A 455,215-nucleotide genomic window follows, 5' to 3' on the forward strand; every position below is an offset into this window, starting at 1 on the left:
GGCATCGTCCTCGAGGCCACCGAGCGCGTCCTCGTGATGCACGAGGGCCGGATCGTCGAGGACGGCGGCTCCCGCGAGATCCTCCGCGACCCGCAGGACGAGTACACGCAGATGCTCCTGTCGCACTACGCCGACCCCCGCGCCGAGGTGGTGTCGCTGCCGGGCTTCCCGGACCGCTCGCTCCGCGCCGAGGCCGGCGAGAAGCGGCAGGAGACGACCTCGTCGTTCAGCACCGTCGGGTCCCGCGAGCGCAGTGCCGCCCGCAACCCGATCGTCGTCGACCACATCGTGAAGACCTACCCGGCACCCCGCCGCGGTGAGCAGCCGGTGCAGGCCGTGCGCGACGTGTCGTTCACCCTCGAGCCCGGACAGTCGCTCGCCCTGGTCGGCCAGTCCGGTTCGGGCAAGTCGACCATCGCGAAGCTGCTCACCGGGGTCGAGAAGCCGACCACCGGCACGGTCCGGTTCGGGGACCTCGACGTCGCCCGCCTCGGCAAGCGCGGTCTGCGGGACCTTCGCTCGGAGGTGCAGATGGTGTTCCAGGACCCGTACTCGGCGCTCAACCCGCTGCACACGGTCGAGTACACGCTGTCCCGGCCGATCGCGAACTACACCGGGCTCACCGGCCGCGATGCCCGGCGCCGGGTGCTCGAGCTGCTCGAGACGGTGGGGCTCACCCCCGTCGAGCAGTTCGCGCAGAAGCTCCCGCACCAGCTCTCCGGCGGGCAGCGGCAGCGTGTGGTGATCGCCCGGGCGCTCGCGAGCGACCCGCAGGTGATCATCGCCGACGAGCCGGTCTCGATGCTCGACGTGACGCTGCGTGCCGGTGTGCTCGCGCTGCTCGAGGACCTCCGCGAGCAGTGGGGCGTCTCGCTCCTCTACATCACGCACGACCTGCTGAGTGCGCGGCTCATCACGGACGACATCATGGTGCTCCACGAGGGCGCCGTGGTCGAGCGCGGTCACACGGCCCAGGTGCTGCAGGACCCGCAGGACCCGTACACGATCGCCCTCCTCGACGCCGTGCCGAACCCGCGGCGCACGCTCGCGGAAGGACGACCATGACGAACCTGCACGACTTCCCGACGGTCCCGCCGTTCGGACACCTGCCCACCCCGGACGGCGTCGACGTCGTCGGGATCGACGTCCCGGTCGGGCGGCTCACGGCCTACCGGATCGTGCCCGAGGGGGTGTCGAAGGGCACCGTGCTCATCGTCCCGGGCTACACCGGCTCGAAGGAGGACTGGCGGACCTTCCTGCCCGTCCTCCGCGACGCCGGGTGGACCGCGGTCGCGATCAGCCGGCGCGGTCAGGCCGACTCGGCCGCGCCGACCGAACCCCGTGACTACTCCCTCGACGAAGAAGCCGCCGACGTCGTCCGGGTCGCGCGCCTGCTCGACGACGGTGCCCCCGTGCACCTGGTCGGGCACTCGCTCGGCGGTGTGATCGTCCGGGCCGCCGCGCTCCAGGACCCGACGGCCTTCCGCGACGTCGTGCAGTTCTGCTCCGGGCCGCACGGGTGGCCGTACCGCAAGGTCGCCGAGCTGACGATCCTGCACGACACCGGCGGGAACCTCCGGCAGCTGTTCGACTCGACGAACCCGCTCTGGGCGTACCGGCCCGACGACGAGCTGCCCGACGACGTCCGGATGGTGCGCGACCGCTTCGACGCGACGAGCCCGCTCAGCGTCGTCGCCGGAGGTCACATCCTCGAGGACCACACCGACGCCTCCGACGCCCTGCGCGCCACCGGCCTGCCGGTCCTCGTCGCCCACGGCGAGTGGGACAACGCCTGGCCGATCCCGTGGCAGCGGGCGATGGCCGAGCAGACCGGCGCCGAGTACGTCGTCATCCCCGCGAGCTACCACGGCCCCCAGGTCGAGAACCCGCTCGGGACGGTCGCCGTCTTCGACGCATTCTTGTCACAGCACTGAAAGGCACCATCATCTCCACGCTGCAGTTCCCCGACGGCTTCCTCTGGGGTGCCGCCACCGCCGCCCACCAGATCGAGGGCAACAACGTCAACAGCAACTGGTGGGTGCACGAGCACGAGCCGGACACCACCATCGTCGAGCCCTCGGGTGACGCGGCGGACAGCTACCACCGGTACCGCGAGGACATCCGCATCGCGGCCGAGCTCGGGCTGAACTCCTACCGGTTCAGCATCGAGTGGGCCCGCATCGAGCCCGAGCGCGGGTTCGTCAGCCGTGCCGAGGTCGACCACTACCGCCGCATGGTCGATGCCTGCCACGAGTTCGGCATCGAGCCGATCGTCACCCTCATGCACTTCACCGTGCCGCGCTGGTTCGAACGCGACGGCTTCTGGCGCGCACCCGACGCCGCCGACCTGTTCGCCCGCTACACCGAGGCCGCGCTCCCCGTGGTGCAGGACGGCGTCCGCTACGTCTGCACGATCAACGAGCCGAACATCGCTGCGATGCTCGCCGGCGGCGAGGACGCCGCCAACCTGGTGGCGTTCGGCCTGCCGAACCCGGACCTGGGGGTCGCCGACGCCCTGCTGGCCAGCCACAAGCGGTCGCGCGAGGTCCTGTCACAGGTGTCGGGCCTCCAGTCGGGGTGGACCATCGCGACGCAGGCCTTCAAGTCGTCCGGCGAGCCCGGGGCGGACGCCATGCTCCGCGAGTACGGGTACCCGCGCGACGACTGGTACCTCGAGCAGGCCGCCGGCGACGACTTCCTGGGCGTGCAGGCCTACACCCGCACGTTCATCGGTCCGGACGGGCCCCTGCCCGTGGCGGACGACGTCGAGACCACCCTGACCGGCTGGGAGTTCTACCCCGAGGCCTCGGCCGACGGGCTCCGCAGCGCGTGGGAGCTCTCCGGCGGCGTCCCGCTGATGATCACCGAGAACGGCATCGCCACCGCCGACGACTCCCGCCGGCAGGTCTACACGCAGGGCGCCCTCGAGGGCATCCACCGCTGCATCGAGGACGGCATCGAGGTCCTGGGCTACCAGCACTGGTCGCTCCTGGACAATTACGAGTGGGCCTCCGGCTTCCGCCCGACGTTCGGGTTGGTCGCGTGGGACCGCGAGACCTTCGAGCGCACGCCGAAGGACTCCGCCCGCTGGTACGGGCGGGTCGCGCAGGCGAACGCCATCGAGCAGGTCACCGTCTAGGACGGTCGACCCCGCAGGCGCGCGGCGGACGGGAGGCCCTGCTCCCGTCCGCCGCGCTTCCGCGCGCCCGGCACGTGGCCGAGGGCACGGGCCGTGGTGCGGACTGCGCTCAGGCAGCGGCGAGCAGGTCGGCGACGGCCGTCTCGCGGAGCAGCTCCGCCCGGTCCGCGGCGCTCGAGCCCTCGTCGTCGACGGCGTCCCCGTCGACGTCGAGCGACAGCACGACCCGGACGGTGTCGAGGTCGCCGGAGTCGACGGCCGCGATCAGCAGCGTCGCGCCCCGTGACCCGCGTGCCCTGGTGTCCGCACCCGCGGTGGCGAGCGCACGCACGATCGCGGCGTGCCCGCCCCACGCAGCGCGGACGATCGGGGTGTTGCCGTCGCCGTCACGGGCCTCCAGGTCGGCGCCCGCTGCGACCAGCACGTCGACCGCCCGTCGTGCGTCGCGGTCGATCGCCAGCGTCAGCGGCGTCCGCCCCTCGGTGTCCTCCAGCTGCAGGGTCGCGCCGCGGCGCAGGAGTTCCTCGAGCATCTCGGGGTGGTCGAACCACGCGGCGGCGTGCAGTGGGGCGAAGCCCCAGCGGGGGTCGACGTCGTCGACGTCGCTCGCGTCGTCGGCCAGGTGCAGCCCGCCGAGGTCGCCGTACGCGGCGGCCCGCACCACCTCGGTCGTCCACTCGACCCAGCCGTCCGGCACCGGGCCGTGCCAGCCGCGTGCCGGGCGTGCCTCGAGGTCGGCGTACACGCTCTCGGCGACGCTCCGGATCGCCACCCGGACGCCCCGGAACCGGATCGCGACCTCGCCGACGGGGGAGATCAGCAGACGGAGTTCCCAGGCGTCGTGCTCGTTCAGGTACTCGAGCTCGCCCCGGGCGACGTGGGCGTCACCGGCGAGCAGTGCTGCGGCGTCGACACCCGGCGGGTCGATGACGGCGTCCCGGAGCCGGAGCGACACCCTGGCGTGGTTCCAGCGGCGCCACAGGCCGCTCGGGGTGTCGAGGACCTCGTCGTTGCGCACCACGATGTCGGCGTGCACGACGACCGGGTCGGGCACACCGTGGCCCGGCAGGTCGACGGGGGTCGTCACGTCGTCCTCGTCGGCGTCCGGGTCGACGACGGCGTCCGCGGACTCCACGACCCAGCGTTCGATCCGTGAGTCGGTCCACTTGACGGTCAGGAGCGCGGCGACCGTGGGCGGGGCGTCCTCGAGCAACCGGGTCACGTGTTCGCGCTGGCCGTCGAAGTCCTCGAGGGAGACGTAGCCAACGGAGGGCCAGTTCACTCGACTCCATCGCACGGGACGACACTACCGGCGTCCGGCGGCGGGGCTGCGGTTCGAACTCATCGCACTCGCGATCATCACACTTGATATGTCGTACCGGTATATCGTATGGTGGTCCGGCAGCGGAGGTCCCGCCGCGCCTGATCCGGAAGCGCACCCATGACCCCCAGTCCCACCCTCCCGACCGCGTTCATCGCCCCGGCAGCCGTCGTGTCGCCCTCGGCGGCCGTCGCTCCCGGGGTCCGCATCTGGGACGACTCCCACGTCGAGGCGCACGCGTCCGTCGGCAGCGAGACCCTCGTCGGTCGTGGCGTCACGATCGGCGCCGGCGTTCGCATCGGAGCGCGCTGCAAGGTCCAGAACGGTGCCCTCGTCTACGGACCGGCGGTCGTCGGCGACGGTGTCTTCATCGGCCCCGGTGCCGTCCTCACCAACGACAACACGCCGCGGGCGATCAACCCGGACGGTTCCGTGCAGGACGCCGACGACTGGCGGCCCACGGCCGTCGTCGTCGAGCACGGCGCGTCGATCGGCGCCGGGGCGCTCTGCGTCGCCCCCATCCGCATCGGCCGGTGGGCGATGGTCGCGGCCGGCGCCGTCGTCGTCCACGACGTCCCGGACCACGCGCTCGTCGCCGGGGTCCCCGCCCGCCGCATCGGCTGGGTGAGCCGGACCGGCCGACGGCTGGCGCAGGTCGACGACCGAACGCTGGTCTGCACCGAGACCGGCGACCGCTTCCTCCACTCCGAGACCACCGACACGATCGAGGCGATCCGTTGACCACCACACTCGAACTCATCCCCGCGGCGAAGCCCCTCATCGGCCTCGAAGAACGCCGCGCCGTCGATGCCGTCCTCGAGGGGGGTGGTCTCGCGCAGGGCCCCGAGGTCGCCGCCTTCGAGCGCGAGTTCGGCGACGTCCTCGTCGCCGGAGCCTCGGTCACCGCGGTCAACAGCGGCACCGCTGCCCTGCACCTGGCGCTCGTCGCGCTCGGCATCGGTCCGGGTGACGAGGTCATCATCCCCTCGTTCACCTTCGCGGCCACGGCGAACGCGGTCCGACTCGTCGGCGCCGAGCCGGTGTTCGTCGACATCGATCCCCTGACCTACTGCGTGGACCCGGCGGCTGTCCGGGCCGCCGTCACCCCGGCGACCCGTGCGGTCATGCCGGTGCACCTCTACGGGCACCCGGCCGACATGACCGCGATCACCCGGATCGCCGAGGAGCACGACCTGCTCGTGGTCGAGGACGCTGCGCAGGCGCACGGAGCCCGGTGGGCCGGCACGCGCGTCGGCAGTTCGTCCGACGCCGCGGCGTTCAGCCTCTACCCCACCAAGAACATGACCGCGGGCGAAGGGGGCATGGTCTCGACCCGCGACGCCGCGGTCGACCGGATGCTCCGGCTGCTGCGGAACCAGGGCATGGAGCAGCGCTACGCGAACGAGGTCATCGGCTTCAACGCGCGGATGACCGACATCCACGCTGCGATCGGGCGTGTGCAGCTCCGCAAGGTGCTCGGGTGGACCGCACAGCGGCAGGCGAACGCGGCCTACTTCAGCCGTGAACTCGACGGGGTGGTGACACCGACGACCGACCCCCGAGCCGAGCACGTCTTCCACCAGTACGTCGTGCGGGTGCCGTCCGACCGCGACGGCTTCGCGGCCGCACTGCGCTCCGAGTTCGGCATCGGGACCGGGGTCTACTACCCGACGCCCGTCCACCGCCTCCCGTCGTTCGCACACGACCTCGACCTGCCCGAGACCGAGCGTGCCGCGTCCGAGGTCCTCGCGCTCCCCGTCTACCCGACCCTGACGCTCTCCCAGCTCGACCGCGTCGTCGAGGCCGTCAACACCCTCGCCGGGGCCGGACGATGAGCGGCGTGCTGCGGGCCGGGGTCATCGGCCTCGGGATGATGGGGCGGCACCACGCCCGGGTCCTCCGGTCGCTCGAGGGGGTCGAGCTCGTCGGCGTCGCCGATGCCCTCGGTGACCCGCACGACGTCGCCCAGGGCGTGCCGGTCGTCCGGTCCGTCGGTGAGCTCGTCGCACTCGGGCTCGACACTGCGGTCGTCGCGGTCCCCACGGCGCACCACGAAGCCGTCGGTCTGGAACTCGCCGCGGCGGGGGTGCACGCCCTGATCGAGAAGCCCGTCGCGGTCGACGGTCCGGCTGCCGCGCGCCTCGTGGCCGCCTTCGACCGCGCCGGACTCGTCGGCGCGGTAGGCCACATCGAGCGCTACAACCCGGCGTTGCAGGCGCTGCGACAGCGGCTCGACGCCGGTGAGCTGGGCGACGTCTACCAGATCGTCACGCGTCGCCAGGGGCCCTTCCCCGCACGGATCGCGGACGTCGGCGTCGTGAAGGACCTCGCCACGCACGACATCGACTCGACGTCGTGGATCGCCCGGTCACCGTTCGTCCACGTCGGAGCGCTCGCGGGCACCAAGAGCGGGCGTCCCCATGAGGACCTCGTCACCGTCACCGGACGCCTGGCCGACGGCACCCTGACCTCGCACCTCGTGAACTGGCTCACCCCGTACAAGGAACGTCTGTTGATCGTCACCGGTGACCGCGGCACGTTCGTCGCCGACACCCTCACCGCCGACCTGACCTTCCACGAGAACGGCACCGTCCAGACCGAGTGGGACCAGGTCGCCGCGTTCCGGGGTGTGTCCGAGGGGGCCAGCACCCGGTTCGCCATCACCAAGCGCGAGCCGCTCCTGGTCGAGCACGAGGCGTTCCGCGACGCCGTGCTCGGGCGGCCGTCGGACATCGTCACCCTCCGCGACGGCCTCCGGACGGTGCTCGTCGCCGAGGCCGTCCTCGAGTCCTCGCGGATCCAGCAGACCGTGCAGCTCGGCACGGACGCCGAAGGAGCAGCAGCATGAACGTCGTCGTCGTCGGTCTCGGCAAGATCGGGCTCCCGCTCGCCGTCCAGTACGCACGATCCGGTGCACACGTCACCGGCCTCGACGTCGCGAGCGGGGTGGTCGACGCCGTGAACGCTGCGACCGAGCCGTTCCCCGGCGAGCACGGGCTCGCCGACGGCCTGCGTGAGGTCGTCCCCGCGGGGCTGCTCCGCGCGACCACGGACGCCGCGGCAGCGATCCCCGACGCCGACGTCGTCGTGGTCGTCGTGCCGCTCTTCGTCGATGCCGACGGCATCCCCGACTTCGGCTGGATGGACGCCGCCACCGACACGATCGGCGACCACCTGCGACCCGGCACCCTGGTCGCGTACGAGACGACGCTGCCGGTCGGGACGACCCGTGGCCGCTGGGCGCCCCGGCTCGAGGCCCGCTCCGGACTCGTCGAGGGGCAGGACTTCCACGTCGTCTTCTCGCCGGAGCGGGTCCTGACCGGCCGGGTGTTCGCCGACCTCCGGCGCTACCCGAAGCTCGTCGGTGGTCTCTCCGACCAGGGCTCGGCGCGCGGCCGGGCCTTCTACGAAGCGGTGCTGCAGTTCGACGAGCGCGACGACCTCGGTCGGCCGAACGGCGTCTGGGACCTCCGCACCGCCGAGGCCGCCGAGCTCGCGAAGCTCGCCGAGACCACCTACCGCGACGTCAACATCGCGCTGGCGAACGAGTTCGCCCGGTTCGCCGAACGGCAGTCCATCGACATCGCCGCGGTCATCGACGCCTGCAACTCCCAGCCGTACAGCCACATCCACCGGCCCGGGATCGCGGTCGGCGGTCACTGCATCCCGGTGTACCCGCGGCTGTACCTCTGGAACGACCCGGAGGCCACGGTCGTCCGTGCCGCACGTGCCAGGAACGCCGCGATGCCGGCCCACGCGGTCGACCTCCTCGAGCGCCTGCACGGGGACCTGCGGGGCCAGCGGGTCGTGGTCCTCGGTGCCGCCTACCGTGGCGGCGTGAAGGAGACCGCGTTCTCCGGGGTCTTCGGCACCGTCGACGCGCTCCGGGTCCACGGCGCAGTGGTGACCGTGTCCGACCCCCTGTACTCGGACGTCGAACTCCGCAGTCTCGGCTTCGAGCCCCACGTCGACGGCGAACCGGTGGACGCGGCGGTCGTGCAGGCCGACCACGCCGAGTACGCGACGTGGGACGAGTCCCGGCTCCCCGGCGTCCGCACGGTCGTCGACGGCCGACGGGTCCTCGACGTCGAACGGTGGGCGTCCACCACGGTGACCGCGATCGGTGCTCCGCCCGTGGTCCCCGTGGCCTGACACCGTGCGGTCCTCGCCCCGACGGCGCCTCCCGGCGATCGCGACGATCCTCGTCGGCACGGTCCTCGGACAGGGCCTGGTCGTGGCGATCTCACCGCTGCTGACCCGGCTCTACACCCCGGCGGACTTCGGCACGCTCGCGGTCGTCACGGCGGTCGCGAGCATCCTCGGAGCCGGTGCGACGCTCGGCACCGACCGTGCGCTGGTCGTCGCACACGACCGGGCGACGACCAGCGCGCTGGTCGCACTCGGTCTGCTCTCGACGCTGGTCGTCGGCGTCGGCACCACCGGGGTCGCCTGGGTCCTCCGCGGCCACGCGGCACGGTGGTTCACCGCACCGGCCCTCGAAGACCTGTGGTGGGCCGTCCCCGTGACGGTCGTCGCGGTGGGGGTGCAACGGATCGCCTCCGCCGTGCTCGCGCGGCGGCAGCAGCACCGGTCCATCGCCGTGCGCAACGCCTGCCAGGGCATCGGCCAGTCCGTCTGGAACCTGGCGATGGCCGCGGCCGGTCCGGTCGGGCTGGTGGGCGGCCTGGCGGCCGGGCGGATCGTGGCCGTGCTCGGGATGGTCCGGTTCCGGCGGGGCGACGGCGAGCGGACCACCCCTCGGTCCCTCTCGGCCGCCGCCCGTCACCACCGGCGGTTCCTCGTCATCACGCCGTGGTCCTCGATGCTGAACGTCATCGGGCAGCAGGCGCCGGGCTTGCTCATCGCGGCGCTGCACGGCAGCGTCGCCGCAGGCTTCGTCGCCCTCACGATGCGGGTGCTCGGTGCGCCCGTCGGCATGGTGGCCGACGCGACCGCGCAGTACGCCGCCGGGGCGTTCGGGCTCCGCATCCGATCCGGTGATCCCGTGCGCCGGCTCGTCCTGCGGCTCGTCGTGCGTCTCGCCACCGCGGGGGCGGTCGCGGTGCTCGTCGTCGTGCTGCTCGGACCCACCGTGTTCTCGACCGTGTTCGGTGCGGAGTGGGCGGTCTCCGGCACCCACGCCCAGGTCCTCGTCCCGGCCTTCGCGGTCCAGGTCGCCGCGTCGCCTGTCACGCAGGTGCTGTCGATGCTGCAGCGGCAGGGGGCGCAGCTGACGTGGGACGCATCGCGTCTCGTGGTGTGCGCCGCCGCGGTGCTCGTGCCGTCCGTGCTCGGGGCTCCGATGCCGGTCGTACTCGTCGCGCTCGCCTCGGCGATGACCGTCTCCTACGCGGCGGTCCTGCTGCTCGTGGTGCGAGCGACCCGCCGCCACGACGATGAGGGACTCGGTGTGGTGCCGTGAGCGGACCAGTCTGCTGGAATGCAACATGTAGATAACTCGCGCGGGGGCCGCGCCGCCCCATAGTTTCGCTGCATGGCCCCTCGACCCCGCCCGTTCGACATCGTCCACGTCTCGAGCGCCCACCCGTGGACCGACAACCGAGTGCACCTCCGTGCTGCGGCGAGCGCGGCGCGTGCCGGGTACCGCACGGCGTTGGTCGCCGTCGCTGCCGCAGGCGTCGGCGCTGATCCGGACTGGCACCTGCCCGATCCCGAGACGGGGGTGTACGTCCGACGCATCCCGGCTCGGCGTCGCGGGCGACGGGTCCTGGTGTCCTCGGTCCAGGTCGTCGGGGCGGCACTCTCGTCACGGGCGCCGATCGTGCACCTGCACGACCCCGAACTGTTGTGGGCGCTCCCGCTCCTGCGTGTGCTGCACCGGACGGTGGTGTACGACGCCCACGAAGACCTGCCGGAGCAGGTGCGGGGCAAGGAGTACCTCGGCCCCGTCGCCCGCCGTGGGAGCACGGTGGCGGCGCACGCGGCAGTGGCCCTGGCACGCCGGTCACGCACCGTGGTGGCCGCGACGCCGACCATCGCGCGCCGCTTCCGAGCCGACCGGACCGTCCTGGTCCGGAACGTCCCACGGCTCCGTGCCGAGGACACCGATGCCCCGCCGGCCGCTGCTCGTGGTCAGGTCGCCGTCTACCTCGGGTCGATGAGCCGCGACCGGGGGATCGACGTCCTGACCGGCGTCGCGGCCTCACCCGGTCTCCCGGACGGCTGGCGTGTGGTCACCGCCGGTCCGATCGACTCGGCGGTCGACCGCGGTGCGTTCGACGCACTGGTCGACACCGGGCGCATCGACCACCGGGGCGTCCTGGCACCGCACGCGGCCCGCGACCTGTTGGTGACCGCCCGCGTCGGGCTCCTCCCACTCCTGCCGACGCCGGCCTACGCGGCGTCGATCCCCACGAAGCTCTTCGAGTACCTGGCGGCCGGACTGGCGGTCGTCGCCACCGACGTCCCGCTCTGGCGCGAGCTGCTCGACGACGCCGACTGCGCGACGTGGGTGCCACCGGGTGACCCGGAGGCCGTCGTGGCCGCACTCCGCCGGTACGACGGCGATCCTGAGCTGCTGCGACAGCACGCCGAAGCCGGCCGCGCCCTGGTGCTCGAACGCTTCCGGTGGGACCACGAAGAGCACGTCCTGCTCGACCTGTACCGCTCGCTGTCCGGCGTCTCGCCGATGCCGGAAACAGTCGGGCGGTGACGCCGCTCCGGACACCCCGGTCGGTCGTCAGCCGACGGGGTGCGCTGTTCGGCGCGGCCGGAGCGATCCCCGCCGCGCTGCTCGCCACCGGGACCCGGCCGGCTGCCGCGTCCGGGCGCTCGAGTCCCGCTCCAGCAGACACGGCCCGGACGGTGACCGACGCCGGGGTCGCCCGGTTGCAGGACGCCGTCGCGGCCACCGACGCGGGTGCCGTGCTCGTCGTGACCCGGCACTGGGCGCTGTCCGAGCCGCTGCGGATCGACCGCGCGATGACGATCCGGTTCGTCGGCGGATCGCTCTCCACCACGCGCGACATCGACCTGGTCGTCGTCGCCGCGTCGGACGTCACCATCATCGACGCGGTCCTCCGTGGCTCCGGGTCGGACCACTCCGGACTCGGTCGGGGTGTCCACGTCGTCGGCACCGTCACCCGGCCGTTCCGCGACGTCCGGATCCACGGCGCCGACATCCGCGACTTCTCCCACGACGGTGTCCTGCTCGACCACTGCATGGCGTTCACCGTCGCGGACTGCGTCATCGCCGACGTCGGCTACGCCGGGGTGCTCATGTTCTCGTGCACCGACGGCACGGTGCGCGGCAACCGCATCGCGCGGGTGACCCAGCCCGCGCCGTACCTGAACTCCTACGGCATCGAGGCCGTCCGCGCGACCACCACCGGACTCCTCGGCGCACCACGTTCGGCCCGGATCGTCATCGCGGACAACCACGTCTCCGACGTCCCTGCGTGGGAAGGCATCGACACCCACGGCGGGCAGTCCATCGCGATCCTCCGCAACCTCGTCGAGAACTGCCGGGTGGGGATCGCCGTCGTCCCCTCGAAGGACGAGGCGAACGCCGGCGCCACGAAGTACGCGCCCCTCGACTGCTCGGTCATCGACAACGTCGTCCGCCGCACGACGTCCGGCCCCGGGTCCGGCATCGTCATCCGCGGCGCGGGCGAGACCGTCGGGGACCCCGCCGAACGGGCGAACGGCATCGTCCTCCGCAACACGGTGACGGGGTACGGGGACGGTGACCGCGACGGGGCCGTGCTCGTCTACCTGACGCGGCACCTGATCGTCGCGCACAACCACTGCCCGGGCGGAGTCCGTCGCGGGCTCTCCCTGTACCACTCGAACGACGGCATCACGCTCGTCGGCAACCGGATCGCGGGGCTGCGGCGACAGGGCACGGCGACGTCCGTCGCGATCGACGTCCGCGCCACCGAGAACCGCGGGCACCTGGTGGGCAACCGGTACGAGGGCAGCGTCGAGAGCGGTGCCGTCTACGGGGTGCTGTGCCGCCAGACGGCCAACGACCTGGTGCTCGTGGACAACGACTGGGCTGCGACGACGACAGCGGTCGTGGCCGGTGCCGGCGCGGTGCTCCGGGTCCGCGAGGGCTGAGCTGCCCGACGCCCCGGCACCTTCCGCCGGTCGGTCCGGCCAGCGATCCGCGCACGTGCTGCAGCATCGCGGCGCCCAGCACCCTGCACCGGCACCGCGCGGAGCAGCATCGGGGCCGGTGCCGACGCCTGTGTCAGCGCGGGCGCGGGTGCTCCGCCCACGAGTGCCGAACGGCGGCCGCTCCGGGACCGTGCTCGCAGCCGATCGTCGCCCGGAGCGGTGGGCCGCCGTCTGGGCGAGGCCCGCTCCCAGCCGCTGCGCGGGGCGATCAGCAGGATCAGCGTCCCCATCAGCAGCCCGTGCGAGAGCATCGCCGTGAAGATGGACGTGTTGGACAGCATGATGCTCGGCATCACCACCGCCATCGCCGCGACCCGCATCGGGAGCCCCCGGCTCGCACCGTCCAGGAACCGAAGCCAGACGAACAGCGCAGCCGCCGCGACGAAGATCCCGATCCACCCCAGGTTCGCGAACCCGTCGGCGAACAGATTGGCGTTCGCGTAGCCCACCGACCCGGGCACCAGGTAGTCGGAGATCCGTTTCGGCGGCGGCAGATCGTACGGGTACTCGATCCAGGGGCTGAGGAACGAGTACCCGTAGCGTGCGACGGGGTTGTCGGAGAAGTAGTCGACGTACACCGAGGACAGCAGCCCCGGCGTCAGCATGAAGCGACGGGTGAACACCGACGTCCAGGTGATGCCGCCCTGCACCTCGTCGGCGACCGCGGAGACGATCATGATCGCGAGGGGCGCAGTGAGGAAGGCGAGCGACCGCGCCGGTTTCGCGCCCCGGAACAGCACCGCCATGCCGAGGACGGCGATGAACGAGAACAGGACCGCCTTGAACCCGGTGCTCGAGTACAGCAGGAACTGTCCGGCGAGGGCGAGGACCACCAGGGACGGGCGCCGACGGAAGATACCGCGCGCGAGGACCAGCGGGTTGATCACGTACGCCTGACCGGTCAGCAGGTACCCGAGGGCACCGCCGGTCCCGACGTCTGCCGAGTAGTCGGCGCGCACCTCGTAGATGTCGTCGAGCGCCAGGAAACGAATGTGGATGCCGACCGTCGCCGCCATCAGGCCGTACGTGACGAGGGAGTAGAGGCCGCACACGAGCCACGTGAGCGTGCCACGGTCGATCCGCCGCGCGCCGATGACCAGCACGTCGTCCGCCGCCTCGACCCGGGCTGCCGGAGCAGTCGCGTTGCTCGGCGTGGCCAGGCTGACCAGTGCGAACGCCGTCCCGACCGCGGCACTCAGCGCGATCGCCGTGGCGGTGGAAACGTACCCGGTCGAGATGCTCATGATCATCGTCGGGCTGACGCACACGACGAAGATCGTCCAGAGCACGACGTGCGACGGCCGGACGAGCACCCGGGGGAGCGTCAGCGCCACCGCGGTCGTCAGCACGACGACGACGAGCAGTGCCTGCCAGGGTGCGGGGACGTAGCCGTACCCCAGGTACGAGAAGATCGGTGCGACGAGGTTCGCCGAGATCCAGTTCATCGTGAGGCCGAGGAGCCCGACCGCGACGAACACGCCAGTCACCCGTCCCACCGGACGCGCGAGCTCGGCGCGGTCGATCGTCGCCCGCGTCACCGGGCGGCCGTCGGCGTCGGTCGTGCTGCGCGGACGCCGGGCAGGAGTTCGTCGTACATCTCGACCAGCCGCTCGGCCTCCGGCGCCCAGGTGAACCGCGCGGCGGCCCGTCGGGCCTCGGCACCGTGCCGTTCGAGGAGCGCGGGGTCGTCCGCGTACCGGCGGATCGCCTCCGCGATGGCCGTGGGGTCGTCAGCGGGGACGAAGGTCACGCACTCGACCCCGCGCAACAGGTGCCGCCACAGGGGGATGTCGGTGGCGATGACGGCGAGTCCGGCCGCGAGGTACTCGAACAGCTTCGTCGGGAAGATCTGGTCGGTGACGGGTGTCCGGCGGAACGGGACCACGCCGATCCGAGCCCGGAGGAGCAGGTCGCGCGCTTCCATCGGGCCGACGACGCCGCCGTGCACAGCCCGGCCGGTGGCCTCGGCCGCACGCAAGCGCTCCGTCGACGTCGCCCGATCGATCGAGCCGACCATCTCGACCCGCCATCCCGTCGGGAACGACGGTTCCTCGACGACGGACGCGAGCACGTCGATGCCACGGTCGTGACTCAGGACCCCGACGTGCGCGACCAGGGCGGGCCGCGCCTCCAGGCCGACCTGGGCGTCGTCTTCCGGACGCGCGAAGGGGAAGTTGTGGATCGCGATCCGGCGCGGCGCCGGGAACCGGCGTCCGGTCCACTCGGTGGCGGTGACCACCCGGTTCGCGGTCCCGGCCACGCGGAGCAGCGCATGCGAGAGCCACGCGAACACGGCACGCTGCCGGTGGGTCAGGTAGTCCTTGCCCCAGACCTGGTCAGGCAGGTCCTCGTGTGCGTCGTAGACGACGGTGCGACCGGCCAGCCGGAGCACCGGGATGGTCCAGATGAGCTCGGGATCGTGCAGGTGCACCACCCGGGCGCGCGACCGCAGCGCGAGGGCGAGTGCCTGCGTCGTCGACACGACCATGCGCCGGACGCGCGCACGCCGTGGGATCCGCACCACCTCGACGGCCGTGGGCGGGGCGCCGAGCTCGGACTCGACCGCGATGAGTCGGACGCGGTAGCCGGCGTCGGCGGCTGCCGCGGCTTCCCGCAGGTGGACGCGGTTGTCGACCCAGGGGTGGGCGCTGGAGACGTGGACGATGTCGGGGAGCATGCTCGGGTTCCTCGGACGGGACGGACAGGACGGGACGGGACAGGGGAGGGTCAGGCGGCGACGGTGTCGTCGAGGACGCCGGCCAGGACGCCGGCCAGCCGGCGGTAGTCGTGCTCGCGGACGACGTGGTCGCGGCCGCGGGCACCCATGGCCTCGCGCTCGGCGGCGGGCATCGCCGCGAGCGCGAGGATGCCCTCGGCGATCGCCTCGGGGTCGTCCGGCCGGACGTGCAGGCCGCTGGCCGAAGTGACCACCGGTTCGAGCGTGACGGGTGCTCCGACGAGCAACGGGCGGCCGAGCAGCATGTACTCGTACTGCTTGTTCATCGAGACGCCGTGTCGGTAGAGCGGCAGGTCGTGCATGTTGACGACCAGGCAGTCCGCTCGGCGTCCGATGCGGCGGGCGTCGTCCTGCGGCACCCGTCCGTCCCAGATCACGTCCACGCCGGCCTGGAGGCGCGACGCGCGTTCCCGGAGCGCGCTGACGTCCGATCCGTCCCCGACCATGCGGAGCACCAGACGCGGGCCGCCGCTCGCGGCGGCCCGGCGGGCGGCGAGGTCGAAGCCGTCGAGGACGGCTTCGAGCGCGTTCGCCGGCCCCATCGAGCCGATGTAGGTGACCGTGAAGTGGTCGTCGTCGGGCCCGCTCCCGCCACCCTCGGGTGCGTCGGCTTGTTCGTCGAGCGCGACACCGTTCGGGACCCAGGTGAAGGGCGTCGGCTGACCGCGGTCGGCGTAGTACCGGCCGACGCCCTCGAGCGGGGAGACGATGTGCGCTGCGCGACGGACGATGGTGCGTTCCATCCGTCGGAGCGCCCTGACCACCGGGTGCCGTTCGGTCATGCCCGCCAGCCCGAGGGCTGACTCCGGCCAGAGATCGCGCGGTTCGAAGACGAACGGTACGCCCAGTCGTCGAGCGAGTACCGAGGCGCCCCACGCGGCCAGGGGATGGAAGGATCCACCGATCACGACGTCCGGTCGAGGGAGCCCCCGGAGCGAACCCGGTCGGAGCAGCAGCGCGGTGAACAAGCCGATGTCGGCGATGCGCCGGATCGCCCGGCGGGGTCCGGCACCACGGTGGTCGACTCCGCGGAGCCAGCAGAACTCGTACCCGTCGCCGGTCCAGCGCTCGCGCAGCGTCGTCCCGTGCAGGTGGGAGCGGCCGGAGGGGTGGTCCGTGCCGGCCGCGATGACCACCGTGCGCCACCCGTGCTCGGTCAGACCCGCGGCGAGGTGCTGGTGCCGGGTCGCGCGGCCGTCCCGCTCGCGGTGGTGCGCGTAGTGGTTGACGATCCAGACGGTCCTCACCGTGATCCACCTGACATCGCGGCGGTTCCCTCGAAGACGTCGGAACTGACGTGACCGGGCGCCGCGATGCCCTCGCGTCGGAGCACGACGACGACCGTGCGGAGCAGGATCCGGAGGTCGAGGCCGAGGGTCACGGTGTCGACGTACTCGACGTCCGACCGGAGCCGCTCGGGCCAGGGGAGCGCGTTGCGGCCACGGACCTGGGCGAGACCGGTCAGGCCGGGCAGGACGTCGTGTCGGCGGGACTCCTCGGCGGTGTAGAGGTCGAGGTACCGGCAGAGGGTCGGGCGGGGACCGACGAAGCTCATGTCACCCCGCAGGATGTTCCACAGGCTGGGGAGCTCGTCGAGGCTCGTCGACCGGAGGAACGAACCGAACGGCGTGAGGCGGTCGGTGTCGCTGACGAGTCCGGCCACGGGGTCCGGCTCGAGCATCGTGCGGAACTTCAGGATGGTGAACGTCTTGCCGTGGAGCCCCGGGCGGGGCTGCCGGAACAGCACCGGACGACCGAGCCGAGCCGCGACCAGCGCGGCGACGACGGCGAGCACCGGAGCGAGTGCGATGAGCGCGAGGGCAGCGCCGACGATGTCGGAGAAGCGCTTGGCACGGAGCGTGCGCGTGCGGCGGGGGGACTGCATGGGTCGTGTCCTTGTCATCGGTCAGAAGGGCGAGCGCTCTTGTACTCGGAGCGGTAGTACGCGCTCCGGGACGCCTTGTGCTTGGTCTTGGTGAGGACGATGCCGGCCGCCTGCTCGCCGACGCGCGCCAGTGCCTCGATCGCGAGTCGGACGTCGGAACGCTTCGTCTGGTTGGCGGCGGTGACCAGCAGGGTGGTCGACACGAGCGTGCTGACGAGTGCCGAGTCGGTGACCGCGAGGACCGGTGGTGTGTCGACCAGGACGACGTCGTAGCTGGCGGCCAACTCGGTGAGGACCCGTGCCATCGCCTCGGACCCGATCAGCTCGCTGGGGTTCGGGGGGATCGTGCCGGCGGGCAGGACCGAGAGGCCGTCGAGGCCCCAGTCCTGCAGGACGTCGTCGAGTTCGACGCGGCCGACGAGCAGGTCGGTGAGCCCGACGGCGCCCTCGATGCTCATCACGGAGGCCACGTTCGGTCGACGGAGGTCGGCGTCGATGATCACCGTGCGCATGCCGCTCTTGCTCAACGCGATGCCCAGGTTGGCGGTGGTGGTCGTCTTGCCCTCGGACGGCCTGGCGCTGGTCACGGCGATGGTCGGTGCCCCGTTGGTCCGGAGGAACTGGATGTTCGTGCGGAGGCTGCGGAAGGCCTCGGACCGCGCCGAGTTCACCTCGTCGCGGATGATCAGCGGGTGCCGGGCTGCGTCGGCGTCGAACGCGATGTCGCCGACGACGGGGACGTCGCCGTCCAGGTCCTCGCCGGAGCGGACGCGGGTGTCGACCGCAGCCCGGAGCAGGGCGAGGGCGGCACCGGCGGCGAGGCCACCGACCAGGCCGAGCGTGAGGTCCGCTGCTTTCCGCGGGGAGATCGGGCTGGTGGGCTCACTTGCTGGCGTGACCTCTTCGAGTCGCACCGATGGAGCCTGGTCGGCGCCGCGGGGTTCGATCTGCTGGACCACGCCTGCGAGCCTCTTGCCGACCTGCTCGGCGATCGTGGCTGCGACCTTCGGGGACCCGTCCTGCACGGCGATCTTGATGATCACGGTGCCGGCGTCGACGGAGGTGGTGATCCTGGATGCCAGCGCCGCCGGAGTCGTGTCGAGCTCGAGCTCGTCCACCACGCCCTGCAGGACACGGGGAGAGGTCGCGAGTTGCATGTACGACTTGATCTTCTGCTGTGCGGCGTTCGAACCCTGTGCGATCTCGCCCGCAGTCGCCGAGGTGTCGCCGGCGACCGAGACGTAGTAGGAGGTCGAAGCCTCGTAGGTGGGCGGGGTGACGTTCGTGACGACGAGCGATGCGCCGGCTCCGAGGAGCGTTGCACCGGCGATGATCCACCAGCCCGAGAGGAGGGCGCGGATGACGGCGAGGTAGTTCAAGAGGAGCCTCCGGTCGGGTTGCTGGACCAGTGTAAAACATTACATCTGAAAGAACAATACGACGCGCAGAAGGGGACGGAAGACTGCTCCCGTCCCCTTCTCGGTGCCGTCGGCGGTCGGACTCAGCCCGCTGCCGTGATGGTGTTCCCCTTGCCCTGGTCGTCGACCTTGGGTGCCTCCCCCTTGTAGGTGAGGGTGTTGTTCGACCCGCTGAAGTAGACCTTCTTCGTCGAGGAGACCGAGATCGTGGCGTTGCTGGCCTCGACGGTGATGGTGTCGATCGTGCCGAGGTCGTAGGTGCGGTCCGAGCTGATGAGGTTCGCCGCTGCGCAGTCCTCGGTCGTGATCGTCTTGTCCGAGTCCTCGTCGTCATCCCAGAGCTGCACGGCTCCGTCGATGCACTCGTTGTAGGTGGTCTGGGCCGCCTTCGTGGTGCTCGAGGCGGTCGGGGCGGGGTCCTTCGCGTCGGACGAGCTGCACGCCGTGACCCCGAGCGCGGCGACGAGGGCGATGGAAGCGGCGGCGAGACCGCGGCGGATCGTGGTGTTCATCGGGTTCCTCTCCGAGGAGATCGTTCGGCGATGGCGCCGTGGGGAAGGGGAGGCCCCTCCCGTCACGTCGACGGGAGGGGCCGGTGTGCTACTTGGTGTCGGCCGGCAGGGTGAAGAGCTCGCTGAGCTCCGTCTTGCCGTTCTTGGTCTGCTCGAGGGCGAAGCGGAACTCGGTCGCGCCACGGGAGACCGCGCGGTCGAAGGTCCAGTTGCCCCGCGCGTCGACCTGGAACGTGCCGGGGACGATCTGCGTGCCGGTGATGTTCAGCACGCGGTAGCTCGCGCCGGGCTCACCGGTGCCGGTGAAGGTGTTCACGACACCGGGGGTGACGGAACGGTTGGTGACGGTCACCGGAGCGAAGCCCGCGGCCTCGATCGTGAACAGGGACGACTTCTCGGTCTGGCCGTTCTTGGTCTGTTCGATCACGAACCGGAAGTTCGTTGCACCGTTGGAGACGACGCGGTCGAACGTCCAGCGGCCGTCGGCACCGACCTGGAAGGTGCCGGGGACGATCTGGGTGCCGGAGACGTTGAGCACGCGGAAGGTCGCGCCGGGCTCGGCGGTCCCGGTGAACGTGTTCGAGCGACCCGGGGTGACCCGTTCCGGCATGGTGACGGTCACCGGGGCGAGCGCGGCGGCGTTGATCGTGAACAGGTCGGAGCGGACGGTCTGGCCGTTCTTGGTCTGTTCGATCACGAACCGGAAGTTCGTCGCACCGTTGGAGACGACGCGGTCGAACGTCCAGCGGCCGTCGGCGCCGACCTGGAAGGTGCCGGGGACGATCTGGGTGCCGGAGACGTTGAGCACGCGGAAGGTCGCGCCGGGCTCGGCGGTCCCGGTGAACGTGTTCGAGCGACCCGGGGTGACCGAGGCCGGCCCGGACAGCGTGATCGGGGCCAGCTCCGTGCGACCCTCGACCGTCGCGGTGACGGTCTTGCGGTCGACCTCGCGGCCGTTGACCTTCTGGATCACCACGAGGTCGTTGTCCCCGACCTCGAGGTCGCCGACCGTGATGGACCAGGCGCCGGTGGCGTCGGCCTTGGTCGACTCGTCACCGATGGAGATGTCGGCACCGGGGGTCGCGGTCCCGGTCACGACGGCCGATCGGCCCTCGTTGTCGACCGACTCGACCTCGGCGGTCAGGTCCACGACCGAGGTACCGACCGTGGTGGAGGTCGAGCCCTGCGCGCGGAAGTCGTTCGTGCTGCTGGTCCCGCTGAAGTCGAACTCCATCGCGCTCGGGGCCTCGGGCGTGTCTGCGTCAGCAGCGACGTCGACCATGAAGCGGTACTGCTGATCGGCGGGGCGCTCGCTGGCCCAGTCCGCGTCGAACGTGAGGGTCGTGTTGTCGTTCGACAGGCGACCGTTCGAGAGCGGAATGGACGTGGATGCGTTCCACGCGGTGTTGCCGACGCGCCGCCACGAGCCCTGGACGGCGTCCTGCTCCGAGAAGGTCGTGCCGTCCGGAGCGTTCAGCACCACCGTGCCCTTGGTGTCCGTGCGTGAGACGCGGTTCTCGACGACGAACGGGACCTTCGTGGTCGTGCCTCGCTCGAGTTCGATCGGGCCCTGGTCGACGGCGAAGAGGCCGCCGCCCTCGACGATCGTCGCGGAGACGGTCTTCCGGTCGACTTCGGAGCCGTTCAGCTTCTGGATCACGACGAGATCGTTCTTGCCCGACTGCAGGCCCTGGACGGTCATCGACCACGCGCCGGAAGTCTTGTCAGCCTCGACCTCCTGGCTGCCGATCGACACCTTTGCGCCTGGCGAGGCCGTTCCTGACACGACCGCGCTGGCGGCGATGTTCTTGACACTGTCGACCTTCGCCTCGAGGGCAACGGTCCGGGTGATCGGACCGGCGTCGCCGACGAACTGGAGCTCGCCGTTGCCGACTCCGAGCCCCCAGTAGGACCCTCCGCCCCAGTAGTCCGCCTTCACGACCGGCCCGATGGAAGCGTTGTTGGCGGTGAGCTTGCCGTCCGCGAACCGGAAACTCGCGCACGGGGTGCCGTTCAGCCCGACGAGCATCCCGCCGGAGACGCCGAGGCACCCTCCGTACATCGAATCGGTCGTCAGGGCGAACGACCCATCGCTCCTCCAGGCCACTCCGTAACTCGACCACGGATCTGCTCGCGCGGCTGAGAGGCTCGAAGCCGACCCGTACTTCACCCCCTGGCCGCCGGGAACGGGCCACTTGTAGGTGCCGCCGTCCTTGAAGATGATCTTCGCCGTTTCGGCTTGCGGACGGATGTCGTCCTTGGTGGCGGCGGTGGCGGGAGCGGCGCCGAAGGACAACCCCGAGACGATGGTGGCTGCGGCCAGTCCGGCCGCACCCATGGACTTGAGGGCGAAGGAAGCCCTCTTCTTGTGAGACATGTGCATCTTTCAGGACGGGCCGCAAACAGCGGCCGTGCGGGAAGGGGCACGCCCGTCGACAGGTTCCGACGGCGCATGTACATACAGAATATCATGTGAAATACCAAAATACTCGCACCCTCAGGAGGGCAGTCGGCCTGGGAGTTGAGTGAGACTGACGCAAGTTCCTCGGGCCTGAAGTTGACTCCAGTTGGCTCAGGAGTAGAGTTGAGTCCATCGGACGCAAGTCCAACGACTTTCCCCCAGAACAAGAGGAGCAACACATGGGACGTGCAGTAGGCATCGACCTCGGAACCACCAACTCCGTCGTCTCGGTTCTCGAAGGTGGCGAGCCCACCGTCATCGCCAACGCCGAGGGCATGCGCACGACGCCGTCGATCGTGGCGTTCACCAAGGACGGCGAGGTCCTGGTCGGCGAGACCGCAAAGCGCCAGGCCGTGACGAACGTCGATCGCACCATCGCGTCGGTCAAGCGTCACGTCGGCACCGACTGGACCACCGAGATCGACGGCAAGAAGTACACGCCGCAGGAGATCTCGGCCCGCACCCTGGGCAAGCTCAAGCGCGACGCCGAGCAGTACCTCGGTGAGGACGTCACGGACGCGGTCATCACCGTGCCGGCGTACTTCAACGACGCCGAGCGCCAGGCCACGAAGGACGCCGGTGAGATCGCCGGCCTCAACGTCCTCCGCATCATCAACGAGCCGACCGCGGCCGCTCTGGCCTACGGCCTCGACAAGGGCAAGGAAGACGAGCTCATCCTGGTCTTCGACCTCGGTGGCGGCACGTTCGACGTCTCCCTGCTCGAGGTGGGCAAGGACGACGACTTCTCGACGATCCAGGTCCGCGCGACCTCTGGTGACAACCGCCTCGGTGGCGACGACTGGGACCAGCGCATCGTCGACTACCTGGTCAAGAAGTTCAAGGACGAGCACGGCGTCGACCTGTCCACGGACAAGATCGCCAAGCAGCGCCTGAAGGAAGCGGCTGAGCAGGCGAAGAAGGAACTGTCGTCGCAGATGTCGGCGAACATCCAGCTCCCGTACCTGACGCTCACCGCCGAGGGCCCGCTGAACCTGGACGAGACCATCTCGCGCGCACAGTTCGAGCAGATGACCTCCGACCTGCTCGACCGCACCAAGAAGCCGTTCAACGACGTCATCAAGGAAGCCGGTGTCTCGGTCAACGACATCGCCCACGTGGTGCTCGTCGGTGGCTCGACCCGCATGCCCGCCGTGGCCGAGGTCGTCAAGTCGCTGACCGGTGGCAAGTCCCCGAACCAGGGCGTGAACCCGGACGAGGTCGTCGCCGTCGGCGCCGCACTGCAGGCCGGTGTCCTGAAGGGCGAGCGCAAGGACGTCCTGCTCATCGACGTCACGCCGCTGTCGCTCGGCATCGAGACCAAGGGCGGCCTGATGACGAAGCTCATCGACCGCAACACCGCGATCCCGACCAAGCGCAGCGAGACCTTCACGACCGCTGACGACAACCAGCCGTCGGTGGCGATCCAGGTCTTCCAGGGCGAGCGCGAGTTCACCCGCGACAACAAGCCGCTCGGCACCTTCGAGCTCACCGGCATCGCGCCGGCTCCCCGTGGCGTCCCGCAGGTCGAGGTCACGTTCGACATCGACGCCAACGGCATCGTGCACGTGTCCGCGAAGGACAAGGGCACCGGCAAGGAGCAGTCGATGGTCATCTCCGGCGGCTCGTCGCTGCCGAAGGAGGACATCGAGCGCATGGTCCGCGAGGCCGAGGAGCACGCCGCCGAGGACAAGGCCCGTCGCGAGGCCAACGAGCGTCGCAACCAGGCCGAGCAGCTCGTCTACTCGATCGAGAAGCTGATCAAGGAGAACGACGAGAAGCTCCCCGCGGACGTCAAGTCCGAGGTGCAGGCCGACGTCGACGCGCTCAAGTCCGCACTCGCGGGCGAGGACGACGACGCGGTGAAGACCGCCTTCGACAAGCTCAACGAGTCGCAGGGCAAGCTCGGCCAGGCCATCTACAGCCAGCAGGACGCAGCAGCCGGTGCAGCCGGTGGCGAGCAGCCGGCGGGTGACCAGCCGGCCGACGACGAGGACATCGTCGACGCCGAGGTCGTGGACGACGAGGACGACAAGGACAAGAAGTAACGATGACGGATCCCAAGGACAACGCGCCCAACGAGGACGAGCCCCAGGTCGAGGGCGACGCCACGAACGCAGCCGAGCCCGAGGACCTCATCGAGGCGGAGGGGCCCGACGTCGAAGTACCGATGGACGGCCCCGCCGCCGGGGGCCCCGCGGCCGACGCAGCGAACGACCTCTCCCCGGAGGACGAGGCACTGCTCGCCGACGCCGCCCGCGGCATCGCCGAGGACAAGCTGAGCACCGAGGACCGCGACCTCGTCGCCGAGATGCGTGCGGACATGCTCCGTGCGCAGGCCGAGCTGGTGAACTTCCGAAAGCGCGTCGAGCGTGACCGTGAGGCCAACCGCGAGGTCGCCATCGCCGAAGTGGTGCGGGCACTGCTGCCGGCGCTCGACGACCTCACCCGGGCCGAGGCCCACGGTGACCTCGCCGAGGGCCCGATGCAGGTCATCGGCCAGAAGATCCGCGGGGGCTTCGAGAAGTTCAAGCTGGTGCAGATCGGCGAGAAGGGCGAGGCGTTCGACCCGAACATCCACGAGGCGATCGTCCAGCTCCCCACCCCGGGTGCCACCGGACAGACCGTCGCGGACGTCGTCGAGCCGGGCTACAAGCTCGGTGAGCGGGTCCTCCGCGCGGCCAAGGTCGCGGTGGCGGTCCCGGCCTGAGCCGGGTCCCCACGGTGACGACAGAAGAAGGCAGGTGATCCATGGCCAGTCAGGATTGGTTCGACAAGGACTTCTACAAGGTCCTCGGCGTGTCCAAGGACGCCTCCGACGCCGAGCTGAAGAAGACGTACCGGAAGCTCGCGCGGCAGTTCCACCCGGACTCCAACCCGGGTGACGCCGCCGCCGAGAACCGCTTCAAGGAGATCAGCGAGGCGTACTCGGTGCTCTCCGACAAGGAGCAGCGCCAGGAGTACGACCAGGTCCGCGCCATGGGCTCCGGCGCTCGCTTCACGGCGGGCGGCGGGGGCCAGGGCGGGTTCGAGGACGTCTTCGGCGGGATGTTCGGGCAGCAGGGCGGTGGCGGACAGCGTGTCCGCTTCGGCCAGGGCGGCCCGGGCGGTGCCGGCGGTTTCGAGGACATCCTCGGCGGTATGTTCGGCGGGGGTGGTGGCTTCGGTCAGACCTCCGGCGGCTACCGCGGCTTCGGTGGGCCGACGAAGGGCCGCGACGTCACGGCGTCGACGACCCTCGACTTCACCACGGCGATAGCCGGTGACACCGTCAAGCTGTCGCAGGGCAACGGTCGACCGGTGAACGTCCGCATCCCCGCGGGTGTCGCCGACGGTCAGAAGATCCGTCTGCGCGGCCGCGGCGAGCCCTCGCCCGACGGTGGTGAGGCCGGTGACCTGGTGGTCGCCGTGTCGGTGCGGAAGCACCCGGTGTTCGAGCGCGACGGGCTCAACCTGCGCGTGGACGTCCCCGTGACGTTCACCGAGGCGGCGCTCGGCGCGACGATCGAGGTCCCGACGCTCGGTGGTTCGCCCGTGAAGCTCAAGGTCGCCCCCGGCACGCCGTCGGGTCGCGTCCTGCGCGTCAAGGGCCGTGGCGTCACGACGAAGAACGGCACGGGTGACCTGCTCGCGACCGTCCAGGTCGCGGTGCCGTCGCACCTGTCGGACAAGCAGCGCGAGGCCGTCGAGGCACTCGCGGCTGCGCTGCCCGACGAGAACCCCCGCGAGGACCTCCTCGCCAAGGCGCGCGACTAGCGCGTGCAGCCACAGCAGTAGACCAGGCCTGGAGGCTCGGCGCGGCTCCGTCAGGAAGCCGCCCCGCGCCTCCAGGCTGGTTTCCACACCACGCGAACGACGGAAAGGAACGCGCCATGACCGACATGGACGAGAACTCGCCCGTCTTCGCGATCGCGGTCGCTGCGGAGCTCGCTGAGATGCACCCGCAGACGCTGCGGCAGTACGACCGGCTCGGCCTGGTCGTGCCGGGTCGCACCCGGGGTGGCTCGCGGCGCTACTCGATGCGCGATGTGGTGCAGCTTCGCGAGATCGCGCGCCTCGGCTCCGAGGGGGTGTCGCTGGAGGGCATCCGGCGGGTGCTCGACCTGGAGAACGAGAACAAGGCACTGCGTGACCGGGTGCGGGAGCTCGAGTCGGCGCTGGCCGACCAGCTCATCAACCGGCCCGGCGCACGGGTGTTCGCCGCCACCGCGAGCGGGGCGGCCATCTCGCTGAAGGCGGGGTCGCGGCCGCAGCGGAACACGCAGATCGTGCTCTACCGCGGGCCGCGCTGACCCACCTGCACGGACGATGCCCCGGACCTGACGGTCCGGGGCATCGTCGCGTCGGTCAGCCGGAGCTCACCGGGTGTTCGCGTGCACGGTGAAGAGCGGTGTCGTGTACTCGGAGCCCGAGACCGACACCTCGAACTTGAAGTCGATCTTCGTGGCGCCGCGGGAGACGACCCGCTTGAAGCTCCAGTTGCCCTCGGCGTCGACCGTGACGGTCTCGGGCACGATCTGGGTGCCGGACGCGTTCAGCACCACGAGGGTGGCCCCGGCCGGGCCGGTCCCCTCGAAGGTGTTCGCGGCACCGGGGTCGACCGCGCGCGTGCTCACCGCGATGGGATCGAAGCCCTGGTTGGCGGCGATGGTGAAGACCTCGGACCGCTCCGGCCCCTGGTCGCCCTTGGTCTGCTCGATGACGAACCGCAGGTTCGCGGCACCGCTCGTGACGACACGGTCGAACGACCAGTTGCCGTCGTCGTCGACCTGGCGGACCCCGGGGACGATCTCCGTGCCCGAGACGTTCAGGACCCGGTACGTGGCGCCGGGTTCGCCGGTGCCCGAGATCCGGTTCGACACCCCGGGGGTGACCGTCTCCGGGCCGGACAGCCGGACGGGGGTGAGGCGGCCGGTCTCACCGGGGTTGACCGTGACCTCTGCCGTGGTGGTGTTCGCACCCTTCGAACCCTGGACGACCCGCAGGACGTGCTCGGCGCGGTCGAGGTCGTCGGTGTCGACGAACCAGCGGCCGCTGGGGAGGACGCCCTCGGTGCTGCGACCGACCCGACGTTCACCGTCGGCGGTCACCTCGACCACCTCGACGGTCGAACCCGGCTCACCGGTACCGGTCATGGCGATCGATCCGCCGCCGTGCGCGGAGCCGTCCGTCGGGGTGGTGATGCTGACCGCGGCGCCGTAGTCGACGTCGCGGGTGATCTCGTTCGCGGTGTCGCGGACGCCGTCGATGAACTGCGCGGCGGTGACGCGGAGGGTTCCGCCCGCGTCCGGTGCGGGGATCGTGGTCTTCCACGCCCCGTCCGGACCGACCGTCACCGCCTCGCCGAGCCGGGCCCCCGCGGCGTCGTACAGGCGGACCTCGGCCCCGGCCTGCGCGGTCCCGCTCGCCGTCACCGGAGCGGTGAGGTCACCGGCGGCGAAGACCGACTCGAACGTGAGGGCCGCCGCGGTCAGCGTGACCTCGAGGTCGGTCGTGCCGGTGCGCTGGGCGCCCTCGTACTGCTCGACCTCGATGGTGCTCGTCCCGAGGGGGAGGTTCGTGACCCGGGCCGTCCAGCGACCGTCCGGACCGACGACCTGCGGGTTCCGGCCACCGATGAGGACCGTCGCGCCCGGTGTGCCCGTGCCCGAGATCTGCGCGCTCCGCGTCGTGACGTCGGTGGAGTCGATGCGGGCGGTGAAGGACGGCGTGAAGTCCTCGGTGTTCGGCAGCCGGTCGGCGACGTTCTGGGACTGGAGTCGCATGACGCGGTCGGTGTTGAACAGGCCGAGGAAGCCGCGGTTGTAGGTCGACTGCAGGCCGGTGCCGATCGGGTTGTTCGAGCCGGTGTTCGCCGCGGTCCGGAACCGTTGCCGGGCGTCACCGTCGACACACGTCTCGAGGGTGACGGGCGAGTAACTCGTGATCGACGCGGTCGCCGCGGTGAGGCACAGATCGGGATCGGAGAGCGGTCGGACGGTCGTGACGGCTCCGGTGGCCGGGATCGACCACCGCACGGCGGCGGTACGGGCGGCCGCGAGGGTGGTCGCCCGGTTCGCCGGGACCTCTTCCCCGGCGGCCGAGGCCGAGGGGGCGCTGAACGTCGGGGTGGACGGATCGCCGGCGAAGGCCGAGGTCTCGGTGATGAGCGGGCCGACCAGCGTCAGCTCCGACTCGTCGACCTCGGCCGCGGTGGCCGGGGCGAGCCCGGCGGTCGCGGCGAGCGTCAGCGCGGTCAGGCCGGTGGCCGCGATGGCCACGCTCCTGCGGGGGTGTCTCGTCATCGATGTGTCTCTCTCGTCTCTGAGGGCGGATGGATCGTGCCATCCAGGTCCGGACGGCCCGGAATGCACGCAACATATCAGACCTGAAAAGGCATCGACTATCCGGTAACGCGAGATACGGAATGCGTTGCGTATTGTGGAATACCACCACCTGGACACCATGCCGGAGCGGGTCGTAGAGTCGCGCCTGCACGTGCCGTCCGAGCGGTTCGTCGAGGGGGCGCGGATGGATGACCATGGACGACTGACGAGGCGGGTCCCGCGTCGCCTCGCGATCACCGCGGCGGTGAGCGGGCTCGCGCTGGCCGGGGTGGTCGTCCTCGGCCGTCGCCCCGTGGCCACCGAGGCGGCGGACGACGTCGACCGCGACGCGCTGCAGGCTGCACTGGACGCCGTACCCGTCGGTGGGGAGATCGTGATCGACCGCCCCTGGACCCGTTCGCGGAGCCTCGTCGTCCGGAAGCCGCTCCGGCTGCGGTTCACCGGGGACGGGGCGCTCCGGATGACGACGGACTCGACTGCGCTCCTGGTGCTGGCGCCGGACGTCGAGATCGTGGACGCCGTGATCACGGGCATCGGTGCCGACAGTGGCGGCACCGGCCACGGGATCGCGGCGATGGGACTCCGAGGGGCTCCCCTGCGCGGGATCACGGTGCGACGCGGCCAGTTCCGGGACGTCCCGCACGACGGCGTGCACCTGGAGTACTGCGACCGCTTCCGGATCACCGGGACGACGGCGGAACGGCTCGGGTACGCGGGCATCGTCGGCGTCGGGGTGGTCGACGGGTCGATCGACGGCAACACGGTGCGCGACGTCCGGCAGCCCGCTGGCCGGGTCAACTCCTACGGCATCACGCTCACCCGTGACGCACGGTGGGGCCTGTCAGAGGCCCGGCGTTCGGCGCGGGTCCGTGTGACGGGCAACCGGATTGCGGGCGTCCACGCGTGGGAGGGCATCGACACGCACGCCGGAGCGGACATCGAGATCCGCGGCAACGTCGTGACGGGGTGCCGGGTCGGCATCGCCGCCGTGCCGTCGAAGGACCCCGCTGATCGGGAGCAGACGAGCGAGGCGCCGATCGGCCTGGTCATCGCGGACAACACCGTGACCCGGCCGCCCGGGCTCGCGCCGGGGTCCGCGATCGTCGTGAGCGGTGCCGGGACCACCGTCGGATCCGCTCGGCCACGCGCGACGGGGGTGGTCTCGGGCAACGTCGTGACGGGCGGCGGTGGGTCCTCCGGCGAGGCCGGCATCCTGCTGAAGCTGACACGGGGGATGACCGTCACCGGCAACCGGATCGAGGCGAGCGTGGAGAACGCCGTGTGCCTGGCGCACTCGAACGCAGCCGTCGCGGTCCGGGCGAACCGCATCGTCGGCGTCAGTGGTGCCGGGATCGGGGTGAACGTGCGCGCCGGGGCGAACCACGGCTCGATCTCGGGGAACCACTTCGAGTCGGCACACCGAGCACTCGCGGTCGCCGTCCGGTTCGGCGACGCCGACAACCGGTTCGTGGTCCGCGGCAACGCCTGGGGGACGGCACGGGTCCGGATCGCGCACGGCGGGGCGACGGTCACGACCGGGTGACGTGGAGGTGTGACCGCAACGCGACGACGACGACGCCGGGTACGCTGACGCGGTGCCAGACTTCGCCGACCTCTTCCGCCGACGCGACGACGACGCGCCGGACCTCATCGCGATCGACGGCACCGACCGGTTCCTGCTCGACGAAGCCCCGCACGTGCACGGCGACGCGCTCCGGCAGCCCGGAGAGGTGGCGGTCGTCGACGACCGGTATGGGGTGCTGACACTCGGCCTCATCACGCAGTACGGCGCGAGCGACATCCGCGTCGTGCAGGACTCCCTGGTGGGGGAGCGCGCGCTCGAGGCCAACGCGGGCACGTTCGGACTGCGCGGTTTCCACCACCCCGACTCGCTCGAGGACGCGTTCCGCGACGTCCGGCTCGTGGTGCTGCGGCTGTCGAAGTCGCACGACCGGCTCGACGAGATCGCCCGCGCCGTCGCCCGGTTCGCGGCGCCCGACGTGGTGCTGCTCTGCGGCGGCAACGTGAAGTACATGCACGTGACCCAGAACGACGTGCTCCGGCGCTCGTTCGGCGAGGTCACGGCTTCCCGGGGGCGCGGCAAGTCCCGGTTGCTCATCGCGCAGGACCCGCTCCGCGCACAGGCGAACCGCGCCGCCACGACGAACCCCTGGCCCCGGTCGGTGCACGTCGATGACCTCGGCATGACCCTGGTCGCCCACGGCGGTGTGTTCGCCGGGACGTCGCTCGACCAGGGCACGCGGGTGCTGCTCGACGCGATGGACCAGGCGGTCCCGACCGCGCGCACGATCGTGGACCTGGGGAGCGGCAACGGCGTCATCGCGGCTGCGGTCGCTCGTCGGCGACCGTCGGTGCGGGTGATCGCCACCGACGTGTCCCGCATCGCGGTCGAGTCGACGCGCGCGACGGCGGAGGCCAACGGCGTGGCCGACCGGGTGACGGTGCTGCGGACCGACGCGGGCGACGAACTCGCCGAGGGGTCTGCGCAGCTCGTGCTCTGCAACCCGCCGTTCCACGCGGACACCACGGTGACCACGGACACGGCCGAGGCGATGTTCCGGAACGCGGCCACGATCCTCCAGGCCGGCGGTGAACTGTGGTGCGTCTGGAACACGCACCTGCGCTACCGACCGGTGCTGTCGCGCCTGGTCGGTCCGACCCGTGAGGTCGTCCGGACCCCGAAGTTCACCGTGACGGCCTCGGTCGCGACCAACCGCTGACCGGCCACGGACGGCGAGAGCCGCCCGGGCTGACCCGGACGGCTCTCGCGACGTGGTGCGGTGGGGGACCGATCAGGCCGGCACGTAGTCGAACGTGTCGGGGTCGGGGCCCGTGCGGTGGCCCTTGTCGAGGGCGGTGATGTCCGTCATGTCCTCGTCCGAGAGCTCGAAGTCGAAGATCGCGAAGTTCTCCTCGACGCGGGCACGCGTGACCGACTTCGGGAACACGATGTCGCCGCGCTGGATGTGCCAGCGGAGGACGACCTGGGCCGGGGACTTGCCGACGGACGATGCGACGCGGGTGATGGTCTCGTCATCGAGGACGAGGCCCTGCGCGATCGGGGACCAGGCCTCGGTCGCGATGCCGAGCTCGCGGTTCACGGCGCGGAGGTCGTCCTGCGCGAGGTACGGGTGCACCTCGATCTGGTTGACCGACGGCGGGACGTCGGTCTCGGCGCGCAGGCGGTGCAGGTGGTGCGCCTGGAAGTTCGAGACACCGATCGAGCGGGCGGTGCCGGCGTGGTACAGCTCCTCGAGGGCCTTCCACGTCGGGACGAAGTCCGAGACGGTGGGCAGCGGCCAGTGGATGAGGAACAGGTCGGTGTAGCCGCCGAGCAGGTCGGCCGACTTCTTGCCGTTCTCCAGCGCTGCCTCGGGGGCGTGGAAGCCGTTGTTGAGCTTGGAGGTGACGAAGATCTCGGAACGGTCGATGCCGGACTCGGCGATCGCCTCGCCGACCTCCTTCTCGTTGCCGTACATCTCGGCGGTGTCGATGTGGCGGTAGCCGACCTCGAGCGCGGCCAGTGTGGCGGCCTTCGTCTCGGAGGGGTCGATCTGGAAGACACCGAAGCCGAGCTGCGGGATGGTCTTGCCGTCGTTCAGGGTGATGTTCGGAACGGTCATGGTGTCATGCAACCAAACGCCCCTCAGCGCCCATTCCGCCAACACCCAGGAACGGCGACCCCGGGCGTGCCGTTCACGCGAGCGCGGCCGTGATGTACGCCTGGAGGGCCTGGCCGTACGCGATCGCCGGCACCTCGGACGCGAAGCTGCGGTCGGCCCCGCCGATCGTCGCCGTCACGGTGAAGACCACGCGACCGCCGACCTGCACGCGAGTCAGTCCGATGAACGACGGCCCGAGCAGTTCGCGCAGCTGGTCCTCACGGGGGAGCCAGAGCGACTCGGTGGCGGTGACCGAGTCGAGCGCCCACTCGGTGGTGCCGTTGAAGCCGAGGATCGTGCCGGTGGGGGAGTCGTGCCGTTCGACGGTCATCTCGGACACCGTGTAGACGTCGTCGTCGATGCCGGGCTTGTCGATCACGAACCGGTCCCCGGTCTCGGGGTGCCAGCGGAGGCCGGCGTCACGGAGGGACCTGGCGAGTTCGACGGTGATCACGTTCCCACCTTGCCCGCGAGACCCGCCCCTGTCACCACCTAGGTTGCCGAAAGCATCCCGTACTAGCATCGCCGAGCACCCCTCGCGCGAGCGCAACCCGTTCGTGCGCGCGACGTGACGACGCCCGGGCAACCGGTGCCGAGCCTCCAGGCCGTGGGAACCGGCCGCGGGTCGGACCGCCGGTCGGCGTCCCCGACCGAGGCTGACGGACACCCTGCCGCCGAAGAGAAGGACCCGCATGACCCTCGAACGCGAGGAACTCCGCGACGACTGGACCGTGACGATGGCCGGAGGAACCGGTGCGCCGGACGGCGTCGCGGGCCGCACGATCCCGGCGACGGTGCCCGGCCAGGTCCACACCGACCTGGAGCGGGAGGGCCTGCTGCCGGACCCGACGTTCCACCTGAACGAGCAGGCCGCGAAGTGGGTCGGACGCGCCGACTGGGCCTACCGCCGCACGGTCGACGTCGACCCGCGGGGCCACGAGCGCGTCGACCTGGTCTGCGACGGCCTGGACACGGTCGCGGAGCTCAGCCTGGACGGCGTCGTCGTGGGCACGACCCGCAACATGCACCGCCGGTACCGGTTCGACGCCCGCGTGCAGACGGGGTCGGGCGGCACCACGAAGGACCTCGAGATCCTGTTCGAGTCGCCCTACCGCGAGGCCGGTCGGGTCGCCGCGAAGGCCGGCAGCATGCCCGGTCCCTACGACGAGCCGTTCCCGTACATCCGCAAGATGGCGTCGAACTTCGGCTGGGACTGGGGCCTCACAGCGGTCACGAGCGGCCCCTGGCGGCCGGTCGCGATCGAGCGCTGGTCGACCGCGCGCCTGCGCGAGGTCCGCCCGCTCGTCGACGTCGAGGCCGGCGAGGGCGTGCTCGACGCGCACATCACCGTCGAGCGCTCGGGCATGAACGATCTGGACCAGGACGGCGAGGACGACGACCTCGTGCTCGTCGTCACCGTGAGCGGCGAGACCGAGGACGGCGGCACCACGCGCCAGCGGTCGCGCGCGCAGCTGACCCCGAAGGACGACGAGACCGTCGTCACCGTGCGCGTCCCCGAGGCGCGGCGCTGGTGGCCGCGCGGCTACGGCTCGCAGCCGCAGTACGACGTCGTGGTCGAGCTGCAGACCGTCGACGGCGAGGTGCTCGACCGCGACACGTTCCGCACCGGGTTCCGGTCGACCCGCATCGAGACCCAGGTCGACGGCATCGGCCGCCCCTTCGCGGTGCACGTCAACGGCACGCTCATCGACGTCCGGGGTGTCAACTGGATCCCCGACGACGTCATCGTCTCGCGCGTCGACCGCGCCCGACTGGAGTCCCGGCTGGGTGCCGCGGCCTCGCTCGGCACGAACCTCGTGCGCGTCTGGGGCGGCGGAGTGTACGAATCGCGCGACTTCTACGAGGTCTGCGACGAACTCGGTCTGCTCGTCTGGCAGGACTTCCCGTTCGCGTGCTCGGCCTACCCGGAGGTCGAGCCGATCCGCAGCGAGGTCATCGCCGAGGCGCGCGACAACGTCGCCCGGCTCGCCCGCCACCCCTCGCTGGTGGTGTGGAACGGCAACAACGAGAACATCTGGTTGCACGACGCCGACGGCTGGGGCGCGGAGCTGGGCGATCGGGGCTGGGGACTGGACTACTACCTCGACCTGCTGCCGACCATCGTCGACGCGGTCGACCCGTCGCGCTTCTACACGGTCGCGTCGCCGTGGTCCGGCTCCGAGTCGCTGCCCGCGAACGAGGTCGACCACGAGACGCACCACTCGTGGGACGTCTGGAACCGGCTGCCCGACACCGCCTACCGCGAGTCGGTGCCGCGCTTCGTGTCGGAGTTCGGCTGGCAGGCGCCCCCCGCCTGGCGCACGCTGCGCGACGCGGTCACGGACGCGCCGCTGCGGGTCGACTCGCCCGGTGTGGTCCACCACCAGAAGGCGGCGGACGGGATGGCCAAGCTGGCCCGCGGGCTCGAGCCGCGCTTCGGCGCGGTCGAGCCGGCAGCGTTCGACACGTGGCACTACCTGACGCAGCTGCAGCAGGCGCGGGCGATCGCGACCGGCATCGAGCACTGGCGCACGCACTGGCCGCGCAACACGGGTGTCGTGGTGTGGCAGCTGAACGACCTGTGGCCGGTGTCGTCGTGGTCGGCGATCGACTCGGCTGGGCGGCTGAAGCCGCTGGCGCACGAGCTGCGCCGGCTGTACGACGACGTGCTGCTGACGATCCGCCCGGTGTCGTCGGTGTCGGTGACGCCGGGTGCGGAGCGGACGGGAGGCCCGGATCACCCGGGTGCGTCGCCTGCGGTCGGCGAGACGGCCGATTTGGGCGAGCTCGCGGACACGCTCTCGCTGGGCGTCTCACCCGGTGCGTTCGGGTCCTCGCCCGTCGAGGTGGCCGTCCGGTCGACCCGCGGTGGGCACGACAGCGTGGTGCGGGTGCGCCGGATCACCACGGCCGGCACGATCCTGGCCGAGGCATCGCTGCCGGTCCGGCTGTCGTCGGCCGGCGTCGCGGTCGTCGCCCTGCCCGAGGCGGTCGGTGTCGTCGACGACCCGGCCAACGAGCTCGTCATCGCGGACATGGACTGGCGCCGCGCGGTCTGGACCCCGGGTCCGGATGCCGCGATGCGCTGGGAGCCCGCGCGCTACCGGACCTCGTTCGCGGTGGTCGACGGTGGCCTGGACCTGACCGTCGAGGCCGACTCGCTCGTCCGCGACCTGCTGGTGCAGCCGGACCGGGTGGCCGCCGGTGGAACGGTCGACCGCGGGTTCATGACGCTGCTGCCCGGCGAGCGGGTGGTGTTCCGGCTCGGCGGGGTGACCGAGGCCGACATCCCGGCGCTCCGCGAGGCGCCCGTGCTGTGGAGCATCGACGGCGTCCTGCGGTGACCGGAGCGCTTCCCTGGATGAACGGTGTCCGTTCCGAGGACCGGCCTGGGCATCCAGGGGCGGGGGAGTTACCATGGGGGAACACGGACTTCCGCCGCGGTGATCGACGACGATCAGCGGACGGCGACCAGTTCCAGATCAAGGAGTCATGATGATTGGTAACCTGACCGGCCTTCACCTGCTGATCATCCTCGGGATCGTCATCCTGCTGTTCGGCGCGACCAAGCTCCCGGCGCTCGCCAAGGGCCTCGGCCAGTCGATCAACATCTTCAAGAAGGAGATGTCCGACGACGAGAAGAAGGCCCAGGCCAACGGCACGGCTCCGGACGGCACGGTGCAGAACACCACCGTTCAGAACGTCCCCGCCGAGCCCGCCGCCGGTCCGGTCCTGAACCCGGGGCCGACCGCCCAGCCGAACACCGACTCCCGGCGTTAGGACACCCAGCCCCGTCCTGTCGGCAGCCCCCGCGACCACATCGGTCGCGGGGGCTTCGTCGTGCGGGATCGACCGCCGGGCACCGTGTGCCGCAGGATGAGCACATGACCGCTCCCGTTCCCGTTCCGGCCCCCGTGCCCCGCGGTGTCGCCCCGCTCCGGGACGACCGGCGGATCGTGCTGGTGGTGGCGGTCCTGGCGTCGTTCGTCGTCGGACTCGACTCGAGCGTCGTGAACGTGGCGCTCCCGGCGATCCGGCAGGAGCTCGGCGGCGGACTCGTCGTGCAGCAGTGGGTCGTCGACGCGTACCTGGTCACCCTCGGCTCGCTCATCCTGGTCGCCGGCAGCCTGTCCGACCTGTTCGGCCGCGTCCGGATCATCACGTGGGGGCTCGTGGTCTTCGGGATCGCGTCCGTGGTGTGCGCGGTCGCCCCGACCGGCGAGGTGCTCATCGTCGCCCGGGCGCTGCAGGGCGTCGGCGGGGCACTCGTCATGCCGAGCGCGCTCGCCCTCATCGTCGCCGCGTTCCGCGGGGCGGCGCAGGCGAAGGCCATCGGCACGTGGACGGCCTGGTCGAGCGCCGCCACGATCCTCGGCCCCGTGGTCGGCGGGCTGGTGGTGGACGGCATCGGGTGGCGGTGGGTCTTCGTGCTCACCGCGGTACCGATCGCCGTGACGATCCCGCTGGTCCTGCGCATCACGGGCGACGTGCACCCCGCCGTCCGCCCGCGCATCGACGTGGTCGGCGCCGTGCTCGCCGTGGTGGGCGTCGGCGGGGTCGTGCTCGGCCTCATCGAACAGGAGCGTCTGGGGTGGGGTGCGCCCGTGGTGGTCGGCGCGCTCGTGCTCGGGACGGCCGCGCTCGTGGCCTTCGTGCCCTGGGAGCTGCGGGTGACGCGGACGAACGGATCGCCGCTCGTGCCGCTCGAGCTGTTCCGGGCGCGGAACTTCGCGGTCGGCAACCTCGCGACGCTGTCGATCTACGGCGCGCTCGGCATGGTGTTCTTCGTGGTCACCCTGTTCCTCCAGGAGGTCTGGCGCTTCCCGGCCTGGCTCGCCGGCCTCGCGACGCTGCCGCCGACGATCATGCTGCTCGCGCTGTCCACCGCCGTCGGGTCCGCGGCCGGTCAGTACGGCCCGCGGTGGTTCATGGCCGCGGGTCCGGCGGTCGGCGCGGTCGGGGCGCTCCTGCTGCTGCTCGCCGGCGACGACCCGAACGGCTACTGGTGGTCGGTGTTCCCCGGACTGGTGCTGATCGGCGTGGGCATAGCCCTGATGGTCACGCCCTTGACCAGTGCGGTGCTCGGGTCGGTGCCGCAGTCCGAGGCCGGGTCCGGTTCGGCCGTGAACAACGCGGTCGCGCGGATCGCCGGACTCGTCACGGTGGCACTGGCCGGCGTGGTGCTCGGCGGCGAGGTGAGCGTCGACGGGCTGCACCGGGCCATGGTGGTGATGGCGCTCCTGCTGGCGGCCGGTGCCGTCGTCTGTGCCGTCGGGATCCGGAATGTCCCGGAGCGCACGTAAGTTGAGTGGAGTAGACTCAACTCCAGGACCACCGCAACGAAAGGACGGAACGCATGGCGAACCTCCAAGGCGCTCCTGACTCGCAAGAACGACAGAAGACCGCCCTCGAGCAGTACGGCATCGACCTCACGGCGATCGCCCGCAGCGGCAAGCTCGACCCCGTGATCGGCCGCGACTCCGAGATCCGGCGCGTCTCCCAGGTGCTGACGCGCCGCACCAAGAACAACCCGGTGCTCATCGGCGAGCCCGGCGTCGGCAAGACCGCCGTCGTCGAGGGGCTCGCGCAGCGCATCGTCGCCGGCGACGTCGCCGACTCCCTCAAGGACAAGCGACTCATCTCGCTCGACATCTCCGCCCTCATCGCCGGCGCCAAGTACCGCGGCGAGTTCGAGGAGCGGCTCAAGGCCGTGCTCAAGGAGATCAACGACTCCGACGGGCAGGTCATCACGTTCATCGACGAGCTGCACACCCTGATGGGTGCCGGCGGCGGCGAGGGCTCCGTCGCGGCGTCGAACATGCTCAAGCCGATGCTCGCCCGCGGGGAGCTCCGGCTCATCGGCGCGACGACCCTCGACGAGTACCGCGAGTACATCGAGAAGGACGCCGCGCTCGAACGACGCTTCCAGCAGGTCTACGTCGGTGAGCCCAGCGTCGAGGACGCCGTGGCGATCCTCCGCGGGCTCAAGGAGCGCTACGAGGCGCACCACAAGGTGACGATCAACGACTCCGCACTGGTCGCGGCCGCGAGCCTGTCGAACCGGTACATCTCCGGCCGGCAGCTGCCCGACAAGGCCATCGACCTGATCGACGAGGCCGCGAGCCGACTCCGTATGGAGATCGACTCCAGCCCGGTCGAGATCGACGAGCTGAAGCGGAACGTCGACCGTCTGCGTGTCGAGGAGTTCGCGCTCAAGCAGGAGAAGGACGACGCCTCCAAGGCCCGGCTCGAGACCCTGCGCAACGAGCTGCGCACCCGCGAGGAGCGGCTGGCCGAGCTCGAGCAGCGCTGGCAGGCCGAGCGCGCGAGCCTGAACCGCATCGGTGAACTCAAGCAGCAGCTCGACGACCTGAACATGCGGTCGCAGCGCGCCCAGCGCGAGGCCGACTACGAACTCGTCTCCCGACTGGAGTACGGCGAGAAGCCCCGCATCGAGGCCGAGCTCGCCGCCGCCGAACAGGCCGAGAGCGCCGATCGGATGGTGAACGACAGCGTCACCGACGAGGACATCGCCGCCGTCATCGCGCAGTGGACGGGCATCCCGCTCGGCCGGCTGCTGCAGGGCGAGACCGAGAAGCTCCTGCACCTCGAGAGCGAGCTCGGCCGCCGGATCATCGGGCAGCGCACCGCCGTGACCACCGTGTCCGAGGCCGTCCGTCGCACCCGCGCCGGCATCTCCGACCCGGACCGCCCGACCGGTTCGTTCCTGTTCCTCGGCCCGACGGGCGTCGGCAAGACCGAGCTGGCCAAGGCGCTCGCCGAGTTCCTGTTCGACGACGAGAAGGCCCTCGTCCGCATCGACATGAGCGAGTACGGCGAGAAGCACTCCGTCGCCCGCCTGATCGGTGCTCCGCCCGGGTACGTCGGGTACGAGGCCGGTGGACAGCTCACCGAGGCGGTCCGCCGCCGTCCGTACTCGGTGATCCTGCTCGACGAGATCGAGAAGGCCCACCCCGAGGTGTTCGACGTGCTGCTGCAGGTGCTCGACGACGGGCGACTGACCGACGGCCAGGGGCGCACCGTCGACTTCCGGAACACGATCCTCGTGCTGACGTCGAACCTGGGGTCGCAGTTCATGACGGACCTGTCCCTGAGCGACGCGCAGCGGGAAGAGGCGGTCCGTGAACTCGTGCAGCAGGCGTTCCGGCCGGAGTTCATCAACCGGCTCGACGACATCGTGGTGTTCCAGGCCCTGACGGCCGACGACCTCGGGCAGATCGTGTCGCTCTACGTCGACCGGCTGGCTCGTCGCCTGACCGACCGCCGACTCGAGCTCGCCGTCACCCCGGAGGCGCGCGGCTGGCTCGCGGAGCGCGGGTACGACCCGCTGTACGGCGCGCGGCCCCTGCGTCGCCTGATGCAGCGGCAGATCGACGACCGGTTGGCACGCGCCATCCTGTCGGGTGACGTCCGTGACGGCGACACCGTCCGGGTGGACGTCGCCGCGGACGGCGACGGCCTGACCGTCGAGCCCTTCGAGCTGGCCGAGATCGTCGAGGAGTAGCCCACCACGACGGACAGGAGGCCCGTCACCGGTTCCTGGGACCGGTGACGGGCCGTTCGTCTACCGTCCACGGCATGCCTGAGATCCGCGCGATCCGTCGCCTCACCGACGCCGTCGAGCACGCGAGCGTGCTCGACAAGGCCGTCGACATCGACCGTGCCGTCGTGAACGCCCTCGCCAAGCCGAAGGCGCTGCGCCAGCTGTTGCACGGTGTGCCGTTCGGCCACCCGATCCACCCGCTCATGGTGCAGGTGCCCCTCGGTGCCTGGATCTCCGCCGCGGTGCTCGACCTGGTCGGCGGGAAGGGCAACGCGAAGGCCGCCAAGACCCTGGTCGGTGTCGGGGTCGTCTCGGCGAGCAGCGCGTCGGTCGCCGGCTACGTCGACTGGTCCGAACTGAACCGCGAGCAACTCCGCACCGGATGGGTGCACCAGGCCGTGAACTGGACCGGTCTGTCGCTGTACGGCCTGTCGTGGCTGCAGCGGAAGCGCGGCAACCACGGTGCCGGCAAGCTCCTCGGCTTCGCGGGTCTCGCCGTCGTCAGCGTCGGCGGGTACCTCGGCGGGCACCTGTCGTACCGGCAGCGTGCCGGCGTCAGTGAACACGGCGAGGTGCCGTTCGACGCCTGACCCCTTCCCAGGTCCGGCAAAGGTACGTCACGTGTGATGTATCGATGCGCGTACTCGTGGTGGACGACGAACGAGCCCTCGCCGACCTGGTCGCGACGGGCCTGACCCGACAGGACATGGCGGTGGACGTCGCCTACCGCGGCGACGACGCCGACGAGCTGCTGGCGGTGAACGACTACGACGTCGTCGTGCTCGACCGGGACGTCCCCGGGCTGCACGGCGACGAGGTCACACGGCGGCTCACCGCGCGCGGCGCACTCACACGGATCCTCCTGCTCACCGCCGCGGCCACCCTGGGCGACCGGGTGCACGGGCTCGAACTCGGGGCCGACGACTACCTGACGAAGCCGTTCGAGTACCCGGAACTCGTCGCGCGGGTCCGGGCACTGGGGCGTCGCAGCGCCGCGCCCGTCGCCCCGGTGCTCGAGCGCGCCGGGCTCGTCGTCGACACGAACCGGCGGATCGCGACGCGCGACGGCCGGCCGCTCGACCTGACCTCGAAGGAACTCGGCGTCCTCGAGACCCTGCTCCGTGCTGATGGCCGGATCGTCTCCGCCGAGCACCTGCTCGAGAAGGTCTGGGACATGAACATCGACCCGTTCACCGCCGCGGTCCGGGTGACGGTGTCGAAGCTCCGCCGGAAGCTCGGGGACCCCGACCCCATCCGGACGGTACCGGGTCAGGGGTACGCGCTGTGAGACGACGGCCCGGGCTGTGGAGCATCCGGGCACGCACCGCGTGGACGTTCGCGCTCGCGGCGATGGCGCTGGCCACCGGGGTCGTGGTGTTCTCCAACGTGATGTCCTTGGCGGGCGTGGGTGCGGGACTCGACACTGCGGCGGTCCGACGGGCTGCACCAGCGCAGTCCGTCCCGACGTCCAGGCCGGTGCCGCTCGGCGAGGGCTCCGCACGCGGCGACACAAGGGAGGCGGTGTCGGTCGTCCGCCTCGTCGCGGTGCAGCAGTGGCAGTGGTCTGCGATCGGCATCGGCGGCGCCGGGGTCGTGGCCGGCGGCGTCGGGTGGCTGGTCAGCCGCAGGATGCTCCTGCCGATCGACCGGATCACGGCGACCGCGAACCGGATCACGGCGTCGAACCTCCACGAGCGCATCGCCCTCGTCGGTCCGGACGACGAGCTGCGGCGGTTGTCCCGCACCGTGGACGACCTGCTCGATCGGCTCGAGACGGCGTTCGAGAGCCAGCGCCGTTTCGTGGCACAGGCGTCGCACGAACTGCGGACGCCGCTGGCGGTGCAGCGGGCCGCAGTGCAGATCGGGCTGCACGACGCGGCCGACCGCGGCGAGGTCCGCGCGACGCGCGAGGAACTGCTGGAGCAGAACCGGCGGACCGAACACCTGGTCGAGTCGCTCCTCGTCCTGGCCGAGGCGGACCGTGGGCTGGCCGGCGCGACGCAGGCCGTCGACGTCGACGAGGTGACGGACGCGGTGATCGCGGCGATGTCCGGGACCGCCGCCGACGCGGGGGTGACCCTCGTCCGCGCAGCCCACACCGGGCCTCCCGGCCTGATCGTCGCAGGCGAGCCGACGCTGCTGCACCAGCTGCTCGTCAACCTCGTCGGCAACGCCGTCGAGTACAACGAACACGACGGGTTCGTCCGGGTCACGACGTCCGCGGCCGGGATCGTCGTCGAGAACTCGGGGCCCGTCGTGCCCGCGTCCGACGCTGTCCGGTTGGTCGAACCGTTCCGGCGCTGCCCGTCCGGCCCCCGTGCGCACCGGCACAGCGGGCTCGGCCTGTCCATCGTCGCCGCGATCGTGCAGGCGCACGGGTGGCACCTGGCGCTCACGGCGCGGCCGACGGGCGGGCTCGTCGTCCGCGTCGACGTTTCGTCGGTGTAACCCGGCCGGTACACGCGCCGAAACAGCCGGTCGGGTGTCCTGGGGTCATGAACACAACCAGGACGACCACCCGTCGGAACCGATCCCTGCTCGCTGCCGCCGCGGCGACCCTGCTACTGCCCGGACTGCTCGCCGCCTGCTCGGGCAGTACGCCCGGGGGAGACGCGGCGTCGACGGCTGACACCGCAGCGAAGGGGTCCTCGCTCGCCGAGTGCATGCGGGACAAGGGCTACGACATGCCGGACCCGGGGAGCGGCTCGGGCCTGCAGCTCAGCGCTCCCGACGGCGTCGACGAGGAGCAGTACCAGGGGGACCTCCGGAGCTGCCTCGACGACACCGCGGGAGCCGGCGACGCCCGGGTCGCCGAGCAGATCCCGGGCGACGACGACCGGACGCTGCGGACGGCGGAGTGCATCCGCGAGCAGGGGTTCTCCGACTACCCGGACGACGAGGACGGCAAGATCCGCTACCAGCCGGACGACCAGGAGGCCTTCGACGAGGTGGCCCGCGCGTGCGACGCGGAGGCGGCGGAGTCCGCCGGTGCGGGGGTGGCACGGTGATGGTCGGCAGGCGCCGCCGGACGATCGCGGCCGTCTGTCTCGTGGCCGCACTCGCGGCCGGGACCGGCACGTGGGCGCTCGCCGGACTGCCGAGCGGATCGGCGGCGTCGACGTCCCCGGGCACCGAGGCCGGCGGAGCGGGCGCCGGGGCGACGGCGGTCGTCACGGAGGGAGACCTCACCGACTCGAAGGTGTTCGCAGGGACGCTCGGGTACGGCGCCGCGGTCGGTGTCCCCGGCGCTGCGTCCGGCACGATCACCTGGTTGCCGCGACCCGGCGACGTCATCGAGCGCGACGGGTACCTCTACGCCGTCGACGAGCGCGGCGTCCGGGCCATGTACGGCACGGTGCCGCTGTGGCGCTCGCTCGAGCGCGGGCGGACGGGCACCGACGTGCGGCAGCTCAACGAGAACCTGTCGGCGCTGGGGTACGACGTGTCGGTCGACGACGCGTTCGGTCCACGGTCCGAGCGGGCGGTGCGGCAGTGGCAGGCCGACCGGGGGCACGAGGTCACCGGGGTGCTGACGGCGGACGACGTCGCCTTCGTGGACGGTGCGGTGCGGGTGGCCGCTGTCGACGGACGGCTCGGTGCTGACACCGGGTCGACGGGTGGCGCCGGTGGGGTCGGTGGTGACGGCATGTCCCGCGGGACCGGCGGTGGCGCCGCCGGCGACGTGCTGCAGGTCACCAGCACGGAGCGGATCGTCATCGTGACGGTGTCCCAGCGCGATGCCGAACGGCTCACCGTCGGCTCGACGGTCGACGTCCGGATCAACGGGGCCGGAGCGCGGATGCCCGGCGAGGTCGTCGACGCGCAGCCGACCACCACCGAGGACGGCGGGTCGAAGGTCGACGTGTCGGTGTCGTTCGACCCCGGTCGGCGCGAGCTGCCCGGTGCCGCCTCGGCGCAGGTCGACGCGCAGGGCACGACCGAGCGCGACGTGCTCTCCGTCCCGGTCGCCGCGCTCGTCGCCGGGGCCGGCGGGGCGTACGCGGTCGACGTGGTGCAGCGCGACGGCACGACGAAGCGGGTTCGGGTCGACCCCGGGTTCACGGCCGACGGGCGGGTGGCGATCACCGGTGCGGTCACGGCCGGCGACCGCGTGGTGGTGCCCACGTGAGCGCCGGGGCCGGAGCGAGCACCGTGCTCGCGCTCCGGGAGGTGACGAAGGTCCACGGGGACGTCCACGCGTTGCGCGGGGTGTCGATGGAGGTGCTCGCCGGGGAACTCGTCGCCGTCGTCGGGCCGTCGGGGTCCGGCAAGTCGACCATGCTGAACATCATCGGCACGCTCGACCGGCCGACGTCGGGCACCGTGACGATCGCGGGCAACGACGTCGCCGTGATGTCCGACGACGCGCTCTCGGAGCTCCGGGCCGACCACGTCGGCTTCGTGTTCCAGCACTTCCACCTGCAGGCCGGAGCGACCGCGGCCGAGAACGTCGCCGACGGGGTGCTCTACGCCGGGGTCCCGAGGCGCGAGCGGCACCGGCTGGCGGTCGAAGCCCTGGGCCGGGTCGGTCTGTCGCACCGGGCGGACCACCGACCGCACCAGCTCTCCGGCGGTGAGCGCCAACGGGTCGCCATCGCGCGGGCCGTCGTCGGCGACCCGACGATCCTGCTCGCGGACGAACCGACCGGTGCGCTCGACACGGCATCCGGCGCGGCGGTCGTCGGACTGCTGCGGGAGCTCAACGCGGCGGGCACCACGGTCGTGGTCATCACGCACGACCTGGACCTCGCCGCGTCGCTGCCCCGACGGATCCGGATGCGGGACGGTCGGATCGAGCACGAGGGCGACCGGTGACCCGGCGTCGGACCGTCGGTGCGGGCGACCTGCTCCGACTCGGGGTGTTCGGGCTGCGGACCCGGCCGGGGCGCGTGGTGCTGTCGGCCCTCGGCATCGCGATCGGCATCGCGGCGATGATCGCGGTCGTCGGGATCTCGTCGTCGAGCAAGGCGAAGGTCGACCAGGTCCTCGACGCGCTCGGGACGAACGTGCTGACGGCCACGCAGGCGCAGGGCTTCGGCGAACCGGTCCCGCTGCCGTCCACCGCGCTCGGTTCCGTGCTGCGGCAGGACGACGTCGAGTCGGCTGCTGCGGTCGGCACGGTGCCGGACACCGGCGTCTACCGCAACGCGTTCGTCCCGGTGCCGCAGACGAAGGGCATCGGGGTTCTGGCCGCGTGGGGTGACGTCCCACGAGTCCTCGGTGGCGAGCTCGCATCGGGCCGGTGGCTCGACGACACGACCGGAGCGCCGCCGCAGGTGGTGCTGGGCTCCCGGGCCGCCGCTGCCCTCGGCATCGAGGACCTGCACCCGGACAGCCGGGTCTGGATCGGCGGGCAGTGGGTGCAGGTGGTCGGGGTACTCGGACCCGTCGCGCTCGCCGAGGACCTCGACTCGCAGGTGTTCGTGCCGAGCGGGTTCGCCGAGCAGCTGGGGTTCGACGGAGTGCCGACCGCGGTCCACGCGCGCGTCGACCCGGCGCACGTCGAACGGTCGAGGGACCGGCTCGCCGGCGCGATCCGACCGGGCGACGCGCAGGACGTCGGGGTGACGCGACCGTCGGACGCGTTGGCGGCGAAGAACGCGACCGACGACTCCTTCACCGGGCTGCTGGTCGGGATCGGGGGCGTGGCGTTGCTGGTCGGCGGCATCGGGGTGGCGAACACGATGGTGATCACCGTCCTCGAACGCCGCGCCGAGGTCGGTGTCCGCCGAGCCCTCGGCGCCCTACGTCGGAGCATCCGCGACCAGTTCCTGGTCGAGTCCTTGCTGCTGTCGTTCCTCGGTGGTGTGGCCGGCGTCGTGCTCGGCGTCGGGGTGACGGTGGTGTTCGCCGTCGCGCAGGGCTGGCCGGTCGCGCTGCCGGTGTGGGCCGTCGTCGGGGGCCTCGGCGCCACCGTCGTGATCGGCGGGGTGTCCGGGCTCTACCCGGCGGCGCGCGCCGCACGGATCCCGCCGACGTCCGCACTGGCGGCCGTCTGACGCGTGCGGTGGACGCGCGCACCTGGAGGCCCGGAGCCGGTCCGGCGGACCGGCTCCGGGCCTCCAGGCGGTCGCTTCCCCACACCGGACGCGAGTCGCAGATCATGCCTGGTCATGACCACCTGGTCAAGCATCTGCATCGATCTGTTCGACATCCGTGATGCCCCGGAAACACGCGGATCGAAAGCGGTCACAGGGACCGATCCAACGGTTGACAAGGGGCCCCGCAGGGTCTTCTATTGCGAATACGCAACGTCCTTTCATAAAGGTCGGACCAAGGGAGTCATCGTGACACGAACGCGTTTCGCCGCACTCGGTGCGCTCGCCCTCGCAGGCGCGCTCGCCCTCACCGGGTGCTCCGCCGGGAGCAACGCCGCTTCCGACGGCGGCACGAAGTCCATCGGCACGCCCGATGGCACGGGCAAGACCATCACCGTCTGGATGATGAACGGCGACCTGAGCGACAAGGTGCTCGACGCCGCCGGCAAGCAGTTCACCGCCGACACCGGGGCGAAGGTGAAGATCCAGACCCAGCAGTGGGACGGGATCACCACCAAGCTCACCACGGCGCTCGCGCAGAGCGACGCCCCCGACGTCGTCGATCTCGGCAACACGCAGGTGCCGGTCTACGCGGCCGCCGGCGGGTTGACCGACCTGACGCCGTACCGCGACGAGCTCAAGGACGGCCAGACCTGGCTCACCGGGCTCGAGGGCCCCGCCACCGTCGACGGCAAGCTCTACGGGGCGCCGCTGTTCGCCGGCAACCGGGCCGTGGTCTACGACAAGCAGGTCTGGAAGGACGCCGGCGTGACCGACGTGCCGACCACCTACGACGAGCTCACCGCCGACCTCGACAAGGTCAAGGCCGCCAACCCGGCCAGTGACTTCTCCGCCTTCTACATGCCTGGGCAGTACTGGTACGGCGGGCTGCAGTGGGTCTGGGACGCCGGCGGCGAGATCGCGACGGACAAGGGCGGCAAGTGGACCGGCACGCTCGACTCCGCGGACGCGGTCGAGGGGCTGACCGCCTGGAAGGACTTCCAGAACACGTACTCGGCGAAGTCCACCCAGGACATCAACACCGACAAGCCCTCGCAGAGCGACGTCTTCGCGCAGGGCAACACCTCGGCGTTCCTCGGGTCCGCCTGGGAGATCGGCTCGATCACCACGGCGAAGCCGGAACTCGCCGATCGCATCGGCACGTTCCCGATGCCGTCCTCGACCGCGGGGAAGACGCAGCCGGTGTTCCTCGGAGGCTCCGACCTGGGGATCCCGGCCAAGGCGAAGAACCAGGAGCTCGCGCTGTACTACCTGAAGATCCTGACCTCGAAGGAGTTCCAGCAGGACCAGGTGTTCGGGGTCGACGGCTGGGAGCCGAACTCGACCGAGCTGCTCGACGCGGTCGCCGGCGACGTCGACGAGCTGCACAAGCCGTACTTCGAGGCGGCCGGCACGAGCCGACCGACCCCGGCCACGCCGGGCTGGGCCACCATCGAGGGCGACGCCTCGTTCCAGTCGATGTTCGCCGACGTCGCCACCGGCCGGAAGTCGCCGGAGCAGGCCGCCGAGGGCTTCTCGAAGCACCTCACGACCGCGCTGAACGCGCAGCCGTAGGCGATGACGTCCACTGCGGAGCCGGTGACCGACGCGGAGCAGTCCGCGCCGGGCACCGGCGGGCGGGGCACCGGCGGCCGGGGGACCGGCGGCCGACGGGTCGACGGGCCGGTGCAGGGGCCGTCGCGGGGTGTCCGTCGGGGTGGGCGCGGCGCGGGTCGTCGGTCGCCGGTCGGGTCGCGGGCGCCGCTCGTCCTGCTGGCCCCGGCGGCACTGCTGCTCCTCGCCCTCGTCGTCTACCCGCTCGTCCGGCTCGTCATCATCTCGTTCCAGGACTACGGACTGCGGGCGATCTTCACCGGGCAGGCCGGCTTCACCGGGCTGACGAACTACACGGACGTCCTGACCGACGCGTCGTTCTGGCCGGTCATCCTGCGCACCGTGCTCGTCACGGGCGCGATGGTCCTCGGCACGATCGTCATCGGCATGGGGGTGGCGCAGCTGCTCACCCGTCTCGGGGTCGCGATGCGCACGGTCGTCAGCGTCGTGCTCGTGCTGGCCTGGGCGATGCCGAACGTGGCCTCGAGCTTGGTCTGGCAGTGGCTCTTCCAGCCGTTCTACGGCGTGCTCAACTGGCTCATCACGCAGCTGCGGGTGTTCGGCGACCACACGCAGGACAACTGGGCGTCGCACCCGGGGCAGGCGTACACGATCGTGCTGACGCTCGTCATCTGGCAGGCCGTGCCGTTCGTGGCGCTGACGCTCTACGCCGCGCAGTCCCAGATCGCGCCGGAGTACTACGAGGCGGGTGCGCTCGACGGGGCCTCGGTGTGGACGATGTACCGCGCGATCACGCTCCCGGCCCTCGCGCCGACGCTGCTGCTCGTGTCGATCCTGTCGGTGATCTGGGACTTCAACGTCTTCAACCAGATCTGGCTGCTCACCCGCGGCGGACCGGAGGAGGCCACGTTGACGCTCGGCATCTGGACCTTCGTGCAGTCGTTCGTGTCCAATGCCTACGGGCAGGGCGCGGCGATCGCCGTGATCTCGACCCTGATCCTCGGGGTGCTCACCAGCTACTACATCCGCCGGCTCGTCCGCAGCGGTGAGGAGGACCTGTGACCGTCTCTGTCCGGAAGCGCAAGCCGCGCATCGTCGCGAACACCATCGCCGTGGTGTTCTGCCTGGTCTGGGTGTTCCCGATCTACTGGATGGTGAACACGGCCTTCAAGCCCGCCGACGAGGTCACCACGATGACCCCGATCTGGGCGCCGCTGCACCCGACGCTCGACAACTTCACGCGGGCGCTCACGCAGGAGGGATTCCTGGTCTACCTGCGCAACTCCACCATCGTCGTGGTGGCGGCCGTGCTGCTGTCGATCGTCGTCGGGTTCCTGGCGTCGGCGGCACTGTCGCGGTTCCGGTTCCGGGGTCGGCGGGCGATCCTGGTCGCGATCCTGTTCGTGCAGATGATCCCCTCGGGCGCACTGCTCATCCCGCTGTTCCTGTCGTTCCAGACCCTGGGGCTGCTGAACAGCTACGTCGGGCTGATCCTGGCGTACGTGGCGAGCGTGCTGCCGTTCTCGATCTGGGTGATGCGCGGCTTCTTCGTGGCCGTCCCCGTCGAGATCGAGGAGGCCGCGAAGGTGGACGGCGCCGGCACGTTCCGGATCCTGTGGAGCGTGCTGTTCCCGCTCGTCATGCCCGGGGTCATCGCCACGAGCGTGTTCGCGTTCATCGCGGCGTGGAACGACTACCTGATCGCGTACGTGATGCTCAAGGACCAGGGGATGTACACGCTGCCGGTCTGGCTCGCCGGGTTCTCGACGAACAAGGGCACGGACTTCGGTGGGCTGATGGCGGCGAGCGTGCTGTTCTCGATCCCGGTCGTGGTGTTCTTCCTCATCGTGCAGCGCCGGCTGGTCAGCGGGATGACGGCGGGTGCCGTGAAGGGGTAGCGCTCGGACGACCGGCACCTGTGGACGTGTTGGTTGTGTGACGGAACGGTTGCGTTCTTGTGGGTTTCAGACGTACAGTGCTCGAAACCCAACGGAACGAAGGAGTTCGGGCATGTACGCAACCGAGCGGCACACCGCCATCGCCGCCGAGCTGCAGTCCGCCGGTCGTGTATCGGTCGCCGGTCTGGCCGAGCACTTCGAGGTCACCACCGAGACCGTTCGCCGTGACCTCGACGCCCTCGAGTCCGCCGGGGTCCTGCGCCGGGTGCACGGAGGAGCGGTCCCCGTCGGCCGCTCGAGTGTCGTCGAACTCAGCGTCGCCGAGCGCGAGGGACAGCACGGCACCGCGAAGTCCGCCATCGCCCGCGCCGCGATGCGCCTGGTACCGCCGACCTTCACCGGCTCGATCGCCCTCGACGCCGGCACCACCTGCGCCGCCGTCGCCTCCGAGCTCGCCCGCTGGGAGCCCGAGGTCGCCGGCTCGACCATCACCGTCATCACGAACTCGGTGCCGATCGCCGCAACCCTGCAGCACAGCGAGCACCTCGAACTGCACCTGCTCGGCGGCCGCGTACGCGGCGTCACGAGCGCCGCGGTCGGCACGGCCACCGTCGAGCAGATCGGCGCGCTCCGGCCCGACGTCGCCTTCATCGGCACGAACGGCCTGTCCGCCGGCTTCGGCCTGAGCACCCCCGACGAGTACGAGGCTGCCGTGAAGGGCGCCTACGTGCTCGCCGCCCGACGAGCCGTGGTGCTCGCCGACGCCGCGAAGCACGGGGTCGAGGCCCTGATGCGGTTCGCGCGCCTGGACGAGATCGACACGATCGTCACGGACGAGCAGCCCCCGGCCGACCTCGCCGGTGCGCTCGCCGACGCCGACGTCGAGGTGGTCGTCGCATGAACGTCCGCATCGTCACGGTCACTCCGAACCCCTCGCTCGACCGCACGATCGAGCTCGCCGGTGAACTGCAGCGCGGCGCTGTCCAGCGCGCGACCCGGTCCACCGCGGAGCCCGGTGGCAAGGGCGTCAACGTCTCCCGCGTGGTCGTCGCGAGCGGTGGGGACACCGTCGCCGTCCTGCCCGGCGACGAGCTCGACCCGGTCCTGCTCGGCCTGGCCACACGCGGCATCCCGACGGCCGCGCTGGCGATCGGGGCGCCCCTCCGCTCGAACGTCACCGTGACCGAACCGACCGGCACCACGACGAAGCTCAACGAACCCGGCCCCTCGCTCGCCGGCCGCCTCGACGACCTCGCCGCCCTGGTCGCCGACACCGCCGCTGCGACCGCCACCGGCCCCGCCGCCCGCTGGGTCGTGGTCGCCGGGTCGCTGCCGCCCGGTCTGCCCGACGACGCACTCGCCGTGCTCGTCCGGGCCGTCCGTGCCCGCCACGGTGCCGACGTCCGGATCGCCGTCGACTCGTCCGGGGTGCCGTTCACCGCGCTGCTGCAGTCGGGCGAACGGATCGACCTGGTGAAGCCGAACGCCGAGGAACTCGCCGAGGTCGTCGGCGGCGACCCCGAGGAGTACGAGCGCGACCTCGACGCCGCGGTGGCCGGAGCCCAGCGGCTGCGGCGGAGGAACGTCGGCACGGTCCTGCTCACCCTGGGCAGCGCCGGCGCCGTGCTGGTCGCCGACGAGGGGGCGTTCGCCGCCGCCGCACCGAAGATCATCGCCCGCTCGACGGTCGGCGCGGGGGACTCCTCGCTCGCCGGGTACCTGCTCGCCGAGGTGGCCGGAGCCTCGCCCGAGCAGCGTCTCGCACAGGCCGTCGCCACGGGTGCCGCTGCCGCAGCCCTGCCCGGTAGCGACGTGCCGGCACTCGACCACACCGACCCGACGGCGGTCTCCGTCCAGGTGCTCGAAACGCACCCGGCCCCCGAACCCGCCTGATCCCCTCCCCACCCCCGAACACCTGCACCACCGCGCGATCAGCGCCATTGCGAAGGAGCAAGCACATGTCCGCAGACTCGAGTCCGCGCCTCATCAGCGCACAGCTCGTCGGCCTCGACGAGGACCTCGGCGCCACGTCGACCGACGTCATCCGGGTGCTCGCCGACCGCGTCGCCGCGACCGGCCGCGCCGCCGACGGCGCCACGCTCGCCGACGACGCCATCAAGCGCGAGGCGAGCGTCGGAACGGGCGTCCCCGGCGGCATCGCCATCCCGCACGCCCGGTCGGCGTCGGTGTCCGAGCCGACGCTGGCGTTCTCGCGCCTGGCCCGGAAGGTGCCGTTCGGCGCCCCGGACGGCGACGCCGACATCGTCTTCATGATCGCCGTGCCCGAGGGGGCGGACAAGGACCACCTGACGGTCCTCTCGACCCTGGCCCGCGCGCTCATCCGTGAGGACTTCACGGCCGCGCTCCGTGCCGCGACCACCCCCGACGAGATCGTCCGGTTGGTCGACAACGAGGTGAGCGGCGAAGTGGCCGAGGCAGGCGTCGGGAAGGCGAGTGGTGCCTCCGAACCGGCCACCGCGCCGGAGGCGGGCCGCAAGGTCTTCGTCGGCGTCACCGCCTGCCCGACCGGCATCGCGCACACCTACATGGCGGCCGACGCCCTCGTCGCCGCCGCCCAGCGTGCCGGTGCCGAGATGCACATCGAGACGCAGGGGTCCTCGCAGGTCGAACCCCTCGACCCGGCCCTCATCGCCCGTGCCGACGCCGTCGTGTTCGCGGTCGACGTCGACGTCCGCGACCGCGGTCGGTTCGCCGGCAAGCCGCTCGTGTCCGGACCCGTCAAGCGCGGTGTCGACGAGCCCGACAAGATGATCGCCGAGGCCATCCGCGCCTCGGAGGACCCGCACGCCGCACGCGTGCAGGGTGGTGCCGCCGTCGAGGGCGAGTCCACCGCCAAGAACGAGCACTTCGGCCAGTCGCTCAAGCGCTGGCTCCTCACCGGCGTCAGCTACATGATCCCGTTCGTCGCCGGCGGCGGGCTGCTCATCGCGCTCGGCTTCCTGCTCTCCGGGTACGGCATCGCGCTGAACCACGGTGACTCGGGGATGAGCAACGCCGCCTACACGCTGACGAACTCGACGCTGCTGAACCTGCCGCCGGAGGGCCTCGGCTACTACCTCGGCGCCGCCGCGTTCCAGATCGGACAGGTGTCGCTCGGGTTCCTGGTCGCAGCACTCGCCGGGTACATCGCCTACGCCATCGCCGACCGTCCGGGCATCGCACCGGGCTTCGTGGCCGGGTCGATCGCGGTGTTCATGAACGCCGGGTTCCTCGGTGGCCTGGTCGGTGGCCTCATCGCCGGTGCCGCCGCGTACTGGATCGGGCGCATCCCGACCTGGCGCTGGCTGCGTGGCCTGATGCCGGTCGTGATCATCCCGCTGTTCGCGTCGATCATCGCCTCGGGTCTCATGCTCCTGGTGCTCGGCGGCCCGATCGCCTGGGTCATGACCGAGCTGACCGCCTGGCTCAACTCGCTCTCCGGTGCCTCCGCCGTCCTGCTCGGGATCATCCTCGGCCTGATGATGGCGTTCGACCTCGGTGGTCCGGTCAACAAGGTGGCGTACGCGTTCGCCGTCGCCGGGCTCGGTGCCGGGACCGCCACGAACGTGGTGCCGTTCGAGATCATGGCCGCCGTCATGGCCGCCGGCATGGTGCCGCCGCTCGCCCTCGCGCTCGCCTCGACCGTGCTCTACCGCAAGGGCTTCACCAAGCCGGAGCGTGAGAACGGCAAGGCTGCGTGGCTCCTCGGTGCGTCCTTCATCTCCGAGGGTGCGATCCCGTTCGCCGCAGCCGACCCGCTGCGCGTCATCCCGGCGTCGATGGTCGGGGCTGCGATCACGGGTGCGATCTCGATGGCTGCCGGTGTGACCTCGCGAGCACCGCACGGCGGGATCTTCGTCTTCTTCGCGATCGGTGACGTGCTGATGTTCGTCGTCGCGATCCTGGCCGGGACCGTGGTGTCGGCGCTGGTGCTCGTCGCCCTGAAGAAGTGGGTCCGTCGTCGCCCCGTCGACGAGGCCGCTGCGGGCAGCGAGGCCGCCGTGGCCGGCGAGACGGTGGGCCAGCGCGCACCGGTCGCCGCGTAGTCGACCGCAGCACACGACGGACGGGAGGCCCGGTGCCAGCTGGCACCGGGCCTCCCGTCCGTCGTGCGGTCGCGTCGAGGACCGGACGTGCGTCGGTCAGGCGGCCATCGCGAGCGCCGACGGGTTGACCTGGCCGGGGACGCACTCGTCGACGTCGCACGGCGCGATCGGTGCGACCGAGGTGTGGGTGATCTTCGGGTGCACCGGGCGGCGTTCGGTCTCGCCGCGTCCGATGAGGTCCTCGTGGAGCTTCTCGCCCGCCCGCAGGCCCGTGAACACGATGTCGGACGGGCTGCCGGTGGCCTGGAGCATGCGCCGTGCGATGTCGAGGATCCGGACCGGTGCACCCATGTCGAGCACGAGGACCTCGCCGGGGTGCGCGATCGCCGCGGACTGGATCACGAGGTGGCAGGCCTCGGGGATGGACATGAAGTAGCGGGTGGCGTCGGGGTGGGTGACGGTGAGGGGCCGTCCGGCACGGATCAGCTCCGCGAAGAGCGGGAGCATCGAGCCGCGGCTGCCGAGGACGTTGCCGAACCGGACCGACACGTAGTCGTGGCCCGTGTCGGCGGCGGTCCAGGCGGTCAACCGCTCGGCGATGCGCTTGGTCGATCCGAGCACGCTCGTCGGGTTCGCCGCCTTGTCGGTCGAGATGTTCACGAGTGTCCCCACGCCCGCGGCAGCAGCGGCGCGGAGGATGTTCAGGGTGCCGAGGACGTTCGTCTTCCAGCCTTCGTCCGGGTACTGCTCGAGCATCGGCAGGTGCTTCAGCGCCGCGGCGTGGAAGACGACGTCGGGCCGGCGGGTCAGCATGATGTCGCGGATGGCGTCGGCGTCGCGGATGTCGGCGAGGACGACGTTCTTCGTGTCGAGGAGCCCGTGACCGTCCACGGAGACCTGCACCTGCTGCAGGGCGGTCTCGTCGCGGTCGAGCATGATGATCTCCGCCGGCTCGAACCGGACGAGCTGTCGGCAGAGTTCGCTGCCGATCGAGCCGCCGGCGCCCGTGATCAGCACCGACCGGCCCCGGACGAAGTCGACGGTGATCTCGAGCTCGGCCTCGGGCTGTCGATCCCCGATCAGTGCGTCGATGTCGAGCCCGTCGAGGCCGGGGATGCTGCGCTGTGGCATGGGGGTCTCCTCCGTGAAGTCCTCCCCAGTGTGAACCTCTCACATGTGAAATGTCAATTGGTCAGTCTGCGATGTTCGCCGTCACCGCGTCGATGTACGCCGCACGCTCCTCGCGCGAGTGCGGGCGCCCCGGCACGCCCGGCCGCTGCTCCCACGGGAACGGCCCGGCCTCGTGCCGGTACTCGATGCCCATGGCCTCGAGCCGGGCGGTGTGCTCGGCCACGCGTCCGCGGAACTCGGCGAGGTCGCGCGGCCCGGTGACGTCGGCCGACCACAGTGCCTCGGCAAGGGCAGCGACGCGGGGGAAGAGCTGGTAGTCGAGCCGACGGGCGGAGTCGACGTGCTCCGTCCACATGTTGCCCTGGCCGCCGATGACGTGGGCGCGCTCGGTGTCGGTGAGCCCCGACGGCACCGGGTCGAAGGCGAAGACGTCGTCGACGGTGAGCACGATCGACACCGGGATCGGCTCGGTCGACAGGTCGCTCTGGCGGTAGTCGAGGTACACCTGGTCGTCCGGCGACGAGATGACGTCGTGCCCGCGGCGGGCGGCGGTGCGTGCGCCGGTCAGCCCGCGCCAGGAGACCACGGTCGCCGAGGGGTCGAGCGTGCCGCCCTCGAGGATCTCGTCCCACCCGAACGCCCGCCGGCCGTGCGACTCGACGTGTGCGGCGAGCTGTCCGATGATCCAGGCCTGCAGCTGTTCCTCGTCCTGCAGCCCGAGCTCGCGGATGCGCTCCTGGGTGCGGGGGTCGGTCTCCCACTGCACCTTCGGGCACTCGTCGCCGCCGATGCCGATGTAGCCGGAGGGGAAGAGTGCGATGACCTCGTCCAGGACGTCCTTGAAGAAGTCGATCGTGGCGTCCTCGGCGTTCAGGACGTCGTCGGCGATGCCCCACTCCGTCCACACCTCGACCGGTTCGCCCGTGACGCCGAGCGACGGGTAGGCCGCCAGCGCCGCGCGGACGTGCCCGGGGGTCTCGATCTCGGGGACGACGGTGACGAACCGGTCGGCCGCGTACGCCACGATCTCGCGGACGTCGTCCTGCGTGTAGTACCCGCCGTGCGGGCGGCCGTCGAACCCGGCGACGACGAGTGTGCCGTCCGGCCCGGGGACGTGCGCGCCGACCTGGGACTCCCGACGCCAGGACCCGACCTCGGTGAGGCGCGGGTACTTCCGGATCTCGATGCGCCACCCCTGGTCCTCGGTGAGGTGGAAGTGCAGGCGGTTGATCCGGTGCGCGGCGAGCTGGTCGACCACCCGCATGACCTCGTGCTTCGTCCGGAAGTGCCGGGCGACGTCGAGCATCACGCCACGCCAGGCGAAGGCGGGGGCGTCCTCGACGACCACGGCGGGGACGGACCACGGACCGGTCGCGACCCGGCCGCGGCGGTACACGTCCGGGGGCAGCAGCTGCAGCAGGGCCTGCACACCGTAGAAGACCCCGGCGGGCGAACCGCCGATGACGTCGACGCCGTCCGGCGTCACCGTGAGGCGGAACGACTCCGCCCGGTCGCCCTCCGCCGTCGACGGGCCCGCGGGCAGGGACGGGTCGTCGGCGACGCGCAGCGCGATCGTGCCGGCCCCCGGTGCCGTGTCGTCGTGGGCGTCCCGCACCGGCAGCCCGGTCGATCCCCGCAGGGTCTGCTGCAGGTACAGTCGGACGGACTCGCTCGCCGGGTCGGCGGCGATCCGGGTCGACGGGGTGATCGCGAAGGCCCCGACACCGGGAGCGGTGCGGCGCGGTCGTGGGACGAGCATGTCGGAGCCACCATTCCTCAATGATCTTTCGTAATGTGGAGGCTATGACCGTGGAGCAGACCGTGTCAACGACCTCCGGTGCCGTGGGGACGACCCCCGGTGTCCTGCGGCAGATGAACTCGCGGGCCATCCTCGACGAGCTCCTGCGCGACGACGTCTCCCGCACGGTCACCGAGCTCGGGCGCACGGTCGGACTCTCCCGCCCCACGGTCGAGGCGGCGCTCGCCGACCTGGTCGACGAGGGCTGGGTGACCGAGGCCGAGGCGATCGCCACCCCGAACAAGGCCGGTCGTCGCGCCAAGCGCTTCGCCGCGGACGCGTCGGCCGGCTCCGTGCTCGGCGTGGACCTCGGCCTGCACGGGATCGTCGGCGTGCGCGCGGACCTGCGCGGCGTCACGCTCGCCCGCGTCGAGGAGCGCTACACCGACCTCGCCGACGCCGAACAGGCCTGGTCGAGCGTGCAGGACGTCGTTCGTCGGCTGACGGCGCCCGTCGGTGGCACGGTCGGCGGCTCCGCCGGTGGTGCGCCGGTGCTCGGTGCCACGTTCGGGGTCCCGGCGGTCGTCGACCGCGACGGCGCGATCGACTACACGGTCGCGGTGCCGGAGTGGGTCGAGCGGCGGGTGCCCGGCCGGATCCAGGACCTCTTCCCCGGGGTCGCCACCTTCTTCGACAACGACGCCAAGCTGGCGGCCACGGCCGAGGCGCGGTGGGGGCGGTTCCACGGCGTCCGGGACGCCCTGTACCTGGTCATGGGTCGGCAGATCGGTGCCGCCCTGGTGGTCGACGGCTCGCTGGCGCGCGGTGCGCGCGGTGCGGCCGGCGAGATGGGCGGCATCGCCTCGACCGGCTGGCCCGCCGCGCCCGCCCGCCTGGAGGCCCGGATCCCGTCCGGCACGGACCTCGAGTCCGTCTTCGCGGCGGCGGCCCAGGGCTCGGTGCCGGCCGTCGAGACCGTCCGAGCGTTCGCCGCCGACGTGGCACCCGGCGTCGTGCAGCTCGTGACGACGATCGACCCCGAGGTCGTCGTCGTCGGCGGTGAGGTCCTGCCGGCTGCCGAGGTGTTCTGCGCCGCGCTCGACGAGATCGTCACGCCGCAACTCCGGCACCCCGTGGTGTTAACCCCGTCGACCGTCGGTCGCGACGCCGTCGCCCGGGGTGCGCTCGCCCGGTCGCTCGCGCACGTCCGCGCCGCCCACATGGGACTCGGCTGACACCCAGGGAGCGTGCCGGGTCCTGACAGGCCGTTCAGGGATGCTGGGGGCATGACGACTGCCGTGACCACCCGTGCCATGACCGTCGCCAGTGGCGACTCCACCGCTCCGTCCGACCTCGGCGGGCTCTCCGGCCTGGTGCTGCAGCTGATCGACGCGCTGGGGGAGTGGGGCGTCGGGCTGATGCTCTTCGTCGAGACGGTGTTCCCGCCCATCCCGTCCGAGGTCATCCTGCCGCTGGCCGGGTTCCTCGCGGGTGCCGGTCAGATGAACCTGGTCCTGGTCCTGGTGCTGGCGACGATCGGTTCGTACCTCGGGGCGCTCGTGCTGTACTGGCTCGGCGCGAAGATCGGGTTCGAACGCACCACGCGGTGGTTCGGCAAGCTGCCCCTCGTCGACGAGGACGACTTCCGCAAGGCGGCCGGCTGGTTCCACCGGCACGGCAAGAGCGCGGTGTTCTTCGGCCGGTTCGTCCCGATCGTCCGCAGCCTCATCTCGCTGCCGGCCGGCGCCGACCGCATGCACCTCGGCACGTTCTCGGTGTTCACGATCATCGCGAGCGGCATCTGGAACAGCGCGCTCGTGCTGCTCGGTGCCGCGTTCGGGTCGCAGTACGACCAGGTCGAGGCGTACACCGAGTGGATCGACCGCGTGCTCTACGTCGCGATCGCCGTGGTCGTGGTGACCTTCGTCGTGCGCCGGGTCCGCCGTGTCCGCGCCGAGCGGCGTGCGGGTGGCCGGGATGACCACGACGACGCCGCCGGCAGCCCTGCCGTGGGCGGTGCCCGGGGTCGTCGTCGCGCCGAGCCCGCCCGCGACTGAGCCTCAGGCCTTCGTCAGCGCCGACTCCTTGTGGGCGGCCTGCTTGCCGCTCTTCTCCGACTCGACGATCCAGTACGGGTCGTCGTCGGTCGGCGTGAAGTGCTGCCCGTCGAACTCGAAGTCGCTCGTCCGCTTGCGCACGAGCGTGCCGGTCGTCCTGCCCTGCGAGGTGTTCCAGTGCACCTCGTCACCCTTCGACAACGCCATGCTGTCCTCCTTGCGCGATTCCTCGTCCTGATGGAGGTCGGACTGTACCCCGTCGATCCCCGGGAACTCAGGGAAGTACGGCGATCACGATGTCGTAACGGCCATGCGGATCGAGAGTCGGACGCGTACCGTTTCCCATGGGCCCACACGCCGGCAGGCGCCGCGGAACCACGGGCTCCGGACGGGACGACGGACACCATGACCCTGCTGGACAGCGCGCGGGCGGACACCGTCCTCTCTGCGCGGTACCGGCTCGTGAAGCTCATCGGCACCGGCGGCATGGGATCCGTCTACGAAGCCCGTGACGAGCACACGTACCGGGCCGTGGCCGTGAAGCTCTTCGCGACCCCGGACAAGATGACCACCGCCGACCGCGTCCGCCAGGAGCGCGAGATCCGGCTGCTCAGCATGCTCTCCCACCCCGGGCTCATCCCGCTGTACGACGCCGGCACCCACGAGTTCGAGGACGGCCCGCACCGGTTCATCGTGATGGAGCTCATCGCCGACACGACGCTCCTCCGCCGCCTGTCCGAGGGCGCCCTGCACAACTACGAGGTGGCCGACCTCGGTGCGCAGCTCGCCGACGCCCTGGCCTACGTGCACTCGCGCGGCATCGTGCACCGCGACGTCAAGCCCGCCAACATCCTGATCAGTGACGAGGGTTCGTCCGGGTTCGCCCGCACGGTCAAGCTCACCGACTTCGGCGTCGCCCACTTCGTCGACGGTTCCCGCCTGACGAACGACGGCACGGTCATCGGCACCGCCGCCTACCTCAGCCCGGAGCAGGTCGCCGGCGAACCGATCAGCTTCGCCACCGACGTGTACTCGCTCGGGCTCGTCCTGCTCGAGGCGCTGACCGGCAAGCAGGAGTACTCGGGCACCCTGATCGAGGCCGCACTCGCACGGCTCCGCCGCGATCCCGAGGTCCCGGACGACGTCGCCGACGAGTGGCGCGAGCTGCTCAGCCGGATGACGGCCCGCGACCCGGAGCGCCGGCCCACCGCGGTCGCCATCGCCAACGCGCTGCGCGGCGGCTCCACCCAGATCACCGGCCCGGTGCCGCTCGGTCCGGAACGCGTCAAGCACCAGCGCGACCACCGCATGCACCGTGCCGCGCACCGGCACGCCAAGCGCGGCACGTTCTCGGCGGTGCGTCGCTGGCGGCGGCGGAACGTCCTGGTCGGGTCCTTCGCGGCCTTCGGCGTCACCGCGGCGTGCGTGGCCGCCTACGTCGCGGGCGCCCTGCACTGACCCGCCCGGCGGCTCCGTGCTCCGGGCACCGGAGCACCCTGGCAGGATGGACAGCATGACCGACCAGCGCTGGATCAAGATCTGTGGCCTGTCGACGCCCGACACCGTGGACGCCGCCGTCGACGCGGGTGCCGACGCCGTCGGGTTCGTCTTCGCGGCGGGCAGCCCCCGGACCGTCACCGCCGACCTGGCGAAGGAACTGGTCGAGCGGGTGCCGGACGGCATCGACGCCGTCGGGGTCTTCCGCGACCAGAAGATCGACGAGATCGTCGGCATCGCCTCCGAGGTCGGGCTCACCACGCTGCAGCTGCACGGTGGCGAGTCGGCGTCCGACTTCGCCCGCGCGCGCGACGCCGGCTTCTTCACCATCCGGGCCATCGCGGCCGAGGACTACCTGCGCGAGACGCCCGAACAGCGCGCCGCGTTCGACCACGACCTGCTGCTGCTCGACGCCGCCGTGCCCGGCAGCGGTCGCCTGATCGACCCGGCCACGATCGACGGCGTGGACGAGGCCTGGATCCTCGCCGGCGGGCTGACCCCGGCCAACGTGGTCGCCGCGGTCGAGGCGCTCGACCCCGACGGCGTCGACGTGTCGAGCGGTGTCGAGTCCGAGCGTGGCGTCAAGGACCCCGCCAAGATCCGCGCCTTCGTCGAGGCCGTCCGCAGCCTGGGCTGAGCGCCCGGCCGCGTCGGTCGCGTTCGCGGCTCTGGACGCGACCGCGGACGGACAGGAGGCGCGGTGCGGGCCCGCCACGGGCCTCCCGTCTGCCGCGCGGTCAGCGCAGGGTGGGGATGAGCTCCGTCAGGAACGCGTCCGTGTCCTCCCAGCCCTGCACCGCGTGGCAGGGGACCCCGAGTGCCTTCACCGGGTAGTCGTTGCCCTCGGGGTCGAGCCGGTCGCCCACGAAGAGCATGTCGTCGAGCGCGATGCCGGTGATCTCGGCCAGGCGCTGCATGCCGTAGGCCTTGTCGATCCCCTTGCGGGTGATGTCGATGCTGGTGGAGCCGCCCGAGCGGACCTCGAGGTCGGGCAGGTCCTGCTGCACCAGACGGCGCAGGTGGTCCTTCTTCTCGCCGGTCGGGTCCCACTGCTTCTTGACGTCCACCGGGGCGGACTGGCCGAGTGCGGAGAACGTGATCTGCGACCCGCGGTCCTCGAGGATGGCGCCCCAGGTCTCGGACTCCCAGTACCCGGCTTCCTTCGCACGGGCCTCGACCGCGGCGAGGGCGCGGTCCTTCTGCTCCTCGGTGAGGTCCTCGGCGTACTGCAGTGCCCAGTCCTGGTCCTCCCAGCGGTAGTACCGGGTGCCGCAGGTCGGCAGGAGGTGCAGGGCGTCGAGCGTCAGGCCGTCGCGCTGCCGGAGCGGGGTGACGAGCTGCTGCTCGAACTGGGTGAAGTTGCCGCCGGAGATGACCGCGACCGGCACGACCTCGAGCAGGGACGCGAAGGTCTCGAGCATGCGGGGGTCGAGGGAGGACTTCGACGGGGCGAGCGTGTCGTCCAGGTCGAAGGCGACGAGGCGGGGCGTGGTCATGCCCCCGATCCTGCCAGAGCCCGCCGACCACCCGCAGGGTGCGACCAACACGGCGCCCCGGTGCTGCGCGAAGTCTGCGGGGTCACGCGCGGTGCGTGGCGGGGACCCGGTCGCGCGCGTAGGTGATGTCCGTGTAGCCGTGCGGTGCGGGGTTGCCGTCCTCGTCGAGGTTCACGAAGACGACCTCGTCGATCGTCAGGATGCTGCGGTGCGTGAAGAGGTTGCGCGCCTCGGCCCGCATGGTCAGCGACGTCCGGCCGAACCGGGTGGCGACGAGGCCGATCTCGACGATGTCGCCCTCCTTCGCCGAGGACAGGAAGTTGATCTCCGACATGTACTTCGTGACGACCTTGCCGTTGCCGAGCTGGATGATCGCGTAGACCGCGGCCTCCTCGTCGATCCAGCGGAGCAGGCTGCCGCCGAACAGGGTGCCGTTGGCGTTGAGGTCTTCCGGTCGCACCCACTTCCGGGTGTAGAAGTTCATCTCCGGCGGGGCGTCGTCCTGGTGCTGATCCATGTCACGTCATGGTACGCCGACGGCCGCGCCCCCGCAGGGACGCGGCCGTCGTGGCGATCGCCGGCGGCGGTGCCGCCGGTGATCACTCCTTGACGAGGACGACCTCGTCGAGGGGGATGCGGGTGCGCGGGGCGACCTCGCGCTCGGCGGCCTTGTCGTCGAGCTGCGACGGGTGCGCGACGGTGCCGACGGCCGTGACCGTGTACGGCAGGAAGCGCTCGGGCAGGTCGAACGCGGCACGGAGCCCGGCGGCGTCGATGCCCGCCATCTGGTGCACGTGCAGCCCCTCGGCGTGCGCCTGCACCGTCAGGGCGGCGAGCGACTGGCCGAGGTCGTACTGCGCGAAGGGGCGCTCCTCGCCGTCGGCGGTCACGGTCTCGAGCACGCCGACGACGAGGGCGCTGGCGCGGAAGGCCCAAGCGGCGTTGAAGCCGAGCAGGTTCTCGTTGATCTTCCGGAACGTCTCGGTGCCGCGGCGGCCGGCGATGAAGCGGCGGGGCTGGAAGTTCATGGCCGAGGGTGCCCAGCGAGCGGCCTCGAGGACGGCGTCGAGCTGGTCGTCCGAGATCGTCGCGGTCTCGTCGTAGGAGCGGGGGCTCCAGCGCTCCTCGAGCAGCGGCACGAGCGGCTGGCTCGAGTCGGTGGACCGGGTGAGGGTGTCGGCGTTCGTCGAGGTCATGATGCGCTCAACGGTATTCGATGCGTACGCATTTCCGACCTGAGTGACGTCACATCCCCGCCGGCAGGTGCCAGGATGGACGGGATGGGTGGCGTGTTGACCGGCTTCGCGATCATCGGCGCGATCATCGCCGGTGGGTACGTCGTCGGACGAATCGGCCTGCTGGGCCCGCACGCGCAGTTCGTGATGAGCCGGCTCGCGTTCTTCGTGCTGATGCCGTGCCTGCTGTTCCACACCATCGCGACCGCCGACATCGCGTCGCTGCTGTCCTCGATGCTCTGGGTCTCACTGCTGAGCGCCGCCGTGGTCGCCCTCGGTGCGGCCGCCGTGTTCCGCTTCGTGCTGCGCCGCCCCGTCACCACGACCACCGTCGGGGCCCTGGCGTCGAGCTACGTGAACGCGAACAACATCGGGCTGCCGGTGGCCGTGTACGTCCTCGGCCAGGCGACCGCGGTCGTCCCGGTGATCCTGCTGCAGCTCGTCGTGATGGCCCCGATCGCGCTGACGATCCTCGACGCTGCGACCGCGGGTGGCGGCGGATGGGGGAGGCGGATCGCGGGGCCGTTCCGGAACCCGATCATCATCGCCTCGCTCGTCGGGCTGGTGTGCTCGGCGACGGGGATCACGCTGCCCGACCCGGTGCTCGAGCCGTTCTCGCTCGTCGGCGCGGCCGCGGTCCCCGTCGTGCTGCTGTCGTTCGGGATGAGCCTGCACGGTGCGACCCCGCTGCGGGACCCGGCGATCCGGACCGACGTCATCGTGGCGTCGTCGATCAAGCTCGTGGTGATGCCGGCCGTGGCGTTCGTGTTCGCCCGGTTCGTGTTCGGGCTCGGCGAGCAGGAGGTCTTCGTGCTCACCACCCTCGGCGCGCTGCCGGCGGCGCAGAACGTGTTCAACTACGCCCAGCGGTACGGGGCCGCGGTGCCGGTGGCCCGCGACGTCGTGCTCATCTCGACGCTCGGCTCGGTGCCCGTGCTCGTCGCGATCGCCGCCCTGCTGCACCCGTAGCGCGCCGAGACGCCGGCGTGTGATGCGTCCGGAAGACGCCGTCGTGTTGTCGAGACGCCTCGCGTGTGGTGCGTCCGGAAGACGCCGTCGTGTTGTCGAGACGCCGGCGTGTGGTGCGTCCGGAAGACGCCGTCGTGTTGTCGAGACGCCTCGATGTCGCCGAGACGCCGCCGGATTCGGCGGCGTCTCGCGCACTTGCGGGCGTCGTGCGCGCACGCCGGCGTCTTCCGCGCCCGGGCGCGCCGCGGGGCGGACGGGAGGCCCGTGGCGGGGCCGCACCGGGCCTCCCGTCCGGCCGTGGTGGCGACCACCGCGGATGGTGAGCAGGAACGGTCGGGTGGCGGTCGCAGACTCGACCATTCCTGCTCACGAAGCGCGGACGGCACGCGCGTACCCTGGCGGGCATGCGGGGCGGACCGCCTCGTGACCGATGACCACGACGAGGAGACCGGCGATGGACACGATGGCGATGATGAAGAACATGTCGATGACGGACATGCCCATGGAGATGGACATGGACATGATGCAGGACACGATGATGGCGATGAACGCCGCGTCGATGGCCGCGACGATGTGCTCGGCGGCCGACATGCGGATGGGCGGCGAGATGGCCACCTGCGCCGCGATGTGCTCGAACACCGCGATGCTCGCCGACACCGGCATGCGGATGATGATGCGTCCGATGGGGATGGACACCGCCGCGATGCAGGCGATGCTCGTGGCCGTCGTCGCGATGGGCACCGCGTGTGCCGCCGAGTGCCGCCAGCACCAGGACATGGACGAGTCGTGCCGGTACTGCGCCATGGCCTGCGACGAGATGGTGTCGAAGTGCCAGGCGATGCTCGACTCGATGGCGGCCTGACCCGCTCCGTGCGCGCTCCGCGACGCGTACGCGCTACGCGACCCGTGCCGTGGTCTGTCGACCGCCGGCGCTGAGGATCTCCGCGACCGGGTGGTGGGCGACCGGCTCGCCGACCGACAGGACGCCGTCGGCGTCCGCCACCCGCAGCTGCGTGATGCTCCCGTCGAGGAACAGCACCACGGCGTCGGCTGCGCGGGTCTCGACGACGATGCCGTCGCGCCACGCACCGGGGGCTGCGGTCGCCATGAGGCGCTGGATGGGAAGGATCGTCGTGCGGGACATGGCTTCACCTGCTCTCGAAGGGGTTCGGTGCAGGAAACCTACGTCGGCGTGACGGACGGCTCAATCACGGCGGACGCCGGGCGTAACAGAGCCGGACGGACGCCGATCCCAGGCCGGGCCGGGCCGGTGACCCGGCGCCGATCAGAAGATCATCGGGCGGTCGTCGTCGAGCGACGTGTCCAGGTCGAGGTCGACCACCACGGGGACGTGGTCGCTCGGGGCGTCGCCCTTGCGCTCGTTCCGGTGGATCGAGGCGTCGGTGACGACGTCCGCGAAGGCCTGCGAGCCGAGCACGAAGTCGATGCGCATGCCCTCGTTGCGCGGGAACCGCAGCTGCTTGTAGTCCCAGTAGGTGTAGCCGTCGGGCACGATCGGGCGCACGACGTCCTGCAGGCCCCGCGCCTCGAACTCGCGGAACGCTGCCCGCTCGGGTTCGCTGACGTGGGTGGACCCCTCGAAGACCCGCATGTCCCAGACGTCCTGGTCGAGCGGTGCGACGTTCCAGTCGCCCATCAGCGCGAGCGGGGTCTCCGGCGATGCCTCGATCCACTCCGAAGTGCGGTCGGCCAGCTGGGCGAGCCAGTCGAGCTTGTACGTGTAGTGCGGGTCGCCGAGCTCGCGGCCGTTCGGCACGTAGAGGCTCCAGAGCCGCACGCCGTCGACCGTGACGCCGATCGCGCGGGCCTCGACCGGCAGGTCCGGCCCCTCGTGGCCCTTCAGGAACCCGGGCTGGCCGGGGAAGTCGCGGGTGACGTCCTCCATCGGCAGCCGGCTGGCGAACGCGACGCCGTTCCACTGGTTCAGGCCGTGCGCCTCGACGTGGTACCCCGCGGCCTCGAACTGCTCGACCGGGAACTGCTCCGGCTTGCACTTGATCTCCTGCATGCCGAGGACGTCGACGTCCTCACGCACCAGCCAGTCGACGATCCGACCCACTCGGGTGCGGACGGAGTTCACGTTCCAGGTCGCCACGCGCATGGAACAAGAACCTACCGGTGCCGACTGACGACGAGGTCGGCACGTGCGCCGCCTGTGCGGCGTACGGCACGATGGTGTTCGCTGGAGGCCAGCAATCGATCGCACGGAGGCAGCAATGGCATCGACGACGAACCGCGTCGACGGGACCACGACCGGAGCCACGCTCGGCACCGGGGCCGGGAGCGCCCAGCCCGCCGGCACCACCACGACGCAGGTCACCGCCAAGGGCAGGACCATCATCGACGACACGGTCGTCGCGAAGGTCGCGGGCATCGCCGCCCGCGACGTCCCCGGCGTCTTCGCGCTCGGCGGCAACGCCTCGCGGGCGTTCGGTGCCATCCGCGACGCCATCGGCTCGAGCGCGCTCGGTCAGGGCGTCCGCGTCGAGGTCGGCGAGACCCAGGTGGCCGTCGACCTGACCATCGTCGTCGACTACCCGACGCCGATGATGGAGGTCGCCTCCGCCGTGCGCGCCGCCGTCACGAACGCCGTCACCGAACTCGTCGGCCTCGAGGTCACCGAGGTCAACATCGCGATCAACGACGTGAACATCCCCGCACTCAACGGCGTCGCCGACGAGTTCGACACCCGGGACGGTCGAGTCCGGTGAACGCCACCGTCGTCGGGATGGGCACCGGCGCCCTGCTCGCGATCGTCGCGGTGACGCTCGGGTTCTGGGCGTTCGTCGTCGTCGCCGTCTGCATGGCGGTCGGTGCACTGGTCGCGCGCATCGTCACGGGCGACGTCGACTTCCGTCGCCTGCTCGACGTGCTGCGCGGACGCCGGAGCTCGTCGTGAGCGACGCCGCCGTCGCCACGACCGGCGACAGCGGCGTCCGGCTCCGCGGCTCCGACCGCATCGGCACGTCGGCGCTGGTGCACACCGCCCAGGCGGTCGCCGCCGAAGCACTGCGCGTGGCCTTCCGGGAGGTCCGTGCCCGGGTCGCCGACGACGGCCGCGGTGCACTGGCGGTCGAGATCACCGCCCCGCTCGCCCTGCCGGTGCTGGGCTCGCACGCACTCCCCGACGAACCCGTCGTCGCCACGGCGCACCGGGCTCGCGGCACGATCGCCGAGCGCTTCCGGACCATCACCGGCCGACAGGTCGCCCGCGTGACGGTGACCTTCGCCTCGTCGGTCGTGGACACCCCGCGGAGGGTCCGGTGACCGCCCCACCCCTCGTCGGCGCGCCCGCCGCCGACCACGCTGCCACCTACCGCCGCGTGCTGCGCCGCGAGACCCACGTATCCCGCTCGGCCGCCGTCGTCGTCGCGATGCTCATCGCCCTGGTGCTCGCCGCCGCGGCGGTCTTCGCCGGTGCGCTCGTCCTGCTCGACCAGAACGTGCTCGGCGTCGACCCCCGCGCCATGGTCGACGCTGCGCTCGCGGCCCCGGACGGCCTCGAAACGACCGCCGTGATCGGCATCGGCGCCGTCGTGGCCCTGATCGGGCTCGTCCTGCTGCTGCAGGGGATCCTGCCCCAGCGCCGTCCGCGGCACGCGATGTCGTCCGACCGGCTCGCCGTGGTCGTCGACGACGAGGTCCTGGCCTCCGCTGCGGCCCGGGCCGCCCGATCCGCGACCCGTCTGGGCGCCGACGCCGCCGTGGGCACCGTCGGCCGCCGCACGGTCGACGTCGTGCTCCGTCCGGCCGCCGGCGTGGACGTCCCCGCGGTCGCCGCCACCCAGGCCGTGGAGCGGGAGTTCGTCGCGATCGACGCCCAGCCGCCGCTCGCCGCGCGGGTCCGGGTGCAGCCGACCGGACGGGTGGACGGATGAACGCCACCAACCGTGTGCTCGGCCGGACGGCGCTCGTCGTGCTCGGCCTCGTCCTGCTCGTCGCCGGAGTTGCCGCAATCCTGGTGCAGACCGCGCAGGGGCTGCCCCTCGTCGCGTCGTGGTGGCGCACGGTCGGCGATGCCCTCGCCGGACTCGGCACCGGGGCGTCGCGTGACGACTCGGTGTTCGCCTGGACCTGCGTGCTCGGCGGTGGCGTCGTGCTCGGCGTGCTCGCACTCGTCGTGCTGACGACGCTCGGCGGTGGCCGCGAGAGCACCGTGGTGGACAGCGACGGTTCGGCGGACGGCGTCGCCGGCTCCGTGCGCATCGAGTCCACGGCCGTGCAGCACGCGCTCTCCTCGGCCATCGGCGACATGCCCCAGGTCGGCTCGCTCGCCGTCGACGTCTACCGGGTCCGTGGTGGTCGGGCGATCCGGGTGCGGGTCCGTCCGCGCCGGGGTGCCGCGCCGCGCGAGATCACCGAACGGGTCGAGGCCGTGGTCGCCGACCTGGACGCCCTGCTCGGCGAACGCCTGCCGGTGCTGCTCGAGATCGCCCGTGGTGGGTCGGGGTCGTCCCGCCCGGACCGCGTGCACTGAGCGTCGCCGTGGTGCGCTCGATCGGTGGACTGCCCCGGCCGGGCGAGACCGTCCCGGTGCCGCGCGTGGTCACCGAAGTCGCGCGAGGGCGTGAGGTCGCGCTCGTCTGGCACAACCAGATCGGCGGGACGACGTTCCGGATCGGACCGGACGCGCACGCCGACGAGTTCGTGAAGGTGCTGCCGCGCGCCTACGGTTCGTGGACCAGCGGAGAGGCCGCGCGGCTGACGTGGGCGTCCCGGTACGCCCGAGTGCCGGAGGTGCTCGACCACGGCGCCGACGACGACGGCGTCTGGCTGCACACCCGCGCGGTGCCCGGCTGGAGCGCAGTCGACCCGCGCTGGCACGACGAACCCCGGACCGCGGTGGTTGCGGTGGGCGAGGGCCTGCGCGCGCTGCACGACACGTTGCCCGTCGACGACTGCCCGTTCACGTGGTCCACGGCGGACCGGCTCGATCGCGCGCGTGGGACGAGCGCCGACGTTGCCGCCGACGCCGAGCGAGGCCCGGGCGGTCTCGGTCCGGAGCCGCCGACCGACCGGATCGTCGTCTGTCACGGCGACCCGTGCACGCCGAACACGCTCATCGGTTCGGACCGGCGGTGGAGCGGGCACGTCGACCTGGACGCGATGGGGGTTGCGGACCGCTGGGCCGACATCGCGGTGGCGACGATGGCCCTCGGCTGGAACTACGGACCCGGGTGGGAGCCGCTGTTCCACCGGGCGTACGGGCTGCCGGACGACCCGGAGCGCACCGCCTGGTACCGGGCGCTGTGGAACGCCGGCGACGACGGGATCGACGAGCCGGAGCCGGAACCGATCGGCTAGAAGGCGACTCCGCGCGCGGACATGAAGGGCACGGGGTCGGTGGTGGCGCCGTTGATGTGCACCTCGACGTGGCTGTGGCAGCCGGTCGACGCCCCGGTGGAGCCGACGAGCGCGATGAGCTGCCCCGCGGAGACCTGCTGCCCGGTGGCGACCCGGAAGCCGCCGTCGACGATGTGGCCGTACGCGGTCTGCACACCGCCGCCGTGGTTGATGCGGACGTAGTTGCCGTAGCCGCCGTACCAGCCGACGTAGTCGACGGTGCCGGCCGAGGCCGCGACGATGGGCGTGTAGCAGCCGCTCGCGAGGTCGGTGCCCTCGTGCATGGTGACGACGCCGGTGATCGGGTGCACGCGGTAGCCGTAGGGGCTGATGACGTAGCCGCTGGCCGGGCGGACCCAGCCGGTCCCCGAGCCTGCGCCGACGGAACCGCCGCCACCCGAGCCGCTGCTGCCGGTCGAGCCGCCGCCTGACGGAGCGCCCCCGCCGGAGTTCGCGGCGGCCTGTGCGGCGGCTGCTCGCTGCGCGGCGGCTGCGCGCTCGGCGGCTTCGCGTGCGGCCTTCTCTTCCGCCGCCTTACGGACGCGCTCACCCTTGGCGAACTCGGCTTCGGTCCGGACGCGGCCGGAGGTCAGGGTCGCGAGCTGGGCGTCGAGTCGGGCCTTGTTCGACTGCTGCTCGTCGTAGGCGGCCTGCACGGCGTCGGACGCCGCCTGGGCTTCCTGCATGCGGTCTTCGGCTTCGGCAGCGAGGTCGCCCAGTGCTTCGGCGGCGCGGTCGGCCTGTGCCTCGAGCGAGCTGGCGACGGCGGCGTCGGCGCTCGCGGCGGCCTGCACGCGCTCGGCCTGCTCGGAGAGCTTGCTCAGCGCACCGAGGTTGTACAGCAGGTCACTGGCGTCTTCGCCCTGGGTGATCACCGAGGTGGTGACGTCGGCGCCACCGGAGCGGGACATCTGCGCGGCGAACTGCCCGGCCTGCGCGGCGCTCTGGTCGGCGACCTTCGCGTGGTCCTTCGCGTCGGCGCGGAGCTGCTGTTCCTTCTCGGCCGCCGTCTGGGCCTTGCGCTGTGCCTTGTAGAACACGTCGCCGAGCTTCTGCGCCTTCGCCTCGGCAGCCTCGACCTTGGCGTCGAGTTCGCTGATGATGCCCCGGATCTCGGTGATCTGTCCCTGCTTCGCGGATTCCTTGCCGCGGGCGGACTTCACTTCGTCCCACGTGGGGTAGGTCACCGCCTGGGCGGCCGGAGCGTCGGCGATGACCGTGCCGACGAGGCCCGCGAGTGCCAGGCCGGTGACGGCGAGGCGCAGGCGCACGGGGACACGGTGGGCGCGGGGGCTGGTGGGACGAGACATCGAGCACGAGCCTATACATCCGTACAGCGAGCATCGGACGGCAACGCGCCGCTGTGGACAACTTCAGCAGTGGATCAGAAGCCGCGATCACGCCGGATGACGTCGGCGCTCCCGACGACGTCGCGCCGCAGGATCGCCTGCCCGGCGGTGCCGGCGTAGTCGTAGACGTCGAACCCGGTGCAGTGGGTGATCGTCGCCGGGGGGCCGAGGGAGTCCTCGACCGCGGTGGTCCAGAGGTCGTGCGATCCGACCACAACGAAGCTCGGGTCGGCGTCGCGGTAGGCGCCGAGGTCGACGAGCCACGGGTACGTCTCGAAGGTGTCGCGGACCTGCAGCAGCCCGACGTTCGTCGACGCGTAGGTGGCGAGGGGTCGGATCGTCCAGAACTGCCCGACGCCCGTGACCTGGCGTCCGTCTGCCCAGCGGTCCAGGCACGCGGCCGCCGGGTACCGCGCGGTCGACACGGCGTGGGCTGTGCCGGGGGCCACGGCGATCCCGGTCGCGAGGACGGCTGCCATCGCGACCGCCACCCCCGCCCGGACCCCTCGGTGCGGGCGGTGCACGCGGGTGCGGCGGACCGCGGTGCGGGTGAGCTCGGCCACGGCGACGAGCGCGAGCAGCGGTGCCGTCACGATCGGCTGCAGGTAGCGCGGGGTCTCGGACCCGGCGACGACGACCCCGACGGACACGGCGACGACGGTCACGAGCGGCAGCACCGTCGCGACCAGGACGGTGCGTGCGGTGCGGACCCGCCAGGCCCAGACCGTGCCGCCGACGGTGACGAGCACCCCGGCGAACAGCAGCAGGAGCCCGAGGTCGCCCGGTGCGGTGCCTGCCCGGTCGTCGGTCAGCGCCGCGAAGAACCGCAGGGTCTCGCCGGTCCGCGACGGCTGCACGTACGTCGCCGGGTCGAGGGAGACGAACGGCCGGAGCGGGATCCGCACCAGGTACCCGACGACCGAAGCCACCGTGACGGTGCCGGCCAGCAGCGCGGCCGGACGCCAGGGCACCCGGCGCGCCAGCACCAGGAGCCCGAGGGTGACGACCACCGGGGCCGCTGACCACGGCACGTACAGCGGGTTCGACGCGGTCGTGCACGCGGCGACGAGTCCGAGCGCCACGAGCAGGGGCACCGACGCCCGGCCGAGGCGCACCGCCCGCAGCACCAGCACCGCGGTGCCGAGCACCGCCAGCACGGCGCCGTAGTAGTAGGTCGTCGTGAGCAGCAGGGACGCCAGCTCGAGCGAGGTCGCGGTCGCCGACGACTCGGTCAGCACGAGCAGCGTGACCAGGCCGAGAGCCCCGGCCGACACCGCGATCCGGGCGGGGCGCCCGGCGGACGGCATCAGCTCGTTCGCGGCGGCCCGCACCAGCGCGTAGACCGCGAGGAGCACGAGCACCCCGTTCAGCGCCAGGGCCTGCTGCGGGGTCCCGGTCACCAGCGAGCAGAACAGGTACACGGGCAGCTCGGGGAAGAAGAACAGTGCGGGCGACATCGCCCACTCGAACGGCTGGCCGGCCTGCAGCGAGCGCTCGACGAGCGGCAGCAGCACCGAGTCGCCGTCGTACCAGAGCAACGCCACCCGTTCCGTCGCGACGACGTGACGCAGGGCGATGACGGCCAGGGCCAGCGCGACCAGGCCGCCCAGGGCCTCCCGTCCGATCGTGACGGCCACCCCACCGGTCCGGCGGCCGCCGGACGGAGCCGGCTCCACGGCGGGGCGACGCGGTGCTCGGGACATGCCCCGGAGCGTACCGAGGCCGCCTCGGTGCCGGTACGCACAGACCCACAGGCTGGGGGAGCGCGTTGCGGGCCCGACCGACTACCCTTGTGCGCTGTGACCGACGCGCGCGAACAGTTGATCCAGTACATCTCCTCCGAAGCGGTGTTCCACGGCGACTTCACCCTGACCAGCGGGAAGAAGGCGACGTACTACATCGACCTGCGGAAGGTCAGCCTGGACCACCGCGTCGCGCCGCTGATCGGGCAGGTCATGACCGAGCTCGTGCAGCAGGTGCCGGACGTCTCCGCAGTCGGTGGCCTGACCATGGGCGCCGACCCCATCGCCAGCGCCGTCCTGCACCAGGCCGCCGCCCAGGGCCTGACCTACGACGCCTTCGTCGTCCGCAAGGAGCCGAAGGACCACGGCCGCGGCAAGCAGGTCGAGGGACCGGACCTCAAGGGCAAGCGCGTCGTCGTGCTCGAGGACACCTCCACCACCGGCGGCTCGCCGCTCAAGGCGGCCGAGGCGCTCGAGCGCGAGGGCGCGATCATCGCCGCCGTCGCGGTCGTCGTCGACCGGGACACCGGTGCCAAGGAGACGATCGAGGCGGCCGGCTACCCGTACTTCGCGGCCATCGGGTTGGCTGATCTGGGGCTGACCGCGTGACCGAGGAGCGTCCGGACGACGCACACGAACCCGACGGCACCGCCGGCCCGGCAGACGGGGACGACGGCCTGGAGGCTCGGCGTGCGTCCGGATCGGACGCTCCGTTCCACGGTCTCCGCAGCGCTGCGGACATCTTCGGGGCTCCGCGCGGCGAGGAGGACTGGCCGTCGCGGCGGGAGCGCCGCGAGGCCGAGCGAACCGCCCGCGAGACGGGCGCGCCGCTGCCGGAGCCGTTCGTGGCCGAGGGGGAGGCGGAGGGCGCCGAGCCTGCTGCTCCTGCTCCTGCTGCGCCGGCTCCTGCCGCGTCTGCGCCGGCCGCTTCGGCTCCGGCGCTCGACGACGGCGCGACCCAGGCCATCTCGATGCCGCCCGAGCTGCTCGCACCCTCCGAGAACCCCGACGCCGTCGTCGAGCACGAGCGCTCCACACTGCACGACCGGATCCCGGCCGCCGCCGACGTCGCGCCGGACTCCACTGCACCGCACCCGTCGTCGATCGTGCTGCCGACGGCGCAGACCCACCGCGACGAACGAGCTGCCGCGTCGAAGGCCATCGAGGACGAGCGTCGCCGCGTCGACCCGTTCGGCGAGGGCCGCGCCGACGTCGACTGGCTCGGCCGCGCGACCGGCAACCACCCGGAGTCCGTGGCGCCCGCTGCTCCCGCTGCGCCGCAGCCCCTCGGCGTCGAGAACGTGCTGCCGCCGACCGAGGAACCGCCGACCTTCACCGACCTGCTGCGCATCACCAGCACCGGGCCGGTCCCCACGCAGACGGGCGCGCACGACCGGCCGTTCGACTGGGCGCTCGGTGACGACGAGCCCGGCGAGGTCCCGGCGACGCTGACCACCGACTCGTTCGACACCACCGCGCTGTCCGCCGGGTCCTGGTCGCTCGCCGACGAGTTGGACGACGAGGACGAGGTCGTCGCAGGCGAGGTCGACACCCCGGCCTCCGGGCTGCCGCAGGCACCGCGGACCTACCCGGTGCCGCCGGCGGTCCCCGTGCCGCCGGTGGTGCCGCCGGCGGTCCCGGCTGCGCCCGTGTCGGACACGGCTGCTCCGGCTGCCGTTCCCGCCGCTGATGCTGCTGGTGCTCCGTCGGAGGCGACCGAGGCCGTGGACGTGCCCCGTGAGCCCGCCGGAGACGACGTGCCGGACGCGACTGAGGGCCTCCAGGTCGATGCGCCGACCACCGCGATGCCGGCGGCCGGGACGCCCTGGTGGTCCGAGCCCGACGCGACCGTGCCGCCGACCGCGGCACCGCCGCTCGTCGAGCCGGCTGCCGGTGCCCAGGAGTACCCGGCGCACCTGCCGCCGTCGGTGGGGCAGGACCTCGACGCCGTGCTCGGACTGCGTGGGAACGACACCGGTCCGCAGCCGGAGTCCCTTCCTGCCGCGGCGCCGGACGACCTGGACCAGTCCGAGTGGGACGGCCGCGAGACCAGTGACACGAGTGCCATCAAGGACCTGTTCGGCACCGAGGCCGTCGGGCAGCTCGGCGGGACCGGCTACGACCCGGAGGACACCGGGACACGGATGATGCCGGCGGCTGCGGTGCCCGCGGCTGCTGCCGCTCCTGCTGCTGCCCCCGCGCCCGCGCCCGCTGCTGCTGCTGGGCGGCCGGCCGGCGGTCCGGACCGGCAGTCCGGCGACCGCGACAACTTCATCAACGAGGGCTTCGCGCGACTGCGGAACGAGGGCAAGCGCGGCAAGCAGCTGCTGATCTACGGGTCGATCGCGCTGATCCTCGTGCTCATCGTGCTGGTGTTCCTGCTGTCGAAGTGGATCCTCGGCAACAACATCGCCGACCAGGTCGTGCCGACGAAGTCGCCGGTGGCTGCCTCGTCGGCGCCGGCGACCCCGAGCGCTGCGCCGTCGGCGTCGGCCTCGCAGCCGGGAGACGCCGCAGCGCCGGCCGCCACGTTGCAGTTCGCCACGACCCCGGCCCTGCCCGGCGAGCACCCGTGGACCGACCTGGCCGGCGGGGAGTGCCTGTCGCCGTTCACGAACGCGTGGTCGCAGACCTTCACGGTGGTGGACTGTGCGACGCCGCACATCGGGCAGCTGACCGCACGGCTCACGGTCGAGGGCGACACCTACCCGGGTGCCGAGGCCCTGGCGACCCAGGCGGCCGACCAGTGCCAGTCCGACGCGGCGCTGAACGCCTCGGCCGCCGCTGCCGTGGGGGACGTGCAGGTGCAGGGTTCCTACGCGCCGGACCAGGCGACGTGGGACCAGGGTGACCGGTTCATCGCGTGCTTCGTGACGCGGTCGTCGGGGCAGCCGCTGACCGGGTCGTTGGCGCCGGGGGCGTAGAGGCGGGCCTGTCGGCGCGGGTCGCACGCGTTCTGCGACGATCCACCCCGTGATCGACTGGTGGTCTGTCGGAACATGCACACGCAGCGACTGCATGCGCAACGAACGACATCCCACCCGTCGAACGACGAGTGGGATGTCGGAACATGTACGCGCATCGGCTGAGATGCGCCGGCGTCAGGCGCTCGCGGGCACCTTCGCCGACACGTCGGACAGCGTCTGCAGGTCGTCGGCGGTGAGCTCGAGCTCCGCCGAGGCCAGCAGCGCCGGCAGCTGCTCGGTGTTCCGGGCGCTCGCGATCGGCGCGACGACGTCGGGCTGCGCCTGCAGCCAGGCGAGTGCGACGGTGGCGATCTCGGAACCGTGTGCATCGGCGATCGAGGACAGCGCGTCCACGACGGCGAGCCCCTCGTCGGTGAAGTAGCCGGACACCTGGCCCTCGCGGTCCTTGCCGGCGAAGTCGTCCTTCGAGCGGTACTTGCCGGTCAGGAACCCCGCGGCGAGCGAGAAGTACGGCACCACGCCGAGTCCGTGCTCGTGCGCGAGCGGCGCGATCTCGGCCTCGTACGGCTGGCGGGTGACCAGGTTGTAGTGCGGCTGGATGGCGACGGGCTGGGCGAGGCCGTTCTCCGTCGCGATGCGGATCCACTCCGCGGCGCGGTCCTTCGAGTAGTTCGAGATCGCGGTGTAGCGGACCAGGCCGTCCTGCACGAGCTGGTCGAAGGCGCGGACGGTCTCCTCGAGCGGGGTCGACTGGTCGTCGAAGTGCGCGTAGTACAGGTCGATCCGGTCGGTGCCGAGGCGCTCGAGGCTCGCGCGGGCAGCGGCGGCGACGGTGCCCGCGGCGAGGCCCTGGAACTCCGGGTGCTGCGAGCCCTTCGTCGCGATGACGACGTCGTCCCGCTTGCCCGAGGCGCGCAGCCACGAACCGATGACCCGCTCGGACTCGCCGCCCGAGTTGCCCGGCGCCCAGGCCGAGTAGACGTCCGCGGTGTCGATGAAGTCGCCACCGGCCGCGGTGTAGGCGTCGAGGACCTGGTGCGAGGTCGACTCGTCCGCCGTCCACCCGAAGACGTTGCCGCCGAGGGCGAGGGGGAACACGTGCAGGTCACTGGTACCGATGCGGGGCATACGGAGGTCCTTTCGTGGTCGGAGGTGCGGTGGGAGCGGACCGCACGTCTCCCGACGCTATGCCCCGATGCTTGACACGGCCCCGGCGTGAGGGGCTTCGATGGACGGATGACCACGCTCACCGATGCCCTCGCCGATCCGCGATCCTCCGCCCGGCTGCAGGCCGTGATGGCCGCGGGGACCACCCCGGACCCCGCGGACCTCGAGGTGCTCGTGGCACAGTGCGCCGTCGAGCCGGACTTCTTCGTCCGCGACATGCTGACGTGGGCGCTCACCCGGCACCCCGCCGACGACGTCGTCGCCCGCGTCCTGCCCGAGCTCGAGCGCCCCGAACCCCAGGCCCGCAGCCAGGCGCTCCACACCCTGTCGAAGATCGGCGACCCGGAGGCGTGGCCGGCGGTGCGCCCGCTGCTCGAGGACCACGACGACGAGGTGCTCCGCGCCGCCTGGCGCACGGCCGTCGCACTGGTGCCGGACGACGAGCGGGCGTCGCTCGCGCGGACCCTCGCCGTGCAGCTCGGCATCGGAGACCGCGAGCGTCGGCTCAGCCTGTCGCGTGCTCTGGTGGGACTCGGCGAAGACACCGTCGGACCGGTCCTCGTCGCGGCCGCCGACCGGGGGACCGACGCCGTCCGGGAGCACGTGCACGAGACCGAACGGCTGCTGCACGACCCGGATGCGGCATCCGCGCTCGCCCTCGAACGGGCCCGGCGCGAGGTCGCGCTCGGCCGGACGCGCTCCGTCAAGGGCTAGGGCCGGCGGGCGCGCCCGGCCGGGAGCGCCGGGTGGTCGCGAACCGTCGCCGTCGCGGCGGTGGGGCGGGCGCGTCGCGCGGTCACGACACCCCGTGGCCGGGGTGCCGAGTGGTCGCGAACTGTCGGTTGCGGGGCTGCCGGGCGACGGTTCCTGACCGCTCGGCGGACGTGAGCGGGGTGTCGTGACCGCCCGGCCAGCCGACCATCCAGCCCGCGCGCGCCGTGCGGTCAGTCGCCGTCGGGTGCGAGCCAGATGGAGGACGCGGCGGCGGCCGGCAGGTCGACGAGGGACTCCGAGCCGTCGGTCGCCCGCCGCGACACCGCGATGACGCCGGCGTAGTCGCGCACCCGCTCGACCCGCAGGTGCGTCCCCAGCCCCACCCCGAGTTCGTCGAAGTACCGCAGCAGCGAGGGGTCGTCGTCCGAGACCCGGTCGACGGTGCCGCACGCTCCCGGCTCGATCGCACCGAGCAGCGTGCCGGGGGAGTCCGGCACGATGCCGTCCGCCCCGGGGATCGGGTCGCCGTGGGGGTCGTGCGTCGGGTGGCCGAGGTCGGCGTCGACCCGGTCGAGGAACTGCTCGGACACGGCGTGCTCCAGGGCCTCGGCCTCGGTGTGGACCTCGTCCCACGAGTAGCCGAGCCGCTCCACCAGGAACGTCTCGATCAGCCGGTGCCGCCGGACCATCGCCACCGCGACCTGCTGCCCGAGCGGGGTGAGCACGACGCCGTAGTACGGGGTGTGCTCGATCAGGCCGTCGCGGTCGAGCTTCTTGAGGTTGCCCGAAACCGTCGACGCCGACACCTTCAGCGACGCCGCGATGTCCCGCGTCGCCAGGCCGGGCCCGCCGCGCTCGCTGGCCTTCCAGATGAGCTTGACGTAGTCCTCTGCCATGGTGGACAGGGAGGGCAGGCGCATACCGCCAATCGTACGTCCCGCCTGGTACAACCAGCAGATGACCACCACCGCCCCCGTCCGAGCCCGCCGCCGTCGCTGGCCGGTGCCCCCGTCGCTACTGCTCGGGCTCGCGCCGATCGTGGTCTTCGCGGCGATCAGCGCCTGGCGGTCACGACCGAGCGACGACTACGCGACCCTTGCGCAGACGGTCGACAGCGTCGTGCACGCCCTGGTCATCCCCGAGGGCATCGCCGTCGTGGCACTCGCCCTGTTCGTCACGGCGCTCGGTTGGTGGCGGATCGCCACGGTCGACCCGGTCCGGACGCGGCTGCGGTGGACGATGCTCGCGCCGATCCTCGTGCTCGTGGTGTGCGTCGTCCGGCTGCCCCTGATCGACTGGACGGCGCTGCCGGCGCACTACTTCCTGCTGCTCGCCGTCGGGGTGCTGTTCGTCGGGGTCTTCGAGGAGCTCATGGCCCGCGGGACCCTGCTCGTCGGGCTGCGGCGGCGCCTGCCGGAGATGGGGGTCTGGGCCCTGTCGTGTGCGCTGTTCGGGCTGCTGCACCTGCTCAACGCGCTCGCCGGAGCCGGGATCGGGCCGACGCTCATCCAGGTGGTGTTCGCGGCGTCGTTCGGGTCGACGCTGTACGTCGCGCGTCGGCTGACCGGGTCGCTGCTCGCCCCGGTGCTGCTGCACGGCTTCTGGGACTTCGGGTCGATCGGGTTCTCGGCGACCGCGGACACGGGCGACTTCGGCAAGTTGACGCTGCTCGGCCTGATCGGGCTGTTCTCGTTCGGGGTGCTCGCGTTCGGCATCGTGGCCGGCGGGGTCATCGCCTGGTACGACGACCGGCCCCGTCGGCTCGCGAAGCGGTGGCGGACGGTACCGCCGATGGCGGCCTTCGCTCTGGAGGTCCGTGGCGCGTCCCACGAACCGGCTGCGGCGGGTGCCGCGGTCGCGTCCGGTGCGGGGGTCGACGCGCGGTAGCGGCCGCGCCGACGCGCGCGGTCGCGTGTGACCGGCTAGAGCTCGACCTCGAACGGCTCGGTGCGCACGAGCTCGTGCACGCCGGAGATGACCTCGCTCGGGCGGAACGGGTACCGGTCGATCTCGGCCTGGTCGCTGATGCCGGTCATCACGAGCACGGTGTGCAGCCCCGCCTCGATGCCGGCCTGCACGTCGGTGTCCATGCGGTCGCCGATCATGCCGGTGTTCTCGGAGTGCGCGCCGATCCGGTTCATCGCGGAGCGGAACATCATCGGGTTCGGCTTGCCGACCACGTAGGGCTGCTTGCCGGTTGCCTTCTCGATCATCGCCGCGATGGCGCCGGTGGCCGGCAGGACCCCCTCGGCGCTGGGGCCGGTGGCGTCGGGATTCGTCACGATGAAGCGGGCGCCGGCGCGGATGAGCCGGACGGCCTTGGTGATCGCCTCGAACGAGTAGTTGCGGGTCTCGCCGACGACGACGTAGTCGGGGGCGGTCTCGGTCATGATGAACCCGGCCTCGTGCATGGCGGTCGTCATGCCGGCCTCACCGATCACGAACGCCGAGCCACCGGGCATCTGCGACTTGCAGAAGTCAGCGGTCGCGAGCGCACTCGTCCAGATCCGCTCCTCGGGCACGTGCAGGCCCGAGCCCCGCAGTCGGGCGCTGAGGTCGCGCGGCGTGAAGATCGAGTTGTTCGTCAGCACGAGGAATTCGGTGCCGTCGTCGAGCCACTGCTGGATGAGTTCCGGCGCGCCCGGGAGCGCCTGGTTCTCGTGGACGAGCACGCCGTCCATGTCGGTCAGCCAGCACTCGACGTCGTCTCGGGTCGCCATGGCCCTCACCCTACTGCGCAGGGGTTCAGGCCCGGCTCGTGGCCGGCTCGGAAAGGGCCGGGAGGCCCGGGGCGGCTCTTGCGCGCTGCTCCGAGACCCGAGAAGGTCGAGACACCGAACCGTGGTCGGCTTTTGCCCTACGCTTTTCGGGACACGTACCGAATCAAGGAGGCCCCTCGTGCTCGTCGAACCCGGAACCCCGTCCGCCGCGCCCCGACCCACCCCGGTGTCGGAGACGGAGCTCGAGGTGACGCCGCGACGACGCCGAGGCCGCCCGAACGCGCTCTCCCGCGAGCAGGTGATCGACGCCGCCACGACCATCGCGAACGAGGACGGCCTCGACCGGCTGTCCTTCCGAGCCCTGGGCGTGCGGCTCGGGGTCGCTCCGATGACCGTGCACCGGACCATCGGCGGGCTGGACGACCTGCACGCCGAACTCGTCCGCCGCACCGTCGACGAGTTCACCGCGACCTTCGTCTGGCCGGACGAGTGGCACGCCGTCGTCCGCACCTTCGCCACGACGTTCCGCGGCCTGATGCGCACCCACCCGCTCGTGCTCGAGTCGCACAGCCAGCGCGCCCCGCTCGCCTCGACCGAGTCAGACGCCGTCGTGGCGAAGGTCGTCGGTGCCCTGCAGGACGCCGGGCTGCCGCCGGCCGAGGCGATGTACACCTTCTTCGTCGTCTACGACTTCGTGGTCGGGCACGCCGGGGTGCAGGTCGGGCGCGGGGACTCCGAGGCCGGCCGCCCCGAGCGGCACCGGCTGGTGGGCGAGATCCTCGGCGAGCACTCCTACGACGACCGGTTCGCGCTCGGCCTCGACATCCTGATCGCCGGCATCGAGTCGCGCATCGCCCACGGGGCCGGCACCGCGTGAGCCCGCGGCGGCGCCGGGCGCTGCGGTCGTCGGGTCGGTGCCGCGTGCGCCGTACGCTGGTCGGGTGACCACTGCGCCCGAACCGTCGCACGAGCTGACGACCAACGGGGTGGGGCCGCACCCGGAACCCAGGCCCGACGACCCGAGGCTCGACCCGGAGCTGCTGGCCGCCGGGGACTCCCGGAACGTGCTCGACCGCTACCGGTACTGGTCGATGGACGCGATCGTCGCCGAGCTCGACACCCGCCGGCACGCGTTCGACGTCGCGATCGAGAACTGGCAGCACGACCTGAACATCGGGTCGATCGTGCGGAGCGCCAACGCCTTCCTGGCCGGCACCGTGCACATCATCGGACGACGCCGGTGGAACAAGCGCGGGGCGATGGTCACCGACCGGTACCAGCACGTTCGCTACCACCCCGACGTCGAGGCGTTCCTCGCCGCGATGGCCGAGGAACAGCGACCCGTCGTCGCCATCGACAACACCCCCGGGGCCGAGCGCATCGAGACCGCGACGATCCCGGAGCGCTGCGTGTTCCTGTTCGGGCAGGAGGGCCCCGGGCTCACCGACGAAGCGGTGGCCGGGGCGTCCGGGCACCTGGAGATCACGCAGTTCGGGTCGACGCGGAGCATCAACGCCTCGGCGGCGGCCGCGATCGTCATGCACTCGTGGGTCGTCCAACACGCGGAGTTGCCCGGCGCGAGTTCGTGAGCAGAAATGGTCGGGTACGGGCCCTGGACCCGACCATTCGTGCTCACGAAGCGGGCGGGGCGGAGGCGGGGCGGGCCTCCCGGCCGGGGTCCGTGCTGACGCGTCAGCGCGCGGCGGTGGTGCGGCGCGCGACCAGGCGGGGTTCGACGAGGAGTTCCGTGGCGGCGATCCGCGGATCGGCGATGCGGGCCAGCAGGCGCTCGCCGGCGCCGCGGCCGATCTCGACACTGCGGTCGTCGATGCTCGTCAGGCCGACGTACCGCATCGCGGCCACCGGGGTGTCGTCGTAGCCGATGACGGAGACGTCCTCGGGGACGCGCAACCCGCGTTCGGCGAGCTCGGACAGGGCGCCGAGGGCCATCACGTCGTTCGCGGCGAAGACGGCCGTGACGTCCGGGTGCTCGTCGAGGAGCATGCCGAGGGCGCGGGAACCGGCCTCCTCGGTGGGTTCGCCGGGCAGGACCGTCGCGACGACGGAGGCGCGTGCTGCTGCGGCCTGCTCGAAACCGGACTGGCGTTCGGCCGAGGCCGCCGAGCTCGCCCCGACGAACCCGAGTCGGGTGTGGCCGAGGTCGAGCAGGTGCTGCGCTGCGATGCCCCCGCCGGCGTGGTCGTCGTTCGCCACGGTGTCCGCGCGGGGGATCGCGACGCGGCCACCGGCGATGACGAGCGGCATCGAGGCGGGGATCGCGAGGTCGGTGGTGGGCTCGCCGGCGATCACGATGCCCTCGACGCGCATGGAGAGGAAGCCCTCCACCGGAGACGCATCGAGCCCCGTGTTGAGGAACCGGTCGGCGACCACGAGCCGGTGCCCCTGGTCCTGCAGGCTCTCGCGCAGACCGGTGAGCAGGTCCACGAACCACTGGTTGCGGAAGTCGTCGAGCACCACGCCGATGGTGCGGCTACGTGTACCGGCGAGGGAGACGGCCGCGGTGGAGGGCCGGTAGTCGAGCTCCTGGATCGCCTTGAGCACGGCGGCCCGGCGCTGGTCGCTGACCCGGGGGGAGCGCTGCAGCACGAGGGAGACGAGGGACTTCGAGACCCCGGCGCGTGCGGCGACGTCGTAGATGGTCGCGGGCTTGCCGTCTCCCATGATGCGCTTCGACCTCCGTTGGCTCGTGCGTCGATCGTAGCGGTTGACGTGACATGGGCCGGCGGGTGGGTGTGGGGTCGGTTCCGCTTCGTGAGCAGAAATGGTCGGGTGCGGGGCGGCGACCCGACCTTTTCTGCTCACGATCCGCGCGTGGCTGGTCCTCCACACGGGAGGCCCGGGGTGCGTTGTGCACAGAAGTCGCGTTCGGTGCGCGGGCGGTGGGCGCGGGGCGCGAACGTGGTGGTCATGCGAGCACGACCACTTCCGACACCGCTGCGTGGGCGCGCGTTCGACGTCGGTGCCGCCGACCGCGCGGGCGTCTCCCGACAACGACTCCGGCGGCGTGACCTGATCCGGCCGACCCGGTCGGTCCGATGGGCACGTGACCGTCCGCCCGACCCGGTCCACCGGATCCGTGCGATCCGGCCGGTCCTGGTTCCCGGGCAGTTCATCAGCCACGTCTCGGCGGCGGTCCTCTGGCAGCTGCCGGTCCCTGCCGCCGACGACGGACCGGTGCACGTCACGAGTCCCCTGCCGATCACACAACCACGACGCCACGGGGTCGTCGGGCACCGCATCACACCGGACCGTGCCCGGGTGACGGAGCGGTGGGGGATGCCGACGAGCACACCCGCGGCGCTGTGGGTGGACTGCGGTGCGATGCTCTCGGTCGACCAGCTCGTCGTGCTCGGGGACGCCATCGTCACGGAACGGCGGTGCGAGACGACGATCGACGACCTCGCTGCCGCCGTCGCCCTGGCCGGAGCGCGATCGGGTGTCCGACGACTGCGCGTGGCGCTCGAGCTCGTGCGGGTGGGGGCCGGGTCGCCGCAGGAGACCCGAGCACGGCTGGCGATCGTCCGCGCGGGGCTGCCCGAGCCCGAACTGCAGGTCGACGTGCTGGACGAAGCCGGTCGGTTCGTCGGCCGCGTCGACCTGGCCTACCCGGAGCACCGCATCGTCATCGAGTACGAGGGCGACCACCACCGGACCGACGCCGAGCAGTGGGGCCGTGACCTCCGCCGCTACCGCGAGATGGACCGACTCGGCTGGGCGGTGGTCCGGTGGACGAAGTCCGACCTGGACCACCCGGCGTTCGGCGCGGTCGGACAGCTGAGGTCGCTGCTCGCTCGTCGGGGGTAGCGTCCGCGGCATGGCGACGCTGCTCATCACCGGAGCCGCGGGCCGGATCGGGAGCGCCCTGCGTCCTCGACTGCGGTCCGCGGGACACGACCTCGTGCTGCTCGACGAACAGCGACCCCACGATCCGATCGTCGCCGGGGAACGGTTCGTGCCCGGTTCGGTGAACGACGCGGCGGCGGTGGATGATGCGCTCGCCGGGGTCGACACCGTGGTGCACCTGGCGGGCATCCCGACCGAGGCCGCCTGGGACGACCTGATCGCGGCGAACCTGACCGGCACGAAGAACGTGCTCGAACGGGCGGCCGCCGCCGGGGTGCTCCGGGTCGTGCAGGCCAGCTCGATCCACGCGGTGGGGCTGGTGCCCGAACCCCTCGACCAGCCGGGGAGCGTGCCCGGCGACCGGCTGCCCCGTCCGGACACGTACTACGGCGTGACGAAGGCGGCGATGGAACTGCTCGGCAGCCTGTTCGCCGACCGGTACGAGATGTCGATCGTGTCCGCGCGGATCGGTGCGTTCGGTGCGCTGCCGCCGACGACCCGGGGGCTGCTCATGTGGACCTCGCCCGACGACCTGACGCGCCTGGTCCTCGCGACCGTGGCACTCCGCGACCCCGGGCACCACGTGGTCTGGGCCCTGTCGCGGAACACCGGGTCGCCGGCTGACCTGTCCGCCGGGGAGCGCATCGGGTTCCATCCCCTCGACGACGCGTCCGCCGTGCTCGATGCGGACGCCCGAGCAGCCCTGCCGACCGACGACCTGAGCACCCTCGGCGGCGGGATGGTGCACCAGCCGCTCGGCGAACGCACTTCGTGAGCAGAAGAGGTCGGGTGACCTGATGCCACCCGACCTCTTCTGCTCACGAAGCCCGCGCCCGCGCCCGCGCCCGCGCCCGCGCCCGCGCCCGCGCGCGCGCGCGCGCGCGCGCGCGCGCGCGCGCGAGCGCCCGCCCGCGCGAGCGCCCGCGCCCGCCCGGCGCCCCGCTACCCGATCAGGCTCGGGCGCAGGTCGCGCAGCGTGCGGGAGCGGGTCTGCCGCGCCGTGACCACGAAGGACACCAGGAGCGCCCCGAGCAGCCAGCAGAGCAGCACGCCCGCGTCCGACCACGCGGCACCGAGGTTCCCGCCGTACATCGTCTGCCGGATCGCGTCGACCGAGTACGTCATCGGCAGCGCGAAGTGCAGCGCCGCCAACGGCCCCGGCAACGTCTGCCACGGGAACGTCCCGCCGGCGGTGACGAGCTGCACGAGCATGAGCACCAGGCCGAGGAACTGCCCCACCGATCCGAGCAGCACGTTGAGCGCCATGATGATCGCCGCGAAGGTCGCCGAGGCCAGCACCATGATCCCGATCGTGCCGCCGACGTGCACCACGTTCAGGTCGAGGGCGAAGCGCACGATGAAGAACAGCGCCACCATCTGCACCAGGCCGAGGAGTGCCGGCGTCAGCCAGCCGCCGAACACCACGGCGAGGGGCTTCCGCACCGCCGTGATCGCACGCTTGGAGATCGGCTTGAGGATGAGGAACAGCGCGTACATGCCGATCCAGGCCGCGAGCGAGATGAAGAACGGCGCGAGGCCGGCACCGTAGTTCGACGCGGCGGCGACGTTGTCGTCCCCGACCTTGACCGGGTCGGAGATGACGGAGGCCTGCGACTCCCGCTCCGAGGCGTTCGACGCCGGGATCTTCGTGCGGCCCTGGTCGAGCGACGACGCGAGCTTCGACGAGCCGGTCGTGAGCTTGTCCAACCCCGATGCGAGCGACGAAGCGCCCTGGTCAGCGGTCTTCGCACCGGTCGCGAGCTGGGACGCACCCGACGACAGGGTCGGAGCGGCCGATGCCAGCGTCGAGGTGCCGTCGGCCACCTTCGAAGCTCCCGACGAGAGCGTCGAGGCGCCCGTGGCCGCGTCCGCGATCCCGGACGACAGCTCCGGGGCCTTCGCGGCGAGCTTGCCGGTGCCGTCGGCGAGCGTGTCCGAGCCGTCGGAGAGCTGCTGGATGCCGCTCGTCAGCGCCGGGGCCTGCTCGGCGAGCTGGGAGGCGCCCGCGGACACCTGCGCGCTGCCGGTCTTGAGCTTCTGCAGGTTGCCGGACAGGTCGCCGGCACCGGTACCGAGCTCGGTGCTGCCGGCCTGCAGGTTGTCGAGCCCGGCGAGCAGCCGGGTCTTCTGTTCCGCGGAGAGCACCGTGGAGGCTTGGACGACGGGCTTCAGCGACGCGACGAGTTCCGGCGACTGCGCAGAGAGCTGCTGGACGCCCGCGATGAACGGTGCGGCCTCGTCGGCCAGCGTGGCGTTCCCGGCGGCGACCTGCGACGCACCAGTTGACAGGCGCGCAGAGTCGGAGGGAAGCGAAGCCGTCTGGTCACGGAGCTGGTGCAGCCCGGACTGCAGCTGCTGCGCCCCGCTGTCCAACTGCTGCGTCTGCGACGGCAGTGCCGCCGTCTGCTGCTGCGCGCTGGCCAGCCCGGACGCCAGGGTCGACGCCCCCGACGCCACCTGCTGCGCTCCGCTGTTCAGCTGCTGGGTCTGCGACGGCAGGTCGGCCGTGCCGGACGCGAGCTCCGCCGCACCGGACGACAGCTTGCCGGTACCGTCGGCGAGCGTGTGCGCACCACGGTCCGCCTTCTTGGTCCCGGAAGCGAGCTCATCGGCACCGTCGACGGCGTCGCCGAGGCTGTCGCGGACGTCGGCGAGTCCGACGAGCAGGGTCTTCGCGGCCTGCTTGCCGACGCGCTCGGCGACGGCGGTGCGCATGGTCTTGCCCGCCTGCTCGGCGATGGTCGAGGCCAGGTACGAGTTGGTGTCGGCCGTCGTCATGACGAGCTTCGCCTGCGTCGGGTCGTCGGACTGCGCGGACACCAGGTGCTCGGAGAAGTCGTGCGGGATGGTGACGACGAAGTCGTAGGTGCCGTTGCGGACGCCGGAGCGGGCGTCGGCGGCGCTGGTCTTCGTCCACTTGAAGTCGGCCCCGTCGATGGCCTCCTTCGTGACGTCCTTGCCGTAGTCGACGTGGTCGCCGTCCAGCGTCGCACCGGCGTCGAGGTTCACGATCGCGGCGGGGATCTGGTCGAGCTTCGCGTACGGGTCGCGGTTCGCCCACAGGTAGGCGCCGCCGTAGAGCAGCGGCACGATCATCAGCGCGATGAACGCCAGGCGTGCGAGCGGGGTCGCGGTGAGCCGCGCGAGTTCTGCGCGGACGAGCGAGGTGGTGGTCACTTCTGTGCCTCCGTCGGGACGGTTGCGGATGCTTCGGTGACGGAAGGAGCGGCCGGGAGGCCCGGCTCGGTTCCGTCGGTTCGGGCCACGTCCTCGGGGTCCTCGGTCTGGGGCGTCGCGAGCGTCGCGACGTCGTCGTGCGTTTCGATGCCGTCGTGCGTGTCGATCGTGTCGAGCAGGTGCTCGACGGTGGTGGCAGCGGCCTTCGAGGTCACGAGGACCACGGTCAGGCCCCGTCGTGCGACGTCGCGGACCACCTGGAACCAGTCCTCGACGGCGCCGCCGTGCCGTTCGGGCGAGGTGATCACGATGCCGGTCACACCGTCGCGGAGCAGGGCGAGTTCGACCAGCAGCCGGACGCGCACGACGGTCGGCACCCGCTGCACGGCGGTGTCGACGTAGTCCCGCAGTCCGAGCTCGTCGAGCACGGTGTCGACGTGCTCACGGTTCGGGCGCTGCCCGGCGAACGCGAGCTCCTCGCGCACGATCTGCTTGAGGGTCATGACGGGGAAGGGCTCGGCGACCCCGGGGGTGTCCACGAGGGCGAACGAGCGGCGGACGGCTGCCGGGTCCTCGTGCCCGTCGAGCAGCAGGCGGCCGGTGTCGGGCTGCATGCGGCCACCGGCGACGAGTGACGCGAGCACGGGTGCCTGCTCGGTCTCGACGGCGAGGACCCCCGGGCGTCCGGGGCCGGCGACGGCGGAGACGACGGGCAGGGGTGCGCCGGGCTCCTCGCCGATGCCGACGTGGTCGAGTTCGAGCGTCATGCGTGGTCCTTCGGGGCAGGGGCGGGAGCGGGAGCAGCGGGTTCGGAGAGCAGCGCCGTGCGCCAGTCGATGCCGGCCATGCCCAGCGCCGACACCACCACCATGCGCCGTCCGTCCTCGTCGCTCGTGCCGGAACGGGTGGCCTCGTCGAGGACGGCGATGCACGCGCCCTCGACCAGACGGCCGAGGGTCTCGGGGTCGACGTCGTCCCGCATGGCGCCGTCGGCGATCCCGAGCGCGCACGCCTGGCGTACCTGCGAGCGCAGCGGCGCGAACACCTCGGCGACGGGTTCGGCGAACGGGCTGCGCACGGCGACCCGGGCCATCGAGCGGACGTGCGACACCTCGGTCCAGAGCGTCACCGCGATGGCGGCGAGACGTGCGGCCGGCGGGAGCTCCTGCAGGTCCGATGCGGTGGGCATGGCTGCGGCGATCCGGGCGGCACCGGCGGTCACGACCTCGCGCACCAGGTCGTCGCGGGAGGGGAAGTGTCCGTACACCGCACGGCGCGAGAGTCCCGCAGCCGCGGCGATCGTCTCGATCGAGGCGTCCGGGTCCTGCTGCAGACAGGTCTTCGCCGCGTCGAGGAGGGCTGCCCGGTTCTCCGTGGCGTCGCGGCGGGGCGCGCGGGAGGGCTGCTCGGTGGTGGTCACGCACCCCATCGTAATAACGTGCACACGGGTGTGCAACTTAACAGGTTCCGTCCCTCGGACGAGGGGAGTCCCCCAAAGAGCGGACTGTCTTCCCTGAGAACGAACGCATAGCTTCACAGGAATCTCATGCGAACCACGGACTGAGCCAGGAGTGCCCTCTTTGAACCGTGCAACACCGAACACCGACCCGAACCCAACCCCCCATCGCTTCACCCGCGTCCTGACCGCCGGCATCGCCGTGGCGGCCCTCGCGTGTGGCGGTCTCGCAGTCGGGGGCGCGGCCTCCGCAGCTCCGGCCGGGATCTCGGTGGCCGACCTCAAGCTCTCCGCCCCGCTCCGTGACGCCAAGCCGACGAAGACCCTCGCCGCGTTCGTGCGCACGACCGGCCAGGGTGCCCTCGAAGTGGACGCCAAGGCGAAGGGCGGGGACCTGACGAAGTCGCGGACCCAGTCCTCCGCGGCCAAGAACCGCGTCGAGGCGATCCAGTCGACCGTCGCCGCGGTGCGGTCGGCCGTCAAGCGCGCCGACGCCGACGCGACCGAGCTCTACTCGACCGAGTACACCGTCCCGGGCGTCGCGGTCGTCGCCGACGTCGACGCGTTCCGGAAGATCGCGGAGCGCTCCGACGTCGAGAGCATCATCCCGCTCACGCCGAAGAAGATCGTCGAGCCGACGGTCAACGAGAACGCCGGCGCCGCTCCCTCGGGTGTCGACCCCAGCCTGGTCCAGCCCGGTGCCGACGGCGTCGCGCCGAAGAACGCCGCGAGCGACGTCTACACGCGCTCGCTCAACGCCTGGCAGCAGACCGGCCACACCGGTAAGGACGTCAACGTCGCCGTCCTCGACACCGGTCTCGACTACACGCAGGCCGACTTCGGCGGCCCCGGCACCACCGAGGCGTACCAGCAGGCCCTGGCGAACGCGAGCGGCGGCGCCCCGGACCCCAGTCTGTACGACGCGTCGAAGTTCCTCGGCGGGTACGACTTCGCCGGTGCGACCTACAACGCCGACCCGACGGACCCGGATGCCTACGACCCGGTGCCGGCTCCCGACGACAACCCGATCGACGGCAAGGGCGGCGACCACGGCACGCACGTGTCCGGCTCGATCGCCGGCTACGGCCTGACCGCCGACAAGCAGCAGTTCGACGGCGACTACACCAAGCTCACCACGCAGCAGGTGCAGGACATGTGGATCGGTCCGGGCACCGCGCCCGAGGCCGGCCTGTACGCCCTGAAGGTCTTCGGTGACAACGGTGGTTCGACCGACGTCACCGGTGCCGCGCTCGACTGGGTGGGCCAGGCGCTCACCGAGGGCAAGGACATCAACGTCCTGAACCTGTCGCTCGGCTCCGACTACGGCGCGCCGGACGACCCCGACAACGCCAAGATCGACGCACTGACCGCTCGCGGCGTGCTCCCCGTGATCGCCTCGGGCAACGCCGACGACTTCACCGACATCGGTGGGTCGCCGGGCAACGCCGAGGGCGCGCTCACCGTCGCCGCGAGCGCCACCGGCCAGTCGCTCTACGACGGCGTCCAGGTCACCGCACCGGCCGACGTCGCGAAGACCTACCGCTCGCAGTACTCGTCCAACTTCAAGGGGACCCTGCCCGTCGAGGGCGACGTCGTCGTCCCGACCGCGAACATCGACGGCTGTGCCGCGTTCAGCGCCGCCGACGCCGCGAAGATCAAGGGCAAGGTCGTCTGGCTGAAGTGGACGGACGCCGCGCTCGAGTGCGGTTCCCTCGTGCGCTTCAACAACGTCGAGGCCGCTGGCGGCGTCGGCGTCCTGCTGGCGGGCACGCTCGACACGTTCGAATCCGGCATCGGTGGCAACGCGACCATCCCGGGTGCCGAGCTGACCGCGAAGAGCGTGGCGAGCCTCCAGGCCACCGCCAAGGCGGGGACCCTGCACGTGCGCTTCGCGGACGAGCTCAAGGGCTTCGAGGTCGCCATCGAGGCGGACGCCGTGAACACGCTCGCGTCGTTCACCAGCCGTGGTGTGCACGGATCGTTCGACGACATCGTCAAGCCGGACATCGCCGGCCCCGGGGTCAACGTGATCTCGGCGGCCAACGGCACCGGTGACGGCCGCATGTCGATGAGCGGTACCTCCATGGCCACGCCGGACGTCGCGGGCATCGCGGCGCTGACGTTCCAGTCGCACCCGACCTGGTCCGCCCCGCAGGTCAAGGCGGCCCTGATGAACACGGCGACGCACGACGTGAAGGACGGCAACCGTTCGGCCACCCTGCTCCGCCAGGGCACCGGTCGCGTGGACGCACTGCAGGCGGTCACCGCCGGCACCACGGTCCGCAGCGCCGAGAACGACCAGCTCGTCACCGCGTCGTTCGGCGTCGTCGAGGTCGCGAGCGGGACGAGCGAGACCCGCACCCTGCAGATCGACAACACCGACAGCACGGCGCACACGTACAACGTGTCGTACCAGCCGCAGGTGTCGCAGCCGGGTGTGACCTTCGCGCTCAGCTCGAAGCAGGTCACGGTGCCCGCCAACGGCACCGCGTCGGTCACGCTGACGTTCTCGGTCGCCGACGCGACGAAGCTCCGCCGGGTCATCGACCCGACCCAGGAGGCCGTCCAGCAGGGCTACCAGCGCGAGTTCGTGGCCGCCGCTTCCGGCATCGTGGCGTTCGCGCCGACCGACAGCTCGCTCAACCCGATGCGCCTCGGGGCCTACGTGGCCCCGAAGCCCGTCAGCGCGGTCCGGGCCCGGACCACGGTCTCGTTCACGGGACCGGGCAAGTCGGCCGAGCTCACGCTCAAGGGCCGCACGCTCGACCAGGGCGGACTGACGACCGGCTACCACGCCGCCGTCGCTCCGTTCGTGCTCGGCGGCACCGACCCGGCCGAAGCGTTCCCCGAGGGTTCGGCGACGCGCTCGCTGCAGGCGGCCGACGTCCGTTCCTACGGTGCGTCGTACGACAAGTCGTCGGGAACCCTGGCGTTCGGCGTGCAGACCGCCGGTCCGGACGCGAACCCGGGCGCCGTGACCAACGTCGAGGTCCTCATCGACACGGACCGTGACGGCGAGCCCGACTTCCTGGTGTACAACGCGAAGTCGGCTGCCGTGGACGCCACGTTCGCCACGACGGTCGACCTGGCGAAGGCCGCCCTGGACGACCCGGACGTCGACCCCGTCGTCGACGTCCAGCCGCTCAACGGCGGTGCGCCCGGACAGGACGTGAACACCTTCGACAGCTCGGTGAAGGTGCTGACCGTCGCTGCGAAGGCCATCGGTTCGTCGAAGAAGTTCGACTACACGGTGCTGACGGAGTCGGCCTACGCCCCGGGCGCCGCCACCAGCGGTTCCTCGGTCGTGGACGAGACGAAGACGGCCACGTTCGACCCGTCGAAGCCGAAGCTGTCGTTCTCGCAGGACGGCACCTCGGGCGTGCTGTTCGCCGACGCCGACTCGCTCACGGTCACCCGTGCCTCGGGTGTCACCAAGGCGACGGTGCTGCTGCTCCACCTCGACAACGCGGCGGGCAAGCAGGCCGACACCTCGACGATCAACGTGGTCCCGCCGAAGCTCGCGCTGGCGAAGGGGAGCAAGGTCACGGTGAGCGGGACGGCGAAGGTCGGCTCGACCCTCACCGCGAAGCACGGTACGTGGAGCACGACGAAGGCGACCTACAAGTACCAGTGGCTGCGTGACGGCAAGGTCGTCAAGTCGGCAACGGGTACCAAGTACAAGCTCGGCTCGTCCGACGTCGGGCACCGCATCAGCGTGCAGGTGACGGCTCACGCCTCCGGGTACGAGGACGGCACGGCCAAGTCCGGGGCGACCGCGAAGGTCACGCGCCGCTAGGACAGGGAGCGCGCGCGGTTCACCCGCCACCTGGTGAGCAGAAGAGGTCGGGTCCCGAGTGGGGATCCGACCTCTTCTGCTCACGAAGCGCGGGGCATCCCACCCCGCGAACGCGTGTTCGGGACAGGTAGTTAGACAAACTAGTGAAGTGGTGCCACTGTTTGTCCCATGCAGAACACGCTGAACCAGCTCCGGTCCAACCCGGTCGAGTGGCGCCGTCGTGGACTCACCCCGCCGGACGTCATCCAGGCCATGATCGAGCAGCGCCTGGCCGAGCCGGGGCACTCCCAGCCCGTCGGCGACCCGTCGTACCAGGACTTCTTCCGGAGCTGATCCAGGGTCGGCCGGGCGGTTCGGGACGCACCGGCAGACAGACGGGAGGCGCGGTGCCAGCTGGCACCCCTCCCTCGCAGGCTCGGTCGGCGCGCCCCGCGCAACGCTTCGCGTCGCCGCTGAGCGGAACGCGCCCGTCCGTCTACCGGTGACGTCTCGGACGTCACTTGCCGATCTTGCCGTCGGCCGCGTCCTCAGCCTTGCCGATCTGGTCGCCGTGTCCGCCGCCGGTCGCCTTGTCGGCCGCGTCGCCCGCCTTGTCGAGGCCGGCGTCCGTTGCCTGCTCGCCCTTGTCACTGTCGGCGAAGTCCTTCGCCTTGTCTCCGATGCCGCTCATGTCGTGCTCCTTTCGCGTCGTGGATCTGGACGCGTCCGACCGTGCTCCGACCGATCCGGACGGACATCCAGGTGCGCTCCATGTGGACAAGCGACCCGCCGTCCACAGGACGTCACAGCGGGTGACGCGCAGGTGACCAGCCGATAGACTCGGGTGGACCACCGGCCCGGACGGCCGTGTGCGGTCCTCCGCCAACGTGAGGAGAACCAGATGCCCGCAGCAGTCATCATCGGAGCCCAGTGGGGCGACGAGGGCAAGGGGAAGGCCACCGACCTCCTCGGCTCCCGCATCGACTACGTCGTGAAGTTCAACGGCGGCAACAACGCCGGCCACACCGTCGTCGTCGGCGGCGAGAAGTACGCCCTGCACCTGCTGCCCTCCGGCATCCTGACGCCCGGCGTGACCCCGATCATCGGCAACGGCGTCGTCGTCGACCTCGAGGTGCTGTTCCAGGAGCTCGACGCCCTGCGCGCCCGCGGCGTCGACGTCTCGAAGCTGCTCGTGTCGGCCAACGCGCACGTCATCACGCACTACCACCGCACCGTCGACAAGGTGACCGAGCGGTTCCTGGGCAAGCGCCAGATCGGCACCACCGGTCGCGGCATCGGCCCGACCTACGCCGACAAGATCAACCGCGTCGGGATCCGGATCCAGGACATCTTCGACGAGAACATCCTGCGGCAGAAGGTCGAAGCCGCCCTCGACCAGAAGAACCACCTGCTGGTCAAGGTCTTCAACCGCCGTGCGATCGACCCGGAAGAAGTCGTCGAGTCGCTGCTGTCCTTCGCCGAGCGCCTGCGCCCGATGGTCGCCGACACCGCCCTCGAGATCCACCGTGCGCTCGAGCGCGGCGAGACGGTCCTGTTCGAAGCCGGCCAGGCCACGATGCTCGACGTCGACCACGGCACCTACCCGTTCGTCACCTCGTCGTCCGCGACCGCCGGTGGCGCCGCGACCGGTTCGGGCATCGGCCCGGGCAAGCTCGAGCGGATCATCGGCATCGTCAAGGCGTACACGACCCGCGTCGGTGCCGGTCCGTTCCCGACCGAGCTGTTCGACGAGTCGGGCGAGTTCCTGCGCGCCAACGGCTTCGAGTTCGGCACCACCACCGGCCGCCCGCGCCGCTGTGGCTGGTACGACGCCCCGATCGCCCGCTACACGGCACGCATCAACGGTGTGACCGACTTCGTGCTCACCAAGCTCGACGTCCTGACCGGGCTCGAGACGATCCCGGTGTGCGTCGCGTACGAGGTCGACGGCGTCCGCGTCGACGAGGTCCCGGTCAATCAGTCCGACTTCCACCACGCGAAGCCGGTATACCAGGAGTTCCCCGGCTGGACCGAGGACATCACCGGAGCCCGCACCTTCGACGACCTGCCGAAGAACGCGCAGGACTACGTCCTGGCGATCGAGGCGATGTCCGGCGCACGGATCTCCGCGATCGGTGTCGGCCCCGGCCGTGACGCCATCGTCGTGCGGCACGACCTGCTCGGCGACGACGAGCGAGCCGACCAGCGCGCCGGCGAACGCACCGACGCAGCGTGACGATGCGGATCCTGTTCGTCTGCAGCGGCAACATCTGCCGGTCGCCGCTCGGCGCGCAGGTCCTGACGGCACGACTCGGCCCGGACGCCCCCGCGTTCGTGGTCGAGTCGGCCGGCACCATCGCCGACGACGGTGCCGCGATGGACGCCGCCGCGGCGGAACAGTCCGTCCGGCTCGGGGGCGACCCGTCGGCCCACCGGTCGCGGTACCTGACGGCCGAGATCGTCGAGCGCGCCGACCTGGTGCTGACCGCCGAGCGATCGCACCGTGCAGCCGCTGTTTCCCTGGCGCCCCGGGCATCCAAGCGGACCTTCACGATCAAGCAGTTCGCGCGGGTGCTCGCCGGCCTCGAGTCCGGTGACCTGGCCGACGTGACGACCCCGCAGGAACTCGTGGAGCGCGTCGCGCGTCTGCGTGGAACGGTCCCGCCGCCCGCCGACCCGGCCGACGACGACGTGGACGACCCCTACCGTCGCTCGACGGCGACCCACCAGCGCGTGGCCGACGAGGTCGACGTGGCCCTGACGGGCATCGCGGACGCATTGCGCGCCGTGGTCTGACCCCCTGACGGACAGGAGGCCCGGTGTCAGCTGACACCGGGCCTCCCGTTTGTCTGGACTGCTCGTGTCCTGCGAGTGATAACGATTCTCAGTTGCATGTAAGGTCGCTGTGGCAGCGCGCAGCGCTGCGTCCCCGCCTCTCAGCAGATCAGGAACCCATGCGTCCACGCTTCCTCATCGGTGCGCTCGCGCTCGCCGTGATCATCCCCGGCGCGCTCCTCGTGCGCCCCGCACCGCCCTCGCCCGACCGACCGCTCGCGGACTCCGTCCCCGCCTGGACCGCACACGCGGAGCGCGGCGACCCGGTGACCGTCGACGAGTTGTCCCTCACCGTCCTCCTCGACCCCGTGCACCTCGACCGCGCCCCGGCCGTGGCGACCTGGTTGCGCGGTGCCGGGCTCCACGTCGGCCCCGTCGAGCGCTCGATCGCATCCCTGCCCGTTCGCGGGACGGCCGCGCGCATCGCGGACGCCTTCCACACCTCCTTCGTGCGGTGGGGCGTCGCCGGACAGAGCGCCGTGGCACCGGTCCGCGCCCTCGCCGTGCCACGCGGGCTGACCGCCGTCGTCGGCGTGTCCGGAGCCGTTGACTCCGACGCCGTCCGACCGACCGAGACGACCACTGCAGCAGCGGTGGCACCCACCCCGGCACCGGGTGAGACCGTCCCGCGACCGCCGGTCCTGGCCGACGACGGACAGTGCGCAGCATGGTGGGGCGAGCGCCTCACGACGGACTGGCCCGCATCGGTGCCGGTCACGCACCGATCGAACGCGCTGTGCGGGTACCAGCCGGCCCAGTTGCGCGAGGTCCACGACGTGCCGGCCGGGTACACCGGACGCGGCGCGACCATCGCGATCGTCGCCGCCTACGACGACCCCGACGTCGAAGCGAACACGGACACCTACTTCCGGGCGGCGGGCGCCCAGCCGTTCCGCTCGGGGCAGTACCAGCACCACGCTCCGGCGTCGCCGGACACCTCCCGCTGCGGCGGGCCGCAGAGCTGGACAGAGGAGCAGCACCTCGACGTGCAGGCGGTGCACGCGATGGCCCCCGACGCCGACATCGAGTACTGGGGTGCCGACGACTGCAGCACCACCTCGTTGTTCTCGCGGATCCTCGACGTCGTCGAACACGGCAGTGCGGACGTCATCAGCCTGTCGTTCGGGTCCACCGAGGACCTGGACACCGCGGACGACCGGACGCTGCTGAACCGGGTGCTCGTCGAGGCGGGGGCCCGGGGCATCTCGGTGTTCGCGTCCTCCGGCAACGACGGCGACAACAGCGCCGTCGGTGACCACGACTCCGGCCCCGACGTGTCGTCGCCGGCGTCCAGCCCGTACGTGACCGCGGTCGGAGCGACCAGCACCGGGCTCGCCCGTGACGGTTCCGTCGCGGTCGAGGCTGGTTGGGAGACCGAGACCCGCTTCGCGCGCAACGGTGCCCTCATCCCGCCGGGCTTCGCGTACGGCGCAGGCGGCGGCCAGTCCGACGTCTACGACCGACCGACGTGGCAGCGCCAGCTGCTCGACGAACCGGGGACCGGGCGACTCGTCCCCGACGTCGCGTCGATCGGCGACCCCAACACCGGCTTCGTCGTGTACGGGCCACACAAGGGCGTGACCGGCTACGTCACGCACGGCGGCACGAGTCTGGCGACCCCGATGGTCGCCTCGATGGTCGCCATGGCCAAGGCCGCCACGGGGGTCCGGATCGGGCTCGTCACGCCGATGCTCTACGAGATGCTCGGGACCGACGCCGTCCGCGACGTCCGCCCCGCTTCCGCTGCCACCTGGTCGCCGCGCGGGCCCGATGCCGGAGCGCTGTGGCCCGAGACCCTGTTCCTCTGGGACACCGGTCGGCAGGGACTCCGGTCCGCACCCGGCTGGGACGACGTGACCGGGGTCGGCGTCCCCGCCGGCCGCGCCTTCTTCACCGCGTTCGCCGAGGAGGCCCGCCGATGACCGATCGTCCACGCACCAGTTCCGTCATCGCGCTCGCGGCCTCGGCGCTGCTCGGCATCGGCCTCGTGGTGCCCATGCTCGCGCTGCCGGCCAGCGCGGACACCGCGGCCGACGGCGCCACCCTCGCCGCCGCGTCGGGCGTCGAACTGACCGACATCGACGGTGGCACGCTCACCGCACCGACCCCGGCCGTGCGCTGGGACTCGGGCGACCCGACGGTGGCCCGGGTCGACACGACGCAGGACGTCCTGAAGCTCAACACCACCCGCACGAGCGGTCTGCGCTCGGAGGCCGGCCCGGACGGGGCGACCTCGACGATCGCGAGCGGGGAGTTCACCCTGCGCGATCGTCCCCCCGTCGTGTTCACCGGACTCCGCGCCGCGTGCACTCCCGGCGGCACCCCCGCGGTGTCGTTCGACCGCCTGACCATCGACGGCGACGACGTCACCACCGAGGCCACCGCGACGCCCGGGTGGAGCCGCGACCTGCCGGAGTCCCGTTACGGCGCCACCAAGGTCGTCGTCGGTAGCACCACGACGGCCGCCGACGGCACCACGACGACGGTCGCGCTCCGCATCGACGCCGAAGCCGGTGCCTCCGAGATCTGGCGCGTCCGTGCCGGATCGGTCTCCTGCGCGGCGGGTGACCGCTGGCCGGCACCCACCCCGACGCCGACGCCGACGCCCACCCCGACCCCGGCTCCGACGCCTGATCCCGCGCCGCAGCCCACCCCGGCCCACGGCGACGCCCTGGCCACCCGGAGCGTCAGCGGTGTGCAGGTGACTGCCCCGGACGGAACCGTGCTCATCGACGGGCAGCCCACGGTGACCGGCGTCGCGAAGCGCACCGCCGACCGGGTCGACGCTGCCGACGGTTCCCCGTCGACCGCACGTGGGGTCACCGTCTCGACCGCGGCGGACGGTACTTCGGACGTGCACCTCGACTCGTTCGAGCAGATCCCCGACCGCGCCTCGGACCCGGTCGCGGAGTACCGCTGGCCAGCGCTGCGCGTGTACGGCCTCGACGCCCACCTCACGCCAGAGGGGACGATGACCGTGGACTTCGCGAACGAGTCGAACGCGGTGTTCGTCAACGGGGTGTGGATCAACACCGCCACCGACCTGTACACCGGCGTCGACGCTGACGGCAAGGAGCGGGTCAGCGTAGCCTTCGGGGAGCGCACGGTGCACGCGGACGGCAGCACGACCCTGACCGCGCTGCACTACCGCGACCTGACGGGGGCGCACCCAGACGTGCGGCTCGGCGCCGTCACGATCCCGGCGAGGGCGAGCAGCCCGACGGACGCTCGGGTCACCGCCGCCTTCGGGGTGGGCGTCCGGGGGACGGGCGGTACGGCGCTGGTCGCCCCGCAGCCGCGGGTCACCAGTGCCGGGGAACACCGTTCTGCCGCCCGCATCGACGCGATCGCCGACTACCCCGCCCGGGCAACCGACGTCACGGCGGCGATCGGGGACGACGGCGACACCGCGACCATCTCGGTCGGGCACTTCGAGCAGATCCCGGACGAGGCCACCGACCCCGTCGCCGCCTACCGCTGGCCGGCACTCCGCGTGAACGGATTGCACGCCGAGGTGACGGCGGCCGGCACGATGACGGTCTCCTTCGACGACGAGTCGAACGCCGTGTTCGTGAACGGGGTGTGGATCAACACCGCCACCGACCTGTACACGGGGCTCGCCCCGGACGGGACCGAACGGGTCCGCGTCCACCTCGGCGAACGGACCGAGAAACCGGACGGGACCGTCACGCTCACGGCGCTCCGCTACGAGGACCTGACCGGGACACACCCCGACGTGCTGCTCGGCCAGGTGACGTTGGCGGCGGCGCAGCCCGCCCCGGACCCGACCCCGGGCGGGGGCGGCACCACGCCGACACCGGAGCCGCACGACCCGGCCATCGCACGCTGGCATGCCTTCGGGCTCCGGGCATCCGGACCGAGCGACGTCCCGGCGCAACCCGTCGCTGCGCCCGCCGCCGACGGCACCACCGTGACCGAGCGGGCGGACCAGGTCGGGGACGGCGCCACCGGACAGCTGCGTGTCGACGGGGTCACGGTGCGGTCGGCGAGTGACCGCGGCGAGGTCCGACTCGAACGGGTCGTCCTCTACCCGGGCACGAGCATCGCCGGCGAGCTCCGTGACGTCCGTGTCCGGGTGACCCACGGCGGTGCCACCGTGACGACCGCGGGTGGGCGGATCGCGGGCACCGCCATCCCGGCGGGCACGATCCGGGCGAACACCCGGATCGCCCTGCCCGGCGGGCTGGGGAAGGTCGTGCTCAACGAGCAGCGGACCCGCGGGCGGGACCGGACCGTCACCGCGCTGCACCTGAGCGACCCCGCCGGGTTGGCAGCCGACGTGTCGGCAGCGGTGGTCACCACGGCAAAGGTCGATCCGCCCGCGAACGGCGGGAATGGCGGGCAGGGCGGCGGCAGCGCAGCCGGAGGCCCGGGCAACGAAGCGGCTCCCGGTGCCCTGACGCCGGACGGCACGAGCCCGGCCGGTACGAGCGGTACGAGCGGCATCGGGACGGGCAGCGGAGACCTCGCGTTCACCGGTGCCTCGCTCCTGCCGGGCCTCATCGCGGCGGTGCTCCTGCTCGGTGCGGGTACCGCGATGGTGGCGCTGCGGCGTCGACGGCGCGTGCGCTGACCGCAGGCCCGCGGGATCGCGGGACGTCAGGCCCGGTGCCGGTCGGCACCGGGCCTGACGTCCGCCGCGTGGGGGAGGCCCGCGCGACCGCCACGTGCGAGGATGACTCATGCCCGTCGTCGAGTCCCGCTGCGTCATCCCGGTCGAGCCCGACGTGGCGTTCGCCGTCTCGCAGACACAGGGAGCGATCCGGAAGCGGTGGGACCCCTTCATCCGCCGCCAGCACCTGATGGACGGTGCGACCGTGCCGGCGAAGGGCGTCCGGACGTACACGGTGCAACGGTTCGGGTTGGCGATGGAGAGCGAGTACGTCTCGTACCACCCGCCCTCGAACGTGGGGATGAAGATGACGAAGGGCTCGTGGTTCTTCGAGCGGATGGGCGGAGGATGGCGCTTCCAGGCGGCTGAGGGGCACCCCGGGCACACACTCGCGGTCTGGCGCTACAACTTCACCTGCAGGCCGAAGTGGCTCGCGCCGATCGCCGAGCGCATCGGCGTGCTCGTGCTGCAGCGGGACATCGACCGGCGCATCCGGGGGTTCGCCCGCGGCTGCGAGGACCCCGTCGTCCTGGCCCACGTGGCCACGCAGCGCGCTGCCTGACCGGACCCGCGAGACGCCGGCGTCTGCGCACGACGACGGCGTGTTCAGGAGTGCCGAACCGACCGAAAAGCACTTGCATCCTTCGATGGAACTCCCGCAGGTGCATCCCGAAGCCGGTCGTCCCCGAGCGCGCTGGTTCCTAGCGTCGTGTGCATGACGAACACCACCGAAGTCCGGCCCACCGCCGGCACCGCAGCCCGCGACCGAGGGGGTGTCCGCGGCCTCATCGCCCGGCACCCGCTCGTGTCCTTCTTCACCATGGCACTCGGCCTGAGCTGGCTCGCGTGGGTGCCGTACATCCTGTCGCCGCACGGCATGGGCGTGTGGGACATCCACTTCCCCGAGGTCCTGGGCAGCGGACAGTTCACGGGCGTCCTGCCCGGGGCGCTCCTCGGCCCGTTGGGCAGCGCGTTCATCGTCACCGCGGTCGCCGACGGTCGCGCGGGGCTCCGCCGCTGGGTGGGACGGCTGTTCCGCTGGCGGGTCGCCTGGTACTGGTACGCGCTGGCGCTCGTCGTCGTGCCGGCCCTGATCGTCGTCTCCGCGCTGCCGTTCGCCGGCGGTGACGTGCGGGCCCCCTCGGCCCTGGCGTTCGCCATGCTCGTGCCCGGACTGATCATCCAGCTGTTCTCGACCGGCCTGAGCGAGGAGCCCGGCTGGCGCGACTTCGCCCTGCCCCGCCTGCAGCACCGCTTCGGAGGCCTCGGCGCCGCAGCGATCCTCGGCCCGATCTGGGCGCTCTGGCACATGCCGCTGTACTTCAGCGACTGGGGTGGCTGGCCGAACGCGCACTGGAGCGAGCCCGTCGTGTTCGCCCTGTTCACCATCACCTTCAACGTCGTCATGATCCAGGTCTTCAACAAGACCCGCGAGAGCCTGCCCCTGGCCCTGCTGCTGCACGTCGGCGTGAACAACACGATCTCGACGCTGTTCCCCGAGATGTACCCGAGCATGACCGCTGGCACGCTGATGATCGGCCTGACGATCATGTCGACGATCGCCGCCGTCGTGCTGCTCGTCGTGACCCGTGGCCGCCTGGGCTACGACCCCGCCCGACGCGCCCTGCCCCTCGACGCACCGGTCCCCACCCGCGCCCGCCTCGTAGGATCCAACGATGGCACCCGCTGAGCACGACGCGCTGCACGCACCGGCCGAGCCGGCAGCGCAGCGCGAGCCGGCAGCACAGCCTGCGCGATCGACCCAGCCCGCGCGATCGGCCCAGCCCGCGCAGCGCGCCCGCCGTGTCGATGTGTTCGTCGCCCTCGGCACGGCCGTCGTCGCACTCGGGCTGCTGCTCGGCCTGCCGCCCCTCGACGCCCTCGAGCCCGACGGCCCCGCCCTGGCGATGCGGGTCCCCGCGGTGTTCACCCTGGCGTGGAGCGTCCTGGCCCTCGGCCTGCTGGCCCAGTCGGCCGCCCTGCTCGCCGCCCGTCGGGCGCCGCGCACCGTCCTGGTCGTGGTCGCCGCCCTGCCGGTGCTGGTCGCGGCGCTCGCCCCGCAGTCGTCCGACCTGTTCGGCCTCACCGCACTGCCCGTGGTCATCGCCGTCGTCCTCGCCGCGCTCCGCGTCCCGCTGGCCCGCCTGTGGCCGACGCTCCTGGTCGCCGGCGCACTGGTCGCCGCCGGCAGCGCGGTGTTGGCCGCCGTCGCCGGTGACACGACGGCCGCCGTGTCCGGCTCGCTCGGGCAGGGCGTGCTGCAGGCGATCGGCGCGGTCGGCCTGCCCCTGCTGGTCACCCTGCTCGTGCAGTCCCGCCGCGAGGTCCGCGTCGCCCGCACCGCCGAGGCCAGCGCCGTGAACCGGGAGCAGGACGCCCTGGTCGATGCCGCGGTGTCCCGCGAACGTGCCGCGATGGCCCGTGAGCTCCACGACATCGCCGCCCACCACCTGTCCGGCATCGCACTGATGGCCGCCGTCATCGACCGGCAGATCGACGCGGACCCGGAGCGTGCCCACGAGGGTGCCCGCCAGGTCCGGGAGCAGAGCACTGCCGTGCTCGAGGACCTCCGCCGCCTGGTCGGCCTGCTCCGCGACGACGCCCCTGCCGAGCGCGCCGTCGAGACGGTCGCCGGGATCGTCGACCTGGCCGAACGTGCCCGGTTCCGCAGCGACGTCCGGCTCGACGTGCTGCTGGGGGAGCGTCCGCTGGCCGACGGCGTCGGCCCGCTCGCGCAGCTCGCCGCCTACCGCACCGTCCAGGAGGCGCTGGCCAACGCCGCCCTGCACGCCCCGTCCGCCCCGTGCACCGTCACCATCGACGACCGCGACGCGACCCGGGTGGTGATCCGGGTGGAGAACGCACCGGCCACCGTCCCGGCAGCGGGGACCTCTCCCTCGGGCGGCAACGGCCTGCGGGGGATGCGCGAGCGGGCGGACCTGGTCGGGGCGCGCCTCCAGACCGGCCCGACCGCGACCGGCGGATGGCTGGTGGAGCTGGCGCTCGGCCGGGAGGCACCTGCCGCACCCGCGCAGGCCGCCGACGGCCCCGGGGTGGTCGCGTGATCCGCGTGCTGGTCGCGGACGACCAGCCCCTGGTCCGCGCCGGGGTGTCCGCGCTCCTCGGTGCGGAGCCGGACATCGAGGTGGTCGGCGTGGCCGCCGACGGCGGCGAGGCGCTCGCGCTGGCGCGCGAGACGCGACCCGACGTCGCCTGCCTGGACATCCGGATGCCGGTGATGAACGGCATCGAACTCGCCCGGATCTTCTGCGCACCGGACGCCGATCCGGCGATCCCCGCGCTCATGCTGACGACGTTCGACCTGGACGACTACGTGTTCGGGGCGCTCGAGGCCGGGGCTTCCGGGTTCCTGCTCAAGGACGCCGAGCCGGACACCATCGTCGACGCCGTGCGGCAGGTCGCCGCCGGCAACGGCACGCTCGACCAGGCCCTGACCCGGCGGGTGCTGCAGGAGTTCGTGTCGCGGCGGAGCCTGCAGCCGGTCTCCGGCGACCGGGCCGACGGTGTGCTGACCGCCCGTGAGCGCGAGGTGCTCCTGCTGCTGGCGCAAGGGATGTCGAACGAGGAGATCGCCGTAGCCCTGGTGCTCGAGGTCTCGACCGTCAAGTCGCACCTGGCGCGGATGCTGCCGAAGCTCGGGGTGCGGTCGCGGCTGCAGGCCGTCGTGTGGGCGTACCAGAACCGGATCGTGACGGTGCCGGAGCAGCCGTAGCGCGCCCGGAGTCAGCCCGTGGGCTGCGGCGTCAGCCGGCGGGCTGCGGCTCCGCGGCGCCGGGGACGACGAGCTGCCAGACGTCGTCGTCTCCGTCGTGGGAGAGGTACAGGCGGAAGGCGCCCTCGTCGGCGAGGGGGTCGCCCGAGAGGTACTCCACCGGTTCGCCGCTCGTCTCGCACTGGTCCGAGGTGCTGATGACCTGGATCGTGTCGCCGGGGGCGGCGGCGTCACCCTTCGTGACGTCGGTGACCGTCGCCTCGTACACCTCGTAGATGCCCTGCGGCTCCACCGTGCGGTCGGTCGTGGTGACGTCGGCGTCGACGACGAGTTCAGCTGCGTCGCGACGTTCGGCCGGGGTCTTCAGCTGGACGTAGTCGGTGCACCCGGTGCTCTGCACGTTGTCGTCGTTGCTCGGGTTCGTGGGGGCGCCGGTCCCGCCGCCGACTTCGGGGGCGCAGCCCGCGAGGGTGCCGCCGAGCACCACGACGAGTGCCACGACCGGTGCGATCCGTCCCCACTGCATGGGGCGAGTATGGCTCACGACGCGACCGGGGGCTAGCCCGCTGCGCCCTTGGCACCCTCGGCGGCGATGTGGATGGCCTGCTGCATCCGGACCGACACCTTCTTCGACATCGCGACCGTCGGGTGGACGCCGTCGTACGTGCGCGAGGACGGCCAGCCGCCGTCGAGCCGGCGGTCGGCTGCCCACGGGTCGACGAACATCCAGCCGCGGGTGAGTGCGTGGTTCTGCAGGTCGCGGTTCAGGATCTCGCCCTGCTTGCGGCGGTCGATGTGCTTCTTGCTGTAGTTCGTGATGTTCGACGGGGCGATCGCGGCGATCACGACGTGGCGCGCGCCGACCTTCTTCGTGATCTTGTCGATGTTGTTCAGGATCGACTTCGTGCTGTACCCGTAGCGCAGGTCGTTCGTGCCGGCCATCACGACGAGGACGTCGGCATCGTGCGCCGAGCTCCGTTCGAGGATCCGCGTCGAGGTGGCTCCTCCGATCGAGGTGCCCCCGACGTTGGCAATCGTCGGGTCCTTCAGCTGCCGCATCCACGAGGCGTCCATGGCCGTGAGCGAGTCGCCGGCGTAGGTGAACGTCAGTTTGCTCGGCGCCGGCGCCGGCGTCGGCACCGGCGTCGGCTTGGCCGTCGGAGCGGTGGTCGGGGCCGGGACGACGGTCTGGGTGGGCGCGGGGGCGTTCGGCTGGCTCGTCGGAGTGGTGGTGGGCGACGGCGCCGGAACGTCGGTCGTCACGGGTGCGGGAGCGTTCGTCTCGGTCCCCTCCACTGCGGTCGCGGTGTTCGGGACGGTGGCGAGCAGGGCGCCGGCGAAGACGGCGACGGTGGCAGCTGCGGCGATGAAGGGCAGGCGGGAGTGGCGCTGGTGGTGAGGCAACGTGGTCTTTCGTTTCGGGTGCGAACTTCATCACCCTAGAAGCTCCGTGACATGTCATCTTCCCCCAGGTCTGGGGGCATCACGGCTCGCGCTCCGCGGACAGACAGATCGTTCCCCCTGCTACACGATCCGACCGCTGTCCGGACCGTGCTCCGCGGCGAGGTGACCGGTTACTACCCCTTCGCGCCCTCGGCGGCGATGTGGATCGCCTGCTGCATCCGGACCGAGACCTTCTCGGACATCGCGACCGTCGGGTGGACGCCGTCGTAGGTGCGGGACCACGGCCACCCACCGTCCAGCTTCCGGTCGGCCGCCCACGGGTCGACGAACATCCAGCCACGGGTCAGCGCGTGGTTCTGCAGGTCGCGGTTCAGGATCTCGCCCAGTCGGCGACGGTCGACGTGGCTCTTCCCGTAGTTCGTGGAGTTCGACGGGGCGATCGCCGAGATCACGACGTGGCGGGCGCCGACCTTCTTCACGATCTTGTCGATGTTGCTCAGGATCGTCTTCGAGCTGCGCTGGTAGCGCAGGTCGTTGGTTCCCGCCATGACGACGAGCACGTCGGCGTCGTGCCTCGAGGTCCCGGCGAGGATCCTGGTGGTGGTCGCGTTGCCGATCGCGGTGCCGCCGGTGTTGACCATCGTCGAGTGTTGCAGCTGCCGCATCCATGACTTGGGCATCTCGGTGAGCGAATCGCCGGCGTACGTCCACGTGAGCTTGTCCGCGGTGGACGTGCTCGCCGTGGTCGTGCCCGCTACGGCGGTGGCGGGGTTCGGGACCCCCGCGAGCAGTGCGCCCGCGAGGACGGCGATCGATGCGACGGCGGCGATCAGGGGCAGGCGGAGTGCGAACTGGAAGTGCGGCAACGTGAGCTTTCGTTTCGGGTGCGAACCACTTCACCCTAGGGGAACGGCCCCGTGCTCCTGCGCCCCGGTCCGGGCGAAGCAGCCCGGCAAGGGGTTCCCGCCTGTCCGGGCGAAGCAGCCCGGCAAGGGGTTCCGGCCTGTCCGGGGAACGCGCGTTCCCGTTCGGGGGGCTGTGCACGGCCTCGCTCGGCTGGTGCAGTGTATGCATGCACATCGAAACGCCGCCGATGCCCGTCCTCGACGACACCGCCCTCCGTGGCGAGGTCATCCACGGGATGATCACGGCGCTGCGTTCCCGTCCGCTGCACGAGGTGACCCCCGAGGTCGTCGCGGCTGCGGCCGGGGTGGACACCGACGTCGTCGGCCGCACGTTCCCGAGCTGGGACGGCCTGCTGCTGGCGACCATCGACCGGTGGAACGAGGACCGCACCGTGCCGCTCATGCCCCTGGCCGAGCAGCACGGCACCATCCGGTTCCTGCGCGCGATCGTCACCGCGAACGTGGCCGACCCGTCGCTCATGCGGTTCCTGACGGCGACGCTGAACATCGCGGCATCGCCCGAGCACCCGCTCGCGCCGATGCTGCACGCCCGGTGGCGACGGTTCCACGCCTTCGTGCAGCACGCCCTGGAGCGTGACGTCATGCTCGGTCGTGAGCCGAGCACGATGGAGCCGGCCCGCGGCTCGGAGCAGCTGCTCGCGACCTACGAGGGACTGCAGCTGCAGTCCATGGTGCGGCCGGAGATGGACCTGCTCGAGGCCTTCGACCGCGCCGTGACGCGTCTGCGCGAGGGCTGGTCCCGCGCGTACGTGCCGCCCGTCTGGGACCTCGCCCGGGTCGGTTGACCCTCCGGGTGGCTCGTCGGGCCGCCCCCACAGACCGAGGACGCTAGGGCGTCCGAGGGCAGACGCTCACCGTCTGCACGCGTCGCCGCACGATTCGGGTTCGAGCGGCGGCGCGTACCAATCTCTGCGAGACGGACGTGCGTTGCGCACCGGTCGCTGTGCGCCGGTCGCTCGTTCCGCGCCGTCAGTCCGCGTGCATCGCGAGCGGTCGCTCGGTGTCCACCTCGACCGGCTGCCTGCGGATCGCGATCACCGTGACGTCGTCGTCGTGCGGCACCTCGTCGGCGCGGGCCGACAGCGCGAGGACGACCGCGTGCGGGTCGCGGACGGCGCGGGCGATCGCGGCGACGGAGTCGATCGTGTCGTCCAGGTCGTCGTACAGGTCGAGCACACCGTCGCTGAACGAGACGAGCAGGTCGCCCGGTTCGAGGGTGCCGTCGGTCGTCGCCCACTCCTCGCGGATGCCGAGCCCGAGCGGCATGTCGCCGGAGCGCAGCCGGTCGACGTGTCCGTCGGCCCGCAGGACGAAGCTCAGCCCGTGCCCGGCGTCGGCCCACTGGAGGGTGCCGTCGTCGGAGATCCGGGCGTGGAACAGCGTGGTGAAGGCGAGGTCGGGTCCGACGCCCTCGGCGGTGAGGCCGTCGGAGGCCCGCTTCAGTGCGTCGGCCGGGTCCTCGACGGTCCGGGCGCTGCGCAGGGTTGCGCGCACCGCGGCCGCGATCAGCCCCGCGCCGACGCCCTTGCCCATGACGTCACCGAGACTCACCGCCACGCCGGTCGGCGTCGGGTACCAGTCGAAGAAGTCCCCACCGACACTCCGGGCCGGCAGGCAGGCACCGGCGACGACGACGTCGTCGGTGATGCGGCCGGTCGTCGTCGGGAGCAGGGATCGCTGCACCGCGGCCGCCCGGTCGATCTCGGCGCGGACCTTGCCCTCGCGGGCCTCGGCCGACCGCAGGGTCATGCGCGAGCGACGGGAGAGTTCGTGCACGACGACGGCGACCGTGCCGAACACGATGACCACGGCGCCGACGCGGACGAGTTCACTCGGCCCGGGCGGGTCGGTCGGGGTCAGCACGTACGGGGCGAGCATCACGACCAGCAGGCCGAGGACCGCGAACGCGACGGTTCGACGCCCCTCGAGCGATGCCCACCAGATCACCGGAAGCACCACGAGCGCCGTGAACACCGAGGCACCCGCACCCGTTCCGGTGCGCAGCAGTGCGATCGTCAGGAAGTCGACGGTCAGCAGGATCGGCACCACCCAGGCGGCGCGGCGCACGAGCGTGGGGATCGCGCTCAGCAGGGTCGCGACCACCATGCCGACCACGCTCGCGACGAAGAGGTGGTGCTGGGTGATCGGCAGCGACGGCATCACGATGCTGAGGAACGCCGACAGCGCCAACAGGCCGCTGATCGGAGCCTGACGGACGAGAGGGTTGTCGACGATGCTGGTTGGGCGAGTCATGCTCAGTGCAGGCTAGTGGTCCGCGCGGCTGAGCGACCGCCCCTGACCCGATCTGGGGACGCGGCTCTGGCCGATCAGCGCGGCCAGGTGGCGACGACCGCGACCGCGTTGAACAGCACGTGCGCCAGGATCGCGCCGCCGATGCGGTCGGTCATCGCGACGAGCGTGCCGGTGAGCAGGCCGAGCAGGAACGTCGTGACGAACACCTGGAACCCGCCGAGCGACGTGCCACCCGCACCGAGCAGCAGGTGGAGCAGCGCGAACAGGAACGCCGTGACCAGCACCGCGAGGAACCGGGTGCGGGGCGTGAGCTCGGCGGCGAGCCGGCGCTGGAACAGTCCGCGGAACACCACTTCCTCGAGCACCGGGCTCACGACGACGATGCCGATCGCCGACACGAGCAGCAGCCCGACGTCGGGCGTGCCGAGGGACGGTGCGGGGACCAGCCCGGTCGTCCCCGTGAACGCGAGCGACATGACGACGTCCACCGCGCGGCACACGATCACGATGCCGATCGCGAAGACCACGATCCCCAGGTCGAGCCGCAGCCGCGACAGCATCGCGGCAGGCGGGGTCCGACGGAGCACCACGGCGGCCGCGACGACGAGCGGCACCCAGACGGCGGCGTCCGCGGCGAGCACCTGCAGGACCGGCGAGGGGATGCCCCCAGTCCGGGTGACCTGTCCGACGATCCGGGTCAGGATCACGGCGACGCCGAGTGCGACGAGGATGACGATGAGGTCCCGCTGTCGCCGAACGCTGGGCTCGGTGGTGGTCTGGGCCGGCTCGGAGCGCATGGGGCCACCGTAGAGGACACCGCGCGGCGGATGGCGACTTCCCCCGAGTAGTACTCGTTCCTGTGGCACTATTTGTATGCCGTGCGCTGGGAGTACCCCGGCGTGCCTGTGACGGGACCACAGGGACGGTTCGGATCGGGGAAGGCAAAGGCGTGGAACTCCGCGACTACATCACGGTGCTCCGCAAGGGTTGGGTACTCATCGTCGTGCTCGCCCTGGTGGGAGTGGCCGCAGCCGCAGGGTTCTCCCTGCTGAAGAAGCCGGTCTACTCGGCATCGGCGCAGGTCTTCGTCTCCACGGAGACGTCCGGCAGTGCCAGTGACCTGGCGCAGGGCAACACCTTCACCCAGCAACGGGTGCTGACGTACTCGAACCTGGTGTCGACGCCGATCGTGCTGCTGCCGGTCATCTCGTCGCTCAAGCTCGACATGAACGCGGACCAGCTCGCGACGATGGTGTCGGCGACGGCGCCGACGAGCACGACCCTCATCGCGATCTCGGTCGAGGGCACCGACCCGGTGCAGGCCGCGAACATCGCCAATGCGACCTCGCAGAGCCTGACCAACGTCGTGCAGGACATCGAGGCCACCGACGCGAGCGGCAAGAGCACCGTCAAGCTCACCCGCGTCAAGCAGGCCGACGTGCCGAGCGTCCCGGTCAGCCCGAACGTGCCCGTCAACGTCGCGCTCGGGTTGCTCGTCGGGCTCGCCCTGGGCATCGGGATCGCCGTGCTGCGCCAGACCCTGGACAACCGGATCCGCACCGAACTCGATGTCGAGAAGATCAGCGACAAGCCCGTCGTCGGCGGGATCGCCTACGACGCGAAGGCCGCCGAACGCCCGCTGATCGTGCAGGTCGACCCGCGGAGCCCCCGCGCCGAGTCGTTCCGCACGCTCCGCACCAACCTGCAGTTCCTGGACATCGGCACCGGTGCACGAACCTTCGTCATGACGTCGTCGATGCAGTCCGAGGGCAAGAGCACCACCGTCGCGAACCTGGCGATCGCCCTGGACAGCGCCGGGTTCCGCGTCATCCTGATCGACGCCGACCTGCGCCGCCCTCGCGTCGCCGAGTACATGGACGTCGAAGGCAACGCCGGCCTGACCGACGTGCTCATCGGCCGCGCCGACCTGGAGGACGTGGCCCACCCGTGGGGACGCGGCAAGCTCGTCGTCCTGCCCGCCGGTCAGATCCCGCCCAACCCGTCCGAGCTGCTCGGCTCGAGGGCCATGCAGGACCTGATCGACCTGCTCGAGCAGCAGTTCGACTACGTCCTGTTCGACGCCCCGCCGCTGCTGCCCGTCACCGACGCGGCGATCCTGGCCAAGAAGGCCTCCGGCGCGATCGTCGCGGTCGCCTCGGGGCAGACGCTGAAGGGCCAGCTCGCCGCGGCCGTCGCGACCCTCGAGAACGTCGGCGCCCCGATCTCCGGCTTCGTCATCACGAAGATGCCCGTCAAGGGCCCGGGTGCGTACGGCTACGGCCGCTACGGCTACGGGTACAGCTACGGCCACGACGAGGACGACAACACCGTGACCACGTCGACGCGCCCGCCGAAGCGCACCGGCAAGAAGCTGGGCGTCTTGCGCCGAGCAGGACGCTGAACGGAGTCGAGGGACATGGACACTCGCCGGGGGACCCGAAGCCTCGGTCGTGCACTGCCGAAGACCACGCTGATCACCGTGGCCGTCGTGGTGGTGGCGCTGATCGTCATCGACGTCGTGCTCGTCGCGCTCGCCCTCGGTCGCACGGCACCGGAGGAGAACGGCCCAGCCGGTCCGATCCCCACCTTCACCGGCTCACCCGACACGAGCGAGACGCCGCGGGCGAGTGCGTCCGCTGACGCAGACGCCACTGCGACCAAGCAGCAGGGTCGCCGCCTGTTGGCAGCGGTCGACGGCCAGGAGGCGTGGCGCGCGTCCGGTGGGTCGTGCGGCGGCCCGCGGCCGGTGCTGGAACACTCCGTGGACGGCGGAGCGACGTGGGTTCCGGTGGGACTCGGGACGGATGTCGGATCGCTCATGGCGATCCGGGCCTCCAGCGCGGAGCTCTCGGTCCTGGCGGGCGTCGGCGACGACTGCACCGCGACCGCGCGGACCAGCACCGACGCCGGCGTGACGTGGGAAGCCGCGGCGCCCGGCGCCGCTGGCGCCGGCATCAGCACCGACGGTGTCGTGCTCGCGAGCGGGACGGAGCAGGCGCCGTGCGGCGACCCGATCGACGCGTTCCAGGGCGAGAAGACCGCGGTCGTCATCTGCGACGGCCAGCTTGAGTGGCGCACCGGCGACGCCGCGTGGGTCGACGTGCCGATGGGCGGCGTCCGTTCGATCGGCGTCGACGGTGGCAACTACACGCTCGCCCGCGTCGGCGCGGCAGCGTGCGACGGCGTGCAGATCGAGACCATGTCCGCGTCGGACGTGACGCCCTCGTCGTCCACCACGCCGATCGGCTGTGCCGACGGCGCGGACACGGACAACACCGTCACCATCGACCGTGCTGGCCAGGACGTGTGGCTGTGGGACGGCACGACCGTGCGGGTGTCGTCGGATGGTGGCGCGACGTGGTGACCGGGTCGTCCTCGTGACGGCGGATGCGCTCCGCGCACCGCGCGCCGTCGGCGCCACCGACGAGTGGAGCCGCACGTACTCGCGCCGTGTGCTCTTCACCGATCTGCTGGCCCTGATCTGGGTCGTCTTCGGTGTGCAGATCGCCTGGCTCGGACTCAAGTCGAACCTGGCGACCAACACCGCCGACCTGCGACTGAGCTACTTCGCCATCTCCATCGTCGTGATCGTCGTGTGGATGAGCGCGCTCGCCCTGTACGACACCCGGGGTGCCCGGGTGATCGGCGTCGGCAGCACCGAGTACCGCCTGGTCGCGGACTCCAGCGTCCGGGTGTTCGGCCTGCTCGCGATCGCGGCGTTCCTGCTGCACGTCGACCTGGCCCGCGGCTACGTGCTCATCGCGTTCCCGATCGGGATCCTCGTCCTCCTGCTGTCGCGGTGGATCTGGCGCCAGTGGCTCGTGGCACAGCGTCAGCAGGGCGCGTACTCGGCGACCGTGCTGCTCGTCGGCTCCCCGGCCAGCGTGCTGCACATCGGCCGCGAACTCGCTCGCTCCCCGGAAGCCGGCTACCGCGTGGTCGGGGCGGTCGTGTCGACGAACCACCGAGGTCTGCTGACGGGGTCGACCATCCAGAGCCACGGCGGCTTCGACGACGTCGGCTCCGCGCTGCGCGAGACCGGCGCCGACACCGTCGTGATCACCAGCTCCGACGACCTGCCGCCGGAGCGCGTCCGCGAGCTCAGCTGGTCGCTCGAGCCGGGCAGGCAGCACCTGGTGGTCGCGCCGAGCCTGACCGACATCGGTGGTCCCCGCATCCACACCCGGCCGGTGCAGGGCCTGCCGCTCATCCACGTCGAGACGCCGACGTACTCGGGGCGCAAGCTCTACACGAAGCGCGCCTTCGACCTGGTCGGCGCGGCGCTGCTCGTCGTCGTCCTGTCGCCGCTGCTGCTCGTGCTCGCCGTGCTGGTGACGACCACCTCGACCGGTCCGGTCTTCTTCAGACAGGAGCGCGTCGGCCTGAACGGCACCACGTTCCGGATGATCAAGTTCCGCTCGATGGTCGTCGACGCCGAGCAACGGCTGCAGGAGCTCAGCGCGCTCGACCGGGCCGAGGGCAACGACGTCCTGTTCAAGATGCGGAACGACCCACGGGTCACCCGGGTCGGCGGGTTTATGCGCCGCTACAGCCTCGATGAAGTGCCGCAGCTGTTCAACGTCCTGGCCGGCAGCATGTCGCTCGTCGGACCCCGGCCGCCGTTGGCGCGTGAGGTCGCTCGCTACGACACACGTGTCCACCGTCGGTTCCTCGTCAAGCCCGGAATGACCGGATTGTGGCAGGTGAGCGGTCGATCCGACCTGTCATGGGAGGATTCCGTGCGGCTTGATCTGTACTACGTGGAGAACTGGTCAATGGTGGGGGACACGGTAATCCTTTGGAGAACCCTTCGCGCCGTGACCTATGCGGGCGGAGCATATTGACCAGCGTTCTGATCGATGCGTGGCGCGATCTCCCCGCCCGGTACCGGAGGCCGACGATTAGATGAACGCTACTCGTCGTCCGCTCCGATCCCAATTCGTGTGGGTGCTTTCGGGGCGTGTCGCTGCTGCTCTACTGCAAGCGGCGTTGATGCTCCTACTTGCCCGGACGGTTTCACCGGCGGAGTTTGGCTTTTTTGCAGCGCCGTACGGTATTGCAACGGTGGTTCAGACGGCATTTGATCTAGGGCTGCCCTCGCTGGCTGTGAAGCGGCGTTCGCGGGATGCCGGAGATGGGCAGGTCACGACTCTGCTTCATCTCAACAGCCGACTTTCGCTGGCGATGGCAGTGGCCATGCTTGTGGTGACTGTTGTACTGGGTTTTTTGGTCGATGACCGGTACTTCTTCCTGCTGCCTCTTTCGCTCTGGGCAGCGGCCGAGCGGAATGCGGACGCCTGGTTAGGTGTTGCACTCGCCGACGGCGACGTCTGGGTTAATATGTGCAATCTGGTGGCCCGCAGAACGCTCAATCTCATCACTTTTGGCATATTAATTTCTCTGGGCGGGGTTCAGCCCTTGCTCGCATTCTCGATCGGCTCTGCAGTCGCAGCGGTCGCATCCAACGTGTTCGCCAAGTACTTTGTGAAAAAGCGGCTACCTTCCCCGGGGGAGCTTCGGCTCCGAAGCGCCCTCGGCCAGTCGTGGCCCTTTTGGCTCAGCTCTGTTTCGTCGCAGGCTCGTAATGCCGATACCGCAATCACCGCGTTGTTGGCAGGCGCCACTCAGGCCGGACTCTACGGTGCGGCCAGCCGACTGACAGGCCCTCTCCGCCTCTTCGCCACGTCGCTCGCGTCTCTTCTCTTGCCAGCGGCCAGCAGAAGATCAGGATCGGACCTGATTCGGCTGGTGCGTGCAATCGGAGCTGTCATCGTGCTCTCTTCGCTGGCGTACGGCTTGATAGCGTTGCTGGTGCCAGCGCTACTGCCAATCGCCCTGGGCGATGCGTACAAGGGATCGATTGCCAGCATCCAGATCATCCTGATCGGGCTCGTATTCGCGTCTGCCAGCGCGCTCGTTGAGGCCGTGCTGCAAGGCATCAACAAAGAGCGTTATGTCGCGACCGTCTCTACGCTTACGTCCCTCATTGCTCTCTCAGGAGTGGCCGTGGGCGCGAGCATGTATGGAGCAACCGGGGCGGCGGTCGGCCTCAGCATCGCCTTCGTCCTTCAAGCCATACTTCTCGGATTTGGTCTTCTGGTGGGTCTCCGTGGCGCTCAGGCAGACAAATCGGTTCGAAAGGGATAAATTGACTCTCGATAAGCGACGGAAGCCTGCGTCTAATCGACTATTCCACTATTACGCCCGCTACCTAGCGCATGCGTCCGGCGTGACGGACGCCGTAGACCACTGGCTAGATGCGAGCAAGCGAATCGACCCCCACGCGCAAATCCTTTCCGCAGGTGTGCTTGGGATCGACGCCGACGCAGATCGCGTGAAGACGATTTCACATTTAGGTCGGGATAGACGATCTTGGCTTCCGATCGGCCTGATCGGCAGGTTGAGAAGAGGTGACATCCTAGTGATACACGAGGGATGGGTTCTGAGTAACCTTGCCGCTGCGCTGATCACGAGAATGAGTGGGGCCCACTACGTAGTAATGCCACACGGCGTCTACGAGCAAGGGATTGTTTCCAATCAAAGAGACCGTTTCGGATTGCGGCACCAAGCAGAGAGATTAGTAATCCGCCACGCTGCCGCGGTTCACGTCTTCTACCCTGGGGAGCAAGCCGTGGTTCGACGCATGGAGCCCAAGGTGAGACACTTCATCACTCTGCCAAATGGTGCCCCCGACTCGTCGCCGTCTTGGCGAGGGTCGGGCGACTTCTTCTTATACTTGGGACGCTTTGACCCCTTCCACAAAGGACTGGACAACCTCCTTCAGTTCTGGTCTCGCCTTCCCACTCCCCGTCCGCATCTGAAGCTTGTCGGGCCGGACTTCCAGGATGGGAAGAGGGTAGTGGGCGCCTTGATCCGCGAACTCGGATTAACCGAGAGCGTTAGCATCGAACGACACGCCTCGGGCCAGCGGAAGGCTCAACTGCTGGCACAGGCTAGGGCATACATACACCCATCTCGTTGGGAATCGTGCAGTATTACTCTCCTTGAGATGCTCAGTGCTGGCGTTCCGGCCCTTGTGTCCTCAACCATTCACGCGTCGGTTGAACTTGAGCAAGTAGATGTGTTCCGTATTGTCGACTTCGAGAATCCGGACGTGAATGCTGAGTCGATAATCGCATGCGTCGATACGAACGCTGATCTCGGGAGAAGAGCCGCACGGTGGGTTGCCAAGGAGGGTAACTGGGCTTCGATTGAGAAGAGGTTTGTCGTCGAATACAGTCAACTGAGCGAAACTCTACGAGGGGCCGGTAAATGATTGCTTTTGTAGACCCTGGCGCCAGGACCACCAATCTGGGAGACTTGGTGATCTCGAACTCGGTCAGACATGAACTCATCGATCCGATTCGTGCAGCGGGCGTAGAAGTGGTAACGGTTCCATTGCACGGAGATTTGAATGCTGAGCAACGCACTGTGCTTCGTTCTGCCCAGGAAGTATTGGTCTGCGGGACTAATCTCTTATCCGATCATGCGTACTTTCGCTCACCCTGGCATTGGTCTCGTGACGATATTTCGCTAGCCACAGGCAAACTTACGATGTTTGGCGTGGGCTGGTGGCAGTATCAACGTACGGGAATTGACTTGGTCACGGCACGATGGATGCGTACGCTCGCGTCAAGTGCGCCCTGGGCGGTTCGGGACATCTATTCGGCTCGCCGCCTTCAGCGGGCGGGTGTCGCGGCAGTACACCTTTCTTGCCCCACTCTTTGGGGTATTGAGCGTCAAGTGCTACCATCCGCTGGGAAGTCAGTGGTCGTGACGCTCACCGACTACAACCAGGACCCGCTGGCGGATGAGCGACTCATCAGGCTCCTCGAAAGCATGTTCTCCAGCATTTCGTTCTGGCCGCAAGGCCCTGGGGATGAAGCGTACTTGCGTTCACTCCGTCCCAATGCGCTAGTTCTAGAACCGACGCTAGAGGCCTTTGACGCTGCGATGCTGGCCGACGCCTCGGTTAGCTACATCGGTCTACGCCTGCACGCTGGCGTCAGGGCGATGCAGCTGGGACGAGCGAGTCTGCCCCTGAGTATCGATAATCGGGCCAGGGAGATAAGTCGGTCCATTGGCTTAGTGGCACCGTCGCGGCACGACCTGCGTATGTTGGAAGAGCTTCTGCTCGAGGGAGGAGCGCAGGTATTATCGATGCCGAATGCCTCCATTGAAGCCTGGCGGGGGCGATGGGTGTGAAAAGGCAGAGGCAAGTAATAGCGGTTATGTTCGGTTCAGCCGAGAAAATAGCGGAAGTCCGGCGCGGGCTAGATCGTACGGCGAATCCAAATAAGGTTTTCGTCTTTGCGGAGACAGAGGACGACTACGTCCGGGCGATCGCTTCAGGAACCCAGCCGATTCTGGTCCAAGACCGATTCAGTCTGACGGATCAACGCGCGAAGGTTCCGCGAGTAGCTCTACCGCTCTTCAGAGCGTGGCGTTGGCGGCGGGTCATGCTGAATGAGGGAATCACGGTGCTGGTTCTCAGGCGTGGGCGGTCGGTAGGGGTCATGCTCCTTGGAGCACTGCTCGCTGGAGTCAGGTTACGATTCTACCGACCGGGGGGTTATTGATGCGCCGGGGGCTAGCGTACGTTTCCCTGCCTGCGCCACTTTTCGGGTCGGTGGCGGGGGTGATGTTGGCTGGGATACTTCCGCTATCGTTCGTTTTGGCGACGCCTAGCGGCGGCCACGCATCCTGGGTGGGAGCTCTACTCGTGGCGATACTGTCTGGACTGCGCTTTGGGTGGCTTATGCTCGTTGGGCTGAGGTATCTGTTCGAGATGGTCTTCTGGTTGTTTGTCTACGTCTTCTTTGGACTGGCACCTATAGTGCAACTCAGGACCGAAGCTGACCCGGGGACTACGCCCGGTCTCGACCACTCCAAGGACTGGGTTGCTTTCCTCGTTGTCTCGTTCGGATGTCTCGCGTTCCTGCTTGGGACGCTCCTTCCGCTCGCGCGGTCGAACGCGGACGCACCATTGATCCGTGAAGTCTCGAAGGGGAAGGTTCATGCGCTGACGTTTGTGGCGGGAATTGGGGCACTTTGCTACATCTCCCTCGTCGGCATTGGACCTCTGTTCAGTTCTCGAGATTCATTGGCCCAAGCTCAGAGTGTCTTCGGCGAATCCACCACAAGCTCAGTCGTTGTGGCCGCTGTTAACATGGCTACCTTCGTTGCGGCGGCTGGGCAGCTGCTATTCCTAAGGCAGGAGCGAGCAGCGCACCGTGCAGTTTCTTACGTCCCGGCGATTCTATCGGTGATGATTTGCGTCATTTGTGTGAATCCGATTAGTAGCGCTCGTTACGTGGTGGGAACCATCTTGCTGGGGCTGCTCGCAGCCACAGGCGCAACCGAGTCTTTGCGCCGGTTTCGTTGGTTCTCGCTGTCCGCGATTGCAGGTTTGGTCTTTATCTTCCCCATAGCTGACTTCTTCCGCCATGCAACGACCACAGCGCCTGTTTCGAACGTGCTGACGTCCCTGAAGGGCGGCGACTTCGACGCGTTCGGTCAGGTCGTCAACACTGTGGCATATGTCGACGCGTTCGGAACGACGAATGGCAACCAGGCCCTTGGTGTCTTACTATTCTGGGTACCGAGGTCCGTTTGGGTGAGTAAGCCTGTGGATACCGGAACCCTGGTGGCAAATTATAAGAACTACGACTTCACCAATTTGTCGGCGCCGCTGTGGTCGGAACTATTCATCAACGGTGGGTGGGTGGCCTTGGTGCTTGGAATGGCCGTGCTTGGTGTGCTTTTGCGCCGGCTTGATTCGAATGCTAACGCGCGTCTCATGTCGGGTCTTCCCAGTACGGTAATTGGGTCGGTGTTGCCGTTCTATTTTCTTATTCTGTGCAGAGGATCGCTTTTGCAAGCGATGGCGAATCTCGCGGCAATGCTCGTGTTCGCTGCCTTCATCAGCCGTCGAAAGGTTTCGCCGGGTGCGGGCGTCCGATCGTCCAGACTGGATCAGCGGTCGATGCCGTTATAGATCGATTCGAGGCGGCGTGCTACCGCGGCTACGCTGTACGCGTTCGTTACTAGCGCTCTTGCGGCTTGGCCCGCGGCCCTACGTCGTCCGTCGTTCGAGAGTAGATCGCCGATCGCCGATGCCAAGGAGGCAGGATTGGCGTTCGTGATGATGCCGGCGTTAGCTTCCTCGATTGCGGAAGCCAGACCGTTATCGTCCGTGATCACGCAGGGCGTCCCCACCGACATTGCTTCCAGTAGTGACATGGGAACGACTTCACCTACGCTCGGCAGAACGTAGATCGAGGATCTTGCGAACCGCTCGAGGGAAGCTCCCGGGGGTAGCGTCCCTTCGTATATCACTTGTTCATGCAGGCCATGGTCTACGATGAATTGCTCTAGCTGTTTAAGTTCCCCTTCGTCCGGCCCCACGATGCTGAATCTTGCAGCTGGGTATTTTGCGGCCAGAAGGAGTGCGGCCTTGGCGAAGTCAAGCACACGCTTCCGGGGGTGAAGGCGCGCGAGGAACAAGACGTCCGGATTGGACCTGTTGCTGTCAATCGCCTCGTTGGGGACCGGCACTCCATTGGAAATAGGAAGTGATCGCAGTGGGCCGACGAGTTGTGTTAAACCGAGCCTCTCATCTTCGGTCAGATGCAACACAGCATGCGCTTTTCGGAGGAGGGGTTTCGTCCAAATCGAATCGAAGATGCGTGACTGGATGCGAGCATCGGGCATCACCATTCCGTGTGTCTGCAAGACCGTCGTTACGTGGAGTCGGACTGCTCGCCAGGCAACGGGCGCGGTGATTAGGTCCCGCCCGAGATGAACATGAACCACATCGAAGGCGCCTGCGCTGGCGGCTACGAATTTCTGGAGTCTCCAGGACCAGAGCCCGCTGAAGCCTGAAGGTAGTATCCGGCGGACGGGGAATAGCCGTAGCCGGACGCCGGGCGCCTCGATGAGGGCTCTGCCGTCCCAGCCTGCGATCAATTCGACTTCATGTCCCAGGCGCGCGAGTTCCACGGACTGCGCTACCGCGACTGCCAATGGGCCGCCAAAGGCTCCGTCGACAGACGCGTATGTTACTATCTGAAGAATTCTCATTGGTGGTCAGGGAATCGCTGACCGATAACGGTTAGCCTCTGGCCTGACACGACAGTGTTCACTGCAACATCCTGATTCACGACGGTCATGGGAGTAACGAGTGACGAGCGACCAACGGTCACCCCGCCGACCACCACGCATCGTGAAGTAATCCAAGCTCCGTCGTGTATGGCGATAGGCGCGGTGACTAGCCCCATATCTAGACGGTGGCGGTGGCTCCCGGTGGTAAGCATGGTTTCTTGCGAGATAACGACGTCATTTCCGACGACGATCGGAGCCTGATTGTGGAACCAGACTCCTTCGCCTATCCAGCAACGAGGACCGACGGTCAAGTTCCAGGGGAACTTGACCCGAGTGCCTGGCCGGAAGACTACGCCCGCGCCGATGTTGGCGCCGAACCTGCGAAGCGCCCATACGCGCACCCTGGATGAGATCTGCCACGCGTTGCGGACAAGGAGTATTTCCACGATCGCCCACGCGTAGACGGTCGCCCGCGGGCGTGTCCACGCCGCGCGTTCGCCTGGTGCGCTAGCAAGGTTGATGACTGGCGGTTCGATCGGCACGAGGAAACCCTGTTCGTTGGCCGGGGACTGTCGGACGCCCGCAAGTTGCAGACACGGCCAGCATATGCGGTGTGTCCCGGGCGGCACGCTGGGCGGGTTCCGCGATTGTGGTTTGGCATCCTCAGCGGTCATCGAGGCCTGTCAGGGAGAGACCTGGCCGCGGTTTTCTCCAGCGGCGTGCCCGCCCCAACCGATTGCGACTGTTATTATTTTAGCGTGAAAAGCCGTTACTCGGTCCTGCTCGTTGGCCTCAACTACGCACCGGAAAGTACTGGCATAGCTCCCTACTCAGCAGGGCTCGCCAGGGAGCTGGCGAGCCGCGGTCTCAGAGTCCGTGTGATCTCGTCGTTCCCGCACTACCCGCAGTGGTCGTTTCACAACGGATTCCCGGTGCGCTCGGAGGTGCTTGATGAAGACGGCGTCAGGGTAGTTCGGCGACGGCACAAGCTGCCTGCCAGGCCCGGCGGCCTGGCGCGCGCCTGGTCAGAGCTCACTTTCGGCCTAGCGGCTGCAGGAACTCGATTCGGGCGGCCGGATGCGGTCGTGCTCGTCTCGCCCGCGTTGATTTCGACTGCGGTTGCGCTGGTGAAGTTGAGGCTCCTGAGTCGGACGCCCGTGGTCATCTGGGTGCAAGACCTTTACTCGCTCGGACTTCGTGAGCTCGGTGATGATAGGGCGAGAGTGGCACAGCGCCTCATTGCCAAGCTTGAGGCTTGGTGCCTGCGGGCCGCGGACGGCGTTGTCGTGATTCATGAGCGGTTCCGTGACACTGTGGTCGATGACCTGGGAGTGGATGGCTCGTCGGTGACAGTCGTGCGGAACTGGTCGCATCTTGGTCCCTCGGCGCCGGTCGACCGCGCTGTCGTCCGAGCCAAGCTGGGGTGGGCGGAGGACGATTTTGTCGTGCTTCACGCCGGTAACATGGGCGTCAAGCAGGGGCTTGAGAACGTCGTGGACGCGGCTCGCCTTGCTGCCTCGGCAGGGAGCCGGGTCCGATTCGTGCTCGTGGGCGACGGTAACCAGCGCACGCGATTGGCGGAGCTTGCTGCTGATGTTCCGGCGATAACGATGATCGGGTCTCTGTCCGACGATGAGTTCCGGGGTGCTCTGAGCGCAGCTGACGCGCTTCTGGTGAATGAGCGAAGCGGCGTGGTTGGCATGGCGGTCCCGAGCAAGCTCACGTCGTACTTCACCACCGGGCTGCCCGTGATTGCGGCGACCGACCCGGGTAGCGTCACGGAAAGTGAAGTGCTGCTGGCCGGAGCGGGCCCGGTCGTTCCTGCCGGCGACCCACAGGCCTTGCTCGATGCGGCTCTGTCGCTGGCCTCGGATCCGGAGCAAGCCCGGGCGATGGGAGCGAGTGGACGGCGGTTCCGAGCAATGCGTCTCACTCCGCGCGCTTCATTCGATACGTTTACTCAGCTATTGACGACGCTGGCAGATGGTCGCCGTCCGTCTGGCACAAGGGAATCGGGGACTGGTTGACCAAGCGCGCGCTCATCACGGGCATCACCGGACAGGACGGCTCGTACCTGGCCGAGCTGCTCCTTCGTAAGGGGTACGAGGTCCACGGACTCATCCGTCGTGCGTCCACGTTCAACACGTCGCGGATCGACCACCTGTACGTGGACCCGCACAACCCCGATGCCAAGCTCTTCCTGCACTACGGAGACCTCGGCGACGGCGCGCGGCTCGTCAGCCTCCTCAGTGAGCTGAAGCCCGACGAGGTCTACAACCTCGCGGCCCAATCGCACGTGCGGGTGTCGTTCGACGAGCCGGAGCACACCGGCGACGTCACGGGTGTGGGCACGATGCGCATGCTCGAGGCGGTCCGGGTATCCGGGATCCACACGCGCTTCTACCAGGCGTCCTCCTCTGAGATGTTCGGGGCCACCCCGCCGCCGCAGAACGAAGAGACGCCGTTCTGGCCGCGTTCTCCGTACGGCGCCGCGAAGGTCTACAGCTACTGGGTGACGCGGAACTACCGTGAGGCCTACGGCATGTTCGCGGTGAACGGCATCCTGTTCAACCACGAGTCGCCGCGTCGCGGCGAGACGTTCGTCACCCGCAAGATCACCCGCGCGGTGGCTCGGATCAAGGCTGGCCTCGAGGATCACGTGTACCTGGGCAATCTCGACTCCGTCCGAGACTGGGGCTACGCCGCCGAGTACGTCGAGGGCATGTGGCGGATGCTGCAGGCCGACGAGCCCGATGACTTCGTCCTGGCAACCGGTGGCGACTTCACGGTCAAGGACTTCCTCGTCACCGCGTTCTCGCACGCCGGGCTGAACTGGGAAGACCACGTGCGCTTCGACGAGCGCTACCTGCGACCGAGCGAGGTGGATGCCCTCGTCGGCGACGCCTCGAAGGCCAAGGAGAAGCTCGGCTGGGAAGCGACGGTCGACACCGCCGAGCTGGCAAGGATCATGGTCGACGCCGACATCTCCGCCCTCGAGCACGAGGGCCGTCCCTGGATCGACACCGTCCGTCTCGAGAGCTGGGGTTCCTGATGACCACGACCGACTTCACCCCCGGTCCGATCGATCGAGCTGACCGCGTCTACGTCGCGGGACACCGAGGCCTGGTGGGTTCGGCGGTGTGGCGCAAGCTCGAGTCGGAGGGCTTCACCGACGTGGTCGGGCGGACCTCGTCCGAGCTCGACCTGAAGGACCGCGGCGCGGTCTTCGCCTTCTTCGCTGACCAGCAGCCGAAGCACGTCGTACTCGCCGCCGCCAAGGTGGGCGGGATCATGGCGAACAACACCTACCCGCACGACTTCCTCAGCGAGAATCTGCAGATCCAGGTCAACGTGATGGACGCCGCGGTGGAGCACGGTGTCGAACGGCTCGTCTTCCTCGGCTCGTCCTGCATCTACCCGAAGATGGCCGAGCAGCCCATCCACGAGGACGCACTACTCACGGGCCACCTCGAGCCGACGAACGACGCCTACGCCATCGCAAAGATCGCCGGCATCCTGCAGGTGCAGGCCGTCCGTCGGCAGTTCGGCCGTCCGTGGATCTCGGCGATGCCGACCAACCTCTACGGCCCGGGCGACAACTTCTCGCCGACCGGTTCCCACGTCCTGCCGGCCCTGATCCGCCGGTACGACGAAGCAGCTCGCAGCGGGGCGTCGAGCGTGGAGAACTGGGGGACCGGTTCACCGCGTCGCGAGTTCCTGCACGTCGACGACATGGCGGCTGCGGTGTTCCACCTGATGGAGCACTACGACGGTCCTGACCAGGTCAACGTCGGGACGGGATCGGACGTCACGATCAAGGAGATCGCGGAGACGATCGGCAAGATCGTCGGCTTCGAAGGCGAGACGATCTGGGACACGACCAAGCCGGACGGTACGCCGCAGAAACTGCTCGACGTGTCGAAGTTGGCGGATGCGGGCTGGACGGCACAGATCGGCCTCGAAGACGGGCTCCGCAGCACCATCGACTGGTACCGGGAACACGCGGATTCCGTCCGTCAGTGACGGGTATCGGACACACTGAACCGTAGGATCGCCTCATGTCCGACGCGCCCGAGTCGCGACGCACTGCAGTTCACCGGGGGTCCAGGGCCCGGATCGTTCTGTGGGGCGTCCTCGCCCTTGTCCTGCTGCTCATCCTCGCTGTCGCCTGGGTGGGGATCCGTGCGTACCTCGCGAAGGGGCATCTGGAACGCGCGGTCGGTGACGTGGACACGCTGCGGTCACAATTGACCGGTGGTGACCCTGCCGCGGTTCAGAAGACAGCGGCGCGTCTCGAGGACGAAGCTGCGTCGGCGCGCTCACTGACAGGTGACCCGGTGTGGGGCGCAGCACAGCACGTGCCGTTCTTCGGGACCAACCTTCGCGCGGTGCGTGACGTCTCCGTGATCGTCGACGACGTCGCGCAGAACGCGGTCACACCGGTCGCAGGGGTGGTCGGGAAGCTCGGGTCGGACTCGTTCGCCCCGAAGAACGGCAAGATCGACCTGCAGCCGATCGAGGACGCGCAGCCTTCGGTCGCCAAGGCGACCAAGACGCTCGCCAGCGCGCACCGCGACGCCGAGGGGATCGACGTCAGCGGCACGTTGTCGCCGGTGACGACCGCCGTTGCTCAGTTGCGGAACGCGTTGTCGTCAGCATCCGAGCAGGCGGTCGCAGCGAACCGCATCGTGCAGCTCGCGCCGGCCATGCTCGGCCACGACGGCGATCGGAACTACGTCCTGCTGTTCCAGAACAACGCCGAGCTGCGTGCCGGCGGCGGGATCCCAGGGGCCGTGGCGCTCCTGCAGGCGAAGGACGGGGCGATCAGCCTCGGGAACCAGGCATCGGGATCGTCGTTCGGACCGTACGAGCAGCCGGTGCTGCCGCTGACGGCGGACACGCGGGGTCTCTACGGCGAGATCACCGGCGAGTACATGCAGGACGTCACGCTCACGCCGCGTTTCGACGTGTCTGCGAAGCTCGCGCGCGAGATGTGGAAGCAGAAGTTCGGGCAGCAGACGGACGGCGTCCTGGCCATGGACCCGGTCACGTTGAGCTACATCCTCAAGGCGACCGGGCCGGTGCAGCTGCCGACCGGGGACACCCTGACGGCCGACAACGCGGTCAAGCTGTTGCTGAGCGACGTCTACGCGAAGTACCCGGACCCGGTGGTGCAGGACGCGTTCTTCGCTTCCGCAGCCAGTGCGGTCTTCGAGAAGGTGTCGTCCGGCGGGTTCGACGCGAAGACCTTCGTGTCGGCGCTGACGCAGAGCTCGGGTGAGGGACGCCTACGAGTCTGGAGCGCCGACAAGTCCGAGCAACGTCGGATCAGCGGCACGCCCGTGGCCGGGGAGCTCCCCACCGCAACTGCAGACTCTCGCCAGTTCGCCGTCTACCTCAATGACGGCACCGGCTCGAAGATGGACTACTACCTCGACAAGCGTGTCTCGGTCGGTAGCTCGGTGTGCCGGAAGGATGGACGGCCCACGTCCGTCGTCCAGATCACCATCAAGAACACGGCACCGGCTGACGCGGCGACGAGCCTGCCCGAGTACGTCACCGGTGGGGGGAACTTCGGTGTGGAGCCGGGCAAGATCAAGACGCTCCTCGCCGCCTACGCACCGGAGAACGCGATCTTCCTCGGCGCCACGAAAGACGGCAAGACGACGCCGGTGCAAACCGCGACCGACGGTGGGCACCCTGTCGCGCAGCTGCAGACCCTGCTCGCGCCGGGCGAGAGCCTGACGTACCGCGTGGCGTTCCTGGGCGAGGCGAAGTTCGCCAGGGCGCCCGTCAGCGCGACCTCGACCCCCGGCGTCCGCTCCACGAAGACCCAGCCGCTGACGTTCTCGTGTGAGGACCCGCTCGCGGCGGGCTGACGAGCACCCACTCCCTCGAAAGAACCGTTCAGCGCGAACGGCACGCCCCCACTCCGGGGGGCGTGCCGTTCGCCTGTCTGACCGCAAAGACTCTTGATCCGGCACTCAGGGCGACGGGCTCGCCCACGATTGGCGGGTTGAACAGGGGTTTCCCCGGACCGTGTCCGCAGAAAGGTCGACACGAGAGTTGTCCGGGCTCAGGGGGTCGCGGTGAACACATGACGACCAGAGACCAAAATCCGAACAATCTGGCACGTCACTGTGAAAACCCGCTAGATTGAGGGAACTTCGCCATAACACCCGCCATAACCATGGCCTGGGTTCGGGCCGGCGAGGAAGCGGGCTCTGGGTGTCAGGGTCTGGAAAATCAGATCTTTAGGGGAACCATTCATGAAGAAGCTCATCGCAGCGGTGGTGCTGGCTGGCGCCGCACTGCTCGCCACTCCGGCCGTCGCCAACGCCGCCGGTTACACGCCTGACTCCGACGTCTCCGTCTCCGGCTCCGCCGTCGCCGGTGGCACCGCTTCGGTGAACTTCACCGAGGGCGCGTTCCAGGACAACGAGACCGTCAACGTCCAGGTCACCGGTGCCGGTGCGGTCACGCTCGGCGCGCTGCCGACCACGACCGTGTCGAAGACCTACACGGCCGCTTCGGATGGCTCGCTCGACGTCAACGTCACGTTCCCCCAGGGCGCCTCGGGCACCTACAACCTGACTGCCACCGGCGCCACCTCGGGCGTCGTCGGCTTCGCGGCCTTCACCGTCGCCCCGGCTGACGCTGCTGCGGTTCCCGCAGCTGGCGCCGGTGCTGGCAACGGCACCGACGGCACGCTGGCCTTCACGGGTTCGACCGTCTCCGCCCTGGCCCTCTGGGTCGCCGGCGGCGCAGTCGTCCTCGGTGGTGGCCTCCTGCTGGTCCGCGGCTCGGTCCGCCGCCAGCGCGAGTCCGTCTGAGTCTCGACACACTGAACGAAGCCCCCGGAGCATCTGCTCCGGGGGCTTCTTCGTGTTCGGAGATCATCCTCAGCGACGCCGGGCCGCACGGCTGAGCAGCAGCACACCCACCACGGCCCCCAGGAGCGCTCCCACGCCGTTCGCGACGACGTCGTCGATGGTCGCGGTGCGGGCGGGCAGGAACAGCGCCTGACCGGTCTCGATGCACGTGCTGACGACGAGCCCCGCGGCGATGGCGGCCCACCACCAGCGGGCACCGGCGAGCAGCACCACGAGCAGGCCGAGCGGCACGAAGTAGACCACGTTCGCCAGGGACTCCACGGTGGCGTAGTCGATGCGCTCCGGCAGGCCGTGACGGTGCGCGGCTGCGAGGACACGGGTGAGCCACGGGGCCCCTGCGGCGTCGACGGGGGAGCCCCAGAACCCGACGAGCGCCAGGGCGACGCCGTAGGCGATCGCCAGCCCCGTCGCGAACCGACGGCTGCGCCAGGTGGCCGGGGCGCGGTCGTCGACACGGGGCTTGTCGGAGGTCACGTGCCGACGCTAGCGAGTCCCGCCTCCAGGCAGGTGTCCGCACCATCTCGTCCCCCGATCCCGGCGATCCGGAAAACGAGTACCCCGATCCTGGCGCTGTACCCCGGAAGTGCGACGCACCTGCCCGGAAATCCGGGGCTGCCCGATGGATGGCATTGACGGAACCCGTGAATCGACGGGCCTGGCTGGCGATCCCCTCGGCACTTCTCGTAGCGTTCTCGTGTCAGCAGATGTACCCCGGATCGTGAAGGAGAGCGACATGAGCATCACCGTGAACAACGCGACGCAGGCCGAGGTCACCCTCGACACCGACACCGTGGACACCATCGCGATCCTCGAGGCCGATGCAGCGCTCTCCTCGCGTCCAAAGCGCGCCAAGGTCACCTGGGTGCAGGAAGACCAGGGCGAGTGGATCGCCGGCTACGGCGGGTACTTCGGCGGCAGCGTCGACAAGCGCGACGACCGTTACGTGGCCTCCGACACCTTCGGGCTCGTCGTGGGCGAGTTCTCCTCCCTCGAAGAGGCGCAGACCAAGCTCGAGGACCAGCTGCACGTCATGCTCCCGCCGGTCATCCGGCCGGTCGAGTGACGACGACGGACACCAGCTCCACCGGCGTCGATCGCGACGCCCGCACCACCCGGAACCACCGGCACCACCCAGTACGCAGCACAGCACGAAGGAGCAGCACCATGAGCACGACCGTCGCCCACCGCCAGCAGGCCGAGGTGACCCTGGACACCCAGACGATCGAGGTCATCGCCGAGATCGAGGCCCAGGTCGTGGCTCCCGTGCAGGCAGCCCCCGTCCGCATCTCGTGGGCCCAGGCCGACACCGGCCTGTGGGTCGCGAACTACGGCGGCTACTACGGCGGCACCGTCGACCGTCAGGGCACCCACTTCTTCGTCTCCGACACCTTCGGTGAGTACGTCGGGGACTTCCGCTCGCTCGACGAGGCGAAGGCGCGCCTGTCCGAGCGCCTGCACGTGCTGCTGCCGGACGTGATCCGTCCGACCGCGTGATCCACTGCTGATCGCTCGCTGATCCTCGAACCCCCGCCGGCCTGCCGGCGGGGGTTCTTCCGTGGGCCCGGGGCGCGAACGGGTCGCGACGGCGGACCGAGACATGCCGGACCGCCGCGTACCCCCTGAACGAGTGGTCCCCCCTATTGGGGACCCAGATTGTCCCCATCCGAACACGAGGAACTGCCAGGATCAACCTGGCGCCAACGACCGTTCTCCCTGATCCTCCGGTCGGTCTCGGTGCCCGCATCGTCTCGACCCGAAAGTGATCATGCAGCGTTCAAACCCGGGCACCGCTGTGCCCAGAAGCCGTCCCGGCCTGCGCGCCGTCGCCATGCTCGGCGCCGCGCTCCTCGCCGGCGTCGGTCTGACCCAGGCCGTCGTGGCCGACCCCGCCGCCGCAGCCGGCGCGCTGGCCTGCGACCAGAACACGCTGTACGGCATCAACACCGCCGCGAACCAGCTCGCCGCCATCGACGCCACCACCGGTGCCGTCACGAACGTCACGAGCATGGCGCCGGGCGACAACGCCCTCGCGGTCGCCCGCAACGGTGTCGCGGCGTACGCGTCGATCAACAACGGCAACACGATCACCGGGTACAACGCGGTGAGCGATGCGCGGATCGCCGACGTGACCGACGCGGACCCGAACGGCAGTCACCAGCTGCTCCGTGGTGCGATCAACCCGGCGACCGGCATCTACTACTACGCGAGCGGCGCGAACCCCGCGTACCTCGGTGCGTACGACACGAAGACCGGCGCGAAGATCGGCCAGGTCGGCACCATCGGCAACCTGCTCACCAACAAGAACGGTGACATGGCGTTCAGCACCCGCGGGCTGCTGTTCGTCGTCACCGGCAACGAGATCCGTCGTGTCGATACTGAGACGGTCCCGACGACCGCGGGCACCACGGCTCTGACCACCTCGAAGGTCGCGACCCTGCCGATCGACGCGAGCACGAGCGGCAGCCCCGGCATCGCGTTCTCGTCCGACGGCTACCTGTTCGCCTCGGTCGGCTCGACCATGTACAAGATCGATCCGGGTTCGGGCGCGCAGGTCAGCACGTTCACGATCGCGAACGGCTACTCGCCGAGCGACCTGGCGTCCTGCAACTACGCCAACACCCTGGCGGCGCAGTCGAGCGTCGACCAGCGGTGGAGTCCGTCCGACCAGTTCGGTCTGGCGGTGACCGGTGGCGGCGTCTCGACCGGCAACACGGCGACCACCAACGGGACGGCCGCCGGCACCCAGCCCCAGAAGGCGGGCGCGGTCCTGTCGACCCCGAACAAGACCTACACGGCCCGCCAGACGGCGGTGGGCACCACCGACCCGTCGAACTACACGACCACCTGGAAGGCCGTGAACCTGAACAGCGACGCGGTCGTCGCCAGCGGCACCGGCACCACGGGGACGTTCACGTTCCCGGCAGCCACCACCGCCGACGGCACCGACGTCCTGGTCACCTTCGCGAACACGCTGAAGGCCACGCACGTCACCACCAGCAGCGACACCGCCACGACCCCCACCGGCACGACGCTGAAGGTGCCGGCCGCCTCGGGCGTGCTCGCGAACGACAGCGGCACCGGCCTGTCCGTCGTCTCGAACACCACGCCGGCACACGGCACCGCCACGGTCGCCGCCGACGGCTCGTACACGTACACCCCGGCCGGTGGGTTCTCCGGCTCGGACACGTTCCAGTACACGGCGAAGGACTCGTCGGGGCAGACCTCGACCAGCACCGTGACCGTCACCGTCGCACCGAAGGGCTCCGACGACGCCTACAGCGTGCACGCGGGCACCGTGCTCAAGGTGAACGCAGCCGACGGCGTCCTGACGAACGACCGCGGGTCGGACCTGACCCTCACCGGCCACGGCCAGCCGTCGCACGGACTGGTGAAGATCGGCCCCGACGGGTCGTTCTCCTACGGCGCCGACAAGGGGTACTCCGGCCCGGACTCGTTCACGTACACCGCGAAGGACGGCTCCGGCGCGACCGTCACCGCGACAGTGCGGCTCACCGTCCTGCCGACCGCGACGGCCGATGGCGTCACCGCGACGGCCGGGTCATCGACGACCGGCAACGTGCTCGACAACGACCTGGGCACCGGCCTGACGGTCACGGGCAACAGCACCCCCGCGCACGGTTCGGCGACGGTGCGTCCGGACGGCTCGTACTCGTACACCCCGGCCGCCGGGTTCTCCGGCACCGACTCCTTCACGTACACGGTGACCGACGGCAGCGGCGGGACCGACACCGTCACCGTGACCGTGCAGGTCGCCCCGGCCGCGCAGGACGACACCGTCAAGGTCGCCGCGGGGGGCACGGCCACGGCGGGCACCCGGGCGACCGGCGTGCTCGGCAACGACTCCGGCACCGGGCTCACCGTGGCGTCGAACACGTCCCCCTCGCACGGTGCGCTGACGCTCGACAAGGCCACCGGCACGTTCACGTACACGCCGGCCGAGGGGTACTCCGGCCCCGACGCGTTCACGTACACGGCGGTCGACGGCTCCGGCTCGCCGAGCACCGCGACCGTCACCATCACGGTCAACCCGACCATCGGTGCCGACACCGCGTCGACGGACGCCGGCACCCCGGTGACGATCGACGTGCATGCCAACGACCGTGGCTCGGACCTCGAGACCACGATCGTCACCGGTCCGTCCCACGGCACGGCCGTCGTCGCTGCGGACGGCTCGGTCGAGTACACGCCGACCGCCGGAGCGTCCGGCACCGACTCGTTCACCTACACGGTGACCGACGGCAGCGGTGTCACCACCGGTGCGGCGACCGTCACGATCACCGTGCGACCCGTCGCCACCGCCGACACGGTGTCGACCCGGGCCGATCAGGCGCTGACCATCGACGCCGCCACCCTGACCGGCAACGACCGGGGCACGGGGCTGACCGTGACCGACGTGACCGCAGGCGGGGCCGCGGGCAACGGCAACGGCACCGGCAGCGGCACCGGCAACAGCACCGGCACCGGCACCGGCGAGACCGGCGCCGCCCGCGGCACCGTCACCCTCGACCGTGCCACCGGCCGCGTCGTCTACACCCCGGCCGACGGCTTCTCGGGCACGGACACCTTCACCTACACGGTGGTCGACGGAGCAGGTCGCTCCACCACCGGCACGGTCACGGTCGTCGTCGGCCCCCGCGCCACGGCCGACACCGCCACCGCCACCGCCGGCTCGAGGCTGACCGTCGCGAAGGGCGACGGCGTGCTCGCGAACGACCGGGGCACCGGCCTGACCGCGACCGTCGACCAGCAGCCCGCACACGGCACGGTCGAGCTCGCCGCGAACGGCTCGTACACGTACACGCCGAAGGACGGCTTCTCGGGCACGGACACCTTCACCTACACGGCGACGGACCCCGCCGGCCGCACCACCACCGGCACCGTGACGGTCACGGTCCGCCCCGGCACGGAGCCCGACACCGTCACCGTGGCGGCGGGTGGCAGCACCACGGTCACCTCCGGCGCCCTGACGGGCAACGACCACGGCACCGGCCTGACGGTCGTGTCCGTCACCGACGGGAAGAACGGCACCGCGACCCGCAACGACGACGGCACGATCACGTACACGCCGAAGGACGGCTTCTCCGGCACGGACACCGTCACCTACACGGTGACGGACCCGTCGGGCGCCACGAACACCGGCACCGTGACGGTCACCGTCACCCCGGTCGCCGGTGGTGGGTCGACCTCGGCCGAGGCCGACGCCACCACCACCGTGCCGGTCGGCTCCGGACTGCTCGACGGTGCGAAGGGCACCGACCTGGCGGTCACCGACCACACGAACCCCTCGCACGGTGACGTGACGGTCGACGAGGACGGCTCGTACACGTACAAGCCCGAGCCGGGCTACTCCGGCCCGGACGGGTTCGACTACACGGTCACCGACGGCTCCGGCGGGACGACCACGGGCACCGTGACGATCGTCGTCGCCCCGAAGGCCGCCGCGGACACCGCGACGACGAGCGCCGCGACCCCGGTCGACGTCGCCGTCACCGGCAACGACTCGGGCACGAAGCTCGCCGTCACCGCGGTCTCGAAGCCCGGCCACGGCACCGCGACGATCACGGGCAGCACGACGCCCGGCGGCACCGGCGGCGGCGCAACCGGCCCGACCGGAGCCAGCTCGGTCACGTACGCGCCCGCCGACGGGTTCTCCGGCACGGACACGTTCACCTACACGGTGACCGACCCGACCGGCGGCACCGCGACGGCGACCGTCACCGTGACCGTCACGCCGACCGCGGTCGCCGACGCCCTGCGCACCGCGGCGAACACCGCGCTGCCGATCAGCGGCGCGACCCTGACCGGCAACGACCGCGGCACCGGTCTCGCCGTCACCGCGCACGGCCGCGCCGAGCACGGCGCCGTGACCGAGGGCACCGAGCCCGGCGCGCTCGTCTACACCCCGGCCAAGGGCTTCTCCGGCGCGGACACGTTCGAGTACACGGCGACCGACGGCGCCGGACGGACCTCGACCGCGACGGTCACGGTCGTCGTCGGCGTCGCCGCGGTCGACCACTGGCACACCATGTCGACCAACCGCAGCATGCGCATGACCGCCGACAAGGGCGTGCTGGTCGGTGACTCCGGTCGTGGGCTCTGGGCCGCCATGGAGACGAAGCCGTTCTACGGCACACTCTCGCTCGAGAAGGACGGCTCGTACGTCTACACGCCCACGTCGAACTGGTCCGGCCGTGACTGGTTCACCTACTCGGCCAACGACGCCGACGGCACCGCGGCGTTCGCGCGCGTCATCATCGACGTCGCCCCGTCCGCGAAGGACGACAAGGCCACGACCACGGCGGGCAAGACGGTCCGGGTCGCCGGCCACGGCGTGCTCGGCAACGACCACGGCGAGGCCCTGACGGTCGTCGCGGTGGGTCAGGCCCGTCACGGCACGGCCTCCATCGCCGCCGACGGCACGTTCGTCTACACCCCGGCGAAGGGCTTCTCGGGCACCGACACCGTCACGTACCGTGCGCAGGACTCGATGGAGCAGCAGGTCGACGCCACCGTCACGATCACGGTCGGCATCGCCGCGGCGGACGACTCCGGGCACACCGTGTCCGGCACGCCCGTCACCCGCGACGCCCGCCACGGCCTGCTCGCCGACGACCAGGGCACCGGCCTCACGGCGGCCCCGGCCCGGAAGCCCGCCCACGGCACCGTGACGATCCAGCGGAACGGCGCGTACGTCTACACGCCGGCCGCCGGCTTCACCGGCACGGACACCTTCACCTACACGGTGACGGACGCCTCGGGGCAGACGGCCACCGCCACCGCGACCATGACCGTGGTCGCCGCGGCGGTCGCCACCGACGACTCCGCCACCGGGATCGTCGGACACCGGGTCGTCGTGGATCCGCTCGACAACGACTCCGCCACCGGCGGCGCCACCTTCGAGCCGGGCACGCTGCACCTGCTCCACCCCGAGTCCGGCGCACCGACCGACCGCGTGGTCGTCGCCGACCAGGGCACGTGGACCATCCGCGACGGCCGGGTCGTCTTCACTCCGCAGGAAGGCTTCACCGGAACCACGTTCGTCGGTTACGAGGTCACCGACAGCGCGGGACAGACGGTCAGCGCGACCGTCACGGTTCGGTTCCCGACCGGGCTCGCCGCGATCGTGCACGGCACCGAGCTCGCCTTCACGGGCGTGACCGGGCTGGTCGGCCTCGGGCTCGCGGCACTCGCGCTCATGCTGGCGGGCGTGCTCCTGGTGACCCGACGACGGATCGCGGTCCGCGTCGCGCCGGGCATCCGCCGCAGCGCACGTCCGTAACAGGGTGCCGGACTGGAGGCCCGGATCACCGCAGCAGACCCGCTGCGGTGATCCGGGCCTCCTGTCCGCGCGCCGGGCGCGACCGCCTACGCGACGGGTTCGATGAGCTGCGGTCCGTCGTTCCGCACGCTGTTCACCGTGCGGGAGACCTCGTACTGCTCCAGGCCCGCGGCCACCGCCAGCGACTCGTGGTCGAGCAGGGCAAGCAGGTCGTCTGACCGGAGGTCGACGCCGAGCCAGTCGTCGTAGCCGTCGGGCGTCAGGAACGCCGGCATGCGGTCGTGGACCTCGCCCGGGGCGACGTGGGCGTCACGGGTGATGATCGCGAGCGACAGCCGCCACTTGTCCGGGTCGCCCTCGGGCTTCGTGGGGTCGGGCCAGGCACTGACCACGCCGGCCATCGCCAGGGCGCCGCCGGGTTCGTGCACGAAGTGGGGTTCCTTGCCGTCCTCGCGCACCACCCACTCGTAGTACCCCTGCGCCGGGACGATGCAGCGGTTCGTGGCGAAGGCCCGCTTGAACATGCCGCTCGTCGCGACCGTCTCGATGCGGGCGTTGATCGGCTTCGGGCGCTGCTTCTGGAAGTCCTTCGCCCAGCTCGGCACGAAGCCCCAGCTGATCTGCGGCAGCTCGCGTTCGCCGTGCCGCTGGCGGACGGCGTACACGGGGTCGGTCGGGGCGACGTTCCAGCTCGGGGCGAGACCGGGGTGCACCTCGCCGGTGTCCTCGTCGACGTGCTCGGTCCGGGCGGCGAGCTCGCCCATGAGCTCGGGCAACAGATCAGCCGTGGTGTCGGAGACGACGAACCTTCCACACATGCGCCCAGTGTGCCCGTCGCCGCCGACAGTGGTGCGCGTCGGGGCGCGCCGTTCACGCTTCGTGAGCAGGAATGGTCGAGTGCCCCACAGTGACTCGACCATTCCTGCTCACGAAGTGGGGCGTGCGGGGGTCTCGGGTGCGGGTGCGGGCTCGAGGGACTCGGCGGCCAGGCGGGCTCGTTCGGAGCGGCCGAGGCGGACGACGTACTCCGACAGCCCGATTGCGTAGCCCGCGATCCAGAGCACGTGGAACCAGGTGGCGAGCCCGAGGACGAACGCCCCGAGGACAGCAACGAGAGCCGAACCGAGCAACGGTGCCGTCCGGGCGAGCGTGCCGATCAGTCCCCGCCGCAGCAGGACCGTGTCGGTGCGGACGATGTCGCGGTGCTCCGGCAGGACCGGCACCGGACGGCGCTGCACGTACAGCTGCGTGGCACCCCGCGCGGCGAGCTGCCACGAGGGCCGCACCTGCCGACCGTTGATCGTGGTCGAGGGGTCCGGCGGCTGCCACGTCGGGATGCACGCGAAGGTGAGCAGTCCGACGCCGAGCGCCAGCAGCATCATCGCGACCACGCTGCGGACCGGGGTGGTCCCCGTCCAGTCGACCCGGGCCTCCAGGACGGCCATGCCGACCAGCGCGACGATCGCCGCGAATCGAGACCACAGAGCAGCACGACGGACGCGTGCCGGATCCAGCACGTCCGTGACGTGCCGGCGGAAGACCTGCCAGCCGAGCGTGAACACCCATCATGTCTACCCGCTGGGTGTGCTTGGTGCCCGGGCTCTCGTTCGTGAGCAGAAGATGTCGGGTGCGGGCGGGGGACTCGACATCTTCTGCTCACCAAGCGTCGCGCTCGCACACGCCGCCCCGCCGGCCCCGCGCCGCCCCCACCCGGACACGCCCGAGCGCCCTGCGCCCGGAGCCGCCGCACCCGCGACGTGGTGCTGCCGCTCAGGGTTCGTCCAGGCGAGCACGGTGACCTCGGACCATGAGTCTCGACATCGTCTACACCGCCGCTGCCCACGCCACCGGAGGCGGCCGCGACGGACACGTCCGCAGCGAGGACGACCGGCTCGACCTCGACACCCGCCCGCCCAAGGAGATGGGCGGCAGCGGCGAGGGCACGAACCCCGAGCAGCTCTTCGCCGCCGGGTACGCCGCGTGCTTCCTCGGCGCCCTGCACGCCGCCGGCAAGGAGCTCGAGGTCGACACCACCGGCGCCGAGGTCTCCGCCGAGGTCGGCATCGGCGGCACCGGCAACGGCGCCTTCGGTCTCGCCGTGGAGCTCGACGTCTACGCCCCGAACGCCCCGCAGGAGCAGCGCCAGCGACTGGCCGAGCGTGCACACGAGATCTGCCCGTACTCGAACGCCACCCGCGGCAACATCACCGTCACGCTGTCCATCGTCGACTAGCGTTCGGCCGGTGGTCACCGACACGACGCGCTGCCCCTGCCTGAGCGGCAACCCCTACGGGGAGTGCTGCGGCCCCCTGCACGCCGGGGCCGTGGCGCCGAACGCGGAACGGCTCATGCGCTCCCGCTTCAGCGCCTTCGCGCTGGGCCTGCCGGAGTACCTGCTGCTCACCTGGCACCCGCGCACCCGTCCGGCGGGTCTCGAGTTGGACCCGTCCGAGCGCTGGACCCGGTTGGACGTGCTGGCGACCACCTCGGGAGGCCCGTTCGACTCCCACGGCACCGTCACGTTCCGCGCGTGGTGGCGTTCCGACGACGAGCGCGGCACGCTCGAGGAGACGAGCGACTTCGTCCGCGAGCAGGGGCGATGGTTCTACGTGGACGGCGTGGTCGCCTGACCCACGTCGTCGTCGTTGTCGTCGACGCCGGGGCTAGCTGCCGATGACGGCGGGCAGGTCGACCGCGGTGCGCATCGCCCGGCGGACCCCGGCCTCGTCGGGGAGCAGCTCGTCCTCGTCACCGGTCAGGAAGAACCGGATCTGCCCGATCGCCTGCTCGGTGAGCATGTCGAGGCCGTTCAGCACGCGACCCCCTGAGTCGGTCCAGCGGCTGGCGACCGCGGTGGGCCACGGTTCGTAGGCGACGTCGAACAGCACGGCGTCCGGCCCCGACGGACGGAACTCGAGCGGGTCGGCGGCACCACCCGGCAGCGTCGAGAGGACGAACCCGTGGTGGGTGCCGGCGAGTTCGGTCAGGGGGTGGACCTCGAGCGTCACCCCGAGCCGGACGGCCAGGTCGACCAGCGCGCGGGTCTTCGCGGTGTCGCGGACGAACACCCGGACGAGCGACGCCCCGAGCCGGACGGCAGCGGTCAGGGCGCTCGCCGCGGTGGCTCCGCCGCCCAGGATCGTGGCCTCGCCGGGCAGGTGTCCGAGTGCCTCGACCGGGCGGACGAGGCCCTGTACGTCGGTGTTGGCGCCGGCTCGGACGATCGTGGAGCCCTCGAGGCGGAACGCGACCGTGTTGGCGACCCCGAGCTCGTCGACGAGCGGGGTGGTGCGGTCGAGCAGCGGCAGGACCTCGCGCTTGAGCGGCATCGTGAGACTCAGCCCACGCCATTCCGGACCCAGCCCCGCGACGAACGCGGCGAGCTCGCCGGACGCGACCTCGTGCCTCCCGTAGGTGAAGGGCAGGTCGAGCGCATCGTAGGCCGCAGCGTGGAGCGTGGGCGAGAGCGAGTGCGCGATGGGGGAGCCGAGCACCGCGAGGTGCGTGCGGCCTGGATCGGTGAACGCCACGGTCACCCAGCCTAGCCAGCCGTTTTCCTGCGCACCCCGTTAGGTTAGGCTACCCTTCGTGAACCGTTCTCCCTTGCGTCTCCGACGCGTGCTCGCCGCAGCCGGCGCCGTCGTCGCAGCGTCCCTCGTCCTCGCCGGCTGCGCGTCCGGCTCCGGCTCCTCGACCGACTCGGCGTCGTCGGGGTCGTCCGACGCCGCGTTCCCGGTCTCGATCACGACCGGCCTCGGCACCACCACCATCGAGTCGGCACCGAAGCGCGTCGTCGCGCTCGGGTGGGGCGACGCCGAGACCGCGCTCGAGCTCGGTGTGCAGCCGGTCGGTGCGAGCGACTGGCTCGCGTTCGGCGGCGACGGTGTCGGTCCGTGGCTCAAGGGTGCGTACGACAAGTCCCCGAAGATCATCCAGACGCTCGAGCCGAGCTACGAGGACATCCTCAAGCTGAACCCCGACGTCATCCTCGACGTGAAGTCCTCGGGCGACAAGGAGCGGTACGACAAGCTCTCCGCGATCGCGCCGACCGTGGCGATCCCGAAGGGCGGCGCGAACTACCTCGCGTCGACCGAGCAGCAGACGACCATGATCGCGAAGGCGCTCGGCAAGGAGTCCGAGGGCAAGAAGCTGCTCTCCGGCCTCGACGACGCTTACGCCGCAGCACGCAAGGCGCACCCGGACTTCGAGGGCAAGACGGCCGTCGTCGGTGCCTACAGTTCCGAGGGCTTCGGGGCGTACGCCTCCACCGACAGCCGTTCGACCTTCATGCGGAACCTCGGCTTCGAGATCCCGAAGGCCATCGACGAGCAGGCCGGCAAGGAGTTCTCCGTGCACCTGTCCGACGAGAACCTCGACCTGCTCGACGCCGACCTGACGCTGATCCTGCCGATCTACGTCGACGCGTCGGAGGCCTCGTCGAACAAGCTGTTCCAGAAGGTGCCGTCGGTCGAGGCCGGACACTCGATCGTCTTCGACGACAAGGACGTGTCGTCCGCCTTCTCGATGGGCACCACGGCCGCGATCGAGTGGGCGCTCGACAAGCTGCCCGCGCAGTTCGAGGAGAAGCTCGGCTAGAGCTGGTCTCGCTGCTGGCCGGTTCCGCTGGTCAGCACCGCTGGTCAGCACCGCGAAAGCGACAGGGTGCCGCCGATGTTCGGTGGCACCCTGTCGCTTTCGCAGTTCGGGGGAGGGGGAGGCTCTGGGCTACACCCCGACGGTGGAGCCCAGCAGTGCGAAGAGCAGCGCGATCAGGGGGAGCGTGCCCTGCTTGAAGGCGGAGTTGACGTACTTGCGACCCGAGCCGAGCAGGATCACCGCGGCACCGAGCATGCTCGCGGTCGAGAACACCACGAGGGTCCAGCCGCTCACGGTGTTGCCGGCCAGCACGAGCACGACGCCGAGGATCGCCCCGATCGCCAGGAACAGGTTGTAGAAGCCCTGGTTGAAGGCGAGCGAGCGGGTCGCCACGGCTTCGGTCTCGGAAGCGATGCCGAAGATCCGGCGCGCTTGCGGACTGGTCCAGATGACCGATTCGAGGAAGAAGATGTACACGTGGATGAGGCCCGCGAGGACCGCACAGACACCCGAGATCACCAGCAGGACCGACATGTGCACATTCTCGCAGCAGCGGGCCGGGTTCCGCTGCACGTCCGCCAGTAGGCTCGGACCATGAACGACGACGTCACCCTGCCCGAGGCCGACGCGAGCGCCGTCGCCGAACTGCGGAGCATCCGGCAGAGCATCGACAACATCGACGCCGCCGTGATCCACATGCTCGCGGAACGCTTCAAGTACACGCAGCGCGTGGGACACCTGAAGGCCGAGTCGGGCATGCCGGCCGCCGATCCGGACCGCGAACGGATCCAGGTCGCACGGCTCCGGTCGCTCGCCGCCGACTCCCACCTCGACCCCGCCTTCGCCGAGAAGTTCCTCAACTTCATCGTCGCCGAGGTCATCCACCACCACGAGCGCATCGCGGGCCGCGACGAATGAGCGCCGAGCTGCCGTCGCTGCTCATCGGGTCGTACACGGCGACCGGCGGCGGGAACGCCACGGGCATCTCGCTGGTCGACGCCGGACCGGTCGGAGCCGTCCCTGCAGCCCGGACCGTCGCGGTCCTCGACGACCCCTCGTTCCTGGCGGTCTCGGGTGATCGGGTCTACGCGGTCTCCGAGACGAACGACGGCGCCGTGTCGGCCTTCCGGCTGCAAGGTGGCGCACTCGAGCACCTGTGGGACGCCCCCGCCGGCGGAGACGCCCCGTGCCACGTGCGGGTCGACCCCTCGGGCGCGCTCGTCGTCACGAACTACGTCTCCGGTACGGTCACGGCGATCTCCCTCGCCCCGGCCGAGTCGCACGCCGCCTCGGTGACCGCCAGCGACGGCGTGGTGCTGCACGGGGACGCCGACCAGCGCTCCGTGCCGGCCGAGGCCGTCGCGGTCGCCGTGCTGCCCGACGCCACGGGTCCTGACGACGACCGCCAGGACGGCCCGCACGCCCACCAGTCGATCGCCACCTCGGACGGCACGGTGCTCGTCGCCGACCTCGGCGGCGATGCCCTGCACGAGTTCCGCGTCATGGTGTCGGCCGACGGGGTCCCCGCCATCGAGGCGCTCCGCGTGCACCACGTGACCCCCGGCGCCGGCCCGAGGCACATGGCCTGGGTCGACGGTGACCTGCTCGTCGCCGGTGAGCTCGACGGGCGTGTGCACCGCCTGCGCCGCGACGACTCCGGGTCGTTCGTGACGATCGCCGCCGTGCCGACGCTCGACGGTGCCGTGGGGGAGTCGCTGCTCAGCCACATCGAGGTCGACGAGGCCGGCCGCGTGTACGTGGCGGTGCGCGGGCGTGACCTGCTCGTGGTGCTCGACGCGCGTGACGGCAGGCTCGCCGTCGTCGGGTCGGTGTCCTGCGGTGGCGTCTGGCCGCGACACTTCGCTCGCGTGCCCGGGTTCGTCCTGGTGGCGAACCAGATGTCCGACGCCGTCGCCGTGCTGCCGCTCGACGCCGAGGGCATGCCCGGCGAAGCCGTCGCGCAGATCCCGGTCGGCACGCCGACCTGCGTCGTCCCGCTCTGACGCCGGCGTGTTCGTGCCCGCGTGACGCCGGCGTGTTCGTGTGACGCCCCGAAGTCGTCGAGACGCCCCCGAATTCGGCGGCGTCTCGACGACACCGCGGCGTGCGATCGATACGCCGGCGTGTTCGGAGCCGCAGCGCGCTAGAACTCGATCAGGTTCTCGAACGGGCGACCCTCGGCCAACGCGGCGACCTGCTTGCGCATCAGCGCGATCGACCGCGGCACGCTCAGGTCGGTGTTGCCGCCGACGTGCGGGGTGAGCACGGTGTTCGGCGTCGTCCAGAGCGGGTGTCCGGCGGGCAGGGGCTCCGGGTCGGTGACGTCGAGGGCCGCGAACAGCCGCTCCGACCGCAGCTCGGCGACCAGGGCGTCGGTGTCCACGACCTTGCCGCGCGCCACGTTCACCACGAGGGCGTCGTCCGGCAGCGCCGCGAGCAGCTCCGCGTCGACCAGCCGTTCGGTCTCGGCGGTGAGCGGCGCGATGAGCACGAGGACGTCGGTCGTCGGAGCCAGACCGGGCAGCTCACCGAACGCGTGCACCTGCCGGCCGTCCTGCTCGCGAGCGGTTCGGGCGACCACGGTCACCTCGGTGCGGAATGCCTCGAAGCGGGTGGCGATCGCGGACCCGATCGCCCCGTAGCCGACGACGGTCACCCGACGGTCGGCGAGCGATCGGGTCTCACGGGCGTCCCAGACGCCGTTGGCACGGTCGACCTGGAACGCCGAGATCTCACGGAGCGACGTCAGCGCGAGGCCGACCGCGAGCTCGGCGGTCTCGTCGTCGTGGATGCCCCGACCGTTCGCCAGCTGCGCGTGACCGGGCACGTGCGGGACGGCGTGCTCGTATCCGGCGCTCGGCAGCTGCAGCAGCTGGAGCTCGGGCAGGTCGTGCACGAACTGCCAGCGGTGCCGCCCCTCGAAGTAGAACGGCAGGAACGTGATCGCGACGTCGTCCGGGCGACCGTACGGCGACTCGACGTCCCACACGTCCAGCTCGATGCCATCCGGCACGGGGCCGAACCGGTCGACGAGCTCGGCGAAGGGCAGGGTGACGATCGGCATCCGCGACCCGGGCCTAGGCGTCGGTGCGCGGCGAGAAGGCACCGTCGGAGTCGAGCGGCCCACGGCCGACGTACCCCTCGGTGACGTCCTCGACGATCACGTCGCCGAAGCGGGCCGGCAGCGTCGCGGCGTGGGTGCCGCGCAGCTCGTCGACCGTGGCCTCGAACGCGCCCTGGACCTCGAGCGTGCTCGACGTCGCGTCGGTCACGCCGATGCGCAGCACCGGGAAGCCCCGGCCGTCGCACATGCCCTGGAACCGCACGTCGTCCTCGCGGCGGACGGTGACGATGACGCGACCGGTCGACTCGGAGAACAGCGCCGTCGCGGTGTCGATGCCGTCGCGGGTCTCGAGCTCGTCGAGGACCACGCGGGCGCCGATGCCGAAGCGGAGCACGGACTCGGCGAGCGACTGGCCGAGGCCGCCGTCCGCCAGGTCGTGCGCGCTGGTGAGCAGCTGCTCGCCGGACGCCGCGTACAGCAGCTCGGCGAGGGCCTTCTCGCGCTCGAGATCGACCGCCGGCGGACGCCCGCCCAGGTGGCCGTGCACGGTGCCGGCCCACGCGGAGCCGTCGAGCTCGAGGCTCGTGGTGCCGAGCAGGTAGATGTTGTGGCCGTCGTCCTGCCACCCGGACGGCACGCGCTTGGCGACGTCGTCGATGATCCCGAGCACTCCGACGACGGGCGTCGGGTGGATGGGGGTCGAGCCGGTCTGGTTGTAGAACGACACGTTGCCGCCGGTGACGGGGATGCCGAGCTCCATGCAGCCGTCGGCCAGGCCCTCGACCGCCTCGGAGAACTGCCACATGACCTCGGGGTTCTCGGGGGAGCCGAAGTTCAGGCAGTCGGTGACGGCCGCGGGGACGGCACCGGTGACGGCGACGTTGCGGTAGGCCTCGGCCAGGGCCAGACGTGCACCCTGCTTCGGGTCGAGCTGGCAGTAGCGGCCGTTCGCGTCGGTGGCGATGGCGACACCGAGGCCCGTTTCCTCGTCGACGCGGATCATGCCGCCGTCGTCGGGGAAGGACAGCGCGGTGTTGCCGAGCACGTAGGTGTCGTACTGGTTCGTGACCCAGTTCTTCGACGCCAGGTTCGGCGAACCGAGCAGGCTGAGGAACTGTGCCTTCAGCGCGGGGCCGTCGGCCGGGCGGTCGAGCGAGGCAGCGGTGTCGGCCTGCAGCGCGTCGATCCAGGTCGGGTAGGCGACCGGGCGGTCGTAGACCGGGCCGTCGACGGCGACGGTGCGCGGGTCGACGTTCACGATCTCCTGGCCCTGCCAGTCGATGACGAGTCGGCCGGTGCCGGTGACCTCGCCGAGCACGCTGGTCTCGACCTCCCACTTGCCGACGACGCTCAGGAACTCGTCGAGCTTGTCGGGGCGGACGACCGCCATCATGCGCTCCTGGCTCTCCGACATCAGGATCTCTTCGGCGGTGAGCGTGGGGTCGCGGAGCAGGACGTCGTCGAGCGAGATGTGCATGCCGCCGTCACCGTTGCTCGCGAGCTCCGAGGTGGCGCAGGAGATGCCCGCGGCGCCGAGGTCCTGGATGCCCTCGACCAGGTCCTTCTGGAACAGCTCGAGGCAGCACTCGATCAGGACCTTCTCGGCGAAGGGGTCGCCGACCTGCACGGCCGGACGCTTTGTCGGGCCGCCCTCGGTGAAGGTGTCGGACGCCAGGATCGACGCGCCGCCGATGCCGTCGCCACCGGTGCGGGCACCGAACAGGACGACCTTGTTGCCGGCACCGGACGCGTTGGCCAGGTGCAGGTCCTCGTGGCGCAGGACGCCGACCGCGAGGGCGTTGACCAGCGGGTTGCCCTGGTACACCGGGTCGAAGTAGGTCTCGCCGCCGATGTTCGGCAGGCCGAGGCAGTTGCCGTAGAACGAGATGCCACCGACGACGCCGTGCACGACGCGTGCGGTGTCCTCGTGGTCGATCGCGCCGAAGCGGAGCTGGTCCATCACGGCGACGGGGCGGGCGCCCATCGAGATGATGTCGCGGACGATGCCGCCGACACCGGTGGCCGCGCCCTGGTACGGCTCGACGTAGGACGGGTGGTTGTGCGACTCGACCTTGAAGGTCACCGCCCAGCCGTTGCCGACGTCGACGACACCGGCGTTCTCGCCCATGCCGACCATCAGGTTCTTCGTCATCTCCGGCGTGACCTTCTTGCCGAACTGACGGAGGTAGTTCTTCGAGGACTTGTAGGAGCAGTGCTCGCTCCACATCACCGAGTACATCGCCAGCTCGCCCGAGGTGGGGCGGCGGCCGAGGATCTCCTTGATGCGGGCGTACTCGTCCGGCTTCAGGCCCAGCGCGTCGTACGGCTGCTCCTTGTCGGGGGTGGCTGCCGCGTCCTGCACGGTGTCGGGCTTCGGGCGAACGGGTGTCGTCACGGTGTCGTTGTTCCCTGTCACTTGACGAGCGCGTGCTCGATCACGGAGGTGAAGAAGGTCAGGCCGTCGGTGCCCGAGGCCATCGCAGCGGGGGTGTCCGGGCCGAAACCGGCCTCGGTCGCGTGCTCGGGGTGCGGCATCAGGCCGACGACGTTGCCGCGCTCGTTCGAGACGCCGGCGATGTCGTCGATGGAGCCGTTCGGGTTCACACCGACGTAGCGGAACACGACCTGCCCGTTGTCCTCGATGCGCTTGATGGTGTCGGCGTCCGCGACGAAGCGGCCGTCGGCGTTCTTCAGCGGGATGGTGATCTCCTGCTGGGCGCTGAAGCCGGAGGTCCAGGCGGTCGCGGTGCTCTCGACGCGGAGCTTCTGGTCGCGGCGGATGAACTGCTGGTGCGCGTTGCGGGTGTGTGCTCCGGGGACCAGACGGGCCTCGGCCAGCATCTGGAAGCCGTTGCAGATGCCGAGCACGGGCATGCCCTTGCCGGCGGCGTCGATGACCTCGGCCATGATCGGGGCCTTCGCGGCGATCGCGCCGGCACGCAGGTAGTCGCCGTACGAGAACCCACCGGGCAGCACGATTGCGTCGACGCCCTGCAGGTCGTGGTCGCCGTGCCACAGGGCGACGGGGTCGGCACCGGCGAGACGGACGGCGCGCTGGGCGTCGCGGTCGTCGAGCGAGCCGGGGAACGTGATGACGCCGATGCGCATCCGGGTCACTGGCCTTCGACGGTCACGGACACGACGTCCTCGATGACCGCGTTCGAGAACACGTCGGCCGCGATGTCGCGGACCTCGGCGAGCTTGGCGTCGTCGACGGGGCCGTCGACGGTCACCTCGAAGCGCTTGCCGATGCGGACGTTGGTCAGGTCGGCCTTGCCGAGGCGGGCCAGGGCGTTGCCCACGGCCTTCCCCTGGGGGTCGAGGATCTCGGCCTTGGGCATGACCTCGACGACGATCGTTGGCACGTGTTCTCTCCAGCACTTCAGGGGTGGGGGGACGTGACCAGTCTACGGGGCGCGCGCGACACGCCGGGACGGCCGCGGGCCTCCAGACCGGCCCTTGCTGTGCGGTTGCTCATGCCTGTTCCAATGCGTATATTCCACTTCGAATAGTCAACAACGAACAAGCGGACTGGAGGCACGTGTGCCGTCGCTCACGCCACTCGCGTTCGCCGCGCTCGGGCTCCTGGCCGAGGGGCCGACGCATCCCTACGAGATGTTCCAGACGATGACGCACCGCCGGGACGGCCGGAACGTCAAGGTCCGGCCCGGCACCCTGTACCACCAGGTCGGCCGCCTGGTGGAGCTCGGCCTCGCCGAGGTCGTGGGGACCGACCGGGCGGGCAACCGTCCGGAACGCACCACCTACGCCATCACGGACGAGGGGTGGACGGCCCTGCACGACGGGCTCGTCCGGCTGATCGCCGAACCGGCCGAGGAGTACCCCGTCTTCCACCTGGCCGTCGCCGAGATCGAGAACCTGTCGATCGACGAGGCCGAGTCGGCGCTGCGGGCGCGGGTCACGGCACTCCGGGCCCAGCGCGACGAGGCGGACGAGATCCTCGGGATCGTCCGTGCCAAGGACCTGCCCGAGCGGTACTGGCTCGACGTGTCGTACGTGCGTGCGATGCTCACGGCGCAGATCGAGTGGCTCGCCGCCACGGCCGACCGGATCGCCGCCGGCCACGTCTCCTGGGACGCCCCCGCCGCGTCCGCAGACACCACCACGAACAGCAAGGAAACCACTCGATGACCACCGTCACGCCTCCGCGGACGACCGAGAAGAAGCCGTGGCCTGCCCTGTGGGCACTCGTCGTCGGGTTCTTCATGATCCTCGTCGACTCGACCATCGTGTCGGTCGCCACCCCCACCATCGCGCAGGAACTCGACGCGGACATCAACTCCGTGATCTGGGTGACGAGCGCCTACCTGCTCGCCTACGCCGTGCCGCTGCTCATCACCGGCCGGCTCGGTGACCGCTTCGGCCCGAAGGTCATGTACCAGATCGGCCTCGTGGTCTTCACGCTCGCCAGCCTGTGGTGCGGCCTGGCCGGCTCGATCGAGGTGCTGATCGTCGCCCGCGTCGTGCAGGGCCTCGGTGCCGCGATGATGAGCCCGCAGACCATGTCGGTCATCACGCGCATCTTCCCGCCGCAGAACCGCGGCGCGGCCATGGGCCTCTGGGGCGCCGTCGCCGGTGTCGCGTCGCTCGTCGGCCCGATCGTGGGCGGCCTGCTCGTCGACGGCTTCGGCTGGGAGTGGATCTTCTTCGTGAACGTCCCCGTCGGTGTCGTCGCGTTCGTGCTCGCGCAGCGCTTCGTGCCGTCGTTCGAGCGGCACGGACACCGCTTCGACTACCTCGGCATCTTCCTGTCGGCAGCGGGCCTGTTCCTGCTCGTCTTCGGCATCCAAGAGGGCGAGACCTACGACTGGGGCGTCATCGCCGGCCCGATCTCGGTGTGGTCGCTCATCATCGTCGGGCTCGTGGTGCTGGCCGGCTTCGTCGTCTGGCAGGGCGTGCAGAAGGGCGAGCCGCTGCTGCCGCTCGGCCTGTTCAAGGACCGCAACTTCACGCTGGCCAACGTCGCCATCACGGCCGTCGGTGTCGCAATCGCCTCGTTCGCGCTGCCGATCATGCTGTGGGCCCAGGACGTCCTGCGCTTCTCGCCGACCCAGGCCGCACTGCTCCTCGTGCCGCAGGCCGTGCTGTCCGCCGCACTCGCGCCGATCGTCGGCAAGAACCTGAACCGCTGGAACCCGCGCTGGGTCGCCTCGTTCGGGCTCGCCTGCTTCTCCGTCGGCCTGTTCTGGTTCGGCGCCCTGCTGTCGAGCGGTGCCGAGTGGGGCTGGGTGCTCCTGCCGAGCGCGCTCCTCGGCCTCGCCAACGCCTGCATGTGGGGACCGCTGTCCGTCTCGGCGACGCGCAACCTGCCGCCGAAGCTGGCCGGTGCCGGCTCGGGCGTCTACAACACCACCCGCCAGATCGGTGCGGTGCTCGGTTCCGCCGGCATCGCCGCCCTGATGGAGGCCCGGATCACCGCGAACTTCCCGGCGTCGTCCGGTGGGGCCTCGGCCGGTGGCGCGGAGCAGCAGGTCGGCGCGCTGCCGGGCTTCCTGCTCGAGCCGTTCTCCAAGGCCATGGGTGAGTCGCTCTACCTGCCGGCGATCGTGCTGATCGTGGCCATCGTCGCGGCGCTGTTCCTGGCGAAGCCGAAGCAGACCGTTGCGTGGCAGCAGACCGGTTCGGTCACCACGCAGCCCGACGCCGAGCCCGCGGGGGCCCCTTCGAAGTAGGGCACGAGCGCACTTCGTGAGCAGGAATGGTCGGGTCGCCTTCGGGTACCCGACCATTCCTGCTCACGAAGTGCTGCGGAGCGTGCGCTCGCGCGCGCTCAACTGCGGCGCTGCAGGTGCGCTCGGGTCAGCTCGTCCATCTGTTCGTCGGTCAGGGCGTCGACGGCCCGGGCCTCGCGGCGGTCGGTCCGCTGCCACCGGATGAACAGGGCGACGAGCACGGGGATGTCCGCCACCTCGGCGATGAACCACAGCAGGTCGCCCGCCAGGTGCTGGTCCTGCAGCGGCGACGGGTACCAGGGTCGCCCGACCACCGGCACGATGGACCCGTCGAGTACGTGGTTCGTGATCCGCAGCACGATGCCGGGCACCGCGTCGACGACGAGCTCGACGAACGCGAGCAGGAACTCGGCCGTGGCGAACGTCGACGAGACGAGCACGCCGACCTCGGACAGCGGTGCGAGCAGGCCGAACCCGAGTGCCGGCACCGCCACGGTGATGACGGCGGCCCATGCGGGGGACTCCCGGATCACCGCCGAGAACGGGGTGAGCAGGACGGCGAACAGCGCGAGCGCGACCAGCGGGGCGACGATCGCGTTGCCGAGCAGGCGCACCGGACGTGACCCCATGACCGCGTCGGCGACCTGCGCGAGGCGAGCCGGGCCTCCGATCCGGAGCAGTGCGACGGGCGCACCGAGCGCCGCGAAGGTGGGGACCGCGAAGAACAGCAGGGCGGCCCGCAGGACGAACGCCCAGCGCAACCGCTCGTCGTCGACGCCGACGATGCCGAACTGCAACACGCCGAACAGCACGAGCGCCGTGGCGAAGGCGAGCGTGCGCCACCACGGCCACCGGGCACCCCGTCGCGCCACGCCGACGACCCACCGGCCGTAGGCGACCGCGGCGACGACGAGGAGCACGGCCGCCAGGGGGTCGAACCGCCAGGTGCTCCAGAACTCGGGTGTCGACGGCGTGGGGAGCCTCCTGGGGATCAGGCGGACTCGTCCGTCGTTCCGCCGGAGCCATCCTCCGTCCACCCGGGGTCCACCGGGGGTCCGGCGTGGCCCCGCGACGGTGAGAACCGGTTCAGATCCGGGCGACCCCGCGTGCCGGGACGGTCCGCGACAGCAGCCAGACGCCCACCGGAACCGCCACGGCGCCGACGAGCGCGACGCCGAACGACAGGTGCAGCTGCATCACGAGGAACGCCGGGCCGATCGTGCAGAGCGCAGCGACCGCGACGACCGGCCACGCGGGACGATCCGCCGACGGCAGCAGGCGGGGGAGCGGCCGGTCGAACCAGCGCAGGGCCCGTGCCACCCCGAGCGCGACCGCGAGCACCACGACCAGTGCGACGATGCGCGACGCCCACCACGGACCAGAGCCCGGCGCCGGGAACGGCACCCCGACGAGCAGGGCGATGCCGTTCAGCGCGATGAACAGCGGCAGGTGCCACAGGTAGATGGTCATGCCGTCGCGGCCGAGCACGAACACTGCCCCGAGCGCGGCCCGCGTGCGCATCAGCCGGGTGAGCGGCGCGTGCACGAGCTGGACCAGGCACGCCTGCGCGATCGCCAGGAACGCCAGCGGGAGCATCGGCGGGTTGAGGTCCTGCAGCATGTCCGGCGCCCAGAGACCGACCGAGGTCATCGGCACGAGCACGGCGTACGCGGCGACGGCGACGCCGAGCAGGAGCACCTTCGACCGGCGCGCGAACCAGCCGTCGGCCCAGAGGAACCCGAGCTGCTGCGCGAAGAGCCACACCGGGCCGAGGTTGAGCAGCCCGACCTCGGCGACCCCGGTGGCCAGGCGGACGGCGTCGACCGCCCCGGCGAGCACGAGCAACACGGCGAGGGTGGCCCACGGCGCTCGCTCGTGCAGGCGCATCATCACGGGGACGCAGCACTGGGTGATGCCGTAGGCGGCGAGGAACCAGAGCGGCGAACCGATGCCGAAAGCGACCTCGGCCAGGAGCTCCGGCGGCGTGCCAGCGGCCGTGGCGACCCCGAGCCCGAGCGCGAGGAACACGAACAGCGGCACCGCGGGCCGGAACAGCCGCACCAGGCGGGTGGCCAGGTAGTCGCGGGCGGGGCTCGGCGCACCACGGGCGACGGTGCTGCGCCAGCCGACGGCGCTCGCGAACCCGCCGACCACGAAGAACAGCGGCATCACCTGTCCGACCCAGGTCGCTGCGACGTACCAGGGGAGTTCCTGCAGCGGGCTCGTGACCCGCACCCCCTGGTCATCGGCGGCGACGCCGACCATCGTGACGTGCACGATGACGACGAGGACGACGCAGGCCGTCCGGATGAGGTCGACGACCAGGTCCCGCTGCGCGATGATCCCCCGGACGTCCGCGGTGCTGTTCGCCTGTTCAGGCAGACCCTGGCTCGTGGACATGTCCGGACGTTAGCGTGCGGAACGGTCGGTCCAGTGTCGTGCCAGCTGATCGCGACCGGATCGTGACACTTCGTATTCCGGTGGCGGCATGCGTCCCCTCGCTGGCCGGCAGCAGAAGCTCGTGTACAGTGAACGCGTTGTCTTGATTCCTGCAAAAGAAAGGCTCAGCATGGACGCCGACGCCGATCTGCTCCGTTCCTCGGGGCTCCGGGTCACGACCCCACGACTCGCGGTGCTCCGAGCGACCGACTCGATGCCGCACGCCACCGCGGACGACATCGTCACCGCGCTGGCCGTGGAGCTGCCGACCACCAGTCACCAGGCCGTCTACGGCGTGCTGAACGCCCTGACCGGCGTCGGGCTCGTCCGCCGCATCGAACCGGCTGGCAGCCCTGCGCGCTACGAGCGCCGCACCGGTGACAACCACCACCACATCGTCTGCACCCTGTGCGGCGCGATCGAGGACGTCGACTGTGCGGTCGGCCACTCGCCCTGCCTGACCCCGTCCGAGACCCACGGCTTCGCGGTCACCACCGCCGAGGTCACCTACTGGGGCATCTGCGAACGCTGCGCAGCGGCAGAGCGCGACGGGGCAGAGCACGACGACCCAGACGTCGCCCCCACGCCCGCCTGACGGCGACCGCCCACCGCACCGGCCGCACGACGCGCCGGACCCCGAACCACCCGAGCACCCCTGACCGAACCAACGTCCCACCTCCAGGAGGAACCGTGTCCGACCAGAACACGCCGACCGGCACCCCGACCACCACGACCAACAGCGGCGCACCCGTCTCGAGCGACGAGCACTCGATGGGCGTCGGGGCCGACGGCCCCCTCGCGCTGCACGACCACTACCTGGTCGAGAAGCTCGCCCAGTTCAACCGCGAGCGTGTCCCGGAGCGGGTCGTGCACGCCAAGGGCGGCGGCGCCTTCGGTACCTTCACCGTCACGCAGGACGTCTCGCGCTTCACCCGTGCCGCGTTCCTGCAGCCCGGGCAGACCACCGAGATGCTCGCCCGGTTCTCGAGCGTCGCCGGTGAGCAGGGCTCGCCCGACACCTGGCGCGACCCCCGTGGCTTCGCGCTGAAGTTCTACACGTCCGAGGGCAACTACGACCTCGTCGGCAACAACACCCCGGTGTTCTTCATCCGCGACGGCATCAAGTTCCCCGACTTCATCCGCTCGCAGAAGCGACTGCCGGGTTCGCACCTGCGCGACCACGACATGCAGTGGGACTTCTGGACCCTGTCGCCCGAGTCGGCGCACCAGGTCACGTGGCTGATGGGCGACCGCGGCCTGCCGGCGAGCTGGCGTGAGATGGACGGCTTCGGCTCGCACACCTACCAGTGGATCAACGCCGAGGGCGAGCGTTTCTGGGTGAAGTACCACTTCATCACCGAGCAGGGCCACAAGACCCTGACGCAGGAGGACGCCGACCGCATCGCCGGTGAGGACGCGGACTTCCACATCCGTGACCTGCACGCCGCGATCGAGCGTCAGGACTTCCCGCGCTGGACCCTCAAGGTGCAGGTCATGCCCTACGAGGACGCCGCGACCTACCGCTTCAACCCGTTCGACCTGACGAAGGTGTGGCCGCACGCGGACTACCCGCTCATCGAGGTCGGCACGATGGAGCTCAACCGCAACCCGGAGAACTACTTCGCGCAGATCGAGCAGGCGACCTTCGCCCCCTCGAACTTCGTGCCCGGCATCGCGGCGAGCCCCGACAAGATGCTCCTGGCGCGCATCTTCAGCTACGCGGACGCACACCGGTACCGCGTCGGCACGAACCACGCCCAGCTGCCGGTGAACGCCCCGAAGAACGAGGTCCACTCGTACTCGAAGGACGGCGGCATGCGCTTCGACTTCCAGAAGTCCGAGGTGCCGGTGTACGCGCCGAACTCGCTCGGTGGTGCGCACGCCGACCCGAACGCGACCGACGACGCCCCGGGCTGGGAGTCCGACGGTGCACTGCAGCGTTCCGCCGCGACCCTGCACCCGGAGGACGACGACTTCGGCCAGGCCGGCACACTCGTCCGTGAGGTTCTGGACGACGCCGCCCGTGAGCGCCTGGTCGGCAACATCGCCGGCCACGTCTCGAAGGTGACGCGCGACGACCTGCGTGAGCGCGTGTTCGCCTACTGGACGAACGTCGACGCCGACCTGGGTGCGCGCGTGCGCGCCGCGGTCGCGCCGAGCGCGCCGGGCTCCAACGAGGACCCGGAGAAGGTCGCGGTCGAGGCGTAAGCCCCGCTGCACGACCTGACGGACGGGAGGCCCGGTACCAGCTGGTACCGGGCCTCCCGTCCGTTGGTCGTTGCGTCTACACCTGCTGGCCGTTCAGCCAGATCGGGCCAGCGGGCCAGTCCTCGAGCTGCGCTGCCACCGGCAGCGCCATCCAGCCGCCCTGCTCGGTGTTGCTGACGCCCGCGCCCTCGGCCGTGAACGCCGAGAAGGTGCCGACGGCCTCGGGGAACTCGTGCCAGCCGAGCTTCGCGTAGAAGGGGATGCGGTCCTCGCCGGCGCCGAGGAACCCGAAGGGGACGCGGAGTCCCTCGAGGACCGCCGCGGTCCGGGTCATCAGCTCGCGGCCGACGCCGGTGCCCTGCAGTCGGGGCGACACGGCGACCAGGCCGGTGTCGCCGACCAGGACGTCTTCGCCGCCGACAGAGATGTACATGCGGCGGATGCCGACGTGGGCCAGGACGACCCCGTCGGCGTCGTGCGCGAGCACCCGGCGTTCCGGCTGCATGCCGGACCAGCTCCGGCCGCCCACGTACCAGTGCGACCAGTCGGGGAAGGCCTGCCCGAGCAGCGCTGCGATCGCTTCGTGGTCGGGGAGCGACAGCGTGCTCTCCTCGACCACCTCCCACCGGATGTCGTCAGTCACGGGTCCATCCTGCACGGATGTGGTGGTGATCGTTGCGTTCTCGTACCGACCGGTAATACGTTAACGGTGACATCGAAGTGATGTCACCACCAAAGGGGAGATCGATGTCGATCAAGAACGTCGTACTGGGTGCGGTCGTGCTGGGGAGTGTCGTGGGCGGCGGGATCGCGGTCGACACCGTGACGGCGCCGGAGGCGAGTGCGGCGACGTGCTGGCGGAAGGTGACGCAGAGCACGGGCTTCAACGAGTCGGGGTGTGGTCGCGCTCAGCACTTCAACCGTCTGCGGAGCGGGACGATGAAGTGGGGGAACGTGGTCGGTGGCAACAAGTGGTCCTACCAGGCCGCCTGCTGGACCAACATCGCCCAGTACGGCATGACCCGGGCCTGACGCGGTGATTCGGAGCAGGCTTCGGGGAGCAACGATCGCCGGGGCGATCGCCGCCACGGCACTCGCTGGCTGCGCCTCCGCAGATGCTGCCCCCCGGGTCGTCGATCCGTCAGGCTTCTCCGCGGCCGGGCCGTGGGCGGGTGAGTTCGCGGAATCGGCCTCCGACACCAGTTCCTACCAGCGGCAGATCCTCTCGGACGGAACGATCTCGGCGCGGGAGGTCGCAGATGCGCAGTCCCGCATGAGCGCATGCATGCGAGATCTCGGCTACGACTACACGACAGCGGAGGACGGCACGTCCGAAGCCTCGCCGCTCCCCGGGCGGAAGGCTGAAGACGCCACGGCCATGAACGATTCGAAGTCGAAGTGCGCGAAGGACTTCGACAGCGACGTGACCTACCTGTTCAACGAGGTCCGGCGGAACCCGGAGAAGCAGGACGAGGCAACGATCACCGTCGCGTGCCTCCGTGCTGCGAGACTCGTCGACGACACGTACACCGAACGTGAATGGCGCACCCAGAACGACGACGGGAACTTCTCCTTCTCGCCGTGGGACCCCGCAGCCGTACAGTGTCGGCTGGACCCCCTCGGCCTCTGGCGGCAGTGATGCGCTTCCCGTCTGCCGCACTCCTGGCGCTCGGCGCGATGGTGGTCGCGGCGGCGACGGCCGCCGCCATCGTGGTCGCTGTGCCGGCCGAGGTCCCGGCTGCACTCCGGACGGCGGCCCCCGCGAGCACCGTACGGGTGACCGAGCGGACCGATGCCGATGCACGACAGGTGCAGCTCGCACTCGACACCGGTGCCCCACGGGCGGTCGTGACGTCGCGGAGCGGCACGGTGACGACGTCGACGTGCTCGACCGGGGCACCCGTGCGGAGTGGGGACGTCCTCGCGCGGGTCGACGGGCGGCCGGTGATCGCGCTCGCCAGTGACGAGCCGCTGTGGCGCGACCTCGAGCTCGGCGACCGCGGGGCCGACGTCACGGGGTTGCAGCGGGAACTCACGCGCCTCGGTGCCGGACTGAGCATCGACGGCATCCTCGGTCGGGGCACACTCCGTGCTGCGCAGCAGTTCCTGGTCGACCGAGGTGTCGACCGCGACGACCTGCCCGACGACATCGTGCCGCGGGACCCCTTCGCATGGGTGCCAGCCGCCGAGAACGCCGTCCTGGCGTGCGTGGCCGTCGTCGGGGCCGTGGTCGGCGCCGACGGTGTCCTCGTCGAACTCCCGGCCGAACTCCGCGGCGCGCGCATCGAGGCGCTCCCGGTCGATCCGGCGCCGGGGGAGCGCGTGCTCCGGATCGGGAACGTCGACATCCCGACCGACGCCGCCGGCGTGGTCTCGTCGCCGACGGCCCTCGCCGCGATCACCGCCCTGCCGGAGTACGCGGCGACGGTCGCTTCGGCGGACGGCGCACCCACCGTGGCCGCGACGTGGACGCTCAGCCGGCCACGAACCGTCCAGGTGGTGCCACCGACGGCCCTCTGGGACCTCGAAGGTGACCGGGCGTGTGTGCAACCGACGACGGGGCGGTCACTCCGTGTCGAGGTGCTCGGATCGGAACTCGGGCAGTCGTTCGTCCGGGTGCCCGGCGGACGAACGCTCGACCGGATCCGGGCTGCGCCGGACCGGTCCAGCTCGTGTCGGTGACGCTCGAGGGCGTCGGGCACGTCTGGCCGAACGGCACCGTGCTGTTCGACCGCATCGACCGCACCTTCGCCGAGGGGACCGTGACCGCGGTCGTCGGGCCGAGCGGTTCCGGCAAGTCAACGCTGCTCGCGATCCTCGCCGGGATGCTCCGTCCGACGCGCGGTGCCGTCGTCCGTCCGCCGGGCTGTCGGCCACTCTGGGTCTTCCAGAACCCGTACGGGGTGGCCCGCCGCCGCGTGCTCGACCACGTCGCGCTGCCGTTCGTCGCCCAGGGGGCGGATCGTCGGACCGCGGACGTCCGGGCGCTCGAGGTCCTCGAGCGCTTCGGGCTCGGTTCGCGGGCGCACGCGCGGTTCGCCGAACTGTCCGGTGGTGAGGCGCAACGCCTGATGCTCGCGCGCGCCATCGCCAGCGCGCCGGGTCTGATGCTGGTCGACGAGCCGACGGCGCAACTCGACCGGGCGACCGCGATCGAGGTGAATCGTGGGATCGGTGCGCTCGTCGCGTCGGGGACGGTCGTCGTCGTCGCCACGCACGACGACGCGACCCGTGACGCCTGCGACGGAGTGCTCGACCTCGGGCGGTACCGATGAGCCCTCGCCGGATGCAGGTGACCGAGGTCTGGCGGGAGGCGTGGCGCGACATCGCTTCCGGAGCCTCGTGGGCAGCCACGGCCGCTGTCGTCCTCGCGGTGCTGCTCGGCGGCGTCGTGGGCATGCGCGCCGGAGCGGTCGCCGGTGACGTCCGAGCGGCTGCGGTGTTCGTCGCGAGCGGTGCGGCGACGACCGTCCAGCGGGCCGAGGGCCGGATCGACGGCCGCGTGTGCGATGCGCTCGCGGATGCCGAAGGGGTCATCGCGTCGGGTGCGTTCCGGCGCCTCGACGCCGGGGTCGTCCCCGCCGCGCTGCCGGGCTCGGCGATCCCGACCTACGAAGTGACCGCCGGGGTGCGTGGCCTGCTCGGCGGCTCGGCTGCCGACGGGGCCACGGGAGTGATCGTCTCGCCCGCGGTGCACGAGACCCTGGGTCTTGCTGCCGGTGATCGCCTCGTGACGGTGGGCGGCGCGGGCACCGGAGTCGCCGGTGTGTACGACTACCCCGACGACGGCCGGGACCCCGACCTGGAGTACGCGGTCCTCGCACCGGCGGTGGACGACGGGTCGCCGTTCGACGCCTGCTGGGCGACGGTGTGGCCGCAGCGCGACGACACGGTCGCGATGCTCCGGCGCACCGTCTTGCCGGCGAGCGGGGCCGAGGGCGAGGACCGACCGACCGCCGGGCAGCTCAATCCGACGCTGGGCGCGGTCTTCACCCCCGCGGCGCGGCAGCCAGTGCTCGTCCCGTTCGGTGCAGCGGCCCTCGTGGGGCTGACGATCGGCGGGGCAGCGGTCGCACGGCGTCGGCTCGCCCTGGCCTCCGATCGGCACGTCGGGGTACCGCGGAGTGCGCAGGTCCTCGGCGTCGTCCTGCAGCACCTGGTCTGGGCATCTGTCGGGGCGGTGGTCGCGACGAGCGTCGCGGTGGTGTCGGTGCGTGGCCTCGAGGTCGACGATGCGCTGCCGATCGTGCGCGAGGTAATCGCGATCGCGTCCCTCGGGCTCGTGGGCGCGCTGCTCGGTGGAGCGCTCGCCGCAGCCGCGATCCGCGAGCGCGCGCTGCACCGCTACTTCCGCTCCCGCTGACCGCGGCCGGCGGGGCGGACGCGCGCCGGGCCTCCCGTCGCCTGCGCGCCCCCGTTCGCCGAAGCGACAGATCGCCGCGAACTGTTCGCAGCGATCTGTCGCTTTGGCGGGTACCTCGCACCGGGATGGCGTGGATCTGTCGTTCTGGCGCCGGCGACCGACGCCCATTTGGTTGACGCGTCAACTAAATGGGCGCACACTGGTGCCATGCACACGCAGGACCTCCTCGCCGCCGACACCGGGATGGGTGCCGTCACCCTCCGCGTCGCGAACCTCGACCGGATGATCGGCTACTACCGCGACGGCGTCCAGCTCGCGCTGCTCTCGAACGAGGGCGGCGTCGCCGTGCTGGGGCGACCGGGCGCCGGTGGTCTGGCGATCCCGATCGTGATCCTCGAGCACGCGCCGTCCATGCAGCACGCCGACCCGCACGACGCCGGCCTGTTCCACACCGCGATCCTGTTCGACACGAGGGCCGACCTGGCCGCCGCGCTGTACTCGGTCGCGACGAAGTTCCCGCAGACCTTCACCGGCAGCGCCGACCACCTGGTGAGCAACGCGTTCTACTTCACCGACCCCGAGGGCAACGGCGTCGAGCTGTACTGGGACCGTGACCGCACGGAGTGGTCGTGGACGCACGGCATGGTCGACATGGACACGAAGTACGTCGACCCGAACGCGTTCCTGCAAGAGCACCTGACGCAGGACGCCCTGGACACCGCCGCAGCACGCCCGGGCAAGGTCGGCCATGCGCACCTGTCCGTCGGCGACGTCGACGCCGCGCGCTCCTTCTACGTGGACACCCTCGGCTTCGAGACCACCGCCGGCTTCGGCGACGCCCTGTTCGTCAGCGCGGGCGGGTACCACCACCACATGGCGATGAACACCTGGAACTCCCGCGGGGCCGGGCGCCGCCAGCTCGCCCTCGGGCTCGGACTCGTGCGGATCGAGGTGCCTGGGGCCGACGACCTCGGCGCCCTCGTGTCGCGCATGCACGACACCGGGGTACAGACCGCGGACGACGGCCGAACGGTCGCGTTCGAGGACCCGTGGGCGAACCGCATCGAGGTGACCGCGCCCGGTCGCGGCTGACGATCGGGTCGCGAGGGGCCGACAGGTCAGGCGCTGTTCGAGATCCCGCCGTCCGACGTCAGCAGCTGTCCGTTCACCCACGCGCCCTGCTCCGAGCAGAGGAACCCGACGAGCGCGGCGGTGTCCGACGGGCGTCCGAGTCGGCCGAGCGGGGTGCCCTCGACGGCCCACCCCTTGACCTCGTCGGACATCCAGCCGGTGTCGTTCGGGCCCGGGTTCACCACGTTGGCGCTCACGCCGAGGCTGCCGAGCTCCTTCGCGGCGCCGAACACGATCCGGTCGAGCGCGCCCTTCGACGCCCCGTACGGCAGGTTGTACGCGATGTGGTCGCTCGTCAGGGCGACGATCCGGCGTCGGTCGCGCGGTGCGGCGTCCCCGGCGCGCTCGAGCCCGGCCGCGTAGGCCTGCACGAGCAGGAACGGGGCGCGGGCGTTCACGGCGAAGTGGCGGTCCCACGACTCGACCGTGGTGGTGCGGAAGTCGGAGTCGACGGACTCGCAGTGCGACATGACGAGGGCGGTGACCGGGGCGCCGGCTTCCGCCTCGGCGCGGCCGACGAGTGCGGCCGCCTGCTCCGGGTCCTCCAGGTCGACCGGGAGGCGCGTCACCCGTGCTCCGGCCGCCTCGCACTCCTGCACCACCGAATCGACCCCGTCCGGGTCCGCCCCGCCGCTCACGCGGTCGTCGTAGGGTCCCCACCACGAGATGGCGAGGTCCCAGCCGTCGGTCGCCAGCCGGGTGGCGAGCGCTGCGCCGATGCCGGCTCTGCGACCCACCCCGGTCACCAGGGCGAGTGGTCGTGCGGACGTCATGCGTGCCTCCTGTCCGGCGCTCCGTCGCACCGATCGGCACCCAGTCTGCCGGAACCGGCCACCCGTGTGACCATCGCACCCGGTGTCCTGTCGGCGGACGGCCGACCGCGGGGGCCAAGATGGACGGATGCCACGAACACGACGGCCCTCCCGACCGGGGCGCGGACGCCGCGGCGGTCGCCCGGACCCCCGCGACCTGCCGCTCGAGCACGTCCGCGACCGGATGTCGTCGTACATCTACGGCAACATCACGGTGCTCGCCGTCGCGATCGCGGTGGACCCGGAGCAGATCCACCACGGCGCCGCGGTGGCGACCGTCCTGGCGACCGCGGTGCTCACGTACCTGGCGCACGTGCTCGCGCACCTGGTCGCGCACGGACTCGGCGACGACGGCGAGGAGTCCGCTGCGGACCGCGCTGCGCGGCGCGACTCGGTCGCGACGATCGTCCGGAACGCCAACCCGATCGCGACCTCCGGGCTCATCCCGGCCGTCCTCTACGCGGCGGCGTGGATCGGCTGGCTGCCGGCCGAGTGGGCGCAGATCTCGGCGACCGTGATCCTGGTCGTGCGCATCGGGCTGGTGGGCGTGTTCATGCAGCGGTTCAGTGGCAAGCAGCCGACCTTCCTCGGGCTGTGGGGCGGGATCGTGCTCGCCGCGGTGGCGTTCGTGATCGGTCTCGTCAAGGTGGTGCTGACGCATTGAGTGACCCGCACGCACACACCGGACCCCCCTCCGAACCCACCGCTGCGGACGAGCCGAAGCGCGGCGGGCTGCGGTTCCTGCGCGACCTCGTCATCATCGTCGTCGTGGCGCTGCTGGCGTCGTTCCTGGTCAAGGCGTACCTGGTCCGTTCCTTCTACATCCCCTCGGCCTCGATGCAGAACACGCTGCTCGTCGGGGACCGGGTGCTCGTCAACGAGCTCGTGCCCGGGGTCGTCCCACTGCAGCGCGGTGACGTCGTGGTGTTCCAGGACCCGGGCGGCTGGCTCGGCATGGGCCAGGGCGATGACCTGATCAAGCGCGTCATCGGCCTGCCGGGTGACACGGTGTCGTGCTGCGACGCCCAGGGCCGCCTGTCGGTGAACGGGCACGCGGTGGACGAGCCCTACGTCGTGCTCGAACGCGGGTCGGACCGTGTCGCCGGGAAGGACTTCGAGATCACCGTGCCGAAGGGGCGCATCTGGGTGATGGGCGACAACCGGTACGACTCCGCCGACTCGCGCGTGCACGGCACCGTGCCGGTCGACGACGTCGTGGGGCGGGCCTTCGTGACCACGTGGCCGATCTCGCGGTGGTCGCTGCTGTCCCGGTACGGCGACGAGTGGGACCGGGTCCCGACGCCGTGACCGCGGACGACGAGGGCTTCGGCTACGAGACCGGCGGGGACGACGACCTGTCGATCCACCGGATCGCGACACCGGGCAAGCGGTCGGGGACCATCGGTCCACGCCCCGACCACGTCGTGTTCTGGCTCGCCGACGGCCGGGCCAGCCTGACCGCGGACGACGGCGAGCACTGGGAGGTCGGTGCCGAGCGGCCGATCATGCTCTCGGCGTCCGTCGCGTACGGCTTCGAGACCGACGCGACCGCCACGACGCTGCTCCACCTGTCGCCGTCGCTGCTCGGCGACACGGGGGAGTCCTCGGTGTTCGGGCAGCCGGACGCGGCCGATCCCGCACTCGAACCGCTGCGCGCACTGCTGCGCGAGGCCTCCGGGCGCATCCTCGACCCGGCCCTGCCCGCCGACGACCGTGCGGCCCTGAACCGGCGGATCGCGACCGTCGTCCTGTCGACCTTCGCCAGGTCGCGATCGGACGTCGCGGACCGGATGCGGCGGGCGATCGGCTTCGTGCACGACCACGCCGACCGGACGCTGACGGTGGCGGACGTCGCAGCGGCCTGCGACCTGAGCGAGCGCGGCCTGCAGGACCTGTTCCGTCGTCGTCTCGGCGTCACGCCCATGCAGTACCTGCGCGAGGTCCGGCTCGACCGGGTGCACCTGGAGCTGGGACGGCCGGGTTCCCGCGCGCTGCTCGTCAGCCAGGTCGCGCGGCGGTGGCGGTTCACCCACCTCGGGCGGTTCGCGGCGTACTACCGGGAGCGGTTCGGGGAGCCGCCGCACCAGACCATCGCGCGGAGCGGCACACCCGGAGAACGGTAGTTCTCGCGTTCTTTGCGGATTCCGGCTATCCTGCTCGCGTGGATGCGCGACGGTCCGAACTGGGGCAGTACCTCCGCGCCCGTCGGGCACTCGTCCAGCCCGAGGACGTCGGCCTCACTCGCGAGCCCGGACGACGAGTGGACGGCCTGCGCCGTGAAGAGGTCGCGCGGCTCGCGGGCATCAGCCCCGAGTACTACCTGCGGCTCGAACGCGGCCGCGATCACCAGCCGTCCGACCAGGTGCTCGTGGCGCTCGGCCGGGCCCTGCGGCTCGACCACGAGGCCGTCGACTACCTGCGCCGACTCGCACACGCCGAACGCCGCCGCCCCGAGGGGGCCGTACCGCCGGGACTCGACGACTCGGTCCGGTCGCTGCTCGCGCAGTGGTCGCACACGCCGGCGTTCGTGATGGACCGCAACCAGGACATCATCCTGTCCAACGCCCTGGCGAGCGCCCTCGGCCCCGGCTACATGGAGCCGGGCGCAAACCTCGTCCTGCAGATGTTCTCCGAGGCGTCCCGGCAGCACGCGGCCGAGTGGGACCGCACCGCGCACCGGGTCGTCGCCGCACTCCGGCTGCACGCCGAACCCGAGGACCCCAGACTGCAGGAGATCGTCGGCACCCTGACCCTGCAGGACCCGGACTTCGCCCGCATCTGGGCCCGGCACGACGTCGCGGTGCAGCGCACCGGGGTCTCGCGGCACTGGATCGACCCGATCGGCTGGGTCGAGTTCCGCTGGCAGAACCTCGCGATCCCGGGCAGCTCGCACGTGCTCGTGACCTTCTGGGCCGACCCCGGCACCCCCGCAGCCGCGGCCGTCGCGTACCTCGCCGCGCAGGTGCAGCAGGGCACCGCCCGCCGGCAGCCGGTCGCGGGCGAGACCGCGGTGGGGTAGCCGAGCGGTCGTCGCGGTCGTCGCGGTCGTCGCGGTCGTCGCGGTCGCGGCGGTCGCAGCGATCGCTGCGCTCGCGATCAGGCGGTCGTCGCGCCCTCGTCGAGCAGCCCCCGGAGCGTCGTGAGCCGTGCGGCGGACTCCTCGTCCACCGCCGTCCACACCACGAGCACGTGCTCGGGGTCCTCCAGCCGACGCAGCTGCTCCCACCGCAGGTCGATCCGGCCCACCAGCGGGTTCTCGAACGCCGACTCCCCGCGGCGAGCCGGCCGCACCGCTCCGCCGGCCCACTCGGTCGCGAACGTCGAGCTCCGCGCCATCAGCTCGCCCAGGAGTTCCTGGAACCGGTCGTCGGCGTCGTGCTCGTCCAGCGAGTCCCGGAGCATCGCGGCGGTGCGGTGCGCCTCGGCCTCCCAGCCGTCCACCGAGTCCTCGACCCAGGGGTTCAGGAAGGTGAACCGCGCCAGGTTCGTGCCGACGGTGAGGGACGCGGACAGGGCACCGGCGAGCCGGTTCGCCGCCACGACGTCCAGGTGGCGGTCGAAGACCACGACCGGTTCGGCGAGCGCGTCCACGAAGTCCTGGGCCGACGTCGTCGTCGTGCCGTCCTCGTGTTCCATGCGATCACGCTAACCGGCCGGGCCGTGGAGCAGGCGTGAGATGGGGGCCCCGCCGGGGACCCCATCGCGGCGCCGCCGCCCGGCAGGGGGACCCCGGCACGGTGTGTCCGACCGCCGGGGAGCACCGCGCACCGCACCCGGAGCCGCCGGCACGCGCCGTCGTCGGGGGTGACGGGCAACGACAGGGACACGACGGCGCAGCACCCCCAGCCCTAGCGTGACGACGCCGGGACCCCGGTCCCCGCACCACCCCAGACGTTCGTCACGAAGGAGACCCGCAATGGCTGCACCCACCATCGTCCTCGTCCACGGCGCGTTCGCCGACTCCGCCAGCTGGGCACCCGTCACCCGCGAGCTGCTCGACCGCGGCCACACCGTCCTCGTCCCGCCCGTCTACAACCGCAGCCTCGCCGAGGACGCCGCCTCGATCCGCGCCGTCGCCGAGCACGTCGACGGGCCGGTCGTCCTCGCGGGGCACTCGTACGGCGGCGCCGTGATCACCGTCGCCGGCGAGGCAGAGAACGTCGTCGGTCTCGTCTACGTCTCCGGCTACGTGCTCGAGGTCGGCGAGAGCCTGGGGCAGCTGCAGGGCGGGTTCCCCGACTCCGACCTCGCCGCGAACCTGGTGTACACGCCGTACCCGGTCGCCGGCGGCGAGGACGGCACCGACGTCTCCGTCGCGATCGACGCGTTCCCGCAGGTCTTCGCCGCCGGGGTCGACCCGCGCGTCGCCGAGGTCCTCGCAGTCTCGCAGCGCCCGCTCTCCGGCGCTGCCTTCGGCGAGCCGGCGTCCGCCGCCGCGTGGAAGACCACCCCCGCGTGGGCGATCGTCTCCGCCGACGACCACACCATCAACCCCGAGGTCGAGCGCTTCGGCTCCTCCCGTGCCGGCATCACCGACGTGACCGAGCTCGCCGCCCCGCACCTCGTCATGCAGACCCACCCGAAGGACGTCGCCGACGTCATCGAGCGCGCCGTCGCCGCGACCAGCGCGACCGACGCCGCCGCCTGACCCGACCATCCCTGGAGGCGCGGTGCGCGCCCGACGCACACCGCGCCTCCAGGCTGTCCCCGTCCCACCCCAGGAGGCGACGTGACCACGGAACGCACCACCCACGCACCCCGCGGCGGCGCCCTGGCGCCGCTCGCGATCCCGGTCTTCCGCGCCCTGTGGATCGCGGTGCTGGTGAGCAACATCGGCAGCTGGATGCAGACCGTCGGCGCGCAGTGGCTGCTCGTCGACGAGCACGCCGCACCCGTCGTCGTCGCCCTCGTGCAGACCGCGTCGAGCCTGCCGGTGCTGCTCGTCGGGATCCCCGCCGGGGTGATCGGCGAGTTCGTCGACCGGCGGCGGCTGCTCATCGGCGTGCAGGCGTTCCAGGTGGTCGTCGGCGTCGTGATGACCGTGCTCACCGCGACCGGAGACATGACCCCGGCGCTCCTGCTCACCGTCACGTTCCTGCTCGGTACCGCCTCGGCGCTCCAGCTGCCCGCGTACCAGGCGCTCGTGCCCGAGATCGTGCCGCGCGCCGCGATCACCGACGCCGCGGCGCTCAGCTCCGTCGGCGTCAACGTCGCCCGGGCGATCGGACCGGCGCTCGCCGGGGTGGTGATCGCGCAGCTCGGCGTGCCGTTCGTGTTCGCCGCCAACGCGCTGTCGTTCGCGCTCTTCCTGGTGGTGCTCGTCGCCTGGCGCGGGTACCGGCGCCCCGAAACGCGGGCCGAACCGTTCATCGACGCCACCCGCGCCGGGCTGCGGTACGTCCTGCACGCGGCGGTCGTCCGTCGACTGCTCGTGCAGCTCGCCGTCTTCATGGTGCCCGCGAACGCGCTGTGGGCGCTCCTGCCGCTCGTCGCCGACGGACCGCTCGGCCTGTCCTCCGGCGGGTACGGACTGCTGCTCGCCGCCGTCGGCACCGGGTCGGTCGGCGGGGCGTTCCTGATGCCGGCGGTCCGTGCGCGACTCGGCATCGGCCGCACGGTCGGCATCGCCTCGGTGGTGTTCGGCGTCTGCACCACGGTCGTCGCGCTCGTCCCCGTGCTGGCGGTCGTGCTCGTCGCGCTGCTGGTCGGCGGGGTGGCCTGGATCGCAGTGGTGACGACGCTGAACGGCACCGTGCAGGCGTTCCTGCCCGCCTGGGTGCGGACCCGCGGGCTCGCCGCCTACCAGCTCGTGCTGTTCGGCTGCACCGCGATCGGTGCGGCGCTCGCCGGCGCGGTCGCCACGCCGCTCGGGGTGACGGGGGTGCTCGCCGGGGCCGGAGTCCTGACCGCGCTCAGCGCCGCGCTGCTGCTCGTGTCCGGGTTCCCGGTGCTCACCGACCGGCAGCGTGCCGTGACGCCGATGCCGTTCGGGGACGAGGTGTTCGTGGCGGACGACCACGGCGCGGCGACGGGGGAGACCCTCGTGCTGGTGCACTGGACGGTCCCGGCGGACGCGGTCGACGAGTTCCGGGCGCGCGCCGAACGGCTCGGGCGGAGTCGTCGGCGGACCGGTGCCCGCGACTGGAACCTCTACCGGGACGCCGCGACCGGGCCGGACGCCTGGGTCGAGGCGTTCCGGGTGGGGTCGTGGCAGGAGCACGTCGACCAGCACGAAGTCCGGCAGACCGGGGACGACGCGCGGACCCTGCAGTCGGTGCGCGAGATCGCTGGCAAGCCGCGCGTGGAGCACCTGGTCGCGGAGGGGGTGGGTAGCCCGTCGTCGGGGTGACGGGTGGGGTCAGCGGCCGGTCGTGGTGGCGGGCGGGGTCAGCAACCCGTCGTGGTGGCGGGCGGGGTCAGCAGCCCGTCGCGGTGGCGGGTGGTGTCAGCAGCCGGTCGTGGTCAGGGTCACCGTCGCGACCGTGCCGTCGGACACCTTGGTCGTCTGCGGGCACAGGTCACCGGCGCGGACCGTGATCTTGCCGAGGGGGACGCCCGCGAAGTCGGCCGTTCCACCCGGGAACACCCGCTGGTGCTCGGAGAGCTTGCCGGTCGAGGCGAACACCTTGACCTCGTAGGGGTGGTCGGCGGCGTTCGACGACACCGTGACCGACACCTGGCCGGTGGAGTCGTGGGCGCCACAGCCGGCGAGGGCCAGGAGCGCGGCCACGCCGAGGACGGTTGCGGGGACGACTCGGAGCACGACGACCAGGGTACGCCGACGCGCCCGACGATCTGCGCCCTCCGGACTGGGGCCAGGCCCTGTCCGTTCAGCGCGTTACCGTGGGAGCATGCAGCCGGAAACCGCGATGTCCGTGCCCGCGCCGACCGGGGCCGATGCCGTCCGGCGAGCGGCCCTGATCGCGGCGCTCGACGTGGTCGACGGTGGCGTCGAGGAACGGTTCGAACGGATCACCCGCATCGCGCGCGAGGCCCTCGGGGTCTCCGGCTCCTTCCTCAACCTGGCCGGCGAGACCACCCTGACGATCAAGTCGCAGCAGAGCGACGCAGCCTTCGGCCCGGTCATCCCGCTGCAGGACACCTTCTGTGGCCGGACCCTGGGCGAGCAGGGGCCCGTGGTCGTCCCGGATGCCCGCGAGGACGCCCGGTACGCGGACCTGCCGATGGTGCTCGGTGACCCGAACGTCCGGTTCTACGCCGGTGTCGGGCTCCGGGCCGGCGACGACGACCTGAAGGTCGGCACCCTCTGCCTGATCGACCCCGAGCCGCGCACCCTCGACGCCGACGAGCTCGAACTGCTGCAGGAACTCGGCGTCTGGGCTGAGCGTGAGCTCCTGGCCGGAGCCGATGAGGACCGCCTGCGCACCGTGCTCAACGGCCTGCAGCCGACCGAGGTGCAGGTTCCCGGGTACCGGATCACGGGGATGTCGATCCCGCACGGGCTCGTCTCCGGTGACTTCCACGACTGGCACCGCTCCGGCGAGGACTCGATCCACCTGACCGTGTCCGACGTCATGGGCAAGGGGATGTCCGCCGGGCTCCTCGCAGCGAACATCCGCGGAGGCCTGCTCGCCCGCGGCGACCAGGACCCGGGCGTCGCCGTCGCCGAACTCGAGGCGCAGGTCGCCCCCGAGCTCAGCCGTGCCGAGTCCTTCGCGACGATGTTCCACGGCCGACTGGCCCCGTCCACCGGGCGACTCGACTTCGCCGACGCCGGCCACGGGCTCGTGCTGCAGCTCCGTGACGACGGCGCCGAACGGATCCTGCGGTCGTCGGACCTGCCGATCGGGCTGCACCCCGCCGGGATGCCCCGCGCGGCCGGGTCGCTCGTGCTCCGGCCCGGTGACGTGCTCATCGTCGTGACCGACGGCGCGCTCGAGCTCTGGGACTCCACGCTCGCGTCGCTGTCCGAGCTGGGGTCGCTGTACCGGGAGTCCCCGGACGTCGAGACGTTCCTGCAGCGGGTGCGCGCACGCGTCGCCGAGCACGACCCGGGCGACGACCTGACCGTCGTCGTCGTGGCGCGCGAGGCCGTCGAGGCGCTCGAGGCCTGAGCGGTCGAGAACTGTCGGCTGGCTCGTCGACGGTCACGCGGCGAGTCGTCGCCGGCCGAGTGGTCGCGACGTGTCGTGCGTGGGGCGCCGAGTGGTCGCGAACTGTCGGTTGGCGGGGCCTCGACCGACGGTTCGTGACCGCCCGACGGACGTGAGCGGGGTGTCGTGACCGTTCGGCCGGCGACGGGCGTCACGCAGCGAGGGGTCGCGACGTGTCGTGGGTGGGCCGCCGAGTGGTCACGAACTGTCGGTTGGTGGGGCCTCGGCCGACGGTTCGTGACCGCACGACAGACGTGAGCGGGGTGTCGTGACCGTTCGGCCGGCGACGGGCGTCACGCGGCGAGGGGTCGCGACGTGTCGTGGGTGGGCCGCCGGGTGGTCACGAACCGTCGGTCGGCGGGGCCTCGGCCGACGGTTCGTGACCGTTCGCCGGACCTGAGCGGGGTGTCGTGACCACTCGACCGGCGACGGGCGTCACGCGGCGAGTGGTCGCGACGTGTCGTGCGTGGGGCGCCGAGTGGTCGCGAACTGTCGGTTGGCGGGGCCTCGGGCGACGGTTCGTGACCGCACGACAGACGTGAGCGGGGTGTCGTGACCGTCCGGGCCACGCCACGCCACACCACGCGCCGGCCGGGCGCGGCGTCAGGCGCCGAGGCGCTCGATCAGCTCGGCGTAGCGCGCAGCCGTGCGCTCGACGATCTCGTCCGGGAGCACCGGCGGCGTGCCCTGGCGGTCCCAGTGCGCGCTGAGCCAGTCCCGCACGATCTGCTTGTCGAACGAGTCGGTGCGGTCGGCGGAGCGGGCGTCCCAGTAACGGCTGGAGTCGCTCGTCAGGACCTCGTCGGCGATGCGGATCCGGCCGGTGGCGTCCTGCCCGAACTCGAACTTGGTGTCCGCGATGACGACGTCCCGCTCGAGGGCGATGGCTGCGGCCTCGGTGTAGACGTGCAGCGAGAGCTCGCGCAGGGTGGCGGCGGTCTCGGCACCGACCAGGTCGACGGTCTGCTCGTACGAGATGTTCTCGTCGTGCTCGCCCTGGGCCGCCTTGTACGCCGGCGTGTAGATCGGTTCCGGCAGGCGGTCACCGTTGGAGAGCCCCGCGGGGAGCGCGACGCCGCACACGCTGCCGGTCTCCTGGTACTCGGCCCAGCCGCTGCCGACCAGGTACCCGCGCACGACGCACTCGACGGGGAACATCGTGAGCGGCATGACGTGCATGGACCGTGCCTCGACCTCGGCCGGGACGGGGGTGCCACCGGAGGACGGGCCGATGATGTGGTTCGGGACGTCGCTCAGCTGGGTGAACCAGAACCGCGACAGGCGGGTCAGTAGTTCGCCCTTGCCCGGGATCGGCGGCTCGAGCGCGAAGTCGTACGCGCTGACCCGGTCCGAGGCGACGAGCAGCAGCTCGGACGCGCTCGCCAGGTCGGCGGTGCCCTCGGGCACGTAGAGCTCGCGGACCTTGCCGGACGAGACGTGCCGCCAGCCGGCGATCGGCGCGGGGGCGCTCACTTCGCGACCTTCGCGGCGATGTCGGTGCGGAACTGCGCGCCCTCGAGCGTGATGTCGCCGAGCCCGGCGTAGGCACGTTCACGGGCCTGGGCGAAGTCGGACCCGGTCGCCACGACGCTGAGCACCCGGCCACCCGTGGCGACGAGCGTGTCGTCGAGGACGCCGGTGGCGGCGTGCGCGACCGAGACGCCGTCGCGGGCGTTCGCGTCGTCGATGCCGGTGATCGGTCGACCGGTCTGCGGGTTCTCCGGGTAGCCCTCGCTCGCCAGGACGACGGTCACGGCGACCTCGTCGCGGAACACGGGCGCGGGCACGGCACCGAGCTGCCCGGTGGCGGCGGCCAGCAGGAGTTCGCTGAGCGGCGTGGCCAGGCGGGGGAGCACGACCTGCGTCTCCGGGTCACCGAAGCGCGCGTTGAACTCGATCACGCGGACGCCCTGCTCGGTGACGATGAGGCCGCAGTACAGGAGTCCGACGAACGGCGTGCCCTCGTGCTCGAGACGACGGACGGTCGGCAGCGCGACGAGCTCGGTGACCTCGTCGACGAAGGCCTGCTCGGACGGCCAGCGGTCGGCGAGCCACGGCAGCGGCGAGTACGCGCCCATGCCGCCCGTGTTCGGTCCGAGGTCTCCGTCGGCCAGGCGCTTGTAGTCCTGCGCGGGGCTGAGCGCGCGGACGTCGTGCCCGTCGCTCAGGAAGAACAAGGAGACCTCTTCGCCGTCGAGGAACTCCTCGACCACGACGTGTCCGTGCTGGAGCCAGTAGGTGGCGTGGTCGATCGCGGCCTGGCGGTCGTCGGTCACGAGCACGCCCTTGCCGGCGGCGAGCCCGTCGGCCTTGACCACGTACGGAGCGCCGAGCTCGTCGATCGCGGCGACGGCTTCGTCCGCCGTGCCGGCGTAGACCGGGCGCCCGGTGGGCACACCGGCCTCGCCCATGATCCGCTTGGCGAAGGCCTTCGATCCCTCGAGCTGCGCGGCGGCCTTGCCCGGCCCGAACACCGGGATGCCGCGGGTGCGCACCGGGTCGGCCACGCCGGCGATGAGCGGGGCCTCTGGGCCCACGACGACGAGCTCGACGTCGTTCTCGATGGCGTACTCGGCGACGAGCGCACCGTTGGTGGGGTCGAGGGAGACGGTCTCGACGTCGGCGGCGATGCCGGCGTTGCCGGGCGCTGCCGTGATGACGTGACCCGCATGCTCAGCGAGGAGGGCCGTGATGATCGCGTGCTCGCGGGCACCGGAACCGAGGACGAGGATTCGCACCCGATCACCCTACCCAGCCCGACTCGCCGCCCGCGATGCGAGGGCTAGCCTGTGGAGATGCCACCCAGGAGGATCGAGGACGCCGACGGGCGCGCGGCACTGGCCGCCGTGCGTCGTGGGGAGACGGCCCGACCGGCCGTCGCGACCGCGGTTCGTTGGACGTTGCAGTGCCTGGCGGACGAGGTCCCGGGCAACAGCGTCGAGGTGCGGGTGCCGCCGTTCGCCGCCGTCCAGGCCGTGCCCGGACCCCGGCACACCCGTGGCACGCCGCCGAACGTGGTCGAGACCGACGCCACCACGTGGCTGGCACTCGCGTCCGGCGAGCTGACCTGGGCCGAGGCGGTCGCGCAGTCGCGCGTCAGTGCCTCGGGCTCGCGCGCCGACCTGACGGCGTTCCTGCCGGTCCGGCTGCCCGCCCCTGGCGCCTGACCCTGCGAGCCGCCAGCACCGATCCGCCAGCACCGATCCGCCGGCACCGAGCCGCCGCGGCGAAAGCGCCTGCGGAGAACTCCCGCGCGAATTAGGTAGTGCCTACCGATGCGCTCGCATCGACCGGGTTCCTAAGCTTGAAGTCGCCGGGATTCGGACCCGACCCGAACGGGTCCGAACCCGGCGACAGGCACCAAGGTACGCGATGTTCCACACAACGTGTCAATCGCAGCGGCGCGTCGTGCTGCAATCCGCAACGTTCTTGCGTGCGCGACAGCCGACGCGGAACGCGGAGCCGGCCGTGCCGAGTACCGAGCAGCTCAGAGCAGCTCGCTGAGCTCCGACCGCGCGTGCAGGTCCCACTTCGCGAAGACTCGCGACAGGTGCGCGTCGATCGTCCGCGTCGAGAGCCCGAGGGACTCCGCGATCCGTCGGTTGCTCAGCCCCTGCGCGGCGAGTTCGGCGACCTCGTACTCGCGCTTCGTCAGCGGCGGTTTCGAGTGTCCCGCGGTCACGGAGATGCCGTGTGCCGCGAGCAGTCCCTGCGCCGCGATCACCCGCGTCCGGTCGCCGGCGCGCACGGCGTCGGCGTACTCGATCACCGCGGCGGCGAGGGGCCCGTCGACGCGGGTGGCGGCCTCGCGCATCCGCTCGAGTGAGCCGGTCGAGTCGCGCCCCTGCGCCATGCCGACCGCGTGGTGCAGGGCGTACCCGTACATCACGTGCGTCCACGAGCCGTTCGCCGTGCTGCGTTCGATGATCTCGTCGGCGTGCTGCAGTCCGGCCGGGTTGCCGAGCACGGCCTCGGTCCAGGCGATCGACACGGCGACCTGCTCGCCGGTGATGCGCATCGCCCGTTGCGGGGTGGTCCGGGCTCGTTCGAGCGCGCTGGCGGCTGCTTCCGGGCGTCCGCCGTACGCGAGCGCCAGGGCCAGCCGCGCCCAGGGGTAGGCCGCGAACCCGCCGTGGTCGGCGATGTCGTACCGCTCGCACGCCGCCGAGAACGCGGCGACGGCGTCGTCCCAGCGGCGCTGTGCGATCGCCAGGTTGCCCTGGCCGATGAGCTCGAGCGTGAAGTCGTACTTCAGGTAGGGGCTGGACCGACCCGCGGGCACCTCGATGATCAGGTCGTCCAGGTCGCCGCGCCACATCTGCACCTGGTGCAGGACGGAGGAGTTCTCGCCGACGCTCCAGGGCGCTGCCTCGACGTGGGCCACGGCGGTGGCCAGGGCGCGGTGGCCGAGCGCGGACGCGTCGTCCAGCCGGCCGGCGGTCGCCAACGCCATCACGGCACAGGGGGCGACGGCGAGGAACGACATCGGCATCGTCGGGGCGTCCACGATGCCGCTGCGCTCGATCTCGGCCCGGACCTCGGCGAAGTCGCCGCCCCAGCCCTGGTGCGCCATCCGCAGCAGCCGGAGCCGTTCGACGGCCTCGTCGGACACCACCAGGCGCGTGGCGGCATCGGTCAGGGCGACCGCCGCCGTGACGTCGTCGTCGTGGAACTGGCGGATGTTCGCCAGGGTCTCGCACGCTTCGATGACGGCCTCGTCGGTGACGTCGCCGACGTGCCGCTTCGCCACGCCCCAGGCGGCTTCGGCGTCGGCGCGGCCGGCTTCACGGCCGTCCGAGTACGAGTACGCCAGCGAGCGGAGGCAGTGCGCCGCGACCTGTTCGGTGGGGGTGAGCGTCGTGCGGAGCGCTGCCGAAGCCAGGGCGATCCCGCTCTCGTGCTCCTGCAGCCGCACGGCGACCTGCGCCGCGTCGAGCAGCTGGTCGACCGACGGCAGGACCCCGCACTCGAGCGACCACAGTGCGGCACGCAGGCGTGCGGCGGGCGGTGCGCCCTCGGGCCGATCGGTGCGGAAGGCGTTGGCGCGCGCGAAGAGTGCCGTTCGCCGGGCCACCGGCACCAGGGTGCGGATGACCTCGCCGACGAGCGGGTGCGACGGCCGGACGACCGCGGCGCCGTCGTCGAGCGAGTCGATCCGGACCAGGCCGAGCGCGACGACCCGGTCGACGTCCCCGCCGGTCACCAGACCGAGCAGGCGGGCGAGCGGGATCGGGTCGGCGAGGGCGACGATGTCGACGACGTCGCGCAGGTCCTCCGGCAGCGACCCGAGCTCGGTGCGGTACATGTCCGCGAGGCTGTCCGACGCGGTCACCCGCCCGCGCCAGTACCACCCGGTCGCGGTGTGGTCGAGGGCGCCGGAGACCCGCGCCGCACGGACCACCTCGCGCAGGTACAGCGGGTTGCCGGCGGTGGCGCGGTGGACGCGCTCGGCCGAGGCGTTCTCGAGCGGCGACCCCAGCGCCTCGGCCACGAGCGCCGCGGTCTCGTGCAGCGCGAGCGGCTGCAGGTCGATGCGCTCGAGCAGGTCGTCCTGCCACAGCGCTCGGAGCGGCTCGGGGAGCGCCGTGAAGTCGCGGCAGGTCAGGACGAGCCGGGCGCCCTGCCGGCGGACCAGCCAGGCGACGTACCGCGCGGAGATCGCGTCGAGGTGGTCGGCGTCGTCGACGCGGAGCAGGACGTCGCGGTCGACGAGGTCCTCGATCGCCCGGAAGCGCTGCTCGGCGCCGCTGTCGTCGGACAGCTCCGAGATGGACGCCGGCAGCTCGCCGAAGCGCTCGGCGACGGCGCCGAAGGGCATCGACCGGCTCGCGGCGACCGCCGTGATCGGCACGACGACGGTGCGGCCGGTGCCGTCGCGACCGGCGACGCGATCGGTGACCCGGGCCGCGGCGGTGCTCTTGCCGATGCCGGGGGCACCGACGAGCGCGACGCTCCACCGGTGCTCGGCGACGACGGCGACGGCGCGGTCCTCTTCCGCGCGCTGCGCGACGGGCCAGGCCACGCGGGCGGGGGCGGCCGGTCGGCGTCGGCGGGCGGGTGCGGTTCGTTCACGCATCCGACACACCTCCTCCGCTTGGGATACCGACCAGTAGCGACCATCCTCTCCCGGATCGGTCGCCGCGCACAGGCCGCGGGACGTCCCACAGTGGGGGACAATGGACGGGTGAGCAACACCGATCAACCCGACGAGCAGCCGCTCCCCACGCCGGCACCGGCTCCCAGCGCGGTCGCCAGCCCCGACGAGGTCACCATCCGCCGTGCACCGAAGTTCGGCGTGTTCATCGTCGGCGGTGCCGTGCTCGGGTTCCTCGCGACCCTCGTCGTGGTCGCCCTCACCATGAACCTCGGCGGCCAGCGGGACCAGACCAGCTTCGGCAGCCTGGTCGGCTACTTCAGCCTGTGGGGCGTCACGATCGGCGCCTTCGTCGGTGCGGTCGTCGCCGTCGTGTTCGACCGGGTCTACGCCCGGCGGTCGGCCCGCCTGACGGCGGAGCGCGTCGAGGTCGAACTGCCGCCCGAGACGGTCGACGGTGAGCTCGACGACCACGGTGACCAGCGGCCGTAGCCGCCCCCGACCAACGGACTGGAGGCCCGGTGCCAGCTGGCACCGGGCCTCCAGTCCGTCGTCTGGTCGCGTCTCGGACGCGACCTAGCTGAGCTGGTTGGCCTCGACCCAGGACAGGTACTCCGGGCTCACGGTGCCCGTGACGTACTCGCCCGTGAAGCAGCTCATCTCGAGGTCGGTCACGTCCGAGCCCTCGATGATGGCGTCACGCATGTCCCCGACCTCCTGGTAGATCAGGTGGTCGCTGCCGAGCACGCGGTTGATCTCCGGGATCTTCCGGTCGTGCGCGATGAGCTCCGCACGCGTCGGCATGTTGATGCCGTAGACGTGCGGGAAGCGGACAGGGGGAGCCGCGCTCGTGAACGTGACCTCGTTCGCGCCGGCGGCCCGGGCCATCTCGACGATCTCGCGGCTCGTGGTGCCGCGGACGATCGAGTCGTCGACGATCAGGATGTTCTTGCCCTTGAACTCGGACGACATCGCGTTGAGCTTCTGGCGCACCGACCGCTTGCGCTCCGCCTGCCCCGGCATGATGAAGGTACGGCCGACGTAGCGGTTCTTGTAGAAGCCCTCGCGGTACTCGATGCCGAGCTTCCGGGCGACCTGCATGGCCGCCGGACGGCTCGAGTCCGGGATCGGCATGACCACGTCGATGTCACCGGTCGGCGCGTACTGCTCGATGGTGTCAGCCAGGCGGTTGCCGAGGCGCAGACGTGCGTCGTAGACCGAGATGCCGTTCATCACCGAGTCGGGACGCGCCAGGTAGACGTACTCGAACGAGCACGGCACCAGACGTGGGTTCTTCGCGCACTGGCGGGCGTGCATCTGGCCGTTCATCTCGATGAAGACGGCCTCGCCCGGCGCGATGTCGCGGACGATCTCGTACCCGCCGGACTCGAGCACGAGCGACTCGCTCGCGACGACCCACTCCGGCTGCCCGGCCTCGTCGAACTTGTGGCCGAGGATCAGCGGGCGGATGCCGAACGGGTCACGGAAGGCCAGCAGCCCGTGCCCGGCGATGGTCGCGATCGTGGCGTAGGAGCCCTCGACCCGCTCGTGCACGCGCTCGACCGCGTCGAAGACCTGACCCGGGTCGAGGTTCGCGCCGCGGACCTGGCCCTGCAGCTCGTGCGCCAGCACGTTCACCAGGAGCTCGGTGTCGCTCGTCGTGTTCAGGTGACGACGGTCGATGTCGAACAGTTCACGCGTGAGTTCCCGCGTGTTGGTGAGGTTGCCGTTGTGGACGAGGACGATGCCGTACGGCGCGTTCACGTAGAACGGCTGGGCCTCTTCCTCGTTCGTCGCGGCGCCCTTGGTGGCGTAGCGGACGTGTCCGAGCCCCATGGTGCCGAGGAGGGCACGCATGTCGCGGGTGCGGAACGCCTCGCGCACGTGCCCGCGGGTCTTGTGCATGTGGTGCACGTGACCCTCGACCGTGGCGATGCCCGTCGAGTCCTGCCCGCGGTGCTGCAGGAGGAGCAGTGCGTCGTAGATGGATTGGTTGGCGGGGCCCTGCGCAACAAGGCCGACGATGCCGCACATTCGCGGGTGTGCTCCAGACCGTAGAATCGGGGGGTACCGAACAAGTCTGCCATGTCACCGCGAAGGACTCCGCATGCCCAACCCGTACGCCGAAGCCGGAGTGGACACCGCTGCCGGTGACCTGGCCGTCGAACTGATGAAGTCCGCGGTCGCGGCCACCCACAACGCCTCGGTCCTCGGTGGCGTCGGCGGGTTCGCCGGGCTCTACGACGTCTCGTTCCTGAAGGACTTCTCACATCCGTTGCTCGCGACCTCGACCGACGGCGTCGGCACCAAGGTCGCCATCGCGCAGGCGATCGACAAGCACGACACCATCGGGCAGGACCTGGTCGGCATGGTCGTCGACGACATCGTCGTGGTCGGCGCGAAGCCGCTGTTCATGACCGACTACATCGCGTGCGGTCGCGTGGTGCCCGGCCGGATCGCCGACATCGTCGCCGGCATCGCCCGCGGCTGCTCGGAGACCGGCACCGCCCTGGTCGGCGGCGAGACCGCCGAGCACCCGGGGCTGCTCGGCCCGGACGACTACGACGTGGCCGGTGCGGCGACGGGTGTCGTCGAGGCCGACGCACAGCTCGGAGCGCACCTGGTGCAGGACGGCGACGTGGTCCTGGCGATCGAGTCGTCGGGGTTGCACTCCAACGGATACTCGCTCGTGCGGCACATCCTGGCGTCGCGGGGCGTCGGCTTCACGGACCAGCTGCCCGAACTGAGCGGCGTCGGGTTCGGCGGCGCGGTCTCCGTCGGCGAAGCCCTGCTCGAGCCGACCCGGCTGTACACCGCCCCGCTCCTGGCACTGCTCGAGCAGCACCCGGGCGCGGTGCACTCGCTCTCGCACGTGACCGGTGGTGGCATCGCCGCGAACCTGGCGCGTGTGCTGCCCGTCGGCTCCTGGGTCGAGGTCGACCGTTCCACCTGGCAGCCGCTCCCGGTGTTCCGGGTCCTGGCCGACATGGCCGGTACCCCGATCGAGGACACCGAGGGCACCTGGAACCTGGGCATCGGCATGTTCGCCGTCGTCTCGGCCGGGGCTGCCGCCGAGGTCATCGCCTCGCTCGGTGCCGCCGGCATGCCCACGTGGCCCGTCGGCACGATCGCCACGTCCGCACGGGACCTGACCGGGTTCGAGCAGGGCGCCAAGGGTGTCGACGGCGGCGCGGTCCGGCTCGTCGGGAGCTACGCGGGCTGACCCGTTGGGCGGCTGCGGGCAGGCGGCTCCGGCTCCGCCGCGCCGTGGTGCGCCGCGCCGTGGTGCGTGCGGTGAGTGGTCACGAACCGTCGTTCGACTGGCCTGCAGCCGACGCTTCGTGACCGCTCGGCATCACTCCCGCGGGGAGTCGTGACCACTCGGGCGCGGTGCCGGGCGCGGGACTCGGGCAGCCTTTCCCGTACCGCCGGTGCTTCGTGTGCTGGGGACTCGCCATGGTGCCTGCGGTGAGTGGTCACGAACCGTCGTTTGGCGGGCCTCCAACCGACGGGTTGTGACCACTCGGCGTCGTGCACGCGGTGAGTCGTGACCACTCGAGGCCGGGATCCGAGCGCGCCGACGGGCGTCCGGGCACGCGGAAACGCCGCGCTGCCCGAGGGCTGCGCGGCGTGACTGCGAGAGAGGTCAGGCGGACTTGTTCTGGTCTGCCTGGGTCTCGAACTCGTCTTCGTCTTCCGCCGGTTCCGGACCGTACTGGTCCGCCCAACGGTCGACGTAGTTCTCGTCGGAGTGTTGTCCGGCGGAGAGCTCCTGCTCGAGCGCACCGTAGTTCGTCTGCGGGCTGAAGTACTTCAGCTCACGGGCGACCTTGGTGTGCTTCGCCTTCTGACGGCCGCGCCCCATGCGTGACCCCCTCGTTCGGCTCTGGTCCGGTCCTGGCGAATGACGGAAGATCACTCGGGGAACCAGACGGTTCGTGGTTTGAAATCTGCCGATCACTCTACCATGTACCTCGATCTGGACGTCGCGCGACGGCTGGCCCGCACAGCAGAATCGAAGTGATGACGGAACCCCTCGAGACCCCGGTCGACCAGCACGCCCGCGTGGTGGTGATCGGTGCGGGGCAGGCAGGCCTCTCGGTGGGATACCACCTGCGTCGCCTCGGGCTCGTCCCCGGCAGCGACCTGGTGATCCTCGACCGCGCGCCGAGCACCGGTGGGGCGTGGCAGTTCCGGTGGGAGGCCCTGCGGCTCGGAGCAGCGCACCGGGTGCACGACCTGCCCGGCATGCGGGCGATGGGCCTGGAGTTCGACGACGCCGACCGGTCCCGACCCGCGCGGGACGTCGTGGGCGAGTACTACCGGCGGTTCGAGCAGCACTACGACCTGCGGGTTCGGCGCCCGGTCACGGTGACGTCCGTCTCACGCATCGACGGCGGCGGCGGCGTGGCGGGCGACGCCCCGGCGGACAGGGGGCTCTGCGTCACGACCCGGAGCGCCGACGGCACCGTCACGCGCATCCGTGCCGAGGTCGTGGTGAACGCCTCCGGCACGTGGGGCACCCCCTTCGTGCCGTGGTACCCGGGGCGCGACGTGTTCCGCGGGCGGCAGGTCGACACGACCGAGTACCGCAGCGCCGCCGAGTTCGCCCGCCAGGACGTCGTGGTGGTGGGCGGTGGGACGAGCGCGATCGGGTTCCTGCTCGAGCTCGACGGCGTCGCCCGCTCGACGCGGTGGTTCACCCGGCGCCCGATGGTCTGGGCCGGGACCGCGTCGCTCGACGTCGAGTCCGCGGTGGCCGCCGTCGACGAACAGGACCGGGCTGCCCGTGCCGGCGAGGTCCTGCCGAGCATCGTCAGCGGCACCGGGGTCCCGGTGTCGCGGCGGATCCGCGCCGGCATCGACCGCGGGGTGCTGCGTGACGAGCCGATGTTCACGCGGGTGGACGAGACCGGCGTTGTGACGGCGGACGGCACCCACGTGCACGCCGACGCGCTGATCTGGGCGACGGGGTTCCGGGCCGACCTGCGACACCTCGCACCGTTGCACCTGCGGACCACGGCCGGCGGCGTGGTCGTCGAGGACGGCCGGTCGGCGGAGGAACCACGGTTGTTCCTGGCGGGCTACGGTCCCCAGGCGTCGACCATCGGTGCGAACCGGGCCGGCCGACGCATCGCCCGCCAGGTCATGGACGCGCTGGCGGGCTGAACGGCACTGCGACGCCTCGCACGGTGCGAGGGGCAGCGTGAACGGTGCGAGGTTCCGTTCCCGGTGCGGGCCTCGTGAGCTTTCACCGGGAACGGAACCTCGCACCAGACGAAACCGGGACGCGCGGCTCAGGCGGGGAGGGGCTCCTCGACGCCACGACGACGGCGCGACGACTTGAGCACCAGGGCGTCGAGCGAGAACCGCCCGGGCCCGGTCAGCGCCACGGCGAGGGACGCCACCGCGAGGACGAGCACGTACTCGAAGCCGCCGTCCTGCGAGTAGAAGCCCGCGGTGCCGTGGGCCAGGAACCCGGCGACGACCATGTCGACGGTCAGCAGCACGCCGACGACGCGGGTCGCGACGCCGAGCACGAGCAGGATGCCGCCGACCAGCTCGAGGCCGGCGACGAGGGGTGCTGCGACCTCGGCGAGGGGGACGCCCATGCCCGAGAAGCCCTGCACCACGTTGGGGATGCCCTGGGCGAACTTCTGGGCGCCGTGGGCGATGAACACCACCCCGAGGACGATGCGGAGCGCGGTCAGGCCGATGGCGGTCGATGTCGTTCGCATGGCCACGAAGGTAGCCGGTGACGCGTCATCGATCGTCCTCGAACAGGGGACTGACCGCGCTTCGCCAGAACATGCCCAGAGCATGCCCAGACAGCGGTCCGCCGAAGGGCGGACTGCTTCTCAGGAATCGGCGCCGCGGCCGGTCTGCTGCTGGAGGCGGTCGATGTGCTCCGACGCCTGCGCCTTGGTGAGGTCGGCGGGGAGCTCCTCGCCGGCTTCACGGGCCAGGGTGTCGAGGTAGCTGCGCTGCGGTCCGGTCATCGGCTCGTCGCCGGTGACCCACTGCTCGGGGTCCTTGCTCGCGTCGGTGGAGGGGTCGGGTCGGGGGCCGCCGAGGGTCTCGCCCTGGATCGGTGCGTCCGGGGTCTGCTGCTGGTCGCGGTCTGCGTCACTCATGTCCGCGACGGTACGCCGCACCCCCGTCACGACACGCAGCAGCGGCGTCCCCCGAAGCGGCCCAGCGGCACAACGGCACGCATCCGCACCGAAGCGGCTCAGACGGTCGTCGCCGCGTACCGCACCAGGTCGGGCCCGACGGCACTCGTGGCGATCGGCACGACGCGGTCGTCCCGCCGGATCCAGATGGTCGCCGCACGCTCGTCGATCCGGTCGACCTCGTGCAGCTCGCCGTCGAGCAGCACCGACGCCGTGACCCGGACGTGCCCGCTCGCCGGACGTGGCGGCAACCCGACGACGTCGTCACCGTACGCCGGGTGCTCGCCGGGCTGCAGGAACGGGGACACCGGGGCCGTGACGACCTCGAGTCCCTCGTCGACCGCGGTCACCGCCACCAGGCGGACGGCCTGGTCGGTCGGCAGCGGCACGTCGACGACGGGCTCGGCGGTGGGGCCGGCCAGTGCGCGGAAGGCGGGGCGACCGTCGGGGGCGAGGTGGGCCTCCAGGCCGTCGATCCGGACGCGACCGCGCCCACGGGAGTCGGCGTAGACGCCGGGCTCGATGCCGGACTGCCGCGCCTCGAGCCGGGTGAGGACGACGCGGTCCGGGCGGTACCAGTCGCGGAGCGCGGCCGGGTCCACCCAGCCGACGCTCGGGACGCCGCGGGAGAGCGCGGCGGACTCGTCGGCGGCGCGCTCGTCGCGCGCACCGAGGGGGTGCTCGCCGCGCACGGCGACGAGTCCCTCGAGCGGGCTGCCGGCCGGCGGTTCGTGGTCGAGCACCTCGACGCGCTTCGAGACCTTGCCGCCGTGTCCGTCGAACGTCGCGAACGTCCGCAGGTCACTGATGGTCATGGGGCCACATGCTACGACTCGTCGGCTCCCCGTCGCGGCGGGGAGGGCACGAGGGCGTGGATCTCGCCCGTGCAGAGCGCGGGGTCGACGCCCTCGGCGGGGCCCGCCGGACGGGTCGCGCGGCGCGGCTGGATGCTGTTGCGCTCGGCGGACCGGAGCAGGCGGTCCTCGACCGAAGCCGAGGCCGCGGCCTCGGCCGACGAACCGGGCTGCGCGGGCCGGCGGAGCGGGGGCCGGACGGGCTCGCCACGGCGCTCCTGGCCGGGCAGCGGGCGGGAACGGCGGCCGTAGAGCAGCTCGGACGAGTCGAGCAGCCACGGCACCAGGGCCACGGTGACGCCGTGCACGAGCAGCAGCTTCTTCCGGATGCGGCGGCCGCGGTGGTTGTGGAGCAGACCCTCCCACCAGTGCCCGACGATGAAGATCGGGGTGTAGACGGTGACGACCTCGGAGCCGTGCTCGTTCCGGTGCGCCTTGATGTACTTGATCAGGGGCATCGAGATGTCGCGGTACGGGCTCGGCACGATCGTCAGCGGCACCTTGATGCCGTACTCCGCCCACTGGTCGCGCAGGCGCTGGGACTCGGCGTCGTCGATCGCCACGTGCACCGCCTCGATGCTCGCGTGCTCGGCGGCGACCGCGTAGTCAAGCGCCTTGAGCACGGGCTTCTGCAGTTTGTTCACCAGGACGATCGCGTGGTCGCCGGTGGCGCCGAACTTCGTCTCGACGTCCGCCTCGATCTCGTGCGAGACGTCGCGGTAGTAGCGATTCACGCCGAGCATGAGCACGTACAGCACCGGCATGATCAGGAACACGAGCCAGGCACCGTGGGTGAACTTCGTGATCGTGACGATGACGAGCACCACGAGGGTGAAGGTGGCGCCGATCGCGTTGATCGTGCGGGAGCGGACGACCTGCCCGCGGTTCACGGGTGGCTCGCCGTCTGCGGTGGGCGCCCCGTTCCGGTCCCGATCGGCCCGCAGCAGTCGTGTCCAGTGCACGACCATGCCCGTCTGTCCGAGCGTGAACGACACGAAGACACCGATGATGTAGAGCTGGATGAGGCTCGTGACGTTCGCGCGGTAGACCACGAGCAGCGCCGCGGCGACGAGGGCCAGGACGATCACGCCGTTCGAGTAGATGAGCCGGTCGCCGCGTGTCGAGAGCGCCTTCGGGGCGTACGAGTCGCGGGCCAGGATCGAGCCGAGCAGCGGGAACCCGTTGAAGGCCGTGTTCGCCGCGAGGAGCAGGACCGCCGCCGTCGTCGCCTGGATCACGAAGAACAGCACCGAGTTGTTGCCGAACGTCGCGGCCGCGATCTGCGCGATGAGCGAGCGCTGCGGCGTGGTGGCACAGTTCGCGAATCCCTGCAGGTCGCAGGCCCGCTCGGCGTAGTGCACGTGCGACACGAGCGCCAGGGTGATGAGCCCGATGAACAGGACGATCGCGATGCCGCCCATGGCGACCAGGGTGGCCTGCGCGTTCTTGATCTTCGGACGGCGGAACGCCTGCACGCCGTTCGCGATGGCCTCGACGCCGGTCAGGGCGGAGCAGCCCGAGGCGAAGGCGCGGAGGAGCAGCAGGATGAACGCAGCCTGCGTCGTGTGTTCCACGTTCTGCACGGTGTACGCCGCGGACTCGGCGACCGGGGCGTTGCCGGCAGCGACCCGGACGAGCCCGGTGACGACCATCACGAAGACGCTCGCCACGAACAGGTAGGTCGGGATCGCGAAGGCCTTGCTCGACTCCCGCACACCTCGCAGGTTCGCGGCGGCGAGCAGCACGACGAACAGCAGGGCGAGCTCGACGCGGAAGTGGTCGAGCATCGGGAGCGCCGAGATGATGTTGTCGACACCGGAGGCGACCGACACGGCCACCGTCATCACGTAGTCGACGAGCAGCGCGCTCGCGACGACGAGCCCGGCCTTCTCGCCCAGGTTCCGGTGCGCCACCTCGTAGTCGCCACCACCCGACGGGTACGCCTTGATGAGCTGCCGGTACGAGGCGACGACGACCACGAGCAGCAGCACGACGAGTGCGGCGACCCACGGCGCGAACGTCAGGAAGGCCATGCCGCCGAGCAGCAGGATCATCAGGAGTTCCTGCGGCGCGTACGCGACAGAGGACAGCGGGTCACTCGCGAAGATCGGCAGTGCCAGGTGCTTCGGGAGGAGCTGTCCTTCGAGCTTCTCAGAGGGGAGGGGATCCCCGATCAGTCGTGCTTTCAACGACCGGATCTCGTTCGTCACGAGCGGCAAACCTACTCAGTTCCGGGCGCGAGTCAACACGGTTCGCCTGCCGCATATTCCCGGCTGCCCACCGGTGCTCCACCCGAGGGATCGCGCACCCCTTGTGGTTGACGCAGCGTCAACCATTACAGTCGCCAGCATGAGCGCATCGACAGGCCCGGACGAACCAGCTGCGAAAGCTCCCCACGTCATCACCGAGGTGGCGCGTTCCGCCGGTGTCTCGAGTCGGACCCTGCGGCACTACGAGGCCGTCGGACTGCTGCCGGCCACCGCCGTCGGCGCGGGTGGGCTGCGGCGCTACGACGACCGTGCGCTCGTCCGGCTGCAGCGCATCCTGCTGCTGCGCGGGCTCGGACTCGGACTGCCCGATATCCGCCGGGTCCTCGACGGCGAGCGGGACGACGTGGCCGCGCTCACCGCGCACGTCGCCTGGCTCGAGCAGGAACGCGACCGGCTCGCCCGGCAGCTGGCGGCCGTGCGCACCACCATCACCAGGATCGAGCAGGGAGACGACATGAACGCGACGGACACCTTCGACGGGTTCGACCAGAACCGGTTCAAGCACGAGGTCGAGGAGCGCTGGGGCACCGACGCCTGGCAGCGCGGGGCAGCGTGGTGGGCGGCGCAGGACGCTGGTTCCCGTCGGGCGTTCCAGGACGAGCAGCACGCGATCGCCCAGGACGCCGCCGCGCTCGCCGCCTCCGGAGACGCTGCCGGTTCGTCGGCCGGGGAGGCACTGGCTCGGCGGCAGCTCGCCTGGCTCGCGCGGTCGACGCCGGCAGCCGAGCTCGACGCGGAACGATTCCGCGCCCTGGCAGAGATGTACGTGCAGGACGAGCGGTTCGCTCGCGTCTACGACCGAGCCGGGGTGGGTGCAGCGACGGCGCTCCGGGACGCGATGGTCGCCTTGGCCGACCGCGGCCTGTAGGTGGGTCGGTCACGACCGCGGGCGGTCCCGGTGACGGCCGGGAGGCCCGTGGTCGCGACCGCCTGTCGGCCGCCGGCCGTCAGAGCGACTTGCGCAGGGCCTCCAGGCCGTCACGCAGACGCGTCACGGTGTCCGCACCGAGCGTGCCGCGGGTCGCCCGACGGCGCAGGTCCGCACGCACCTGCTGCCGGAACGACGACAGGGCCATCTCGAGCTCGCGCAGGGCGCGGGCACTGTCCGACGGCACGGACACGGGCTCCTCGGCGGAACCGGTCGCCGGGCTCTCGGCGGCTGCGGCCAGGTCGGCACGGAGCGAGCGCATGGCCTCGCCGACCGAGGCGCGCACGCCGTCGGCCAACGACTTTACCGAGTCGCTCACGCCGGACTCGACCGCGGCGATCTCGTCGGCACGTGCCGCGAGCTCGGCACGGCCGGCGTCCGTGATCGCGTAGACGGTCTTGCGGCCGTCGGCGGTCTTGGTGACCAGGCCGTCGTCCTCGAGCTTCGCGAGCCGGGGGTACACGGTGCCGGCGCTCGGCACGTAGGTGCCGCCGAAGCGGTCACCGAGTGCCTGGATGAGCTCGTAGCCGTGCATCGGGTGGTCGGCCAGCAGGACGAGCAGGTAGAGGCGCAGGTGGCCGTGGGCGAAGACGGGGCTCATTCGGGCACCTCGCTCTCGTTCGTCGGGGTGGTCGGTGTCGTCGGCTCGGCGACCGGCGGGGCGTGCAGCACCGCGATGTCGCCGGAGACGGAGTTCACCCGCAGGTCGAGCCACTGGCCGGACAGCTCGCCGCCCTGCTTGACGTAGGAACCGCGCACACCGCGGATCTCGGCGTCGTCGAACTGCAGCTTGCCGGTCGCGGTGTTCACCGTGCACTTGTAGGCGACGCCGTCCGCCAGGCGGACGCTCACCGACCCGGACACCGTGTTGACGCGGGCGGACTCGGGGACCCCGTGCAGGTCGAGCACGACGTCGGCCGAGACACCGTCGGCCTGGAACCGCGGGATCTCGCCGGTGGCCACGACATCGCCGGAGACGGTGTGCACCGCGAGCGCGCCGTCGAGGTCGCGGATCGTGGTGGCGCCCGAGACGGCGTTGACCGTGACGTCCCCCGCGACGCCGTCGACGACCAGGTCGCCGGACACCGTGTTGAGCGTGGCACCGCGGTTCGTGCCGGACAGCAGTGCACCGGCCGAGACGACACCGAGCGTGATGCCGGCGTCGCGGGGGACCAGGATGCTGACGTCGGCGTGGGCCTTGCCGCGGAAGGACTTCAGGAACCCGATGGGGTCGTCCCACCGGACCTGGGGGTGGTCGACGGTGAGGGTGTCGCCGTCGACCTCGATGAGCATCTGCTTGCCGGACACGCTGTGGATCTCGACCCGGGCCGTGGGTTCGTCGTGCGCGACGACGTCCACCTGCCCGCCGACGAGGCCGACACGCACGGTGCGCACGATGCCGGTGTCGATGACCTTGGGCTCGTCGACGAGCCACTTCTCCTGCGCCATGTTGCCTCCTGGAACTCGCGATGTATCGCGTCTGTGCAGGTCACGCTATATCGCGTTGCTCCGAGCCGCAAGGGGTCGCACGCGATCGCCGGGCCATCGTGAGCAGGAATGGTCGGGTCAGGGCAGTGGACCCGACCATTTCTGCTCACGAAGCGGGTGTGGCGGGGGTGGGGCGGGCCTCCAGGGTGGGGGCGGCGACGTTCGCTTCGGGCGCTGCGGCCGTGCGCTCGGGGCTCCACGGGAACCGGCGGAAGTGCGGCATGAGCGGCTGGACCATGGGGCCGATCGCGAACGCCGCGATGACGGTGCCCGCGCCGACGTCCCCGCCGAGGATCCACCCGACGATCACGACGGTGACCTCGACCAGGGTCCGGGCGACCCAGATCGGCCAGCCGAGCCGCTGGTGCAGGCCCACCATCAGGCCGTCCCGCGCCCCGGTGCCGAACCCCGCACCGATGTAGAACGCCGTCGCGACCGCGAGCAGCACGAGTCCCGCCGCGAACAGCCCGATCCGGGCGACGATCCCCGACGGCTCCGGCACCAGCCAGAGCACCAGGTCGGCACTCGGCCCGATCGCCAGGGCGTTCAGCAGCGTCCCGATGCCCGGCTTCTGGCGGAGCGGGATCCACAGCAGCAGGATGACGCCGCTCGAGACGACCGTGATGACGCCGAACGACCACGGTACGACGTTCTCGAGTCCCTGGGTCAGCACGGTCCACGAGCTCACACCGACCACCGCGCGCACCTGCAGTGCGGTCGAGGCGCCGTAGAGGAACAGTCCGACGAAGAGCTGGACGAAGCGCAGGGTGAGGGCGGTGCGACGGGGCATGTGGCCATCGTCCCGACAGATTGGCCTGCTGGTCGAGAGCCAATCGCGCTACCGTGGACCTGTGCCCCCTGTCCTGATCAGTGCCCGCGCCGCCTCTCACCTGCTGACCGACTGGCGCGCCGGGACCGACGCCCCGGCCTACGAGGCGCTCGCCGATGCCCTCCGGGTCCTCGTCATCGACGGACGGGTCGCCCAGGGCGTCCGGCTGCCGGCCGAGCGCGGACTGGCGGCAGCCCTCGGCGTCTCGCGCACCACCGTCGCGAACGCCTACGCCCGCCTGCGCTCCGACGGGTTCCTGGTGTCCGTCCGTGGCTCCGGCAGCGTGGTCCACCTGCCCCGCGACCTGGTCGGCCGGCCCGACCCCGAACGCCTGGGCGGAGTCGTCGAGGGGGACCTGCTCGACCTGCGCAAGGCGGCCCTGCACGCGGCCCCCGGCATCGACGAGGCGGTCGAGCGGGCGGTCCGGCACGTGCCCGCGGCGCTCGCCGGGATCGGCTACGACACCGTCGGCGACCCCGGCCTGCGCGCCGCGATCGCCGCGCGCTACACCGAGCGCGGACTGCCGACGGAGCCCGCCCAGGTCATCGTCACCCTCGGCGCGCAGCACGCGATCGCCCTGCTCGCCCGCGTGCTCGTCCGCCGTGGCGACGCCGTGCTCGTCGAGTCCCCGACCTACCCGCACGCGCACGAGGCCTTCCGCGAGGCCGGCGGCCGCCTGGTCGGCGTCCCCGTCGACGCGCGGACGGGGTGGGACGCCGCCGCGCTCGAGACGACGCTGCGTCGCACCGCGCCCTCCGTCGCGTACGTCATGCCCGAGCTCCACAACCCGACCGGTGCGACCATGTCCGCATCGACCCGCCGGCTCCTGCTGTCGGTCGCGTCCTCGGTCGGCACGGTCGTGATCGCCGACGAGACGATGGGGGAGCTCCGGATCGACGGGGAACCGTCGCCGCCGTTGGCGGCGTCGGACCCGTCGGGGTCGTCGGTCGTGATGATCGGTTCCGCCGCCAAGGTCTTCTGGGGCGGCCTGCGGATCGGCTGGATCCGTGCCGACCCGGCGCTGCTGCAGCGGCTGCTGCTCGCCCGCCCCACGGGCGACCTCGGCACCCCCGTGCTCGACCAGCTGGTCGTGCGCGAGCTGGTCCCGCGCACGGCGGCCTTCCTGGAGGCGCGGCGTGCGTCCCTGCGCGAAGGTCGCGACGCGGTCGTGGGGGCGCTCCGGGCGCGGCTCCCGGAGTGGGACGTCCCGGCGCCGGCCGGCGGGTTGACGACGTGGGTGGGGCTCGGCCGGCCGGTGTCGAGCGCGCTCGTGCTCGCCGCGCGGGCCGAGGGTGTGGTGCTCGCCTCGGGCGGGGTGTTCGGGCCGGACGGCGGGTTCGAACGGTTCCTGCGGGTGCCGTTCACGATGGCCCCGGCCGATCGGGGGCGGTTGGTGGACGTGCTGTCGCGGTCGTGGGAACGGGTGGGCGGCGAGGCGAGCGGCGTGCGGGGGTCGTTGGCGGCGGTGGTCTGAGCGGTGCGTCGTCCGGGGCTCGGCGTCATCCTCTGGGGTGAGGTCGGGTCGGGGGTTCTCGCTCCTCGGGGTGATGCGGCGTCGGCGGGGTCCGGCGAGGCTGGTGCCATGAACGCGACCCTGTCCGCCGGAACCCGCTCCGCTGTGCCGACGCCCGTCGAGCCGCCCGCGGCGGTCCCCGCCGTGGTGCGGGTCACCATCGCGCTGAGCGGGGCGTTCCTGGCGGGCGTCCTGACCTCGTTCGGGCAGGCCGTGCCCCCGCTCGCCTCCGTGTCGAACTCGGCCGGGCCGTGGTTCCTCGTCGCCGCGCTGCTGTGCCTGGTGGCCGGAGCACGAGGGGGCCGGGTCGCCCTGCCGCTGGCGATGGTGCTCGGCGTCGTGCTCCTCGAGCTCATGCACGTCGGGTACTGGGCCACGACGGTCCTGCGCGGGTTCCCCGACGTGCTGTCGATCACGAACCCCTGGGTGCTGCTCGGGGTGCCGGCCGGGCTGCTGGCCGGAGCGGTCGCCGTGGCGGTGCGGTCCCGCGACGCCCGGTGGCGCGCGGGGGCGTTCGGTGTGACGGCCGCGGTGCTCGTCGGCGAGGGGATCCGCGGGCTGTTGCAGGTCGCCGCGACGACGGGGCACGTCACCTGGGCCGTCGAGATCGTCGTCGGCGTGCTCCTCCTCGGCATCGGGGTCCTCGGCACCCGCTCACCCGTCGCGCGCGTGGTGGCGCTCGGCACCGGGGTGGTCGGCACGGTGGCGGTGCTCGGGGCGTACCTGTTGCTCGGCGGGTTCTGATCCGTCGGCGGGTCCTCGCCGCTCCGTCCTGATCCGACGGCGGGTTCTGGCTGCCAGCCGAACGTTCGTCGGTCGGTCCTGCGAGGATCGATGACGTGCACCTCCTCTCGGTCTTCAGCCTGCGCAACCGGGCCCTCATCGCGCTCGTCACGATCGTGGTCGCGGTCTTCGGCGGCATCGCGCTCTCGAGCCTCAAGCAGGAGCTGATCCCGAGCGTCGAGTTCCCGCAGGTCGCGATCGTCAGCGCCTACCCCGGAGCCACGCCAGAGGTCGTGTCGAACGACGTCTCGACCAAGATCGAACAGGCGATCCAGGTCGTCCCGGACCTCGAGTCGACCAGCGCGACCTCGTCGACCGGGCAGAGCGTCGTGTCGGCGTCGTTCCAGTACGGATCGAACCTGGCCAGCGCCGAGGACAAGATCCAGACCGCGGTGAACGCGCTGTCGCTGCCCGACTCGGTGCAGACGCAGATCGTCACCGGGTCCTTCGACGACCTGCCGGTGCTGCAGGTCGCCGTCTCGGCGTCCGGCAACCAGGAACAGCTCGTCGACCGGCTGCAGGCCTCGGCGATCCCCGACCTCGAGAAGCTCGACGGCGTGCGGCAGGCGGACGTCTTCGGCAACCCGGGTCGTCGCGTCGTCATCACGCCGGACCAGGACGAGCTCGCCGCCCGCGGCCTCAGCCAGACGGCGATCTCGGATGCGCTCGACGACAACGGCACCCTGATCCCCGGCGGCACGATCACCGAGGACGGCTCGACCCTGTCGGTGCAGACGGGCGAGCGGATCGCTTCGCTCAAGGACATCCGCGCGCTGCCGCTGACGAGCTCGTCGAGTTCGTCGGGCTCGTCGAGTTCGGACGGGACCGGGTCGGGTGCCGCCGGTGCCGACGGGACAGCCTCGTCCGGTGACGGCACGGCCGCGGGTGCGACCGGCACGGGGGCGACCGGCGCCGGTGCGACCGGGACCGGCACGGGCGCGACCGGCACGGGTGCGACCGGCACCGCTCCCACCGGTGACACCGCGACGGGCGGGTCGACGACCGCGGCCGCGCCGACCGACACCACCCTGGGCGACGTCGCGAAGGTCGCCATCACCGAGTCGCCGCGCACCTCCATCAGCCGCGTGGACGGGCAGCAGGCCCTGACGATCTCGATCACGAAGACGCAGGAAGCCAACACCGTCGACGTCTCGAACACCGTCCGCGACGCCCTGCCCGGCATCGAGGACAAGATCGAGGGCGACCCCCGCTTCACCGTCGTCTTCGACCAGGCGCCCTACATCCAGCAGTCCATCGACTCCCTGGCTGAGGAAGGCCTGCTCGGGCTCGCCTTCGCGGTGCTCGTCATCCTGGTGTTCCTGCTCTCGTGGCGCTCCACGCTCGTCACCGCGATCTCGATCCCGACGTCGGTGCTCCTCGCCGCGATCGGCATGCGCGCCGCCGGGTACACGCTCAACATCATCACGCTGGCGGCCCTCACGATCGCGATCGGCCGCGTGGTCGACGACTCCATCGTCGTCATCGAGAACATCAAGCGGCACATGCTCCCCGGTGTCGACCGCGGCCAGGCCGTGCGGGACGCTGTTCGCGAGGTCGCCGGAGCGGTCACCGCCTCGACCCTGACGACCGTCGCAGTGTTCCTGCCGGTCGCCTTCGTCGCAGAACTCGTGGGGGAGCTGTTCCGACCGTTCGCCGTGACGGTCACCCTGGCGCTCGTCGCGTCGCTGTTCGTCTCGCTCACCATCGTGCCGGTGCTGGCGTACTGGTGGCTGCGCCCGCCGAAGGCGAAGCCGGGCGACGCGGCGCCGGCAGCGGCAGCGGAAGCACCCACGGACGCGGAAGCCACACCGTCGGCGATCGATGCCGAGCGCGCGCACGAGGGCGACCGCTCGGAGGGTGCGCTCGCCTCCGCCGCGGACCTGCACGACACCGGCCGGGTCGACCGTCTGCGCCGCGTCTACCTGCCGGTGCTCCGGTGGGTCGTCCGCAAGCCGGTCGTCGTCATCCTGCTCGCCGTGATCGTGCTCGGCGGAACGGTCGCCACGCTGCCGTTCGTCACCACGAACTACCTCGGCGACTCGGGGCAGAACACGTTCACGGTCACGCAGGACCTGAAGGCCGGTTCGAGCCTCGCCGTCCAGTCCGAGTCCGCACGCAAGGTCGAGCGGGCTCTGCAGGACGTCGACGGCGTCGAGACCGTGCAGACCACCATCGGCACGAGCGGCCAGTCGATCCAGGCGGCGTTCGGCGGGGGCGGCAGCGCCTCGGTGCAGTACGCCGTCACGACCGACGCCGAGGCCGACCAGCCCACGATCCAGGCCGACGCGCGGAAGTCGATCGGGAAGATCAAGGACGTCGGCGAGGTCACCATCGCGTCCTCCGGCGGCGGGTTCGGTGGCAGCAGCGACATCGAGGTCGACGTGACCGCGCCGACCCAGTCGCAGCTCGAGACGGCGTCGCGCCAGGTGCTGAAGACCATGCAGTCGGTCCCGGACACCACGGGCGCCACGAGCAACCTGTCCGCGGCAGAACCGTTCCTCGCCGTCCGGGTCGACCGCCAGGAGGCAGCGTCACTCGGACTCACCGAGACCCAGGTGGGTGGCCTCGTCGCGGCCGCGGTCTCGCCGCGGGACACCGGCAGCATCGAGATCGACGACGCGACGCTCGACGTCTACATCGCCGACCCGGAGCCGCCGACCACCATCGCCGCGCTCCGTGCACTCGACGTGCCGACGAGTACCGGCACGGTCCCGCTGTCCGACGTCGCCACGGTCGAGGAGTCCGAGGGCCCCACCACCGTCACCACGACGAACGCGGCCCGTACCGCCACGATCACCGTGACGCCGGACGCCACGAACCTCGGTGCGGCCGTGCAGTCCGTCACGACCGCCGTCGACGAGCTCGACCTGCCGAAGGGTGCGACCGCCTCGATCGGTGGCGTCGCCGCCAGCCAGTCGTCGGCGTTCTCGCAGCTCGGGCTCGCGGTGCTGGTCGCCGTGCTGATCGTCTACGTGATCATGGTCGCGACGTTCCGGAGCCTGCTCCAGCCGCTGCTGCTGCTCGTGTCGGTGCCGTTCGCGGCGACGGGCGCGATCCTGCTGCAGATCGCGTCGGGCGTCCCGATCGGTGTCGCGTCGCTGATCGGTCTGCTCATGCTCGTCGGCATCGTCGTGACGAACGCGATCGTGCTCATCGACCTCGTCAACCAGTACCGACGGCGCGGGTTGCGGGTGCGCGAGGCGTTGATCGAGGGCGCCACACGACGCCTCCGTCCGATCCTGATGACGGCGATGGCGACCATCTTCGCGCTGCTGCCGATGGCGATCGGGCTGACCGGCAAGTCCGGCTTCATCTCGCAGCCGCTGGCGCTGGTCGTGATCGGTGGCCTGGTGTCCTCGACGCTGCTGACGCTCGTGGTGCTGCCGGCGCTGTACTTCGTGGTCGAGCGGGCTCGCGAGCGCAACGACGACCGGATCGCCGCGGGCAAGACCCGGAAGCAGGCGCGCGCCGAGCGACGCCAGGAACGCGTGGAACTCCGGCAGGAACGACAGCGGCGACGAGCGGCGCGTTCCGGCAGCGCTGCCTAGCGGCGGTACTCGGCGTCGATGGCGGCGAGGGGCGAGACGACGACGCGCTCGGTCCGCTCCTCGCGCTCGACGGCCCGGAACCAGGACACCAGCACGAGGGTCAGCGTCACGAGGAACACCACGGCGGCGACCTGTGACACGACGGCCAGCTGTCCGGTGACCGAGGCGTACCCGCCGAACGACACCGCGGCGACGAACGACAGCCCGAGCAGCAGCTCCCCGAACGTCTGCAGCGCAGGGCGGTCCCAGCGGGTCGCAGCGGCGCGGGCAGGGCGGGTCGAGGTGTCGGTCACCCCCGAAGTCTGCGGCCAGGGGGTCGGCAGCGGCAGTCCCGACTCCGGGTGGCACCCAGCCGGGGCACGCGGTCGGTCTCCTGCGACGGCAGCCGGCAGCCGGCAGCCCCAGCCGGCCGCCGGTCGGCCGCCCGCGGTCAGCCCAGCTGCGTCCGCAGGAACGTGACCACCCGGCGGCTCATCGCCTCGTCGAGCTGGGCGATCGAGTGCGCCGTACCCTCGACCGCCACGAACGTCACCGGGACGTCGTGGGACCGGAGCGTCGCGGCGAACTCCTGTGACTCCCACATCGGGATGAACTCGTCGGTGGAGTGTCCGATGAAGAACGGCGCGGTGTCCGAGGTGACGTGGAACTCCGGCGACGCCCGCGTGGCCGCCGGACACCTGGCGTACGACCGGCACCCGAGGTAGAGCAGCTGCTTGCGCTGGAAGGCCGCGGACACCCCGTCGGGCTCGGTGGACCGGGTGGTCAGGTTCGTCGGCCCGCTCAGGTCGACCACGGCACGGATCCGGTCGCCGTCGGCGTACGCGGCGGAGTCGTGGTCGGTGACGGCGAGCATCGCGGCGAGGTTGCCACCGGCGCTCCCGCCGAACACGCCCACGCGCTGGGAGTCGACGTCGTAGGTCTCGAGCGTCGCGGGACGGAACACGTAGTCGAGCGCACGGCGGACGTCGTCGAGCCCGGCCGGGAACGGATCGGTCGGGGCCAGGCGGTAGTCGACGTTGAACGTCACGAAGCCCTCGGACGCCAGGTACTTGCACACGGACCGGTACGCGGCCGTCGCCTTGTCGCCGTGCGACCAGCTGCCGCCGTGGATCATCAGGACCGCCGGGCGTCCGGTGGTGGCCTCGACCGCTTCGGCATCCGGGTCGGCGGTGGCCGAGGCGGACGGCGTCGCAGTGGGCGTCGCCGTCGTCGCGGGGTCGCTGTCGGCGGGCAGGCACACGTCGAGGCGCTGCAGCGGGTCGGTGCCGTAGGGCACGTCGGCCACCACGTCGATGCCGTGGTACCGCAGCGACAGCGGGTAGATGACGCTGTCCGCGGTCACGGTGGCGTTCTCGTCGCCGACCGGGTCCGTGCTGCAGGACGCCATCGCGCCGAGCGCCACGACCGCGGCGACGAGCGCGAGCACTGAGCGGCGGCCGGACTTCATCACGTCCACGCTAGCCGCCCCGGCGACCGCCCACGTCACCCGAGCGGAGGACGGCAGTGCGAGGATGAGCACGGCAGCCGCCGACCGGAGCACCGCAGGAGGACCCGTGAGCAGTCGCAAGGCCTGGAACGCCGATCCCGAACCACTGCTCCGCGTCGAACCCGGGTTCCGCCTGGACCAGGTGGACCCCGAAGGCACCCCGGGCTTCCCCGGCCGCAAGATCGACGGACTCGAGGCCCTCGCCGCCGGTGCCTCCCGCCTCGCCGCCCTGCAGGAGCGCCTGTACGCGGCATCGACCGCCGGGGACGAGCGCCGGGTGCTGCTCGTGCTGCAGGCGATGGACACGGCGGGGAAGGGCGGCATCGTCTCGCACGTCGTCGGTGCGGTCGACCCGAACGGCGTGCACTACGCCGGCTTCAAGGCCCCGACGGCCGAGGAGCGCGAGCACGACTTCCTCTGGCGCATCGAGAAGCAGCTGCCGGCAGCCGGGCAGCTCGGCGTGTTCGACCGCTCGCACTACGAGGACGTGCTCGCCCAGCGCGTCCGCGGGCTCGCCGCACCGGACGAGATCGAACGCCGGTACGGCGCGATCACCGCGTTCGAGGACGGCCTCGCCGCCTCCGGCACGACCATCGTCAAGGTGATGCTGCACATCTCGAAGGACGAGCAGCGCGAGCGTCTCGGCGACCGGCTCGACCGCCCCGACAAGCACTGGAAGTTCAACCCGGGCGACATCGACGACCGCCTGCTCTGGGACCGCTACCAGCAGGCGTACCAGATCGCCCTCGACCGCACGTCGACCCCGCAGGCGCCCTGGTACGTCGTCCCCGCGAACCGCAAGTGGTACGCCCGCCTCGCCGTGCAGCAGCTCCTGCTCCGGGCGCTGGAGGACATGCACCTGTCCTGGCCGAAAGCGGACTTCGACGTCGCCGAGCAGCGTCGTCGGCTCGCGGAGTCCTGAGCGCGCGTCCACCGGCCTGGAGGCCCGTCCTGCGCCCGGCACGCCGCCGCCGGACCGGGTGGGGCTGGCGTCAAGGCACCGGCTCGCGTAGACTCGCTCGGTCGGCCTTCGACGTCGTGACATTGTGATCACGGAAATTCTGCTGGGTGTGTGTTGCTCGAGGGCTGGAATCACGTCGACTCGCGACGGGATGAACCCCCTCTCCGCAAGCAGCCCCCGCCGATGTCGCTGTCGGGCGCTGCGGTACGTTGCGCACCCGAGAAAGCAGCCATGGCCCCGTACAACAAGGGCGGCGCGGACAACCGCGCCTCCGACCGCGTCCGCCACCCGAACGGCACCCCCGCCGCCCGCAGCAGCAAGCACCGTGGGTTCCGCGCCGCCGACTCCTCGCAGCCGCGCCAGAAGCAGCGCTGGGACGCCGAGGAGCGTCGCGGTCGCGCGTCGCAGGGCGAGCGTCCGGCCCGTCCGAACTGGGAGCCGCGTGACAGTGGCGGCCAGCGTCGACCCGACCGCGACGACCGTGGTGGTCGCGGCTTCAACCGTGACGACCGTGCCCCGCGTCGCTTCGATCGTGATGACCGTGCGCCCCGTCGTGACAACGACGACCGGCCCCGTCGCTTCGACCGTGACGACCGCGCCCCGCGTCGCTTCGACCGCGACGACCGCGCGCCCCGCAGCTTCAACCGCGATGACCGTGCCCCGCGTCGGGACAACGACGACCGCCCGCGTCGTTCGTTCGACCGTGACGACCGTGCGCCGCGTCGTGACAACGACGACCGCCCGCGTCGTTCGTTCGACCGTGACGACCGTGCGCCCCGTCGGGACAACGACGCTCCCTACTCGCACGGCCGTCCCGACGCTTCGCAGGCTCCGCGTCGCGCCGGTACCGGCGCGCAGGGGCCCAGTCCCCGTCGCAGCTTCGACCGTGATGACCGCGCTCCGCGCAAGTTCGACCGCGACGACCGCGCTCCTCGTTCGTTCAACCGCGACGACCGTGCGCCCCGTCGTGACAACGACGACCGTCCCCGTCGTAGCTTCGACCGTGACGACCGCGCCCCGCGCAAGTTCGACCGCGACGACCGCAGCGACCGCACCCCGCGCCGCTCGTTCGACGAGCCCGAGCGCGGCAAGTTCGTGCCCGCCGACGACGTCAAGCTCGAGAAGCTCCAGGCCGAGGCCACCATCGCGGCCGACGTCGAGGGCGTGACCTTCGGCGACCTGGGCATCGGCGGCAACATCTCCCGCGCCCTGCAGGAGCTCGGTGCCTCGAGCCCGTTCCCGATCCAGGCGGCGACGATCCCCGACGTGCTCGCCGGCAAGGACGTCCTCGGCCGTGGCCGCACCGGCTCCGGCAAGACCATCGCCTTCGGTGCGCCGCTGGTCGAGAAGCTCATGGAGCACGGCGGCGGCACCAAGCGCAAGATGGGCCGCGCCCCGCGTGCGCTCATCCTCGCGCCGACCCGTGAGCTCGCCCTGCAGATCGACCGCACGGTGCAGCCGATCGCCCGCTCGGTCGGCCTGTTCACGACGCAGATCTACGGCGGCGTGCCCTACGGCCGTCAGGAGGGCGCGCTCGAGCGCGGCGTCGACATCATCGTCGGCACCCCCGGCCGTGTGCAGGACCTCATGAACAAGGGGAAGCTCGACCTCAGCGAGGTCATCATCTCCGTGCTCGACGAGGCCGACCACATGTGCGACCTCGGGTTCCTCGAGCCGGTGCAGGAGATCCTCTCCGCCACGGCCGAGGTCACCCCGCAGGGCAACCGCGCACAGAAGCTGCTGTTCAGTGCGACGCTCGACACCCAGGTCGCGGCGCTCGTCGAGCAGTTCCTGCACGAGCCGAGCGTGCACGAGGTCGCGGGTGAGGACCAGGCGTCCTCGACCATCGACCACCGTGTCCTCGTGGTCGAGCAGCGCGAGAAGGACCGTCTCCTCGAGGAGCTGGTCGCCGGCGACGGCAAGACCATCGTCTTCGCCCGGACCCGCGCCTACGCCGAGAGACTGGCCGACCAGTTCGAGGACGCCGGCATCCGAGCGACCTCGCTCCACGGTGACCTGAACCAGTCGCGCCGCACGCGCAACCTGCAGCTGCTCACCAGCGGCCGGGTGAACGTGCTCGTCGCCACCGACGTCGCCGCCCGCGGCATCCACGTCGACGACGTCTCGCTCGTCGTGCAGGCGGACGCCCCGGACGACTACAAGGCGTACATGCACCGCTCCGGCCGCACGGGTCGTGCCGGCAAGGAGGGCACGGTCGTCACGATCGTCCCGCGCGGCCGCATCCGCAAGATCGAGGGCATCCTCGAGCGCGCCGAGATCGAGGCGGACCTGGTGCAGGCCGCACCCGGTGACGGCATCGTGTCGGAGCTCGCCGCGCGCTAGTCGCGACCACACGACGGACGGGAGGCCCGGTACCAGCTGGTACCGGGCCTCCCGTCCGTCACATGGTGAGCACCAAGGGTCGGGTCGCGACGTCGGACCCGACCATTCCTGCTCACGAAGCGAGCGCGCGCCCCGCGCGCTCAGCGGTTGAAGAACAGCAGCCCGCGCACGAAGCCCGCCTGTCCGGCGTGCTGCGTGCAGTCGTCCAGGATGCTCACGAGTCGCGCGCCAGCCGTGACGGGCGGGTCCCACGCGTCGTCGACGACGGGATCGAGGTCGTCCGGGCCGAGCGTGCCGAGGTACGCGACGGTGCGCTCGTGCACCGCACGCAGGTACCCGGTGAGCAGCTCGGCAGAGGCCCGAACCCGCCCGACGTCGTCGCGGGACATGCCGTAGCCGAGCGCCTCGGCCGGGAACGGCAGCCCGAACCGGTCGTACCAGCCGTCCGCCGTCCAGACCTGCTCGGAGCCGGCGAGGTCGGCGATCTGCACGTCCTGGCCGCGGGCGATGTGCCACGTGAGCCACGCGAGGGTGTTCGCCCCGGCGGCCGGTCGTGCCGCGAGCTGGTCTTCGGAGAGCCCGTCGACGGCCCGCTCGACCGTCTCGGGGACGCGGGAGAACGCTTCGGTGAGGAGTTCAGAGGGGGTCATGGCGCTCACGCTACGCGCGGGCCGTGACACCGGCTGTCACACGGCGGCGCTGCGGTGGTGGCGCTCCAGGGCGGCACCGAGCCCCTCGAACGCGGCGGCGACCACGGCGCGGTCGGACGGTGCGACGACCTGCCGGAACGCGTCGGAGTAGACGGCGCCGACCTCGCGGGCGACCGCCGTGCCCGACGGCGTGAGGTGCAGGAGCACGCTCCGGCGGTCCTCGGGGTTCGGGCGACGCTCCAGGTGTCCGTGCTTCTCGAGCCGGTCGATCAGCGACGTCATCGCGCCGGTGCTGAGCTCGAGGTACTCGCCGGCCTGCTTCGGGGTGACGCCGTGGCCGCCGGCGGCGCTGAGGAAGAACACGAACCGGGTATCCGTGGCGTTCAGTGCGCGGACCGTGCTCTCGTGGTGCAGGACGCGGGCGTGCTGCATCTGGAGCACGCGGAAGGCGGTGAGCAGTCGCGGCAGGTCGGCGTCGGGATCCGTGTCGACGGTGACGGGGTCCGTCGCGGTGACGTCGGGCGACATCGGTGCCGGCGGGGTGGTGGGGGCGACGCGCGCCGCGGGGACGGCGGGTGCGTGCGGGGGAGGACGACCGGGTCGGTGTCCGTCATGGGGGCTCTTCTCGGGTGCAGGGGTGGAACTTCAGTCAACAAGTAACTCACTCGTCAAGACACCCCCATCAATGGGGGCATCCCAGGTATTGAGAGCTGCTCGAGGGCCAAGTAGCTTGATGCTCGTACCACCTCGGCACGTAGCGCGACCAACCACCGCGGGCCCGTCCGAACCACCGATCAGATCTCTTCCTCACGGAGTCCAACCATGTCTCGTGTCACGCCTCGTGCTGCCCGCCTCGCCGCCTGGATCGCCATCCCCGCTGCCCTCGTCGCCTCGGGGGTCGTCGTCTCGACGGCCTCGTACGCGGCGTTCTCCTCGACCACCGTCAACCCGACGAACAACTGGACGGCCGGCAGTGTCGCCCTGTCCGACGACGACAACAACACCGCGCTGTTCACGGCGAACAACCTGAAGCCCGGCTCGACCGGTGCGAACTGCATCGCGGTGACCTCGACCGGTTCGCTGCCCTCGGCCGTGAAGCTCTACGGCACGAACGTCTCGACCACGAAGGACCTGGCTGCGAACGTCAACCTGACCGTCGAGCAGGGCACCGGCGGCGGCTTCGGCTCCTGCTCCGGCTTCACCCCGGCCGCCACCGGCGGCTCGCTCTACAGCGGCACCGTCGCGGGCTTCGGCGCCGCCTCGACCAACTACGCGACCGGTGTCGGCACCTGGGCCCCGACCGGCACCGCGTCCGAGACGCGCGTCTACCGCGTCACCTACACGGTCTCGAGCACCGCCCCGAACACCGTGCAGGGCGGCACCGCAGCCCTCGGCTTCACCTGGGAGGCCCAGAACAGCTGAGCCGGGACCGGGGCCGAACCAGCCCCGTCCGTTCCCTCCCCGCAACGCGCCCCCGGTCGAAGGCAGTCATGAGCAGCATCGCAGTGCACGGTGGTCCCGCACCGCACGCAGCGGTCCGTGACGCCGTCGACTGGGGGCGCGTCGTCGTCGCCACCCTCGCCCGGGGCGTGGTCGCGACGCTGCTCGGCCTCGCGCTCTGGGCGGCCGCGCCGGCGCTCATCGGCTGGCAGCCGACCACCGTGATGACCGGTTCGATGGAGCCGCGGATCGTCCCCGGTGACGTGGTCGTCTCGCGTCCGGTCGGCTCGGGCGAGATCGCGACGGGCAAGGTGCTGCTGGCCGACGACCCCGACCAGGCGGACCACCTGCGCATGCACCGCTACGTCGAGGACGGCCCCGGCGGCACCATGGTCACGAAGGGCGACGCCAACCCGCAGCAGGACTCCACCCCGATCGAGCGCTCCGCCGTGCACGGCATCGCCTTCCTGCGCATCCCGTTCATCGGGACCCCGATCCGGTGGATCAGCGCGGGGGAGTGGGGCCTGATCGCGATGCTCGCGCTCGGCCTGACCGCGGTGCTCGCGCTCTGCACGATCGACGGGTCGCTCCGGAGGCTCGTCGAGGCCGACGACGACACCGACGGCGCAGCCGGTCGTCCGGACGACGGGGCTGGCCCGGACGCCGCTGCCGGTCCTGCAGACGGTGCCGACGTCGGCCTGGAGGCGCGGGACGGCGCCGCCACGGGCCTCCCGACCGCCGCGCCCACCGTCCTCACCCGTCGCGCGCTGCGTCGACGAGTCCGTCGCAGGCGGCGGCTGCGCCGCCTCGGTGGGGGCGCCGCGGTACTCGCGCTCGCGGCGGCCACCGGCGTCCTGCTGCCCGGAGCGGCGGAAGCGGCCCCGTGGTCACGGACCACCGTCGCCCCGACCGCGGCCTTCACGGCGGGCACGGCGACCGGTGTCCCCACCCTGACCTGCGCTCCGGCCGGGTCGAACACGGTGACGATCGCCTGGACCTACGACAACGGCGCGACCGTGCCGGTGTCGTTCGACCTGATGAACGGGACGACACAGGTGGCCAGCACGACGACTGCCGGGGCCCGTTCGATGACGTACGGGGGCGCCGGACTCCTGAACCTCGGCACCACCTACACGCTGCACCTCCGCACGAACCTCGGCAACAACTGGACCGCGACGAGCACACCGACGGTCAGGGTCCGGGTCGTCTCGGTGCTGGGCCTGGCGTCCGCCAGCTGCGCGACCGCCTGAGTCCTCCACAGGGCACCGCGAGGTGTCCGGAGATGTCCCCGGCCGGCGTTACCGTGGCCGCATGCGCATCCTGCACACCGGCGACTGGCACCTCGGCCGCACACTGCTGGGTGCCGACCTGCTCGAGCACCAGGCAGCCTTCACCGACTGGCTCGTCGACCTCGCCCGCGAGCGCGCGGTCGACCTCGTCGTCATCGCCGGCGACGTCTACGACCGTGCGATCCCGCCGGTGGACGCCGTCCGCATGCTCTCCCGCGTGCTGGAGCGCCTCGCCGAGACCACGACGGTGGTGCTCACCCCGGGCAACCACGACTCCGCCGCGCGGCTCGGCTTCGGTGCCGGCGTGATGGGGCAGCGCGTCCGCATCCTCGCCGAGCCCGCCCACGTGGCCGATCCGGTGCTCGTGCCCGACGACGACGGCCCGGTGGCCGTGTACGGCATCCCGTACCTGCACCCCGACCTCACGCGGTACGCCCTGGCGGCGGTCCCCGACGAACCCCTCGCTCGCTCACACCACGCCGTCGTGCACGCCGCCACCGAACGGATCCGCGCCGACCTCGCGACGCGGGCCGACACCCGCAGCGTCGTCGTCGCGCACGCCTTCGTCGGCGGTGCCGACCCGAGCGACAGCGAGCAGGACATCCGCGTCGGCGGGGTCGACCGCGTGGCCGAGTCGGTGTTCGACGGGTTCGACTACGTCGCCCTCGGGCACCTGCACGGCCCGCAGCGCGTCGGCGACGACGGCCGGATCCGGTACGCCGGGTCGCCGCTGGCGTTCTCGTTCGGCGAGCGGCACCAGCGGAAGTCCGTGACCATCGCCGACCTCGACGCGGCGGGTGCCGTCACCGTCGAGCTCGTACCGACCCCGGTGCCGCGGCGGCTCGTCGACGTGCGGGGCAGCATCGACGCCATCGAGTCCGGGGAACACCGGGCCGATGCCGACGCCTGGGTCCGCGTCGCGGTGACCGACACCGTGCACCCGGAACGCATGTACGCCCGCGTGAAGGACCACTTCCCGCACGCCCTGGCGATCACGCACGAACCGGCGGACCGGCCGGCCGCCACCGCCGCGCGGGCCGTCACCGCGACGTCCGACCCGGTCGAGGTCGCCGGCGACTTCGTGGCCTTCGCCACCGGCGGGCTGCCCGACGGCGACGAACGGGCGGTGCTGACCGAGGCGTACGAGGCCGCGGTGCTCGCCCTGCAGCGTGAGGGGGACCGCTGATGTACCTGCACCGACTCGATCTGCGCGCCATCGGGCCCTACCCCGACCTCGTGACCATCGACTTCGCGGCGCTGGCCGCGTCCGGGGTCTTCCTGCTCGAGGGGCCGACTGGTTCCGGCAAGTCGACGATCATCGACGCCGTCGTGTTCGCCCTGTACGGCGGACTCGCCGGATCCGACGCCAGCTCCGACCGGCTGCACAGCCAGCACGCCGACCCCGCGGTCGAACCGTTCGTCGAGCTCGTGTTCGAGACCGGTGCTGGCACGTACCGGGTCCGGCGCACCCCGCAGTACGACCGCCCGAAGCAGCGGGGGACCGGCACGGTGAAGCAGCAGGCGTCGGTGCAGCTGTTCCGGCTCGCCGCGCCGACCGACGTCGCCGGCGAACCCATGTCGTCCCGCATCCCCGAGGTCGGGGTCGAGATCGCCCGGATCGTCGGGCTCGACCGCGCGCAGTTCCTGCAGACCGTGGTGCTGCCGCAGGGCGAGTTCGCACGGTTCCTCCGCTCCCCGGGGGAAGACCGCCGGAAGCTCCTGCAGTCGCTGTTCGGCACCCAGGTCTACGACCGCACCGCCGACGAGCTCGCCGCTCGCCGCCGAGCCGTGCAGGCCGAGGTCGAGGGGGCCGACGACCGCGTCCGCGAGGCCCTGGCCCGGTTCGCGCAGGCGGCCGACCTCGCTGACGCCGACGAGTCCGTCGTCCCCGGCACGGTGGCGTCCCTCCGCGCGACGGCCGACGCCGCCGGGGCGGCCCGGACGGCTGCGGCTGCCGCTGCGACGGCGGCGACCGAACACGAACGATCGGTGACGGCCCGTGCGGCCGCCCTGGAGCGGCGAGCGGGGCTGCTGCGGCGACAGGCGCTCCTCGACGACGACGCCCCGGCGATCGAGCAGGCACGGGCCGCGGTCGCGACGGCCGAGCGCGCAGCCCGGGTCGCCGCGGTGGCCGACGGCCTCGACGCCGCGACCGTCCGGGCTGACGACACCGCCGCGGCAGCCGCCCGACTGCGCGAGCAGCACGCACTCGGGGCCGTCGACGCACAGCAGGTCGCCCGGCGCCGCGACTCGCTGACCGACGCCCTGTCCGACGTCCGGCACCTCGTCGCGGTCGAGGCCGAGGCAGACACCAGGCGCACCGCCATCGCCGGGGCCACCGCGACCGCATCGCGCCTCACCGACGACCTCGCCGCCCTCGACACCGCGCTCGAGGCCCGGCCGACGGAACGAGCCCGGATCGTCGAGGCCGCCCGCACCGCCTCGACGACCGCTGCCGACGCCGACGCCGCCGCGCACGAGGTCGCCCGGGTGCAGTCGCTCCGCGCTGACCTGGCCGCCCGCGACCGCGCCGAACAGCGGGTCGCCGGTGCCGAACGCATCGTGGCCGATGCCCGCCGTCGGGCCACCGAGGCGCTCGACGCCGAACGCTCCCTGCGCGAGCGGCGGATCGCCGGACTCGCCGGAGAGCTCGGTGCCGCGCTGACCCCCGGCGACCCCTGCCCGGTGTGCGGATCGACGGCGCACCCGTCGGTGGCCGCGCCACAGGACGACCACCCGACGATCCAGGCGGTGGAGTCAGCGGGTGACGCCACGCGTACGGCCGACCAGCAGCTCGCCGACGCCGCGGCCGACCTGGCCGTCGAGCGCGCCGAGCACCTCCGACTGACCGACGTCGTCGGCGCCGTCGACACGGTCGCCCTCGACGCCATGGCGGTGGCCGCCGACGAGCGGGTCCGAGCGGCGCACGACGCCGCGGCGCTGGTGCTGGAGCACGAGCGCGAGCGGACGGCGCACGACACCGCGACGCGGGCGCTCGAGCGTGAGCGGAACGACCTCGACGCCCGGCGCACGGTGCTCGCGTCGACCGCGGCCTCCGACGCCGAGCGGCTCGACGCCGACCTGCGATCCGTGCACGAGGCGATCGACCGGCTCGCAGCACTGCTCGACAGCGACCACGGCAGCGACAGCTCGCCGGTGACGCTCCACGCCGTGGTCGACGGGCTCGACGGACGGCTGACGGTGCTCCGCGCCGTCGCCGAGGCCGACGACCGCGCGACTGCCGCAGCCCGCGCCCGCGCCGAGCGCAGCGCCGAGGTCGCCCGGGTCCTCGACGAGCAGGGGTTCCCCGACGTCGACGCCGCACGAGCCGGCCTGCTCGACCCCGACACCGTCGCACGGTTCCGCAGCAGCATCAGCGCAGCCGAGGCCGAACGCGCCGTCCTGCAGGCAGGGCTCGACGACCCCGCGGTGGTGCAGGCCGCCGACGACGATCCGGGGCAGCTCGACGTACCGGCGGCCCAGGCCGAACGGGTCCGCGCAACGGTCGAACTCGACGAGGCCACCCGGCTCGCGGTCACCGCTGCCCACCGTGCCGAAGCCGTCGAGCAGTGTGCGACCGAGGTCGACCGCACCGTCCGTGCGCGACAGGAGACCTCGGCCCGCAGCCGCGCGGTCGTCCGGCTCGCCGACGTCGCGAACGGGGTGGCATCGGTCAACCCGACCGGCATCACGCTCGGCACCTACGTGCTCATGCGGCGCTTCGAGGACGTCGTGGCGGCGGCGAACGACCGGTTGCGCGGCATGCTCGCCGGGCGGTTCACCCTCGAGACCTCCGATGAACGGGAATCCGGGTCACGGGCGCGACGGACGGGGCTCGCCCTCGCCGTGCACGACCACACGACCGACACCGTCCGTGATCCCCGCAGCCTGTCCGGCGGCGAGACGTTCACCGTGTCGCTGTGCCTGGCGCTCGGCCTGGCCGACGTCGTGCAGGCCGAGGCCGGCGGGGTCTCGCTCGGCACGCTGTTCGTCGACGAGGGGTTCGGCACGCTCGACCCCGAGACCCTCGACGACGTCATCGGGCAGCTGTCGCGACTGACCGCGGGCGGGCGACAGGTCGGGATCGTCAGCCACGTCGAGGAACTCAAGCAGCGGATCCCGGAGCGGATCGCGGTGCGACGCACCCCGGCCGGTGGGTCGCAGGTGACGACCACGGTCTGACCTGACCCGACCCGACCTGACGCTACGGGGTCGGCGTCGACTCCACCGTGCCGTCCGGCGGCGGCAGGATGTCCGCCGCGATCCACGGGAACACCCACTGGAACAGCACGAACACGATGGCGACGAGGAGCACGAGCAGCTCGAGCACCTTCAGGGCGGTGGGGCCGGGCAGCAGCCGCCAGACCAGGGGGAAGATCACTTGGCGGTCTCCGAGAGTTCCTTCGGGGTGCCCTCGGACGCGGGCATCCAGTAGTCGAGCTTCGCGTGCGTCACGAACCGCTCCGCCGCCGACCACATCGGGTGGCAGGCAGTCAGCGTGAGCCATCGGTCCTGGGGGGTCGGTTCCACACCGGGCTTGTTCGGCACCGGCGCGATCGTCTCGATCTTGTCGGGCGTCACGATCTGGCTGTCGGTAACCTTGTAGACGTACCAGACGTCGAACTTCGTCTTCGCGTCGGTGACCCGGACCACGACCGAGTCGCCCTTCTTGAGCTCCGCGATCTGGTTGAGGGGCTTGCCGTAGGTGACCCGGTGTCCGGCGACGGCGAAGTTGCCGGGTGCGCCGGGCATCGCGGTGTCCTGGTAGTGGCCGAGCCCGATGGTGTTGAGGACCTTCTCACGATCCGTGCCCTCGCCGATCGGCCGGTTGTAGTCCTTGCCGAACCGGGGGATCTGCATCGTGCCGAAGACGTCCGACAACCCCGGCGGTTCGTCCAGCACGGGTGCGGTGCCGCGGTGCTCGGTGCCCTCGACCTTCGGGGTCTTGACCTGGTCGAGGCCCTGCACGAGCTTCGTCTGCTCGTTCACGGCGACCACGTCGGTCCACCACGCCGTCCACACGACGTACAGGCCGGTGCCGGCGCCCGCGATGATGAGCAACTCGGCGATGAGCGACACGATCGCACCGCCGACCGTCTGCCGTCTGCGCGGGGAACGCCGGGACCGCGAACCGGCTTCGTCGTCCCGTGCGCTGCGGCGCGACGGGAGGGTGTCGTGTGCGGTCACGGGGCTCCTGATCGGCTGGGTGGTCGGACAGGTCTATCAGATCACGGCGACAGGCCGGTGACGACGTTCTCCCCACCCCCGTTAACGTGGGGGCATGGAGTACCGGATCCGCCCCTTCCGCACCGAGGACACCGACGCGGTCGTCGCCCTGTGGGAAACGTGCGGCCTCGTCCGACCCTGGAACGACCCCCGACGTGACATCGCCCGCAAGCTGACCGTCCAGCCCGAGCTCTTCCTGGTCGCCGAGCCCCAGGCCGCCGGCACCGGTACCGGTACCGACGACACCGACACCGGCGTCGTCGCCGCGGGCATGGCCGGCTTCGACGGGCACCGCGGCTGGGTGAACTACCTCGCCGTGCGCCCCGACCTGCAGGGCTCCGGCCTCGGTCGCACCCTGATGGCCGAGTTCGAGCGGCTCCTGACCGACCTCGGCTGCCCGAAGCTCAACCTGCAGGTGCGTGCCGGCAACGAGCAGGTGCTCGGGTTCTACGCGTCCCTCGGTTACACCGACGACCGCACGGTCTCGCTCGGCAAGCGCCTCATCCCCGACGCCTGACCGCTCCCGCCCGTCGCACCGTGCGGGTTCGCTCATCCGGTGCGGCGTTGGCGGCTCGGTGCGGTGCTGCAAGTCCGCACCGGGCGGTCAACCTCGCACGGTTCGAACGACTCGGCACCGTGCCCGGCCCCGTGCCGGCCCTGCCCGGCCCCGCTACGCCAACGCCAGCGCCACCGATGCGACGAACGCCAGCACGATGCCGACCCACTGCTGCGCGGTCAACCGTTCCCGCAGCACCACCCCGGCCAGCACCACCGTGCCGATCGGGTAGAGCGCGTTGAGCACACTCACGACGGGCAGGGTCGCCGGGTCGTCGCTGCTGTGCAGCCCCGCCTGGATGAACACGTTCGCCATCGCGTCGAAGACGCCACACACGGCCACGATGACCAGCAGCCGCGGACCCCATGCACGACCCGACCGAGGCCCGCGGACGGCGGCAGCCCCGTCGGGGCGGGCCGACGTCGGGGCGGACACCGGGCCTCCCGTCCGGAGCACGACGACGAGCGCCGCCGCACCCAGCAGCACCGCCTGCAGCACCCGCGCGACCACGAGGGGCGCGATGCCGGAGTCGGACGGCGTCATGTCGTAGGCCAGCACGATCCCGCCGAAGCCGCACCCGGCGACGGCGGCGGCGAGCACGCCCCGGGCGGTGAGCCGCGCGCCCGACGCGTCCCGGACCACCGCGACCAGGACCACCGCGACGACCGCGACCACGAGCGCGCCGGTCGCCACGGGTGACAGCACGGTGCCGCGGAACACCGCGACGAGCACCGGCACGAGGGCCGCGAACACGGCGGTGACGGGGGAGAGCACGCTCATCGGCCCGATCGCGAGTGCCGCGTAGAGCAGCAGCACCCCGACGCCGCCGGAGAGCCCGGCCACTGCACCCCAGACCGCGGCCGGCCACGAGAACACGCCGCCGAGGACCACCAGTCCGACGAGCAGCGGCAGGATCCCGATCGCGGCGGCCACCGCCGTGACGACGACCGGGCGGACCCGGCGCGAGGCGAGTCCGCCCAGGAAGTCGGCGAACCCGTAGACGATCGCGCCGGACAGGCCGAACAGGACGGTGAGCACGGCTCCCATCCTGCCCGGCCCGGTACCCTGCGGTGCGTGAGTGTTCCCTACCAGCGCCTGCCCCGGATCGACGGACGGTGGAGGTGGTGGCGGCCGCTCGTCGCCCTCGCGTTCCTGGCGGGGTGGTACCTCGTGTCGCAGATCGTCATCGCGGTCGCGTACTTCGTGCCGATCGGCGCAACGCAGGGGCCGCAAGCCCTGATCGACCTGCAGAACGACCTGGCCGGTGGCGCGCTCGACCCCACCGACCCGCTGATCCTGTCGCTGTCGCTGGTGTCGCTCGTGGTCCTGCTGCCGGGCATCCTGCTCGCCGTCAAGATCGCGCGGATCGGACCGGCCGGCATCCTGTCGTCCACGCGGTTCCGGGTCCGGTGGGCCTGGACGGCGTGGTGCCTGCTGCCGACGCTCGTCATCGCCGCGGTCATGTTCGTCGTCCAGACCGGCCTGTTCTGGGACGGCGGGATGATCACGACCGACGGCGGCTTCGCCTGGAACCACGACGCCATCGGCCAGTCGACGGTCTCCCTCGGCACCCTCACCCTCACGATCGTCCTCGTCGTCCTGCTCGTCCCGTTCCAGGGCGCTGCCGAGGAGTACATCTTCCGCGGTTTCCTCATGCAGACCGTCGCGTCGTGGATCCCGCGTCGCGTCGGCACGATCATCGCCGTGGCGGTCTCGACGGTCGTCTTCGCGGTGCTGCACATCCCGAACGGCTACAACGTCTGGGGCATCCTCGACGTCGGCTCGTTCGGTCTGATCGCGGCGATCATCGTCCTCCGGACCGGCGGGCTCGAGGCCACGGTCCTGCAGCACGCGTTCAACAACATCATGATCTTCGTGCTGCAGGCGCCCGGCTGGTCCGGGATCGACCTGACCTCGTCGGACGCGAACGGCACCTGGCAGGGGACGCTCGTCACCCTCGTCACGTCGCTCGCGTTCTGGGGCATGGTCGAGTTCCTGGCGTGGTGGCGGGGGCTGGACCGTCGGTTCGCCGGGCACGAGGCGCCCCGGTTCCGCGGTGTGACCCCGGCCTGGGCGGGCGGCGTCCGCTGGACCCGGCCGGGAGGCACGGGCTGGGCGACCACGCCGGCCCGCGCCGGCGACGTGGCCGGTTCCGACCACCGTGCCGACTCCGGCACGGACGGTGCTGTGGACAGTGCGGTGGGTGTCGCCGGTCGCCCGTAGGCTCGTGGCATGAGCACCACGCCCGCGTCCGCTGCCGTGTCTGCTCCCGCTGCCGTGTCCGCACCCCGTGCCGCTGCGCTCGACGTGCTGCACCGCGTGTGGGGCTACGACGACTTCCGCGGCGAGCAGGCGGCCATCATCGACCAGGTGGTGGCCGGTGGTGACGCCCTGGTGCTCATGCCGACCGGTGGCGGCAAGTCCCTCTGCTACCAGGTGCCATCGCTCGTCCGCGACGGCGTCGGGGTCGTGGTGTCGCCCCTCATCGCCCTCATGCAGGACCAGGTCGACGCCCTGGCCGCGAACGGCGTGCGCGCCGCGTTCCTCAACTCCACGCAGGGCCCCGACGAACGGTCCCGGGTCGAGCGTGCCGTGGTGCAGGGCGAGGTCGACATGCTCTACCTCGCTCCCGAGCGGCTCCGGCTCGAGTCCACCCGTGCGCTCCTCGACCGGGCGCGCGTCTCGCTGTTCGCCATCGACGAAGCGCACTGCGTCGCCCAGTGGGGGCACGACTTCCGCCCGGACTACCTCGAGCTGAGCGTCCTGCACGAGCGGTGGCCGACGGTGCCGCGCATCGCCCTCACCGCCACCGCGACCCCGCAGACCCACCGCGAGATCTCCGCACGGCTCGGCCTCGACGACGCCGCGCACTTCGTCGCCGACTTCGACCGGCCGAACATCCAGTACCGCATCGAACCGAAGACCGGCGCGCTGCAGCAGCTGCTCACCTTCATCCGCACGGAGCACAGCGGCGACGCGGGCATCGTGTACTGCTTGTCCCGCAACTCCGTCGAGCGCACCGCGTCCGCCCTGGCCGAGCAGGGGATCAACGCCCTGCCGTACCACGCGGGTCTCGACGCCCGGGTGCGTGCCCGCAACCAGTCGACGTTCCTGCGCGAGGACGGCGTCGTCATGGTGGCGACGATCGCGTTCGGCATGGGCATCGACAAGCCCGACGTCCGGTTCGTGGCGCACCTCGACCTGCCGAAGTCGGTCGAGGGCTACTACCAGGAGACCGGCCGTGCGGGTCGTGACGGGCTGCCGGCCACCGCCTGGCTCGCGTACGGCCTGAACGACGTCGTGCAGCAGCGGCGGATGATCGACCAGTCCGAGGGCGACGCCGCACACCGTCGGCAGCTCAGCGCCCACCTCGACGCCATGCTCAGCCTGTGCGAGACGATCGAGTGCCGCCGGGTGCGGCTGCTCGCGTACTTCGGGCAGGAGAGCACGGCGTGCGGCAACTGCGACACGTGCATCGCGCCGCCGGAGTCGTGGGACGGTACGGTCCCCGCGCAGAAGCTGCTGTCCACCGTCGTGCGGCTCGAGCGTGAGCGCCGCCAGCGGTACGGCGTCTCGCACCTCGTCGACATCCTGATCGGCAAGCGGTCTCCCCGCGTGCAGGAACTCCAACACGACACCCTGGCGACCTTCGGCATCGGCGCGGACCTGTCCGAGGGCGAGTGGCGCGCGGTCGCACGACAGGTGCTGGCCCAGGGCTACGCGGCGGTGTCGGGCGACGGCTTCGGCACGGTCGTCCTCAGTCCCACGAGCGCCGAGGTCCTGACCGGCAAGGTGCAGGTGCGGATGCGTCGCGACCCGGTCAAGGCTCCGCGAGCCGGACGCAGCAGTCGACGGACGGTCGTCACCGACATGCCGCAGGAAGCCGTCGGCCTGTTCGAGGCCCTGCGTGCCTGGCGTGCCGCCGAAGCCCGCGAGCAGGGCGTCCCCGCGTACGTGGTGTTCAACGACGCGACGCTCCGGGGGATCTCCGCCGTCCGACCTGCCGACGTCGACCAGCTCGGCGAGATCTCCGGCGTCGGCGCGGCGAAGCTCGAGCGGTACGGACGCGCGGTCCTCGACGTCGTCGCCGCGGCCGACTGACCCTCGACCAGCACTGCATGCCGTTCCGGGCATGTGCCCTCCGCGCGCCTCATTACACTCGGTAGCTCGTCACCACGAGGAGGTCCGGTGTCCGGTTCGACGAAGTTCGCCACCGTGCTCAGTCGCGCGGTGGTGACCCCGCTCGCCCGGTTGCTGTGGCGCCCGAAGATCATCGGTCGTCGGAACGTCCCGAAGCGTGGTGCCGTGATCCTCGCGAGCAACCACCGCTCGTTCATCGACTCGCCCGCGATCACGCTCATGGCACCGCGCAAGGTGTCGTTCCTGGCGAAGCAGGAGTACTTCACGGGTTCGGGTCTCAAGGGAGCCGTCTCGCGCGCGTTCTTCGGCGGCATCGGCGCCATCGGGGTCGAACGTGGCGCGGGTGCGGCGGCGCAGCAGGCCCTCGACCTCGGGCTGGCACGCCTGCAGGAGGGCGAGGCGTTCGCGATCTACCCGGAGGGCACGCGCTCGCTCGACGGCCGGATCTACAAGGGCCGCACGGGTGTGGCGTGGCTGGCGCTGACGAGTGGCGCCCCCGTGGTGCCCGTCGCGCTCACCGGCACCGAGGACGTCCAGCCGGTCGGGTCCCGGCTGCCGAAGCTCGCCCGCGTGACGATCGAGTTCGGGCAGCCGATCGACCTGTCGTCCTTCGGCGAGGCGACGTCCGGTCGTGCACGGCGCCACGCGACCGATGCGGTGATGGCGGCGATCCAGGAGCTCAGCGGCCAGGAGCCGGCGAACACCTACAACAACCCGCCCGCGACGATCGTGGAGCGGGTCCGTCGGGCGCTGCAGCCGGACGACCCGACCGCGGCTGCCGTCGACCCGGACTGATCGCTACGACTGTCCGGTCACTATTGCACATCTGAAATATCGATGGTTGAATGGCGGACGTGCCGCTCGGCACGCCGCCATCGCCGGTCGCCCGAGAACGACCAGCCACGACATCCAGATCGGACCGTCCGCAGCATGTCCTCCACCCCGCTCTTCGACTCCATCGCCCAGCGTCGCGATCAGGCCGACGCTCCGCACTCCACCGTGCGCTCCACCCCGTCGCCGGCGATCGCCGTCGTGACCCCGGTACCGACCTCGCCGATGTCCGCGCCCGTCCGCCCGGGTGACTCCACGCTGGTGCCGGCCGCACTCGTGGCCGCGATCGACGAGATCCCGGTGCGGGTGGCATCGGCCCTGGTGACCGAGGCCACGATCCGTCCCGAGCACCTCGTCCTGGTCGAGACCGTCGCCGACGCGATCACCCGCGCGGTCGTCGACGCCGTCGTGTGCGAGCTGGACCGGATCGCCCGTGACGGCGTCGTCCGCGTCTGACCGGGCCGGGTGCCGCACGATGACGACCCCCGACGACGGCCTGCCCCGGCGCCCACGCGGTGCCGAGCGTCGCGCCGCCGACCGACCGACCGCGCCCCGGCCGCGCCGTGCACGGCACGCTGCACAGCCGGGGCCGCTCCGAGCCGCCGGGGTGGCGGTGCCCCCTCCCGCCACCCCGGCTTCCACCCAACCCTCACGACGCCTCCGGCCGCCAGAGCCCACCCTGCCGACGCAGCCGGCCGCTCCCACGCAGCCGGCCGCTCCCACGCAGCCGGCCGCTCCCACACGCCGCCGCCCCGCGTCCTTCCAGATCCCCGCCCGGCGGACCCTTCCCGCCGCGGCGGTCACCGCCGTCACGTGCCTGTTCGTCGCGGTCGGCTCCCCGCAGACCGCCGTCGCCGCTCCGGCCGCTCCGGACTCCACGTCGGCGTCGGCCGGCATGCAGCACTTCGTCGCCGAGGGTTCGACCGGTCCGACCGCCGGCCGCGACGACTTCTCGGTCGGCCGTGCTGCCGCAGCCCTCCGGGTTCCCGGTGGCTCGGGCCCGACCGGTGGAGCCGTCCGCCCCACGGCCGGTGCGATCCCGGACGCCGGTGGCTTCGGCTCCCGCTGGGTCGTCGGTTGCGCGTCCTGCTCGTCGAACCACCAGGGGGTCGACTTCGCCGCGGCCATCGGGACCCCGGTCGTCGCCGCGCTGCCCGGTCGGGTCGTCTCGGCGGGTGTGCTCGGTGGCTACGGCAACCAGGTCCTCCTGCGGCACGCCGACGGCACCGCGACCCGGTACGGGCACCTGTCGGCGATCGACGTCCGCCCCGGCCAGGTCCTCGGCACGGGGGAGCGGCTCGGGGCCGTCGGCAACACGGGCGTCTCGACCGGCGCCCACCTGCACTTCGAGGTCATCGTGGCCGGCACCCCGATCGACCCGGCCGCTTGGCTCAGGGCTCGCGGGCTCCTCTGACGGCGTCGGGCGTAGCGTCGGAGCGGTCGCGGCACGCTGTCGCGGCAGGACGGAGACGCACGTGCGAGTGACGGTGTTGGGGACGGGTGCGATGGGTGCCGGCGTGGCGGGATCACTGCTCCGCGACGGCCACGAGGTGACGGTCTGGAACCGCAGTGCCGACAAGGCCTCGCCGCTGGGCGACCGCGGCGCGACGGTGGCGAGCGACCCGGGCACTGCCGTCGAGCACGCCGAGGTCGTCCTGCTCACCCTGTTCGACACCGATGCGGTCGTCGACGTCCTCGAGCAGGCCGCCGGCGACGCCCCGACCGACGCCGTGTGGGTGCAGGCCTCGACGATCGGGGTCGACGGCACCGCGACGGTCGTGCAGCTGGCCGAGAAGTACGGCATCACCCTGGTCGAGGCGATGATGCTCGGCACGAAGGCCCCCGCCGAACAGGGCAAGCTCACGATGCTCGCGGCCGGCCCGGCTGACCTGCTCGACCGTGTCGACCCCGTGCTCGACGCGATCGGCGCGAAGACCGTCCGCGCCGGCGACCACGTCGGCGACGGCACCGCCCTCAAGCTCGCCGCGAACGCCTGGATCGCCTCGATCACCGCGGCGACCGGGCAGTCCCTGGCCCTCGCGGCGGCGCTCGGGCTCGACCCTGCGCTGTTCCTGCAGGCCATCGAGGGCAGCGCGAGCGACTCCGCCTACGCCCACACCAAGGGCGCCGCGATGATCGCCCGCGAGTTCCCCGCCCAGTTCGCACTCGACGGGCTGCGGAAGGACATCGGACTCATCACCGATGCCGCCCGGACCGCCGGGGTGTCCACCACGCTGCTCGAGGCCCTCGGTCGCGTCTACGCCGATGCCAGCGCAGCCGGCCACGGGGGCGACGACATCGCCGCGGTCGGCACCACGTTCTGACGCACGGGCAGGCGCACAGGCACGGACCGGCCGACCGATCAGCCCCGACGGAACAGCCGCCGCAGGCGCTTCGTGAGCCGCCCCACGGCCTCGTCGTTCATGGTGTTGGCGAGGTCGAACGCCTCACGAGCCGGATCTGACCCGGCCTGGATCCGTCGGAGCGCGGCGTCGGCACGGGCCCGCGAGTCGAGCTCGGCGAACGGCATGTCGTCCTCGGGGTGGTGTTCGCCGCGAGGGTCCATGCGGTCCAGGCTACGCGCGACGGAGGTGGTCCGACCCGGCGTCGAGCTCGTCCACGACACGGACCATCTCGTCCAGGAAGTCCACGACGACGGCCATCTCGTTGCTCGGCAGGTGCTCGGTGACCTCGAGCGCGCGGGCGTCGAGTTCCTCGATGACCCGGAGCGCGTGGCGCATCGAGGTGCCGGTGGCGGTGAGGATCACGCCACGGCGGTCGTTCGGGTCGGCGTGCCGTTCGACGTGGCCGCTGCGGACGAGCCGGTCGACGAGCGCCGACGTCGACGCCGCGGTGATCTCGAGCCGCTCGGCGAGGTCCTTCGCGTTGACGGTGCGGCCGTCGTGCTCGGCGTCGATCAGGAACCGGAGCGCCAGCAGGGCGTTCTCGCCGATCCCCAGTGCCTCGCGCGCTCGGCGCTGGGCGGCGCTCTCGGCCGTCCGGTACCGCCGCAGGGCGTTGAGGACGTCCACGGCGGAGACCGCGGAGTCCTCGTACCAGTACCCGGCGGTGCTGGTCATCACCTCGGACGTCATGCCCCAATGCTAGACGCTCTAGTTAGATTGTCTAGCGAGCGCGGAGACGGGACACCTGCAACACCCGTGACGCGGTTCTGTAACACCCCGGCAACGCCGGCTCGTTAGGTTCTGGACATGCAGGAGCAGCCGTGCTGAGCCGCCTCGCGGGGAACGTCTTCCACGTGGGGAGCGCGGTGGAGCGCACCGACGTCGTCGCACGCTTGCTCGACGTCTACGTCGCCCGCCGAGAACCAGGCACCCTCGATGACGACCGGCTCGTGTCCACCGAGCTCCGCAGCGTCATCGGGACCACCGGCCCCGCGAACGACCCGGACCGTGCCGCCACCGTCGACGCCCTCGCGCTCGACCGGCACGAACCCGCGTCCATCGCCGCCGCGGTCGCCGTCGCCCGCGACCACGCACGCCGTGCCCGCGAGGTCGTCTCGAGCGAGCTCTGGGACTGCCTCGACGTCACGCGGTCGCGGATGCCCCGGAAGATCGCCCCCGACCGGGCGCACGAGTTCCTCGGCTGGGTGCGGGAGCGCAGTGCCCTCGCCATCGGGGTGGTCGAGGGTGACGCCAGCCGTGACGAGGTGTGGGAGTTCTTCACCCTCGGGCGGTCACTCACCCGCTGCGCCTCCACCGCCCGGCTGCTCGCGTCGCGGCTGCTCGAGCCGGACGCGGTCACCTCGTGGACGGCGGCGCTCCGGGCGTGCGGCGCGGGCGAGGCCTTCCTGCGCGGCCGTGACCACGCCCCGGTGCCGTCCGACGCCGCCGCCTTCCTGCTCCTCGACGCCCACAGCCCGCGGTCGTTGCGCTTCACGGTGCACCGCGCGGCCGAGTGCCTGGCCGACGTCGCCCCGTCCTGCGTCGCGGACGAGGTCGCCGGGTTCGACGAGGTCCGCGCCCTGCTCGACGGCATCCCCGAGGAGTCGGCGCTCGCCGTGGCGGGTGACGTCGGGCAGCGGCTGGCGGTGGCTGCCGACCGCGTCGCCGCGGCCCTCGACGAGCGCGTCTTCGCGTCGTCCGCACCCGTCCTCTGAGCCCACCCGGAGCCGGTGTTCGGCGCCGGCTCGGCGCACGTGCGGCGGAACCGGGTCGGTCCGCGCGTCGCGACCGCGGCGGTGTGCCCGGGTGGCGCCGGACGGGAGGCCCGTGGCGGCGCCGGTGCGGGCCTCCCGTCCGACGGTCCGTGCGTCACGGGCCGTCAGCCGACGGGCAGGGCGACCCGCCGGTCCGTCAGACGGCGCTGGAGCGATCGGCGAGCGTCTCGTCGCGTTCCAGCTCGCGGCGGAGCGCCGCGCGCGAGCCGACCACCGGCACGGCGTGCGTGATCGCCAGGTGCAGCCGCGAGTCGGCGTCGTAGCGCAGCCGGACCCGCTGGTACCGGACGAGCCAGACGAGCGCGATCCCGAGTGCGACGAAGCCCGAGGCCGCGCCGACGACGATCGCCCAGCGTGGGCCGAAGGCGTCGGCGACGGCACCGACGAGCGGGGCGCCGATGGGGGTGCCGCCCGCGAAGATCGCCATGTAGAGCGCCATCACGCGGCCGCGCATCGCGGGCTTCGTCGTGGTCTGCACCAGGGCGTTCGCCGTGGTCATGAAGGTCAGGGACGCGAGCCCGACGAACACCAGCACGATCGCGAAGGTCCAGTACGTCGGGGCGAGGGCAGCGGCGGTGCACGCGAGCCCGAACCCGCCGGCGGCGAGGACGAGGGTGCGCATCCGCGGTTTGTCCCGGCGTGCGGACAGCAGCGCACCGAGCACCGAGCCGACCGCCATCACCGAGTTGAGCAGCCCGAACTCGCCGGCGCCCTGGTGGAACTCGACCCGCGCCATCGTCGAGGTGAAGATCGGGAAGTTCACGCCGAACGTCCCGACGACGAAGATCATGCAGAGCACGACGACGATGTCCGGCCGGGTGCGGACGTACCGGAAGCCGGCGACGATCTGCCCCTTGCCGCGGCCCGCCCGGACCCGTTCGGCGAGCTGCGCGGGGTCGACGAACCGGAGTGCGAGCAGGACGGCCAGGAACGACCCGGCGTTGATGACGAACACCCATCCGGAGCCGATCGCCGCGATGAGCACACCGGCGACCGCGGGGCCGATCAGGCGTGCGGCGTTGAACGACGCGGAGTTCAGGGCGACGGCGTTCGAGACGTCCTCGCCCTGCACGACGTCGGAGACGAAGGCCTGCCGGATCGGGGCGTCGAACGCGGCGACGATGCCGAGTGCCAGGGCGAAGCCGTACAGCGCGAGCAGGGTGGCGGTGTTCGTGAGGACCATGACGCCGAGCCCCAGCCCGAGCAGTCCCATCAGGCCCTGGGTGAGCATGAGCATCTTCCGGCGGTCGAACCGGTCGGCGGCGAGCCCGGTGAGTGGCAGGAGCAGCAGCTGGGGGCCGAACTGCAGGGCCATCGTGATGCCCACCGCGACGGCGTTGTTATCCGAGAGCTGGGTCAGCACGATCCAGTCCTGGGCGGTGCGCTGCATCCAGGTGCCGACGTTCGACACCAGGGCCCCGGCGAACCAGATGCGGTAGTTGCGTCCGGCGAGGGAGCGGAACATGGCGGTCACTGCTGGGCCAGCCTCCTCATGATCTCGGTGGCGTCGGCGAGGGTGCCCCGCTCGTCGGCGGTGAGTGCTGCGAGCCGCGGGGAGAGCCAGCCGTCGCGGCGGCGTCGGGTCTCCTCGACGAAGGCGGCTCCGGCGGGCGTCGCGCCGAGCAGCACCTTGCGGCGGTCGTCGCCGTGCCCGCACTTCGACACCAGGCCCCGCTCGACCAGCACCGCGATGGTCTTCGTCATCGAGGGCGGGGTGACGCCGTCCTGTCGGCTCAGGTCGGCCAGGGTCATGGCGCCGTCGCGGTGCAGTCGGGCGAGGGCGGAGAACTGCGCGTCCGTGACGCTCGAATCGGCCTTCTGGGCACGGAGGGTGCGGGACAGCCGGTTCACCGCGATCCGGAGGTCGGTGGCGTCGGTCATCGGTCGTTAGCCTATCTCATTAGTTCAGCGAACGAACTTCATTTCGGGTGTACCGTGCTCTTAGACAACACGTGTTGCCGAGAGAGAAGGAGAACATGTCCGAGTTCGAGGGCAAGGTCGCCGTCGTCACCGGTGGTGGCAGCGGCATCGGCGAGTCCGTCGCGAAGGAGCTCGCCGCGGCGGGCGCCGCGGTGGTCGTCGCCGACATCAACCTGGCGGGCGCCGAGCGCGTCGCCGCGTCGATCGTGGAGGCCGGTGGCACCGCCCGCGCGTTCGAGGCCAACTCCGCGGTCGCCGCGGACAACGAGCGCATGGTGCAGTTCGCGGTCGACACGTTCGGCGCGCTGCACCTGGCCGTGAACAACGCCGGCATCGGCGCAGCACCGCAGCCGATCGGCGAGTACGACATCGCCGCCTGGGACCGCGTCCGTGCGGTCGACCTGGACGGCGTCTTTTACGGGCTTCGCTACGAGATCCCCGCGATGGTGGCTGCCGGCGGTGGCGCGATCGTGAACATGGCGTCGGTGCTCGGCGTGGTCGGGATGGCCCAGAACGCGGCCTACGTCGCCTCGAAGCACGCACTCGCCGGGCTGACCAAGGTCGCCGCGCTCGAGTACTCCTCGCAGGGCGTCCGCACGAACGCCGTGGGCCCCGGGTTCATCGACACCCCGCTGCTCCGCAAGTCGCTGTCGGCCGAGGCCATCGCGGCACTCGAGGACGAGCACGCCTCGAAGCGGCTCGGCACCGACGCCGAGGTCGCCGCGCTCGTGCTGTTCCTGCTGAGCGACAAGGCGTCGTTCATCACGGGCAGCTACCACCTGGTTGACGGCGGCTACTCCGCTCACTGACGGGTCGGGTGCACCTGGACGTTCCGGGCGTACCTGGTCGAAACGGGCGTACCTGGTCGGTTCTTCCGACCGGGTACGCCCGTTTCCGCTTTCCAGCGCGGGTGCGATGGGAAGGAACGTCGGACGGGAGGCCCGCCCAGCGTGCGCCGGTCGGCTCGCGCTGGGCGGGCCTCCCGGCCTTCAGAGCCGCGCGTCCGTCAGGATCGCGTCGTGCGGGAGCAGGGCGTGCACGCCCCACGTGCGGTTCGCGACCTGCGTGATGCGCATGCTCACCGCCACGCTCGCCATCGCGAGGGCCTCGGCGCGGCCGATCCCGTGCAGCCCGGCGATCCAGTCGACCATCCGGTCGAGCGCCGTGGCCGTCGCGACGTTGAGGTCGGCGTCGAAGCCGAAGGTGATGCGTCCGGCGGGGGTGTCGGCGTGCACGCCCTCGACCGGGGCCGCATCGAGGAGCGTCAGGGTCATCGTCGTCGTCATGCCGCACTCGACCGCCGTGCCGGAGACCTCGCCGTCGCCCTGGGCCGCGTGCCCGTCGCCGACGTGGAGCAGGGCGTCCGGCACCGTCACCGGCAGGTACAGGGTGGAGCCGGCGACGAGCTCACGGCAGTCGACGTTGCCGCCGCCGACCGTGCGGGGTGGGATCGTGGAGTGCTCCCCGGTGGGCTCGGGTGGGACGCCGACGACGCCGAGGAACGGTGCCGTCCGCACCCCGAGGCCGAGCTGGTTGACAGCCACCCGGGCAGTCACGTCGATGTCCCAGAGCAGCGGTCCGCGCGACGCCGGATCGGTCAGGCCGAGTGCGCGGTTCACCGGGGAGTCGACCCCGCCCGAGGCCGTGTAGCCCCAGTCGTCGGGCACGAGGTCGTCGAAGTGCACCGCCAGGACCATCCCCGGACGTGCTCCCGCGACGGCGATCGGCCCGACCAGGCAGTGGCCCCGGCGCGGGTCGATCAGGGTCGGGGCGTCGACGCCCGGGCCCGGCTGGCGTTCCGTGTAGCCCGCGGCGCTCAGGGTACGGACGGTCACCGTGTCGCCCGGTTCGACGGTCAGGACCGGCTGGCGTTCGGCGGTGAAGACGTCGACGGCGGATTCGACCGTGGCGTCGAGGTGGTGGGTGGTCACCGTTCGATCATCCCAGGCGGGGCGGGGCGGGTGCGGGGCGGTTCCGGGCGTACCTGGTCGGATCGGGCGTACCTGGTCGGATCGGGCGTACCTGGTCGAATCGGGCATGCCTGGTCGGAAGTTCTGACCAGGTACGCCCGATTCCACAAGCCATCGCGGGTGTTCTGGGAAGGAACGTCCTCAGTGGAACTGGGGGATCGTCAACCAGATGCCCGCCAGCACCGCGGCGATGCACAGCGCGAAGCACAGCACGGCTCCCGCCAGTGCCGCCGGCGGGGTGTGCCCGGAGCGTGGGGTCTCCTCGGAGTACTGCGTGCGCTCGCCGCCCGCGTCGTCCGGCTGCCCCGTCCCGAGCAGCCGGAGGCCGAGCGTGTACACGAGCACCAGGCCCACGGCGGCCACGAAGCCGACGCCGGCGACCGTGCCGATCGCGGTGAAGTCGATGTCCATCGTCGTTCCCCTCAGTTCGCTGCGCCGGTCGGCTGCGGCTCGGCCTGCTCGGCCGGCCCGGACTCGGTGGTGATGTCCTCGTGCGAGATCGGCTTGCGCTTCGCGAGGACGGAGAAGGTGAGCCCGCCGGCCAGTGCGAGGACCGCGACGAGCACCAGCCCGAAGGCCGAGGTCGATGCGAGCCAGGTCGCGAGCGCCCCGACCACCGCAGCGGCGGGCAGCGTGATCACCCATGCGATGACGATGCGGCCGACGACCGACCAGTGCACGTCGGCGAGCTTCTTGCCGAGGCCCGAGCCGACGACCGCGCCGCTCGTCACGTGGGTCGTCGAGAGCGCGAAGCCCAGGTGCGACGAGATGAGGATCGTCGCGGCGGAGCTCGTCTCGGCGGCGAAGCCCTGCGGCGACTGCACGTCGGAGATCTTCTTGCCGACGGTCTGCATGATCCGCCAGCCGCCCATGTACGTGCCGAGGCCGATCGCGAGCCCGCAGGCCAGGATCACCCAGAGCGCCGGGCCGGTGCCGGCGGCCTGGTAGTTCGCGGCGATGAGGGTCAGCGTGATGACGCCCATCGTCTTCTGCGCGTCGTTCGTGCCGTGTGCGAGCGACACCAGCGACGCCGAGATCGTCTGCCCGTGCCGGAACCCGGTCGCCGCACCGTGCGTCGTCGCGTTCTTCGTGAGCACGTACGCCAGGTACGTCGCGACCAGGGCGATCACCCCGGCGATGACCGGGGAGAGCAGCGCCGGCAGCACGACCTTCGACACCACCGTCGCCCAGCTGATCGAGTTCAGCCCCGCGCCGATGATCGAGGCGCCGATGAGCCCGCCGAACAGCGCATGGGTGGACGAGGACGGCAGCCCGAGGTACCAGGTCGCCAGGTTCCAGAGCACCGCGCCGACGAGCCCCGCGAAGATCATCGTGGGCGAGATGTGGATGCCGTCCTGCCCCTCGCGGATGATGCCCTGCGAGACGGTCTTTGCGACCTCGGTGGACAGGAACGCGCCGACCACGTTGAGCACGGCGGAGATGAGCACGGCGGTCCGGGGCTTGAGCGCTCCCGTGGCGACCGACGTGGCCATGGCGTTCGCGGTGTCGTGGAAGCCGTTCGTGAAGTCGAACACGAGGGCCACGACGATCACCAGCGTGACGATGACGATGACGTCCATGCGCAGGACGCTAGGCCCGCCTGGAACCCCCTGCGTGAACGCCGGGTGAACAGGTCCGTGATGGAGCGCGTCTGCGAGGATGCTCACGTGCCCACCTTCTCCGCCGCTCGCGGCGACGCCTCGTTCACCGACGCCCACGGCGTCGAGATCGTCTACTCGACCTGGCGTGCGGCGCGGCCGAAGGGTGTCGTGCAGATCGCGCACGGGGTCGGGGAGCACGGACTCCGGTACGAACCGCTCGCGCAGGACCTGGTGCGTGCCGGCTACACCGTGCACGCGAACGACCACCGCGGGCACGGACGCACCGGCCTGACCCAGTGGGACGGCGACCACGCCAAGCTCGGCAGGCTCGGCCCCGGCGGCCTGCGCGCGGCGATCGCCGCGGTGGAGCAGATGAGCGCGGTCGCGCGGGCTGACGAACCCGGGCTGCCGCTCGTGCTGCTCGGGCACTCGTGGGGGTCGCTGATGGCGCAGCGGATCGTGAACACCTCGTCGGACTGCTACGACGGCGTCGTCCTGTCCGCGAGCGCCTACCGGCTGCCCGGCTGGATGAACAGCGGCGACCTCAACGCACGGCACGCGGGGTCGGGGCCCACCAAGTACGAGTGGCTCACCCGCGACCGCACGATCATCGACGCCGTCGCGATCGACCCCCTGGCGGTCGAGGCCGACGTCATCGGGCTCTTCGGGCTCGCCGACACCCTCCGGCTGCTCGGTGTGCCGCGGCGGGGGATCCCGCACGACCTGCCGATGCTGCTGCAGGTCGGCTCCGACGACACCCTCGGTGGTCCGCGCTCGATCGAGCGTCTGGCGCAGGCGTACCGCCGACGCGGCCGGCTGTCCGACGTGACCGTGCAGGTGTACGAGGGCGCGCGGCACGAGGTCTACAACGAGACCAACCGCGCCGAGGTCATCGGCGACCTGGTCGCGTGGCTCGACCGGGTGACCGCGCGCTGACGGCGCTCGCCGCGTCCTGCGACGCGACCGGCGGCGGACTGGAGGCCCGTGGCGGCGCCGCCACGCGCCTCCAGGCCGTCACCAGGCCGGCTCACTGCCGGGCCGTCGGCCGTCCGGAATAGGGTTGCGGCATGCACGGTGAGTACAAGGTCCCCGGAGGCAAGCTGGTCGTCGTCGACCTCGAGGTCGTCGACGGCACGATCCAGCAGTTCCGCCTGGCGGGTGACTTCTTCCTGGAACCCGACGACGCGCTGCCGCTCATCGACGCGGCCGTGAACGGGCTTCCCGTCACCACCGACGCTGCTGGCGTCGCCGCAGCCGTGCGGGCGGCCCTGCCGACCGATGCGGTGCTGCTCGGCTTCACGCCCGAGTCCGTCGGCGTCGCGGTGCGCCGCGCGCTGTCGCGGGCCTCGACCTGGCGCGACCACGACTGGCAGATCGTGCACGAGGGGCCGATCAGCCCGAACGAGCACCTCGCGCTCGACCAGGTGCTGACCGAAGAGGTCGGTGCCGGCCGTCGCGGTCCCACGCTGCGCATCTGGGAGTGGGACCAGCCGGCCGTCGTGATCGGGTCGTTCCAGTCGCTCAAGAACGAGGTCGACCCCGCCGGCGCCGAGAAGTACGGCGTGCAGGTGGTCCGACGCATCTCCGGCGGTGGCGCGATGTTCATGGACGCCGGCGCCGTCATCTCCTACTCGCTCTACGTGCCGTCCGACCTGGTGCAGGGCATGACGTTCGCCGACTCGTACGCGTTCCTCGACGAGTGGGTGATCGAGGCGCTCAAGTCGCTCGGCATCGAGGCCTACTACCAGCCCCTCAACGACATCACCTCGACCAAGGGCAAGATCGGCGGGGCCGCACAGAAGCGCCTCGGCACCGGGTCCCTGCTGCACCACGCCACCATGAGCTACGACATGGACGGCGAGAAGATGGTCCAGGTGCTGCGCATCGGGCGCGAGAAGATGAGCGACAAGGGCACCACGAGCGCCGCGAAGCGCGTCGACCCGCTCCGCTCGCAGACGGGGTTGTCCCGCGCCGAGATCATCGAGCGGCTGATCGGCACCTTCACCCGCCTGTACGGGGCGACCGAGGGGCACGTGACCGAGGCCGAGCGCGAGCGGGCGCAGGAGCTGGTGCGGACGAAGTTCGCGACGAAGGAGTGGCTCGAGCGGGTGCCGTGAGCCCTGCTCGGTCGACGGTGGACGCGACGGCCGGAGCTGAGGGGGGACGTCCCGGCCGCCGCTGCCTCGAGTGTGCGCCTCGACCTCATGAACCAGACGTGTGGATGATGAGAATCCCCCGCGCGGCTGATCCGCTCGCCGCGCAGCCCACGTAGCGTCGCTGCCGTGAACTGGTTGATCTTCCTGGGGGCGGTGGCCGCCGTGGCCGTCGTGGTGTGGATCGCCGATCGCATGGGGTGGATCGACCTGTCGAACAAGTCCCAGCGCAGCGGCGGATCCGGAGGCATGGGCGGGATGCTGGACGAGGTGTTCGCACCGACCCGGCACGAGACGCAAGCCGAGTACGAACGGCAGGCGCGCCTGCCGAAACAGGCCCCGTCTCCGGCGGACCACGACCACGATCTGCTCAGCGGCAGCGTGCTCATCCGGGTGCCGGCGGTGCGGAGCGCCGGGCGGCACGAGGCCCGCGCGGGGACGCACGACCGGTCGTACTGAGCCGACGGGCGCCGCGCTCGTCTGTGCGTCGCTCGCTTCAGCGCGTCGTGAGCTCCTGGTAGTCCGGGTGCCGCTCGATCCACGCGTGCACGTAGCTGCACTGCGCGACGACCCGGCGTGACGAACTCGCACGCACGTCGTCGAGGGCGTGCTGCACCAGGATCGACGCGTGCCCACCGCCGCGGTGCTCGGGATCGACCTCGGTGTGCACGAAGCGGATCTCGTCGCCGTCGATCTCGTACGCCGCGAGGCCGATGACCTCGCCGTCCTCGATCAGGGAGTACTGCTGCTTGTCGGTGTCGTTGCGGACCTCGGGTGCTGCTGCCATGCACTCGACCGTACGCCGGGGCCCGGGCGTGCGCTCTGGGCTGCGCGCTGGCTCCGTGTGCTGCGCGTCCGCTCGGTGCGCGACAATGGGTCCGTGCGCAGGGGAGACGACCGAGGCCCGGACCGCGTCGTCCTCGGCGACGCCCTCGACGTGGTCCCCGCGTACCCGGACGGCTCCTTCACGCTGGTGTACCTCGACCCGCCGTTCAACACCGGCCGGTACCAGCGTCGGCACGCGACGTCCGCCGTGCCGAAGGCCGACGGTCCGGTGATGGGGTTCCACGGCCGGACCTACGAGCGGGTGCGCGGCGACCTGATGCGCTTCGACGACCGGTTCGAGGACTACTGGTCGTTCCTCGAGCCCCGACTCATCGAGGCCTGGCGACTGCTCGCCACCGACGGCACGCTGTACCTGCACCTCGACTACCGCGAGTCGCACTACGCCAAGGTGCTGCTCGACGCGCTGTTCGGCCGCGAGTCGTTCCTGAACGAGATCGTGTGGGCCTACGACTTCGGCGCCAAGTCCAAGACGCGCTGGCCCACGAAGCACGACACGATCCTGGTCTACGTGAAGGACCCGTCGCGGTACTGGTTCGACTCCGAGGCCGTCGATCGTGAGCCGTACATGGCGCCGGGGCTCGTCACCCCCGAGAAGCGCGAGCGCGGCAAGCTGCCCACCGACGTCTGGTGGCACACGATCGTGTCGCCGACCGGCCGCGAGAAGACCGGCTACCCCACGCAGAAGCCCGAGGGGGTGCTGCGGCGGATCGTGCAGGCGTCCTCACGCGAGGGGGACTGGGTGCTCGACTTCTTCGCAGGCAGCGGGACCACGGGCGCGGTGGCGCAGGCGTTGGGGCGGCGGTACGTGCTGGTGGACGACAACCCGGCGGCGATCGACGTGATGCGGAAGCGGTTGCCGGGAGCGTCGTTCGAGGTTGCCGGAGCACCGGCGGCAGCGGCGGGGGACGCGGCGCCGGCGGTCTGAGGCTGGCGGGGTCTGCGACGATCCACGAGTCGTTCGACGCGTGGATCGTCGGAACATGCACACGCCCGAGCGACGATGTCGACGTCGTACGACATCGGCGGTGTCGCTCCCGCTCGGCCGCAACAGTTGCACACGCGCAGATGCGACGAGGTCGCTGTCGTCCGACAGCGACCTCGTCGTTCGGCATCAGCGAGCGAGCGCCCGCACCAACTACTCCGCCGAGTGCCGCCCGTGCGCGTGCGCATCGCCAGCGTCGTCAGCGTCCGTCCGGGAGGCCCGGCTCGCCTCCGCCGCGTCGGCTCCGGCCCCGGGGGCGTCCGGCTCCACGACCGCAGCCGCGTGGGCAGCCCGGGTCCGGATGGCACCGGTCGTCGTCGGTGGCTCGTCGACCGGCGCAGCCGCCGAGTGCGCACCGTGCGTCGTGGCGTTCGGCAGCGGCGCGCGGGTGTCGTCGACCCCGTGCGGTAGCACCGAGACGTCCGACGCTCCCGCGGCCCGGGCGGACCGCGGCTGCACGTCCGGCGACGTCGGAACGTCGGGCGAGGTCGGGACTTCGGCGGACGCCGCCCCCGACGGCACCGGACCGGCCCCGGGCGCCGCGGCGGCAGCGGCTGCGGCGGCACTCCCGTCCGATCCCGCACCGGCAGCGGTGCGTGCAGCGTCCGCCTGCTCCTGCAGCGCCGAGGTCTTGCGGAGCGGCGGCACCCGGAAGAACCACGTCAGCACGAACGCGATCAGGATCACCGCGAGGCCGACGTAGTAGACGCGGACTGCCGAGTCGCTGAACCCGACCAGGAACGGACGGCTGAGCCGGGGGTCCGCGCCGTTCAGGAACGACGTGTCGCTCGTCGCCGAATCGGTGGACGAGCTCGCGGCCGAGTCGCCGCTCTTCAGCTGCTTGATGAGCGTCGGGGCGACCTGGTCGACGACGTTCTCCCGCTGCCCCTTGTCCGAGTAGTCGATCTGCAGCTTGCCGTCGACGACCGAGGCGTTCGCCTTCGTGGCTGCCGTCTCGAGCGCCTGCTGCTCGGCTGCTGGCTTCGCGTCGTCGACCTGCTGGGCGATGATCGTGTCCGCTGCGGCGGCGGGGACCGTGCCCGCGGCGACCTGCCGCTGCACGGCTGCGGTCACCTGCTTGGTCACGGCAGCGTCGGCGGCCTGCTTCGCCTGCGCGGTGCCCTGGTCGAGACCGTCCTGCACGTTCTTCTGCACCGGGTCGACGATCTTCGTCCAGATCTCGTCCATCACGCCCTGGTTCTTCGAGGCGTTCGCGACCGAGGGGGTCATCGCGGCGTTGAGCGCGCTCTTCAGGTCGGACTCGTTCTGCATCGCGGCGCTGATGTTCGTCGGCATCAGGGTGAACAGCACGGAGAGCAGGACGGCGGTACCCATGGTGCCGCCGATCTGGCGGAAGAACGTCGCGGCGCTCGTGGCGACACCGATGTCCCGCGGCGAGACCGAGTTCTGCGCGGCGAGGGTCAGCGTCTGCATGAGCTGCCCGAGTCCGAGCCCGATGCCGAACATGCCGAGCATCAGGAACCACAGGGGCCGGTCGGCGGTCAGGAACGTCAGGACCGTGAATCCGAGCGCCGTGAACGCCGTTCCGGTGATCGGGAAGACCTGGTAGTTGCCGGTCCGGGAGATGATCTGGCCGGAGGCGATCGACGAGATCATCAGGCCGAGCACCATCGGCAGCATGGCGAAGCCGGACTCGGTCGGGGTCACGCCCTTGACGATCTGCAGGTAGAGCGGGATCGTCAGCATCGCGCCGAACATGCCGAAGCCGACGAGCACGGACAGGATCGCGGACATCGAGAACACCCGTGACCCGAACAGCTTCATCGGCAGGATCGCGTCGTCGCCCATGGCCCGTTCGACGATGATGAACGCGATCAGGCCGAGGGCACCGATGGCGTAGCAGGCGAAGGCGGCGGGGGAGTCCCAGCCCCACTCACGGCCCTGCTCGGCGATGAGCAGCAGCGGCACGAGCGTGACGATGACGAGCGTGGCACCCCACCAGTCGATGCGGGGCTTGCCCCGGTCGCCGAACTTCGGCAGGTGCAGGAACGTCAGCACCATGAACAGGGCGATGATGCCGATCGGCACGTTGATCAGGAACACCCAGCGCCAGCCGGCGATGAACAGCAGCTGGTCCGCGCCGGCGAAGACGCCACCGACGAGCGGCCCGATGACGGACGAGATGCCGAAGACCGCCAGGAAGTAGCCCTGGTACTTCGCCCGCTCGCGTGGGGCGAGCATGTCGCCCATGATCGCCAGCGGCAGGGACATCAGACCACCGGCACCCAGGCCCTGCAGCGCACGGAACCCGGCGAGCATGAGCATCGAGTCGGAGAACGACGCCGCGAACGAACCGACGATGAAGATGCCGATCGCGGTGATGAAGAGCGGCCGACGTCCGAAGATGTCGGAGAGCTTGCCGTAGATCGGGGTCGTCACCGTCGACGCGATGAGGTACCCGGTGGTGACCCAGGCCTGCTGGTCGAGCCCGTGCAGGTCGTCACCGATGGTGCGGATCGCGGTGCCGACGATCGTCTGGTCGAGGGCGCCGAGGAACATGCCGGCCATCAGGCCGTAGATCACCAACAGGATCTGTCGGTGGTTCATCACGACGTTGGACGCCGTGGTGGGGGCCGCGGGTGCGGTCGCCGTCTGGGTCATGAGCAGGGTCTCCCGGGTACCGATGCGCTGGCAGAACAATTTTTGCGCTGCCTGCAAAGTTACAACTGCCGCAAGTGCTCGGTCGCACCGAGACGGCTTCCTGAGTGGATCGGCAGTCACGGTGCGCCCAGTGGGCCCCGGTGGCACACGGCCTGGAGGCCCGGCTCGGTTCCGGCGGACGGGCTGCGGTGTCCGAGACCCGTAGCCCGTCCGACGAGGGCGCTACGCGCCCAGTGCTGCGTCGACGATCTCCTTGGCCTCGCGCTGCACCTGCTCGAGGTGCTCCTGCCCGACGAAGCTCTCCGCGTAGATCTTGTAGACGTCCTCGGTGCCCGACGGGCGCGCGGCGAACCACGCCTTGTCGGTGACGACCTTCACGCCGCCGACGGCTGCGTCGTTGCCCGGGGCCTTCGACAGCTTCGCGGTGATCGGGTCACCGGCCAAGGTGTCCGCGGTGATGGCGTCGCCGTCGAGCTTGCCGAGGCGGGCCTTCTGCTCCTTCGAGGCCGCGGCGTCGACGCGCTGGTAGACCGGCGCACCGAAGCGCTCGGTCAGCTCGGCGTAGAGCTGCGACGGGGTCTTGCCGGTGACGGCGACGATCTCGGACGCCAGGAGCGCCAGGATGATGCCGTCCTTGTCGGTGGTCCACGCGGTGCCGTCGGTGCGCAGGAACGACGCACCCGCGGACTCTTCGCCGCCGAAGGCCACCGAGCCGTCGATCAGGCCGGGGACGAACCACTTGAAGCCGACCGGGACCTCCCACAGGCGACGGCCCAGGGACTCGGCGACCCGGTCGATGATGCTCGACGACACCAGCGTCTTGCCGATCGCGGCGTCGTCGCGCCACTCGGGCCGGTGCGCGTAGAGGTACTCGATCGCGACCGCGAGGTAGTGGTTCGGGTTCATCAGTCCGCCGTCGGGCGTGACGATGCCGTGCCGGTCAGAGTCGGCGTCGTTGCCGGTCAGCACGTCGAAGTCGTCCTTGCGAGCGAGCACCGAGGCCATCGCCGAGGGGCTCGACGGGTCCATCCGGATCTTGCCGTCCCAGTCGAGCGTCATGAACGCCCACGTGGGGTCGACCTCGGGGTTCACGACGGTCAGGTCGAGTCCGTAGTGGTCGCGGATGGCGTTCCAGTACGGCAGCGAGGCGCCACCGAGCGGGTCGGCACCGATCTTCACGCCGGCACGCTTGATCGCGGCGATGTCGATGATGTTCTCGAGGTCGGCGACGTACGTGTTCAGGAAGTCGTAGCGCTCGGGCTCGGCGTCCTCGGTGCGCTGCACCTCGACGTTGCCGCCCTCGATGATCGCGTTCGCCCGGTTCGCAATCCAGCTCGTGGCGTCGCTGTCGGCGGGACCACCGTGCGGCGGGTTGTACTTGAAGCCGCCGTCGCGGGGCGGGTTGTGGCTCGGCGTGATGACGATGCCGTCGGCCGTGTCCGGGTTGCCGGCGCGGTTGTAACGGATGATCGCGTGGCTCAGCGCGGGCGTCGGCACGAAGCCGTCCTCGCTGTCGGCGAGCACGCGGACGCCGTTGGCGGCGAGGACCTGCAGCGCGGTCTGCTCGGCGGGGGCCGAGAGGGCGTGGGTGTCGCGGCCGATGAAGAGCGGCCCGTCGGTGCCCTGGTCGCGGCGGTACTCCACGATCGCCTGCGCGATGGCGGCGATGTGGGTGTCGTTGAAGGCGGTGTCGAGCGACGACCCGCGGTGTCCGGACGTGCCGAACACGACCTTCTGCTCGGGGACCGAGACGTCGGGCACTCGGTCGTGGTAGGCGGCGAGGAGCTCGTCGAGGTCGACGAGGTCGTCTGCGGTCGCTGGGGTGCCGGCGCGGTCGTTCATGCGTCCATCCTGGCATCGGCCGCCCTGGCGCGTTCGGGGGAAGTGCACCAGAGGCCGGGAACGCGAGCGAGCGGCCGCCCCACCCGGGTTGAGGGGGGACCCCCGGGGTGGACGACCGCTCGCGGTCTGTGGAGGCAGGTGCCTCAGGCGGTGCGGAACGAACCCGTCGCCGTGCGGAACGAACCGGTCACGGTGCGCGTCGAGGACGTCGCGGTGCCGGGACGGCGGAACTGCGTGTCGACGAAGCGGCCGAGTGCGCGGCCGGTGCCGGTACCGGTGTAGCTGCCGATCGGGCTGCGGGTCGCGTCGCCGGTGAAGGTGCCGATCTCGGCGCGGGACTCGAGGCCGGTCACGTAGGCGCCGCCCAGGGGGTTCTGACGGTTCTGCATGGGTGCTCCTCGTCGTCGTGCCGAGGTCCGCAGGTCACCGAGCCGGCGACCGCGACGCCGTCGGCTGGATGACCACTACTCTACGCGCTTGTCTTGCATCGTGCAAAACAAGGATGCGTTCTGCGGTCAGACCCACCCTCGGTCCCAGGCCACGGCGGCGGCTGCGACGCGGTTGTCGACGTGCAGCTTCGCGATCGCCGACGACAGGTGGTTCCGGACCGTGCCGTGCGCGAGCGAGAGCTCCCGGGCGATCTGCTTCGTCGCGAGCCCGTCACGGGTGCAGCGCAGGACGTCGGCCTCGCGCGGGGTGAGCGGGCTCTCGTCCTCGGTGAGCGCGGCCGCCGCGAGACCGGCGTCGATGTACCGCTCGCCCGCCGCCACGTCACGGATGATCTCGGCCAGCCGGGCGGCCGGCGTGGACTTCGGGACGAAGCCGCGGACCCCGGCGGACAGGGCACGCCGGAGGGTCCCCGGCCGCGCATGGCGGGTGACGATCACGGTGGGCATCGCGTCCGACAGTGCACGGGCGGCCTCGATGCCGTCGAGGACGGGCATCTCGAGGTCGAGCAGGACGACGTCCGGCCGGTGCGTCCGGGCCCCGGTGACCGCTGCTGCACCGTCGGCGACGTCGGCGACGACCTCGAGGTCGGGTTCCAGGCTGAGCAGGGCGACGAGCGCGCCACGGATGAGTTCCTCGTCGTCGGCGATGACGATCCTGATCACGGGCGCACCGCCGCTCGTGCAGGTACCGGGATGCGCACGAGGAGGGCGAACCGGTCCTCGCTCCGGTCGACGTCGACCGTCCCGCCGTGCGTCGCGACCCGCTGTCGGAGCCCGTCGATGCCGGTGCCGGTACCGTGTCGTCCGGACGACCGCGGTGCGTCGTTCGCCACCGTGAGTCGCCAGGCGTCGCCGTCGGGCAGCAGCTCGATCGACGCGGTGCTGGCGTGGCTGTGCCGGATGGTGTTCGTCGCTGCCTCGCGGATCGCGACGGCGAACAGTGCGCCGACCGCGTCGGGCATGCCGGCGGTCTCGAGCTGCACCCGGCAGCTGACCCCCGCCGACCGCAGGACGGCTGCGGCGTTCCGGGCCTCGACCGCCACCGTCACGGTGCGGTATCCGCCGACGAGCGCGCGGGTGTCCTCGAGTGCCTCCTGTGCCACGGTCCGGATGTCGGACAGCTCACTCCGGGCACGCTCGGGGTCGGCGTCGAGCAGCCGTTCGGCGAGCTCGCTCTTCAGGGCGATGACCTGCAGGTGGTGGCCCTGGATGTCGTGCAGGTCGGTCGCGAAGCGGAGCCGTTCCTCGGCGACTGCGAGGTCGGACGCGGTGCGACGAGCGGCTTCGAGCCGGAGCACGACGCGGTGGATCCACACGACGCTCAGCGGCATCAGGGCGAAGAGCGCGAGGGTCCCGACCAGGACCAGTTCGGATGGCTCGGCACGGGCGTCGGCCGCCCCGACGAGCAGGACGACGGTGCCGGCGAGCACGGTGACCCGAGCCCACCCGCGCAGCATGCAGCCGACCGTGCCGCCCGCGATCGCCAGGGTGAACGACCACGCGGAGCCGGTCGCCGACGGAACCAGCGCGACCACCCACGTGGCGACCGCGAGCACCAGCAGGGCGAGCACGGCCGGGTGGCGTGCCGACGCCGCACCGGCGGGACGGAGCAGCAGTGGGATCGATGCGAGCGCCGCCACCATCGCGGCGACGGTGAGCACGACGAGCACGGGGGTGCGCGCTGTCGGCGGACCGTCGGTCCCGATCAGGACCTGCGCGCCGCCGCCCACCAGCACCACGAGCCACAGCGACGCGACCGAGGACCAGCGGACCACCCGGACGTCGGCGTCGGCGCGGGGCCGCTCCTGCCCGGGATGCGTCACGCGCCCAGGGTAGCGAGGGTCGCGTCGGTGTCCCTGGCGATCCGTTCGGACAGCGTGTGGTGCAGGTAGTGGTCGCCGACCAGCCCGATCACCCGGCCGTGGTCCACGCTCGCGGCCTGGCGCTCGTGCAACCGGACCCAGTTCGGCACGTCGTTGTCGTTCGTCCGCACGAACAACAGCACCGGCAGGTCCGCGGGGAACCGCGAGTCCTCGACGGACCGGAAGTTCTCCGGCGCGTGCCGCATCTCGTCGATGATCGTCGGGGCGGCACCGTTCTTCGCCGAGAGCAGCTGCATCTGGCGCCTCGTCGCGTCGTCGTAGGCATCGCCGTACGTGTCCGAGGACGCTCCACCGAGAGCGCGCAGCAGACCGAGTCGGTCGAGGGCGACGATCGCGCCGGTCGGGATCGGCTCGTCCCAGCTCGACTGTCGCGGCACACTGCTGTCGATGCCGACGAAGGCGGTCACCTCGTCGCGGTACGCCTTCGTGTAGGGCAGGGCGTAGATGCCCGCGACCGAGTGGCCCATCAGCACGTACCGGTCGACGTGCAGGTGCTGCAGGGCCTCGTGGACCTCGCGGGTGATGTTCGCGGCGGTCCGCGGGACGTCGGTCTGGTCGCTCAGCCCGGTGCCGAACGGTTCGACGGCGACGACCCGGTGTGTCCGGGCGAGCTGGTCGATGAGCGGCCCGAAGTCGAGTCCGGGGGCGGCGGTGCCGAGCCCGGGCAGGAGCACGATCGTGCCGGTGTCGGACGTGTTGCCGGTGCCGCGGACGACGACGTTCATCCGCTTGCCGTCCACGGGAACACGCTCGCCGTAGTCGTCGATCTCGGACGCTTCGACGTGGGTCGCGACGACGTTGACGACCGTCGTCGTCGCCAGGGCGAGGACCGGGACCGCCACCAGTGCGCCGAGGGTGATCAGGGTGATGCGCAGGGACTTCCGCACGGTGCTCGTCTCGATCGGGCCGCGCAGGGTGCGCGCGGCGGGTCCGATCAGTCAAACGGCGCGGGGCGCCGCGCGGATGTGCCCCGGTGTCACGATCGACCGTGACGGATGTCATGGTCGATCGTGCCGCGGCCAGCTCAGGCGAGCAGCTCGCAGAAGTTCCGGCCCTCGGCCGTCCAGCTCTGCCGCGCGACCAGTCCGGCTTCCGCCGCGTGCCGGTGCAGGGCATCGAGGCCGACCTCGGCCCACGGGAACCCGGCGCTCTCGTTGCCGTCGGCGTCCACCACCCGCGCGGTGTACACGCGGTCGGCCGTGACCTCGGGGTTCGTCTCCACGATGACCCGGCCGCCGGCTCGTACGATCTCGCGGCAGCGGGCGAGCAGGGCTGTCGGGTCGCCGCCGATTCCGATGTTGCCGTCGATCACGAGCGCGGTGTCCCAGTGGCCCTCGTCGGGCACGGCGTCGAACACGGAACCCTGCAGGGCGGTGCCGCCGGAGCGCTGCGCGATGGCGACGGCCTCGGCGGAGACGTCCACGCCGAGCGCCGGGATGCCCCGGGAGCGTGCGGCGACGAGCATCCGGCCCGGGCCGCAGCCGATGTCGATGACGCCGCCGTCGACGTCGTCGAGCAGCGAGCGGTCGACACGGTCGGCGGCGGCGCTCCAGCGGCCGACGTCCATCGTGGTGACGGCGTCGGGACGGTCGGCGTCGGTCAGGCGCAGGTGGCCGTCGGTGCGGAGCGCACGGGCGTACGGCTCGCCGCCGCCGGCACCGAACGAGACGGGTGCGTGCATGGTCATCGGGTGCTCCCCACGGTCTCGGCACGGAGTGCCCGGGTGAAGTCGGAGTCGGGTGCGAGGTCGGCGACCCGCTCGGCGTCCGGCATGGTGTCGACGTCGAGCAATTCGCCGAGCACGCCCACGTCGAGTCCGGCGTCGGTCAGGCGTGCGAGCTGCACGGCTCCGGTGTCGTCGCGCGACATGGGGACGCCGCGCAGCAGATCGCCGGTGGGCTGTCGGAGGTACAGCGACCAGAAGCCGCCGTCCTCGGCCGGGCCGAACCAGGCGTCGCGCTCGGCGTCGTCGAACACCGGTGCGAGGTCCGCGGTGGACACCTGCGGGGTGTCCATGCCGACGAGCAGCAGCGGACCGTCGACGGCGTCGAACAGGAACCCGAGGCGCTCGTCCAGGCCGCCACCGGGCTGGTGCAGCACCTCGAACCCGTCGGCCGCGGCGGGCACGACGTCGCCGTCGAAGAACAGGACCCGGCGTGCCGCGGGCAGTGCGCGGACGGTCGCCAGGGTGTCGCCGAGGCTCGCGGACGCGACGCGCGCGGCGCCCTCGGGGGAGAGCGCCGGCGTCAGCCGGGTCTTCACCTTGCCGGGCAGGCACTCCTTCGCCACGACGGCGACGGTGACGTCGGTGCGCGAAGCGTCGCTGGCGTTGGTGGCGGTCACGAGCGGGCCTCCTCGACCACGGGGGTGGACTCGGCCGCCTGGCGGAGCGGTCCCGGCGCGACGACCCGGACACGGGCCTCCCGGCGGTACGCACGGAGCAGACGGGACATGTCCCGCACCGCGTTGATCGTGCCGCGGAGCGTGCCGGTGACCTTGCTGTCGCCGATGCGCTGCGCGTACCCGATGTCGGACTCGTCGACGCGCCAGCCGGCGGCGTGCGCGGCCAGGACCATCTCGAGCGGGTAGCCGCTGCGGCGGTCGCGCAGGTCGAGGGACACGAGGTCCTCGCGGCGCATCACGCGCATCGGGCCGAGGTCGCGCAGGCGGTAGCCGGTCGCGCGGTGCATGAGGACGGCGAGGACGCGGTTCGCGAAGCGTGCGTGCGGAGCCCACGCACCGCGGCCGGTCGGGACGCGGCGGCCGAGTGCGAGGTCGACGCGGCCGCTGGCCACGCGGTCGACCAGGGGCGGGAGCTCGGCGGGGTCCATCGAGGCGTCGGCGTCGCAGAACGCGACGAAGTCGGCGGTCGCCGCGGCGACGCCGGCGGCGCAGGCCGAGCCGAATCCCTTGACCGGTTCCGTCACCACGAGGGCGCCGTGGGCGCGGGCGACGTCGGCCGATCCGTCGGTCGATCCGTTGTCGACGACGATGGCCCGGTAGCCCGTGGGGAGCCGTGCGATGACCTTCGGCAGGGCGTCCGCCTCGTCGAGGCACGGCAGGATCACGTCGACAGTCATGTCCGTCATTCGGTGCGGTCGGTCGGATCGACGGGTCTGTCCTGGCATGCACTCGACACAACACGACGACGCGCGGCGGGGTACAGGAAACTGCCGGGTCCTGGTCGTTCAGCGCGTCTGGTTCGCGGACGGTCCCCAGAACGGGGGACAGGGTGCGTGTGTGGGTCCGCGAGTGGTTGCGCAAGACGACGTCGTGTCGTCGAGACGCCGCCGAATGCGGCGGCGTCTCGCGAACCTGGGGGCGTGGTGCCGACACGACGGCGTCTTGCGTGGCCCTGGGGGCGGGGACTGCGGACGGGAGGCGCGGGGCGGCGCCGTCACGGGCCTCCCGTCCGGTGGCTGGTCGCGCTCTCAGGCACGGCCAGCGGTGCGCCGCTCGCGCACGCGTTCCGGCTAGCGGACGGCGCTGCGGAGCGGAGCCGTCGCGAAGTCGCGCATGCCGGCCTCGAAGTCGACCTCGGCGTGCCAGCCGAGCTCGGCGGCGATGCGTGCCGAACTCGCGGTGACGTGGCGGACGTCGCCCAGGCGGTACTCGCCGGTGACGACCGGCTGCGGGCCGTCGGGTCCGGCGATCGCGGCGGCCATGTCTCCGATGGTGTGCACGGTGCCGGAGCCGACGTTGTACGCGCGGAACGTGTCCGACGGCAGGTCGGCGGTCGCCGCGATGGAGGCAGCGTTCGCGCCGGCGACGTCGTCGACGTGCACGAAGTCGCGTCGCTGGGCGCCGTCCTCGAAGACGCGGGGTGCCTCGCCGCGGGCCAGTGCCGAGCGGAACAGGGAGGCGACACCGGCGTAGGGGGTGTTCGCGGGCATGCCCGGTCCGTAGACGTTGTGGTACCGGAGCGCGATCGCGCGGCCGCCCGTGGCACGGGCCCAGCTCGAGGCGAGGTGCTCCTGCGCGACCTTCGTCTGCGCGTAGACGTTGCGGGGGTCGAGCGCGGCGGACTCGTCGATCAGGCCGGGCAGCAGGGGCTGACCGTCGGGGCCGATCGGGTCGAAGCGGCCGGCGTCGAGGTCCTCGCGGCGGCGGGCCGGCGGACGGGTGGGTTCGCCGGAGGCGGTGGTGTACGCGCCCTCGCCGTAGACGACCATCGAACTGGCGACGACGAGCCGGCCGATGTCGTGCCGGTCCATGCCGGCGAGGACGTGGGCGGTGCCGGCGTCGTTCGACGAGACGTAGTCGGGGGCGTCTTGGAAGTCCACGCCGAGGCCGACCTTGGCCGCCTGGTGGCACACGACGTCGATGCCGTCGAGGGCGGCGTCGAGGGCGACCCGGTCGCGGACGTCGCCGTGCACGAACGCGATGCCCTGCTGCTGGTGGGCGCGGATGACCTCGGCGGGGTCGCCGTGCACGTCGTCGCGCAGGGAGTCGAGGACGCGGACCTCGTGGCCGTCGGCCAGGGCGCGGCGGACGATCGCGGAGCCGATGAAGCCGGCGCCGCCGGTGACGAGGAGGCGGCTCATGCGGTGGCGCCCGTGGTGGCGGTGGCGGCGGACTGGGCCTTCGTGGCGGTGACACCCGTGGTCGGCTGGGCCTGCATGATGCTTGCGCTCGCGCTGGTCGGGACGAGTTCGCGCGGGGTGAAGTCGGCGGGGATCGCGGCGACGATCTGGCCGATGGCGCGGACGATGACCTCGTTGGCGCGGGCGAGGCGTTCCATGACGAGCGCGTGGGTGACGACGGCTCCGGCGTCGTCGACGTCGGGGCCGCTGGCTGCGGCTGCGGCGGCGGCCTCGTCCTCGGTCGGGGCCAGGCCGGCGTCGGCGTCGGTCACGAACGACAGGTTCACGGTGGCGATGCCGAGTTCGGCGGCGAGCGGGACCTCGGGCGTCATCGTCATGTTGACGGTGTGGCCGCCGGCCTGGCGGAGCCAGACGGACTCCGCGCGGGTGGAGAACCGGGGGCCCTGGATGACGACGCAGGTGCCGGTCGGACGGAACGGCACGTCGAGTCCGGCGACGGCGTCGATCGCCGCGCGCCGGAGCGTCGGGTCGAACGGGTCGGCGAAGGACAGGTGCTGCACGTCGTCCTCGAAGAACGTGTCGGCGCGGCCCCAGGTGCGGTCGATGAGCTGGTCGGTCACGACGAAGGTGCCCGGGGCGTAGTCGGGGTGCAGGCCGCCGACGGCGCTCGAGGACACGATCGCGCGGACGCCGAGCGAACGGAGCGCCCAGACGTTCGCACGGTGGTTGATGCGGTGTGGGGCGACGGAGTGCTCACGGCCGTGGCGGGTCAGGAACGCGACCCGTCGTCCGGCCATCGTGCCGATGCTGATCGGGCTCGACGTCGGGCCGAACGGGGTCGGGACGTCGAGCTCGTCGGCGGTGCCCTCCTCGAACAGCTGGTAGAGGCCGGAGCCTCCGATGACACCGATCGTCACGGCTTCGTCGTTCTCCACAGGTCCTCCGGTTGGTCGTCGGCGCGGGCTGCGCGCTGGCTACGCTACTGACGGCGCCACCGGGCGAACCGGGAGCGGCGCCACCAACCCCCTGTTCGGAGGCACCTGTGCGAACGATCGGTCAGCACCGCGACGACCTGGCGGCGTTGCTCGCGCCGGTGGTGGCGGGCCTCGGAGCAGAAGAACTGCCGCTCGACGAACTCGCCGATGCCGGTGCCGGGTTCGCTCACCGCGTGCTCGCGGCGGCCGTCCTCTCGCCCGTTCCGCTGCCGCCGTTCGACAACAGTCAGATGGACGGGTTCGCCGTGCAGGCCGCGGACGCGGGGCAGGCCGTCCGGGTCGTCGCACCCATCCCGGCCGGCGTGGTGCCCGAACCGCTCGAGCCCGGCACGGCCGCGCCGATCATGACCGGTGCACGGATCCCGACCGGCGCCGACGCGGTGTTCCCGGTCGAGGCGACCGAGCCCGGTGCGTTCCCGGCGGCGCTCGAGCTGCCACGGGTGACGGTGCCCGCCGACCTGACCGCCGGCACCTTCGTGCGGGTGACCGGCAGCGACCTGCCCGCCGGTGCCGAGCTCGCTCCGGCCGGTTCCGCCGTCACGCCGGCGCTGCTCGGCGCGCTGGCTGCTGCGGGGGTGACGACCGTGTCGGTGCGCCGACCACTGCGGGTCCTCGTCGTGTCGACCGGGTCCGAGCTGCAGGGTGCCGACACGGATGCGGCGACCATCGGCGACGCGAACGGCATCGCGCTGCGGGCAGCCCTCGCCCAGGTCGGTGCGGACTCACGGGCCGTCCGGGTGCCCGACGACGTCGATGCCTTCGACCGGGCGCTCGATGCAGCCGTGGGGGACTGGGCCGACCTCGTGCTGACCACCGGGGGCATCAGCGCCGGGGCGTACGAGGTCGTGCGACAGGCGCTCGAACCCCGGAGGCTCGCGGTGACGCCGGTCGCGATGCAACCGGGTGGGCCGCAGGCGTTCGGCAGCGTCGTGTTCGGTGCCGGTCGCGCCGTGCCGGTCGTGTCCTTCCCCGGCAACCCGGTGTCGGCGCTCGTCTCGTTCGAGGTGTTCCTGCGCCCGCTGCTCGCTGCCGCCGTCGGGCTCGTGCCGGACCGGCCCACGCAGGTCCTGCCGGCGGCGTCCGCTGCCGGTTCACCCGTCGGCAAGCACCAGGTCCGTCGCGGCCGGGTGCAGGACGGTGCCGTGCACTTCGTCGGTGGCCCGAGTTCGCACCTGCTCGTCCACTACGCCGCCGCCACCCACCTGGTGCACGTCCCCGTGGGGGTCGACGCCGTCGAGGTCGGCGACCCCCTGACCGTCTGGAGCCTCCGATGACCGACCCGTCCGCTGACCAGATGCGGTCCGAACCGACGCCGACCGACGAGTTGTCGCACGTCCGCGCTGACGGCACCGCGCACATGGTCGACGTCTCCGCGAAGGACGTCACCGACCGGTCAGCCACCGCCACCGCCACCGTCGTCACCCGTCCCGACATCGTCGTACGCATCCTCGACGGCTCGCTGCCCAAGGGCGAGGTCGTCGGCACCGCCCGCATCGCCGCGATCATGGCGGTGAAGAAGACCTCCGACCTCATCCCGCTGTGCCACCCGCTGCCGATCGCCGGCGTGCAGGTCGACATCACCGGCACCGACGACCGCGTGCTGATCGAGGTGTCGGTCCGCACGACCTCCCGCACCGGCGTCGAGATGGAAGCCCTGACCGGGGCGAGCGTCGCCGCCCTGACGGTGTACGACATGGTGAAGGCCGTCGACCGGGCGGCCGTGATCACGGACGTGCGCGTGCTCGAGAAGCACGGCGGGCGCTCCGGGGACTGGAGCAACCGATGACCGCCGAGCCGACCAGGGGCCGGGCCGCCGTCGTCGTGGTGTCCACGCAGGCCGCCGCCGACCCTGCACTCGACCGCACCGGATCCGTCATCGCCGACTGGCTGCGCGACCACGGGTTCACCACGAGCGACCCGATCATCGTCCCCGACGGCGGCGCGATCACCGAGACCATCACCGCGGAACTCCTGGCCGACGCCCGGGTCGTCATCACCACCGGCGGCACCGGGGTCACCCCGACCGACCGGACCCCCGAGGCGGTGGCGGGGCTGATCGACCTCGAACTGCCCGGCATCACCGAGGAGATCCGTCGACGCGGACTCGCGGGTGCCGGCCCCACCGCCCTGCTCACCCGCGGCGTCGCCGGGGTCACGAACGCCGGCTGTCTGCTCGTCACCCTGCCCGGGTCGCGCGGTGGGGTGTCCGACGGACTCGCCGTGCTCGACGGAGTACTCGACCACGTGGTCGCACAGGTGCACGGCGAGGGCCACGCCCCGCGGAGCGCCTCGTGAGCACCACCGAGGCCGCCGCACGGGTCGTGCTGGCCGACGTCGTCGACCGCGACATCAGCGTCGACGAGGTCGCAGCCGTGGTGGCCACCGAGCAGGACGGCGCCGTGGTGACCTTCGCCGGCATCGTCCGTGACCACGACGGTGGCAAGGGCGTCACCACGCTCGACTACGAAGGGCATCCGAGTGCCGGCGAGGTCATCACCGAGGTCGCCCGGACCATCGCCGAGGACCACCCCGACGTCCGGATCGCCGTGCTGCACCGGGTCGGGGCGCTCGGCATCGGGGACGTCGCGCTCGCCGCAGCGGTGTCGTCGTCGCACCGGGCGCAGGCGTTCGCCGCGTGCGGTGCCCTGGTCGACCTCGTGAAGGAGCGCGTGCCGATCTGGAAGCACCAGCGGTTCACCGACGGGACGGACGAGTGGGTCGCGGCGCTGTGACGTCTGCCGAACGGTCGAATGTCGAATGTCGAACCGACGGTGGTGGAACGCCGGTGGGCCGAGTCCGAGCAACGTGCTCGCGCCGTCTCGGCGCAGCCCCCGGGTGCTGTCCTGCAGGTGCGTTGGTTCGTCCTGGCGATCGTGCTGGTGTTGGTGGTGCTCGGCGTCGGGGCGATCGTCCTGCCCGCCGGCTCCGACGCTCGTTTCACGCTCTCGGCCGTGGTCGCTGGACTGGGCTTCGTGGCCGGTCTCAGTGAAGCCGTCCAGGTCAGCATCCGCCGGAGACGGAACGGCGTGGCTGCTCGGCCGGTGGCGGTGCTCGCGCCGTTGCAGCAACGCGAGCAACGGGCGGTGACCGCGGCCGCGACCGGGCGGCGCGCTGCCCCCACCGACCGGCTGGCGATCGTGCGGGCTCGGGCCGTCGAACTCACCGACGGCACCGGGATCCAGCTGACCGCGGGCCTCGTGGTCGTGTGGGCGGCCGTCGCGTTCTCCGGCGTCACGCTCTGGCCCGTCTACCTGGCGGGTGGCATCGCCGCCGCGGGGCAGTTCGCATGGACGGCACGGTCCGCGGTGCTCGCCCGCCGGTACCTCGACGCCCACCCTGTGCACCTTCGCAACCGGGACGCTCGTTCGGGGCATGGTGAGACTCCAGGCGGATCCATAGAATCGCGAACATGAGCGTCTTGCTGCCCGGGATCACCGTCATCCTGCTGGTCTTCGCCCTGATCGACATCCTGACGAAGACGGATGACCAGATCCGCGGCCTGCCGAAGATCGCGTGGGTGATCCTCGTGATCCTGGTGCCCGTCGTCGGCAGCATCGTCTGGTTCGCCATCGGCCACGACTGGGCTCCGGGCGAACGGAACCACGGTCGCTACATCGAGCCGACCCGCCACGAGGACCGGTACGCGACCCTCGGCGACGCCCGCAGTGCCCACGGCGCCAAGCGCGTCACCGGTACCGAGCAGGAGCTCGCCGAGCTCGAGCGCGAGATCGAGTACTGGGAGGCGCAGGCCCGCCTGAAGCGTGCCAAGGAGGCCGCGGGCGAGGGTGACACCGCCCCCGCGAGCTGACCCGGGCCTCCAGGCCGAAGCGCCAGCGCGCCGACGAACCGTCGCACCGGGCGCGGTCTGTCGACTGGTGCGAGGTTGCGCGCTCCGTGTGCCGCTACAGGCTCGCACCGAGCGGGCAACCTCGCACCACTCGAACAAGCGCGCACCGTGCGACCAGAGCCGGCCGGCCGAACACCCGAACCACCCGCCCCGCACCCACCACCCCGCCGCGACACCTACCCTTGACGCGTGGCACATCTCCTCGGCGCCGAGAACCTGCATCTCGAGTTCCCCACCAAGGTCGTCTTCGACAACGTCACCCTCGGCATCGACGAGGGCGACCGGATCGGCGTCGTCGGCCGGAACGGCGACGGCAAGTCGACCCTCCTCGCACTGCTGTCCCAGCGCCTCGAGCCGGACGGCGGCCGCGTCACGCACCGCCGCGGGCTGACCATCGGCTACCTGGACCAGCGCGACATCCTGCCCGAGGGCGCGACCGTCGGCAGCACCGTCGTCGGCGACCTCGAGGAGCACGAGTGGGCCGGTGACCCGAAGATCCGCGACATCATCGGCGGTCTGGTCTCGGACATCCCGTGGGACGTCAGCGTCGACGAGCTGTCCGGTGGGCAGCGTCGTCGTGTGGCACTCGCGCGGCTGCTGGTCGGCGACTGGGACGTCCTGTTCCTGGACGAGCCGACCAACCACCTGGACGTCGAGGGCATCGAGTGGCTCGCCGGGCACATCAACCGCCGCTGGTCGTCGAACCAGGGCGGCATGGTCGTCGTGACGCACGACCGGTGGTTCCTCGACGCCGTGTCGACCGACACGTGGGAGGTCCACGACGGCGTCGTCGACCCCTTCGAAGGTGGCTACGCCGCGTACATCCTGCAGCGCGTCGAGCGTGACCGGCAGGCCGCCACGATCGAGCAGCGCCGGCAGAACCTGGCCCGCAAGGAGCTCGCGTGGCTCCGCCGCGGTGCCCCGGCCCGCACGAGCAAGCCGAAGTTCCGCATCGACGCGGCGAACGCCCTGATCGACGACGTCCCGCCGATCCGCGACACGGTCGCGCTGTCCCGGACGGCGACCGCGCGCCTCGGCAAGGACGTCGTCGACCTGCTCGACGTGAGCGTCTCGTTCGACGGCACGCAGATCCTCGACCGCATCGAGTGGCGCATCGCACCGGGGGAGCGGACCGGCATCCTCGGCCCGAACGGCGCCGGCAAGTCCACGCTGCTCAACCTGGTCTCCGGCCGGCTGCAGCCGACGAGCGGGCGGGTGAAGACCGGCAAGACGGTGCAGGTCGCGGTGCTCGACCAGCAGCTCGCCGACCTGCAGCAGTTCGCAGACGACCGCGTGCGCGAGGTCGTGGCCCGCAAGAAGACGAGCTACGTCGCCGACGGCAAGGAGATGACGCCGTCGCAGCTGCTCGAGCGGCTCGGTTTCACCTCGGAGCAGCTCTCCACGCCGGTCAAGGACCTGTCCGGTGGGCAGAAGCGGCGCCTGCAGCTCATGCTCATCCTGCTCGACGAGCCGAACGTGCTCATCCTCGACGAGCCCACCAACGACCTCGACACCGACATGCTCGCCGCCATGGAGGACCTGCTCGACACCTGGCCCGGCACCCTGCTGGTCGTCAGCCACGACCGGTACCTGCTCGAGCGCGTCACCGACCAGCAGTACGCCGTGCTCGGCGGGCACCTGCGCCACCTGCCCGGCGGCGTCGACGAGTACATGCGTCTGCGCGAGGCCGGCACCGGTGGCGGGACCGCCTCTGCGGCTGCCGCCGCATCTGCCGGGAGGCCCGACACCGTCGGCGGGACCGGTTCGGCCGGTGCCGTGGCCGGGTCCACGGCCGCTGGTGCGTCCGCCCTGTCGGGAGCGGACCGGCGGACGGCTGAGAAGGAGATGTCGGCGCTCGACCGGAAGATCGCGAAGGTCGGCGCGGACCGCAAGAAGCTGCTCGACCAGTTCGCGACGCACGACCAGTCCGACTACGCCGGGCTCGGCGAACTGCAGGCGAAGCTCGGTGCGCTCGAGGCCGAAGTCGAGCAGCTCGAGGAGCGCTGGCTCGAGGTCGCGGAGTTGCTCGGGGTCTGAGGCGGTCTAGTCGACGGACGCGGGGTCGACCGCATCCTGGCCGCTGTCCGTCGGCGTGGCGTCCTCGGGGGCTCCACCGCCGGGGTTCGCCACGACCTCCCACAGGTGCCCGTCCGGGTCCTGGAAGAAGCCGGACCACATGCCCCACGGGCGCGTGTACGGCGGTTCCGGCATCGTGGCACCCGCTGCCTGCGCCCGCTCGAGGAACGCCTCGGCCTCGGCCTGACTGCTCGTGAAGTGCCCGATCGTGCTGCTCGGTGCCGCGGCCAGCGGCACGCCGGAGTCCTTCGCCATGTCGTCCCGGCCGTAGACGCTGACGATCAGGCCGTCGTCGAGGGTGAACATCGCCGTGGTGCCGCCGGCCTGCGTCTCGGTGGCGGGGTACTCGGTGCCGATCACCCCGCTGCCCTCGATGCCGAGCAGGGCGCGGTAGAAATCGGCCGATCGAGCGACGTCGGCGACGGCGAGGGTGATGGCGTGCATGCGCCGCACGCTACGCCGGGGCCGCTCGGCCCGTGCCACGCCTTCGGTCAGTCCCCGAGACCCAGGATGAGCCGGCGGAGCAGCCCGGCCAACTGGCCCTGCTCGTCGGCGGAGACCCCGGACAGGATGTCGCGCTCGGCGGCCAGCAGGTCCGCGATCGCCGCGTCCACCGCCACCCGGCCCTTGCCCGTCAGCGAGACGAGGATGCCGCGGCCGTCCTTCGGGTCGGTCCGTCGCCCCACGAAGCCGCGGGCCGCAAGACGGTCCACGCGGTTCGTCATCGTGCCGCTCGACACCAGGGTCTGCTGCAGCAGGGTCTTCGGGCTCAGCTCGTACGGCTCACCTGCGCGCCGCAGGGCCGACAGGACGTCGAACTCCCACGGCTCCATGTCGCTCGCGTCGAACGCGGTCCGTCTGGCACGGTCCAGGTGCCGGGCGAGCCGGTCCACGCGGGACAGCACCTCGAGCGGGCCGAAGTCGAGGTCGGCACGCTCACGACCCCACGCCGCGACGATGCGATCGACCTCGTCCTCATGCGGCATCCCACCATCTTGGCCGAACCCGGAGCGGACAGCCAGCCTCGTCGGTCGTGGGAGGATGGAGGAGCACCTCCGGGTGCGTTCCGCCTTGGTGTAATGGCAGCACGACGGCCTTTGGTGCCGTTAGGTCCGGGTTCGAATCCTGGAGGCGGAGCAACTCCGCGCTGACCGGTCGCATCTTCGCTGCTCAATTCGAGCGACCCGACCGCAGGGGCGAGTGCGCTGCATCTGTCCGGGGATTGCCCGGAAGTGGTTCCTTCTGGTTGCTTCCCATCACTATAGTGATGTACGCGTCACTATAGTGATGCTGGATGACCGAGGTGAGGAGGGTGTCGTGCAGCTGCAGAGCCCGTTCGCGGCGTTGTCGAGCGGCCTCGATGGTGACGTTCTGATGGTGCTGAGCGGCCTGTCGGACCGACCCTTCACGGTGTCCGCGGTCCAGCGGCTCGTGCCCGGAGGCCGTTCGCGAAACGGCGTGAAGAAGGTGCTTGACCGTCTGACGGAGCAGGGCATCGTTGTGTTCGACGACATCGGCGGCGTGAGCACGTACGCGCTCAACCGAGACCATCTCCTCGCGTCGGCGGTCCTCGAGGTCGCCGGAGCTCGTACCCGCTTCCTCGACAGGGTCCGCGGGGAGATCGCATCGATGCCGGTCCGCTATGCAGCGTTGTTCGGCTCGGCCGCGCGAGGTGCGATGCGACCGGACAGCGACATCGATCTGTTCTTCGCCGTGGACGCCGTTTCGCGGACGGATGCTGAGGACCGCATCTACGACCTCACCATTGCCGTTCACCGGTGGACCGGCAACCAGGTGAACCCCATCGTGTACGACGTCTCGGGGGTCGGCCCCGATGACCCGCTCATCGGTTCCATCGCGAGTGAGGGTATTCCCCTCGTGGAAGACCGCCGATGGCTCCAAGCCCACCTCAGGAAGGCCGCACGTTGACTCCACCGAAACTGCCGTCGACCACTGACGGCGACAACGCTTTCATGCGCGGTCGGCTCGAGAAGGCCAAGGGCTTCCTCGAGTCAGCCGAGACGCTGTTCGAGCTCGGTGCCGAGGACGGGATCCTGGTTCCGACGTCCCCTCATGCCGACTCCTTCGTCGACCTGTGCGTCGATGCAGGGAACGCCGCGGCAGACGCCATCTGCATCGGCAAGACCGGAAGGTACAGCAGTGGGGCGAGCCACAACGACGGCGTCTCGATCCTGCAGGATGCGACAGACCGGCCAACCGCGAAGCACCTCGAGACGCTCGTTCGGGTCAAGAACAAGGCGGCCTACAGTGCCAGGTCAGTAGACGCATCGGACATCCACAATGCCGGTGCGGCCGCCCGCGCACTCGTTGCCGTCGCGGAGGATCTGGTCTGACAGCTCACCGATCGACGCGGACCCGAAAGCGTCTTCTCTGTGGAGTGTTATCGCTGTGAAGGTATAGTGCTCGTGGGGCGGCACTCTCCGCCCCACGAGCAGAGGACCACCCATGGCGACCACGCCGCACCACCGCCCACGCGTCCTGATCACCGGCGCGAGCATCGCGGGCCCCGCGCTGGCGTGGGGACTCGACCGATCGGGCTTCGATGTCACGCTGCTCGAGCGGTCGCCGGAGCAGCGGACCACCGGCCAGAACATCGACGTCCGGGGACTCGGGCGCGAGGTCCTCGAGCGCATGGGCCTCCGCGACACGGTGATGCAGCACCTCACCGGCGAAGCGGGCACACGGTACGTGGACGAGCACGGCACCCCGTACGCCACGTTTCCGAAGACCGAGGGCCAGGACGGTCCGACTGCCGAGATCGAGATCCTGCGGGGCACGTTCGCCGGGATCCTCGTGGACGCCCTGCCGGACTCGATCGACCGCCGCTACGGCGACTTCATCACCGGGGCGGAGCAGGACGATGCCGGGGTGAGCGTCCGCTACGACAGTGGCGCTCCGGAGCGGTTCGACCTGGTCGTCGTCGCCGAGGGCCGCAGCTCGCGCACCCGTCGGATCCTGTTCGCCGACGAGACGGAGTACCGCGACCACGGCGTCAGCATCGCCTACGGCACGCTCGACCGGATCGGCAGCGACACCGACCACTGGGACTGGTACACGGCGCCGCGTGGACGTGTCGCGTCGATCCGGCCCGACAACGAGGGGACGATCCGGGCCAGTGTGTCCTTCGAGTCGGAGCCGATGGGCTTCGAGCAGCTCCCCGTCGACGTGCAGCTGCGGATCCTGCGCGAGCGCTTCCGGGGCGCAGGGTGGCAGACGGAGCGGATCCTCGACGGGTTCAGCGAGCGGTCCGACGAGTTCTACACGCAGCGGATGGAACAGGTCGTGGTGTCGCGATGGAGCAAGGGTCGGATCGCGCTGCTCGGTGACGCAGCCTGGGGCTCCGGGCCGACCGGCATGGGCACGACGCTGTCCCTGGTCGGCGCGCACATCCTGGCCGGGGAGCTCGCACGGACCATCGAGCCGGCCGCCGGCGCTGGTCACGGGTACTCGATCCCGGATGCCTTCGCGAGCTACGAGGAGATGCTCCGCGGGTACGCCGACAGCGCCCAGGGGCTTCCGCGCGGCGGTGCGCGCCTGCTGCACCCGTCGTCGAAGGCGGGCGTCCGCGCGGTGCGGGCGGCGCTCCGGGTGGCGTCGCTCGGTCCGGTCCGCGGCTTCGCCCAGAAGTACCTACTGACGAGCGAGAAGCACGTCCCCGTCCTGCCGCACTACCCGACACTGCAGGGGGCCCGGAAGGCGGCAGAATTGATCGCATGACCGACCTGCGCTCCCAGACCCTCGAGGCGCTCCGCCACTACGCCGTCCGGTACCAGGAGTCGGCGCTCCACTTCGCAGCATGGATGGAGCTGCCGACCTCGGACGGCGTCGCGCTGGGGGAGATCCTCTGGGCGGAGACCGAGGGCGAGCCGATGACGGGCACGCGGCTCGCCCGGCGGATCGGGATGACCTCGGGGGCGGCGAACGCGTTGGTCAACCGACTGGAGGAGCGTGGCTTGATCGTGCGGAGCCGCGAGAGCGCGGACCGTCGGGTCGTCACCCTCCGCGTCGCCGATCTCACCCGGGAACGCAGCAGTGGGTTCCTCGGGTCACGTGCCGCGGAGCTCGACGAGGCGATCGGTTCGTACGACGACGACACGTTGATGGTGGTGCGCGACTTCCTGCTCCGCTTCGCCGCGGTCCTGCCGCAGGAGACGGCTCCGTCGAAAAGCTGACTAAACCGGTCCGGTCAGCCGCTCGTCACCACGAACTCGGCGCGTAGTCCTTCAGGAAGACACCGAACACGTCCTCGCCCGCTTCGCCCCGGACGATCGGGTCGTAGACGCGGGCTGCCCCGTCGACCAGGTCGAGCGGCGCGTGGAAGCCCTCTTCGGCGAGCCGGACCTTCGTGGGGTGCGGCCGTTCGTCGGTGATCCACCCGGTGTCGACGCTCGTCATCAGGATGTTGTCGGTCTCGAACATCTCCTGCGCGCTCGTGCGGGTGAGCATGTTCACGGCGGCCTTCGCCATGTTCGTGTGCGGGTGACCCGGCCCCTTGTAGGCGCGGCCGAACACCCCCTCCATGGCGCTGACGTTCACCACGTAGGTGCGACGTCCTGTGCTCGCGGCCATCGCGGGGCGGAGCTTCGAGATGAGGATGAACGGCGCCGTGGTGTTGGCCAGCTGGACCTCGAGCATCTCGAGGGGGTCGACCTCGTCGACCTGCTGGGTCCACGAGTTCTCGTCGTGCAGGTCGGGGACCAGGCCGCCGGCGTCGATGGCGGTGCCCAGGGCGAGCCGTTCGAGCGAGCTCGATCCGGGCGCCATCGCCTGTTCGGTCAGCTCGTCGGCTCGGGCTGCGGCGGCCGCGAGGATCGGGTGCGCGGCCACCGAGCGGGCGAGCGCCAGCGGGTGCTGGTCGTTCGTGTGCCCGAAGGTCACGAGTTCGGGCAGCGGTCCGTCGGGCAGCGGCGCGAGTTCCGCGTCGACCAGCGGCTGGTAGGCCCCGGTCGACCGGCGCACGGTCTGCGTGGCGTTGTTGATCAGGATGTCGAGGGGGCCGGACGCGGCGACGTCCTCGGCGAGCCCGATCACCTGGGCGGGGTCACGCAGGTCGATGCCGACGACCTTCAGGCGGTCCATCCAGTCGGCGGAGTCGGGCAGGCTCGCGAACCGGCGCACCGCGTCGCGGGGGAACCGCGTGGTGATGGTGGTGTGGGCCCCGTCGCGCAGCAGCCGGAGGGCGATGTACATGCCGATCTTCGCGCGACCGCCCGTGAGCAACGCCCGCTTGCCGGTCAGGTCCGTCCGGGCGTCGCGCTTCGCGTGGCTCATGCGAGCGCACGCCGGGCAGAGCTGATGGTAGAACGCGTCGACGACCGTGTAGTGCTGCTTGCACATGTAGCAGGGCCGTGACTTCAGCAGCGTGCCCGCGGTCGTCGACGCGGTCGAGGCGCTGATCAGGACGCCGCGGGTCTCGTCATCGATCCGGTCGGCGGCCCCGGTGGCGGTGGCGGCGATCACCCGGCGGTCGGCCTCGGCGATGACGCCGCGCTTCTCGAGACGGTGCGCACGCTTGACGGCCTTGAACATCTTCGCGGTGGCCTGGCGGACCCGGATGAAGTCCGGGTGCGTCTCGTCGATCGACGGCAGCTGCTCGAGCACCCGGAGCGCGACGGCCAGGTCGTCGGGGTCGATGCCGCTGGGTTCGGGGTGCTCGGAGCTCACACGCGATCCTACGTCGGGACCGGGCACCGGTCAGACGAGCTGCTGTTCCATGCACACGCTCGTCGGGTCGTCGACGTACGGGCCGAACCGGGGGATGTCCGCGTACCCGGCCTTCCGGTACAGCGCGATGGCCGCGGCCTGCGGCAGGCCGGTCTCGAGCCGGACGGTCCCGATGCCGACCGCGCGGGCCCGGTCGTGCAGGGCGTCGAGCAGCCGCGTCCCCACGCCGAGCCCACGCGCGGCATCGCTCACGAACATGCGCTTCACCTCGCCGGTGCCGTCGCCGGCGTCGACGAGCGCCACCGTGCCGAGGGCGGTGCCGTCCTCACGCGCCACCAGGAACGTGACGTCGGGCTGGTCCAGGTCGTCGACGTCGAGGGCGTGGTAGTTCTCGGCCGGGTAGAGGCTCAGTCCGTAGTCGTCGCCCTGCTGCAGCAGGTGCAGGACGTCGTCCTGCCGGGGGCTCTCGATCCGCACGCTCAGCACCGTCACACAGTAGCGAGGACAACGCCGACACTGAGCAGACGAGGCCCCCGGCTGACCACGATCAGGCCAGGAGCCCCTCGCTGACCTCCCACAGCCGCCGGGCATCGTCTGCGTCGAGCATCGCCGAGTTCGCGTCCGACGGGATGCGGTCCGCGGTCAGGGGCAGGACCCGGTCGTCGATCACGGCGACGTCGCTGTCCTTGAGGTAGACCCCGCCGACGCCGTCGAGCAGCGGGCTCGCGGCACCGAACACGAGCGTCGCGGCGCCCTGCTCGACGGTCTTCTTGCCGACCTCGGGGTCGATGAGGGTCTCCCCGTGGTCGTCCACCAGTCCCTGCTCGCGGTACGAAGCGATCTGCGAAGCGTCGTGCGGGCCGGGTCCGATGATGACGCCCGGGTGCGCGGCGAAGGCGCGGATGCCCTGGTCGGCGTACCGCCGGTCGAGCTCCACCGTGAACAGGACGTTGGCGCGCTTCGACTGGCCGTACGCGGTGACCGGGTCGTACCCGTGGGCGAACGTCAGGTCGTCCCACCGGATCTGCCCGAACCGCGCCGCACCGGAGGTGACGGTCAGGACCCGCGCACCACGGGCCTCCAGGAGGGCGGGCAGGAGCGCCCGCGTGAGCTGGAAGTGCCCGAGGTGCGTCGTCGAGAACGCCAGTTCGTTGCCGCGGCCGTCGAGTCGGCGGTCCGGGGTGAAGAGCATCGCGGCACTGTTCACGAGCATGTGCAGCGGGCGGCCGGAGGCCGACCAGCGCGCGGCGAAGGCGTCGACCGACGACGGGTCGGTGAGGTCGAGGGCCTCGACGTGGATGCCCGGGATGCCCGCGACGGCGGCTGATGCACGGTCGACGTCACGGGAGGCGACGGTGACGTCGGCGCCGGCCGCCGCGAGGGCGCGGCTGGTCTCGCGGCCGAGGCGGCTGTGTCCGCCGGTCACGACGACGTTCCGCCCGGTCAGGTCGACGCCGCGCAGGACGTCGGCGGCGGTCGACGCGGCGGTGAAGCCGCTGGGCAGGGGGTGCTGGTGGGTGATCACGAGTGGTATTCCTTCGATTCGATGTGGCCGACGGCGGCAGCAGGGCTGGCCGCGACGGCGGCAGCAGGGCTGGCCGCGTCGGCGGTGGCGGGGCCGACGGCGTCGGCGATCGCCGACCACGCGTCGGGGTCGAGGCCGAGCTCGGTCCGGAGGAACGCCGTCGTGGTGTGGCGGACGAGGTCCACACGCTCGGGGCTCTCGTCCGTGGTGGCGGTCGACTCGTAGTCCTGGATCCCGCCGAGCAGGTGCTCCCCGCCGTGGACGGTCACCAGGTGCCGCGCGCCGGGGCTCAGGTGGTAGACGTCGGTGAACCAGTCCGGGCCTCGCGTCGAGAGCTGGGACTGGTCGTGGTCGCCGGCGACGACGAGCGACGGGGTGAGCAGCTGGCTGAAGTCGGGGCTCATGAACGCGAAGTGCTCCTGCGCGAACGGCACGAGGTCGCCTCGCGCGATCCCGGTGGTGGACAGCAGGACCCCGGCGCGCACGCGGTGGTCGGTGCGGTCCTCGCCCGGCCGCCCGTCGGTGTCCAGGACGCGTGCCCCGAGCAGCATGCCCACGGACTGTCCGCCCCACGAGTGTCCGACCGCGGCGATGCGCGCGGTGTCGACGCGCCCGCTCAGACCGGGGACCGCGTCGATGAGCTGGTCGAGGTCGTCGAGCACCCGCTCGAGATCGTCGACCCGCGTCTGCCAGATGGTCGGGTAGCGCGGGTCCTCGAGCGTCAGCCCGTAGGCCTTCGCGTCGAGGAACGTCGGCTGGACGACGACGAAGCCGTTCGCGGTCCAGTGGTCGACCAGGGGGTCGCCGCCGGTCATGGACTGGCCGAAGCCGTGGGCGAAGACGATGACGGGCAGGTCGGTGCCGGTCGTCGGTGCGGTGATCCGGACCTCGAGGTCCTGACCGCGCGAGGGTGCGGGAAGCGTGACGGGGCGCACGCTGATGACCTGCGGTCGAGGTGCTGTGGGTGCCATGTGGGCCTTTCCGGGATGCGGTGTCGCCCGTGTCGGAGCGATCGTCGTCCGAAACGGAGCGACGTTCCGGGACGATACGGAACAACGATCCGGATTGCAAGAGGAAGCGGAGCGCTGTTCCGCATCGCGTCGGTGTCGTGCGATGATCGACACATGAGCACCCCGTCGCCCGACCCCGCGCCGCGTCGCCGTCGCGACGTCGAGCGCAACGAGCGCACGATCCTCGACGCCGCTGCCGCGGTCTTCACGGCCTCGGGCGTCGGCGCACCGGTGCGCGAGGTCGCCACCGCCGCGGGGGTCGGGGTCGGCACGCTCTACCGGCACTTCCCGACCCGTTCGGACCTGGTCGTTGCCGTCTACCGGCACCAGATCGAGGCCCTGGTCGACGCGGGGCCGGCGCTGCTCGGCTCGGAGCCGACGCCGTTCGCCGCCCTGCTGCGCTGGGTGCACCAGTTCGTCGACTTCCTCGGCACCAAGCACGGTCTGGCGCGCGTCTGGGAGGGCGACGCCGACGGCTTCACGGCGCTGCACACCCTGTTCGTCGACGAGCTCGTGCCCGTGCTCGGCCGGCTGCTCGACGCCGCGCGGGCGTCCGGCGAGGTGGCCGCGCCGACCCCGCCGTACCAGCTGCTCCGGGCCGTCGGCGACCTGGTGGCGTGGAGCCCCCAGGACCCCGACTACGACGTCCGGACGATCGTGACCCTCCTGGTCACCGGGCTGCGGCAGGCGCAGCCGACGGTGACCGACAGCGCGTAGCCGGCCACGTGCACTGGTCGCGACCGGCACCGGACTGGAGGCGCGGTGCGGGCCCGTCACGCGCCTCCCGTCCGGCATCGTGACCGTCTCGGGCCGCACCAGCGCCGTCGGGGCCGGTCCGGGCCCTACGATCGTCCCGACGAAGGGGGACCACCATGACGGAACTGGCGGACTGGGAGACCGAGGGGGCCAGGGCTCGTCCGGCTCGACCGGGTGACCACGAACCGGCGCCGGCCGCGCTGCGGGCCGTGACGATCATCGGGGTGTTGTTCCTGATCGCCGCGGGCTGCGTGTTCGTCGCGACGGCGTTCCTCCCCACGTCCGACGAGACGGCCGTGCCGGACAGCCTTCGACTGCTGATGGCGACGGTCGTGTCGGTCGGCATCGCCGTGGTCGGCGTGGTCGCCCTGCTGCTCCGACTCGTCGCCGGGGTGCTCGTCCGCCGCTGACGGCCGGCTCAGCGTCGGCCCGGCTCCGCGGGGTCGGACTCGGTGTCCCCGTGCTCCGGCAGCACGTCGACGTCGGTGACCGTGTACCCGAGCGGCACCTGGCCCAGCGCGAGCAGGAGCGCCGTCCGCCGGTCGTCGTGCTCGGTCTCGATCACCCGTCGCTCGGTCGGGACGACGACGAGTCGGACCCGGTGCGTCACGGGTGCCCCCATGCGGCGGTGCCGCGCAGGCGTCGCCCGGCGTGCTGACCACGTCGCCGACGCAGCAGCAGGTGGCGGACCGCGAGCAGGTGCGGGAACTCGACGAGCATGCCGACGACGATCGCCGTGGTGACCAGCGGCTGGTGGGGGAGTGCGGCGCTCGTCAGCCCGATCATCAGGGGTGCGTTGCGGGCCGCCGTCGTCATCGCGAGCAGCGCCGACCGCGGGTACGACAGGGCGGCGAGGCGTGACGCCCACTCGGCTGCGATGAACATCACGGCGAAGAAGACCACCGCGCACCCCAGCACGGCGACGAACACCGGCAGGTTCGCCAGCAGCAGCCCGATGTGCGAGGCGAAGAGCCCGGCGACCATCGCGCCCACGATCCAGGGGACCGCGCGGCCGGGCAGGGCGGCGGCGCGGGCTCGAGCGGCGTCCGGCAGGAGCGCGATCCCGAGGCGGATCACCACGGCGATCGCGGTGGGCAGGACGAACCACTGCAGCAGGGTGCCGATGGTGCCCACGACATCGATGCCGGCGTTGCCGCCCAGGACCGTGATCCACACCGGGAACAGCAGCAGCTGGGTGACCATGTTGATCGGCAGCATGGTCGCCCCCACGGCGGTGTCCCCGTCGCTCAGGCGGGTGAACGCCAGGAACCAGTCGGTGCAGGGCGCCAGGAAGTACAGCATCACGCCGAGCTGGACGGCCGGGTGTCCGGGCAGGGCCACGCGGGTGAGCAGGAACGCGACGAGCGGGGCGAGCAGGAAGTTCATGCTCCAGGCGATGCCGATGACCTTCCAGGCGTCGGGCGTCCGTGGCAGGCGGTGCAGGGGGACGTCGACGAACAGGGCGACGACCAGGGTGATCACCAACGCGTCCACCACCGAGCCCATCGCGTCGCCGGCCGAGGGTGAGGCGCCGCCGATCACCGACCCGACCAGGATGGCGCCGCCGACGATCGCGGGGGTGGCCCAGAGTCGTGCACCGGCGGGGCGGGCAGGCCGCTGTGCCGGCATCAGCACGCGCATTCGACACCACAGCAGCTCAGGTCGTCGGTGAGCATCCCGGCGTCGTCCCACTCCTGCAGGGCACTGAAGTCGCGTCCGGCCCGTTCGCCGATGACACGGGCGACGTGGGCGAACCGCTGCCGGAACTTGTACACGAAGCAGAACTGCAGCGCGCCGTGCCGGAGCGCGGTGCCGGCCAGGAACAGCCCGGGCGTGGTGGTCGACTCGTCGTCCTCGGTGAGCAGCGGCCAGCCGTCCGCGCGGGTGTCGAACAGTCTTGCGACCGGCCCGAGCCCCGGGCCGTACCCGGTGGCGAGGATCGGTGGCGCGTCCGCCACCAGGGCGGTCCGTCCGGCGACGCCGACGGTGAACCCGTCTCCGGACCGTTTGATGCCGGTGACCTGGCCGTCGTCGACCAGGGTGAAGCGTCCACTGGCCCGCGCGGCCGCGAGCCGTTGACGGGTCCGCGGGGCGAGGCGGAACGACGGGTCCGACCCGCTGCCGGCGTCCCAGGGGTGGGACGGGTCGACGACCGTCACCGTCGCCCCTTGTTCGACGTGGTGGCACGCCAGGTCGATGCCGGACTCGAAGCCCCCCACGACGACCACGTGGCCGGGCCGTGCGACCCAGGCGGCCTCGGCGGACGCGTGCACCCCGAGCGAGGTGCCCGCGCAACGGGGCAGGATCGGGTCGGAGAACTCGCCGCCGGCCCAGACCACGTTCCGGGTGATGACGGGGCCGCGGCTCGTGGTCACGCGGAAGCCGTCGTCGTCCGGCTCGATGCGCTCGACCTCGGTGTCGAGCAGGGTCGGCAGGTGGAAGGCCGCGACGACGCCCCGCAGGTACCGGGCGTACTCGGGCCCCGAGGGGTAGTCGGTCCCCAGGCTGTAGGCGGGTGAGGTGCGCGGGTGGACCGCGTTGAGGTCGGTGGCCCCGAACCCGTTGCCGGTGAAGGACGGCGTCAGGAACCGCTGGTGCTCCGGCCACCGACGGAACGTGTCTCCGACGACGCCGCGTTCGACGACGCCGAACAGCAGGCCGTCGACGGCGTGGAGTGCCAGGCCGGTGCCGACGCCGGCCGGTCCGGCTCCGACCACGAGGGCGTCGAGGGTCTCGGTGGGGTGTGGTGCTGGCATGGGGTCGGTCTTCCCAGCAGCTGCGGCTGCGTCGATGGAACGGCCACCGTGGTGTGGTCGCTGCACACCATCTTAGTGAGAACCGTTATCAACATGCCATTGCGGCATCAACCGACCGGCGTCGAGTACAGGACCGCCAGGGTCGCCACCAGTCCGACGACCACGATGCCGAGGTCGAGCAGGGCCAGGGTGACGAGTCGGGTGCGCTGCGGCCGGACGGCGGCCCGCACCACGACCATCGTCACGAACAACACGATGACGAGCACCAGCGCCGGCCAGCCGATCGCCGGCGCTCGGATCGCCATGAGGACCATCACCGCGGCGACGATCACGGCCGTGACGGCTCCCCACAGGAGCCAGTTCGAGCCCGACGCCGTCCGGAGTGCGGGCTGGTCGCCGACGCGGGTGGGATCGGGGCGGCGGGGCTGTTCGTCGGACACGAGCCGGACGGTACGCGGCGGTCCCTGCTCGTGCCCGCAGCCGCGCGGCCACGAGAGGATGGGGTTGTGCACACCGCCGCGACCATCCTCGACGCCGTCGTCCGGCACATCGACACCACCGGGTTCGCCGCACACGGCATCCACGTGCGCACGCGGACTGCGGCTCCGGGCGCCGAGAGCACCGCGGGCGACGTCGCCGAGCACCACTGGACCCCCGACGTCCGACGCGAGATCCACTCCGCCGCGAAGGGCGTCTGCGTCCTGACCACCGGCATCGCCGCCGACAACGGCCTGGTCGACGTCGACGAACCGATCGCGACGTCCCTGGTCGGCACCGGCCTCGGTACGGCGACCGGGCTCGCGCTCGGCGACGGCGTCGACCGGGTCACCCTCCGGCACCTGCTCACCATGACCAGCGGGATCGACATGCCCTGGTCGGCGACCGAGCTGACGGACTGGCCGGACCTGGCGGCCGAGTTCCTCCGGCGACCGTCCCGCGGCCGGGTGTTCCAGTACGCGAACGCCAGCACCTACACGGCGATGCGCGTGCTCGAGACCCGGGTCGGCGACGTCGGCGCGTTCGTCACCGAGCGGCTGTTCGCGCCGCTCGGCATCCAGGACGTCGAGTGGCAACGCTGCCCGAACGGGTTCGTCGCAGCGGGCGAGGGACTGTCGCTCCGCACCGAGGAGCTCGCCCGCATCGGACGCCTGATCCGCGACCGCGGGATCGTCGACGGACAGCGGATCGTCAGCGCGCGGTGGTGCGACGCGATGCACACCGACTGGGTCGAGCGCGAGGGCACCGGCCCCGGCTACGAGCGGTACGCGATGGCCGGGTGGGGTGGTCCCGGCCGACTCTGGCGGCTGCACGGTGCGTACGGTCAGATGCTGCTGTTCGACGAGACCGAGGCGAGCAACGACTCCGGCACCGTCGTCACCATCACCGCCGACGACCACTTCGGCGCCGACGCGCTCGCCGCCTTCGTCGCCGACGAGCTGGCCCGCCAGGACCCCCGCCGCTAGCACCGTCGACGATCCGACCTGCACGTCCGCGCGCGTCCGGCGTGGGAGGATCGATCAGTGCAGCAGCAACCCGTCGCGATCATCATCGCGGCCATGAGCGAAGAGGTCTCGGCCTTCGCCGACCTCTTCGGCGGTGTCCCGGTCCTCGACGGCCCAGTCGGTGGCCACGACCCGCACCAGCTGCTCGACATCGGCGGCGCCACGGTCGTCGTGCGCCGCAGCGGCATCGGTTTCACGAACGCCACGGCCGCGGTCGCCCACGGCTTCCACGACTTCGGCCCGGGCATCCCGGTGATCAGCGTCGGGACCGCCGGCGGGCTCATGCACGGTGTCGCCATCGGTGACGTCGTGGTCGGCGACCGGTACGTCAACCTCAACGCCGACGCCACCGCGTTCGGCTACGCACTGGGCCAGGTCCCCGGCATGCCGACCGGCTACGCGCCGGACGCCCGGCTCGTCGAGCTCGCTATGGGCGCCGACATCGCGTGGCCCCTGCAGTCGGCGACGATCGGCTCGAGCGAGGTCTTCGTGACCGAGGGTCGTGCCCGCGCACTCCGGGTCGCGTTCCCCGAGGTGGCCGCGGTCGACATGGAGTCGGCCGCGATCGCGCAGTTCGCCCACGTGCACGACATGCCGTTCGTGTCGGTCCGGTGCATCAGCGACCTCTGCGCCCCGGACGGCGCCGAGTTCCGCGAGCACCTGGACGACGCCGCGGCGCGCGCAGCGCGCGTGGTCCACGACCTGGTGCTCGGCCTGCGTTCCTGAGTCCGCCCGGCTCCGGCCTGGAGGCGCGACTCGCCGCCGCCGGTCCGGCGGCGGTGATCCGGGCCTCCCGTCCGACCCCGCCTGGTCGCGGGCGCTGCGCTCCGCGGCCATTCAACGAGCGGAATTGCGTTCCACGGACGTTCCGGGACGGATCACGAACCGGTATGAAAACCGCTCGCTAGCCTCCATTTCGGGGGGCCAAGGAACCACGGCCAATCACACAGGGAGATCAGCCATGAGCGCCTACACGAGCGACGAGAACGTCGAACCTGCACGCATCACCACCTTCAAGCGCGTCCGCAAGCAGTGGCGTCGGACGGGTGAGGTCGGCTACACGCACAGTGGTAGCGACTTCTTCCGCGACGACGCCCCGGAAGCGGTCCAGCGGTAACCAGCGGCAGCCACGAAGTGCCCGTCAGGAGCGATCCCGGCGGGCACTTCTGCGTCAGCGACCGAGCTGGTCCCGCAGGTACGGGGCGGTCCGGCTGGTGGTCGAGGCGGCGACCTCGGCTGGCGTGCCGGAGGCGACCACCTGGCCACCCTCGACACCGCCGGACGGACCCATGTCGATGACGTGGTCGGCGCTCGCGACGACGTCCATGGCGTGCTCGACAACGACGACGGTGTTGCCCGCGTCGGTCAGTCGGGCGAGCTGGGCGGTGAGCAGCTCGACGTCGGCCGGGTGCAGGCCGGTGGTGGGCTCGTCGAGCAGGTACAGGGTGTGGCCGGTCCGCGCGCGCTGCAGTTCCGTGGCGAGCTTGATGCGCTGTGCCTCGCCGCCGGACAGCTCCGGAGCGGGCTGGCCGAGTCGCAGGTAGCCGAGACCGACCTCGCGCAGGGTCTCGAGTCCGCGTCCGGCTGCGGGCAGGGACGCCAGGAACGGCGCCGCTTCGTCGACGGTCATGCCGAGGACGTCGGCGATGGACGCCCCGTTCCACCGGACCTCGAGCGTGTCGGCGGTGTAGCGGGAGCCGTGGCACTCGGGGCACGGGGCCCAGCTGCCGGGCAGGAAGAGGAGTTCGACGGACACCGACCCCTCGCCCTGGCAGACCTCGCACCGGCCGCCGGCGACGTTGAAGGAGAACCGCCCGGCGCCCCAACCGCGGGCCTTGGCCTCGTCGGTCTGGGCGAAGGCTGCCCGGACCGCGTCGAACAGGCCGGTGTAGGTGGCGAGGTTCGAGCGGGGCGTCCGGCCGATCGGCTTCTGGTCGACCTGCACGACGCGGTCGATGAGCGGGTGCGACGTCGCGACGCCGGGCAGCACGCCACCGACGAGTGACGACTTGCCGGACCCGCTGACCCCGGTGACCGCGGTGAGGACACCGAGCGGCAGGTCGACGTCGAGCCCACGCAGGTTGTGCAGGGTGAGGTCGCGGAGTTGGAGGGTGCCGATCGGGGTCCGGACGGCACGGTCGGCGGTCGGCTGCCGGGGCTCCAGGAAGCGCCGGGTGACAGACGCCTCGACCTCGGCCAGTCCGGCGACCGGTCCGCTGTACAGGACCGTGCCGCCACCGGTGCCCGCGCGGGGGCCGACGTCGACGATCCAGTCGGCTCGGCGCACGATGCTCATGTCGTGCTCGACGACGAAGACGCTGTTGCCGCCGGCACGCAGGTCGTCGAGGACGTCGACGAGGGACTCGGCATCGGCGGGGTGCAGGCCGGCGCTCGGTTCGTCGAGCACGTAGACGACGCCGAACAGGCCGGAGCGGAGCTGCGTCGCGATCCGCAGCCGCTGACTCTCGCCGGGGGAGAGCGTCGGGGTGGCGCGGTCGAGCGCGAGGTAGCCGAGACCCAGGCCGACCAGGACCTCGACGCGGGTGAGCAGGTCGCGGGAGATCGCCACGGCGACCTCGGTGTGCTCGCCGGACGATGCTCGCGACGTCGCCGCTGCCGCATCCGTGATCGCCGCGATCGGGCGCAGGACGTCAGCCAGGCCGGTCAGCGGCAGCGCGTTCAGCTCGGCGATCGAGTGACCGCCGATCGTCACGGCGAGGGCGGCCCGGGTCAGGCCGGTGCCGCCGCAGAGCCCGCACGGGCCGGACTCGACGAACTGCAGCACCTTCTTGCGCTGGGTCTCGCTCTGCGAGTCGGCGAGGGTGTGCAGGACGAACTGGCGGGCGCTCCAGAACCGGCCCTTGTAGGGCTTGGCCACTCGGTCGCGCTTCGGCTGCACCTGCACGACGGGCTGTTCCTCGGTGAAGAGGAGCCAGTCGCGGTCCTTGCGCGACAGCTCGCGCCACGGGCGGTCGATGTCGTAGCCGAGCACGGCGGTGACGTCGCGCAGGTTCTTGCCCTGCCATGCCCCGGGCCAGGCGGTGATCGCGCCGTCGCGGATGCTCAGCGACGGATCGTGCACGGCCGATGCCTCGGTGACCTCGTGCGCGGTCCCGATGCCGTGGCACCGGGGGCAGGCGCCGGCGACGGTGTTCGGCGAGAAGGAGTCCGACTCGAGCCGGTCGGCGCCGGACGGGTACGTGCCGGCGCGCGAGTAGAGCATGCGCATCGAGTTCGACAGCGTGGTCATGGTGCCGACGGTGGAACGGGAGCTCGGGGCGCCGCGACGCTGCTGCAGGGCGACGGCGGGCGGCAGTCCGGTGATCGAGTCGACGTGCGGGGTGGAACCCTGCGCGATCAGCCGCCGCGCGTACGGGGCGACGGACTCGAGGAACCGGCGCTGGGCCTCGGCGAAGACGGTGCCGAAGGCGAGTGAGGACTTGCCGGAGCCGGAGACGCCGGTGAACGCGACGATCCGGTCGCGGGGGATGTCCACGTCGACGTCGCGCAGGTTGTTCTCGCGGGCGCCACGGACGCGGATGAAGTCGTCCGGCCCGGGTCGGTCGTCGGTCTGGGTCGAGCGAGGAGCGGGCATTCGCTCGATCGTAGGCTCGGCCACTGGGAGAAGCGGTACCGCCGGCGGTACCGCGAACGACGAAGAGCCGCTCCGCCCTGATCGGCGGAGCGACTCTTCGCGTCGTGCGGTGGTGCTCGTGGTGCGGTGTTGCGGCAGGTGTTACTTGATCTGTGCGGTGATGGTGGCGGTGCCGACGAGGAGGCCGCGCTTGACGGCGTCGGTGCCGAAGGTCTTGTTCAGCAGGCCGGCGGCGTCTTCGGAGATGTGGACGGTGGTGCCGGTGAGGATGGCGTTGTCGCCCTCGAGCTGGAGGGGCTTGAGGGAGCCGCCGTGCAGCTCGAACAGGAACGCGTTGGCCGCGGCGACCTTGCCGTTGACGAGGACGTCGCCGTAGAGCTTGGACGAGCCCGGGTTCACGACGAAGTTCTCCAGCGTGACGGTGGTGTCGCCGGCCTTCAGGGTCAGACCCGAGTCGTCGTGGTTCAGCAGGCCCTGCACGTACGGGCGGTAGTTGCCATCCGGCGACCAGTAGGTGACCGACCCGGCGGTGATCGGGAACGACACCGACCCGTCAGCCAGGGTCGCATCTCCCGAGACGCCGGGGGTGAGCTTCAGGGCGGTGAGGGCGTCGGTGAAGCCGGAGTCGAGCTTCACGGCGGTGGAGCCACCGAGGACCTCGGGGACCGAGGCGACGGGTGCGGGGATCTTCGACTCGGACGACGAGGACACCGTGTGCACGTTCGGGGTCGCGGCCTGGGCGGAGGAGATCCCGAACGCGGCACCGCCGAGGACGAGGGCGCCGGTCGTGGCGAGGGTGATGGAGGTCTTGAGGCTCTTACGCATCGTGATCAGTCCTTTGCTGTTGTCGCGCTCGGCGCGGCTGCTGTGCGCGCCGAACACACCCTTGGATGGGGTGGAGAACCAGCGATGTGCGGCTGGTGAGCGCTCCGGGTGTTTCCCGGTCGTTGCAGGTGATTCGGCACCCTGCCGCGAAGGGTTTGGACCGATCTGCCGTCGTTACCGCTCTGTGACCTTCGGGCACATCCGGACAGCGGTCACGCCCGCAAGTACGTTCTCTGAGAGGCCGCTGAACGTGGTCCATCGAGAAAGGCACTCCCCATGGCATCGACGTCCAGTCGTCCCACGTCCGTCACCGTCGCGTTCGTCATCTGGCTGGTGGTGGTCCTGGCGAACATCCTGCAGGGCATCATCAACCTCACGTCGGGCTCCTCCGCCGACGTCGCTGACAGTGTCGGCACGGCCCCGCTCGTCGGCGGCGCGATCTTCGCGTTCATCCTCGCCGTGATCGAGCTCATCATCGTCTTCAAGATGCGCGACGGCCGCAACTGGGCCCGCATCGTGCTGACGGTCCTCGCGGTCCTGCAGCTCATCGGTGTCGGCGTCGGCGCGGCCTCGGGTGGCAACGCCTTCGGCTGGATCGGTGGCGTCGCGGTGCTCATCGCGACGATCCTGATGTACGTCGGCGGCGCGAACGGGTACTTCCGTCGCCACTGAGCGCGCGTGCGTGCAGATGCGCTCCTGCGTGACGCACACCGGTCGCTGAACGCGACCACCTGACGGACGGGAGGCCCGGTGCCAGCTGGCACCGGGCCTCCCGTCCGTCGTCTGGCCGGGTCAGAACGCCTTGCCCGGGTTCAGGGTCCCCGCCGGATCGAGCGCGTCCTTGACGGAGCGGTGCATCGCGAGCACGCGGTCGCCGAGTTCGACGCGAAGGCCCGGCAGCTTCAGCAGCCCGACGCCGTGCTCACCGGTCACGGTCCCACCGAGCGCCAGGCAGTCCGCCACGATCTGGTCGAACGCGGTCTTCGCGCGGGCCTTCGCGGCGTCGTCGCCCTCGGGCGCGATGATCAGCGGGTGCAGGTTGCCGTCGCCGGCGTGCGCGATGTTGGCGATCGTGACGTCCTGTGCGTCCGCGGTCACCTGGATCCGCCGGAGCATCTCGGGCACCGCGCTCCGCGGCACGCAGATGTCCTCGGTCAGCACCGGGCCGAGCCGTTCGAGCGCCGGGTAGGCGAGTCGGCGGGCCTGGAACAGCCGGTCGATGTCCCCGGGGTCGGTGGCCCGCTCGACGTCCGTGCCACCGGCCTCGGCGAAGACGTCCGCGACCTGGTCGGCGATCTCGTCGCCGGCCGCACCGCGCTCGTCGACCCGGGCGAGCAGCAGGGTGTCGACGTCCGCCGGCAGCCCGAGGTGCATCCAGTCGTCGACGGCCCGCAGGCAGGTGCGGTCGACGATCTCGAGTGCCGCGGGGATGATCCCCGCCCGCGAGATCGCGGCCACGGCGTCGCCCGCCGCGGTCAGCGAGGGGAAGTACCCGATCACCGCCCGTTCGTCACGGCCCGCCAGGGGGAGCAGCTGCACCGTGACCGACACGACGATGCCGAGCGTGCCCTCGGAGCCGACCATCAGCCCCGTGAGGTCGTACCCGGCGACGCCCTTCGCGGTCCGGCGGCCGAGCTCGACCACCGATCCGTCGGCCAGCACGACGGTCATGCCGAGCACGTAGTCGCGGGTGACCCCGTACTTGACGCAGCAGATGCCCCCGGCGTTCGTCGCGACGTTGCCGCCGATCGTCGAGATCGCAGAGCTCGCGGGGTCCGGCGGGTACCAGAGGCCGTGCTCGGCGACCGCGGCGCGGAGTGCGTCGTTGATGACGCCGGGTTCGGTCACCGCGTACCGCTCGTCGGTGTTCACCTCGAGCACCCGGTTCATCCGCTCGAGCGACACGACGATCGAGTCGGCCATCGCGTTGGCGCCACCGGACAAGCCGGTGCCGGCACCGCGGGGGACGACCCGGAGGCCGGCGGCGGCTGCCCACCGGACGGCGGTGACGACGTCGTCGGGGCTGCGTGCCAGGACCACGGCGAGCGGTGCCGTGGAGTCGGCCCACTCGGCGTCGTCGTGGCGGTAGCGCTCGAGGGACTCCGGGTCGCGGAGGACCTGGTCGGACCCCAGCAGGTGTTCGAGGGCGGTGGCGTCGGCTGCGGTGGCGGATGCGGCGGTGACGGTCATGCGGGGTGGGGGTCCTTCCGTGGCGCGGCGGTGCGGGCCGGGTCCGTCGACGATACGCCGGTCAGTCCAGGCAGAACTCGTTGCCCTCGACGTCCTGCAGGACGATGCACGACTCGTTCACCTGGTCCGCCGTCATCCGACGGACCTGGGTGGCGCCGAGCCCGACCAGACGGGCGCTCTCGGCGTCGAGGGCCGCGAGCCGTTCGGCGCCGACCATCCCGGTGCCGACCCGGACGTCCAGGTGCACGCGGTTCTTGACCGTCTTGCCCTCGGGGACGCGCTGGAAGAACAGGCGGGGGCCGGCACCGGTCGGGTCGACGCACGCGAAGGCCGAGCCCTGGTGCTCCGGCGGCAGCGACCGGTCGAACGCGTCCCAGTCGGCGAACCCCGGTGGGGGCGGCGGTACCACGTACCCGAGGACCTCGCACCAGAACCGGGCGACACGCTCCGGCTCGGCGCAGTCGAAACGTCACCTGGACCTGTCGCACCGTTGCCATGGCGCCGAGGATACGACGATGCGCGACCGGCGTCCGCCCGGCGTTCGCCCCGCGTCCGCCCGGCGTCCGCCCCGCGTCCGCCCGCGTCCGCTCAGCCGAGCTGGGTGGCGGCGGCTCGGAGCTCGGCGAGCGCGGCCGTGGCGTGGTCGGCCAGTCGGTCGTCGTCGGCGCGCCCCACACCCGACCACCGCTCGAAGCCCTGCTTGAAGGCGAGGACACCCATCTCGGCGGCCAGTCGAGCGGGCGCGTCGGGGACACCGCGGCCGACCAGGGCGTCGGTCATGGCCGCGGCCATCCCGACGCTCTTCAGGGCGTCGCGCTCCTGCAGTTCGGCGCTGGCGGCGACTGCCGCTCGCAGTCGTGGTCCGAGCTCGCGGTTCAGCGGTCCCATCTCGTCCGAGGCCCGTTCCAGACCCGCGGCGACGGCGTCGAGCGGGGTGGCGTCGGCCGGTGCGTCGGTGATGCCCTCGGCGAGCAGCCGGCTCAGGGTCTCCTGCCCGGCGACGAGCAGTTCGCGCTTGTCCGGGAAGTGCCGGAAGAACGTGCTCTTGGTGACACCGGCGCGCTCGGTGATCTGCGCGACGGTCGTCTCGTCGTAGCCCTGCTCGGAGAACAGGTCGACCGCGGCCAGGACCAGTCGTTCCCGGGCCCCGGGTTCCCATCGCACCATGGGACGATCATACGCGACGGGACAATTGTCCCATCACGGGTGTACGGTGACGGTACAAAAGTCCCATCACTTGTGAGGAGCACCCATGCACGTCTTCGTCACCGGCGGCACCGGCACCATCGGCACCGCCGTCGTCACCGAACTCATCACCGCCGGGCACGCCGTCACGGCCCTGGCCCGCTCGGACCGGTCGGCCGCTGCCCTCGTCGCCGCGGGGGCGACCCCCGCCCGCGGTGCGCTCACCGACCTCGACGTGCTGCGCGACGGCGCCCGCTCCGCCGACGGGGTCATCAGCCTCGCGTTCTCGAACGACTTCAGTTCGGCGGAGGCGCTCGAGCGGGGGATCGCCGAGGAAGGCGCCGCCATGGCCGCACTCGGCGAGGCACTCGTCGGCACCGACCGCCCGTTCGTCGTCGTCTCCGGCACGCCGTGGGAGCCCGGTCGGGCCTCGGTCGAGACCGACCCGCTCCCGCTCGAGGGGCCGGTCGCGGGTCGAGCCCGATCGGTCCTCGCCGCCCTCGACCTGGCGGCACGGGGCGTTCGGGTCTCGGCGATCCGGCTGCCGCGCACCGTGCACGCGGACGGCACGGGCGGGTTCGCCGGCATCCTGACGGAGACGGCCCGACAGGCAGGGGTGGCGGGCTACCCCGGCGACGGCGAGCAGCGGTGGCCCGCCGTGCACGCCGCGGACGCCGCGGTGCTGTTCCGGCTCGCGCTCGAAGGTGCTCCGGCGGGGACCGTCTGGCACGCGGTCGCCGACGAGGGGGACCGGGTGCGTGACCTGGCCGAGGTCATCGGTCGGCGGCTCGGCCTGCCGGTCGAGCGGGTGGCCGACGAGACGTTCGGCGCGTTCGCGCCGATCTTCGCGATGGACCAGCCGTCGTCGAGTGCCCACACGCGCGAAGCGCTCGGCTGGGTGCCGACGCACCCGAGCCTGCTCGAGGACCTGGAGAACGTGCAGCGCTGAGCGCTGAGCGCTGAGCGCTGAGCGCTGAGCGCTGAGCGGTGAGCGCTGAGCGCTGAGCGCTGAGCGCTGCCAGTGCACGGTGCGGCGTGCGCGATGCGGTGCGGCGTTGATGGCGTGGTGCGCGCCTGTGGCGCGTCACGGGGCGGTCAGGCGCGCACCGGTCGGCGTTGCGCGCACGGTGCGCCGGTCGGGAGGTGCGGTGCCGGGCCGCCCCGGGCCTCCTGGCTGTGCGGTGGGCGCTGCCAGTGCACGGTGCGGCGTGCGCGATGCGGTGCGGCGTTGATGGCGTGGTGCGCGCCTGTGGCGCGTCACGGGGCGGTCAGGCGCGCACCGGTCGGCGTTGCGCACGGTGCCAGGCCGCCACGGGCCTCCCGTCCGTCGCGCAGCCGCGTCAGTGCGGCGTGCCGCGCAGGCGGCCGATGCCCAGCACGATGCCGACGACGACCATGCCCAGCGCGAGGCCGGCCACGGCCGAGACGGCGGTGTCGGCGATCCAGACGACGACGGGGCCTGCGGCCTCGAGCGCGTGCTCGATCACGTGCAGCAGGTCGTAGGGCCCGTGCCAGACGGTCTCGGCGAGGTTCGCGATGACCAGGTGTCCGCCGACCCAGAGCATCGCGACCGTGCCGATGACGCTGATGAACCGGAAGACCATCGGCATCGCGCGGACGATGCGGGCACCGATCCGACGGGTGCGGCGGACCGAGTTCTTCATCATCTGCAGGCCGATGTCGTCGACCTTCACGAGCAGTGCCACGGCACCGTAGACGACGGCCGTCATGACCAGACCGATCACGATCAGGGCGCCGAGCGTCGGCCAGAGCCCCAGGTCGGGGTCGAGGCCCGCCAGCGCGATGAGCATGATCTCGGTGCTCAGGATGAGGTCGGTGCGGATGGCGCCGAAGACGAGCTTCGGTTCGGTGACGGCCTCGTCGGACCCGCCGTCGTGGTGGACGCCGAACCACTCGGTGACCTTCTCGGCGCCCTCGAAGCACAGGTACGTGCCGCCGAGCAGCAGCAGCCACGGCAGCACCCCGGGTGCGAACGCCGTGAGCAGCAACGCCAGCGGGATGATGATGATGAACTTGTTGAACAGGCTGCCGAGGGCGATGCGCCCGACGACGGGGAGTTCACGAGCGGGCTCGAGGCCCTGCACGTACTGGGGCGTGACGGCGGCGTCGTCGATGACGACCCCGGCGGTCTTCGCGCTGGCCTTGAGGGCTGCGGAGAGGATGTCGTCCACCACGGCGAGCAATCCGACTGACAATGCGTTCTCCACTCGTCTGACCTGTGACCGTGCACAGCGTAGTGGCCGCGGAGCATCCTGAACGCCAGCCGCGGGGCGTCCGTAGGCTCGCGGCATGGCTGACTTCACCGCATCCCAGGCCGCCGTCGTCCGGATCGAGCGTTCCGAGCAGGGGCGCTGGGACCTCTCCGTCATCAGCGACGCCGGTGTCGCGATGGGGCACGGCGTGTACCTGTTCGACGCGGAGCACGACGACGCCGAGGACGAGCAGGCCGCGGCCCTCGACTTCGTGCGCGACTACGGGTTCCGGTTCGAGCGCGACGCGGTGCAGGCCGACGGTCCCGACGCCTTCTGGGCACCGCTGCTGCCGTCCGACCAGCAGTAGGCGCTGCAGCGCGCGGGACTCAGCGCGCCGAGTCCTCGAACCCGATCAGCCAGGTGACGCCGTACGCGTCGCGGACGGTGCCGTCCCAGTCGCCCCACGGGCGCTGCTGCAGCGGGTCGATCACTGTGCCGCCCTCGGCGAGCTGGTCGAACCACCGACGCAGGACGTCCGGTTCCGCAGCGCCGAGCAGTGAGAAGAGCAGCCCGGTCGCCGCGAACGGGGTGTCGCCCTCGCTCGCGTCCGCGGCGAACAGCTGCAGCTCGCCGGTGAGCTGGCCGTGCGCGACGGCGTCGGCCGGGCCGTCCGTGCGGGAGAAGTCCGCGTAGGTCGCGATCTGCACCTCGCCGCCGAACACCCGCTGCCAGTGCTCGAGGGCCTGCCTGGCGGTGCCGGCGAACTGGAAGTACGGCGCGGGTCCGGTCGTGTGCATGCCCGGCAAGGTACTCCGGAGTGCGGCGTGCGGGAACCCCGGGGCTCGTCAGTCGAGCAGCGCGAGTGCCCGCTCCAGGACGTCCTCCGGTCGTCCGTCGCCGTGCAGTGCCCACCAGGTCAGTGCGGCGCTCGCGGCGGCGGCCAGCGTGTGGGCGCGCACGGCGACGGCGAGGTCGTCGGCGGTGACCCCGTCCCGCTCGGCCACGTACCGCAGGATCTCGTCGGTCAGGGCCGTGACCGTGGCAGCGCCGACGTGCTCGAGCGACGGGTTCGCGCGGATGACCCGGAGCCGGTGTCGGGTGACCTCGACGGCGTCGTCCGGGAACGTCGCACCGATCCGGTAGGCCGCCCGGAGCGCCACCGCCGAGGGCTCGTCGGCCGGCCGTGACCGCAGGGCCTCGCGGAACCGTGCGGCGAACTCGTCGAGGCCGCCCCAGACCAGCGCCGCCTTGTTCGGGAACAGCCGGAAGAGCGACCGGCGACTGACCCCGGCCGCCGCGGCGACGTCGTCCATCGACACCGCGTCGAAGCCCTGGTCGTCGAACAGCCGGAGTGCGACGAGGGACACGGCGTCGGGGTCGATGGTGCGCGGGCGCCCCGTCGGACGGTCGTTCGTCGAGCTCATGGAGACCTTTCGGCACTGAGTGCTATAACCGGGTGTGGCGCAGCGAGCGCCTCTCATTGAGGAGACCACATGACCGACACCACCGCCGGACGGTTCACCGGCAGGACCATCATCGTCACCGGAGCGGGTTCCGGCATCGGACGCGCCACGGCGACACGCATCGCGAACGAGGGCGGCCGCGTCATCGCGACCGACGTCGTGGCTGATCGGCTCGATGCACTGCGCACGGAGCTCGAGGGCCTCGCAGTGGAGACCGTCGTCGGCGACGTCGCCGCGAGGGAGACCATCGACGCACTCATCGCCGCCGCCGGCGACCGGGTGGACGGGCTCGCCAACGTCGCCGGCATCATGGACGCGTTCCTGCCGCCGGACGAGGTCGACGACGCCACCTGGGAGCGTGTCTTCAGCGTCAACGTCACCGGCCCGATGCGCCTGACCCGCGCGGTGCTGCCGCTGATGATCGCCGCCGGCAAGGGATCGGTCGTGAACGTCGCGTCCGAGGCTGCGTTGAAGGCCTCGGCTGCCGGTGCTGCCTACACCTCGTCGAAGCACGCGATCGCCGGGTACACCAAGAGCGTCGCGTTCTTCCACGGGCCGCAGGGCATCCGGGCGAACGCCGTGGCGCCGGGTGCGGTCGCCACGAACATCGAGGCGCCGATGCGCAGCGAGTACGCGGCTCGCCGGGTCGGTCCGATCATGCAGACCACCATCCCGCCGGTCGCCCAGCCCGAGCAGCTCGCCGCCGCCATCACCTGGCTGCTGAGCGACGACTCGGCGAACGTCAACGGTGCGGTGCTGCCGAGCGACGGTGGCTGGTCCGTGGTCTGACGGATTTGCTCAGATACGAGTAGAAATCTACCTGGAGTGGTAGATTTCTACTCGATCTGATCGGACCTCTCCATGCAGTTGCAATCTCCCCTCGCGACGGTCACCACCTCCGTGGACGGCGATGTCCTCGCGGTGTTGGCACTGGCCCCCGGACCCCTGACGATCGCGGGAATCTGCAGCCTGGTGCCCGACCGGTCGTACGCCGGGGTCCGGAACAGTGCGGATCGGCTGGTCGAGCAGGGCCTCGTCGACGGGCATCGGACCGGACGGACGAAGTCCTTCACCCTGAACCGAGAGCACCTCGCCGCCGACGCGGTCACCGCCCTGGCCGACCTCCGGCGTGCCCTGCTCGAACGACTCCGCTCCGGCTGTCGGTCGATCCCCCTCCGGTACGCCGCGCTCTTCGGATCCGGGGCCCGCGGTGCGATGCGCCCGGACAGCGATCTCGATCTCTGCTTCGTCGTCACTCGCGGCCGACGCCCGGACGCCGAGGACCAGATCCACGCCTTGTGCCGCGCAGCCGGTCGTTGGACCGGCAACGCCGTGCGGCCGGTCGTCTTCGACGAGGACGAGATCGAGGGCACCGATCCGCTCCTCGCGTCGGTTGCTCGGGACGGGATTCCCATCGCAGGTGACGGTCGTTGGCTGTCTCGGAAGCTCCGTACGCTGACCGGATGACCCCGCGAACCGGCACCACCGCACCGGGCGACGATTCGTTCCGGAGGGGCCGGCTCGCCAAGGCGACGGAGTTCCTCGACGCTGCTGACGTCCTCCGCGCGTTGGGTGGTGACGGAGGGGTGTTCAGCGCGGGTCACAGTTCGCGAACGCGTTCGTCACACAGTGCGTCCTCAGCGGCATCGCTGCGGCTGATGCGATCTGCGTGGCTCGGACCGGCAGGTACTCGCGATCGGGAGCGCACGACGAGGCCGTGCCCGTGCTCCGCGCAGCTGCCGGGCCGGCGGTCGCGAAGCACCTCGAGGTGCTCTTGGCTGTGAAGACCAAGGCCGAGTACAACGCGAGGTCGGTCAGCGACGGCGACATCGTGCGCGCCGGCGAAGCCGCCGAGGCACTCGAGGCGGCCGCGCGGTCGGTCTGACGGGCTGGTCGAGCGGGCGACCACGACATCGTCGTGCTGCGGGTGGTCCGGTTCGCCCGCGACCGCTCGCGTGAGGCACTCGTGTGGCACCGGCCGGCGCGGCGGCGTCAGGGCGTCTCCACCTGACGGACGGGAGGCCCGTGGCGACGCCGCCACGGGCCTCCCGTCCGCCCTTCGCTCGCGTCGACGACGCGCGGTTCCTTCCCAGAGCACGTGCGCTGGAAAGCGGAATCGGGCATACCTGGCAGGAAGTTCCTGCCGGGTACGCCCGATTCGACCAGGTACGCCCGAAGGGCCCCGCTACCCCCGCCTCAGGAGACGAGCGCCGCCATCTCGCGCACGACGGCACGGAGCCGGTCCGCGAGCTCGTCGTTGCTCCGCACGGTCTCGCGGTGCGCCACCTCGCTGAGCGCCGACATCACCAGGGTCACCGCGGTGCGGGCGGTCTGTGCGTCCGTGCGGGTGCCGACGACGCTGAGCAGGGACTGGCGCGACTCGGCCATCCACTGCATCACCATCGAGGACATCTCCGGCCGGAGCACGAGCAGCTCCTTCATGCGACGGCGGTCCTGCGAGAGCGGGACGGTGGCCGCGACCAGGGCGCACAGGTCGTCGACCAGGGCACCGTCGGCCTCGGCGAACCAGGCCGCTGAGCGCTCCGGGACCTCGACCGAGTCGAGTCCGAGCGCCGCGTGCGCCTTCGACGAGAAGTAGTTGAAGAAGGTGCGGGGGGAGACGTCGGCGTCGGCGCAGATCTGCTCGACCGTGACGCCGTCGAGCCCGTGCGCGGACACCAGCGTGAGCGCTGCGTCGTGCAGTGCCTGCCGGGTCTGCTGCTTCTTCCGTTCACGCAGCGTGCACGGCTCCGTTGCCGCAGCCGCTGCCGGGGTGGTGATCACGTGGACTCCTGGTGGGTTGGTGTGTGTGGGAGGGGCGCCCGCCCGGAAAGGGGGCACGGACGGACGCCCCGGTCGGTCACCGACGGTGCGTCGGCGTGGATCCGGTCGAACCCGAGCCCGTCGAACCCGAACCGGTCGGCACGGACCCGGTCATCGGGCCCGTGAACGAGCCGGCCTCGGCTGCGGCGGCGCCCGCCTCGGCCTCGAGCTGCGCCTCGGCGGACATGTCGGCCTGCTCCTGCAGCGCGGAACGCTGGCGCAGCGGCGGCACCCGGAAGAACCAGGTCAGCACGAACGCGAGCAGGATGACGCCGAGACCGACCCAGTAGATCGTCACGGACGAGGCGTTGAAGCCCGCCATGAACGGCCGGGTCAGGCGGCTGTCGGCACCGGTCAGGAACGAGGTGTCGTTCGTGCTGGTGGCGCTGTCGCTCGTGGTGTTGCCGTCGTCGATCTTCTTCGCCAGCTCCGGGGTGAGCTCGTCGACCCAGTAGGAGCGCTGGTCGGCGTCCGCCCAGTCGACGGACACGGTGCCGTCCTGGACGCTGGCGTGCGCCTGTTCGGCGACCTGCTCGAGTGCGGACTGTTCGGCGGCCGGCGTGGCCGCGGCGACCTGCTGGTCGATGACGGTCTGCGCTGCTGCTGCGGGCACGGCACCGGCGGTGACCTGCTGCTGCACGGCCGCGGTGACCTGCTCGGTGACCGCGGCGTCGGCGGCCTGCTTCGCCTTCGCCGAGGCGGCGTCGAGCTGCGACTGCACGGTCTTCGTCAGCGGGGTGACGACGGGCGTCCAGATCTTGTCCATGGCGCCCTGGTTCGCCTTCGCGCTGGCGACGGTCGGGTTGAGCGCGGCGTCGAGCGCCGGACCGAGGTCCTTCTGGTTCGCGGTCGCGGTCAGGATGTTCGCCGGCATCACCGAGAACAGGATGGACAGCAGCACGGCGGTGCCGAGCGTGCCACCGATCTGGCGGAAGAACGTGGCGGACGACGTGGCGACGCCCATGTCACGGGCCTCGACGGAGCCCTGCGACGCCAGGGTCAGCGACTGCATGACCGAGCCGAGACCGAGACCGATGAGGAACATGCCGATCATCAGGAACCAGAGCGGCTTGTCGATCGACATGAACGTCAGGACGACGTAGCCGGCGGAGACGAGCGCGGTGCCGATGACCGGGAAGATCCGGTACCGGCCGACGCGGGCGACGATCTGCCCGCTCGTGATCGAGGCGATCATCAGGCCGCCGACCAGCGGCAGCGTCGCGAAGCCGGACTCGGTCGGGGTCAGGCCGACGACGATCTGCAGGTAGAGCGGGATGGTGAGCATCGCGCCGAACATCGCGAAGCCGACCAGGAACCCGATGACGGTCGCCATCGAGAACGTGCCCGAGCGGAACAGCTTGAGCGGGATGATCGCCGCGTCGCCCATCTTCGACTCGATGAGCAGCAGGCCGATCAGGCCGACGACACCGACGACGTAGCAGGCGATGGCGGCGGGGGAGCCCCAGCCCCAGATGCGGCCCTGTTCGGCGACGAGCAGGAGCGGCACGAGGGTGACGATGACGGCGGTCGCGCCCCACCAGTCGACCTTCGGCTTCGCGTCGCCGGCGCCGTGCACCTTCGGCAGGTGCAGGAACACGATGACCATGAGGAGCGCCGCGACGCCGATCGGCACGTTGATCAGGAGCACCCAGCGCCAGCCCGTGATCCACAGGATCTCGGAGGAACCGGCGAGCAGACCACCGATGAGCGGGCCGATCACGGACGAGATGCCGAACACGGCGAGGAAGTACCCCTGGTACTTGGCACGCTCACGCGGGGCGAGGATGTCGCCCATGATCGCGAGCGGCAGCGACATCAGCGCGCCGGCACCGATGCCCTGCACCGCGCGGAAGGCGGCGAGCATGAGCATCGAGGTGGACATCGACGACAGGACGGCGCCGAGGATGAAGACGACGATGCCGAAGATGTACAGCGGGCGGCGGCCGAAGATGTCGGAGAGCTTGCCGTAGATCGGCGTCGCGATCGTCGAGGTGATGAGGTACGCGGTCGTCACCCAGGCCTGCTGGTCGAGCCCGTGCAGGTCGTCGCCGATCGTGCGGATCGCCGTGCCGAACACCGTCTGGCCGAGCGAGGACAGGAACATGCCCGCCATCAGGCCGTAGATCACCAGGAGGATCTGACGGTGGGTCATCAGCGGCTGCTGGCCGGCGCCCCCGGAGGCCGCGGGGGCCTCGGCGGTGTGCCGGCCGTGCTGCACCGGGACGGGTGCGGTGGCGGTCATCGAACTCCTTTTTCTGGCTGTGAAACTTTGCAGACCGCGCAACGATACATCTGTTGCTTCCGGCAAGCAACTAAATGTGCCCGCTACGCTGAGCGCGTGACCGACGACCGGCGTGCCGCCGAGCGACTCCTGCGATCCCAGCTCGACCGGCTGTGGGTCCGGCAGACCCTGCGCTCCTCGCTCATCGAGTCCCGAGGCGGCCTCGACCCGACGGCCCGCGTGATCCTGCGAGCCGTCGCCGGGCACGGGCCGGTCCGGGCGACCGCGATCGCCGACGCGACGGGGTTGTCGCGCCCGGTGATCAGCCGCCGGGTCGCCTCGCTGATCGAGGCCGAGCACCTGATCGGATCGCCGGACCCCGCGGACGGCCGCGCCACGCTCGTCACGCTCGCGCCCGCCGGCCGACGGCTGCTCGACGAGCTGGACGCCGCCGGCGCCGAGGTGTTCGACGACCTGACGGAGGAGTTCGCCTCGGACGAGCTGCGCTCGCTCGCCGAGATGCTGACGCGACTGAACGACCGGGCGGACGCGGTCCTGGGGATCGGCACCACGCGCTCCTGACGTGACCAACACGGCGGACGGGAGGCCCGTGGCGGCGCCGCCACGGGCCTCCCGTCCCTGCGGAGCGCGCATTCGAGATACCGTTGGTGGTATGAGCACGGACACCACCCCCACCACTGAGACCCTCGACGACGGGCCCGTGGTGACGTTCGCCGATCTCGGCCTGAGCGACGCTGTGCTCAAGGCCGTCAAGGACATCGGTTACGAGACCCCTTCCGCCATCCAGGAAGCCACCATCCCCACCCTCCTCGCCGGGCGCGACGTCGTCGGCCTGGCGCAGACCGGTACCGGCAAGACCGCGGCCTTCGCGCTGCCGATCCTGTCCCGCATGGAGTCCGGCAGCAAGAAGCCCCAGGCGCTCGTGCTGTCCCCGACGCGCGAGCTCGCCCTGCAGGTGTGCGAGGCGTTCGAGCAGTTCGCGTCCCACATGAAGAACGTCCACGTCCTGCCGGTCTACGGCGGCCAGGCGTACGGCGTGCAGCTCTCCGCCCTGCGCCGCGGCGTCGACGTCATCGTCGGCACCCCCGGCCGCATCATGGACCACCTGGCGAAGGGCACGCTCGACCTGTCCGAGCTGAAGTACCTGGTGCTCGACGAGGCCGACGAGATGCTCAAGATGGGCTTCGCCGAGGACGTCGAGACGATCCTCGCCGACACCCCCGACGACAAGCAGGTCGCGCTCTTCTCGGCGACCATGCCCGCGCAGATCCGCCGCATCTCGCAGCAGTACCTGACCGACCCGGCCGAGATCACCGTCAAGACCAAGACGAAGACCGCCGCGAACATCACGCAGCGCTACCTGATGGTCTCGTACCCGCAGAAGGTCGACGCGCTCACCCGCATCCTCGAGGTCGAGGACTTCGAGGGCATGATCATCTTCGTCCGCACCAAGAGCGAGACCGAGACCCTGGCCGAGAAGCTCCGTGCCCGCGGGTACGCCGCCGCCGCGATCAGCGGTGACGTCGCCCAGGCCCAGCGTGAGCGCACGGTCAACCAGCTGAAGTCGGGCAAGCTCGACATCCTGGTCGCCACCGACGTCGCCGCCCGTGGCCTCGACGTCGACCGCATCACGCACGTCGTGAACTTCGACATCCCGGTCGACATCGAGTCCTACGTGCACCGCATCGGTCGTACCGGCCGCGCCGGTCGCTCGGGTGACTCGATCAGCTTCGTCACCCCGCGTGAGCGTCGCCTGCTGTCCGCGATCGAGCGCCACACCAAGCAGCCGCTCACGCAGATGCAGCTGCCGACCATCGACGACGTCAACGAGACGCGCCTGACCCGCTTCGACGACGCCATCACCGCGGCGCTCGAGGACCAGGGCCGGATCGCCGCCTTCCGCGACGTCATCGCGCACTACGTCGAGCACCACGACGTCCCCTCGGACGACGTCGCCGCTGCCCTGGCCGTCGTGGCGCAGGGCGACTCGCCGCTGCTCCTCACCGCAGCCGACGACGCCCTCCGCAGCCAGATGGAGCGCGACGCCCGCCGCAGCGAGCGCGACGAGCGTGGTGCCCGCGACGACCGTGGCGGCCGCAACGACCGCGGCGACCGTGGTGGCGACCGCGACCGTGGTGACCGCGGCGACCGTGGCCCGCGCCGTTCGCAGCCGATGTCCCCGTACCGCATCGAGGTCGGCCGTCGTCACCGCGTCGAGCCGCGCCAGATCGTCGGTGCACTCGCGAACGAGGGTGGCCTGCGCCGCGACGACTTCGGAGCGATCCAGATCCGACCGGACTTCTCGATCGTCGAACTGCCGGCCGACATGGACCCCGGTGTTCTCGACCGCCTGACCGACACCCGGATCAGCGGCAAGCTCATCGAGATCCGTGCGGACCGCCGTGGTGCTGGCCGCCGCGACGACCGCGACGACCGTCCGGAGCGCAAGCCGCGCTACTGAGACGAGCCGCGTCCGAGACGCGACCCCCTTCTGACGGGAGGCCCGGTGCCAGCTGGCACCGGGCCTCCCGTCCGTCGTCGGTGCGGGTCCCGTGCCCGCGAGACGCCGTCGTGTCGGCTCCACGCCGCCGAGTCGGCGAGACGCCGCCGAGTCGGCGAGACGCCGTCGGATTCGGCGGCGTCTCGGGAACACGACGGCGTCTGCCGGTCCGGCCATGCGGCATCTTGCGGTGCGGGGAACCGCAGATCCGACCCGCAAGCGTTCCCCTGGGGTCAGCGCGGTGCTGTGATACGTGGAGCCGTGACGCAGGGAGCCGCGGGGAAGGCAGGGGAACCATCGTGTACCGAGCACTCATCACCGCGGTCGCCGCCGCGGCGCTCGTCTTCGGAGGTGCGGTGCCGGCGACGGCGCACACCTCTCCGTCGGTGCCGGGTGCACCGACCGCCGTCCGCGTCACCGGCGACGCGGACAGTGCCACGCTGACGTGGCGTGGCCCGAAGCACGGCGCGAAGGTGACCGGCTGGAAGGTCGCGGTCGCCGCCGTCGCGAACCGGCACGACCGTCAGGTCGACCGACTCCACCCGCGTGCCCGCTCCGACCGCTTCGACGAGCTCTCGCCCGCGACCACGTACCGGTTCTCGGTGCGTGCCCTCGGACACCGGGGGACCGGACGCACGATCACGCTGCGCTGGACGTCACCGTCGGTGCCCGAGCCGGAGACGACGCAGTCGCTGTTCGCGCTCGACGGCAACGGTGACGTCGTGCGGTTCGCGGACTCCGGCAGCGGTGCGGAGACCGTCGTCGCGACGGACGGCGAAGGCTTCACCGCGAACGCCGACGGTGACGTGTTCACCCCGTCGGCGGACGGCACCGAGATCCTGCGGGACCCGGCCGACGGCAGCGGGGTCTCGATCATCGCGTCCGGCCTGCACCTGACCCCGGACCTGCGCTCCGACGCCGAGGGCAACCTGTACTGGGTGGACTCGGTGACCGGTGCGGTGCAGAAGCTGTCCGTCGGCACCTCGACCCCGAAGGTCGTGCTGGACCTGGGCGGCAAGGCCGTCGGGAGCGATGAGCGTTTCTGGACGGTCACCCCGGACGGCAAGGTCGTCGTGCTCGGCGGAACGGTCAGCCGGCCGTACGTCAAGGGCACCGGCATCGCGCCCCGCACGTTCACCGGGCCCGGCGGCTCGACCGTCGGCTACCCCGCCGGTGTGCTCGCGGACTCGCAGGGCAACGTCTACGTCGACATCCGCTCGCCCGGTGCCGCCGGGTCGTGGATCTGGTACCAGCTCAAGCCCGGGGCGACCGAACTGACGAAGATCGAACCGCGGTACGCGTTCGAGTACGCCGCCGCGAACGCGGACGGCTTCTCGCTCCTGCAGTCGGCCGAGTTCTGCCCCGCCCCGTCGGAGTACCCGACCAGCCCGACCGGTTGCAAGATCGACCGCGGCATCCCGGACAAGCTCGTGGTCGGCAGCGGCGGGACGTCCACCGTGCCGGTGACCGGGCTGACCGCCGGGTCGCGTGGCGAGCACCTGGGTGCCGCCTCCGCCGACGGGGACGTGTTCGTCTCCGTCGACAGCGGCCCCTCGGTCGGGCTGTGGAAGGTCCCCGCCGCGGGTGGAGCTGCGCAGCAGCTCGACGCGGCGCAGTACTCGAGGCTGCTGGTGATCTGACCGGCGGTGCGAGGCGGAAGGGGGGCAGGGCGCAACGGCGCGTCCTGTCCCCCTTCCGTGTGCGGCGGCGGCTGGCGGCGGGTGTTCTGGCGGCGTCGGGTTGCAGCGGCTGGCGGCGGCGGCGGCGTCGGCGGTGGTGGTGGTTCAGCCTGCGCCGCCGGCCGTCCGGCGGCACACCTCGTCCCACGGGGTCGGTTCGATGCCGAAGTGCGCCCGGCTCTCGCGGTCGTCGACCACGTACGGCGCGGTCCACTGGTAGGTCAGGTCGGCCAGCTCGCGGAGCATCGGCGACACGAGCCCGCCGACACGGAACAGGGCCGCAGGCATCCGGCGCACCGGCACCGCGGGCTTCCCCGCCGCCGTGAGGACGTCGGTGAGGGCCTGGCGCTGCGTCCGCGGCGCGTTGCTCGGCACCATCCACGTGCGGCCGTGCGCGCCCTGGTCCTCGGCAGCGGCGACGAGGGTCCGAGCGACGTCGAGCACGTCCGTGAAGGTGTGCGGCAGGTCCGTGCGACCGACCATCGACACCGCCCGTCCGCGCAGCGCCGCCGGCAGCACGCGCGTGACGTGCCCGTTCGCGCCGATCCCGGGGCCGAGGTAGTCCGAGGCGCGGACCTCGACGGCCCGGACACGGCCGGCGTCGTGCGCGGCGAGGGCATCCGCCCACAGCGTCGCCCGGAGCACCCCCTTGTGGTCTGTGGCGGCGTCCGGCAGTCCCTCGTGCATCGGCCCGTCGACCGGGCCGTACGGGTACAGGTTCCCGGTGATGGCGTAGGTCGCCCCGGTGCGTTCGGCCGCGGTGAGCAGTGCTGCGGCGAGCGGGGGCCAGGTGCGCTCCCACTGCGTGTAGTCGCCGGGGTTCGCGCAGTTGTAGAGGGTGGCTGCTCCCTCGGTGGCGCGGGAGAGGGCGTCGGCATCGGAGGCGTCGAGCGCGAGGTGCTCGACACCGGCGATGCCCGTGCTGCGACCGGAGCGGGAGACGACGGTGACGCGGTCGCCCCGGACGGTCAACAGCTCCGCGACGTGCCGGCCGACGGGGCCGGCGCCGACGATGAGGTGGTGGGGCATGGGCTCCTGCTTCCTGGTTGATCGCTTCTTGGTCGATCGCTTCGTGGTCGTTGCGAGAGCACCGCTCTCGGAATCGAGCATGACGGCTCGCCGACGCGAAAGCAAGAGCAGTGCTCTCCTTTGTGTGCGCTGCTCTCTCGTGCCAGGATCGTCGGATGGCACCCACCGCCCGAGCACTGGCACGGCAGACGGTCACCGCGGACATCCTGGCCGCGGCACGCACCCGCCTGACCGAAGAGGGTCCGGCCGCCCTCAGCCTGCGTGCCGTCGCCCGTGACGTCGGGATGGTCTCGTCGGCCGTGTACCGGTACTTCCCGAGCCGCGACGACCTGCTGACGGCCCTGCTCATCACCGACTACGACGAACTCGGCGCCGCGGTCGAGGCCGCCGGTGCCGCGGCCGGACCGGCTCCCGGTGCACGCTGGGTCGCGATGTGCCGGTCGATCCGCGACTGGTCGATCGCGCACCCGGGGGACTTCGCGCTGCTGTTCGGTTCGCCCGTGCCCGGCTACGCGGCGCCGCGCGAGACCGTCGTGCCCGCGACGCGGACGACGCTGGCGCTGGTGCACGTGGTCGCGGACGCCGTCGGGTCCGGTATGTCCGATGCGCCCGGTGCGCCTGCTGCGGCGGGCTCGTCCGTCACGTCGACGCCGGGGGCGGCCGGGAGGCCCGGATCACCCACCGCGCCCACGGCGGCTCCCGGGGTGGCCGGTCCCGCCGTCGCGGACGGGGTCGCCACCCTGCGCTCGTTCGGCATCACCCTGCCCGACGAGGTCCTCGTCCGCACCCTGATGGCCTGGACGACGGTGTTCGGGACGATCTCGTTCGAGCTCTTCGGGCACTTCGTCGGTTCCGTGTCCGACCCGGCCGCCTACTTCGACCAGGTCATCGTGCGTCTGGCGGATGACCTGGGGTTCACCGCCACGTTCTGACGCGCGTGCTGTCCCCAGATCGGGTGCGCAGCCTGACACAGGCCCCGCCCGTGCGGTAGACAGGTCGTCACGCCGAGGTCGTGCCCGATGACCGAAAGCGGACGACCGGCACGGTGCCCTCCGGGTCAGCTGCCGGACGGAACCACACTCGGGCGTGTGCGACGCGGCCGGGGCCCGCGCGGGGATCAGGAGGAACGCTTGCGACGCAGCACGTCCGGCGACGCCGCGGACGGGGAGACCCGGTGACCGCGCTCGACGTCAGCCGACAGGACCGCCGCCGCCTGAGCACCGGCACCGCCCGCCGACGCCTGGTGACCGTGCGGACGGTGGCGCTCCTGGCGTCCCTCGCCGGGGTCAACTACATCGTGTGGCGCTGGGCGGCCTCGGTGAACTGGCACTCGTGGTGGATCGCGGTGCCGCTGATCCTCGCCGAGACCTACAGCGTCATCGACTCCCTGCTCTTCGCCCTCGGGGCCTGGCGGCTCCGGGAGCGCGGCGAACCACCGGCGAAGCCGTCCACCGACGTCACCGTCGACGTCTTCATCACGACCTACAACGAGCCGATCGACCTGGTCGAGCGCACCGCCCGGGCGGCGAAGGCGATCACGCACCCGCACACCACCTGGATCCTCGACGACGGCAACCGCCCCGAGATGCGTGCGGCGGCCGACGCGCTCGGCATCGGCGTCATCACCCGCGGTGCCGACTGGGTGGACCGACCCCGGCACGCCAAGGCCGGCAACCTCAACAACGCCCTGCTCGCGACCCAGGGCGAGTTCCTGCTCATCCTCGACGCCGACCAGGTGCCCGACCCGGCGATCCTCGACCGCACCCTCGGCTACTTCAAGGACCCGAAGATGGCGCTCGTGCAGACGCCACAGTGGTTCGAGAACGTGCCGGACGACGACCCCCTCGGCAGCCAGGCGCCGCTGTTCTACGGTCCGATCCAGCAGTCGAAGGACGGCTGGAACGCCGCGTTCTTCTGCGGGTCGAACGCCATCCTGCGACGCGAAGCGCTCATGCAGCTGGGCATCTCGCGCTACGTGGCCGAGGTCGAGGCGTCCGTGCAGCGCACCCTCGCGACCTCGCGCAAGCTCCTCGCCCGCTCCCGCGAGACCGAGACCGACCCGCGCGTGCTCGCCGCCCTCGACGACGCCGAGGCCGTGGTGGACCAGGCGCGTGAACAGGTCCGCGCCGGTGAGCCCCTCGGTGACGTGACGTACGGGTTCCAGCGGGGGATCGACGCCATCGCCTTCCGGTTCGCCGCCGCCGACCTCGAGTCCGTGCGGAACGACCTGCAGGAGCTCGCGGCGATGTCGACCGACGCCAACACCTTCGCCGGTCTCGACGACGCCGCGCTCGACGTGCTCGGCCGGCGCGAGGCTTCACCGGTCGCCGCCATCGAGTCCATCGCGGTGCTCGCCCGTGCCCTCGACGTCAACCGCGACGACGAGGCGCAGCCGATCATGCCGCTGGCGACGATCTCGGTGACCGAGGACATGGCCACGGCGATGCGCCTGCACGGCCTCGGCTGGAAGTCGGCGTACCACGACGAGATCCTGGCGAAGGGGCTGGCCCCCGAGGACCTGCCGACGATGCTCGTGCAGCGACTCCGCTGGGCGCAGGGCACCATGCAGGTGTTCTTCCGCGAGAACCCCCTGGTGCAGAAGGGGCTGTCGTGGGGGCAGCGGCTCATGTACTTCTCGACGATGTGGAGCTACCTGTCGGGGTTCGCCGCGATCGTCTACATCGCCGCCCCGGTGCTCTGCCTGTCGTTCGGGGTCGTCCCGGTGCAGGCCTACAGCGTCGACTTCTTCGCCCGGCTCATCCCGTTCCTGGTGTGCAACCAGCTGCTGTTCTGGGTGGTGGCCGCCGGCAGACCGACCTGGCGCGGGCAGCAGTACTCGCTCGCCTTGTTCCCGGTCTGGATCGAGTCGGTGACCAGCGCGTTCCAGAACGTCTACCGGGGCAAGCCGCTCGGGTTCCGCGTCACCCCGAAGGTGCGCGACGAGACCGAGCAGAAGCCGCGGTGGGACCTGGTCAAGCCGCAGCTGTACGCCATGGGTGCCCTGGTCGCCGCCCTGGTCATGATCGGCATCCGGTACCTGACCGGCCAGGCCGAGGGGATCGCACCGCTCGTGAACACCGCGTGGGTCGTCTTCGACCTGTTCATCTTCAGCATCGTGATCCGGGCCGTCCGGTACCGCGGCCCGGCCACCCCAGCCCAGTCCGAACACGAGTCGAGCACCGCCGGAGGACCCCTGTGAGCACCGAGACCACGTTCGAGGTCGCCGCGACGCCCGACTCCCTCGACGAGGTGCAGGACCGGTTCGCCGCGTGGTGGGACGGCCTCGGCATCGACGACGTGCGGCTCCGGTTCGCACTCGAGACCGCGTTGGCCGAGGTCGCCGCGAACATCGTCGAGCACACCGTCCGTGCCGACCGGGGGACCGGGCGCCGGTACTCCGTGCGCCTCGAGGCCACCGACCGGGCCCTGACCGCGGTGCTGACCGACAACGGGATGCCCGTCGACATCGACCTGAGTGCCGTGACGATGGCGGACGTCGAGCAGGAGAGCGGTCGCGGTCTGGCCCTCGCGATCGCCGCGCTCGACCGCCTCGAGCACCGGCACGAGCCCGGCCACAACGTCTGGACGCTCGCGTGCGACCGGTGAAGCAGCCGGTGGTCCGCGCGGTCGCCCTCCTCGTCACGATCGCCACGCTCCTGCTCGGTGGTGCGCTGCCGGCGTCCGCGGCGTCCGCCGCGTCCGCGCAGACTGCCGCGGCCGTGCAGCCGGCCGAGGGCTCGACGTGGTTCGGCCCCGACCTCGACTGGGCCGGCGATTCGCCCGAGGGGTACGAGGGACGGCTCGGTGCGACGCCGTCGATGTACGGGGTCTCCGTCGACTACCCGCTCGACCGCACCGCGAAGCAGGAACTCCTCCGCTCCGCGCGTGCGGCCGCGACCCAGGGTGCGGTGCTCGTCGTGAGCCTCGAACCCGACCGCGAACTCCGGACGCTCGACACCGCGGACACCCGCGCCGCCAACACCGTGTTCGAGGACCTGCACGACCAGTACGACACCCAGGTGCTCGTCCGGTTCGCGCCGCAGATGAACGGCACGTGGGTCCGCTGGGGCCAGCAGCCCACGCAGTTCGTCCGGGTGTTCCGGGCGCTCGCCGCGACCGTGCACGCGGGCACGTCGGACGCGCTCATGGTCTGGTCGCCGGGGTACGGCGCCGGCTACCCGTTCGGCGAGTCCGCCGGGCGGCTGCGGAACCTGTCCCCGGTCGACGTCGCGAAGGCGGACACGAACGGCGACGGAGCGCTCACCGGTGCCGACGACCCGTACGGGCCGTACTGGCCGGGAGCCGAGGCCGTCGACTGGGTCGGGCTCTCGATGTTCTCGTACGGCAAGGGCGACCCGACCGAGGCCGCCGGTCGCGCCGTGCCGCTCACCCGCAGCGGTGAGGTCGAGTCCCGGTTCGACGAGGACTGGGGCTACGACCAGCCGCAGTCGGGCACGTTCTACGACCGGTTCGCGGTGGCCGACGACCGTCCGATGCTGCTCGACACGGGTGCCCTGTACAACCGCGAGCTGCAGGGTGACGCCGAACTCCAGGTCAAGCGGAGCTGGTGGCGGCAGGTGCTCGCCGCAGTGCAGGAGCGTCCGCTGATCCGGGGCATGACCGTGCTCGAGGCGGAACGACGCGAGCCCGAGGCCGGCAACCGCGTGGCCGACTGGCGGCTCACCGCGGACCCGGACGTCGCGGAGGCCTTCCGCGCCGATCTCGAGCGGTCCGGTGACTTCGCCTTCGGCCCGGTCACCGATCGTGTGACCGTGCAGCAGGGCAACGCCGCGATCTCCCAGGAGTACGAGACCGGCGGCGACCAGATGGCGTGGATCGTCTGGATGGCCGCCGGCCTGGCGATCGTGTTCCTGCTGAGCGGGGTGTTCGGTCGGCTGCTGCCGAGCTGGCGCTACCCGGACGACGGCAAGCCCGGCCGTGACCTGCGCCTCGACCTGTTCCGCGGGTTCATCATCCTCGCCGTGGTGATCACCCACATCGAGATCGGCGGGCCGTACTCGTACCTCACGCTGCACGCCGTCGGGGCGATCACCGGCGCCGAGATGTTCGTGTTCCTGTCCGGCATGGTCCTCGGCATGACGTACCCGTTCGCCGTGAAGAAGTTCGGCGAGTGGGCGGCCGCGATCGGGGCGTGGAAGCGCGCCCGCAAGCAGTACATCGTCACGCTCGTGGTGATCCTGGTGGTCTTCGCGCTGAGCTTCGTCCCGTTCCTGAACACCGACGCCATCACCACGTTCACCGACCGCGGCACGGGGACCGGCGGTGTCGATGCCGAGGGCCGGGTCTACGACCTGTACCCGAACGCGATGCAGCTGCTCGCCTACCCGCCACCCTGGTACGCGATCCGGCAGTTCCTGCTGCTCGAGATGGGGCCGTGGCCGTTCAACATCATGGGCTTGTTCGTGGTGCTGAGCCTGTTCATCCCGGCGTTCATCTGGGTGATCCGCCGCGGGTTCTGGTGGGCACTGCTCGCCGCCAGCTGGGCGCTGTACGTGTTCCAGGCGCTCAACCCCGACTTCCGTCCGCTGAACTCCCAGTTCGAGGCGGTGTTCCCCCTGTTCACCTGGCAGGTCGTGTTCACCCACGGGCTCGTGCTCGGGTACTACCGGCGGCAGATCGTCGGCGCGCTCACCGGGCGTCTCGGCAAGGTCCTGGTCGGCATCGCCGTCGGTGGGTACGCGGCGTTCCTGGTCTACGTGTGGGCCGGCGACCACTTCGGGTTCACCCCGGTGCCGTTCCCGGCGACGATGTACGAGTCCCTGTACAACACGGCGTACCAGCGGGTGGACCTGCAGTGGGGCCGCCTGGTGGACATCGCGTTCTTCGCGATCGTGTCCTACGCGATCCTCACCGTGTTCTGGAAGCCCATCGCCGCCGCCATCGGCTGGCTCTGGATCCCGCTCGGGCAGGCGAGCCTGTACGTGTTCGTCTGGCAGGTGTTCTTCGCCCTGGCGATCGCCTCGATCCCCGGTGTGCCGTGGGGCGACTTCTGGATCGGGTTCGTGGTGCACACGGCGCTGATCCTGCTGGCCTGGTACATGGTCCGCAAGAAGTTCCTGTTCTCCGTCATCCCGCGCTGACCGCGCGCACGGATGGTGAGCAGGAATGGTCGGGTCCGACGTGCGGACCCGACCATTCCTGCTCACGAAGCGAGGGCGGACGGACGGGAGGCCCGTGGCGGTGTCGCCACGGGCCTCCCGTCCGTCCTGCGGTCGCGTCTCACGAAGCGGGCAGCCGCTCGCGCAGGGCGCCGCGGACCGACTCCCACCCGGCCAGTCGGTCGCGGATCGCGTCGTCCTGCTCGGCGGCCAGGGCGTCCCGGTGCGCCTGTTCGAGCACCTCGTCGATGACCACCCGGCGCCCGCTGCGCGCCGACGTGATGGCCGCGTCGACCATGGTCAGGCTCATCACGTTGCCGTGCACCTCGCCGTCCGGCACCTCGCCGGAGCGGATCGCCCGGACGAAGGACGCCAGTGACCCGGCGATCTCGTGTCCGACCGACGGCGCAGCGGCAGGGGAGCCGGGGGTGCCGTCGAGGTCGCTCGACGGGTCGTGGTCGCCGTCCCAGAGTGCCGTGCCGGCCGCTCCGGAAGCACGCCAGTCGCCGTTCCACGAGGTCTCGGCACCCGGCGCGCACCACGAGCCGTCGTAGACGTAGCGGACGTCGTCCTCGAACGTGAAGACGGCCGCGGCGGCCGCGTCGCCCCGGTACCAGGACCACGACGGGTTCCACGACTCGCAGTACACCGACACCGGGTCGCGTTCGAGCACGTACCGGGCGGAGTCGAAGGCGTGGATGGCCATGTCGAGCAGCAGGACGTCGTCCATCTCCTCGCGGAACCCACCGAAGTGCGGCGCCTTCGCGAACCGGGTGCTCAGCCCGCCCACGGCACCGAGGTCGCGGACGTGCTGCCGGAACGCGACGAGCTGGTCGTTGTACCGGCGGGACTGCGACACCATGAACAGCTTGCCCGTGGCCTCGGCGGCGGCGGCGAGCGACAGCGCTTCGGCGACGGTCTGCGCTGCCGGCTTCTCGCCGAGCACGGGGAGCCCGGCACGGAGCGCCTGCAGGGTGACCGGGTGGTGCGCGACCGGCACGGTGATGTCGAGGACGGCCTCGGCACCGGTCTCGGCGGCCAGCGCGGTCAGGTCCGTGCCGACCGGGATCGACGGGTCGCCGGCGTGCTCGGCCCCGGCGCGGGCGGCGTCGAGGTCGAGGTCGACGATGCCGACCAGCTCGACCTCGGGGTCGGCGGCGACGGTGGCGAGCCAGGCCCGCCCCATCCCGCCGGCGCCGACCTGCAGGACGCGGAGGGGGCTCACGCCTGTGCCCCGTCGCGCTCGGCCACGGGCTCGGCCCCGTCGCGCTCGGCCACGGGCTTGGCCCCGTCGCGCTCGGCTGCCGGTTCGGCGGTCTCGGGCTCGGCGTCGTCGAACGGGCCGCGGTAGTGCTGCCCGTCGAAGTACTCGCCCAGGTCGTAGCGGCGGAGCGTCGGGATCTCCCGCTCCCGCTCGGGCCGCGCCCACTCGGCACCGTTCGCGATCACGCGGCGGACGTCCGGGTGGTGGTAGACGGGGAAGTCCTGGTCACCGGGGGAGAAGTAGAAGATCTTCCCGAGGCCGCGGCGGTAGGTCATGCCGCTCCGGAACACCTCGCCGCCCCTGAAGCCCGAGATGAACACGAGCTCGTCGGGCGTCGGGACGTCGAAGTACTCGCCGTACATCTCCTGCTCGGGGATGACGATCGGGTTCGGCACCCCGCGGGTGATCGGGTGCTGCGGGTTGACGGTCCAGACGAGCTCCTGGTCGTGCTCGCTGCGCCAGCGGAGGGTGCAGGTGGTGCCCATCAGCTTGCCGAAGATCTTCGACCAGTGGCCGGAGTGCAGGACGAGCAGCCCCATGCCGGAGAGCACGTGCCGGTGCACCCGGTCGACCACGGCGTCGTCGACGTCCTGGTGTGCGGCGTGCCCCCACCAGGTGAGGACGTCGGTGTTCGCGAGGACCTCGTCGGTGAGGCCGTGCTCGGGCTCCTGCATGGTGGCGGTCCGGACGACGGCCTCGGGCAGGTGCTCGCGGATGCCGTCCGCGATCGCGCCGTGCATGCCGTCGGGGTACCGCTCGGCGACGTGCTGCTCGACCTGTTCGTGGACGTTCTCGCCCCAGACGGTGATGCGGAGCGGGGTGGTGGTCATGGTGTGTGCCTTTCGGGGGTGGTGGGACCCGGTCACTTGACTGCGCCGCCGGTGGCCCCGGCGGCGATGAACTTCTGCGCCACGAGCAGCAGCACGATGGCGGGGATCGAGGCCATCACCGCGGCGGCCATGACGGTCGACCAGTCGGCGGTGAAGGTGCCGATGTAGTTGTAGATGCCGAGGGTGATCGGCCGGACGTCCTCGGTGGTGGTGAGGGTCAGGGCGAACAGGAAGTCGCTCCAGGTGAACAGGAACGTGAACAGCCCGGCGGTGATCAGGGCGTTGGCGCTGATCGGCACGACGACCGAGCGGAAGGCCCGGAAGTTGCCGGCACCGTCGACCTTGGCGGCCTCGATGATCGACGGCGGGATGTTCTGCATGAACGCCCGCATGATCAGGATCGCGAAGGGCACGCCCGCGGTGCTGTCGGCCAGGATCAGCCCGGGCACGGTGTTGAGCAGGCCGAGGTCGTTGTACGCGGCGTACAGGGCGTTCGCGACGACGATGCCCGGGATCATCTGCGAGATGAGGATGCCGAACAGCACCGCGTTGATGCCCTTGACCTTGAACTGGGCGAGCGCGTAGGACGCCGGCGTCGCGATGAGCAGGCTGACGACGACGCTGCCCAGGGCGATCACCAGGCTCGTGACCAGGGCGCCGCCCTGGTCGGCGATGGCCTGCGCGTAACCGCCGAGCTGCGCGTTGATCGGGAACCAGGCGGCCTCGATCGCAGAGCCGGCCGGCTGCAGCGAGATGTTGATCATCCAGTAGACGGGGAACAGCATCACGGCGAGGATCAGGATCCCGACGCCGGACAGCACCCACTGCTTCGCGCTCGTGGGACGGACGGGCCGCCGGGCACCGCGGGTGACCACCGCGCGGGTCCGGAGGGCGTCGGTGGTGGAAGCTGCGTCAGTCATCGACGGCCTTCCTGTTGAGGCGGAGGTAGACGATCGCGAACAGGGCGGAGATCACGATGAGGATGTTGCTCAGCGCGGCGCCCTGCCCGAAGTCGAACTGCTTGAACGACAGGTCGTAGGACTGGGTCGCGATGGTCTGGGTGGCGTTCGCCGGCCCGCCGTTCGTCAACCCGAGGATGATGTCGAGCACCTTGATCGTGTAGACGACGCCGAGCACGAGCGTGACGCTCACGACGGGTCGCAGCATCGGCCAGGTGATCGCCCAGAAGGCCTTCCACCCGGTCGCACCGTCGAGTGCCGCTGCCTCGTACAGCTCGGTGGGGATGTCCTGCAGACCGCCGTACAGGATCGTGGTGTTGAACGGGATCCCGATCCAGATGTTCACCGCGATGACGGTGATGAGCGCCACGGCGGGACTCGTCAGCCACGGGACCGACGGGACGCCGAAGGTGCCGAGGAACTGGTTGACGACGCCCGAGTCTTGGTCGAGCATCCACTTCCAGACCGCGCTCGAGACGATGAGCGGCAGCAGCCAGGGCAGCAGGAGCAGCGAGCGCAGGAGGCCGGACAGCGGGAAGTTCCGTCGGAAGAACAGGGCGAGCAGCAGGCCGAGGACGAACTGGCCGACGATCGACCCGATCGTGAACAGCGCCGTGTTGAGCATCGCCGTGCCGAACAGCTGGGACGACACGACCGAGGCGTAGTTCGCCAGGCCGACCCACGGTGCCTCGCCCGTGTAGAACGTCGACGTCGTGTACGCCTGGAAGCTCATGACGATGTTCTTGACCACCGGGTAGCCGAAGAACAGCAGCAGGAACAGGACGGCCGGCAGCAGGAACAGCAGCTGCGCGATCCGTTCGAAGCGCAGCGAGCGGCCTGGGCGGGGCCGCCGGGACGGAGCGGGTGCTCCGTCCCCGGCGGCCCGCCGTGGGGCGACGGGGGTCGCGGTGCTCGTCATGCTCAGTTGCTCGACTGCGCGTTCTGCAGGGCGTCGGCCGGGGAGTCCTGCCCGGTCAGCGCCGACTGCACGGCCGTGTAGATCTTCGTCGCGGCCTTGGGCCAGTCGGCACCGAGCTCGCCGGTGCGGGCACGGGCGTCGGCGACGAGGTCGACGAACACCTGCTCCTCGGGGACGTCCTTGCCGAACTGCTGGGCGACGTCGGTCTTCGAGGGGATCGTGTAGCGCAGCTTCGCCATCGCGAGCTGGTTCGCGTCGCTGTTCATGCAGTCGACGATCTTCGCCGCGACGGCCTGCTTCGCCTTGTCACCGGTGTTCGGGACGGTCCAGACCTCGCCACCGAGCGGGGCCACGGCCTTGTCGCTGGCGGACTGCACGGGGATCTGGGCGATCCCGTAGTCGACCTTCGACTCCTTCAGCCCGGGGATCTGCCACGGGCCGTTGATCATCATCGCGGCCTTGCCGGCCATGAACTGGTCGTTCACGTCGGCCTGGGTCCAGTTCACGACGCTCTTCGACATCGAGCCGTCGTCGACCAGGCCCTTCCAGAGCGACAGTGCTTCCTCGGTCTCCGGGGTCGCGATGTCCTTCTCGTCGCCGCCGTTCGACCACATGAACGGCAGGAACTGCCAGGTGCCCTCGTACGTGGCGTTGGCGTCGACGGCGAACCCGTACTGGTCGCCCTTGGTCAGCTTCGCCGCGGCGGACTGCAGCTCGTCCCACGTCTTCGGCGGGGTGACACCGGCCTCGGACAGCACCTTCTTGTTGTAGAAGAGCGCGATGGTGTTCACGGTGGGGGCGAGGCCGTAGACCTTGTCCTCGTAGGTGCCGGCCTGCAGCACGCCCTTGGCGTAGCCGTCGGTCGAGATGTCGTAGTCGGACAGCGGCGACAGCGCACCGGTCTCGGCGATCTGCTGCAGATCCGGGTTGTCGAGCATCAGGACGTCCGGCAGGGTCTTCGACGACGCCTGCTGCAGGACCTTCTGGATGAGCGACGAGCCGGGCACCAGGCTGCGCTTGATGGTGACGTCGTTCTCGGCCCCGCACTTGTCGAGGTACTCGCCGATGACCTTCTTGTCGTTGCCCTGGTTGTAGTAGTCGAGCACGGTGATGGAGTCCACCTTGCCGCCGGAGCTCGCGGACGAGCCGCCGGAACAGCCGGCGAGGACGAGGGGGACGGTCGCCAGCATGGCGACCGCGCTGAGGACCGGGGCGATCCTGCGGTGTCGAGGCTTCATTGCTTCGCTCTTCTCTGGATGGTTGCCGGACACGAGTCGAACGTGTCGCTCGTGGATCGGGGACGACCGGACCAGAACCGCTCCGTCGCGTCCCGAGTGGGGTCGAAGTTAGCATCGAAGCGGTTAGATGGTAAAGCGCTTAGACGAACTTTTTCGGGCAGCGCCCCCGCTACAGTGAGCGGGACAGGGTGAGGGAGCGGCATGGCGACGATGCAGCAGGTCGCCGACCGGGCGGGCGTCTCGATCGCGACGGTGTCCTTCGTCGTGAACGGCAACAAGCGCGTGTCCGCCGACACCCGTGCCCGGGTCACGGCGGCGATGCGCGAGCTCGGCTACCGGAACAACGTGGTCGCCCGGGCACTGGCATCGCGCCGCACCCGGATCCTCGCGCTCGTGTTCCCGGTGCTCGAGCACCGGCTCGGCCAGACCGCGCTGCAGTTCTTCACGAGTGCCGCGAGCCGCGCCTCGGAGCTCGGGTACCACCTGGTGCTCTGGCCGGCGGTGACGACGGCGGACGACGTGCAGGAGCTCATCTCGGGCGGCCTCGCCGACGGGGTCGTGGTGATGGAGGTCACCATGCACGACCCCCGGATCGCCCGTCTGACCGAGCTCGAGGTCCCGTTCGTCGCGATCGGCCGCACCGCCGACCCCTCGGGCATCTCGTACGTCGACATCGACTTCGAGCGCACCGTCGAGGACGCCCTCGACCACCTCACCGGGCTCGGGCACCGGCGGATCGGCCTCGTCGTCGAGGACCTCGACGGCACCACCATGGCCGACTACGGGCCGAAGGTCCGCTCCGAGGCGGCGTTCCACGCCGGCATCGAGCGCCGGGGGCTCACCGGCACCGTGGTCGCCGCCGGTGCCTCGGCCGAGGGCGGTCGTCGTGCGGCGGCGGACCTGCTGGCGCACGACCCCGACATCACGGCCGCGATCATCATGAAGGACGACTCGAACTTCGGGCTCGTCAGCGGGTTGCGGGCCGGCGGTCGGCGGGTGCCCGAGGACGTCTCGGTCATCGCGATCGTGTCCTCCGACGGCGCCGGCGCCGCGACAGAACCGGTGCTCACGACACTGAACGCCCCCGGCCCGGAGCTCGGCCGCCTGGCGGTCGAATCGCTGGTCGACCGCCTCGAGGGCGGCAGCACCGAGCGCACCCACACGCTCATCCCGTGCGCCCTGCACCTGGCCGAGTCGACGGCCCCCGCCCCCGCCTGACCCCCTGCCGGACTGGAGGCGCGGGTCGGCCCCATCTGCGAAAGCGACAGATCTCCGCCAACGGTTCGCGGCACACTGTCGCTTTCGCGGGGACTGACGGGTTCGGCCGTGCGGGTTCTGTCGCTTTCGCGACCACCTGGCGGCCTGGAGGCGCGGGTCGGCCCCGCCACGCGCCTCCAGGCCGCCGCCCCGCGGGCCCACGCCCCCACCCGCGAAAGCGACAGATCCCTGCGGACGTTCCGCGGCAGGGTGTCGCTTTCGCGACAGCGACAGCGACAGCGACGGCGACCGCGCCGCCGCCTGGCGGACAGACCAGGCTCCGCCTGGTTGTGTGGACGTACAGGTTCGCAGCACCACACGTCGAGGAGGACGGATGGCAATCGACCGGAGGACGTTCATGCTCGGGGGAGCGGGGGTGCTGCTGCTCGCCGGCTGCTCCACCCGACCCGAGCGCACGCGGGTCGAGGACTGGCCCACCGAACCGCCCGAGGGCGAGGCGACGATCAGCTGGTGGGCCGGCCAGGTCGCCTCGAAGGACGGCGGTGACCTGCGCCGCCGGCTCATCGCGGAGTTCCAGAAGGAGCACCCGAACATCCGCGTCCGGATCGTCAGTGCCCCGAGCGACACCGACACGAACCGCACCAGCCTGACGACCCAGATCGCGGCCGGCAGCAGCACGCCGGACGTCTACCTGGGCGACGTCGCCTGGCCCGGGCAGTTCGCGAAGAACAAGCTCGCGACCCCCGTGAACCAGCTCGTCGGCGAGGACTTCTTCGACCAGTTCCCCGAGGGCCTGCGACTGGCGGCGAGTGTCGACGGCACGTACTACATGTTCCCGCTCTACATCGACGAGTCGTTCTTCCTGTACCGGAAGGACCTGCTCGCGAAGCACTCCCTGCAGGTGCCGGGGTCGTGGGAGGAAGTGCGCGAGACCGCCGCGAAGCTCGTGGACACCGGCGACGTGTCGTACGGGTTCGCGTTCCAGGGCGACGTGTACGAGGGACTGACCTGCAACGTCACCGAGTTCGTCGCCGACGCGGGCGGGTCGTTGCTCAACGACGACCTCACGAAGCCCGAGACGACGAGCTCCGAGACCAAGCGCGCGTTCGAGTTCATGCGGTCGCTGGTCACGTCGGGGGCGTCGCCACGGGCCACCCTGACGTACCAGGAGCAGGACACCAACGACGCCTTCTCCGGCGGCCGCGCGGCGTTCCTCCGCAACTGGTCGTACGCGTGGGGGATCGCGAACGGCCCGGACAGCAAGGTCGCCGGCAAGGTGGGGCTCGCCGCCCGGCCGACGTTCGACGGCATGGACGAGCACCACTCGACGATCGGCGGGTGGGGGAACTACATCAACCCGCACACCCAGGAGCCCGCGGCGGCACTGACCTTCGCGCGCTGGATGTCGAGCGAGACCGCGCAGCAGTTCCTGACCCGCGAGGGCGGGGTCCTGCCGGCCCGAAGCGCCTCGCTCGTGAGCGAGGACGCGAAGCGGCAGGAGCGCCCGACCTACGACACGGCGGCGGGCATCACGCTCGTGCCCCGCCCGACCTCGACGGCCTACTACCCGAAGGTCTCGCAGGGCGTCTACCAGAACGGCAACAGCATCCTCGGCGGGCAGGCGTCCGTCGACGGTGGCACCAGCGCGATGGCCTCCGCCATCTCGCTCGCCCTGCAGGGAGCAGCGCTGTGAGCGCCGGCACGGCGACACGACCGGCACGGCCTGGAGGCACGGGTCGCGTCGATCCGCCGCCCCGGCCGACGGGGCGGTCGCGTCTCGACCGCATCCGCTCGCGGGGCGCGTGGGGCTTCGCGGCACCGGCGCTCCTGGTGGTCGCGGCGGTGACGATCTTCCCGGTCGTGTACTCGGTGGTCCTGAGCTTCGCGGACGTGGAGGTCGGCTACGAGGGCTTCACGATCCAGTCGTTCGGGTTCGACAACTACGCGGCCCTGCTGCAGAGCGCCGACTGGTACCGGGCGCTGGGCTTCACGGTGCTCTACACGGTGGTGACGGTGTCGGTCGAGCTGGTGCTCGGCATGCTCGTCGCACTGGTGCTCGAGCGGCTCGGGGCCACCCGCGGCTGGATGCTCGCGCTCATGCTCATCCCGTGGTCGCTCGTGACCATCGTCAACGCGCAGCTGTGGAAGTACGTCTACGACAGCACCTACGGCGTCGCGACGTGGTTCTTCGGGTTGTTCGGGGACGCTCCGGTGATCCTCGGCGAACCGGTGCCCGCGATCACGGGGCTGATGGTCGCGGACATCTGGAAGACGACGCCGTTCGTCGCGATCATCCTGCTCGCCGGGCTCGTGCAGATCTCGGAGGACCACTACGAGGCCGCCGAGCTCGACGGCGCGAGCACCTGGCAGACGTTCTGGCGCGTGGTGCTGCCACAGCTCACCCCGACCCTGACGATCGCGGTGCTGTTCCGCATCCTGCAGGCGTTCGGCGTCTTCGACCTGCCGTTCGTGCTGACGAACGGCGGACCGGGCACCGCCACCCAGTCGCTCGCGATCATGGGGTACAAGGTGCTCTTCCAGGACATCAACATCGGACCGGGCGCGGCGATCGCGACCTCCACCGCGGTCATCGTCGCGGCCGGGTGTCTGCTGTTCCTCCGGGCGTTCCGGAACCAGGCGAAGGGAGGGGACGACTGATGCCCCGTCAACGTGTGCGCAAGGGTTGGCGCAAGTGGGTCAACACCGTCAACGTCAGCGGTGTCGTCATCGCGGTGCTCACCGCGCTGCCGCTCTACTGGCTCGTCACGACGTCGCTCAAGCCGGCGTCCGAGATCGGGCAGTCGCCGCCCACCGTCTGGCCGCAGTCGTTCACCTTCGACAACTTCGTGGTGGCCTTCCGCGACAACGCGCTCGGCCAGTACATGGTGAACAGCGTCATCGTGTCGGTGTCGACCACGGTGATCGTGCTCGCGCTGGCGTTCCTCGCCGGGTACGCCCTGGCCGGTCGGTTCATCCGGGGGCGGACGGCGATCATGACCTCGCTGCTCATGCTGTCGGTGTTCCCGGCGATCGCGGTGCTGACGCCGCTGTACCTGCTCGAGCGCAACCTCGGGCTGCTCAACTCGTACCCGGGCCTGATCGTGCCGTACGTGGCGTTCAACCTGCCGTTCGCCATCTGGATCATGCGGAACTACCTGCAGGGGATCCCGTCGACGATCGAGGAGGCGTCCGAGATCGACGGCGCCGGGGCGTGGCGGACCGTGCTGTCGGTGATCCTGCCGATGGCCAAGCCGGGCCTGTTCACGGTCGGCGTCTTCACCTTCACGGCCTCGTGGAGCGAGTTCCTGATGGCACTGACCTTCAACAGCGAGAACTCGTTCCGGACGATCCCGGTCGGCATCGCGCTCTTCGGGACGCAGTTCACGGTGCCGTTCGCGCAGATCTTCGCCGCGAGCGTCGCTGCGACGGTGCCGATCGTCATCCTGGTGCTCGTGTTCCGCCGCTCGATCGTGTCCGGTCTGACCTCCGGCGCCGTCAAGGGGTGACCGGTGTCCGGCATGCGGAGATAGGTAGGGAACTTACCTAGCTGCGCATGCTGGACATTCGTCCGGACGTCGACCTGACCGCCCGTACCCTGCCGTCAGGGGCTCGGTGCGCCGAGATCGACGGCTGCGACGATGCGGTCGATGATCCGCACGAACCTGGCCCGCTCCCGTTCCGAGAAGGAGGCCATCAGGTCGTGCAGGTGCTTGTTCGTGCCGTCCATCGCGCGCGCGTAGTCGCGGCGGGCAGCATCGGTCAGCTCGATGTACCGGCTGCGGCCGTCGTCGGGGTTCGGGACACGACTGATGTGTCCGCTGTGCTCGAGGCGGTCCACCATGCCGGTGACCGCCGGGCCGGTGAGCCCCAGGTGCTTCGACAGGTCCTTCACGCGCACCGTCCGACCCGCTTCCTCGGCACGCGAGACGAACTGCAGCAGCGTCAGGTCTCCGCCGGAGACGCCGAGTTCGTCGCGCAGTCGGCCGCGCAGTTCGGAGACCGCGGCCTCGAGCCGGGTCAGCGCCGCGTCCAGGTCGACATCGCTCACGACAACGCCCCCTCTGAACGGGTCTCGTCCGGGTCACGATACGCCGCAGTCACCGCCCCAGCGTATCCACATAACGCGGAGCGTGGAACGGTGCGGGTGACGGCATCGGGAGCGAGGCGCTGTGGCTGACCCCGTCCCGACCCCACAGGGCGCCGAACGCGCCGGTGAACCGGTGCGTTTCGAGGTCTCCGGCGGTGACCCCGACTCGGCCGAGCGCGACCTCGCCGCCGTCCACGGCGCCGATCGGTGGTCCGTCCGGCGCATCGACGACGACTTCTCGTACCGGTACACGGCCGTCGGGGACTCCGACGTGAGCATCCGGCGTTCGCAGCTCCGCGGTGCCGTGCGCGGCTCGGTGCCCGTCGGTGCCGACTACGTGGTGACGTGGATCACCAGCGGGACCGCGCACCTGGACTCCGGGCGCGTCCGGATGGAGCTGCGCCGGGACGTCCCCGTGCTCCTGCCGCCCGAGGACGACTTCGTGTTCACGGCCGAGGACCACGACCAGCGGCTGGTGCACTTCGGGCGGGAGTACGTGCACCGCGTCGCGTTCGAACACCTGGAGGTCGACGCCACACCACTGCGGTTCGACCCCACCCGCGCGCCGGAACCCGACACGGCGGAGCGCTGGCAGGGGGCACTCGTGGCGCTGTCCCGGGCACTGCGCGCCGAGGGGCCCGACTCCGACGCGTGGCACGAGGCCAAGCGGTCGGCGGCCACCGCGTTCCTGGACACCTTCCCGCCGCAGGCGAACGACCTGCCCGCGGTGCTCGGCCTGCCGCGGAACGCCCGGCTGCGGGCCGCCGTGGAGTACATCCACGCGCACGCCGCCGAGTCCGTCACGGTCCAGGAGCTGTCCGAGGTCGCCGGCCTGAGCGTGCGGTCGGTGCAGGAGTCCTTCCGCCGGGTCTTCGACGTGTCACCGCTGACCTACCTGCGCGAGGTCCGGCTCGACCGGGTGCGCGGAGAACTGCTCGAGCTCGACCCGCAGGCCGGGATCGTCGGCGACGTCGCGCGGCGGTGGGGGTTCGCCCACCTCGGCCGGTTCTCGGCGGCCTACGCGGCCCGGTTCGGCGAGTACCCGAAGCAGACCCTGCGCCGCTGACGGCGGCGGGTGCTCAGCGGCCGGGCGTCGGTCTCGGCGCGGGGCCCGTGCTCGCCCGAACCCGCAGGGTCGTGGGGAGCCGGACGTGGTCCGTGGTCGGTTCGCCACGGAGCATCGTCAGGAGCATCTGCACGGCGTGCGACCCGAGTTCGGCGAGCGGCTGCGACACCGTGGTGAGCGGCGGGGTCGTGGTGGACGCTTGCGGCACGTCGTCGAAGCCCACGACGGACAGGTCCTGGGGGACGCGGAGCCCGACCTCGGCCGCGGCGCGGAGCACACCGATCGCCGACGAGTCGTTCGCGGCGAACACCGCGGTGGGGCGGTCGGCGAGGGTCAGGAGCTCGCGGGCGACGGCCGCGGACTGGTCCTCCTGGTAGCCGCCGTCACGCAGCAGGCACTCGTCGACCGTGATGCCCGCGGCGGTCAGGGCCGAGCGGTACCCGGCCGCGCGCAGCTGGGCGGAGGCCAGGTCGGCGCGTCCCTGCAGGTGCGCGATGCGGGTGTGTCCGAGTGACAGCAGGTGTTCGACGGCCTGCACCGCGCCGGCCTCGTTGTCGGCGTCGACGGTGGCGTGCCCCTCCGGCCCGGTGTGCGGGTCGATCGCCACGACGGGGATCGACGAGCTCGACAGTGCCGTGGTCGGGGTGACGACGATCGCGCCGTCGATCAGGGTGCCGGACAGGCGGGACAGCGACCGGCGCTCCCACCCGGGTCGGTCGGCGCCGGTCATCAGGCCGGCGTAGGCGAGGAGCTCGTAGCCGGTGCCGGTGGCCGCCCGCGAGATGCCGCGGAGCAGCTCGGTCGAGAACGGCTCGAACTCGGGCACCAGGATGCCGACGACCCCGGTCCGCGAACTCCGCAGGCTCCGGGCGACCAGTGAGGTCTCGTACCCCAGGTCGTCGACCACCTGCTGCACGCGGAGCATCGTGGCGGGTGCGACCCCGTCGCGCTGGTTGATCACCTTGGACACCGTCGGGATCGAGACCCCGGCCACCCGCGCCACGTCGCCGATCGTCACCCGGCCGGCACCGGGACGCGCGCCGAGTGCCGAGTCCATGTGCACACCGTACCGCTGCGGCACCATGACATCGGGTAAGAAAACGTTATCGATATCGATTGACATGGGCCTGGAGCAGCAGGCATGCTCTCCGCAGCGGCAGTCGATGTCGCGCATGTCAACGACGACACTTCAGGAGTTCCACGATGACGAGGAAGATCCGTGCCGCGGCAGCCATCGCGCTGATCGGGGCCACAGCACTGGTGGCCAGTGGGTGCTCGGCGGGCAGCGATGCCTCCGAGGACGGCGGGAAGGTCACGATGACCTTCTGGCACAACTCGACCACCGGACCGGGCAAGGCCTACTGGGCCTCGACGGTCAAGGCGTTCGAGGAGAAGTACCCGAACGTCACCATCAAGACCCAGGCGATCCAGAACGAGGACCTGGACGGCAAGCTCCAGACCGCCCTCAACTCCGGCGACGCCCCCGACGTGTTCCTGCAGCGCGGCGGCGGCAAGATGGACGCGATGATCGCTGCCGGGCAGCTCATGGACATCTCCGACTCCATCAGCGCCGACGCGAAGAAGTCCATCAGCGCGGGCACGTTCGCCGGGTACGAGAAGGACGGCAAGACCTACGCCATGCCGGGCGCGGTGCTCCCCGAGGGCATCTGGTACTCGAAGGACCTGTTCAAGGAAGCCGGCATCGAGGGCACGCCCACGACCATGGACGAGCTGAACGACGCGATCACGAAGCTCAAGGCCAAGGACATCGACCCGGTCGCCGTCGGCGCGAAGGACGCGTGGCCGGCCGCCCACTGGTACTACAACTTCGCGCTCCGCGAGTGCAGCCAGAAGACCCTCGAGGACACGGCGAAGTCGCTGAAGTTCGACAACGCCTGCTGGACGAAGGCCGGCGAGCAGCTCGAGGACTTCAACGCCACCAAGCCCTTCAACAACGGCTTCCTGACCACCGCAGCCCAGCAGGGCGCCGGCAGCTCCGCCGGTCTCCTCGCCAACCACAAGGCCGCCATGGAGCTCATGGGCGCGTGGGACCCGGGCGTGATCGCGTCGCTGACGCCGGACGCCAAGCCGCTGCCCGACCTCGGCTGGTTCCCGTTCCCCGCGATCGACGGTGGCAAGGGTGACCCGAAGTCGATGATGGGTGGTGTCGACGGCAACTCCTGCTCGGCGCAGGCCCCGAAGAAGGCGTGCACCGACTTCCTGAACTTCATCGTGCAGAAGGACAACCAGGAGGGCTACTACAAGGCCTTCAACGCCATCCCGGTGAACAAGGAAGCCCAGTCGGTCGTCGACTCGGACTACCTGAAGTCGGCCCTGGCCGCCTACCAGGAGGCCCCGTTCGTCTCGCAGTACCTCGACACCCTGTACGGCCAGAACGTCGGCAACGCGCTGAACACCAGCGTCGTCGACCTGCTCGCCGACAAGGGCAGCGCGAAGGACATCGTCGAGACCACCAACCAGGCTGCGGCCAAGGGCTGAGCATGACCCTCGACACCTCGCTCGGTACGACTCCGGCCACCGGGTCGGACACGGCCGCGGGGACGTCCCCGGCGGGGAGCGGTTCGCCGTTCCCCGCCGGTCGGCGGACCAAGCGCCGCATCGCGGACTGGCGGAAGCGCGTCGAGATCGCGGTCCTCGCCGGACCCGCGGTCATCGTCTTCGTCACGTTCGTGATCCTGCCCGTGGCGCTCGCCGCCTACTACGGGTTCTTCAAGTGGCAGGGCTACGGCCCGCCCACCGACTTCGTCGGGCTGCAGAACTACCTGATCATCTTCCAGGACAAGGCGTTCCACGCGGTCCTGATGCACAACGGCTTCATCGTCGTGCTCTCGCTGGTGCTGCAGGGGCCGATCGCGATCGTGCTCGCACTGCTGCTCAACCAGAAGATGCACGGCCGCGGGCTCGTCCGCGTGCTCGTCTTCGTGCCGTACGTCATCTCCGAGGTGATCGTCGGCACCGGGTGGAGCCTGATGCTCCAGTCGAACGGCGCCGTGAACGACCTGTTCCAGAGCATCGGCCTGGGCGGGCTCCGTGCGGACTGGCTGTCGAACCCCGACATCGCCATCTGGACGCTGCTCGTGATCATCTCGTGGAAGTACATCGGCTTCGCGGTGATCCTGTTCCTCGCCGGCCTGCAGAGCATCCCCGAGGAACTGTTCGAGGCCGCCGCCATCGACGGCGCCGGCTACTGGCAGATCCAGCGGCGCATCACGCTGCCGCTGCTCGGTCCGACCATCCGCATCTGGGCGTTCCTGTCGATCATCGGCTCGCTGCAGCTGTTCGACCTCGTCTACATCATCTGGGGGCAGTACATCGCGTCGACCGCGGGCACCTCGACGATGGCGACGTACATGGTCGCCAACGGCCGGACCTCGGGCAACTTCGGCTTCGGCAGCGCCGTCGCGGTCGTGATGTTCGTGATCTCGCTCGTGGTCGCCCTGATCTACCAGCGCTTCGTGCTCCGCCGCGACACCGCGGGTGCACTCACCGAGAGGAAGAACTGATGGCCACCACGAGCATCGTCGCCCCCGGGCGCCGGGCCGTGCGGGAGCGCCGGTCCAGTGCCGCGATCGGACGCGCGAACCCGCTGACGTACGTCGTCGCGATCCTGTTCGTCGCCGCCAACCTGGCACCCGTGCTCTACATCGTGCTGGGCGGCTTCCGGACCAACTCGCAGATCACCACGAGCCCCGCCGGACTGCCGGCACCGTTCGAGTTCGGCAACTACGGGTCCGTGCTGTCCAGCGGCATCTTCTGGCAGCAGCTCGGCAACTCCACGATCAGCGCCGTCACGACCACCCTCGGGGTCGTCGTGCTCGGGCTGATGGTGAGCTTCGTGCTCGCCCGCTACCGGTTCGCCGGCCGCGGGGCGCTCTACGCCCTGTTCGCCGCGGGTCTGATGTTCCCGATCACCGTCGCGATCACCCCGCTGTACCTGCTCGTCAAGGACCTCGGTCTGACGAACAGCCTGGCCGGCGTGATCCTGCCGCAGATCGCGTTCGCGCTGCCGACCACCGTCATCATCCTGGTGCCGTTCCTGCGGGCGATCCCCGACGAGCTCGAGGAGGCCGCGTCGATCGACGGAGCGAGCCGTCTCGGGTTCTTCTTCCGGATGGTCGTGCCGCTGTCGCTGCCCGGGGTCGTCACCGTCGGCATCCTGGCGTTCATCGCCAGCTGGAACAGCTACATCCTGCCGCTGTTCATCCTGAACAACGAGGCCGCGTACACGCTGCCGCTCGGGGTCCAGTCGTTCTCGTCGCAGTACTCCGTCGACACCGCCAAGGTGCTCGCGTTCACCTCGATGTCGATGATCCCGGCGCTCGTGTTCTTCACGATCTTCCAGCGCCGCATCGTCGGCGGCCTGACCGGGGCGGTGAAGGGGTGACCGCGACCGACGCGACGCAGACCGCCGGACGCGACCCGCGCCTCCAGGCCGACAGCACAACGGACGCGACGACCGCGACGGACGCGACCGCGACGGGCGCGACCGCGACCGCAACCGACGCGACCGCGACCACCGCCGGACCCCGCGCCGACGCCCTGCTCGCCGTGATGACCCTCGACGAGAAGGTCGCCCAGCTCGTCGGCTACTGGCTCGACCAGAACGGCGTCGTCGCCCCCATGCAGGGCGAGATGGCGGCCGTGCAGCAGGGCAGCACCCTGGCGGACATCACCCGCGACGGCATCGGGCAGTTCACCCGCGTCTACGGCACCCGCCCCGTCGAACCCGACGAACGTGCCGCCTGGCTCTGGGCCGAACAGCGCCGCCTGCAGCGCGAGACCCGGCTCGGGATCCCGGCGCTCGTCCACGAGGAGTGCCTGACCGGGCTCGCCGCGTGGAAGGCCGCGACGTTCCCGACCCCGCTGGCGTGGGGCGCGTCGTTCGACCCGGAGCTCGTCGAGCAGGTCGGCGCCGCGATCGGTGCGTCCATGCGCCAGCTCGGCGTCCACCAGGGGCTCGCACCGGTGCTCGACGTGATCCGCGACCCGCGTTGGGGGCGGGTCGACGAGTGCATCGCCGAGGACCCGTACCTGGTCGGCACGGTCGGCACCGCGTACGTGCGCGGGCTGCAGTCGGCCGGGGTCGACGCGACCCTGAAGCACTTCCTCGGCTACTCGGCGTCGCAGTCGGGGCGGAACCACGCCCCCGTGCACGCCGGGGCCCGCGAGGTCGCCGACGTGTACCTGCCGCCGTTCGAGATGGCGCTGCGCGACGGCGGCGCCCGGAGCGTCATGAACTCGTACGCCGAGATCGACGGCGTGCCCGTCGCGGCGAACGGCGAGCTGCTCACCGACCTGCTCCGCGACCGGCTCGGCTTCGACGGCACCGTCGTCGCGGACTACTTCTCGGTGGCGTTCCTCGAGGTCATGCACGGCATCGCCGCCGACCGTGGCGAGGCCGCGGCGCTGGCGCTCGAGGCCGGCATCGACGTCGAGCTCCCGACCGGTGACGCGTACCTCGCGCCGCTGGTCGAGCGGGTCCGCAGCGGGCAGGTGGACGAGGCACTCGTCGACCGCGCCGTGCTCCGGGTGCTCCGGCAGAAGGAGCGGCTCGGCCTGCTCGAACCGGACGCGTTCGCCGAGGACGCCCCGACCGGGATCGACCTCGACACCCCGCTGCACCAGGCACTCGCACGCCAGCTGGCGGCGAAGTCGCTCGTGCTGCTGTCGAACGACAGCGGCAGCGCCAACAGTGGCACCGCCGACAGCGGCACCGCCGACGGTGGCACCGTCGACAGCACCACCCCCGTCCTCCCGCTCGCACCGGGGGCCTCCGTCGCCGTCATCGGCCCGAACGCCGACCGCGCCGAGGCCCTGCAGGGCTGCTACGCGTTCGCCAACCACGTGCTCGCCTCGCACCCCGACCTGCCGCTCGGCTTCGCGATCCCGACCGTCCGCGAAGCCGTCGCCCGGGCCCTCGGCCCGGCAGCGGTCCGCTTCGCAGCGGGCTGCGCCGTCACGGGCGACGACCGGGCCGGTTTCGCCGACGCGGTCGCCGTGGCCTCCGCCTCGGACGTCGCGGTGGTCGTCGTCGGCGACCAGGCCGGGCTCTTCGGCCGCGGCACGGTCGGCGAGGGCAACGACACCGAGTCGCTCGACCTGCCCGGCGTGCAGCGTGAGCTGGTCGAGGCCGTCGTCGCGACCGGCACCCCCACCGTGATGGTGCTGCTCACCGGCCGGCCGTACGCGATCGGCTGGGCGCTCGACGGCGACCAGCCGCGTCCGGCCGCGGTCGTGCAGGCGTTCTTCCCGGGCGAGGGCGGCGGGCTGGCGATCGCCGACCTGCTCACCGGCGCGGCCTCGCCCTCGGGCCGCCTGCCGCTGTCCCTGCCCCGGTCCGCCGGCGCGCAGCCGTTCACGTACCTGCACCCGCGGCTCGGCGGTCCGTCCGATGTCACGGCCGCCGACTCGACGCCGGTGCGACCGTTCGGCTTCGGCCTCGGCTACACCGACTTCGCCCACGACGAGCTCGTCGTCGACCCGGACGTCCGCTCCGACGGCGTCTTCACCGCGTCGGTGACGGTCCGGAACACCGGGTCCCGTGCCGGCGAGGACGTCGTGCAGCTCTACGGGCACGACGTGCACGGCAGCGTCACCAGGCCCGAGGTGCAGCTCCTCGGCTACGCGCGGGTCGCGCTCGCCGCGGGGGAGTCCGCGCGGGTCCGCTTCCGCGTCCCGGTGCAGCGCTTCGCGTTCACCGACCGTCGGATGCGCAAGGTGGTCGAACCCGGCGACGTGCAGGTCTGGGTCGCGTCGCACGCGGCGGCGTCCCGGCCGGGAGGCCCGGTGGCAGCGGGTGGGATCATCGCCTCGGGCGACGGGCCGGTCCGACACCCCGTCCCCGGCACCGCCACGGAGCGCGCCACCGTCGCGGTCACCGGCTCGGTCCACGAGGTCACCCTCGACGACCCCCGCCTGGTGGAGTGGTCGCTCGTCTGACCTGGTGACGGACCACGCGCCCTGGGCGTGACCGGGTGACGGACGGGAGGCGCGGTGCGGGCTCGCACCGCGCCTCCTGTCCGTCAGCGGGTCGGGATCACCCGACCGGTTCGATCCGGTCGGACAGGTCCAGCGACCAGACGGCGACGCCCGTCAGGCCGAGCCGCTCCGCCAGGGCGACCCGTTCGCGCAGCGAGCGTGCGTCGGACCACCAGAGCACCTCACCGCTCGGCAGGGTCGCGGTCCACTCGCCGACCGTCGCGTCCCAGCGGGCGGTCGCGCCCGCCTTCCGGACCCGGAGCCGGGCCTGGGCGTCGGAGAGCTGACCGGCCGGGCGCGTGCCCTTCCAGTGGTAGCCGTACCCGGCGACACCGAGCACGATCTGGTCGGCGGGAGCGAGGGTCGCGAGCGCACGGGCGGCCTTCGACGACCACGCGAGCGACCCGACCGGACCGGGTGTGTCTGGCTCCCAGGGGCCGTGCTGGTCGTAGGCCATGAGCGTCAGGTGGTCGAGCGGGGCGCGGAGGGCGCGGACGTCGTAGCCGAGGCGGGCGTACCCGGCGGCGGTGGTCGACGCGGACAGGGCGATGTCGAGCCGGACGTCGTCGCCGACGGCGGCCCGGAGCTCCCGGGCGAAGGCGGTGAGACCGGGCTTCTCCGCCGGGGTCAGCGCCTCGAGGTCGATCATGACCGAGTCCCAGCCGCCCGTGGCCACGTCGGCGGCGAGTGATCGGACGACCCGGGCGCGGTTCGCGGGCGAGGTGAGCAGCTTCCTCGCGATCGGCTCACTGAAGTCCCCGTCGGCCTCGGAGTAGTTGCTGACGAGCAGCTGCGCGGTGAGGCCGTTCGCGTGCGCCCGGTTGCGCTGGGCCTTGGCGGCGCGCGACGGGGCGGTGACCTTCGTGCCCGTGCGGTTCAGCAGCAGGCCGTCGACGCCGACCACGTCCATCGCGGCGGCGTTCGCGTCCACCAAGGCGGTGTCGGCGTTCTCGGGCTGGAAGCCGGTCACGTCGAACCCCTCAGCGTGGGCGGCGGTCGGGGCCGTGCAGCCGGCGAGTGCGAGTCCGGCGGTGAGCGCGGCGGCGAGCAGCGCGGAGCGGCGTCGACGCGGGGTGGTGGTCACGGGGAGGGGCATCCTGTCGTTCGTGCCCGGTCGGGGCGCGTCGTCAGCGCTCCGGTCAGGAGGCGCTGATGGTCGTGGTGGGTCGTGCCGGTGGGGCGCCGGCGACGTCGTCGGCGGAGACCGGGCCCTCTGCGTCCGTCGGTTCCGGGCTCAGGACGAGGCCGGAGCCGCTCGCCGCGCTGGCGTAGAGCTCGTCGAGCCACGAGCGGTTCACGCTCGGGGACTTGCCGCCGGCGAACTTGAAGTGCAGTCCACAGTACGGGTGGATCCAGATGCTGCTGCGGCCCCCGCCGACGGCGGGGTCGTCCTTCCACGAGAACACGAAGCTCTCCCCGCGGCGGATGAGGTTCACGATGACGATCTGCAGGTGCGTGAGCGCACGGTCGTCGAGGCGGAGCTCGAGGGGTTGCGAGTCGTAGATGAGCTGGCCCATGGCGCTGCCTTCCGTTTGCCGGGGCCCGCCGCACGTGCCGGGCCCGCGAGGTCCATCCTCCCCCGGTTCCTCGACCCCTGGCGCTTTTCGTCCATCGACGGCGCGATCAGTCCCGTTCCGTGCCGGTGGCCGACGGTGGGACGGCCGGTGCCGACCACGGCGGGAGCTCGGCCGACGGGTACCCGCCGTGCTCGTCCGGCGCCCGCAGCATCGGGTTGACCGCACGCAGCCGGATGCCGGAGGTGTCCCCGGCGGCCCCGCGGACGGCGTTCGCCAGCAGGAACGCGACGACGTCCGCCGTGCTGCCGTCGGGGTCGTAGCCGTGCCAGGGGCGGTCGTCGCCCTGGGCACGGCGCAGGGCATGGGCGAAGGTCGCGTCGGCGTCGTCGACCTCCACCTCGCAGTCGAGCACGATCCGGAAGCGTGATCCCTCGCCCGGGGACCCGGCGAGGTCCGACGTGGCGCGGGGGTCCGGGTCCTCCGGGTCGAACGACCGGAGCGCCGCCGACGGTGCGGTGCCGAACGCGGCGCGGTACTCCGCCGCCATCCGACCGGCGTTGCTGAAGTGCCAGTGCTTGGCGACGTCCGCGATGGTGCGACGGTCGGCCGGTGTCATCGACAGCAGGTCGCGGCGGACGCCCTCGAGCCGCACCCCGCGCAGGTACGACGCGGGTGAGGTCTGCAGCTCCCGCCGGAACGCGCTCTGCAGGCCGCGGGTCGACAGGTGTGCGGCGGCGGCGATGTCCGGTACGGAGATCGCTTCGCGGGCGTGGGCGTGCACGAACCGCAGCGCCTCGTGCACGGTGCGCGACAGCCGTGCTCCGCCGTGCTCGGGACCACTCGCCGTGGTCGGTGCCTGGTCCATACGTGGAGGGTACGAGTCGGTCGGGCCGATCGGCCTCCGACGCCACGACGCCGCCGTTATCCGGCGTGCGCGGATGTGGATCGCACCCGTTCGGGGGCCATTGTGGACCCCGGTGAGGGCGCTTATCGTCCAAGAGGTACTCAAACTGTCCCCCTCCGAACAGGGTCGGAGGTACGGGGACAGATCGGAGGATCTGATGAGTGGTTACGAGCGTGCACCGGGGGTCGCCCCGGTCCACATCACCTCCTACCGGGCTCGGGCACGCGCTGCCCGACGCGGGTGGATCGTGCAGTCCGAGGACGACGTCGACCGCGAGCGGTTCACCTTCGCGGACCTCCGCGCCCGGCGAGGATCGGGCCAGTGAGCAGCGACACCGTCCCGCGGGTCGCCGTCGGCAACGCGCCCCGGACCGCCGAGCGGTGCGGCCGGACCACCGCGGACGCCGTCCGGACGGTGCGTGCCGTGTACGACGGTCGCGACGTCCGGTTCGCCCCCACCGACCGGTTCGCGTTCCGCCACCGGACGGTGCGCCACCACAACGTCGCGCTGCTGTCGTCGGCGGTGTCGACCGCCGCCGCCGCCTCGTTCACGCCGGACGGCACGCCGGTGCTGGCGTGGTCGACCGCGGGGTGCCTGCGGGTCGACGACGACGCGCCCGCCCGGCCCGGTGTGCCGGTGCTCCTGCCGACGGACCGGCCGTTCACGCTGCTCGTGCCGGCGGGGACCGTCCAGGTCCTGCGGGTCGACCGCGGATTCCTCGACGCCGTCAACGGGGTCGTGTTCGACCACCGCTTCGCCGGCCGACTGCGATCCCGCCCGGCCGAGGCCGAGGTGTCCCACCTGCTCGCCCGCATCGACGCGGTCGCCGTCAACGCACTGCACCCCGACCGCAACCCGGGCGGGCACCTGTCGGCACAGGTGCTGCTGGCCGAGTCGGTGCTGCGGGCCTTCTGCGGGACGGACGCCGAACCCGACGGATCGCCGGTCCGCCGGACGGTGAACACCGTGCAGCTCGCACAGGCCTGGCTCGCGGAGCACTGCGACCGGCCGCTCCAGCTCGCGGACGTCTGCGGGGCCGTCGGGGTCAGCTCCCGCACGCTGCAGGAGAACTTCGTGCAGCACGTCGGCGTGAGCCCCATGACGTACCTGCTGCAGGTCCGCCTCGACCGGGTGCGGATCGCGCTGCAGCTCGCCGACTGTGCGCAGACGACGGTGGCCGAGGTCGCGCACCGGTGGGGGTTCCGCCACATGGGGCGGTTCTCGAGCACGTACTTCCAGCGCTTCGACGAGTACCCGAAGAAGACGCTCCAGACGAGCACCTGAGCGCCGATCCGTGCGTACCCGACAACAGCGGCTGATCGGGCTGGCGGAGCGGGTCCTGCTCCACCAGCCGGACGTCGTGCCGGACAGCATCCTGTTCGAGTGGGGCGATCACCGCGGCGACTGGGAGCAGACCCTCACCGTGCACTACGACGTCGGTGGCGGGAGCGCCGGCCCCCACCACCGGCACCACTACTTCATCTGACGGAGTGCTGCAGCCGGTCCGCCAGGAACGCCGCCTGACGCTCCCAGTGCCGGAAGCCCCCGCCCTCGTGCCCGTTGTACGGGTACACGACGATCTCGCGGTCGGTGGAGCCGAGGGCGTTGAACGCGGCGAAGGTCGTGCGCGGCGGCACGACGTCGTCCATCAGCGCGACTGAGAACAGCGCCGGGGCGGTGACGCCGGCGGCGTGGTTGACCCCGTCCAGGTACGCGGCGGTCGCCCACACGGTGTCGGCCGCGTCGCGGTGGACGGCGAGGTACTGCGCGAGCTCCAGGTACGGCCCGCCGACCGCGACGTCGGTGCCGTTCCGCCAGTCGGCCAGGAACGCCACGTCGGGCAGCACCGCGGCGACCGGTCCGACGTGTGCCTCGACCAGGGCCGCTGCGGCGATCGTGATGCCGCCGCCCTGGCTGCCGCCGGTCAGGGCGATGCGCTCGGGGTCGATCCCGGGCAGCGTGCGCACCGCCTCGACGAGTCGCACGGCGTCGGTGTAGACGCGGCGGTAGTAGTGGTCGGCGGGCGAGCCGATGCCGCTCGTCATCCAGCCGCTGGCGTGCGGTGCGGAGCCGTGCGGGTCCGGGGAGTCGCCGCCGGCCCACCCGGAGCCCTGGCCGCGGGTGTCCATCACCACGTGCACGTACCCGGCGAGGGCCCAGTGCACGCGCTCGCCCGGCCGACCACGGCCACCGCCGTAGCCGAGGAACTCGACGACGACCGGCAGCGCGCCCGGGTCGTCCGTCACGGGACGGTTGACCCACGCCCGCACCGGGTCACCGGCGAACCCGGGGAACGTCAGGTCCTCGACGACGAGCCCGGTCACCGGGGTCTCGGCCGGCACGAGGGTCACCTCGACGCCCTCGCCCGCGGTCCGGGCGGCGGCGATCGTGTCCGCCCAGAAGGCGTCGAAGTCAGCGGGACGACGGACGTCCGAGCGGTGGGCGCGGAGCGCGTCGAGGGGCAGGTCGGTCAGTGGCATGGGTGTCCTCCGGGGACGATGATGCCCCCGGCGCCCTGGTGGAGGGCGCCGGGGGCGGGGAGTGTCGGATCCGGTGCGTCGGTCAGCGCGCCGCGGCGCGGTACTGCTCGAGCACCTCGGGGTGCGGGTCGGACGGCACGGTGGTCGTCGCGGTGTCCCACGTCGGCAGGGCACCGGTGAGCGCCCACGCGGCCTGCTTCGCAGCACCCGCGGCGACGTACTCGCCGGGCTCCGGCACCAGGACGTCACGGCCGAACACCTGCGCGGCGACGGCGCGGACCGCCGGGTTCCGCGCAGCGCCGCCGATGAGCAGCAACCGCTCGACGGTCACCCCGGTGTCCTGCACCGCGGCCAGTCCGTCGGCGAGGGCGCAGAGCATCCCCTCGACGGCCGCCCGGGCCAGGTGCGCCCGGTCGGTGGTCGCCGGCGTCATGCCGAGCAGCGATGCGGTCGCGTCCGGCCGGTTGGGCGTGCGCTCGCCGACGAAGTACGGCACCAGGACGAGGCCGTCGGCCCCGGCCGGCGCCTGCAGCGCCAGTTCGCCGAGTGCGTCGTGGTCGACGCCGAGCAGGCCGCCGATCACCTCGAGCACGCGGGCCGCGTTGAGCGTCGTGACGATCGGGAGGCGCGACCCGGTCCCGTCGGCGAAGCCCGCCACGGTCCCGCTCGGGTCACGCACCTCGGCGTCGCTGACCCCGAAGACCGTGCCGCTCGTGCCGAGGGACACCGCGACGTCACCCGGGCCGAGACCCAGGCCGAGCGCCGCCCCGGCGTTGTCGCCGAGTCCGGCACCGACGACGAGGCCGGACCGGGCGACCGCGCCGCCGGGCAGCTCGACGTCGGTGGACAGGGTGCCCATCGCCTCGTCGGGAGCGACCACGCGCGGCACGACCACGGCGTCGTCGTCACCCATCGACGCCGGACGCATCGGCCGCCCGAGCGCGAGCTCGAACAGCTCCGGGTCGTACTCGCGGCGCACCGGGTCCCAGTACCCCGTGCCGCTGGCGTCGGACGCATCCGTCGCCAGGGCGTCGAGGTCGGGGCCGAGCGGGCTCTCGTCCGCCGGTCCGTACCCGCGGAGCCGCCACGACAGCCAGTCGTGGGGGAGCGCCACGGCCGCGACGCGGGCCGCGTTCTCGGGCTCCGCGTCGCGGAGCCACCGCAGCTTGGTACCGGTGAACGACGCGACCGGCACCAGCCCCGTCCGGGCGACCCACGCCTCCTGGCCGAGCTCGTCGACCATCTGCGCGGCCGCGTCCGCACTGCGGACGTCGTTCCAGAGCAGGGCGTCGCGGACCACGCGGCCGTCGGCGTCGAGCGCGACCATGCCGTGCTGCTGCCCGGCGATGGCGACGGCACCGACATCGTCGAGGCCACCGGCGTCCGCGACGGCGGCACCGAGGGCGTCCCACCAGTGGCGGGGGTCGACGGCGGTGCCGTCCGGGTGGGACGCGCGTCCCTCGCGGACGACCGCACCGGTCGCGGCGTCGCGGATGGTGACCTTGCAGGACTGGGTCGACGAGTCGACGCCGGCGACGAGCTGGCGCTCGTCCGTGTTCTCAGCCACTTCGGCGGCAGGCCGCCTCAGCGCGCGGGATGCAGCCGCTGGCGCGTCTGCCGTCAATTCCGCGCGCCCATCAGGTGCTCCATCGCGAGCTGCTGCAGGCGGACGAAGCCGAAGCCCTTGCCGCCGAAGTAGGCGTCGGCGTCGAAGTCCTCGTAGGCGGAACGGTCGGCGAGGAACGTGTCGTACGACTCGCCGTCGTTCAGCGTCGGCGTCGACAGCTCGCCGACCTTGGAGGCCTCGAGCGCTGCCTGCACCTCGGGGTCGGCGCGGAACGCCTGCGCACGCTCCTTGAGGAGCAGGTACATGCGCATGTTGGCCGACGCGGAGTCCCAGACGCCGGTGATGTCCTCGGTGCGGCTCGGCTTGTAGTCGAAGTGGCGCGGGCCGTCGTACGCCGGGCCGCCCTGCGGGGCGCCGTGCTCGAGCAGGTCGACGAGCGAGAACGCGTTCTGCAGGTCGCCGTGACCGAACACCAGGTCCTGGTCGTACTTGATGCCGCGCTGGCCGTTGAGGTCGATGTGGAAGAGCTTGCCCTGGTAGAGCGCCTGGGCGATGCCGGCGGTGAAGTTCAGGCCCGCCATCTGCTCGTGGCCGACCTCGGGGTTGATGCCGAACAGCTCCGGGCGCTCGAGCGTCTCGGTGAAGGCGATCGCGTGGCCGAGGGTCGGCAGGAGGATGTCGCCGCGGGGCTCGTTCGGCTTCGGCTCGATGGCGAACCGGATGCCGTAGCCCTTGTCGGTGACGTACTGGGCGAGCAGGTTGACGGCCTCGCGGTAGCGCTCGAGCGCGGCCTGCACGTCCTTGGCGCTGTCGTACTCGGAGCCTTCGCGGCCACCCCACATCACGAACGTCGACGCGCCGAGCTCGGCGGCGAGGTCGATGTTGCGGAGCACCTTGCGGAGCGCGAAGCGGCGGACCTGCCGGTCGTTCGAGGTGAAGCCGCCGTCCTTGAAGACCGGGGCGGAGAACAGGTTCGTCGTGACCATCGGCACGACGAGCCCGGTCGACTCGAGCGCGCCCTTGAGGCGGTCGATCTGGGTCTGGCGTTCGGCGTCGGTGGAACCGAACGCGAACAGGTCGTCGTCGTGGAAGGTCAGGCCGTAGGCCCCGAGCTCGTCGAGCTTCTCGACCGCCTCGACCACGTCGAGGGCGGGTCGGGTCGGCCCGCCGAAGGGGTCGGAGCCGTTGTAGCCGATGGTCCAGAGACCGAAGGAGAACTTGTCTGCACGGGTGGGCGTCGTTGCCATGGTGGTCACCGTTCGTCGTCGAAACAAAATGTTGCCGCGCCCAACATAAGCGGTAGTGTTGGCTGTGGCAAGCACGTGATCGCAAAGGAGCGAGCGGATGGCAAGTGAGTCGACGGTGCAGCAACGACTGCGGGTCGCGATGGTGGGGCACGGCTTCATGGGAGCCGCACACTCACAGGCGTGGCGGACCGCCCCCAGGTTCTTCGACCTCGGAGCCGAGCCGGAGATGGCGGTGATCGTCGGGCGTGATCCCGGACGCACCGAGGCCGCTCGGCAGCAGTACGGCTGGCAGGCGGCGTCCACCGACTGGCGTGCCGTCGTCGCCGATCCGGACATCGACGTCGTCGACGTCGTTTCCCCGGGGTCCTCGCACGTCGAGATCGCGATCGCCGCGCTCCAGGCCGGCAAGCACGTCCTGTGCGAGAAGCCGCTCGCGAACACCGTCGCCGAGGCCGAGGCGATGACCGCCGCCGCCGACAGCGCCCGTGCACAGGGTGTCCGGGCGATGGTCGGGTTCAGCTACCGCCGGGTGCCGGCCATCGCGTTCGCGCGGCAGCTGGTGCAGGACGGACGGATCGGCACCGTGCGCCAGGTCCGCGCGCTCTACCTGCAGGACTGGTTGGCGGACGAGGACGGCCCGATGACCTGGCGCCTCGACAAGTCGCTCGCCGGCTCCGGTGCGCTCGGTGACATCGGCGCGCACGCCATCGACCTGGTCGAGCACGTCACGGGCGCGTCGCTCGCCACCGTGTCCGGCACGCTCGAGACCTTCGTGACCGAGCGTCCGCTGATGGCCGAGGGGGTCGGGCTCTCCGGCACCGCGTCGAGCGAGCGCGGGCAGGTCACCGTCGACGACGCCGCGTTCTTCACCGCCCGCCTGGGTGGTGGCGCGGCCGACGGTGCGATCGGCACGTTCGAGGCCACGCGCTACGCGACCGGGCGGAAGAACGGTCTGACGCTCGAGATCAGCGGGTCCGAGGGCGCGATCCAGTTCGACCTCGAGGCGATGAACGAGCTCCGGCTGTACGAGTCGAACGCCCCGGCGGGGGAGCAGGGGTTCCGCCGCATCCTCGTCACCGAGCCCGAGCACCCCTACATGGCCGCGTGGTGGCCGACCGGGCACCTCATCGGGTACGAGCACACCTTCAGCCACCAGGTGAAGGACTTCGTCGACGCGATCGTCGCCGGCACCGACCCGTCGCCGTCGTTCGCCGACGGCCTGCACGTGCAGCGGGTCCTCGACGCGGTCGAACGCAGCGCCGCAACCGGCAGCACCTGGACGGCGACCTCGTGAGCGCCGCCGAGCAGACCCGCCAGGCGCTCGTCGTCCGCGGCGGGTGGGACGGCCACCAGCCCGTCGAGACCACCGACCTGTTCGTCCCGTTCCTGCGCGAGAACGGGTTCGAGGTCCGGATGTCGGACTCGACGGCCGTCTACGCCGACGCCGCCGTCATGGACGAGGTCGACCTGATCGTGCAGGTCGTCACGATGTCGACCATCGCCGACGACGAGTTCGCCGGGCTGCAGCGCGCGGTCCTGGGCGGCGCCGGACTGGCCGGCTGGCACGGCGGCATCGCGGACGCGTTCCGGAACACCGCCGACTACCTGCACATGATCGGCGGGCAGTTCGCGCACCACGCCGGCAAGCACCCCGACGAGCGCGTCGGGGAACAGTCCGACAACTACATCCCCTACACGGTGCACCTCACCGACCTCGGGCACGAACACCCGATCACGCAGGGCATCGAGGACTTCGACCTCGTCACCGAGCAGTACTGGGTGCTGTCCGACGAGTACAACGACGTCCTCGCGACCACCACCCAGGACGCGCGCGACTTCGACGCCTGGAACCGCCCGGTCACCGCACCGGCGATCTGGACACGGCAGTGGGGCGAGGGCCGCGTGTTCGTCTCCGCACCAGGGCACCGCCTCGAGGTCGTCGAGTCGCAGCCACTCCGCACCATCATCGAACGGGGACTCCTGTGGGCAGCACGGTGAACGAACGAGCACTGCGGGTCGGCGTCGTCGGCGTGGGCGTGATCAGCCAGCAGTACTTCGAGCACTTCCCGGCGCTGCCCGGGCTGTCGCTCGTGGCGGTCGCCGACCTCGACGTCGCCCGCGCCCAGCAGGTCGGTGCAGCTCAGGGCATTCGCGGCACCACCGTGGACGACCTGCTCGCCGCCGACGACGTCGACGTGGTGCTCAACCTGACGATCCCGGCCGCGCACGCCGACATCGCCACCCGGGCCCTCGCCGCCGGCAAGCACGTCTACGGCGAGAAGCCGCTCGCGATGTCCACCGCCGAGGCCGCACCGGTGCTCGAGGCCGCCCGCGCCGCCGGCCTGCGCGTCGGCAGCGCCCCGGACACCGTCCTCGGCACGGGCATCCAGACCGCACGGGCCGCCCTCGACGACGGTGCGATCGGCACCCCGGTCGGTGCCGCCGTCGCCTGGAGCGCCCCCGGGCACGAGCTCTGGCACCCCGCGCCCGCGTTCTACTACCAGCCGGGCGGCGGACCGCTCCTCGACATGGGGCCGTACTACCTGACCAGCCTCGTCACGTTCTTCGGGCCGGTCGTCCGGGTCAGCGGCAGCGCGACCCGCTCCACCCGCGAACGGACGATCGCGACCGGACCGAACGCCGGCACGTCGATCCCGGTCGACATCGACACGCACGTCGTCGCGATCCTCGAGCACGAGAACGGCGTGGTCTCCACCGTCACCGTCTCGTTCGAGGTGTGGGCCACCCGCGCCCCGCTGTTCGAGGTGTACGGCACCGCCGGCACCCTCGGCGTCCCGGACCCGAACCGGTTCTCGGACACCGTGTCGATCGCCACCGCCGACGACCGCTCGTGGCGCGACCTGCCGGTCGCCGCCGGGTACGCCGACGCCGGCCGCGGCTACGGTCTCGCCGACATGGCCCACGCGATCGCGACGGACCGGCCGCACCGAGCCTCCGGCGACCTCGCGTTCCACGTGCTCGAGGTCATGGAGGCGGTCTCCGCCGCCGCCCGAGCCCACTCGGTCGTCGACGTGCACTCGCGCGTCGAGCGACCCGCCACCGTCCCCGCCGGGTCCGCACCCGGATCCTGGTGACGGAACCCGACCACCGCGAAGAAGGACGACGACGATGACGACGACGGACGCGAGCGACACGACGGAGACGACCCGGGCCTCCCGGCCGGTCACCCTGTTCACCGGACAGTGGGCCGACCTGCCCTTCGAGGAGGTCGCCCGGCTCGCCGGCGAGTGGGGCTACGACGGGCTGGAGATCGCCTGCTGGGGTGACCACCTGGACGTCCGGCGCGCCGCGACGGACCCCTCGTACGTCGCCGAGCGCAAGGCGATCCTGGAACGCAACGGGCTGCAGGTCTGGACGATCGCCAACCACCTGGTCGGCCAGGCCGTGTGCGACGACCCCATCGACCAGCGGCACGAGGACATCGTCCCGCCGCACGTGTGGGGCGACGGCGACCCCGAGGGCGTGCGGCAGCGTGCGGCCGAGGAGCTGCAGTGGACCGCCCGTGCCGCCGCGGCGCTCGGCGTGGACACCGTCACCGGCTTCTCCGGCTCGTCGATCTGGAAGACCGTCGCCGGGTTCCCGCCCGTGCCCCCGGGGATGATCGACGCCGGGTACCAGGACTTCCACGACCGCTGGTCACCGATCCTCGACGTCTTCGAGGAGGTCGGGGTCCGGTTCGCGCTCGAGGTGCACCCGTCCGAGATCGCCTACGACTACTGGACCGCTGCGCGGACCCTCGAGGTGTTCCGCGACCGACCGGCGTTCGGGTTCAACTTCGACCCGTCGCACTTCGTCTGGCAGGACCTCGACCCCGCGGCGTTCCTGCTCGACTTCGCCGACCGGGTGTACCACGTGCACTGCAAGGAGTCGGTGAAGCAGCTCGACGGGCGCAACGGTCGGCTGTCCTCGCACCTGCCGTGGGGCGACCCCCGGCGCGGGTGGGACTTCGTCACCGCCGGCCACGGAGACGTGCCGTGGGAGCGGGTGTTCCGCGTGCTGAACCACATCGGGTACGCCGGCCCGACCAGCGTCGAGTGGGAGGACGCCGGCATGGACCGGCTCGTCGGCGGGCCCGAGGCGCTGGCGTTCGTCCGGCAGCTCGGTACCATCGCGCCGCCGGACGCTTCGTTCGACGCCGCGTTCTCGCAGTCGCGCTGACCGGCCGACCACGACCCCACCCACCACCGAGGAGGACCCATGGCACGGCAGCCCACGGCGACGCCGGGCAACGCCGCGCGCGTCCTCCGGCTCGTCCACGAGGACGGCCCCGTCACCCGCGCCGAGCTCACCCGGCGCACCGGCCTGAACCGCTCGACGATCCTCGCGCTCGTCGGGGAACTCGTCGACGCCGGGCTCGTGCACGAGGAGACGCCGGCCGCGGGGACCCCGGGTGCCGGTGTCGGACGGCCGAGCGGGGTCGTCCGGGCGTCCGCCGACGTCCTCGCCGCCGCGGTCACGGTCGAGATCGACGCCGTCGGGGTCGCCCTCGTCGGCCTCGACGGCACCGTCCGCGACCGGCTGGTCGAGCCGCAGACCACCGTGCCGACCGCGGCGCAGGCGATCGACGCCGTCGCCCGGGTCCTCGCAGCACTCCTCGCCCGCACCGCACCGGCGGCCCGGATCGTCGGGGTCGGCGTCGCCGTGCCCGGCATCGTGCGGGTCGAGGACGGCACCGTGCGCGACGCCCCGCACCTCGGCTGGCGTGACGAACCCCTCGCCGCACCGCTCGCGGAACGCCTGGGGCTGCCGGTCCGGGCCGCGAACGACGCCAACCTCGGTGCCTGGGCGGAACGGCTGTACGGCAGCGCCCGCGGCGTCGACGACCTCGTCTACCTGAACGGTGGCGCGAGCGGCATCGGTGGCGGGATCGTCAGTGCCGGTCGACCCTTCAGCGGCGCCGACGGGTACGCGGGCGAGCTCGGGCACACCTTCGTCGCGGCGAACGGGATCCGCTGCCACTGCGGTGCGGTCGGCTGCCTGGAGACCGAGGCCTCACGCTCCGCCCTCACCGCGGTGACCGGGACCCCGCCGGACGACCTCGATGCGCTCGCCGCGGCGCTCGCCGAGGGCCGCCCCGAGGTCGAGCGGGTCGTCGACCGACAGGTCACCGCACTCGCGACCGCACTGCGGAACGCCATCCACACCGTCGACCCCGAGGTCGTCGTGCTCGGCGGGTTCCTCGGTGCGCTGCTCGGACACGTCGGTGACCGGGTCGAGACCGACGTCCGGGCGCAGACGATGGCCGCCATGACCGATCGGCTCCGGATCGTCCCGGCGGCACTCGGCCGTGACGTCCTGGTCCGTGGCGCCGCTGAGATCGGCTTCGCGGAACTGCTGCGCGACGCCACGATGCCGGCCACACCGGCACCGGCACCAGCGACAGCGACCACGACCGCGGCGTCCGCCGCCCCCTCCACCACCCACACGTCCGGCCGCGACGACGCGACCGAGGAAGCGAGAACCGCATGACCTCCACCCAGCGCACCAGCGTCCTGCTCGGCACCCAGGACCTCACCGTCGAGGACCGCCCCGTCCCCGCTGTCGACCCCGGCGACGTGCTCGTCCGGGTCGCCGCCGTGGGTGTCTGCGGCTCCGACGTGCACTACTACCGCCATGGCCGCATCGGCGACTTCGTCGTCGAGGAGCCCCTCGTCCTCGGGCACGAGCTGTCCGGAACGATCGAGGCCGTGGGCGAGGGCGTGGACCCGTCCCGCGTGGGGGAGCGCGTGGCCATCGAGCCGCAGCGCCCCTGCCACCGCTGCGCGCAGTGCCTGGCTGGCCGCTACAACCTCTGCCCGCACATGCGCTTCTACGCGACGCCGCCGGTCGACGGGGCCTTCACCGAGTTCGTCACCATCGAGGCCGAGTTCGCGCACGTCCTGCCCGACGCCGTCTCGTTCGAGGCCGGCGCGCTCCTCGAGCCCCTGTCCGTCGGCATCGCCGCCGTCCGCAAGGCGGGCATCGTGCCCGGTTCGTCGGTGCTCATCGCCGGCGCCGGTCCCATCGGCATCATCTGCGCCCAGGTCGCGAAGGCCTTCGGTGCCTCGCGCATCGTCGTCAGCGACCTCGTACCGGAGCGCCGTGCGCGGGCCCTGGAGTACGGCGCCACCGAGGTCGTCGACCCCACCGCCGTGTCCGTTGCGTCCGACATCGTCCCCGTCGACGCGTTCATCGACGCCAGCGGTGCACCCCGTGCGGTGTCGGACGGCATCAAGGCGGTCGGTCCGGCGGGTGCCGCGGTGCTGGTCGGGCTCGGCAACTCCGAGATGACGCTGCCGGTCGAGCACATCCAGAACCTCGAGGTCACGGTCACCGGGATCTTCCGGTACACGAACACGTGGCCGGTCGCCATCGAGCTGGTCGCGTCCGGGCAGGTCGACCTCGACTCGCTCGTCACCGGTCGCTTCGGGCTCGACGACGTCCGCGAGGCCCTCGAGAGCGACACCGACCCGGAGTCGCTCAAGTCCGTCGTCTACCCCGGCGGCGTCCCCGCCTGAGCGGGCACGGTGCGGGCTTCGCCGGCCCGGGCCGCGTTGCGCGCCTGGTGCGGCGTTGCAGCCGGGCACGGTGCGTGGAAGCTCGCACGGGGTGGCGACGCACGCACGGTGCGGACTGGAGGCGCGGGGCCGGGCCGCCCCGCGCCTCCCGTCCGGCACGGTGCGCGGCCTGTCGGACGGTGCGGGCTGAGCCGCCTGGTGCGGCGTTGCAGCCGGGCACGGTGCGTGGAAGCTCGCACCGGGTGGCGACGCACGCACGGTGCGGACTGGAGGCGCGGGGCCGGGCCGCCCCGCGCCTCCCGTCCCGCACGGTGCGCGGCCTGTCGGATGGTGCGGTGTCGGCCGCCTGGTGCGGCGTTGCAGCCGGGCACGGCTCGTGGAAGCTCGCACGGGGTGGCGACGCACGCACGGTGCGGACTGGAGGCGCGGGGCCGGGCCGCCCCGCGCCTCCCGTCCGGCACGTGACCCGGAACGGGGCCACCGCCGCGTCACCGGCACGCGCTACGGTTCGCGCATGACCGCTTCACCGGCCGCCGTCGTGCCGCAGCGCACCGACCGGCGCGCGCTCGTCTCCTGGGCGCTCTGGGACTGGGGTTCCGCCGCGTTCAACGCGGTCGTCACCACCTTCGTGTTCAGCACGTACCTGGCCAGCCGGGCGTTCGTGGACCCGGCGCTCGTCGGCGACACGTCCGCGGCCGGCAAGGCGATCGTCGAACGCGAGCTCGCACACAACGCGGCCGTCGTGTCCACCGCACTGACCATCGCGGGGATCGTCGTGGCCCTGGTGGCACCGGCCATGGGGCGGCTCGCGGACTCGTCCGGACACCGCCGCCGGTCGGTCCTCATCGCCACGATCGGCGTCGCGCTGTCGATCGGGGGCATGGTCTTCGTCGCGCCGAGCCAGCCGTACCTGCTGCTCGGAGCGGCCCTGCTCGGCATCGGCACCGTCGCCTACGAGATCGCGAGCGTCGGCTACAACGCCATGATCGGGCAGGTCGCCTCCGGGGAACGCACCGGCCGCGTCTCCGCCATCGGGTGGGCGGCCGGGTACTTCGGCGGGATCGTGCTGCTCGTCCTGCTGCTCGTGCTCTGCATCCAGGACTTCCGGGGCGACGGGGTCGTCGGCGGGCTCCTGCAGTTGCCGGCGACGGTCGCCACCGGGCAGTGGGACGTCCGCGTCGCGATCGGCATCGCCGCCGTCTGGCTGGCCGTCAGCTCGATCCCGCTGTTCCTCACCGTGCCCGAGGCGGTGCCCGACCGCACCCGCGGCGGCGGCGTGTTCAGTGCCTACGCGGACCTCGGCCGGGACATCGCGCGGCTGTGGCGCGAGCGCCGCAACGTCCTCGCGTTCCTGCTCGCCAGCGCGGTGTTCCGCGACGGCGTCGGGGCCGTCTTCACGTTCGGCGGGATCGTCGCCGCGCAGGTGTTCGGGTTCACGCCGTCGCAGGTCATCCTGTTCGCCATCGCCGCGAACGTCGTGGCCGGCATCGCGACGTTCGTCTCCGGACGCCTCGACGACCGGTTCGGGTCGCGTGCGCTCATCATGGTCTCGCTCGTCGGCCTCGCCGTGTGCGGGGTCGGGGTCTTCGCCGCCGGCAACGAGACGCAGTGGTTCTGGGTGCTCGGGCTGACCCTCGCCGTGTTCGTCGGCCCGGTGCAGTCGTCGTCCCGCGCGTACCTGGCGCGGCTGACGACCCCCGGCCGCGAGGGCGAGCTCTTCGGCCTCTACGCCACCACCGGCCGGGCCGCGTCGTTCCTCGCGCCGGCGCTGTTCGGCGTGGCGGTGACCGTCGGTGGGTCGACCCGGTTCGGGATCCTCGGCGTGGTCGTCGTGCTCGTCGCGGGGCTGGTGCTGATGGCGTTCGTCAAGCGGGAACCGCAGGGCGCGCGGGCCTGATCCACGGCGGGCCGTCGGCGCGGCCTGGAGGCGCGGTGCCGGTCCGTCCACAGGCTGCGGTTCTGCGCACGGTTCCGCACAGTGCCGTGGTCGCGTCGGGCGGCCCGGGCTGCGGTGCGCCAAGATGGGTGCATGACCGACCAGCGCATCGCCGTCGTCGTCCTCGCCGCCGGGCAGGGCACGCGCATGAAGTCGTCCACGCCCAAGGTGCTGCACCGGCTCGCCGGACTGCCGCTCATCGGGCACGTCCTGCGCACGGCGTCGTCACTCAGCCCCGAGCACGTCGCCGTCGTCGTGCGGCACGAGCGTGACCTCGTCGCGGCCGAGGTCGTCGAGCGCGCCCCCGACGCGATCGTCGTCGACCAGGACGACGTCCCCGGCACCGGCCGTGCGGTCGAGGTGGCGGTCGAAGCACTGCCCGCCGACTTCGACGGCGCCGTCGTGGTGCTGTCCGGCGACGTCCCGCTGCTCGACGCCGCATCGCTCCGGCTCCTCGTCGACGCCCACGTCGGCGGCGGCAACGGCGCGACCTTCGTGAGTGCCATCGCCCCGGATCCGACCGGCCTCGGACGGATCGTGCGGGATACCTCCGGCGCCTTCGTCAGCGTCGTCGAGCACAAGGACGCGACGGCCGAGCAGCTGACCATCACCGAGGCGAACGCGGGCATCTACGCGTTCGACGTGGCACGACTCCGCGCCGCCCTGCCGTCGCTCACCACGGCGAACGCCCAGGGCGAGAAGTACATCACCGACGCTCCCGCGCTGATCAGCGAGCGCGGCGGGCGCATCGACGTGGTCACCCTGACCGACCCGTGGCTCGTCGCCGGCATCAACGACCGTGCCCAGCTCTCCGACGCCGCGCGGGAACTCAACGCCCGCATCGTCCGCCGCCACCAGCTCGCCGGCGTCACCGTGCAGGACCCCGCGTCCACCTGGATCGACCTCGACGTCACGATCGAGCCCGACGCCGAGGTCCTGCCCGGCACCCAGCTCATCGGTGCCACCGCGATCGCCGCCGGTGCCGTCGTCGGACCGGACACCACGCTCCGCGACACCGAGGTCGGGGCCCGCGCCACCGTGAACCGCGTCGACGCCACCCTCGCCGTGATCGGGGACGGTGCCTCGGTCGGCCCGTTCGCCTACCTGCGGCCGGGCACGATCCTCGGTGACGACGGCAAGATCGGCACCTTCGTCGAGACGAAGAACGCCCGGATCGGCCGAGGCAGCAAGGTCCCGCACCTGTCCTACATCGGCGACGCGGAGGTGGGCGAGGACTCGAACATCGGCGCGAACACCATCACCGCGAACTACGACGGCGTGCACAAGCACCGCACCGAGGTCGGCTCGAACGTCCGTACAGGCTCGCACAACGTGTTCGTCGCCCCCGTTAGGATTGGTGACGGTGCGTACACCGGTGCCGGGACCACCGTCCGCAAGGACGTTCCGGCAGGATCGCTCGCGATCAGCTACGCCCCACAGCGCAACACCGACGGATGGGTCGAGGAACACCGACCCGGCACACCGGCGGCCGAGGCTGCTCGGCTCGCGAACGGCGAATAGATCCCGGCGACCACCCGTCGCCGACATCGACCCCTCGTGGGTCAGGGAGTGAGCACCGCACTTGTCCGGAATCAAGACAACCGGCCAGAAACGACTCGTCCTCGTCTCGGGGCGAGCACACCCGGCGCTCTCTGCCGAGATCGCGGAGGAGCTCGGGGTCGACCTCGTGCCGACCGATGCCCGGACCTTCGCGAACGGTGAGCTCTACGCCCGCTTCGACGAGTCGGTCCGTGGCTGCGACGCCTTCGTCATCCAGTCGCACACCGCGCCGATCAACGAGTGGCTCATGGAGCAGCTCATCATGGTCGACGCACTGAAGCGTGCCTCGGCGAAGCGCATCACGGTCGTGGCGCCGTTCTACCCGTACGCCCGTCAGGACAAGAAGGGCCGCGGCCGCGAGCCGATCTCGGCCCGCCTCGTCGCCGACCTGTTCAAGGCCGCCGGCGCACACCGCATCATGAGCGTCGACCTGCACGCCGCGCAGATCCAGGGCTTCTTCGACGGCCCCGTCGACCACCTGTTCGCCATGCCGGTGCTGCTCGAGCGCTTCCGCCAGATCCTCGACCCGAAGACGCTCACCGTCGTGTCGCCCGACATGGGCCGCGTTCGTGTCGCCGACATCTGGTCCGAGAAGCTCGGCGCCCCGCTCGCCATCATCCACAAGCGCCGCGACCCGCTCGTGCCGAACCAGGTCTCGGTGCACGAGATCGTCGGTGACGTCAGCGGCCGCGTGTGCCTGCTCGTCGACGACCTCATCGACACCGGCCGCACGATCGCCAAGGCTGCCGAGGCGCTCAAGAACGCCGGCGCCACGGGAGTCGTCGTCGCCGCGACCCACGCCGTGTTCTCCGACCCGGCCACCGAGCTGCTGCAGAGCGAGTTCATCGACCGCGTGGTCGTGACGGACACCCTGCCCCTGCCGATGGACAAGCGCTGGGACCGCCTCGAGGTCCTGCCGATCGCCCCGCTCATCGCCCGTGCCATCCACGAGGTCTTCGACGACGGTTCCGTGACGTCGATGTTCGACGGCGCCGCTTGACACATCCCGCGCGTGACGCCCTCGCGGCCCGGCTCCGGGCCGCGGGGAGCGTCTTCGCCGAGGACGAAGCCGACCTGCTGCTCGAGGCCGGTGACGGTGAGCCGATGCGACTCCGGAGCCTCGTGCAGCGTCGGCTGGCCGGTGAGCCGCTCGAGTACGTGCTCGGCTGGGCCGCCTTCGACGGGCATCGCATCCGGGTGACCCCCGGGGTCTTCGTGCCGCGAGCCCGCACCACCGTCGTCGTCGAGCAGGCAGCGCGTCGGCTGCAGCGCTACGACCGCGTGGTCGACCTGTGCTGCGGTGCCGGCGCGATCTCGGTCGCCCTGTTCGGCCGCGTCGGCGCGCTCGACCTCGTCGCCACCGACATCGACCCGGACGCCGTCGACGTCGCAGCCGAGAACATCGGCGACCGCGGCATCGTCGTCGCCGGAGACCTGTTCGCGCCGCTGCCCGATCGGTTCCGCGGGGCCGTGACGGTCATCGCGGTGAACGCCCCCTACGTGCCGACGGCCTCGATCGAGCTCATGCCGGCCGAGGCCCGCGAGCACGAACACCGCGTCGCCCTCGACGGAGGTGTGGACGGCCTCGACCTGCACCGCCGGATCGCAGCGGGTGCGGGGGAGTGGCTCCGTCCCGGTGGTGCCGTCGTCATCGAGGTGTCCGAGGCCCAGGCCGAGGCATCCGCCGCTGCGTTCACGGCCGCCGGCTTCTCCGCCGTGGTCGAGCGGGACGCCGAGGTCGACGGCACCTGCGTCGTCGCGACCCTGCCCGCCTGACCAGGTCTGTACGCCTGGCCCGGTCTGTCTGCCTGCCTGGTCCTGGTGCCGAGTGGTCACGACATGCCGCTCAGGTTCGCCGAGGCGGCACGAAGTGTCGCCTGCGCGTCCGCGAACCGACACCTTCTGCACCCCCGGCGTGACGCACGTGGCGTGTCGCGCGACCGGGGCGAGGGGCGGGGCGGGCCGGCACCGGGCCTCCAGGCCGTCGGGTGACCGGAGCGCGCCGGCGCCGAGCGGTCACGACATGCCGCTCAGGTTCGCCGAGGTGGCACGAAGTGTCGCCCGCGCGCCCACGAACCGACGCTTTCTGCCACCTCGACGGCAGTCAGCGGGCGTGTCGCGCGATCCTGCGCCGGAGCGTCAGCGCGCGTCGACCGTCACCGTGTGCCAGCCCGTCGCACCGTTGGGCGCCGGCGGCCGGTCCACGCTCGTCTGCACCTCGCCGTCCGCACTGGTCGCGCGCACTTCGATGCGGTGCGAGCCGGCGGTCGGCGTCCACCGCACCACCCACTGCCGCCAGGTGTCCGCGGAGACCGAGTCGGCGAGTTCGGCGCGCTGCCAGTCGCCGCCTCCGACGCGGACCTCGACGGCCTTCACGCCCCTGTGCGGCTGCCACGCGACCCCGGCGATCGCCACGGGCTTGCCAGCGGTCACCGTCGACCCGTTCCGCGGGGTGTCGATGCGGGACTCGAGCTTGACCGGGCCACGCTCCGACCAACCACGCGGTGTCCAGTAGCCCTGCGCGTCGGCGAACCGGGTGACCTCGAGCTCGGTGACCCACTTCGTCGCCGAGACGTACCCGAACAGGCCCGGCACGACCATCCGCACCGGGAACCCGTGCTCGGTCGGCAGGGGCTCGCCGTTCATCCCGACCGCGAGCAGCGCCGCGGTGCCGTCGTCCTGCAGTACGTCGAGCGGGGTGCCGGCGGAGAACCCGTCGATGCTCCGTGAGAGCACCATGTCGGCGTCGCCCGTCGGACGCGCCCGGGCGAGGAGCTTCCGGATGGGGTAGCCCAGCCAGCGGGCCGTGCCGATGAGGTCACCGCCGACCTCGTTCGACACGCAGCTCAGGGTGGCCACGTGCTCCTCGAGTGGCAGTGCGAGCAGCTCGTCCCACGTCAGCGTGATCTCGTTCTCGACCGCGCCGTGGATGCGGAGCGACCAGTCGGCGGGGTCGACCTGCGGTACCCGCAGGGCCGTGTCGATCCGGTAGAAGTCGGCGTTCGGCGTGATGTAGGGGGTGATGCCGTCGACGTCGAGCGACGCACCCGCGGGGACCGCCGGTGCAGCGGTCGCCGCGGCGGGCAGCCGGATGGCCCGCCGGGCAGCAGCGGCCGCCTGCATCGCGGAGGACCCCAGCCGGGAGGCGGTGCCCACCACGATCGCGACGGTCGCCGTCGCGACGCCCCAGACCAGGAACGTGCGGCGCTCCGCCGAGGCGGGTCGCGGCGCCGCCGTCGGCACGGTCGCCGCGGCCTCCCACCGGCGCAACCGCTGGAGCAGCAGACGCAGGACGACCACCGCTGCCGCGATGCCGAGGACCGTCGGGGCGCCGTCGAGCGTCCCGCTGCCCGAGCGGGTGCTGACGGCAAGCAGCGCCAGCACGCCACCGGCGGCGAACACGAGGGCACCGAAGGGTGGTCGTGCACGTTCGAGGACACCGGCACCGGCGCTGATCGCGATGACGATCACCGTCATGAGCACGAACAGGGCGACCTTGTCCCCGGTGCCGAACACGGCGACCATGAAGTCCTTCGCACCCGGGGGAGCGAGGTCGATGACGGCGGATCCGACGGCGACCAGGGGGCTGCCCGCTCCGCCGAGCAGCAGCGCGCCGAACTCGGCGACACCGAGGAACGCGGCGGCTGCCACGACGCCGACTATCGCGGCGATCAGCGTCCAACGTCGGGTCGAAGGGGCATCGGGCCCGCCCGGGCCGTCCGACGGACCCGCCGTCGGTTGGCCGATCGGTTCGTCCGTCGTCTCGGTGGTCACCGCCCGAGCGTAGGTCGCCCGGCCGCTCGTGGGCTGTGTGTGCGCGCTTCCCCGCGCGTTCATCGGGTTCGGCCAGCAGGTGGCGGGCGGCTCGTGGGAGGATCGGACCGTGCTGCAGCGTCCGGATGGTGTCCCGCGGTCCGGTCGTGCCCGCGGTGCACGGCGGACACCGATGTCTCCAGCACGTCGACTCGCCACCCTGCGCTGGGTCATCGTCGCCGTCTGGCTGGTCCTCCTGATCACCCGGATCGTCGTCGTCTCGACGGCGCCGGGCGTCGACCTCTCCTGGTACGGCATCGTCGAGTTCGGCGCGATCGCGCTCGGCGTCGTGGTCATCGTGGTCGCCGTCGTGCGGGCCGCGACGGCACGGCGGCGGCAGGCGGACGAGGCCCTCGCGCTCGCCATCCGGCGGATCGACCCGACGGTGTGGCTCGTCCCGGCGGCGCCGACACCGGAACTCCGTGGCATCGTCGACGAAGTCCGTCCGGACACCCACCTCGGTTCGCGCGTGACCTGGGCCTTCGGTGCCACCGAGGCCTCCCTGTGGGAACTCGACGAACGGCGGGCGACCCGGCTGCTCGTGATCCGGTGGAGTCGTGTCGTGCACGTCAGACTGGAAGACGTGGCGGACGGCGTCGACGGCTCGGACGGCTCGGGGCGAGACGGTGGCTCCGAGCGCCCTGGCGGTTCCGCTGGTGCTCGCCGCGCGTGTGCGGTGGCGATCCACCACGTACGACCGGACGACACCCCCGCGGTGGCGACGTTCTTCGTCCGGACCGCCCCCGGTTCGCGTCGGCTGCTCGGGCGCGGTCCACGGCTGGACCGGCTCGTCGCCGACCTGGCACGGGAACGCATCGTCGCCTGACGCAGCGGAGGGCCCCGGGTTCAGCGAGGCCCTCCTTGCCGAACCCGCACCGACCTCCGTGGTCGGCAGCGGGTGCGGTCGTCAGTGCGTGGACGGCTCCTGCTCGACCTCGCGGCGGTCGTCGTCGGACCACAGCGTGTGGAAGGTGCCGTCCTTGTCGATGCGCTGGTAGGTGTGTGCGCCGAAGAAGTCGCGCTGGCCCTGGATCAGCGACGCCGGCAGACGGTCGGACGCGAGCGAGTCGAAGTACGACAGCGCGGACGAGAAGCCCGGAGCGGGGACGCCCGACGCGGCCGCGATGCCGACGATGCGGCGCCAGGCGGCTTCGCCCTCGGCGACCGCGTTCGCGAAGTACGGGTCGACCAGCAGCGACTCGAGCTTCGGGTTCTCGGCGTACGCCTCGACGATGCGGTTCAGGAACTGGGCCCGGATGATGCAGCCACCCCGCCAGATCTTCGCGACGTTGCCGAGATCGATGTCCCAGCCGTACTCCTTCGCCCCGGCGATGATGAGGTCGAATCCCTGTGCGTACGCGACGACCTTCGAGGCGTAGAGCGCCGCACGGACGTCGTCGGCGAAGGTGTCCGGAACCTCGGCGATCTGCGGACGGTTCTTGACCGACTGCTGCACGGCGGCACGCTGCGTCGGCTTCGACGACACGGCGCGGGCGAACACGGCTTCGCCGATGCCCGAGACGGGGATGCCCAGGCCCACAGCGTTCTGCACGGTCCAGACGCCGGTGCCCTTCGAGCCGGCCGCGTCACGGATGACGTCGACGAGCGGCTTGCCGGTGTCGGCGTCGCGCTGCTTGAGGACCTCGCCGGTGATCTCGATCAGGTAGGACTCGAGGTCGCCCTTGTTCCACTCGTCGAAGACCTGCACCAGGTCCTCCACCGAGAGCCCGCCGACGCGACGGAGCAGGTCGTACGACTCGGCGATGAGCTGCATGTCGGCGTACTCGATGCCGTTGTGCACCATCTTGACGAAGTGCCCGGCGCCGTCGGTGCCGATGTGGGTCACGCACGGTTCACCTTCGGCCACCGCGGCGATCGACTTCAGGATCGGCCCGAGCGTCTCCCAGGCCTCCTTCGAGCCACCGGGCATGATCGACGGACCCTTGAGGGCGCCCTCTTCGCCGCCGGAGATGCCGGTACCGACGAAGTTCAGGCCCTTCTCGCGCAGGTCGTGCTCACGTCGGATGGTGTCGTGGAAGTTCGCGTTGCCGCCGTCGACGATGATGTCGCCCGGTTCGAAGCGTTCGGCGAGCTGTCCGATCACGGCGTCGGTACCCTTGCCGGCCTGCACCATGATGATGGCGGTCCGGGGCTTCGACAGCGAGGCGACGAACCCGTCGATGTCCTCGGACGCGATGAACCCGGCGTCACCGTGCTCCTGGAGCAGCTCCTCGGTGCGGGCGTACGTGCGGTTGTAGACCGCCACCGTGTTGCCTTCGCGCGATGCGAGGTTGCGGGCGAGGTTCGAGCCCATCACTGCGAGTCCGACGACTCCGATGTTCGCCTGACCGTTGTTGTCTGCCACGGGGGCCTCCTTTGTCCTGACGTTGGCGCCCAACCTACGACCGGCGGTCTGGGATCGCACAGGTGTTGCGGGAACTGGGGACCAGAGTTCACCGGATCAATACTGTGGAGGGATGAGCGAGCTCGCTGTCCACCCGCCCGTCCTCGTGATGGGGGTCTCCGGCTCCGGCAAGTCCACCATCGGCCAGGCGCTCACCGACGCCCTGGTCGCGCAGGGCGAACCGTGCGTCTTCGTCGACGCCGACGACCTGCACCCGGTCGCCAACAAGGAGAAGATGCGGCAGGGGATCCCGCTCACCGACGAGGACCGCTGGCCGTGGCTCGACGCCTGCGCCGAGCGGATCGCCGCGGTCGAATCGGACGGCTCCCGGTGCGTGATGGCGAACTCGGCGCTCAAGCGTGCCTACCGGGACCGTCTGCGCGAGTCGGCGCCGGGTCTCGTCATCGCCTTCCTCGACGGGTCGCGCGACCTGATCGCCGAACGGCAGTCCCACCGCCAGCACGAGTACATGCCGACGACGCTGCTCGACTCGCAGTTCGCGACCCTCGAGCGGCCGCAGCCCGACGAGGCCGCCGTCGCGGTGTCGATCGACGGATCGGTCGACGACACCGTGCGGGAGATCCTCGCCGCGCTCGCGGTCACCACCGCCTGACGAACGTCGACGACCTGCGACGGATCCGGGCAGTTCCTCCACAGGGCGCAGCGCGGCCGTCGCCGTCCCCAACCGATCCCCGGTCCCGTCCGCGTCGAGGGGGACGCTCGTACCGTCGCTCCATGACCACGATCACTGCCGCGCGTTCAGATACCACTCTTGATACCATCGACCCCATGGCCATGACCCTGCGACTCGACGACGACGAGGCAGCGGCGTTGCGCAAGCGTGCTGACCTCGAGGAGCGCTCGATGCAGGACGTCGCGCGCACCGCCATCCGCGAGTACGTCGAGCAGCACAGCCGCAGCGATCTGATCGACGGCATCCTCGATCGAGAACTCCCGCGCTACGCCGAGGCGCTCGAACGACTCGGCAAGTGATCCACCTCACGACCGACGAGGCGTTGCACGTCGCTCGTCGGACCCTGGGAGCTGACTACGCGATCCGCGACGTCGGACTGCTCGAGGCGGCGGTCGCGCGACCCGCCGCGTCGGTGGGCGGGAACGACGCCTACCCGACGCTGGTCGAGAAGGCGGCGGCGCTCGTCCACTCCGCCGTCCGGAACCACGCCCTGGTCGACGGCAACAAGCGCCTCGGGCTCATGCTGCTCGTGGTCTTCCTCGGCGTGAACGGCGTCCGGCTCCACGCCTCGAACGACCAGGCGTACGACTTCATCGTCGCGATCGCCGAGGGGGAACTCGATTCCGTGCCAGAGATCGCTGCTGCTCTGACCTCGATGGTCTCGGACGCCTGATCGACAGCGCGGCGCCCGTCAGCCGTCGGCGATCAGCGGCGCACCGCACTGATCGCCCCGTGCGGCCGGTGCTCCGGAGCCGTGCGGGTGTGGACGTCCACGACGTCGAAGCCCGCTCCGTCCAGCAGCGCCGCCAGGGACGCGACCGGCCAGCGGTAGGCGGTGACGACGGCGTGGTCGAAGGCCTCGACCGCGGCGCCCTCGAAGAACCCGAGCAGCAGCCCACCGCCGGGGGTGAGCACCCGACGGAACTCGGCGAGTGCCCCACCGATCCGCGACGGTTCGTGGTGGATCACCGAGTACCAGGCCAGGACCCCGTCGACGCTGCCGTCCGCGAGCGGGAGCGCGTCGAGCGACGCGACCCGGAAGTCGATGTCCGCGTCCACGGCGCCGTGCGTCCGTCGTGCGTGCTCGACGAACTCAGGCGCCGCGTCGATGCCGCTGACACGGTGCCACTGCCGTGCGAGGTGCGCCGTCCAGTGACCGGGGCCGCACCCGGCGTCGACCAGGGGACCGCTGCGACCGGCTGCCCAGGCGTCGACGAGGGCTCGGTCGTCGGGGTGGACGGTGTCCATCGACCCGAGCAGCGCCGCGTACTCGTCGGCCCGAGCGCCGTACGCCGCCGTCACCCGCTCCGTCATGCGCCCGACCGTACCGCCGTACCGCCGCAGCGCCGAACCGTGCGAGGTTCCGTGTTCCGTGCGACCCGGCGCCCCTCGCACCAGGCACGGAACCTCGCACCACGCGGCAGCGCGGCGCCCGCCAGCGTCAGAGCTTGAACGTCGCCTTCGGGATGTCGGACACGATGCGGCGGGCGGTGCGGACGGCGTCCTCCTCGGAGACCTGGTGCGTGACCACGAGCGACGCCAGGTACGCCGCGTCTGCCCGCCGCGCCATGTCGTGCCGCGCGGGGATGGAGCAGTACGCGCGGGTGTCGTCGATGAACCCGGAGGTCTTGGTGAACGACGCGGAGTCGGTGACGGCCGACCGGTAGCGCCCGATGGCCGCCGGGGTGTCGATGAACCACCACGGCGCGCCCGCGTACACGGCGGGGTAGAAGCCCGCGAGCGGCCCGATCTCGCGCGAGAAGACGGTCTCGTCGACGGTGAAGAGCACGAGGTGGAACCCGGGAGCGGTGCCGAAGGACTCGAGGAGCGGCCGGAGCGGCTCGGTGAAGGACCCGACGGCCGGCAGGTCGTGCCCGGTGTCCGGCCCGAAGCGCTCGAGCGTCGGGGTGTGGTGGTTCCGGATCACCCCGGGGTGCAGCTGCATGACGAGGCCGTCCTCGACGCTCATCTCCGCCCAGCGGTAGAGCATGTCGTGCCGGTACGCCGTCGCCTCGGCCTCGGTGACCGAGGACGCATCGCGCAGCGCCGCCGCGTGGATGCGCTCCCGCTCGTTCGACGGCAGGGGAGCGGAGCCCGCGTCGAGCACCCCGGTGTCCGTGGCGGTCGCACCGTGCTCGATGAAGTAGTGGCGACGTGCGCGGAGAGCCGCCAGCAGCCCTGCGTGGGTGCCCGTGTCGATGCCGGCGGCCTCGCCGATCGACGCGACCACGGGCCTCCAGTCCGACCGCGTCGGGTCGAACACGGCGTCCGCGCGGAACGTGGGGAGCACCCGGCCGGTGAAGCCGGGGTCCGCGGCGAGCTGCGCGTGCGCAGCGAGGTCGTCCGCCGGGCCGTCCGTGGTGGCGAGGACCTCGATGCCGAAGGCGTCGAAGAGCGCGCGTGGCCGGAAGGCGGGCGACGCCAGCAGGCCGGCGAGGTGGTCGTACTGGTCGTCCGCGTTCGCCGCGGACGGCGCCTGGTCGAGCCCGAACACGTCGTGCAGCTCCGTCTCGAACCAGTAGCGCACGGGGGTCCCGAGGAAGTCGTCCCAGTGCTCCGCCAGCTGCCGCCAGATGGCACGGCCTGGAGGAACGGGTTGCGTTCCCGACAGGTCCGCGCGTCCCAGCGCGGCCAGGTTCACCCCGTTCGCGTGCAGCAGGCGGAGCACGTAGTGGTCGGGCGTGATGAGCAGCGACGCAGGGTCGCTGAACGGCTGGTCCGAGGCGATCAGCGCAGCGTCGACGTGCCCGTGCGGCGAGATGATCGGGGCGTCCTTGACCGCCTCGTACACGGTGCGTGCCACGGCTCGCGCTCCGGGATCGGCGGGGAACAGCCGGTCGGGGTGCGGTGCGAGCCGGGTGGGGGTGCTGGTGCGGGTCATCATCGACTCCTTCGGGGACGGCGAGTTCGGGTGGTGCGAGTGTGGGGCGGCGGGATTTCCGGATCAGGCGGTTCCGGCACGGGGTGCCGGTCCGGTCGACTCGCGCACGGTCAGGTGGGTGGGCAGGGCGACGGCGCCGGACATGTGCTCCCCGGGCAGTTCGTCGGCGGGCAGGGCGCCGAGCCGTCCGAGCAGCATCCGGATCGCGACCCGGCCGGCACGTTCGATCGGCGAGGTCATCGTGGTGAGCGGCGGGTTGCAGAAGTCAGCGCCGAAGATGTCGTCGCAACCGACGATGCTCATGTCCTCGGGGACGCGGACTCCGCGCTCCCGCAGCCGGGCGAGCATCCCGATGGCGATCAGGTCGTTGAAGGCGATGCACGCGGTCGCACCGGCGTGCACGGCGGCGTCGGCGGCCGCGGCGCCGGAGTCGACGAAGGGTGCGTGCGGCCCGACCCGGGCGACGCGGATCCCCAGGCGCTTGGCGACCTGCACGAGCGCGCGCCAGCGACGCTCGTTCGACCACGAGCTGTCCGGCCCGGCGACGTACAGGATCTCCCGGTGTCCCAGCGACACCAGGTGCTGCACCGCCTGCTCCACCCCGCCGGGGGTGTCGATGAGCACCGATGGCACGCCGGTGGGTCGGCGGTTCACCACGACCAGGGGGATCCGCTCGGCGAACCGTGCGATCTGCGCGTCGGACAGTCGTGACGCCGTGAGCACGACCCCGTCGGCCTTCGCCCCCACGGCGGTGAGTGCGGCCATCTCGGCGTCGGCGGACTCCTCGGTGTCGACGAGCAGCTGCGTCCAGCCGGCCCCGGCGAGCTGGTGCTGGGTGCCGCGGATGACGTCGAAGTAGAAGGGGTTCGTGATGTCGGACACGAGCACGGCGACGGCGCGGGTGCGGCCGGAGGTCAGTGCCCGGGCCTGCGAGTTGGCGACGTAGCCGAGCTCGCGGGCCGCCCGCTGGATGCGCTCCTGGGTGACGGGGTTGACCCGGTCGGGCAGGGACAGGGCGCGGGAGACGGTGGACGCGGCGACCCCGGTGGCGTCGGCGATGTCGCGGATGGTGACGCGACGCGCGGCACCAGCGGCGGTGCCGGCAGCGCGAGCACCAGCGGCGGCAGCGCGAGCACCAGCGGCGCTACCAGCAGCGCCCGCGGCACCGCCCGTGCGCCCGCCGCCGTCCGTCGAGAGGTCCTTCACGAGGCCGAACGTATTCGCGTCTGGCAACAAGTGGCAACCGGTTGCCGCATGTTGCCAACGGCGGAACAGTGGTGCCACCGAGCAGCGCCGCTCGGAGGAGGTCTCGAGGAGGAAACCCCCGTGAAGACGCGAAGACTGCAAGTCCGCACCCTCGTCGGTGCCGTCGCCGTGGTCGCCCTCACCGCACTGTCCCTGCAGGGATGTGCCGTGGTGAACGGCAGCGGCGACGACCCGAACACCCTCCGCGTGATGATGGGCGCGGACACCACCTACCCCAAGGAACGCAAGCAGTGGCAGCGGGAGACCGCCGCCGAGTTCAAGCGCACGACCGGTGCGGACATCCAGTGGGAGACCTACTCGTCCGCGCAGGAGGAACTGACCGCGATCCAGACGAGCGTCATCTCCGGGCAGGGCCCCGACGTCTACGCGATCGGCACCACCTTCACCCCGACCGCGTACGCCACCGGTGCCTTCGTCGAGATGGGCACGAAGGAGTGGGACGCGATCGGCGGCAAGGACCAGTTCGACCCCGCGTCGTTCGGCATCTCCGGTCCGAGTGCGTCGAAGCAGATCGGGATCCCGTTCGCCAGCCGTCCGTTCGTGATGGCGGTGAACAAGGACCTGCTCGCCAAGGCGGGGATCACCGACATGCCCACGACGTGGGACGAGCTCACCGCCGACGCGAAGGCCACCACGGGTGACGGTCGCCACGGGATGGCGATCGCCTACGCCGACGGCTTCGACCCCTGGAAGTTCGTGTGGGGGATGGCCCAGAACGCCGGCAACACGATCGTCGACGATTCGAAGGCCGAGATCGACAGCGAGGCCGTCGAGAACGCCTACCGCACCTACTTCGACTGGGTCACGAAGGACGGTGTCGTCGACCCGGCCGCGATCGGTTGGAACAACGCCCAGGCCCTCGCGCAGTTCACCGAGGGCAAGGCCGCGTTCTTCCCGATGACCACCACCACCGCCATCAACTCCTTCACGGACACCAAGGTCGACGGCAAGTACGAGTTCGCCCTGCTGCCCACCGTCCCGCCGGGGGCGTCCGAGCGGCCGTCCGACGGGATCGAGGCCGCCAGCATCCTGTCCGGCGACAACTGGGTCGTCGCCGACTACGGCACCAAGCAGGAGCTGTCGTTCGCGTTCGTCAAGCAGCTCAGCGCCCCGAAGGCCCAGCTCGAGTACTACGACCTGTTCGGCAACCTGCCGACCAACGCGTCGGCCGCCGCCGACCTGGCAGCCGACAACCCGCAGCTCAAGCCGATCATCGACGCCGGCCGCCTGTCCAAGCCGACCGCGTTCACCGGCGCCTGGTCCGACATCCAGCTCGCCCTGGTCGACGTGGTCGTGCAGTCGATCCCGTCGCTGAAGTCCGGCGAGGTCACCGACGACCAGCTCCGCAAGCGACTGCAGGACGCCCAGAAGGACGCCCAGGCCACCCTCGACCGTCAGAAGAACGGAGGTCTGTGATGACCAGCACGCAGACCAGGCCCCGCACCGACGCGGCGCCGCCCCGGCCGGTCCGCCCGGCCGGCAAGACGCCCCTCTACAAACGCGAGCGCCCGCTGTGGATGCTCCTGCCCGGCGGGGTCCTCATGCTCGCCGTCATCGTGGTGCCGCTCCTGGTGGGCTTCTGGATCGCGATGCTCGACCTCGACCAGTACACGCTCCGCCAGTGGTTCAGCGCTCCGTTCGTCGGGTTCGCCAACTTCACCGAGGCGTTCACGAACTCGCCGCTGCTGCACTCCATCTGGATCTCGGTGTCGCTGTCGGTGCTCGTCACCGCGGTGACCGTGCCGATCGGGGTCGCCGCCGCGATCTCGACGCAGAACCGGTTCCCCGGTCGCGGGCTCGTCCGATCGATCTACCTGATCCCGTACGTGCTCCCGGCATTCGTCGTCGGCACGTTCTTCCGCACGATGCTCCAGCCGCAGGGGGTCGTGAACTCGATCCTGCACACCGACGTGCTGTGGCTGAACGGCTCGGCGTCGTACTGGGCGCTCGCCGGCGTGATGATCTGGACGAGCTGGCCCTTCGTCTACCTGCTGTCCCTGGCCGGACTGCAGGCCGTGGACAACGAGGTGCACGAGGCCGCCGCGCTCGACGGGGTGACCTGGTGGGCGAAGCTGCGGTACATCATCTTCCCGTACCTGCGCGGACCCCTCAGCCTCGCGGTGATCATCTCGATCCTGCACAACATCAACAACTTCACGCTGCCGTTCGTGCTGTTCGGCATCCCGCTGCCGTCCAGCGTCGAGGTGATGCCCGTCCTGACGTACATCGCGAGCTTCCAGTCGTTCCGCTTCGGCCTGTCCGCAGCGATGGCGATCTGCTCGCTCGTGATCGTGGCGATCCCGCTGTTCGTCTACCTGCGGGCGGTCAAGCTCGACACCGGCGACGACGCCGGCCCCAACCGGAAGCAGCGTCGCGCCGACCGCGCCACGCTCGCCGCCGCCCCGACCGCCGCCGACATCGACGGAGCACGCGCATGACCACCCCGAGCACGTCCTTCAGCACCCGCACCCGCCCCACCGCGACGCTCACCGAGAGCATCACGACCGGCAGCGGCGGCCGACGGAGCAAGCGTCCCTACGACACCGACGTCACCCGGCTGCTGCCGCGCTGGCTGCTCGTCACCGTCATCGCGGTGATCATCGCGTTCATCGCCGTCCCGGTGCTCTACATCCTGTTCGGCTCGGTCAACTCCGACGTCGCGGTCGCCCGCGGCGAGTACTTCCCGTCCGAGTTCACGCTGTCGAACTACGTGGACATCTGGTCGACGGTCGCCCTCGGCGAGGGACTGGTGAACTCGATGCTCACCGCCGGTGCCGTCGCCGTCGCGAGTGCCGCGCTCGCCGTGTCCACGGCCTACGTGCTCGTCCGGTTCCGGTTCCTCGGGCGGCTGACGATCCTGCGTGGGCTCCTCGCCCTGCAGTCGATCCCCGGCACGCTCCTGCTCCTGCCGGTCTTCGTGGTGTTCTCGAACATCGCCAGCGCCACCGGCGTGCAGATCATCGGCACCCGCTGGGGCCTGTTCGTCACCTACCTGACGTTCGCCCTGCCGTTCTCGACGTGGGTCATGGTCACCTACCTGCGCGGCCTGCCGAAGGAGCTCGAGGAAGCGGCGCGCATCGACGGCGCCAGCTCGACGAAGATCCTGACGAAGATCGTCCTCCCGCTGTCGTGGCCCGGCATCGTCGTGTCCGCGATCTTCGCCTTCCTGCTCGGCTGGAACGACGTCCTGTTCTCCACGATCATGACGACCCCGAACACCCGGACGGTCGCCGTGGTCCTGCAGGTGCTCGGCACCACCCAGGAGGGCGGCGCCGTCCCGATCTACGGCCAGATGATGGCCGCCTCGATCGTCTGCGCCGTCCCCGTCGTCGCCCTGTACCTGATCTTCCAGCGCTACCTGGTCGGCGGGCTCACCGCCGGCTCCGTCAAGTAGCGCTGTGCAGTCTGCCGACTTGTCCACAGACTGCCTGGAGGCGCGGTGCCAGCCCGCCCCGCGCCTCCAGTCTGGTCGCATGAAGGGAATGCAATGACCCAGCCCAGTTGGGAACTCTCCGGTTTCGGCGACGAGATCGACGCCGATCCGGTCGTCCAGGTCGCGGTCCTCCAGGCGCTCGGCGCGAGCGCCATCGAGGTCCGCAGCGCCTGGGGCGTCAACGTCGTCGACCTCGACGAGGACCAGCTCGCCGGACTCCACCGGCTGCTCGACGAGCGCGGGCAGACCGTGTCCGCGATCGCCTCGCCGATCGGCAAGGTGCCCGTCGACGAACCCGTCGAGCACGAGGTGTCACGGCTCGCCCGTGCGATCCGTGCCGCGCACGCCCTCGGCACGACGAACATCCGGATCTTCTCGTTCTACTTCGAGGGCCGCAGCCCCGAGGACGTCCGCGACGACGTCCTCGTCCGGATGCGGGCGCTGGCCGACCTCGCCGAGCGTGAGGGCGTGACCCTGCTGCACGAGAACGAGAAGGACATCTACGGCGACGTCCCCGCGCGGGTGCTCGACATCGTCGAGAGCGTCGGTTCGTCCGCGCTCCGCCTGGCCTGGGACAACGCGAACTACGTGCAGTGCGGCGTCCGGCCCTTCACCGACGGCTGGGAGCAGCTCGCCCCGTACGTCGACTACCTGCAGGTCAAGGACGCCCTCGCCGCCGACTCGTCGGTGGTCCCCGCGGGCGAGGGTGACGGCGAACTGCTCCAGACCCTCACCGCGCTCCGCGACGCCCGCTACTCCGGGTACGCCTCGCTCGAACCGCACCTCAGCGATTTCACCTCCCTCGGCGGGTTCTCCGGCCCCGCGGCCTTCGGTCGTGCCGGCCGGGCCTTCCGCACCCTCACCGACCAGATCGGAGTCACCCTGCGATGACCGAACCCACCAACCCGCTCCGCCTCGCCGTCGTCGGCGCCGGTGTCATCGGCCGCCACCACGCCACCGTCGCCGTCCAGCACCCCGACCTGCAGGTCGTCGCCCTCGTCGACGCCGTGCCCGAAGCCGCCACGAGCGCAGCCGACGCAATCGAGGCGATGGGCGTCGCCCGCCCGATCACGACGTCCACCATCGAGGAGGCGATCGAACAGACCGACATCGACGTCGTCGCGATCTGCTCGCCGTCCGGCATGCACGTGCAGCTCGCCGAGGCCGCCCTGGCCGCCGGCAAGCACGTCGTCATCGAGAAGCCGCTCGACACCACGATGCCCCGGGCCCGGCAGATCGCGGCGCTCGCCGCAGACGCTCGTGACCGCGGGCTCGTCACGAGCGTCATCAGCCAGCACCGCTTCGACCCGGCGTCGGCAGCCGTCGCCCGGGCCGCGCACGACGGCGGGTTCGGCACCGTGACCTCGGGGCTCGCGAGCGTCGCGTGGTACCGGTCGCAGGGGTACTACGACTCCGGTGACTGGCGCGGCACCTGGGCGCTCGACGGCGGCGGCGCGGTGATGAACCAGGGCGTGCACACCGTCGACCTGCTCGTCTGGGCGCTCGGTCGTCCGGTCGAGATCTCCGCGCAGACCGGCCTGCTCGCGCACGACCGGATCGAGGTCGAGGACACCGCCGTCGCCACCGTCCGGTTCGCCGGCGGGGCGCTCGGGGTCGTCCACTGCACGACCGCCGCGTACCCGGGGCTCTCCGCCCGGTACGCCGTGTACGGCACGCACGGCTCCGCCATCGTCGACGACGACCGGCTCGCGTACTTCCACATCGCCCCGGACACCGCCACGCTCGAGTCCGCGTCCACCACGTCGAACGCCACCGCGGTCGCCGGTGCGGTCGACCAGAAGGACCAGATCGTCCCGCCCGAGCACGTCGTCGGCGGCCCGGCCGAACCCGGCCACTTCGCCGCGGGGCACGCTCGGCAGTACACGGACATCGTCGACGCGATCCGGCAGGGCCGCGAACCGGGTGTCACCGTCGATGCGGCCCTCGTGTCGCTCGCCACCGTCCGCGGGCTCTACGTCAGCGCGACGCTCGGACACCCCGTGCGCATCGACGACGTGATCGAGGGGAAGTACGACGATGTGGTGCCGGTCGTCGGCACACCCGCCACCGCCAGCGCGACCGAAGGAGCCACCCGATGAAGTTCTCCGTGTTCACCGCCTCCACCCCCGACTGGACCCCGTCCGAAGCCGCCGAGACCCTGGCCGCACAGGGCTGGGACGGCATCGAGTGGCGCATCGTCGACGACCGCCCGGCCGACGGCGCCGAGGTCCCCGCCGAGCGGTCGTTCTGGGCGGGCAACAACTCGACGTGGCAGTACACCGGCATCCGCGACCGGGTCGGCGAGATCGCCCGGGTCACCGACGCAGCCGGGCTCGAGTACTCGGGCATCGGCGGCTACCAGCCGGCTGCCGACCACGACGGCGTCGAGACCATGCTGCGCGTGACCAGCGAACTCGGCGCCCGGCAGGTCCGCGTCACGATGCCGCACTACCGTGCCGAGCAGGAACGCACCGGCGAGACCTACCCGCAGCTCTTCGACCGCACCCGCGCCGACCTCGAGTGGGTCGCGTCGCGTGCGTCGGAGCTCGGCGTGAAAGCACTCGTCGAGCTGCACCACATGACGATCACGCCGTCGGCCTCCGCGGCACTGCGACTGATCGACGGTCTCGACCCCGCACACGTCGGCGTCATCCACGACCTCGGCAACCTCGTGATCGAGGGGTACGAGGACCACCTCGCCGCGTTCGAACTGCTCGGGCCGTACCTGGCACACGCCCACGTGAAGAACGCCCGCTGGGTGGACACCGGCGACACCCGTGCCGACGGCAGTTCGATCTGGCAGCACGAGTGGGCACCCCTGCGCACCGGCCAGGCGTCGGTGTCCGAGTACCTCGACGCGCTCCGCCAGGTCGGGTACGACGGGTGGGTCACCATCGAGGACTTCTCCACCGACCTCCCGCTCGAGACCCGCACCGCCGACAACCTGGCGTACCTCCGCTCCCTCGTGCCGGTGTCGGCATGACCGATCGGCGTCCGGGCATCGTCCACCTGGGGGTGGGCGCGTTCGCTCGTGCCCACCTCGCCTGGTACACCGCCCACACCACGGGGGAGCCGTGGGGCATCACCGCCTTCACCGGCCGCTCGCCCGCGGCCGCGGATGCGTTGGCCGCGCAGGACTGCCGGTACACGCTCGTCACCCGAGCCGCGTCCGGCGACGGAGCCGAGGTGGTCGACACGATCGTGGCCGCCCACCCGGGCAGCGACGACACGGCCTGGAGGCACGTGGTCGCGTCCCCCGAGACGACCATCGTCACGCTGACGGTCACCGAGCAGGGCTACCGGCCCGGTTCCGACGTGCCGTCGCGGCTGGTCGCGGGGCTCGACGCCCGCCGTGCCGCCGGCTCCGGGCGCATCGCGCTGGTCAGTCTCGACAACCTGACGCACAACGGGGCGGTCCTGCGGGACGCCGTGCTCGACGCCGTCACCGACGACGCCCTGCGCGACTGGATCGAGGCGAACGTCACGTTCCCGAGCTCGATGGTCGACCGGATCACCCCGGCCACCACCGACGACGACGTCGTGCGCCTCTCGGAACTGCCGGGTGCGCTCGCCGGAGACCGGGTCCCCGTCGTCACCGAGCCGTTCGCCGAGTGGGTGCTCGAGGACGCCTTCGACGGGATCGACCGCCCCGCGTGGGAGACCGCCGGGGTGCGCATCGTCGACGACGTCACCCCGTACGAGCAGCGGAAGCTCTGGCTGCTGAACGGCTCGCACTCGCTCCTCGCCTACCTGGGATTGCAGCTCGGCCACGACACCGTGGCCGAGGCGATGGACGACCCGGTCTGCCGCAGCGCCGTCGAGCAGCTCTGGGACGAAGCCGCGCTCGAGCTCCCGCTGCCCGAGGCCGAGGTCAGAGAAGCCCGCACGGCCCTGGTCGAACGGTTCGCCAACCCGCGCATCCGGCACACGCTTCGGCAGATCGCGTCCGGCGGCTCGCAGAAGCTGCCCGTCCGTGTCGTCGACGTCGTGCGGCACCGGCTCGCCCGCGACCCCTCGGCCGGCATCGGCACCGGAGCGGCCACCGCCCTCGCCGCGTGGTGGTTGCACGTCACCGAGCGACCCGACCTGGTGGACGACCCCGGTGCCCCCGGGCCAGACTCGGACGTGCACGACGTCCTGGCCGTCGTCGCGCCCGAACTCGACACCACCCCCGTGGTCGCCGCCGTGACGGCGGCGGCCGACCGCATCCGCACCGCCGCGGCACGCGCCCGCGAACGCTCCAACGGAGGAGTCCACGCATGACCGACACGAACACCACGAACCCCGCGGCCCCGGTCCCCGGTGCCACCGACAGCGGGCCGGCCGAGACCACCGCCGGCCGTCCGGACACCTGGGCTTCGGCGGACCGCGGCCAGCTGATCGAGCGGGCCGAGGTCATCGTGACCAGCCCGAACCGGAACTTCGTGACGCTCAAGCTCACCACGGCCGACGGCGTCACCGGGCTCGGCGACGCCACCCTGAACGGCCGCGAGCTCGCGGTCTCCGCCTACATGTCCGAGCACGTCGTCCCGCTGCTCGTCGGCCGTGACGCCAGCCGCATCGAGGACGCCTGGCAGTTCCTCTACCGGTCCTCGTACTGGCGCCGTGGTCCGGTCACGATGGCCGCGATCGCCGCCGTCGACATGGCCCTCTGGGACATCAAGGCGAAGGTCGCCGGGATGCCGCTCTACCAGCTGCTCGGCGGGGCATCGCGCACCGGGCTCATGGCGTACGGCCACGCCTCGGGCAAGGAGCTGCCGGAGCTGTTCGACTCCATCCGCGAGCACCAGGAAGAGGGCTACCGCTCGATCCGGGTGCAGACCGGTGTCCCCGGCCTCGAGTCCATCTACGGCATCGCCTCGAACAGGACCACCGAGGGCAACGCCGGCGTCCGCTACGACTTCGAGCCCGCCCAGCGCGGGGCGTACCCGGCGATGGAGGACTGGGACACCCGCGCCTACCTGCGCCACGTGCCCACCGTGTTCGAGGCCGTCCGCAACGAGTTCGGCCCCGAACTGCCGCTGCTGCACGACGGCCACCACCGGATGACCCCGCTGCAGGCCGCCAAGCTCGGCAAGTCGCTCGAGCCCTACGATCTGTTCTGGCTCGAGGACTGCACCCCCGCCGAGAACCAGGAGGCCCTGAAGCTCGTCCGGCAGCACACCACGACGCCGCTGGCGATCGGGGAGGTCTTCAACACCATCTGGGACTTCAAGGACATCATCCGCGACCAGCTCATCGACTACGTCCGCGGTGCCGTCACGCACATGGGCGGCGTCACCCCGCTCAAGAAGACGATGGAGTACGCGGCGCTGTACCAGGTCAAGTCCGGCTTCCACGGGCCGACCGACATCTCCCCGGTGGGCCTTGCCGCGCAGATGCACCTCGGGCTCGCGATCCACAACTTCGGCATCCAGGAGTACATGCAGCACGGACCGCAGACCAACCAGGTGTTCCACCAGACGTTCACGTTCACCGACGGCTACCTGCACCCGGGGGACGAGCCGGGCCTCGGGGTCAGCCTCGACGTCGACGAGGCCGGCAAGTACCCCTACGAGCAGGCGTACCTGCCGTTCAACCGCCTAGCCGACGGCACCGTCCACGACTGGTAGTACCCGGCATCCTGGCTGGCACAGTGGTCGCATGGAGTTCGCCGACGTCGCCAGGGAGCTGCTGCTCGTCGCGCCGCAGGACTTCGTCGCCGAGCGCACCGCACGGCAGCGCGCGGTGCGGAAGGACGATCGCGCCCTCGCTACGGCGATCGGGAAGCTCCGGAAGCCCTCACCGGCCGCCTGGGTGATCGACCTGCTCGCCCACGACGGTGCCCTCGACGACGCCGTCGACCTCGGACCGGCGCTCCGGAAGGCGCAGGCCGACGCCGACCCCGACGCGATCCGGACCCTCCGTCGGCAGCGCGCCGAGGTCGTCGACGCCCTCGCGCAGGCCGGTGCGGACCTGGCGTCCGACGCCGGACATCCCGTCACCCCGGCGGTGCTCGAGCAGGTCCGGTCGACGATCGAGGCGGCGATGGCGGATCCGCACGCCGGCGCGGCCGTCCGGTCGGGGCTGCTCGTGACGGCGCTCGAGAGCGTGGGGTTCGACGCGGTTGACCTCGACGGGGCGCTCGCGGATCCGGACGCGGTGCCCGATGCCTGGTCCGGCAGCGATGCCCCACCCATCCCCATCTCCCAGGCGAGGGGTGCGCGGAAGGCGAGCCGTGCCTCCAGGCCCGCGCAGCGTGACGCTCCGGAACCGGACGCCGAACCCGAACCCGAACCCGAACCCGAACCGAAGCGCGACCCGGCCGCCGACCGGAAGGCCGCGCGCCAGGCCGAGACCGCAGCGCGCACGGAGTCCCGCGATGCCGACGCAGCACTCGACACCGCCGAGGCCGATCTCGAACAGGCGGAGGAGCGCCGCGCGGAGCTCCAGCGTGCCCTCGAGCAGGCCGAGGCCGAGATCACCCGGCTCGAGGCAGCCCGCGACGACGCTGAGGCGGCGAGCGACCGGGCGCGCGACGTCCTCCACGCCGCGCAGGAGCACCGGCGGGAGGTCGGCCGCTGAGCCGTCCGGCGCGACCTCATCACCTCGGATGAAAAGCGGCCGCACGGCTCGGTCCCCGTCCGGCGAGGCCCATACGCTCGCGTCATGACCTCCTTCCTCCGCCGGTACCGGCACCTGCTGGCTCCCGCCGCCGGCGCCGTGTACCTCGTGCTCTGGATCGTCGCCGAAGCCGGACGCGCGGGGCTCGCCGACCACGTCGTCGTCGTGTCGGCCTTCGCCGTCGCCATCGGCCTCGCCGCGTGGATGCCCGCGACCGCGCTCGGACTGGTCGTCGGCATCCCGCTCCTGCAGACGGCCCGGCTGCTCACCCGGCCGACCGACACGACCTGGCCGGAGTACCTGGCGATCGCGATCGTCGTCGGCATCGTCGGCGCCGGTCGGTCCGACCTGCTCCGCTACGTGGCGGTCCCCGTGCTCCTGCTCGCGAGTGCGGCAGCCGCCTGGGCGATGGCGGTCCCGACCGCTGCCGACCAGGACGTCTGGGGCAGCTGGGTGGGGAACTCCGGCGGGACCCGGTCCGACCTCGTCACGATCACCTTCGCGTTCGTCGGGGTCAGCGGTGTCGCCTGGGCGGTCGGCGTGGCCATCGGTGCCGCGTGGCGGATCGGCCTCGCCCGGGTCCGGGTGGTCGAGGCTCAACGCCGCACCGAGGTGACCACCACCGAACTCCGGGCCGAGCAGGACCGCGCGCGGATCGCCCGCGACGTGCACGACTCGCTCGCCCACTCACTGGCCGTCGTCGTGTCCCAGGCCCAGGGTGCCGCGGCCATCGCCGTGCGGGACGAACACGCCGCCCGGGCGCTGCAGGACATCGCCGACGTGAGCCGCTCGGCGCTGGGGGACGTCCGGGCCCTGGTGGAACGCATCCAGGCGAGCGACGACGCCGACCGTCACGGGCTGCTCGACGTCCCCGACCTGGTCGAGGACATGCGGGAGCTCGGGATGACCGCGACGTTCGAGGAGCACGGCGCTGGGTTGCTGTCCGCGGGCAGCGCCAGCGCGGTCCACCGGATCGTGCAGGAGAGCCTGACGAACGTGCTGAAGCACCAGGGCCGGACAGCGACGGCCCGGGTGGCGCTGGACTGGCGCGGCCCGGGGCTCGGCGTCGTCGTGACGTCACGGGGGACCGAACCCCTCGTCGAGCTCGACGGTGTCGGGTCCGGTGTCGCCGGGATGCAGGAGCGTGCCCGACTGGCCGGCGGCTGGCTGCGTGCCGGTGCCGGCGACACCCCGGACGAGTGGGTCGTCACCGCGTGGCTGCCGACGACCGCCGCGGTGCCGACCACGGCGACGGCGGACACCGACACGGACACCGAGGCCGGCACCGACACCGAGGCCGTCCAGCCGGAGCACGTCCGATGAGCGCCGTCCGCGTCGCCGTCGCCGACGACCAGCGGCTGTTCGCCACCGGGATGCAGATGCTCGTCGATGCCCAGGACGACATGACCTGCGTCGGGACCGCCGGCGACGGTGCCGCCGCCCTCGAGCTCTGCGCCGCCGAACACCCCGACGTGCTGCTGCTCGACCTGCGGATGCCGGTCATGAACGGCATCGAGACCCTGACGCGGCTCGCTGCCTCCACCCAGGACCGCCCGCGGGTCGTCGCGCTCACGACCATCCGCCGCGACGACGCCGTCCTCGCAGCACTCCGCGCCGGAGCCGCCGCGTTCCTGACGAAGGACGCCCTGCCCGACGTCGTCACCGCGACCATCCGCGACGTGCACGCGGGCCGACCGGCCCCGACCGAAGCCGAGGCGCTGGACCTGCTGCGCGCCCAGGGCACCCCGGCCGTCACCGATCGGCGCGACGAGGTCCTCGACGCGTTGACTGCCCGCGAGCGCGAGGTCTTCCTGCTCGTCGCGAAGGGGCTCAGCAACGCCGAGATCGCCGAGTCGGTCTTCCTGAGTGCCGCCACCGTGAAGACCCACGTCCGCGCCGTCCTGACGAAGCTCGGACTCCGGAACCGGATCCAGGTCGTCATCACCGCACACGAACGCGGCCTCGTCCGCGCCTAGGGGGAACCATGCAGATCACGAACCGCGTCGCGAAGACCGGCACCCTCGTCGTCGTCCTCGCCGGACTGGCCACCGCCGTCGTCCACGGCCTGCCCGAGCGTGCCGACGTCGCGGTCGCACCCACCGTCGAACAGGACAGCACGGCGTGGGCGATGCCGCTCGACGCCTTCGTCGCACCGGCCTCGTCGAAGACCACGTACGCGGAGGACCTCGTGGCCGAGCCCTGCCTGCGGAAGGCCGGCATCGACGACCCGGCTCCCTGGGCGACCGCGGCCGGGCTGCAGGCCGACGACGACGCGGCCGACACCGCCGCCCGGGCGAACCCCGCACCCGCACTCGCGACCACCCGGCCCCTCACCACGGCGCTCGCCGAGGCCCGCGGCTACCACGGGCCGTCCGCCGCCGGTGCGAACCAGGAGGGCCTGCGGAAGTGGGGGTACGACCCGGACCGCCAGGCCGCGTTCGCCGCGCTCCCGGACGACGTGGCCGCCCGCTGCTGGAAGGCAGCCCGGAAGACGCTCGGCACCACGCTGCGCGGCACCGAGCAGACCGCGTCCGAACTGGCCCAGCACCTGACGTACCTGGCGGCGCTGGACGCACGCCAGGACGACCCGGTCCGCACGGCCGCGGCCGGGTGGCGCACCTGCATGGCGCCGTCCGGTGTGCCGGACCTGCCGGAGGGTCCGGAGGGCATGCCGACCCCCTCGATGCACGTCAGCGCCCGTGACGGCGACCATGTCGTCCTGTTCTCGGACGATCCGGGGAAGGCCGAGGTCGCCGTCGCCGAACGGGACGTCGCGTGCCAGGAGTCATCCGGCTACCGCAGCGCGCTGTACGCGGCGGAGTGGGAACGGCTGCTGCACGTCACCGCGACCGACGCGGCCGTGCTCCGGAAGGGTTCGACGCGGCAGCCGCAGGTGGACGCCCGCCTCGACCGGGTGATCGCGCGGCTCGCGCCGGCAGCACCGACGGTCGTCGACTGACGCGGCGGTCGCGGGGAGCGGTCGTGGGGGGAGCGCCCCGCGCGCGCCGCGTGGGGACGACGGACGGGAGGCCCGTGGCAGGACCGCCACGGGCCTCCCGTCCGTCCCGGTGTGCGTCCGGATCGTGACGCGCGACACGCCCGGACGGCCCTGCTAGACTCAGTCCCTGACTTCGGCGAGGGCTGCGTACGCGCGGCCGTGATCGACGCGGTGGGATACCCGGCAAGACCCTGGGATCGTTCCTCACGCGTGCACGCGTTCGAGTTGCAACACCACAGACCCCCACGATGCCGGCACCCCGGCGTCGTCCCCGACACCAGGAGGCACCATGGCCGACTACACCAAGCTCGCAGCGGAAGTCCGCACCAAGTTCGGCAAGGGCGCTGCTCGCAAGCTCCGCGCGGCCGACAAGATCCCCGCGGTCGTCTACGGCCACGGCACCGAGCCGAAGCACATCTCGCTGCCCGGTCACGAGACCATGCTGCTCGTCCGTACCGCCAACGCGGTCGTCGACCTCGACATCGAGGGTGCTGCGCAGCTCGCCCTCGTCAAGGACGTCCAGCGTGACCCGGTGCGCCAGATCATCGAGCACATCGACCTCGTGGTCCTCCGCCGCGGCGAGAAGGTCACGGTCGACGTGCCCGTCGTCATCGAGGGCGAGTCCTTCTCCGGCACCATCCACGTGCAGGACCTCAACACGATCTCGCTGCTCGTGCTCGCCACCGACATCCCGGAGCACGTCTCCGTGAACGTCGAGGGCCTCGAGGACGGCGTGCAGATCCACGCCGCGCAGCTCGAGCTCCCCGAGGGCGCCGAGCTCGAGACCGACCCCGAGGCGCTGGTCGTCGCGATCGTCACCCCGCGTGGCACCGCTGACGACGACGCTGCGGACGAGGCCTCGGCCGAGGCCGGCGCCGAGTCGGGTGCCGAAGGCGCCGCGGACTCCGAGTAACACCCCTTCGAAGACATCTGGTCGACGCTGTGACGGATCACATCCTCGTGGTGGTCGGGCTCGGGAACCCCGGGCCCGACTACGCCGGCAACCGCCACAACGTCGGCCAGATGGTCCTCGACGAACTCGCCTCCCGCATGGGAGCGACGTTCAAGAAGCACAAGACGCCGAACCAGGTCGCCGAGGGGCGCCTGGTGCCCGGCGGCACACGACTCGTGCTGGCGAAGCCCGGGTCGTTCATGAACACCTCGGGCGGGCCGGTCTCCTCGGTGCTCGGGTTCTACAGCGCCACCCCGGCCGACCTCGTCGTCGTGCACGACGAGCTCGACCTGCCGTTCGACACCGTCCGCCTGAAGGGCAGTGGCGGGCACGGCGGGCACAACGGGCTGCGCGACATCATCAAGGCCACCGGCACGAACGAGTTCATGCGCGTCCGGGTCGGCATCGGGCGTCCCCCCGGTCGGCAGGACCCGGCCGACTACGTGCTGCGTGACTTCTCCGCAGCCGAGAAGAAGACGCTGCCGATCCTGCTGGCCGACGCCGCGGACGCGGTACAGGCGATCGCCGAGGTCGGGCTGCTCGCCGCACAGCAGCGCGTGCACGCTCCGTCCTGAACACTCGGCACTGTTCGCCCGTCGCGCACGTCGCGGCCGGTGTCGGTGGCGGCCGGTACCATCTCCTGAGTGACGATCTCGGGCATCATCCCTGCGCTCTCGCGCGCCTCCGCCTTCGATCGCGTGCTGCGCGCCGCACCGCGCGACGCCGACTTCTCCGTCGTGGACGGCCTGCGCGTGCCGCTGCTCGGCGCGCTGCTCGCCGAGCGCAACGGTCCGCAGTGCGTCCTCGTCATCACGGCGACCGGGCGTGAAGCCGAGGCGGTCCGCGAAGCGTTCGGCAGCTACGTCCCCGACGCCGACGTGCTCGAGTTCCCGGCGTGGGAGACCCTGCCGCACGAACGCCTCAGCCCGAGTGCGCAGACCGTCGGCACCCGCATCGCGACGCTCCGGAAGCTCGCGGCGTGGCAGGCGGCGGACCCGACCGAGCGTCGCCAGACCATCGTCGTCGCGAGCGTCCGCGCCGCGCTGCAGCCGATCGCGAGCAACCTGACGTCCCTGGCGCCGGTGGTGCTGCGGACCGACTCGCGGGGCAACGACCTGGCGGCGATCGCGTCCCAGCTGGTGGACCTCGCCTACTCCCGCGTCGACCTCGTCACCCGCCGTGGTGAGTTCGCGGTGCGCGGTGGCATCCTCGACGTCTTCCCGCCGACGGCCGACCACCCGGCACGCGTCGACTTCTTCGGTGACGAGATCGAGGCGATCAAGGCGTTCTCCGTCGCCGACCAGCGCACGACAGAGGACGACCTCGGCTCGGTCGAGCTCACCGCCTCGCGCGAACTCCTGCTCAGCGACGACGTCCGGCAGCGGGCGCGCGAGATGCTGCACGAGTTCCCGAACCTGTCCCAGATGCTCGCGAAGATCGCCGAGGGCATCCCGGTCGAGGGCATGGAGTCCCTCGCTCCGGCACTCGTGCAGGACCTCGTGCCGATGACCTCCTACCTGCCGGACGACGCCACCGTCGCGGTGTTCTCGCCCGAGCGGGTGAACGGCCGCGCGAACAGCCTCGCCGAGACGAACACCGAGTTCCTGCAGGCGGCCTGGAGTGCAGCGGTCGCCGGTGCCCAGGCCCCGATCGACCTCGACGCGGGCAACTTCCTGACCGTGCAGCAGCTCAAGAACACCCGCGGGCAGCGCACCTGGTGGACGGTGTCGCCGTTCGACTCCGGCCTCGACGAAGGGGACACCGAGCGCGTCCTCACCGACGCCGAGGCCGCTGCCGAGGCCGGCGAGTACATCCGCGTCCGGGCCGAGGCGGTGCCGAGCTTCGCCGGCAGCGCCGACGGGGCGATCGCGCACGTCAAGTCGCTGACCGACGACGGGTGGGCCGTCGTGGTGACCGCGCAGGGCCAGGGCCTCGTCGAGCGTGCGGTGCAGGTGCTCGCCGACGCCGGGGTCGCCGCCCGTGCCGCAGCGGTCGACGCGCCGCCCGAGCCGGGGTTCGCCGTCGTGACGACCGCGACCGTCGAGCACGGCTTCGCGATCCCCGACCCCCGCATCGCGGTCCTGAGCGAGGCGGAGTTCTACGGCCGCAGCGTCCAGCAGGGCGCCCGCACCGTCAAGAAGCTCGCGAGCCGCCGCAAGAACGTCGTCGACCCGCTGCAGCTCAAGCCGGGCGACGTCGTCGTGCACGCGACCCACGGCATCGGCAAGTTCGTCGAGCTCGTCAGCCGCGAGGTCTCCAGCGGCGGCCGCAACGCCGTGAAGACGCAGCGCGAGTACCTCGTGCTCGAGTACGCGCCGTCGAAGCGCAACTACCCGGGCGACAAGCTCTTCGTGCCGACCGACCAGCTCGACCAGCTGTCGCGGTACGTCGGTGGCGAGTCCCCGACCCTGTCGAAGATGGGCGGCTCGGACTGGTCCGCCGCCAAGTCGAAGGCCCGCAAGGCCGTCCGCGACATCGCCGTCGACCTGGTGAAGCTGTACTCGGCGCGGATGGCGTCGAAGGGGCACGCGTTCGGCCCGGACACCCCGTGGCAGCGCGAGCTGGAAGAGGCGTTCCCGTTCGCCGAGACCGCCGACCAGCTCACCACGATCGACGAGATCAAGCGCGACATGGAACGCCCGATCCCGATGGACCGCCTGCTGTCCGGTGACGTCGGCTACGGCAAGACCGAGGTCGCGATCCGTGCCGCGTTCAAGGCCGTGCAGGACGGCAAGCAGGTCGTCATGCTCGTCCCGACGACCCTGCTCGTCCGCCAGCACATGGAGACGTTCCAGGAGCGCTTCGCCGGGTTTCCCGTGCACCTGCGCGCCCTGAGCCGGTTCCAGACCGAGAAGGAGTCGAAGGAGACGATCGCCGGGCTCGCCGACGGCACGGTCGACATCGTCATCGCGACCCACCGGATCCTGTCGCAGGGCATCACCTTCAAGGACGTCGGGCTCGTCATCATCGACGAGGAACAGCGGTTCGGGGTCGAGCACAAGGACCAGCTCAAGAAGTTCAAGACGAACGTCGACGTCCTGGCGATGTCGGCGACCCCGATCCCGCGCTCGCTCGAGATGGCGGTCACGGGCATCCGCGAGATGTCGACCCTGGCCACCCCGCCCGAGGACCGCCACCCGATCCTGACCTTCGTCGGCCCGCAGTCCGACCTGCAGGTGGCGGCGGCGATCCGCCGCGAGCTGCTGCGCGAGGGCCAGGTGTTCTACGTGCACAACCGCGTGAAGGACATCCAGTCGGTCGCAGCGCACCTGGCCGAGATCGTGCCGGACGCCCGCATCGCCGTGGCGCACGGGCAGATGTCGGAGACCGCCCTCGAGCAGGTCATGGTCGACTTCTGGGAGCGCCGCTTCGACGTCCTCGTCTCGACGACGATCATCGAGACCGGCCTGGACATCGCGAACGCGAACACGCTCATCATCGACAAGGCGGACAAGTACGGCCTGTCGCAGCTGCACCAGCTGCGCGGTCGTGTCGGCCGTGGGCGGGAGCGCGGGTACGCGTACTTCCTCTACGACTCCGACAAGCCGCTCTCCGAGACCGCCCAGGACCGCCTCGAGACCATCGCCGCGAACAACGAGCTCGGCGCGGGCATGCAGGTCGCCATGAAGGACCTCGAGATCCGCGGGGCCGGCAACCTGCTCGGCGGGGAGCAGTCCGGCCACATCGCGGGCGTCGGGTTCGACCTGTACCTGCGGATGATCGGCGAGGCGGTGTCGCAGTTCCGTGGCGACGTCGCCGAGGGGCAGACCGAGCTCCGGCTCGAGATCCCCGTCGACGCGCACATCCCCGAGGACTACGTCGAGTCCGAGCGACTCCGGCTCGAGGCGTACCAGAAGCTGTCGGCGGCCTCGGCCCCGACGGCGCAGCCGAACGCGATCGACATGGTGCTCGACGAGCTCACCGACCGCTACGGGCAGCCGCCGCAGGCTGTTCAGACCCTGCTCGAGGTCTCCCGCCTCCGTCGTATGGCGCAGCAGGTCGGCCTGTCCGACGTCGTGGTGATGGGCTCGAACCTGCGGGTCGCCGGCAAGGAACTCGCCGACTCGTCGCAGGTGCGCCTGAAGCGCATGTTCCCGGGTGCGCGCTGGTTCCCGCAGCAGAACGCGACGAGCATCCCGATGCCGCGTCCGCACGACCAGGCGCTGCCGGACGATGCCCTCATCCAGTGGGTGGAGAGCATCCTCACCGCCGTCTACGGGGCGACGACCCCCGCAGAGGCGCCGGCCGCGTAGACGCGAGCGGAGACGGACAGGAGGCACGGTGCGGGCCCGCACCGTGCCTCCAGGCCGTCCGTGGCCACGTCCACAGCGCGCGCGCCGTTCGCGACGATCCACGCGTCGAACGACGCGTGCCCTGTCGCGGAACGGGTGTGAACCCCGGCCCGCGACCCGCTACTCGGTGTCCTCGGCCTCGGACAGCTCGCGGCGCGCGCGGTACGCCCGCGCTCGCAGGGTGACGACGACCGCCGACGCGACGATGGCGATGCCCGAGCCGACGAGCACGGCGAGGACGCCCTCGTCGAGGATCTCCTCGTTGCGGGCGAACGCCAGCTCGTTCATGAGCAGGGACACCGTGAACCCGATGCCGCCGAGCACGCCGACGGTGATGATCGAGAAGAACGACAGCGACGAGCGGCCGGGCGAGCGGAAGATCCGCGTGGCGATCGTGCCGAACAGCGTGATGCCGATCACCTTGCCGACCGGCAGCGCGAGGACGACCGCCCAGAACGTGGGGGAGAGCTCGCTGATGCCGACCGAGGGGATGATGACGGCAGCCGACGCGAACGCGAACACCGGCAGCACGATGGCGTTCGACCACGGCTCGACGTTCTCGTGCAGGGTGTGGCCCGGGCGGCGGGGCAGCACGAGCCCGAGGGCGACGCCGGCGATGGTGGCGTGCACACCGGAGTGGTAGACGAGCCACCAGGTCAGGAGCCCGACCACGACCATCGCCACGATGATCAACGTCTGCCCGCTGCGCCCCGGACGGAGCATCCGGCCGAGCAGCCAGAACACCGCGAGGGTGACGACAGCGCCCGCGAGGGCCAGGAAGTCGGTGTCGTGCGCGAACACCACGGCGATGATGATGATCGCGATGAGGTCGTCGAGCACGGCCAGCGCGAGCAGGAACACCCGGATGCCGCTCGGCAGCCCGCGACCGAACATGGCGAGCACCCCGAGCGCGAACGCGATGTCCGTCGCCGTCGGGATCGGCCAACCGTGCGTGTACTGCGTGCCCGCGGTGACGAGCAGGAAGATGCCGGCCGGGACGAGCACGCCGCCGACCGCCGCGATGGCGGGGATGATCGCGGTCTTGGGGTTCGACAGCTCGCCGTCGACGAGTTCCTGCTTGAGCTCGATCGCGACGAGCAGGAAGAAGACCGCGAGCAGCCCGTCGCTGATCCAGTGCGCGATCGACAGGTCGAGGCCGAGGGCACCGAGCGGCAGGTGCGCGTCGAGCAGCCGTTCGAGGCCGGGGCCGATCGGGGAGTTCGCCACGACCAGGCCGAGCACGGCGGCGGTGAGGAGCGCGATGGCGCTGAAGCGGGGGGAGCGGACGAGGGACGACATGGATCTCCGTCTCGAGGGGTCGGGTGAGTGTCCGTCGACCAGACTTCCCGACACACCACGACCAGTCTACGCGGGTGGCACGATGACCTGATGACCGCCGTACCGGACCTCGTGACCGTCGTCGACCGCCTGCTCGCCGAGGACGGCGGGTGCGTCTGGAACCGGGCGCAGACCCACGCCTCGCTTGCCCGCTACGCCGTCGAGGAGTCGTACGAACTCGTCGACGCCATCGACGACGGCGACCCGGACGACGTCCGCGAGGAACTCGGCGACCTGCTCTACCAGGTGGTCCTGCACGCGGGGATCGCTGCCCGCGCGGGGGACTTCACCCTCGAGGACGTCGCCGCCGGGGTCCGGGACAAGATGACCAGGCGGCACCCGCACGTGTTCGGCGACGAGACGGCGGACACCGTCGAGGACGTCGTGCGGGTCTGGCGTGCGGCCAAGGCGGCCGAGAAGGCGAGCCGGCGGAGTGCGTTCGACGGGGTGCCGCGGGCGATGCCGCCGCTGGAGCGCGCGGTGAAGCTGCTGGAACGCCTGGAGGAACGTGGGGACGCCGACGCGGTCGTCGCGTCCGTCGTCGGGGCTGGGGCCGAGGCCGAGGCCGGGGCCGGGGCCGGGTTCGGTGCCGGCTCCGGTTCCGGCGTCGGCCTGGAGGCCCGTGGTGCGTCCGCAGCGCCGGCTGCGGACGACGGGGTGGGGGCGGTCGACGCCGAGTGGGGGCGAGCGGTGCTCGGCGAGGTCGCGGCTGCGGCAGGACGCGGGGTGGACCCGGTCGCGAGTCTGCGGGCCGCGGTGGCGGCGCTGGAGGAGGCCGGTCGGGCCGTGGAGTGATCCCCGGTCGGGAGAACGCTCCGGGCAGGGGAGAACGGGCGCCCTCCCAACCCGAAAAAGAGAGGGCGCCCGTGAGCGGGCGTCGGCTCCACCAGGGAGAGGGGCCGACAGGGAAGCCCGCTCGAACCGCGGGACGCACTGCAGCACGTCGCCCCGCGAATCGGTCCGGAGCGTGGATCAGGCACGATCCGGACCGAGGTTCTGCATGCAGTATGCCAGTGGGTCGGCAGGCGCGCAAGCCGGAGACGCCCGTCTGCCAGAATTGACCGCATGGCAACGACCGTGACGGCACCCCGTGGCATGCGTGACTTCCTCCCGGCGGACAAGGCCCGGCGCGAGCACGTGCTCGGTGTCGTGCGGGACGTCTACTCGCGGCACGGTTTCGACGAGATCGAGACCCCGGTGGTGGAGGATGCTGCGCGGCTGCACTCCGGGCTCGGCGGCGACAACGAGAAGCTGGCGTTCGCGGTGATGAAGCGCGGCCTCACCACCGAGGACCTGCAGGCGGCCGAAGCGCCGCTGGACCTCGCCGACCTCGGTCTCCGGTTCGACCTGACGGTCCCGCTCGCCCGGTTCTACGCCTCGCACCGTGCGGAGCTGCCGTCGGTGTTCCGATCCGTGCAGATCGCGCCGGTCTGGCGTGCCGAGCGCCCGCAGAAGGGCCGCTACCGCCAGTTCGTGCAGTGCGACATCGACATCCTGGGGGAGCCCGGGCAGCTCGCCGAGATCGAGCTCATCCGCGCGACGACCGCGGCCCTCGACGCCCTCGGGGTCCGCGGCACGACGATCCGGATCAACGACCGCCGGATCCTGCTGGCGCTCCTCGCGTCGTGGGGGATCACCGAGCCGGCCGCCGCGGACCGCGCGCTCATCACGATCGACAAGCTCGACAAGATCGGTGCGGACGGCGTCGCGGCGGAGCTCCGCAGCACCGTGGGTGCCGACCTGCCCGGGCTCGAGGACACCATCCGCGCGCTCGAGGCCGCCGACTGGACGTCGGTCGAGGGGGCGCCGTGGCTCGACGCCGAGGCCTTCGCCGACCTGCTCCGCCTGCGCGAGGCGCTGCCCGGGGTGGACCTGCGCTTCGACCCGACGCTCGTGCGCGGCATGGGCTACTACACGGGCACGATCTTCGAGGTCGCGCACCCCGACTTCGGCTACAGCCTCGGTGGCGGCGGCCGGTACGACGGCATGATCGGCCGGTTCCTCGGGCAGGACGTCCCCGCGGTCGGGTTCTCGCTCGGGTTCGAGCGGCTCGTCGACCTCGTGACCCTCCCGGAGTCCGCCGAGGCCGACGCCGTCGTGCTCGTGTACGACAAGGACGTCGACCCGGTCCGGCTCGCCGCGCTGAAGACCGAGGCGCTGGCGTCCCACCGACGCGTCCGGCTCGAGCGCCGCACGAAGAACACCAAGAACCTGCTCGCCGGCCTCGCTGCCCAGGGCTTCACGGCGTTCGCGACCGTCTCGGCGGACACCGCGTCGCTCGAGGGCGTCGAGTTCCGCCCGCTCGACTGAGCACCCAGTCCTCGTTCCAGCACGGACTCGTCCACAGCGGGGCGTCACGGCCGACGTCGTGTTCACCTCCGCTCGCTAGGATCGACACCGCAATCACCACAACCAATGTGTAGGGAGTACCCCGTGGCCCTGATCGATGCCGTAGGCGCACGCGAAGTCCTCGATTCCCGAGGCAACCCGACGGTCGAGGTCGAGGTCCTCCTCGACGACGGCGTCGTGTCCCGCGCGCTCGTCCCGTCCGGTGCATCCACCGGCGCGTTCGAGGCGTACGAGCTGCGCGACGGCGACGCCTCGCGCTACGGCGGCAAGGGCGTCCTCAAGGCCGTCGACGCCGTCCTCGACGAGATCGGCCCGGCGCTCGAGGGCTTCGACGCCACCGACCAGCGCCTCGTCGACGCCGCGCTCATCGAGCTCGACGGCACCGAGAACAAGTCCCGCCTCGGCGCGAACGCGATCCTCGGCGCCTCGCTCGCCGTGGCCCGTGCCGCAGCCGACTCGGTCGACCTGCCGCTCTTCCGCTACCTCGGCGGCCCGAACGCGCACACGCTGCCCGTCCCGCTGATGAACGTCGTCAACGGTGGTGCCCACGCGGACACCAACGTCGACATCCAGGAGTTCTTCCTGGTGCCCTACGGCGCCGAGTCCTTCTCCGAGGCACTCCGCTGGGGCGTCGAGACCTACCACGCCCTCAAGGGCGAGCTGAAGAAGCAGGGCCTGGCCACCGGCCTCGGCGACGAGGGCGGCTTCGCGCCGGAGCTCGCGTCGAACCGCGCGGCGCTCGACTTCCTGCTCACCGCGATCGAGAAGGCCGGCTACACGCCCGGCAAGGACATCGCCGTCGGCCTCGACGTCGCGTCCACTGAGTTCTTCTCGGACGGCAAGTACCAGTTCGAGGGCAAGCAGCTCTCGAGCCAGGAGTTCACCTCCTACTTCGCCGAGCTCGTCGCGAACTACCCCCTCGTCACCATCGAGGACCCGCTGGCCGAGGACGACTGGGAGGGCTGGTCGCACCTGACCGCCGAGCTCGGCGACAAGGTCCAGATCGTCGGCGACGACCTGTTCGTCACCAACCCGAAGCGTCTGCAGCGGGGCATCGACGAGAAGGCCGCGAACTCGATCCTCGTCAAGGTCAACCAGATCGGCACGCTCACCGAGACGCTCGACGCGGTCTCGCTCGCGCACCGTCACGGCCTGACCTCGATCCTGTCGCACCGCTCCGGCGAGACCGAGGACACCACGATCGCGGACATCGCGGTCGCGGTCGACGGTGGTCAGATCAAGACCGGCGCCCCGGCCCGCTCGGACCGCGTCGCGAAGTACAACCAGCTGCTCCGCATCGAGGAAGAGCTCGGCGACGCCGCGGTGTACGCCGGTCGCTCGGCCTTCCCGCGCGCCGCGTCGCTGTAACCAGTCGCTCAGCAGTACCCGCACCACCGAGACGCCGTCCTCCTCCAGGAGGGCGGCGTCTCGTCGTCTGTGCCGCCCCGGAGCGCCGAGCGGTCGGGACGTGCCGCGCGCGCTGCGTCGAGTGGTCGCGAGTCGTCGGCTGGCCCGGGCCCGGCCGACAGGACGTGACCACCGGACGTGCGCCGGGCGGTGTGTGGTGACCACTCCGGGTGCGGGGCGGACGGACGGGCCGGAGCCGTGCCTCCCGGCTGCCTCGATCGGACCCGGACCCGCCCGCCGTCGGCGTGACGCCGTCGTGTCAGCCTGACGCCGCGAAGTCCGTGAGACGCCGCCGAATCCGGAGGCGTCTCGAGGAGACGACGGCGTCTTCTGCTGGGCAGCACCGTGGGACGCGAGACGCTGAGAGGGCGCCGAACGGCCGCGTGCCGGGCGGCCCGACCGACCGTGCCGGGTTATCGTCGGACCGTGCCCAGCCAGAAGCCCCGCGTCCGCCGCGTCCCCGTGGCGATGCCCGACGGCAGCACACCCGCGCAGCCCTGGTACCGCTCGATCCACTTCTCCGGGTTCAGCTTGCTCATGCTCGCGATCATCGTGCTCTTCGTGGTGGTGCTCGCGCCGTCGCTCCGGACGCTCATCCAGCAGCAGGAGCAGATCGCCCAGCAGCAGCAGGAGGTCGCGAGCCAGAAGGCCGACGTCACGCAGAAGAAGAAGGACGTCGCACGCTGGGACGACCCGGCGTACATCGAGGCGCAGGCTCGTGACCGGCTGCTCTACGTGTACCCGGGCGAGGAGAGCTACCTCGTGATGGGTACCGAGGACAAGCGGACCGAGAAGACCCCCACCACCGACTCCGGCACCCCCGTGAGCGCGAAGGTGCAGACGCCCAAGGTCGACTGGGTGCAGGCCATGCTCTCGTCGGTGCTGCAGTCCGGGCTCACCGACGAGCGGGCAGCCGACCTCGTCGCCCCCGACGTCTCCGGCACGGGCGACAGCAAGTAGTCCGAACCGCGCGGCGCGGAGCCGTCCGGCCCGACGGTGCGAGGGGTTCCGCTTCTCCGGTAGGCTCACGTTCCCGTGACGACCCCTCCCTTCGACCCGCCCTCCGACCGCGACGTCCAGGTCGTGTCGGCGCAGCTCGGCCGACCGGCGCGTGACGTCATCGGGATCGCGGCACGCTGCGTCTGTGGCAACCCCACCGTCGTCTCCACGAAGCCCCGGCTGTCGAACGGCACCCCGTTCCCGACGTTCTACTACCTGTGCCACCCCGCGGCCACCGCTGCGGTCAGCACCCTCGAGGCCAACCAGGTGATGCCCGAGCTGGCAGCCCTGCTCGAGGACCCCGAAGTCGCCGCGCAGTACCGCGCGGCCCACGAGTCCTACCTGGCCGATCGCGAGTCGATCGAACACGTCGACGAGATCGACGGCATCAGCGCCGGTGGCATGCCCACCCGCGTGAAGTGCCTGCACGCCCTCGTCGGCCACGCCCTCGCCGCCGGACCCGGCGTCAACCCCATCGGCGACCTCGCGCTCGAGCGCGCGGACTGGTCGCCCTCCCGGTGTGAGTGCCGGGCGTATGATGACGGTGCAGACGCTGGAGTCGGGGCGGGTGGCGGCGAAGTCTGACCCGACTCCCGCACACCCCCATCCAAGGAGATCATCCCCCGTGCCCAAGATCCTCGTCGTCGGCGGCGGTTACGCCGGTTTCTACACCGCATGGAAGCTCGAGAAGCACCTTCGCCAGGGCGAAGCCGAGGTCGTCATGGTGGACCCGCTGCCGTACATGACGTACCAGCCGTTCCTGCCCGAGGTCGCCGCCGGTTCCATCGAGCCGCGTCACGCGGTCGTCGCGCACCGTCGTCACCTCAAGAAGACCCGCGTCGTCACGGCGAAGGTCACCAAGGTCGACCACGCCACCAAGACGGCGACGATCACCCCGACCGAGGGCGAGGCGTGGGAGGAGTCCTACGACCAGATCGTCATGACCGCCGGCGCGGTGTCCCGAACGTTCCCGATCCCGGGCGTCGCCGACGAGGCCATCGGCCTGAAGACCATCGAGGAAGCCGCGTCGATCCGTGACCGCATCCTCAGCAACTTCCACAAGGCGGCGAACCTGCCGGCCGGTCCCGAGCGCGACCGCCTGCTCACCGTCGTCGTCGTCGGTGGTGGCTTCGCCGGCATCGAGGTGTTCGCCGAGCTCCGCTCCTTCGTCACCGACCTGCTGAAGAGCCACCCGCAGCTGTCCTTCGACGACACGCACTTCCACCTGGTCGAGGCGATGGGCCGCATCATGCCCGAGGTCTCGCTCGAGACCTCGCACTGGGTGCTCAAGAACCTCGCCGAGCGTGGCGCGACCGTGCACCTCGAGACCCAGCTGGCCTCGGCCGTGGGTGGCGTCTGCGAGCTCAAGACGAGCGACGGCGCGATCGAGACGATCCCGTCCGACCTCATCATCTGGACCGCCGGCGTCATGGCGAACCCGATGGTCAAGGGCACCGACTTCCCGCTCGAGCAGCGTGGCCGCATCCGCGTCCAGCCCGACCTGCGCGTGGTCGACGACAACGGCGTGATCGCCGACGCATGGGCCTGCGGCGACGTCGCAGCCGTGCCGGACCTGACCGGTGGGGGTGTCGGCGGGTTCTGCGTGCCGAACGCCCAGCACGCCGTGCGCCAGGCCAAGCAGCTCGCGAAGAACGTCGTCGCGACCATCCGTGGCGAGGCGACGACCGACTACAAGCACGAGAACCTCGGTGCCGTCGCGGGTCTCGGCCTCGGCACCGGTGTGTTCCAGTCCGGCAAGTTCGCCATGAAGGGCTTCCTGGCCTGGGGCGCGCACCGCGGCTACCACGGCCTGGCCATGCCGTCGTGGGAGCGCAAGTGGCGCGTCATCGGCGACTGGGTCGGTGGCTTCTTCCTGGGCCGCGACATCGTGTCGCTCGACGACCGCGAGACCCCGCGCGCCGCGTTCGAGGCGTTCGCGTCCCGTCCGAAGCCCGCCGCCGAGGCCCCGGCCGCGCCCGCCGCAGCACCGGCTCCGGAAGAGGGCAAGGTCGCCGGTGCCGCCGGTCCCGTCTACGGCGAGCCCGCGAAGGACGTCTCCAACGCCCCCGAGCCGGTGACGGCCCCGGCCGACGCCAAGTAGCACCACTCGTCACGAAGGCGGTCACCTGCGAAGGGTGGCCGCCTTCGTGCATCGGTAGGCTGTTGCGGCCCGCCCCCGTGGCCCAATCGGTAGAGGCACGCGACTTAAAATCGCTGAGTTGTGGGTTCGAGTCCCACCGGGGGTACCGCCGAGGCTCTGCCGCGGCGCCCGCCGCGTGCCGCTGCGAAAGCGACAGAACTCTGCGAACAGTTCGCGTCGTTCTGTCGCTCCGGCCGCACAGTCCGAGCGATGGTCCTGCCATCTGTCGCTTCGACGGTGGGATCGGGTCGCCCTGGGCATCGGACTGGAGGCGCGGGACCGGCCCGCCACGTGCCTCCCGGCCCGCGGACCGTCGCCTTCCCGCGAAGACGGCGCGACTGCACGACCGGCTCGCCGCCCAGTAGCATCGACGATCGTGGTCGGACTCGGAAGCGCACTCGCCAACCTGCAGAACGCCCTCCGCCGACCGGAGGCCCACGTCGAGGTCGTCGACGGCGAGAGCGTCCCGGTCGGCATGCTCCTCGGCACCCTCGGAGCCCTGCTCCTGGACGCCGGCAGCTCCGTCACCGACGTCCGGTCGGCGCTCGAGAAGGCCCGGGACGCCGCCGGGGTCGGACCGACGCTCGCGATCGGCGTCCTGCCCGCCCTGGTGATGGTGAGCGAGGTCTCGACGGGCGCCGCCACCATCGTCAACGCCGAGGGCGTCGAACTGTCGTCCCGCCAGGCCGCCCGCGCCAACCGCGTCGTGCTCGGGCTCGAGAGCGGCTCCATCGCCCTCGCCGAGATCCCCGCCCGCGTCCGGGCCATCCGGGCCGGCACCGTCCCACCGCCCGCGCTGCCGTGGATCCTCGGCAACGCCCTGACCTCGGCCGGCCTGGCCGTCGTCTTCCGCTGCCCCTGGTGGGCGATCGTCCTGGCGCTCGTCGTCGGCGGCCTGGTCGGCGTGATCGGACTGGTCCTCCGGCGCTTCCGCGAAGCCGTGGCGATCATCCCGTTCCTGGCCGCGTTCGTGTCGACGGCGATCGTCGGCCTGGTCGCCGCGGGCACCGGGTTCGAGCAGGTCCCGCTCTTCGCGGTCTGCGCCCCGGTGGCGGTGTTCGTCCCGGGCGCGCTCATCACCAACGCCTTGCTCGAACTCACCGCCGCCGACATCGTCACCGGGTCGTCGCGACTGGTGCAGGGGCTCATCATGCTCGGCTTCATGGCCGCCGGCATCGCGTCCGGCAGCGCCCTGACCGGGTTGCACGTCGACCCGTCGTCGGCCGCGCTCGTCGGTGAGGTCGCGGGGGTCGGCACCGACCTGGCCGGCTGGGAGTCCGTGCCCGCGTACTGGGTGTCGTGGGTGGCCGTCGTGGTGCTCGCGGTCGGGCTCGGTCTGGTGTTCCGGTCCGGGTGGCGCCTGACGCTCGTGTCGGTGGCGGTCATGGTCACCGCCTACGCCGTGGTGAGCACGACGACGCCGCTCTGGGGCAGTGTCGTCGCGACCGGCGCCGCAGCGGCGCTGCTGTTCGTCGCGACCCGGTTGCTCGAGCGGCTCGTGCCGGCGATCCCGGCGACGGTGTCGTTCTTCCCGGCGTTCCTGCTGCTCGTGCCGGGGACGGTCGGGCTGGTGGCGGTGGCCACCTTCGATCCCGAGGCGCTCGCGACCCCGCTCGCGACCTTCGTCAGCCTGTGCATCGGGACGAAGATCGGCGGGCTCCTGCCCGGCCTCTTCGCCCGCAACGCGCCCCGGCGCGCGGTGGACGCGACCAGCTGACGGACGGGAGGCCCGTGGCGGCGCCGCCACGGGCCTCCAGGCCGTCACCGGCGGGATACCGGGCCCGCTACGGCTCGATCAGCCGGCCCGCTGCCTGGTCCGCCGCGGCCGTGTCCTTCGCCAGGTAGTGCACCTTCTTGCCGGTGGCGTTGTAGGGGACGTCCGTGACGAAGCGGTACCGCCGCGGGCGCTTGTACCGGGCGAGGCCCGGGTGGGAGCCGGTCCACTCCTCGAGCACGGCCGCTGCCTCGGCGTCGTCGGTCGGCAGCCGGTCGCCGGCACGGACGACGTACGCGGTGACGACCTCGCCCCACCGCGGGTCCGGCACGCCCACCACGATGGAGTCGGCGACCCCGGGGTGCTCCTGCAGCACCGCCTCGACCTGGACGGGGTGCACGTTCTCGCCGCCGGAGATGACCATGTCGTCCTTGCGGCCCACGATCGTCACCCGCTCGTGCTCGTCCCACGTGGCGAGGTCGCCCGGGTAGAACCAGCCGTTCGCGAACTTCTCGGCCTCGAGCCCGGGGTTCCGGTACGAGTAGCCGGACTTCACGGTGCGGACGGCGAACTCGCCGATCTCGGTGCCGTCCTTCGCCACCGTGTCGGTGGGGTCGGCCAGACGGTCCTCGTGCACGCGGACGACGGCGACGTCGTCGTCGGTCGATGCGCGACCGGTGGAACCGGCGCCGTCCGGGAAGTCCTCGGGGCGCAGGAACGTGTTCCAGAAGGTCTCGGTGGTGCCGTAGCCGTTGAAGATCCGGGGCGACAGCAGCTCCTGGTACCGCAGTGCCGCGGCGCGGTCGAGCGGTGCGCCCATCGTGACGATGCCGTTGAGGCTCGACAGGTCCCGCGCCCGGCGTTCCTGCGCGTCGGCGAGCTGCACCAGGTTCGGCGGGGCCCCGATCAGGAACGTCAGGCGCTCGGACTCGACCAGGTCGAGCACCCGGTCGGCGTCGAAGTGCCGCAGCGTCGTGAGTTCCGCGCCGACGTAGAACACCGGGTTCGGGCCGCCGGAGTACAGGCCGCCACGGTGGAACAGCGGTGACATGTTGAGCGTCTTGTCGAACGGACTGAGCGGGAAGTGCATGACCACGTCGTGCGCGCTGAGCACCTCGACCAGGCTCGGCAGCGGGACGGGCTTCGGCCGACCGGTGGTGCCCGAGGTGTAGAGCCGGGTGGACTCGTCGTAGGTGCTGCGCGGGCCGATCGCCGCGAGTTCCTCGGGGGAGACGGGATCGGACGCGAGCAGCTCGGCGAACCGGTCGTGGTCGCCGCCGACCGGGACGACGTGGTCCGGCCGGTGCGGCGAGGACTCGATCGCGGCGGCGACCGCACTCGTCCGCTCGGTGTCGTGCACGAGGACGGCGGGCGCGGAGTCCTCGATGATGAACGCGACCTCGTCGGGGGCGAGCCGGAAGTTCGTCGGCGAGAACACGGCGCCGATGCGGTGGCAGGCCAGGTAGAGCATCGCGAACTCGGGTGTGTTGAACAGCTCGACCATCACGACGGAACCCCGTCCGCCACCGTGCCGGATGAGCCACCCGGCGATCCGGTCGACGGTGTCGCCGAGCTCGGCGTAGGTCCACGAGCGGTCCGTCCCCGGCTCGCGCAGCGCGGGTCGGCCGGCGAAGCGGTGGGTGTTGCGGGCGAAGCCGTTCGCGTAGGTGAAGCTGCCCTCGAACACCTCGCGGAAGCGCGTCGCGTCGTAGTCGGACCGGGTGTCGGTGTGGGGTTCCGGGTCGGACCGGGTGTCTGCGTGGGGTTCCGGATCGGGTCGGGTGTCGGTGTGGGGTTCCGGGTCGGGTCGGGTGTCGGTCATCATCGCTCCTGCCGCGGTCGTGCGGTGCACACCGTCGATGCTGCGCGGGCACCGGTCGCGCGGCACTGCTGCACCGCTGGTCCGGTGCGGCGTCGGCCGTCCGTGCGGGACGGCGAACGTCCTCCGTGCGGTGCGACCAGCACCGTTCGTCACACTAGCCCGCTGTCCGCGAACCGGCCCGGAAGTGCGTCTTCTGTCCCGGGCGCGGTGCGGTGCGCCGCTCTGGAGGCCCGGCTCGGGTCAGACGCGGGCCGCGCGCCGGTCGGTGCGCAGCCAGACCAGGGCCGCGATCGCGGCCGCCACGCAGGCCGCGGCGATGCCGACGAGCAGGGCCGGTGCGGCGTGCGTGCCGGTCGTCCCCGAGTAGACCGCGGTGGTCAGCGCGACGGCGACCACCGCGAGCGCGACGTACCGACCGCGGGAGGCGGCGAGCAGCGCGCTGCCGGCGGACCCCGCGACGGGCAGCAGGGTCACGACCACGGCACCGAGGCCACCGACGCACAGTGTGATGGCGAACTCCGACCCGAGCGACACCCAGAAGCCCCCGCCGGCGAGCAGACTGTGCAGCACCCAGCCCGCCGCGGCGAGTCCGAGCAGGGCCAGCACCCGCCAGGTCGCACCCCGGGCGCTCGCAGCGATCCCGGTGCCGAGGCGGAGCGGGCCGGTCCCCAGTCCGGGGCGGCCGGACGGCACGAGGACGACACCGACGATGAGGGCGGGGGAGAGGTCGGCCGCACGGGTGATGCCGCACGCCACGAGCGCTGCGAGCACGAGCCACGGCGACACCCGGAACCCGACGGTGCGGTGATCGCTGCCGGCTGCCCACCGCGTGGCGAACACGACGGCGGCGGTCAGGACCCCGGTCCCGGCGAGGACGGCGATCGCCAGACGGGCGTAGCGGGCCTCGAGCTCGACGCCGACCCCGAGCAGGGTGCACAGCGCCGCGACGGACACCGCGATGGTGATCGACGCCCAGGTCGGCAGGACGTCGTCGCCGCCGGTGCGGTCCGACCGCGAGCGGTTGCGTCCGAGCAGCCCGGCGAACGGCGAGCGGAGGCGACCCCGGGTGACCGCGGCCACGAGGGCGAGCGGCGCCGCGATCAGCAGGAGGAACCCGGCGGCGACGGCGGTGGCGACCAGGACGGTCCGCCACGAGAACGCGCCCTGGATGGTCGGGACGGTGCGGTCGTACGTCGTCGCCGCGGTCCAGTCGCCGGCGGGGCCGGACCAGTCGGGGTGGCCTCCGGCGCTGCCGACGCCGGCCGGGGTGCTGCCGGTGCCGTCGCTGGGGCCGTTGCCGGTGCCTGCTGCGCCGCCGCTTTCGTTGCCGTTGCCGCCGTCGCCCCCGTGACCGGCGGCGTTCGTGCCGATACCGGTTCCACCGTGGCCGGTCGCGCCGGGGGTGCCCGTCGTCGCGCCGGATCCCGGCGTCGACGTGCCCGGAGTCCCCGGGGTGTCCGTGGCGCCCGGGGTCGGTGTGGCGGTCGGGGCCGTGGTGGTGGACCACACCGTGACCCGGACGGCGGCCGACGACCGGGAGTAGTTGCCAGCGACGTCGTGCTGCGTCGCGGTGAGCTGGTGCCCGCCGGCGCGCAGCGTCGACCCCGCGGTGGAGCACGACCACGAGGCGTCCGGCGCGACCACCACGCCGCACACCGGCGCACGGTCGACGTACACGGTCACGCGGGCGCCCGGCTCACCGGTCCCGGCGACCGTCGTCGAGCGGGTGCCGATCCGTTGGCCGTCGTCCGGTGTCGTGATGCGCGGGGCAGCGGGCGCCGTGCGGTCGACCGTGATCGTCACGGGAGCGGAGGCCGCGCTCCGCAGGTCCGACCGGTAGCCGCGCGCCGTGCTGGCGGTCTGCGACGCGGTGACGGTGAACCGGCCGTCGGCGAGCGACCCGAGGGCGGCCACCCACCGGCCGTCCGCACCGACCCGGGCGGTCTGCTGGGCCGAGGAGCCGGACACCGACAGCAGCACCGTCGATCCGGGGTACCCCGTACCGGAGACCGTTCCGCCGGTGGGCCCGGCGGCCGCCAGGGTCGGCGGGACGATGACGTCCGAGGCCGGTGCACTCGCGACGGGCAGTGCGGCGACGAGGTCGCGCACCGTGAAGACCTGTTGCGGGCCCGAGCGGACGGTGCCGAGGCAGGCCCAGGAACCGTTCGGGTCCACCCGGGTCGTGCACCCGGACGAACCCGTCGCGGCCGGGCCGGTCACCCGGACGGTGTGCCCGGGGGTGCCGGTGCCGTGGAAGCGCGTCGTCCCCGTCGTGACGTCACCCGGGTCGGCGATGGTGGGCCGAACGGCGGGACGCGTGGGGGTGGGCGTCGGGGCGCCCGGCCGGCCGGGGCTCGGCGGAGCGATCTCGCTCGGCTCGGGGGTGGCGGTGGGGGTGGCGGCTGCCCAGGCGGCGGGGGCTGCCGGGGCGTCCGCAGCGGCAGCGTCGACCGACGTGCCGTCCGCGGCGACCGCGATGGCCGGGGCTGCCGCGGCGCCGAGCAGGGCGGCGACGAGGACCGTCGTCGCAGCTGCGAGCAGGGCGAAGCGGGGACGACGACGAGGGCTGTCGCCCCCGACAGCCCTCTCGTCCACGTTCTCCCCGGTCGTGTTCACCGGACCCATCCCACGGGATCGGCGGCCTCCGGTCAATACACCTCGCGGATGAGGTTCGGGATCGGGCCGCAGTCCGGGAACCCGGTGTGCGTGACTCGGGAATCGGCCGTGAACACTGCTCACGGAACGGAGCATGCTCAGCGCGTCGATAGACTTCACGATGGCCGTTCAGGCCAACGCAGCACCGCGGATCCCGACGCGCAAAGGAGGACGCCCGCATGGACACCGGACTCGTCACGACGCTCATCGTCGTCGGAGTGGTGGTGGTCGTCCTGGTGATCATCGGGATCTACCTCTGGGTGACGTACAACTCCCTCGTCACGCTCAAGGTCCGGGTCGACGAGGCCTGGAGCGACATCTCGGTGCAGCTGAAGCGCCGCGCCGACCTGATCCCCACCATCGTGGACACGGTCAAGGGGTACGCCACGCACGAGAAGGCGGTCTTCGACGACGTGACGAAGGCCCGCGCCGAGACGCTGTCCGCCGGTGACGCCGACACGGCCTCCACCGCCGAGGGGCACATGCAGAAGGCGCTCAAGAGCGTGTTCGCGGTGGCCGAGGGATACCCGCAGCTGCAGTCGAGCCAGAACTTCCTGCAGCTGCAGTCCGAGCTCGTCGACACCGAGGACAAGATCCAGGCCGCCCGCCGCTTCTACAACGGTGGTGTGCGTGAGCTGAACACGAAGATCCGGGTGTTCCCGAACTCCACGTTCGCGAAGAACCGCGGTTTCTCCGAGGCCCCGTTCTTCGAGACGAACGAGCCGGCGGCCATCGCCGAGCCGCCGCGCGTCCAGTTCTGACCCCAGCGTCGGATCCGACGTGTACAGCGCCATCGCGCGGAACAAGCGCAACACCGTCCTCATCGTCCTGGTGTTCCTGCTGATCATCGGCGCGCTCGGGTTCCTCGGCGGGTACATGGCCGGCAACGTCTCGATCGGCTTCATCGTCCTCGTGGTGGCTTTCGGGTACGCGGTCCTGCAGTACTTCCTGGCGGCACGACAGGCCACCGCGATCGCCGGCGGGGTCGAGATCGACCGCGTCTCGGAACCGCGGCTGTGGCGCACCGTCGAGAACCTGGCCATCGCGACCGGCATGCCGATGCCCCGGGTGTTCGTCATACCCGATCCCGCGCCGAACGCCTTCGCCACCGGGCGTGACCCGGAGCACGCGGTGGTGGCGGCGACGACCGGGCTGCTCGAGCTCATGGACGACCAGGAGCTGCAGGGCGTGATGGCCCACGAGCTCGGACACGTCCGGAACTACGACATCCGGGTGTCGACGATGGTCTTCGGACTCGTCGTGGCCGTCGGCCTCATCGCCGACGTCCTACTCCGCATCTCGATCTTCAGCGGCCTGTCCGGCGGGCGGAACCGCAACTCGGACAACGGCGGCAGCGCCAACCCGGTGCTGCTCATCGCCGGGATCGTCGCCGTCATCGTGGCCCCGATCGCGGCGGCCGGCGTCCAGGCGGCGGTGTCCCGGCAGCGCGAGTACCTGGCCGACGCGACGGGTGCGATGACGACCCGGCACCCGGAGGGCCTGGCCCGGGCCCTCGAGAAGCTCGGCGCGTACGGCCGACCGATGCAGACGCAGAACTCCTCGATGGCACACCTGTGGATCGCCGACCCGATGCGCCCCGGTGTGATGGACCGACTGTTCTCGACGCACCCGCCGCTGCCCGACCGCATCGCGCGGCTGCGGGCGAACGCCGACCGGTTCTGACGGGTCAGCCGATGCCGTCGGCGGCCGTGTCGTCGGCCGTCTCGACCCGTTCGGGGGTGTCCGCGTCGTCAGCGGACTCGTGCGGCACCAGGGGCACTCCGAGCGCCCCGGCGACGGCCGCAGCAGCGGTTCCTCGGTCGGTCACCTCGATCGCGCCGAGGCCCTGCCAGCTCGCGGTCCGTCGCAGTGTGTCGACGAGCCGCTCGGGGTCCAGGTGCTCGCCGGGTTCCTGCCACGCGGTCCGGACGCGGAGCACCCCGCGCTGCCGGTCGCTCTTCAGGTCGATCCGCCCGACGAGCCGGTCGTCCTGCAGCACCGGCAGCACGTAGTAGCCGAACACCCGCTTCGGGGCCGGCGTGTAGATCTCGATCCGGTAGTGGAAGCCGTACATCCGCTCGGCCCGTCGCCGGAACCAGACGACCGGGTCGAAGGGGCTCAGCACCGCGTCCGCCGTCAGCTGCCGGGGGAACCGAGCCCCCGCGTGCAGCCAGGCGCGCTCGCCCCAGCCCTCGACCCGCACCGGCAGGAGCTCGCCGGCGTCGGTGAGCTCGGCGATCGCGGTGGCCGTGTCGTCGGAGCGCAGCCGGTAGTAGTCCGCGATGTCCGCTCGGGTGCCGATGCCGAGCGCCCGTGTGGCCTGGCGCACGAGCTCGAGCACGGCGTCGGCACGCGGCGGGGCGGTCTCGAGGAAGCCCGCGGGCAGCACCTGCTCGGGCAGGGCGTACACCCGCTCGAACCCGGCTCGTCCGGCACTCACCGCCTCGCCCCAGCGGAACATCTGCTCGAGCCCGAGCTTCACGTCGCTCCACCCCCACCAGGGGCCGCGTCGCACGTTCGACTCGTGCTCCACCGCGCTCGCCCGCATCGGCCCCTCGGCCCGGAGCAGGGCGTGCAGTTCGCGCCGGACGGCAGCGGTCCGAGTGACGCCGTCGACCCGGGTCGGGCCGGCGTCCCGCTCCCGCAGGGCGTCCATCCGCCACCGGAACAGCCGCAGGTCGTCGCGGGGGATGAACGCCGCCTCGTGCGCCCAGTACTCGGTGTACGGCCCCGAGCGTCCGAGCGTCAGCCGGTCGAGCGTCGACCGGTCGTAGGCGCCGAGCCGGGCGAAGAGCGGCAGGTAGTGGCTGCGTTCGAACACGTTGACGGAGTCGATCTGCAGCAACCCGAGCCGGCCGAACGCGGCGTTCAGCGCCCGCGTCGAGACCGGCTCGGTGGGCGGCCGTCCGAACCCCTGCGCGGCGAGTGCGACTCGGCGGGCCTCGGCGGCGGAGAGCGTCGACCTGGGCATGCCGCGACGCTACCGAACCCCGCCGACATGAGCGTCCACGAACGTATGCCGTATCTGGCACCTGACGGGAAGCACATCGCTACACTCGGGCCCATGGCATGGGGAAGCAAGCAGACACACCCCGACCCCGTGGTCGAGGAATCCGTCCCGGTCGGCGTGCGCATCGCCGGCGCGTGGTCGTGGCGGGCGCTGGTCGTCGTGGGCGTGATCGCCGTCTTCATCTGGCTCGTCACGGTCTTCAGCGAGATCCTCATCCCGTTCCTGGTCGGCATCGTGGTCTCGGCGCTCCTCGTGCCGATCTCCAACTGGCTGCAGCGGCACCACGTGCCGAAGTGGCTCGCCGTCGTGATGAGCCTGCTCGGCGGCATCGCGGCGCTCGGTGGCCTGATCTGGCTCGTCGTCGACCAGATCATCGCGTCGTACCCGTCCCTGCGTGACCGGACGGTCGACCAGTACGCGAACATCAAGGACTTCGTCCTGAGCTCCGGGTTCGGCATCAGCCAGTCCGACGTGAACGGCTGGCTCGACGACGGCACGAAGTGGCTGCAGGACAACTCCGCGTCGATCCTGTCCGGAGTGGCCAGCGCGGGTTCGGGTGCCACGCACGCCTTCGAGGCGCTCTTCATCATCCTGTTCACCACGATCTTCCTGCTGATCGACGGCAAGAACGTCTGGCGCTGGTCCGTGCGGCTGTTCCCGAAGAAGGCGCGCGCAGCGGTGGACGGCGCGGGTGTCGCCGGTTGGATCACCCTGACGAGCTTCATCCGGGTGCAGATCTTCGTCGCCTTCGTCGACGCGGTCGGCATCGGACTGGGGTCCTTCATCGTCGGGCTCTTCTTCGGCGGCATGCCGCTGGTGATCCCGATCGCCGCCTTCGTGTTCCTCGGCGCCTTCATCCCGGTCGTCGGCGCCATCGTCACCGGCTTCCTGGCGGTGTTCGTCGCGCTGATCTTCAACGGTCCCCTCGCGGCGGTCCTGGTGCTCGGGGTCGTGCTGCTGGTCCAGCAGATCGAGGGCCACATCCTGCAGCCGCTCGTCATGGGCAACGCGGTCAAGGTCCACCCGCTGGCGGTCGTCCTCGGGGTCACCGCGGCCTCCGGGCTCGCCGGCATTGCCGGAGCCTTCTTCGCCGTGCCCCTGATCGCGACGTTGAACGCCATGGTCACCACCATCGCGAGCGGACGCTGGCGACGGCTCGACTCCGACCACGTCCTCGAAGCGACGCCCAAGCGCGGGCAGCACGGGCAGATCCAGTTGCTCCGACGACGTCGGCACAAGGTCGGGGACGACGTCCCGGCGCCGGGCGTCGACTCCGGTCCCTCGGCCGAAGAAGACACCGCCAGCACCAACTGAGCGTCACACGAGTTCGCCGCGGGGCCCCGGAACGACGATGATGGGGGAGTGACCGACACCAGCGCCTCCCCGCACACGCTCGCCGCGATCCCGACCCTCGCGGACATCGAGGCGGCGCGCGAGACCATCAAGGGCGTCGCACGCGTCACCCCGATGGAGACGTCGCAGTTCCTCGCCGAGCTGCTCGGGTCGCCGGTGCACCTGAAGTGCGAGAACCTGCAGCGCACGGGTGCCTACAAGGTGCGCGGTGCCTACAACCGACTCTCGACCCTGTCCGCCGAGCAGCGCGCCAAGGGCGTCGTCGCCGCGAGCGCCGGCAACCACGCGCAGGGTGTCGCCCTCGCCGCCCGCGAACTCGGCATCCCCGCGACGATCTTCACGCCGGTCGGGGTCGCCCTGCCCAAGCTGCAGGCCACCCGCCACTACGGCGCCGACGTCGTACTGCGGGGCCACTCCGTGGAAGAGGCGCTGAGCGCCGCGAAGGACTTCGCCGCCCACACCGGCGCCGTGTTCATCCCGCCGTTCGACCACCCGGCCGTGATCGCCGGGCAGGGCACGCTCGGCCTCGAGATCATCGACCAGGTGCCCGACGTCGACACCGTCGTCGTGCCGATCGGTGGCGGCGGCGTCATCTCCGGCATCGCGCTCGCGGTGAAGGGCATGGCCGAACGGCTCGGACGGCCGATCCGGGTCATCGGCGTGCAGGCCGAGAACGCTGCGGCCTACCCGTCGTCGATCACCGCAGGCGAGCCCGTCACCATCACCACGAAGCCGACCATCTCCGACGGCATCGCGGTGGCGCGCCCCGGCGACCTGAACTTCCCGATCATCCGCGACCTGGTCGACGACATCGTCACCGTCTCGGACGACGACACCGCCCGCGCCCTGCTCGTCCTGCTCGAGCGCGCCAAGCTCGTGGTCGAGGCAGCGGGGGCCGTCGGCGTCGCCGCGATCATGTCCGGTGCCGTCCGCGACACCGGCCGCACCGTGGTGCTGCTGAGCGGCGGCAACATCGACCCGCTCATGATGGAGCGCGTGATCACCCGCGGGCTCGTCGCGGCCTCGCGCTACATCGGCATCCGCATCATGCTGCCGGACCGCCCGGGTCAGCTCGCCCGCGTCGCGCAGGTCATCTCGGACGCCGGCGCGAACGTGGTCGAGGTGCTGCACACCCGCCACGGGCAGGGCCTGGTCATCAACGAGGTCGCGCTGGACCTGTCGATCGAGGCGCGCGGCCCGGAGCACGCGCAGGAGGTCATCCAGCGCCTCCACGAGGTCGGCTTCCGCCCGGAGCTGCTCGAGCACTAGTCCGCGACGATCCACGAGTCGTTCGACGCGTGGACTGTCGGAAGTACGGCGCGCGCTCTGGGCGCGACCAGCAGACAGACGGGAGGCCCGTGGCGGTGTCGCCACGGGCCTCCTGTCTGCAGTGGGCCGGGTCTACGGCTCGTAGCGCTCGATCTTGACGACCTCGACGGCGATCTCCTTGCCGTTCGGCGCCGTGTACGTGGCCTTGTCGCCGGCCTTGAGGCCGACGATGGCCGCGCCGACGGGGCTGACGGGGCTGTAGACCGTCAGGTCCGAGCCCTCGGCGACGATCTCGCGGCTGCCGACCAGGAAGGTGGACTCGTCGCCGGCGATGACCGCCGTGACGACGGTGCCCGGCTCGACGGTGCCGTCGAACTCGGCTTCGCTGACGGTGGCGTGCTTCAGGAGCTCGGTGAGGACGCGGATGCGGGCCTCGATCTTGCCCTGCTCGTCCTTCGCGGCGTGGTAGCCGCCGTTCTCCTTGAGGTCGCCCTCTTCGCGAGCGGCCTCGATGCGGCGCGCGATCTCGGCACGGCCCTCGCCGCTCAGCTCGTCGAGCTCCGCCTTGAGACGGTCGTGCGCCTCCTGGGTCAGCCAGGTGACCTGCGTGTCGTTGCTCATGTTCTGTCCCTTCGACCATGAAAAAACGAGACCGGCCGAGTGGTCGGTCTCGAGAGGCGAATCAGGACAGTCTAGGGAATCCAGCAGTCGTGGATCAAGCCGGTCACGCCCCGCGTCGTCGTGGTGACCTGCGTGGAGATGCTCCGGCTGCGCTGTTCGGACGCCGGCACGGTGATCTCCTTCCAGCCCACGATCGAGTAGCTCTTGTCGAGGACCTGCACCGCGCACTTCGCCTCGACACCCGGGTCGACGGACACCTGCGAGTGGACGACGGTGCTGTGCTCGGACAGCACCTCGTACCCGATGACGTCCTGGTCGAGGCCGCGGTCGGACTGGTCGAGCCCGGCCCAGATCACCCACGCACCGAAGACCACGACGACCGCGATGGCCGCGACGATCGCGAAGAGGCGGCTGCGGCGCTTGCGGGCCGGGGTGCGGCCGTAGCGCTCGTCGAGGGTGGCGGTCTGGGTCTGTTCGGACAGTTCGGGGCTCCCGGGGTGGATATCCTGATCCCAGGGTAGTTCACGCGATGCTGTGCGCTGCCCGCGTCCGACGCCGCTCACCCGCAGTGAGGAACCCCACGTGCCCTACCGTCTGCTGGCCGTCCACGCCCACCCCGACGACGAGTCGAGCAAGGGTGCCGCGACCGCCGCGAAGTACGTGGCCGACGGGCACCAGGTGCTCGTCGTGTCCTGCACCGGTGGCGAGGCCGGCGACATCCTGAACGACCAACTCGGCGAGCCGGCCACGAGCCGTGCCCACCGTGACATGGCCGGGTACCGCCGCACCGAGATGGCCGCGGCGCAGCAGGCGCTCGGCATCGACCACGTGTGGCTCGGCTACCACGACTCGGGGCTGCCCGACGCCGAGAAGGGCGAGACGGTCCGGCCGGGCACGTTCTCCACGGTGCCGCTCGAGTACAGCACCGAGGCCCTCGTCCGCGTGATCCGCCGGTTCCGCCCGCACGTACTCGTCACCTACGACGAGAACGGCGGCTACCCGCACCCCGACCACATCCGCACGCACGAGGTGTCGATGGCCGCGTGGTCCGCCGCCGCCGACCCGTCCGCGTACCCGTCCGCCGGTGCCCCGTGGTCGATCGCGAAGCTCTACTACGAGCGCACGATGAACCCGCGCCGCTTCAGCACGATCTTCGAAGCCCTGCAGGAGCGCGACCCGGACAGCCCCGCGATCGAGCAGCTGCGCGAGTGGGTCGAGCGGTTCGCCGACCGGCCCGACCTCGCCACCACCCACGTCGACGTGCACGAGTACTTCGACCAGCGTGACGCCGCACTCCGCGCGCACGCCAGCCAGGTCGCACCGGACAGTGCCTTCTTCTACTGGCCGAACGATCTCCTCGCGACGGTGTGGCCGACCGAGGACTACCAGCTCGTGGAGGCACGCGTGCCGACCGAGCTCCCGGAGACCGACCTGTTCGCCGGGATCCCAGCCGACAAGGAACCGACCTCGTGAGCACCATCGCGGCGGCACTCGCCGCCACTCCCAGCCCCAGCCCCTCGGTCGTCCCCGACGTCGACGTCACCCCGGGTGTCGTCGGGTTCATCGCGATCGCACTCGTCGCGATCGTGACGATCCTGCTCGCGGTGGACATGACCCGACGCATCCGTCGGACCCGCTACCGCGCCGAGGTGCGTGAGCGGCTCGAGGCCGAGGCGAACGGCACCGCGGGTGACGGCACCGCGACGGACGAGCCGGAGCGGCGGGCGGCCGAGGACGGCCGAGCCGACGTCGGCGACGACACCGAGCGCGGCTGACGCGACTACAGGGCGGCTGACGCGACTACAAGGCGGACTGGAGGCCCGTGGCGGTATCGCCACGGGCCTCCAGTCCGCCTTGTGCGCGCCTACCGGAACCGGGCGTACCTGGTCGAACCGGGCGTACCTGGTCGGAACTTCCGGGTGAGTACGCCCGGAACCACCAGGCATCGCACCCGTTCTGGGAAGGAACGTGCGACGGTCAGCGCACCGGGTCCAGCGCGACGATGAGCACGCCGACCCACTGCGCACCGAAGGCCACCACGGTCAGGGCGTGGAACACCTCGTGGAACCCGAACTGCGTCGGCACCGGGTTGGGCCGCTTGAAGCCGTAGACCAGCGCGCCGATGATGTACGCGACGCCGCCGGACAGGATGAGCACGGTCATCGGGACGCTCGCCGCGAAGAACTGCGGCAGGAGCCCGAGGGCAGCGCACCCGAGCACCAGGTAGATCGGCACGTACAGCCATCGGGGCGCGTTGATCCAGAGCAACCGGAACGCGATGCCGAGCGCGGCGCCCGACCACATCACCCACAGCACGACGACCATGAGCGTGTGCGGCAGGGCGCAGATCGCGACGGGTGTGTAGGTGCCGGCGATGAGCAGCAGGATGTTGGTGTGGTCGATGCGCTTCAGCACGGCCTTCACCTTCGGCCCCCACGGGAACCGGTGGTAGGTCGCGGAGACGCCGAACATCGCGAGCGACGTCGCCATGAACACCGCGCTGCCGACCTTCGCCGCGGTGCTGTCGGCGAGGGTGATCAGGACGATCCCCATCGCGATCGCGAACGGGAACGCACCGAGGTGGATCCAGCCGCGCCAGGCCGGACGGGGTTCGGCGGCGGTCGCGGTCGCCGACGCCTCTTCCGTGAACGGGACGTGGGGGAGTGTTCCGGTCTCGTGCTCGTCCTGCATGGTCCCGACCATAGGGCCTGACCCCGAACGACAGCCACGTGTCCGCAGAGCGGGAGCCTCAGGGATCCGGTGTCGGTGGTGCACTACGCTCGGTGCGTGACCGGGACGGCGGGATGGACAGGGCGAGGGATCCTCTACCGCGCCTACCAGCGCCGGATCCGCCGCCAGCTCGAGGGTGCAGCGAAGCCCAAGCACGTCGCCATGATCGTGGACGGCAACCGTCGCTGGGCGAAGCAGCTCGGGCTCGAGTCCGCCGCACACGGCCACCGCGCCGGCGCCGCGAAGATCCCGGAGTTCCTGACGTGGTGCGACGACCTCGGCATCGAGGTCGTGACGCTGTACCTGCTGTCGGCCGACAACCTGACGGGTCGTGGCGGCGAGGAGCTCGAGGAACTCGTCGGCATCATCGCCGACCTCGCCGGGGTCCTGGCCGACAACCGCGACTGGCGCGTGCAGCACGTCGGGTCGAACGAGGGGCTGCCGGACAACCTGGTGACCGCGCTCGAACAGGCCGAGCAGCGCACCGCCGGCCGCACTGGGCTGCACGTCAACCTGGCCGTCGGCTACGGCGGCCGTCGTGAGATCGCGGACGCCATGCGCAGCATCGTGCAGGCGCACGGCGCGGGTGGCGGCACCATCGACACCCTGGCCGAGGTGCTGACGCCGGAACTCATCGGTGACCACCTGTACACGCAGGGCCAGCCCGACCCCGACCTGGTGATCCGGACCTCGGGCGAGCAGCGGCTCTCCGACTTCATGCTGTGGCAGAGCGCGCACAGCGAGTTCTACTTCGTCGAGGCGTTCTACCCGGACCTGCGCGAGGTCGACTTCCTCCGCGCGGTCCGCGACTTCGGGCTCCGGTCGCGTCGCTTCGGCGGCTGAGCAGCCACCTCCCGCACCGGGTTCGTCGGCGGAGCCGCGTCCCAGTAGGCTCTCAGGGTTCAACCCTGTGAAAGGTGCACCACCTGTGAACATCGACGAGTACGCCGCCGGCTTCTCCGAAGACCCCGGTTACCTCGACCACGCTGCGTTCGGCCCCGTGCAGACCGCCGTGCTCGAGGAGCAGCGTGTGCTCGGCACCATCCAGGCACACATGCGCTTCGGCGCCATGGAGACCCTCGACGAGCAGGACGCCCGCGTCCGCACCGTCGCCGCCCGCCTGGTCGGCCGCCGCGAGGACCAGGTCGTCTCGCAGGCCGCGACGACCCCGGGCCTGCTGCACACCGCGTTCGGTCTGACCGGGGGTGTGCTCGTGTCCGCCGACGAATACCCGTCGCTGCCGCTCGCACTGGCCAGCGCCGCCTCGGCCACCGGTGGACGGGTACAGCCCGTCGTCATCGAGTCGGGTGCCGGCTGGGTGACCCCCGAGCTGATCCGTGAGCGCCTGTCCGACGAGGTGACCGCCGTCGCGGTGTCCCTGGTCGACTGGCGCACCGGCTACCTGACCGACCTCGCCGCCATCCGCGAGGTCATCGGCGACCGCCTGCTCATCGTCGATGCGATCCAGGGCTTCGGCGTCGTCGACGCCCCGTACGAGGTCGCCGACGTCGTCGCCACCGGCGGGCAGAAGTGGCTGCACGCCGGGTGGGGCACCGGGTTCGTGGCGTTCAGCGACCGTGCGCTGAACCGGATCCGTCCGGCGCTGTCCGGCCCGCACGGCACGGCCGGCTGGCCCACCGAGGTCCCCGCGGTGCGTCCGGGGGCCGCCGGGTTCCAGATGTCCCGCATCGACCCGGTCGCACAGGCCCGGCTCGCGGTGTCGCTCGAGCGCCTCACCGCGGTCGGCGTCGCCGCCGTGCAGGAGCGGGTCACCGACCGCGTCGAGCGTGTGTTCGCCATCGCCGACGAGTTCGGACTCGAGGTCGAGTCCAGCCGCGACCCCGCCGAGCGCGCCGGCATCGTGGTGCTCCGGCCGACGCAGGGTCGCGTGACGGCCCTGTCCGCCGCGATGCACAACCACGGCGTCACCGCGACCACGCGGCTCGGCGTCGCGCGGGTGTCCGTGTTCCCGTCGACCACTGACGAGACCCTGGACATGTTCCGCGACGCCTGCGTCTCGTACGCCACGATGCAGTAGCAGCGGCGCGTGTCGACCGTCCGCGTCCCGCGAGCGGTCAGGACACCCCGCTCACGTCCGCCGAGTGGTCACCACCTGTCGCCTGGCGCCGTCGCACCCGACGGTTCGTGACCACTCGGCGCTGCGCGCGCGACGATTCGCGACCAACGGACGGCCTGGAGGCGCGGTGCCAGGCCGCCACGGGCCTCCCGTCCGCGTCCCGCGAGCGGTCACGGCACCCCGCTCACGTCCGCCGAGTGGTCGCCACCTGTCGGCCGGCGCCGCCGCACCCGTCGGTTCGTGACCACTCGACGCCACCGCCGCGCGCGGCGTCGCGAGCCACGCTCGCGTTGTTCACGCGACCGTAACTCCGGAAACCGCGTGTCGCTGTCGGGGTGTCGGGGGCCGGACGTACGTTGTCCCCATCGGGCACCGCGCCCGATCGAAGCGGCCACAGTCGGTGCTTCGGGACCCGCTCCGTGGCCGCGTTCGAGGACAGGACCGGGCCCGTCGCGGCCCGGGGATGGAGTGGTCGTGACCTCTCAGAACGTCTCTCGCGGAGCACAGCAGCAGCACACCGCGGACTCGTCCACATCGGTCGCCCAGCGCACGTACGTGCTCGACACATCGGTGCTCCTCAGCGATCCGCGGGCCTTGTTCCGCTTCGCCGAGCACGCCGTGGTCCTGCCCGTGGTGGTCGTCAGCGAACTCGAGTCGAAGCGCAACGACCCGGAGATCGGGTACTTCGCCCGGCAGGCCCTCCGGCTGCTCGACGAACTGCGCATCGAGCACGAGCGGCTCGACTTCCCGATCGCGATCGGCGACGGCGGCTCGTTCCGCGTCGAACTGAACCACTCCAACCAGTCCGTCCTGCCGTCGGGCCTGCAGCTCGGCGACAACGACTCCCGCATCCTCGCCGTCGCGTCGAACCTGAAGAACGACGGGCTCGACGTCGTCGTCGTGTCGAAGGACCTGCCGCTCCGGGTCAAGGCGTCCTCGATCGGCATGGCGGCGGAGGAGTACCGCGCCGAACTCGCGGTCGACTCGGGCTACACCGGCATCGCCGACCTGCAGGTCTCCGGCGAGCAGATGTCCGACCTGTACGAGAAGGAGGAGATCCGGTCCTCGAAGCTCGACGGCGTCCCGGTGAACACCGGCGTCGTCATCCACTCCGAACGCGGATCGGCCCTCGGCCGCGTGCACGTCGCCGGTGCCGTCGCCCTGGTGCGCGGCGACCGCGAGGTCTTCGGCCTCCGCGGACGCTCGGCCGAGCAGCGGCTCGCCATCGACGCCCTGCTCGACTCCGAGATCGGCATCGTCTCGCTCGGCGGCAGCGCCGGCACCGGCAAGTCGGCGCTCGCCCTGTGCGCCGGACTCGAGGCGGTGCTCGAACGGCAGCAGCACAAGAAGATCATGGTGTTCCGGCCGCTGTACGCGGTGGGCGGGCAGGACCTCGGCTTCCTGCCCGGCGACGCCGGCGAGAAGATGAACCCGTGGGCGCAGGCCGTCTACGACACCCTCGGTTCGGTGGTGTCGGACAACGTCCTCGACGAGGTGGTCGAGCGCGGCCTGATCGAGGTGCTGCCCCTGACCCACATCCGCGGCCGCTCCCTGCACGACGCCTTCGTGATCGTCGACGAGGCGCAGTCGCTCGAACGGAACGTGCTGCTCACGATGCTCTCGCGCATCGGCCAGAACTCGCGGGTCGTGCTCACCCACGACGTCGCGCAGCGCGACAACCTGCGGGTCGGTCGGCACGACGGGATCGCGTCGGTCATCGAGCGGCTCAAGGGGCACCCGCTGTTCGCGCACGTCACGCTGACGCGGTCCGAGCGCTCCGCGATCGCCGCCCTGGTCACGGACCTGCTCGACTCGCCGGACCTGGTGTAGCGCGCGTCGAGCCGCCACCTGACGGACGGGAGGCCCGGTGCCAGCTGGCACCGGGCCTCCCGTCCGTCCTGGGGGTGCGTCAGGAGCGTCGCGTCAGTTCGGGTGGGTCATGCTCAGGACGTCGAGCGCCTCGTCGAGCTGCGCCTCGGTGACCTCGCCGCGCTCGACGTGGCCGAGGGCCACGACGGCTTCGCGCACGGTGATGCCCTCGGCGACGGCGTACTTCGCGACCTTCGCCGCAGCCTCGTAGCCGATGACCCGGTTGAGCGGGGTGACGATCGACGGTGAGGACTCCGCGAAGGCGCGGGCACGCTCGAGGTTTGCCTGCAGGCCGTCGATGGTCTTGTCCGCGAGCACGCGCGAGCTGTTCGCCAGCAGGCGGATCGACTCGAGCAGCGCCGTGCCCATCACCGGGATGGCGACGTTGAGCTCGAACGCACCCGAGGCCCCGGCCCAGGCGATGGTGGCGTCGTTGCCGATGACCCGGGCACCGACCATCAGGGTGGCCTCGGGGATCACCGGGTTCACCTTGCCGGGCATGATCGAGGAGCCGGGCTGCAGGTCGGGGATGTGCAGCTCGCCCAGGCCGGTGTTCGGACCGGAGCCCATCCAGCGCAGGTCGTTGTTGATCTTCGTCAGGCTGACGGCGAGCACCTTGAGCGCACCGGAGGCCTCGACCAGGGCGTCACGCGCGCCCTGCGCCTCGAAGTGGTCGACGGCCTCGGTGATCGGCAGGTCGGTGTCGCTCGCGAGCTGGGCGATGACCCGCTGCGGGAACCCCTTGGGCGTGTTGATGCCCGTGCCGACCGCGGTGCCGCCGAGCGGGACCTCGGCGACGCGGGGGAGCGTCGCCTGCACACGCTCGATGCCCAGGCGGATCTGGCGTGCGTAGCCGCCGAACTCCTGCCCGAGGGTGACGGGCGTGGCGTCCATCAGGTGTGTCCGGCCGGACTTCACGGCGTCGGCCCAGAGCGTGGCCTTCGCTTCGAGTGATTCGGCGAGGTGCTCGAGGGCGGGCACGAGGGTGCGGAGGAGCGCCTCGGTCACGGCGACGTGCACCGAGGTGGGGAAGACGTCGTTCGACGACTGCGAGGCGTTGACGTGGTCGTTCGGGTGCACCGCCGAGCCCGCGATGTCGGACGCCAGTGTCGCGAGCACCTCGTTCATGTTCATGTTCGACGACGTGCCGCTGCCGGTCTGGTAGACGTCGACCGGGAACTGGTCGTGGTGCTGCCCGCCGATGATCAGGTCGGCCGCGCCGGCGATGGCGTCGGCGACGGCGGGCTCGACGATGCCGAGTTCACCGTTCACGATGGCCGCCGCCCGCTTGATCCGCGCGAGCGCCACGATCTGCGCCGACTCGAGCCCGGTGCCCGAGATGGGGAAGTTCTCGACGGCGCGCTGGGTCTGGGCACGGTAGAGCGCCGACTTCGGCACCCGTACCTCGCCCATGGTGTCGTGCTCGATGCGGAACTCGGTCGGGGTGGTGTCGGTCACGTCGTCGTGGTCCTTCCTGGGGTGCTCGCCGGTCGCGGTCGCGCCGGCCCGTGCCTGCGCCCCGGTGTCGCCGGGGCGGTCGTCGTCGGAGTCGCTCTTCGTCTGGCTCGGTCGTCGTCGGGTCGGTCAGACCTGGCCGACGACGGTGTCGATGGTGACTTCTCCGGTGGCGAGGTCGTACGTCGCCCCGACGACGGCCAATCTACCCTCGGCCACGGCGTCGGAGACCGCGCCGGAGCGCTCGATCACCTGGCGGAGGGTGGCTTCGAGGTGCGCGGCGCCGACGGCTTCCTGCGGGAGCTCGGCGTCGGTGAGCCGGACCTTCTCGACGCTCGGGGCGATCGCGTCGACGAGGGCCTGCAGGTGCGGAGCGGGGACGGGCTCACCGGAGCGTGCTGCAGCGACCGCACCGCACCGGGTGTGCCGGAGCACGACGACCAGCGGTGTGCCCAGGGCGACGACCGCGAACTCGATCGAGCCGAGCACGACGTCGTCGACGATCTGGCCGGCGTTGCGGATGGCGAACAGGTCACCGATGCCGGCGTCGAAGACGTGCTCGAACGGCACCCGCGAGTCCGAGCAGCCGAGGACGGTCGCGAACGGCGACTGCGATCCTTCGAGCTCGGTGCGGCGGTCCGGGTCCACGCGGCCCATCCGGCGCTTGTCGGCGGCGAAGCGGGCGTTGCCGTCGACCAGCAGGCGCAGGGCGTCGGACGGGGTGGAGGCGGCGCGGTCGGGCATGGGACTCCTCGGTTCGGGTGGGACGGGGTGGTGACTGGCGGGGCGGTGCCCGTCGTCTACTCGGTCAGTTCTCGGGAGACGGCGGTCGCGACGGTCCGGAACGCCTTGTCGTCGGCGGTGCCGGAGAGCACGATCGTGTTCTTGCCGAACGTCGAGACGAGCGAGAACGCGTGGTTGCCGGCATCGGTGCCCTCGGCGCGGCGGTCGTAGACGGTCCACTCCGTGTCGCCGATGGTGCGGTCACCGGTGGACGGGCGCTGGTCGAGCTGGTTCGACACCCACGAGGCGTTGGCGTCGATGCCCTGCTGCAGACCGAGGTACTGCTTGTCCGGCGTCACGAAGCCGACGGTCCAGACGTCCACGCCGTCGGTGGTCTTGCTGGCGAAGTCCGCGCGGTTGGCGCTGTAGCCGTCGGGCAGCGGCGGCGCCACCAGGGTGACGTCGTCGACGTTCGCCTTCGCCGCGATCTGCTGGTAGTCGACGGTGCGGTCCACCGTGGTGTCGGGCCGGACGACGACCGCCACCAGGAACAGCACGATGCCGAGCGAGGCGATGAGCGCGATGACCAGGTTGAACGCGGTCTGGTGCTGTCGGCGGGCGGTCCGGGCGGCGTCCTTGCGGGCCCACGTCTCCTCTGCCGTCTCGGGGCGACCGAGCTCGGCGACGATCGGGCGGCCGTCGGCGTCGGTCATCGGCCGGAGCCGTCCTGGGCGTCGCTGGCGGCACGGGCCGCGTCGAGCCGAGCGCGGGCGCCGACGAGCCACTCTTCGCACCGGGCGGCGAGGGCTTCGCCCCGCTCCCAGAGCGCCAGCGAACGCTCGAGGGTCGCGGAGCCCTGTTCGAGCTCGCTCACGACGCGCACGAGTTCGTCGCGGGCCGCTTCGTAGCTCAGCGACTGGACGTCGGTCTGCTCGGGTTCCTGCTGGGATGGCACGGGTCGATCCTACCGAGCGTCCACCGACGATCCGTCGCCCGGACCCACGCTGTGGAGAACACCCGCGGTGGTCAGGAGCCGTCCGGGCCGGGGCCGTCCGGTTCGAGCGTGCCCGTGGCCGTGCCGGCACCGAGCGTGACGTGCACCGGCGTCGCTCCGGACAGGTCGTCGGTGCCGCGGACCACACCGCCGTCGGCACGCTGCACGATGGCGTACCCGCGGCGCAGGGTGTCGCGCGGCGAGAGTGCCCGGAGCCGCGCGGTCAGGTGCCCGACCTCGGAGTGCCCGCGCTCCAGTCGGCGGTCGAGCAGTTCGCGGGCGCGGGACAGGTCGCGGGCGACCTCTTCCGCACGGGTGTCGACGAGCCACCCGGTCGACGCCAGGGCCGGGCGCGACCGCAGCGCGGCGAGCCGGTCGGCCTCGACCGACAGCGTGTGCGAGAGCCGGAGCCCGAGCCGAGCGCGGGCTGCCCGCACGTTGGCGAGCTCCTCGGCGACGTCGGGCACGACCCGCTTGGCGGCGTCCGTCGGGGTCGAGGCACGGAGGTCGGCGACCTCGTCGAGGATGGGGCGGTCGGCCTCGTGGCCGATCGCCGAGACGATCGGGGTCGACGCCGCGGCCGCCGCACGGACGAGCCCTTCGTCGCTGAAGCCGAGCAGGTTCTGGAAGTCGCCGCCGCCGCGCGCGATGATGATGACGTCGACCTCGGGGTCGGCGTCGAGCTCGAGGATCGCCGCCGTGACCTCGCCCACGGTCCGTTCGCCCTGCACGGCGGTGTGCACGGTGCGGAACTCCACCTGGGGCCACCGCAGCTGCGCGTTCCGCTTGACGTCCTTCTCGGCGTCGGAGTCCTTGCCGGTGATGAGGCCGATGCGGTGCGGCAGGAACGGCAGACGCTGTTTCCGGGACGGGTCGAACAGCCCTTCCTCGGCGAGGGTGCGGCGGAGGCGCTCGAGGCGTTCGAGCAGGTCACCGAGCCCGACGTGCTTCATCTCGACGACCTGCATGGTCAGCGAGCCGCCCTTGACCCAGTAGTTCGGCTTGAGTGCGGCGACGACCCGGTCGCCCTGCTTGATGTCCGCCGGCACCCGGGAGCGCACGCTCGACCAGATGGAGAACGACACGGTGGCGTCGACCTCGACGTCCTTGAGCTTGCCGTACACGTTGCCGCCGGCGACGTTCCACTGCGTGATCTCGCCCTCGACCCACGCGGTGCCGAGTCGGTCGATCCAGTCGCGGAGCTTCGCGCCGAGGAGCGCCACCGGCCATGGGTTGTCGGCCGTCGGCGGGCCCTGTTCGATCGCCATGTCGCTCCTCGTCCTGCTGGGACGTCCATCGTGCCCGAGACCGGTGACAGGCGACGCACGTCGTGTTCTCCACAGGCACTCCGCGCGCCCAGGTCGCGTGCGTGCCGCTCACCTATCATCGGGGACGTGACGATCACCAACGGCCACACGGTCCCGCTCGCCCCGCCGCGTGTGCACGCGGCACGGGGTCGACTGCGTGACGAACCGGTCGCCGGCCCCAAGAAGGTGCTGCTCGCGGCCCCCCGTGGTTACTGCGCCGGGGTGGACCGTGCGGTCGTCGCTGTCGAGAAGGCGTTGGAGCAGTACGGCGAGCCCGTCTACGTCCGCAAGCAGATCGTCCACAACGTGCACGTGGTCTCGACGCTCGAGCAGCGCGGTGCCGTCTTCGTCGACGACGTGGCCGAGGTCCCCCGGGGTTCGCACGTCGTCTTCAGCGCGCACGGGGTGTCGCCGGCCGTCGTCGCGGGTGCCGCCGAGCGCGACCTGCACGCCATCGACGCCACCTGCCCCCTCGTCACCAAGGTCCACCGCGAAGCCACCCGGTTCGCCAAGGCCGAGCGCACCATCATCCTGATCGGGCACGCCGGCCACGAAGAGGTCGAGGGCACGATGGGGCACGCCCCGGACCGCACGATCCTGGTGAACGGCCCGGACGACGTCGCCGCCCTGTCGGTCCAAGACCCGGACAACCTCGTCTGGCTGTCGCAGACCACGCTCAGCGTCGACGAGACGATGGAGACCGTGCGGCTGCTGCGCGAGAAGTTCCCGGCGATCCAGGACCCCCCGTCGGACGACATCTGCTACGCCACCCAGAACCGCCAGGTCGCGATCAAGAAGGTCGCGCCCGGTGCCGACCTGGTGATCGTGGTCGGCTCCGCGAACTCGTCGAACAGCGTCCGACTGGTCGAGGTCGCGCTCGAGCACGGTGCGCGGGCCGCCCACCGTGTCGACTACGCGGAAGAGATCCAGCAGGAGTGGCTCGACGGTGTCGAGACGGTCGGCGTGACGAGCGGTGCGTCCGTTCCGGAAGAACTCGTGGCCGAGGTGCTCGAACAGCTCGCCGACGCCGGCTACGCCGCCGTCGAAGAGGTCGTCACCGCACACGAGGACCTGATGTTCTCGCTCCCCAAGGAGCTCCGCACCGACGCCTCGGGCAACCCGACGCGCGCGCTCGGCGGGCGTCGGGCATGAGCGGCTCGGACGGCTGGTCCTCGGTCCCGCGTCGCGACCCGGCGAACCACGGCGACGCCGGCGCTGGTACCGGCCAGGAGGCCCGGGGTGCGTCCGCGACGTCGGCCGCCGGTCCCGCGAACGGTCGGCCCCAGGGCCGTCCCGCCCCCGGGTACGGCGAGTACGCACCAGAGGGTTGGGTGAACCCGGTCCTCGTCGAGCAGGAACGCCAGGAGCGGGAGCGTCAGGCACGGGAGCGGCAGGACCAGGCCCCCGCCACCAGCGTGCGCGACGCTGCTCCGAGCGACGGCGTCCGCGGCGACCGCGCCGGTGCGGACGCTCGCTCCGGTGCAGTCCCTGCCGGGGCGCAGCGGTCGATGGCCCGCAGCCGGTTCGGTCGCACACCGGCGGACTTCGTGCTCACCGTCGGGCTGCTCGCCTTCGGACTGGTCTCCGTGGTGCAGTCCCTGTCCGTGGGCGAGGTCGCCTCCACCGTGCGGCGCACCCTCGAGACCCAGTACACGGCGCTGAACGACCCGAGCGCCCTGAGCACGGCGGCCGCCATCGCCGCGATCACCAACGTGGTCGTCTTCGCCCTGGTCGCCTGGTGGTCCATCCGTCGGCTCCGCGCACGGAAGCGGACGTTCTGGGTGCCGCTGGTCGGCGCGGTCGTCGCCACGGCGATCAGCACGATCGCGTTCGTCGTCGTGGTCATGCAGGACCAGGCCTTCGTCGACTTCATGCTGCGACAGTCCGGCGCCTGACCGCCTGACCGCCTGACCGTCGGGCTGCTCGCGGCGCCGGTCTCCGCGCGTCGTCGGGCTGCTCGCGGCGCCGAGTGGTCGCAACACGCCGCGGCCCCGCCGTCGAGTGGTCACGAAGTGTCGTCTGGCGCCGGCGCAATCGACAGTTCGTGACCCCTCGGCCCTGCGCGTGCGGGGAGTCGCGACCTCTCGGCAGCCCCTCCCTCGGCCAGCCGCGGTGCCGGTGTGCCTCCGGCGAGCTTCGTCAGCCTCGCGGGCGCGCGCAGCGCCCACCGCCGAGTGGTCGCAACACGCCGCGGGCCCGCCGTCGAGTGGTCGCGAAGTGTCGTCTGGCACCGGCGCGACCGACACTTCGTGACCCATCGACCCTGCGCGTGCGGGGAGTCGTGACCACCCCAGCCCGCCGACGCCAGCCGGAGGTCAGCCGGCCAGGAACGCCGCGACCGCTCCGTGCAGGGCAGCCAGGTCGTCGACGTGCACGAGCTCCCGGATCGAGTGCATCGAGAGCAGCCCGACGCCGATGTCGATCGTCGGGATTCCGAGCCGGGTCGCCGCGATCGGGCCGATGGTCGAGCCGCCGGGGATCGTGTTGACGTTGACGAACGGCTGCCACGGCACACCGGCGGTCTCGCAGGCGGCGGACCAGACGGCCTCGCCCTTCGCCTCGGTCATGTAGCGCTGGTTCGCGCTGATCTTCAGCAGCGGGCCGGCTCCGGGGCGCGGACGGTTCGTCGGGTCGTGCTTCTCCGGTTGGTTCGGGTGCACCAGGTGCCCGGCGTCGCTCGACAGCAGCCACGACGCACGGAATGCGCGGGCCGCTTCGGAGCGGGTGGCGCCGAGTCCCTCCTGCACACGGCCGAGGACGTCCTCGAGGAACGGACCCCCGGCACCGGACGGCGTCGACGACCCGATCTCCTCGTGGTCGAACGCCGCGAACACCGGGATGTGGTCACCGTCGGTGGGAGCGTCGACGATGCCCCGGAGTCCGGCGTGCACGCTCGTCAGGTTGTCCATCCGGCCGGACGCCAGGAACTCCCGCTCGATGCCGATCCGGGCCGGCGCCTGGGTGTCGGCGAGGAACAGGTCCCACGACACGGCGCCCTCGCCGAGCCGGGCGAGCAGCCACTCCACGACGGAGGTCCCACCTGCGTCGCCGTCGACCCCGACGATCGGCAGGGTGTGCCGCTGGCGGTCGATCTCCTTGCCGTCGTTCACCCCGCGGTCGAGGTGGATGGCCAGGTTGGGGATGCGGGCGACGGCATCGGTGCTGACGAGCCGCAGGCTGCCGTCGGCGTCGACGACCCGGCCGGCGATCCGCAGGTCGCGGTCGAACCAGGTCGACAGGAGCGCGCCGCCGTAGACCTCGACGTTGAGCTGCTCCCAGCCCCCGGTGCGCACGCCGGGGTTCGGCTTCACGCGGAAGCCGGGGGAGTCGGTGTGGGCGCCGAGGATCCGGAACGGCGTCGTCGGGACGGCACCGTCGGGCAGGCGCCACGCGATGACGGCGCCGTCGCGGACCACCACGTACGCACCGGGTTCGGTCGGCCAGGCGTCGAGCTCGGACAGCTCGGTGAACCCGGCTGCGACGAGACGGTCACGGGTCGCCGCCGCCGCGTGGAACGCGGTGGGCGACTCGGTGACGAACTGGGCGAACTCGGAGGCGATGGCGTCGACGGTCACCCGCCCATCGTGGCACGGGGTGGAGGCGACCCGACGCAGAACGGGGTGCGTCCGTCGGACGCACCCCGTTCCTCCAGGCCGGTGGACCCGACCGGACGGACCTGCTCAGCCCTTGGCGTGACCGGCCGAGCCGAGGACCTTCGCGGCCTCGACGACGCGAGCCGCCATGGCGGTTTCGGCGACCTTGCCCCAGGCGCGGGGGTCGTACTGCTTCTTGTTGCCGACCTCGCCGTCGATCTTCAGGACACCCTCGTAGTTGCGGAACATCGAGTCCGCGATCGAGCGGGTGAACGCGTACTGCGTGTCCGTGTCGATGTTCATCTTGATGACGCCGTTGCGGACGGCCTCGTGGATCTCGTCGTCGGTCGAGCCGGAGCCGCCGTGGAAGACGAGGTCGAGGGGGTTCTCGCCGGTGCCGTGCTTCGCCGCGACGGACGCCTGGATCTCGCCGAGGAGCTCGGGACGGAGCTTGACGTTGCCCGGCTTGTAGACGCCGTGCACGTTGCCGAAGGTGAGCGCCGCGATCCAGCGGCCCTTGTCGCCGAGGCCGAGCGCGTCGACGACCTTCTCGACGTCGTTCGGGGTCGTGTAGAGCGCGTCGTTCGTGCCCTCGTGCTGGACGCCGTCCTCTTCGCCGCCGACGACGCCGATCTCGACCTCGAGGATCGCGTTGATGTTCCGCGTCTTCTCGATCATGGTCTTCGCGATCTCGATGTTCTCGTCGAGCGGCACGGCCGAACCGTCCCACATGTGCGACTGGAAGATCGGGTTGCGACCCTGCCGGACCTCTTCCTCGCTCGCCGCGATGAGCGGCAGGACGAAGCCGTCGAGGGCGTCCTTCGGGCAGTGGTCGGTGTGCAGGGCGACCGTGATGTCGTAGTTCTTGGCGACCTCGTGGGCGAACTTCGCCATCGCGAGGGCACCCGCTGCGCGGTTCTTGATGGTGTGGCCGGCGAAGTAGTCGGCACCGCCCGTCGTGACCTGGAGGATGCCGTCGGAACCGGCCTCCTGCAGGCCCTGGAGGACCGCGTTGATGGTCTGCGAGGAGGAGACGTTGACCGCGGGGTACGCGAACTTGCCCGCCTTCGCGCGTTCGATCATCTCGGCGTACTGTTCCGGCGTTGCGATGGGCACGTGGATCTCCTTCGACTTCAGTGATGTCCCCGCCGATCGTAGTCAGAAGCTCTGGAGGCGCGGTCCGGGTTACGCGGTCGGCTCACGTCCGGCGTGCACATGCGTGCACGGGCCCGGTGTCCGGACCGTCGGTCGGCCGCCGGTCGGTAGGCTCGGGTCGTGACTCCCACGACTGAGACCGGCTCCCTGTTCCTCCAGCCCGACCGCAACCTCGCGCTCGAGCTCGTGCGTGCGACGGAGGCCGCCGCGATCCGTGCGCAGCCGTGGGTCGGGCGTGGTGAGAAGAACCTCGCCGACGGTGCCGCGGTCGACGCGATGCGCAAGTTCCTCGGCACCGTGAACTTCGACGGTGTCGTCGTCATCGGCGAGGGCGAGAAGGACAACGCCCCGATGCTCTACAACGGCGAGCATGTCGGCAACGGTCACGGCCCGGCCTGCGACATCGCCGTCGACCCGATCGACGGCACCTCGCTCACCGCCGCAGGCCGCCAGAACGCCATCTCCGTCATGGCCGTCTCGGACCGTGGCTCGATGTACGACCCCTCTGCTGTCTTCTACATGGACAAGATCGCTGCCGGCCCCGAGGGTCGCGGTGTCCTGGACCTCGAGAAGCCGATCGGTGACAACATCCGCGCGCTGGCGAAGGCCAAGGGCAAGGACCTCGAGGACATGGTCGTCGCCGTGCTCGACCGCCCGCGCCACGACGAGCTGATCCGCGCCATCCGCGCGACCGGTGCCGGCACGCGACTGCTGCTCGACGGTGACGTCGCCGGTGGCATCGCCGCCGCCCTGCCCGGCTCGACGATCGACATGTGCGTCGGTGTCGGCGGCACCCCCGAGGGCATCATCACGGCGTGCGCGATCAAGGCGCTCGGCGGCGTGATCCTCGGCAAGCTCCAGCCGAAGGACGACGAGGAGCGCGAGCGCGCCATCGCCGCCGGCCACGACCTGGACAAGGTCCTCGACCAGGACGACCTGGTCACGGGTGACAACACGTTCTTCGTCGCCACCGGCGTCACCGACGGCGTCCTGGTCGACGGTGTCCGCCGTTCGCGCGGCGTCATCCACACCGACTCGCTCGTGCTCCGCTCGCGCTCGAACACGATCCGCCGCATCCAGGCGGACCACCGTGCGGAGAAGTGGTTCTAGGCCGGACGATCGTCCGCCGCTTCGGGGCGTCGCCGGTCTTCCGGCGGCGCCCCGTTGTACGAGCCCTTGCGTAGGCTCGACGCATGACTGCGACAACGGCACGGATCGTCGGACTGGACACCGCGGGCATCCGCACGCTGCACGCGGAGGCGGACGGCACGGCCGACCGGCTGCCGCACGTCGTGCCGGTGGCGCCCGACCTCGGCGTGATCCTGGCGGACGAGGACGGCGCGATCCTCACCGCGCCGGCGCTCGCCGAGATGGGCTGGGCGGACGACGACGTCCTGCGTGCAGCCGTCGCCGCCGCGCAGGAGCAGGCCGGAGGCGACGTGGCGGTGATCCAGCCCGGCACGATCGTCATCCAGGACCCCGACCTCGCCGTGGTGCTCGTGCTCGCACCGCAGGCGTTCCAGGGGATCGAGTTCCGCGGCAGCGCAGTGGTCTTCCCGGTTGCGCCGACGACGTTCATCGTCACCGGCGACCAGGACGAGGACGGGCTCCAGGTCGCGGCCGGTGTCGCCCAGCAGATCCTGGCCGACGACGAGGGCGAGGTCCTGAGTGGACCGCCCATGGTGCTGCGCGGTGACGGGTGGGTCCGGTTCGAGCACCCGTCGCTCGACGGCGAGCTCCGGACGATCCGCGCGCTCTGGACGGCGACCGCCGCGAACCTGCAGCAGGACGCCCTGCAGGAGTCGTTCGACCGGCGGGGCGAGGACGTCCACGTCGGTGCGGTCTCGGTCGCCCGGCTGGCCGAGGACGACCCGGCCTTCTCGTACTCGTCGTGGACGGAGGACGTCGAGACCGTCGTCGCCGCGGTCGACACGATCGTGCTCGTGACCCTCGACGGGCAGACGCAGCCCGTGCCGTTCGGTCGGCTGCGGGAGCTGGCCTCCGGGTTGATCGAGGAACTCGAGGTCCGCCCGACGCGCTACCGGCTCCGCGGTTTCCCGGATCTCGAGTCGGTCCGCGCGGCCCTCTGACGGGTCGACCCCGGTCGGTGGCACTCGTCCCCGTCGCTGCCCCCTGATATGGTCACACTCGCGCGCTTGTGGACAACGGCGCGAGAGATCGGACCTGGGGAGGAATGATGGGGCGACCGTCGGGGTGGGACGTTGTCGATCAGGGTGATGATCCGGTCAAGGGTGATCCGTCGACGTTGCGGATGATGGCGCGGGAGTACCAGCGCATCTCCGACGCGGCCGACGACGCCTCGACGCGGCTGCAGTCGGTGAAGGGCTCCGGGTGGCTGACCGACTGGGAGGGTGAAGCCGCTGATGTGTTCGTCGACGCGATCGAGGACACCCCGTCGGACCTGACCAAGCTCGTCGATTCGTACGAACTCGCCGCGACGGCGTTGTCGGGGTGGGCTGACACGGTCGATGACACCCAGTACCGGGCCGATGGTGCGTTGGCGGATGCGAAGGACGCCACCGGGGACCTCGCCGCGGCGCAGGACCGGTTGGCGGATGCGCAGTCGACGTTGTCGCACTACGAGTCGGCGTCGAAGGACCTGTCGAAGGTCGCGGACAAGTACCCGGCAGGTTCCGACGTGCCGGACGGGGTGGATGTTCCCTCGCCGGCACAGTTGCGGGCAGCGTCCGACAACGCGTCCGTCGCGCAGGGTTCCGTGTCGTCGGCGCAGGGGGACGTCTCGGCGGCGCAGTCGCGGATCGATGCGGCGAAGCGGCTCGTGGCGGATGCGAAGGGTGATTGGCAGGACGCGGAGCAGCGGACCGCGACGAAGATCGGTGACGCTGCGGACGCGGGCCTCGGGAAGCAGTCCACGTGGGACAAGATCTTCGGGTCCGAGGCGTGGGAGACCATCGTGTCGGTGGCGAAGGTCGTCGTCGCGGTGGGTGGGATCATCGCGATGATCATCCCGGGGCCGTGGACGTTGGTCATCGCGGCGATCGCGCTCGTGGTGTTGGCGGACACGTTGTACAAGATGAGCAAGGGCGAAGCCGACGGGTGGGACCTCGCGTTCTCCCTGCTCGACTGCGTCCCGTTGGCCAGCGGTCTGGGACGAACCGCGGCGATCGCGCGGGTAGCTGGCAAGCTCGCAAGCGCTCCGAAGGTGGTCGCCGCCTCGACGAAGGCTGTCGAGACAGGCACGAAGATCAGGAGAACGCTGCGGGACGTCTCCCCAGAACTAGCCGCGCGTGTGCGCGCCAACCCGGCCGTCCGGAGCAGAGTTCAGCTGCGGAAAGACACCAAGTTGGCGATCATCCGGGACGCAGAGCGGACCCCCGACGGTGACATCCTTTCCGGTACCGGTACCGGTACCGGTACCGTCATCCCGATCAAACGGACGCCGGAGGGGCACCCTGTGCTGCATGATCCGAAGACGGGTCGTCCGTCTGACACCGGCATGACTGTGCCGGAGGCCGGAGCGGTGCATTACGGGCACCGCCCTGGCCACGAGTGGAGCGAGACCCGCATTCATGCCACGGAGAACGGGTGGAGTCGACGGCGCGTCATCGAACACGAGAACGATCCGAAGAAGTTCCGACTCGAGGATCCTGACGAGAACATGTCACATGCGCACGAGGCCGGACGCGGAAGCGCTGGATAGAATCAACCGATGAGCACTGCAACCGACAGTTCTGCTTTCTGGGACGCGATCACGGCCGACGATCCGAGGGCGATCGCGAGGACAGCAGCTGAAGGTTTCGAAGCGTCGGCAGCGTCACGAGTGAACCCGGATGCCATCACGCCGCTCCACTTCGCCGCTCAGAACGGTGCGGTGCAAGCGATGCGAGCGCTCTTGGACCTCGGGGTGGAGGTAGACGCGCGGGATCGATGGGGGTCGACGGCTCTGCAACTCGCAGTAGCCAACTCGGGTGACGGCGGAATCGATCCGGTGACCCTCTTGCTCGCTGCCGGAGCCGATCCCTGCTCCGTCAACGACCTTGGCGCGACCCCGCTGAGCTACGCTCGAATCCTTGCGGACGCGCCCGCCGGTCTCATCACCGCGCTGCACCGAGATCGGGCGGTCGATGAGGACGAGGGGGATGGATCAGTCGTGTTTGAGGCCGCTGCGCGCGGGTCACTCGCCGATATTCAAGCGGCGGTTCGAGCCGATCCGGCCGTGCTTAACTCGACGGTAGATGGGGAGACCCCGCTTCGTCTCCTCGTCCAACGTGCTCTTCCTGTGCGACCAAATCGACCCAACCCGCACCCGCTCGCTGTGGGCGACGCGGTGTCGGGTGCAAATGCGATGTTGAGTGCCGGAGCCAAAGCCCGCAAGGTTGGTGCAGACGGCTTCACCGCTCAAGGGTTCGCGCGAGCATTCCTGGCGCCGAAGCCCCTGATCAAGACCCTTGACGCAGCGGCCAAGAAGGAGCGTGCATGACCCTGCCACGTGTTGTGCAAGACGTAGGATGGATTGCCTCGTTCCTCGGAGCCGACGTCGGTGCTGCGCAGCAGGTCGGCGAGGTCGATGGGATCGACCTTCTGGCGATCTCCGGCCCCAAGGAACCGTTCGTCGTGGTGATGTCCGCGGGATTGGCTGAGCGTCCGATCGCAAGCATGTTTCCCCAAGAACTCCTCGTGACAGTGCAAGCTGACCACTGGGAAGGCGCGCTCATTCTGCTGCAGACCGCGTTGGAAGTCGCCCTTGAACGCGGGCGCGGGTTCAGCTACGGCGATCTGGTCGGAAACAGCGAACCGCTTCTCATCGGAACGCGCATCTCGGGCTTGATCGCCGATGTCAACCCGTGGCTCCCGGCAGAGTCAGCGACGCGTCGTGATGGCCGTGAAGTGCAGACCACGTTCGTCTCGATGCTCCCGCTGACTGACGAAGAGCTCGAGACGCTCACGCGCACACCAGAGACTGAGCGCGATTCGGAGCTCGGGAAACTCGATGATCGGGATCTCTTGAACCTCAAGCGCTGATGAACTTCGGGAAGCCGGAGCGGCCGAGGTTTGGACAGTGCGCTGAGGTACGAACTGGTCGAAAGCGAAGCCAGCCGGGTCTCACGACCTCCCGAAGCTCACCGGAGGGCCACAGTGAGGGAACGTCGACTAACAACCGTTGAGGAACGGCAAGTCGAGGTGCTCTTGATTGCGCCCGAGGGATTTCAGTACCCCGAGCGCTTCCAACGTGCCCTTGCACAAGACCCGCTTCCCGACATCGATCCCTTCATGTGGACGTCTGAGGACGAGAACCAAACAAAAAACTGGGTTGACATCGTTGGGGAGCAGTATCCGGCCCGTTCCCTCGTTCCCTTCGCAAAGCAGCAGGACACAGACGATGTGTTCTGCTTTGACGGTGGCGACCATTCGGGCAACCCTCCCGTGCTGATCATCCACACGTTCGCTTCACCCGGGACGGAGTACCGGGGTCAGTGGACATCCTTCGACGTCTGGTGGGAGGAGATGGAGGAGCATCGGGCAGCGTGGCTCACGGAGCAGGAAGAGGACTGAGACATGCCTCGTACGGACACGTCGATCAGCAAGGCGATGTCGCACGCGTTGCGGCACGAACCGGGTGCGTACGGACTGGAGCTCGACGCTGACGGGAGCGTCCCGCTCGCAGACCTCGTGGACGCCTTGCAGCGGGCGGGCGTGGCAGCGTCCGAGGACGATGTTCACCGTGTGGTGGTCGAATCCGACAAGCAGCGCTTCGCCGTCGAAGGCACCCGGATCCGTGCCCAGTGCGGGCACTCGATCGACGAGCGCATCGTGAAGCAATCGATCGTTCCGCAGCCGGTGCTCTGGCACGCAACTTCCCCCGCTGCGGCTGAGTCGATCCTGCGCGACGGGCTCTTGCCGATGGGGCGCCAGTACGCGCATCTGACGACCGATAGCGAGCTGGCTCTGCAGGCTGGGCGGCGCAAGTCCACCGCTCCCGTCCTGTTGCGAATCGATGCAGCTCGCGCCCACCTGGAGGGCGTGGAGTTCTCGGAGGGGCACGACCGGGTGACCCTGGCCTTGTTCGTTCCCGCTCAGTACATCTCGGCGGAAACCTCCCGATCCTGATGCCGCTGTTCCGACGGAATGCTGGGCTGCGCCAGCGGGCGAGCGAGTTCAACGGTCGCTACTGGCGGAGTGCCATCCAAGTCACCTCAACCAACTGGGAGGGGCGCAGGGCAGCGGTGCACCGAGCAACGGATCCGGAGAAGCGACTGAGGGCGTTGCGCGGCGAATGGCACATGGGCCTCAAGCATTTGGTCGTGCAGTACTCCGCAGGTGTCAGCGTCGATGAGATCGGCGATGTAGCCGAGTCCGTCGCGGCCTCGTACCGTGCTTGGGTCACTTGCGCGCTCTCCGATGCCGGTCCTTCGCCCCGCCTCAGCGACGGGAACGAGTACTACATCAGCATCTTGCAACTTCTCGGGATCACGACGGGCTGTGGTCGGGACGACAGCGCGCGGACGATACTCGAGTCCGTGATCAGGCAGGGCGCGGATCCGTTGTTCTCGGCTCTTGCTTCTGCACACCGGCTGGCCCTCCCCAGCGGATCCCCTGCGGCTTCGACGCCCAGGGTTGCGCGGCCTCTGCTGGAGGTTCTTCAACGGCCCGAAGAAGCGGACCGCACGATCCAGACCTATCTGACGGACTGGCCAACGCGTATGAAGTCGATGAGCTGGATGGGGTCCCTGGAACGGGTCAGACCCGGTGACTCGTACGGTCAAGGTTTCATCGGGTACTGGGCGATGGAACTGCCTGCGGTGGCCAGTGCCATCGATGCGCACCTCGACGACGTTCTGTCGCCCTTCCTCCCAGCGGATCTCTTGTGAAGTTCGACAGATCTTTGGTCGGGCAGCCCAGGTGAGGCAACGATAGGAACGAGTGTCGACGGGGCAATCGCGTGCACTCCTCCCAGCGAGACTCTCGGTGAAGGCGGTCAACTGGCGGTCGAGCAGTGCCCTGTCGCTGCGAAGGCTCCTGGTCGCGACACGAACGAAGGTGGTTCAAGGTGATCGACGTCGAAGTGCTCCGCACAGCGCTCGATCCGTCCTCGATGGACGTTCCGAAGCAGGTCCGGAACGCCTTCGAGAAGGCGGCTCGGGTGAAGTCGCTCGTCACGGTTCCGGGCGGGGCTGCGCTGATCTGGGGATCGGTGTTGATCGCGGTCTACGTGGACGCTCCCCGTGTGAGCACGGCGGCACGCGCGCTGCGCGTCCCTGACGAGGGTGTGTCCCACACCCAATGGACGAGGCAGCGTGGTGCCGACGCGGCGGTGGCATTCGCAGCCGCTCGCGACTCCGACCCACCATCGGTTGCGGCACGGACTGCCGGATGGACGGTGAGAGAGCCGTTGATGCAAGGGAAGGCGCTTCGGCACCACATCGACCGGTCCGCCGAGGAATGGGAGATGGACGAGTTCATGCCGGTTTCGGGGCACCTCGCCGCCTTCGCATCGGACATGGTGATCCTGGGGACCATGTGGCTGTTCGGCGGGTCTGACGCGTGGCCGATCGGGCGGATCGCAGCGGAGTGGGACCGCAACGCCGAGGCCGTGCGCGCGCTCCCCGGGTACTCCGACGCATGAGCAGTCGCCCCGAGGGTGATCCTGTCGTGGTCAGGAGACCGACGCGTCGTCCTCGTCCGCCCACAGCGGGTCGCTGACGGTCCGGGGCAGCAGCGCCCCCGGCGACGCCGGCCACGGCAGCCGCGTGACCGGCCAGTTCGAGGCGAAGAGCTCACGCCGCCCGGCATCGAACTCCTGCACCGTCTTGAGCTCGTCGTAGACCAGGGCGTACGCGGCCCGCAGGCTGTCGAAGTAGTCGTCCCACGAGTCGAACAGGGTGAAGGCGACATCGGAGACCAGGTCGATCGACGACCACGCGTCGTCCTCGCTCAGGAGCCCGGCGGCGTACGCACCTCGGACGGCGGTGACCGCGTTCTTGACGTCCATCGACCAGAGCAGCTTCGGCGGTCGGTCCGCTCGGCGTTCGAGCAGGCTCGAGCCTGCCCACGGGTCGGTGCCGAGCAGTGAGGACAGCCGGGTGAGCCTGGTCTCACCCTCGGCGGATCGGCTCAACGCGAGGAACTGCCACGACACGCTCTTCGGACCGAGCAGGTCGACGGCGAAGGCCTGTGCGTCCCGCCCGCTGGCGATCTTGTAGGTCCCGTCGAGTTCGCGGCGCAGGAACGTCAGCGGGGGCAGGGGGATGGTCACGAAGGGCGACGGCGTGGTGTCCTGCAGGTACTCGCCGCCGAGCTCCACCCGCGAACCGTACGGGGCGAGCGACGCCGGCCACCATCCGTCGTGGAAGTCGCCGAACGAGGCGAGGGCCAGCTGCTGCAGTCGGCGGCCGGGCAGCTCGCGGGCACCGGTGCGCTCCCGGTACCGCCGCTGTTCCCGCACCGGCAGCCCGATGTCACGGAGCGAGGTGATGAAGGTCAGCACGAACCACACGACGACGGCGATCAGGAAGCAGCGCCACACCGCCTGGATGCCGTACCCGAAGTGCGCCCGGACGTCGTACGGACCGGCTGTGGCGGCGACGAGGGCGACGAAGAATGCCACGATCGCGATCGCCATGGTGATCCACGCTGCGGCGCGGTCCCGTCGTCGCCCGGTCTGCTTCCGCGCCTTGGCGACCATCGCCCGGTGCCGCCAGCGTGGACGGACCGGGAACTCGCGGTCGCCGGGATGGTTCTGCAGTGCTTCCCCCATGACGATCGATCGTAGCGAGCGGCTCAGTCCTCGTCGACGGCGCCGACGAGCTCCGGCGCCGTGAGCAGCCGCGGCTCGTCCTCGATCGACGACGGGTCGGCGATGACCTTCGACTCGTCGAGCAGCGACAGCCGACGGGCGCTCGGCAGCACCTGGCGCTCGAGGGACCCGACGAACCGGTTGTAGTCGACGACGGAGCCCCGGATCGAGCGGCCGAGCTTGTCGACGTGCCCGGCCATCGTGGACAGCCGGCCGTAGAGCTCGCGGGAGACCTTGAAGAGCTCGTGGGCCTCTTGCGAGACGACGTCCTGCTGCCACGAGAACGCCACGGTCTTGAGCACGGACCACAGGGTCACGGGTGAAGCGAGCGCGATGCGCTTGCGGAAGGCGTGGTCGAGCAGGCCGGGATCGGCGGCGAGGGCGCTCGAGATGAGGGACTCGGACGGGATGAAGGCGACGGTGAGCTCGGGGGAGGCGTCGTAGCCGGTCCAGTACTCCCGTGCGGCGAGGGCGTCGACGTGCGCTCGGAGCGCCTTGACGTGCTGGGCGATGAGCTGGTCGCGTCGGGCTGCCTCGGCACCGGTGGCGGTCGCCGGGATCTCGGCGGCCTGCAGGTAGGCGCTGAACGGCACCTTGGCGTCGACGGCGATGGTCTTGCCGCCGGGCAGGTGCACGACCATGTCCGGGCGGGCGGAGCCGACGGCGGTGGTGACGGAGGACTGCACGTCGAAGTCGACGCGTTCGAGCAGCCCGGCGGCCTCGACCACGTTGCGCAGCTGCGTCTCGCCCCAGACGCCGCGCGTGCTGTTCGACGACAGGGCGCTGGCCAGGGTGTCGGCAGTGGCGCGCAGGCGCTCTTCGGACTCGGCGGCCGACCGGAGCTGCGCCGACAGCGCGCCGTACTGCTCGCTCCGCGACTGCTCGAGCTCGGCGATCTTCGTGCGCATCACGTCGAGCGTCTGCGCCACGGGGCTGAGCGCGGAGAGCACCTTGGACTCGTTCTGGTTCCGTGCCGCGTCGACGCCGTGCATGCGCTGCACCAGGTGCTCGAGCTCGGCGGAGCGCCGGTCGAGCGAGTCGACCTGGCGGCGGTACTGCGTGTCCTGGGCGTCGAGGCGTTCCTCGGCGTCGCGCCGCACTGCCTCGAGCTGGCCGCGGAGTGCCTCGGCCGTCGCGCGGGACGACGCGGCGTCGACGCCCGCGCGCGAGCGGGCGAGCGACCAGGCGACGACCGCACCGGCGGCGATGCCGATCACGAGACCGATGACCAGGGCGAGGATCTGCATGTCGCGACCCTGGCAGAACCCACCGACACCGCGCCTCCCGGCACTCCGGCGCGCCCCGCAGAACGAGCGTGACCAGCGCCACGGGACCAACGTGACGGACCACGGAATCCATGTCATGACATTAGGGCAAACAGGGTGTACAGTCGTGATCGTCCGCCGATGAAGCCGCACGGAAGGTCCACCGCGTCGCATGACGAACCAAGCTCCCCACGCCTACGACGTGATCACGATGGGACGCGTCAGCGTCGACATCTACCCGCAGCAGACCGGCCCGCTCGAGGACGTCTCGACCTTCTCGAAGTCCGTCGGCGGCAGCGCCACGAACGTCGCCATCGCCGCTGCTCGACACGGCGCGGACGCCGCGGTCATCACCCGGACGGGCAACGACCCCTTCGGCCGGTACATCGCCCGCACGCTGCCCGAGTACGGGGTCGCGAACGCCTTCGTCGAGACGGTGGAGGGGCTGAACACCCCCGTCGCCTTCTGCGAGATCTTCCCGCCGGACGACTTCCCGCTCTACTTCTACCGGGCCCCGAAGGCGCCCGACCTGATGATCACGGCGAAGTCCCTGCCGCTGCACGAGATCGAGCGCGCGAAGATCTTCTGGACCACGGTGACCGGGCTCAGCGAGGAGCCGAGCCGACAGGCGCACCACGTGGCGTACGAAGCCCGGTCCGCCGCGCAGAACAGCACGAAGACCCACACCGTCTTGGACCTGGACTACCGGTCGATGTTCTGGTCGAGCCCCGAGGCCGCGACGCGCGAGGTCGCGATCGCCCTCGAGCACGCCACCGTCGCCGTCGGCAACCGCGAGGAGTGCGAGGTCGCGGTGGGGGAGACCGACCCGGTCCGCGCCGCCGACGCGCTGCTCGACCGCGGTGTCGAGATCGCGATCGTCAAGCAGGGGCCGAAGGGCGTGCTGGCGAAGACCCGCGACGAGTTCGTCGAGTTCCGTCCGCACCACATCGACGTCGTGAACGGGCTCGGCTCGGGCGACGGCTTCGGCGGCGCGCTGACGCACGGGCTGCTGCAGGGCTGGAGCCTCGAGCGGATCCTGGCGTTCTGCAACGCCGCCGGCGCGATCGTCGCGACGCGGTTCGAGTGCTCGACGGCGATGCCGACGAGCGACGAGATCGAGCAGTTCCTGACCGACAACCCGGCCGAGGGCACGACGCACACGGGTGCGACGCACACGGGTGAGACGCACACCGAGGAGAAGACCCATGCCTGAGCTCAGCCCCGCTGACTTCCAGCGCCTCCGCGACATCCGTGCCGGCCAGCCGGACCTGGTGCGTGCCACGCTCGACGCCCGCCGCAAGCGCTCCCTGCTCGCCGACGACGGCAAGCTCTTCATCGTCGCCGCCGACCACCCCGCACGCGGTGCGCTGGCGGTGCGCGACGACGAGTCCGCGATGGCGGACCGCTACGACCTGCTCGAGCGGCTCGTCACGGCCCTCGGCCGGCCGGGGGTCGACGGCGTGCTCGGCACCCCCGACATCCTCGAGGACCTCGCGCTGCTCGGCGCCCTCGACGGCAAGGTCGTCGTCGGGTCGATGAACCGCGGTGGACTCCGCGGCGCGACGTTCGAGATGGACGACCGGTACACGGCGTACTCGGCGCAGGCCATCAAGGACTCCGGGCTCGACTTCGCCAAGCTGCTGGTGCGCATCGCCCTGGAGGACTCGGGCACCGCGCCGACGCTCGAGGCCACAGCCCGCGCCGTCAGCGAGGCCGCGGCGCTCCAGCTGCCGATCATGCTCGAGCCGTTCATGTCCGAGTGGCGGGACGGCCGGGTCGTCAACGACCTGTCGGCCGACGCCGTGATCACCTCGATGGCGATCGCTGCGGGACTCGGCGAATCCAGCGCCTACAGCTGGCTCAAGATCCCCGTCGTCGACGACATGGAGCGCGTGATGGCCGCGACGACGCTGCCGACGCTGCTGCTCGGCGGCGACCCGGCTTCGCGCCCGCTGGAGACGTACGCCAAGTGGGCTGACGCCCTGGCCCTGCCCGGCGTCCGCGGCCTGGTCGTCGGACGCACCCTGCTCTACCCCTCGGACGGCGACGTCGCCGCCGCCGTGGACGTGGCCGCCGGTCTCGTCCACAGCCAGGAGGCCCGGGGCGGGTTCTCCACAGATGCCCACGACCCAGCCGCTCGGCTCGCGGGCGCCACCACCATGGACTCGTCCATCTCGGAAGGAAGCAACGCATGACGCTCACCGACACGACCACCACCACCGTCGGGCACTGGATCGACGGCAAGCGCGTCGAATCCGCGTCGGGCAACACCGCCCCCGTGTACGACCCGGCGCTCGGCGTCGCAACCAAGCAGGTCGCGCTGGCCGACGAGTCCGAGATCCAGGCGGCCATCGGCAGCGCCAAGGCGGCGTTCCCCGGCTGGAGCAACCTCTCCCTGGCCAAGCGCCAGGCGATCCTGTTCTCGTTCCGCGAGATCCTGAACCGCGACAAGGCCGAGCTGGCCGAGATCATCACGAGCGAGCACGGCAAGGTCATCGACGACGCCATGGGCGAGATCGCCCGTGGGCAAGAGGTCGTGGAGCTCGCCACCAACATCCCGAGCCTGATGAAGGGCGAGTTCTCCGACCAGGTCTCGACCGGCATCGACGTCTACTCGATCCGCCAGCCGCTCGGCGTCGTGGGCATCATCAGCCCCTTCAACTTCCCGGCGATGGTGCCGCTCTGGTTCCTGCCGATCGCGATCGCCGCGGGTAACACCGTCGTGCTGAAGCCGAGCGAGAAGGACCCGTCGGCCGCCATCTGGCTCGCCGAGAAGTTCAAGGAGGCCGGGCTGCCCGACGGCGTCTTCAACGTGCTCAACGGCGACAAGCTGTCCGTCGACGGCCTGCTCACCAGCGACGACGTCGAGTCGATCTCGTTCGTCGGCTCCACGCCCATCGCGCAGTACGTCTACGAGACCGGTACCAAGCACGGCAAGCGCGTGCAGGCCCTCGGTGGCGCGAAGAACCACATGCTCGTCCTGCCGGACGCCGACCTCGACCTGGTCGCCGACAACGCGATCAACGCCGGCTTCGGTTCTGCCGGTGAACGCTGCATGGCGATCTCGGTCGTCGTCGCCGTCGAGCCGGTGGCCGACGAGCTCATCCAGAAGATCAAGGACCGCGCGGCGACCCTGCGCATCGGCGACGGTCGTCGCGGGTGCGACATGGGCCCGCTCGTCACGAAGCAGCACCGTGACAAGGTCGCCTCGTACATCGAGGTCGCAGAGCAGGACGGTGCGGTGGTTGTGGTGGACGGCCGCACCGTCCGACCCGACGGCGACGAGAACGGCTTCTGGCTGGGCCCGACGCTGATCGACCAGGTGCCCACCACCAGCCGCGTCTACACCGAGGAGATCTTCGGTCCGGTGCTGAGCGTCGTGCGGGTCGCCACCTACGAAGAGGGCCTCGAGCTCATCAACTCCGGCGCGTACGGCAACGGCACCGCCATCTTCACGAACGACGGTGGCGCCGCCCGACGGTTCCAGCGCGACGTGCAGGTCGGCATGATCGGCATCAACGTCCCGATCCCGGTGCCCGTCGCCTACTACTCGTTCGGTGGCTGGAAGAACTCGCTGTTCGGTGACCACAAGGCGTACGGGGCCGACGGCGTGAGCTTCTTCACCCGCCAGAAGGCGATCACGAGCCGCTGGCTCGACCCGTCGCACGGCGGCATCAACCTCGGCTTCCCGTCGAACAACTGACCCGCGGCATGGCGAACGAACAGCACCAGCACGACCAGTGGTTCATCCCGGCGGGCTCCCGGCCCGAGGCGGGCTGGACCGACGTGGTCGACGGTCGCATCGAGGGGTGGGCGCACACCGGACTCCGGACCGGCGCGCTGACCGACGGGGGCGAGCTGCGCCTCCCGGCCGACGCCGTGGAGCGCATCGTCGTGCCGCTCGCGGGGTCGTTCCACGTGACCCACTCGAGCGCTGCCGGCGACGGCGAGCAGACCCTGCAGGGGCGGGGGAGCGTCTTCGACGGCCCCACCGACGTCCTGTACCTGGGATCGGGCTCCACGGCCACCATCACCGGCAGCGGCCGGTTCGCCGTCGCGGAAGCCCCCACCGACACCGTCAAGCCGACCACCTACGTGGCCCGGCCGGACGTGCCCGTGGAACTCCGCGGCGCCGGGCAGTCGAGCCGCCAGGTGCACAACTTCGGCACCCCGGCCGCGCTCGACGCTGTCAAGTTCATCGTGTGCGAAGTGATCACGCCGGCCGGCAACTGGTCGTCGTACCCGCCCCACAAGCACGACACGAACGTGCCCGGTTCTGAGTCGAACCTCGAGGAGATCTACTACTACGAGGCGGCGGTGTCCCGTGGGCTCGAGTCGATCGCGCCCGAGGCCGCCGACCCGTTCGCCCTGCACCGCACGTACGCCTCGGACGACCGCGCCATCGACGAGTTCCGGCAGGTCCGGACCGGCGACGTCGCCCTGGTGCCGTACGGCTGGCACGGTCCGGCGGTCGCCGCTCCGGGCTACGACATGTACTACCTGAACGTGATGGCCGGGCCCGACCCGGAGCGCGTCTGGAACATCACCGACGACCCCGCCCACGGGTGGGTCCGGCAGGCGTGGGCATCGGAATCGATCGACCCACGACTGCCCTACGAAAGGAAGCAGGCGTGACCACCACCACGCGGAAGATGACGGTCGGCCAGGCACTCGTCGAGTTCCTGGCCAACCAGTGGACCGTCGACGGCGACGTCCGCGAACGCACCATCCCGGGGATCTTCGGCATCTTCGGGCACGGCAACGTCGCCGGGGTCGGTCAGGCCATCAAGCAGCTCCACGTCGAGCAGCCCGGGTTGCTGCCGTACCACCAGGCCCGCAACGAGCAGGCGATGGTGCACGAGGCCGTCGGCTTCGCCCGCATGCACCGCCGCCGTGCGACCTACGCATCCACCGCGTCGGTCGGCCCAGGTGCCGCCAACATGCTGACCGCCGCGGCGCTCGCCACCACGAACCGGCTGCCGGCACTGCTGCTGCCGTCGGACACCTTCGCCACGCGCACCACCGACCCGGTGCTCCAGCAGATCGAGCTGCCGCACGACACGTCGTTGCAGGTCACCGACGCCTTCCGTCCGCTCTCGCGCTACTTCGACCGGGTGGAGCGTCCGGAGCAGCTGTTCTCGATCGCCCTCGCCGCGATGCGGGTGCTGACCGACCCGGCCGAGACCGGTGCGGTGACGATCGCCCTGCCCGAGGACGTCCAGGCCGAGGAGTTCGACGTGCCCGTCGCGTTCCTGCAGCCGCGCGAGTGGCACATCCGCCGTCCGTTGCCCGAGCGCGGCCCGCTCGAGCGTGCCGTGGCCGCGATCCGTGCCGGCCGGCGTCCGGTCATCGTGGCCGGCGGCGGGGTGCTGTACTCCGACGCCGCCGACGAGCTCCGCGCCTTCGTCGAGGCCACCGGCATCCCGGTCGGCACGTCGCAGGCTGGCGGCGGATCCCTGGTCTGGGACCACCCGCAGTACCTCGGCGGCATCGGCGCGACCGGCACCGCGGCCGCCAACGCGATCGCCGCCCAGGCCGACGTCGTCATCGGGATCGGCACCCGCTACAGCGACTTCACCACGGCGTCGCGGACGGCGTTCCAGAACCCCGACGTCACGTTCGTCAACGTCAACGTGGCCGCGTTCGACGCCTACAAGCACGGTTCGCAGCTGCCGCTGGTCGCGGACGCCCGGGAGGCCCTGGTCGCCCTGACCGAGTCGCTCACCTCGGACACGGCGTACGTCGTCGAGCCCGGCTACGCGTCCGAGGTCGCCTCGCTGAAGGCGGCGTGGGACGCCGCGGTCGACGGCGCGTTCGCGCCGTCCGGCGCGGATCTGCCCGGTCAGCCCGAGATCATCGGCGCCGTGCAGTCGGTCTCTGACCCGCGCGACGTCGTGATCCAGGCGGCGGGATCGCTGCCCGGCGACCTGCACAAGCTCTGGCGGGTGCGCGACGAGCTCGGGTACCACGTCGAGTACGCGTTCTCGTGCATGGGCTACGAGATCGCCGGTGGCATCGGTGTCCGCCGCGGAGCTCCGGACCGCGACGCGATCGTGATGGTCGGTGACGGCAGCTACCTCATGCTGCACACCGAGCTCGTCACCGCCGTGGCCGAGGGCATCAAGATCATCGTCGTGCTCATCCAGAACCACGGGTACGCATCGATCGGGCACCTGTCGGAGACCGTCGGCTCCGAGCGCTTCGGCACGAAGTACCGGTACCTCGACGAGACCGAGTCGTTCGAGAACGGCGAGCCCCTGCCCGTCGACCTCGCCGCCAACGCCCGCTCCTACGGCGTCGACGTCATCGAGGTGCAGCCCGGCCCCGACAGCATCGAGGACCTGAAGGCCGCACTGCGTCAGGCGAAGGCGAACGACCACACCACCCTGGTGCACATCAACTCCGACCCGCTGGTCTACGCCCCCGAGGGCGACGGTTGGTGGGACGTGCCGGTCGCGCAGACCTCCACCCTCCCCAGCACCCAGGCCGCCCGCGCCGAGTACGAGCAGCAGGTCGCCACGCAGCGTCCGCTGCTCGGCTGAACCGTTCACGAGACAGAAAGCGACAGCGACGTCATGACCGACACCGCCACCCCCATCGGCAGCCCCGCCACCGACGCGGCGCCCGCCTCGATCCGCATCGGCACCGCCCCGGACTCGTGGGGCGTCTGGTTCCCGGACGACCCGAAGCAGGTGCCGTGGCAGCGCTTCCTCGACGAGGCGTCCGCCGCCGGGTACGAGTGGATCGAGCTCGGCCCGTACGGGTACCTGCCGACCGACCCGTCGCAGCTGTCCGACGAGCTCGAGTCCCGCGGGCTCAAGCTGTCGGCGGGCACGGTCTTCACCGGGTTCCACAAGGGCGAGGACCAGTTCCAGCGTGCGTGGGACCAGGCCGTCGCGGTCGCCGGTCTGGCAGCGAAGCTCGGCGCCGAGCACCTGGTGACGATCCCCGACCTGTGGCGCTCGGACGCCACCGAAGAGGTGCTCGAGGCGCGCACGCTCACCGACGAGCAGTGGGAGCGTCTCGGCAAGGGCCACGACCAGCTCGGCAAGGCGCTGCTCGAGGAGTACGGCGTCCACCAGCAGTTCCACACCCACGCGGACAGCCACGTGGGCACCTACAAGGAGACCGTGCGGTTCCTCGAGGTCACGAACCCCGAGTACACCAACCTCTGCCTCGACACCGGCCACTTCGCCTACTACGGCGGCGACAACCTCAAGCTCATCGCCGCCCACCCGGAGCGCATCGGCTACCTGCACCTCAAGCAGGTCGACACCGACCTGCTGTTCGACGTGCTCAAGAACGACGTGCCGTTCGCCACCGCCGTGTCGCAGGGCATCATGACCGAGCCGCCGCACGGCACCCCGGAGCTCGCCCCGATCATCGAGGCCGTCGCCGCGATCAACCCGGACATCTTCGGCATCGTCGAGCAGGACATGTACGGCTGCTCCGTCGACGCCCCCGGCCCGATCGCCGAGCGCACCTTCCAGCACATCTTCGGCTCGACCTCGGCCGCCCGCGCCTCCTGACGCGCCGTCCACGCAGCGTCAACAACCACCAGGAGAACACCACCATGACCACCACGCAGAACCTCCGCGTCGCCGTCGTCGGCGCCGGCATGATGGGCGCCGACCACGTCCGCCGCATCACCGCCAAGATCTCGAACGCCGACGTCGTCGCCGTCGTCGAGCCCGACCAGGCCCGTGCCGCTGCGGCAGCCGCCCTGGCGCCCGGCGCGATCACCGCCGCGTCCTTCGACGAGGCGCTCGAGCAGACCGAGATCGACGCCGTCATCATCGCGACGCCCGGTTTCCTGCACGAGCCGATCCTGGTGACCGCGCTCGAGCGCGGACTCACCGTCCTGTGCGAGAAGCCGCTGACGACCAGCGCCGAGGACTCGCTGCGCATCGTCGAGCTCGAGCAGCAGCACGCCGCCCGGCCCGTCATCCAGGTCGGTTTCATGCGCCGGTTCGACGCCGGGTACCAGGAGCTCAAGGCCCTGCGCGAGTCGGGGGCGAACGGCGCCCTGCTCGCCCTGCACCACGCGCACCGCAACCCGACGACGCCGCCGAACTTCAGCGAGTCGATGCTCATCCACGACTCGGTGATCCACGAGATCGACATCATCCCGTTCCTCACCGGCGAAGCGATCACGAGCGTCGAGGTGAAGAAGCCGCGCAAGAACTCCCTGGCGCCGGCCGACCTGCCCGAGCCGCAGTTCGTCCTGTTCACCACGGAGTCCGGCACCATGGCGATCGTCGAGATCAACGTCAACGCCCAGTTCGGCTACCAGGTCACCACCGACGCCGTGTTCGAGTCCGGCGTCGCCTACATCGGCCGCGACACCTCGCTCTCGCTCGCCGCAGCCGGGGCGACCTCGCAGGGCGTCACGCCGTCGTTCAAGGAGCGGTTCGCCGCCGCCTACGACGAAGAGGTCCAGCGCTGGGTCGACGCGGCCCGGACCGGCGGCATCGACGGGCCGAGTGCCTGGGACGGCTACACCGCCTCCGTCGTCGCCGAGGTCGCGGTCCGGGCCCAGCAGTCCGGCGCGCACGAAGTGGTCGAGTACGCGGTCACGAAGCCGGCGTTCTACGACGAGACGAGCGACGCGACGAGCGACGCGACCGCCGCGCTCGCCGGGGCCTGATCGATGCCGAAGATCGCGCTCGACCCGACCCCGTTCCACCACGACCTGTCGCTGCTCGAGTTCCCGCGCAAGGTCGCGGAGCTCGGCTACGAGTACCTGCAGCTCACCCCGCACAAGGACTTCATCCCCTTCTACCGGCACCCCAAGGCCGACGATGACCTGGTCGACGCGTTCGCCGCGGCCTGCCGTGACGCCGGGGTCCAGGTGGCGAGCGTGCTGCCGGTGCTGCGTTGGTCGGGTCCGGACGAGGACGCCCGACAGGCTGCGGTGCGGAAGTGGAAGCGGGTCATCGAGATCACGAAGCGCCTCGGCGTGGACACCATCAACACGGAGTTCTCCGGCCGCCCCGAGCGTGCCGAGGAGTCCGAGGACCAGTTCTACCGGTCGATGGAGGAACTGCTGCCGATCATCGAGGACGCCGGCATCCGTGTGCTCATCGATCCCCACCCCGACGACTTCGTCGAGGACGGGCTCGAGGCGCTCCGGGTGATCCGCGGCCTGAACTCGAAGCACGTCGGCTTCGTGTACGTCGCCTGCCACACGTTCCACTACGGCGGCAACATGGACGAGATCATCGACGCGGCGGGTGACTCGCTGCAGCTGGTCCACGTCGCCGACGCGTACGACCACCGTCGCTCGCACGGCCTGCGCTACATCACGAACCCGCCCGGCAACCCGGTCCGCGTGCACCAGCACCTGCCGGTCGGCCAGGCGGACGTCGACTTCGACGCCTTCTGGGCGGCACTCGACCGGGTCGGTTTCTCGGCGCGCGAGGACACCGTCGCGGTCTCGAGCGTCTTCGCCGAGGACGAGAACGCCGACGCGGTGTCGCGGTTCCAGCTCGACACGATCACGAAGGGACTCCACCGATGACCACCACACTCGAGACGCAGGCGTCCACCGACGCCGACTCCCGACCCGTCACCCTGCAGGCCGCGGAACAGACCCCGACCGCCCTGTGGAACGACTCCGCCGACCCGCGCGAACTGTCGACCGCCATCCACGAGTACGGTGCCGTCGGTGCGACCTGCAACCCGGTGATCGCGTACACCTGCATCCAGCAGGACCCGGAGACCTGGGTCCCGCGCATCCGCGAGATCGCCGAGGAGCACCCGACGGCGGGGGAGTCCTGGATCGGCTGGAAGGCCGTCGAGGAGCTCTCCATCGCCGCCGCGGCGCAGCTGCTGCCCGCGTTCGAGGCGTCCGGCGGCCGGAACGGTCGACTGTCCATGCAGACCGACCCCCGGTTCCACCGCGATGCCGACGCGCTCGTCGAGCAGGCCGTCCGGTTCTCGCAGCTCGCGCCGAACATCATCGTGAAGATCCCCGCCACCAAGGTCGGCATCGCCGCGATCGAGGAAGCCGCCTACCGCGGGGTCTCCATCAACGCGACGGTGTCGTTCACCGTGCCGCAGGTCGTCGCCGTGGGCGAGGCCATCGAGCGCGCCCTCGACCGCCGTGCTGCCGAGGGCCTGCCGGAGCAGGAGTTCGGTCATGTCGTCACCCTGATGGCCGGCCGCTTCGACGACTGGCTGAAGACCGTCGTCAAGCGCGACCACGTGATGGTGGACCCGGGCATCCTCGAGTGGGCCGGTGTCGCCGCGGTGAAGAACGCCTACCGCGTCTTCCAGGAGCGTGGGTTCCGGTCGCGCGTGCTGGTCGCCGCGTTCCGCAACGCACTGCAGTGGTCGGAGTTCCAGGGCGGGGACCTGGTGGTGTCGCCGCCGTTCCAGTGGACGAAGGACATCAACGACAACGCGTTCCCGTTCCGTCCGCACGCCATCGACGACGAGGTCCCCGTGCACGTCATCGAGGCGCTCCGGGCCGCGACGCCGGAGTTCGCCCGCGGTTACGACGTGGACGGCATGACGATCGACGAGTTCGACCGCTTCGGTGCGACCGTGACGACGCTCCGGCAGTTCCTGGACGCCGACGCGAAGCTCGACGCCCTGGTCCGCGACATCATCGTCCCCGCGATCTGAAACGCGGTCTGAGACGCGGTCTGAGACGCGATCTGATGCGCGGTGCGATCCGCAGTCGGAACCACGGGTCGCGCCCCGCGCGCTGACGCACCAGCCTGGAGGCCCGGTGCCGGTCCCCGAGACCGGCACCGGGCCTCCAGGCGGTTGCGTCATGTGCTGACAAAGTCCGCCGCATCGGCTACGCTCGTTGTCGCGCTCCAATGCGCGTCACCTGAACGAAGGAGTTCTCCATGGACAGCATCGGCGTCGGGCTGATCTCGGTCGGCTGGATGGGGCGGTTGCACTCGCGTGCCTACCGAGCGTTGCCGGACCACTTCCCGGAGCTCGGCGTCCAGCCGCGGCTCGTCGTCGCGGCCGACCCGATCGAGGCGGCACGCGACCAGGCGGTGACGCGGCTCGGGTACGAGCGGGCCGTCGCCGACTACCACGAGGTCCTCGCCGACCCGGCGGTCGACGTCGTGTCGATCTGTTCGCCGAACTTCCTGCACCGCGAGATGGCCGTCGCCGCGGCCGAGGCGGGCAAGCCGTTCTGGATCGAGAAGCCCATGGGGCGGTACGCCAGCGACTCGCGCTCCATCCACCAGGCGGTGCAGCGGGCCGGCGTCATCACGAGCGTCGGCTTCAACTACCGGCACGCCCCGGCGATCGAGCGCGCCCGTGAACTCGTCCGCAGCGGGCGGCTCGGGCGCATCACGAACGTGCGCGGATCGTTGCTCGCCGACTACTCGTCCGACCCGGCGGCACCGCTGACCTGGCGCTTCGAGCGTGAGCGTGCCGGATCGGGTGTGCTCGGCGACCTGCTGTCGCACGGACTCGACCTGGCGCAGTACGTGGTCGGACGGATCGCCTCCGTCAGTGCGCTCGCCGAGACGTTCATCGAGTCGCGTCCCCGCCCGGGTGCCGGCATCGTCGACCGCAGCGCGGCGGCGACCGGCGAGCTCGGTGCCGTCGAGAACGAGGACTACGCCGCCCTGCTGTTCCGGTTCGAGGACGGTGCGGTCGGCACGATGGACTCGAGTCGGGTCATGCGTGGGCCGCATGCCGAGTACACGCTCGAGATCTACGGCACCCGCGGTTCGGTCCGGTGGGACTTCCAACGCCTCAACGAGCTCGAGGTGTACCTGGACGGGCAAGAGATCGACGGGTACGCGACGCACTACGTCGCTCCCGGGGACGGTGACTTCGGTCGCTTCCAGCCCGGCGCCGGGACCGCGATGGGCTACGACGACCTGAAGACGATCGAGGCGGCGCAGTTCATTGCGAGCGTGCAGCGCGGGGAGCAGCTCGCACCCTCGATCGCCGACGGGCTGGCCGCGGCGTCGATCGTCGAGGCGGCGGAGGCCTCGCTGGTCGACGGCGCGTGGCACGACGTCGCTCGTGTCGACGGGCCGCTGACGTACGGGGCACCGACGCCGAGGTTCTAGACACGTGGCCGCGTCTGCTTGTTAGTATGTAAGGACAAAGTCCGAGCAACCAGGAGGCACCATGCCGCTCGTCCGTATCGACCTCGCCACCGGCCGCACGCCGGAGGCCGTCCGTGGCATCGCCGACGCCATCCACCAGGCCATCGTCGACGTGTACGGGATCCCGGTGCGTGACCGGTTCCAGGTGATCACCGAGCACCCGGCGCAGCAGATCATCGCCGAGGACGCCGGCCTGGGGTTCGAGCGCACCGAGGGCGTCATCGTCATCCAGGTGTTCACGCAGCGCGGTCGGACCGACGAGGCGAAGGCTGCGCTGTACCGGGCGATCCACGACGCCCTCGCAGCGATCGGTGTCGCGTCCGAGGACGTCTTCATCGGCTACGTCGAGAACGGGCCGCAGGACTGGTCGTTCGGCTTCGGACGGGCCCAGTACGTCACCGGTGAGCTCGGGGTGCCCGCGCTCGGTTGAGGCCGTGCGTTCGCGGGGTGGTCACGACACCCCGCTCAGTTCGGCCGAGTGGTCACGAACTGTCGGTTGCCGGGCGTCCGGGCGACAGTTCGTGACCACTCGGCGCATCGCTGACAGCGTGTCGCAACCCCTCGACGGGCGACCTACTTGTCGACGAGCGTGACCTCGAACGAGTACCGGTCGGGGCGGTAGCAGTGCACGCCGTACTCGACCGCACGGCCCGAGGCGTCGTACGCGGTGCGGCTCATCGTCAGCACCGGGTCGCCGTCCTCGATCTCGAGCAGGCCGGCCTCTTCGTCGGTGACCGCGCGGGCCCCGATCCGCTGCTTCGCCACCCGCATCGTCACGCCGCGGCCGCGCAGCAGCTGGTACAGCCCGTACGCCTGCAGGTCCTCGTCGGTCAGGTCGAGGAACTCCGGCGGCAGGTAGTTCTCGAGGATCGCCATCGGGACGTCCTCGGCGAACCGCACCCGCCGGATGTGCGCGACGGTCGTACCGGGCTCGATGCTGAGCGCCGCGGCGACCTCGTCGGACGCGGGGACGTCGTTGCGCTGCAGGAGCTTCGTCGCCGGAGCCTGCGCACCCTGCGCCAGGTCGTCGTACAGGCTCGTCAGCTCCACCTTGCGGGTCACCGGCCCGTGCACGACCTGGGTCCCGATGCCGCGGCGGCGCACCAGCAGACCCTTGTCGACGAGGTCCTGGATCGCGCGACGGATCGTCGGCCGCGACAGACCGAGACGCTCACCGAGGGCGATCTCGTTCTCGAGCCGGGCCCCTGGTGGCATCGCGCCGGAGCGGATCGACTCCTCGATGCGCGAGGCGACCTGGAAGTAGAGGGGCATGGGACCCGACCGGTCCAGGTCCATGAACAGGTCGGACGGCAGCTGGCCTTCGTTGGTCATCGCGGTCCTTCACACGTGCGGAGATGCCGGCGTCGGTGCCGACGGCATTGTCGTGACAATACCACCGGGGATGTGACGCCCCGGCCGCGCGCAGCGGGCGTTGCGTCAGTCGGCGAACACCGTCAGTCAGCGAACACCATCGGCCGGTTCGACAGCCGCGGCTGGTTCGCGGCCTTCGGCTTCTCGGCACGAGCGCGGACCGGGGCGATCGTCACCCGGGTCACCGCGCCGAGCGCCTCGACCGTCTCGACCCCGTGGTGCCCGGCTGCGTGCACGACGATCGCGGCGCAGGCCTCGGCGTCGGCGGCGGCGTCGTGGTGCTGGAAGCCCTCGAACCCGGCGGCCATCGCGGCGACCGGCAGACGGTACGAGTCGAGCGTGTAGGTCTTGCGGGCGACCGCCAGGGAGCACAGCGAGTGGTGCTCGGCCAGGTCGATGCCCGTTGCGGAGCAGCCACCGGCGATGACGCCCATGTCGAAGCGGGCGTTGTGGGCCACCAGGACGTCGCCCTCGGCGAAGGCCACCAGGTCGGGGTACTGCTGCTCCCACGTCTTGGCGTGCGTGACGTCCTCGGCGACGATGCCGTGGATCCGCGTGTTCCACTCCAGGAACGCGTCGTGCCCGAACGGCGGGCGGATGAACCACGACGCCCGATCGACGACCCGGCCGGCTCGGACCTTCACGAGCCCGACGGAGCAGGCGCTGGCGGGCGAGCTGTTGGCGGTCTCGAAGTCGATCGCGGTGAAGTTCAACGGCACGGTCCCGATCGTCGCACGGGGTTCCGACATCGACCTCCGTTCCCCTCGGCGTTGCGTGTGGCTACTCTCGGCGCATGGGGAACGAGGCCGACCGCCGTCCGCTCGTCCTGGTGCTCGCCGGTGCCGGCTACGGGCAGCAGGCGCCGCTGCTGTGGTGGACGAGCGAGATCGCCGCCGCGGCCGGGTGCGAGGTCGTCGCGCCTCGATGGCAGGTCGACGACGCTGCCGGTGCCGATCCGGTCGGGTTCGTCGAGACCGCTGTCGCCGCGGCGCTGGGGGACCGGCTGCCCGACCTCGTCGTCGCGAAGTCGTTCGGCTGCTTCGCCCTGCCGTGGGCGATCCGCCACGAGGTGCCCGGCGTCTGGCTGACGCCGGTCCTCACCCACGATGACGTCGCGGCAGCACTCGCCGCCGCCACCGACGTGCACGTCGCGATCGGGGGTGGCGACGACACCATGTGGCGCCCCGAGCGGGTCTCGGGGACTGCTGCGCGCCTCCAGACCGTCGACCGTGCCGACCACTCGCTCCAGGTGGCCGGCGACTGGCGGCGCTCGCAGCGGCTGCAGGCCGACGTCTTCGACGTCGTCGAGCGGCGCGTCACGACCCTGCGGCCCCGGACGGGCGGGTCGCGTCCCCTGGTCTGACGGACGGACTGGAGGCCCGGGTCGGCTCCGACAGGCCGCCGCCGGTAGGCTGTGCTCCCGTGGCTCTCACCATCGGAATCGTCGGTCTCCCGAACGTCGGCAAGTCGACCCTGTTCAACGCCCTGACCAAGAACCAGGTCCTCGCCGCGAACTACCCGTTCGCGACCATCGAGCCGAACGTCGGGGTGGTGAACCTGCCCGACTCGCGGCTCGACCAGCTCGCCGAGCTCTTCCACTCGGAGAAGACCGTGCCGGCGCCGGTGTCGTTCGTCGACATCGCGGGCATCGTCAAGGGCGCGAGCGAGGGCGAAGGCCTGGGCAACAAGTTCCTCGCCAACATCCGCGAGGCCGACGCCATCGCGCAGGTCGTCCGCGGCTTCACCGACGACGACGTCGTGCACGTCGCGAACAAGGTCTCCCCGAAGGACGACCTCGAGGTCATCAACACCGAGCTGATCCTCGCCGACATGGAGACCATCGACAAGGCGCTCCCGCGGTACGAGAAGACCGTGAAGCTCAAGCAGACCGAGCCGATCGTGCTCGAGACCGCTCGCGAAGCCCGTGCCGCGCTCGAGCAGGGCACGCTGCTGTCCGCCACGAAGATCGACCTGTCGCCGATCGCCGAGCTCGGCCTGCTCAGCGCCAAGCCCTTCATCTTCGTCTTCAACGTCGACGAGGCGATCCTGACCGACGAGTCCCGCAAGGCCGAACTGGCCGCGCTCGTCGCCCCGGCGCAGGCCGTGTTCCTCGACGCCCAGGTCGAGTCGGAGCTCATCGACCTCGACCCAGCGGACGCCGCCGAACTGCTCGAGTCGACCGGTCAGACCGAGTCGGGCCTCGACCAGCTCGCCCGCATCGGGTTCGACACCCTCGGGCTGCAGACCTACCTGACGGCCGGTCCGAAGGAAGCCCGTGCGTGGACGATCGGCAAGGGGTGGAAGGCTCCCCAGGCTGCCGGCGTCATCCACACCGACTTCGAGAAGGGCTTCATCAAGGCCGAGGTCATCTCGTTCGACGACCTGATGGAAGCCGGCTCCATCGCCGAGGCCCGCGCTGCCGGCAAGGCCCGGATCGAGGGCAAGGACTACGTCATGCAGGACGGCGACGTGGTGGAGTTCCGCTTCAACAACTAGGTCGGGGGACGCATGAGTCAACAGTTCGCCTTCTGGCGCACGAGCAAGCGACTCGATTCCGCGCAGGTGTACGAGCGCCTGGTGGAGGGTGAGCACGTCCCCGAACTCGAGGCCATCGACCACGAGGCCGTCGAGGCTGTGCTCATCGCCGCCTTCCCGGACTGGGCCGTCGAGAGGACCCGCGCTGACGGTGCAGACCAGACGATGCTCGCCGGGCCGGGGGACCGCGGCGCGGTCGACGTGAGCTACAGCCCGCAGATGGTGACCACGACCTGCTACGGCATGGAGCCGGACCAGTGGAACGTCGTCATCTCGGCGGTGGTCGACCTGGGTTTGCCGCTGTACGACCCACAGATCAGCTACCGCTTCGACGGGTACGAGTGAAGCCGACCGATGGAGTCGGCATCGGGCCGGGCATGATCAGTCGACGAGCGCGAGGATGACCGCGGGGATGCGGTGCTCGATCGCGTCCCAGACGATCTCCTTCCGCGCCTTCCGGTAGTCGTGGGACAGGATGTTGCGGGTCTTCCGGACCGCCGCGAGTGACAGGTCGGACGGAAGTCGTGCCTCCCGGTCCGGGGGGATGCGACCGAGCAGGTCGTCGAAGTGGATGATGACCGCTTCGGCTGCCCGGTAGGTGAGGCTGCGGGCCGCGTCGAACTCGCTCCGCCCGTGCTCGACGATCATGGAGCACTCGGCGAGCAGGTCGAGGAAGCTGGCCTGCAGCGACGGCCACCGCTCGTCGAGGGCAGCAGGGTCACGGTCGTTGCGGGGCCGAGGCGTGAACCGGGGAGCCGGCATCACAGCGGCACGGCTTCGTCGAGGACGTGGGCGAGGTGCTCGTCGTCCTCGAGGTCGTCGGTGAGGACGTCGACCTCGAAACCGGTGATGCGCTCGACCTCGTGCGCGAATCCACCGAGATCGAACAGCGATGCCGCGGGGGTCAGGTGGACCAGCAGGTCGATGTCACTGTGTTCGGTGTCCTGCCCGTGCACCGCGGAGCCGAAGACGCGGACGTCGTCGAGGTGGAAGCGCTTCGCCTCGTCGAGGATCGCGTCGGCGTAGACGGCGAGCGGGATGCTCGGGCGGGTGTGCGCCGCTTCGAGGATCCGCCGGAGCGACTCCGGGCGCGGCCGCTTCCGTCCGCTCTCGTACGCCGAGATGGTGGGCTGCTGCATGCCGGCGGCGGCAGCGAGACCGGTCTGCGAGAGACCGAGGTCTTCGCGGGCAGCGCGGATGAGTTCCGCGGCACGTTCGACCCGCATGGCGACCTCCCTATAGCTCCCGACTATAAGGGACTCGCCCTTGCGGATGAAGTGGCATGGGGGACTAGATTCGGCTCGTCCAGTGCCCGAGGAGGCCCCCATGCCGTACGTCGTCGACTTCGTGAACGTCTCCACGGTAGGGCTCGAGACCTCGCCGGTGGTGGATGCGCTCGCCGGACTCCGTGCGAACGAGGCCCGCTACTTCAAGAACAAGTACGACCACGACCTCACCACACGTCCTGCCGTCGAGGCTCCCGAGCTGGTCGAGTACGTCGCCCGCGTGCTCGTGGAGGAGCGGGGGCTCGTGATCGCGTCCCCGCCGCTCGAGGCCACGGAAGCGCTGGTCGACGGCGTCCGCTGGACCTACGTCTTCTACGAGTCCGGCCTGGCCATCAACGTGCTCTACACGCTCGAACCGGGCGGCAAGCGTGCGGTCGGGTTCAAGCTCTCCGACGGGATGGAAGTGCCGGAGGAACTCGCCGACAAGTTCAAGTTCGCCCGGCAGCGGTCGAAGCTCGCGGGCACGATCCGCGGCTCGTTCTTCGTGATCAAGGGCGAGTACTGACGCGTCGCACCGAGGCTTCCCCCGGCAACGACGAAGCGCCGCCGAGCAGGTGCTCGGCGGCGCTTCGTGGTGGTGCTGGTCGGACCTAGGCCGCGAGGGCCATCTCGCCCGCCTGCACGGACTGTGCCTGCAGCAGGGTGCGGCTGGCCTCGCCCGCCCAGGAGCGGCCAGGGACGGTCCAGCCGGCCTCGCCGACGGCGTCGAGCCGGGTGCCCCGGGTGACGAAGGTCCCCAGGTCGTCGGCTGCGATGCGGACGAGGTACTCGCGCTGCGAGCGGTCGTCGCGCACCGGGAACTCGGCGATGCGGTCGGGGGTGATCGTCGGGGCCGCGAGTGCGGTCCCGAACACGGTGATTCGTTCGTTGCTGGTCATGGTGCTGTACTTCCTGGTCATTCGGCGCCAGGGCGACTCGGTGTCGGCGGACGTCTCAGTCCAGCGCGACGCATCGAGTGCGGGGCGCGCACGTCGAGTTTCAACGTGCAGCTCGTCCGTTCGGATCGAGCGGTGTCTCGAGTGGAATGCGACTCGGGTGAGTCGGTGTCGAGAGGTTGGTGTGCGCGAGTCAGATGGGTTCGCTGCAGTGCACCAACCAGAGACTATACGCCCACCCCGCCGAGAAGTCCAGCAAGCGACCGGACCGAGCGTCAGGACGCCAGGAACGCTGCCCAGCGCTCCCCGCCGGCGGCGACGTTGCCCGAGCCGTCGAGGCGGGCGGCCGCGGACGACGGCTTGCGGTCAGCCTGCTCGTGGATCAGCCCGTCGAACGTCGCCGAGAAGTCCAGACGGGGCAGCGCGGCCGTGACGTCCCGCAGGTCGTCCGACGACCACCTGTCGAAGCCGACTCCGGAGACGTCGAGCGAGGTCGCGACCTCGAGCAGGTGCCCCTCGGCGTCGAACTCCGGGTCGACGGACCGCCACATGTGCCGCTCGATGATCTCCCCGACCCGACGGGCTCGCACGGCGTCCCACCCGGCACCGAGCGCGAAGACCGAACCGACCGCGCCGCCGGCGTCCTCGAAGGGCACACGGTGGGCGTCGAACGACGGGGTCACGCCGAGGTCGTGCAGCATCGTCGCGACGAAGAGCAGCTCGGGGTCCGGTTCGAGGTCGACCGTCGGGGCGAGCAGGACGGCCCATGCCCACGAGCGCAGGCAGTGGTTGACGAGGGCGGGTTCCGACCACGCCCGGACAACCTCCAGCGCGCGTGCCGCGACGGGGGAGGGCGGGGTGAGCAGGGCTTCGACGTCGAGCGACATGGCACGACAGTAGCGGCAGGGACGAGCCGTAACGGGGCGGAAACGTGCCGGGCCAGAACCGGAAACAGCGCCCCGTTAGCTTTCGGTTCACTGAGTACCCGCTCAGCACCCCTCCACCCCACCCGAAGGAACTGCGCCCATGCAGCACCGACCACGGCTGCGCCCACGCGCGACGATCGTCTCCTCGACGCTCGTCGCCGCCGGGGCGTTCGGCCTCGCCGTCCTGACGGCCGCTCCGGCCCAGGCAGCGCCCACCGCGACCACCGCCACCGTCGACGCCCCGGCGACCGTGACCGTCGGCACGGCGTTCGACGTCGACCTGACGATCCCGGACACCGCCGACGTCTACGCGTACGAGATCACCCTCGAGGCCGACTCGGTGCAGTACCGGGACGACAGCGTCACCGGCCCGGACGGTGGCTTCGACAGCGTCGAGCAGGACGGCGACGCCCTGACGATCGTGCACACCCGCCTCGGCACCTCACCGGCACTCGACGGCGACCTGGCCACCTCGATCTCGCTGACCCCGACGGCGGTCGGCAGCGTCGACCTCGACGTCACGAGCATCACCCTCGTCGGCTCCGACGGCACGTCGACCACCCTCGACGACCCGGCGAGCACCACCGTCGTGGTCGCCGCGGCCGCGACCACCGCCCCGACGGCCACACCGACGCCGGGTGCGACCACGCAGCCCGGCGCCGGTGGCGGCACGGGTGCCCCCGCCGGCCCCGGCGACCCGACGGCACCGGGCGCCGATCCGACCGACGGCGCCACCGCCGTGGCAGGAGCCGGGGACGACCGTCCGACCGGAGGCGACCTCGCCTGGACCGGCGCCGACGTCGCGCCCTGGATCGCCGCGTCCATCGCCCTGCTCGCAGCCGGCGGCACCCTGATCACCCTGCGGGCCCGTCGTGCCCGCCGCGACCGCACCGGAGCCTCCGCATGACCGCCACGAAGCAGGCCGCCACGAAGCGGGCCTCCAGCAAGAAGCGCACCACCGTCGCCGGCGCATCGCTGATCGCCCTCGTCGGCACCGTCCTCGCCGCGACCCCCGCGATCACGGCCGCCGCAGCACCCGCAGCTGTCGACGCCAGCCCCGCCGCCATGCTCGCGCCGTACTACACGGACCTCGACCTGACCGGCGACGACCAGGTGACGAAGGCCGACCTCGCCGTGCTCACCGACCACCTCGGTGCGACGACCGCGAGCACCGACTGGGCGACGGTCAGCGCCGCGGACACCGACGCCGACGGCACCATCACCGTCGCGGACCTGGCCGGGTTGTCCCAGCGGATGATCTACGACGACGGCCCCTTCCAGCTCGTCGAGGCATCGACCATCGACATGCAGGCCGCGATGAACGCCGGGGTCACCACGTCGGTCGCGATCACGCAGGACTACCTCGACCGCATCGCCGCGTACGACCGCACGAAGGTCGACACCGCGTCGACCGGGCGCGCGCTCAACTCGATCGTCACCACCAACGCCGACGCCCTGGCCGCCGCGAAGACCGCGGACGCCGAGCGCGCCGAGGACGGGATGACGAGCATGCTGCTCGGCGTGCCGATCGCGGTGAAGGACAACTACGACACGAAGGACATGCCGACCACCGGTGGTTGCGGCTGCTGGGACGACAACCAGACCGACACCGACGCCGCGATGGTCACCGGCCTGCGCGACGCCGGCGCCGTGATCCTGGCGAAGGCCAGTCTCGACGAGTTCGCCTTCGGCTTCGTCTCCGAGTTCTCGTCGAACCAGCCCGCCGGCTCGTCGCTCCTGGTCGCCAGCCCGTACAACACGGCGCAGACGGCCGGTGGCTCGAGCGGCGGCACCGGTGCGGCGATCTCCGCGAACCTCGCGGGCATCGGCTTCGGCACCGACACCGGCGGCTCGATCCGCGTGCCGTCGACGTACAACCAGCTCGTCGGCATCCGACCCACGGTCGGTCTGACCAGCCGTGACGGGATCATCCCCCTCGCCCTGTCGCAAGACACCGGCGGCCCGATCACCCGCTCGGTCACCGACGCGGCGGTCGCGCTCGACGCCGTCACCGGCGTGGACGCGGCGGACCCGGCGACGAGTGCGCAGGCCGGCAAGGTGCCGACGTCGTACACGTCGTCGCTCGACGCCGACTCCCTCCGCGGTGCCCGCATCGGCTACGTGACGAGCATGGTCGGCACGAACGCCACGACGAAGCGCCTGTTCGACGCCTCCGTCGCCAAGCTCGAGGCCGCCGGTGCCACCGTCGTCCCGATCACCGCGACGACGGCCTTCAACCGGGTCCTGTCCGAGGGCAGCGGCAGCACGAACGAGTTCAAGCACGACCTGGACGAGTACGTCGCCAAGCACCTCGACCCCGATGTCACCGCGCGTTCCCTGCAGGGGATCCTGGCCTCGGGTGAGTACGTTCCGAGCCGCAAGACCACCTACCAGTCGCGCGACCTGATCACCGACACGCAGTACCAGGCGTGGGCCGGACCGACGGGGACGCACACGACACAGCTCGCCACCGGCAAGCAGCTCGTGACGCAGATGCTCGACGACCAGGACCTCGACGCGCTCGTCTACCCGTCGGGCACGCCGTACGGCACGCAGTCGACGAACATGCGCCTCAGCCCGAACACCGGCATGCCGGCGATCACCGTCCCGATGGGCCAGGCGACGGCTGCCGACAACACCATCACCGGTGCCGGCGTGAACCTGGAGTTCCTCGGCCGCTCGTTCGACGAGAGCACGGTCATCGGCCTCGGCTACGCCTTCGAGCAGGAGACGCACGCGCGCACCACGCCCGCGCTGTACCCGGCGCTCGGCTGAGCTGAGCGGGTCGCGATCGCGACCATGTGATGGACGGGAGGCCCGGTGCCAGCTGGCACCGGGCCTCCCGTCTGCACTGGGCTCAGTTCAGGGTCGGGGTGTCCTCCGGCACGACGCCGTCGGCGTACAGGTCGGTCGCCAGGTCGCGGAGCGCGCGCAGCGCGACCCGCTGCGTGAGCGGGCCGTAGGAGATGCGGGCGACGCCGAGCGCCTCGTACTCGGCGGCGGGCAGGGCGCCGGGCAGGCCGATGACCGAGAGCTTGCCGCGGCCCAGACCGGCGACGAGCCGCTCGACCACCGAACGCTCGATCGCGCCGGGCACGAAGACCAGGGCGGCGCCGTTGTCCAGGAACGCCTTGCCGCGGGCGATCGCGTCCTCGATGCTCTCGTCGATCGGGCGCTCGCCGCCGCGCACGATCGCGTCGGTGCGCGCGTTCAGCTGGAAGTCGACGCCCTCGGCCTCTGCCGCTGCGGTGATCGCGGCGACGCGGGCGACCGCCTCGTCGAAGGGACGCAGCCGGTCCTCGACGTTGGCGCCCACGATGCCGGAGCCGATGGCGCGGCGGATCGTCTCGGCGGGGTCCTCGTAGCCGTCGTCCAGGTCGGCGGTGACCGGCAGGTCCGTGGCTGCGGCGACGATCGCGGCTCCGGACAGGGCGAGGTCGAGGGGCATGCCGCCGTCCTCGTACCCGTACGACGCGGCGATCGAGTGCCCGGCGGTGGCGATCGCCTTCGTGCCGGGCAGGTCGCTGACGACCTTGGCGGTGATCGCGTCCCACACGTTCACGACGCGCAGGATCTCGGGGGCTTCGTGCAGCTGCTTCAGGGTGACGGCCTTGTCGGCGGTGCTCGTGCTCATGCTGCCGACAGTAGGCCGACGGGGCGGCCCCCGGCCGTCACCCCACCCGAAGACGACGTGGGATGACGTCGGGAGTCGCGCCGGGCCTCCTGGCAGGGGCATGCTGGGACGCATGGCGAGCGACGAGCAGGACCCGGTCGGCACGCTCCGCGGGGTCCGGACGAGCATCAAGTGGACGCGGTACGCGCCCGACGTGCTGCCCCTGTTCGTCGCCGAGATGGACCACGACGTCGCGCCGGCGATCCGGCAGGCCCTGATCGAACGGGTCTCGCAGTCCGACCTCGGGTACCTCGACGGCCCCGGTCCGCTCGCTCCCGCGTTCGCGCAGTTCGCGCTGGACCGCTGGGGCTGGCAGATCGATCCGTCGCGGATCCACCTGGCCACCGACGTCAGCGTCGGGATCGTCGAGTCGCTCCGGCTCGCGCTGCCTGACGGCGGCCGAGTCGCGATCACACCGCCGGTGTACCCGCCGTTCTTCGAGCTCGTCGAAGAGGCCCGATGTCAGGTCGAGGAGGTCCCGCTGCTCGAGCAGTGGGGGCAGTACCGGCTCGACCTGGAGGGCCTCGAGCGGGCGTTCGCCGGCGGGGTCGGCGTCTTCCTGCTCTGCAACCCGCACAACCCGGTCGGGCTCGTGCACGACCGGGCCGACCTCGTCGCGATCGCCGAACTCGCTGCGAAGTACGACGTCCTCGTCATCAGCGACGAGATCCACGCACCCCTGACCCACCCCGGCGTGCAGTTCACCCCGTTCGCCGCCGTCGCCGAGCCGCTCGGTGCCCGGAGCGTGTGCGTGACCTCGGCGAGCAAGGGCTGGAACCTCGCCGGTGTGAAGTGCTCGGTCATCGTCGCCGGCGATCCCCGGACCGCCGCGCTCCTCGACACCCTGTGGGAGGAGGTCGCCTGCCGCACGAGCATCCTCGGGCTGCACGCGAATCTGGCGGCGTTCACCCTGGCGACGGACTGGCTGGACGACGTCGTGGCGCGCATCGTGGCGAACGACCGGCTGCTCGCCAAGCTGCTCGCCGAGCACCTGCCCGGGGTCGTCTACACGCGGCCGCGCGCCGGGTACCTGGCGTGGCTCGACTTCCGCGGCATCGGCCTCGGCGACGACCCGGCGGTGCCGCTGCGCGAGAACGCGTACGTCGCGCTCAACTCCGGGCTGGGGTTCGGGTCCGAGGGGCGCGGGTTCGTCCGGCTCAACCTGGCGTGCTCACCGGAGACCCTGCGCGAGGCCGTGTTCCGGATCGCCTCGGCGTACCCGTCGAGCGCGCAGGAAGGGCTGGTCTGGCACGTCGCCTGACCTGCTCCTGACCCAGCCGAGAGGTCTTGTCTACTTCGAGTAGACAGCTTTGCCCAATCCCGATTGGACGCGTAGCGTGAAGCGCGCGGAACTCGTGGACCGGTTTACGCGATCGGCCGAGTCAACGACGGGGAGAAGGCCGGGAATGAGCCGACACACTGTTCGCGCCGAGCGCGACGGGAAGTACTGGGTGATCTGGATCGACGGCGTCATCCGGACGCAGGCGAAGCGCGAACGAGAGATCGAGCTGATGGCCCGCGACTGGCTCTCGCTGATGAACGACGACCGCGATCCGGAGTCCTTCGAACTCGTCGTCGAGGTGGCGATGCCCGAAGCGGCGCAGGCGCACCTGGATCGGGCGGTCGCGCTCCGCGAGGAGTCCGAGCGCGCACGCATCGAGGCGGCAAAGGAGACGGCCGCCGCGGCGTTGGTCCTGCACGAGTCCGGGCTCACGGTGCGTGAGATCGGACCACTGCTCCACGTCTCGCACCAGCGAGCACAACAGCTGGTCGCCGCGGCTCGCTGACCGACCTGGTCATCGCGCTCCGCTGCGGTCAGGCCACGTACTGGTTGCGGCCGACGACGCGGATGCGCAGGTCGTCGTCACGGTCCATCGCGAGGAGCTCGCGGGCCACGAACCCGACGGACGGCCACCGGGACACCTCGGTCACCATGAAGCCGTCGATGAAGACCTGCCACGCGCCGGCCTCGCGGACCGCCTGCACCTCGTACGTCGCCATGCCGCGAGCGTACCGGGACCGGGCCGCCGTCAGTGCGGGTCGAACGGCGGTGCAGGTCGAACGTCAGTGCAGGTCGAGGGTCATGTGCACGTCGGCTCGCGCGTACGGACTCGGGGCGACCTCGTCCTCGCGCAGGTGCCGGAACCCGAACGCCTCGTACAGGTGCACGGCGCTGGCGAGCTGTGCGTTGCTCTCCAGGTCGATGCGGCGTGCGCCGAGTTCGCGCGCCCGGTCGAGCGCAGCGGTGATGAGCTTCCGCCCGGTGCCGTGCCCCTGGTGGTCGGGGGAGACCGCCATCTTCACGAGCTCGAACACGCCGGGGGTGGTGGGCACGACCCCGATGCACCCGACGACCTGGTCGTCGAGCCGGGCGACCAGGACGGCCCCGCCCCGTTCCACGACGCGGCCGACGGGATCGGAGAGGAACACGCGGTCCTCGTCCTCGAGGGTGAAGTACCGGGTGATCCACGCCTCGTTGAGCGTGCGGAAGGCCTCGGCGTCCGCGTGGGTGGCGAGGTCGGCGATGGTGACGGTGGAGGTCGCTTCGGGCATGCAACCATCCTCGGGCGGCGATGCAGTCACGTCCAATACTCGTTCGCGCTGATCGATACGCTGTGTGCATGGATCGCGAACCGGACGTCGACCTCCGGCAGCTGCGGGCGTTCCTGGCCGTCGCCGACGAGCTGCACTTCGGCCGTGCTGCCGAGCAGCTGCGGATCGCCCAACCCGCGCTGTCCCAGCAGATCCGGCGCACCGAACGCGCGCTCGGGGTCGACCTGTTCGTCCGGACCAGCCGCAGCGTCGCCCTGACCGCCGCCGGCCGGGTGCTGCAGGGCCGGGCGCGGTCGTTGCTCGGGCAGGTGCGACGGGACCTCCACGAGACGGTGCGGGTCGGTCGGGGCGAGGTCGGTCGGCTCGACGTCGGGTTCGTCGTCTCCGCGCTGCCCCTCGGTCCGATCGAACGCGTGCAGGCGTTCCGGGAGCGCTACCCGCTGGTCCGGGTGGAACTGACCGAGGGGTACTCGTCGACCCTGCTCGCCCGGATCGTCCGTGGCGAACTCGACCTCGCCGTCGTCCGCGATGCCGACCCGGACCCCGCCGTGCGGCTGTTGCCGTTCCGGTCCGAGGCCTTCGTGGCCGCCGTGCCGCGCGGCCACCGCTTGGCGGATCGGGACCACATCCGCGGCACCGAACTGGTCGACGAGCCGTTCGTGTTCTTCCCGGCCGTCGCGGGGGGCCTGGCGACCGAGCGCAACCTCGCACCGGTCACCGCCGGTGGCCGCCGCCCGGTCATCGTGCAGGAGGCCACGACCTGGGCGACCGTGCTCCACCTGGTCGGGGTGGGCCTCGGTGTCACGGTGGTGCCGGAGAGTGCTGCGCTCGCCGCACCCGACACGGTGGCGCTCCTGCCCCTCGAGGGCAGCGACCACCGCAGCGAGCTCGCCTGGGCGATGCGCGCCGACGACGACCGCGAGATCCTGCGCAACTTCGTCGCCGCGGACTGACCGAGCGGGCCGGGTGCGCGAGCGGACGCCGGTCGGGCGTCCTCGCTCAGCCGAGCGACAGCACGGGCGCCCGGTGGTCACCGAGTTCGTCGATGCGCCACGGCCGAGCCCCGCGCAGTGTCAAGCCGAGCTGGACGAGCACGAACCCGACGTGCGGCTCGACGTCGGGGTCCCACGGCCCCTCGACGCCCAGACCGAACGCGCCGAGTTCGTCGTCGGCCTCGTCCCGCAGCGTCAGCCGCCACCGTCCGTCGCCGAGTTCCTCGACCACGGCCCAGCGGGCGGTGCCGAACCGGCTCACGCCGTCTTGGTGATGTCCGCGGTGAAGTTCTGCACGCGCTGCAGCAGGGAGGCACCACGCATCGCGATGGTCGCGGGCGGGTTCAGGTGCGGGGGCGCGGTGCGGATCAGCATCGGGCATCCGAGGTCTTCGCAGATGTACGTGCCGATCGTGTTGCCGTTGCGCCCGGACTCACCGGCACGCGCGGCGGAGAACAGCCGGACCTGGGTCGCGGGCTGCGGCGAGTGGCAGAACGAGCACATCGCGGCGATGCCGGGGCGCAGCGAGCCACCGGCGGACCGGACGACGATGCCCACGGGGCGCTCGTCGATCCAGGACACGATGTACCCGCGGCGGGCGGCCTGCGGGTCGCGCCAGCCCAGGAACTCGCGTTCGTCCCAGAGTGTCTCGTGCAGGCCCGGGATGGGCAGCTGTGCGAGTTCGTCGGGGGTGGCGTTCACGAACGACGATCGGATATCGGCTTCGGTCAGTGGCTTCACGGTGCTGACACCCTATTCCTCGCCTCCGACAGGGGCGCTACGACAGCCTGGAGGCGCGGATCGCCCCGAGCGCGCTGCTCCCGTCCGCCACCAGCACCGCCCGGCGCAGGGCGTCGCGTCCGACGCGACGGGCCGCCGCGTCGTCCGCGGCGAACTCCACGAGCACACGCGTCGACCGCGCCATGGCGCGCGCACCGGGCACCCACGGGACCGCACGCTCGATCGATTCCGCGACCGCGACCGCAGCCGCGTGGTGCTGGGTCAGGTGGGCGCGTTCGTGGGCGACCACGGCCTCCAGTTCGTCGGTGCGCAACCGGTCTGCCAAGCCGGTGCTGACGAGGACGCCACCGCTCCGACCCGGCACGGCGCATGCCAGTGCGTGGTCGGCCTCGACGACGGCGACGGGGGTGCCGTCGATCTCGCGGTGCGGGGCGACGCCGGAACGCATCGCCTGGCGGACGGCCTCGTGTTCCGGGCCGGGGCGCACCCGGACCGCGACGACGAACGCGACGACCGCGAGGAGCGCGACGCCGACGTTGAAGCCGTGCGTGGGGGAGCCGTCCCCGCCGAACAGCTCGGTGACCGGACGGTCGGCGAGCACCACGAGGGTGATGCCGGCCACGAAGCCGACGACGCCGAGCAGGACCGCGACCGACCAGCAGACCAGCGCGGTGCGGGGCAGGTCGATCGTCCAGGCGGAGCGGGTCAGGACCCGGGGCGCGAACACCACCACCGCGAGTGCGAGGACGATGAGCGCGATGCCGGCGACGACCACGGTGCGCAGCCGGTCAGGAGCGGGCGCGGGCGTCGAGGGCGCGGCGCAGGGCCTCGAGGTCGTCCGAGGCGAGCGAGCCGGTGAACTGCAGCAGTGCGGCCTCGCGGTCGGACGACGCGGCCAGTGCGCTCGACATCAGCGACGCGGTCTGCTCGTCACGACTGTGCACGGCGCGGAACGTCAGGGGAGCGTCGTCGTGTTGTTCCCGTTCCACCTGGCCCTTGCGGCCGAGGCGGTCGAGCACGGTGAGGACGGTCGTCAGCGCGGGGCGGGGCTCCGGGAACGCGTCGAGCACCTGGCGTGCGGTGCGCCCGGAGTCGGCGGAGCGGAGGGCGTCGAGCACCGCCTGCTCCAGCTGCCCGCGGGGGCGCGATCGTTGTCCGGCCATCCCCGCATTCTACGAGATGTCGAAGGCTCGCTCGCGACACACGCTCGAAACGCGGCCTCGGTATGCTCGTCGCGGACAACTGAACACACCGGCCGTTCATCCGTCGCGGGAGACGCCGTGCACGTACCCCCGGGTACGTCGTGCTTCTGGGTACATCGTGCCCTCGGGCGCACGCACGGCACCGAAGGAGCAATCCCCCCGTCAATCTCTCAGGTCCCACACCGCAGCGGACAGGCCACTCTGAAAAGCAGACGCTCGGTCGTCTCGCCCACGGTGAAAGCCGCCGGACCTCACGGGCCGCGGTGAAACTCTCAGGCCCATGACAGAGGGGGAGTTCCACCCGGCGATCGTCGCCGGGCCCTGCCGATGCCAGGAGAACTCCGCCATGAGTCCGTCCCCACTGCCCACGCCGGGTCAGCGTTCGTCGCCGCTCGAAGCCGTGCACGAGGCCGCCGGTGCGACCTTCACCGACTTCGCCGGGTACCGCATGCCCGTGCGCTACTCGTCGGACCTCGCCGAGCACCACGCCGTGCGCCAGGCCGCCGGCGTCTTCGACCTGTCGCACATGGCCGAGATCGGGGTGACCGGCAGCGATGCCGTCGCCTTCCTCGACCACGCGCTCGCCGGCTCCTTCGGCACGATGCCCATCGGCCGCGCCAAGTACTCGCTGCTGCTCGCCGAGGACGGCGGGATCCTCGACGACCTCGTCGTGTACCGGACCGACGACGACGTCTTCCTCGTCGTCGCGAACGCGTCCAACCGCGACGTTGCCGTCACCGCGCTCACCGCCCGGGCCGACGGCTTCGACGTCGAGGTCTCCGACGACTCCGACACGACGGCCCTCGTCGCGATCCAGGGCCCCGCGGCTGCCGGCACGCTCGACGCGCTCGTCGTCGCCGACCGCCTGCAGCCCGAGACCCCGCTCGACGAACTCGGCTACTACCGCGTGCTGCACGCGCTGTTCGACGGTGCCGACGTGCTCGTCGCGCGGACCGGGTACACCGGCGAGGACGGCTTCGAGGTCTACACGGACCCGGACACCGCCCCGGTGCTCTGGGACGCCCTGCTCGAGGCCGGTGCCGACCGCGGCGTCGTCCCCGCCGGGCTCGCCGCGCGCGACACCCTGCGACTCGAGGCCGGCATGCCCCTCTACGGGCACGAGCTCGGCACCGACGTCCGTCCGGCCCAGGCCGGCCTCGGCCGCGTCGTCGCCAAGGACGGCGACTTCGTCGGTGCGTCCGGCGTCACCCCGTCCGCGGACGCCCGCGTGCTCGTCGGCCTGGTGACCGAGGGCCGCCGTGCTCCCCGCGCGGGCTACGACGTCGTGCTCGACGGCACGGTCGTCGGCACCGTGACCTCGGGCGCGCTCTCGCCGACGCTCGGCCACCCCGTCGCGATGGCCTTCGTCGACCCGGCCGCGCTCGCCGCCGTGTCGGACGGGGCACAGGTCCTCCACATCGACGTCCGCGGGACTGCCGTCCCCAGCACGGTCTCCGCGTTCCCCTTCTACCGCCGCGCCTCGAAAGGCTGACCCCATGACCGACCAGACCGCACTCCAGTACACGGCCGACCACGAGTGGCTGCTCGTCGAGGGCGACACCGTCACCGTCGGCATCACCGACCACGCCGCCGAGCAGCTCGGTGACGTCGTCTACGTCGAGCTCCCCGCCGTCGGCACCGCCACCACCGCTGGCGACCAGATCGGCGAGATCGAGTCGACCAAGAGCGTCGGCGAGCTCTTCGCCCCGATCGAGGGCGAGGTCGTCGAGGTCAACGACGCCGTCGTCGACACCCCCGACACCGTCAACCAGGACCCGTTCGGCGCCGGCTGGCTCGTGAAGATCAAGGTCGACGGCACCTCGTTCCCCGAGGACCTGATGGACCACGACGCGTACCGGGCCTCCATCGCATGACCGCGTTCGAGAACCTCCAGACGTCCTTCGCCGACCGCCACATCGGCACCACCCCGGCCGACCAGCAGGCCATGCTCGACGTCGTCGGACAGCCGTCGCTCGACGCGCTGGTCCGTGCCGCGATCCCGGAGGCCATCCACGTCGGCCCCGTCGCCGACTCGGTGATCCCGGCCGCCGTCGGCGAGACCGAGGCGCTCGCCGAACTCCGCGCGAAGGCCGGCCGCAACACCGTCCGCCGCGCCATGATCGGCCTCGGCTACCACGGCACCCACACGCCCGCTGTGATCCAGCGCAACGTGCTCGAGAACCCGAGCTGGTACACGGCGTACACGCCCTACCAGCCGGAGATCTCGCAGGGCCGCCTCGAAGCACTCATCAACTTCCAGACGATGGTGTCCGACCTGACCGGCATGGCCACCGCCGGCGCCTCGATGCTCGACGAGGGCACCGCCGTGGTCGAGGGCATGCTCCTCGCCCGCCGCGCGTCCAAGGTCAAGGGCGACGCGTTCCTCGTCGACGCCGACCTGCTGCCGCAGACCCGTGCACTGCTCGACCACCGTGCCGACGCCGTGGGCATCACGCTGCGCGCGTTCGACGCTGCCGACGGCCCGAGCGACGACCAGCTCGACGGCGCGTTCGGCGTCATCCTGCAGTACCCGGGCGCCTCGGGCCGCATCGTCGACCCGTCGTCCGTCATCGAGCGGGTCCACGCCGGTGGCGGCATCGCCGTCGTCGCGGCCGACCTGCTCGCGATGACCCTGCTCGCCAGCCCCGGCGACCTGGGTGCCGACGTGGCCGTCGGGACGAGCCAGCGCTTCGGCGTCCCGCTCGGCTTCGGCGGCCCGCACGCCGGCTACCTCGCGGTGCGCGCCGGCCTCGAGCGCCAGCTCCCCGGTCGCCTGGTCGGGGTGTCCTTCGATGCCGACGGTCAGATGGCCTACCGCCTCAGCCTGCAGACCCGCGAGCAGCACATCCGCCGCGAGAAGGCGACGAGCAACATCTGCACCGCGCAGGTCCTGCTCGCCGTGATGGCCTCGATGTACGCGGTGTACCACGGGCCCGAGGGCCTGCGGTTCATCGCCGGTCGGGTCGCGCGGACCACCGGTGCACTCGCCGCCGTGGCGCGTGACGCCGGGGTCGAGGTCGTGCACGACGCCTTCTTCGACACGCTCACCCTGCGGGCCGTCGGTCGCGCCGAGGCGATCGTCGCGGCAGCGCAGGACGCCGGCTACCTGCTGCACGTCGTGGACGCCGACACGTTCCAGCTGTCCGTCGACGAGACGACCACGCCCGACGACGTCGTGGCGCTGGCGAACGTGCTCGGGGCGGTGGACGTGACCGTCCCCGCGACCGAGACCGCCGTGCGCGACGCGGCCACGGGCCTCCCGGCCGCCCTGCAGCGCGAGAGCGACTACCTGACGCACCCCGTGTTCAGCGCACACCGCAGTGAGACCCGCATGATGCGGTACCTCAAGCACCTGTCCGACAAGGACTACGCGCTCGACCGCGGCATGATCCCGCTCGGCAGCTGCACGATGAAGCTCAACGCGGCGACCGAGATGGCCGCCGTGACCTGGCCGGAGTTCGCGAACATCCACCCGTTCGCACCGCGCGAGGACGTCGAGGGGTACCTCGACATGATCGGCGACCTCGAGTCGTGGCTCGCCGAGGTCACTGGCTACGACACCGTGTCCCTACAGCCGAACGCCGGCAGCCAGGGCGAGCTCGCCGGCCTGCTGGCCATCCGTGGGTACCACCAGGCTCGTGGCGACGAGGACCGGACGGTCTGCCTCATCCCGTCGAGCGCGCACGGCACGAACGCGGCGTCCGCGGTGCTCGCCGGCATGAAGGTCGTCGTGGTGGCCTGCGACGAGAACGGCAACGTCGACCTCGAGGACCTCCGGGCCCGTGTCGCCGCCAACGCCGACACCCTCGCGGCCCTGATGATCACGTACCCGTCCACCCACGGCGTCTACGAGCACGACATCCGCGAGATCTGCGACGCCGTGCACGACGCCGGCGGCCAGGTCTACGTCGACGGCGCGAACCTCAACGCGCTGCTCGGCCACGCCCGCTTCGGCGACTTCGGGGGCGACGTGTCGCACCTCAACCTGCACAAGACCTTCTGCATCCCGCACGGCGGTGGCGGCCCCGGCGTGGGACCCGTCGCCGCGAAGGCACACCTGGCACCGTTCCTGCCCGGCCACCCGTTCGCGCAGCAGGCCGACCGGCGCTCCGGCGCGACCGCCGCCGAGGCGGACGACCGCCTGGCCCACGCCGGTGGCCCGGTCAGTGCGGCGCCGTACGGCAGCCCGAGCATCCTGCCGATCACGTGGACGTACGTCCGGATGATGGGGCTCGAGGGCCTCACCCGTGCGACCGAGGCCGCGGTCCTCGGGGCGAACTACATCGCGGCCCGTCTGCGTGATGCGTTCCCCGTGCTGTACACGGGCGACGACGGACTGGTCGCGCACGAGTGCATCCTCGACCTCCGCCCGCTGCGCGACACCACCGGCATCACGGTCGACGACGTCGCGAAGCGCCTGGTCGACTACGGGTTCCACGCGCCGACGATGTCGTTCCCGGTGGCGGGCACGCTCATGGTCGAACCGACCGAGAGCGAGGACCTCGCCGAGCTCGACCGCTTCGTCGACGCCATGCTCGCGATCCGGGCCGAAGCTGCAGCGGTCGAGCGCGGGGAGTGGCCGGCGGACGACAACCCGCTCGTGCACGCGCCGCACACCGCCTCGTCGGTGATCTCGGGGGAGTGGGCGCACGCCTACACCCGCGAGCAGGCCGTCTACCCGCTGCCGGGCATCAGCGGCCGGAAGTACTGGCCGCCGGTGCGTCGCATCGACCAGGCGTACGGGGATCGCAACCTGGTGTGCGCCTGCCCGCCGATCGAGGCGTTCGCCTGATCCCGACCAGCGCCGACACCCTCGTCGTCGCCGTGCGCTCCGTGCCCCGTCCGGTCCTCCGGGCGGGGCACGGTCGTGTCCCGGCTGGTCACGGCACCCCGCTCAGTTCCGCCGAGCGGTCACGAACCGTCGTCCGGACCCGCTCCCACCGACAGTTCGTGACCACTCGGCGCGCCACCCACGGCATGTCCTGACCGCTCGACGCACCCCCTCAGCCGTACCCCTGAGCGATGCTCGGCCGTCCACCGACTTGCACAGAAGTGTGACGGAGTGCAATGGATTTCATGCGGATGCAACAAAAACGCACCCTTCACCGGCACGCGCGCGAATGTTGCATCTTCTCGCAAGGATCGTGCAAGTTGGTTACCGGCGTGTAACCGTTCGCCCCTGGGTTTGGACGCCGCTGTTCACCTTGCCTACGCTGCAAAGGTCAAACGCGCCCGGGCGACACCGCTGTGCCCTGCGCGTCCCATGCACCAGGAGGAACCTTGATCAAGAAGCGCGCCGGGCTTTCCGCCCTCGCCGTGCTCGGGGCCACAGCACTCGCCCTGACCGCCTGCTCCAGCAACAGCTCCGACGGGGGTGGCTCGGGCTCGGCGAACGCGTCCGGGATCGTCACCACCAACGGCAGCGAACCCCAGAACCCGCTGATCCCGTCGAACACCACCGAGACCGGTGGCGGCAAGATCATCGACTCGCTCTTCGAGGGCCTCGTCTCGTACGACGCCGACGGCAAGCCGGTCAACGAGGTCGCCAAGAGCATCGACACCGATGACTCGAAGACGTTCGACATCACGCTGAACACCGGCTACACCTTCACCAACGGCGAGAAGGTCACGGCCGAGTCGTTCACCAAGGCGTGGAACTGGGCAGCCCAGAAGTCGAACGCCCAGGGCGCCAGCTACTTCTTCGAGAACATCGAGGGCTACAACGCCGACAAGGACTCCGAGCTCACCGGCCTCAAGGTCGTGGACGACGACGAGTTCACCGTCACGCTGAAGTCGGCGCAGTCCGACTTCCCGCTGTCGCTCGGCTACTCGGCGTTCGTGCCGCTCCCGTCGGCGTTCTACGACGACACCAAGGCCTTCGGTGAGAACCCGATCGGCAACGGTCCGTACAAGCTCGACGGCAAGAAGGCCTGGACCCACAACCAGTCCATCAAGCTCGTCACCAACAAGGACTACGAGGGCAAGCGCAAGCCGAAGAACGGTGGTCTCACGATCACGTTCTACGCCTCGCAGGACACCGCGTACTCCGACGCCCAGGGCGGCAACCTCGACGTCCTCGACGCCGTGCCGGACAGCGCGTTCAAGACCTACAAGTCCGACTTCCCGGACTCGAACGTCAACCAGCCCGCCGCGATCTTCCAGGCGATCTACCTGCCCTACTACCTCGACCACTGGAAGGGTGAAGAGGGCAAGCTGCGTCGCGAGGCCGTCTCGATGGCGATCAACCGCAAGCAGATCACCGACAAGATCTTCGACGGCACCCGCACCCCGGCCAAGGACTTCACCTCCCCGGTGATCGCCGGCTGGAACGACGACCTCGACGGTTCGGACGTCCTGGACTACGACGAGTCCGAGGCCAAGAAGCTCTGGGCCGAGGCCGACAAGATCTCGAAGTACGACGACACGCTCACCATCACGTACAACGCCGATGGTGGCCACGAGGCCTGGGTGACCGCGGTCACGAACTCGATCTCGAACACGCTCGGCATCAAGGCCGAGGGCAACGCGATCCCGACGTTCCAGGAAGCCCTGGACCTCCAGACGAACGACAAGCTCACGGGCGGCAGCCGCACCGGTTGGCAGGCCGACTACCCGTCGCTGTACAACTTCCTCGGCCCGACCATGGGTGAGGGCTCGTCGAACAACTACTCGCGGTACGACTCCAAGGAGTACAACGAGCTGCTCGCCAAGGGCCGTTCGGCTGCGACCGTCGAAGAGGGCAACAAGTCCTTCGACCAGGCACAGGAACTCCTGTTCGAGGACCTGCCCGAGATCCCGCTCTGGTACTCCAACGTGACCGGTGTCTGGAACGCGGACAACGTGTCGAACGTCAAGTTCGGCTGGAACTCGGTGCCGCTGTACTACGACATCGAGGTCAAGAACTGATCCAGGTCTCCTAGAGACCGAAGCGCGAGCAGGTATCCTGCTTCGCGATCACCGGACGGGGGTTCGGGGACCGCACAGGTCCCCGAACCCCCGTACCACGGTGGCAACACCCCCACACAGCGGGCGCCCTCCCGCACCGGACATCCGTGCCGACCCTCGGACCGTCCACCCCTCACCACAATGAACCTGATCGACATCGCTCCGGACCGGGCAGTGATCTGATGCTCTGGTACCTCGGCAAGCGCCTCCTGCAACTCATCCCCGTGTTCTTCGGGGCCACGTTCCTCATCTACTTCCTGGTCTTCTCGCTGCCCGGCGACCCGATCGCCGCGCTGTTCGGCGACCGGCAGCCGTCGCCGCAGGTCATCGAGACGCTGCGTCAGCAGTACAACCTCGACAAGCCGTTCATCGTGCAGTACCTGCTCTGGATCGGCGGCGTGTTCCGCGGCGACCTCGGCGTGACCTACTCGGGTCTGCCGGTCAGCCAGCAGCTCGCATCGGCCTTCCCGATCACCGCGCGCCTGGCGATCCTCGCGCTCGTGTTCGAGGCCGTCGCCGGCATCGTCGTCGGCGTCATCGCGGGTCTGCGCAAGGGCAAGCTGTTCGACGCCACCGCGCTCGTCGTGTCGCTCCTGCTCATCTCGGTGCCGACCTTCGTCGTCGGGTTCGTGCTGCAGTACGTCTTCGGCATCAAGCTCGGGCTGTTCCGGGTCACGGTGTCCGGCGAGGCCCCGTGGAGTGAACTCGTCCTGCCGGCGATCGTCCTCGCTTCGGTCTCGTTCGCGTACATCGTGCGACTGACCCGGGCCAGCGTCGCCGAGAACATGAGCGCCGACTTCGTGCGCACCGCCACGGCCAAGGGCCTGCCCCGTCGTCGTGTCGTCGGCGTGCACATCTTCCGGAACTCGCTCATCCCCGTGGTGACCTACCTGGGTGTCGACATCGGCAACCTGATGGTCGGCGCGATCGTGACCGAGGGCATCTTCAACATCAACGGTGTCGGCGGCACGGTGTTCCGCGCCGTCAAGCTCGGCGAAGGCCCGACGGTGGTCTCCTTCGTCGCCGTGATGGTCATCATCTTCATGCTCGCCAACCTCCTGGTGGACCTGCTCTACGCCGTCCTGGACCCGAGGATCCGCTATGCCAAGTAACGCCGCACCCCGCTCGGCGACGCACTACGTCGCCCCGCTCGAAGAAACCCCCCTGCAGGCGGTCGACCAGGTCAACGAGGACGAGAAGACCCGTTCCCTGTGGACCGACGCCTGGGAGTCCATGCGGACCCGCCCGACGTTCTGGATCTCCTCGATCCTGATCCTGCTGATCATCGTCGTCGCGGTCTTCCCGGGGCTCTTCGCCCACGTCGACCCGCGCGCGTCGAACCTCGACAACAGCGACGGCGGACCCGAGGCCGGGCACATCCTCGGCTTCACGCGTCAGGGCTCGGACGTCTACGCCCGCGTGATCTGGGGAGCCCAGAACTCGCTCATCGTCGGCATCGTCGCGACGATCCTGGTGTCGATCGTCGGCATCGTGATCGGTTCCCTGGCCGGCTTCTACGGCGGCTGGCTCGACACGATCGTGTCCCGCATCGGTGACATCTTCTTCTCGATCCCCACCGTCCTCGGGGCGATCGTGATCATGTCGGTCATCCCCGCGCGGAACGCGATCACCGTCGCGCTCGTCCTCGCTGCGTTCGCGTGGCCGCAGATCGCCCGCATCATGCGTGGCGCCGTGCTGAGCGCCAAGCAGGCGGACTACGTCATGGCGTCGGCGGCGCTCGGTGTCAACCGGTTCCGGACGCTCGTGCGCCACGTCATCCCGAACTCGCTGGCTCCGGTCATCGTGGTCGCGACCGTGTCGCTCGGCACGTTCATCGTCGCCGAGGCGACGCTGTCGTTCCTCGGCATCGGGCTGCCGCCGTCGGCCCTGAGCTGGGGCCTCGACATCGGCACCGCCCAGACGTCGATCCGCACCAACCCGTCGACGATCTTCTGGCCGTCGGCAGCCCTGTCCATCACCGTGCTCGCGTTCCTGCTCCTCGGTGACGTGGTGCGCGACGCGCTCGACCCGAAGGCGAGGGCCCGCCGATGAGCGAGACACTGACCCAGACGAACAGCAGCCGCACCGGCGGTTCCGGCGCCCCGCTGCTCGAGATCACCGACCTGCAGGTCGGCTTCAAGACCCAGAGCGGCCTCGTGCAGGCCGTCCGCGGCGTCAACCTCACCCTCGAGCAGGGCGAGCGCCTGGCCATCGTCGGCGAGTCCGGTTCGGGCAAGTCGACGAGCGCCCAGGCGATCATCAAGCTGCTCCCCGGCACCGGTGAGGTCACCGGTGGCTCGATCAAGTTCAACGGGCGCGAGCTCGTCGGGCTGAGCGACAAGGAGATGTCGGAGATCCGCGGGAAGGAGATCGGCTACGTCCCCCAGGACCCGATGTCGAACCTCAACCCGCTGTGGTCGATCGGCTTCCAGGTCGAAGAGGCGATCCGTGCGAACGGCATGGCGACCGGCAAGAAGGCCGTCCGTGACCGTGCCGTCGAGGTCCTGCAGGAAGCCGGCCTCGGTGACGCCTCGACCCGCCTGAAGCAGTACCCGCACGAGTTCTCCGGCGGCATGCGCCAGCGCGTGCTCATCGGCATCGGTCTGTCGAGCCGCCCGCAGCTGCTCATCGCCGACGAGCCGACGAGTGCGCTCGACGTCACCGTCCAGCGCGTCATCCTCGACCACCTCGAGAGCCTGACCCGCGACTTCGGCACCTCGGTGCTGTTCATCACGCACGACCTCGGCCTCGCCGCCGAGCGTGCCGAGAAGCTCGTCGTGATGTACAAGGGCCAGGTCGTCGAGGCCGGTCCCTCGAAGGAGATCCTGGCCAACCCGCAGCACCCGTACACGCAGCGGCTCGTCGCGGCGGCCCCGTCGCTGGCCAGCCGTCGCATCCAGTCGAAGGTGCAGCACGCACGCGTCGACATCGCCGACGCCGGCAACGACGACGCCGAGCTGATCGCCCGGGCCCAGGAGCGCGAGCACCGTCCGGCCGAGGACCTCATCGTGGTGAAGAACCTCGAGAAGGTCTACAAGCTGCGCGGCAAGAGCCTCGCCACCCGCGAGCTCAAGGCCGTCGACGACGTGTCGTTCTCGATCCAGAAGGGCACCACCACGGCGCTCGTCGGCGAGTCCGGTTCGGGCAAGTCGACCGTCGCCAAGCTGGTGCTGCAGCTCGAGAGCATCACGAGCGGCACCGTGCAGTTCGACGGCATCGACATCGGCGCGCTGAAGGGCAAGGACCTCTTCGACTTCCGCCGCCGCGTGCAGCCGGTGTTCCAGGACCCGTACGGCTCCCTGGACCCGATGTACAACGTCGGGAACACGATCGCCGAGCCGCTCGCCACGCACAAGGTGGGCGACAAGGCCTCGCGTCGCGCCCGGGTGCTCGAGCTGCTCGACCAGGTCGCGCTGCCGAAGTCGATGGTGAACCGCTACCCGAACGAGCTGTCCGGTGGCCAGCGACAGCGCATCGCCGTCGCCCGCGCGCTGGCGCTCAAGCCGGAGGTCATCGTCCTCGACGAGGCCGTCTCCGCGCTCGACGTGCTCGTGCAGGGGCAGATCCTCGACCTGCTCACCGAGCTGCAGACCGAGCTCGGCCTGACGTACCTGTTCATCACGCACGACCTCGCGGTCGTCCGCCTCGTCGCGGACAACGTGTGCGTCATGCGCCGTGGGCAGATCGTCGAGAAGGCGACGACCGACGAGGTCTTCGCCGCCCCGAAGGAGCAGTACACGAAGGACCTCCTGGCCGCCATCCCCGGCGCCGGGTTCGAGTTCGGACGCTGATCCACCTGGAGACGAACGAGGCCGGACGCCCCGTCGTCCTCCGCGCTGGTCGCGGGGGCGCGGTGGCGTCCGGCCTCGTCGCCGTCCTGGGCCTGTTCCTGCTCGGCGATGCGGCGTTCCGGGGGAGCTGGGACGTCGTCCTCCGTGCCGCCGGCCCGATCGCCGTGCTCGTCTGGGCGCTCTGGGTCCTGACCTACCGTCCGTGCATCGTCATCGACGAGCGCGCGGTCACCGTGGTCAACCCGCTCCGCCGCACCGTGGTGCCGTGGCACGCCGTCGCCGACGTCCGGCTCCGCTGGCAGATCGTGATCGAGACGGTCGCCGGCCGGAAGGTGCAGTGCTGGGGCGGTCCGTCGCTGCCGCGGCCGAAGCCGGCCCGGCGCGGTGAGCGGGCCGTCCTGCGACAGCCCGACGAGATGACGGTGCTGCTCGACCGCTGGTCCGAGCACCGCGACGGCACCGGCGCCGGCGACCCCGTGCGCGGCTGGGACGTGCCGGCCCTGGCGGTCGGCGCAGCGGCGCTGGCGCTGCTCGCCGCTTCGCTGCTCAGCCTGTGGCTGGGAGCCTGACGCGGCTCACGATCGCGACCACACGACGGACGGGAGGCCCGGTACCAGCTGGTACCGGGCCTCCCGTCCGTCTGCTGGTCACGTCCACGGCGTGACCGGCGTCGTCAGACGACCGCGCCGACCCGCTCGGTGAGCAGGTGCTCCTGGTCGGTCTGGATGCAGGCGACACCGCGGCCGTGCACGGGCTCGAGACCCGGGTCGATCGTGCGGCACTGCTCCTGCCGGCCCTCGTCGAGGAGCTGGTAGAGCGGGCAGCGCGTGCGGAACCGGCAGCCGTCGATGCGCTCCGTGGGGGAGGGCAGGTCGCCGTCGAGCAGGATGCGCCCGCGGGCGGCCTCGGCCATGGGGTCCGGCACCGGCACGGCCGACAGCAGGGCCCGTGTGTACGGGTGCTGCGGGTCCGAGAAGACCGCGTCGCCGTCGCCGTACTCGACGATGCGGCCGAGGTACATGACCGCGACGTCGTCGGCGATGTGCCGGACGACGGACAGGTCGTGCGCCACGAACAGGTAGGACAGCCCGAGGCGGTGCTTGAGGTCCTCGAGCAGGTTGATCACACCGGCCTGCACCGAGACGTCGAGCGCGGAGACCGGCTCGTCGAGCACCAGGATCTTCGGCTCGACGATGAGCGCACGGGCGATGCCGATGCGCTGCCGCTGGCCGCCGGAGAACTCGTGCGGGTACCGGTCGATGTAGCTCGGCTCGAGCCCGACCAGCTCGAGGACCTCGCGCACCCGCCGGCGGATCTCGTCCTTCGCGACGCCGTGCACGGTGAGGGGTTCACCGATCACCGAGCCGATGTCGAGGCGCGGGTCGATCGACGCCATCGGGTCCTGGAACACGACCTGGATGTCGCGGCGCAGGGCCAGACGGTCCTTCTTGGACAGCGAGGCGGTGTCGACGCCGTTCACCCGGATGGTGCCGTGCTGGGCACCGGCGAGCTCGAGGATCTCCATGATGGTGGTCGTCTTGCCGCAGCCGGACTCGCCGACCAGACCGAGCACCTGGCCGCGCTTGAGCGTCAGGGAGATGCCGTCCACCGCGTGCACCTCGCCGATCTGCCGGCGGAAGAGCGCGCCCTTGGTGAGCGGGAACGTCTTGACGACGTCCTGCAGCTCGAGCACGACCTCGTCGCCGTGGTCGACCGCTGCCTCGGGGACGTCCTCGGGGCGGGGGAAGATCTCCGAGCGCTCGAGGGTGCCCGCGGCGATCTCGTCGCGACGGATGCACGCGGCGGTGTGGTCGTCGAGCAGGGTGCCGTTGCCGATCGTCTGGACGGCACCGGTCAGGACCGGGTTGTCGGCGCTCTGCGGCACCGTCGGTGCGACGAGGGCGGGTTCGCCGTCGCGGCACGCGTCGATGACGGCGGGGCAGCGGTCGGCGAACGGGCAGCCGGTCGGCTTCTGCGTGAGCAGGGGCGGGCGGCCGTCGAGCGGGACGAGCCGCTCGGTGCGGGCGGACGTCATGTTCGGCATCGAGCGGAGCAGCCCGATCGTGTACGGCATCACCGGTTCACGGAACAGGGGGAGCACCGGCGCCGTCTCGACGATCCGGCCGGCGTACATCACGGCGACGCGGTCGGCGTTGCCGGCGACGACGCCGAGGTCGTGCGTGATGAGCACGACGGCCGCACCGGTCATGTCCTTGGCGGTCTGCAGCACGTCGAGGATCTGCGCCTGGATCGTCACGTCGAGCGCCGTGGTGGGCTCGTCCGCGATGATCAGCTTCGGGTCGTTCGCGATGGCGATGGCGATCATCGCGCGCTGGCGCATGCCGCCGGAGAACTCGTGCGGGAACGCGTCGAGTCGTCGCGCCGGGTTCGGGATGCCGACGATGCGCAGGAGTTCCTCGGCGCGGGTGCGTGCGGCGTGCTGGGTGAGGGAGCGGTCGTGCAGGCGCAGGCCCTCGATGATCTGCTGGCCGATCGTGTACACCGGCGTCAATGCGGACAGCGGGTCCTGGAACACCATCGCGATGTCCCGGCCGCGCAGCGCCGACATCTCGCGATCGTTCCTGCCGACGAGCTCCTGCCCGTCGAACCGGATGCTGCCCTGCACCTGGGCGGAGGACGGCAGCAGGCCCATCACGGCCATCGAGGACACCGACTTGCCGGAACCCGACTCGCCCACGATGCCGAGGAACTCACCGGGGGCCACCGAGTAGTCGACACCCCGGACCGCGTAGACGGGCTTGGTCTTCGGGTTGAACGTGACCGACAGGTCGGACACGGTGAGCAGCGGCTCAGTCACGGTTGGCTCCGGAGGTGGGGTCGATGGCGTCGCGCAGGGCGTCGCCGAGCAGGCTGGTCGAGAGCACGGTCGCGACGAGCGTCGCGGCGGGCAGGACGAACAGCCACGGGCGGGTGACGGCGGACTGGCTGCCGGCGGCGAGCAGGGTGCCGAGCGACACGTCGGGGATCTGGATGCCGAAGCCGAAGAAGCTCAGCGAGCTCTCCGCCAGGATCGCGGCGCCGACGCCGAGCGTGGCGTCGATGATGAGCAGCGACGCCACGTTCGGCAGGATGTGCCGACGGATGATCGTGAACGCCGGGACGCCCATGAACCGGGCGGCCTTGACGTAGTCGCGTTCGCGGAGCGACATCGTCTGACCGCGGATCACCCGGGCCATCACCATCCAGCTGAACACCGCGAGGCCGACGATGAGGGCCACCCACGTCAGGTTCTTGAACACCGGGCTGAGCAGCACGAGCGCGTAGAACGACGGGATCACGAGCAGCAGGTCGATGACCCACACGAGCAGCCGGTCGGTGAGGCCGCCGAAGTAACCGGCGATCGCGCCGACGATGCCGGCGATCAGGGTCGCTGCCGGACCGGCGATCAGGCCGATGAGCAGCGACTTCTGCAGGCCGACCAGGGTCTGCGCGTAGATGTCCTGGCCGATGTCGTTCGTGCCGAACCAGTGCGCGGCGCTCGGCGGCATGCCGAACGCCAGTCCGTCGGAGTCGACGGCGTTCCAGTGGTACAGGTACGGGCCGAGGAACGCCCAGAGGATGATGAGGAGCAGGGCGCTGCCACCGATGCGTGCGCGCCAGGTGCCGAACACCTTGCGCCAGAGCGGGGTGCGGCCGCCCTTCACCTCGATGACGTGCGCCGGCGTCCCGGCGTTGCCGTCGCCGGGGTCACCGGCGGTGGTCGTGGTCGTGGGGTCGAGAACAGACACGGGTCACACCCTCACTCGCGGGTCGAGCGCGGCGTACAGCAGGTCCGCGAGGGTCCCTGCGATGAGCACGAGGATCGCCGTGAAGAGGATCGTGCCCGACGCCGCGTTGATGTCGTTGTTGCTGATGCTCTGGACGAAGTACTCGCCCATGCCGTGCCAGCTGAAGACCAGCTCGGTGATGCTCGCGCCGGTCAGGATGAGTCCGAACGAGTACGCGAAGAAGGTCGACATCGGGATGAGGGCGACCCGCACACCGTGGCGCATGATCGCCGAGCCGCGGGTGCGGCCCTTCGACCGTGCGGTGCGGATGAAGTCGTTCGACAGCACGTCGAGCATCGCCGAGCGCTGGTAGCGCGAGTAGGTGGCGACGGCGCCGATGGTCAGCGAGATCGTCGGTAACAACAGGTGCACGAGCCGGTCGCCGAGCACCGGGAAGAACCCGGTCACCCCCGGCGTGTACTCGCCGGTGAACCGGATCACCTGCGTCCCCACGCCCTGGTTGAGCGTGGTCGCGAGGATCATCAGCACGACCGCGATGACGAAGGTCGGGGTGGCGAGCACAGCGAACGACAGGTACGTCGACACCTGGTCGGAGGTGCGGTACTGCCGGACCGCGTTCCAGACGCCGAGGAGCACCCCGAGGATCGCGCCGAGCAGTGTGCCGATCACGAGCAGCCGCAGGCTCGTCCCGGAGCGGGCGATGATGTCGGCCGTCACCTCGGTGCCGCGGGTGCTCATGCCCAGCGAGCCGTGCGTCACCAGCCCGACCCACCAGTCCCAGGTGCGGACGAGGAGCGGGGTGTCCGGATCGGCGCCGAGCTTGCGGAGCGACGCCTGGATGGTGCCCGGCGGCACGGCCGGGTTGCGCCCCAGGAACCGGGCTGCCGGGTTGAGCGTCGTGCTGGCGAGGATGTACCCGAGCGTGGTCGCCACGATCGTCAGGACGATGTAGTTGACGATCCGCTTTGCGATGAAGGCGAGCATGTGGTTCGTGACCTCTGGGTGCGGCCGTCCGACCGGACGGCGTTGTCGGTGGCGACAGGCTAGCCGTTCGAGCGACTGGGTGGGACAACGGAAGTGACGCTATGCAACATTCGTTACGAGCGTGTTTCGATTCATCGCACAGACCCTTGTGCCGCCTTCGGATGTGGCTAGGGTTCTCAACCAACAGGCGCGACGGCGGGGGCCGCCGCGGTCCAGCGCGATCTGCGCGAACCACAACGAAAGGGAATCCTCGCCATGCGAAAGAGGATCAAGGGCATCGCCGTCCTGGCCACCGCTGCGGCTGCTGCCGTCGTGCTGGCCGGCTGCTCCGGCGGCGGAGAAGCGGGCGGCGACAACTCCGCGGTCGCCGAGTCGTCGCTGAAGTCGACCGGCTGGACCGTCGCGGACCGCGCGGACGTCAAGGACGGCGGGTCGATCACCCTGCCGATCGACAGCGCACCGGCGAACTTCCAGATCAACAACCTCGACTCCGGAACCGTCGACGACCAGACGATCTCCGGGGCCTACCTGCCCGGCTTCATCCAGTTCAAGGAGAACGGCGAGTGGGAGGCGAACAAGGACTACGCGACCTCGGTCGAGCTGACCAAGGACTCGCCCCAGACCGTCGAGATCAAGATCAACCCGAAGGCCGTGTGGTCGGACGGCACCCCCATCAGCGCGAAGGACGTCATCGCGAACTGGAAGGCGCTGAACGGCACGAACAAGGCCTTCGCACCCCTCGCCACCAACGTGTGGGAGGACGTGGACTCGGTCAAGCAGGGCTCCGACGAGCGTGACGTCATCATGACGTTCTCGAAGACCAACGCCGACTGGGCGAGTGTCCTGGGGTCCATCTACCCGTACTGGGCCGTCGACACCCCGGACCACTTCAACAAGGCCTGGGCCAAGGGCCCGTACGCAGCCGACGGCAAGACCTACGTGTCCGGTGGCCCGTACATCGTGAAGTCCTTCGACGCCAACGGCGGCGTGCTCACGTTCGAGAAGAACCCGAAGTGGTGGGGTGACGAGGGCAAGCTCGACACGATCGTCTTCAAGACGGTCTCGCGTGACGGCGTCGCCCAGGCGTACGGCAACAAGGAGCTCGACGCGTTCAACCTGAACGGCAGCGCCGACAACCTCAAGACGGCGAACTCGCGCTCCGACTCGAAGATCGAGCGCTCGCTCGGCACCACGCAGCGCCAGATCACGCTGAACGGCACCTCGGACGTCTTCAAGGACCAGGACGTGCGCCAGGCGTTCGCACAGGCGATCAACCGCAAGGTGATCGCCCAGGCGATCCTGTCGCCGGTGAAGAGCCCGGGCGACGTGCTCAACAACCTGACGTACCTGCCCGGTCAGGAGGGCTACCAGGACGACGTGTCGAGCGTCTACGGCTACAGCACCGACAAGGCGAAGTCGAAGCTCGAGGACGCCGGCTGGAAGATCGGTTCGGATGGCTACGCGACCAAGGGCGGCAAGGAACTCGACGTCCGCTTCGTGATCCCGTCGGACAACCCGAACTCGGCGAACGTCGCGCAGCTCGTGCAGCAGCAGACCAAGCTCGCCGGCTTCAAGGTGACCATCGACACCGTGCCCACCGACGACTTCTTCACGAAGTACATCACCACGACGACGCGTGACTTCGACGCCACGTACTTCGCGTGGCAGGGCACGCCGTTCCCGATCTCGTCGCTGAAGTCGATCTACTACCCCGCCGACGCCGGCCAGAACTACTCCGGCGTGACGGACGACTCGCTCGGTGCCGCGTGGGACAAGGCGAACGGCGAGCTCGACCCGGATGCCCGCATCAAGGACGCGCAGGCCATCGACAAGAAGATCGTCGCGGTCGCCGGCACCATCCCGCTGTTCGCCGAGCCGTACGCCTGGGGTGTGCGCAAGGACCTGGTGAACTACGGTCCGGCGCAGTTCCAGCAGTCCTCGGTCAAGTGGCAGGACGTCGGCTACACGAAGTAGTCGCCGCCCCGTTCACGAACGACACCCCCGACGTCGCACGACGTCGGGGGTGTCGTTCTGCTGCGTGACCGCTAGAACCGTGCCGCCGCCAGCGACGCCGCGACGCCGAGGACGACCATCGCCAGGATCGTCCAGCCGTGGGTGCGGTGCGTGATCGGCGCAGCCGTCACGGTCGACGGAGGTGGGCCGTCCTGCTCGGCCGGGGCGGGCACGTGGGCCAGCATCTGCGCGGCCGCAGCATCGACGTCCAGGTGATCCGGGCCTCCCGGCTGGTCACCGCTGTGTGCGGCGAGACGCGCCGTCGGGCGGGTCGCGATCCAGACGCGGCGGACGCCCTCGCTGGTGACCACCTCGATGCCGTACTTCGTGCGCACCTCGCTGATGCGGGACCAGGTGTAGGTGCTGGTCCGCCGGACGTCCACGATGCGCAGGTGCTCCGGCGTCAGCTCGATCCGGGGACGCCACAGCGCTGCCCAGGCGACGAACGCGACGGCGATGCTCGGGATCGGCACGAGCCAGGGGGCGCCGCCGCCGAGCAGGGCCAGTGGGACGAGCACGACGGCCACGACCCAGAGGACGACGGCGAGGGCGCGCAGGCCGGGGGCGACGATGGTGGTGGGCACCGGACGAGGGTACGAGATGCCTCCCCGGAGACGCCCGGGGAGCGGGTGTGACACACCGGCGCGTATCTCCGGACGACCCGATTCCCCGGGGAGGCAGATCCTGGACGGACCCTCGTGCCGTCAATGGTCGTCGCCCCCAGTTGGGGTGTCAATACCCCATCGCGACGCATTCAGGGGAATCCCACGCCGGGGGCTAGGAAACGAGCAGTTCGATCTGTTCGCGGATGGTCTCGGCCTTCGGGAACCGCAGGCCGACCAGGCCGACGTGTCGCCACCGGACCACGCCGTCGGGGCCGATCACGAAGACCGACCGACGCAGGCCGATGCCCGGTGCCTGCACCCCGTAGGCGCGGATCACCGAGCCCGCGGTGTCGCTGAGCAACGGGAACGCGAGCGAGGACCCGCGGGCGAACCCCTCGTGCGAGTCGAGTGCCTGCGGGCTGATGCCCCACACCGTCGCGCCGAGGTCGGTGAACTCGTCGAGTTCGGCCTGGTAGCTGCAGAGCTGGGCCGTGCAGACCGCCGTCGCGTCGCCCGGGTAGAAGGCCAGCACCACGGTGCGGCCGATCTCGGCGGACAGGTCGTACTCGTCGTCCGAGCGGACGCCGCCGCGCACGACCATCCCCGGCAGGGTGAACGACGGGGCGGACTCGCCGATCGCGGGGATGCTCATGGGTCTCACGGTAGGGCGGGCCGGCGGTGGTTGCCCCTCGGCGCGCTGTGCGGGGGCTGTGGATGCGCTCCGCGGCCTACGAGAACAACTGCGGGAACGCGTGCGCCACCCAGGGGTACCCGACGAAGACCACCGCGTCGAGCAGGGCGTGCGTGATGACGAGCGGCAGGAGTCGGCCCCACCTCGTGTAGATCCAGCCGAACACGATGCCCATCACCGCGTTGCCGATGAACGCGCCGAACCCCTGGTACAGGTGGTAGCTGCCGCGCAGCAGGGCGGTCGACAAGATCATCTGCCAGCGGCCCCACCCGAGGTCGCCGAGACGGGCGTAGAGGTACCCGATCACGATCACCTCTTCCTGCAGGCCCGAGCGGATCGCGGACAGCAGCAGGACCGGGACCGTCCACCAGTACGAGTTCAGCGCGGCGGGGTCGACCGCGACCGTGATGCCGAGCGCCCGCCCCGCGAAGTACAGCGCGAGCCCCGGGATCCCGATGCACAGGGCGATGAGCGCCGGGCCGCCCAGGTCCGGCTTCGCCCGGAACCGGTCGATCCCGAGCCGGCCCAGGTGCGGTCGCGACGTGCTCCACAGGAGGTAGCAGACGAGCGCCACCGGGGCCAGGTCCACCGCGATGCCGAGGAGCTGCCGGGCGAGGTCGACGTACTGCACCGTCGTCGACGAGGTGTTCAGCGCCGTCGACTGCTCGCCGAGCGGGGTCGTCTGGGACAGGTCGTCGATGATCTGCAGGATCGAGTAGAGGGCGCTGGCGCCGAGCGAGAGCAGCAGGACGATGGCGATCTCGACCCACGTTCGCCGACGGCTCATGCGCTGTACTCCTGTCGCTTGCGAACTACCGGTAGACTGGCGTGTCGGGCGTTCTGCCCACGGGTGCGGTGCTGTGAAAACACTGGCCCGACACTCTCCCAGAAATTGAAGGATGTCCTGTATGGCGCTCGCCACCCGGTCCGACCTGCGCAACGTCGCCATCGTGGCACACGTCGACCACGGCAAGACCACCCTCGTCGACGCGATGCTCACGCAGACCAACTCGTTCGACGCCCACTTCGAGGGCGAAGACCGCATGATGGACTCGAACGACCTCGAGCGCGAGAAGGGCATCACGATCCTCGCGAAGAACACGTCGGTGCTCTACAACGGCAAGCACGCGACCGAGTTCGGCGCGGACGGCCCCATCACCATCAACGTGATCGACACGCCCGGCCACGCCGACTTCGGTGGTGAGGTCGAGCGCGGCCTCTCCATGGTCGACGGTGTCGTGCTGCTCGTCGACGCCTCCGAAGGTCCCCTGCCCCAGACCCGCTTCGTGCTGCGCAAGGCGCTCGCCGCGAAGCTCCCGGTGATCCTGCTCGTCAACAAGACGGACCGGCCCGACTCCCGCATCGACGAGGTCGTCTCCGAGTCCCAGGACCTGCTCCTCGGCCTCGCCTCCGACCTGTCGGACGAGGTCGACGACCTCGACCTCGACGCGATCCTCGACGTCCCGGTGGTCTACGCCTCGGGTCGCAACGGCGCCGCGTCGCGCAACAAGCCGAACGACGGCGAGCTGCCCGACAACGACGACCTCGAGCCGCTGTTCGAAGCGATCCTCCAGCACGTCCCGGCCCCGAAGTACGACGACGAGCACCCGCTGCAGGCGCACGTCACGAACCTCGACGCCTCCCCGTTCCTCGGTCGCCTGGCGCTCCTGCGCATCTTCCACGGCACCATGAAGAAGGGCCAGACGGTCGCGTGGGTCAAGCACGACGGCACCGTCGTCAACGCCCGCATCACCGAGCTCCTCATCACGAAGGCGCTCGACCGCTACCCGGCCGAGTCGGCGGGCCCCGGTGACATCGTCGCCGTCGCCGGCTTCGACACGATCACCATCGGCGAGACCCTGACCGACCCCGAGGACGTCCGCCCGCTGCCGACCATCACGGTCGACGACCCGGCGATCTCGATGACGATCGGCACGAACACCAGCCCGCTCGTCGGCAAGGTCAAGGGCCACAAGCTGACCGCCCGCATGGTCAAGGAGCGCCTCGACCGCGAGCTCGTCGGCAACGTCTCGCTCAAGGTCCTCGACATCGGCCGCCCCGACGCGTGGGAGGTCCAGGGTCGTGGTGAGCTCGCACTCGCCATCCTGGTCGAGCAGATGCGTCGCGAGGGCTTCGAGCTCACCGTCGGCAAGCCGCAGGTGGTCACGAAGCGTGACGAGAACGGCAAGCTGCAGGAGCCGTACGAGCACATGACGATCGACACGCCGGAGGAGTACCTCGGCGCGATCACGCAGCTCATGGCCGCTCGCAAGGGCCGCATGGAGAACATGACGAACCACGGCACGGGCTGGGTTCGCATGGAGTTCATCGTCCCGTCGCGCGGCCTGATCGGCTTCCGCACGTCCTTCCTCACCGAGACCCGCGGCACCGGCATCGCCAACGCGATCTTCCACGGCTACGACGAGTGGGCCGGCGCGATCCAGACCCGCATCAACGGCTCGATCGTCTCCGACCGCTCCGGTGTGGTGACGCCGTTCGCCATCACGAACCTCCAGGAGCGGATGTCGTTCTTCGTCAACCCGACCGAAGAGGTCTACGAGGGCATGGTCATCGGCGAGAACTCGCGCGCCGACGACATGGACGTGAACATCACCAAGGAGAAGAAGCTCACCAACATGCGGTCGGCGAACGCCGACACGTTCGAGTCGATGACGCCGTCGCGTCAGCTCTCGTTGGAGGAGTGCCTCGAGTTCGCCCGTGAGGACGAGTGCGTCGAGGTCACCCCCGCCGCCGTGCGCATCCGCAAGGTCGAGCTGGACGCGTCGGCTCGCCAGCGCTCCTACGCGCGTCTCAAGCGCCAGGACGCGTAAGCACCAGCAGCAACACCCGCGGAGGCCCGTCCTCCGTCCGACGGCCCGGTCACCTGCAACAGGTGGCCGGGCCGTTCGCGGTTGTACCGTGGTCAGCGTGACTCTCGACCTGCTCTCGATCTACCAGGACCTGCACGCCCACCCGGAGCTCGGCTTCCAGGAGCACCGCACCGCCGGTGTCATCACTGCGAAGCTCGCCGAGATCGGCGGGATCGAGGTGACGACGGGCGTCGGCGGCACCGGCGTCGTCGGTGTCGTGTCGAACGGCGAGGGACCGGTGGTCTGGCTCCGCGCCGACATGGACGGCCTGCCCGTGCAGGAACGCACCGGCCTGTCCTACGCCAGCGAGCACGTCGGCACCGACGACGAGGGCCGCGAGGTCCCGACCATGCACGCCTGCGGCCACGACATCCACGTCACGTGGCTGCTCGGCACGCTGGAGCGCCTGGTCGCCACCACGGGGGACTGGCGCGGCACGGTCGTCGCCGTCTTCCAGCCTGCTGAAGAGGTCATCTCCGGCGCCCGCGCGATGGTCGAGGACGGCCTGGTCGAGCGGTTCCCGAAGCCGGACGTCGTGCTCGGGCAGCACTCCGCACCCGCACCGGTCGGCATCGTCGCGGTCGGCACCGGCCCCGTGATGGCGTCGAGCGACCGGCTGACGGTGACCTTCAACGGCCGTGGGGCGCACGGTTCTGCGCCGCAGGCCTCGCTCGACCCGGTCGTCACCGCGGCCTCGGCCGTCGTGCGGCTGCAGACGGTCGTCGCCCGCGAGGTCTCGCCGAGCGACGCGGGGGTCGTCACCGTCGGCAGCTTCCACGCCGGCACGCGGGCGAACATCATCCCCGACGAGGCCGTGATCGAGATCTCGACCCGGGCCCGCAATGAGGAGACCCGCCAGCGCATCATCGCCTCGATCGAGCGCATCGTCCGGGCCGAGAGCACGGCCGGAGGCCTGTCCGAGCCGACGATCGTGCGCGCGCCGGGTGCCGAGGTCACCGTGAACGACGCCGAGGCCGCCGCCACCGTGCTCGAGGCCATCCGCGCCGAGGTGCCGGGAGCCCGCGACCTCGAGATCGGGCTCGCCATGGCGTCGGAGGACGTCGGCCAGCTCGCCACCGCCGCCGGAGCGCCGCTCGTGTACTGGTTCACGGGCATCACCGACCCGGAGCGCTTCCGCCGCGGCGAGGAGATCCCGAGCAACCACTCGCCGTTCTACGCGCCGCAGGCCGAGACCGCGATCCCGGTCGGCGTCGACGCCCTGGTCGCGGCGACGCGCGCCTACGTCGCCTGAACCGTCCGTCGGGAAGGAGGCCCGGGGCGGCCCCGCCGCGCACGTGACCGCCCCGGGGACGGCACGTTCACAGCCAACTCGCGCCGGGCCTCCCGGCTCGTCCGTTACGGTCGCGCCATGCGTTCCCTCCGTACCCCGCTGATCGCCGCCGTCGCTGCAGGCATCGCCCTGGCCGGACTCACCGGCTGCTCGACCCAGGCCGTGCAGCAGGCCACCGACCTCGGGTCCTCCGTCGCGTCGAACGTCGCCGACGGGGTCGCGGGCATCGACGGCAAGGCGATCCAGGACGGCATGTCCTCGGTCGCCGGTGGCATCGACGGCGCGCTCGACACGGCGCTCAAGGGCGCGGACGTCACCTCCGACGGGAAGGTGCCGGACGGGTTCCCGTCGGCCGACGTCCCGCTCGTCGACGGCACCGTGCTCGGCGGGGGAGCCGGCCCGAACGGCTCCGGGTGGGTCGCGCAGGTCCGGGCGGCCTCGGTCGACGACTTCCAGGCCGCCGTGCAACAGCTCACCGACGCCGGGTACACCGAGTCGGCGAAGCGTGCGGACTCGTCGAGCGCGTTCGGCATGTTCCGGAGCGACGCCTACCGCGTCGTCCTGACCTTCTCGGAGACCAAGGACAGCGGCGGCGTCACGGCGACCTACATCGTCACGCCCCGCTAGTCCCGTACCCTTGGGGACGATGTCGAAGGCCCCCGCCACGCGCCCGGAGCGCGTCCTGATCGTGCACGCCCACCCCGACGACGAGACGCTCTCGTCGGGCGGGACCATCGCGACCCTGCTCGAGCGCGGCGCCGAGGTGACCGTGCTCACCGCGACCCGGGGCGAGCGCGGCGAGATGCTCACGGAGCAGCTGGCCCCGCTGGCCGGGGACCCCGCGCGGGTGGCACGGCACCGGGAGACCGAGATCTCCGCGGCCCTCGCCGCCCTCGGCGGGCCGCGGCACCTGTGGCTCGGCGGGCGCGGTGCCCGGCCGACCGACCTGCCGGAGCGTCGCTACGTCGACTCGGGCATGCAGTGGGGACCGGACGGCCGGGCCATCGCCGCGGAGGACGCCCCGGCCGACTCGCTGACAGCGGCGGACCTGGGCGAGGTCGTGGACGACGTCCGTGCCGCGATCCGCTCCACCGGTGCCGACGCCGTGATCAGCTACGCCGACGACGGCGGCTACGGGCATCCCGACCACGTGCGGATGCACCACGCGGCGCAGTACGCGGCCCGTGCCGAAGAGGTCCCGTTCTCGATGATCGTCGACCCCGCCAGCGGTCAGGCCGACGTCACGGTCGACGTCATGCCGGTCCGGGCGAAGGTGCGGGCGGCCGTCGAGCAGTACCGCTCCCAGGTCGCTGTCGACCCCGTGGACCCCGCCGACCCGAGTGCCCTGTCGTGGGTGATGCCGCACGGCGTCCGGCAGCACGCCCCGGCGGTCGAGGCGTTCCGGCACGACGCGGCCCCGCAGCCGGCGGCCCCGCAGACCTACGCGGAGATGTCCGGCCAGGGCAAGGCCGCGGCGGTCGTCGTCTCGCTGCTGCTCGGGCTGCTCGCCGGCGGGCTCGGGACGGTCACGCACCAGCAGACGCTCGGCGCGTTCCCGGTCGGACTCGTCATCACCACCCTCATCGTGCTCGGCCTGACCGTGGGCGTGCGGCTCGTCTACCGCTCGCGGACGATGGTCGCCGCGATCGGCATCGGGATCCTCGTCGCGACGCAGGTGCTCGTGTCGGTCGGCGGGGAGAGCTCGCCGCTCGTCCTCGCCAACGCGGCCGGGTACGTGTGGACGTTCGCCCCCGCGGTGATCGCCGCCCTGGTCCTCGCGTGGCCGGACCTGTCGGGGCTGCGGTCCCGGACGGCCCCGGGCCGCGAGTAGACTCGAACCCGCTCGTCGAAGGGAGCACCCGAACCGTGACCTACGTGATCGCCCAGCCCTGTGTCGACGTCAAGGACCGTGCCTGCATCGACGAATGCCCGGTCGACTGCATCTACGAGGGTGACCGCTCGCTCTACATCCACCCCGACGAGTGCGTCGACTGCGGTGCGTGTGAGCCGGTCTGCCCCGTCGAGGCCATCTACTACGAGGACGACCTGCCCGACCAGTGGGCCGACTACTACAAGGCCAACGTCGAGTTCTTCGACGAGGTCGGGTCGCCCGGTGGCGCTGCGAAGGTCGGCGTGATCCACAAGGACCACCCCGTCGTCGCGGCCGAGCCCGTCCGCGGCTGACCGGACCCCTCGTGGCGCTCGACCTCCCCGACTTCCCCTGGGACCAGCTCGTCCCGTTCAAGCAGCGCGCCGCGGCGTACGAGGGCGGCATCGTCGACCTCAGCGTCGGATCGCCCGTCGACCCCACGCCCGAGGTCGTCCGCACCGCCCTGGCCACCGCGACCGACGCGCACGCCTACCCGCAGGTCGCCGGCACCCCGGCGCTGCGGCAGGCCATCGCCGACTGGTACGGCCGCCGGCACAGCGTCGCCCTGACCGAGGCGAACGCGCTGCCGACGATCGGCTCGAAGGAGTTCATCGCGGGCCTGGCGCTCTGGCTCGGCATCGGGCCCGGTGACACCGTGGTGTTCCCGGCCGCCGCGTACCCGACGTACGAGCTCGGCGCCGCACTGGTCCGCGCCGATGCCCTGGCCTCGGACGACCCGGCAGCGTGGCCGTCGACCACGAAGCTGGTGTGGCTGAACTCCCCGGGCAACCCGGACGGCCGCGTGCTGACGATCGACGAGCTCCGTGCCGCCGTGGTGCGCGCCCGCGAGCTCGGAGCCGTCATCGTCGGCGACGAGTGCTACGCCGAGCTCGGGTGGGAGCCGGAGTACGCCACCACGCCGACGCCCACGATCCTCGACCCCCGGGTCGTCGGCGACTCGCTCGACGGCGTGCTGAGCGTGTACTCGCTGTCGAAGCAGTCGAACCTCGCCGGCTACCGTGCGGCCTTCGTCGCCGGTGACGCCGCGATCCTGGCCGACGTCCTGGCCGTCCGGAAGCACGCCGGGCTCATGCCGCCGCTGCCTGTGCAGCAGGCCATGGTCGTCGCGCTCCAGGACGAGACCCACGTGCAGCAGCAGAAGGCCCGCTACCGCGCGCGACGGAACATGCTCCGGCGAGCACTCGAGGATGCCGGGTTCCGGATCGACCACAGCGAGGCCGGGCTCTACCTCTGGGCCACCCGGGGCGAACCCGCACTCGACACCGTGGCCTGGCTCGCCGACCGCGGGATCCTCGTCGCACCGGGCACGTTCTACGGCGCAGCGGGGGGCGAGCACGTCCGCGTGGCCCTGACGGCGACCGACGAGCGCATCGCCGCAGCGTCGCAGCGACTGGCGAGCAGCCGTCGCCTCGGCACCGCGTAGCACGGACACGAGTCGTTCCGGTGGTGCCCGCAATCCCTGGGAACCACCAAATCGTCACCTGGGATGTGTGCACGACCGACAGGTGCCGCGATTAGGCTGTCCTCGTGACTGACACTGCCAATGACGCTCAGAAGACGGCCACACCGCCCACCACGCCCGTCCCCGTGAGTCCCGCCGCCGAACAGCAGGGCGCGACCGCGACGCTGACGTTCCCGGGTGGCACGGCGGAGTTCCCGATCCTGCAGAGCGTCGACGGCGCGTCCGCGATCGACATCTCGACCTTCAAGAAGCAGACCGGGATGAACACGCTCGACTACGGGTTCGTGAACACCGGTGCGACGAAGAGCGCGATCACCTACATCGACGGCGACCAGGGGATCCTGCGCTACCGCGGGTACCCGATCGACCAGATCGCCGGGAACTGCACGTTCCTCGAGGTCGCGTGGCTCCTGATCTACGGCGAGCTGCCGACCGCCACCGAGCTCGAGCAGTTCGACGCCCGCATCCGTCGGCACACCCTGCTGCATGAAGACCTCCGCCGCCTGTTCGACGCCCTGCCGCACTCGGCGCACCCGATGTCCGTGCTCTCGAGCGCCGTCAGCGCCCTGTCCACGTACTACGAGGACGACATGGACGTGGACGACCCCGAGAAGGTCGAGCTGCAGACCGTCCGGCTCCTCGCCAAGCTCCCGGTCATCGCGGCGTACGCCCACAAGAAGGCCATCGGGCAGGCGTTCCTGTACCCGGACAACTCGCTGTCGTTCGTCGACAACTTCCTGCGGCTGAACTTCGGCACCATGGCCGAGACCTACAAGCCCAACCCGGTGCTCTCGAAGGCGCTCGAGCGGCTCCTCATCCTGCACGAGGACCACGAGCAGAACGCCTCGACCTCGACGGTGCGCATGGTCGGCTCGACGAAGGCGAACATGTTCGCCTCGATCTCGGCCGGCATCAACGCCCTGTACGGCCCGCTGCACGGCGGTGCGAACGAGGCCGTGCTCGAGATGCTCCAGCAGATCAAGGACTCGGGCGAGCCCGTCACGCGCTTCGTCGAGCGGGTGAAGAACAAGGAGCAGGGCGTCAAGCTCATGGGCTTCGGGCACCGCGTCTACAAGAACTACGACCCGCGCGCGAAGCTCGTCAAGGAGTCCGCGCACGAGGTCCTCGAGTCCCTCGGCGTGCAGGACGACCTGCTGGACATCGCGATGGAACTCGAGCAGATCGCGCTCGAGGACGAGTACTTCGTCAGCCGCAAGCTCTACCCGAACGTCGACTTCTACACCGGCATCATCTACAAGGCAATGGGCTTCCCGCCGCGGATGTTCACCGTCCTGTTCGCCATCGGTCGCCTGCCGGGCTGGATCGCCCAGTGGCGCGAGCTGAACAACGACCCGCTCAACAAGATCGGTCGCCCGCAGCAGCTCTACGTGGGTGCACCCGAGCGCGACGTCCCCGGGAACGACAGCTAGCGCGCTTGGTGAGCAGCAATGGTCGGGTCCTGCGAGAGGACCCGACCACTGCTGCTCACCAAGTCACGGAAAGGAGGCCCGGTGCCGGTCTCGCGGACCGGCACCGGGCCTCCAGGCATCGTTTCAGGGCCGCTTCCGGTGATGCCGGATCGCGGTCCCGGTGATCAGGATCGCTGCGAAGAGCGCGACCGTCCCCAGAGCGTTGCTCGTCCACAGTCCTGCCGTCGCTGGAGACGTCGTGACGACGACGGCGAACGCCACCAGGCAGATGCTGACGGCGGTCGCGACGAGTACCTGCATCAGCTGACTCCGACCGGTCGTGGCCTCACACACATCGGGGATTCCGTGAGCCGTTGAAGGGGTAGATACGGAGGGACTTCGATCCGCATCGGATCCCGTTGGTGGTCACTGCCCACGTCGCGGCGGCGATGATCGCTCCGGCCACCACGCAGAACGTCCCGGCGCTGATGGCGCAGACACCTGCGCCCAGCGCCCAGCCAGCACCGCTGATGATCGCGGACTGATCAGTGGCGTTGAAGGAGACGTAGGTTCCGTACTTGTCGCTGCCCGCACCGAGACGAGCTCGAGGATCGCCCTGCACGATGTCGAACGAGAAGCCGTCTCCCAGCTCGATGGTGGTCGTGCGCGCGCCGTCACGCCCGATCTGCTCGTCGATGACGTACCCGCTGGCGCGGGCTTCAGCGACGGCGACGTCCAGTTGCTCCGGCGTGACGTCCGTCTGCGGTTGTGCTGTCGACTGACCGGCCGCGCTGCTGGGCGCGGACCGGTCGACTGCTTGCGCGGACGGCGCGACGAGCACGCTCGACGCGATGATCGCGACGGTCGCCCCGAGCGTGATGCCGGTGGTGCGAAGTGACATGTTCTCCCCTTGGCTCGTAGCGCCGCGACAGTGCACGCTGACCTCACCGTACCGAGGTGAAACGTGACGTGCAAGAAAAGAAATATCAGGCAGGGGAGCCCTCGGGTGCTACGCGTGCAGCGCGGTGTTCAGCTGGATGCCCTCGCCCTTGCGCTGCAGTGCCTCGACGGCGCCGCTGATGCTATTGCGGCGGAACAGGATGTTCGGGGTGCCGGAGAGCTCCGCGGCCTTGACGGTCTTCGGGGTGCCGTCGGGGTTCGGTGCCGCGCCGACCAGCACCACCTTCGTGCCGGCCGTGACGTAGAGACCGGCCTCGATGACGGAGTCGTCACCGAGCGAGATGCCGAGGCCCGCGTTCGCGCCGAGCAGCGCGCGCTCGCCGAGCGAGACACGGTGCGTGCCGCCGCCGGAGAGCGTGCCCATGATCGAGGCGCCGCCGCCGATGTCGGTGCCGTTGCCGACGACGACGCCCTGCGAGACGCGGCCCTCGATCATGGCGTCACCGAGGGTGCCGGCGTTGAAGTTGACGAAGCCCTCGTGCATGACGGTGGTGCCCGGCGCCAGGTGTGCGCCGAGGCGGACGCGGTTGGCGTCGCCGATGCGGACGCGGTCCGGCACGACGTAGTCGAGCAGGCGCGGGAACTTGTCGATGGCGTGCACGGCGATGCCGGCGCGCTGCAGGGACGGGCGCAGGCGCGTCAGGGACTCGGGGTGCACCGGGCCGGCGTTCGTCCACGCGACGATCGGCAGGTGGCCGAAGACGCCGTCGAGGGAGACCTCGTTCGGGCGGACCCGCAGGTGGCTCAGCAGGTGCAGGCGGAGGTACGCGTCCGGGGTGCTCGTCGGAGCGGCGTCGATCGTGATCTCGGTGGTGACGGCCTCGATCCGGACCTCACGGCGGGGGTCGTCCCCGACGTGCGCCTGCAGCTCGGCGGGGAACACGGCGCCGGCGGGCAGCGCCCCGAGGTGCGTCTCCGGGTACCAGGTGTCGAGCGTCGTGCCGTCGGCGGCGATCGTCGCGAGGCCGTGGCCCCAGGCGTGGGTCGGGCGGTCGGTGGCAGTCGTGTCGGTCACGGCTCCAGGGTACCGAGCGGCCGTCGGCGGGCACCGTCCGGCCGGACGGCCTGGGCGGTGGGGTCGCCGACCGTCCCGACTGCCGGGGCGGTTGGGTTCCCGACCGTCCGGACTGCCGGGGCGGTGCGAGGGGCGGCCGGTAGGCTGCCCGCATGCCGGAGCACCTCGACCTCACCGCCTCGTCCATCGACATCACCCGTGCCATCTGCGACATCGAGTCGGTGTCCGGGAACGAGCAGGCCCTCGCCGACGCGATCGAGGCCGTGCTCGCACCGCTGCCGCACCTCGAGGTGATCCGCGACGGCGACGCGATCGTGGCGCGGACGAACCTGGGCCGTGACCGCCGGGTCGTCATCGCCGGTCACATCGACACGGTGCCGCTCAACGACAACCTGCCGACCGAGTTCCGGACCACCGAGGACGGCACCGAGATCCTCTGGGGCCGCGGCACCGTCGACATGAAGGCCGGCTGCGCGGTGCAGCTCAAGCTGGCGTACGACCTGGTCGACCCCTCGGTCGACGTCACGTGGGTCTGGTACGACCACGAGGAGGTCAGCGACGCCCTGAACGGCCTCGGCCGCCTGGCCCGGACGCGACCCGAACTCCTCACCGCCGACTTCGCGATCCTGGGCGAGCCGTCCGGGGCGCAGATCGAGGGCGGGTGCAACGGCAACCTCCGCGCCGAGATCCGCACGTTCGGCAAGCGATCGCACAGCGCCCGGAGCTGGATCGGTGACAACGCGATCCACAAGACCGCCCCGATCCTGGCCACCCTGGCCGCCTACGAGCCCCGCACCGTCACGGTCGACGGGCTCGAGTACCGCGAAGGCCTGAACGCGGTCGGCATCAGCGGCGGCATCGCGGGCAACATCATCCCCGACGAGGCGATGGTGCACGTGAACTACCGGTTCGCCCCCTCGCGCTCGGCCGACGAAGCCGTCGCCCACATCCGCGAGCTGTTCGACGGGTACGAGGTCACGATCGTCGACCTCGCCGCCGGTGCCCGCCCCGGACTCGACGCCCCGCTCGCGCAGGACTTCGTCGCGGCCGTCGGCGGACCGGAGCCCCGTCCGAAGTACGGCTGGACCGACGTCGCACGCTTCTCGGCGCTCGGGGTCCCCGCGGTCAACTACGGCCCCGGCGAGCCGGTCTTCGCCCACCACGACGACGAGCAGGTCCCGGTCGCGCAGATCACCGCGGTCGAGGCCGGGCTGCGTCGGTGGCTGACGGCCTGACGACGGCGGGGGCCACCCGGAGGACCCCTGCCCGGAATCGCTGGCGGGCCCGGTACCGGGTCGTCCCGTGGTGGGTGCGCATCACGGTCGTGTACGTGCTGGCGCGGCTCGTCACGGGCGCCATGATGCTCGCGTTGGCCCGCGTGCAGGCGGCGAACTCGTTCACCGTGCAGAGCCCGGGCTACCTGTCGTTCGCGTCGATCTGGGACGGCGCCTGGTACCGCGTGATCGCCACGGGCGGGTACCCGTCGACGCTGCCCGTCGACGCCGCCGGACACGTGACCGAGAACGCGTGGGCGTTCATGCCCGCATACCCGTTCCTGGTGCGCGCGCTCACGCTGCTCACCGGAGCGTCGTTCGAGTTCGTCGCGGTCTCGGTGTCGTTGCTCGCCGGACTCGGGGCCGCGCTGGTGTTCCGCCGCCTCATGGGACGGTTCCTCGACCCCGCACGGGCGACGTTCGCCACGGTGCTGTTCTGTGTCGCACCGGTGTCGGCGATGTTCCAGGTGGCCTACGCGGAGTCGATGGGCCTGTTCCTGCTGCTCGTCGCGCTGCTGCTCATGGTGGATCGACGGTGGTGGGCGATGCTGCCCGTCGTGCTCCTGCTCGGCATGACCCGACCGACGGGGCTCGCCTTCGCGTTCCTGGTGGTGCTCTTCGTGGCCGCGTGGGCGATCCTCCCGGCGTGGGTGCGCTCGTCGGAACCGCTGACCCTCCGCCGGCTCGTCCCACCCGCGGTGGTCGCCACGGTGTCGGGTCTGGTCGGTCTGGCATGGCCGGCGATCGCGTGGGCGGTGACCGGGGTGCCGAAGGCCTACACGGACACCGAGCTCGCCTGGCGGTCGTCGTACATCGGGTGGAAGGAACTCGTGCCGTTCGCGCCGTGGGTGCAGGGGTTCGGGTGGTGGTTCGGGCAGCCGGCCGGCACGGTGCTGCTCGTCGTCGTGCTCGTCGGGTTCGCGGCGTTCGTGTGCATGCCGGCCGCACGCCGGATCGGCATCGAGCTCCGACTCTGGGGCGTGGCGTACCTGGTGTACCTGCTCGCGGTGTTCTTCCCGCAGTCGAGCACCTGGCGCATCCTCGTGCCGATCGCACCGCTGCTCGGCATCGTGGCGCTGCCGCGGTCGCGGGTGTACCGCGTGGCCGTCGTCGTCGCGTTCGTCGGGTTGCAGTGGGTCTGGCTGTACTACACGTGGTGGATCGACGGCTACGACTGGACCCCGCCGTGATCGATGCGGGGCGCCGGAGGCCCGTGGAACCGCGTTCTGCGGAGCATCCGGACGGGGCATCCGACACCCCCAACCTGGGCGGTTTCGCAGTTGCCCCCTCCATACGGGATAATGGGGCTGCATTTACTGCACGAAAGGGGACATCTGATGGCAGCCATGAAGCCGAGGACCGGTGACGGGCCGATGGAGGCTGTTAAGGAGGGTCGACTCATCATCGTGCGGGTTCCGCTCGAAGGTGGAGGCCGCCTGGTCGTCTCGGTCAACGATGCCGAGGCCAAGGAACTCCACGACGCACTCGCTGAGGTCGTCTCGGCCTAGTACGTCGAAGCACCAGAACGGAAGGCCCGGAGCGTGTACGCTCCGGGCCTTCCGTCTGCCCGCCGGTAGGGGGCGCCCACACGCGGTGTCGGTCGGCTCCGGCAGGATGGGGCCGTGCCGAGGACGAGACTGCCGATCCGCCGCGTCGAGGAGTACGCGCCCGACCCGATGCCGCGCAGCGTCTGGCCGGCCACGCTCGCGCCCGTACGGCAGCTGCTCGACGACGGGCTCGACCTCGCTCCGGTGACGGTGCTGGTCGGCGAGAACGGCGCCGGCAAGTCCACCCTGGTCGAGGCGATGGCGCTCGCCTTCGGGATGGGGCCCGAGGGTGGTTCGACGAAGTCCGGGCACAGCACCCGCCCGAGCGAATCGCAGCTCTGGGAACACATCGCCCTGCATCGGGAGCCCGGAGCGGTGCGGTCCGGCTTCTTCCTGCGCGCGGAGACCATGCACGGGGTCTTCACCTACCTCGAACAGCACCCCGGGGGAGCCGAGCCCCTGTTCCACGAGCGGAGCCACGGTGAGTCGTTCCTCGACTTCGTGATCCACCGGTCGCAGTGGCCCGGGCTCTGGATCCTCGACGAGCCGGAGTCCGCCCTGTCGTTCTCGGGGTGCCTGGCGCTCATCGGGCTCCTGCAGTCCATCGTCGAGACGGGTGTCGGCCAGGTCGTGCTCTCGACCCACTCACCCGTGCTCGCCGCGTTCCCCGGGGCCGAGATCCACGAGGTCGGCGAGTGGGGCCTGCGGCGCACCGAGTGGCACGACCTCGAGCTGGTGCGGAACGAGCGTGCGTTCCTCGAGTCGCCCGAGCGGTACCTGCGGCACCTGGACTGACCTGCGCGAGCGCCGGCGGGTCGAGCGCTAGTTGGTGACCTTCGTCAACTGCAGCAGCCCGTCACCGGCGGGCGACAGCGCGCTGCGCACCGCACCCGAGGTCGACACCTCGGTCAGGAGCAGCCGGAAGTCCGTGGTGGCGCGGTCGCGCTTCACCGGGTCGGCCACGCGTCCGCGCCAGAGGGCGTGCGGCACCAGGACGGTGCCACCCAGGCGGGCGAGCCGGAGACCGTGCTCGACGTACTCGATGACGTGCTCGGGGTCGGCGTCGACGAGCACGACGTCGTACGAGGCCTCGTTCATGCGGGGGAGCACCTGGTTCGCCCGACCGGGGATGAGCCGGATCCGTGCGGGAGCGGTGCCGGCGCTGATGTAGGCGTCGCGG

The 455,215-nt window shown here is 71.2% G+C and carries 431 protein-coding genes, 2 tRNA genes, 1 pseudogene and 2 riboswitches (2 of these 436 running past the window's edge); of the genes and pseudogenes, 268 read left to right on the forward strand and 166 right to left on the reverse strand.

The window, feature by feature from the left end; genetic code table 11:
• The 3 genes in view from DEJ19_RS02815 to DEJ19_RS02825 are tightly spaced (at most 8 nt apart) and all read left to right on the forward strand, a layout consistent with a single transcriptional unit that may run on beyond the window.
• On the forward strand, nt 1–1,065 hold the 3' portion of the coding sequence (locus DEJ19_RS02815) for an ABC transporter ATP-binding protein (RefSeq protein ID WP_111233141.1). 741 nt of this gene lie to the left of the window's left edge; only the last 1,065 of its 1,806 coding nucleotides appear in the window; its start codon lies off the left edge, out of view; it ends in the stop codon at nt 1,063–1,065.
• Nucleotides 1,062–1,934 carry an alpha/beta fold hydrolase gene (locus DEJ19_RS02820; protein ID WP_051596585.1) on the forward strand — a complete coding sequence of 291 codons (873 nt, stop codon included), beginning with the start codon at nt 1,062–1,064 and terminating at the stop codon, nt 1,932–1,934. The genes DEJ19_RS02815 and DEJ19_RS02820 overlap by 4 nt, the downstream gene beginning before the upstream one ends.
• Nucleotides 1,935–1,942: 8 nt before the next feature.
• The gene (locus DEJ19_RS02825) at nt 1,943–3,139 is read left to right on the forward strand and encodes a family 1 glycosylhydrolase (protein WP_111233167.1); all 1,197 of its coding nucleotides are present in this window, start codon (nt 1,943–1,945) and stop codon (nt 3,137–3,139) included.
• Between the two features lie 109 nt (nt 3,140–3,248).
• Here DEJ19_RS02825 and DEJ19_RS02830 read toward each other — a convergent pair whose 3' ends face one another.
• Nucleotides 3,249–4,436 carry an ankyrin repeat domain-containing protein gene (locus DEJ19_RS02830; RefSeq protein ID WP_111233142.1) on the reverse strand — a complete coding sequence of 396 codons (1,188 nt, stop codon included), beginning with the start codon at nt 4,434–4,436 and terminating at the stop codon, nt 3,249–3,251.
• Between the two features lie 144 nt (nt 4,437–4,580).
• On the opposite strand from DEJ19_RS02830, the gene DEJ19_RS02835 reads away from it, so the two are divergent.
• The 7 genes from DEJ19_RS02835 (at nt 4,581) to DEJ19_RS02865 (ending at nt 12,539) form a co-directional block, all read left to right on the forward strand.
• Nucleotides 4,581–5,201 (forward strand): acyltransferase, encoded by a 621-nt coding sequence (locus DEJ19_RS02835; protein ID WP_111094883.1) that lies wholly within the window; start codon nt 4,581–4,583, stop codon nt 5,199–5,201.
• Nucleotides 5,198–6,295, forward strand: coding sequence for a DegT/DnrJ/EryC1/StrS family aminotransferase (locus tag DEJ19_RS02840; protein ID WP_111233143.1), 1,098 nt, complete (start codon nt 5,198–5,200; stop codon nt 6,293–6,295). The genes DEJ19_RS02835 and DEJ19_RS02840 overlap by 4 nt, the downstream gene beginning before the upstream one ends.
• A complete protein-coding gene (locus tag DEJ19_RS02845) occupies nt 6,292–7,308 on the forward strand; it encodes a Gfo/Idh/MocA family protein (RefSeq protein WP_110865486.1) in 1,017 nt (338 codons plus the stop codon). The genes DEJ19_RS02840 and DEJ19_RS02845 overlap by 4 nt, the downstream gene beginning before the upstream one ends.
• The gene (locus DEJ19_RS02850; RefSeq protein WP_111099844.1) at nt 7,305–8,612 is read left to right on the forward strand and encodes a nucleotide sugar dehydrogenase; all 1,308 of its coding nucleotides are present in this window, start codon (nt 7,305–7,307) and stop codon (nt 8,610–8,612) included. The genes DEJ19_RS02845 and DEJ19_RS02850 overlap by 4 nt, the downstream gene beginning before the upstream one ends.
• A gap of 4 nt (nt 8,613–8,616) precedes the next feature.
• On the forward strand, nt 8,617–9,882 hold the full coding sequence (locus DEJ19_RS02855) for a lipopolysaccharide biosynthesis protein (protein ID WP_181441519.1): 1,266 nt from the start codon (nt 8,617–8,619) through the stop codon (nt 9,880–9,882).
• A gap of 72 nt (nt 9,883–9,954) precedes the next feature.
• Nucleotides 9,955–11,133: a glycosyltransferase family protein gene (locus tag DEJ19_RS02860; RefSeq protein WP_111233145.1), complete on the forward strand. Its 1,179-nt coding sequence runs from the start codon at nt 9,955–9,957 to the stop codon at nt 11,131–11,133.
• Nucleotides 11,130–12,539 carry a right-handed parallel beta-helix repeat-containing protein gene (locus DEJ19_RS02865; RefSeq protein ID WP_111233146.1) on the forward strand — a complete coding sequence of 470 codons (1,410 nt, stop codon included), beginning with the start codon at nt 11,130–11,132 and terminating at the stop codon, nt 12,537–12,539. Before DEJ19_RS02860 ends, DEJ19_RS02865 begins: the two co-directional genes overlap by 4 nt.
• Nucleotides 12,540–14,133: 1,594 nt before the next feature.
• Here the strand turns inward: DEJ19_RS02865 and DEJ19_RS02870 are convergent.
• From DEJ19_RS02870 to DEJ19_RS02895, 6 genes are all read right to left on the reverse strand, one after another.
• Entirely contained in the window at nt 14,134–15,276 is a 1,143-nt protein-coding gene (locus DEJ19_RS02870) for a glycosyltransferase (RefSeq protein ID WP_111233147.1), read from the reverse strand.
• A gap of 50 nt (nt 15,277–15,326) precedes the next feature.
• Nucleotides 15,327–16,583 (reverse strand): glycosyltransferase family 4 protein, encoded by a 1,257-nt coding sequence (locus DEJ19_RS02875; protein WP_111233148.1) that lies wholly within the window; start codon nt 16,581–16,583, stop codon nt 15,327–15,329.
• Complete coding sequence (locus DEJ19_RS02880) at nt 16,580–17,221, reverse strand: sugar transferase (protein ID WP_111233149.1); 642 nt, start codon at nt 17,219–17,221, stop codon at nt 16,580–16,582. Before DEJ19_RS02880 ends, DEJ19_RS02875 begins: the two co-directional genes overlap by 4 nt.
• A gap of 14 nt (nt 17,222–17,235) precedes the next feature.
• The gene (locus DEJ19_RS02885) at nt 17,236–18,600 is read right to left on the reverse strand and encodes a tyrosine-protein kinase domain-containing protein (protein ID WP_111233150.1); all 1,365 of its coding nucleotides are present in this window, start codon (nt 18,598–18,600) and stop codon (nt 17,236–17,238) included.
• 122 nt (nt 18,601–18,722) lie between these two features.
• Complete coding sequence (locus DEJ19_RS02890) at nt 18,723–19,151, reverse strand: DUF3060 domain-containing protein (protein WP_111233151.1); 429 nt, start codon at nt 19,149–19,151, stop codon at nt 18,723–18,725.
• 88 nt (nt 19,152–19,239) lie between these two features.
• The gene (locus tag DEJ19_RS02895) at nt 19,240–21,528 is read right to left on the reverse strand and encodes a collagen binding domain-containing protein (RefSeq protein WP_146250647.1); all 2,289 of its coding nucleotides are present in this window, start codon (nt 21,526–21,528) and stop codon (nt 19,240–19,242) included.
• 263 nt (nt 21,529–21,791) lie between these two features.
• Between DEJ19_RS02895 and dnaK the strand changes: the two genes are divergently transcribed.
• The 4 genes from dnaK to DEJ19_RS02915 all read left to right on the forward strand — a co-directional run bounded on the left by dnaK (nt 21,792) and on the right by DEJ19_RS02915 (nt 25,901).
• Nucleotides 21,792–23,657, forward strand: coding sequence for a molecular chaperone DnaK (gene dnaK, locus DEJ19_RS02900; RefSeq protein ID WP_111233153.1), 1,866 nt, complete (start codon nt 21,792–21,794; stop codon nt 23,655–23,657).
• Nucleotides 23,658–23,659: 2 nt separating this feature from the next.
• Complete coding sequence (locus tag DEJ19_RS02905) at nt 23,660–24,319, forward strand: nucleotide exchange factor GrpE (RefSeq protein ID WP_258377388.1); 660 nt, start codon at nt 23,660–23,662, stop codon at nt 24,317–24,319.
• A 41-nt stretch (nt 24,320–24,360) separates the two neighbouring features.
• Nucleotides 24,361–25,365 carry a DnaJ C-terminal domain-containing protein gene (locus DEJ19_RS02910; RefSeq protein WP_017886377.1) on the forward strand — a complete coding sequence of 335 codons (1,005 nt, stop codon included), beginning with the start codon at nt 24,361–24,363 and terminating at the stop codon, nt 25,363–25,365.
• A gap of 125 nt (nt 25,366–25,490) precedes the next feature.
• Nucleotides 25,491–25,901 carry a heat shock protein transcriptional repressor HspR gene (locus DEJ19_RS02915; protein WP_027464889.1) on the forward strand — a complete coding sequence of 137 codons (411 nt, stop codon included), beginning with the start codon at nt 25,491–25,493 and terminating at the stop codon, nt 25,899–25,901.
• A gap of 66 nt (nt 25,902–25,967) precedes the next feature.
• Here the strand turns inward: DEJ19_RS02915 and DEJ19_RS02920 are convergent, their stop codons facing one another.
• Nucleotides 25,968–27,893: a hypothetical protein gene (locus DEJ19_RS02920; protein WP_146250648.1), complete on the reverse strand. Its 1,926-nt coding sequence runs from the start codon at nt 27,891–27,893 to the stop codon at nt 25,968–25,970.
• 226 nt (nt 27,894–28,119) lie between these two features.
• On the opposite strand from DEJ19_RS02920, the gene DEJ19_RS02925 reads away from it, so the two are divergent.
• Both DEJ19_RS02925 and DEJ19_RS02930 read left to right on the forward strand, forming a co-directional pair.
• Nucleotides 28,120–29,478 (forward strand): right-handed parallel beta-helix repeat-containing protein, encoded by a 1,359-nt coding sequence (locus DEJ19_RS02925; protein ID WP_181441520.1) that lies wholly within the window; start codon nt 28,120–28,122, stop codon nt 29,476–29,478.
• A gap of 52 nt (nt 29,479–29,530) precedes the next feature.
• Complete coding sequence (locus tag DEJ19_RS02930) at nt 29,531–30,676, forward strand: class I SAM-dependent methyltransferase (protein ID WP_071404391.1); 1,146 nt, start codon at nt 29,531–29,533, stop codon at nt 30,674–30,676.
• Between the two features lie 72 nt (nt 30,677–30,748).
• Here the strand turns inward: DEJ19_RS02930 and DEJ19_RS02935 are convergent, their stop codons facing one another.
• Entirely contained in the window at nt 30,749–31,579 is an 831-nt protein-coding gene (locus DEJ19_RS02935) for an aldo/keto reductase (protein ID WP_111029726.1), read from the reverse strand.
• A 73-nt stretch (nt 31,580–31,652) separates the two neighbouring features.
• Nucleotides 31,653–32,072, reverse strand: a complete 420-nt coding sequence (locus tag DEJ19_RS02940) for a hypothetical protein (protein WP_027464885.1) — start codon at nt 32,070–32,072, stop codon at nt 31,653–31,655.
• 238 nt (nt 32,073–32,310) lie between these two features.
• Here DEJ19_RS02940 and DEJ19_RS02945 point away from each other — a divergent pair, with 238 nt between their 5' ends.
• From DEJ19_RS02945 to DEJ19_RS03025, 17 genes are all read left to right on the forward strand, one after another.
• On the forward strand, nt 32,311–34,962 hold the full coding sequence (locus DEJ19_RS02945) for a glycoside hydrolase family 2 protein (RefSeq protein WP_111233156.1): 2,652 nt from the start codon (nt 32,311–32,313) through the stop codon (nt 34,960–34,962).
• A gap of 151 nt (nt 34,963–35,113) precedes the next feature.
• Complete coding sequence (gene tatA / locus DEJ19_RS02950) at nt 35,114–35,398, forward strand: twin-arginine translocase TatA/TatE family subunit (protein ID WP_110892154.1); 285 nt, start codon at nt 35,114–35,116, stop codon at nt 35,396–35,398.
• Between the two features lie 104 nt (nt 35,399–35,502).
• Nucleotides 35,503–36,921, forward strand: coding sequence for an MFS transporter (locus DEJ19_RS02955; RefSeq protein ID WP_111233157.1), 1,419 nt, complete (start codon nt 35,503–35,505; stop codon nt 36,919–36,921).
• A gap of 53 nt (nt 36,922–36,974) precedes the next feature.
• Nucleotides 36,975–39,143 carry an ATP-dependent Clp protease ATP-binding subunit gene (locus DEJ19_RS02960; protein WP_084740532.1) on the forward strand — a complete coding sequence of 723 codons (2,169 nt, stop codon included), beginning with the start codon at nt 36,975–36,977 and terminating at the stop codon, nt 39,141–39,143.
• Between the two features lie 74 nt (nt 39,144–39,217).
• The gene (locus tag DEJ19_RS02965; protein ID WP_071246123.1) at nt 39,218–39,772 is read left to right on the forward strand and encodes a DUF2231 domain-containing protein; all 555 of its coding nucleotides are present in this window, start codon (nt 39,218–39,220) and stop codon (nt 39,770–39,772) included.
• 44 nt (nt 39,773–39,816) lie between these two features.
• Nucleotides 39,817–40,470, forward strand: a complete 654-nt coding sequence (locus DEJ19_RS02970) for a response regulator transcription factor (protein WP_111233158.1) — start codon at nt 39,817–39,819, stop codon at nt 40,468–40,470.
• Nucleotides 40,467–41,630: a sensor histidine kinase gene (locus tag DEJ19_RS02975; RefSeq protein ID WP_111233159.1), complete on the forward strand. Its 1,164-nt coding sequence runs from the start codon at nt 40,467–40,469 to the stop codon at nt 41,628–41,630. The genes DEJ19_RS02970 and DEJ19_RS02975 overlap by 4 nt, the downstream gene beginning before the upstream one ends.
• Nucleotides 41,631–41,677: 47 nt before the next feature.
• The gene (locus tag DEJ19_RS02980) at nt 41,678–42,190 is read left to right on the forward strand and encodes a hypothetical protein (protein WP_110865460.1); all 513 of its coding nucleotides are present in this window, start codon (nt 41,678–41,680) and stop codon (nt 42,188–42,190) included.
• Nucleotides 42,190–43,311, forward strand: a complete 1,122-nt coding sequence (locus DEJ19_RS02985; RefSeq protein WP_111233160.1) for a peptidoglycan-binding protein — start codon at nt 42,190–42,192, stop codon at nt 43,309–43,311. Before DEJ19_RS02980 ends, DEJ19_RS02985 begins: the two co-directional genes overlap by 1 nt.
• The gene (locus DEJ19_RS02990; RefSeq protein ID WP_220034157.1) at nt 43,308–43,997 is read left to right on the forward strand and encodes an ABC transporter ATP-binding protein; all 690 of its coding nucleotides are present in this window, start codon (nt 43,308–43,310) and stop codon (nt 43,995–43,997) included. The genes DEJ19_RS02985 and DEJ19_RS02990 overlap by 4 nt, the downstream gene beginning before the upstream one ends.
• The gene (locus DEJ19_RS02995) at nt 43,994–45,181 is read left to right on the forward strand and encodes an ABC transporter permease (protein WP_111233161.1); all 1,188 of its coding nucleotides are present in this window, start codon (nt 43,994–43,996) and stop codon (nt 45,179–45,181) included. Before DEJ19_RS02990 ends, DEJ19_RS02995 begins: the two co-directional genes overlap by 4 nt.
• 288 nt (nt 45,182–45,469) lie before the next feature.
• Nucleotides 45,470–46,795: a sugar ABC transporter substrate-binding protein gene (locus DEJ19_RS03000; protein WP_220034156.1), complete on the forward strand. Its 1,326-nt coding sequence runs from the start codon at nt 45,470–45,472 to the stop codon at nt 46,793–46,795.
• Between the two features lie 3 nt (nt 46,796–46,798).
• On the forward strand, nt 46,799–47,857 hold the full coding sequence (locus tag DEJ19_RS03005; RefSeq protein ID WP_111094857.1) for a carbohydrate ABC transporter permease: 1,059 nt from the start codon (nt 46,799–46,801) through the stop codon (nt 47,855–47,857).
• Nucleotides 47,854–48,693: a carbohydrate ABC transporter permease gene (locus tag DEJ19_RS03010; RefSeq protein ID WP_258377389.1), complete on the forward strand. Its 840-nt coding sequence runs from the start codon at nt 47,854–47,856 to the stop codon at nt 48,691–48,693. The genes DEJ19_RS03005 and DEJ19_RS03010 overlap by 4 nt, the downstream gene beginning before the upstream one ends.
• 112 nt (nt 48,694–48,805) lie before the next feature.
• Nucleotides 48,806–49,594 carry a DeoR/GlpR family DNA-binding transcription regulator gene (locus DEJ19_RS03015; RefSeq protein WP_111233163.1) on the forward strand — a complete coding sequence of 263 codons (789 nt, stop codon included), beginning with the start codon at nt 48,806–48,808 and terminating at the stop codon, nt 49,592–49,594.
• Nucleotides 49,591–50,586: a 1-phosphofructokinase family hexose kinase gene (locus DEJ19_RS03020; RefSeq protein WP_111233164.1), complete on the forward strand. Its 996-nt coding sequence runs from the start codon at nt 49,591–49,593 to the stop codon at nt 50,584–50,586. The genes DEJ19_RS03015 and DEJ19_RS03020 overlap by 4 nt, the downstream gene beginning before the upstream one ends.
• A 65-nt stretch (nt 50,587–50,651) precedes the next feature.
• Complete coding sequence (locus DEJ19_RS03025; protein WP_111113921.1) at nt 50,652–52,739, forward strand: PTS fructose transporter subunit IIABC; 2,088 nt, start codon at nt 50,652–50,654, stop codon at nt 52,737–52,739.
• Nucleotides 52,740–52,835: 96 nt separating this feature from the next.
• On the opposite strand, the gene DEJ19_RS03030 is transcribed toward DEJ19_RS03025, so the two are convergent.
• Nucleotides 52,836–53,870, reverse strand: a complete 1,035-nt coding sequence (locus DEJ19_RS03030) for a UDP-N-acetylglucosamine 4,6-dehydratase family protein (protein ID WP_111234123.1) — start codon at nt 53,868–53,870, stop codon at nt 52,836–52,838.
• A 61-nt stretch (nt 53,871–53,931) separates the two neighbouring features.
• Nucleotides 53,932–55,629, reverse strand: coding sequence for a beta-N-acetylhexosaminidase (locus tag DEJ19_RS03035; RefSeq protein WP_111234122.1), 1,698 nt, complete (start codon nt 55,627–55,629; stop codon nt 53,932–53,934).
• 44 nt (nt 55,630–55,673) lie between these two features.
• Here DEJ19_RS03035 and DEJ19_RS03040 point away from each other — a divergent pair, with 44 nt between their 5' ends.
• Nucleotides 55,674–56,843 carry an ROK family transcriptional regulator gene (locus DEJ19_RS03040; RefSeq protein ID WP_181441629.1) on the forward strand — a complete coding sequence of 390 codons (1,170 nt, stop codon included), beginning with the start codon at nt 55,674–55,676 and terminating at the stop codon, nt 56,841–56,843.
• A 51-nt stretch (nt 56,844–56,894) separates the two neighbouring features.
• Nucleotides 56,895–57,665: a DedA family protein gene (locus DEJ19_RS03045; protein WP_258377478.1), complete on the forward strand. Its 771-nt coding sequence runs from the start codon at nt 56,895–56,897 to the stop codon at nt 57,663–57,665.
• Nucleotides 57,666–57,668: 3 nt separating this feature from the next.
• Here DEJ19_RS03045 and DEJ19_RS03050 read toward each other — a convergent pair whose 3' ends face one another.
• Nucleotides 57,669–57,872 carry a hypervirulence associated TUDOR domain-containing protein gene (locus DEJ19_RS03050; RefSeq protein ID WP_071404335.1) on the reverse strand — a complete coding sequence of 68 codons (204 nt, stop codon included), beginning with the start codon at nt 57,870–57,872 and terminating at the stop codon, nt 57,669–57,671.
• A 198-nt stretch (nt 57,873–58,070) separates the two neighbouring features.
• Here DEJ19_RS03050 and DEJ19_RS03055 point away from each other — a divergent pair, with 198 nt between their 5' ends.
• Both DEJ19_RS03055 and DEJ19_RS03060 read left to right on the forward strand, forming a co-directional pair.
• Nucleotides 58,071–59,123, forward strand: a complete 1,053-nt coding sequence (locus tag DEJ19_RS03055; RefSeq protein WP_110864242.1) for a serine/threonine-protein kinase — start codon at nt 58,071–58,073, stop codon at nt 59,121–59,123.
• 55 nt (nt 59,124–59,178) lie between these two features.
• Complete coding sequence (locus DEJ19_RS03060) at nt 59,179–59,799, forward strand: phosphoribosylanthranilate isomerase (RefSeq protein ID WP_111089403.1); 621 nt, start codon at nt 59,179–59,181, stop codon at nt 59,797–59,799.
• Nucleotides 59,800–59,899: 100 nt separating this feature from the next.
• Here the strand turns inward: DEJ19_RS03060 and DEJ19_RS03065 are convergent, their stop codons facing one another.
• The 3 genes from DEJ19_RS03065 to DEJ19_RS03075 form a co-directional block, all read right to left on the reverse strand.
• On the reverse strand, nt 59,900–60,658 hold the full coding sequence (locus DEJ19_RS03065; protein ID WP_111095022.1) for an HAD-IIB family hydrolase: 759 nt from the start codon (nt 60,656–60,658) through the stop codon (nt 59,900–59,902).
• An 82-nt stretch (nt 60,659–60,740) separates the two neighbouring features.
• The gene (locus DEJ19_RS03070; protein WP_017886352.1) at nt 60,741–61,175 is read right to left on the reverse strand and encodes an acyl-CoA thioesterase; all 435 of its coding nucleotides are present in this window, start codon (nt 61,173–61,175) and stop codon (nt 60,741–60,743) included.
• An 82-nt stretch (nt 61,176–61,257) separates the two neighbouring features.
• Nucleotides 61,258–61,854 carry a nitroreductase family protein gene (locus tag DEJ19_RS03075; protein WP_027464865.1) on the reverse strand — a complete coding sequence of 199 codons (597 nt, stop codon included), beginning with the start codon at nt 61,852–61,854 and terminating at the stop codon, nt 61,258–61,260.
• A gap of 84 nt (nt 61,855–61,938) precedes the next feature.
• Between DEJ19_RS03075 and DEJ19_RS03080 the strand changes: the two genes are divergently transcribed.
• Complete coding sequence (locus DEJ19_RS03080) at nt 61,939–62,862, forward strand: AEC family transporter (protein ID WP_111095020.1); 924 nt, start codon at nt 61,939–61,941, stop codon at nt 62,860–62,862.
• Between the two features lie 366 nt (nt 62,863–63,228).
• Here DEJ19_RS03080 and DEJ19_RS03085 read toward each other — a convergent pair whose 3' ends face one another.
• Nucleotides 63,229–63,384, reverse strand: coding sequence for a hypothetical protein (locus DEJ19_RS03085; protein WP_181441630.1), 156 nt, complete (start codon nt 63,382–63,384; stop codon nt 63,229–63,231).
• Between DEJ19_RS03085 and DEJ19_RS03090 the strand changes: the two genes are divergently transcribed.
• Nucleotides 63,377–63,724 carry a four-helix bundle copper-binding protein gene (locus DEJ19_RS03090; protein WP_258377477.1) on the forward strand — a complete coding sequence of 116 codons (348 nt, stop codon included), beginning with the start codon at nt 63,377–63,379 and terminating at the stop codon, nt 63,722–63,724. The two genes, DEJ19_RS03085 and DEJ19_RS03090, sit on opposite strands and share 8 nt — an antisense overlap.
• Nucleotides 63,725–63,757: 33 nt before the next feature.
• On the opposite strand, the gene DEJ19_RS03095 is transcribed toward DEJ19_RS03090, so the two are convergent.
• Nucleotides 63,758–64,006: a hypothetical protein gene (locus DEJ19_RS03095; RefSeq protein ID WP_027464862.1), complete on the reverse strand. Its 249-nt coding sequence runs from the start codon at nt 64,004–64,006 to the stop codon at nt 63,758–63,760.
• A 141-nt stretch (nt 64,007–64,147) separates the two neighbouring features.
• A complete protein-coding gene (locus DEJ19_RS03100) occupies nt 64,148–64,984 on the reverse strand; it encodes an exodeoxyribonuclease III (protein ID WP_110864246.1) in 837 nt (278 codons plus the stop codon).
• Nucleotides 64,985–65,099: 115 nt separating this feature from the next.
• Between DEJ19_RS03100 and DEJ19_RS03105 the strand changes: the two genes are divergently transcribed.
• The 6 genes from DEJ19_RS03105 (at nt 65,100) to DEJ19_RS03130 (ending at nt 68,187) form a co-directional block, all read left to right on the forward strand.
• Nucleotides 65,100–65,594, forward strand: a complete 495-nt coding sequence (locus DEJ19_RS03105) for an Asp23/Gls24 family envelope stress response protein (protein ID WP_110864247.1) — start codon at nt 65,100–65,102, stop codon at nt 65,592–65,594.
• Nucleotides 65,591–65,782 carry a DUF2273 domain-containing protein gene (locus DEJ19_RS03110; RefSeq protein ID WP_027464859.1) on the forward strand — a complete coding sequence of 64 codons (192 nt, stop codon included), beginning with the start codon at nt 65,591–65,593 and terminating at the stop codon, nt 65,780–65,782. Before DEJ19_RS03105 ends, DEJ19_RS03110 begins: the two co-directional genes overlap by 4 nt.
• Entirely contained in the window at nt 65,779–66,150 is a 372-nt protein-coding gene (locus tag DEJ19_RS03115; RefSeq protein WP_110858768.1) for a hypothetical protein, read from the forward strand. The genes DEJ19_RS03110 and DEJ19_RS03115 overlap by 4 nt, the downstream gene beginning before the upstream one ends.
• Nucleotides 66,147–66,761: a hypothetical protein gene (locus DEJ19_RS03120; protein ID WP_111234117.1), complete on the forward strand. Its 615-nt coding sequence runs from the start codon at nt 66,147–66,149 to the stop codon at nt 66,759–66,761. The genes DEJ19_RS03115 and DEJ19_RS03120 overlap by 4 nt, the downstream gene beginning before the upstream one ends.
• The gene (locus tag DEJ19_RS03125; RefSeq protein WP_111234116.1) at nt 66,758–67,360 is read left to right on the forward strand and encodes a hypothetical protein; all 603 of its coding nucleotides are present in this window, start codon (nt 66,758–66,760) and stop codon (nt 67,358–67,360) included. Before DEJ19_RS03120 ends, DEJ19_RS03125 begins: the two co-directional genes overlap by 4 nt.
• Nucleotides 67,361–67,425: 65 nt before the next feature.
• On the forward strand, nt 67,426–68,187 hold the full coding sequence (locus DEJ19_RS03130; RefSeq protein WP_258377476.1) for an aminoglycoside 3'-phosphotransferase: 762 nt from the start codon (nt 67,426–67,428) through the stop codon (nt 68,185–68,187).
• Here the strand turns inward: DEJ19_RS03130 and DEJ19_RS03135 are convergent.
• A complete protein-coding gene (locus DEJ19_RS03135) occupies nt 68,184–69,536 on the reverse strand; it encodes a M23 family metallopeptidase (protein ID WP_111099877.1) in 1,353 nt (450 codons plus the stop codon). The genes DEJ19_RS03130 and DEJ19_RS03135 overlap by 4 nt on opposite strands.
• A 74-nt stretch (nt 69,537–69,610) precedes the next feature.
• Nucleotides 69,611–71,278: a hypothetical protein gene (locus tag DEJ19_RS03140; RefSeq protein WP_146250724.1), complete on the reverse strand. Its 1,668-nt coding sequence runs from the start codon at nt 71,276–71,278 to the stop codon at nt 69,611–69,613.
• A 96-nt stretch (nt 71,279–71,374) separates the two neighbouring features.
• On the opposite strand from DEJ19_RS03140, the gene pyrE reads away from it, so the two are divergent.
• Both pyrE and DEJ19_RS03150 read left to right on the forward strand, forming a co-directional pair.
• Nucleotides 71,375–71,926, forward strand: a complete 552-nt coding sequence (gene pyrE / locus DEJ19_RS03145) for an orotate phosphoribosyltransferase (RefSeq protein WP_071404348.1) — start codon at nt 71,375–71,377, stop codon at nt 71,924–71,926.
• Entirely contained in the window at nt 71,923–74,241 is a 2,319-nt protein-coding gene (locus DEJ19_RS03150) for a septum formation family protein (protein WP_111234114.1), read from the forward strand. The genes pyrE and DEJ19_RS03150 overlap by 4 nt, the downstream gene beginning before the upstream one ends.
• Before the next feature lie 177 nt (nt 74,242–74,418).
• Here the strand turns inward: DEJ19_RS03150 and DEJ19_RS03155 are convergent, their stop codons facing one another.
• On the reverse strand, nt 74,419–75,372 hold the full coding sequence (locus DEJ19_RS03155) for an aldo/keto reductase (protein WP_111234113.1): 954 nt from the start codon (nt 75,370–75,372) through the stop codon (nt 74,419–74,421).
• 108 nt (nt 75,373–75,480) lie between these two features.
• On the opposite strand from DEJ19_RS03155, the gene DEJ19_RS03160 reads away from it, so the two are divergent.
• Nucleotides 75,481–76,125 carry a HEAT repeat domain-containing protein gene (locus DEJ19_RS03160; protein ID WP_111224836.1) on the forward strand — a complete coding sequence of 215 codons (645 nt, stop codon included), beginning with the start codon at nt 75,481–75,483 and terminating at the stop codon, nt 76,123–76,125.
• Between the two features lie 230 nt (nt 76,126–76,355).
• On the opposite strand, the gene DEJ19_RS03165 is transcribed toward DEJ19_RS03160, so the two are convergent.
• Nucleotides 76,356–77,045 carry a metal-dependent transcriptional regulator gene (locus DEJ19_RS03165; RefSeq protein WP_027464846.1) on the reverse strand — a complete coding sequence of 230 codons (690 nt, stop codon included), beginning with the start codon at nt 77,043–77,045 and terminating at the stop codon, nt 76,356–76,358.
• A 37-nt stretch (nt 77,046–77,082) separates the two neighbouring features.
• Here DEJ19_RS03165 and DEJ19_RS03170 point away from each other — a divergent pair, with 37 nt between their 5' ends.
• Nucleotides 77,083–78,012, forward strand: a complete 930-nt coding sequence (locus tag DEJ19_RS03170) for a CPBP family intramembrane glutamic endopeptidase (protein ID WP_181441628.1) — start codon at nt 77,083–77,085, stop codon at nt 78,010–78,012.
• Nucleotides 78,013–78,047: 35 nt separating this feature from the next.
• Here DEJ19_RS03170 and DEJ19_RS03175 read toward each other — a convergent pair whose 3' ends face one another.
• On the reverse strand, nt 78,048–78,845 hold the full coding sequence (locus DEJ19_RS03175; RefSeq protein WP_111234111.1) for an HAD-IIA family hydrolase: 798 nt from the start codon (nt 78,843–78,845) through the stop codon (nt 78,048–78,050).
• A gap of 178 nt (nt 78,846–79,023) precedes the next feature.
• Between DEJ19_RS03175 and DEJ19_RS03180 the strand changes: the two genes are divergently transcribed.
• Both DEJ19_RS03180 and DEJ19_RS03185 read left to right on the forward strand, forming a co-directional pair.
• Nucleotides 79,024–79,722: a TetR/AcrR family transcriptional regulator gene (locus DEJ19_RS03180; RefSeq protein WP_181441627.1), complete on the forward strand. Its 699-nt coding sequence runs from the start codon at nt 79,024–79,026 to the stop codon at nt 79,720–79,722.
• Nucleotides 79,723–79,786: 64 nt separating this feature from the next.
• Complete coding sequence (locus tag DEJ19_RS03185) at nt 79,787–80,434, forward strand: TrmH family RNA methyltransferase (protein ID WP_111234110.1); 648 nt, start codon at nt 79,787–79,789, stop codon at nt 80,432–80,434.
• Nucleotides 80,435–80,537: 103 nt separating this feature from the next.
• Here DEJ19_RS03185 and DEJ19_RS03190 read toward each other — a convergent pair whose 3' ends face one another.
• Complete coding sequence (locus DEJ19_RS03190; protein ID WP_110864260.1) at nt 80,538–81,527, reverse strand: LacI family DNA-binding transcriptional regulator; 990 nt, start codon at nt 81,525–81,527, stop codon at nt 80,538–80,540.
• 246 nt (nt 81,528–81,773) lie between these two features.
• On the opposite strand from DEJ19_RS03190, the gene DEJ19_RS03195 reads away from it, so the two are divergent.
• Together DEJ19_RS03195 and DEJ19_RS03200 are read left to right on the forward strand one after the other, a co-directional pair.
• Complete coding sequence (locus DEJ19_RS03195; RefSeq protein WP_111234109.1) at nt 81,774–82,670, forward strand: endonuclease domain-containing protein; 897 nt, start codon at nt 81,774–81,776, stop codon at nt 82,668–82,670.
• A gap of 10 nt (nt 82,671–82,680) precedes the next feature.
• Nucleotides 82,681–83,484 (forward strand): NAD-dependent epimerase/dehydratase family protein, encoded by an 804-nt coding sequence (locus tag DEJ19_RS03200; protein ID WP_111039193.1) that lies wholly within the window; start codon nt 82,681–82,683, stop codon nt 83,482–83,484.
• A gap of 167 nt (nt 83,485–83,651) precedes the next feature.
• Here the strand turns inward: DEJ19_RS03200 and DEJ19_RS03205 are convergent, their stop codons facing one another.
• From DEJ19_RS03205 to DEJ19_RS03215, 3 genes are read right to left on the reverse strand one after another with little or no spacing between them, the layout of a single operon-like run.
• Complete coding sequence (locus tag DEJ19_RS03205) at nt 83,652–85,886, reverse strand: YhgE/Pip domain-containing protein (protein WP_111234108.1); 2,235 nt, start codon at nt 85,884–85,886, stop codon at nt 83,652–83,654.
• A complete protein-coding gene (locus tag DEJ19_RS03210) occupies nt 85,883–86,653 on the reverse strand; it encodes a hypothetical protein (RefSeq protein WP_111234107.1) in 771 nt (256 codons plus the stop codon). Before DEJ19_RS03210 ends, DEJ19_RS03205 begins: the two co-directional genes overlap by 4 nt.
• Nucleotides 86,650–87,306 (reverse strand): TetR/AcrR family transcriptional regulator, encoded by a 657-nt coding sequence (locus tag DEJ19_RS03215; protein ID WP_111047973.1) that lies wholly within the window; start codon nt 87,304–87,306, stop codon nt 86,650–86,652. The genes DEJ19_RS03210 and DEJ19_RS03215 overlap by 4 nt, the downstream gene beginning before the upstream one ends.
• 160 nt (nt 87,307–87,466) lie before the next feature.
• Between DEJ19_RS03215 and DEJ19_RS03220 the strand changes: the two genes are divergently transcribed.
• Together DEJ19_RS03220 and DEJ19_RS03225 are read left to right on the forward strand one after the other, a co-directional pair.
• Nucleotides 87,467–91,138 carry a S8 family peptidase gene (locus DEJ19_RS03220; RefSeq protein WP_111234106.1) on the forward strand — a complete coding sequence of 1,224 codons (3,672 nt, stop codon included), beginning with the start codon at nt 87,467–87,469 and terminating at the stop codon, nt 91,136–91,138.
• A gap of 168 nt (nt 91,139–91,306) precedes the next feature.
• Nucleotides 91,307–91,471 carry a hypothetical protein gene (locus tag DEJ19_RS03225; protein WP_155896763.1) on the forward strand — a complete coding sequence of 55 codons (165 nt, stop codon included), beginning with the start codon at nt 91,307–91,309 and terminating at the stop codon, nt 91,469–91,471.
• Nucleotides 91,472–91,634: 163 nt separating this feature from the next.
• On the opposite strand, the gene DEJ19_RS03230 is transcribed toward DEJ19_RS03225, so the two are convergent.
• Nucleotides 91,635–91,808 (reverse strand): antitoxin, encoded by a 174-nt coding sequence (locus DEJ19_RS03230; protein WP_071404361.1) that lies wholly within the window; start codon nt 91,806–91,808, stop codon nt 91,635–91,637.
• Nucleotides 91,809–92,018: 210 nt separating this feature from the next.
• Between DEJ19_RS03230 and DEJ19_RS03235 the strand changes: the two genes are divergently transcribed.
• The 8 genes from DEJ19_RS03235 (at nt 92,019) to DEJ19_RS03270 (ending at nt 102,318) form a co-directional block, all read left to right on the forward strand.
• Nucleotides 92,019–93,353 (forward strand): adenylosuccinate synthase, encoded by a 1,335-nt coding sequence (locus DEJ19_RS03235; protein WP_017886319.1) that lies wholly within the window; start codon nt 92,019–92,021, stop codon nt 93,351–93,353.
• 2 nt (nt 93,354–93,355) lie between these two features.
• The gene (locus DEJ19_RS03240; RefSeq protein WP_258377479.1) at nt 93,356–93,913 is read left to right on the forward strand and encodes an arsenate reductase/protein-tyrosine-phosphatase family protein; all 558 of its coding nucleotides are present in this window, start codon (nt 93,356–93,358) and stop codon (nt 93,911–93,913) included.
• Nucleotides 93,914–94,071: 158 nt separating this feature from the next.
• Nucleotides 94,072–95,874 (forward strand): S53 family peptidase, encoded by a 1,803-nt coding sequence (locus DEJ19_RS03245; protein ID WP_111095001.1) that lies wholly within the window; start codon nt 94,072–94,074, stop codon nt 95,872–95,874.
• Nucleotides 95,871–98,546, forward strand: coding sequence for a hypothetical protein (locus DEJ19_RS03250; RefSeq protein WP_284176583.1), 2,676 nt, complete (start codon nt 95,871–95,873; stop codon nt 98,544–98,546). The genes DEJ19_RS03245 and DEJ19_RS03250 overlap by 4 nt, the downstream gene beginning before the upstream one ends.
• A 109-nt stretch (nt 98,547–98,655) precedes the next feature.
• Nucleotides 98,656–99,147 carry an SRPBCC family protein gene (locus DEJ19_RS03255; RefSeq protein WP_111233891.1) on the forward strand — a complete coding sequence of 164 codons (492 nt, stop codon included), beginning with the start codon at nt 98,656–98,658 and terminating at the stop codon, nt 99,145–99,147.
• Between the two features lie 153 nt (nt 99,148–99,300).
• Nucleotides 99,301–100,275, forward strand: coding sequence for a CPBP family intramembrane glutamic endopeptidase (locus DEJ19_RS03260; RefSeq protein ID WP_111233892.1), 975 nt, complete (start codon nt 99,301–99,303; stop codon nt 100,273–100,275).
• A complete protein-coding gene (locus DEJ19_RS03265) occupies nt 100,262–101,650 on the forward strand; it encodes a sensor histidine kinase (protein WP_111233893.1) in 1,389 nt (462 codons plus the stop codon). Before DEJ19_RS03260 ends, DEJ19_RS03265 begins: the two co-directional genes overlap by 14 nt.
• Complete coding sequence (locus DEJ19_RS03270; protein WP_111233894.1) at nt 101,647–102,318, forward strand: response regulator; 672 nt, start codon at nt 101,647–101,649, stop codon at nt 102,316–102,318. Before DEJ19_RS03265 ends, DEJ19_RS03270 begins: the two co-directional genes overlap by 4 nt.
• A 31-nt stretch (nt 102,319–102,349) precedes the next feature.
• On the opposite strand, the gene DEJ19_RS03275 is transcribed toward DEJ19_RS03270, so the two are convergent.
• The 3 genes from DEJ19_RS03275 to DEJ19_RS03285 all read right to left on the reverse strand — a co-directional run bounded on the left by DEJ19_RS03275 (nt 102,350) and on the right by DEJ19_RS03285 (nt 104,588).
• Nucleotides 102,350–102,844, reverse strand: coding sequence for a hypothetical protein (locus tag DEJ19_RS03275; protein ID WP_111233895.1), 495 nt, complete (start codon nt 102,842–102,844; stop codon nt 102,350–102,352).
• Nucleotides 102,845–102,876: 32 nt separating this feature from the next.
• The gene (locus DEJ19_RS03280; RefSeq protein ID WP_111233896.1) at nt 102,877–103,722 is read right to left on the reverse strand and encodes an SGNH/GDSL hydrolase family protein; all 846 of its coding nucleotides are present in this window, start codon (nt 103,720–103,722) and stop codon (nt 102,877–102,879) included.
• Nucleotides 103,723–103,895: 173 nt separating this feature from the next.
• Nucleotides 103,896–104,588: an SGNH/GDSL hydrolase family protein gene (locus tag DEJ19_RS03285; RefSeq protein WP_111233897.1), complete on the reverse strand. Its 693-nt coding sequence runs from the start codon at nt 104,586–104,588 to the stop codon at nt 103,896–103,898.
• Nucleotides 104,589–104,794: 206 nt separating this feature from the next.
• Between DEJ19_RS03285 and DEJ19_RS03290 the strand changes: the two genes are divergently transcribed.
• Nucleotides 104,795–105,433, forward strand: a complete 639-nt coding sequence (locus DEJ19_RS03290; protein ID WP_146250703.1) for a TetR/AcrR family transcriptional regulator — start codon at nt 104,795–104,797, stop codon at nt 105,431–105,433.
• A 184-nt stretch (nt 105,434–105,617) separates the two neighbouring features.
• On the opposite strand, the gene DEJ19_RS03295 is transcribed toward DEJ19_RS03290, so the two are convergent.
• A complete protein-coding gene (locus DEJ19_RS03295) occupies nt 105,618–106,901 on the reverse strand; it encodes a PP2C family protein-serine/threonine phosphatase (RefSeq protein ID WP_111233899.1) in 1,284 nt (427 codons plus the stop codon).
• A 74-nt stretch (nt 106,902–106,975) separates the two neighbouring features.
• On the reverse strand, nt 106,976–107,698 hold the full coding sequence (locus DEJ19_RS03300; RefSeq protein WP_110864272.1) for a CPBP family glutamic-type intramembrane protease: 723 nt from the start codon (nt 107,696–107,698) through the stop codon (nt 106,976–106,978).
• 152 nt (nt 107,699–107,850) lie between these two features.
• On the opposite strand from DEJ19_RS03300, the gene DEJ19_RS03305 reads away from it, so the two are divergent.
• From DEJ19_RS03305 to DEJ19_RS03335, 7 genes are all read left to right on the forward strand, one after another.
• Complete coding sequence (locus DEJ19_RS03305) at nt 107,851–109,302, forward strand: tyrosine-protein kinase domain-containing protein (RefSeq protein ID WP_111099900.1); 1,452 nt, start codon at nt 107,851–107,853, stop codon at nt 109,300–109,302.
• A 15-nt stretch (nt 109,303–109,317) separates the two neighbouring features.
• Entirely contained in the window at nt 109,318–110,265 is a 948-nt protein-coding gene (locus DEJ19_RS03310) for a beta propeller repeat protein (RefSeq protein ID WP_111099901.1), read from the forward strand.
• Nucleotides 110,246–111,745, forward strand: coding sequence for a sugar transferase (locus tag DEJ19_RS03315; protein WP_258377453.1), 1,500 nt, complete (start codon nt 110,246–110,248; stop codon nt 111,743–111,745). The genes DEJ19_RS03310 and DEJ19_RS03315 overlap by 20 nt, the downstream gene beginning before the upstream one ends.
• A 61-nt stretch (nt 111,746–111,806) precedes the next feature.
• Entirely contained in the window at nt 111,807–113,048 is a 1,242-nt protein-coding gene (locus DEJ19_RS03320) for a lipopolysaccharide biosynthesis protein (protein WP_111233900.1), read from the forward strand.
• A gap of 82 nt (nt 113,049–113,130) precedes the next feature.
• Nucleotides 113,131–114,177, forward strand: a complete 1,047-nt coding sequence (locus DEJ19_RS03325) for a glycosyltransferase (RefSeq protein ID WP_181441594.1) — start codon at nt 113,131–113,133, stop codon at nt 114,175–114,177.
• A complete protein-coding gene (locus DEJ19_RS03330) occupies nt 114,174–115,106 on the forward strand; it encodes a polysaccharide pyruvyl transferase family protein (protein ID WP_111233902.1) in 933 nt (310 codons plus the stop codon). The genes DEJ19_RS03325 and DEJ19_RS03330 overlap by 4 nt, the downstream gene beginning before the upstream one ends.
• Before the next feature lie 583 nt (nt 115,107–115,689).
• Nucleotides 115,690–116,898: an O-antigen polysaccharide polymerase Wzy gene (locus DEJ19_RS03335; RefSeq protein WP_146250704.1), complete on the forward strand. Its 1,209-nt coding sequence runs from the start codon at nt 115,690–115,692 to the stop codon at nt 116,896–116,898.
• On the opposite strand, the gene DEJ19_RS03340 is transcribed toward DEJ19_RS03335, so the two are convergent.
• On the reverse strand, nt 116,877–117,983 hold the full coding sequence (locus DEJ19_RS03340; protein WP_111233903.1) for a glycosyltransferase: 1,107 nt from the start codon (nt 117,981–117,983) through the stop codon (nt 116,877–116,879). The two genes, DEJ19_RS03335 and DEJ19_RS03340, sit on opposite strands and share 22 nt — an antisense overlap.
• A 779-nt stretch (nt 117,984–118,762) precedes the next feature.
• Here DEJ19_RS03340 and DEJ19_RS03345 point away from each other — a divergent pair.
• The 5 genes from DEJ19_RS03345 (at nt 118,763) to DEJ19_RS03365 (ending at nt 124,837) form a co-directional block, all read left to right on the forward strand.
• Nucleotides 118,763–120,031, forward strand: a complete 1,269-nt coding sequence (locus DEJ19_RS03345; protein ID WP_258377455.1) for a glycosyltransferase family 4 protein — start codon at nt 118,763–118,765, stop codon at nt 120,029–120,031.
• Entirely contained in the window at nt 120,028–121,056 is a 1,029-nt protein-coding gene (gene gmd / locus DEJ19_RS03350; RefSeq protein WP_111099911.1) for a GDP-mannose 4,6-dehydratase, read from the forward strand. The genes DEJ19_RS03345 and gmd overlap by 4 nt, the downstream gene beginning before the upstream one ends.
• Nucleotides 121,056–122,027: a GDP-L-fucose synthase family protein gene (locus DEJ19_RS03355; RefSeq protein ID WP_111099912.1), complete on the forward strand. Its 972-nt coding sequence runs from the start codon at nt 121,056–121,058 to the stop codon at nt 122,025–122,027. Before gmd ends, DEJ19_RS03355 begins: the two co-directional genes overlap by 1 nt.
• A 35-nt stretch (nt 122,028–122,062) precedes the next feature.
• Nucleotides 122,063–123,883 carry a DUF4012 domain-containing protein gene (locus DEJ19_RS03360; protein ID WP_111233905.1) on the forward strand — a complete coding sequence of 607 codons (1,821 nt, stop codon included), beginning with the start codon at nt 122,063–122,065 and terminating at the stop codon, nt 123,881–123,883.
• Between the two features lie 390 nt (nt 123,884–124,273).
• The gene (locus tag DEJ19_RS03365; RefSeq protein WP_110864288.1) at nt 124,274–124,837 is read left to right on the forward strand and encodes a hypothetical protein; all 564 of its coding nucleotides are present in this window, start codon (nt 124,274–124,276) and stop codon (nt 124,835–124,837) included.
• A gap of 69 nt (nt 124,838–124,906) precedes the next feature.
• Here DEJ19_RS03365 and DEJ19_RS03370 read toward each other — a convergent pair whose 3' ends face one another.
• Nucleotides 124,907–125,371, reverse strand: a complete 465-nt coding sequence (locus tag DEJ19_RS03370; protein ID WP_084740580.1) for a VanZ family protein — start codon at nt 125,369–125,371, stop codon at nt 124,907–124,909.
• A 259-nt stretch (nt 125,372–125,630) separates the two neighbouring features.
• On the opposite strand from DEJ19_RS03370, the gene DEJ19_RS03375 reads away from it, so the two are divergent.
• The 3 genes from DEJ19_RS03375 (at nt 125,631) to DEJ19_RS03385 (ending at nt 132,197) form a co-directional block, all read left to right on the forward strand.
• On the forward strand, nt 125,631–125,960 hold the full coding sequence (locus tag DEJ19_RS03375) for a hypothetical protein (RefSeq protein ID WP_071248415.1): 330 nt from the start codon (nt 125,631–125,633) through the stop codon (nt 125,958–125,960).
• Between the two features lie 101 nt (nt 125,961–126,061).
• Nucleotides 126,062–126,391: a hypothetical protein gene (locus DEJ19_RS03380; RefSeq protein WP_217499688.1), complete on the forward strand. Its 330-nt coding sequence runs from the start codon at nt 126,062–126,064 to the stop codon at nt 126,389–126,391.
• Nucleotides 126,392–126,689: 298 nt separating this feature from the next.
• A complete protein-coding gene (locus DEJ19_RS03385) occupies nt 126,690–132,197 on the forward strand; it encodes an Ig-like domain-containing protein (RefSeq protein ID WP_146250705.1) in 5,508 nt (1,835 codons plus the stop codon).
• A gap of 86 nt (nt 132,198–132,283) precedes the next feature.
• Here the strand turns inward: DEJ19_RS03385 and DEJ19_RS03390 are convergent, their stop codons facing one another.
• On the reverse strand, nt 132,284–133,015 hold the full coding sequence (locus DEJ19_RS03390; protein ID WP_111233929.1) for an SOS response-associated peptidase: 732 nt from the start codon (nt 133,013–133,015) through the stop codon (nt 132,284–132,286).
• 108 nt (nt 133,016–133,123) lie between these two features.
• The gene (locus DEJ19_RS03395) at nt 133,124–133,759 is read right to left on the reverse strand and encodes a hypothetical protein (RefSeq protein WP_111233907.1); all 636 of its coding nucleotides are present in this window, start codon (nt 133,757–133,759) and stop codon (nt 133,124–133,126) included.
• 245 nt (nt 133,760–134,004) lie between these two features.
• Here DEJ19_RS03395 and DEJ19_RS03400 point away from each other — a divergent pair, with 245 nt between their 5' ends.
• Together DEJ19_RS03400 and DEJ19_RS03405 are read left to right on the forward strand one after the other, a co-directional pair.
• Entirely contained in the window at nt 134,005–134,430 is a 426-nt protein-coding gene (locus DEJ19_RS03400) for an organic hydroperoxide resistance protein (RefSeq protein ID WP_027465016.1), read from the forward strand.
• Nucleotides 134,431–134,440: 10 nt separating this feature from the next.
• Nucleotides 134,441–134,827, forward strand: a complete 387-nt coding sequence (locus DEJ19_RS03405; RefSeq protein ID WP_111233908.1) for a YchJ family protein — start codon at nt 134,441–134,443, stop codon at nt 134,825–134,827.
• A 33-nt stretch (nt 134,828–134,860) separates the two neighbouring features.
• On the opposite strand, the gene DEJ19_RS03410 is transcribed toward DEJ19_RS03405, so the two are convergent.
• Nucleotides 134,861–135,727, reverse strand: a complete 867-nt coding sequence (locus tag DEJ19_RS03410) for a shikimate dehydrogenase family protein (protein WP_181441597.1) — start codon at nt 135,725–135,727, stop codon at nt 134,861–134,863.
• A gap of 73 nt (nt 135,728–135,800) precedes the next feature.
• On the opposite strand from DEJ19_RS03410, the gene DEJ19_RS03415 reads away from it, so the two are divergent.
• Entirely contained in the window at nt 135,801–136,793 is a 993-nt protein-coding gene (locus DEJ19_RS03415) for an iron-siderophore ABC transporter substrate-binding protein (RefSeq protein ID WP_217499705.1), read from the forward strand.
• 129 nt (nt 136,794–136,922) lie between these two features.
• Here the strand turns inward: DEJ19_RS03415 and DEJ19_RS03420 are convergent, their stop codons facing one another.
• Entirely contained in the window at nt 136,923–137,327 is a 405-nt protein-coding gene (locus DEJ19_RS03420) for a DUF1304 domain-containing protein (protein WP_111233910.1), read from the reverse strand.
• Between the two features lie 60 nt (nt 137,328–137,387).
• Here DEJ19_RS03420 and DEJ19_RS03425 point away from each other — a divergent pair, with 60 nt between their 5' ends.
• Together DEJ19_RS03425 and DEJ19_RS03430 are read left to right on the forward strand one after the other, a co-directional pair.
• A complete protein-coding gene (locus DEJ19_RS03425; RefSeq protein WP_071404383.1) occupies nt 137,388–137,711 on the forward strand; it encodes a chorismate mutase in 324 nt (107 codons plus the stop codon).
• On the forward strand, nt 137,708–138,796 hold the full coding sequence (locus DEJ19_RS03430) for a lactonase family protein (protein WP_111233911.1): 1,089 nt from the start codon (nt 137,708–137,710) through the stop codon (nt 138,794–138,796). Before DEJ19_RS03425 ends, DEJ19_RS03430 begins: the two co-directional genes overlap by 4 nt.
• Nucleotides 138,797–138,936: 140 nt before the next feature.
• Here the strand turns inward: DEJ19_RS03430 and DEJ19_RS03435 are convergent, their stop codons facing one another.
• From DEJ19_RS03435 to purS, 4 genes are read right to left on the reverse strand one after another with little or no spacing between them, the layout of a single operon-like run.
• A complete protein-coding gene (locus DEJ19_RS03435; RefSeq protein ID WP_111233912.1) occupies nt 138,937–139,857 on the reverse strand; it encodes a 2-hydroxyacid dehydrogenase in 921 nt (306 codons plus the stop codon).
• Between the two features lie 13 nt (nt 139,858–139,870).
• Complete coding sequence (purL, locus tag DEJ19_RS03440; protein WP_231495638.1) at nt 139,871–142,252, reverse strand: phosphoribosylformylglycinamidine synthase subunit PurL; 2,382 nt, start codon at nt 142,250–142,252, stop codon at nt 139,871–139,873.
• A 17-nt stretch (nt 142,253–142,269) separates the two neighbouring features.
• Complete coding sequence (gene purQ, locus DEJ19_RS03445; protein ID WP_111095030.1) at nt 142,270–142,965, reverse strand: phosphoribosylformylglycinamidine synthase subunit PurQ; 696 nt, start codon at nt 142,963–142,965, stop codon at nt 142,270–142,272.
• Between the two features lie 5 nt (nt 142,966–142,970).
• Nucleotides 142,971–143,222, reverse strand: a complete 252-nt coding sequence (gene purS / locus DEJ19_RS03450) for a phosphoribosylformylglycinamidine synthase subunit PurS (RefSeq protein ID WP_017886272.1) — start codon at nt 143,220–143,222, stop codon at nt 142,971–142,973.
• A gap of 178 nt (nt 143,223–143,400) precedes the next feature.
• Between purS and DEJ19_RS03455 the strand changes: the two genes are divergently transcribed.
• Both DEJ19_RS03455 and DEJ19_RS03460 read left to right on the forward strand, forming a co-directional pair.
• Nucleotides 143,401–144,009, forward strand: coding sequence for a PadR family transcriptional regulator (locus DEJ19_RS03455; protein WP_111233913.1), 609 nt, complete (start codon nt 143,401–143,403; stop codon nt 144,007–144,009).
• Nucleotides 144,006–145,550 carry a DHA2 family efflux MFS transporter permease subunit gene (locus DEJ19_RS03460; RefSeq protein WP_111091897.1) on the forward strand — a complete coding sequence of 515 codons (1,545 nt, stop codon included), beginning with the start codon at nt 144,006–144,008 and terminating at the stop codon, nt 145,548–145,550. Before DEJ19_RS03455 ends, DEJ19_RS03460 begins: the two co-directional genes overlap by 4 nt.
• A gap of 98 nt (nt 145,551–145,648) precedes the next feature.
• Here the strand turns inward: DEJ19_RS03460 and DEJ19_RS03465 are convergent, their stop codons facing one another.
• Together DEJ19_RS03465 and DEJ19_RS03470 are read right to left on the reverse strand one after the other, a co-directional pair.
• On the reverse strand, nt 145,649–146,587 hold the full coding sequence (locus DEJ19_RS03465) for a cytochrome c oxidase assembly protein (RefSeq protein WP_258377456.1): 939 nt from the start codon (nt 146,585–146,587) through the stop codon (nt 145,649–145,651).
• 49 nt (nt 146,588–146,636) lie between these two features.
• Nucleotides 146,637–147,950, reverse strand: a complete 1,314-nt coding sequence (locus DEJ19_RS03470) for an acyltransferase family protein (RefSeq protein WP_111233914.1) — start codon at nt 147,948–147,950, stop codon at nt 146,637–146,639.
• Nucleotides 147,951–148,119: 169 nt separating this feature from the next.
• Between DEJ19_RS03470 and DEJ19_RS03475 the strand changes: the two genes are divergently transcribed.
• A complete protein-coding gene (locus tag DEJ19_RS03475; RefSeq protein WP_071404389.1) occupies nt 148,120–148,584 on the forward strand; it encodes a Fur family transcriptional regulator in 465 nt (154 codons plus the stop codon).
• A gap of 95 nt (nt 148,585–148,679) precedes the next feature.
• A complete protein-coding gene (locus tag DEJ19_RS03480) occupies nt 148,680–150,197 on the forward strand; it encodes a catalase (protein WP_111233915.1) in 1,518 nt (505 codons plus the stop codon).
• 76 nt (nt 150,198–150,273) lie between these two features.
• On the opposite strand, the gene DEJ19_RS03485 is transcribed toward DEJ19_RS03480, so the two are convergent.
• The gene (locus tag DEJ19_RS03485) at nt 150,274–150,840 is read right to left on the reverse strand and encodes a GNAT family N-acetyltransferase (RefSeq protein ID WP_071405850.1); all 567 of its coding nucleotides are present in this window, start codon (nt 150,838–150,840) and stop codon (nt 150,274–150,276) included.
• Nucleotides 150,841–150,944: 104 nt separating this feature from the next.
• Between DEJ19_RS03485 and DEJ19_RS03490 the strand changes: the two genes are divergently transcribed.
• The 6 genes from DEJ19_RS03490 (at nt 150,945) to DEJ19_RS03515 (ending at nt 155,652) form a co-directional block, all read left to right on the forward strand.
• Entirely contained in the window at nt 150,945–151,229 is a 285-nt protein-coding gene (locus tag DEJ19_RS03490) for a hypothetical protein (protein WP_110858837.1), read from the forward strand.
• A gap of 253 nt (nt 151,230–151,482) precedes the next feature.
• Complete coding sequence (locus DEJ19_RS03495) at nt 151,483–151,836, forward strand: hypothetical protein (protein WP_111233916.1); 354 nt, start codon at nt 151,483–151,485, stop codon at nt 151,834–151,836.
• Complete coding sequence (locus DEJ19_RS03500) at nt 151,836–152,879, forward strand: peptidoglycan-binding domain-containing protein (RefSeq protein ID WP_111233917.1); 1,044 nt, start codon at nt 151,836–151,838, stop codon at nt 152,877–152,879. The genes DEJ19_RS03495 and DEJ19_RS03500 overlap by 1 nt, the downstream gene beginning before the upstream one ends.
• Entirely contained in the window at nt 152,870–153,472 is a 603-nt protein-coding gene (locus tag DEJ19_RS03505) for an ABC transporter ATP-binding protein (protein ID WP_111233918.1), read from the forward strand. The genes DEJ19_RS03500 and DEJ19_RS03505 overlap by 10 nt, the downstream gene beginning before the upstream one ends.
• The gene (locus DEJ19_RS03510) at nt 153,469–154,560 is read left to right on the forward strand and encodes a hypothetical protein (protein WP_146250707.1); all 1,092 of its coding nucleotides are present in this window, start codon (nt 153,469–153,471) and stop codon (nt 154,558–154,560) included. Before DEJ19_RS03505 ends, DEJ19_RS03510 begins: the two co-directional genes overlap by 4 nt.
• Nucleotides 154,561–154,767: 207 nt before the next feature.
• Nucleotides 154,768–155,652, forward strand: a complete 885-nt coding sequence (locus DEJ19_RS03515) for a VOC family protein (RefSeq protein WP_111233920.1) — start codon at nt 154,768–154,770, stop codon at nt 155,650–155,652.
• A 26-nt stretch (nt 155,653–155,678) separates the two neighbouring features.
• Here the strand turns inward: DEJ19_RS03515 and DEJ19_RS03520 are convergent, their stop codons facing one another.
• Complete coding sequence (locus DEJ19_RS03520; protein ID WP_111233921.1) at nt 155,679–156,464, reverse strand: SDR family oxidoreductase; 786 nt, start codon at nt 156,462–156,464, stop codon at nt 155,679–155,681.
• Nucleotides 156,465–156,591: 127 nt separating this feature from the next.
• Here DEJ19_RS03520 and DEJ19_RS03525 point away from each other — a divergent pair, with 127 nt between their 5' ends.
• Genes DEJ19_RS03525 through DEJ19_RS03540 form a run of 4 tightly spaced genes read left to right on the forward strand, consistent with a single transcriptional unit; the run spans nt 156,592 to nt 159,522 of the window.
• Complete coding sequence (locus DEJ19_RS03525) at nt 156,592–157,167, forward strand: hypothetical protein (RefSeq protein ID WP_146248331.1); 576 nt, start codon at nt 156,592–156,594, stop codon at nt 157,165–157,167.
• Complete coding sequence (gene lepB / locus DEJ19_RS03530) at nt 157,164–157,811, forward strand: signal peptidase I (protein ID WP_110864314.1); 648 nt, start codon at nt 157,164–157,166, stop codon at nt 157,809–157,811. Before DEJ19_RS03525 ends, lepB begins: the two co-directional genes overlap by 4 nt.
• Nucleotides 157,808–158,626, forward strand: coding sequence for a helix-turn-helix transcriptional regulator (locus tag DEJ19_RS03535; RefSeq protein ID WP_181441598.1), 819 nt, complete (start codon nt 157,808–157,810; stop codon nt 158,624–158,626). Before lepB ends, DEJ19_RS03535 begins: the two co-directional genes overlap by 4 nt.
• A gap of 38 nt (nt 158,627–158,664) precedes the next feature.
• Nucleotides 158,665–159,522, forward strand: a complete 858-nt coding sequence (locus DEJ19_RS03540; RefSeq protein WP_111233923.1) for a helix-turn-helix domain-containing protein — start codon at nt 158,665–158,667, stop codon at nt 159,520–159,522.
• A gap of 77 nt (nt 159,523–159,599) precedes the next feature.
• Here the strand turns inward: DEJ19_RS03540 and DEJ19_RS03545 are convergent, their stop codons facing one another.
• Nucleotides 159,600–160,139: an MmyB family transcriptional regulator gene (locus DEJ19_RS03545; protein ID WP_111233924.1), complete on the reverse strand. Its 540-nt coding sequence runs from the start codon at nt 160,137–160,139 to the stop codon at nt 159,600–159,602.
• Between the two features lie 280 nt (nt 160,140–160,419).
• Here DEJ19_RS03545 and DEJ19_RS03550 point away from each other — a divergent pair, with 280 nt between their 5' ends.
• The gene (locus DEJ19_RS03550; protein ID WP_111233925.1) at nt 160,420–161,151 is read left to right on the forward strand and encodes an alpha/beta fold hydrolase; all 732 of its coding nucleotides are present in this window, start codon (nt 160,420–160,422) and stop codon (nt 161,149–161,151) included.
• 81 nt (nt 161,152–161,232) lie between these two features.
• Nucleotides 161,233–162,852, forward strand: coding sequence for an MFS transporter (locus DEJ19_RS03555; protein WP_111233926.1), 1,620 nt, complete (start codon nt 161,233–161,235; stop codon nt 162,850–162,852).
• Between the two features lie 96 nt (nt 162,853–162,948).
• Here DEJ19_RS03555 and DEJ19_RS03560 read toward each other — a convergent pair whose 3' ends face one another.
• Entirely contained in the window at nt 162,949–163,266 is a 318-nt protein-coding gene (locus DEJ19_RS03560; RefSeq protein WP_111234308.1) for a hypothetical protein, read from the reverse strand.
• Nucleotides 163,267–163,354: 88 nt separating this feature from the next.
• On the opposite strand from DEJ19_RS03560, the gene DEJ19_RS03565 reads away from it, so the two are divergent.
• Entirely contained in the window at nt 163,355–164,578 is a 1,224-nt protein-coding gene (locus DEJ19_RS03565) for a PP2C family protein-serine/threonine phosphatase (RefSeq protein ID WP_111234307.1), read from the forward strand.
• 642 nt (nt 164,579–165,220) lie between these two features.
• Here DEJ19_RS03565 and DEJ19_RS03570 read toward each other — a convergent pair.
• Together DEJ19_RS03570 and purD are read right to left on the reverse strand one after the other, a co-directional pair.
• Nucleotides 165,221–166,090 (reverse strand): phosphoribosylaminoimidazolesuccinocarboxamide synthase, encoded by an 870-nt coding sequence (locus DEJ19_RS03570; RefSeq protein WP_111024227.1) that lies wholly within the window; start codon nt 166,088–166,090, stop codon nt 165,221–165,223.
• Nucleotides 166,087–167,355: a phosphoribosylamine--glycine ligase gene (gene purD, locus DEJ19_RS03575; protein WP_110864321.1), complete on the reverse strand. Its 1,269-nt coding sequence runs from the start codon at nt 167,353–167,355 to the stop codon at nt 166,087–166,089. Before purD ends, DEJ19_RS03570 begins: the two co-directional genes overlap by 4 nt.
• 57 nt (nt 167,356–167,412) lie before the next feature.
• Between purD and DEJ19_RS03580 the strand changes: the two genes are divergently transcribed.
• The gene (locus DEJ19_RS03580; RefSeq protein WP_071248502.1) at nt 167,413–167,784 is read left to right on the forward strand and encodes a sterol carrier family protein; all 372 of its coding nucleotides are present in this window, start codon (nt 167,413–167,415) and stop codon (nt 167,782–167,784) included.
• Between the two features lie 320 nt (nt 167,785–168,104).
• On the opposite strand, the gene DEJ19_RS03585 is transcribed toward DEJ19_RS03580, so the two are convergent.
• Nucleotides 168,105–170,693 (reverse strand): helix-turn-helix transcriptional regulator, encoded by a 2,589-nt coding sequence (locus tag DEJ19_RS03585; protein ID WP_111234306.1) that lies wholly within the window; start codon nt 170,691–170,693, stop codon nt 168,105–168,107.
• Between the two features lie 108 nt (nt 170,694–170,801).
• Here DEJ19_RS03585 and DEJ19_RS03590 point away from each other — a divergent pair, with 108 nt between their 5' ends.
• Nucleotides 170,802–171,203 (forward strand): hypothetical protein, encoded by a 402-nt coding sequence (locus tag DEJ19_RS03590; protein WP_110858851.1) that lies wholly within the window; start codon nt 170,802–170,804, stop codon nt 171,201–171,203.
• 84 nt (nt 171,204–171,287) lie between these two features.
• Here DEJ19_RS03590 and purF read toward each other — a convergent pair whose 3' ends face one another.
• On the reverse strand, nt 171,288–172,745 hold the full coding sequence (gene purF / locus DEJ19_RS03595) for an amidophosphoribosyltransferase (RefSeq protein ID WP_027465037.1): 1,458 nt from the start codon (nt 172,743–172,745) through the stop codon (nt 171,288–171,290).
• A 73-nt stretch (nt 172,746–172,818) separates the two neighbouring features.
• Between purF and purM the strand changes: the two genes are divergently transcribed.
• Entirely contained in the window at nt 172,819–173,934 is a 1,116-nt protein-coding gene (gene purM, locus DEJ19_RS03600) for a phosphoribosylformylglycinamidine cyclo-ligase (RefSeq protein ID WP_110858852.1), read from the forward strand.
• 423 nt (nt 173,935–174,357) lie between these two features.
• Here purM and DEJ19_RS03605 read toward each other — a convergent pair whose 3' ends face one another.
• Nucleotides 174,358–174,576 carry a DUF3073 domain-containing protein gene (locus tag DEJ19_RS03605; protein WP_017886249.1) on the reverse strand — a complete coding sequence of 73 codons (219 nt, stop codon included), beginning with the start codon at nt 174,574–174,576 and terminating at the stop codon, nt 174,358–174,360.
• A 158-nt stretch (nt 174,577–174,734) separates the two neighbouring features.
• On the opposite strand from DEJ19_RS03605, the gene DEJ19_RS03610 reads away from it, so the two are divergent.
• On the forward strand, nt 174,735–175,880 hold the full coding sequence (locus DEJ19_RS03610; RefSeq protein ID WP_111234305.1) for an NAD(P)-binding domain-containing protein: 1,146 nt from the start codon (nt 174,735–174,737) through the stop codon (nt 175,878–175,880).
• Nucleotides 175,881–176,008: 128 nt separating this feature from the next.
• Here DEJ19_RS03610 and DEJ19_RS03615 read toward each other — a convergent pair whose 3' ends face one another.
• The 4 genes from DEJ19_RS03615 to DEJ19_RS03630 form a co-directional block, all read right to left on the reverse strand.
• Nucleotides 176,009–176,449, reverse strand: coding sequence for a DoxX family protein (locus DEJ19_RS03615; RefSeq protein WP_111234304.1), 441 nt, complete (start codon nt 176,447–176,449; stop codon nt 176,009–176,011).
• A 120-nt stretch (nt 176,450–176,569) separates the two neighbouring features.
• Nucleotides 176,570–176,845, reverse strand: a complete 276-nt coding sequence (locus tag DEJ19_RS03620; RefSeq protein ID WP_017886246.1) for a DUF3072 domain-containing protein — start codon at nt 176,843–176,845, stop codon at nt 176,570–176,572.
• A gap of 98 nt (nt 176,846–176,943) precedes the next feature.
• Complete coding sequence (locus DEJ19_RS03625; RefSeq protein WP_111234303.1) at nt 176,944–177,699, reverse strand: hypothetical protein; 756 nt, start codon at nt 177,697–177,699, stop codon at nt 176,944–176,946.
• A gap of 11 nt (nt 177,700–177,710) precedes the next feature.
• Nucleotides 177,711–179,957, reverse strand: a complete 2,247-nt coding sequence (locus tag DEJ19_RS03630) for an APC family permease (RefSeq protein WP_111234302.1) — start codon at nt 179,955–179,957, stop codon at nt 177,711–177,713.
• A gap of 130 nt (nt 179,958–180,087) precedes the next feature.
• Here DEJ19_RS03630 and DEJ19_RS03635 point away from each other — a divergent pair, with 130 nt between their 5' ends.
• The gene (locus DEJ19_RS03635) at nt 180,088–180,876 is read left to right on the forward strand and encodes a MerR family transcriptional regulator (protein WP_111234301.1); all 789 of its coding nucleotides are present in this window, start codon (nt 180,088–180,090) and stop codon (nt 180,874–180,876) included.
• A 79-nt stretch (nt 180,877–180,955) separates the two neighbouring features.
• Here DEJ19_RS03635 and DEJ19_RS03640 read toward each other — a convergent pair whose 3' ends face one another.
• The 3 genes from DEJ19_RS03640 to yczE form a co-directional block, all read right to left on the reverse strand.
• Nucleotides 180,956–181,537 (reverse strand): PadR family transcriptional regulator, encoded by a 582-nt coding sequence (locus tag DEJ19_RS03640; RefSeq protein WP_027465044.1) that lies wholly within the window; start codon nt 181,535–181,537, stop codon nt 180,956–180,958.
• Nucleotides 181,534–182,385, reverse strand: coding sequence for a DUF4097 family beta strand repeat-containing protein (locus DEJ19_RS03645; protein WP_111234300.1), 852 nt, complete (start codon nt 182,383–182,385; stop codon nt 181,534–181,536). The genes DEJ19_RS03640 and DEJ19_RS03645 overlap by 4 nt, the downstream gene beginning before the upstream one ends.
• Nucleotides 182,386–182,530: 145 nt before the next feature.
• Nucleotides 182,531–183,214 carry a membrane protein YczE gene (gene yczE / locus DEJ19_RS03650; RefSeq protein ID WP_284176584.1) on the reverse strand — a complete coding sequence of 228 codons (684 nt, stop codon included), beginning with the start codon at nt 183,212–183,214 and terminating at the stop codon, nt 182,531–182,533.
• A gap of 61 nt (nt 183,215–183,275) precedes the next feature.
• On the opposite strand from yczE, the gene yczR reads away from it, so the two are divergent.
• The 3 genes from yczR (at nt 183,276) to DEJ19_RS03665 (ending at nt 189,097) form a co-directional block, all read left to right on the forward strand.
• Nucleotides 183,276–184,727 carry a MocR-like transcription factor YczR gene (gene yczR / locus DEJ19_RS03655; protein ID WP_258377501.1) on the forward strand — a complete coding sequence of 484 codons (1,452 nt, stop codon included), beginning with the start codon at nt 183,276–183,278 and terminating at the stop codon, nt 184,725–184,727.
• A gap of 108 nt (nt 184,728–184,835) precedes the next feature.
• The gene (locus tag DEJ19_RS03660; protein WP_181441652.1) at nt 184,836–185,510 is read left to right on the forward strand and encodes a DUF6518 family protein; all 675 of its coding nucleotides are present in this window, start codon (nt 184,836–184,838) and stop codon (nt 185,508–185,510) included.
• Between the two features lie 95 nt (nt 185,511–185,605).
• Nucleotides 185,606–189,097, forward strand: coding sequence for an efflux RND transporter permease subunit (locus DEJ19_RS03665; protein ID WP_111234329.1), 3,492 nt, complete (start codon nt 185,606–185,608; stop codon nt 189,095–189,097).
• On the opposite strand, the gene DEJ19_RS03670 is transcribed toward DEJ19_RS03665, so the two are convergent.
• Together DEJ19_RS03670 and DEJ19_RS03675 are read right to left on the reverse strand one after the other, a co-directional pair.
• Nucleotides 189,094–189,390: a hypothetical protein gene (locus DEJ19_RS03670; RefSeq protein WP_111024960.1), complete on the reverse strand. Its 297-nt coding sequence runs from the start codon at nt 189,388–189,390 to the stop codon at nt 189,094–189,096. The genes DEJ19_RS03665 and DEJ19_RS03670 overlap by 4 nt on opposite strands.
• A 137-nt stretch (nt 189,391–189,527) precedes the next feature.
• Nucleotides 189,528–190,544: an alpha/beta hydrolase gene (locus DEJ19_RS03675; RefSeq protein WP_111091869.1), complete on the reverse strand. Its 1,017-nt coding sequence runs from the start codon at nt 190,542–190,544 to the stop codon at nt 189,528–189,530.
• Between the two features lie 106 nt (nt 190,545–190,650).
• On the opposite strand from DEJ19_RS03675, the gene DEJ19_RS03680 reads away from it, so the two are divergent.
• Both DEJ19_RS03680 and DEJ19_RS03685 read left to right on the forward strand, forming a co-directional pair.
• Nucleotides 190,651–191,505: a polyphosphate kinase 2 family protein gene (locus tag DEJ19_RS03680; RefSeq protein ID WP_181441651.1), complete on the forward strand. Its 855-nt coding sequence runs from the start codon at nt 190,651–190,653 to the stop codon at nt 191,503–191,505.
• A gap of 270 nt (nt 191,506–191,775) precedes the next feature.
• Nucleotides 191,776–193,887, forward strand: a complete 2,112-nt coding sequence (locus DEJ19_RS03685) for a DEAD/DEAH box helicase (RefSeq protein ID WP_111234328.1) — start codon at nt 191,776–191,778, stop codon at nt 193,885–193,887.
• 140 nt (nt 193,888–194,027) lie between these two features.
• Here DEJ19_RS03685 and DEJ19_RS03690 read toward each other — a convergent pair whose 3' ends face one another.
• Together DEJ19_RS03690 and DEJ19_RS03695 are read right to left on the reverse strand one after the other, a co-directional pair.
• Nucleotides 194,028–194,537, reverse strand: a complete 510-nt coding sequence (locus DEJ19_RS03690; protein WP_111234327.1) for a mycothiol transferase — start codon at nt 194,535–194,537, stop codon at nt 194,028–194,030.
• Between the two features lie 36 nt (nt 194,538–194,573).
• The gene (locus DEJ19_RS03695) at nt 194,574–195,065 is read right to left on the reverse strand and encodes a MarR family winged helix-turn-helix transcriptional regulator (RefSeq protein ID WP_284176585.1); all 492 of its coding nucleotides are present in this window, start codon (nt 195,063–195,065) and stop codon (nt 194,574–194,576) included.
• 294 nt (nt 195,066–195,359) lie between these two features.
• Between DEJ19_RS03695 and DEJ19_RS03700 the strand changes: the two genes are divergently transcribed.
• The 4 genes from DEJ19_RS03700 (at nt 195,360) to DEJ19_RS03715 (ending at nt 201,448) form a co-directional block, all read left to right on the forward strand.
• The gene (locus DEJ19_RS03700) at nt 195,360–195,959 is read left to right on the forward strand and encodes a M73 family metallopeptidase (RefSeq protein ID WP_110864334.1); all 600 of its coding nucleotides are present in this window, start codon (nt 195,360–195,362) and stop codon (nt 195,957–195,959) included.
• A gap of 68 nt (nt 195,960–196,027) precedes the next feature.
• Nucleotides 196,028–197,227 carry a S24/S26 family peptidase gene (locus tag DEJ19_RS03705; protein ID WP_111234325.1) on the forward strand — a complete coding sequence of 400 codons (1,200 nt, stop codon included), beginning with the start codon at nt 196,028–196,030 and terminating at the stop codon, nt 197,225–197,227.
• A 61-nt stretch (nt 197,228–197,288) separates the two neighbouring features.
• The gene (locus DEJ19_RS03710) at nt 197,289–198,452 is read left to right on the forward strand and encodes a metallophosphoesterase family protein (protein WP_111234324.1); all 1,164 of its coding nucleotides are present in this window, start codon (nt 197,289–197,291) and stop codon (nt 198,450–198,452) included.
• Nucleotides 198,452–201,448, forward strand: coding sequence for an AAA family ATPase (locus tag DEJ19_RS03715; protein WP_111234323.1), 2,997 nt, complete (start codon nt 198,452–198,454; stop codon nt 201,446–201,448). The genes DEJ19_RS03710 and DEJ19_RS03715 overlap by 1 nt, the downstream gene beginning before the upstream one ends.
• A 22-nt stretch (nt 201,449–201,470) precedes the next feature.
• Here DEJ19_RS03715 and DEJ19_RS03720 read toward each other — a convergent pair whose 3' ends face one another.
• Nucleotides 201,471–201,647, reverse strand: a complete 177-nt coding sequence (locus DEJ19_RS03720; protein WP_156463787.1) for a hypothetical protein — start codon at nt 201,645–201,647, stop codon at nt 201,471–201,473.
• Nucleotides 201,644–202,453: a class E sortase gene (locus DEJ19_RS03725; protein ID WP_244993373.1), complete on the reverse strand. Its 810-nt coding sequence runs from the start codon at nt 202,451–202,453 to the stop codon at nt 201,644–201,646. Before DEJ19_RS03725 ends, DEJ19_RS03720 begins: the two co-directional genes overlap by 4 nt.
• 94 nt (nt 202,454–202,547) lie before the next feature.
• On the opposite strand from DEJ19_RS03725, the gene DEJ19_RS03730 reads away from it, so the two are divergent.
• Nucleotides 202,548–203,009 (forward strand): GNAT family acetyltransferase, encoded by a 462-nt coding sequence (locus DEJ19_RS03730; protein ID WP_111095513.1) that lies wholly within the window; start codon nt 202,548–202,550, stop codon nt 203,007–203,009.
• Between the two features lie 153 nt (nt 203,010–203,162).
• Here the strand turns inward: DEJ19_RS03730 and DEJ19_RS03735 are convergent, their stop codons facing one another.
• On the reverse strand, nt 203,163–204,086 hold the full coding sequence (locus DEJ19_RS03735; protein ID WP_111234322.1) for an EamA family transporter: 924 nt from the start codon (nt 204,084–204,086) through the stop codon (nt 203,163–203,165).
• Nucleotides 204,087–204,122: 36 nt separating this feature from the next.
• Here DEJ19_RS03735 and DEJ19_RS03740 point away from each other — a divergent pair, with 36 nt between their 5' ends.
• The 6 genes from DEJ19_RS03740 to DEJ19_RS03765 all read left to right on the forward strand — a co-directional run bounded on the left by DEJ19_RS03740 (nt 204,123) and on the right by DEJ19_RS03765 (nt 210,343).
• Entirely contained in the window at nt 204,123–205,271 is a 1,149-nt protein-coding gene (locus DEJ19_RS03740) for a CPBP family intramembrane glutamic endopeptidase (RefSeq protein WP_111234321.1), read from the forward strand.
• Between the two features lie 9 nt (nt 205,272–205,280).
• Complete coding sequence (gene recQ, locus DEJ19_RS03745; RefSeq protein WP_111046692.1) at nt 205,281–207,149, forward strand: DNA helicase RecQ; 1,869 nt, start codon at nt 205,281–205,283, stop codon at nt 207,147–207,149.
• A gap of 87 nt (nt 207,150–207,236) precedes the next feature.
• On the forward strand, nt 207,237–207,983 hold the full coding sequence (locus DEJ19_RS03750; RefSeq protein WP_111105290.1) for a lysophospholipid acyltransferase family protein: 747 nt from the start codon (nt 207,237–207,239) through the stop codon (nt 207,981–207,983).
• 135 nt (nt 207,984–208,118) lie between these two features.
• On the forward strand, nt 208,119–208,475 hold the full coding sequence (locus DEJ19_RS03755; protein ID WP_111234320.1) for a hypothetical protein: 357 nt from the start codon (nt 208,119–208,121) through the stop codon (nt 208,473–208,475).
• A gap of 19 nt (nt 208,476–208,494) precedes the next feature.
• Nucleotides 208,495–209,433: a peptidoglycan DD-metalloendopeptidase family protein gene (locus tag DEJ19_RS03760; protein ID WP_284176586.1), complete on the forward strand. Its 939-nt coding sequence runs from the start codon at nt 208,495–208,497 to the stop codon at nt 209,431–209,433.
• A 73-nt stretch (nt 209,434–209,506) separates the two neighbouring features.
• Nucleotides 209,507–210,343, forward strand: a complete 837-nt coding sequence (locus tag DEJ19_RS03765; RefSeq protein WP_284176605.1) for an NAD(P)-dependent oxidoreductase — start codon at nt 209,507–209,509, stop codon at nt 210,341–210,343.
• A gap of 38 nt (nt 210,344–210,381) precedes the next feature.
• Here the strand turns inward: DEJ19_RS03765 and DEJ19_RS03770 are convergent, their stop codons facing one another.
• Entirely contained in the window at nt 210,382–210,585 is a 204-nt protein-coding gene (locus DEJ19_RS03770; RefSeq protein WP_027465064.1) for a hypothetical protein, read from the reverse strand.
• A gap of 10 nt (nt 210,586–210,595) precedes the next feature.
• Nucleotides 210,596–211,114, reverse strand: coding sequence for a MarR family winged helix-turn-helix transcriptional regulator (locus tag DEJ19_RS03775; protein ID WP_110864346.1), 519 nt, complete (start codon nt 211,112–211,114; stop codon nt 210,596–210,598).
• Nucleotides 211,115–211,245: 131 nt separating this feature from the next.
• Here DEJ19_RS03775 and DEJ19_RS03780 point away from each other — a divergent pair, with 131 nt between their 5' ends.
• Nucleotides 211,246–212,139: an alpha-E domain-containing protein gene (locus DEJ19_RS03780; protein ID WP_071406023.1), complete on the forward strand. Its 894-nt coding sequence runs from the start codon at nt 211,246–211,248 to the stop codon at nt 212,137–212,139.
• A gap of 196 nt (nt 212,140–212,335) precedes the next feature.
• Here the strand turns inward: DEJ19_RS03780 and DEJ19_RS03785 are convergent, their stop codons facing one another.
• Both DEJ19_RS03785 and DEJ19_RS03790 read right to left on the reverse strand, forming a co-directional pair.
• Complete coding sequence (locus DEJ19_RS03785; RefSeq protein ID WP_502869785.1) at nt 212,336–213,673, reverse strand: MFS transporter; 1,338 nt, start codon at nt 213,671–213,673, stop codon at nt 212,336–212,338.
• The gene (locus tag DEJ19_RS03790; protein ID WP_110864348.1) at nt 213,670–214,080 is read right to left on the reverse strand and encodes a MarR family winged helix-turn-helix transcriptional regulator; all 411 of its coding nucleotides are present in this window, start codon (nt 214,078–214,080) and stop codon (nt 213,670–213,672) included. Before DEJ19_RS03790 ends, DEJ19_RS03785 begins: the two co-directional genes overlap by 4 nt.
• Before the next feature lie 95 nt (nt 214,081–214,175).
• Here DEJ19_RS03790 and DEJ19_RS03795 point away from each other — a divergent pair, with 95 nt between their 5' ends.
• A complete protein-coding gene (locus DEJ19_RS03795; RefSeq protein ID WP_111234081.1) occupies nt 214,176–214,928 on the forward strand; it encodes an SDR family NAD(P)-dependent oxidoreductase in 753 nt (250 codons plus the stop codon).
• Between the two features lie 180 nt (nt 214,929–215,108).
• On the opposite strand, the gene DEJ19_RS03800 is transcribed toward DEJ19_RS03795, so the two are convergent.
• From DEJ19_RS03800 to DEJ19_RS03810, 3 genes are all read right to left on the reverse strand, one after another.
• Nucleotides 215,109–216,050 (reverse strand): acetamidase/formamidase family protein, encoded by a 942-nt coding sequence (locus DEJ19_RS03800; protein WP_111099960.1) that lies wholly within the window; start codon nt 216,048–216,050, stop codon nt 215,109–215,111.
• A gap of 180 nt (nt 216,051–216,230) precedes the next feature.
• Nucleotides 216,231–216,500, reverse strand: coding sequence for a hypothetical protein (locus DEJ19_RS03805; protein WP_110864351.1), 270 nt, complete (start codon nt 216,498–216,500; stop codon nt 216,231–216,233).
• A gap of 11 nt (nt 216,501–216,511) precedes the next feature.
• Complete coding sequence (locus DEJ19_RS03810) at nt 216,512–217,669, reverse strand: inorganic phosphate transporter (protein ID WP_110864352.1); 1,158 nt, start codon at nt 217,667–217,669, stop codon at nt 216,512–216,514.
• Between the two features lie 87 nt (nt 217,670–217,756).
• Here DEJ19_RS03810 and DEJ19_RS03815 point away from each other — a divergent pair, with 87 nt between their 5' ends.
• The 3 genes from DEJ19_RS03815 (at nt 217,757) to DEJ19_RS03825 (ending at nt 220,302) form a co-directional block, all read left to right on the forward strand.
• Entirely contained in the window at nt 217,757–218,626 is an 870-nt protein-coding gene (locus DEJ19_RS03815) for an alpha/beta hydrolase (protein WP_181441622.1), read from the forward strand.
• Between the two features lie 131 nt (nt 218,627–218,757).
• Complete coding sequence (gene lplAB, locus DEJ19_RS03820) at nt 218,758–219,807, forward strand: lipoate-protein ligase LplAB (protein WP_110864354.1); 1,050 nt, start codon at nt 218,758–218,760, stop codon at nt 219,805–219,807.
• 165 nt (nt 219,808–219,972) lie between these two features.
• Complete coding sequence (locus tag DEJ19_RS03825; RefSeq protein WP_110864355.1) at nt 219,973–220,302, forward strand: hypothetical protein; 330 nt, start codon at nt 219,973–219,975, stop codon at nt 220,300–220,302.
• Between the two features lie 37 nt (nt 220,303–220,339).
• Here the strand turns inward: DEJ19_RS03825 and DEJ19_RS03830 are convergent, their stop codons facing one another.
• Nucleotides 220,340–220,630 (reverse strand): GNAT family N-acetyltransferase, encoded by a 291-nt coding sequence (locus DEJ19_RS03830; protein WP_027465074.1) that lies wholly within the window; start codon nt 220,628–220,630, stop codon nt 220,340–220,342.
• A 93-nt stretch (nt 220,631–220,723) separates the two neighbouring features.
• On the opposite strand from DEJ19_RS03830, the gene DEJ19_RS03835 reads away from it, so the two are divergent.
• Nucleotides 220,724–221,614 carry a DNA-methyltransferase gene (locus DEJ19_RS03835; RefSeq protein WP_111234079.1) on the forward strand — a complete coding sequence of 297 codons (891 nt, stop codon included), beginning with the start codon at nt 220,724–220,726 and terminating at the stop codon, nt 221,612–221,614.
• A 210-nt stretch (nt 221,615–221,824) separates the two neighbouring features.
• Here the strand turns inward: DEJ19_RS03835 and DEJ19_RS03840 are convergent, their stop codons facing one another.
• The 11 genes from DEJ19_RS03840 to DEJ19_RS03890 form a co-directional block, all read right to left on the reverse strand.
• Entirely contained in the window at nt 221,825–224,293 is a 2,469-nt protein-coding gene (locus tag DEJ19_RS03840; RefSeq protein ID WP_111234078.1) for an MDR family MFS transporter, read from the reverse strand.
• A 222-nt stretch (nt 224,294–224,515) separates the two neighbouring features.
• Complete coding sequence (pgm, locus tag DEJ19_RS03845) at nt 224,516–226,135, reverse strand: phosphoglucomutase (alpha-D-glucose-1,6-bisphosphate-dependent) (protein WP_111234077.1); 1,620 nt, start codon at nt 226,133–226,135, stop codon at nt 224,516–224,518.
• A 143-nt stretch (nt 226,136–226,278) separates the two neighbouring features.
• Nucleotides 226,279–226,524: a hypothetical protein gene (locus DEJ19_RS03850; RefSeq protein ID WP_111099963.1), complete on the reverse strand. Its 246-nt coding sequence runs from the start codon at nt 226,522–226,524 to the stop codon at nt 226,279–226,281.
• Nucleotides 226,525–226,650: 126 nt separating this feature from the next.
• Entirely contained in the window at nt 226,651–227,247 is a 597-nt protein-coding gene (locus tag DEJ19_RS03855) for a response regulator transcription factor (protein WP_111234076.1), read from the reverse strand.
• The gene (locus DEJ19_RS03860) at nt 227,244–228,407 is read right to left on the reverse strand and encodes a sensor histidine kinase (protein ID WP_111234075.1); all 1,164 of its coding nucleotides are present in this window, start codon (nt 228,405–228,407) and stop codon (nt 227,244–227,246) included. The genes DEJ19_RS03855 and DEJ19_RS03860 overlap by 4 nt, the downstream gene beginning before the upstream one ends.
• Complete coding sequence (locus DEJ19_RS03865) at nt 228,404–229,354, reverse strand: alpha/beta hydrolase (protein WP_181441621.1); 951 nt, start codon at nt 229,352–229,354, stop codon at nt 228,404–228,406. The genes DEJ19_RS03860 and DEJ19_RS03865 overlap by 4 nt, the downstream gene beginning before the upstream one ends.
• A gap of 137 nt (nt 229,355–229,491) precedes the next feature.
• Complete coding sequence (locus DEJ19_RS03870; RefSeq protein WP_071406012.1) at nt 229,492–230,154, reverse strand: class I SAM-dependent methyltransferase; 663 nt, start codon at nt 230,152–230,154, stop codon at nt 229,492–229,494.
• Nucleotides 230,151–230,810: a TIGR04282 family arsenosugar biosynthesis glycosyltransferase gene (locus DEJ19_RS03875; RefSeq protein ID WP_111234073.1), complete on the reverse strand. Its 660-nt coding sequence runs from the start codon at nt 230,808–230,810 to the stop codon at nt 230,151–230,153. The genes DEJ19_RS03870 and DEJ19_RS03875 overlap by 4 nt, the downstream gene beginning before the upstream one ends.
• Nucleotides 230,807–231,556: a glycosyltransferase family 2 protein gene (locus DEJ19_RS03880; RefSeq protein ID WP_027465082.1), complete on the reverse strand. Its 750-nt coding sequence runs from the start codon at nt 231,554–231,556 to the stop codon at nt 230,807–230,809. The genes DEJ19_RS03875 and DEJ19_RS03880 overlap by 4 nt, the downstream gene beginning before the upstream one ends.
• A 384-nt stretch (nt 231,557–231,940) precedes the next feature.
• Nucleotides 231,941–233,011 (reverse strand): NAD-dependent epimerase/dehydratase family protein, encoded by a 1,071-nt coding sequence (locus DEJ19_RS03885; protein ID WP_111030820.1) that lies wholly within the window; start codon nt 233,009–233,011, stop codon nt 231,941–231,943.
• Nucleotides 233,008–233,946 carry an MTAP family purine nucleoside phosphorylase gene (locus tag DEJ19_RS03890; RefSeq protein ID WP_111099969.1) on the reverse strand — a complete coding sequence of 313 codons (939 nt, stop codon included), beginning with the start codon at nt 233,944–233,946 and terminating at the stop codon, nt 233,008–233,010. The genes DEJ19_RS03885 and DEJ19_RS03890 overlap by 4 nt, the downstream gene beginning before the upstream one ends.
• A 107-nt stretch (nt 233,947–234,053) precedes the next feature.
• On the opposite strand from DEJ19_RS03890, the gene DEJ19_RS03895 reads away from it, so the two are divergent.
• The 8 genes and pseudogenes from DEJ19_RS03895 (at nt 234,054) to DEJ19_RS03925 (ending at nt 239,890) form a co-directional block, all read left to right on the forward strand.
• Nucleotides 234,054–235,280: a molybdopterin molybdotransferase MoeA gene (locus tag DEJ19_RS03895; RefSeq protein ID WP_111234072.1), complete on the forward strand. Its 1,227-nt coding sequence runs from the start codon at nt 234,054–234,056 to the stop codon at nt 235,278–235,280.
• Nucleotides 235,277–235,792 carry a cyclic pyranopterin monophosphate synthase MoaC gene (moaC, locus tag DEJ19_RS03900; RefSeq protein WP_220035344.1) on the forward strand — a complete coding sequence of 172 codons (516 nt, stop codon included), beginning with the start codon at nt 235,277–235,279 and terminating at the stop codon, nt 235,790–235,792. Before DEJ19_RS03895 ends, moaC begins: the two co-directional genes overlap by 4 nt.
• Complete coding sequence (locus DEJ19_RS03905; RefSeq protein WP_111234071.1) at nt 235,789–236,301, forward strand: MogA/MoaB family molybdenum cofactor biosynthesis protein; 513 nt, start codon at nt 235,789–235,791, stop codon at nt 236,299–236,301. The genes moaC and DEJ19_RS03905 overlap by 4 nt, the downstream gene beginning before the upstream one ends.
• Complete coding sequence (locus tag DEJ19_RS03910; RefSeq protein ID WP_111039918.1) at nt 236,298–236,738, forward strand: molybdenum cofactor biosynthesis protein MoaE; 441 nt, start codon at nt 236,298–236,300, stop codon at nt 236,736–236,738. Before DEJ19_RS03905 ends, DEJ19_RS03910 begins: the two co-directional genes overlap by 4 nt.
• An 18-nt stretch (nt 236,739–236,756) precedes the next feature.
• Nucleotides 236,757–237,419: a hypothetical protein gene (locus DEJ19_RS03915; protein ID WP_111234070.1), complete on the forward strand. Its 663-nt coding sequence runs from the start codon at nt 236,757–236,759 to the stop codon at nt 237,417–237,419.
• Nucleotides 237,416–237,814 (forward strand): PLDc N-terminal domain-containing protein, encoded by a 399-nt coding sequence (locus DEJ19_RS03920; RefSeq protein WP_042537802.1) that lies wholly within the window; start codon nt 237,416–237,418, stop codon nt 237,812–237,814. Before DEJ19_RS03915 ends, DEJ19_RS03920 begins: the two co-directional genes overlap by 4 nt.
• 228 nt (nt 237,815–238,042) lie before the next feature.
• Nucleotides 238,043–238,511 (forward strand): annotated as a pseudogene (locus DEJ19_RS21995) (ATP-binding cassette domain-containing protein); the annotation flags it as partial.
• A 23-nt stretch (nt 238,512–238,534) separates the two neighbouring features.
• Complete coding sequence (locus DEJ19_RS03925) at nt 238,535–239,890, forward strand: ABC-F family ATP-binding cassette domain-containing protein (protein ID WP_411913892.1); 1,356 nt, start codon at nt 238,535–238,537, stop codon at nt 239,888–239,890.
• A gap of 6 nt (nt 239,891–239,896) precedes the next feature.
• On the opposite strand, the gene DEJ19_RS03930 is transcribed toward DEJ19_RS03925, so the two are convergent.
• Both DEJ19_RS03930 and DEJ19_RS03935 read right to left on the reverse strand, forming a co-directional pair.
• Nucleotides 239,897–240,373: a VOC family protein gene (locus tag DEJ19_RS03930; RefSeq protein WP_111234069.1), complete on the reverse strand. Its 477-nt coding sequence runs from the start codon at nt 240,371–240,373 to the stop codon at nt 239,897–239,899.
• A 47-nt stretch (nt 240,374–240,420) separates the two neighbouring features.
• Nucleotides 240,421–240,915, reverse strand: a complete 495-nt coding sequence (locus DEJ19_RS03935; RefSeq protein WP_027465090.1) for a MarR family winged helix-turn-helix transcriptional regulator — start codon at nt 240,913–240,915, stop codon at nt 240,421–240,423.
• Nucleotides 240,916–240,994: 79 nt separating this feature from the next.
• On the opposite strand from DEJ19_RS03935, the gene DEJ19_RS03940 reads away from it, so the two are divergent.
• The 5 genes from DEJ19_RS03940 (at nt 240,995) to DEJ19_RS03960 (ending at nt 244,122) form a co-directional block, all read left to right on the forward strand.
• Nucleotides 240,995–241,066, forward strand: a tRNA-Gln gene (locus DEJ19_RS03940).
• 180 nt (nt 241,067–241,246) lie between these two features.
• Nucleotides 241,247–241,858 carry a nucleotidyltransferase family protein gene (locus tag DEJ19_RS03945; RefSeq protein WP_181437931.1) on the forward strand — a complete coding sequence of 204 codons (612 nt, stop codon included), beginning with the start codon at nt 241,247–241,249 and terminating at the stop codon, nt 241,856–241,858.
• Complete coding sequence (locus tag DEJ19_RS03950) at nt 241,855–242,283, forward strand: hypothetical protein (RefSeq protein ID WP_146250719.1); 429 nt, start codon at nt 241,855–241,857, stop codon at nt 242,281–242,283. Before DEJ19_RS03945 ends, DEJ19_RS03950 begins: the two co-directional genes overlap by 4 nt.
• Nucleotides 242,284–242,395: 112 nt before the next feature.
• On the forward strand, nt 242,396–243,667 hold the full coding sequence (locus DEJ19_RS03955; RefSeq protein WP_111234067.1) for an FAD-dependent monooxygenase: 1,272 nt from the start codon (nt 242,396–242,398) through the stop codon (nt 243,665–243,667).
• A complete protein-coding gene (locus DEJ19_RS03960) occupies nt 243,664–244,122 on the forward strand; it encodes a MarR family winged helix-turn-helix transcriptional regulator (protein ID WP_220035343.1) in 459 nt (152 codons plus the stop codon). Before DEJ19_RS03955 ends, DEJ19_RS03960 begins: the two co-directional genes overlap by 4 nt.
• A gap of 25 nt (nt 244,123–244,147) precedes the next feature.
• On the opposite strand, the gene DEJ19_RS03965 is transcribed toward DEJ19_RS03960, so the two are convergent.
• The 4 genes from DEJ19_RS03965 to DEJ19_RS03980 form a co-directional block, all read right to left on the reverse strand.
• Nucleotides 244,148–245,614, reverse strand: a complete 1,467-nt coding sequence (locus tag DEJ19_RS03965) for an SDR family NAD(P)-dependent oxidoreductase (RefSeq protein ID WP_111234066.1) — start codon at nt 245,612–245,614, stop codon at nt 244,148–244,150.
• Between the two features lie 30 nt (nt 245,615–245,644).
• On the reverse strand, nt 245,645–246,091 hold the full coding sequence (locus DEJ19_RS03970; RefSeq protein ID WP_258377470.1) for a GNAT family N-acetyltransferase: 447 nt from the start codon (nt 246,089–246,091) through the stop codon (nt 245,645–245,647).
• Between the two features lie 70 nt (nt 246,092–246,161).
• Nucleotides 246,162–247,139 carry an SDR family NAD(P)-dependent oxidoreductase gene (locus tag DEJ19_RS03975; protein WP_111234064.1) on the reverse strand — a complete coding sequence of 326 codons (978 nt, stop codon included), beginning with the start codon at nt 247,137–247,139 and terminating at the stop codon, nt 246,162–246,164.
• Nucleotides 247,136–248,110 (reverse strand): alpha/beta hydrolase family protein, encoded by a 975-nt coding sequence (locus DEJ19_RS03980; protein WP_111234063.1) that lies wholly within the window; start codon nt 248,108–248,110, stop codon nt 247,136–247,138. Before DEJ19_RS03980 ends, DEJ19_RS03975 begins: the two co-directional genes overlap by 4 nt.
• Nucleotides 248,111–248,263: 153 nt before the next feature.
• On the opposite strand from DEJ19_RS03980, the gene DEJ19_RS03985 reads away from it, so the two are divergent.
• Nucleotides 248,264–248,866: a TetR/AcrR family transcriptional regulator gene (locus DEJ19_RS03985; protein ID WP_110864374.1), complete on the forward strand. Its 603-nt coding sequence runs from the start codon at nt 248,264–248,266 to the stop codon at nt 248,864–248,866.
• Nucleotides 248,867–249,021: 155 nt separating this feature from the next.
• Nucleotides 249,022–249,315: a hypothetical protein gene (locus DEJ19_RS03990; RefSeq protein WP_111033864.1), complete on the forward strand. Its 294-nt coding sequence runs from the start codon at nt 249,022–249,024 to the stop codon at nt 249,313–249,315.
• Between the two features lie 8 nt (nt 249,316–249,323).
• Here the strand turns inward: DEJ19_RS03990 and DEJ19_RS03995 are convergent, their stop codons facing one another.
• From DEJ19_RS03995 to DEJ19_RS04010, 4 genes are all read right to left on the reverse strand, one after another.
• Complete coding sequence (locus tag DEJ19_RS03995) at nt 249,324–249,515, reverse strand: hypothetical protein (protein WP_146243421.1); 192 nt, start codon at nt 249,513–249,515, stop codon at nt 249,324–249,326.
• Nucleotides 249,512–250,534, reverse strand: coding sequence for an arsenic resistance protein (locus DEJ19_RS04000; RefSeq protein WP_181441619.1), 1,023 nt, complete (start codon nt 250,532–250,534; stop codon nt 249,512–249,514). Before DEJ19_RS04000 ends, DEJ19_RS03995 begins: the two co-directional genes overlap by 4 nt.
• A complete protein-coding gene (locus tag DEJ19_RS04005) occupies nt 250,534–251,661 on the reverse strand; it encodes an NAD(P)/FAD-dependent oxidoreductase (protein WP_181441618.1) in 1,128 nt (375 codons plus the stop codon). Before DEJ19_RS04005 ends, DEJ19_RS04000 begins: the two co-directional genes overlap by 1 nt.
• A 107-nt stretch (nt 251,662–251,768) precedes the next feature.
• On the reverse strand, nt 251,769–252,101 hold the full coding sequence (locus DEJ19_RS04010; RefSeq protein WP_146243422.1) for a hypothetical protein: 333 nt from the start codon (nt 252,099–252,101) through the stop codon (nt 251,769–251,771).
• Nucleotides 252,102–252,167: 66 nt separating this feature from the next.
• On the opposite strand from DEJ19_RS04010, the gene DEJ19_RS04015 reads away from it, so the two are divergent.
• From DEJ19_RS04015 to DEJ19_RS04025, 3 genes are all read left to right on the forward strand, one after another.
• Complete coding sequence (locus DEJ19_RS04015; RefSeq protein WP_111234060.1) at nt 252,168–253,124, forward strand: serine hydrolase domain-containing protein; 957 nt, start codon at nt 252,168–252,170, stop codon at nt 253,122–253,124.
• 57 nt (nt 253,125–253,181) lie between these two features.
• The gene (mtnN, locus tag DEJ19_RS04020; protein WP_111234059.1) at nt 253,182–253,889 is read left to right on the forward strand and encodes a 5'-methylthioadenosine/S-adenosylhomocysteine nucleosidase; all 708 of its coding nucleotides are present in this window, start codon (nt 253,182–253,184) and stop codon (nt 253,887–253,889) included.
• A gap of 235 nt (nt 253,890–254,124) precedes the next feature.
• The gene (locus DEJ19_RS04025) at nt 254,125–254,280 is read left to right on the forward strand and encodes a hypothetical protein (protein WP_155896774.1); all 156 of its coding nucleotides are present in this window, start codon (nt 254,125–254,127) and stop codon (nt 254,278–254,280) included.
• Nucleotides 254,281–254,334: 54 nt separating this feature from the next.
• Here the strand turns inward: DEJ19_RS04025 and DEJ19_RS04030 are convergent, their stop codons facing one another.
• Nucleotides 254,335–256,758 (reverse strand): excinuclease ABC subunit UvrA, encoded by a 2,424-nt coding sequence (locus tag DEJ19_RS04030; protein ID WP_111234058.1) that lies wholly within the window; start codon nt 256,756–256,758, stop codon nt 254,335–254,337.
• Nucleotides 256,759–256,899: 141 nt separating this feature from the next.
• A complete protein-coding gene (locus DEJ19_RS04035; RefSeq protein WP_110865654.1) occupies nt 256,900–257,583 on the reverse strand; it encodes a hypothetical protein in 684 nt (227 codons plus the stop codon).
• A gap of 276 nt (nt 257,584–257,859) precedes the next feature.
• On the opposite strand from DEJ19_RS04035, the gene DEJ19_RS04040 reads away from it, so the two are divergent.
• Nucleotides 257,860–258,255: a hypothetical protein gene (locus tag DEJ19_RS04040; protein WP_111024640.1), complete on the forward strand. Its 396-nt coding sequence runs from the start codon at nt 257,860–257,862 to the stop codon at nt 258,253–258,255.
• A 120-nt stretch (nt 258,256–258,375) separates the two neighbouring features.
• On the opposite strand, the gene DEJ19_RS04045 is transcribed toward DEJ19_RS04040, so the two are convergent.
• The 3 genes from DEJ19_RS04045 to DEJ19_RS04055 form a co-directional block, all read right to left on the reverse strand.
• Nucleotides 258,376–259,773, reverse strand: coding sequence for an FAD-binding oxidoreductase (locus DEJ19_RS04045; protein WP_111233543.1), 1,398 nt, complete (start codon nt 259,771–259,773; stop codon nt 258,376–258,378).
• Between the two features lie 61 nt (nt 259,774–259,834).
• The gene (locus DEJ19_RS04050) at nt 259,835–260,182 is read right to left on the reverse strand and encodes a VOC family protein (protein ID WP_258377426.1); all 348 of its coding nucleotides are present in this window, start codon (nt 260,180–260,182) and stop codon (nt 259,835–259,837) included.
• Nucleotides 260,183–260,361: 179 nt separating this feature from the next.
• Complete coding sequence (locus tag DEJ19_RS04055) at nt 260,362–260,940, reverse strand: TetR/AcrR family transcriptional regulator (protein ID WP_110865000.1); 579 nt, start codon at nt 260,938–260,940, stop codon at nt 260,362–260,364.
• A gap of 85 nt (nt 260,941–261,025) precedes the next feature.
• On the opposite strand from DEJ19_RS04055, the gene DEJ19_RS04060 reads away from it, so the two are divergent.
• On the forward strand, nt 261,026–261,907 hold the full coding sequence (locus DEJ19_RS04060) for an SDR family oxidoreductase (protein WP_111233544.1): 882 nt from the start codon (nt 261,026–261,028) through the stop codon (nt 261,905–261,907).
• Nucleotides 261,908–262,298: 391 nt separating this feature from the next.
• Here the strand turns inward: DEJ19_RS04060 and DEJ19_RS04065 are convergent, their stop codons facing one another.
• Entirely contained in the window at nt 262,299–263,174 is an 876-nt protein-coding gene (locus tag DEJ19_RS04065) for a DUF808 domain-containing protein (protein WP_111233577.1), read from the reverse strand.
• Nucleotides 263,175–263,268: 94 nt separating this feature from the next.
• On the opposite strand from DEJ19_RS04065, the gene DEJ19_RS04070 reads away from it, so the two are divergent.
• Nucleotides 263,269–263,538, forward strand: coding sequence for a hypothetical protein (locus DEJ19_RS04070; protein WP_111033636.1), 270 nt, complete (start codon nt 263,269–263,271; stop codon nt 263,536–263,538).
• 19 nt (nt 263,539–263,557) lie between these two features.
• On the opposite strand, the gene DEJ19_RS04075 is transcribed toward DEJ19_RS04070, so the two are convergent.
• The gene (locus DEJ19_RS04075; protein ID WP_111233545.1) at nt 263,558–263,968 is read right to left on the reverse strand and encodes a VOC family protein; all 411 of its coding nucleotides are present in this window, start codon (nt 263,966–263,968) and stop codon (nt 263,558–263,560) included.
• A gap of 48 nt (nt 263,969–264,016) precedes the next feature.
• Entirely contained in the window at nt 264,017–264,595 is a 579-nt protein-coding gene (locus tag DEJ19_RS04080; RefSeq protein WP_027464431.1) for a TetR family transcriptional regulator, read from the reverse strand.
• Nucleotides 264,596–264,664: 69 nt separating this feature from the next.
• Between DEJ19_RS04080 and DEJ19_RS04085 the strand changes: the two genes are divergently transcribed.
• The 3 genes from DEJ19_RS04085 (at nt 264,665) to DEJ19_RS04095 (ending at nt 266,519) form a co-directional block, all read left to right on the forward strand.
• Complete coding sequence (locus tag DEJ19_RS04085) at nt 264,665–265,423, forward strand: SDR family NAD(P)-dependent oxidoreductase (RefSeq protein WP_110865003.1); 759 nt, start codon at nt 264,665–264,667, stop codon at nt 265,421–265,423.
• Nucleotides 265,424–265,495: 72 nt separating this feature from the next.
• Nucleotides 265,496–266,101: a nucleotidyltransferase domain-containing protein gene (locus DEJ19_RS04090; protein ID WP_111095664.1), complete on the forward strand. Its 606-nt coding sequence runs from the start codon at nt 265,496–265,498 to the stop codon at nt 266,099–266,101.
• Nucleotides 266,102–266,357: 256 nt separating this feature from the next.
• Entirely contained in the window at nt 266,358–266,519 is a 162-nt protein-coding gene (locus tag DEJ19_RS04095; protein ID WP_181437823.1) for a hypothetical protein, read from the forward strand.
• A 311-nt stretch (nt 266,520–266,830) separates the two neighbouring features.
• On the opposite strand, the gene DEJ19_RS04100 is transcribed toward DEJ19_RS04095, so the two are convergent.
• Both DEJ19_RS04100 and DEJ19_RS04105 read right to left on the reverse strand, forming a co-directional pair.
• Entirely contained in the window at nt 266,831–267,418 is a 588-nt protein-coding gene (locus DEJ19_RS04100) for a TetR/AcrR family transcriptional regulator (protein ID WP_051596480.1), read from the reverse strand.
• Between the two features lie 76 nt (nt 267,419–267,494).
• Nucleotides 267,495–269,699, reverse strand: a complete 2,205-nt coding sequence (locus DEJ19_RS04105; protein ID WP_111233546.1) for an MDR family MFS transporter — start codon at nt 269,697–269,699, stop codon at nt 267,495–267,497.
• 96 nt (nt 269,700–269,795) lie between these two features.
• Between DEJ19_RS04105 and DEJ19_RS04110 the strand changes: the two genes are divergently transcribed.
• From DEJ19_RS04110 to DEJ19_RS04120, 3 genes are all read left to right on the forward strand, one after another.
• On the forward strand, nt 269,796–270,260 hold the full coding sequence (locus tag DEJ19_RS04110; protein WP_163343313.1) for a MarR family winged helix-turn-helix transcriptional regulator: 465 nt from the start codon (nt 269,796–269,798) through the stop codon (nt 270,258–270,260).
• 91 nt (nt 270,261–270,351) lie between these two features.
• The gene (locus DEJ19_RS04115) at nt 270,352–272,160 is read left to right on the forward strand and encodes a DEAD/DEAH box helicase (RefSeq protein ID WP_111093013.1); all 1,809 of its coding nucleotides are present in this window, start codon (nt 270,352–270,354) and stop codon (nt 272,158–272,160) included.
• Nucleotides 272,161–272,498: 338 nt separating this feature from the next.
• The gene (locus tag DEJ19_RS04120; protein ID WP_181441563.1) at nt 272,499–273,839 is read left to right on the forward strand and encodes a fibronectin type III domain-containing protein; all 1,341 of its coding nucleotides are present in this window, start codon (nt 272,499–272,501) and stop codon (nt 273,837–273,839) included.
• Nucleotides 273,840–273,983: 144 nt separating this feature from the next.
• On the opposite strand, the gene DEJ19_RS04125 is transcribed toward DEJ19_RS04120, so the two are convergent.
• Nucleotides 273,984–274,907: an NAD-dependent epimerase/dehydratase family protein gene (locus DEJ19_RS04125; RefSeq protein WP_111233548.1), complete on the reverse strand. Its 924-nt coding sequence runs from the start codon at nt 274,905–274,907 to the stop codon at nt 273,984–273,986.
• A 155-nt stretch (nt 274,908–275,062) separates the two neighbouring features.
• Between DEJ19_RS04125 and DEJ19_RS04130 the strand changes: the two genes are divergently transcribed.
• From DEJ19_RS04130 to opgC, 4 genes are all read left to right on the forward strand, one after another.
• Nucleotides 275,063–275,839, forward strand: coding sequence for a TetR/AcrR family transcriptional regulator (locus DEJ19_RS04130; RefSeq protein WP_111233549.1), 777 nt, complete (start codon nt 275,063–275,065; stop codon nt 275,837–275,839).
• 311 nt (nt 275,840–276,150) lie between these two features.
• Complete coding sequence (locus DEJ19_RS04135) at nt 276,151–278,106, forward strand: glycosyltransferase (protein ID WP_258377433.1); 1,956 nt, start codon at nt 276,151–276,153, stop codon at nt 278,104–278,106.
• On the forward strand, nt 278,103–278,513 hold the full coding sequence (locus DEJ19_RS04140; protein WP_111233550.1) for an ATP-binding protein: 411 nt from the start codon (nt 278,103–278,105) through the stop codon (nt 278,511–278,513). Before DEJ19_RS04135 ends, DEJ19_RS04140 begins: the two co-directional genes overlap by 4 nt.
• Nucleotides 278,510–281,008: an OpgC domain-containing protein gene (opgC, locus tag DEJ19_RS04145; RefSeq protein WP_146250683.1), complete on the forward strand. Its 2,499-nt coding sequence runs from the start codon at nt 278,510–278,512 to the stop codon at nt 281,006–281,008. The genes DEJ19_RS04140 and opgC overlap by 4 nt, the downstream gene beginning before the upstream one ends.
• Before the next feature lie 139 nt (nt 281,009–281,147).
• Here the strand turns inward: opgC and DEJ19_RS04150 are convergent, their stop codons facing one another.
• Genes DEJ19_RS04150 through DEJ19_RS04170 form a run of 5 tightly spaced genes read right to left on the reverse strand, consistent with a single transcriptional unit; the run spans nt 281,148 to nt 286,236 of the window.
• Nucleotides 281,148–282,251, reverse strand: coding sequence for a Gfo/Idh/MocA family protein (locus tag DEJ19_RS04150; protein WP_111233552.1), 1,104 nt, complete (start codon nt 282,249–282,251; stop codon nt 281,148–281,150).
• A complete protein-coding gene (locus DEJ19_RS04155; protein ID WP_111233553.1) occupies nt 282,248–283,120 on the reverse strand; it encodes a ThuA domain-containing protein in 873 nt (290 codons plus the stop codon). Before DEJ19_RS04155 ends, DEJ19_RS04150 begins: the two co-directional genes overlap by 4 nt.
• A 32-nt stretch (nt 283,121–283,152) precedes the next feature.
• Nucleotides 283,153–284,040 (reverse strand): carbohydrate ABC transporter permease, encoded by an 888-nt coding sequence (locus tag DEJ19_RS04160; protein WP_084740987.1) that lies wholly within the window; start codon nt 284,038–284,040, stop codon nt 283,153–283,155.
• Entirely contained in the window at nt 284,033–284,998 is a 966-nt protein-coding gene (locus DEJ19_RS04165; RefSeq protein ID WP_111039975.1) for a carbohydrate ABC transporter permease, read from the reverse strand. The genes DEJ19_RS04160 and DEJ19_RS04165 overlap by 8 nt, the downstream gene beginning before the upstream one ends.
• 2 nt (nt 284,999–285,000) lie before the next feature.
• Nucleotides 285,001–286,236, reverse strand: a complete 1,236-nt coding sequence (locus DEJ19_RS04170; RefSeq protein ID WP_071405204.1) for a sugar ABC transporter substrate-binding protein — start codon at nt 286,234–286,236, stop codon at nt 285,001–285,003.
• 201 nt (nt 286,237–286,437) lie between these two features.
• Here DEJ19_RS04170 and DEJ19_RS04175 point away from each other — a divergent pair, with 201 nt between their 5' ends.
• The 4 genes from DEJ19_RS04175 to DEJ19_RS04190 all read left to right on the forward strand — a co-directional run bounded on the left by DEJ19_RS04175 (nt 286,438) and on the right by DEJ19_RS04190 (nt 290,960).
• The gene (locus DEJ19_RS04175) at nt 286,438–287,454 is read left to right on the forward strand and encodes a LacI family DNA-binding transcriptional regulator (protein ID WP_258377427.1); all 1,017 of its coding nucleotides are present in this window, start codon (nt 286,438–286,440) and stop codon (nt 287,452–287,454) included.
• A gap of 373 nt (nt 287,455–287,827) precedes the next feature.
• Nucleotides 287,828–289,147 (forward strand): ABC transporter substrate-binding protein, encoded by a 1,320-nt coding sequence (locus DEJ19_RS04180; protein WP_111039976.1) that lies wholly within the window; start codon nt 287,828–287,830, stop codon nt 289,145–289,147.
• Nucleotides 289,144–290,112 carry a carbohydrate ABC transporter permease gene (locus DEJ19_RS04185; protein ID WP_181441564.1) on the forward strand — a complete coding sequence of 323 codons (969 nt, stop codon included), beginning with the start codon at nt 289,144–289,146 and terminating at the stop codon, nt 290,110–290,112. The genes DEJ19_RS04180 and DEJ19_RS04185 overlap by 4 nt, the downstream gene beginning before the upstream one ends.
• On the forward strand, nt 290,112–290,960 hold the full coding sequence (locus tag DEJ19_RS04190) for a carbohydrate ABC transporter permease (RefSeq protein WP_027464448.1): 849 nt from the start codon (nt 290,112–290,114) through the stop codon (nt 290,958–290,960). Before DEJ19_RS04185 ends, DEJ19_RS04190 begins: the two co-directional genes overlap by 1 nt.
• Nucleotides 290,961–291,055: 95 nt before the next feature.
• On the opposite strand, the gene DEJ19_RS04195 is transcribed toward DEJ19_RS04190, so the two are convergent.
• Nucleotides 291,056–291,502, reverse strand: a complete 447-nt coding sequence (locus DEJ19_RS04195; RefSeq protein WP_111233554.1) for a MarR family winged helix-turn-helix transcriptional regulator — start codon at nt 291,500–291,502, stop codon at nt 291,056–291,058.
• A 121-nt stretch (nt 291,503–291,623) separates the two neighbouring features.
• On the opposite strand from DEJ19_RS04195, the gene DEJ19_RS04200 reads away from it, so the two are divergent.
• The gene (locus tag DEJ19_RS04200; RefSeq protein WP_111233555.1) at nt 291,624–292,607 is read left to right on the forward strand and encodes an AraC family transcriptional regulator; all 984 of its coding nucleotides are present in this window, start codon (nt 291,624–291,626) and stop codon (nt 292,605–292,607) included.
• A 13-nt stretch (nt 292,608–292,620) separates the two neighbouring features.
• Here the strand turns inward: DEJ19_RS04200 and DEJ19_RS04205 are convergent, their stop codons facing one another.
• Nucleotides 292,621–293,664, reverse strand: a complete 1,044-nt coding sequence (locus DEJ19_RS04205; protein WP_181433144.1) for a LacI family DNA-binding transcriptional regulator — start codon at nt 293,662–293,664, stop codon at nt 292,621–292,623.
• Nucleotides 293,665–293,810: 146 nt separating this feature from the next.
• Between DEJ19_RS04205 and DEJ19_RS04210 the strand changes: the two genes are divergently transcribed.
• The 4 genes from DEJ19_RS04210 (at nt 293,811) to DEJ19_RS04225 (ending at nt 299,567) form a co-directional block, all read left to right on the forward strand.
• Entirely contained in the window at nt 293,811–295,106 is a 1,296-nt protein-coding gene (locus tag DEJ19_RS04210; protein ID WP_111088877.1) for an ABC transporter substrate-binding protein, read from the forward strand.
• A gap of 2 nt (nt 295,107–295,108) precedes the next feature.
• The gene (locus DEJ19_RS04215) at nt 295,109–296,131 is read left to right on the forward strand and encodes a carbohydrate ABC transporter permease (RefSeq protein WP_111233556.1); all 1,023 of its coding nucleotides are present in this window, start codon (nt 295,109–295,111) and stop codon (nt 296,129–296,131) included.
• Entirely contained in the window at nt 296,131–297,012 is an 882-nt protein-coding gene (locus tag DEJ19_RS04220; RefSeq protein WP_017886791.1) for a carbohydrate ABC transporter permease, read from the forward strand. Before DEJ19_RS04215 ends, DEJ19_RS04220 begins: the two co-directional genes overlap by 1 nt.
• Nucleotides 297,013–297,179: 167 nt before the next feature.
• Nucleotides 297,180–299,567, forward strand: a complete 2,388-nt coding sequence (locus tag DEJ19_RS04225; protein WP_502869793.1) for a glycoside hydrolase family 3 N-terminal domain-containing protein — start codon at nt 297,180–297,182, stop codon at nt 299,565–299,567.
• Nucleotides 299,568–299,664: 97 nt separating this feature from the next.
• On the opposite strand, the gene DEJ19_RS04230 is transcribed toward DEJ19_RS04225, so the two are convergent.
• The 3 genes from DEJ19_RS04230 to DEJ19_RS04240 all read right to left on the reverse strand — a co-directional run bounded on the left by DEJ19_RS04230 (nt 299,665) and on the right by DEJ19_RS04240 (nt 301,988).
• Complete coding sequence (locus DEJ19_RS04230) at nt 299,665–300,690, reverse strand: glycosyl hydrolase family 18 protein (protein ID WP_146250684.1); 1,026 nt, start codon at nt 300,688–300,690, stop codon at nt 299,665–299,667.
• A 55-nt stretch (nt 300,691–300,745) separates the two neighbouring features.
• Entirely contained in the window at nt 300,746–301,123 is a 378-nt protein-coding gene (locus DEJ19_RS04235; protein WP_071245963.1) for a DUF7882 family protein, read from the reverse strand.
• Between the two features lie 106 nt (nt 301,124–301,229).
• Nucleotides 301,230–301,988, reverse strand: coding sequence for a helix-turn-helix domain-containing protein (locus DEJ19_RS04240; RefSeq protein WP_110865022.1), 759 nt, complete (start codon nt 301,986–301,988; stop codon nt 301,230–301,232).
• A gap of 196 nt (nt 301,989–302,184) precedes the next feature.
• On the opposite strand from DEJ19_RS04240, the gene DEJ19_RS04245 reads away from it, so the two are divergent.
• From DEJ19_RS04245 to DEJ19_RS04255, 3 genes are read left to right on the forward strand one after another with little or no spacing between them, the layout of a single operon-like run.
• On the forward strand, nt 302,185–302,352 hold the full coding sequence (locus DEJ19_RS04245; protein WP_163343324.1) for a hypothetical protein: 168 nt from the start codon (nt 302,185–302,187) through the stop codon (nt 302,350–302,352).
• The gene (locus DEJ19_RS04250; protein ID WP_220035325.1) at nt 302,349–303,311 is read left to right on the forward strand and encodes a helix-turn-helix transcriptional regulator; all 963 of its coding nucleotides are present in this window, start codon (nt 302,349–302,351) and stop codon (nt 303,309–303,311) included. Before DEJ19_RS04245 ends, DEJ19_RS04250 begins: the two co-directional genes overlap by 4 nt.
• A gap of 10 nt (nt 303,312–303,321) precedes the next feature.
• Nucleotides 303,322–303,513 carry a hypothetical protein gene (locus DEJ19_RS04255; RefSeq protein ID WP_111233558.1) on the forward strand — a complete coding sequence of 64 codons (192 nt, stop codon included), beginning with the start codon at nt 303,322–303,324 and terminating at the stop codon, nt 303,511–303,513.
• On the opposite strand, the gene DEJ19_RS04260 is transcribed toward DEJ19_RS04255, so the two are convergent.
• The 3 genes from DEJ19_RS04260 to xylA all read right to left on the reverse strand — a co-directional run bounded on the left by DEJ19_RS04260 (nt 303,506) and on the right by xylA (nt 307,321).
• Complete coding sequence (locus DEJ19_RS04260; protein ID WP_111233559.1) at nt 303,506–304,507, reverse strand: acetylxylan esterase; 1,002 nt, start codon at nt 304,505–304,507, stop codon at nt 303,506–303,508. The genes DEJ19_RS04255 and DEJ19_RS04260 overlap by 8 nt on opposite strands.
• 82 nt (nt 304,508–304,589) lie before the next feature.
• Complete coding sequence (xylB, locus tag DEJ19_RS04265) at nt 304,590–306,074, reverse strand: xylulokinase (protein ID WP_111095647.1); 1,485 nt, start codon at nt 306,072–306,074, stop codon at nt 304,590–304,592.
• A gap of 53 nt (nt 306,075–306,127) precedes the next feature.
• Nucleotides 306,128–307,321, reverse strand: coding sequence for a xylose isomerase (gene xylA / locus DEJ19_RS04270; RefSeq protein ID WP_111033642.1), 1,194 nt, complete (start codon nt 307,319–307,321; stop codon nt 306,128–306,130).
• 97 nt (nt 307,322–307,418) lie between these two features.
• Between xylA and DEJ19_RS04275 the strand changes: the two genes are divergently transcribed.
• From DEJ19_RS04275 to DEJ19_RS04320, 10 genes are all read left to right on the forward strand, one after another.
• Nucleotides 307,419–308,615, forward strand: a complete 1,197-nt coding sequence (locus DEJ19_RS04275) for a Gfo/Idh/MocA family protein (protein ID WP_258377428.1) — start codon at nt 307,419–307,421, stop codon at nt 308,613–308,615.
• On the forward strand, nt 308,612–309,319 hold the full coding sequence (locus DEJ19_RS04280) for a ThuA domain-containing protein (RefSeq protein ID WP_111233560.1): 708 nt from the start codon (nt 308,612–308,614) through the stop codon (nt 309,317–309,319). Before DEJ19_RS04275 ends, DEJ19_RS04280 begins: the two co-directional genes overlap by 4 nt.
• The gene (locus DEJ19_RS04285; protein ID WP_258377429.1) at nt 309,316–310,416 is read left to right on the forward strand and encodes a Gfo/Idh/MocA family protein; all 1,101 of its coding nucleotides are present in this window, start codon (nt 309,316–309,318) and stop codon (nt 310,414–310,416) included. The genes DEJ19_RS04280 and DEJ19_RS04285 overlap by 4 nt, the downstream gene beginning before the upstream one ends.
• 34 nt (nt 310,417–310,450) lie before the next feature.
• Nucleotides 310,451–311,500: a sugar phosphate isomerase/epimerase family protein gene (locus DEJ19_RS04290; RefSeq protein WP_110865026.1), complete on the forward strand. Its 1,050-nt coding sequence runs from the start codon at nt 310,451–310,453 to the stop codon at nt 311,498–311,500.
• A 39-nt stretch (nt 311,501–311,539) separates the two neighbouring features.
• Nucleotides 311,540–312,811, forward strand: coding sequence for an ROK family transcriptional regulator (locus DEJ19_RS04295; RefSeq protein WP_111233561.1), 1,272 nt, complete (start codon nt 311,540–311,542; stop codon nt 312,809–312,811).
• Nucleotides 312,808–313,839 carry an NAD(P)-dependent alcohol dehydrogenase gene (locus DEJ19_RS04300; protein ID WP_111088870.1) on the forward strand — a complete coding sequence of 344 codons (1,032 nt, stop codon included), beginning with the start codon at nt 312,808–312,810 and terminating at the stop codon, nt 313,837–313,839. Before DEJ19_RS04295 ends, DEJ19_RS04300 begins: the two co-directional genes overlap by 4 nt.
• Nucleotides 313,840–314,353: 514 nt before the next feature.
• Nucleotides 314,354–315,736, forward strand: a complete 1,383-nt coding sequence (locus DEJ19_RS04305) for an MFS transporter (protein WP_111101087.1) — start codon at nt 314,354–314,356, stop codon at nt 315,734–315,736.
• Between the two features lie 132 nt (nt 315,737–315,868).
• Entirely contained in the window at nt 315,869–317,296 is a 1,428-nt protein-coding gene (gene glmU, locus DEJ19_RS04310; RefSeq protein ID WP_111233562.1) for a bifunctional UDP-N-acetylglucosamine diphosphorylase/glucosamine-1-phosphate N-acetyltransferase GlmU, read from the forward strand.
• A 61-nt stretch (nt 317,297–317,357) separates the two neighbouring features.
• Nucleotides 317,358–318,335 (forward strand): ribose-phosphate diphosphokinase, encoded by a 978-nt coding sequence (locus DEJ19_RS04315; protein WP_027464468.1) that lies wholly within the window; start codon nt 317,358–317,360, stop codon nt 318,333–318,335.
• The gene (locus DEJ19_RS04320) at nt 318,332–319,111 is read left to right on the forward strand and encodes a putative protein N(5)-glutamine methyltransferase (protein WP_111233563.1); all 780 of its coding nucleotides are present in this window, start codon (nt 318,332–318,334) and stop codon (nt 319,109–319,111) included. Before DEJ19_RS04315 ends, DEJ19_RS04320 begins: the two co-directional genes overlap by 4 nt.
• A gap of 363 nt (nt 319,112–319,474) precedes the next feature.
• Here DEJ19_RS04320 and DEJ19_RS04325 read toward each other — a convergent pair whose 3' ends face one another.
• Entirely contained in the window at nt 319,475–321,109 is a 1,635-nt protein-coding gene (locus DEJ19_RS04325) for a molybdopterin-dependent oxidoreductase (RefSeq protein WP_111233585.1), read from the reverse strand.
• 172 nt (nt 321,110–321,281) lie between these two features.
• On the opposite strand from DEJ19_RS04325, the gene DEJ19_RS04330 reads away from it, so the two are divergent.
• Nucleotides 321,282–321,974: a hypothetical protein gene (locus tag DEJ19_RS04330; RefSeq protein WP_146250685.1), complete on the forward strand. Its 693-nt coding sequence runs from the start codon at nt 321,282–321,284 to the stop codon at nt 321,972–321,974.
• 81 nt (nt 321,975–322,055) lie between these two features.
• On the opposite strand, the gene gnd is transcribed toward DEJ19_RS04330, so the two are convergent.
• Nucleotides 322,056–323,513 carry an NADP-dependent phosphogluconate dehydrogenase gene (gene gnd / locus DEJ19_RS04335; protein WP_027464472.1) on the reverse strand — a complete coding sequence of 486 codons (1,458 nt, stop codon included), beginning with the start codon at nt 323,511–323,513 and terminating at the stop codon, nt 322,056–322,058.
• A 112-nt stretch (nt 323,514–323,625) separates the two neighbouring features.
• On the opposite strand from gnd, the gene DEJ19_RS04340 reads away from it, so the two are divergent.
• From DEJ19_RS04340 to DEJ19_RS04350, 3 genes are all read left to right on the forward strand, one after another.
• Entirely contained in the window at nt 323,626–324,165 is a 540-nt protein-coding gene (locus tag DEJ19_RS04340) for a gluconokinase (protein ID WP_111054909.1), read from the forward strand.
• Nucleotides 324,166–324,287: 122 nt separating this feature from the next.
• A complete protein-coding gene (locus DEJ19_RS04345) occupies nt 324,288–324,545 on the forward strand; it encodes a ribbon-helix-helix domain-containing protein (protein WP_258377430.1) in 258 nt (85 codons plus the stop codon).
• Entirely contained in the window at nt 324,542–324,919 is a 378-nt protein-coding gene (locus DEJ19_RS04350; protein WP_110865036.1) for a type II toxin-antitoxin system death-on-curing family toxin, read from the forward strand. The genes DEJ19_RS04345 and DEJ19_RS04350 overlap by 4 nt, the downstream gene beginning before the upstream one ends.
• A gap of 32 nt (nt 324,920–324,951) precedes the next feature.
• On the opposite strand, the gene DEJ19_RS04355 is transcribed toward DEJ19_RS04350, so the two are convergent.
• The 3 genes from DEJ19_RS04355 to DEJ19_RS04365 form a co-directional block, all read right to left on the reverse strand.
• A complete protein-coding gene (locus DEJ19_RS04355) occupies nt 324,952–325,560 on the reverse strand; it encodes a class I SAM-dependent methyltransferase (protein ID WP_111233565.1) in 609 nt (202 codons plus the stop codon).
• A gap of 127 nt (nt 325,561–325,687) precedes the next feature.
• Complete coding sequence (gene uxaC / locus DEJ19_RS04360; RefSeq protein ID WP_111233566.1) at nt 325,688–327,127, reverse strand: glucuronate isomerase; 1,440 nt, start codon at nt 327,125–327,127, stop codon at nt 325,688–325,690.
• Nucleotides 327,128–327,190: 63 nt separating this feature from the next.
• The gene (locus DEJ19_RS04365) at nt 327,191–328,333 is read right to left on the reverse strand and encodes a LacI family DNA-binding transcriptional regulator (protein WP_258377431.1); all 1,143 of its coding nucleotides are present in this window, start codon (nt 328,331–328,333) and stop codon (nt 327,191–327,193) included.
• 120 nt (nt 328,334–328,453) lie between these two features.
• Here DEJ19_RS04365 and DEJ19_RS04370 point away from each other — a divergent pair, with 120 nt between their 5' ends.
• The 15 genes from DEJ19_RS04370 (at nt 328,454) to mfd (ending at nt 346,632) form a co-directional block, all read left to right on the forward strand.
• Nucleotides 328,454–329,809 (forward strand): ABC transporter substrate-binding protein, encoded by a 1,356-nt coding sequence (locus DEJ19_RS04370; protein ID WP_181441566.1) that lies wholly within the window; start codon nt 328,454–328,456, stop codon nt 329,807–329,809.
• On the forward strand, nt 329,809–330,831 hold the full coding sequence (locus DEJ19_RS04375) for a carbohydrate ABC transporter permease (RefSeq protein WP_027464479.1): 1,023 nt from the start codon (nt 329,809–329,811) through the stop codon (nt 330,829–330,831). Before DEJ19_RS04370 ends, DEJ19_RS04375 begins: the two co-directional genes overlap by 1 nt.
• Nucleotides 330,828–331,787 (forward strand): carbohydrate ABC transporter permease, encoded by a 960-nt coding sequence (locus tag DEJ19_RS04380; RefSeq protein WP_220035326.1) that lies wholly within the window; start codon nt 330,828–330,830, stop codon nt 331,785–331,787. Before DEJ19_RS04375 ends, DEJ19_RS04380 begins: the two co-directional genes overlap by 4 nt.
• Before the next feature lie 93 nt (nt 331,788–331,880).
• A complete protein-coding gene (locus tag DEJ19_RS04385) occupies nt 331,881–332,717 on the forward strand; it encodes a sugar phosphate isomerase/epimerase family protein (protein WP_111233567.1) in 837 nt (278 codons plus the stop codon).
• A complete protein-coding gene (locus tag DEJ19_RS04390) occupies nt 332,714–333,925 on the forward strand; it encodes a Gfo/Idh/MocA family oxidoreductase (protein ID WP_111233568.1) in 1,212 nt (403 codons plus the stop codon). Before DEJ19_RS04385 ends, DEJ19_RS04390 begins: the two co-directional genes overlap by 4 nt.
• Nucleotides 333,922–334,809, forward strand: coding sequence for a sugar phosphate isomerase/epimerase family protein (locus tag DEJ19_RS04395; protein WP_110865040.1), 888 nt, complete (start codon nt 333,922–333,924; stop codon nt 334,807–334,809). Before DEJ19_RS04390 ends, DEJ19_RS04395 begins: the two co-directional genes overlap by 4 nt.
• Nucleotides 334,806–336,089: a mannitol dehydrogenase family protein gene (locus DEJ19_RS04400; protein ID WP_111233569.1), complete on the forward strand. Its 1,284-nt coding sequence runs from the start codon at nt 334,806–334,808 to the stop codon at nt 336,087–336,089. The genes DEJ19_RS04395 and DEJ19_RS04400 overlap by 4 nt, the downstream gene beginning before the upstream one ends.
• A complete protein-coding gene (gene manD, locus DEJ19_RS04405; RefSeq protein WP_258377432.1) occupies nt 336,086–337,438 on the forward strand; it encodes a D-mannonate dehydratase ManD in 1,353 nt (450 codons plus the stop codon). Before DEJ19_RS04400 ends, manD begins: the two co-directional genes overlap by 4 nt.
• Nucleotides 337,439–337,469: 31 nt before the next feature.
• Nucleotides 337,470–338,390, forward strand: a complete 921-nt coding sequence (locus DEJ19_RS04410; protein ID WP_111233570.1) for a hypothetical protein — start codon at nt 337,470–337,472, stop codon at nt 338,388–338,390.
• A gap of 84 nt (nt 338,391–338,474) precedes the next feature.
• The gene (locus tag DEJ19_RS04415) at nt 338,475–339,752 is read left to right on the forward strand and encodes a sensor histidine kinase (RefSeq protein ID WP_111233571.1); all 1,278 of its coding nucleotides are present in this window, start codon (nt 338,475–338,477) and stop codon (nt 339,750–339,752) included.
• On the forward strand, nt 339,749–340,405 hold the full coding sequence (locus tag DEJ19_RS04420) for a response regulator transcription factor (protein WP_111233572.1): 657 nt from the start codon (nt 339,749–339,751) through the stop codon (nt 340,403–340,405). Before DEJ19_RS04415 ends, DEJ19_RS04420 begins: the two co-directional genes overlap by 4 nt.
• Before the next feature lie 8 nt (nt 340,406–340,413).
• The gene (locus DEJ19_RS04425) at nt 340,414–341,388 is read left to right on the forward strand and encodes a hypothetical protein (RefSeq protein WP_111233573.1); all 975 of its coding nucleotides are present in this window, start codon (nt 340,414–340,416) and stop codon (nt 341,386–341,388) included.
• Between the two features lie 328 nt (nt 341,389–341,716).
• Nucleotides 341,717–342,340 carry a 50S ribosomal protein L25/general stress protein Ctc gene (locus tag DEJ19_RS04430; protein WP_071405234.1) on the forward strand — a complete coding sequence of 208 codons (624 nt, stop codon included), beginning with the start codon at nt 341,717–341,719 and terminating at the stop codon, nt 342,338–342,340.
• A gap of 29 nt (nt 342,341–342,369) precedes the next feature.
• Nucleotides 342,370–342,954 (forward strand): aminoacyl-tRNA hydrolase, encoded by a 585-nt coding sequence (gene pth / locus DEJ19_RS04435; protein WP_110865046.1) that lies wholly within the window; start codon nt 342,370–342,372, stop codon nt 342,952–342,954.
• Nucleotides 342,955–343,023: 69 nt separating this feature from the next.
• Nucleotides 343,024–346,632, forward strand: coding sequence for a transcription-repair coupling factor (gene mfd / locus DEJ19_RS04440; protein WP_111233574.1), 3,609 nt, complete (start codon nt 343,024–343,026; stop codon nt 346,630–346,632).
• A 159-nt stretch (nt 346,633–346,791) separates the two neighbouring features.
• On the opposite strand, the gene nhaA is transcribed toward mfd, so the two are convergent.
• A complete protein-coding gene (gene nhaA / locus DEJ19_RS04445; RefSeq protein WP_110865048.1) occupies nt 346,792–347,970 on the reverse strand; it encodes a Na+/H+ antiporter NhaA in 1,179 nt (392 codons plus the stop codon).
• Between the two features lie 90 nt (nt 347,971–348,060).
• Between nhaA and DEJ19_RS04450 the strand changes: the two genes are divergently transcribed.
• The 8 genes from DEJ19_RS04450 to DEJ19_RS04485 all read left to right on the forward strand — a co-directional run bounded on the left by DEJ19_RS04450 (nt 348,061) and on the right by DEJ19_RS04485 (nt 356,621).
• A complete protein-coding gene (locus DEJ19_RS04450) occupies nt 348,061–348,804 on the forward strand; it encodes a MazG family protein (protein WP_111233575.1) in 744 nt (247 codons plus the stop codon).
• A 270-nt stretch (nt 348,805–349,074) separates the two neighbouring features.
• Nucleotides 349,075–350,319 carry a histidine--tRNA ligase gene (gene hisS, locus DEJ19_RS04455; RefSeq protein ID WP_110865050.1) on the forward strand — a complete coding sequence of 415 codons (1,245 nt, stop codon included), beginning with the start codon at nt 349,075–349,077 and terminating at the stop codon, nt 350,317–350,319.
• Between the two features lie 123 nt (nt 350,320–350,442).
• Nucleotides 350,443–351,726, forward strand: coding sequence for a phosphopyruvate hydratase (gene eno, locus DEJ19_RS04460; protein ID WP_027464494.1), 1,284 nt, complete (start codon nt 350,443–350,445; stop codon nt 351,724–351,726).
• Nucleotides 351,727–352,191: 465 nt separating this feature from the next.
• The gene (locus tag DEJ19_RS04465; protein ID WP_071406118.1) at nt 352,192–352,725 is read left to right on the forward strand and encodes an FtsB family cell division protein; all 534 of its coding nucleotides are present in this window, start codon (nt 352,192–352,194) and stop codon (nt 352,723–352,725) included.
• A 75-nt stretch (nt 352,726–352,800) separates the two neighbouring features.
• Nucleotides 352,801–353,349, forward strand: a complete 549-nt coding sequence (locus DEJ19_RS04470) for a DUF501 domain-containing protein (protein ID WP_071406119.1) — start codon at nt 352,801–352,803, stop codon at nt 353,347–353,349.
• A 40-nt stretch (nt 353,350–353,389) separates the two neighbouring features.
• Complete coding sequence (locus DEJ19_RS04475; protein ID WP_017886746.1) at nt 353,390–354,865, forward strand: NAD(P)/FAD-dependent oxidoreductase; 1,476 nt, start codon at nt 353,390–353,392, stop codon at nt 354,863–354,865.
• A gap of 71 nt (nt 354,866–354,936) precedes the next feature.
• Nucleotides 354,937–355,010: transfer RNA gene (locus tag DEJ19_RS04480), tRNA-Leu, on the forward strand.
• A gap of 270 nt (nt 355,011–355,280) precedes the next feature.
• Nucleotides 355,281–356,621: a threonine/serine exporter family protein gene (locus DEJ19_RS04485; RefSeq protein WP_027464496.1), complete on the forward strand. Its 1,341-nt coding sequence runs from the start codon at nt 355,281–355,283 to the stop codon at nt 356,619–356,621.
• Nucleotides 356,622–356,688: 67 nt separating this feature from the next.
• On the opposite strand, the gene DEJ19_RS04490 is transcribed toward DEJ19_RS04485, so the two are convergent.
• The gene (locus DEJ19_RS04490) at nt 356,689–358,440 is read right to left on the reverse strand and encodes a class I adenylate-forming enzyme family protein (protein WP_111233589.1); all 1,752 of its coding nucleotides are present in this window, start codon (nt 358,438–358,440) and stop codon (nt 356,689–356,691) included.
• 240 nt (nt 358,441–358,680) lie between these two features.
• Complete coding sequence (locus DEJ19_RS04495) at nt 358,681–361,056, reverse strand: Ig-like domain-containing protein (RefSeq protein WP_284176587.1); 2,376 nt, start codon at nt 361,054–361,056, stop codon at nt 358,681–358,683.
• Between the two features lie 218 nt (nt 361,057–361,274).
• On the opposite strand from DEJ19_RS04495, the gene DEJ19_RS04500 reads away from it, so the two are divergent.
• Both DEJ19_RS04500 and DEJ19_RS04505 read left to right on the forward strand, forming a co-directional pair.
• Nucleotides 361,275–361,856 carry a LemA family protein gene (locus DEJ19_RS04500; RefSeq protein ID WP_027464499.1) on the forward strand — a complete coding sequence of 194 codons (582 nt, stop codon included), beginning with the start codon at nt 361,275–361,277 and terminating at the stop codon, nt 361,854–361,856.
• A 19-nt stretch (nt 361,857–361,875) separates the two neighbouring features.
• The gene (locus DEJ19_RS04505; protein ID WP_111096029.1) at nt 361,876–362,778 is read left to right on the forward strand and encodes a M48 family metalloprotease; all 903 of its coding nucleotides are present in this window, start codon (nt 361,876–361,878) and stop codon (nt 362,776–362,778) included.
• 4 nt (nt 362,779–362,782) lie between these two features.
• Here DEJ19_RS04505 and DEJ19_RS04510 read toward each other — a convergent pair whose 3' ends face one another.
• Nucleotides 362,783–364,066 carry a winged helix-turn-helix domain-containing protein gene (locus DEJ19_RS04510; RefSeq protein WP_111233362.1) on the reverse strand — a complete coding sequence of 428 codons (1,284 nt, stop codon included), beginning with the start codon at nt 364,064–364,066 and terminating at the stop codon, nt 362,783–362,785.
• 93 nt (nt 364,067–364,159) lie between these two features.
• On the opposite strand from DEJ19_RS04510, the gene DEJ19_RS04515 reads away from it, so the two are divergent.
• Nucleotides 364,160–365,419 carry an AI-2E family transporter gene (locus tag DEJ19_RS04515; RefSeq protein WP_051596497.1) on the forward strand — a complete coding sequence of 420 codons (1,260 nt, stop codon included), beginning with the start codon at nt 364,160–364,162 and terminating at the stop codon, nt 365,417–365,419.
• Between the two features lie 48 nt (nt 365,420–365,467).
• Nucleotides 365,468–366,727, forward strand: a complete 1,260-nt coding sequence (gene ilvA / locus DEJ19_RS04520) for a threonine ammonia-lyase (protein WP_071406124.1) — start codon at nt 365,468–365,470, stop codon at nt 366,725–366,727.
• A gap of 132 nt (nt 366,728–366,859) precedes the next feature.
• Here the strand turns inward: ilvA and greA are convergent, their stop codons facing one another.
• Complete coding sequence (gene greA / locus DEJ19_RS04525; RefSeq protein ID WP_017886739.1) at nt 366,860–367,348, reverse strand: transcription elongation factor GreA; 489 nt, start codon at nt 367,346–367,348, stop codon at nt 366,860–366,862.
• Nucleotides 367,349–367,419: 71 nt separating this feature from the next.
• Nucleotides 367,420–367,911 carry a DUF4307 domain-containing protein gene (locus tag DEJ19_RS04530; protein WP_051596498.1) on the reverse strand — a complete coding sequence of 164 codons (492 nt, stop codon included), beginning with the start codon at nt 367,909–367,911 and terminating at the stop codon, nt 367,420–367,422.
• Between the two features lie 19 nt (nt 367,912–367,930).
• Between DEJ19_RS04530 and mca the strand changes: the two genes are divergently transcribed.
• Nucleotides 367,931–368,821 carry a mycothiol conjugate amidase Mca gene (mca, locus tag DEJ19_RS04535; RefSeq protein ID WP_027464504.1) on the forward strand — a complete coding sequence of 297 codons (891 nt, stop codon included), beginning with the start codon at nt 367,931–367,933 and terminating at the stop codon, nt 368,819–368,821.
• Nucleotides 368,818–369,123: a hypothetical protein gene (locus DEJ19_RS04540; RefSeq protein ID WP_111233361.1), complete on the forward strand. Its 306-nt coding sequence runs from the start codon at nt 368,818–368,820 to the stop codon at nt 369,121–369,123. Before mca ends, DEJ19_RS04540 begins: the two co-directional genes overlap by 4 nt.
• Nucleotides 369,124–369,325: 202 nt before the next feature.
• Here DEJ19_RS04540 and trhA read toward each other — a convergent pair whose 3' ends face one another.
• Nucleotides 369,326–370,039 carry a PAQR family membrane homeostasis protein TrhA gene (gene trhA, locus DEJ19_RS04545; RefSeq protein ID WP_258377407.1) on the reverse strand — a complete coding sequence of 238 codons (714 nt, stop codon included), beginning with the start codon at nt 370,037–370,039 and terminating at the stop codon, nt 369,326–369,328.
• A gap of 96 nt (nt 370,040–370,135) precedes the next feature.
• On the opposite strand from trhA, the gene DEJ19_RS04550 reads away from it, so the two are divergent.
• The 3 genes from DEJ19_RS04550 to phoH2 all read left to right on the forward strand — a co-directional run bounded on the left by DEJ19_RS04550 (nt 370,136) and on the right by phoH2 (nt 373,985).
• On the forward strand, nt 370,136–370,921 hold the full coding sequence (locus tag DEJ19_RS04550) for an isoprenyl transferase (protein WP_110864496.1): 786 nt from the start codon (nt 370,136–370,138) through the stop codon (nt 370,919–370,921).
• Between the two features lie 85 nt (nt 370,922–371,006).
• Nucleotides 371,007–372,116, forward strand: a complete 1,110-nt coding sequence (locus tag DEJ19_RS04555; RefSeq protein WP_111233359.1) for an aminotransferase class V-fold PLP-dependent enzyme — start codon at nt 371,007–371,009, stop codon at nt 372,114–372,116.
• A 507-nt stretch (nt 372,117–372,623) separates the two neighbouring features.
• Complete coding sequence (phoH2, locus tag DEJ19_RS04560; RefSeq protein WP_181441543.1) at nt 372,624–373,985, forward strand: RNA 5'-3' helicase PhoH2; 1,362 nt, start codon at nt 372,624–372,626, stop codon at nt 373,983–373,985.
• Nucleotides 373,986–374,078: 93 nt separating this feature from the next.
• Here phoH2 and DEJ19_RS04565 read toward each other — a convergent pair whose 3' ends face one another.
• From DEJ19_RS04565 to xseA, 5 genes are all read right to left on the reverse strand, one after another.
• Complete coding sequence (locus DEJ19_RS04565) at nt 374,079–375,482, reverse strand: class II fumarate hydratase (protein ID WP_111055644.1); 1,404 nt, start codon at nt 375,480–375,482, stop codon at nt 374,079–374,081.
• 126 nt (nt 375,483–375,608) lie between these two features.
• The gene (locus DEJ19_RS04570; RefSeq protein ID WP_027464510.1) at nt 375,609–376,223 is read right to left on the reverse strand and encodes a carbonic anhydrase; all 615 of its coding nucleotides are present in this window, start codon (nt 376,221–376,223) and stop codon (nt 375,609–375,611) included.
• Nucleotides 376,224–376,279: 56 nt separating this feature from the next.
• Nucleotides 376,280–376,915 carry a DUF4245 domain-containing protein gene (locus tag DEJ19_RS04575; protein ID WP_111233358.1) on the reverse strand — a complete coding sequence of 212 codons (636 nt, stop codon included), beginning with the start codon at nt 376,913–376,915 and terminating at the stop codon, nt 376,280–376,282.
• Nucleotides 376,912–377,157, reverse strand: a complete 246-nt coding sequence (locus tag DEJ19_RS04580; protein WP_017886728.1) for an exodeoxyribonuclease VII small subunit — start codon at nt 377,155–377,157, stop codon at nt 376,912–376,914. The genes DEJ19_RS04575 and DEJ19_RS04580 overlap by 4 nt, the downstream gene beginning before the upstream one ends.
• Before the next feature lie 71 nt (nt 377,158–377,228).
• Nucleotides 377,229–378,464 carry an exodeoxyribonuclease VII large subunit gene (xseA, locus tag DEJ19_RS04585; RefSeq protein ID WP_111233357.1) on the reverse strand — a complete coding sequence of 412 codons (1,236 nt, stop codon included), beginning with the start codon at nt 378,462–378,464 and terminating at the stop codon, nt 377,229–377,231.
• Between the two features lie 126 nt (nt 378,465–378,590).
• Between xseA and DEJ19_RS04590 the strand changes: the two genes are divergently transcribed.
• Nucleotides 378,591–379,655 carry a 4-hydroxy-3-methylbut-2-enyl diphosphate reductase gene (locus DEJ19_RS04590; protein WP_372495908.1) on the forward strand — a complete coding sequence of 355 codons (1,065 nt, stop codon included), beginning with the start codon at nt 378,591–378,593 and terminating at the stop codon, nt 379,653–379,655.
• Complete coding sequence (locus DEJ19_RS04595) at nt 379,652–380,398, forward strand: DUF6264 family protein (RefSeq protein ID WP_111103191.1); 747 nt, start codon at nt 379,652–379,654, stop codon at nt 380,396–380,398. Before DEJ19_RS04590 ends, DEJ19_RS04595 begins: the two co-directional genes overlap by 4 nt.
• Before the next feature lie 420 nt (nt 380,399–380,818).
• Here DEJ19_RS04595 and DEJ19_RS04600 read toward each other — a convergent pair whose 3' ends face one another.
• On the reverse strand, nt 380,819–382,078 hold the full coding sequence (locus tag DEJ19_RS04600) for a M18 family aminopeptidase (RefSeq protein ID WP_111233356.1): 1,260 nt from the start codon (nt 382,076–382,078) through the stop codon (nt 380,819–380,821).
• 105 nt (nt 382,079–382,183) lie between these two features.
• Nucleotides 382,184–383,212, reverse strand: a complete 1,029-nt coding sequence (gene fbaA, locus DEJ19_RS04605) for a class II fructose-bisphosphate aldolase (protein ID WP_017886723.1) — start codon at nt 383,210–383,212, stop codon at nt 382,184–382,186.
• A 159-nt stretch (nt 383,213–383,371) separates the two neighbouring features.
• Here fbaA and glpX point away from each other — a divergent pair, with 159 nt between their 5' ends.
• From glpX to DEJ19_RS04650, 9 genes are all read left to right on the forward strand, one after another.
• Nucleotides 383,372–384,361, forward strand: coding sequence for a class II fructose-bisphosphatase (gene glpX, locus DEJ19_RS04610; RefSeq protein ID WP_017886722.1), 990 nt, complete (start codon nt 383,372–383,374; stop codon nt 384,359–384,361).
• Nucleotides 384,362–384,444: 83 nt separating this feature from the next.
• Entirely contained in the window at nt 384,445–385,341 is an 897-nt protein-coding gene (locus tag DEJ19_RS04615; protein ID WP_111038843.1) for a hypothetical protein, read from the forward strand.
• Between the two features lie 107 nt (nt 385,342–385,448).
• On the forward strand, nt 385,449–386,933 hold the full coding sequence (locus tag DEJ19_RS04620) for a GH-E family nuclease (protein WP_349775276.1): 1,485 nt from the start codon (nt 385,449–385,451) through the stop codon (nt 386,931–386,933).
• A 9-nt stretch (nt 386,934–386,942) separates the two neighbouring features.
• Nucleotides 386,943–387,713, forward strand: coding sequence for an ankyrin repeat domain-containing protein (locus tag DEJ19_RS04625; RefSeq protein WP_111094718.1), 771 nt, complete (start codon nt 386,943–386,945; stop codon nt 387,711–387,713).
• Complete coding sequence (locus DEJ19_RS04630; protein WP_111094719.1) at nt 387,710–388,255, forward strand: suppressor of fused domain protein; 546 nt, start codon at nt 387,710–387,712, stop codon at nt 388,253–388,255. Before DEJ19_RS04625 ends, DEJ19_RS04630 begins: the two co-directional genes overlap by 4 nt.
• 30 nt (nt 388,256–388,285) lie before the next feature.
• Nucleotides 388,286–388,786, forward strand: coding sequence for an SMI1/KNR4 family protein (locus tag DEJ19_RS04635; protein ID WP_181441541.1), 501 nt, complete (start codon nt 388,286–388,288; stop codon nt 388,784–388,786).
• 3 nt (nt 388,787–388,789) lie between these two features.
• Nucleotides 388,790–389,341: an RNA 2'-phosphotransferase gene (locus DEJ19_RS04640; RefSeq protein WP_111094721.1), complete on the forward strand. Its 552-nt coding sequence runs from the start codon at nt 388,790–388,792 to the stop codon at nt 389,339–389,341.
• Nucleotides 389,342–389,535: 194 nt separating this feature from the next.
• Nucleotides 389,536–390,102, forward strand: a complete 567-nt coding sequence (locus DEJ19_RS04645; protein WP_220037325.1) for a PoNe immunity protein domain-containing protein — start codon at nt 389,536–389,538, stop codon at nt 390,100–390,102.
• A 272-nt stretch (nt 390,103–390,374) separates the two neighbouring features.
• Nucleotides 390,375–390,857 (forward strand): hypothetical protein, encoded by a 483-nt coding sequence (locus tag DEJ19_RS04650; protein WP_146250665.1) that lies wholly within the window; start codon nt 390,375–390,377, stop codon nt 390,855–390,857.
• Between the two features lie 30 nt (nt 390,858–390,887).
• Here DEJ19_RS04650 and DEJ19_RS04655 read toward each other — a convergent pair whose 3' ends face one another.
• Nucleotides 390,888–391,988, reverse strand: coding sequence for a DUF1266 domain-containing protein (locus tag DEJ19_RS04655; protein ID WP_111233352.1), 1,101 nt, complete (start codon nt 391,986–391,988; stop codon nt 390,888–390,890).
• Between the two features lie 23 nt (nt 391,989–392,011).
• Complete coding sequence (locus tag DEJ19_RS04660; RefSeq protein ID WP_111233351.1) at nt 392,012–393,274, reverse strand: DNA recombination protein RmuC; 1,263 nt, start codon at nt 393,272–393,274, stop codon at nt 392,012–392,014.
• A 190-nt stretch (nt 393,275–393,464) separates the two neighbouring features.
• Between DEJ19_RS04660 and iolC the strand changes: the two genes are divergently transcribed.
• From iolC to DEJ19_RS04715, 11 genes are all read left to right on the forward strand, one after another.
• Nucleotides 393,465–394,505 carry a 5-dehydro-2-deoxygluconokinase gene (gene iolC, locus DEJ19_RS04665; protein ID WP_110864409.1) on the forward strand — a complete coding sequence of 347 codons (1,041 nt, stop codon included), beginning with the start codon at nt 393,465–393,467 and terminating at the stop codon, nt 394,503–394,505.
• A complete protein-coding gene (locus tag DEJ19_RS04670) occupies nt 394,498–395,487 on the forward strand; it encodes a class I fructose-bisphosphate aldolase (RefSeq protein ID WP_035807563.1) in 990 nt (329 codons plus the stop codon). The genes iolC and DEJ19_RS04670 overlap by 8 nt, the downstream gene beginning before the upstream one ends.
• Nucleotides 395,484–396,995 carry a CoA-acylating methylmalonate-semialdehyde dehydrogenase gene (locus DEJ19_RS04675; protein ID WP_110864410.1) on the forward strand — a complete coding sequence of 504 codons (1,512 nt, stop codon included), beginning with the start codon at nt 395,484–395,486 and terminating at the stop codon, nt 396,993–396,995. The genes DEJ19_RS04670 and DEJ19_RS04675 overlap by 4 nt, the downstream gene beginning before the upstream one ends.
• A gap of 8 nt (nt 396,996–397,003) precedes the next feature.
• On the forward strand, nt 397,004–397,927 hold the full coding sequence (gene iolB, locus DEJ19_RS04680; RefSeq protein ID WP_110864411.1) for a 5-deoxy-glucuronate isomerase: 924 nt from the start codon (nt 397,004–397,006) through the stop codon (nt 397,925–397,927).
• Between the two features lie 17 nt (nt 397,928–397,944).
• Entirely contained in the window at nt 397,945–399,834 is a 1,890-nt protein-coding gene (gene iolD, locus DEJ19_RS04685) for a 3D-(3,5/4)-trihydroxycyclohexane-1,2-dione acylhydrolase (decyclizing) (RefSeq protein ID WP_111233368.1), read from the forward strand.
• 33 nt (nt 399,835–399,867) lie between these two features.
• Nucleotides 399,868–400,821, forward strand: coding sequence for a sugar phosphate isomerase/epimerase family protein (locus DEJ19_RS04690; protein ID WP_042539399.1), 954 nt, complete (start codon nt 399,868–399,870; stop codon nt 400,819–400,821).
• A gap of 44 nt (nt 400,822–400,865) precedes the next feature.
• The gene (locus DEJ19_RS04695; protein ID WP_110864412.1) at nt 400,866–401,939 is read left to right on the forward strand and encodes a Gfo/Idh/MocA family protein; all 1,074 of its coding nucleotides are present in this window, start codon (nt 400,866–400,868) and stop codon (nt 401,937–401,939) included.
• Between the two features lie 3 nt (nt 401,940–401,942).
• Nucleotides 401,943–402,812, forward strand: coding sequence for a sugar phosphate isomerase/epimerase family protein (locus DEJ19_RS04700; RefSeq protein WP_110864413.1), 870 nt, complete (start codon nt 401,943–401,945; stop codon nt 402,810–402,812).
• Complete coding sequence (locus tag DEJ19_RS04705) at nt 402,809–403,921, forward strand: transaldolase family protein (protein ID WP_111029577.1); 1,113 nt, start codon at nt 402,809–402,811, stop codon at nt 403,919–403,921. The genes DEJ19_RS04700 and DEJ19_RS04705 overlap by 4 nt, the downstream gene beginning before the upstream one ends.
• A gap of 230 nt (nt 403,922–404,151) precedes the next feature.
• Nucleotides 404,152–405,345 carry a Gfo/Idh/MocA family protein gene (locus tag DEJ19_RS04710; RefSeq protein ID WP_111233350.1) on the forward strand — a complete coding sequence of 398 codons (1,194 nt, stop codon included), beginning with the start codon at nt 404,152–404,154 and terminating at the stop codon, nt 405,343–405,345.
• Between the two features lie 61 nt (nt 405,346–405,406).
• Complete coding sequence (locus tag DEJ19_RS04715) at nt 405,407–405,814, forward strand: tautomerase family protein (RefSeq protein WP_071405737.1); 408 nt, start codon at nt 405,407–405,409, stop codon at nt 405,812–405,814.
• A gap of 143 nt (nt 405,815–405,957) precedes the next feature.
• Here the strand turns inward: DEJ19_RS04715 and DEJ19_RS04720 are convergent, their stop codons facing one another.
• Together DEJ19_RS04720 and DEJ19_RS04725 are read right to left on the reverse strand one after the other, a co-directional pair.
• Complete coding sequence (locus tag DEJ19_RS04720) at nt 405,958–406,716, reverse strand: GntR family transcriptional regulator (RefSeq protein ID WP_071405736.1); 759 nt, start codon at nt 406,714–406,716, stop codon at nt 405,958–405,960.
• A gap of 122 nt (nt 406,717–406,838) precedes the next feature.
• On the reverse strand, nt 406,839–407,504 hold the full coding sequence (locus DEJ19_RS04725) for an exonuclease domain-containing protein (protein WP_181435780.1): 666 nt from the start codon (nt 407,502–407,504) through the stop codon (nt 406,839–406,841).
• Between the two features lie 44 nt (nt 407,505–407,548).
• Here DEJ19_RS04725 and DEJ19_RS04730 point away from each other — a divergent pair, with 44 nt between their 5' ends.
• From DEJ19_RS04730 to DEJ19_RS04740, 3 genes are read left to right on the forward strand one after another with little or no spacing between them, the layout of a single operon-like run.
• Complete coding sequence (locus DEJ19_RS04730; protein ID WP_111233349.1) at nt 407,549–408,118, forward strand: hypothetical protein; 570 nt, start codon at nt 407,549–407,551, stop codon at nt 408,116–408,118.
• 59 nt (nt 408,119–408,177) lie between these two features.
• Nucleotides 408,178–409,251: a redox-regulated ATPase YchF gene (gene ychF / locus DEJ19_RS04735; RefSeq protein ID WP_027464533.1), complete on the forward strand. Its 1,074-nt coding sequence runs from the start codon at nt 408,178–408,180 to the stop codon at nt 409,249–409,251.
• Between the two features lie 12 nt (nt 409,252–409,263).
• Nucleotides 409,264–409,635 carry a hypothetical protein gene (locus DEJ19_RS04740; protein WP_111233348.1) on the forward strand — a complete coding sequence of 124 codons (372 nt, stop codon included), beginning with the start codon at nt 409,264–409,266 and terminating at the stop codon, nt 409,633–409,635.
• A 36-nt stretch (nt 409,636–409,671) separates the two neighbouring features.
• On the opposite strand, the gene DEJ19_RS04745 is transcribed toward DEJ19_RS04740, so the two are convergent.
• Together DEJ19_RS04745 and DEJ19_RS04750 are read right to left on the reverse strand one after the other, a co-directional pair.
• Nucleotides 409,672–410,052, reverse strand: coding sequence for a HepT-like ribonuclease domain-containing protein (locus DEJ19_RS04745; protein WP_111233347.1), 381 nt, complete (start codon nt 410,050–410,052; stop codon nt 409,672–409,674).
• Nucleotides 410,052–410,516 carry a helix-turn-helix domain-containing protein gene (locus tag DEJ19_RS04750; protein WP_111233346.1) on the reverse strand — a complete coding sequence of 155 codons (465 nt, stop codon included), beginning with the start codon at nt 410,514–410,516 and terminating at the stop codon, nt 410,052–410,054. Before DEJ19_RS04750 ends, DEJ19_RS04745 begins: the two co-directional genes overlap by 1 nt.
• 100 nt (nt 410,517–410,616) lie before the next feature.
• Between DEJ19_RS04750 and DEJ19_RS04755 the strand changes: the two genes are divergently transcribed.
• Nucleotides 410,617–411,081 (forward strand): DUF8821 family protein, encoded by a 465-nt coding sequence (locus DEJ19_RS04755; RefSeq protein ID WP_111094730.1) that lies wholly within the window; start codon nt 410,617–410,619, stop codon nt 411,079–411,081.
• 85 nt (nt 411,082–411,166) lie between these two features.
• Here the strand turns inward: DEJ19_RS04755 and DEJ19_RS04760 are convergent, their stop codons facing one another.
• Nucleotides 411,167–411,454, reverse strand: a complete 288-nt coding sequence (locus DEJ19_RS04760) for a hypothetical protein (protein WP_017887091.1) — start codon at nt 411,452–411,454, stop codon at nt 411,167–411,169.
• Between the two features lie 272 nt (nt 411,455–411,726).
• The gene (locus DEJ19_RS04765; RefSeq protein ID WP_111233345.1) at nt 411,727–412,338 is read right to left on the reverse strand and encodes an HD domain-containing protein; all 612 of its coding nucleotides are present in this window, start codon (nt 412,336–412,338) and stop codon (nt 411,727–411,729) included.
• Between the two features lie 139 nt (nt 412,339–412,477).
• Between DEJ19_RS04765 and DEJ19_RS04770 the strand changes: the two genes are divergently transcribed.
• A complete protein-coding gene (locus DEJ19_RS04770; RefSeq protein ID WP_111233344.1) occupies nt 412,478–413,284 on the forward strand; it encodes a hypothetical protein in 807 nt (268 codons plus the stop codon).
• Nucleotides 413,281–415,152, forward strand: coding sequence for an amidase family protein (locus tag DEJ19_RS04775; protein ID WP_111233343.1), 1,872 nt, complete (start codon nt 413,281–413,283; stop codon nt 415,150–415,152). The genes DEJ19_RS04770 and DEJ19_RS04775 overlap by 4 nt, the downstream gene beginning before the upstream one ends.
• A gap of 82 nt (nt 415,153–415,234) precedes the next feature.
• On the opposite strand, the gene DEJ19_RS04780 is transcribed toward DEJ19_RS04775, so the two are convergent.
• Nucleotides 415,235–416,011 carry an isocitrate lyase/PEP mutase family protein gene (locus DEJ19_RS04780; protein ID WP_111233342.1) on the reverse strand — a complete coding sequence of 259 codons (777 nt, stop codon included), beginning with the start codon at nt 416,009–416,011 and terminating at the stop codon, nt 415,235–415,237.
• 112 nt (nt 416,012–416,123) lie between these two features.
• On the opposite strand from DEJ19_RS04780, the gene DEJ19_RS04785 reads away from it, so the two are divergent.
• On the forward strand, nt 416,124–417,311 hold the full coding sequence (locus DEJ19_RS04785; RefSeq protein WP_071404186.1) for a MalY/PatB family protein: 1,188 nt from the start codon (nt 416,124–416,126) through the stop codon (nt 417,309–417,311).
• A 145-nt stretch (nt 417,312–417,456) separates the two neighbouring features.
• On the forward strand, nt 417,457–417,837 hold the full coding sequence (locus DEJ19_RS04790; RefSeq protein ID WP_111033251.1) for a hypothetical protein: 381 nt from the start codon (nt 417,457–417,459) through the stop codon (nt 417,835–417,837).
• A 28-nt stretch (nt 417,838–417,865) separates the two neighbouring features.
• On the opposite strand, the gene DEJ19_RS04795 is transcribed toward DEJ19_RS04790, so the two are convergent.
• Nucleotides 417,866–418,051, reverse strand: coding sequence for a hypothetical protein (locus DEJ19_RS04795; protein WP_017887087.1), 186 nt, complete (start codon nt 418,049–418,051; stop codon nt 417,866–417,868).
• Nucleotides 418,052–418,114: 63 nt separating this feature from the next.
• Nucleotides 418,115–418,603 carry a GNAT family N-acetyltransferase gene (locus tag DEJ19_RS04800; RefSeq protein ID WP_111233341.1) on the reverse strand — a complete coding sequence of 163 codons (489 nt, stop codon included), beginning with the start codon at nt 418,601–418,603 and terminating at the stop codon, nt 418,115–418,117.
• Between the two features lie 68 nt (nt 418,604–418,671).
• Here DEJ19_RS04800 and DEJ19_RS04805 point away from each other — a divergent pair, with 68 nt between their 5' ends.
• Complete coding sequence (locus tag DEJ19_RS04805) at nt 418,672–419,556, forward strand: LysR substrate-binding domain-containing protein (protein ID WP_111233340.1); 885 nt, start codon at nt 418,672–418,674, stop codon at nt 419,554–419,556.
• A gap of 46 nt (nt 419,557–419,602) precedes the next feature.
• On the opposite strand, the gene DEJ19_RS04810 is transcribed toward DEJ19_RS04805, so the two are convergent.
• From DEJ19_RS04810 to DEJ19_RS04825, 4 genes are read right to left on the reverse strand one after another with little or no spacing between them, the layout of a single operon-like run.
• Nucleotides 419,603–419,857, reverse strand: coding sequence for a hypothetical protein (locus DEJ19_RS04810; protein ID WP_017887084.1), 255 nt, complete (start codon nt 419,855–419,857; stop codon nt 419,603–419,605).
• On the reverse strand, nt 419,854–420,336 hold the full coding sequence (locus DEJ19_RS04815; protein WP_027464546.1) for an FBP domain-containing protein: 483 nt from the start codon (nt 420,334–420,336) through the stop codon (nt 419,854–419,856). Before DEJ19_RS04815 ends, DEJ19_RS04810 begins: the two co-directional genes overlap by 4 nt.
• A gap of 37 nt (nt 420,337–420,373) precedes the next feature.
• Entirely contained in the window at nt 420,374–421,111 is a 738-nt protein-coding gene (locus DEJ19_RS04820) for a M56 family metallopeptidase (protein WP_071404179.1), read from the reverse strand.
• Between the two features lie 13 nt (nt 421,112–421,124).
• Entirely contained in the window at nt 421,125–421,499 is a 375-nt protein-coding gene (locus DEJ19_RS04825) for a BlaI/MecI/CopY family transcriptional regulator (protein WP_110864431.1), read from the reverse strand.
• 96 nt (nt 421,500–421,595) lie between these two features.
• Nucleotides 421,596–421,733, forward strand: a riboswitch (glycine riboswitch).
• A riboswitch (glycine riboswitch) is annotated at nt 421,734–421,835 on the forward strand.
• Between the two features lie 49 nt (nt 421,836–421,884).
• Here DEJ19_RS04825 and gcvT point away from each other — a divergent pair.
• From gcvT to DEJ19_RS04865, 8 genes are all read left to right on the forward strand, one after another.
• Nucleotides 421,885–423,030: a glycine cleavage system aminomethyltransferase GcvT gene (gene gcvT / locus DEJ19_RS04830; protein ID WP_111233339.1), complete on the forward strand. Its 1,146-nt coding sequence runs from the start codon at nt 421,885–421,887 to the stop codon at nt 423,028–423,030.
• 4 nt (nt 423,031–423,034) lie between these two features.
• A complete protein-coding gene (gcvH, locus tag DEJ19_RS04835; RefSeq protein ID WP_017887079.1) occupies nt 423,035–423,412 on the forward strand; it encodes a glycine cleavage system protein GcvH in 378 nt (125 codons plus the stop codon).
• Nucleotides 423,409–426,330: an aminomethyl-transferring glycine dehydrogenase gene (gcvP, locus tag DEJ19_RS04840; RefSeq protein WP_111233338.1), complete on the forward strand. Its 2,922-nt coding sequence runs from the start codon at nt 423,409–423,411 to the stop codon at nt 426,328–426,330. Before gcvH ends, gcvP begins: the two co-directional genes overlap by 4 nt.
• Before the next feature lie 488 nt (nt 426,331–426,818).
• Nucleotides 426,819–428,444, forward strand: a complete 1,626-nt coding sequence (locus DEJ19_RS04845) for a peptide ABC transporter substrate-binding protein (RefSeq protein ID WP_110864434.1) — start codon at nt 426,819–426,821, stop codon at nt 428,442–428,444.
• A 221-nt stretch (nt 428,445–428,665) separates the two neighbouring features.
• Entirely contained in the window at nt 428,666–429,595 is a 930-nt protein-coding gene (locus DEJ19_RS04850) for an ABC transporter permease (RefSeq protein ID WP_027464553.1), read from the forward strand.
• A complete protein-coding gene (locus DEJ19_RS04855) occupies nt 429,585–430,535 on the forward strand; it encodes an ABC transporter permease (RefSeq protein WP_071404174.1) in 951 nt (316 codons plus the stop codon). The genes DEJ19_RS04850 and DEJ19_RS04855 overlap by 11 nt, the downstream gene beginning before the upstream one ends.
• Entirely contained in the window at nt 430,532–432,274 is a 1,743-nt protein-coding gene (locus DEJ19_RS04860) for a dipeptide ABC transporter ATP-binding protein (RefSeq protein ID WP_071404173.1), read from the forward strand. The genes DEJ19_RS04855 and DEJ19_RS04860 overlap by 4 nt, the downstream gene beginning before the upstream one ends.
• Before the next feature lie 62 nt (nt 432,275–432,336).
• Nucleotides 432,337–432,843: a PH domain-containing protein gene (locus DEJ19_RS04865; RefSeq protein WP_111233336.1), complete on the forward strand. Its 507-nt coding sequence runs from the start codon at nt 432,337–432,339 to the stop codon at nt 432,841–432,843.
• Nucleotides 432,844–432,947: 104 nt separating this feature from the next.
• Here DEJ19_RS04865 and DEJ19_RS04870 read toward each other — a convergent pair whose 3' ends face one another.
• Genes DEJ19_RS04870 through DEJ19_RS04880 form a run of 3 tightly spaced genes read right to left on the reverse strand, consistent with a single transcriptional unit; the run spans nt 432,948 to nt 437,007 of the window.
• The gene (locus DEJ19_RS04870) at nt 432,948–435,092 is read right to left on the reverse strand and encodes a dipeptide ABC transporter ATP-binding protein (protein WP_110864436.1); all 2,145 of its coding nucleotides are present in this window, start codon (nt 435,090–435,092) and stop codon (nt 432,948–432,950) included.
• Nucleotides 435,085–436,023 (reverse strand): ABC transporter permease, encoded by a 939-nt coding sequence (locus tag DEJ19_RS04875; RefSeq protein ID WP_071404170.1) that lies wholly within the window; start codon nt 436,021–436,023, stop codon nt 435,085–435,087. Before DEJ19_RS04875 ends, DEJ19_RS04870 begins: the two co-directional genes overlap by 8 nt.
• 3 nt (nt 436,024–436,026) lie before the next feature.
• A complete protein-coding gene (locus DEJ19_RS04880) occupies nt 436,027–437,007 on the reverse strand; it encodes an ABC transporter permease (protein ID WP_110864437.1) in 981 nt (326 codons plus the stop codon).
• Nucleotides 437,008–437,262: 255 nt separating this feature from the next.
• On the opposite strand from DEJ19_RS04880, the gene DEJ19_RS04885 reads away from it, so the two are divergent.
• Nucleotides 437,263–438,981: an ABC transporter family substrate-binding protein gene (locus DEJ19_RS04885; protein ID WP_111233335.1), complete on the forward strand. Its 1,719-nt coding sequence runs from the start codon at nt 437,263–437,265 to the stop codon at nt 438,979–438,981.
• 71 nt (nt 438,982–439,052) lie between these two features.
• On the opposite strand, the gene DEJ19_RS04890 is transcribed toward DEJ19_RS04885, so the two are convergent.
• The 3 genes from DEJ19_RS04890 to DEJ19_RS04900 all read right to left on the reverse strand — a co-directional run bounded on the left by DEJ19_RS04890 (nt 439,053) and on the right by DEJ19_RS04900 (nt 441,103).
• On the reverse strand, nt 439,053–439,604 hold the full coding sequence (locus DEJ19_RS04890) for a PH domain-containing protein (protein WP_181441540.1): 552 nt from the start codon (nt 439,602–439,604) through the stop codon (nt 439,053–439,055).
• Nucleotides 439,605–439,797: 193 nt separating this feature from the next.
• On the reverse strand, nt 439,798–440,277 hold the full coding sequence (locus DEJ19_RS04895) for a peroxiredoxin (protein ID WP_071404167.1): 480 nt from the start codon (nt 440,275–440,277) through the stop codon (nt 439,798–439,800).
• A 76-nt stretch (nt 440,278–440,353) separates the two neighbouring features.
• Nucleotides 440,354–441,103: a CPBP family intramembrane glutamic endopeptidase gene (locus DEJ19_RS04900; protein WP_111233333.1), complete on the reverse strand. Its 750-nt coding sequence runs from the start codon at nt 441,101–441,103 to the stop codon at nt 440,354–440,356.
• Between the two features lie 121 nt (nt 441,104–441,224).
• On the opposite strand from DEJ19_RS04900, the gene typA reads away from it, so the two are divergent.
• The 7 genes from typA (at nt 441,225) to DEJ19_RS04935 (ending at nt 449,260) form a co-directional block, all read left to right on the forward strand.
• Complete coding sequence (gene typA / locus DEJ19_RS04905; protein WP_027464562.1) at nt 441,225–443,147, forward strand: translational GTPase TypA; 1,923 nt, start codon at nt 441,225–441,227, stop codon at nt 443,145–443,147.
• Between the two features lie 97 nt (nt 443,148–443,244).
• A complete protein-coding gene (locus tag DEJ19_RS04910; protein WP_027464563.1) occupies nt 443,245–444,438 on the forward strand; it encodes an amidohydrolase in 1,194 nt (397 codons plus the stop codon).
• Between the two features lie 117 nt (nt 444,439–444,555).
• A complete protein-coding gene (locus tag DEJ19_RS04915; protein ID WP_071404165.1) occupies nt 444,556–445,104 on the forward strand; it encodes a hypothetical protein in 549 nt (182 codons plus the stop codon).
• A gap of 19 nt (nt 445,105–445,123) precedes the next feature.
• On the forward strand, nt 445,124–446,308 hold the full coding sequence (locus tag DEJ19_RS04920; RefSeq protein WP_111233332.1) for a PIG-L family deacetylase: 1,185 nt from the start codon (nt 445,124–445,126) through the stop codon (nt 446,306–446,308).
• A 35-nt stretch (nt 446,309–446,343) separates the two neighbouring features.
• On the forward strand, nt 446,344–446,661 hold the full coding sequence (gene fdxA, locus DEJ19_RS04925; protein WP_017887060.1) for a ferredoxin: 318 nt from the start codon (nt 446,344–446,346) through the stop codon (nt 446,659–446,661).
• A gap of 11 nt (nt 446,662–446,672) precedes the next feature.
• Nucleotides 446,673–447,791: a succinyldiaminopimelate transaminase gene (gene dapC / locus DEJ19_RS04930; RefSeq protein WP_181441539.1), complete on the forward strand. Its 1,119-nt coding sequence runs from the start codon at nt 446,673–446,675 to the stop codon at nt 447,789–447,791.
• Between the two features lie 164 nt (nt 447,792–447,955).
• Entirely contained in the window at nt 447,956–449,260 is a 1,305-nt protein-coding gene (locus DEJ19_RS04935) for a citrate synthase (RefSeq protein ID WP_111233331.1), read from the forward strand.
• A 123-nt stretch (nt 449,261–449,383) separates the two neighbouring features.
• Here DEJ19_RS04935 and DEJ19_RS04940 read toward each other — a convergent pair whose 3' ends face one another.
• The 3 genes from DEJ19_RS04940 to dapD all read right to left on the reverse strand — a co-directional run bounded on the left by DEJ19_RS04940 (nt 449,384) and on the right by dapD (nt 451,214).
• Nucleotides 449,384–449,560 (reverse strand): hypothetical protein, encoded by a 177-nt coding sequence (locus DEJ19_RS04940; protein ID WP_163343370.1) that lies wholly within the window; start codon nt 449,558–449,560, stop codon nt 449,384–449,386.
• Between the two features lie 25 nt (nt 449,561–449,585).
• The gene (locus tag DEJ19_RS04945) at nt 449,586–450,140 is read right to left on the reverse strand and encodes a hypothetical protein (protein ID WP_111094749.1); all 555 of its coding nucleotides are present in this window, start codon (nt 450,138–450,140) and stop codon (nt 449,586–449,588) included.
• Nucleotides 450,141–450,248: 108 nt separating this feature from the next.
• Nucleotides 450,249–451,214: a 2,3,4,5-tetrahydropyridine-2,6-dicarboxylate N-succinyltransferase gene (gene dapD, locus DEJ19_RS04950; protein ID WP_111233330.1), complete on the reverse strand. Its 966-nt coding sequence runs from the start codon at nt 451,212–451,214 to the stop codon at nt 450,249–450,251.
• A 152-nt stretch (nt 451,215–451,366) separates the two neighbouring features.
• Between dapD and dapE the strand changes: the two genes are divergently transcribed.
• The 4 genes from dapE (at nt 451,367) to DEJ19_RS04970 (ending at nt 454,830) form a co-directional block, all read left to right on the forward strand.
• Nucleotides 451,367–452,449 (forward strand): succinyl-diaminopimelate desuccinylase, encoded by a 1,083-nt coding sequence (gene dapE, locus DEJ19_RS04955; protein ID WP_071404160.1) that lies wholly within the window; start codon nt 451,367–451,369, stop codon nt 452,447–452,449.
• Nucleotides 452,434–453,678, forward strand: a complete 1,245-nt coding sequence (locus tag DEJ19_RS04960; protein ID WP_111233329.1) for a hypothetical protein — start codon at nt 452,434–452,436, stop codon at nt 453,676–453,678. The genes dapE and DEJ19_RS04960 overlap by 16 nt, the downstream gene beginning before the upstream one ends.
• A 147-nt stretch (nt 453,679–453,825) precedes the next feature.
• Nucleotides 453,826–453,996, forward strand: coding sequence for a DUF3117 domain-containing protein (locus DEJ19_RS04965; RefSeq protein ID WP_017887054.1), 171 nt, complete (start codon nt 453,826–453,828; stop codon nt 453,994–453,996).
• A 114-nt stretch (nt 453,997–454,110) separates the two neighbouring features.
• Nucleotides 454,111–454,830, forward strand: a complete 720-nt coding sequence (locus DEJ19_RS04970) for an AAA family ATPase (RefSeq protein ID WP_111100805.1) — start codon at nt 454,111–454,113, stop codon at nt 454,828–454,830.
• Nucleotides 454,831–454,857: 27 nt separating this feature from the next.
• Here the strand turns inward: DEJ19_RS04970 and DEJ19_RS04975 are convergent, their stop codons facing one another.
• On the reverse strand, nt 454,858–455,215 hold the 3' portion of the coding sequence (locus DEJ19_RS04975) for an O-methyltransferase (RefSeq protein ID WP_017887052.1). It continues 275 nt past the right edge of the window; 358 of the gene's 633 nt are visible here — the last part of the coding sequence; its start codon lies off the right edge, out of view; the stop codon is at nt 454,858–454,860.

Source organism: Curtobacterium sp. MCSS17_016, from assembly GCF_003234255.2.
GTDB lineage: Bacteria > Actinomycetota > Actinomycetes > Actinomycetales > Microbacteriaceae > Curtobacterium > Curtobacterium flaccumfaciens.

Bases quoted from the DNA above. Each gene is read 5' to 3' on its own strand.
- recQ (WP_111046692.1), top strand. From the start codon at position 205,281: ATGAGCACCACGCCCGCGTCCGCTGCCGTGTCTGCTCCCGCTGCCGTG.
- DEJ19_RS04895 (WP_071404167.1), bottom strand. From the start codon at position 440,277: ATGAGCATCCCCGCGATCGGCGAGTCCGCCCCGTCGTTCACCCTGCCG.
- DEJ19_RS02960 (WP_084740532.1), top strand. From the start codon at position 36,975: ATGGCGAACCTCCAAGGCGCTCCTGACTCGCAAGAACGACAGAAGACC.
- DEJ19_RS03225 (WP_155896763.1), top strand. From the start codon at position 91,307: ATGCAGAACACGCTGAACCAGCTCCGGTCCAACCCGGTCGAGTGGCGC.
- DEJ19_RS03055 (WP_110864242.1), top strand. From the start codon at position 58,071: ATGACCCTGCTGGACAGCGCGCGGGCGGACACCGTCCTCTCTGCGCGG.
- glmU (WP_111233562.1), top strand. From the start codon at position 315,869: ATGACCGACCAGCGCATCGCCGTCGTCGTCCTCGCCGCCGGGCAGGGC.
- tatA (WP_110892154.1), top strand. From the start codon at position 35,114: ATGATTGGTAACCTGACCGGCCTTCACCTGCTGATCATCCTCGGGATC.
- DEJ19_RS03135 (WP_111099877.1), bottom strand. From the start codon at position 69,536: ATGTCTCGTCCCACCAGCCCCCGCGCCCACCGTGTCCCCGTGCGCCTG.
- DEJ19_RS03265 (WP_111233893.1), top strand. From the start codon at position 100,262: ATGGCACCCGCTGAGCACGACGCGCTGCACGCACCGGCCGAGCCGGCA.
- DEJ19_RS04945 (WP_111094749.1), bottom strand. From the start codon at position 450,140: ATGTCACTTCGCACCACCGGCATCACGCTCGGGGCGACCGTCGCGATC.
- DEJ19_RS03470 (WP_111233914.1), bottom strand. From the start codon at position 147,950: ATGTCCACGAGCCAGGGTCTGCCTGAACAGGCGAACAGCACCGCGGAC.
- DEJ19_RS03550 (WP_111233925.1), top strand. From the start codon at position 160,420: ATGGCTGCACCCACCATCGTCCTCGTCCACGGCGCGTTCGCCGACTCC.
- DEJ19_RS02845 (WP_110865486.1), top strand. From the start codon at position 6,292: ATGAGCGGCGTGCTGCGGGCCGGGGTCATCGGCCTCGGGATGATGGGG.
- DEJ19_RS03520 (WP_111233921.1), bottom strand. From the start codon at position 156,464: ATGACGTCCGCACGACCACTCGCCCTGGTGACCGGGGTGGGTCGCAGA.
- DEJ19_RS02955 (WP_111233157.1), top strand. From the start codon at position 35,503: ATGACCGCTCCCGTTCCCGTTCCGGCCCCCGTGCCCCGCGGTGTCGCC.
- DEJ19_RS04750 (WP_111233346.1), bottom strand. From the start codon at position 410,516: ATGCGGGTCGAACGTGCCGCGGAACTCATCCGCGCTGCCCGCGAAGAC.
- DEJ19_RS04515 (WP_051596497.1), top strand. From the start codon at position 364,160: ATGGCATGGGGAAGCAAGCAGACACACCCCGACCCCGTGGTCGAGGAA.
- lplAB (WP_110864354.1), top strand. From the start codon at position 218,758: ATGCACGGTGAGTACAAGGTCCCCGGAGGCAAGCTGGTCGTCGTCGAC.
- DEJ19_RS04640 (WP_111094721.1), top strand. From the start codon at position 388,790: ATGCCTCGTACGGACACGTCGATCAGCAAGGCGATGTCGCACGCGTTG.
- xylA (WP_111033642.1), bottom strand. From the start codon at position 307,321: ATGGCAACGACGCCCACCCGTGCAGACAAGTTCTCCTTCGGTCTCTGG.
- DEJ19_RS03730 (WP_111095513.1), top strand. From the start codon at position 202,548: ATGGAGTACCGGATCCGCCCCTTCCGCACCGAGGACACCGACGCGGTC.
- DEJ19_RS04290 (WP_110865026.1), top strand. From the start codon at position 310,451: ATGACGACGACGGACGCGAGCGACACGACGGAGACGACCCGGGCCTCC.
- DEJ19_RS03355 (WP_111099912.1), top strand. From the start codon at position 121,056: ATGACCACGACCGACTTCACCCCCGGTCCGATCGATCGAGCTGACCGC.
- DEJ19_RS03705 (WP_111234325.1), top strand. From the start codon at position 196,028: ATGAGCAGCATCGCAGTGCACGGTGGTCCCGCACCGCACGCAGCGGTC.
- DEJ19_RS03460 (WP_111091897.1), top strand. From the start codon at position 144,006: ATGACCACCGTCACGCCTCCGCGGACGACCGAGAAGAAGCCGTGGCCT.
- DEJ19_RS04785 (WP_071404186.1), top strand. From the start codon at position 416,124: ATGGCGAGCGACGAGCAGGACCCGGTCGGCACGCTCCGCGGGGTCCGG.
- DEJ19_RS04860 (WP_071404173.1), top strand. From the start codon at position 430,532: ATGAGCGAGACACTGACCCAGACGAACAGCAGCCGCACCGGCGGTTCC.
- DEJ19_RS04700 (WP_110864413.1), top strand. From the start codon at position 401,943: ATGCCGAAGATCGCGCTCGACCCGACCCCGTTCCACCACGACCTGTCG.
- DEJ19_RS03645 (WP_111234300.1), bottom strand. From the start codon at position 182,385: ATGGCGCAGGAGAAGTGGCTCGTCGACGAGCCCAAGGTCATCGACACC.
- DEJ19_RS03190 (WP_110864260.1), bottom strand. From the start codon at position 81,527: ATGGGAGACGGCAAGCCCGCGACCATCTACGACGTCGCCGCACGCGCC.
- DEJ19_RS04345 (WP_258377430.1), top strand. From the start codon at position 324,288: ATGACCACGATCACTGCCGCGCGTTCAGATACCACTCTTGATACCATC.
- DEJ19_RS03935 (WP_027465090.1), bottom strand. From the start codon at position 240,915: ATGCCGCATGAGGACGAGGTCGATCGCATCGTCGCGGCGTGGGGTCGT.
- DEJ19_RS03105 (WP_110864247.1), top strand. From the start codon at position 65,100: ATGGCATCGACGACGAACCGCGTCGACGGGACCACGACCGGAGCCACG.
- DEJ19_RS03475 (WP_071404389.1), top strand. From the start codon at position 148,120: ATGGACGCCGACGCCGATCTGCTCCGTTCCTCGGGGCTCCGGGTCACG.
- DEJ19_RS03375 (WP_071248415.1), top strand. From the start codon at position 125,631: ATGAGCATCACCGTGAACAACGCGACGCAGGCCGAGGTCACCCTCGAC.
- DEJ19_RS04690 (WP_042539399.1), top strand. From the start codon at position 399,868: ATGACCGACACCGCCACCCCCATCGGCAGCCCCGCCACCGACGCGGCG.
- DEJ19_RS03015 (WP_111233163.1), top strand. From the start codon at position 48,806: ATGTACGCAACCGAGCGGCACACCGCCATCGCCGCCGAGCTGCAGTCC.
- DEJ19_RS03795 (WP_111234081.1), top strand. From the start codon at position 214,176: ATGTCCGAGTTCGAGGGCAAGGTCGCCGTCGTCACCGGTGGTGGCAGC.
- DEJ19_RS03175 (WP_111234111.1), bottom strand. From the start codon at position 78,845: ATGGCGACCCGAGACGACGTCGAGTGCTGGCTGACCGACATGGACGGC.
- DEJ19_RS02970 (WP_111233158.1), top strand. From the start codon at position 39,817: ATGCGCGTACTCGTGGTGGACGACGAACGAGCCCTCGCCGACCTGGTC.
- nhaA (WP_110865048.1), bottom strand. From the start codon at position 347,970: ATGTCGTCCCTCGTCCGCTCCCCCCGCTTCAGCGCCATCGCGCTCCTC.
- DEJ19_RS03915 (WP_111234070.1), top strand. From the start codon at position 236,757: ATGTCGAATGTCGAACCGACGGTGGTGGAACGCCGGTGGGCCGAGTCC.
- DEJ19_RS04030 (WP_111234058.1), bottom strand. From the start codon at position 256,758: ATGCCCGCTCCTCGCTCGACCCAGACCGACGACCGACCCGGGCCGGAC.
- DEJ19_RS04235 (WP_071245963.1), bottom strand. From the start codon at position 301,123: ATGGGCCAGCTCATCTACGACTCGCAACCCCTCGAGCTCCGCCTCGAC.
- DEJ19_RS04260 (WP_111233559.1), bottom strand. From the start codon at position 304,507: ATGCCACTGACCGACCTGCCCCTCGACGCGCTCCGCGCCCACCGCTCG.
- DEJ19_RS04295 (WP_111233561.1), top strand. From the start codon at position 311,540: ATGGCACGGCAGCCCACGGCGACGCCGGGCAACGCCGCGCGCGTCCTC.
- DEJ19_RS04040 (WP_111024640.1), top strand. From the start codon at position 257,860: ATGGCATCGACGTCCAGTCGTCCCACGTCCGTCACCGTCGCGTTCGTC.
- DEJ19_RS04500 (WP_027464499.1), top strand. From the start codon at position 361,275: ATGGACACCGGACTCGTCACGACGCTCATCGTCGTCGGAGTGGTGGTG.
- DEJ19_RS02835 (WP_111094883.1), top strand. From the start codon at position 4,581: ATGACCCCCAGTCCCACCCTCCCGACCGCGTTCATCGCCCCGGCAGCC.
- DEJ19_RS03690 (WP_111234327.1), bottom strand. From the start codon at position 194,537: ATGACCCCCTCTGAACTCCTCACCGAAGCGTTCTCCCGCGTCCCCGAG.
- DEJ19_RS04800 (WP_111233341.1), bottom strand. From the start codon at position 418,603: ATGCCCGAAGCGACCTCCACCGTCACCATCGCCGACCTCGCCACCCAC.
- DEJ19_RS03625 (WP_111234303.1), bottom strand. From the start codon at position 177,699: ATGACCATCAGTGACCTGCGGACGTTCGCGACGTTCGACGGACACGGC.
- yczE (WP_284176584.1), bottom strand. From the start codon at position 183,214: ATGCCCCGTCGCACCGCCCTCACCCTGCGCTTCGTCCAGCTCTTCGTC.
- uxaC (WP_111233566.1), bottom strand. From the start codon at position 327,127: ATGACCCGCACCAGCACCCCCACCCGGCTCGCACCGCACCCCGACCGG.
- DEJ19_RS03330 (WP_111233902.1), top strand. From the start codon at position 114,174: ATGATTGCTTTTGTAGACCCTGGCGCCAGGACCACCAATCTGGGAGAC.
- purF (WP_027465037.1), bottom strand. From the start codon at position 172,745: ATGTGCGGCATCGTCGGCCTTGTTGCGCAGGGCCCCGCCAACCAATCC.
- DEJ19_RS03775 (WP_110864346.1), bottom strand. From the start codon at position 211,114: ATGACGTCCGAGGTGATGACCAGCACCGCCGGGTACTGGTACGAGGAC.
- DEJ19_RS03195 (WP_111234109.1), top strand. From the start codon at position 81,774: ATGCGAGCACGACCACTTCCGACACCGCTGCGTGGGCGCGCGTTCGAC.
- xseA (WP_111233357.1), bottom strand. From the start codon at position 378,464: ATGGCGATCGAACAGGGCCCGCCGACGGCCGACAACCCATGGCCGGTG.
- DEJ19_RS02890 (WP_111233151.1), bottom strand. From the start codon at position 19,151: ATGAACACCACGATCCGCCGCGGTCTCGCCGCCGCTTCCATCGCCCTC.
- DEJ19_RS02935 (WP_111029726.1), bottom strand. From the start codon at position 31,579: ATGACCGTTCCGAACATCACCCTGAACGACGGCAAGACCATCCCGCAG.
- DEJ19_RS04705 (WP_111029577.1), top strand. From the start codon at position 402,809: ATGACCACCACACTCGAGACGCAGGCGTCCACCGACGCCGACTCCCGA.
- DEJ19_RS02965 (WP_071246123.1), top strand. From the start codon at position 39,218: ATGCCTGAGATCCGCGCGATCCGTCGCCTCACCGACGCCGTCGAGCAC.
- purM (WP_110858852.1), top strand. From the start codon at position 172,819: ATGCCCAACCCGTACGCCGAAGCCGGAGTGGACACCGCTGCCGGTGAC.
- DEJ19_RS03390 (WP_111233929.1), bottom strand. From the start codon at position 133,015: ATGTGTGGAAGGTTCGTCGTCTCCGACACCACGGCTGATCTGTTGCCC.
- DEJ19_RS04855 (WP_071404174.1), top strand. From the start codon at position 429,585: ATGCCAAGTAACGCCGCACCCCGCTCGGCGACGCACTACGTCGCCCCG.
- DEJ19_RS03360 (WP_111233905.1), top strand. From the start codon at position 122,063: ATGTCCGACGCGCCCGAGTCGCGACGCACTGCAGTTCACCGGGGGTCC.
- DEJ19_RS03320 (WP_111233900.1), top strand. From the start codon at position 111,807: ATGAACGCTACTCGTCGTCCGCTCCGATCCCAATTCGTGTGGGTGCTT.
- DEJ19_RS03955 (WP_111234067.1), top strand. From the start codon at position 242,396: ATGGCGACCACGCCGCACCACCGCCCACGCGTCCTGATCACCGGCGCG.
- DEJ19_RS04920 (WP_111233332.1), top strand. From the start codon at position 445,124: ATGTCGAAGGCCCCCGCCACGCGCCCGGAGCGCGTCCTGATCGTGCAC.
- DEJ19_RS04240 (WP_110865022.1), bottom strand. From the start codon at position 301,988: ATGGACCAGGCACCGACCACGGCGAGTGGTCCCGAGCACGGCGGAGCA.
- DEJ19_RS04215 (WP_111233556.1), top strand. From the start codon at position 295,109: ATGACCCTCGACACCTCGCTCGGTACGACTCCGGCCACCGGGTCGGAC.
- DEJ19_RS03885 (WP_111030820.1), bottom strand. From the start codon at position 233,011: ATGAGCCGCCTCCTCGTCACCGGCGGCGCCGGCTTCATCGGCTCCGCG.
- DEJ19_RS03100 (WP_110864246.1), bottom strand. From the start codon at position 64,984: ATGCGCGTGGCGACCTGGAACGTGAACTCCGTCCGCACCCGAGTGGGT.
- DEJ19_RS04375 (WP_027464479.1), top strand. From the start codon at position 329,809: ATGACCAGCACGCAGACCAGGCCCCGCACCGACGCGGCGCCGCCCCGG.
- DEJ19_RS04850 (WP_027464553.1), top strand. From the start codon at position 428,666: ATGCTCTGGTACCTCGGCAAGCGCCTCCTGCAACTCATCCCCGTGTTC.
- manD (WP_258377432.1), top strand. From the start codon at position 336,086: ATGACCGACACGAACACCACGAACCCCGCGGCCCCGGTCCCCGGTGCC.
- gcvH (WP_017887079.1), top strand. From the start codon at position 423,035: ATGACCGACCAGACCGCACTCCAGTACACGGCCGACCACGAGTGGCTG.
- DEJ19_RS04620 (WP_349775276.1), top strand. From the start codon at position 385,449: ATGGGGCGACCGTCGGGGTGGGACGTTGTCGATCAGGGTGATGATCCG.
- DEJ19_RS04675 (WP_110864410.1), top strand. From the start codon at position 395,484: ATGACGCTCACCGACACGACCACCACCACCGTCGGGCACTGGATCGAC.
- DEJ19_RS04115 (WP_111093013.1), top strand. From the start codon at position 270,352: ATGAGCACGGACACCACCCCCACCACTGAGACCCTCGACGACGGGCCC.
- DEJ19_RS03290 (WP_146250703.1), top strand. From the start codon at position 104,795: ATGCACATCGAAACGCCGCCGATGCCCGTCCTCGACGACACCGCCCTC.
- DEJ19_RS03060 (WP_111089403.1), top strand. From the start codon at position 59,179: ATGACCGACCAGCGCTGGATCAAGATCTGTGGCCTGTCGACGCCCGAC.
- DEJ19_RS04915 (WP_071404165.1), top strand. From the start codon at position 444,556: ATGCGTTCCCTCCGTACCCCGCTGATCGCCGCCGTCGCTGCAGGCATC.
- DEJ19_RS03085 (WP_181441630.1), bottom strand. From the start codon at position 63,384: ATGTCCATGTCCATCTCCATGGGCATGTCCGTCATCGACATGTTCTTC.
- DEJ19_RS03805 (WP_110864351.1), bottom strand. From the start codon at position 216,500: ATGGACATCGACTTCACCGCGATCGGCACGGTCGCCGGCGTCGGCTTC.
- DEJ19_RS03030 (WP_111234123.1), bottom strand. From the start codon at position 53,870: ATGCCACAGCGCAGCATCCCCGGCCTCGACGGGCTCGACATCGACGCA.
- DEJ19_RS04430 (WP_071405234.1), top strand. From the start codon at position 341,717: ATGGCCGACTACACCAAGCTCGCAGCGGAAGTCCGCACCAAGTTCGGC.
- DEJ19_RS04305 (WP_111101087.1), top strand. From the start codon at position 314,354: ATGACCGCTTCACCGGCCGCCGTCGTGCCGCAGCGCACCGACCGGCGC.
- DEJ19_RS04695 (WP_110864412.1), top strand. From the start codon at position 400,866: ATGACCACCACGCAGAACCTCCGCGTCGCCGTCGTCGGCGCCGGCATG.
- DEJ19_RS04880 (WP_110864437.1), bottom strand. From the start codon at position 437,007: ATGCTCGCCTTCATCGCAAAGCGGATCGTCAACTACATCGTCCTGACG.
- DEJ19_RS03760 (WP_284176586.1), top strand. From the start codon at position 208,495: ATGACGACCCCCGACGACGGCCTGCCCCGGCGCCCACGCGGTGCCGAG.
- DEJ19_RS04730 (WP_111233349.1), top strand. From the start codon at position 407,549: ATGGGGAACGAGGCCGACCGCCGTCCGCTCGTCCTGGTGCTCGCCGGT.
- DEJ19_RS04080 (WP_027464431.1), bottom strand. From the start codon at position 264,595: ATGAGCTCGACGAACGACCGTCCGACGGGGCGCCCGCGCACCATCGAC.
- DEJ19_RS04780 (WP_111233342.1), bottom strand. From the start codon at position 416,011: ATGAGCACGAGCACCGCCGACAAGGCCGTCACCCTGAAGCAGCTGCAC.
- DEJ19_RS03840 (WP_111234078.1), bottom strand. From the start codon at position 224,293: ATGACCCAGACGGCGACCGCACCCGCGGCCCCCACCACGGCGTCCAAC.
- iolC (WP_110864409.1), top strand. From the start codon at position 393,465: ATGACGAACCAAGCTCCCCACGCCTACGACGTGATCACGATGGGACGC.
- DEJ19_RS04900 (WP_111233333.1), bottom strand. From the start codon at position 441,103: ATGAGCCGTCGGCGAACGTGGGTCGAGATCGCCATCGTCCTGCTGCTC.
- typA (WP_027464562.1), top strand. From the start codon at position 441,225: ATGGCGCTCGCCACCCGGTCCGACCTGCGCAACGTCGCCATCGTGGCA.
- DEJ19_RS02820 (WP_051596585.1), top strand. From the start codon at position 1,062: ATGACGAACCTGCACGACTTCCCGACGGTCCCGCCGTTCGGACACCTG.
- DEJ19_RS04725 (WP_181435780.1), bottom strand. From the start codon at position 407,504: ATGTCGGAACCCCGTGCGACGATCGGGACCGTGCCGTTGAACTTCACC.
- DEJ19_RS04225 (WP_502869793.1), top strand. From the start codon at position 297,180: ATGACCCTCGACGAGAAGGTCGCCCAGCTCGTCGGCTACTGGCTCGAC.
- DEJ19_RS03170 (WP_181441628.1), top strand. From the start codon at position 77,083: ATGACCACCACCGCCCCCGTCCGAGCCCGCCGCCGTCGCTGGCCGGTG.
- DEJ19_RS02910 (WP_017886377.1), top strand. From the start codon at position 24,361: ATGGCCAGTCAGGATTGGTTCGACAAGGACTTCTACAAGGTCCTCGGC.
- DEJ19_RS03245 (WP_111095001.1), top strand. From the start codon at position 94,072: ATGCGTCCACGCTTCCTCATCGGTGCGCTCGCGCTCGCCGTGATCATC.
- DEJ19_RS03510 (WP_146250707.1), top strand. From the start codon at position 153,469: ATGAGCCCTCGCCGGATGCAGGTGACCGAGGTCTGGCGGGAGGCGTGG.
- DEJ19_RS04210 (WP_111088877.1), top strand. From the start codon at position 293,811: ATGACGAGGAAGATCCGTGCCGCGGCAGCCATCGCGCTGATCGGGGCC.
- DEJ19_RS04660 (WP_111233351.1), bottom strand. From the start codon at position 393,274: ATGCAGATCCTCGCCCTGGTCATCGGTCTCGTGATCGGCATCGCCGCC.
- hisS (WP_110865050.1), top strand. From the start codon at position 349,075: ATGGCAACGACCGTGACGGCACCCCGTGGCATGCGTGACTTCCTCCCG.
- DEJ19_RS02920 (WP_146250648.1), bottom strand. From the start codon at position 27,893: ATGACGAGACACCCCCGCAGGAGCGTGGCCATCGCGGCCACCGGCCTG.
- DEJ19_RS04755 (WP_111094730.1), top strand. From the start codon at position 410,617: ATGCCGTACGTCGTCGACTTCGTGAACGTCTCCACGGTAGGGCTCGAG.
- DEJ19_RS03615 (WP_111234304.1), bottom strand. From the start codon at position 176,449: ATGCGAACGACATCGACCGCCATCGGCCTGACCGCGCTCCGCATCGTC.
- DEJ19_RS04060 (WP_111233544.1), top strand. From the start codon at position 261,026: ATGCACGTCTTCGTCACCGGCGGCACCGGCACCATCGGCACCGCCGTC.
- DEJ19_RS03295 (WP_111233899.1), bottom strand. From the start codon at position 106,901: ATGACTCGCCCAACCAGCATCGTCGACAACCCTCTCGTCCGTCAGGCT.
- DEJ19_RS03125 (WP_111234116.1), top strand. From the start codon at position 66,758: ATGAACGCCACCAACCGTGTGCTCGGCCGGACGGCGCTCGTCGTGCTC.
- DEJ19_RS04085 (WP_110865003.1), top strand. From the start codon at position 264,665: ATGACCGACACCACCGCCGGACGGTTCACCGGCAGGACCATCATCGTC.
- DEJ19_RS03755 (WP_111234320.1), top strand. From the start codon at position 208,119: ATGTCCTCCACCCCGCTCTTCGACTCCATCGCCCAGCGTCGCGATCAG.
- DEJ19_RS03640 (WP_027465044.1), bottom strand. From the start codon at position 181,537: ATGAGCCCCGTCTTCGCCCACGGCCACCTGCGCCTCTACCTGCTCGTC.
- iolB (WP_110864411.1), top strand. From the start codon at position 397,004: ATGGCGAACGAACAGCACCAGCACGACCAGTGGTTCATCCCGGCGGGC.
- DEJ19_RS03515 (WP_111233920.1), top strand. From the start codon at position 154,768: ATGCACACGCAGGACCTCCTCGCCGCCGACACCGGGATGGGTGCCGTC.
- DEJ19_RS04045 (WP_111233543.1), bottom strand. From the start codon at position 259,773: ATGACCGTCACCGCCGCATCCGCCACCGCAGCCGACGCCACCGCCCTC.
- DEJ19_RS03660 (WP_181441652.1), top strand. From the start codon at position 184,836: ATGAACGCGACCCTGTCCGCCGGAACCCGCTCCGCTGTGCCGACGCCC.
- DEJ19_RS03710 (WP_111234324.1), top strand. From the start codon at position 197,289: ATGCGCATCCTGCACACCGGCGACTGGCACCTCGGCCGCACACTGCTG.
- DEJ19_RS03435 (WP_111233912.1), bottom strand. From the start codon at position 139,857: ATGCCGATCGTCACCCTGCCCTTCGCCGAGCTCGTCGACCGGTTCGGC.
- DEJ19_RS03905 (WP_111234071.1), top strand. From the start codon at position 235,789: ATGACCGCCGAGCCGACCAGGGGCCGGGCCGCCGTCGTCGTGGTGTCC.
- DEJ19_RS04715 (WP_071405737.1), top strand. From the start codon at position 405,407: ATGCCGCTCGTCCGTATCGACCTCGCCACCGGCCGCACGCCGGAGGCC.
- DEJ19_RS02860 (WP_111233145.1), top strand. From the start codon at position 9,955: ATGGCCCCTCGACCCCGCCCGTTCGACATCGTCCACGTCTCGAGCGCC.
- DEJ19_RS02980 (WP_110865460.1), top strand. From the start codon at position 41,678: ATGAACACAACCAGGACGACCACCCGTCGGAACCGATCCCTGCTCGCT.
- DEJ19_RS04790 (WP_111033251.1), top strand. From the start codon at position 417,457: ATGAGCCGACACACTGTTCGCGCCGAGCGCGACGGGAAGTACTGGGTG.
- DEJ19_RS03930 (WP_111234069.1), bottom strand. From the start codon at position 240,373: ATGCACGCCATCACCCTCGCCGTCGCCGACGTCGCTCGATCGGCCGAT.
- DEJ19_RS03230 (WP_071404361.1), bottom strand. From the start codon at position 91,808: ATGAGCGGCATCGGAGACAAGGCGAAGGACTTCGCCGACAGTGACAAG.
- purQ (WP_111095030.1), bottom strand. From the start codon at position 142,965: ATGCGCATCGGCGTCATCACGTTCCCCGGCTCGCTCGACGACCGCGAC.
- DEJ19_RS03685 (WP_111234328.1), top strand. From the start codon at position 191,776: ATGGCCCCGTACAACAAGGGCGGCGCGGACAACCGCGCCTCCGACCGC.
- DEJ19_RS04245 (WP_163343324.1), top strand. From the start codon at position 302,185: ATGAGTGGTTACGAGCGTGCACCGGGGGTCGCCCCGGTCCACATCACC.
- DEJ19_RS03545 (WP_111233924.1), bottom strand. From the start codon at position 160,139: ATGGAACACGAGGACGGCACGACGACGACGTCGGCCCAGGACTTCGTG.
- DEJ19_RS03050 (WP_071404335.1), bottom strand. From the start codon at position 57,872: ATGGCGTTGTCGAAGGGTGACGAGGTGCACTGGAACACCTCGCAGGGC.
- DEJ19_RS03870 (WP_071406012.1), bottom strand. From the start codon at position 230,154: ATGACCATGCACGCACCCGTCTCGTTCGGTGCCGGCGGCGGCGAGCCG.
- DEJ19_RS03675 (WP_111091869.1), bottom strand. From the start codon at position 190,544: ATGAAGTCCGGCCGCCGCTCAGTGCTCGCGCTCGTCGCCGCGGTCGTG.
- DEJ19_RS03040 (WP_181441629.1), top strand. From the start codon at position 55,674: ATGACCGTGGAGCAGACCGTGTCAACGACCTCCGGTGCCGTGGGGACG.
- DEJ19_RS04825 (WP_110864431.1), bottom strand. From the start codon at position 421,499: ATGGCCGGACAACGATCGCGCCCCCGCGGGCAGCTGGAGCAGGCGGTG.
- DEJ19_RS02915 (WP_027464889.1), top strand. From the start codon at position 25,491: ATGGACGAGAACTCGCCCGTCTTCGCGATCGCGGTCGCTGCGGAGCTC.
- DEJ19_RS03525 (WP_146248331.1), top strand. From the start codon at position 156,592: ATGCCACGAACACGACGGCCCTCCCGACCGGGGCGCGGACGCCGCGGC.
- DEJ19_RS04760 (WP_017887091.1), bottom strand. From the start codon at position 411,454: ATGACCAGCAACGAACGAATCACCGTGTTCGGGACCGCACTCGCGGCC.
- DEJ19_RS04055 (WP_110865000.1), bottom strand. From the start codon at position 260,940: ATGGTGCGATGGGAACCCGGGGCCCGGGAACGACTGGTCCTGGCCGCG.
- DEJ19_RS04940 (WP_163343370.1), bottom strand. From the start codon at position 449,560: ATGCAGGTACTCGTCGCGACCGCCGTCAGCATCTGCCTGGTGGCGTTC.
- DEJ19_RS03610 (WP_111234305.1), top strand. From the start codon at position 174,735: ATGACGGAACCCCTCGAGACCCCGGTCGACCAGCACGCCCGCGTGGTG.
- DEJ19_RS03025 (WP_111113921.1), top strand. From the start codon at position 50,652: ATGTCCGCAGACTCGAGTCCGCGCCTCATCAGCGCACAGCTCGTCGGC.
- DEJ19_RS04165 (WP_111039975.1), bottom strand. From the start codon at position 284,998: ATGACGAGCACCGCGACCCCCGTCGCCCCACGGCGGGCCGCCGGGGAC.
- DEJ19_RS03920 (WP_042537802.1), top strand. From the start codon at position 237,416: ATGAGCGTCTTGCTGCCCGGGATCACCGTCATCCTGCTGGTCTTCGCC.
- DEJ19_RS02905 (WP_258377388.1), top strand. From the start codon at position 23,660: ATGACGGATCCCAAGGACAACGCGCCCAACGAGGACGAGCCCCAGGTC.
- DEJ19_RS02870 (WP_111233147.1), bottom strand. From the start codon at position 15,276: ATGCTCCCCGACATCGTCCACGTCTCCAGCGCCCACCCCTGGGTCGAC.
- DEJ19_RS04130 (WP_111233549.1), top strand. From the start codon at position 275,063: ATGGCACCCACCGCCCGAGCACTGGCACGGCAGACGGTCACCGCGGAC.
- DEJ19_RS03310 (WP_111099901.1), top strand. From the start codon at position 109,318: ATGGACACTCGCCGGGGGACCCGAAGCCTCGGTCGTGCACTGCCGAAG.
- DEJ19_RS04160 (WP_084740987.1), bottom strand. From the start codon at position 284,040: ATGACTGACGCAGCTTCCACCACCGACGCCCTCCGGACCCGCGCGGTG.
- greA (WP_017886739.1), bottom strand. From the start codon at position 367,348: ATGAGCAACGACACGCAGGTCACCTGGCTGACCCAGGAGGCGCACGAC.
- DEJ19_RS03200 (WP_111039193.1), top strand. From the start codon at position 82,681: ATGGCGACGCTGCTCATCACCGGAGCCGCGGGCCGGATCGGGAGCGCC.
- DEJ19_RS04670 (WP_035807563.1), top strand. From the start codon at position 394,498: ATGCCTGAGCTCAGCCCCGCTGACTTCCAGCGCCTCCGCGACATCCGT.
- DEJ19_RS03990 (WP_111033864.1), top strand. From the start codon at position 249,022: ATGACGGAACTGGCGGACTGGGAGACCGAGGGGGCCAGGGCTCGTCCG.
- DEJ19_RS04125 (WP_111233548.1), bottom strand. From the start codon at position 274,907: ATGCCCCACCACCTCATCGTCGGCGCCGGCCCCGTCGGCCGGCACGTC.
- DEJ19_RS03985 (WP_110864374.1), top strand. From the start codon at position 248,264: ATGAGCACCCCGTCGCCCGACCCCGCGCCGCGTCGCCGTCGCGACGTC.
- DEJ19_RS02895 (WP_146250647.1), bottom strand. From the start codon at position 21,528: ATGTCTCACAAGAAGAGGGCTTCCTTCGCCCTCAAGTCCATGGGTGCG.
- iolD (WP_111233368.1), top strand. From the start codon at position 397,945: ATGACGGTCGGCCAGGCACTCGTCGAGTTCCTGGCCAACCAGTGGACC.
- DEJ19_RS03880 (WP_027465082.1), bottom strand. From the start codon at position 231,556: ATGACGGACATGACTGTCGACGTGATCCTGCCGTGCCTCGACGAGGCG.
- DEJ19_RS03700 (WP_110864334.1), top strand. From the start codon at position 195,360: ATGTCTCGTGTCACGCCTCGTGCTGCCCGCCTCGCCGCCTGGATCGCC.
- gcvT (WP_111233339.1), top strand. From the start codon at position 421,885: ATGAGTCCGTCCCCACTGCCCACGCCGGGTCAGCGTTCGTCGCCGCTC.
- DEJ19_RS03850 (WP_111099963.1), bottom strand. From the start codon at position 226,524: ATGCAGAACCGTCAGAACCCCCTGGGCGGCGCCTACGTGACCGGCCTC.
- DEJ19_RS03250 (WP_284176583.1), top strand. From the start codon at position 95,871: ATGACCGATCGTCCACGCACCAGTTCCGTCATCGCGCTCGCGGCCTCG.
- DEJ19_RS04300 (WP_111088870.1), top strand. From the start codon at position 312,808: ATGACCTCCACCCAGCGCACCAGCGTCCTGCTCGGCACCCAGGACCTC.
- DEJ19_RS04090 (WP_111095664.1), top strand. From the start codon at position 265,496: ATGCAGTTGCAATCTCCCCTCGCGACGGTCACCACCTCCGTGGACGGC.
- DEJ19_RS03240 (WP_258377479.1), top strand. From the start codon at position 93,356: ATGCGGATCCTGTTCGTCTGCAGCGGCAACATCTGCCGGTCGCCGCTC.
- DEJ19_RS03425 (WP_071404383.1), top strand. From the start codon at position 137,388: ATGAACGACGACGTCACCCTGCCCGAGGCCGACGCGAGCGCCGTCGCC.
- DEJ19_RS04630 (WP_111094719.1), top strand. From the start codon at position 387,710: ATGACCCTGCCACGTGTTGTGCAAGACGTAGGATGGATTGCCTCGTTC.
- DEJ19_RS04385 (WP_111233567.1), top strand. From the start codon at position 331,881: ATGACCCAGCCCAGTTGGGAACTCTCCGGTTTCGGCGACGAGATCGAC.
- DEJ19_RS03980 (WP_111234063.1), bottom strand. From the start codon at position 248,110: ATGGCACCCACAGCACCTCGACCGCAGGTCATCAGCGTGCGCCCCGTC.
- DEJ19_RS04765 (WP_111233345.1), bottom strand. From the start codon at position 412,338: ATGTCGCTCGACGTCGAAGCCCTGCTCACCCCGCCCTCCCCCGTCGCG.
- DEJ19_RS04615 (WP_111038843.1), top strand. From the start codon at position 384,445: ATGACTGCGACAACGGCACGGATCGTCGGACTGGACACCGCGGGCATC.
- DEJ19_RS03490 (WP_110858837.1), top strand. From the start codon at position 150,945: ATGTCGATCAAGAACGTCGTACTGGGTGCGGTCGTGCTGGGGAGTGTC.
- DEJ19_RS04395 (WP_110865040.1), top strand. From the start codon at position 333,922: ATGAAGTTCTCCGTGTTCACCGCCTCCACCCCCGACTGGACCCCGTCC.
- DEJ19_RS04415 (WP_111233571.1), top strand. From the start codon at position 338,475: ATGACCTCCTTCCTCCGCCGGTACCGGCACCTGCTGGCTCCCGCCGCC.
- DEJ19_RS03045 (WP_258377478.1), top strand. From the start codon at position 56,895: ATGACGACTGCCGTGACCACCCGTGCCATGACCGTCGCCAGTGGCGAC.
- DEJ19_RS03605 (WP_017886249.1), bottom strand. From the start codon at position 174,576: ATGGGGCGCGGCCGTCAGAAGGCGAAGCACACCAAGGTCGCCCGTGAG.
- DEJ19_RS03160 (WP_111224836.1), top strand. From the start codon at position 75,481: ATGACCACGCTCACCGATGCCCTCGCCGATCCGCGATCCTCCGCCCGG.
- DEJ19_RS03140 (WP_146250724.1), bottom strand. From the start codon at position 71,278: ATGTCCCGAGCACCGCGTCGCCCCGCCGTGGAGCCGGCTCCGTCCGGC.
- DEJ19_RS04425 (WP_111233573.1), top strand. From the start codon at position 340,414: ATGCAGATCACGAACCGCGTCGCGAAGACCGGCACCCTCGTCGTCGTC.
- DEJ19_RS04400 (WP_111233569.1), top strand. From the start codon at position 334,806: ATGACCGATCGGCGTCCGGGCATCGTCCACCTGGGGGTGGGCGCGTTC.
- DEJ19_RS03495 (WP_111233916.1), top strand. From the start codon at position 151,483: ATGCGAGATCTCGGCTACGACTACACGACAGCGGAGGACGGCACGTCC.
- DEJ19_RS04410 (WP_111233570.1), top strand. From the start codon at position 337,470: ATGGAGTTCGCCGACGTCGCCAGGGAGCTGCTGCTCGTCGCGCCGCAG.
- DEJ19_RS03070 (WP_017886352.1), bottom strand. From the start codon at position 61,175: ATGGATCAGCACCAGGACGACGCCCCGCCGGAGATGAACTTCTACACC.
- DEJ19_RS03830 (WP_027465074.1), bottom strand. From the start codon at position 220,630: ATGGCAGCAGCACCCGAGGTCCGCAACGACACCGACAAGCAGCAGTAC.
- dnaK (WP_111233153.1), top strand. From the start codon at position 21,792: ATGGGACGTGCAGTAGGCATCGACCTCGGAACCACCAACTCCGTCGTC.
- DEJ19_RS03005 (WP_111094857.1), top strand. From the start codon at position 46,799: ATGACGTCCACTGCGGAGCCGGTGACCGACGCGGAGCAGTCCGCGCCG.
- DEJ19_RS02925 (WP_181441520.1), top strand. From the start codon at position 28,120: ATGGATGACCATGGACGACTGACGAGGCGGGTCCCGCGTCGCCTCGCG.
- DEJ19_RS02985 (WP_111233160.1), top strand. From the start codon at position 42,190: ATGGTCGGCAGGCGCCGCCGGACGATCGCGGCCGTCTGTCTCGTGGCC.
- DEJ19_RS03585 (WP_111234306.1), bottom strand. From the start codon at position 170,693: ATGCGTGAACGAACCGCACCCGCCCGCCGACGCCGACCGGCCGCCCCC.
- DEJ19_RS04885 (WP_111233335.1), top strand. From the start codon at position 437,263: ATGCGAAAGAGGATCAAGGGCATCGCCGTCCTGGCCACCGCTGCGGCT.
- DEJ19_RS04805 (WP_111233340.1), top strand. From the start codon at position 418,672: ATGGATCGCGAACCGGACGTCGACCTCCGGCAGCTGCGGGCGTTCCTG.
- DEJ19_RS03020 (WP_111233164.1), top strand. From the start codon at position 49,591: ATGAACGTCCGCATCGTCACGGTCACTCCGAACCCCTCGCTCGACCGC.
- DEJ19_RS04070 (WP_111033636.1), top strand. From the start codon at position 263,269: ATGGCTGACTTCACCGCATCCCAGGCCGCCGTCGTCCGGATCGAGCGT.
- trhA (WP_258377407.1), bottom strand. From the start codon at position 370,039: ATGCAGGACGAGCACGAGACCGGAACACTCCCCCACGTCCCGTTCACG.
- DEJ19_RS03770 (WP_027465064.1), bottom strand. From the start codon at position 210,585: ATGGACCCTCGCGGCGAACACCACCCCGAGGACGACATGCCGTTCGCC.
- DEJ19_RS03960 (WP_220035343.1), top strand. From the start codon at position 243,664: ATGACCGACCTGCGCTCCCAGACCCTCGAGGCGCTCCGCCACTACGCC.
- DEJ19_RS04575 (WP_111233358.1), bottom strand. From the start codon at position 376,915: ATGACCGACGCCGACGGCCGCCCGATCGTCGCCGAGCTCGGTCGCCCC.
- DEJ19_RS03275 (WP_111233895.1), bottom strand. From the start codon at position 102,844: ATGCAGTGGGGACGGATCGCACCGGTCGTGGCACTCGTCGTGGTGCTC.
- DEJ19_RS03790 (WP_110864348.1), bottom strand. From the start codon at position 214,080: ATGACCGACGCCACCGACCTCCGGATCGCGGTGAACCGGCTGTCCCGC.
- DEJ19_RS03255 (WP_111233891.1), top strand. From the start codon at position 98,656: ATGCCCGTCGTCGAGTCCCGCTGCGTCATCCCGGTCGAGCCCGACGTG.
- moaC (WP_220035344.1), top strand. From the start codon at position 235,277: ATGACCGACCCGTCCGCTGACCAGATGCGGTCCGAACCGACGCCGACC.
- DEJ19_RS03210 (WP_111234107.1), bottom strand. From the start codon at position 86,653: ATGACGCTCGAACTCGACCACGTCGGCATCGGCGAGGAGCCCGGCGCA.
- DEJ19_RS04710 (WP_111233350.1), top strand. From the start codon at position 404,152: ATGGACAGCATCGGCGTCGGGCTGATCTCGGTCGGCTGGATGGGGCGG.
- DEJ19_RS04745 (WP_111233347.1), bottom strand. From the start codon at position 410,052: ATGCCGGCTCCCCGGTTCACGCCTCGGCCCCGCAACGACCGTGACCCT.
- DEJ19_RS03080 (WP_111095020.1), top strand. From the start codon at position 61,939: ATGGGTGGCGTGTTGACCGGCTTCGCGATCATCGGCGCGATCATCGCC.
- DEJ19_RS02850 (WP_111099844.1), top strand. From the start codon at position 7,305: ATGAACGTCGTCGTCGTCGGTCTCGGCAAGATCGGGCTCCCGCTCGCC.
- DEJ19_RS04450 (WP_111233575.1), top strand. From the start codon at position 348,061: ATGACCGCCGTACCGGACCTCGTGACCGTCGTCGACCGCCTGCTCGCC.
- DEJ19_RS04075 (WP_111233545.1), bottom strand. From the start codon at position 263,968: ATGCACACGACCGGACCCGCGCCGTACTTCCAGTTCGCCGGCACCGCC.
- DEJ19_RS04275 (WP_258377428.1), top strand. From the start codon at position 307,419: ATGGCAAGTGAGTCGACGGTGCAGCAACGACTGCGGGTCGCGATGGTG.
- DEJ19_RS04205 (WP_181433144.1), bottom strand. From the start codon at position 293,664: ATGGACTCGGCACTCGGCGCGCGTCCCGGTGCCGGCCGGGTGACGATC.
- DEJ19_RS04510 (WP_111233362.1), bottom strand. From the start codon at position 364,066: ATGCCCAGGTCGACGCTCTCCGCCGCCGAGGCCCGCCGAGTCGCACTC.
- DEJ19_RS04105 (WP_111233546.1), bottom strand. From the start codon at position 269,699: ATGACCGCCACCGCACCCGTCCCGGTGCAGCACGGCCGGCACACCGCC.
- DEJ19_RS04330 (WP_146250685.1), top strand. From the start codon at position 321,282: ATGTCTCCAGCACGTCGACTCGCCACCCTGCGCTGGGTCATCGTCGCC.
- DEJ19_RS03300 (WP_110864272.1), bottom strand. From the start codon at position 107,698: ATGCGCTCCGAGCCGGCCCAGACCACCACCGAGCCCAGCGTTCGGCGA.
- DEJ19_RS04180 (WP_111039976.1), top strand. From the start codon at position 287,828: ATGGCAATCGACCGGAGGACGTTCATGCTCGGGGGAGCGGGGGTGCTG.
- DEJ19_RS04420 (WP_111233572.1), top strand. From the start codon at position 339,749: ATGAGCGCCGTCCGCGTCGCCGTCGCCGACGACCAGCGGCTGTTCGCC.
- DEJ19_RS03430 (WP_111233911.1), top strand. From the start codon at position 137,708: ATGAGCGCCGAGCTGCCGTCGCTGCTCATCGGGTCGTACACGGCGACC.
- DEJ19_RS04720 (WP_071405736.1), bottom strand. From the start codon at position 406,716: ATGACCAACGAAGGCCAGCTGCCGTCCGACCTGTTCATGGACCTGGAC.
- DEJ19_RS03165 (WP_027464846.1), bottom strand. From the start codon at position 77,045: ATGCGCCTGCCCTCCCTGTCCACCATGGCAGAGGACTACGTCAAGCTC.
- DEJ19_RS04005 (WP_181441618.1), bottom strand. From the start codon at position 251,661: ATGCCAGCACCACACCCCACCGAGACCCTCGACGCCCTCGTGGTCGGA.
- DEJ19_RS03620 (WP_017886246.1), bottom strand. From the start codon at position 176,845: ATGAGTGACGCAGACCGCGACCAGCAGCAGACCCCGGACGCACCGATC.
- DEJ19_RS03155 (WP_111234113.1), bottom strand. From the start codon at position 75,372: ATGCCCCGCATCGGTACCAGTGACCTGCACGTGTTCCCCCTCGCCCTC.
- DEJ19_RS03810 (WP_110864352.1), bottom strand. From the start codon at position 217,669: ATGGACGTCATCGTCATCGTCACGCTGGTGATCGTCGTGGCCCTCGTG.
- gcvP (WP_111233338.1), top strand. From the start codon at position 423,409: ATGACCGCGTTCGAGAACCTCCAGACGTCCTTCGCCGACCGCCACATC.
- DEJ19_RS03365 (WP_110864288.1), top strand. From the start codon at position 124,274: ATGAAGAAGCTCATCGCAGCGGTGGTGCTGGCTGGCGCCGCACTGCTC.
- DEJ19_RS03065 (WP_111095022.1), bottom strand. From the start codon at position 60,658: ATGACCACGCCCCGCCTCGTCGCCTTCGACCTGGACGACACGCTCGCC.
- DEJ19_RS03420 (WP_111233910.1), bottom strand. From the start codon at position 137,327: ATGTCGGTCCTGCTGGTGATCTCGGGTGTCTGTGCGGTCCTCGCGGGC.
- DEJ19_RS04740 (WP_111233348.1), top strand. From the start codon at position 409,264: ATGAGTCAACAGTTCGCCTTCTGGCGCACGAGCAAGCGACTCGATTCC.
- DEJ19_RS04025 (WP_155896774.1), top strand. From the start codon at position 254,125: ATGAGCGCCTACACGAGCGACGAGAACGTCGAACCTGCACGCATCACC.
- DEJ19_RS03235 (WP_017886319.1), top strand. From the start codon at position 92,019: ATGCCCGCAGCAGTCATCATCGGAGCCCAGTGGGGCGACGAGGGCAAG.
- DEJ19_RS03035 (WP_111234122.1), bottom strand. From the start codon at position 55,629: ATGCTCGTCCCACGACCGCGCCGCACCGCTCCCGGTGTCGGGGCCTTC.
- DEJ19_RS02945 (WP_111233156.1), top strand. From the start codon at position 32,311: ATGACCCTCGAACGCGAGGAACTCCGCGACGACTGGACCGTGACGATG.
- DEJ19_RS04155 (WP_111233553.1), bottom strand. From the start codon at position 283,120: ATGACCACCACCCCGCTCCGCATCACCGTCTGGGGCGAGAACGTCCAC.
- DEJ19_RS04035 (WP_110865654.1), bottom strand. From the start codon at position 257,583: ATGCGTAAGAGCCTCAAGACCTCCATCACCCTCGCCACGACCGGCGCC.
- dapE (WP_071404160.1), top strand. From the start codon at position 451,367: ATGCCGGAGCACCTCGACCTCACCGCCTCGTCCATCGACATCACCCGT.
- DEJ19_RS02880 (WP_111233149.1), bottom strand. From the start codon at position 17,221: ATGCAGTCCCCCCGCCGCACGCGCACGCTCCGTGCCAAGCGCTTCTCC.
- DEJ19_RS04795 (WP_017887087.1), bottom strand. From the start codon at position 418,051: ATGGCGACGTACGAGGTGCAGGCGGTCCGCGAGGCCGGCGCGTGGCAG.
- DEJ19_RS03380 (WP_217499688.1), top strand. From the start codon at position 126,062: ATGAGCACGACCGTCGCCCACCGCCAGCAGGCCGAGGTGACCCTGGAC.
- DEJ19_RS04340 (WP_111054909.1), top strand. From the start codon at position 323,626: ATGAGCGAGCTCGCTGTCCACCCGCCCGTCCTCGTGATGGGGGTCTCC.
- DEJ19_RS04380 (WP_220035326.1), top strand. From the start codon at position 330,828: ATGACCACCCCGAGCACGTCCTTCAGCACCCGCACCCGCCCCACCGCG.
- DEJ19_RS03075 (WP_027464865.1), bottom strand. From the start codon at position 61,854: ATGACCTCGACGAACGCCGACACCCTCACCCGGTCCACCGACTCGAGC.
- DEJ19_RS03260 (WP_111233892.1), top strand. From the start codon at position 99,301: ATGACGAACACCACCGAAGTCCGGCCCACCGCCGGCACCGCAGCCCGC.
- DEJ19_RS04965 (WP_017887054.1), top strand. From the start codon at position 453,826: ATGGCAGCCATGAAGCCGAGGACCGGTGACGGGCCGATGGAGGCTGTT.
- DEJ19_RS04655 (WP_111233352.1), bottom strand. From the start codon at position 391,988: ATGGGGGAAGCACTGCAGAACCATCCCGGCGACCGCGAGTTCCCGGTC.
- DEJ19_RS04595 (WP_111103191.1), top strand. From the start codon at position 379,652: ATGAGCGGCTCGGACGGCTGGTCCTCGGTCCCGCGTCGCGACCCGGCG.
- DEJ19_RS03715 (WP_111234323.1), top strand. From the start codon at position 198,452: ATGTACCTGCACCGACTCGATCTGCGCGCCATCGGGCCCTACCCCGAC.
- DEJ19_RS04775 (WP_111233343.1), top strand. From the start codon at position 413,281: ATGACCGCCACGAAGCAGGCCGCCACGAAGCGGGCCTCCAGCAAGAAG.
- DEJ19_RS03695 (WP_284176585.1), bottom strand. From the start codon at position 195,065: ATGTCGCCCGACGTCACCGCGACGGACCCCGTCACCGTCGACACGGAT.
- DEJ19_RS04355 (WP_111233565.1), bottom strand. From the start codon at position 325,560: ATGACGGAGCGGGTGACGGCGGCGTACGGCGCTCGGGCCGACGAGTAC.
- DEJ19_RS03095 (WP_027464862.1), bottom strand. From the start codon at position 64,006: ATGTCCCGCACGACGATCCTTCCCATCCAGCGCCTCATGGCGACCGCA.
- DEJ19_RS04625 (WP_111094718.1), top strand. From the start codon at position 386,943: ATGAGCACTGCAACCGACAGTTCTGCTTTCTGGGACGCGATCACGGCC.
- DEJ19_RS04490 (WP_111233589.1), bottom strand. From the start codon at position 358,440: ATGACCGACACCCGACCCGACCCGGAACCCCACACCGACACCCGACCC.
- DEJ19_RS04175 (WP_258377427.1), top strand. From the start codon at position 286,438: ATGGCGACGATGCAGCAGGTCGCCGACCGGGCGGGCGTCTCGATCGCG.
- DEJ19_RS04390 (WP_111233568.1), top strand. From the start codon at position 332,714: ATGACCGAACCCACCAACCCGCTCCGCCTCGCCGTCGTCGGCGCCGGT.
- DEJ19_RS04570 (WP_027464510.1), bottom strand. From the start codon at position 376,223: ATGCCCGACCGCGCCGCCTCCACCCCGTCCGACGCCCTGCGCCTGCTG.
- pgm (WP_111234077.1), bottom strand. From the start codon at position 226,135: ATGAACGACCGCGCCGGCACCCCAGCGACCGCAGACGACCTCGTCGAC.
- DEJ19_RS04220 (WP_017886791.1), top strand. From the start codon at position 296,131: ATGGCCACCACGAGCATCGTCGCCCCCGGGCGCCGGGCCGTGCGGGAG.
- DEJ19_RS03090 (WP_258377477.1), top strand. From the start codon at position 63,377: ATGGACATGATGCAGGACACGATGATGGCGATGAACGCCGCGTCGATG.
- DEJ19_RS04170 (WP_071405204.1), bottom strand. From the start codon at position 286,236: ATGAAGCCTCGACACCGCAGGATCGCCCCGGTCCTCAGCGCGGTCGCC.
- DEJ19_RS03400 (WP_027465016.1), top strand. From the start codon at position 134,005: ATGAGTCTCGACATCGTCTACACCGCCGCTGCCCACGCCACCGGAGGC.
- DEJ19_RS04190 (WP_027464448.1), top strand. From the start codon at position 290,112: ATGCCCCGTCAACGTGTGCGCAAGGGTTGGCGCAAGTGGGTCAACACC.
- DEJ19_RS03315 (WP_258377453.1), top strand. From the start codon at position 110,246: ATGGTGGCGCGACGTGGTGACCGGGTCGTCCTCGTGACGGCGGATGCG.
- DEJ19_RS03500 (WP_111233917.1), top strand. From the start codon at position 151,836: ATGCGCTTCCCGTCTGCCGCACTCCTGGCGCTCGGCGCGATGGTGGTC.
- DEJ19_RS03580 (WP_071248502.1), top strand. From the start codon at position 167,413: ATGCCACCCAGGAGGATCGAGGACGCCGACGGGCGCGCGGCACTGGCC.
- DEJ19_RS04770 (WP_111233344.1), top strand. From the start codon at position 412,478: ATGCAGCACCGACCACGGCTGCGCCCACGCGCGACGATCGTCTCCTCG.
- DEJ19_RS03340 (WP_111233903.1), bottom strand. From the start codon at position 117,983: ATGAGAATTCTTCAGATAGTAACATACGCGTCTGTCGACGGAGCCTTT.
- DEJ19_RS03635 (WP_111234301.1), top strand. From the start codon at position 180,088: ATGAGCGCATCGACAGGCCCGGACGAACCAGCTGCGAAAGCTCCCCAC.
- DEJ19_RS03335 (WP_146250704.1), top strand. From the start codon at position 115,690: ATGGTCTTCTGGTTGTTTGTCTACGTCTTCTTTGGACTGGCACCTATA.
- DEJ19_RS04000 (WP_181441619.1), bottom strand. From the start codon at position 250,534: ATGCCGGCACAGCGGCCTGCCCGCCCCGCCGGTGCACGACTCTGGGCC.
- DEJ19_RS03565 (WP_111234307.1), top strand. From the start codon at position 163,355: ATGCAGCCGGAAACCGCGATGTCCGTGCCCGCGCCGACCGGGGCCGAT.